We start from the raw sequence: 461373 nt of genomic DNA on the forward strand, positions 1-461373 counted from the left end.
GGAGGCTCCCGCGAACACCGCCATCGAACTTAATTTGCAGGTTAAAAACAGCAGCTTTTCGCATTATTACTTCAATGAGCGCTCGGTCAAACTGGCGAGTTTTAACAATATCCCGCACCTTGATCGACCGGGTCGCCTGCACACGATCAGCTACGGATAACGAAAAAAGACGGAGATTTGGTAAATGACAACTGATGTGAATAGCCTTGATACGGTCAAACTCGCGGCCTATCTGGAGACCCGAATCGACGGTTTTCAGGGGCCGTTGACGGCTGAGAAATTTGCGGGTGGACAGTCCAATCCCACTTTCCTCCTCAAAGCCCGGAGTGGTGACTACGTATTGCGTCGTCAACCGCCCGGGGTTTTGCTAAAAGGTGCTCATGCGGTGGATCGGGAATACCGTGTACTGGACGCCCTGAGAAATACCGCGGTGCCGGTCGCGCACGCCTATCTCCTGTGCGAAGACCGTGAGGTGATCGGCAGTATGTTCTATGTCATGAGTTTTGAGCAGGGAAGAATTTTCTGGGATCCGGCCCTGCCGGAGCTGCCGCGCGAACAACGCACACCGCTTTACAGCGAGTTGATACGCGTGTTGGCGACGCTACATGATGTCGATGTGAATGCGGTCGGACTGGGCGATTACGGTCGCTCAGGTAATTATTTCGAACGTCAAGTCGGCATGTGGACCAAGCAATACCGCGCCGCCGAAACCGAGACCATCGAGACCATGGAGACGCTGATCGCGTGGTTGCCAGCCAACATGCCGCCAGAGGACGGCGAGCTCAGCATGGTCCATGGCGACTACCGTCTCGACAATCTGGTATTTCATCCCACTGAAGCGCGGGTGCTGGCAGTGCTGGACTGGGAGCTCTCCACCCTCGGACACCCGCTAGCCGACCTGGCCTATTTCTGCATGTGTTTGCGCTTGCCCTCCACCGGTCACATTTCCGGGCTGGCCGACAAAAATCGCGCGCAATTGGGGATCCCGACTGAGGCCGCGCTTGTCGCCCAATATTGCGCGCTGCGCGGTATCGGCGCGATCGACAATTGGCCGTTCTATCTGGCGTTTAGCTTTTTTCGACTGGCAGCGATTGTGCAGGGAGTGCTGAAACGCGCCTTGGATGGCAATGCTTCCAGCGACAAGGCCCTGCAAGTGGGCAAGATGGCCGGACAGCTGGCGCAGCTGGCGGTTGCACTGCTTGAGAAATAGGCCACGCTGGCATTGATTTGCAAAAAATAGAAGCAACTACCGGAGGAAAAAATGCGCACAAAACTATTTGATTTGACCGGCAAGATCGCCCTCGTGACTGGTGCCAGCCGGGGTATCGGCGAAGAAATCGCCAAGCTACTGGCTGAGCAAGGCGCCCATGTGATTGTCTCCAGCCGTAAACTGGAAGGTTGTCAGCTGGTCGCGGATGCCATCATTGCGCAAGGCGGCAGCGCCGAAGCCTTTGCCTGTCATGTCGGTTCGATGGAGGATATCGCTGCGGTGTTTTCCCATATCAGGAAGGTTCACGGCAGGCTCGATATCCTGGTCAATAATGCGGCCACCAATCCTTACTTCGGTCATATTCTGGACACAGATCTGGCTGCCTACAACAAGACTGCCGACGTGAATATTCGCGGTTATTTCTTCATGTCGGTCGAAGCAGGCAAGTTGATGAAAGAAAACGGTGGCGGCGCGATTGTGAATACCGCCTCGATCAACGCCCTGCAGCCCGGTGACATGCAGGGCATTTACTCCATCACCAAGGCTGCGGTGGTCAACATGACCAAGGCGTTTGCCAAAGAATGCGCGCCATTGGGGATTCGTGTCAATGCGCTACTGCCCGGTTTCACCAAGACCAAATTTGCGGGCGCCCTGTTCGAGAATGAAAAAATCTACAACACAGTTATCGCGCAGGTGCCAATGGGACGCCATGCCGAACCCCGGGAAATGGCCGGTACTGTGCTGTATCTGGTCTCCGACGCAGCCAGCTACACCACCGGCGAATGTATCGTCGTCGATGGCGGCGTCACCCTGTAATCAACGATAGCGAACAACGAACCCGATAGAGAGGTCCATCATGGATTTTGGATATACAGCGAAGGTAGAAGACCTGCGCACCCGCGTGCGAAATTTTATGGATCAGCACATCCTGCCGCGCGTACGCCAGTACAACGAGGAAGTCCATGCCGGTATTTTTCCGGTCTCGTTTATGGAGGATCTGAAGGCACTGGCGAAAGCGGAAGGGCTGTGGAATCTGTTTCTGCCCCATCTGAAAGAAGGTGAGCCCGGCACCGGCCTGAGTAATCTCGAATACGCGCCGCTGGCAGAAATCATGGGACGCATCAGTTGGGCATCGGAAGTGTTTAACTGCAATGCGCCGGATACCGGCAATATGGAATTGCTGCATATGTTTGCCACCCCGGCGCAACGCGAGCAGTGGCTGCTGCCGTTGCTCAACGGCGAGATTCGTTCGGCCTTCGCCATGACCGAACCGGACGTGGCATCCTCCGATGCGACCAATATCACCACCCTGATCGAGCGCGATGGCGATGACTATGTGATCAATGGCCGCAAATGGTTTATTACCAACGCCGCCCACCCGCATTGCAAGATTTTTATCCTGATGGGCAAGACCGACCCTGCTGCCGAATCCCATCAGCAGCAGAGCATGATTCTGGTGCCGCGGGATACCGTTGGCGTAGAGATTGTCCGTAACATCGATATCATGAATCATCACTCCCCCGAGGGACATTGCGAGATCGTGTTCCGCAATGTGCGCGTTCCCGCCAGCAATTTGCTGGGCGAGGAGGGCAGTGGTTTTGCACTGGCGCAGGCACGGCTGGGACCGGGCCGCATTCATCATTGCATGCGCTCCATTGGTGCGGCAGAGCTGGCGCTGGAGTTGATGATCGCGCGTGCCCAGGAACGCCGGACTTTTGGTAAATACCTGCATCAACAGGGCACCGTTTCTGAGTGGATCGCCCGCTCGCGTATCGAGATCGATCAGGCACGTTTGCTGGTATTGAAAACTGCCTGGATGATCGACAACGTGGGGGCCAAGGAAGCCCGCAAGGAGATATCCATGATCAAGGCGCTGGTGCCCACCGTTCACACTACCGTCTGCGATCGCGCCATGCAAACCTTCGGCGCCATGGGGATCAGTCCTGACACGCCGCTCGCCGACCACTGGACCTGGGGCCGGGCACTTCGTTACGCCGATGGCCCGGATGAAGTGCATCTGCAGTCCATTGCCCGCATGGAAATCAAGAATAGTCAGAAAACGCCAGGGGTCACGGCGGCTTATCTGACGCCGCCAGAGCGGTTGTAACCTGCGTTTTGACGGCTAACTATTTCCCGGGAAACACTGCAAAGCTGAGCCCCCGGTACTGGCATGCATGGTTCCGTTCTGCGGATATTTCTGCGCTGCTGAGGCTACGCCGGCTGCGCCCTGCACCGGGTATGCGCATGCCGGATGGAATCCACATGCATGGGGATGGGGCCTGTTCCGGCCACCCGACGGGCTACCGTGATCTGTTTTTTGGAGAATAGGAAATGCGTTACAAAGCCCCCCTGAAAGATATGCTGTTCGTCATGAACGAACTGGCCGGCCTGCATGTCGTGAATGCCTTGCCAGGTTGCGAAGAAGCGACCTCGGATATGGTGGAAGCCGTGCTGGAAGAGAATGCGAAATTTTGCAGCGGCGTCGTGGCGCCGCTGAACGGCCCGGGCGACCGCGAACCCAGCATCTGGCGCGATGGAGAAGTGACGACCGCCAAAGGATTCAAGGAAGCGTTCAAGGCATTTGGCGAGGCGGGCTGGCAAGGCGTGCAGCACCCAGCCGATTTCGGCGGTCAGGGTTTGCCGAAACTGGTGGCCACGCCGTGCATCGAAATGCTCAATTCCGCCGACCTGTCGTTTGCGCTTTGCCCTTTGCTGACCGATGGCGCAATCGAGGCGCTGCTGACCGCCGGCAGCGAGGCGCAAAAGGCCACCTACCTCGAGCCGCTCATTTCCGGCAAGTGGACCGGCACGATGAATCTGACCGAGCCGCAGGCAGGCTCCGATCTGGCGGCCGTGCGCACGCGCGCGGTGCTCCAGGGCGACGGCACATTCAAGTTGTTCGGCACCAAGATTTTCATCACCTACGGCGAGCATGACATGGCTGAGAACATCATCCATCTGGTGCTGGCGCGTACGCCTGACGCGCCAGCGGGCGTGAAGGGCATTTCCCTGTTCATCGCGCCGAAGTTCCTGGTCAACGCGGACGGTTCGCTGGGCGCGCGCAACGACGCGCATTGCGTCTCCATCGAACACAAGCTTGGCATCAAGGCGAGTCCGACCGCGGTGCTGCAATTCGGCGACCATGGCGGCGCAATCGGCACCTTGGTGGGCGAGGAAAATCGCGGCCTCGAATACATGTTCATCATGATGAACGCAGCCCGTTTCGGCATCGGCATACAGGGAATCGGTCTGGCCGAGCGTTCCTACCAACATGCAGTTGCGTTTGCGAAGGATCGCGTGCAGTCACGCGATGTGGCCGGTTCGGCTGCTTCCGTGCCGATTATTCATCACCCTGACGTGCGCCGCATGTTGATGTCGATGCGCGCGCAGACTGAAGCGGCACGCGCGTTGGCCTACGTTGGCGCAGGCATCAGCGACATCGCATACCATCACCCGGATGCCGCTACCCGCGCCGCGAATCTGGCGGTGTATGAGTATCTGGTGCCTGTCATCAAGGGCTGGTCAACCGAGATGTCGCAAGATGTGACGCGCGATGGCGTGCAAGTGCACGGCGGCATGGGTTTCATTGAAGAAACCGGCGTAGCCCAGCATTACCGCGATGCCAAGATCCTGACCATTTACGAAGGCACGACAGCTATTCAAGCGAACGACCTGATTGGCCGCAAGACGGTGCGTGACGGTGGCGCGACAGTCAAGGGCATCATCGCCCAGATACGCGCGACCGAAGCGCAACTGGCGGCATTGACGCAAGGCCTGCATGGCGCCGACATTAAGGCAATCTTGCGTCAGCTATCCGAAGGGAGCGTTGCGCTGGAAGACGTGGTGGAGTATGTCGTCAACAATATAAAGTCGGATGTCAAAGCCGTCTTCTCGGGCAGCGTGTTGTATCTGAAACTGGCTGGTATTGTCCTTGGCGGCTGGCAGATGGCACGTGCGGCAGTGATTGCGCGGCAAAAACTGGGCGCCGGTGCTGGCGATGCGCAGTTCTACCAGGCGAAAATTGGGACTGCGCGTTTCTTTGCAGATCACATTCTGTCGCAGTCTTCCGGACTTCGCGCCGCGATCATCAATGGCAGCGCTGGCGTGTTGGCGCTGAGCGAAGACCAGTTCTAAAATTGTTTCTGTCAGCTACCCGACAGAACCCTTGTAACTGTGCGTTGGCCTCACAGTAATAATAGCCAAAGGGCCGTCCTTAGGTTGCCAATTGACATGTCGCGGTTTTAATCAAAAACATCCATTCTGTCTAAGTGCTAAGATTTAAAGGAACTGTCAAACCCTGAAAACCCCGGAGGCCGGAGTAATCCCTATGCGTTGCGCAAGCTGCGGGTTCGAGAATCCGACTCGCGCCAAATTCTGCGAGGAATGCGGCGGCATGCTGGCGCGCGCCTGCCCGGCCTGTGGGCACGAGGCGAGCGCAAGCGCCAAGTTCTGCAGCGAATGCGGCGCGCCCTTGAATGGGCAGCCCCCGAGCGCGGCGCTTGCGGCCAGCGCCCCCATCGAATACACGCCCCCCTATCTGGTCGAGCGCATCCGGGCGGCACAGGCTGCAATGGAAGCCCGCGGCGCGTCGGATGGCGAGCGTAAGACGGTCACCGCGCTGTTCGCCGACATGGCCGGCTCGACCGCGCTGATCCACGACCTCGATCCCGAAGACGCCCGCCGCCTGATCGACCCGGTACTGGCGCTGATGATGGAGGCCGTGCATCACTACGAAGGCTATGTGACCAAGTCGATGGGCGATGGCATCCTGGCGCTGTTCGGCGCACCGATCGCGCACGAAGACCATGCGCAGCGGGCTCTGTATGCCGCGCTGCGCATGCAAGACGCCATGCGCCGCTACGTCGACCGCGTGCGCCTCGCGCAGGGGGTCGCGCTGCAGATCCGCGTCGGCATCAACTCCGGCGAAGTGGTGGTGCGCGCGATCAGCACCGACGACTTGCACACCGACTACGACCCGGTGGGGCACTCGATCCACATCGCTTCACGCATGGAGGGCATCGCGGTGCCCGGCTCGATCGTCGCGAGCGAACACACTCACAAGCTAACCGAGGGTTATTTCGCCTTCAAGGCGCTCGGCGCGATGCCGATCAAGGGACTGCCCGCGCCGCTTGCCGTCTTCGAAGTGCTTGGTGTTGGCCCGCTGCGCACCCGGCTGCAGGTGGCGGCCAGCCGCGGGCTGGCGCGCTTTGTCGGCCGTACCCGCGAACTTGAGCAGCTTCGCGCAGCGCGCGCGCAGGCACAGGCCGGGCACGGGCAGATCGTCGGCGTGGTCGGCGAGCCGGGGGTCGGCAAGTCGCGGCTGTACCACGAATTCAAGCTAAGCGCGCCGCGCGATTGCCTGGTGCTGGAGACCTACTCGGTCTCGCATGGCAAGGCCTATCCGTATCTGCCGCTGATCGAACTGCTGAAGAACTACTGCCAGATCACCGCGCAGGACGACGAACGCCGGCGGCGGGAGAAGCTCACCGGCAAGGTGCTGACCCTCGACCGCGCGCTGGAAGACAGCCTGCCCTATCTGTTCCACCTGCTGGGGGTCACCGAGCCGGGTTCGGCGCTGGCGCAGATGAACCCGCAGATCCGCCGGCAGCGCACCTTCGAGGCGATCAAGCGGCTCCTGGTGCGCGAGAGCATGGCCCAGCCGCTCGAACTGATCGTCGAGGATCTGCAGTGGCTCGACAGCGAGACCGAGGCCTTCCTCGGCTTTCTCGGCGAGAGCGTGGCCAACACCCGCATCCTGCTGCTGGTCAATTACCGGCCCGAGTACCGGCACGACTGGCGCCACAATGGCTACTACACCCAACTGCGGCTGGATCCGCTGGGCGCAGCCGAAGCGCGGGAACTGCTGCGAGACCTGCTGGGCGACGCCGCCGGGCTTGCCCCATTCGAGCAACTGATCCTGGCGCAGACCGAAGGCAATCCGTTCTTCATCGAAGAAGTGATGCAGACGCTGATCGAGGAACAGGTGCTGCGCGGCGAGCACGGGCATTACCGGCTCGAGAAGATCCCGACCACACTGCACATTCCGACCACCGTGCAGGGGGTGATCGCCGCCCGCATCGACCGGCTGGGGGCGGCCGAGAAGGCGCTGCTGCAGACCCTGGCGGTGATCGGCAAGGCATTTCCCTGGAGCCTGCTCGCGCGCGTCGCCCTGCAGCCCGAAGAGGCACTGAGGAGCCTGCTGGCGCGGCTGCAGGCCGCGGAGTTTATCTACGAGCAGCCGGCGTTTCCGGAGGTGGAGTACAGCTTCAAGCATGGGTTGACCCAGGAGGTGACCTACGGCTCGCTGCTGAGCGAGCGGCGCTGTGCGCTGCACGAGCGCACGGCCCAGGCGATCGAGGCCCTGTTCGGCGCCCAGCTCGAAGAACACTGCAACGAGCTGGCGCATCATTTCAGCCGCAGCGGCAACGCGCCGAAGGCGGTGGAATACCTCCACTCCGCCGGGCGCCAGGCGGTGCAGCGTTCCGCCGATGCCGAAGCGGTCGTTCACCTCACCACGGCCCTGGCCCTGCTCGAGACCCTGCCCGATGCTCCCGAGCGCGCACGACAGGAACTCGCGCTCCAGATCACCCTCGGTCCGGCCTGGATGGCCACCAAGGGGCTCGCTGCCCCGGAAGTGGAGGTGACCTATACCCGGGCGTTGACGCTGTGTCGACAGCTCGGGGAAACGGTCCAGCTCTTCCCCGCCCTGCTGGGGCTGCGCACGTTTTATCAAGTCCATGGGGAGCTGCCGACCGCACGCAAGCTGGGGGAGCAACTCCTTGCCTTGGCGCAAGAGGCGCAGGATCCGGCGCTGCTCGTACAAGCCCATCGGGCGTTGGGGGCCAGCTTGCTCAGTCTCGGCGAGCTGGAACCTGCCCGCGCACAGCTGGAGCAGGCCCTGGCCCTTTATGACACTCGGCAGCAGCACTCGCCTGCCTTCTACTATGGAGCGGATCCCGGCGTGCTGGGGCTGGCCTTCGTAGCCTTGGACCTGTGGCTTCTCGGCTATCCGAATCAAGCCCTCGCACGCAGCCAGGCGGCGCTCGCTCTGGCGCAGACCCTATCCCATCCTCCTGCCTCGGCCACTGCCTTGATCTTCGCCGCCGAAATTCATCTGCATCGCCGCGAGGCGCAGCCGATGCGCGAGCTGGCGGAGGGACTCCTTGCTCTCGCGACCGAGCATGGCTTCCCTTTCTGGTTGGCTTACGGAACCATTCTCTCGGGCTGGGCGCTGGCCGAGCAGGGATGCGCGGCAGAAGGCATCGAAAAGATGCAACAGGGGTTGGCCGCCTACCGGGCCACCGGGGCGGAGTATTGGCGGACGCATTTCCTGGCGCTGCTGGCCGACGCCTACGGAAGAGCGGGACAACCTGAGGCAGGGCTGACGACGCTGGCCGAGGCGCTGGCCGAGGTGGACCGAACGGAAGAGCGCCTGTACGAGGCGGAACTGTATCGGCTCAAGGGGGAGCTGACGCTGCTGCAGCCGCGCCGCGAGGGGGACGAGGCCGGCGGCCGGGACGAAGCCGAAGTCTGCTTCCTGAAGGCGATCGCGATCGCTCGCCGGCAGCGCGCCCGATCGCTGGAGCTGCGCACGGTGATGGGCCTGAGCCGGCTGTGGCGACAGCAGGGCAAGCCAGGCGACGCCCGCCAGATGTTGGCCGAGACCTACGGCTGGTTCACCGAAGGATTCGACACTGCGGACCTGCAGGAGGCCCGGGCGCTGCTCGCCGAACTCCACTGAAGCGTGTGTCATGGCAGCGGTCGCACTGCACTATCTATTGAACGCCAAGCCACCAAAAATCGCTGTCGCCTGATTGTATGCGAAGGAAAAACCGGCGGTGCGCACCTCGACCGGCATCACCTCGGTGAGGCGTTATACGATTACCCCGGAAAACGCTTATTTATAGGAGTAATCGACCGGCACTTCGATATGTTCCTGGAAAACTCCGCTGTTAGCCGGGTTCAGCAGCCAGCTGCGGCACGACTTCGAACAAGTCGGCGACGATACCGTAATCGGTCGCCGCGAAGATCGGCGCTTCCGGGTCCTTGTTGATCGCCACGATCGTCTTCGAATCCTTCATGCCAGCCAGATACCGGATCGCGCCGGAAATGCCGACTGCAATTTGTGCTTCGTGTTTCATGGGCTATTTGATTTTTCACCTACTGCAGCAACTGCGCTGATCCGGCCATCCGGCCCATGCGGCGCCGTGATCCGAACCAGCGTAAGGCAGTTGCTGCTCAGGGGGAGCAACGTGCTGACTGGCAGGCTGTCCTCAAGACAGTTTTTTGCCCAGCGTCTCCGGCACCATCAGCAGGCCGACCAGCGACAGCAATCCGCAACCGATCAGATAGAGGGCTGGCGCATTGACGTTGCCGGTCGCGTGGATCAGGATGGTCGAAAAGAACTGGGCGAAGCTGCCGAATATCACCACCGCGCCGTAGTAGGTCACCGACAGGCCGGTGGCGCGCAGGTGGCGTGGCAAGATTTCGCTGACCAGAGCCAGCGTCGACGCCGCAGTCATCGTCATCGGCACCGCCAGGCAGGCGCTCACCAGCAGCAAGCGTTCGAGCGTGGGCTCGGCGTTGAGCAGGGCAAAGGCGGGATAGGCCGCCGCCAGCAGCGCCAGGCGCGAGCAGAACACCACTTTGCGGCGGCCGATCTGATCGCTCAGCCAGCCGGAGAGCGGCGACAGGGCCGCCAGTATCAGCGAACTCACGAAACCGGCCCAGATGGTTTTCGACAGCGGAATGTGCAGTCGCAGGGCGGCGTAGTTGGGCAGATAGAAGACCACGATATGGATTGCCGAGGACAGGCCGATCATCAACAGCATGCCGGCCAGCAGCAACCGCCAGTTATCGCGCATCACCGACATGCCGCTCGCCTGTTTCACGGCGCCGGTTTTGGGTTTGGTCAGGGTTTCTTCCAGACGGGAGCGTATCACGACACTGACGGGGATCACCATGATGGCGATCACGAAGGCGAGTCGCCAGCCGAAGGAGCTCAGCGATTCCGGCGACAGGAAGGAAGACAAGGCCAGCGCCACCAGTGCCGCCAGCACCGCAGACAAGCCCTGGCTGAACGGTTGCCAGCTGATGTAGAAGCCGCGGTTGCGCTCGTTGGCATACTCCATCAGCATGGCGGCAGCCGGTCCCATCTCGCCGCCGATGGCAAAGCCTTGCAGCAGCCTGGCCAGGACCACCAGCACCGGCGCCAGCATGCCGATGTGCGCATAGGTGGGTGTCAGCACCAGGATAATGGAGCTCAGTCCCATCAGCCACAGGGTCAGGATGACTGCCGGCTTGCGCCCGACACGGTCGGCGTAGCGGCCGATCACGAAGCCGCCGAGTGGCCGCATGATGTAGCCGATGCTGAAGGTGGCGAACGACAACAGGGTCTGGGTGAAAGCATCCCCTGAAGGGAAGAACAGCGGTCCGATCAGCGTCGCGAAGAAGTTGTAAACCACTGAGTCATACAGCTCGAGGCCGCTGCCAATGGTGATCGCGGTAATGGCGGCCGGCTTGGAAATGGATTTCTCCTGCGCTGCTCCCTGCATGCGGGAGGGCGAAGGCGGTATCTGATTGATAGGTTCGACGAGCATAGTATCTCCATTGCGTCTTGCGCATTGTTATAGTTCGGCTGTTTGCCAGCCGTTTTCGATTTGCTGCTTACATCCATGTGCCACGTACTGCTTGAGGGCCGCCGGGTGCCAAGCCGGCGCCTGCCTCATTCCGGAAAGTTGATACGGAATTCTTCACCTAAGGCCTGGAGCTCGCGCGCAATGGCGGTGGGCAGCTTGATGCCGTGCCGGCGGCCCTCGCGCTCCATAGTGTCACCACGATTGCCCGGTAATCTCGCCTGGTCGCCGCCGGCGGCCAGATAGGTCTGCGTCCATTGCGCCATATACTGGCCGAATATGTCTCCCTCGGCGAAGGCATCGGGCTTGACCATCCAGATAAAGCCGCCCTGCCGTCCGGCGGCACCCGCCTTCTGGATGCTGTTTTTGTCGGAACCCTGCGAGGCGGCGCTGGCTGTCAGTGCGCCCGCCAGGCATTCGACCATCATGGCGATGCCGATCCCCTTATGCCCACCCATGGGAATTAAGGAGCCGGCCAGCGCGGCATCGGCATCGGTCGTGGGCTCGCCAGCGGCGCTCAGCGCCCAGCCCTCCGGTATCGGTCGTCCTTCGCGTGCGGCCAGCAGGATATGTCCGCGCGCTGCCACGCTGCAGGCGATATCGAACACCAGCGGCGGCTGCCCAGGCAGCGGACAACCGAATGCGATCGGGTTGTGGCCTATGGCCGGCGCATCGAAGCCTTCCATTGCGAGGATGGGCGGGGTGCGTTGCCCAATCATGCAGAATGCGCCTGCCTCGGCCGCGAGCAGCGCGTAGATGCCGAGCGCGCCGAGGTGGCCGCAGGATTGCACGGCGATGAGCACGGACGCGCTGGTTTTCAGTGCCTCCAGACCCAGGCGCACCGCGTGCGGGCCGGCGAGCTGTCCCATGGCCCCGTCCGCATCGAGCACGATGCCGCCGGGGAAACTGCGCGCCTGCATCTTAGGCAGCGGGTTAAAGTCGCCTGCGCTCAGCCGCGCGGCATAGGCCGCGACGCGTGTCAGGCCATGCGTCTTGTAACCGCGCAGTTCGCTGCGCACCAGGATCGCGGCGGCTTCGGCTGCCTGTTCCGGTGGCATGGCACAGGCCGCGAAGATTTGCGTGATCCACGCCTCAAGGGCGTTCGCTTGCCAAATGGAATTCGTCATCTATCCTCCTAACGCACGACTACCAGCCGCTCTGAGAACGGTCCGGAATAAACGCATTGGTAATAAAGCGGCCGGTCACGCAAGGTGTAGCCGCGCAGTTCCATGATCAGCCCGTTCGACTCGGCTTCCAGCCCGAGTTCGCGCGCCGGCACGGCCGGGATGGATCCGAACCGGATCCACTGATCCACACGCAGCGTTGGCAGCGAGAGCCGCTGGCCGATAAGCTCGCGGAGATTCTTTTCCAGCGAGGCGCGGTCGAGATCGCCGAGCTGGGCGAAGTCCTCTTCGCGCAGCCAGAATTCGCTGTAGAGGTCGAACCGTCCGCCAACATTGATGACGCGTTCGACCCGCACGAAGCCGTCGCCGCCGAGGAACTCGGACCAGGCGCCTTTGCGCCGCATCCGTTTCACGGAGCGCGCATGTACGTAGGACGGCAGTTCCTGGCCGTCGGCATTGATAAAGCGCAGATGACGGACATCGGCGGGCGCCACTTTGGAGCCGGAGACAAAGGTGCCTCGGCCATGCTCGCGGATGATGAGTCCGGAGTGGGCGAGGCGGGCAAGCGCCTTTTGTATGGTGCCGACGCTGACCTCATGCATGACAGCCAGCTCGCCCTCGGATGGCAGCTTGTCCCCCTCGCGCAGCGATCCGGATTCGATGTCGCTCGTGATGGCTTCCGAAACACTATTCAGCTTGGTCATGGATGTCCCTTTCCGGGCTTGGGCAGGGTGTCCAGTGCCGCTGGAAGGCGCGGCGGGCAGTGGGGATGGGGGCGTAATTTTCACTCGAAACCTATATAGAAGTTTAATTCAATGCAACAACCGAACCATGCACGGCGAAGAGGTAATTCTTCATGATTTTCATTCGAAAAACCACCAATTTTCCACCAATTATATATAGAACTTTTCAACAACGACGATGGCTTCCGGGCGGTTTGCAGTTCCCGGCACAGTGCATTCATTAGCATAGGCATAGGCATCTGCGCTCACTCAAAGGGTATTGATGGAATGACCGCCATCGACTGGCAGGACCGCGCCGTTGATGTAGCTCGAGGCGCTGGAAGCGAACAGCAGCAGGGGCGCATCCAGTTCGGAGGGCGCGCCCAGGCGCCGTTGCGGAATGCGCTTGATCATCGCCTGTCCGTTGTCGGTGTGGAAGAACGTGTCATTGATATTGGTGGCGAGGTAGCCAGGCGCCAGCGCATTGACCCGAATGCCGTACCGTGCCCATTCGAGCGCCAGTGCGCGCGTCAGGTGGATCAGGCCGGCCTTCGCCGCCGCGTAGGCCGGGACCTGCTGGGCTACCCGCAAGCCGAGGATCGAGGCGATGTTGACGATGCTGCCGCCGCCGCTATCGCGCATGTTGCGCGCTGCGCATTGCGCGACGCGCCAGGCGCCGTTCAGGTTGGTGTCGATCACGCTTTGCCACTCGTCTTCCGTGACGTCAATGGCGGCACGGGTGACGGCTATCCCTGCGCTGTTGATGACGATCTGCACCGGACCCAGGGCTTGCGCAGCCGATGCAAAGGCGGATGCCACCGAGTTGCCGTCTCGCACGTCCAGCTGGACTACGCAGGCCTCGCGCCCCATCTCCCGCAGTTCGGCGAGCAGGGCCTCGCCTTCGGCGACGCGCCTTCCGGCCAGCGCCACTCGGCAACCGGCGCCCGCCAGGGTGAGGGCAAAATGGCGGCCAAGGCCGCTGAATGCTCCGGTCACGAAAGCGACCTTGCCGTCGAGATCGGCAAACGGTTGTAGGGATGGGGCCTGATGCATTGCTGTGTCTCCTTCTATGTGTGATTCATCCGGCCTGGCGGCCTATACCAGACGCGTGGTCTGAGCGGGCATCAGCTTGCGCCATGCCTGTTCAGCCCACCGCCTTGAGCATGTCTTCGATAACCTTCTTGGCATCCCCGAACACCATCATGGTCTTGTCCATGTAGAACAACTCGTTGTCCAGCCCGGCATAGCCGGAGGCCATCGACCGCTTGTTGACGATGACGGTCTTGGCTTTGTAGGCTTCCAGGATCGGCATGCCGGCAATCGACGACTTCGGATCCTTGGCGGCCGGATTGACGACGTCGTTGGCACCCAGCACCAGCACCACATCGGCCTGGCCGAATTCGCTGTTGATGTCTTCCATCTCGAACACCTGGTCGTACGGCACTTCAGCCTCGGCCAGCAAGACGTTCATGTGGCCCGGCATGCGCCCTGCCACCGGGTGAATCGCGAACTTGACGGTGACGCCCTTGTGCGACAGTTTCTCGGCCAGTTCCATCAACGCATGCTGGGCACGCGCCACCGCCAGGCCGTAGCCGGGCACGATGATGACGGTTTCGGCATTCCCCATCAGGAACGCGGCATCGTCGGCGGAGCCGGCTTTCACCGGGCGTTGGCCTTGCGCCGCACCCGGCGTCGCGTCAGCGGGAGCGCCGCCGAAACCGCCCAGGATCACGTTGAAGAATGAGCGGTTCATCGCACGGCACATGATGTAGGACAGGATCGCACCGGAGGATCCGACCAGCGAACCGGCGATGATCAGCATCGCATTGTTCAGCGAGAAGCCGATCCCGGCGGCAGCCCAGCCCGAATAGCTGTTGAGCATCGAGACCACCACCGGCATGTCCGCGCCGCCGATCGGGATGATGATCAGCACGCCCAAGACGAAGGCGATGATGGTCATCAGGATGAACGGCAGCCAGGATTGGGTCAGCACAAAGATAATGCCCAGACCGAGCATCGCCACGGCCAGCAGCAGGTTGATGAAATGCTGGCCCCGGAAGCTGACCGGCGCGCCCTGGAACAGGCGGAATTTATACTTGCCCGACAGCTTGCCGAACGCAATCACCGAACCGGAGAAGGTGATCGCACCGACGAAGGTGCCGATGAACAACTCGATGCGGTTGCCGACCGGCAACGCGTCGCCATGCGCCGCGATGCCGAAGGCCCACGGCTCGGACACGGCTGCGACCGCGATACAGACGGCGGCCAAGCCGATCAGCGAGTGCATCGCCGCGACCAGTTCCGGCATCTTGGTCATTTCGACCCGCTTGGCCAGAGTCGCGCCGATACCGCCGCCCACCACCAAACCGATCAGCACCAGCCCGAAACCCAGGCCGGTACTGCCGGCCTGGGTCTTGAGTTTGATGATCAGCGCGATGGTGGTGATCGCGGCGAGCGCCATGCCGCCCATGCCGAAGACGTTCCCGCGCCGGGCCGAGGACGGGTGCGACAGCCCTTTCAGGGCCTGGATGAAACACACCGAGGCGATCAGGTAGAACATCGTCACCAGGTTCATGCTAACGAATGCCATGCTCATGATTGGGCTCCCGCTAAATCAGTTTTCTTAGGAAGCGCCACTGCTTTCGGTTCTTTCTTTCTGAACATTTCCAGCATCCGCTGCGTGACCAGAAAGCCGCCGAAGACGTTGACCGCAGCCAGCGCCACCGCCAGTGTTCCGGCAACCTGCCCGACGATGCCTTCGGTCAGTCCGGCGGCCAGCATCGCGCCGATGATGATGATCGCGGAAATCGCGTTGGTGACCGCCATCAGCGGCGTATGCAAGGCCGGTGTGACGGTCCAGACCACGTGGTAACCGACGTAGATCGCCAGTACGAAGATGATCAGATTGGTGATGGTATGCGTGACTTCCATGATTTCCCTATCCTATTTGCGTAGTACTTCACCGCCGCTGCATAGCAGCGTGGCGGCCACGATATCGTCCTCGAGATTGATCACCAGTCCGCCTTCCGGATTGACGATCAATTTGAGGAAATCGAGCATATTGCGCGCATACAGCGCCGAGGCGTCGGCCGCCAGCAGCGCCGCCAGATTGCCTTCGCCGATGATGTGCACGCCATGCCTGATGACGGTCTTGCCCGCTTCGGACAAAGAGCAATTGCCGCCCTGATCAGCGGCCATGTCGAGGATCACCGAGCCCGGCTTCATGGCCTTGACGGTCGCTTGGCTGATCAGCACCGGCGCCCTGCGACCCGGAATCAGCGCCGTGGTGATGATGATGTCGGCCTGCCTGGCGCGCTCATGCACCAGTTCGGCCTGACGCCGCATCCAGTCGGCGGGCATCTGGCGCGCATAGCCGCCGACGCCTTGGGCGATTTCACGTTCTTCATCGGTAATGAACGGCACATCGAGAAATTTCGCGCCCAGCGATTCGATCTGCTCCTTGACCGCCGGCCGCACATCCGAGGCTTCGATCACCGCACCCAGCCGCTTGGCCGTGGCGATCGCCTGCAGACCGGCCACCCCCGCGCCCATGATCAGCATGCGCGCCGCCTTGACGGTGCCGGCGGCGGTCATCAGCATCGGCATGAAGCGCTGATAGGTGTTGGCCGCCATCAGCACCGCCTTGTAACCGGCGATATTCGCTTGCGACGACAGCACGTCCATCGATTGCGCACGCGAGGTCCGCGGCGCGGCTTCGAGGGCGAAGGCGGTCAGCCCGTGACTTGCCATCAGCGCAATATTCTCGGCATCGAAGGGGTTCAGCATGCCGATCACGACCGTACCGCTGCTGAGCAGCGCATATTCTTCCGCACTCGGCGCGCGGACTTTCAGGACCGTCTCGGCGCCGAACGCCTCGGCAGTGCTGCCAATGAACGCGCCGGCGGCGGTGTAGGCCTCGTCCGGAATGCTTGCGGCCATGCCTGCCCCGGACTGGACGACGACGTCGTGCTTGCCCGCTACCAGTTTCTTTACTGTCTCGGGGGTGGCGGCCACACGCGTCTCACCCGTTCGAGTTTCGGTTGGAATACCTATTTTCATCTGTTCTTCCCTGTTGTCCCACGTAGCTCTCAGACTTTTCCGCATCGCGCAGCAGCGGCCTCCAACATGCCAGGCCGTTTGCTGCACGCAGTGACCCGCCGCTCAGGCGGGTACTTCGCCCTGCAGCGTGATGCGGTTCAGGACGCGCTCCGCATCGCCATAGTCGTGCACGGCGTAGTGCATGGTGCAGCGGTTGTCCCAGATCACCACATCGCCCACCTGCCACATGTGGCGGTATACATTGTCGGGCGCGGTGGAATGCTCATACAGGAAGTCGAGCAACGGCCGGCTCTCGGCCGCGGTCATGCCTTCGATCTGCTGGGCGGTATCGGGGTGGCCGATATACAGGGCCTTGCGCTTGGTATCTGGATGCGTGCGAACGATAGGGTGGACGGCCTCTGGCACCTCTTCGATGCCGCGCATCCTGGCCAGCCGTAGTCCGGTGAAGCGCGCGCGCAAGCCTTCGAGCATGGCTTGCATGGTGGGCGACAGACGCTCGTAGGACTGGTATTGATTGCACCACATCGTGTCGCCGCCATGCGGCACCACCACCGCCGAGAGGATGGAAATCTTGGGCGGCACCTTGGTATAGATCGAGTCCGAGTGCCACGCCTCGGTCGAGGCAGTCGCCTTCGGGATCTTGGTCACCTGGATCAGGCCCGGGTAGCCGGGCACGGAAGGGTCGAGCGGATTGTTCTGCGCCGGGGTGCCCCACAGCTTGGCAAAGGCGATGTGTGCATCGGGCTGCAAGTGCTGGCCACGCCAGACCAGAACGCCCCTGGTGGTGAGGGCCTGATGCAGCACCGCGAATTCTTCGGCACCGATGGGCTGATTCAGGTCGGCGCCTTCGACCAGTGCACCGACCGAGCCGGTGAGGGGGGTAATCGTGATACTCATGCATGTCTCCTGGTTATAGTGGTGATTCAGTCGGCCACGAGGACAATTTTTCCGATGTGCTCATCGCGCTTCATGTAGGCATGCGCCTCCAGGACCGAGGTCAGCGGGAAGGTACGGTCGATCGGCAGCTTGAGCTTGCCGGCCGCGAGCAGGGGCAGCAGGTCGCGCGCGCAGGCCTGGATGCATTCCAGGCGTTCGGCCTCGGAGCGGGTGCGGAAGGTTACGCCGATCAGCTTGAGGCGCTTTAACCACAGCGTGGACAGGTCGATCTGCGCCGTGGCCGAGCCGAGCCGCGCGATATTGATCAGGCGCCCCTGCACCGCCAGGCACTGCATATTGGCCTCGAACACGGGGCCGCCGACGGTGTCGATGATCACGTCGACGCCGCGCTGATCGGTGGCCGCCATCACGGCATCGACATGCGAACCCGCGGAAGCGTCGATGCCGACATCGACACCGAATTGCGCCAGCTTGCGCAGTTTGTCCGCCGAGCGCGACATCGCCATCACGGGCCTGGCGCCCAGTGCCTTGGCGATCTGAATCGCCGCCAGGGCCACGCCGCCTGACGCGCCATTGATCAGGATCGACTCGCCCGCCTTCAACTCGCCGTTGCTGACCACGGCGTCATGCGCCGTGATGAACACGTTCGGAAACGCGGCGGCATCGACCCACGACAGGTCGGCCGGCACCCGCATCAGGGTCAGAGGATGGGCAAGCACATACTCAGCCTGGCAACCTTTACCATGCCCCATCACCCGGTCACCTTCCTGCCACGCGCTGACGCCCTCGCCCACTGCAGCGACTTCGCCGGCAAATTCCACGCCGGCCGTGATCGTACTGCCCGAGCGCATTTCGCTGGCCTGATTAATCTCACCGCGGTTAAGGCCGGTTGCCCGGACCCGGACCAGGACTTGTCCGGCACCGACGACCGGGGTAGGGATGTCCTGCACCTCGACTATGCCGCCTTCGGCGGATGGAATGACACGCACTGCTTTCACTGTTCTCTCCTTAGGGTTCAATACCGTACTGCGTTGTTGTTCAGGTTCTAGACCGCCGGGCGGATCTGCGCCAGCAATGCAAGCGCGCGTTCTCCTGCGTGCTCACCGCCATGCCAGTTGCCGCGGACAAAGGGTGGTCGCAGGTCTTCAATCTCCGCCAACGCGCGCAGCCGCGCGCCATCGGCGATGCACAGCCGGCGGAATTCGTTCACCGTCAGTAAATAACTGTGGAATATGTCGGTGGCCGGCGTCGTCGCACCGGCGCCATGCAGCGCCGCGTTCAGCCAATGGGTGCCGGCCAGCATCGCCGCTTCGATGCGCATTTCATGATCGGCCGGTCCGCATTTTTCCAGCGAACGCTCGATGCGCCGCGCCATCTCGATATGTTGTTCGATGTTCATGCCTGCCCCTCCGCCAGGCAGGTCGCCAGCAACTGCAGGCAGCGCCGCAGGGCGGCGTCGCATTCCGCGGCGATCGCCGGCGTCGGCTGCAATCCCTCGCGCAGACACGGGTCGCGGTAATGCTCGATGATTTCCATTTGATGCATCATCGCGCTGACCGCATCGGATACCGGGGCCTCCACTTTCGGGCGGCCCACATGCAGCACATCGCCCAGCGGCCGGAACGTCGGCGTCAGCGTGCCGTCGGCTTGCGGCACCAGATAGACCCCGGGCTGGAGTGCGAACGCTTCCTCGGCGATGGTGGCGCCGGTCTGGTGCAGTGCCGCATTGACCGCATGGGTCCCGGCCGTCATGCCGGCCCAAAACCACAGTTCGAAATCCTGGAGCGGGTCGAGCCGGGCGCGCAGCGCCTCCAGTCGTTCAATCTTGTCCATGTGTTGGGCCACCTTCATGTTCGCCTCTCGCTGGTTTGGCGGCGCAGTCGCACCGCAATGAAACCAAGATAGACCGGGGCGCATCCTTTGTCAAGAACTTCTATGTAGGACTTTCTTTGACGAAATATAGAAAACACGCTTCAACAAGGGCGTACTCCACATTTTTCTTGACATGCCACGAGAATTATCTATACAGTAGTAATTATACCTATATAGGAGTTATAAAAATGCCACGTGCCATCGTACTAAATGAAAGCGACAATCTCGCCACCCTGATCGATCCTGGCGTGGCCGGCGACGTCTGCCGCCTGCAGGGCGAAGCCAGCGGCGAGGTGCGGCTGTTGCAGGACATTCCCTTCGGCCACAAGCTGTGCATCGCCGACACACCCAAGGATGCCAATATCCTGAAATACGGGCAGGTCATCGGGCGCGCCAGCCAAGCGGTAAAAATGGGCGAGCACATGCATGTGCACAACATCGAGTCCGCCCGCGCCCGCGGCGACTTATCAAAGGAGACAAGCAAATGACGACATTTCTGGGCTACCGCCGTGAGAACGGCACAATCGGCGTGCGCAACTGGGTTGCGGTGGTGTCAGTGATGGATAACTGCAATCCAGCCACCCGCGCCATCGTGCAAGCCGTCGATGGCTGCATACCGGTCACCACGCTGTTCGTGCGCGGCCAGTTCGGCGCCGATCTCGATTTCACCTTCGAGTCGATCGCCGGCCTGGGACGCAATCCGAATATCGCTGCGGTGCTGCTGGTCGGCCTCGAGGCGCAGTCGACCGAAGCGGTGGCGCGTCGCATCCGCAGCACCGGCAAGCCGGTCGAGACAGTGCATCTGCAGCCCGATGGCAGCATCAACTGCATCGCGGAGGGCACCCGCAAAGCAGCAAAGCTGGTTTTGCAGGCGTCGCGTGCCAGGCGCGAGGCATGTCCGGTATCGGAACTGATCATCGGCGTCGAATGCGGCGGATCGGACACCACGTCCGGCCTGAGCTGCAATCCCGTCATCGGCCGCCTGGCCGACCTGGTGATCGCTGAGGGTGGCACGGTCATCATTTCCGAGACCTCTGAATTCATCGGCGCCGAACATCTGTTTGCTGCACGCGCGGCCGACGAGACAGTCAAGAGCGCCTTTGTCAAGGCGGTGCGCGACATGGAAAATACCGCCATCCTGCGTGGCGTCGACATGCGCGAGGACCAGCCTTCACCCGACAACAAGCGTGGCGGACTGACCACCGTTGAGGAAAAAGCGCTCGGTGCGCTGGCCAAGTCCGGCACCACCCCGCTGGTTGGCGTGCTGTCCTACGGCGAAGCGCCGCGCCGCAAAGGCTTGCACTTCATGGATGCGCCGGCGGCAGCGGTGGAGAATCTCACCGCGATGGCCATCAGCGGCTGTCAGCTGGCCTTCTTCGGCACTGGCGTCGGGAATCCGATTGGCAGCATGGTGACGCCGACGGTCAAGATTTGCGGCAACAAGAATACCTTGCTGTCGATGGCCGACAACATCGATTTCGACGTCAGCGGCATCTTCGAGCAGGGGCTGCGCATTGCCGACCTTGGCGACCAGTTGTACGCGTACGCGATCGAGGTCGCGTCCGGCACCGTGATCACCAGCGAAGTGCTGGATGTGCGGGAAACCGCGATTAGCCGCTTTGAACGCAGCCTCTGATCAGGCCGCGCCGATACCGTCCGCGTGACGACCGTTCTCATTCACACCAGGAAGCGAAACCGTCCCATGAATGCTCCACTTACCAATGCCAGCCGCCAGGCCATCGATGGCGTTACCCTCGATGACAAATATGCCCTCCAGTCGGGTCGCGCCTTCATGAGCGGGGTGCAGGCGCTGGTGCGCCTGCCGTTGCTGCAGCGCAGCCGCGATGCCCTTGCCGGCCACGATACGGCCGGTTTCATCTCCGGTTACCGTGGCTCGCCGCTAGGCAATTACGACCAGGCCCTGTGGGCGGCCAAGAAACACCTGGAAGCCAAGCAGGTGGTGTTCCAGCCCGGTGTCAACGAAGAACTCGGCGTCACCGCGGTGTGGGGCTCGCAGCAGCTCGACTTCTACCCCGAGCACAGGAAGCACGATGGCGTGTTCGGCATCTGGTACGGCAAGGGACCGGGCGTCGACCGCAGCGGCGACGCGCTCAAGCATGCCAATCTGGCCGGCACCGCCGCACTGGGCGGGGTGCTCGCCCTGGCCGGCGACGATCACCTCTCCAAGAGCAGCACCCTGGCGCATCAGAGCGACCACACTTTCATCGCCTGCGGACTGCCGGTGTTCATCCCGGCCAGCGTCCAGGATATCCTCGACCTCGGTCAGCATGCCTTTGCCATGAGCCGGTTCAGCGGCTTGTGGGCCGGCATGAAGACGGTGCAGGAAGTGGTCGAGTCGGGTTCCGTGGTGGAGATCGATGCTGATCGAACGCGTATCGTGCTGCCCGAGGACTTCGAGCAGCCCGAAGGCGGCCTGCACGCCCGCTGGCCGGACGATCCGCTGGCCCAGGAAGCGCGCATGATGGAGTACAAATGGCCGGCCGCGCTGGCCTATGTGCGGGCCAACGGGCTCAACTACAATGTGTTTGCCGGCACCGCCGACCGGTTGGGCCTGATCGCCAGTGGCAAGGCATACAGCGACACGCGTCAGGCGCTGACGGATCTGGGCCTGGACGAGGCCGGCTGCCGTGCGATCGGCCTGCGCCTGCATAAGGTGAGCGTGGTCTGGCCCCTGGAGCCGACGGCCGTGCGCGCGTTTGCGCACGGCTTGCGCGAGATCCTGGTGATCGAGGAAAAACGCCCCGTCATCGAACAGCAGCTCAAGGATGAGCTTTACCATTACCGGGCCGACGCCCGCCCTGTGGTGCTGGGCAAGTACGGCGCTCCCGACGGCATGCCGACGGGCGGGGAATGGAGTCACCGCCGGCCCGGCCAGGACTGGCTGCTGCGCGCCAAGGCCGATCTGACACCGGCCTTGATCGCCAAGGCCATCGCCGGCCGCCTGAAGGCGCTGGGGGTGCCGCCCGACGTGGCAGCGCGCATGGATGTGCGGCTGGCCGAGATCGACGCCAAGGAGCGCGCGTCCGAGCAGGGCGACAAGCGCCACAGCGACCGCCTGCCGTGGTTCTGCCCCGGCTGCCCGCACAATACCAGCACCGTCGTACCGGAAGGGTCGCTGGCGATGGCCGGCATCGGCTGCCACGGCATGGTGACCTGGATGGACCGCGCCACTACCACCTGGAGCCAGATGGGCGGCGAAGGCGTGCACTGGATGGGGCAGGCGCCGTTCAGCAAGCGTCAGCACATGTTCGCCAACCTGGGCGATGGCACCTACAATCACTCCGGATCCCTGGCGGTCCGGCAGTCGATCCATGCCGGCGTCAACATCACTTACAAGATCCTCTACAACAGCGCGGTGGCGATGACCGGCGGCCAGGCGGTGGACGGCCAGCTCGACGTGCCCGGATTGATCAGCGAGCTCACCGCGGAAGGCGCCAAACGCATCGTTGTGGTCAGCGACGATATCGACAAGTACGCCGGCGTCGCGCTGGGGACCGGCGTGACGCTGCGCCATCGCGACGACCTCGATGCGGTGCAGCGCGAATTGCGCGAAGTGAAGGGCGCTACGGTAATCATCTACGACCAGGCCTGCGCCACCAAGAAGCGCCGCGAACGCAAGCGCGGCACCATGGTCGATCCGGAAAAGCGCGTCGTCATCAACGAACTGGTGTGCGAAGGCTGCGGCGACTGCTCGGTCGAAAGTAACTGCCTGGCGGTGCAGCCGGTGGAAACCGAGTTCGGCCGCAAGCGCAAGATCAACCAGGACACCTGCAACAAGGACTTCTCCTGCGTCAAGGGCTTTTGCCCGAGCTTTGTCACGGTCGAAGGCGGTCAGCTGAAGAAGATAACAGCGGCCGTCAAGCAGGCGCACCCGACGCCGACCAATATCCCCGAACCGATGCTGCCGTCAGCCACGCCGGCGCGCCGCATCGTGGTCGCCGGGGTGGGCGGCACCGGCGTCGTCACCATCGGCCAGGTGCTCGGCATGGCCGCGCACCTGGAAGGCAAGACGGTGATCACGCAAGATGCCACCGGCATGGCGCAAATGGGCGGCGCAACCTGGAGCCATATCCAGATCGCCGACCAGTCCGAAGCCTTGCACGCGAGCCGGGTGGATCTCGGCATGGCCGATCTGGTGATCGCCTGCGACGGCGTGGTCGGTGCCGGCAAGACTACCCTGGCCATGATGTTCCCGCAGCGCACCTACGTTGTGCTGAACAGCCACGTGACGCCGACGGCGGCGATCGTGCGCAACCCCGACTGGAACACCAGCTCGGAGAGCCATGCGGACGCCATCGCCCACATCATCGGCCGAGGCCGGCTCGGCATCGTCGACGCGGCACAGGTCGCCACTCAGCTGATGGGGCAGTCGATCTTCGCCAACTTGCTGATGCTCGGTTATGCCTGGCAAAAGGGGCAGGTGCCGCTCTCGCACGCCAGCTTGATGCGCGCCATCGAACTCAATGGCGTGCAGGTCGGCGCCAACCAGGAGGCGTTCGAGTGGGGGCGGCAATGCGCCCACGATCCGGCCAGCGTCATGCTCGCTGCCACGCCGGCACAAGCGATCACGCTGCTGCGCCCGCCAACACTGGTGCAGATGGTCAGCAAGCGGGCTGAATTCCTTGCCGACTATCAGAATGCGGCGTATGCCGAGCAATACCTGCGCTTCGTGGGCCGGGTGCAGGCGGCCGAAGTCCCTCTGGGCGGCAGCCGGCTGGGCAAGGAAGTGGCACGCTATCTGTTCAAGCTGATGGCCTACAAGGATGAATATGAGGTCGCGCGCCTGCATACCGATGGCACTTTCCAGGCCAAGGTGGAGGAGATGTTCGAGGGAAACTATCGGCTTGTGCATCACATGGCGCCGCCGCTGCTGGCCAAGAAGAATGAGAAAGGCGAACTGGTCAAGCGGGCGTACGGTCGCTGGATGCGCACGGCGATGCACCTGATGGCGAAGTGCAAAGGGCTGCGTGGCACGCCGTTCGACCCGCTTGGCTACAGTTCCGAACGCAAGGAAGAGCGCGCATTGATAGGCGAGTACCAGCGCTGTATCGAGGAAATCCTGGCCACCCTGTCGGCGCAGAACCTGGAGCTGGCGCTGGAAATCGCGCGGCTGCCTGAAGAAATCCGCGGCTACGGCCACGTCAAGGCGCGCCATCTGGCTGCGGTGCGGGAAAAATGGGCCCGGCTGATGGCGCAGTGGCGTGCCACCACCGGCAAGGAGCAGGCAATGAGGCCTCAAGCGACTGCTTAACACCAGCCCGTATCAAATTTGAGGAAATCAACGCAATAACCACCTCCGTCCTCTAGGAGATGCAACATCATGAAGCAGCGCGGCATTGCCGACCGATGCAGATGATCACAAGAAGTGCATCCTCCTCTCCATGCGAGAGGAAACGAAGGTGGCAATTAACAATGTAATATTGCCAAAAACAAAATTATTACGGTTTACATAGGAGATAAAATGAAAACACTTAACGCAACTATTCTATTGGGCTCCGTGATTGCATCCACCGCCCTGCACGCGCAAACCAACGTTCAGGTATACGGGATCGTCGACGTAGGGGTCGAATATGTAAATAAGGTGCGAGTAAACAGTGCGGGCGCCGCGACCGGAAGCCTGACTCGTGTGGACTCAGGAAACGCATCTGCTTCGCGCATCGGATTTCGCGGCCGAGAAGACTTAGGGGATGGATTGGCAGCAGTCTTCGTACTTGAGAATGGCTTTGCGGCCGACACCGGTGCTTTGAACAATGGTGGACGCCTTTTTGGGCGCCAAGCTTATGTTGGTCTGGCAGGAAATTTTGGTGAGGTGCAAGCGGGACGAGAGGCGACACCGATATATGATTTTGCCCTAATTTACGACCCTGTGGCTCCCGCACGCTATTCGACTCCTGTTCTGGATGTCTCCTACGTTAGCCGCGCCGATAATGCGCTCAAATACGTCGGGAAATTTGGCGGTTTGAATGCTAGTGCCCAATATAGCCTTGGCGTTGACAGCACTATCGCAAACGGAGGCGAAGTCCCGGGTGCATTCCAGGTCGGAAAGGAAATGTCTACAAACGTCAACTATCAGTTTGGGAGTTTGTTGGCTGGTGTGCTGTATGACCGCCAAAATGGCACTTCAGTAGCCACCGAGAAGAATACGACTGAGCGAATGGCACTGGGGATAGTCGCTGATTTTAAGCCAGTTAAGATATACGCTGCCTTTCAGAGACGAAACATGCATACGCCGCCAATCGCCACAAGGACGAATCTCTACTGGGTTGGCATGTCATATAACCCCAGCGCCGCAGTGACATTGCTCACTTCAGCATATTTCTCCGATCCTGCGGGCGGGTCAAACAGATCTGCAATGTACACGGTCCTTGGCAGCTATGCACTTTCCAAACGAACCGATTTTTATTCACAGGTGGCGTTGATAAGAAATCAGGCAAAGGCTGCAGTGGCGCTAGACGGGACCGTCAATCCCGGTGGCAATCAGGCAGGTCTAACGTTCGGGATACGCCATCGGTTCTAATCACGTCAAAAAGCGGAGACGCCAGTGAATCAGGTCAGCGTTAGCTGAGGCTACGCTTACTCAGAACTTCCTCTACGTAATCAGAGATTCCTAAAAGCACCCCCATTACACCGATTCTTTTCCGTCAGGAGATTAAAAATGAGCGAAGCACAAGCAACCGGTTTCAAACCGAAAAAATCCGTCGCGCTGTCCGGCGTGACCGCAGGCAACACTGCACTGTGTTCCGTCGGCAAGACCGGCAACGACCTGCATTACCGCGGCTATGACATCCTGGATATCGCCGACACCTGCGAATTCGAGGAAATCGCCTATCTGCTGGTATACGGCAAGTTACCGACTGCCTCCGAACTCAAGGGCTACAAGGCAAAACTGAAATCCCTCCGCGGCTTGCCGATCAGCGTCAAGGCCGCGCTGGAAGCACTGCCTGCCGCATCGCACCCGATGGACGTGATGCGCACTGGCATCTCGGCGCTGGGCTGCACACTGCCTGAGAAAGATGACCACAATGCGCCGGGCGCACGTGACATCGCTGACCGCCTGATGGCGTCATTCGGCTCCATGCTGCTGTACTGGTATCACTTCAGCACCAACGGCCGCCGCATTGAAGTCGAAACCGACGCCGATTCCATCGGCGGCCATTTCCTGCACCTGCTGCATGGCGTGAAGCCATCCGCCGCATGGGAAAAAGCGATGCACGTCTCGCTGATCCTGTACGCGGAACACGAATTCAATGCCTCCACCTTTACCAGCCGGGTGATTGCCGGCACCGGCTCTGATTTCTACTCTGCAATCACCGGCGCAATCGGTGCCTTGCGCGGCCCGAAACATGGCGGCGCGAATGAAGTCGCATTAGAAATCCAGAAGCGTTACGACAATCCGGATGAAGCGGAAGTCGACATCAGGAGCCGGGTAGAGAACAAGGAAGTGGTGACCGGGTTCGGTCATCCGGTGTACACCGTATCCGATCCGCGCAGCAACATCATCAAGGAAGTGGCACGCAAGTTGTCGGACGAAGCGGGCGCGACTGCGACGTTCGACATCGCTGAGCGCCTGGAAAGCGTGATGTGGAAAGTCAAGAGGATGTTCCCGAATCTGGACTGGTTCTCGGCCGTCTCGTACCACATGATGGGCGTGCCGACCGCGATGTTTACACCGTTGTTCGTGATTTCCCGTACTTCCGGCTGGGCCGCGCACGTGATCGAGCAGCGTATCGATAACAAGATCATTCGCCCATCGGCCAATTATGTCGGCCTGGACGATCTGGCGTTCGTACCCATCGCTCAACGTTAGTCATCTGACCAGCGCCGATCCGCAAGCAAAAAGGAGAACGCGTTTCAGCTGACGAGATCGGGATAAAAATCGTTGCATACCCTCGCGCGCGGCCAGACGTGTTTGCAACACGGCAACTCTACTAAGGAGATCTATATGCGTGCTGCCTGGTATTCAAAAAATGGCGCAGCTAGTGAAGTGCTCGTCGTCGGCGAACTGCCAACGCCGACGCCACAGCGGGGAGAGGTTCGCGTCAGGCTTGCGACGTCGGGCGTCAATCCGTCGGATGTTAAAAAGCGCGGTCGTCCGCTTGACACTGAGCGCATCGTGCCGCATAGCGACGGTGCCGGCGTTATTGATATTGTAGGCGATGGCGTGTCACCCAGCCGGATTGGCGAACGGGTCTGGATCTGGAATGGGCAACATCAGCGACCAATGGGCACCGCCGCCGAATATATCGTGCTGCCCGAGGCGCAGGCTGCAAGGTTGCCGGCCACGACCGATTTTGCGGCAGCCGCCTGCCTCGGCATTCCGGCACTTACCGCGTTTCAAGCAGTTCACTTACTGGGAGATATCTCTGGCAAGACCGTGTTGGTGGTCGGTGCATCATCCGCCGTCGGCCACTATGCCACGCAGATTGCGGTTCTCGGTGGCGCCAATGTGATTGGCACGGTTGGCTCGGCAGAAAAGGCGGTGCACGCCCAGGCTGCGGGCGCTTTCGCAACGATCAACTACAAGCAGGAGCCTGTCGAAAAGAGGGTCAAAGAATTGAACATCGGCCGGGGCGTTGATGCCATTATCGATATGGACTTTTCGACTACGGCAAGTTTGATCGGCGACTCGGTGGTAGCACCGCATGCTACCGTCGTTTCTTACGGCTCGAACAATATGGACAACATCGCGGTGCCGTTCCGTACTTTGCTGTCTAGCTCGATTAGCCTACATTTTTTTCTAGTCTACGACCTTAATCCGACAGATCGACGTATCGCGCTTGATGGTGTTACCGAGTTACTGACAAGCGGCCGGCTATCCCACTCGATCGGCGCCCGCTTTACGTTAAATGACATTGCTGCGGCACACGAAGCGGTCGAGGGTGGCAAGATGATGGGCAATGTCATCGTGGATGTGCTTTGGGGTGCGTCGAAGACTGAATAAACGTCATTCTGAGAGCGGACGAAATCGAGGGCTGAATTCTTGATCTATGCAGCCATCGAAAAGTCTTCCCAAAGTTTTTTCGTGTGAACTTTGAGCGCTTTACGTATAGCGGTTTCTTGAAAATATCTGCAAGCAATTTCACGCACGATGGTACCGGAGATGAACTGGCATTGGGCCGACGGCGTCAGGAACAATGCCTCTGCATTGGGTATCAGATGGCGGTTAATCCCCGCCATCTGGAATTCGAATTCTAAATCGGAGACGGCGCGTAATCCTCTCACAATGACCTGCGCATCATGAGCGCGGACGAAGCCGCCGCTTACGTTCAGTTCATGGTGAGGCCACCGTCGACGATCAGGTTCTGACCGGCGAACATGCCTGCATCGGGCCCAGCCAGGAACAGCACTGCGCCAGCGATGTCGTCAGGTGCAATGTCGCGCTGCACGACGCGCTGGCGCTTTATGTCTTCGCTCTGCTGGCCACGCGCCGCGCCGCCAGCCAGGATGCCGTCGCTTTGCGTAAAGCCCGGCGACACCGTGTTTACGCGTACGCCGTACGGTCCGAGCTCGCGCGCCAGTGTGCGCGTCATCGCGACCACCGCGGCCTTGCTGGCCACGTAGTGCAGGAGGCCCGCAGTGCCCTTGGACGCGGCCGCGGACGCGATATTGATGATGTTGCCGTCGCCGGCTGGCTTCATGTAGCGCGCCGCTGCGCGGCAGCAATACCATACGCCTTCGACGTTGACGTTGAACACGCGCTTCCATTCGTCGGGGTCGATTTCGTCGAACGATGTTTTGGCGAGCGAGGTGTAGATGCCGGCGTTGTTGACCAGCACCGACACTCCGCCGGTGCGTTCGGCCGCGAACGCCATCAATGCATCGACCTGCTCGGCGTTGCTCACGTCCGCGTCGAAGCCCAGCGCATCGTGGCCGAGCTTCTTCGCCGCGGCCTCGGAACCACGCAAGTCGGCAATCACCACGCGCCGGCCCAGAGCCGCAAAACGCTCGGCAATTGCGTAGCCTATTCCTTGCGCCGCGCCAGTCACCACCACCGCGCCGCTCTTAATTGTCTGCTCCATGTTCTACCTTTCGTGTACTCCTCCTGGCACCAACTGCTCAGGCTGGAGCGGCCAGTCTAGCATGGGGAAATGTGCTGACGGCGTCTCGAAGTGCAACAAAAGAGACAGTGTGCCGCCGATTTTTTTAACTACGGTTCTTGCGACGGATATTATTAATTTGCTGGCGGAAATCGTTTGACGGCATGTGTCCTTGCCAGATAATTCGGTGGCAAAAAACGATCGTGAACGAGTCGCACTGAGTGGGATTTTTGGACACCATTGCGTCACAGTTGGCCGCGATTCAAATTATCGAGCCATAAGAAATGACCGATATGTTCCCGGCATCGCTCATGGAACAGCTCAACAAAATAATTACAACTTACACAGGAGACAAAATGAAGGCGCTTAACGCAACAATACTGTTGGGCTCAGTGATGGCATCCACCGCCCTGCACGCGCAAACAAACGTTCAAATATACGGGATCGTCGACGTCGGGGTCGAATATGTAAATAAGGCGCGAGTAAGCAGTACGGGCACCGCGACCGGAAGCCTGGCTAAAGTGGACTCGGGAAACGCAGCTGCTTCGCGCATCGGATTTCGCGGTCGAGAAGACCTAGGAGATGGATTGGCAGCGGTCTTCGGACTTGAGAATGGCTTTTCGGCCGACACCGGTGTTCTTGCCAATGGCGGACGCCTTTTCGGGCGCCAAGCTTACGTTGGTCTGGCAGGAAAATTTGGCGAGGTGCAACTGGGGCGAGAGACGACACCGATATTTGATTTTGGCGCGATCTACGACCCCATGATTCCCGCACGTTATTCGGCGCTTGCGCTGGATGCCGCCTTCGCTAGTCGCGCCGATAATGCGATCAGATACGGGGGGAAATTTGGAGGCTTGAATCTCAGTGCCCAATATAGCTTTGGCTTTGACAGCACTATCGTAAACGGAGGCGAAGTCCCGGGCGCATTCCAGGTCGGAAAGGAAGTGTCTACAAACGTCAACTATCAGTTTGGAAATGTGTTGACTGGCGTGCTGTATGATCGCCAAAATGGCACTTCAGTAGCCACCCAGCAGAATACGGTTGAGCGAATGGCACTGGGGATAACCGCTGACTTTAAGCCAGTAAAGTTATACGCCGCCTTTCAGAGACGAAACATGCATACGTCACCAACCTCCACGAGGACGAATCTCTACTGGGTTGCAATGTCATACAACCCCACTGCCGCAGTGACGTTGCTCGCTGCAGCATATTCCTACGATCCTGCCGGCGCTTCAAACAGAACTGGAATGTACACGCTCCTTGGAAGCTATGCACTCTCCAAGCGAACCGATATCTATTCAGAGCTGGGGTTGATGCGAAATCAGGCAAAGGCTGCTATGGCGTTAGATGGGACCGTCAATCCTGGTGACAATCAGGCAGGTCTGACGCTTGGGATACGCCATCGGTTCTGATCACGTTGGCGCTGCAAGACAATTGCAGCGCCATTCTGTACTTTGAGAGCAGATGAAAATGCGGGCTGGGTACGGTTGCTGATTGGCAAAACTGATCGCACGATTTTACTTCCAAGGACGACTTTGCGAGAATGTATTTGACGCACATTGATTCAAGTGTGGACTAATCTACACTGTAGTTACATACTCTCATCGAGCACTTCTTAAGTGCATCTGCTATAGCAGTTCTGTCATGGTTCGAAATGGCAGCCTGCCGGTCGCTACGTGATGCTCGCACCGCTCGGTGGGGTGTCCGATTCACCGGGGCAATCGTAACTAAGGGCCCTAACTGGTTCCGCTGATATGGAAAACACACTGGTCCGGCTGACGATTTCGCAATCCGAGCTCTTTGCCAATTGGCCAGACGCAGCTATCTTGCGGCTCGTCCAGGCGGCCGACGCAATTACGGTTGAAGCAAACACCGTTATTCATCGGACGGGTGAAGTGCCTACCTACCTATATTTGCTTGCGACAGGCTCGATGCATTTGATAAGGAAAATGCCATCCGGGCGCAACTTTACAGCTGGAATCCATCTCGCGGGGGAGTTTCACGGCATTGGACCAGTGATTACCCGGTCACTCCATTTCTATACCGCGGAATGCAGGGAGAAAACCGTACTCGTCCGAATCTCTGGCGAGCTGCTGCGTGAAATGATTAGTCATGACGGAAGTCTTGCGTACTCTTTAATGTGTGCAATGGTTAATCGACATCGTGGTGCGCTGGATAGGTATGAAGGAGCTGCGGTCCTGTCGACCCGTGCAAGAGTGGCAGCCCTTCTCAACTCTATCTATACGAGAAGCGCTCGTGGCGGTCGCGTGTCTTCGATCAACCTGTCCCAAGAGGAAATTGCAACGATGCTTGGCACGCGTCGCCAGGTTGTCAATAGAGTTTTACGGGAGATGGAATCAGAGGGCGCAGTTCAAGTTCTATATGGACGAATTGTAATCAGTGACATCGGTAAGCTTGAAAAGATGGCAGAGCATTTCGAATAATGTTTGTACGCCACAAACGCTAAATGTCGCTCGTGCCGCATCCTCGATATCACGCCAGGCAAGGTTAAACCAATAGTACCAACGCACCGCGCAGCCGATGATTCCTGCCGGAAAGCGGTAGGCATGATAGAGAGATTTCGTCTCCCTCGTCTCGTTTCATCTCGTGCTCTCACCCGACTACCCTCCAACGTGACAGACCCCTTCAGGCGCTTGCGCTTACGATTCGAACGTCTCATTTTCATTTACGAAGCGTTCGTGAAAATCGACTGCCGCATCATTTTCTGACGGCAACTTCCACCTTCGTTGTGTCTTGATTCTACTTGCCATTGAGGAGCAGGGAAGGCCGGTAGCCGCAAACCGCTACTTGCGTTCTCCGTTCCCTTTGTCGAATGCAACAAACCGTACAAAGTATCGGATCAGGTGCTCGCCTTGTAGATTTGGAACATTCACAATGAAAGCATCAAAACCAAAGTAAAAAGGCTCGAAATGCAAGAAGAGAGTTTTAGGCTTGGTCGATACCAAGTAGGCGATCAAATTCTGATCGGCCAAATTGAGGGCGATTTTATCAAGGTGGTTTGCGAGCGAGACGAGCTGAATCAGGCCTTGGAAGCGGCCGTACCTGCGAGTCAAAATGCAAGAAAAATCGCGTGCTCAGATGCAGTCATGCTGCCGCCCGTTGATCCGCATGCCAGAATTTTTGCGGTCGCTGTTAACTACCACGCTCATGGAGCTGAAGCGAGCGCAAAGCCGCCGGAGAGGCCCTTGGCGTTTTACAAGGCGCCGACAAATTTTGTTGGCCACGAGGGCGTGTTGAATCCGGATCGGACGTTGACATCTCGCTTCGATTACGAGGGCGAAATTGGGGTGGTGATCGGTAAGCGTTGCAAATCGGTATCGGTGGCGGATGCACTGGATTATGTCGTTGGCATTTGCGCGCTCAATGACGGTTCCGCTCGAGATCTCACGAGGGTTCCTGCCGGGCAGTCGTGGTGGCCGGACTGGACTGCCGCAAAGGGATTGGACGAAGCCTCGGCGCTGGGGCCGGCAATCACGTGCGGGGCGCAAGTCGTAGACGCGGTGCGTAAGCGAAGCCTGAACATCACGACGCGGCTGAACGGCGAGGTGGTGCAGGACTGCAGCATGAAGGAAATGATTTTTTCGACAGAGGAAATCATCGCGACTCTGTCCTCATACATGGTATTGCTGCCGGGCGACATTATTGCCACCGGTACACCAGCCGGTGTCGGCATCGCCCGCAATCGTTTCTTGATCAGTGGTGACGACTTGTCGGTCGAAGTGAGTGGGCTTGATATTTTACGTGTAAAGGTGGCTTAACCATGAGTACAGTACCAATCAAAATGCACGGTCAATTGGCCGAAAAAATGATGCAGCTGTCGGGAACGTCCGCAGATACGCCGATGGGGCAACTCTTGCGACGGTTTTGGCATCCCATCGCGATTTCTGCAGATGTGGCGCCAGGAAAAGCGAAAAAAGTGCGTCTGCTGAGCGAAGATCTGACGCTCTACCGCAGCGAGAATGGGAATGCCCATCTTGTTGCCGGGCGATGCGCTCACCGCCTGACCATGCTGCATACGGGTTGGATCGAGGGTGAAGAAATCCGTTGCATGTATCACGGTTGGAAATTCGACGGTGAAGGAAAATGTGTTGAGCGTCCGGCGGAACGGAATTGCCGCGAAACGAACATCCGAATTGCCGCTTATCCTGTTCATGAGTACAGCGGGCTCATATTCGCGTACATGGGCGAAGGCGAGCCGCCCGAATTTGATCTCCCGCGTAATGCAGCGTTCGAGCGCCCGGATGTCATGCTGTTTCAACGCAAGCAGATATGGCCTTGCAACTGGCTGCAAAATGTTGAGAATTCTCTAGATGCTGCGCATGTGAGCTTCGCCCATGTGATGGGTCGGGTCGGTGAGTTCGGTAATGCCATTACCACCGAGGTTCCGGAACTGGCTTATCAGGAAACCGAGGCTGGCATATGCCAAACGGCGACCCGCCGTGCAAGCGCGCAAGTACGCGTGAGCGACTGGACGTTCCCTTCCGAGAACCATGTAACGATGCCGGGGATTAGCCCTGAAGATCCTTGGATCGAGGTCTCCAACTGGATGGTGCCGATCGACGATACACATGTGATGCGAACGTCGCTTTACGCGGTGCCTCTGTCGACGCCTGAGTCGAACGAGCGCATCACGGCCTACTTCAAGGATGTCGGTGACTACAATGCCGCCGACTACCACGACGAATTGTTCGCTGGCGAGTATCCGGTTGATCCGCTGATTCGCTTGACCGCGGCACAGGACTATGTCGTTTTGGTCGGTCAGGGTGCTATCGCAGATCGCGTGAATGAGAAGCTAGGCTCATCGGATTTGGGCATCGCAACGTTGCGCAGGATCCTCTGGCGCGAGCTTGAAGCGATGCGTGCGGGCACGCCGACGAAAGCATGGCGGCGGCTGGAGCGTTCGTCCTTGCTGTTCGTCAAAGGTGACATGGCTAGGTAAAAAACTGCTTCCCGCAGTAGGAGGATTAGGCCTCGGCTTGTCGTCGAGGCCTGGTCTATACGCTCGCCCTGAGCGGGTGGCCATGCCGGGACTGTGGCGCACGATTGCTGACCTCTGTTCATTTTGTATAGCCGATCTGCAATTTCTCCCACGCCGTTGATGGGCGTTGCTCAATGCGTCATGCGCAATCTTGCCCGCCTCGCTCCGTCCTATAGATAGCGAACCTCGATAGCGGGAGCGCGAGCAATCTCGTCCGTTCAGACCGGCGTGGGCGGCAACGTCCAACTGGTGACGCTCATTCATGAAGCCACGATACAACTGCTTCGGGAACGAATCAACGCCCCCTCCGGCTCCCAATACGATATGCGCTAGTGAGACGTTGCGCGGAAATGCTGCTGGGTGTGAATTGACATCATCGCGACAAAGGATGCATGCCGGCGCTCGCCGTGCATCGGCCATAGCGAGACAATTGTACGTACGAGGTGAGGAGCGATTGGTATCGCTCTGCGTTATCAAACTAAACCTCCTGAATCAGATTAATCCACGTAGTCAGTATCGATTCCTGATGATTTGAGTGAAGTGTGAAACCCATGTCAGGCCGATACCCAACGTGATCGGATAAAAAATAAAATTTGGAGATGACGATGCGAACAATTAAAGCAAAGATACATGCGATTGAGTTTCTGGCAGAGGATATTCTCGGCATTGACCTGAGACCGATCGATGGTGAAGAGTGGCCGGTGGCGATTGCCGGATCTCACATTGATCTGCATCTTCCTGGTGGCAGGATACGCAGCTACTCGTTAGTCAATGCGCAAGGCGAGAAGCATCGCTACGTCATTTCAGTGAGCCGCGATGCCAATAGCAGGGGCGGATCGAGATATCTGCATGAGGTACTTCGGGTCGGTGATGTCCTCACCATTTCAGAACCGCGCAACAGCTTCGCCCTGATGGAATCTGCATCGCATTCTATCTTCATTGCCGGTGGCATTGGCATCACGCCGTTATGGAGCATGGTGCAACGCCTGTCGCAGATCGGCGCCCCCTGGACGATTTACTATTCTGCGCAGGCTCCAGAGCGGGCGGCGTACGTAGAGCAGCTTTCGTCACTCGCCTCTGACGCCGGTGGCACGATCCATCTCAATTTCGACGGTGGACAGAGAGACAGAATGCTCAACCTTCAGCAAATTGTCGATTCCAGTCCGCATGATGCAGACCTGTATTGCTGCGGACCGATCCCGATGTTGCGTGCTTTCGAAGCAGCCTGCGAAGGGCGTAATCCCGATACGGTGCATCGGGAATATTTTGCCGCGCCGGCATCAGCGCAGGCGGAGAAGGGCAGCGAAGAGGAATTCATTGTCGTTCTATCAAAATCCAACAAGACGGTGACGGTTGGGCCGACAACCACGATTCTGGATGCGGTACTTAATGCAGGCGTAGAGGTGTCTTATTCATGCATGGCCGGTATCTGCCGAGCATGCGAAACAAACGTGCTTGGCGGACTCCCTGATCACCATGATCTTGTACTTAGCGATAGTGAGCGCGAGTCCGGAGCGACGATGATGATTTGTTGTTCGCGGGCAAAAACTACGGAATTGATTCTCGATTTGTGAGCGCGCGATGCCAGTCGAGTCACTAAACCGTAACAATCCGGACAATCAATCGCACTAGATCCTCGCAATACTTGCGGGTGGTAGCGATACTAGTACCTACCGACATAGGATAACGCCGAGCAGCGCGGTCGTTTGACAGACGCGAGAGCTAGCGTACACGGCGACTACACCCGAAGTCGGCGATTCGAACATAACTACGAAAGAAACCACGATGGACTCAACCTATCCGCGTATCGGGCTGTATATCGACGGCGAATGGCTCTATGACCGCCCCGCCTATACCGAGGTCGTCAATCCGAGCAACGAGGCTCGCCTCGGCAGCGTACCGGGCGCGACGTCAGAGGATCTCTCGCGCGCGCTTTCCGCCGCGGAGCGTGGCTTCCGCGTCTGGCGCGACACACCGCCGCTGCAACGGGCGCAGTTGCTGCTGCGCACTTGCGCGCTGGTGCGCGAGCGTGCAGAGTCGATCGCACAGATCCTCACGCTAGAACAAGGCAAGCCGATCGCCGACGCGCGCAACGAAGTGGCGCGCGCCACCGCCTTTCTCGAATGGGATGCGGCGGAGGCGCAGCGCCTCTACGGCAGTATCGTTCCGGCCGGGCCACAGATGCAGCAGATGATCCTTCGGTTGCCGGTCGGCCCGGTGGCCGCCTTCACTCCGTGGAACGTTCCGATCGGTTCCCCTGCACGCAAGATCAGCGGCGCGATCGCCGCGGGCTGTTCGGTGATCATCAAAGCCGCCGAGGAAACCCCGGGCACCGCGTGCGCCTTCGTACAATGCTTCATCGATGCCGGCCTGCCGCCTGGCGTGCTCAATCTCGTTTTCGGCAATCCGTCCCTGATTTCCTCGACGCTGATCGCCTCGCCGGTCATCCGCATGGTGACCTTCACCGGATCGGTAGGGGTCGGCAAGCACCTGACCCAGCTCGCTGCTGCGGCCATGAAGCCGGTGCTGATGGAACTGGGCGGCCATGCGCCGGTGCTGATCGGCGCGGACGTCGACGCCACGGCACTGGGCAGGCTCGCAGGCAGCGCCAAGATGCGCTTGGCGGGCCAGTTCTGCGCCTCGCCGACGCGCTTCATCGTTCACCAGAAGTCCTACGCCGCCTTCGTCGATGCATTCGCCCAGGTCGCCAGCGAAGTACGCGTGGGCGATGGCTTCGAGCCGGGTGTGCAGATGGGGCCGCTCCTCAACGGCAAGCGTCTCGCGGCGATCGACGAGTTGGTGCAGGACGCCAAGGCCTGCGGCGCGCGCGTCGCGGCCGGTGGCCGGCGCATCGGCGAACGCGGTTTCTTCTATGCGCTGACCGTACTCGCCGACGTGCCGGCGCACGCCAAGGCGATGTCCACCGAACCATTCGGCCCGATGGCGCTGTGCGTGCAGGTCGCCGACCTGGACGAAGGCATAGCGCTCGCCAACAGCCTGTCCGTAGGACTTGCCGGCTATGCCTTCACCAATTCGCTTGAAGAGGCGGAGCGCTTCACGCGCGAACTGGAGTGCGGTGTGCTGTCGATCAATCACTTCGGCATGTGCGGCGCCGACACACCCTTCGGCGGCGTCAAGGAAAGCGGCATCGGGCGCGAGGGCGGCGCGCAGAGTCTGGAGCCCTACACCATTACGAAGACAGTGCTGCAACGGACCGCGCGAGTTTGACCGCAAGGGGTGGATGGCAGGAAAACAGCTTGCGCCGCCCATGCTGATCCTGTCAGCAATTTTGTGTGTGATAAATAACATGACGCTTAGAGAACATGTCTGCCAATGAAGAAGAAAGCAGCATCGACGGCGTTAAAAGGAGATAAAAATGCTATTGCAAGAGACCGCACTTCAAACGACTTTAAGCCTCCCCGAGATCAATCTCGCGGATCCCGATTTCTGGCTGAGAGATGACTTCCATGGTGCGCTCGCGATTTTACGTAAGGAACAGCCGATTTCGTGGCACGAGCATCCCGAGTGTGGCAAGGGCTTTTGGGCACTCCTTGACTACGAAGACATCGCCGAAGTTGACAAGGACTGGGAAACCTTCTGCAGCAAATATGGTGTGCGTGTCTATCATGATGCCGGCACCAAGATCCGGCCCGGCACGGGCGCGTTGATCGAACTCGATCCGCCCGACCACACAGTGAACCGCAAACGCGTGAGCAAGGCGTTTATGCCGCGCCAGGTGGGCAGGCTGGAGGATTACGTTCGAGAGCAAGCGCGCCGGTTGGTATCTCAATTTTCCGATGGCCAGGAGATCGATTTTGTAGACGATTTGGCGGCCATTCTTCCTTTCGAGATCATCAGTGACCTGGTTGGCATCGACCCCGCAGACCGGCCGCGTCTGCTGGAGTTGTCGAAGATCGGCCGCTCCGAGCAGGAACCTGAATATGCCGGCAAACCTGAGATCCCGCAGCAAGCGGTCATGGAACTTCGCGAATATGGCATCAATCTCGCAGCAAAGCGTTTGCTCGACCCTAAGGAAGATCTGATTTCAGAACTTGCTCAGGTTCGGGTCGATGGTCAGCTGCTCGACAAGGAAGAGTTGGGCGGATATTTTGGTCTGATGATTGCTGCCGGCAGTGGCACGACGCGTGCAGCGCTTTCGCACGGGATGCTGGCGTTCACGCAGTTCCCGGACCAGCGCCGCCTGTTCATCAGCGATCCTGTGCTGCACGAGAGGACGATGGCAGATGAGGTCATTCGCTGGGCGACGCCGATCAAGCATCAGGGGCGCGTTCTGACCCGAGACATCGAATTCAAAGGCGTCCAGATGAAGAAGGGACAGAAGATCGGCATGTGGTTTATCGCGGCGAACCGTGATCCACGCCTGTTCTCGGATCCGTTCAATTTCGACATCACACGAGATCCAAATCTGCACCAGAGCTTCGGTGCAGGTGGACCACACTTTTGCATGGGTGCGAACATTGCTCGCCGTGAAATCTGGATGCTGTTCCAAGAGTTGTTTGCTCGCTTTCCCAACGCGCAGGCCATTGCAGACCCTATTCGCGAACGATCCCTGCAATCGAATGGCTTCAAACACTTGCAAGTGCGTCTTTCGCGTTGAATCTGGTTGGGAGGAATATTTGCAATGACCGATAAAAGATGGATCGTTGCCGTCGAACCCGGAAATACTCGAGCGTGTAAAGCTGGCCGTTCGCCGATGCCCAAACCAGGCGCTGAAACTAATGCCGCGCGATGACGCGGAGTAATTATCTTCATGGAAGAGGAATATTATGCCTAACGTGATTTTTATAGATGCCAACGGCAAGTCGAGAACCATCGATTGCACGGTTGGGACCAGCCTGATGAAGTCCGCGCAGCGCCACGGGATCTCGGGTATCTACGCCGAATGTGGTGGCCAGAAGATGTGCGCGACATGCCACGTCTACGTTGCCGAAGAGTTTCTCAATACATTGCCAGAAATCTCCGTCGATGAAGACGAAATGCTCGAAGCGACGGCATCCGATCGCCTGCCCAACAGCCGACTGTCGTGTGCGATCATCATCAAGCCGGAGCATGAGAACCTGGTCGTTCATCTTCCTAAGTTGCAGCGATGAGCGGCGTCATTATCGTCGGTGGCGGGCATGGTGGCGTCGACGTCGCATTCGGCCTGCGCGAGCGTGATTACACAGGGCGCATCACTGTGCTGGACAAAAGTGGCTTTGTCCCATACGAGCGTCCGCCCATGTCCAAATCATGGATCAACGGGTCCGGCGGTCCTGAAGAGCTGACGTTACGTGGCCACGACGCTTTCTCAGGCGCCAATATCGAGCTGATGCTTAACTGCGAGGTGTTGAGCATCAACAGGGATCGAAAGGTCGTGGAGACCAGCAATGGGAGCCTCGACTATTCGACGCTCGTGCTGGCTCTTGGATCGAGTCCACGACAACTCCGGCTTTCGGGCGCCACACTAGCTGGCATGCATCACCTGCACACGCTAGAGCAAGCCACCGCGCTCAGAGACGACCTTGCGTCCGCCACCAGCGTGGGCGTCATCGGTGCCGGTTTCATCGGGCTGGAATTTGCATCATCGGCCGCAAAACGTGGGCTGCCCGTGACGGTCATGGAGACTGCCGGACGCGCGATGCCCCGAACCGCGAGCGAGTTCACGTCAGGCTACATGCGCGCCCGGCACGAAGAGGGGGGCACGAATTTCCGTTTCAACGCTACCGTTCAGGAAATAACTGGTCAGTCAGGTCGCGTTGGGCGGGTCAACCTGTCGGATGGAACATACGTGGAGGCAGACCTTGTGGTGCAGGGGGTTGGCGCCATCGCAAATGGTGGATGGGTTACAGATTTCGGCCTCGATTTTGACAACGGAATCGTCGTGGACGGAACCTTGCGCACTAAGGATCCGGATATTTTCGCGATCGGCGACTGCGCGCGCTTCCTGGATGATGAAGGGGGGGGCACACGGCTGGAATCCATCGGTAATGCCGCCGATCATGCGCGGCGAGCAGCGGCAACGATTGCAGGCATTCCCGTGCCCGTACCTGATGTGCCATGGTTCTGGACCCAGCAAGCCGGCGTTCGGCTTCAGATGGCCGGCCGCATCGACCGTGTGGAGGAATGGTTGCTTACTGGTGCTGTTGAGTCGAACGCGTTCAGCGTGCTTGGTTGGCGCAACAACAAGCTGGTGTATGGCGAATCTATCAACAGTCCAAGCGATCACGTAGCCATCCGTAAGCTCCTTGCTGAGAATACGGCCCCAACGCTGTCGGAACTGCGGCCGATCGCTGAAATGGGCTTGAAGGCTGCTATCAAGTTCTTGGCGTAATTTCGATCGGCTCTGAAAAGATAGGATAAGTCCTCCTTACATGGCTTCCAACTTTACTGGCGGCAACTTTAACCGTCATAGTGTTAGTGCTTCTTAACGGGGCAAGGTATTGACGGCGACTCGAAATGCAACAAAAGAGACAGTGTCCCGCCGATTTCTTATAACCACGGTTCTTGCGGCGGATATCATTAAATTGACAGCCGAAGCAACCTTGACGCCATAAGTCTTTGCAAGATAATTCGGTGGCAAAAAACGCTAGTAAACGAGCCGCACTGATTGAGGTTTTCTCATCAACACTATGGACACCATAGTGTCAGAGTTGGTCGCGATTCAAACTATAAGAAATTATAAGAAACTATAAGATATGGAGATAGACGTTAATGCAAAAAGGACTTTTCAAGGTGATTTGGGCCGTGCTGCTGACCACCTGCGCCAAATGGAATGTACTCGCCCAGGCTGAGCAATATCCGGATACCGGAAAACGTACGAATAGACAAGCACGCACGTGTTGGCGCATTCAAGGCCAATCCACGTCTGTCATCTGGAGTGCAGTGCCCGCAGCTTAAAGCGTTGGAGCATGACAGAGCCCAAGCGGCGTCCATGGTACGTGAATTGCGCTCGTTTTCCATCCTGGAAACGCCACGCTTTCCGTAAACATCGGAAGTCGTCTGTATCGGCTATCGCTCCTTTGAATTGAATCTTTACTTAACAGTCAATAAGGATTACATGCACACCTCTCAACCATATCCTTCAGTCGCGGCCGGCCATCTGCCTGACGAAATCGATCGGACTTACCGCAAGGTGGCCATTCGGATCATGCCGTTTCTCGTCCTTTGCTATTTCGTCTCCTACATCGACCGCGCTAATATCAGTTTCGCCAAGCTCCAGTTCATGAGCGACCTGAGTTTTTCCGAGGCCGCCTACGGATTTGGAGCGGGGCTTTTCTTCATCGGCTATTCGTTGTTTGAAGTTCCAAGCAATATCATGATGCAGCGTGTCGGCGCGCGCCGCACGCTGCTGCGCATCATGGTTCTCTGGGGATTGACCTCAAGCGCACTGATGTTCGTGAGTTCGCCGCTTCAATTCTACGTAATGCGCTTTCTCCTCGGAGCTGCAGAGGCTGGGTTTTTCCCGGGCGTTATGTTTTATTTAACCTATTGGTTTCCGGCTGCGCGTCGGGGACGAGCGACAGGTTTCTTCATGATGGGTGCCGCCGCGGCTGGCGTCATTGGCGGACCTGTCTCCACCTGGATCATGGTCCACCTGGCTGGGGTGCATGGCCTGCATGGCTGGCAATGGTTGTTCCTGCTTGAAGGAATACCTGCAGTTATCCTGGGCGTCGCCGCATTCTTTTTCCTCAGCGATCAACCCCGGGATGCGACATGGCTAACTGCGCAAGAGAAAGCCATCGTCCTCGGTGACCTCGCGGCAGAGGAAAAAGGAACATCCCGCAGTGGACACGGACTGCTTGAGGCATTAAAGAACGCCAAAGTCTACGTCGGAATCATAGTGTATTTTTGCATAGTGGTATCGTTTAACTCTATAGTGCTTTGGGCACCAACCATCATCCGCGATGTTGGCGTGAAGGATTTATTCAATGTCGGATTGTTGTCCAGCATCGTTTTCTTGGCTGGAGGGGCCGGCACCTATCTCGTAGGCTATAGCTCTGATCGCAAAATGGAGCGACGCTGGCACTTCGCCGCGAGTTGCGCTGTCGTCGCCCTGTGTTTTGCACTTTTACCACTAGCATCCCACAACACACCGATTGCCATTACGCTGCTTTCAATCGCGGCTGCCGCGTCTTACGGTACCTATACGGTGTTTTGGACAATTCCGGCAACTTTCCTGCCTGGAAACTCTAAAGCTAGCGGTATTGCCCTGATTACCAGTGTGGGAGGATTAGCGGCATTTGTGAGTCCAACTTTAGTTGGCTGGATGAAAGCCAGCACGGGAAGTATTTATCTCGGACTAACGCTAATGGGTGGAATCACTTTGTTTGGCGCTCTTATTTTGTTGATTGCAATTCCGGCAAACAAATCATCCAAAGGGGCTAGGAGATAATTTTGTCGCGCGAGCTTTGGTGACCTTGTATCTGGTTGATTGCTCGCAAGGGTTTTGTCACGATAAGAAGATGGGGGCGGCTAGTAGGGTTTCAAATGTTCGGTCTATCAAAAAAGAAAAAATAATTAAGACGCCCCCGGAAGAGGCTACTGTCATCGTTGAAGGCGCGAACGTATTCATCGGGACGCAGCGCATTCTCGGCAATCAAAACGAGCATGATCTGCTTGCGGCCAAATTCACACTTTGCTAAGTGCAGCCGCAATCCCTGAGATGCACCGTTACACATCGGCACAACTTCGCACATTGAGTTGTTAGAGGCTGAAAGATGAAAACGTCTTCGTGATCTTGCCGAAGAACGTCGGCCAGGCCGACATACCGCGGAAGGTTGACGAGGCTAAATTTTACCTCGTAAGGATAGATTGGCTTAAAAGTGCAATGACAAAACTACAAGGTCACAGGGATTCGCTCGCACATCTATCCGGCTATTTGGTGGAGAAATAGCTTTCTCTTGCGAGGGGCGCATGTAAAGCGACGACCTGGTGGTCCCGCCGTTCACGATCCGAATGTGATCAACAGGAAACGAAAGCCCAAGACAACAGAGGGGTACTCACTTCATGCGCCCCGGCCAACGAGCCCACGATGAGGCAGGGAAACAATATTATTGTTTCACGCATATCCATCCTTTACCAGCGAACGCGTTGGACCAACTCCGAAGAGCAGTTTGACGCCTGCATGCGTGTACTGTTCAAGGACCCATACTTCTTGACACGAGCTCTGCTTCGGGTCCTTGCAGACGGCGGCGCGATCGTCAACGTGGCGACCAATTCAGTCTTCCAGCACGGCCTGGCGACAGGATATTCCGCCTACGCCGCAATGAAGGGAGGCATGACGGTGTTAACCAGCTACATGGCCAAGGAATGCAGCCCCCGATTTCGTCCGCTCTCTTTGTACTTTTACTTCGGTTGACGTGATTGCCACCGACAGATCCATAGTCGTGGTTTAACAGTAATGAAACCGGCTTCCAAACGGGGGCTTTGAAAGGCTTGAGCCGTGTGCATTAAAAGGTGCATGCACGGTTCTGAGGGGGCCGCTGCGCAGTAATGCACGGCGGCTACCCGACAGAGCGTTATGACTTGTTGCCTGTCGTGGAACATTGGCCTGTTCCACGACTTCGAGCAGCGTGAACGGCAAATCGACATGGTTTGGAAGATGGTCGATGATGATAACCGCGAGGCACCACCACCCGGTTTGGAACAGGGATTCAAACGGGATCTGCTTTTCACCATACACAATTCAAAAAGTTACGTTAACACAACTCTTGAAAAGTTAACAGCCCTGCGGTTGATTGCCAAAATGGTGGTTCGATGCTAAATTTCTTGCATGGACCCTCGGGGCTTTCCGATGACGCGGCCCGCGTCGCATGCTTCGGCACCCACTTACGAGGCGCTCTACAGCGGTGCGTGGACTCACCCAATAGCATGATTGGCAATCAACCGGATAGGCATGGTTCAAACGATTTTATCGAGCAGCCTGCAGTCAATCTGACCCAGCTCTTAGCCGGCCAGCCATAGCAAGTTGCATCATGATCGACAAACCATAAGGAGACGATGATGTCAAACGTCGCTACCACAGCCGCTGACGGCCACCTGCCGCCCGGTCAATTCGATTCGGACCATGTGATACCGGGCGCCGATCCACGCCTTTACAACGAAGACCTCGCGCCGGTGCCGAAGGAGAAACGCACCTGGACCGGCTACAGCATCTTCGCGATGTGGATGTCGGATGTGCATAGCGTGGGGGGCTATACCTTCGCCGCCAGCCTGTTCCTACTTGGCCTGTCGGGCTGGCAGGTGCTAATCGCGCTCACGGTCGGCATCGTGCTGGTCTTCATCCTCATGAACTGGATCGGCAAGCCGAGCCTGGTCCACGGCATTCCATTCCCGGTCATGGCACGGGTCAGCATGGGCGTCATGGGCGCCAACCTCGCGGCCACCATCCGCGGCGTCGTGGGCATCGTCTGGTACGGGGTGCAGACCTATTTCGCCTCGAAGGCGGTTGCGATCCTGATCCTGCTTTTCGCGCCGGGAGCGGTGGCGCTGCGCGATTCGAGTTTCCTGCGGCTAGACATGCTGGGCTGGATCAGCTTTCTGTTCATGTGGTTCTTCCAGCTCATGATCTTCCAGCGCGGCATGGAGACGATCCGCAAGTTCATCGACTTCTGCGGCCCCGCGGTGTACGTGGTGATGTTCGTGCTGATGGGGTGGACCCTGTCGCAAGCTGGCATGGGCTCGCTGAACCTCACCTTGGGCGACAAGGTGCTGACTGGCGCCGAATCGTTCACTGCGATGGGCAGCGCTATCCTGCTGGTGGTCAGCTATTTCGCCGCATTGCTGTTGAACTTCGGCGACTTCTCGCGCTTCGGCAAGAGCGAGCGGCAGATGAAGATCGGCAACTTTCTCGGCCTGCCCGTGAACTTCATTCTGTTTGCGATCATCGTCGTAATCGTGACTGCCGGAAGCGTGAAGGTGTTCGGGCACATGATCATGGATCCGATGGAGATCGTCTCCAAGATAGACAACAAGATCGCCGTCTTCATCGGCAGCGTGACCTTCATCATCGCCACCATGGGCATCAACATCGTGGCCAACTTCGTCTCGCCGGCCTACGACATCGCCAACCTGTTCCCGAAGCACGTCGACTTCAAGAAGGGCGGCTTGATCGCCTCGGTCCTCGCCGCGATGGTGTGCCCCTGGATCTTCGTCGACAGCCCGAAGGCGATCACCATCTTCGTCAGCATCTTCGGCGCGGTACTCGCCCCCCTTTACGGCGTCATGGTGGCCGACTACTACCTGCTGAAGAAGGAGATCGTCAATACCGCCGAACTCTACACAATGTCGCCAAAGGGCCGCTTCTACTACGACGGCGGCTGGAACAAGGTCGGTCTCGCTTCGCTAGTGATCTCTGGGTTCCTCTCGATCGGCTGGGAACTGTGTACCCAACTGTTCAATGTTCTGCCCGAGAACAATTTCGGCTGGGTCATCGGCGCCGTGGCGGGCGCGGCAATCTACTACGGGATGATGAAGAACGCGCACCGCAGCTGAGGAAAGCCTCCGACCCTTCGGTATGTCTTGGGTAACGACAGGTCGGGGCGGCAAACAGCAATACGCAGGAGACAACCGAATGAAGTTCTTCAAGGGTTCTGTTGCATTAACGCGAAAGAGGTGATATCTGGGGGAACCATGTCAGCGCTCCTCAAACTGGACGGATTTGTCCTGCCAAAGCATAAAACTGGGCGGCAAAAGACATCTCATCGATGCCTTCCATCATGAACTGGCCTTTGCGAATCATGTGCATCAGTTCGATGCCAGTCAAGACGTTTTTTGCCGCCTGAAAAGATTGAAAGCCGAACGTCGGTCGCGTGACGCGTTTGACGGCGCGATGGTCCTGTTCAACAATGTTGCCCGGTGGGCCGTCTGGCGGAGTCAGCGGTTAACTTTGTGATCGGAGATCGCTTTAAGAAAAATGGACAGATGCGATGGCCCCCTGCAGGCGCCAATGCTCAGTTACACATCCGCGTAGCAGATATCAATGGCGAGCTTGCAGATATTTTCAAGAAACCGCTGTACGTAAAGCGCTCAAAGTTCACACAAAAAAATCTTTGGGAAGACTTTCGGATGGCTGCATAAATCAAGAATTCAGCCCCCGATTTTGTCCGCTCTCCAAGGATGTATCAACTTTACTTTGCGCATTGCCGAAGCAAAAGTACAAACAAATAAAGATTGACCGCTGTAAATTCAATGAATTACGGATTTTAGTTGTTTGCAGAATTACTTCGGGTGATGGTGTCGAACTGCATGATGGCGTACTGTTTTAGTAAGATGCGGCTGACATTGATCGTGGCGCTTCAATAGTCAACTCCAATTAGGGCTTTCGGCACCGCCATCGATACCAAGAATTTTCCCAGTGACCCAGCGCGAAGCGTTTGAGGCGAAAAACAGCATGGCTGCTGCGATGTCTTCTGGTTCCCCCAGGGTGCGCATCGGCGTCATTCTCAACATTCCTTCCTTGCGTTCAGGGGTCAGATACGGTGCCAGCGCGTCGGTCATGATGGTGCCGGGTTCAATGGCGTTGATGCGCACATGGGGCGCAAAATCCTGTGCGAGGTTACGTGTCATCTGGTTCAGTGCGGCCTTGGCGGCGCCATAAGCGCTGAAATGCTTTTGTGCATAGCGTGCCGCCACTGAGGAGATATTGATAATCGAGCCACCACCGGCGTCTCGCATCGGCCCGGCAACTTTCTGGATCAGGAGGAAGGCCGGTGTCACGTTCCACGTCAATGCATGGCTAAAATCATTGCCACTGGTCTTGCTCGGATCGTTCGGTCCCGAGCCGCCTGCGTTATTCACCAGTACGGTGATTTTTCCCAATTCCGCCAGCGTTCGCGTCACCAGATTGTCCAGTGCGCTTTCGGCGCTCACATCACAGACTACGGTGATTGCACGCCTTCCTAATACGCGGATTTCTTCAGCCACAGCATCGAGGTCGGTTTGGGTGCGTGCTGCCAATGCAACGTCGGCTCCAGCCTGAGCCAACGCCAGCGCGCAGGCGCGGCCAATACCCTTGCCAGCACCAGTCACAATAGCGACTTGACCTTGCATGGAAAACAGATTGGGTATGCGATTCATGAATGCTCTCCAGAAGTAAGTAACGTGCAATATCTTCTGTCCTGTGCGTCGCTGTTGAATCCTGCAAACGGACGATGCGACTGAGCCGGTGCTAACGAGCGGTATTTGCCTTTCAATTAAATCTGTAACCGTCAATTCTTCCTTGTTCAGGACACCCATTAGCCGCCCCACGTCAAGAGTAAAAAATCCTCCTCGCAAGAAAATTGCGAATACACGGAGAATATGGATCACCGCCTCCTTCCTTCTGCAGTGAACGCACTATGTTGATCCTCCGGCGACCAGCGAATTGAGGGCAAATTATGCTGGTTTCCTGGGGCAGGCATATCTTTCTCCTAGATCAATTCTTTGCCTTTGATAAATGTTAGTCATCGTATCGTCGTCCAAAAGGACGATGCTGCTACCGACTTGGACCCCGACTATACCAAAGGGTATTTGTCCGGGACATCAACATCAATCTCATTATGCAACCCTCGATTAGTCCGACCGTATCATGGCGTGCCCACCTCAGCCTGGTACTGCTGGCGCTTGTTTATATTTTTTCCTATATTGACCGCCAGGTCCTTGCTATATTGATCGAGCCGATCAAGCACGAATTCGGCGTTTCCGATACGGTGATGGGTTTGTTGACCGGCCTCGCTTTTGCATTTCTGTACGCCGGACTCGGTGTGCCGGTGGGTAAGCTGGCAGATCGCAGCAACCGACGCAATATCGTCGCGGTGTGCTGTGCACTTTGGAGCTTGGCCACCATGGCCTGCGGCCTTGTGCCGCAATTCTGGATGCTGTTTTTGGCACGCATGGGAGTAGCTGTCGGTGAAGCGGGCGGCATGGCTCCATCCATCTCCCTGGTGTCCGATCTGTATCCCAGGAAGCACCGCTCATTGGTAATCAGTTTGTTCATGATGGGGCCGAACCTGGGGGTGCTCATCGGCCTGGCGTTGGGTGGCTGGATTGCACAGAACTATGGTTGGCGTGCCACGTTTCTGTGGTTCGGTGCACCTGGCATCGTGCTCGCCACGCTGGTCTGGTTACTTGTATGCGAGCCACGACGTGGCGCATTCGACAAATCTGCAACGGCGCCGCAGCGACAAACGCCATCGAATTCACAGGGGGCGCATTTACGTAGTTTGCTGGCGATCCCGGCTTTTCGCTATTTATGTCTGGCCTGCGGCATTGCAGGTATCTCCGGCTACGGCTACGGGGTCTGGACACCCAGCTTTTTGGTCCGGACCCACGGCATGTCGATTGCGCACGCCGGTCTGATCTTCGGCGTCACTAGCGGGGTAGGCGCAATCGGCGGAGCACTGTTCAGTGGCAGATTGTGCGACAAACTGGTTGCACGAGACCAGCGCTGGCAACTTGGCTTACCGCTAGTGGGTGTGCTGCTGAGTATTCCGATTGCGCTCGCTTTTTTTCTCTGGCCAGCCGGCGGTCACTGGACGCTGGGATCGATTCATGTGCCATATCCTATGGCTTGTGCATTTGCGTTCGCGTTCTTTGCAAGCTGGTGGCCAGCGTTGTCATACAGCGCCACCAGCCACATGGTGCTATCGCATCAGCGTGGCATGGCAGCCGCAACCCTGAATCTATTCGTCACGCTGTTTGGCGTCGGCATCGGCCCGCTGGCGACCGGTCTTGTCAGTGACCTGTTTACTCCGCTGTATGGTCAGGAGGGATTGCGATACGCACTGGCAAGCGTAATGTGCCTGATGATTTTCTCGGTAGTCCTGTATGGGATGGCACTGAAACCCTATCGCGCGCGCATGGAATCGTTCATCTATCCTGCGCAAAATCCACTTTGAACTATTGGAGCTCCATTGAACACTTTATCTCCCGTTGTACTTATTACCGGCGCCAGTCGCGGCATTGGTGCAGCCACCGCGCTGGCGTTCGGCCGTGCAGGCTGGCGTGTTGCCATTACGGCCCGCACGCAAACTGAGGGTCAGGCACTGGAGCACCAATTGCGCCGATCAGACGGTGCGGTCCTCGCGGGTAGCCTCGAAACCACAGTCTCGGCGTTGAAAGATGCTGGTGCGGAAGTGTTTGCCTATCCGATGGATTTGATGGATGGCGCTTCACTGGACGCTGCCGCTGACGCGGTGCTGAGTCATTATGGTCGCGTTGACCTGCTGATCAACAACGCAGTTTATCAAGACCGTGAGATGAACGCGATGCTGCTCGAACTGGACGATACGGCGCTGGAACGCACCTTGTGGGGCAATGTGATTGCGCCGTTCCATCTGACGCGTCGTTTGCTGCCGTCGATGATCGCGCACGGCGCCGGGCAGATCATCAATGTCTGTTCCGGTGCCGGCAAGAATGATCCTCCAGTGGCTGCCAATATGGGCGGTTGGGGTTTTGCCTATGGCGCCTCGAAGGCGGCGATGGCGCGCATGTCAGGTTGCCTCAACCGTGAGCATGGAGAGCAGGGTATACGCGCTTTTAGCGTCAATCCAGGCCTGGTCAGCACCGAGGCGGTGACTGCCACGCTAGGCGATGGCGGCTGGTTGGAACAACGCTATGGCGCGATGAAGCCGCAGGCGATCGCAGCGGCCTTGCTGTGGTTAGCCACCAACCCGCATGCAACCGAGCTTGCCAAATCCATAGTGATGCTTGATTTGCAAGACTTGGTGCGTGAGCAGAGCCTGGATATCGCGCGCTGACGAGATTTTTTCCGGGCGCGAAAGGCGGCGCAATTATTGCGTGAAATAGCGCGTTCCCATTGGGTAAAGCGGGTGTGGCGGGAGTGGAAAAATACCCGACAACTAGCGTTAGTCTCAATGGACGATGACCCGTGAGTCCTTTGTGGAAGACAATTCTCTTCATCGTTAATGGTTTATTTAAAGGGTGTCTGCACAATGATTGATATTCGTGGACTGGCATACATTGTGGCGGAGACCACCGATCTGGCGGGCTGGAAAAACTATGCCGAAAACGTACTCGGCATGATGACTTCAGCATCCATTAATGGTGGTCTATACGTCAAGATGGATGAACGGCAGTTTCGTATTGCTGTACAGCCGGGCAAGCTGGATGCCTACGTCGCTTCGGGTTGGGAAGTTCAGAACGAGGCGGCGTTTGCAGCAGCGTTGGCGCATCTGAAGCAAGCTGAGGTGGTGCTGGTCCATGCCGATGAGGCTTTGCGCAAATTGCGTTGCGTGCAGCAGATGGTCAGTTTCTCCGATCCTTCCGGGAATCGCCATGAACTGGTCTGGGGCTTTAAATCGGATTTCACGCATTTTGCATCACCGGTTGGCGTAGCCCGCTTTATTACCGGTGAGATCGGGATGGGGCATACGGTGTTGCCTGCGCCTGCGTTTGATGACACGGTGCGTTTCTTCCGCGAGGTGCTCGGTTTTGGTTTGTCGGACATATTCAATTTTCAGCCTGCAGGCGCCGACGGGCCAAGTTTGCCGATACATTTTTTCCATTGCAACAATGGCCGCCATCATAGTCTGGCGCTGGCTGGTTTTCCGATGGAAAGCGGTTGCGTGCACGTCATGGTCGAGGTTGAGTCGATGCCGGAAGTAGGGCGCGCGATGGACCGCATGGCGGCACACGGGGTGAAACAGGCATCCACGCTCGGTCAGCATACCAATGACCGGGTTACCTCGTTCTACATGAAATCACCCTCCAATTTTGATATCGAATTTGGCTATGGCGGTGCGGTAGTCGATTGGAATCAGCATATCGCTCACGAGTTCACCAAGGTGAGCTTGTGGGGCCATGATTTTTCGGTTGGACAAAAGGCTTAAGGCTATGAAAAACAAACAAATGAGCGCCGCTGAAGCTGTGGCACAAATAAAAGATGGCATGACCATCGGTATCGGTGGCTGGGGCCCGCGTCGCAAGCCAATGGCGTTGATTCGCGCGCTATTGCGCTCATCGGCGAAAGACCTGACGGTGGTGGCTTACGGTGGTGCCGATGTCGGTATGCTCTGCGCTGCCGGCAAGGTCAGGAAACTGGTCTTTGCTTTTGTCTCGCTGGATTTTATTCCACTCGAACCGTACTTTCGCGCTGCCCGCCAAAGCGGCAGTATCGAGATCATGGAGATAGACGAGGGCATGCTGTTGCTGGGCTTGAGAGCAGCCGCCATGCGCGCACCGTTTATCCCGACCCGGATAGGCCTGGGCACCGACGTCGTGCGGTATAACCCTGATATCAAGGTGATCGATTCTCCTTACGATGACAAGGCTTGGGTCGCCATGCCGGCGCTGCCGCTGGATGTGGCGTTGCTGCATGTCGATCGTGCCGATGCGCGTGGCGTGTGCCAGGTCAAGGGACCGGATATTTATATGGACGAACAGTTCGCCCGCGCCGCGACAAAGACTTTCGTTTCTTGCGATGAACTTGTCAACAGTGATTTTTTTGCGCAAAACGACGAGGCGCGCTATGTATTCTGGGAACGTTCACAGACTACCGGCGTGGTGCATCTGCCTTGCGGCGCACACCCGAGTTCTTGCGCACCGCTATACGGTTTCGATACGAAGCATTTCAAGGAATACGCCGCCAGCGCCAAAGAGGGCGCCGGAGGCTGGCAGCAGTACTTTGAACGCTATGTAGCCTGTGACGAGCAAGAGTACCTGACACGCGTCGGTGGTGAAGAAACAATTCGCAAGTTGACCTTGCCAGTATTTTGAGAGGGCAGCGCCATGACTGAATTTTTATTGATTGATCGTATTATCTGCGCCGCTGCGCAAGCCTGGAAAGATGATGGTGAAGTACTCGCAACCGGGATTGGCGTCATGCCGCGCTTGGCCGCGTCGCTGTGCATGTCTTCCATCAATACGGACCTGATGATGACGGATTCGGAAGCCTGGCTGGTCAGCGAGCCGGTGCCGATCGGGCCACGCGGGGAATACCAGCCGCGACGTGAAACCTGGATGGGTTTTTCGCGCATTTTCGATAATGTTTGGGGCGGCAAGCGTCACGCGATGGTCGCGCCGACTCAGATCGATCGTTTCGGCCAGGCGAACATTTCCATGGTCGGTTCTGATTATCGCCGTCCAAAGGTGCAGATGCTGGGCGTCCGCGGTTTTCCCGGTAATTCAATCAACCACGCCAACTCGTTCTTCGTACCTAACCATCACCCAAAAGTGTTTGTCGCCGGCGAGGTGGATATGGTGGCATCGATAGGTTACAACCCGGAGCGCTTGCCACGCGGCTATAGCTTCGACGATATCGATATCCGTCAGGTCTTGACCAATCTGTGCGTGATGGATTTTTGCGGGCCGAATCGTCAACTGCGGATTGTTTCATTGCATCCTGGCGTAAGTGCGCAACAGGTACAGGAAGCGACCGGTTTTTCACTGTGCATACCGGAGAATATTCCTGAAACAGCAGCGCCGACAGCAGAGCAGCTTGCACTCATCCGTAAGCTCGATCCGCACAACTTGCGCGCGGCCGCTCTCGGCGCATAGTTTTAACACGCAAGCTCACTTCCAGGCTTTTATGACAAGCGACAACGCCCCTGAGAATTTCGTTAATCGCGACGACAATTCCTTCTATGAAACGGATGATCCGGTGCTGTATGACGTCAAGGACGGCATTGCAACGGTGACGATGAACCGGCCGCTATTCAACAACGCGCAAAACTCGCAAATGACGTATGCGCTCGATGCTGCATTCCGTCGTGCCGTTGACGATGATGCAGTACGCGTCATCGTGCTGCGCGGCGCGGGCAAGCATTTCAGCGCCGGCCATGACATCGGCACCCCGGCGCGCGACGTCAACAAACCGTTTGATCGTGTGCATCTGTGGTGGGATCACACCAATAAGCCAGGCGCTGAGTTTAACTACGCACGGGAACAGGAAGTCTATCTTGGCATGTGCCGCCGCTGGCACGACATGCCGAAGCCGACCATCGCCATGGTGCAGGGTGCATGTGTCGCGGGCGGTTTAATGCTGGCCTGGGTCTGCGATCTGATTGTCGCTTCCGATGATGCCTTCTTTCAGGACCCTGTGGTACGCATGGGCATTCCGGGAGTTGAGTATTTCGCGCATGCGCATGAACTCAATCCCCGTATCGCCAAGGAATTTTTGTTCCTTGGCGAACGAATGGGTGCAGAGCGCGCTTACACGATGGGTATGGTCAATCGCGTGAAGGCGCGTGATCAGCTGGAAGCCGAGACATATGAGATCGCAGCACGCATCGCCCGGCAGCCGCGCATGGGTCTGGCATTGACCAAGCAAGTGATCAATCGTGCCGAGGATCTGCAAGGTCTGCGCGCGACGATGGACATGGCCTACGGCTATCATCAGTTTGCGCATGCGCATGGCGAAGTGCTTGGTAACGGCCACCTTGGTGGTCACGATGCGCGTTCGATGGCGGCAGCCAATAAAAATGGAAGCGGCGAGCGTGTAGAAAAATGATGCATTTGAACAGCGCCCCAATTTCGCCACTACGCACGCCATTGTGTGATTTGCTCGGCTGTCGCTATCCCATCGTGCAAACCGCGATGGGCTGGGTGGCAGGCGCCGAACTGGTGGCCGCTACCTGCAACGCCGGGGCATTCGGTTTTTTGGCCGGGGCAACCATTCCCGCTGAGCGCATAGAGAACGAGATATTGCGCGTCAAGGCGTTGACCGAGGATAAGCCTTTCGGCCTGAATTTTCATATGTTTCAGCCTAACGCCCGGCAATTGCTCGATTTGGCGATCAAGCACAAATTGCGTGCGGTGAGCTACGGGCGCGGCCCTGACAAGAAAACCATTGCCCGCTTACGTGACGCCGACATCGTCTGCATGCCCACGGTCGGTGCGCTGAAGCATGCACAAAAGGCGATCGAGATGGGCGCCAATGTGATCACCATCCAGGGCGGGGAGGGCGGTGGGCACACCGGTTCGGTGCCGACTACCGTACTGCTACCGCAGGTGGTGGACGCGGTCAAGGTGCCGGTCGTGGCGGCTGGCGGGTTTTATGACGGCCGCGGGCTGCTGGCGGCACTCGCTTTTGGTGCACAGGGCATTGCAATGGGTACGCGCTTCTTGATGACGACCGACAGCGGCGTGCCGGAGGAGACGCTGAAACGCTATCTGGAAGTGAAGGATGCCGATCGCATCCGGGTGTCGCACCTGATTGACGGCATGCCGCAGCGGATGATCACCAACGAATACCTGGCAATGCTGGAAAAAGCATCACCGTTACGCCGCATCATGATCGCGCTGAAAAGCGCGCTGCAATGGAAGGCGCAGACCGGCATGACGACGCGCCACGCACTTGGCCTGCTGCTACAGGCCTTGCGTGAAGATCCGGGGACCGTGGCGCAGACCGTGATGGCAGCTAATGCGCCGGTGCTGTTGCAGCGCTCGATGGTCGACGGGATGCCGGCCGAAGGCGTGATGTCTTCCGGCCAGGTGGCCGTACTGATCGGTCAATTACAGTCATGTCACGATGTCATCGAAGCAATCGTGACCCAGGCGTGCCAGCGCCGCGACGCATTGGTCGCCTACGATAGTGCTCACACTTGAGGAAACCTTGATGAATACACAGTTCAATTCCATTCTGCACGCAAACGGCGTGGCCGAAGTCGTCCTCAACCGCCCACCGGTGAATGCGCTCAATGCTGCTGGTTGGCATGGCTTGGCCGCGGAGATCGCGGCCCTTGGTGATCGACCAGAGGTGCGTGTAATTGTGGTGCGTGCCGAGGGGCGTGGCTTTTGCGCCGGGGTCGATATCAAGGAACTGAATGCCGATCAAAGCCTGATTGTCTCGGTCAATGCCGGCAATTATGCGACCTTCAAGGCGGTACATCGAAACAAGGTGCCTGTCATCGCTGCAGTACAGGGGTTTGTGCTCGGCGGCGGGATTGGCATTTGCGGCGCCGCCGATATCGTGATTGCCGCCGATGATGCCTCGTTCGGACTGCCCGAGGTCGACCGTGGCGCCATGGGCGGAGCAGCGCATCTGCAGCGCATGTTCGGTGTGCAAAAGACGCGCTATTTGTTTTTTACCGGAGAGATGATTGGCGCTCCGGAAGCGCTCCGGCTGGGCGCGATCGAACGTGTGGTCCCGCGCGAGGAATTGCGTGACACCGCGCTTGAGATTGCTGCAAAGATTGCAGCAAAGAGTTCAGCCATGATCCGTATTGCCAAGGAAGCGCTCAACGGCATCGAGGATGGCAATCTGGAAGACAAGTATCGATGGGAGCAGGGTTTTACCTTGCAGGCTTATATGAGTCCCGATTCAGCTGAGACCCGGCAGGCATTTGTCGAGAAGCGTGACGCGCAATTCTAAGAACAGGGAGTGAATATGAACTTAAATTATACGTCGGCGCAAAACAGTTTCCGGCAAGAAGTACGGCAATGGCTGCGCCAGAATATGCCGCAAGATAAATTTGAAAATTACGACACGCGTGAAGGCTTCGAGCAGCATCGCCGCTGGGAAGCCACCTTGGCCGATGGCGGCTGGAGCAGCGTGACCTGGCCGACCAAGCTGGGCGGGCGCGGTTCTGATCTGATCGAATGGCTCATTTTCGAGGAAGAGTATTGGGCTGCCGATGCGCCGATGCGGATCAATCAGAATGGCATTCTGTTGCTCGGCCCGACGCTGATGGAGTTCGGTACGGCGGAACAGAAAGCGCGATTCTTGCCCCGCATGGCACGGTGTGACGATATGTGGGCACAGGGTTGGTCGGAACCCAACGCCGGTTCCGATATGGCGGCAATAACCAGCCGGGCGATTCGCGACGGTGACCACTATGTGTTGAATGGCCAAAAAACCTGGTCGACCCGCGCGCTCTTTGCGAATTGGCTGTTTGGACTGTTCCGCAGCGATTCGCAGTCGCAACGTCATCATGGCCTCAGTTACCTGCTGGTGCCGCTGGATAGCCCGGGCATCACGATTCGCCCTATCAAGGCGCTCAACGGCAAGCTATCGTTTGCTGAAGTGTTCTTCGACGACGTTCGTGTTCCGGTGGAGAACCGTTTGGGCGATGAGGGGCTGGGCTGGAATGTGGCGATGGCAACCGCCGGTTTTGAGCGCGGGCTGTTGCTGCGTTCACCGGCCCGTTTCCAGCGCACGGCACAAAAACTGATGCAGTTGTATAAGACGCATCAGGCAAGCGCCGACCGGGATCCTTCCATCCGTGAAGCGGTGATGCGAGGATGGATGGGGGCAGAAGCCTATTGCCTGTCGTCCTACCATACGGTGAGCCGGATGCAGCACGGTGCCAGAATCGGCGCCGAATCGAGTGCCAACAAAATATTCTGGTCGGAACTCGATCTGGAAATGCATGAAACCGCGATGCGTATCCTTGGCGCCAGTGCGGAGTTGTTGCCGGAGGCTCAGGACCCTGAAGTAGCTGAATGGCTGGAGGGCTTTCTGTTTGCGCAAGCGGGCCCGATCTATGCCGGCACCAACGAGATCCAGCGCAACATTATCGCCGAGCGTCTGCTTGGCCTGCCAAAAAGCTAAGCGGAGATTGACGATGGACTTTACCTTTAGCGACGATCAGATCGCCTTCCGCGATGCAATGAGCCGTTTCCTGATGACCGAGGCAGCGCCGGAAATGCTGCGCGAGATATGGGAAACCGACAACGGCCGTTCGCCCAATTTGCGCGCCAGGATTGCAGAGCAGGGCTTGCTCGGCCTGTCCGTGCCTGAGGCCGAAGGCGGCATGGGACTGCACGACGTGGACTGGGTGCTGATGACCCAGGAACTGGGCTACTATGCGATTCCCGATTCATTGGCCGATACGGCGTATCTGGCCAGCGCTATGCTGGCTGGCTTGCCATCCGATCATCCGGCACGTGCGCAATGGTTGCCGCGCATCGCTGCCGGCACTTGCCGCATTGCGGTAGGTCACCCGGTCAATCCATGGGTCGCGGACGCTGATCTGGCAGATCTGATATTGCTGCCGCACAAGACCGCCGAGGGAATGGCATTGCACGCGGTGCCGCGTGCAGAGATCACGGTAACTGCATGTCCTAGCATCGATGCATCACGCCGCTTGGCTAAGGTGCAATGGACGCCGACATCGGAGACCCTTATCGCTGACGCGGGCGCCGGCCGGATTTTGTGGGATGCGGTGCTTGAGAGAGGCGCACTCAATGTGAGCGGACAACTGATCGGCCTGGCGCAAAGAATGCTGGATCTGGCGGTGGATTACGCTGCCCAGCGCAAGCAGTTCGGCAAACCAATCGGTTCATTTCAGGCAGTCAAGCATCATCTGGCCGACGTTGTGACAAAAATCGAGTTTGCCAAACCGGTGTTGTATCGCGCGGTGTATGCGCTGGCGCATGGCGAGGCGCATCGCAGTCTGCTGGTGTCGCACGCAAAACTGGTGTGCGCCGATGCCGCCTGGACTGCTGCGCGCAAGGGCATCCAGGTGCATGGCGCGATGGGTTACACCTGGGAAGTCGATTTGCAAATGTTCATGAAACGGGCCTGGGTACTGGATGCTGCCTGGGGCGATCGGGCATTCCACAAAGCACGCTTGAGCGCTGCATTGTTATCTTCAGACGCGCCACTTGGCCCGGCATCCACCTTTACTCTCAACAATTGATTCGGAATATTCACCATGGCCCAAGCCTATATTGTCGATGCATTGCGTTCGCCCACCGGCAAGCGCAATGGTGCTCTTGCCACCGTTCATGGCGCCGACCTTGGCGCCCATGTGATCCGCGCCATTGTCGAGCGCAACGCAATTCCCCCCGAGGACTATGACGATGTCATTTTCGGTTGTGTCGACACGATAGGCGCGCTAGCCGGCGATATCGCTCGCACGTCCTGGCTGGCTGCCGGCATGCCTTTGTGTGTGCCGGGTACGACGGTGGATCGTCAGTGCGGTTCATCGCAGCAGGCGGTGCACTTTGCCGCGCAGGCAGTGATGAGCGGCACCCAGGACGTGGTGCTGGCAGGCGGAGTGCAGACTATGTCCAGCATTCCCATCGCATCGGCCATGCTGGCCGGTCAGCCGCTCGGCTTCACCACGCCATTCGCTGAAAGCCGAGGCTGGCGCGAACGTTTTGGCGATGCGCCAGTGAACCAGTTTTATGCTGCACAGCGCATTGCGGATCATTGGAATATCTCCCGTGAGGAGATGGAAATTTTCGCGCAGGAAAGCCATGATCGTGCTTTGCGCGCCATCGCTGAAGGCCGCTTCGATCGTGAGGTGGTGGCGGTTCCCGGCATGCTGGCGATGGACGAGACGGCGCGCCTAAGTACGCTGGAAAAGATGGCGACACTGAAGCCGGTCGATCCGGCCTATCCCAAAATTACCGCCGCTATATCCAGTTCCACCTGCGATGCTTCGGCCGCTGTGCTGGTGGTGTCGGAAGCGGCGCTGAAGCGCTATGGCTTAACGCCTCGGGCGCGCATTCATCATTTAAGCGTGCGCGCCGACGACCCGATCTGGCATCTGACTGCACCGATTCCGGCCACTGCCCATGCGCTCAAGCGCAGTGGCATGAAGCTGGAAGATATCGACCTGGTTGAAATCAATGAAGCATTTGCTTCGGTAGTCATGGCATGGCTGAAGGAAACCGCTTACCCGCATGAACGCACCAACGTCAACGGCGGTGGGATTGCGCTAGGACATCCGCTGGGTGCCTCCGGTGCCAAGTTGATGACGACATTGCTGCATGAGCTGGAGCGCACTGGTGGGCGTTATGGCTTACAGACCATGTGCGAAGGCGGTGGTCAAGCAAATGTGACGATCATTGAGCGCCTGTAATGCGCGTTCACGTCTGCCAGGAACATCAATACTAACTTTTACACAGATATGGGTACATCATGGGTATTTGCGATAACCGAACGATCATCATTACCGGTGCAGGCGCTGGCCTCGGCCGCGCTTATGCGCACAGTTTCGCTGCCGAGGGCGCGTGCGTTGTCGTCAACGACATTCGCCATGAGGCAGCGCAGGCAGTGGTTGACGAGATCCTGACCGACGGCGGCCGTGCCATCGCCAACGCCGGCGACATCACCAGCATGGCCGGTGCGCAGGAAATTATCGATGCCGCCGTGCAGGCTTTCGGCGAAGTGCATGTGTTGGTGAATAACGCCGGTATCCTGCGCGACCGTATGTTCATTTCGTTGTCCGAGGATGATTGGGACCAGGTCATGCGCGTACATCTGAAGGGGCATTTTTGCCTCGCCAACCTGCTTGGCCGTCGTTGGCGCGATGCGGCCAAGGCCGGTCATTCGGTGCAAGGGAGCATCATCAACACCAGCTCCGGCGCCGGCCTGCAGGGATCGATTGGCCAGTCCAACTACGTAGCAGCCAAGGGCGGCATTGCCGCACTGACACTGGTGCAGGCCGCCGAGATGGCACGCTACGATATCACCGTCAATTGTCTGGCACCGGCGGCGCGCACCGCAATGACTGAAAGCGCGATGCCCGACATGGTGAAGAAACCCGAATCCGGCTTCGACATCTGGGATCCGTCGAATGTTGCGGCGATCGTAGTCTGGCTCGGTAGTTCGCTGTCGCGCCATGTTACCGGCCATTGTTTCGAGGCCAAAGGCGGCGAATTATCGGTGGCAGACGGTTGGCGCACCGGTCAGATACTGGACAACGGCAAACGCTGGAACCCCGCCGAATTGACTGACGCAGTCAATCGACTCGTCGAGCAGGCTGTGCCGGCACAAAAGGTGTATGGCACATAAGCAGCCTGAGCATGCTGGATGAATTCGGCAAAATAGTGAATTATTCGTTCGCTCCGAGCAGACGCGCAGCACGGATCCTTTTTTAATCGACGCGGTATTTTGCGCAGTACTTCCTCATACCGCCTATGACGGGCGGTATCGACGCCTGTTCCGCCGGCGACGACTCGGTTGCAGCCGCGTTTCCCCCTTCCTCCACCATTGTCGGCCACTGCAGGTCACACTCGGCCGGATTATTACTCCTCCATTCGTCGCCATCGTCCATCAGGACGATGCGGGCTGATGCACATTGATCAACCATGCATTTCATTGCCCTTCTTTTTAAATTCTTATGAAACCAGCTCCTGATTACGTCCCTCCCCATGGCTTGTTAAAAGGCAAGTCCGTCCTTGTTACGGCTGCCGCCGGCGCGGGCATCGGTTTTTCGGCAGCCAAGCGCTGCGCGGAAGAGGGTTGTCGCGCATTGTTTATCTCCGATGTACACGAACGTCGCCTGGCCGAAGCGGTGCAGGCGATCAAGCATGAAACCGGACTGCAAGCTGTGTATGGACAAGTCTGCGATGTCAGCAAGGAGGAACAGGTCCAGGCACTGGTTGCTGCCGCCGGGAGCCAGATGGACGGCATCGACATATTGATCAATAACGCCGGACTCGGTACCAGCAAGAAGGTTGTCGATATGGGCGACGAAGAGTGGCACAAGGTAATAGACGTGACGCTCACCGGCACCTTCAGAATGACGCGTGCGCTGCTAAAAGTCATGCAGCCACGCGGTCGCGGTGTGATCGTCAACAATGCGTCGGTACTGGGTTGGCGCGCGCAGGTCGATCAGGCCCATTATGCTGCGGCTAAGGCCGGTGTGATGGCGTTTACGCGCTGCAGCGCGATGGAGGCCGCCGAATTTGGCGTACGTATTAATGCGGTGGCGCCGTCGATCGCGATCCATGCCTTCCTGAAAAAATCCGCCTCTGAGGAATTACTCAATCAACTGGCGGACAAAGAGGCTTTTGGTCGCGGCGCGGAGCCGTGGGAGATTGCTAATGTGATGGTGTTCCTGGCCAGCGATTATTCCTCTTACATGACCGGCGAGGTGATCTCGGTCAGCTCGCAACACGCCTGAAGGCTGCCATGACCAACCAACTCGATTCAAACGCCTCAGTGTTGGCGGCCGTAGGCCGCGATCTCGGTGTGACCGACTGGCTCACCGTAACGCAGGAACGCATCAACCAGTTTGCCGCAGCCACCGGCGACCAGCAGTGGATTCATGTCGACCCGGTGCGCGCCAGGGATGGGCCGTTCGGTGTCTGCGTGGCGCATGGCTACCTGACGTTATCTCTCACGAATCTTTTTTTACCCCAGCTGATTTCCTATGACCGCTTGAAAATGGGCGTCAATTATGGTTGTGACAAGGTGCGTTTCCCGGCCGCTGTCAAGGTTGATTCCCGCCTGCGTGGTCGCGGCGAAGTGGTGTGCGCCGAAGAGATTGGCGGCGGCGTACAGGTGACGGTGCGCATAACGGTCGAAATCGAGGGTTCTGAGCGCCCGGGCTGTGTGGTCGATACCATCAGCCGCCTGTTTTTCAATTAATTAAAATTATCAAAGAAGGAACATCGTCATGAATGAAGCTGTCATTGTTTCCACCGCCCGCACACCGATAGGCAGGGCTTATCGCGGCGCTTTCAACGACACCGAAGCGCCCGTACTCGGTGGTCATGTGATCCGCTCCGCGTTGGCCAAGGCTGGAGTGGATGGCAACGAGGTTGACGACGTCATTCTCGGCATTGCCGCACAGCAGGGCAGCCAAGGTTATAACCTTGGGCGGCTTAGCTGCTACACCGCGGGCTTGCCCGACAGCGTGGGAGGCATGGCAATCGACCGCATGTGCGCGTCCGGCCTGGTTAGCATCGCGACAGCGGCGAAGGGCATTATGACAGGCGAATACACGGTCGCCGTGGCGGGAGGGCTGGAGTCGATTTCGCTGGTGCAGAACAAATACAAAAACAGCCACCGCGCGCAGTCGAAGGCGGTGCTGGAGGCCGCGCCCACCGCATACATTCAGATGATAGAAACCGCCGAGATCGTCTCCGAACGTTACGGTATTGCGCGCGCGGCGCAGGATGAATACGCACTGCGCAGTCAGCAGCGCACCGCGGCAGCGCAGAAAGCCGGGCTGTTCGCCGACGAGATCGTGCCGCTTACCAGCACGCGTCAGCTATTCGATAAAGAAGGTAATGTCAGTGGCAGCGAGACGCTGACATTGCAGCAAGACGAGGGCAATCGTCCAGAGACCACGCTGGAGAGTCTGGCGAGCCTCAAGCCGGTGTGGAAAAATGGGCAGTGGGTGGCGGAGGGCCGTTGTATCACTGCCGGCAATGCCTCGCAATTGTCCGATGGCGCATCCGTGTCGGTACTGATGAGCGGGGCCGAAGCACGGCGTCGCGGCCTGCAGCCGCTGGGTGCCTATCGCGGACTTGCGGTCGCTGGTTGCAAAGCGGATGAAATGGGTATCGGCCCGGTATTTGCGATCCCGAAGCTGCTGAAACGTCACGGGCTGACGGTGTCTGATATAGGTCTGTGGGAAATCAATGAAGCCTTTGCCTGCCAGGTCGTATACAGCCGCGATCAGCTCGGTATCACCGATGATCGCCTCAACGTTAATGGCGGTGCCATTTCCATCGGGCATCCATTCGGGATGTCCGGAGCGCGACTGGTTGGGCATGCCCTGCTCGAAGGGCGCCGCCGCGGCGTAAAATATGTCGTCGTTAGCATGTGCATAGGTGGTGGCATGGGTGCGGCCGGCTTGTTCGAAGTGCTTTATTAAGAAGCGCTGGAGCGTTCGACAAAATTTGCCCGGATACCCATTCAAAACGAACGATAGGATAAAATCGGAAATGACTAACCTTTGCCTGATTCAATAGTATTTTCAGCGATGAGAGTTGATGTATCGCCGTGTAAGAGTATTAGTTGGATTTTCTGTAAAAAGTACCATTATTGCGTAAGTACTAATGAACATTAAAAGTGATCCAGGCTCTAGCCCAAATATGAGTGTGAGCGATTCCAACCAACGGCCTATATCGATCTCTATTGACCGTTTCAGTCATTTGGTCGGATTCATCTATGAAGCAGCACAGGAACCTGCGGCCTGGTCCAGTTTCCTGGAGGAAGTCCGTAACGAGTTTTCTGCCAATTTTGTTTCCCTTATCGTGCGTCAGGGGACTACGCATGATTTGGGTTTTATTGTTTCGGCTGCGGGCGAAAAGCGCGTGTTCGAACCAGATAGCAGTCATCTTGCTACAAGCCCGTTTTCAGGTCTGAGGCCAGGCAAGGTGGTGACCAATAGCGACATCATTTCACCGGACGACTGGCATGCCTCCGAGTATTATCGCGTTTGGTGTAAGCCGCATGATGTCTATCATGTCATGGCGGTTGACATCACTGTGAAGGATGGTGGAGTTTACGGTTTTCGGGTCACCCGGACGGAAGCGGATCCGGCGTTCTCGCCGTCCGATCTCGGGCTATGTGAGCGTTTGCTGCCCCATTTGCAGCGCGCGCTGAACTTTCATGCTTCGATCAATCAAAACCGACAAGTGCACTCCCTTTACAGAAATGCGATGGGACAACTGATGGTCGGGGTGATCTTGCTGGACGAGAACGGCCGGGTTATCGAATCCAATACGATGGCCAATGCCATTCTGAAACTCGGCGACGGCATCACGGTTTCCGCCAACCGGCTCGGAGCGGTCTACTCAGCCGATAACCGGAAGCTGCAGCAACTGATACAGAAGGTGTTAAGCCAGAAGACATCATCGCAAGTGACATTGGTTGAGGCTATGTCGGTCAACCGAACCTCAGGCCAGGCTGCCTGGGGGCTGGTGATGCAGTCGATCTCACCCGATCAGTGGACAGAGGGGAAGCATCGGCCATGCGTGGCCGTATTCCTGCGCGACCCTGAGATCAAGTCGCAACCACCGATGCGGCTGACGCAGCAATTGTTCCAGTTGACACCGGCCGAAACGGCCCTGGCAATCCAGCTTGCGAACGGATTGTCGCTGGATGAGGCGTCCGAGTTTTTGAACATCCGTCGCAATACGGCGCGCGCCCATCTGCGTTCAATTTTCTCCAAGACAGGGGTGCGGCGACAAACGGAGTTGGTCCGCATCTTTTTGAACAGTGTGGTGCAGCTCGGTTCAAGCGAATGAAGCTGTTGCCTGGGATTGCGCGCTGAGCCAGCGTCGGGGCCAAATCCTGGGCGCACCATGACGCTGGGGCGAAAGTGATGGCCGCATCAGGTAGCTATTCCGCGGCGGTGTATGGAACCGCGCCACGAGGCACATATACGCCGTCGCACTGTTCCCAAAACGCATTTTTTTGCGCGCGCGGGTTGTAGAACTGCTTGTACCAGATGCGCGCCTTCATGAACGGGCCATCGCTGGGCAGGAACAATCCGTTCAGGCATGCTCCCTTGTTCATCCAGACCTCAAAATCCTGCATGAAGGCCAGTCGACTGGACTCCTGGAACTGGCGGGCAGCCACCGTGTCGGCCACTGTTACCTGCGCATTGTTGCCCGGTGACTTGACCAGCAATGCGTGCCAGACCTTGATTGTGCCGTCGTCTACCGGGGTGTGGGTGATCAATAAAATAGACTCAAGGAAACCGGTCAGATAGGAAATCAGCACACCCGGTCCGTGATAGGTGGTGTCGGTATGCAAGATGGGGCTGGCACCTTCGCTACCGACCAATGTCCGGTGCGGTCCGCACTGCCGTTGCGTGGCGGTGTGGGCGAGGAATTCATTTTCGTATTTTTCGACCGTGGAGCCGTGGATAGGGCTAAGGTGGCCATAGTCGCAAATGTTGTCGATCACTTCCTGCGGATGTTGCTGCAACATACCAAGGTGGTCGAACTTCCAGTGAACCCAGGATGGATCCTCCCACTGCGGCAACGATGGATGTTGCCACTCAGGTTCGCCGCCTTCGGGATCGTGCCAGACCCAGATCGCGCCCATGTTCTCGACTACAGTCCATGACTTGACGCAGGCGGTTGCCGGGATCGGCCCTTGGTGGTACGGAATGTCGTCGCACTTACCGTCAGGGCCGAAGCGCCAGCCATGATAGGGACAACGGATGCTATCGCCATCGACATTGCTGCCGCCGCCGTCAATGACGACGTAGGACGTGTTGTTGGGTGCCGCCAGGTGCGTTTTCATGTGAGGGCAATACGCATCCAGCAACACGATCTTGCCGGTAGCGCGGCCTCGATACAAGGCGAAATCCTTGCCGAAAAAGCGCACCGCCAGCGGCTTGTGAGTATTGAGTTCTTCTGCGTCGGCGATCATGAACCAGCCGCGCGGGAAAGTAAATTCTCCAAGTCGATACTCTTTAGACGTTGCCATGAATTCTCCGGTTATTTCTGTAGGTTTATTAGTCCGATCTATTGGACCTGAGGTGTAGCCGATGCGCATACTCTGTTTGAACGATATTTTCGTGCTGTCTGCAGTAGATATCCCTATCCGAACGGACGATGCCGCTCGCGTTGTGGGGATTTACCATTTTCCTCAATGCATACATTTGGGACTTGTCGCGCAGGCAAGTTTCGATTATTTCAATTTTTGATGGAATCGGAGTCACTCAACATGAAAATTTTGGTCCCAGTTAAGCGGGTGGTCGACTACAACGTGAAGGTTCGGGTCAAGTCCGACGGCAGCGGCATGGATCTCGCCAACGTCAAGATGAGCATGAACCCGTTTGACGAGATAGCGGTGGAAGAAGCAGTGCGTCTGAAAGAGCGGGGCGTGGCGACGGAAGTGATCGTTGTTTCCTGCGGCGTTGCACAGTGCCAGGAAACGCTTCGTTCCGCGCTGGCGCTCGGCGCAGACCGCGCCATTCTGGTGGAAAGCGACGCCGAATTGCAGCCGCTGGCAGTGGCCAAACTGCTCAAGGCGCTGCTCGACAAGGAACAACCCGACCTCGTCATCCTTGGCAAGCAAGCGATAGACGACGATTGCAACCAGACCGGCCAGATGCTGGCGGCATTAGCCGATCTGCCGCAAGCGACGTTTGCCAGTAAGTTGGAAGTGATAGAGGATGACGGGAAAAAAACGGCCCGCGTCACCCGTGAAGTCGACGGCGGCCTTGAAACCATTAAACTGACATTGCCGGCCGTGATTACCACGGACCTACGCCTCAATGAACCGCGTTATGTCACGTTGCCGAACATCATGAAAGCCAAGAAGAAACCGCTGGACGTCGTCACGCCCGCGGCTCTCGGCGTGGATGTCGCAGCGCGCATCAAAACGCTGAAGCTGTCCGAGCCGGCAAAGCGCAGCGCCGGCATCAAGGTCCCGGACGTGGCGACGCTGATTTCCAAACTCAAGAACGATGCAAAGGTAATTTGAGATGACGACACTTGTCAAGGCGCTGGTCGTAGCCGAACACGACCATCATTCGATCAAGGCGGTGACGCTGAATACGGTCACCGCGGCCACCCGGTGCGGTGGCGAAGTGCATGTTCTGGTAGTTGGCGCGAACGCTGCCGCTGCTGCAGCGGCAGCAGCCAGGATTGCCGGTGTTGCCAAGGTACTGCACGCCGATGCAGAAGCCTTCGCCCACGGCCTGGCCGAGAATGTCGCGGCGCAGGTGTTGGCTGTGGCCGCAGAATACAGTCACATCCTGTTTCCAGCGACCGCCTCGGGCAAGAATGTTGCGCCACGCGTAGCGGCCAAACTCGATGTCGGACAGATTTCGGACATCATCAGGATTGACAGCCCGGACACATTCGCCCGCCCTATCTATGCCGGTAATGCGATCGCCACGGTGCACAGCATGGATCCGATAAAGGTGATTACCGTGCGTACGACGGCATTCGATGCAGCGCCAGCTGGCGCTGCCGACGCTGCCGTGGAAACCGTTACGGCAGTTGGAGACAGCGGCAAGTCGCGTTTTGAGTCGAGCGAAATCGCCAGCAGCGACCGCCCCGAACTGACTGCGGCCAAGATCATCGTCTCCGGCGGCCGTGCCTTGGGCAGCAGCGAGCATTTCAACCAGGTGCTCACGCCGCTAGCCGACAAGCTCGGCGCCGCCCTCGGCGCCAGCCGGGCGGCGGTGGATGCCGGCTATGCGCCGAATGATTGGCAGGTTGGCCAGACCGGCAAGATCGTGGCGCCGCAACTGTATATTGCCTGCGGCATCAGCGGTGCTATCCAGCATCTGGCCGGGATGAAAGATGCCAAAGTGATTGTGGCGATCAATAAGGATCCTGAAGCGCCGATTTTCAGCGTGGCCGATTATGGCCTGGAGGGCGATCTGTTCGAAATGGTACCGGAGTTGGTCAACGGCCTCTCATAAAGGGGCATTTTTTTCCGAGTCCCCGAAAGGGGACATTCAATCACTGCGAGCGATGATGGTTAAAGCCGTTTATCCCGGGACATTTGATCCATTTACACGTGGTCATGAGGATTTGTAGGGCCTCGGACCTATTTGACGAACTCATCGTTGGCGTTGCGGACAGTAAAAACAAAAACCCCTTTTTCCCGTCGAAGAGCGCGAACTAACGCCCCTCGTACTTCGGCTTGCGTTTCTCAATAAAGGCTTGCATGCCTTCCTTTTGGTCGCGGGTCGCGAATAGCAATTGATTGGCTTTCCGTTCGAGCATCAATGCCGCTTCCAGTGAAGCGTCCATGCCGGCCAGTACGACCTCCTTGATCTGCATTGCTGCCAACGGCGGCATCGCAGCGATCGTGCGCGCCATTTTCAATGCTTCCGGCAGTACCTCCTCATCGAGCACGACGAGACTGGCCAGACCCATCGTCAACGCCTCTTGCGCGCTGATAGGCCGGCCGGTGAGCAAGATGCGCATCGCATTGAATTTTCCGACTGCCCGTACCAGGCGCTGGGTGCCTCCGATGCCAGGCATGATGCCGATCCGGATCTCGGGTTGGGCGAAGCTGGCATTTGCGCCCGCAATAATAATGTCGCAATGCATCGCCAATTCGCTGCCGCCGCCATAGGCATAGCCGCACACGGCAGCAATCACCGGTTTGGGGCAGCGCTCGATCGGCGCCCAGACCCGCTCAGTGTGGCGCTGCATGATGTCGATCGGGCCAGCGTCCGACATGCTCTTGATGTCGCCGCCAGCGGCAAATACCTTGTCACCCCCGGTCAGCACGATAGCCCTGACAGCAGGATCGTTCGAGACTGTTGTGAAGGCGTCTGCAAGTTGCGCCTGCAAAGTCAGGCTCAGCGCATTCGTGGCATCGGGCCGATTCAGCAAAATAAGCGCCACGCCTTCTTCTGGATATTGGATAAGGATTTCCGGTATCAAAGCTTCAGCCACGTGCTTGGTCCTCTAAGTAACTTAAAGAAATGACAGGTATTGCGCATACGGTTGGCCGCAGTTTCATACACATCGGTCAACGCAATATGGCCATGATCGCCGTCGGCCCATATAGCAGCATCGTCCTAATGGACGTATTAACGCTGCAGCCGTTCTTATAAATTATGAATCTGGGCAAGAAAGAACACGACAAGAGAATACGACAGCATGAACCATACAAGTGATTACAAGAATCGTCTGGTGCTAGTGACCGGCGGTACCAAGGGTATCGGTCGCGGCATTGCCGAAGGCTTCCTCGCTGCAGGCGCAACGGTGATTGTGTGTGCACGCAATGCGCCCGATGCGCTGCCTGCGGTCGCAGGGCGGCAGGCAGAATTCATGCCATGCGATGTCCGGGATGTTGCAGCGGTGACGCAGCTGATGACGGAGATTTCCGAACGTCATGGCCGGCTCGATGTGCTGATCAACAATGCGGGCGGTAGCCCTGCGGTCGATGCGGCAACGGTGTCGCCACGCTTTCATGAAGGCGTGATCCGCCTCAATTTGCTGGCACCGCTGAACCTTGCGCAGGCTGCGAATGCGGTGATGCAGCAGCAAGCCGAAGGCGGGGTGATTGTGTTTATCGGCAGCATCAGTGCGCTACGGCCTTCGCCTGGCACAGCTGCTTACGGTGCTGCAAAAGCTGCGGTACTCAGCCTGGTGTCATCACTAGCCGTCGAATGGGCACCGAAGGTGCGGGTAGTGGCAGTCAGTCCCGGCCTGGTCCGCACCGAACAGTCGCAGTTGCATTACGGCGATGCAGCCGGCATTGCCGCAGTTGGCGCAACCATCCCGGCAGGCCGGATGGCTGAGCCGGCCGATATCGCAAACGCCTGTCTGTTTGCGGCGTCGTCGCAGGCTGCCTATATGAGTGGAAGCAATTTACTGTTGCACGGCGGGGGCGAAAAGCCGGCTTTTCTCGGCGCGGCAAATTCGGAAAAACCCTGATCCTGAACAGGGTCAGATTCACGCGATGCGATTTTAAGGAGGAATGTCTTGGTTGAACATGATTGGATGAAAGACATCCGTGCTCTGGTAGGAAAGGAATACGGGCGCGTCTATAGCTGGGACCCGGTCAATGGGCCTATGGCCAGGCAGTGGTGCGAGGTGATGGGGGTGACGAATCCGGTGTACACCGATGCGACGAGCGCCGCGGCTTCGGTGCACGGCGCGTTGGTGGTGCCACCGACCATGCTGCAGGTCTGGTGCATGGAAGGGCTGAACATGAACAATTACCCGCCCGGTTCGACCACCGAGAATCCCTATGAAGCATTGACGCTGATCGAGGCGCACGGCTATCCGGCCGTGGTGGCGGTGAATTCCGATCTGGAGTTTGATCGCTATCTGAATGCCGGTGAAAAACTGTACTACACCACGCGTCTCGATGCGATAGGCGAAGAAAAGACCACTGGACTAGGGACAGGTTTTTTTGTCACGCTGGTGATGACGTATTTTTCGCAGCGTCCCGAGGGCGACGAAAAAGTCGGACAGTTGCTGTTCCGCGTTTTCAAGTTCCGTCCCGCCAACGCCGGCAAACCGGCCGAAGTCAAGGAGGCTGCAGCGGAGAAGCCGAAAGCCAGGCGCCCGGTACCGGGGGTCAGCGACGACACGCGATTCTTCTGGGAAGGGGCGCGTCAGGGCAAGTTGCTGATCCAGCGCTGCAAGTGCTGCAGCACGCTGCGTCATCCGCCGGGCCCGGTATGTCCGACGTGCCATGCATTCGAATGGGACACGCTAGAAGCTTCAGGGCGAGGCACCGTGTATTCGTTCGTGGTCATGCACTATCCGGAAGTGCCGCCATTCGATCATCCGAATCCGATCGGACTCATCGAACTGGAGGAAGGCACGCGTCTGGTCTCCCAACTGGTAGGCGTCAAGCCCGACGAAGTCAAAATCGGGCAAAAGGTGCAGGTCGAATTCCATACCTTTGACGATGACTTGGTACTGCCGCTGTTCCGGCCACTGACTGCGTGAAGGAGCGACGATGAATTTTCAATTGAGCGAAGACCAGCGGGCATTTTCCGATACCGCGCAAGCACTGTTTGCCGATTACTGCAGTGATGAACAACTGCGCGCATTCGATGCTTCCGGACTGCCCTTCATGCAAGAGCTCTGGAAGCACTGCGTGGCGAGCGGTTTGCACAGCATCGTGCTGCCCGAGGCGGATGGCGGTCTTGAGCTAGGCATGACTGAGTTGCTCACCGTGCTAGAGCAGCAGGGACGTGCGTTGGCGCTGGTGCCGCTTTGGGAACACCAGCTGGGACTGGCAACTGTGCTACGGCACGGTGTGCCGGCCTGCCGTGCGGCAGTGGCTGCCGAGGGACTTGCGGGAGAACGCCTGCTGACAGTGTCATTGAGCGGTCTGGTTGCTGCGCACGGGCCTGCGTTGCGGGCAGTGCGCGAGGGCGATGGATTCCGAATCAGCGGTTGTGCCGCAGCAGTGCCTTTGGCTGCGCAGGCAGCATGGGCTTTGCTCGGCGTCGATCTGGAAGGCGGATCGCGCTTGATGCTGGTGGACTTGCAAAACGTTGCGATCAAGCGGGTAGAAGGCACGACTCAACACCATTTGGCAGTAGCCGACCTGGTCTTCGACGCGGTGCGGATTGGTGGCGAAGTCCTGTTAGCTGAACCTGCCCTCGACTGGCTGGAGCCGCGTGCGATTGCCTGTCTGGCGGCGCTGCAACTTGGCGTGACGGTGCAGCAGATGACCCGCACAGTCGAATACGTCAGCGAACGCAAGCAGTTCGGTCGGGTGATCGGGTCATTCCAACTGGTCGCCGGTCAAATGGCGGATAGCCACATCGCCGTGGAAGCCTTGCGCAGTTCGCTGTGGCAGCTGGTCTACCGGCTTGATGCCGGGCAGGGCGCATTGCCGCAGGCCTGGGCCACGCGCTATCTGGCCTGCGAGACCGGACACCGTGTCGGTCATGCGACGCAGCATGTGCATGGCGGCATCGGGGTTGATACCAGCTTCCATATTCATCGCTTTCTGTATTGGAGTCGTGCGCTTGCTGTCGCGCTCGGCGGAGCCGAACAAAATCTTGCAAAGCTGGGCGACTGGCTTGCTGACCATAACACTTTAGGCTGGAAATATGACCTCCCAGAAGACGAAACAGTTTGACGATGTGCAGTCCGGCGACGAATTAACGACACTGGCCATCCCGATCACCGTGGCGTTGGTTGCCGGCGGCGCGATCGCCACGCGGGACTACTTTCCCGGTCATCACGACCGCGATGCAGCGCGCGCGCTGGGCTCGCCCCACATCTTCATGAATATTCTCACCACAAACGGCCTGGTGCAGCGTTTTGTCGAGAGCTGGTCCGGTCCGGAAAGCATCTTGAAGTCCGTCAGGATCAAGCTGGGGGCCCCCAATTATCCCGGCGACACCATCACCTTCAGCGCTCGGGTGAGCGAGAAAAGGCTCGAAGATCGCAGCGTCGAGTTGACTCTGCAGGGCAAGAATTCGATGGGTAACCACGTCACCGGCACGGTGCGCGTGCAACTGCCCTGAAGCGGCGCATCAAGGAGTCTATATCATGTCAAATAATTCCCTTTCCGGACGCGCGGCCATTGTCGGCCTTGGCGCTACCGAGTTTTCCAAAAATTCCGGCCGTACCGAGCTGCGACTAGCAATGGAGGCCACGCTGCAGGCGCTGGCGGATGCCGGTATCGATCCGCGCGAGGTTGACGGCTTTTGTTCTTATTCCGTCGACAAGGTCCCTGAGTATGAAATAGCCCGTCTGTTGGGTGCGCCGGATATCAAGTTCTTTTCGCAGATTCCGCATGGCGGCGGCGCCGCTTGCGCCCCGGTGATGCACGCGGCAATGGCGGTTGCCACCGGTGTGGCGAAGACGGTGGTTGTCTATCGGGCGATGAACGAGCGTTCCTGGTATCGCTTCGGCAGCGGCAGTTACGGCTTTGCATCGACGCCGATTTTTGAAAACGTCAACTACGGCTGGTACATGCCCCACGGCCTGCATACGCCGGCGGCCTGGGTCGGCATGTTTGCGCGGCGCTATATGCATACCTACGGCGCCACCAGCGAGGATTTCGGTCGCATCTCGGTGGCAGTACGCGACTTTGCCGCCACCAATCCGAATGCCTTCTTCTACGGCAAGCCAATCACACTCGAGGAGCATCAGGCTTCGCGCTGGATCTGCGAACCGTTGCGCCTGCTGGACTGCTGTCAAGAGTCTGACGGCGCGGTGGCAATGGTGATCACCTCGGTCGAGCGTGGTCGTGACCTGAAGCAAAAGCCGGTGATTATCAAGGGTGCGGCACAGGGCACCAGCGGCGGTCAGCAGATCATGACTTCGTTCTATCGTGACGACATCACCGGTCTGCCGGAAATGGGCCTGGTGGCGCGCCAGTTGTGGGAGCAAAGCGGCCTCACCCCGTCCGACATTCAGACCGCCGTGATCTATGACCATTTCACGCCGTTCGTCATGTCGCAGCTCGAAGAGTTCGGTTTCGTCAAGCGCGGCGAGGCGAAGGATTTCATTCGTTCCGGCCAGCACGCACGCGGCGGCTCTCTGCCGATCAATACGCACGGCGGACAACTGGGCGAAGCCTACATTCATGGCATGAACGGTATCGCCGAAGGCGTTCGGCAAGTTCGCGGCAGCGCCGTCAACCAGGTAGCTGACGTGCACAACGTGCTGGTCACCGCCGGTACCGGGGTGCCTACCAGCGGCCTGGTCCTGGGCGATGCCTGATCAATCAAGGAGCAACGATGTTTGTAGATCTGACCCCTGATCAACACCGGTTGCGCCTACGGGTGCGCGACTACTTCAATGAATTGATGACGCCCGAACTGCGGCTGCGCTTGCGTGGCGCCGAGGGCGGCGACGATTTTCGCCGGGTAATTCGCCAGATGGGGCGCGATGGCTGGCTGGCTGTCGGCTGGCCAAAGGAACATGGCGGCGAAGGCTATGCCGCGACCGAACAGCTGATCTTCTTCGAAGAAGCGAATATCGCCGGTGCGCCACTGCCATTCGTGACTATCAGCACCGTCGGGCCGGCATTGATGGCGCATGGCACTGCCGCGCAGAAGCAGAAATTCTTGCCGGGCATGGCAGCAGGAGAGACTATTTTTTCGATTGGCTATTCTGAGCCGAATGCCGGATCGGACCTGGCGTCCCTGACCACCCAGGCGCGGCTGGAGGATGGACGTTTCATTGTCAATGGCAACAAGTTATGGACGTCGGGCGTCGAGGCTGCCGATTTTGTTTGGCTGGCAGCCCGCACCAGTGTGGATTTGCCGCGCCACAAGGGCGTTTCGCTGTTGATTGTCGATACTAAATCAGCTGGCTTTTCGCATACGTTGATACCGACAGTCGGCAATACAACTGCGGCCACTTACTACGACGAGGTTGAAGTGCCGGCCGACATGCTGGTGGGGGAACTGCATGGCGGCTGGAAGCTGATCACCGCACAACTCAACCATGAGCGACTCGGTCTCGGCTCCTGGTCGGACAAAGTGTTCGGCCCATATTGCCGCGTGCTGAATTGGGCTAAGGCACGTGACGAAAACGGTTGCCGTGCGGTCGATCAGCCTTGGGTGCGTCGCGCATTGGCGGAATGTTATGCCCGCCTGGAAGCGATGCGCTTGATTAACTTCCGTATCGCTGCCGACCTCGAAGCCGGCAGCATGGACGTGGCGCTGGCATCTACCACCAAGGTCTACGGGTCCGAGAGCGTGATCGAAATTTTGCGCAAATTGACTGAAATCGTCGGCGCCGGCGGACTGGTGCGGGCGGATTCTGCAGCGGCAATGTTGCTTGGCGAGCTGGAATATGAAACGCGGGCGGCAACGCTGCTCACCTTCGGCGGCGGCACCAACGAGTTACAACGGGAATTGATCGCGCAATTCGGATTAAACATGCCGCGTCCGGTTCGCTGACATGGTGACGACATTTCTTGATTCGCACACGCAAGATGCGGGCGGAAAGATGAGGATATGAACATGACATATATTGCGTCTAGTATTGCACCAGTAACGCGCGAACAGACCCAGGCCAAGCTGGATCGACGCTCAGCGCAAGCCGCGCGCCATCGGGCCTCTCAAACCTACTGCACTGCCGAACGCATAGAGGATAGTGCGCGGCAGTATGCAGAACGGCCTTGCCTGCTGTATGGTGACGAGCGCTATAGCTATGCCGAGGTCAACCGGAAAGTGAATCAGGTCGCCCATGCAGCGTATGCCCAAGGGGTGCGCTGCGGTGATGTGGTGGCGATTTGCCTGGAGAATCGCCCTGGATTTTTCTTCGTCTGGCTGGGCCTTGCGAAACTGGGCGTAACGGTCGCCTTCCTGAATACGAACGTCAGCGGCAAGACGCTGGCGCATGCGATGCAGGCTACCGGCGCACGGCTCGCGATCCTCGGTGAGGAATGCTTGAGCAACTTTACTGTTCCTGAAGTTGCCGACCTGGCGACTTATTGGTTATGGCCGGACGCGGATTTTCCTGCCAATGCGGCCAGGCGAGAAATCTGCACGCTGGATCTGGAAGCACTGACACACCAGTTTCCGGACACCAACCCACCTGTGCAATGGCGTGCCAACCAAGTGGCAGAGGCGTCGGCGGTGTACATCTTTACCTCGGGCACCACCGGTTTGCCGAAGGCCGCCATCGTCAGCCATGCACGCTGGCTGATCACCGGCGACGTGATGCGGGAGACCATGGACGTGACGCCGCAGGATTGTTTCTATTGTTTCCTGCCGCTCTATCACGGCGCCGCTTCGTTGTCTGCCGGAGCGACAGCATTTGCGACCGGCGCGAGTCTTGCGTTGCGGCGCAAATTCAGCAAGCGCGAGTTCTGGTCCGATGTGCGTCGCCACAATGTCACCATTTGTCAATACGTCGGTGAAATTTGCCGCTTCCTGTTGTCCGAGCCTGAAAAGGCGGACGACCGTTCACACACCCTGCGCAAGATGGTCGGGGCCGGTTTGTCATCGGAAGTCTGGGTGCAATTCATCCAGCGCTACGGCGCTATCGATATCTTTGAAGGCTGGGGTGCTACCGAGGCGAATACGAATACCATCAATGTCGATAACCGCGTAGGCTCGTGCGGGCGGGTGCCTTTCTGGGAAAAAACCAATTTGCGCATTGTGCGCTATGACATCGAAAACGATACCTACCCGCGCGACGCGCACGGTTACATGCTTCCGTGCGGGCCGGGCGAAGTCGGAGAGGCGATCGGTATGATCATCGATATTCCCGATGTCGTGGCCGGCCGTTTCGAGGGCTATGCCTCGTCCGAGGCGACCAATAAAAAAATATTGCGGAATGTGTTCCGGCAAGACGATGCCTGGTGGTCGTCCGGCGACTTACTGCGCTACGACGACGACGGCTACTGCTATTTTGTCGATCGCATCGGTGATACCTATCGCTGGAAGAGCGAAAACGTCTCGACCATGGAAGTGGCCGATAATCTGGGCGATTTTCCCGGTATGGAAACAGTTACCATTTATGGCGTGCTGGTAAGCGGTCATGAAGGACGGGCTGGCATGGCTGCGATCGTGATGCAGCCCGGCCAGATATTCGATCCCCACGCATTCTATGCGTTGACCAATGCACGTTTGCCGCGTTACGCCGCGCCACTGTTCGTGCGTGTCGCGCCGGCAGCCGACCTGACGACTACTTATAAATTACGCAAGGTGGACTTGCAGCGCGAGGGCTTCGACCCGGACATCGTGCGCGACCCGCTCTTTGTGCGCGACGAAAAGGCACAGAGTTACGTCGCCCTGACGTCCGAAGCCGTGGCCCGTGCACTAGGAGTCGACGTACCGCAACCGGTGAGCATCCCGAACCAGAGAGAAAACACATGTCGCTAGTAAAAAAGCGTGCGCAGTCTTCACTCGATTACCCGCTGATAGCACCGTTGCCGGATGGTTCGGTGGTCGAAGTGGCAGCGGGTGTTCTGTGGGCTCGCATGCCAATGCCGATGGCGCTGGACCATATCAACGTGTATCTGCTGCGAGACGATGACGGCTGGATACTGGTCGACACCGGCCTCAATACCGATGCAGTGCGTCAGCTGTGGGAATCCATAGTGAGCACCCATCTGCAGGGACTTCCGGTAAAGGCGGTGCTGTGCACGCATTTTCATTACGACCATGCCGGCCTGGCGCAATGGCTCACTGAACGCTTCGATGTGCCGCTGTATATGACGCATGGAGAATTTTTCATGATGCGCATGGCGTCGGTACCGCCGGACTGTCCGATGCCGACCGCACATCAGGATTTTTTCCTGCGTGCCGGGATGCCGGACGAGATAACGCAGCGCATGATGACAGCGATGCGTAGCGATCCATTTCTGGCGCCGGCAGCGGTGGCGTTCCGCCGCTTGCGTGGCGGCGATGAGATGCGTATCGGTGCACGGCGTTGGCGGGTCGTGATCGGCGAGGGGCATTCGCCTGAGCATGCTTGCCTGTATTGTGACGATGATCGTATCCTGATCGCTGGCGACCAGCTGCTTCCGCGCATTAGCTCCAACGTAGCGGTATCGTATATAGAACCCGAGGCCAATCCCTTGCAACTTTGGCTAGAATCGCTGGACCGTCTGGATCAACTGGCGCCGGAAACGCTGGTGCTGCCGTCACATCAGCGTGTCTACCGCGGTCTGCGCGCCAGGGTGCAAGAATTACGCGAGCACCATGCGCAGGAATTCGATCTTTTGCGCAGTTTCATTGGCGGCAACAAAAATTGCACCGCATTTGCGGCGATGCAAAGCATGTTTCCTCATCTGCGTAGCTCGGTAGACTACATGCTGGGACTGGGGGAAGCGATAGCGCATCTATCCTGGCTGCGCAATCAGGGGGCGATTCGACGGGTGCTGGACGATGATGGCGTCTACAAGTTCAGCATGGCGGATTGCGTTGTGATCAGTAATAACAAGGGGAAACAGCGTGATTGAGATTGAAGCATTCCGCACCGAGGTGCGGCAATGGTTGGAGGCAAATTGCCCGTTGTCGATGCGTACGCCGATTGTGCCTGACGAGATGGTCTGGGGGGGATCGACCGTCGAGTTCAAGACTGAGGATCAGCGCTTGTGGTTTGAGCGTATGCGCGAACGCGGCTGGTTTGCACCTGGCTGGCCGAAGGAATATGGCGGCGGTGGACTAAGTGCCAGGCAGGCCCGGGTGCTGGAGCAAGAAATGGCCGCGCTTGGTTGCCGCCAACCCCAATATAACCTGGGGGTCTGGATGCTCGGACCTGTGCTGCTCGAAGTTGGCACAGATGAGCAGAAACGACAGCATCTGTTGCCAATGATGCAGGGGCGGTCGCGCTGGTGTCAGGGCTTCAGCGAACCGAATGCAGGCTCCGATCTGGCTAGCCTGAAAGCCTCGGCACGGCGCGAAGGAGATGCGTTCATTGTCAATGGTTCAAAAATATGGACCTCGTACGGTGACAAATCCGACTGGATGTACGCGCTGGTACGCACCGATACGAAAGTGCGCAAGCAGGATGGCATCAGTTTTCTGCTGATCGACATGCGTACCCCGGGCGTGACAGTCAAGCCGATCGAATTGATCAGCGGAAAATCGAGTTTTTGCGAAGTGTTTTTCGACGATGTCAGGGTGCCTGCAGAGAACCTGGTGGGTGCATTGAACGGTGGCTGGACGGTCGCCAAGAAGTTGTTGCAGCATGAGCGGGCAGCGATGTCGAAATTCACTGAAGGTGGCGCGCCATCGCATGATGCGCTTGAAGTCGCACGCCCTTATCTGTTCGACGATCAGGGTCGGTTGCGTGAGCCTGTCTGGCGTGACCGTCTGGCCGCTTTGTTGATGGATGCACATGCTTTTACCCTGACCCACGAACGCGTCAAGGAAGAAGCGATGGCGCGCATGGACGTGAGCGGACCATCAGCGATCATGAAGTTGGTGATGACCGAGCACGAAGTGGCCAAGTATGAGTTGTTGATGCAGGTCATGGGGCATCGCGGCTTGAGCTGGGAGGGCAGCGAGTTCAGTCAGGATGAGCACGACAGCTGCCGCTTCTGGATGCTAGCCAAAACCTACACCATTTCCGGCGGGACGTCGGAGATTCAGTTGAACATTATTGCCAAGCGCGTCCTCGGACTGCCGACGTGAGGAAAACCTGATGAGCATGTTATTGAATGAAGAGCAGCGCCTGTTGCGGGAGAGTGCGCAGGAATTCCTCTCCGCACAGGCACCAGTCAGCGCTTTGCGCCAACTGCGCGATACGCGCGACCCGCTAGGTTACGCCCCGGATCTGTGGCAGAAGGTGGTCGGGATGGGCTGGACCGCGGCGGTATTTCCTGAAGCTTACGATGGCCTGGATTTTGGTTACAAAGGCCTGGGCGCGGTGTTTGAGCAAGCCGGGCGCACGCTGGCGGTGATGCCGCTGCTGTCGTCTGTGGTGTTGGGCGGCGGCCTGTTGCTCAATGCCGGCAGTCCTGATCAACGGGCAGCGTTGATTCCCGCCATCATCAGCGGCCAGACCTTGCTGGCGCTGGCGCTGGAAGAGGGTGGGCGTCACGATCCTGCAGCGGTGCGCACCACAGCACGACGCGAGGCCGGCGGCTGGGTACTGGACGGCGAGAAGTGGTTTGTGCTGGACGGCCATGTCGCGAATTTGCTAGTGGTCGTGGCGCGCACAGCGGGTGTGCCGGGCGATGTCAACGGTCTCAGCCTGGTCCTGGTCGATCCGGCCGCAGAAGGTGTTGAGGTCCATCGTACGTTGATGGTGGACAGCCGCAACGCGGCACGCGTACGCCTGTCCGGCGTGAAAGTGGATGATGCTGCGCTGCTAGGCGTCGCTGGCGAAGGTTTTGCAGCCCTCGACATGGTGCTGGACCGCGCCCGGATTTGTCTGGCTGCCGAGGCGCTCGGGGTGATCTGCGAAGCGTTCGATCGCACCGTGTCTTACCTGAAAGAGCGTGTCCAGTTCGATGTGGCGATCGGTTCGTTCCAGGCGCTGCAGCATCGCGTCGCACGTCTATATGTCGACATTGAAATGCTGCGCAGCTGTGTTGCTGCGGCATTGGATGCCATCGACGCGGGAAGTGCCGATATATCACTGCTGGCTAGTCTGGCGAAGAGTCGCGCCGCTGACTTGAGCGAACGGGCACTGAATGAAGCAGTTCATATGCATGGCGGTATCGGCGTTACCGACGAGTTGGATATCGGCTTGTTCCTGAAGCGCGGGCGTGTCATTCAGCAAAGTTTCGGTGATGGCGTATTCCATCGCAACCGATATGCAAGCCTGAAAGGCTTTTAGAATAATTTGGCGCTGACCTGTGAATTGGTGTCGGCGCTGGTTTGGAGCTAGTAATGACAGATATTTATCAGATATTCAAGCAGAGTCAAGCGCAGCTGACGGCGCCAGGGGCTCCCTTTGAATTGGTGGAGGCCGAAGTCGCAGGTGCCCGCGTTGTCGCTTACCGCAATGCATACCGCACCTTGCCGGAACTGATTGCTGCAGGTCGCGTGCATGGCGACAAGGAATTCATGGTGTACGAGGGCGACCGCTGGAGTTTCAATCGCTTCTACCAGGCTGTCGATGCATTGGCATGGCAGTTGCGCGAACGCTTCGGCATCGTGCCGGGGGACCGTGTCGCGATCATGATGCGCAATCGGCCCGAATGGGTGGTCGCGTTTGCCGCGGCTGCCAGCATCGGCGCGGTGCCGGTGCCGATGAACAGTTTCGGCCTGCGCAACGAGCTGCTTGCCGGCCTGCATGATTTGACGCCGCGCGTATTGTTCTGCGATGCTGATCGCCTCAAGCGTATTGTCGGCGATCTCGCCGAACTCGCATGTGTGACGGTCGTCGTCGATGCCGAACCGGCAGCAACGACGACCGTGCTGTCGTTCCAGAGCCTCATTGCCCATGCTGATATGGGGCCTCAGCAAGTGATACTCAATCCGGAAGATCCGGCATTGATTTTGTTTACCTCGGGAGCCACCAGCAAAGCCAAGGGAGTGTTGTCCAGCCAGCGCGCAGTCTGTCAGGCCTTATTCAACATCGATTATATCGGTGCGATAGCGGCGCTGACTTCGCCGGGACGCGTCGCCGCGATGATGCAACGCGGCTTTGCACCGACGACGCTGATGGCGGTTCCGCTGTTCCACGTCAGCGGTTTGCATGCGCAACTGTTGTCGGCATTGCGCAACGGCCGGCGCATCGTGTTCATGCACCGCTGGAGCCCTGCGCGCGCCATTGAGCTGATTCGGGAAGAGGGTATTACACAGTTCAACGGTGCGCCTTCCATGATGATGGAGCTGTTGGCCGATGCGGGCTTCAATGATGAAACGGCCGTCAGGAGCCTGGGCGGACTTGGTTTCGGCGGTGCTGGCTTGCCGCAGCGGGTCATTGACGATTTGCTCAGCCGCAAGCCGGATGCGATGGCCGGCATCGGCTTCGGACTGACGGAATCGAATGGCGTGACTGCGGCGTCGTCGGGCGACTTGTTTGTCTACAAGCCGCACAGTGCCGGCATGCTGTCGCCGATTATCGAACTGCGCGTTGCCGGTCCCGACGGGGAGTTTTTGCCGCCCGGACAGCCAGGAGAATTATGGCTGCGCGGGGTGACAGTGATGGAGGGATATTGGGGCGATCCTAAAACAACCGAAGAGGCGATGTCCGACGGCTGGTTCCGCAGCGGAGATATCGGCTATCTCGATGACGAAGGATTCTTGTTCATCGTCGACAGGATCAAGGACGTGATTAACCGCAAAGGGGAGAAGATCTCTGCCAGCGAGATCGAGTCTTGCATTCTCCAGCATCCGAAGGTGCTTGAGGTGGCGGTGCTGGCAATGCCGGACGATCTGGACGGCGAGGCTATCGTCGCGGTGGTGGTCCCCAAGCCTGCCGCGATATTGGCCGAGGCGGAGATTCGGGATCATGTGGCTGCTGTTCTCGCGGCTTACAAGGTGCCCACGCGCGTGTATGTGCGCACGGATCTCCTGCCGCGTAATCCTGTTGGAAAATTGCTGAAGGTAACGCTGAAAGGCGAATACGCGTTCGTTGATAGGAAGAAAGTATTATGATTTTGTAGTTGTTTTGGTGGAGGCATGTGACGTGTTTGCGTAAGAAAGGCGCGCCGGAATATCCTCGCGCGCCTTGAATCAAGTAGCAGACCTCAGGCTAGCCGTCGTGCCCGCGCCATCGTGATTGCTGTGTCTTCGATCATGTCTTCCTGACCACCGACCATGCCGCGGCGACCCAGTTCAAGCAGGATGTCGCGTGCCGACACGCCGTATTTTTTTTCAGCGCGCTTGGCGAACAGCAGGAAGCTCGAATACACGCCGGCGTAGCCCAAGGTAAGGGAATCGCGGTCGATACGGATCGGGTGATCCATCATCGGCACCACGATATCCTCGGCCACATCCGATATCTTGTAGACATCCACGCCGGTTTCGATTCCCATGCGGTCGCACACAGCGATAAATACTTCCATTGGCGTGTTGCCGGCACCGGCGCCCAGTCCGGCAGCGGCGGCGTCAATGCGGGTTGCGCCGCACTCAACGGCGGCAATCGAATTGGCGACCCCCATCGCCAGGTTGTGGTGGCCGTGGAAGCCCAGTTCGGTCGCTGGTTTGAGCGCCTGGCGCACCGCCGACAGACGGACCCTGACATCGTCGGGCAGCATGTAGCCGGCCGAGTCGGTGATGTAGATGCAATTGGCACCGTAGCTTTCCATCAGCCTGGCCTGGGTGACCAAGCCTTCCGGACTATTCATGTGGGCCATCATCAGAAAGCCAACCGTATCCATTTCAAGTTTGCGCGCCAGGCCGATGTGCTGTTCGGAGACGTCGGCCTCGGTGCAGTGGGTGGCGACCCGTATCGTGTTGACCCCCAAATCCTTGGCCATGCGTAGATGATCGACCGTGGCGATACCCGGCAGCAGCAGCGCCGACACCTTGGCGTTTTTCATCAACGGGATGACAGTCGACAGGTATTCTTCATCGCTGTGCGCCGGGAAGCCGTAGTTGACGGAAGAGCCGCCCAAACCGTCGCCATGCGTGACTTCGATCAGCGGCACGCCCGCGGCATCGAGACCGCAGGCGACCGCCTTCATTTGCTCTAGCGTCATTTGGTGCCGCTTCGGATGCATGCCGTCGCGTAACGTCATGTCATGGACGGTGATCCTGGTTCCTTTGAGATTCATAGTAGTCCTTGTGCTGTTAAATCGTCACGGGCTCGAGGCTGAGTTTGCCGCTGAGGATTTCTTCGGCGAACATTTCCGCAGTGCGGGCAGCTGAGGCGGTCATGATGTCGAGGTTGCCTGCGTAGGTGGGCAGATAGTCGCCCAGCCCGGTGACTTCGAGGTAAATCGAGACCCGGTTGCCGTCGATCACCGGTCCGTTCATCAGCTTGTAGCCAGGGACATATTTTTGTACTTCGGCGATCATTGCATGCACTGACGCCTCGATTTCAGCGACTTTCGGGGTTTCTTCCGTCAGGCAGTGGATCGTGTCGCGCATGATCAGCGGCGGCTCGGCCGGGTTGATGACGATGATGGCCTTGCCTTTTTTCGCGCCGCCGACGCGTTCGACAGCGCCGGCAGTGGTGCGGGTGAATTCATCGATATTCTTGCGCGTGCCGGGTCCGACCGATTTGGAAGAGACAGTGGCTACGATTTCTCCGTAGGCGACCGCCTGCACGCGCGAGACCGCTGCCACCATGGGGATGGTGGCCTGGCCGCCGCAGGTGACCATGTTGACGTTCATTTTCCCCTGCCCCAGCAACGCCTGCAAATTGACCGGTGGCACGCAAAACGGCCCGATCGCTGCAGGCGTGAGGTCAATCATCATGACGCCCAGCGCATTGAGCTTGCGCGAATTTTCCGCATGCACATAGGCGCTGGTGGCATCAAAGGCGATTTGTATGCCATCGGCGAGAACGTGCGGCAACAAGCCGTCCACGCCTTCGGCCGTGGTCTTCAAGCCCATCTCGGCTGCGCGTTTCAAACCGTCCGACTCGGGATCGATGCCGACCATCCACACCGGTTCCAGCACATGGCTGCGCTTGAGCTTATACAGGAGATCGGTCCCGATGTTGCCGGGGCCGATCAGTGCGCACTTAATTTTTTTCATAGAGAATTCCCGATTAATCAACAAATGCCACGGAGCAGCCACCCAGGCCCTCAATGTTCATCGTAAACATGTCGCCGGCGACTGCCGGCACCAGCGGTGCGAGCGATCCCGACAAGATCAGTTCGCCCTTGCGAAACGGAATGCCGAAGCGTCCCAGTGTATTGGCCAGCCAGGCGACGGCTTCGGCCGGGTGTCCTTGCACCGCAGACCCAAGCCCGCTGCCGGCGGGGTCGCCGTTGCGGAACAAGTCCATGCGCGCGGCAGCCAGGTCGAGGGCGTGCGGATCGGTATGTTTTGTGCCTACCACGAATACGCCGCACGATGCATTGTCAGCCACCGTATCCTGGATTTTGATTTTCCAGTCACGGATGCGTGAATCAACGATTTCGAAACAGGGTGCCACCCATTCGGTGGCAGCCAGTACATCGTCGCGGGTGACACCCGGACCCTGAAGATCGGCTTTCAGCATGAAGGCGATTTCACCTTCGGCGCGAGGCTGCATCAGGCCCGCCGATTTCAGACCGATACGCGCGCCGTCTTCAAACTGCATGGCATCGGTGAGAAAACCAAAATCAGGCTGATGCACATTGAGCATGTCCTGAACCGGCTTCGAGGTCACGCCGATTTTCTTTCCGATCAGCTTTTCTCCGCCGGCTTCGCGACGGCGCAGCATGTGCAGCGAAATGCGATAAGCATCGTCTATCGTGAGGTCCGGATAACTGTCCGTCAACGGCGTCAGCGTGTGGCGCTCGCGCAGCGCAGTAAACAGGGCGTCGCCCAAGGATGCGATCTGATGACTGTCCATCGCGTCATCCATTCTTCAGGAAATCCAGGCACATGCGATTGAACATCTCTTGATGTTCTACCTGAACCCAGTGGCCGCAACGGTTGACCAGGATGAGGCGCGCCTGCGGACAGTTTTCCATTATTTTCATCGCTCCGCTGGCCGGATTGAACTGGTCATTGATACCCCAGAAGCCAAATACCGGACATTTCAGCTCACCCAGGCGCTCGGTCATGTTGGCGACTTTCATGATCGAGCGGGCTGCCTGGGTCTGAGTCGCTGCAATCGGTGCACGTTCTCTGATGATGTCATCAGTCAGCAGGGCGGGATCAAACAATTGCATGTGCATGACGGCACGCATTGCATCGACGCCGGTCAGTCCCGATTTGTAAATATTGAACATATTCGCGATGCCCGGCATGGCGAGGTAAGTGTCCAGATCTTCGACACCGCCGGGTGCCATCAGGACAAGGCGACTCACTTCATCCGGGTAGGCCAGCGCATAGCCGAGCGCGACCGCGCCGCCTAGCGAGTTGCCGAGCAAAGTCACTTTGCGCAGGCCCAGCGCATCGACTAAACCCTTTATCCCGGCGACAAAAAAGTCGAGGTCGTACTGCGGGATATCAGGTTTCGTCGACAATCCGAAACCCAGCATGTCTGGCACGATGGCACGGTATCCGGCGCGGGCGAATTCAGGATAGTTGCCCTTGAAGTTACTGTAGCCGCTGGCGCCGCCGCCGGCACCGTGCAGAAAGATGATCGGATCGCCATTACCCATATCGTGGTAATGGATGGTTTGGCCATTGCCGATATCAGCGTAATGGCCTACGGGGATTGAGGGTTTATTTTCCATTAAGTCTTTTGTGTCGAATGCACGCGGCTGATGCTGGTTCATGACGGCTCCTTATTTGCTCTGGAAGCACAGATTGCCGTACCTGAGGCCGCTGCAAATCCCTCACTCGGACTATTGGGATGCATGCAGTACGTGTTAGTCCAGATAGACGATGAGTGCAGAGGGGGCAAATGGGACGATTCCATTACATCAGACACAGCGCTTTAGTTTTACACCGGACAAGGAGACACCATGAGCACACTGAACGACGATTACATGACCCCCGAGGCGATCAAATTACTCGAAAGCGCCCGGGCACTGGCCCCCATTCTGGCAAGCCGCTCGCTCGATGCAGAGCGTGCTGGCATGGTGCCTGTGGAAACCATCAAGGATATGCAGGCGGCCGGCCTGTTCCGTGTATTGCAGCCGCGCCGCTGGGGCGGTTATGAGCTTGATCCGCGGGTTTTTTACCGGATACAGATGGCGCTCGCCGAAGGTTGCATGTCCACTGCGTGGATCTATGGCGTGATCGGGGTGCATAACTGGCAATTGCCTCTTTTCCCTGAACAGGCCCAGCAGGATGTGTGGTCGGCGAGTTCGGCAACGTTGATTGCCTCGACTTATATGCCTACCGGCAAGGCCGAGAAGGTTGATGGCGGTTATCGGTTCTCGGGACGTTGGGGTTTTTCCAGCGGTGTAGAGCATTGCGAATGGATTTTTCTTGGTTGCTTGTTGCCTAAGAAAGACGGTTCAGGTGCGATGGAGCACACGACGTTCTTGCTGCCAAAATCGGATTTCCAGGTTGTACATAACTGGGACGTGCTGGGTTTGCGCGCCACAGGTAGCCACGACATCGTGGTCGAGAACGTATTTGTCCCGGAGCACCGCACACAACGTACCAATGATCACGGCGATGCCGGCTGTCCTGGTCGCGTTCTGAACACGAGTGCCCTGTACCGGATTCCATTCACCCAGGTGTTTCAGCGTGCGGTATCCAGTGCTTGCATCGGCGCACTGCAAGGTGCTGTCAACCACTTCCGCGAGCGTGCCGCAGCGCATGTAGGCAAGCACGGCGCGAAGACGGCGGAAGATGCGAATGCGCAGCAAGCGGTTTCAGAAGCGATGATCACGATTGATCAGCTGCAATTGGTGCTGTTGCGCAATTATGGTCGCATCATGGAATGCGCGAAGACGGGTGAGCGTATGCCGGTCGAGGAGCGTTTGCTGCAGCGTGCGCAGTCGGCGCTGGTGCCGAAAGTCTGCGCCGAGCACGTCAATGAATTGATGCGCGCAAGCGCTGCTTCCGGAATGTATAAAAGCAATCCGGTCGAGCGCGTTTTCCGCGACATACACCAGGCGCGCGGACATATCGCCAACAATACGGATGCCTACGCACGTTCGCATGGCGGCGTGATGCTCGGCTTGCCGAACACCGATCCATTCGTCTGATCCCGGGCGAGATTTTGAAACGTGCCGGCTACATGCCGGCATTCGGCATCTGGTAACAGGGAGAGCGGTAGTGGAAGACGATTTCGATGTAGTGGTGGTGGGTTCGGGAGCCGGGGCCTTGCTGGCCGCTATCCGTGCTGCAGACGAGGGGCTCCGTGCCCTGGTGATTGAAAAGGCCGATGTGGTGGGTGGTACATCGGCCACCTCGGGCGGTGGTATCTGGATCCCGGATAACCACGACATGCCGCGTGTCGGTTTGCGCGACGGCATCGACGCTGCGTTTACTTATGTCAAGGCCTGCGCCAGGGGCTTGTCCAGCGACGAGCGGATTCTGGCGTATGTGGAAACGGCGCGCCGGATGGCACGCTACCTCGATCAGATTGGCGTGCATTACCGCAGCATGAGCAAATATGCCGATTACTACCCGACGATGGAAGGGGCGCTGCCGGGAGGTCGCACGATGGATCCGGTCGATTTCAATGCGGCCAGACTGGGCCTCGAAGCGTTGGCGCAGTTGCGTCCGACCAATCCGGGGCAACTGATCTTCGGCCGGATGACGATGAATGCCTTTGAAGCGCATTCCATCCTGTCGCGCGAACGCCTGGCCAAACTGAAGATCATGTGGATCATGCTGCGCTACGCGATCGACTATCCATGGCGTCGCAAGACCACACGCGACCGCCGCCTGACAGGAGGGCAGGCGCTGCTAGGCGGCCTGTTCACCGCCTTGCGCAAACGGAAGGTGCCGGTCTGGCTGAATACTTCATTGCAGTCGCTGCAGATGGAAGGCGGTCGCGTAACCGGTGTGGTCGTGGAACGCGACGGACAAACTACCGTGGTGCAGGCACGCAAAGGCGTCATGCTGGCCGCCGGTGGATTCGAGCGCAACCAGGCGATGCGCGAGCAGTACCTGCCGCAGCCTACCGATCAGGCCTGGACCGCCACGCCACCCGGCTGCAATACTGGCGATGCGATCCGCGCCGGTGCCAACGCCGGCGCTGCACTGCACCTGATGTCTCATACCTGGGGCGCGCCGACATTGTCGGTGCCCAAGGAGGACAAATTCCGGGCGCTCTTCGTCGAACGCTCTTTACCTGGTTGCATGGTGGTCAACGCCAAGGGGCAACGCTTCCTTAACGAGTCGGGCCCTTACCCTGAGTTCCAGCAGGCGATGTACGCCGACCATGCAAGGGGCGGCGCTGCGATTCCGGCATGGATCGTGTTCGATGGCGATTTTCGCCGCAAGTATCCGATGGGGCCATTGGCCCCGGGCGAGGCGATGCCGGACCACCGCTTGAGAAAAAGCTGGCGCAGTGTCGTGTACTGGAAGGACGATACGCTGGAAGGGCTGGCGCGCCAGATCAATGTTGACCCGGCAGGGCTGGTCGCCAGCGCGTCGCGCATGAACGATTTCGCAAAGACCGGTCGCGATCTCGACTTCGATCGTGGCGGCAATGTGTTCGATCGCTATTATGGCGACATCAATGTGAAGCCGAATCCGAATCTGGCGCCGATAAGCAAGGCGCCATTCTATGCGATAAAACTGTATCCGGGCGACATCGGCACCAAGGGCGGCTTGCTGACTGACCTGGATGCGCGCGTGCTGGATACATCTGGTCACGCTATCGAGGGTTTGTATTGCACCGGCAACAGTTCGGCCTCGGTCATGGGACCTGCGTATCCCGGAGCTGGTTCCACGCTGGGGCCGGCAATGACTTTCGCTTACCGTGCGGTAGCGCATATGGCGGGCAAGTCGATCGCGCTGGAACGCACGGATTTACTCGGGAGCCAGGGTTGAACGCCAAAAAAGCGTTTGCACCTGCTCGCAACCCCAGCGCGACGACACCGATATCGGGTTACGTTAGCGGCGCAGAAATTCGCGTCGACAATGCCATTCCAGGGATGGGGCTATGGCTATGACTACGCCGGACTCCCGTTATCACCGCTTGCGGGTACGCGCCGTGGTCGATGAAACCCATGATGCCAGGTCACTGGTGTTGGACGTGCCGGACGATCTGGCCGAAGTGTTTCACTACCGCCCCGGCCAGTTTCTGACGCTACGGCTGCCGGTGGAGGGGCGGCACGTGCCGCGGTGCTATTCGATGTCGAGCGCGCCATCAGTCGATGACGCGCTACGCGTGACGATCAAGCGGGTGAATGGCGGGCGCGGTTCGAACTGGGTATGCGACCGGGTCAAGGCCGGCGACACGCTGGAAGTGCTGCCACCGTCTGGTGTCTTCACGCCGCGCACGCTCGATGGCGATTTCCTGCTGTTTGCCGGTGGCAGCGGCGTGACGCCGGTATTGTCCATTCTGCGCTCCGCGCTGACTAATGGCTGCGGGCGCATCGGCCTGATTTACGCCAATCGTGACGAGCGCTCGGTGATTTTCCGAGACGAATTGAACGCATTGTCCGATGCGCATCCGACACGTCTGCAGGTGATTCATTGGCTTGATTCGGTGCAAGGCGTGCCGTCGGTAGCGCAACTGGCAGAGCTTGCCAAATCCTGGCTTCACGCTCAAGCCTTCATTTGCGGACCGGCACTGTTTATGGATGCGGCCGTCGCCGCGCTGCAGGGCGTGGAAATGGCTGCCGGGCAGATCCATGTCGAACGTTTCGTTTCGTTGCCGGATGAGGAAGAGACAGCGGCAGCCAGTGCTTTAGCGGCGGCGGCAGTGCAGCTTGACGGCGTTGAGCACGCCGAGCTTGAGATTTTACTCGACGGCGTGGTCCACACCATTCCGTGCGGCGGCAACGAGACATTGCTGGACGCCGCCTTGCGTGCTGGATTGCATGCGCCACATGCGTGCCAGGCCGGGATGTGCGCCTCCTGTAGGTGTCAGGTGGTGGAGGGCAAAGTGCATCTGCGGCACAACGACGTACTTGACAAGAAAGATCTTGCCAAGGCCTGGACATTGGGCTGCCAGGCGATTCCGATGAGTAACCGTGTGCGCATCAAGTTTCCGGAGTGATAATGACAAGCAAGTATGAAGTGCAAGGCAATCCGCAGGCGAGTTCGCCGCAAACATTGCCGCAAATGATCCGACGCGCCGCCGAGCGGTTTCCGCAACGGCCGGCAATCGTCGATGGTGTAGTGTCGATTGACTATGCTGACTTGGTTCGCAGGGCCGAGCGGGCGGGATCCGCTCTGATCGCACTGGGAGTGGAGGCGGGGGATCGGGTAGCGATTTGGGCGCCGAATCTGCATGAATGGATTATCGCCGCCTGCGGCATTCATGCCGCAGGTGCGGTGATGGTGCCGATCAACACCCGTATGAAAGGGGCCGAGGCGGCCGACATTCTTGAACGTAGTCATACCAGGGTGTTGTTCTGCATTGGTGACTTCCTGGGCCAATATTATCCTGCTCTGCTAGACGGTTTGCGTCCTCCCGGGCTGGCGCATGTGGTCGTCCTGCGCGATGGCTTTGTGAGCACAGCTGGAACGACCGGCGTGTTGCACTGGGATGCTTTTCTGGAACAGGCCGATACGGTTCCACTGTCGCGCCTGCATGAGCGCGAACGCTCGCTCAACGCAGGGAGTACCGCTGACTTGATGTTTACCTCGGGTACCACCGGGCGTCCCAAGGGTGTGATGGCGGCACATGGGCCGACAATCCGCGCTTTTGGCGAATGGTCGAATGTGGTGGGGCTGGATGAAGGTGATCGCTATCTGATCATCAATCCGTTTTTTCATGCCTTTGGTTACAAGGCAGGATGGGTGGCTGCGTTTATCCGTGGCGCTACAGTCTATCCATGCCAGGTGTTCGACGCCGGGGAGGTATTGCAACGCATTGCACAAGACCGCATCAGTTTTCTGCCGGGGCCGCCAACACTGTTCCTGAGCATGCTTGCGCATCCACAACTGAGATCGTTCGATATCAGTTCGCTCAAGGCATCATGCACTGGTGCGGCCACGGTGCCACCGATCCTGATCACGCGCATGCGCAAAGAACTGGGTATTCGTACGGTCACCACCGCCTACGGCCTGACTGAATGCGGCGGTTGCGCCACGTTGTGCGATCCGTCGGATAGTGCCGAAACGATCGCCACTACTTGCGGCAAGGCGCTGCCCGGCACGGAGGTGCGTTGCGCCGATGAGCACGGGCAAACTGTCGCAACAGGCCAGCCCGGAGAGGTACTACTGCGTGGCTATCACGTGATGCTCGGTTATTTCGAGGATGAGGCGGCCACCCGCGAAGCAATCGATAGCGACGGCTGGCTGCACACAGGCGACATCGGCGTGATGGACGAGCGCGGCTACCTGCGCATTACCGATCGTTTGAAGGACATGTTTATTGTCGGCGGCTTCAACTGCTATCCGGCCGAGATTGAACGGATGCTGGCGGAGCATCCAGCCATAGCACAGGTAGCCGTGGTCGGGATGCCTGATGAACGCATGGGAGAGGCCGGTTGTGCTTGCGTGATATTGCGGCCGGACATGTCGCTTACCGCCGAGGAGCTGGTGACATGGTCGCGTCAGCGTATGGCGAACTACAAGGTGCCGCGCTACATGCTCGAGTGTGCGTCTTTTCCGCTGAATGCGTCCAATAAGGTACTCAAGCGCGAGCTGTCCCAAATTGCCCAAAATCGATTGACGCAGAGCTTGACTGTGAAATGACCCGGTGCGGCGTACCGGCTCGGTAGTCTCATCGGACGATGGTGCCTGCGTCCGTCGTCGGTACGCTACGTTAGCAAAGATGTAGATCAAAGCATCAGCCATTTAAATTAAATAGGAGTGCCGCATATGAAACTATCTGGAAAAGTAGCCTTGGTAACCGGCGCAGGACAAGGCATGGGACGCGCCATTGCGCGCTTGTTCGCGCAACACGGCGCCTCGGTCGTCGCCGTTGATCTGAATCTGGCTGCGGCCGAAGAAACTATCTCCCAAGACAACAAGGAAGGCGCATGCATTGCCCGCAACGTCAATGTGACAGACAGTGCGGCCGTGAAGACGGTGTTCGACGAAGCGACCGCAAAATACGGCCATATCGACATCGTTGTCAATAGCGCAGGTATAGGCGCGATGGACACACTGGTGGAAACGCCTGATGAAAATTGGGCGCGCGTAATCGGCGTCAACCTGACCGGCACGTTCTATTGTGTGCGCGAAGCGGTACGCAGCATGAAAGCCACCGGCACGCGGGGATCGGTGATTAATCTTTCCAGCACAGCAGCCATGACCGGCGAGGGTCCGCCGCACTATTGCGCCGCCAAGGCCGGTGTGATGGGTTTGACACGTAGTGCCGCAAAAGAGGTCGCTTCGATCGGTATTCGCATCAATACGATCGTACCGGGACCGACCAATACGCCGATGATGCAAGACCTGCCCGATGAGTGGGCCGATGCCATCATCAAGGCGGTGCCGATGGGGCGCATGGGTGAGCCGGAAGAAATTGCCTGTGTGGCGCTGTTTCTGGCCAGCGAGGAAAGCAGCTTCATGACCGGTCAGAACGTCGCGGTCAATGGCGGCATGGCATTTATTTAAGGAGCCGGTCATGACAGGAAGATTACAGGGCAAGGTCGCATTTATTTCGGGTGGTGGCAGCGGCATCGGCGCCGCTACCGCAGCGCGTTTCGCACAAGAAGGCGCGACCGTCGTCATTTGCGGCCGCCGCAAGGAATTGCTGGATCAGGTGGTGGCGCAGATTGTCAAGGACGGCGGCAAAGCCGAGGCAGTACAGGCCGACGTCGGCAACGAGGCCCAATACACTGCAGCCATCGAAGGCGCCGCCCAGCGCCATGGCCGATTCGACATATTGGTCAACAATGCGATGGCCTACACCTGGGGTGCGATCGAGGCGATGTCAACCGCGGATTGGCGCGCTAACTTCACGACTTCGGTCGATGGCACGTTCTGGGGAACCCGCAGCGCGATGAAACTGATGAAGGTTGGTGGTGGTTCGATCATCAATCTATCATCGATCTGTGGTGTGCTCGGCACGCCGTGGATGGCCGGGTATTCTGCGGCCAAAGCAGCGATCATCAACTTTTCGCGTGCCGCTGCAGCAGAGGGGGCGGCAAACAACATTCGCGTCAACGTCATCGTTCCTGCGGTGGTCGAGACCCCGGCCACTGCCGGCATGCTGTCTGAAGAAAAATCGCGACGCAATACAGAAAAATTGATCCCGATGGGACGTGTGGGGCAGCCGCTTGAATTGGCTAACGCGATCCTGTTCCTGGCCAGCGATGAAGCGTCCTACGTTACCGGCGTGGCGTTGCCGGTCGATGGCGGACGCTCTGCGGTGTTGGTCACGGCGCTTGAGTGAGGTAATGACGATGAGTGTAGAAACAATCGAAGCACGTCTCGATCGGCTGGAGTCGATCGATGCAATTCGCCAGTTGGCGGCCAAGTATTCGCTGTCGCTGGATATGCGCGACATGGATGCGCATGTCAACCTGTTCGCGCCCGATATCCGGGTCGGCAAAGAGAAGGTCGGTCGCGCGCATTTCAAGGCATGGCAAGCGGACACGCTGCGCGACCAGTTCACCGGCACCTCGCATCACCTCGGTCAACACATCATCGAATTCAAGGATAGCGATCATGCCACTGGCGTAGTCTATTCCAAGAACGAACATGAGTGCGGCCCCGAGTGGGTGATCATGCAGATGTTGTACTGGGACGATTACGAGCGCATTGACGGCAGCTGGTACTTCCGGCGCCGCCTGCCTTGTTACTGGTACGCGACCGACCTGAACAAGCCGCCGATTGGCGACATGAAGATGCGCTGGCCTGGCCGCGAGCCGTATTCGGGGACGTTCCATGATCTGTTTCCTTCATGGACGGAGTTCTGGGCCAACCGGCCTGATAAAGACAACTTGCCTGAGGTGGCCGCTCCGGCGCCGCTGGAAAAATTCCTGGAGACCATGCGACGCGGTACGCCAGCGCCGCGGATCCGGGTCAGATGAAGGTATGACGATGATGAATCAATTGTTTGAGCCCGTTATGTTGGGTGAATTGCGTTTGGCCAACCGTATCGTGATGGCCCCGATGACGCGCAATCGCGCCACTGCCGATGGCGTACCGACCGATATCATGACGCAGTACTATGGTGACCGTGGCGATGCAGGCTTGATTGTGGCCGAAGGCACTTGGCCCAGCGCTACGGGCCAGGCCTACTGCCGCCAACCGGGCATCGCCACAGCGGCGCAGATTGACGCTTGGCGCCGGGTCACCGATGCAGTGCATGCTCGCGGCGGTCTGATCGTATTGCAAGTGATGCACGGCGGCCGTATTGGCAGCCGCCACATCAAACCGACCGGCGTTGAGACAGTAGCACCGTCAGCCCTGCGGGCCGCAGGCGAGGTGTTCACAGACAGCGCTGGCATGCAGCCGTACGACGATCCCGGAGCACTCAGCATTGACGCAGTGAGGGCGGTGGTGCAGGAACACAGGCAGGCCGCGCTGAACGCGCGCGCAGCGGGCTTCGACGGGGTCGAACTGCATGGCACCAGCGGCTACCTGCCGATGCAGTTTCTCAGTTCCGGCACGAATCTGCGTACCGATGAATACGGCGGAAACGCTGCCGCTCGTGCACGGTTTGCCTACGAATGCCTGTCGACCATGGCAGCAGCTATCGGCCCCGGTCGCGTCGGCTTGCGCCTGAATCCCGGCAACACCTTTAACGACACTTCCGACGAAGATTCCGCCGCTACGCATGCCGAGTTGATGCGCCAGGCTGCGCAACTGAATCTGGCTTACTTGCATGTGATGCGTTCGCCGCTGCCAACCATCGATGCATTTGCGCTGGCCCGCGAGCACTTTGGCAATCGACTGATTTTCAATGACGGCTTTGGCGTGGAAAGTGCCGAACAGGTGTTGGCTGGCGGCGCAGCCGAGGCGATCTCCTTCGCGCGCCACTTCATCGGTAACCCGGACCTCGTCCAACGCCTGCGCCGGGGGCAGGCATTGTCGAAGTTCGATCGCAAGTTGCTGTATACAGCCGGTCCTGACGGCTACAGCGATTATCCCTGCGCCTGAGGAGGGCCTATGACGACAAGTATCAGATACTGGGAAGACATCGCACTTGGCAAGACCGAACAATCGACCGAAAATTTCACGTTGACGGCGCAGGCAATCAAGGAATTTGCCGGTCAGTGGGATCCTTTCCCGCCGCATATCGATGAAGCCGTTGCGGCACGCACCCCGATCGGGCAGCTGTTCGCTGCTGGCGTCCACCTGCTGTCGATCATCATCCGGCTTAGCCACACCATCCCGCATGAGGAAACGTCGTCGATTGCCGCTCGTGGCTGGGATCAGGTCCGTTTTCATCGCCCTGCTGTGGTCGGCGATGTGTTGCGTGCACATGTCACGCATCTGGAGCGCAAGGAAGACCGTCGCCCCGAACGCGGTGTATTGGTCACCCGCTTTGCGTTGCTTAACCAGCGCGACGAGGTGGTGTTGAGTTTTTTTAACAACGTGGTGATGCTGCGTCGACCCATTGCCTCAGAGTAGGAATTGACATTTCCGGAGCCAGTCTGACCGGGAACAAGCTGTTCGTTGACGGGCGCAGCCATGTCAATGGCGTGACATGGGATACTGAGGTTTACAAGATCAGAGGAGATTGAAAGAATGGTCGACACAAAAGATATGCCTGCCACAACAACAAAAAGCGGTATGACAACGATCCGTGTGTTGCTGGATGCGCAACGAAGTGCCTTCAATGCCGAGGGGATGGTAAACGCCACTACGCGCAAGGCGCGGCTGCAGCGCGCGATCGACATGCTGGTGCAATACAACGACGCGTTGTGCACGGCGATGGAAGAAGACTTCGGCGGACGGTCGCCGGTGTTTTCAATGATGAACGATATCTTGGGGTCATTGGGCTCGCTCAAGCATGCGCGTGACCATCTCGAGCAATGGATGCCGGTGCAACAGCGTCCGAGCGTCGCGCCGTTCGACAGCTTTGGCGCGACCGCCTGGGTGCAGTACCAGCCCAAGGGCGTGGTCGGCATTATCGGCACCTGGAATGCGCCGTTGTTTACGCTGATGTCACCGCTGGCGAGCGTGTTTGCCGCCGGCAACCGCGCGGTGCTGAAGCCGTCCGAGGTCGCGCCGCGCACCGCTGAGGTGCTGGTGCGCGCGGTCGCCGAATTTTTTGCCCCCGACGAACTGGCGGTGGTCACCGGCGATAGCGAAGTGGCAGCCACATTCAGTGCGCAACCGTGGGACCACCTGGTGTTCACCGGTTCGACTGCGGTGGGCAAGGCAGTCATGCACGCGGCGTCAGCCAACCTGGTCCCGGTGACGCTGGAACTGGGCGGAAAATCGCCGGTGCTGATCGGCCGCAGCGCCGATATCCGCAATGCGGCAGAGCGCATCGCGGTCGGCAAGGGCGCCAACTCCGGGCAATTGTGTGTCGCGCCCGATGTCGTCTGGGTGCAGGAGGAGCAACTTGACGCACTCGTCGTCGCACTGAGCGAATTTTATATTGGCTTGTTCCCGACCATCGCCGACAATCCCGATGTTGTCCCAGTCGTCAACCAGCGCCATTTCGAGCGGGTCGCGGGGTATGTCGCCGATGCCCGCGCACGCGGCGCGCGCGTCGACATTGTCGGCGCACAACACGCCAGTCCGGCCGACGGCAACCGCCGCATGCCGCTGCACCTGGTGATCGATCCGCCGGCTGACAGTGTGATTGCAAGAAATGAGATTTTCGGCCCGGCGCTGATGATCAGCAGTTACAAGAAAATCGATGATGCGATCTGCGCGATCAATGCCGGTGAAAGGCCGCTTGCGCTGTATTACTTCGGCAGTGACGAAGCCGAGCTGCAGTGGGTGCTAGACCATACGCTGTCTGGCGGCGTGTCGATCAATGACGTGATCATGCATCCGGCGCTGCACGATGCGCCGTTCGGCGGCGTCGGCGCCTCCGGTATCGGCCACTATCATGGGCTTGAAGGCTTTCTGGAGTTCAGCCATGCGCGCAGCGTGTACAAGGCAGGCCAGCAAGACCCGCGTCGTGAATGGGGCATGCTGCCGCCGTACAGCGAGCAGTTCAAGCAGATGATCCGCGATGCAGTGACGCGCTGAGAAAGCGGCGAGTTCTCGGGTTTTGTTCCAGCCGTCGCTAGTGTCCTGAATTGTTTGAAAAACCGGCCAACATGGTAGTGGCCGATTCTACACATCTGCAAGGTGTGGCAGGTCAATACTAGACCAAGCGACCGATCCTGTGCCCTTCGTGCATAGCGCCTTCGATATAGCCGACGCTGTTGCAATCACCCACTGCGTCAACTGGCACGCCAGAGTTCGATAGCAACTGCATGACGCTATCATCGGCTTCAGCGCCAATGGCCAGCACGACGGAATCGGCAGCAGTACGCTGATCAACGCCTTCCGCGTCGCGCCATAAAACTTCGCGTGAGTTGATCTCGAGCACAGTTGCATTGCGGTATAGCGTGCCGTGCTGCTCCACGGCTTCGAGCACGCGCCAGCGACGCACGATCGATAGCTCCCGGCCGGGTTTGTCGGTCGGCTCGAGCACGATCACTTTTCGGCCCCGCGCTAGCAGAAATTCTGCCAGTTCCAACCCAACCAGACCACCGCCGACGATGACTACTTGCTTGCCCAGCGGCATCCACAGTTTCGATAGGCTTTGCAGTGCCTGCCGACTGTCGGTCACCCGCAGTATGCCGCCAGCCTTGAACATGGCGCGTTGCGCAAGATTGAGCTTGGCGCGTGCAATCTCATCGGCGGCATCGTTGGTCATGAGCCGGCGTAGTTCGTCGCCGCTCCAGACATGCGATTGGCCGGCGCCGGGAATCGCGGGCGCGGCGCGGCGTGCGCCCGTGGCGACAACGATGGCATCGGGTTTGAGTTGCGCTACCAGCTCCTGCGTAATCGGTGTGGACAGCCGTATTTCGATTGGCAGTTGATGTACCTGTTCAATTAGATAATCGAGCAAGCGGCCGTTCTCCGGATAGGCCAGCGCTGCAAAAAATAGCGTGCCGCCCAAGCGATCGCTGCGTTCGACCAATGTCACGCGATGGCCGCGAGACGCTGCCACCCGGGCAGCTTCCATGCCGCCAGGGCCGCCGCCGACCACTAGAATATGGCGCGGCGTTGGTGCAGGTTCAATGGCAGCTTCGAACTCATGACCGGTCATCGCGTTGACCGAGCACTTGACCCGCTGATTGATGAATATCTGACTCACACAGGCATAGCAGTAGATGCAAGGCCGTATATCTTGCGGGCGATTCTGCATCAGCTTGATTGGAATGTCGGGGTCTGCCAGTAATTTGCGCGCCATTGCCACAAAGTCGAACCGCCCGTTTGCGATGCCCCGCGCCGCTACTTCCGGGTCAATGCGTCCTGCCGCGATGACCGGCACCGACACCGCTTTGCGGACTGCTGCGGCGTAATCGATGAACCCGCCCGGTTGATGCACCAGCGGCGCTTCGGTGAAGGCCGTGCCCGTCGTGATGGTGGCGTAGGCCGATACACTGATCGCATCGGCGCCGGCTTGTTCGGCCAGCTGCGCCGTCGCCACGGCATCAGGCAGCGTGATGCCGCCGGTGGTGCGCAACTCTTCTCCATCTAATCTCACCCACACCGGGAAATCGCCGCCGGTGCGCGCCTTGACGGCGCGTATGGTTTCCAGCAGCAGACGCGCGCGGTTCTCCAGCGGTCCGCCATATTCATCATCACGTTGGTTGTAGTAAGGCGACAGGAAGCCGGCAAGTATGTAGGTGTGTGCTGCGTGCAGTTCCACTCCGTCAAAGCCAGCCTTTTGCGCCCGCTCCGCGGCAGCAGCGAAATACGCGATCATCTGTTCAATGTCGGCATTATCCATCACACGGATACGCGGCTTCTGACGCCCCATGCCACCGACAAAAGTGGACATTTCTTCCTGGGTCAGCGCCCCCAGGAAGTTGGTTTTTGATGTTGGTGGCAAGGAGGGGACCCACATCTCCCGACCGGCTGCCAGATCACGGGTAGCCGTTTTGCCAGCATGTTGCAACTGCATCGCGATTTTTGCACCGTGACGGTGAGCACGCGCGGCAATCCCAGCCAGGCCAGGAATGAACTCATCATGTGACACGCCGACCTGATACGGTTCAGCAGTGCCATGGGGAAATGCGACTGCGCAGACACCCATGATCAGCAAGCCGGCGCCACCCTTGGCGCGCGCCTCATAGTAGGCTTGAATGCGTTCTCCGCAATGACCGTCGGCCTCGGCGAAATTAGAGCCCATAGGCGCCATGATGATGCGGTTGCGCAGTTCAAGCGACCCGATGCGGCCGGGTTCCAGAAGGGGAGAAAACGGATTATCCATGGGTGTGTCTCAGGCTATCTGAAAAGTGAATGTCCGATTATGGTGTTACGAGCTTGTGCGGGTAATCGTCCATATGGACGACGATACGAAGCAGGGCTGACGATACGGCGCTTAAGAGGTGGTAGCCGGCCTTCCAATTCAGGAGGCGACTAGTCTTTTTTGCAATAGTCGGAATCGTTCTCCGGCTTGGCCGACTTTTAGGTTTCAACGGCTATTTTTAAGTTCATCAATCAGCTTTTTTCTTGGCCACTTTCTTTGTACCAATGTGGCCCATGGTCTTGAGCGGCATCAGCGTATCGCCGAGCAAGTGGGTGATTCCCTCAAGGCGTACAGTCGGAGTAGTTCAATCAGACGATGAGGCGAGATTAACGTCATTTAACAATAGGTCAGGCGGAATTGACAACCGCTTTCATCAATAGTAAGCGGACGCAGTTTTAGCCAACCCATTTTCTAGGTTTAGACGGAGACTTTCATGAAAAAGATAATATCCTGGGCACCCGCAGCAGTTGCTGCGATGGCCATGCTACTGGCTGGTGAAGCCATGGCGAAGGTGACGGCCGCCGAGGCGGACAAGCTTGGTAACGAACTCACCTGCGTGGGCGCCGAGAAGGCCGGCAATAAGGAGGGGACGATTCCGGAATACTCGGGCAAGTGGCTGGGCACGCCGCCAGGTATCGACTATAAGCCGAATGTCGGCCAGCACCCGGTCGACCCGTATCCGAATGACAAGCCGTTATTTACCATCACGGCTGAAAACATGTCGCAATACGCATCCAAACTAAGCGAGGGTGAAAAGGCGATGTTCGCCAAGTATCCCAAGACTTACCGCATGCCGATCTACCAGGGACGGCGCGACTTCCGTTACCCCGATAAGGTTTGCGCCACGGCCAAGAAGAACGCTCTCGAGGCGGAATTGATCGACGGCGGCATGGGCGTCAAGGGCGCCAAGGGTGCGACGCTTTTCCCGATTCCGAAGAATGCGATGGAGGTCTTATGGAATCACACCTTGCCGTTCCGCTCCTGGAACGAAGATACGGTGCGCGACTTTGCCAATGTTGATCCAAAGGGTGGCATTTCATGGGGGCGAGGCTGGAATCGCGGTCTGTCCATGGTCAACGACCCTGCGACCATCGGTCAACCGCTGGGACCCGTGCAAGCCTATACGCTCGCCATAACGCAGCTGCCCGAGCGGGAAAAGGGCCAAGTGTCGTTATCGTCCGAACCGAACGATTTTGCCACCGCAAAGCGCCTGGCGTGGAGCTATGATCCAGGCACGCGCCGTGTACGTCAGTTACCGGAGTTTGGCTTCGATCAGCCTTTGAACGGAACTGGCGGCAAGATGACGATCGATTCCGATCGCCTTTTCAACGGCTCGCCTGAGCGCTACAACTGGAAGTTGCTTGGCAAGCGCGAGATGTACATTCCCGCCAACGCGTACAAGATCCATGGCAATCATGTGAAATATGCGGATCTGGTTAAGCCGGGTCATGCCAACCCCGATTACATGCGCTATGAGTTGCGTCGCGTATGGGTTCTGGAGGCGGCGCTGAAAGCGGATTATCGTCACCTATATGCCAAGCGCGTGTTGTTCCTTGACGAGGATACATGGCACGCAGTGATGTCTGACTATTATGACGCCCGCGGTCAGCTTTGGCAGTTTGGCTTGATTAACTACTATTACGCATTCGACATGCAGGCCTGGCAGGCGGGAACCAGTTTTTATTACGACTTGAATTCGGGTGGGTATGTCGCTTACAACCTGTTCCAGGAAGAAAAAAAGGGACCGATCCTGAACCGAGGTGACTTGAAACCCGCCATGTTTACGATAGAAGCCTTGCGCTCCATTGGTAACTGAGTCAAGTACCAGAAACCGATAAATCAGGAGAAAAAATAATGATAATTGGGAAAAAAATCACCCCTGTTGCAGCAGCCATTCTTACGTTGTGCGGGGGGGCACCTGCGTTCGCAGGAGAGCCAATTGATTTTGACAACGGGATGAAGCTTGACTGGCACGCCGATACGACCTACACGTTGTCGACTCGCGTCAAAAACGCGGATCCGGTGTTGGTAAAGAATAACGGCACCAATGACGGCGACAACAACTTCAAGAAAGGTGCTTTGACGTCCAACAACTTGGGGCTATTGCTGAACGCCACGTTGTCGAAGGGAGATAGTGGTTTGGTCATGTCAGGGAGTACCTTCTACAATGACGTGTACCACCACAGCAATGACAACACGCGTCCATTTGTCGACCAACCGGGACCCGTCAACGAATTCACGCCAGAGGCGCGGCGTTATCATGGCGGCTACAGTCGTATCCTCGATGCCTATGGTTACACCTCATTCAATTTGGGTGACACCAGCAGCGCTACGGTACGTGCCGGCCGCCACGTGGTTTCCTGGGGCGAAGCCATGTTTTTCCCGGGGATTGCTTTTGCTCAAGGACCTGCGGATGGCACCAAGGTAGGTATTCCAGGTGCCGAGACCAAGGATCAGCTGTTGCCGGAAGACCAGGTATCCACGATCATCAAGATCAACAATCGTTGGTCCTTGCTTGGGCAGCTCCAGTATAACTGGCACGAAACCCTTGCTCCCGCACCGGGATCTTTTCTGAATACTTCTGACGGCGTCGGTCCTGGGGGTACCTGCCTTAGCATTTATATAAATAATAAATGTTCATTCGGCTTACGCGGCCCTGATGAGAAGCCGAAAACTTTCGGACAATGGGGCGTGGGAACGCGTTACCGCATCACTGACGAAACCGAGTTGGGACTGTATTATCTCAACTACAAGGATCGCACGCCACTGCCGGAAATTAATGCATTTAACAGTACTTACAATGTCCGATATTTTGACAACATCAAGCTGACTGGTGCATCGCTCAGCACGACCTTCGGCATAATGACGCTTGCGGGGGAGTTGTCTTATAAGCAGGGAGCGCCGGTGTTAGTCAACACTGTCGTCAGCCCTGCGACAAGAGCAACGGTTCCCAACCCGACCCGGGCTGATGTCACGCAGCTTAATATCAATGCATTCGCCAACTTTGGCCGCACAGCGATCGCTGATTCGATGCTGCTGCTGGGGGAAATTGCTGCAGTCAATGTGTCGAACGTTCAGGCAGCCAAGGCACCCGGGGTGTCGGCGTTTGGAGCGGCAGCTGCATTCTTTCCGGCTACCAACAGCCTGAGCTTCGGTCAGAATTCGGTGGCGGTAACCGGTCAACTGGTGCTCGGTTACCCCGGTATCACCAACGATTGGGATCTTACGGTGCCGATTAGCTACTCGCAGCAGTTGAAGGGCCGCAGTCTGGTGGGCGGCGTCGGTGGGCAGGGCGACAAACGCGCCAGTATAGGTGCAACGTTCACCTACAAGAGCAACTTGCAGGTTGGCCTGACGTATCTGGCATATATGGGTTCGCCGGATGTGAGGCTAGCGACTAATCGTCTTCTGACTGATAGGGATACGCTCTCGCTGGTGATGAAATACTCGTTTTAAGCGATTACCGCACTCTCGCTTTCAGGCCCGCTCGACGACAGCAGGCCTGTTTTTTTGGGTGGTTTGTTCCACGGCACTTTTTTGTTGATACGAGCATGCTTATGCTTGCGGACGCACGCGGCGGCACGGCTGAGAAACGGCTGAGAAACGGCTGAGAAACGGGGTAGCGCTGTGCAACGAAGGTTTCTCGTTAACCTGAAACCGGAGTTTGGGTAGTCCGAATGGGGTATGTTGCTAGTGTTGAGTTCAGCGATGCTCATGTCAATCTTATTGCAGCATAGATGCGCTGCCGGTCGTGGGTATCCATGCCATGAGCGCCGAGAAACGTCGTACGAAAATTTTATTGGCACGACGCAGGGTTGCGCTTTGCTACAACACAAGAGATTCTGGAGAGAAAATGATCGCCCCCAACAACCCCAATCGCCGCAGTCACTACACACTGCTGATCTTATTGTTCGTTTATGCGATGAGTATGGTTGATCGGCAGATCATGGCGGTATTGATCGAGCCGGTAAAAAGGGAATTCGGCGTCTCAGATACCGCAATGGGCTTTCTGACCGGCCTCACATTCGCACTGTTTTATAGCGTAGTAGCTGTGCCGTTCGCTCGTTATGCCGATCGCTCGAATCGACGCAATTTTATTGCTTTGTGCTGTTGCGCGTGGAGCGTAATGACGGCATTGTGTGGCCTGGGAACCAGCTATATGCACTTGGCATTGGCGCGCGCGGGGGTGGCGGTAGGCGAGGCCGGTGTCTCAGCTCCTTCGATGTCAATGATCGCCGATCACTATCCACCGCAGCAACGCACGCGAGCTATGAGCGTGTTCATGTTGGCGCCGCATTTGGGCGCATTGGTTGGCCTTGGTCTAGGGGGCTGGATTGCCTACAGGTACGGCTGGCGCAGCGCATTTCTATGGATGTCCGTGCCAGGCGTCATTGCGGCTTTGTTGCTGCGCTTTACCGCAGTGGAACCGATACGCGGGACCTGGGATGTGGCCGCCAGGCAGCAGACAGGCAGAACCGAATCGTTCGGGGAAGTGATGCGCGACTTATTGCAGTCCAATGAGTTCAAGCGCATTTCGCTGGCAGGTTTGCTGCTGGGTTTTGCCGGTTACGGCATTGGCATATGGAATACTACGTTCCTGGTTCGTTCACACGGATTGAACCTGAAAGATGCGGGTATGATCGTCGGTGTCGTTGGGGGACTCACTGCTATCGTTGGCGGGCTGTTCAGCGGCTGGCTTTGCGATCGGCTCTCCCTGCGCGATCCACGCTGGCAGCTCGGGGTACCAATTCTGGGCACGATAATCGCGTTGCCAATGGGTATTATTTATTTCCTGTACCCGGCTGGAGATCCCTGGATGATCGGTTCCATCATGGTACCCAGGGCCATGATTTTTAGTACGATATTCTCTTTCTTTTCGGTGTGGTGGGCCGCACCGAGCTATGCTGCCCTGACTGCTATCACTCGTCCGGACCGTCGATCCACCGTGCTGGCCATCTACGGCCTTGGCATTGCTATGGTAGGGGGCGGATTGGGTCCGCTGGCGGTGGGGATGCTCAGCGATGCCTTGACGGGCATTGCGGGTACTGATGCGTTGCGCTGGTCGCTGGTAGTGATGGTTTCTATCTACTTTTTCGCCGTACTTGCGTTTATCTGGGCAATGCTCCCTTACAAGCGGGCGCTGGCAGCGCAGCATGCGGCATCCCAGATACTTGCAGCGACCGCGTAATGCCTAACCTGAATATTGCATAAAAAGGGCAAGAATTGCCGTAAGGGTATTGTCAAACTGCGAAGAGAGAAACGCGAAATTGGCGATACCTGTAAAAGTAGTGAAAGTAATACAGGCAGCGAAAGCGGCAAAACCGATACCATCGAACAAAGGAGAAAGAAGTAATGCAACGCATCATGCTGCGCGCGAAAATTCATCGCGCAACCGTCACCCAGGCCGACCTTCACTACGAGGGATCATGCGGAATCGACGAAGACCTGCTGGAAGCGGCTGACATCCGTGAATTTGAAAAAATCGAACTCTACAACGTCAATAATGGACAGCGCTTTTCGACCTACGCGATACGTGCGCAACGTGGCAGCGGCGCAATTGCACTGAATGGTGCCGCGGCCCGTTGCGCCCATCTGGGCGACTTGCTGATCATTTGCACCTACGCGCCGTGCGCGGATGCCGAGGCAGCAACCTATGTGCCGAAGGTGGTGTTTGTCGATGACAACAACCGCATCACGGGTATGAAATAAGTAAAACGGAGTAAGCAGGCCGCATTGCAGCCAGTCTGTATCTTCCGCGGCCTTGCCATCATGGTACGAGCATGCTTATGCTTGCGGACGCAGGACGTCCCGGTGTACCGGTACCCCCATGTGCCAATGCGTGACGGACGGTCGTGTGCCAGGTATCGTCCGTTTGTGGGTCATTGCGCTAGCTTTGCAACGCCACAATACTTACCAGATTATTCAAAGCATACAGGAGTACACATGGGTACTATCGCAATCACAGGTTCGGGTTCCGGCATCGGTGCCGCCACTGCTGCGGCGCTGCAGGCGGCAGGTCATACAATCATCGGTATCGACGTACGCAACGCGGATCTGAGCGCCGATCTTTCGACTCGGGACGGGCGTACACAAGCGGTGGCGGCCGTTCTGGAGCGCTGCGGCGGCGTGCTCGACGGACTGGTTTTGTGTGCCGGCCTGGGACCGCAGGTGGAACCTGCTGCGCGGATCGTGTCGGTCAATTACTTCGGTGCGGTCGAGGTGCTTGACGGATTGTTGCCTGCGCTTTCGAAGGGCACCAATCCGGCAGCGGTGGTCATATCATCAGTGTCGTCGGCGCATCTGAACTGGGACAAGAACCCGCTTGCCGCAGTGCTGGAAGCTGGAGACGAGGCAGCGGTTGCCGCCATCGTCGACGGGACTGGAGAGAAACGCGGCCAAGTCGCCTATGCCGCCTCGAAAAATGCGGTCACGGTGGCGGTACGCAAGCGTGCAGTCGATTGGGGCCGGGCCGGTGTGCGCCTCAATTCCGTGGCGCCGGGCGTGGTGGAAACACCTTTGCTGCAGGCTGGTCTGGATGACCCGCGTTATGGGAAGGCTATCCGCGATTTCGTCGCTCCGATCGGGCGCTGCGCCAAGCCGCAGGAAATCGCATCAATGATCGCCTACCTGCTGAGTTCGCAGGCCAGCTTTGTTCATGGCGCGCAATTCTTTATCGATGGTGGGGTTGATGCCATGATGCGGCCGACGCAGTTCTGAGTCAGGCGACCGTCAATGGGCTGGAAGCCGTTATACAGTGATGGGTTCCAGTCTATTTGATCCACCGCAAGCATCGTGCACGAAGGCGTACCATTGTCAATTTCTCAGGCGGAGGGACCGGCGCTTTCGCGGTTCAGATCGGGTTGCATGGAAACCAGAGGCGGCTGCCGATTTCCAAAGGTGTTGACGATGACCGGCACCAGTGACGAGGCGAGTGCCAGACCGAGCAATGCGCCAAAGCTGCCGTCACTCAGCAAATATCCCGCCAGGCCAGGACCCACCATCGAACTGAGGGCAAATACTCCGGGCACCAGTACGATGGCCCGGCCGCTCGGATCGGTGCGGGCAATTGCGGCGGTCTGGAATACGCAGCCGCAGGTGAATGAAAATTCCCATATCCAGGCGCCCAGCGCGAACGGCATAAAGCTCTTGCCGGTGGCCAGCAGGAACAGTCCGAGACTAATACCGGCCATCACCAGCAGGAACGACTGGCGTTGACTGAGGCGATCACCGGCAATGGCGACCGAGAATGCGGCAATGCCGCCGAGCAGTTTGAGCACTGCAAATACCAGCCCCATTTCGGTTTGCGCGATTCGCAGGCTGGAGCCTATGCGTTCGAGGAAAGCCCATAAGCCGATGTTTCCGAGCAGGAACAGGAAAAACACAAACAGCGTAAACCACGATGCCGCCGGGAGTGCGGATTTGGATGGCGGCTCAGCGCTTGGGGCCGTTAGCGGCCGAGTCGGTACCCATAATGCAGAGAGGCCAAGCAGCGTCACCACGGCAGCCAGTCCGAGCGCTGCGCCGTGATATTTCCAGGTCGCAATCAGCAGTGGCGGCAAGATAAATAATACGGCGGAAGTGACCGAGAGTTCTACGCCCTGACGAACGCCAAAGGCGCGCACTTTATTGGGCAGGTCGGACAGGATGCGCATGCCCAGGCATGTCATGGTCGAGGCAAAGAATCCGATCAATGCCCATATCAAATACAGCGCGTCCAGGCGCTCAACGGTGGCGCTGAAGGCGAACGATGCGGCAGTGCCCGCGGCGCTGATAATGGTCAGCAGACGCCAGTTCAGTCGATTCATCCAGAATGGCGCGCCCAGAGTACCGACAAGATAGCCGGCGAAACAGGTCGAGCCCAGCAGGCCAACCGTTTTCGAATCCAGCGCAAAAGAATCGGCCATGCTGCCCAGCATGACCGGCAGTGAGTTAAATGGTAATCCGCCGATGGTTGAAGCGAGGCTGGCCGACAGCATAATGGCGAACAGCGTCTGATCCCGCAGGGGAGTGCTCATGTTTTGTCTCCACTTTTTTATAGTTGTATTTGATGCCTGCTACGTTTACATGTAGAGGATGACCAGGTCGTTGATGACCGATGGGCGGTCCTGACCGACCACGTGGATGTTGATCTCGGTGGACATTTGCACGCCGCTTTTGACCTGCTCGACCGACTTGATGCGGTAGCGAGCGTGGATGCGGCAACCGGAAGGTACCGGCGTAGCGAAACGCAGACGGTCCGATCCATAATTCACCATGTTGTTGAAACCGGTAACTTCGTAATCCAGCGGCAGCTTGAGGCGGCTCATCAGCACCTGTACCAATGCGCCGTGCGCGATGGTGGTGCCGAACGGGCTTTCGGCGCGGGCTTTTTCAGGGTCGGTGTGTATCCAGTAATCGTCGCCTGACAGCGCCGCGAACTGATTGATCAACTCTTGGGTAACCAGAAATTCAGTGGACCAGCCCGAGAAATCCTGAGACACCAGCGAACGCATCGCCTCAATATCGTTGAATGGAATCCGACGGCGCGGCGCGGACACCGTGCCGGTGGATACCCCGTTAGTCAGCGACGCGGCATCGGCATCAGCGGTCTGCTCTGCGGAAATCAGGTCCGGGTGCGTAGACTCAACAGCGGTATAACGCAGCAGGGTGACTGCGCCGGGACGCTCGTCGAAAACCGGGCGCACACGCATGCCCACACGCAGCGCGCTCTCATCGATGCCGACCAGCGTGGTATTCAAATGCGGCCCTTCATCCAGTTGCACCACCGCTAGCTTTTGCGGCATCTCGTCAGAGAATTCGGGGAGAGTAGGGACGCGCGCCACGGTGTAGGTATAGACGGTGCCGGTGCCGGAGATGTCGCGCCAGCGCAAGTTGCTTGATGCGCAGGCAGAACAATGCGCGCGCGGAAAAAATATCCAGTGGCTGCAATCATTGCATTGCTGTATGCGCACCTGATGTGCTTTCAGGCCTTCCCAGAATGGTGCGGAAATTGGCGTGGGTTGAGGTAATGGTTTGTTCCAGCTCATGCTTATGCTCCTCGCAGGATCAGCGCACCCTGCTCACTCATGACACCACCGGTGCCGGATACGTACGCCAGATCGTGGCGCGCCAGTTGACGTTCGCCTGCACGTCCCTGAATCTGATGGATAGCTTCAATGACTTGCGTCATACCGCCGGCGGTGCCGGTCTGACCGAAACTCAATTGTCCACCGTGTGTGTTCATTGGAAAATTGCCTTTGAAAGTGAAGTTGTTTTCACGCAGGAACTGCATGCCTTGTCCTTTTTCGCAAAACCCCGCATCTTCAAGCGAGAGCATCACGGTAATGGTGTAACAGTCGTAGATTTGCGCCATATGCACATCGGCGGGCTTGATGCCAGCCATGGAAAAGGCTCTGCGCGATGCCGGGCCAATCGGTGTATTGAGCATGTCCTTCGCATAAGTCGGCGATTTGGATTGCACATGCTCGCCGCAACCGATGATTTGTACGCCGCGATGTTTGCAGCGACGTGCAATGTCGTCGCGGGTAACGATGACGGCCGCGCCGCCGGCTACCGGCATCACGATTTCGAGCATGCGCAGCGGTTCGGCGACCATGCGCGAACCCAGCACGTCGTCGATCGTGATCGGCTGTCCATAAAACATCGCTTGCGGATTGTGGCAGGCGTTGAAGCGCTGATCCACTGCGATGCGTGCCAGCGCAGCGGCGTCGTAGCCGTGAACCGCTGCGTAGCGTTGCGCAATCATTGCATAGCCGGTGTTCTGCGCCATGTGACCGTAAGGCAGGTCCATCTCGGCTTCCGGTGCACCGTAGTGGGTGCTATGACCGCCGAAGCGGGATGCTTTCATCACTTGCGCAGCGTGGTCGTCCTGGATACCGAGTGGGGCCATGCGTGAAGGAATCACGCACAACACGGTATTGCATAAACCAAGCTCGATCGCCGCCGCCGCACGCCAGATCATGCCGACCGAGCTGGCTCCGCCCAGATCAATCACCTCAGCGAAATTAAGTGGCACGCCCAGATACTCACCCACCATGGCCGGCACGAACATGCTGGCTTCGTGAAACTGCGGCCCCGGTACTACCAGACCATCCACGTCCCGCAACTCCAGACCTGCATCGGCCAGTGCCTGTCCTGCCAGATCGGCCACCTGTTCCAGGTGGAACATGCGTGGCGCGGTCGAATATTTTTCCGGTTTATATTGCGCGGCACCGACGAGCGCGGCCTGTCCTTTAAGTCCCATGATTTTCCCAGTTATCTGCGCCGGCTCAGGCTGTTGGGCCGGCAATCCAACATACATGCATATATAGTGCGCCAACCGACATGATCCGGCCATCGTCTGAGGAGACTAGATCCTATGATCTAAAGAAAGGCGAGCCGATTGCAAATCAATCCTTAGGAATCTCTGATTAAGTAGAGGAGGTTCTGAGTAAGCGTAGCCTCAGCTAAAGCTGCCACCAATGCTGAATTCCCATTCGGCTACCTACCGAAGCCGAATGGGGATTCGCTGCGCGTGGCGAGAGTTCCCCGGCAGCAAGATATCGACTATAAGTAGTCACAAAAAGACGCTTTGCCCAAGCGCGCATTTTGCGCCGGATTTTACACAGGCATGTCTACAGCTTATTTCAGATCAACGACGACCTTGTCGATCTTGCCGTTGAATACATAGTTACGCGGATAGTTGCCGACGGGCGACTTGGTGTCGGTGCCCACATCGAAGCTCTCATTCATGGAAAAGAGATTGGGGACGGTCTTGTCGATGCGGGTTTCACCAACCGTCTTGCCGTCGACCAGCAGTTTTCCGGTACCACCCTTGCCGCGTCCACCACCATCGTAAGTAAACTCGAAACGCATCACTGTCTTGCCCGCCGGCAAACGTTGAGACCCGGTAATGGTCGTGCGCTTGCCGGCGAATACATAGGTGTATACCGGCGCGCCATCCTTGTTCAGGTATAACGACCAACCGGATGTTGTGCCGCCTTCGGCCACCAGCACACCTTCTGTGCCCACTTCAGCGATTTGCGCATGCACGGTAATGGCATATGAGCGATTCTTTATGTTTGGCGCGTTGGTTTCGTTGACGGCCACCGCGCCCTGATAATAGACGAAGCTGCTGCGGCCGGCGGTTAAACTAGGCCGGTCAGACTGACCGGCAGTATTTGTCAGCGACAGCCGCTCGACGAAACGATCGTCCAACGGCAAAACATGATTTTTCTCGGCCTCTGTCCAAAACAGCTCCTGCAGTTCTCGCAATTTCTCTGGGTATTGCGTCGCCAAGTTGTGGGCCTGGGTGAAATCTTTGTCAATGTGATACAGCTCCCAGTTCTCCGTGCCCAATGCGCTTGGTCCCCATTTCAGCACGTTCCATGGCATCCGGGTCGGCGTGGTCGATGCCATCCATCCGTCGCGATACATGGCCCGGTTGCCGAGCATCTCGAAATATTGGACACGGTCTCGACCTGTGGCCTGCGGGGCATTGAAACTGTACAGCAGGCTCTGTCCGTCGATCGGCTGTTGCGCGGCGCCGTTCACCAACGTGGGCGCTGGAATATGGGCGGCTTCAAGAATAGTCGGCATCAGGTCGCTGACATTCGAGAATTGCGACCGGAGTCCACCAGGTTCACGTATGTACTTCGGCCAGGTGATGACCATCGGGTTGCGAGTGCCGCCGAAATGCGAAGCCACCTGCTTCATCCATTGGAACGGTGTGTCCATGGCCCATGCCCAGCTGGCGGGATAGTGGGAATACGAGGTGGGGCCGCCGATTTCGTCGAGTCGCTTGACCAGCGTAGCCGGGTCTTCGGGCACGCCATTGAAACCATCGATCTCATGGAAGTGTCCATGCAGCCCGCCCTCGCCACTTGCGCCGTTGTCGCCCACTACATAAATGAACAACGTGTTGTCGAACTGTCCCATCTGTTGCAATGTCTCGACCAGCCGGCCCACTTGTGCGTCGGTTTGTGCAAGAAATCCGGCGTAGGTTTCCATCAGGCGGGCCGAAATTTTCTTCTGATCCGAAGATTGGCTGTCCCATGACGGCAACTCCTTGGGCCGCTGCGTGAGGACTGCATCGGTGGGAACTACGCCAAGCTGTTTCTGTTGTGCAAAGATTTCCTCGTGGACTTTATCCCAACCTTGATCGAATTTCCCTTTGAAGCGATCGATCCAGGGCTTAGGCACTTGTAACGGCGAGTGGGTGCCGCCAGGTGCAAAGTACACAAAGAATGGCTTGTCTGGCGACACCGACTTTTGCAGCTGCATCCAGGCAATAGCATGGTCTGCCAGGTCTTCGGTGAGGGTATAGCCGGGCTTCCGGGGGTGCTGGACCGGCGTGGTATTGTCAAAAAGCTCTGGTTCGTATTGGTCCATGGCCCCGCCGAGAAAACCATAGAATTTCTCGAATCCTTCTCCGGTTGGCCAATGATCAAAAGGCCCCGTCGCCGATGTTTCCCATATGGCGGTGTTATGCCATTTGCCCCATGCAGAGGTGCTATATCCGTGCAAGCGCAGAATCTCGGGGATGGTGGCCGCGCTTTTCGGGATCATGCCGACGTAGCCGTCATAGCTGGTACTGAGTTCGCTGACGACGCCCCAACCGACCGCATGAGGGTTGCGCCCAGTGAGGAGCGATGCTCGCGTGGGGGAGCACATCGCCGTGGTATGGAAGCGGTTGTAGCGAAGGCCCTGGTGCGCCAGCATATCGAGTGTCGGTGTAGGAATTAGTCCGCCAAAGGTACCGGCGGCACCGAAACCGACGTCATCTAGCAGCACTACCACCACATTGGGTGCGCCTGCTGGAGGTCGCATGATTTGCAGCTTAGGCGGTACCGAGTCCTTGAAGGTACGTCCGACGATAGCGGTCGACTTTGACATTGGCATGGGCAGCACAAGACCGGGTGTGGGCGATGGGGTATTCTCCTGCGCCAAGGCTTGAATGGGTGTTGCGAGTACGAGCATTTTCAGGATGCTTGCTGCCAGAGTTGTCAGCATCACGCGATGTTTCAAATTGCGTCTCCTTGATTGGCGAAAATCTACGTGGTTTTGCGCTTGTTTTGTTGAGCGTCCAATCGCCTTTATCTCACCATCGGCCGTGCCACACAGGACTGGGCGATATGTTCTAAAGCACCTGAATTCTCTGGAGCATTACAGTTAATCTTTGTTGGTATTTTCTCAATGGCATCTGCAGCCTTTTTGCGAGGTGTCTTGAATAGCGCTATGCAGCCGCTATGCATCGACATATTTTGCCAGCCGTCGGTATCCAGCCATCGTCTGATGAGACTACCTAATCCCTTATCGCAGATTGGTTGGAAAACAGGCCGGTTTTATTGTATTAACTTGTATCGCTTGTTCGTAATAACCCTTTCGGACGATGCTATCTGTAGCGGCTGGTTAAGAATGCTCACAAGATAGCAATGATTCTGAATAGCGGCAGTTTAAGGAGATAGTTCATGCGAACACCAGTCGGAGTAGCGATAGCAGGCATCGTGCTGCTTGCTTCAATCTATTCATTTTCACCCCGAGAAACGCCTTCAATCCGAACCACACCTAATGTGGTCGAGAATATGCAATTGAACAGCGTCGTTCGGTCCGGCGTGGGCCTGATTGCCGCTGGCGAGCTCGGGCATATCCTGTTTTCGCAAGATCAGGGCAAAAGCTGGCAGCCAGCCGCCCTGTCTGTCGAACGTCAGGCATTGATCACGCAGGTAGTCTTCGCTAACGACCTGATGGGTATAGCGGTTGGTCACGAAGGCTGGATTCTGCGCACTGAAGACGGGGGACGGACTTGGCGCGAGCAGGCCTTCGACAAGGAGAACGGGGAACCGCTGATGAGTACTGCGCGGCTCCCGTCGGGCCGCTGGATTGCAGTCGGGGCCTTTGGCCGCACAGTGCGTTCAGACGACGATGGCAAGACCTGGCAACGTTTTCAGATTTCCGGTGTCGAGGACAAGCATCTGAACCGGATCGTAAGTTCTCCTGACCACCGTCATTGGCTGATTGTCGGCGAACGTGGCCTGGTGTTGCAGTCCGATGATGGCGGCGAGAATTGGACTGCCGTGCCGTCGTTCTACAACGGCTCTTTTTATGGTGCGGTGCACCTGGGTGAGTCCGAATGGGTCGTCTACGGCATGCGGGGGAATGTGTTCCGCGGCACGGATGACGGTCACGACTGGATCAAGTCGTTCGTGCCTGTCCCGGTTTCGCTGCTATCTGGCGCCATTACTGCCGACGGTCGTTTGTTACTGGTCGGGCAAGGCGGGACTGTAATGGCCAGCACTGACGGCGGCAGCCATTTCAATATCGTTTCGGCGGGAGGGCGCGCTACCTTGACCGACATCGTTTCGATGCCTGACGGCAGCTGGCTCCTTGCCAGTGACAGGGGCCTGAAAAAGCGGTTACCGGCAGACATGGACAGCGCCCTCGCGGTGAGCGCTGCGACATCAAATTCAGGAATTTCAAAATGACTAAGTTGCCCTCTTTACCCCCTGTTTCCCGAAGCGATGCATTGGTTGCACGAATCGCACGTGCCCTGATCGGATGGCGCAAGCCATTAAGCATCCTCTTTCTTCTCATCACGGTTGGCTTGGGTGCGTCGGCTTTGCGCACGCATATGGACCCGGGGTTCAATAAACTGATCCCGCTCAAGCATGAATACATGAAAGTATTTCAAAAGTACGCATCCACGTTCTCGGGGGGTAACCGGATACTTGTCAGCGTGCATTGGAAAGGGAAGGGCGATATCTATAACGCGGCCTTTCTCAAGACCATGAGAAGTGTGACGGATGAAGTATTCTTCACTCCCGGCGTGAACCGCGGCCAGGTCTTCTCGATCTTCACGCCGAACGTCAAGTACATCGAGGTCACGGAGGACGGTTTCGTCGGCGAGGTAGTCGTGCCATCGCACTTTGTGGACGATGCGCAAGGCTTGGCCAAGGTGCGCTCCAACGTGGCAAAATCCGGCGTAGTGGGCCGTCTGGTGGCCAACGATCTGAAGTCGGCAATGATCCAGGCTGATCTGCTCGAGGTAGATCCGCAGACCGGGAAAAAGCTCGACTATAGCCAGGTTGCACGCAAGCTGGAAGATATCCGGACCCGTTTTTCAAGCGACCAGGTGGATATACAAATAATCGGTTTCTCCAAGGTGGTCGGTGATGTGATGGATGGCCTGTTTACCGTCATCAGTTTCTTCGGCATTTCGTTCGTGATCACGGCGCTGTTACTGTTGCTTTACTCGCGGTCGAAGAATTTGACAGTGCTGGCCTTGCTAGTGGCGTTGCTGCCCGTGGTATGGCTGCTGGGTTTGCTGCCGATCATCGGCCTTGGCATCGACCCGATGTCGATCCTGGTGCCGTTCCTGATTTTTTCCATCGGTGTGTCGCACGCCGTACAGATGACCAATGCATGGAAGCAGGAAGTGGTGGCTGGTCTGCCGTCGGAAGAGGCCGCCAAGAGCGCGTTCCGCAAGCTGGCTATCCCCGGTTCCGTGGCATTGTTGACCAATGCGCTGGGATTCATGGTGATTATGTTGATCGATATTCCGATTGTGCATGAGCTGGGCGTTACCGCCTGTCTGGGCGTGCTGCTGATGATTGCCACCAACAAGATGCTGCTGCCGATCATCTTGTCACACCTGCGTCTGGAGCCTGCAGCATTGGGCGTGCGCGCCAGCAATAATGCACGTCATGGCTACTGGTGGTCTGTATCGGCGTTTGCCGAACCGCGCAATGCGCTGATAACGTTGGCGGTGTCGATGTTGCTACTGATGGGGGGCGCCATGTACTCGCGTCACTTGCAGACTGGCGATATTGGGGCCGGCGTGCCAGAGTTGCGTGCCGATTCGCGCTACAACCGCGATAACGAAAAAATCGTGCACAATTATGCGATCGGCATGGATACTTTATCGGTCTATGTGGAAACCGAAAACACGACCGAGGCTTGCTTGCAGTGGCCAGTGATGAATGCGGTCGAACGTTTTGACTTCGCCATGCGCAACGTCGATGGCGTACGTTCGGTGACAACCGTGGCAGGCCTGGCCAAACTCGCTGCTGCTGCCAACAATGAGGGTAATCCACGCTGGGCCGCTCTGCAGCGCGCTGAAACATCCTTGCGTACCGGTGCGCGCGCTGCCAGTCCCGAACTCGGACTTAATACAGAGGGCTGCGGTACCGTTAATCTAATTGTCTATCTGAAAGATCATCAGGGCACGACGCTTAAGCATGTGGTCGGTGAAGTACGCAAATTCATCGCCGCAGACAAGACGCCCAACGTGCATTTCCTCCTGGCTGGCGGCAATGCCGGCGTGGCCATCGCCACGAACGAGGCGGTTGAGCGGGCTGAAGTGCAAATGCTGGCCGCCATCTTCGGTGCAATTACCCTGTTGTGCTGGCTAACCTTCCGCTCCTGGAAGGCCGTACTTTGCATCATTATCCCGCTGATGCTGGTGTCGATTCTGTGTAATGCGCTGATGGCCATCCTGGGCATCGGCCTAAAGGTCTCGACCCTGCCGGTGATTGCTTTGGGCGTCGGCGTAGGCGTCGATTACGGCATTTACCTGTATGAACGTTTGCAGCATGAGATGGGACACAACGGCGCTACATTGCGCGAGGCTTTCTACGAGGCTATGCGCCAGCGCGGAACCGCCGCCGTATTTACGGGGATCACGATGTCGATCGGGGTCGGTACCTGGGCTTTCTCGGCTTTGAAATTCCAGGCTGACATGGGTGTACTGCTGGCCTTTATGTTCCTGGTCAACCTGTTGGGCGCAATTTTTCTGTTGCCTGCACTGGCTTGCTGGCTGGACGTCGGAACGCGAACCAAGGGCAAGGGTAGCAAAGCTAGCTGATAGTGCAGATAATTCCCGCGCAGGCCAATCGAAGGAGCCACTCGCGGGGACAGGTACCGGATATTAAAAACATGTTAGGAGAAACGATAATGAGCACTGAGAGCACGCCGGCAGGACAACGTCAAATAGATGTGAAAAATGCAACAGAATATGCTGGCATGGATGCCACTGCCATGGCGGATGCAGTGCGCCGGGGACAGATGAGCGCAAGCGAATTGCTCGAAGCCGCGTTGGCGCGTTGCGATGCCGTCAACCCTAAGGTCAATGCCGTTATCGTGCGTAGTGACGAGCGTGCGCAAGCCTTGCTTGCCTCCCGCAAGCTCAAGGGCAACGATCGCAGCGGCCCTTTGGCGGGTGTTCCTTTCCTGATCAAGGATCTTAATGCCTATCTTGCAGGGACAGTCACAACCAACGGTAGCTGTTTCTTTGCGAAGGCAACCCCTGCTGAGAACAACAGTACCTTGGTTGAGCGATATGAAAATGCAGGTGCGGTCGTGTTCGGAAAAACTACGTCTCCGGAGTTCGGACTTTCCACCTCCACCGAGTCGAAACAGTGGGGCAAGACTTGCAATCCATGGAATTTATCAGTGAGCGCAGGTGGTTCTTCGGGCGGGGCCGCCGCCGCTGTGGCCGCAGGCATCGTGCCAGCTGCGCACGCCACCGATGGCGGCGGCTCGATCCGCATTCCGGCATCGTACTGCGGCGTATTTGGGATGAAGCCGAGCCGTTACCGGACACCGAGCGGTCCGGGACATTTCGAGGCATGGTTTGGCGCCAGCGTCGCCCATGTGGTCTCGCGCAGCGTGCGCGATTCCGCCTTGCTGCTCGATGTCGGCCAGGGACATGAAAAAGGCAGTCCTTACTGGCTTGCGCCGCGCGAGCGTCCCTTTGTCGATGACGTGCAGCACCCATCCGCCAGGCTGCGCGTGGCGCTAGTCACCGAATCGCTCACCGGCGTGGCTCTGGATCCTGCGATCCGCAAAACCCTGGATGACACTGTCCATCTGATGCTTTCGCTCGGGCACGAAATCGAAAGTGCGCGCCTGCCGGTTGATGCTCAGCAACTTTTCGGCGCACACGGTGCGGTTATCGGCATCGCTTTGTTGACCGCTATCCGCGACCGGGAAAAAGTGTTGGGGCGGCCATTCGAGGTTGACGAGCTGGAGCCGGTCACTCGCCATATTTTGCGCACAGCGCAGGGTGCCAGTGGCGAAACACTGTATCGCGCGCGCCAGTCGTTTGAGACTATTTCCATGGACATGGAAAACATGTTTGATCGATATGATGTGATTCTCTCGCCGGTCACTGCCACCCTGACGCCACCGCTTGGCAAGCTCACTCTGAACCAGCCGTTCGACGATTACGGCCGGGCCATGATGGGCAGCGCCTCGTTTACCGTGGTGGCGAATGTCGGAGGACAACCGGCAATGTCGGTTCCATTAGGCTGGAGCGACACCGGTCTGCCGATCGGCATGATGTTTACTGCCCGGGTCGGGGGCGAAGGTTTGTTGTTCCAGCTTGCAGGGCAATTGGAGCGCGAGCGTCCGTGGGCTAGCCGTTACCCATCGCTGGTTTAGTCTTACGGTGCTGATGCCGTCGCATCGTATACCTGCGCCATTGACCTGCCTGAACTTAACGTCAGGCAAGTCTTTTTTCCTCAAACATCTTGTTCAAAAGAGGTATTGCCACGCCATGTGAGCTCAGACATTGCAGTCACTACGCGATGGGCACGGCCGAGTCGCGTATGACGATATGGGCTTTAGCCCAGTCAGTTTTTTATGTATCCGTAGCCACCCGTTTTACATAAATGTGCAAAATCCATGAATTAAGGAGCAACAGCGTGAGCGAGCGGATACTCGAAGAATTTGATACAAAGAAAGATCTGTACGACCTATTCACAACAAAGGTCGCAGGGCTAATTAGAGAAATACTGGCGGGTCATGGGATCAATGTCCACACCGTTACACATAGAACAAAAGATAGAACGAGCCTCGCCAATAAAATTACTAAAGAGGGAAGTAGTTACACGCAGTTAAGCGACATTACTGACATTTCCGGAGTACGTATAACGACCTTTTTTGAAGACGATGTTGATCGAATAGTGGATTTGATTGAACAAGAATTCGCTATTGATCGTGAAAATTCCGTTGATAAGCGTACGTTACTGGATCCTGATCACTTTGGATATTTGTCAATACATCACGTTATCAGTTTGGGTCCTGGCCGATGCGAGCTACTTGAATACAGGCGTTTCAGCCATTTAAAGCTGGAAATACAAACGCGCTCTATTCTTCAGCATGCGTGGGCAGAGATTGAGCACAGCATAGGATATAAGTCGAAGCATGAGCTACCGAAGGAAGCTCGTCGAAAATTTTCGCGTCTTGCGGGCTTACTTGAGTTAGCCGACTCTGAATTTACTGCGATACGAAAAGATCTTGCTGCTTATAATGCAACTCTTGTAGGACAAATTAAGGAACAGCCACAATCCATTGAAATTGATAAGGATTCACTAATAGCGTTTGCAAGGAACAACAACTCTTTTCAATATATAGAGAATAACCTGGCCTCTATCGCAAATTGGAGAATTATCGAAAACGATGACACGCTTGGTAGCTATGTGGAAAGGCTGAATTATGTGGGGATCCACACAATTGGCGAGTTAGAAGACATATTTCAAGCTTATAAGGACTTGATTTTAAAATTTGCAGAAAATTGGGTTGAGGGAAGGCAAGGAAAGGAAAGGCCAATACAGCGGGGCATTTCCTTGTTTTATTTATGCTACGTGCTGCAAGCACAGGCTCAAGACGAAAATAAGATCGTTAAATATCTGAAAAAATATCGTATTAAGCGTATGGGCACTTCGGTCGAAGAGATCGCTCACGAAATCATTGAAATTTATGAAAAAATTGAAGGGCAGAGGGGATAGGTAAGCATTATTTCTTGCCAATCAGCTTTGCGGCTTACTCCTAATGGACGATGCGTTACCACGACGCATCATCAATCATCTCTCCATGCAAACAGGTAAGCCACTACTGAAAATCCGCGACAATCGGGATTCCCGCTGGACTCACCCTGATATCGCCGCCATTGATGCAAAGGTCGAAGAGGCAATGGCACTTAAACCTCGCTTCACGCTGACTACTAAAGTCGGCCCTATGAGCGAGGAAGACCGGCGGGTGATGTTGACCACTTCGATCCGGGAAATTGCGAAGGCGACGTCGATGGATAACGTGGTGCGCGCGCCTCCCGCAATGCTGGAACGGTTTTCTATACTTGCAGCCCAAGCGAATCACAGCGTGAAAGGTGAGTTGGCGCAGGTGATTGACATGTACATGATGACCTACGCAGATCCGGAAACCAACGAACTGACGTCGGATTGGCTTGCCTCTATACAGCAACTCGTCCAACTTTCTATCGCGAAGCGCCCTGACCGAAATCCATTTCGTTGGAGGGCCTTGCCGGGTTCGGAGACGCCATTGGATTTATCCGTTTCGATAGAGGTCGTTGATTCTGCTCCCCCGTTAGCCGACAAACAATCCTTGGCATTGGCTTCACTGATCCAAAAGGAAATATCTGCACACCTCCCGGCTGACAATGATGAAGTTGGGTCAGACAGACATATTGATTTGGCCGGTGCACAACGCGGCAGAAGGCGAAAAAGCCGCCTGGATGTCGACGCCCGCAGCGCAACATACGAACTTTTCCTCGACGGACTTGAGCACGGGAGTGTATCCCGTTCGCGCATCACGGAAGTTGCAACCGACAACGGCAGTGAGCCTGATGAGGAATTGCTTGCTCACCTATTTCTCACCGTGGGCGAACTCGGCTTAATAATTGATGATGACTCTTTTGGATGGCGGGCGCCAAACGACATCACCTATGTAGAAGAGAAATCGGAGCAATTGGCCGAAAACGCGGTTGCTTTTCTTTCTGACCTGACGCTACAAGAGAATGATCCATTAAGAATCTATATTAAAGCCTTTGGGAGCGAGGCTCTGTTGTCACGAGAAGCAGAAGTTGATCTCGGGCGAGCCATGGAGGCGGCGCTGGATGAGGCCATTGCCGCCGTTGCGTGTTGCTCTTCGGCGCTTGTTGAAATACTTCGGGTGGCTGCTGAAATAGAGCAAGGGAAAATTCCTCACAGTATGATGGTAAATAAAGATGTCGCTGTGAATCTTGAGGATGGCGCCACACTCATCAATGAAGAAATTGAAGTTCCTGAATCCACGAATGAAGATGAGGAAAACAATGAAGGCTTTGATGCTGGAAACAACCTATTGCCTGACTTTCGATCCCGTATTGCCGATATTCATCGGTTGCTCCCAGCCTTATCTCCAGGCGGTTCAAATGAAATTTTAGCAGTCTTGCGCGGGCTGCGTCTCTCCTGGCGATTTCTTGAACATTTAGAACAGGTAGTCACTGCGGCCGGGGCCGAACTTGAATTTGGAAAAAAAATATCTTTGGCCATCAACGACGCTAGTAGAGCTAGGCGTCGCATGATTGAATCCAATCTTAGGCTTGTATATTCAATCGCCAAAAAATATGCATGGAGCGGAATGGAACTTTCCGATCTTATTCAAGAGGGAAATTTGGGGCTAATAAAGGGCGTCGAGAAATTTGACTATCGTCGAGGATTCAAATTTTCTACCTATGCCACCTGGTGGATCCGCCAATCGATATCCAAAGCAATTACGGATCAGGCGCGTCTCGTTCGTTTGCCTGTCCACATGATGCACCTCGTCAATCAGGTTGAACGTGTCCGAGATGGCATCGAATCTAAAACTGGAAAATCGGCTCGCGCATCTGATATTGCCTCACAATTGTCCATGCCTGTTCAAAAGGTTAAACAGGCGCTAAGAGCATCCAGAGAAACCGTATCATTAGATTCAAGTGCCGGGAATATGGACGTGACAGAAACGATTTCCGGGTCGCTAGCGGATACGTCCCCGGGACCGGAAGACCGGGTAATGAACCGGTGCTTGCGGGACACAATGAATGAATTGCTATCGACACTTGCCCCGAAAGAGGCGAATATCCTGCGGTTACGGTACGGTTTCACTGATGATCAAGAAGAACATACATTAGAAGAAGTTAGTCAGGCAATTGGAATTACTCGCGAGCGAATTCGGCAAATCGAAGCGAGAACCTTACGTCAGTTACGCCACTCCAGCCAAACTCAAAAATTAACTGCCTTCATAGTGCCTACCGGAGGATAGGGATAGTTCCGAATGCTTCGCCTTGTCATCTCCCCATATTTTGCACGCTCTCACCGGCAATCGCTTTCACTATATTCCCTGCTGCGTGCCATCGATGACAGTCGGGCAGTGGGTGGCGGCCGTTGCACTGCTCTTTTCAAATGCCAGTTTTCCAAGATACAGCACAATCAGCACACCGACGCTGCCCAGGCCGAACCAGAACGACAAGCGCTGTTCCGGGTCCGGCGAGATACTCATCGCGCCAAAGATCAGGAGCATCACACCGATCGTTAAATAGGTGAGATATGGAAACAGCCACATGCGTACCTTGATGCGCTCGGGACACTCGCGCTCCATTCGCGCACGAATGCGCAACTGCGAAATCGCGATCAGCAGGTACACGAACAGGATCAGCGTGCCGTACGAGTTGACGATGAATGGAAACACCAGGTCCGCCGACAAATAAGATACGCCGATCGCGGCGTATGCGAACAAGGTGCTGAAGAAAATGGCGCGCACCGGAACGCCGTTCTTGCTTAACTTGACCAACGCGGTCGGCGCATCGCCACGACGCGTCAGTGCGAAAATCATGCGCGAGGACGCGTACAGGCTGGAGTTCAGCGCAGACAACACCGCCGTGAGGATAATTGCATTCATGATATGCGTCGCGTAGGGAATGTTCATCACTTTCAATGCGCTGACAAACGGCGTCATGATGTCGGGCGAATTCCATGGCACGATGCAGACAACGACAAACAGCGACACGACATAGAACACCAGCACGCGGTAAATCACCGAGTTGGTGGCACGTGCCACCGCTTTGGCCGGGTCTGCTGTTTCAGCAGCAGCGATCGTCACGATTTCGGCGCCGGAATAGAATGCTGTGGCGGCGACCGCGCCGCTGAGAACCGGGGCCCACCCATGTGGCATGAATCCTCCTGCGCTGAAAAAATGTCCAAGGCTCGGTACGGTATGAGGCAACATGCCTGTCAAAAACAGTCCGCCCAGCAACAGGAATACAGAAATCGCGACCACTTTGATTGAGGCGAACCAGAACTCGCATTCGCCGAACGACTTCACGGAAAACAAGTTCAGCACAGTCATAAAAACCAGCAAAGTCAGGCTGATCGCCCAAGGTGCAACGTCTGGCAACCAGAAGTTGATCAGCTTCGCACCGGCGATTGATTCCAGCGCGACCACCACGACCCAGAAGTACCAGTACATCCACCCACTCATGAAGCCGAGGAACTTGGACACCTTGGGCCGGTCCTCGAAAGCCAATCGTGCATATTCGTAAAAGGACCCGACGACCGGCACGGATGAAGCCAGCTCACCCAGCATGCGCATGATGAGAACTACCAAGCTACCGGTCAGCAAAAAGGACAGGATTACCGCAGGACCTGCAGCTTTTGCGACGACGCCGCTACCAACAAACAAACCGGCGCCGATAACGCCGCCGAGTGCAATCATTGTCATATGGCGTTGCTTTAGGGAGTGCTGCAAGCCAGTTGAATTATCTTGTTCCTTAATCATGTCACCGTGTCTCCTAATTGGGGGTGGTTATTAATGAGCGCGCGTCACCTGCTGTATTTTTTTTGTGTGAGCGTCAATCATGGAAAAGATGCGCTGAATTTTTTGTAAAAGGTCCTGGTGCTGGAAAGCGGCAAAAAAAAACGATCACCGCACACCAGCTCAGTACGTATTTAAAAATTCACCTGCCCCGTCCCGGGCTGACGGACACCAGCGGGTCGTACGCCGGATCATACGGTTCGGACGGGCTGGTGCTGCTACCGTAATCCGCTGCGTGGCTGTCGACAGTTGTATCCATATTGCGTCCTCGATCAGTCTGGATGACATACTGACTTAAGCGCCGACTTTGACAACCGGCGGGCGGTCCTTGCGGAAGGCATTCTTCACGGCGATCTTGCCGTCTCGAAAAGTGAAGACGTCGACCATCCGCGCTTCGATCCGGGTGTCATCGGCTTTGGTGCCGCAGAATGTCGATTCGGATACGCCTTGGTCGCCGCAGACGAAATGGGCTGCATCGAGCCAGGCCGCATCCGGGAACGTCTGCCAGGCGAGCTGGAATCCGGTCCGAACCGCTTCGCGCCCTTCGAAAGTCTTGCCGTACAGTTCGCTACCGGCCGCAGCGTGAAATACGCAGTCGTCGGCCATGAAGCTCATCAGGGCATCGATGTCGTGACGGTTCCAGGCATCGCTGAAAGCCTGCAGGAAGTCCTTGGTAACTTCATTCTTGATTTGCAACTGATCGCTCATGTTCTCTGCTTTGAGTGTGAAATTAGTCTTTATGCGGTACGTTTTGTACCGATTTTTAATTTTCGCTTTAATTTATGGTCCTGATCGCCAAGTGTCAACTAAATATTTAAAAATCGGTACGTTGTGTATCTATTTTTAAATATTTCGTGTTTTTACAATCCGATCCGTGTCGCGAATAAGGACCCCTATCTCACCGACCATCCGAAGGAAGTGGCTGCGCGCCGCGAGTGCGCAGCAACGTGGACTGCCATACATTCCCCCTATCGGTAAGGGGGCAAGCGATGAATGGCCTATTCAGGCGATACCCAGCAGCTTGATCAAGCCAAAGCTGATCACGGACAATACCAGCAAGGACAGAATGACCACCGCAGTGACCCGTCCGCCAGCCTTCAACACCGAGCGGGCGTCGACGCCGAGCCCGAGTGCAGCCATCGACATGATGGTCAGGAGGTTGGCCGACATCTGGGCTGGCTTGATCGCAAACTGAGGGACAAGCTCGAAGGACCGCAGCACCATCAACAGCAGGAAGCCGACGATAAACCACGGCACCATCTGCGACAGCGACGGACGCTGGCCGCTTTCCTTGCGGCCAAACAAGGACAACAGCAGCACGACCGGGCCCAGCATCAGGACACGGACCAGCTTCACCAACGTGCCGATGTGCGCACTGGTCAGAGAGACCGCTCCGGTCGCCGCCAGCACCTGCGGCACGGCGTAGACGGTCAGTCCGGCGAAAATACCGTACTGGACCGTCGAAAGCGATAGCAACGGAACCAGGAATGGCAGCGTCAGTACCACCACGATACCGAGCACGGCGGTAAAAGCGATGGAGGCAGCGACGTCCTTGCCGTCGGCGTCAATCACTGGTGCCACCGCAGCGATGGCCGAGTTGCCGCAGATGGAATTGCCGCAGGCAATCAGGATCGCCATTTTTTTCGGCAAGCCAGCCGCCCGGCCGATGCAATAACTCCCGAGGATGGCGATCACCACCACGATCGCGATACCGCCGATCAGGGCCGGTCCTTTTTCCAGAATGGCGCCGGCGCTGACCGATACGCCCAGTAACACCACTGCGATCTCCAGCACCATCTTGGCGCCGAAATTAATGCCGGCGTCGAAGCGCGCATTCACGCTGTAAAAAGTCCGCACGATACTGCCGAGCAGGATCGCCAGCACCAGGCTTTCCAGCCAGGCGCGGCCGAACAGATGCGTTTCCAGGCCTTCTAGCGCAAAGGCGGCTGCGGTGACAAGCCCACACAGCGCCAATCCGGGAAGTAGTTTTTTAGTGGTTGTTATTATATTTGTGTTCATTTGACACGCCCCTTACCCATTCGGTGAGGCGATTATCGACTCGACAAATCGTTGAGTCCATCTTACAATTTTACATATTCTGTTAAATAAAATCGAACGATCAAATGACGCTGGAACAATTACGCATCTTTGTCGAGGTCGCTGAACGCGAACACCTGACGCAAGCGGCGACCGCCCTCGCGCTGACGCCGTCTGCAGTGAGCGCCTCCATTCGCGTGCTGGAAAACCGGTATGGCACGCCGCTGTTCAACCGGGTGGGACGGCGCATCGAGACCAGCGCGGCGGGCCGGATTTTTCTGACGGAAGCGCGGGCCACGCTGGCTAGCGCGCGCGCGGCGGAACTGACGTTGGCGGAATTGGGTGGGCTCAAGCGTGGGACGCTGAGCATTCAAGCCAGCCAGACGATTGCCAGCTATTGGCTTCCGGCGCTGCTTGTGCGCTTTCGCCAGACGTATCCGCAGATTGAACTCTACCTGACCGTCGGCAATACGCAGCAAGTGGCGCAAGCCGTGGTGGAAGGTGCGGCCGACCTGGGATTCATCGAAGGGCACATAGACGAAGCGGCGTTGGCGATAGAAACGGTCGACGAAGACCGCATCGTCGCCGTCGTCGCGCCCGGCCATCCATGGGCAAGCGGTGAGAGGCTGAAGCCGGCGGAATTGCTTACTGGCCAATGGATCATGCGTGAACGAGGCTCGGGCACCCGCTCCGCCTTTGAAGCAATCCTCGATGTGATCGGCGTCGACGTGGGCGGACTGCAGATCGCCTTGACGCTACCGTCGAACGAAGCAGTGCGCTCGGCTGTGATGTCGGGGCCTTTTGCGACGGTGGTATCGGAACTGGTGGTAGCCTCGCACCTTCAAGCCGGCTTGCTTTGCAAGGTCAACATCGACCTGCCGCCGCGCTCGTTTTACCTGTTACGTCACAAGGCGCGCTACAAAACCAAGGCGTCGCTGGCACTGCAAGAAGTGATTCAGCAGCGGCATGCGGTGATGTGAGCCTGACGCAGTTGCAGCCGCGACTTGTCTGCGAATTCATCTATGATTGTAGATACAAATGGCAGCGCGACATGGTTACCGCAACATTTCATTTCTACGCAGAACTAAATACGTTCCTGCCACCCGAACGGCGCAAACGTACCCTATATCGGCAAGACGAAATTCGGCAATCTTTTTTTGAACACCGGGCACGGCATTCTCGGCTTGACCACGGGCTGTGGCGCTGGACGCGCGATTGTGGACATAGTTTGCGGCTGCCAGCCCGAGGTTGATTTTGCATTTACCGGGATGCCGCGTCGGGCGTCCGCGCAACTGGGTTCGCCGGGTCTTGCAAGAGCAAGACAGCCATGGCGTGCGCCACGGTAGGTGTTATTAATCAGCAGGTTCGACGTCAACGGCGGCAGGCGAACCCCCGCTACTGTAGCGACGACCATCCCCTCATCAGGAGCACCCCGCACCTTCAGGCTGTTCTGATGGTGCGCCTCGGCCATGCTGACGGCTCGGTCGCAGGGGCCGTTCACACCACCGCCGATGTGGTGCGCAATGCGATCCAGATCATCGGGGTGCATCCGTCGTTCAAGTTGGTCTCCAGCTTCTTTCTGATGATGTTGTGCGAGCCGTTTCACTCGCTCAAGGGCAGCCTGATTTTTTCCGATTGCGGATTGGTGGTCGATCCGACTGCCGAGGAGCTTTCCGAAATCGCGATGGCTGCGGCGGACAGCGCACGCGCTCTGCTGATGGAAGAGCCACGCGTCGCAATGCTTTTTTTTCGACCAGCGGTAGCGCACATCATGCGTCGGTCGACAAGGTGGTCGCCGCCTCCGAACGGGTGAAACGACTCCGTCCGCAATTGGCGATAGACGGCGACGTGCAACTCGACGCTGCCATCGTGGCCGAGATCGCCCAGCGCAAAGTCAAGGACTCTGTGGTGAACGGCAGGGCCAACGTGTTGATTTTCCCGAATCTCGATGCGGGAAATATCGGTTACAAGTTGGCCGAGCGTGTCGGCGGCGCTGTTGCGATCGGTCCGTTGTTGCAAGGACTGAGGAAGCCGGCCAACGACCTGTCGCGCGGCTGTAGTGCTGAAGATATCTTTAATGCGATTGCCGTTACCGTGGTACAGGCCGCAGGCGGCAACGTACCAATCTGCACGCACCGCCAGAACGTAGCGCGTAAGTCTTTGATTTAAAAGGCTTACGCGCTTTATGGGCGCTTGATGGGGTTGGATGGATTGATGCTGGCTTTGTCCAGTGTCGGCACCTGAAGCAATATCGCATTGGAGCCAAAGTCGGGTTTTACGTTACGGATCCCGGTATTAGTCAGGGGTATGGGTGCAGCTACATGGTTCACACGTTATTTTCGGATTTACTGACAGGCAGTGCAGTCTTGTAAATCGCACGACGCAATGAAAACGATGACTGGATGTCGCGCACACCGTCAATTCTGGTGAGTTTTGTCTGAATAAAGCGCTCGTACCCGGCGATATTCGTTGCCACCACGCGCAGCAGGTAATCATGCGTTCCGGTCATTAAGTGGCATTCCATGACTTCTTCACACTTGGCGATTTCTTCTTCAAAACTGAGCACGGCAGCTTCCGTTTTGCGTTCCAGTTGAACGAACGTAAATACATTCACCGGATAGCCGATCTTGTCCTGATCCAGCAGCGTCACATACTGACGAATGATCCCGTTCTCTTCCAAAATCTTTAGGCGTCGATAGCATGGCGAAGGAGATAAACATACCCGTTCCGCAAGGTCAACGGTTTTGATCCGCGCATCCCTTTGAAGCTCGTTCAAAATCTGTGCATCGATGTGATCGATCTGCATTGGCGAAAAACCCTAAAAAAATCTGAATTTGTAGTGAATACGGTTAAAAAACTGGAAATTCAGGGTGAAGTTAGCAGAGAAACGGTACCCCTTGTAATGATATTCTTTTCTGCGTTATCTGACTATCTGGCGCCGTTTGAATAAGCTCGGTGCGTGCAGTTTAGTGACGCGAAGGCGAATGGGTATAGCGTTACCTGCGGTTTTTTGAACATACAAAAAGGAGTTAATAGTGGCATTCAACGTATTCGAACATCCCGAATTTTCCAGGCACGAAAATGTCGTCTTTTGCCACGAGCCCGACGTGGGCCTGTCCGCGATCATTGCGATTCATTCGACCGTTCTGGGTCCCGCCCTGGGTGGGTGCCGGATGAAGGCGTATGCAAGTCATACCGACGCATTGTCGGATGTGTTGCGGCTATCGAAAGGAATGACCTACAAGAATGCATTGGCAGGTCTATCTTTCGGCGGCGCCAAAGCGGTGATTATCGGCGACCCGTTTGTCGATAAAACACCTGAAATGATGATGGCGTTCGGCCGTTTCATCGAACGGCTCAGCGGATCATATATTAGCGGCGAGGATGTCGGCATCTCGGTAGCGGACATGGAAGCGTCGCGCCGTGTCACGCGCCATGTTCGCGGCGTTGCGGAAGGGGGCGCCGGCGATCCGTCGCCGGCGACCGCCCATGGCGTCTTTTCGGGTATCAAAGCGGCGCTGTTGCATCGGACAGGGTCATCCGAGCTTCATGGCAGAACGGTCGTTGTGCAAGGTCTCGGAAACGTCGGCATGCATCTGGTCGCTGAACTGACAGCAGCGGGCGCAACTGTGCATGTGGCGGACATACGTTCCGAGCGCGTGTTACTGGCGGTCGAGAAATTCGGCGGCAAGCCGGTGGATGTCGCCGCTTCCCACAGAATCAAAGCAGATGTCTTCGCACCTTGTGCACTGGGTGCGGTGTTGAATGTTGAATCCATTCCGCAACTTGGCGCCTTCATCGTGGCCGGCGCTGCGAATAATCAACTCGCCACGCCAGCGGACGGCAGTATATTGATGGAGCGCGGAATCCTGTATTGCCCTGACTACGTCATCAATGCAGGTGGCGTGATCAGCATCAGCCATGAAGGCGCAAGCTTCGATCGGGCGCGCATGATGCGCGATGTGGAGCGGATCGGCGACACGCTGCTTGATATTTTTCAGAGGGCAGAGGATGATCGTCTCCCGGTCGATGTGGTCGCCGACATGAAGGCCGAAAGGATCATTCAGGAGTCTTTGAGAAAATAAAAAACCAGGCTGGGATGCAATCCCAGCCTACCGGGTTATCTCACTGGCGAAGAACAGTCCAGGCGTTGCCGCTTCAATGATGTTTGATACACTTCCGCCGTGTGGACATAATGGTTCGACGCCCACGCCAGTTTCTCGATTTCGTCGGGAGCCAGCATGCGCACCACCCGGGCCGGCGATCCGATGACCAATGCGCCATCTGGAATTTGACGGCCTTCCGGGATGAGTGCATTTGCACCGATGACACAATGCCGGCCAATGACCACGTTGTTGAGAACGACGCTATTGATGCCGATCAGCGAAAAATCACCGATCGTGCAGCCATGAAGTTTTGCGCCATGCCCGATCGTCACTCCGCGACCCACGCTTAGCGGGCTGCCGGGGTCAGTGTGGAGGATCGCTCCATCCTGAACGTTGCTGTCTTCGCCAATGGTAATTGGCTCGACGTCGCCTCGCAACACCGCATTGAACCAGACGCTTGCGCGATGGCCGAGAATGACGGATCCGATCACGGTCGCATTGTCCGCAACGAAAACGTCGGACGCAATGTCTGGCGAGCGATCACCTAGGGTATAGATCATAAGAATTTTGGCGTGGATTGAATCGTGAATATTCGGAAGGACAAGCGTGCCAGACCGGCTTTAAGGGTTCCACCATAATGGTTCGCCGCTACCCTCTATATAGTCGCCGGACTTCGTGATAAACGTCTGACGCGCGTAGTCTGATGCAAACCCGGACGACATCGCCTGGTCGAGCCAGTCCAGCGACGCATTGATCCATTCGTTCGACTGCGGGCCGATCGGGTGGAATTCGTGTTGGTAGATCCACAGCTCCTTGGGGCCGGTGACCCGCTGATAAAAGTCGATCGTGGATTCCAGTGTCGTCAGTTCGTCATTCTCGCCGGCGACCACCAGGAAAGGCGTGCTGATTTTTTTTGCCACTTCTGTCAGCGCCATTGATTTCGAAAATTCCTGCAAAATTTCGACGTCCGTAATGCCGGTCATGAACATCAAGCCGGCCATGAAGCTCGGCTGCGCCTGGTTTAATAAGACAAATTTATCCCCCAGATTCGACATGTTGGCAGCGACTGCCCGGATACGGGTTTCAACAGCGGCGGCGCGTGCGCCCCACCAGGAACCCATGCTTGATCCCATGATGACAATCCGCGTCGGATCGACCTGCGGTTGCTGGCTTAGCCAGTCGATGACGGCGCTCAATGCGCGATCATAATTGTCGAGCGTCATTTTCAAGCCGCCAGTGAGCGTCTCGCCCTGTCCAGGCCCATCAAATGCAAACCCCGTCCAACCGCGCGGAAGTACCCGATGACGAATCACGCCATGCCAGTCTTCCTTGAACATGTCCATGCCAGGCAGGAAAATGACACAGGGTTGTTTCACCGCGCCGGCGTTGTTTTCAAAGATTCCATGCAAATGCCGGTCTTCGAATGGCAGAACTACCCGTTGAATTTCATGCGGCGTCAGCTCCATCACGCGCTCGAAGGATTGCAGGGTTTTCTGCAGATACCGTGTGCGGCGCGGATCGTCGGCGAGGATGGAATAATGTGTCCGGGCGTATAGCAGCGTCGCTCTCTCAAACAAGCCGAGCGCCGCCGCGCGAAAGCCGCGCGCATACCAGTAATCGGCGCGCTTGGTGATTTCGGCGGCAACACTGCTCCACGCCGCGGGCACCATCGAGGTCGCCTTGACGCGTTCAAACACGCGTTTCATGTCGGAAGAGTTATAACCCAGCTCTTCAAGCACGGCACCCGCTTCCGGGTGCAGCACATCGATCCCGCCAGACGCTATGAATGCATCGAGTATCCATCGTTGGCCTTTGCGCATCGGATCCATATTTGTTCCTTTATGATAGTTGTCGTTTGTCGGAGTGGTATTGCCGCATTACTGCGCGCGTGTTGCAGTCGAAGCGTTTTCCATCGCATCCCGCAGCGCTGTGGTGCTTCGCACATCAAGTTGGCCTTCTGCATCAAGCACGACGCCGTACACGTCCTGCGCGCGCGCTGCGGTGATGTAAGCTTCGTGAAGATCGTGCAGCACGCGTTCGGCATCGCGCTTGTGAGGTAGCCCGTATCCGCCGCCGCCGCATGAATAGGACAGAATGCGTTCGCCGGCATGCAGCGTGACTTGCGCGCAGGGCGGCAGGTCTTCGATGGCGCCTTCCACGGTGCGCCTGTATTGCTGTGCCTGCGCGCCGCTCATACCGCCGCGCACACCCTTGGGGCCATTGACCGCACCATCGCTGACATAGCCGATTTCGATGTCGCAGTTGACGGGCCCGAATTCGACATACATGCTGCGTGCGCCGCAATGGCGCCCGGCGCCCTCGCTGTCTGCGATGAATTCCCTTTTGTGTACATAAATCGGATGCCGCATTTCATCGAGTTCGACGCTATCCTGAAAACACAGACCGGCATTGCCGACATGTCCGATGGTTTGCCAGGCGTCCGCATGCGGCGCACCGGCACCGCCAGTGAATCCCAGGAAAAGCTGATTGACGAACGGATGATTCGTGACCGGGTCGCGTCCGGATATGACGCCCACCGAAGGTGGAATCACGGCGCCGCATTCGGCCAGGCCCATACCATCCGCAAGCTGCGCGATCGCGGTCTGCACGGAGTTGGCGACACGGTCGGCCATATTCGTGGTCGCGACCGAACAGGAAGTAGGGTGTTCCGGAATGCCGACAATGCAGCCATGGCGCAACTTGACCTTGATACGGCGGAAGGCGCCGGCATTCTTTGGCACGGTATGGTCAAGGCTGTTGAAAATGCCTACCATGCTCGCGGTGCGCGCGCAGGCTTCACTGAGATTGAGCCCGCAGGGCAGGCAATCCGGATTGTCCTGCAGATCCACCTCTATCATTCCATCGTCCGGATTGACCAGGACCGATGCGCCAATCGTGACGCCGGCTTCCGGCATGCTGTCAAAAAACCGGTCATGGGTGCTTTCGCTGCGCGCATGGCCACCGGTCAGACGCTTGATGGCGGCAATCATGCGCTGTTCGCTGTAGTCGAAATAATCATCGGAATGCGCGCGCAGCGCTTCCCATCCCACCTCCTTCGCCAGCGCCACCAGTTCGCGTTCGCCTATCCTGGCGGCGCCGATCATCGCGAGATAATCGCCCCACCATTGATCCGGGACGCGAATCCGCATGCGGCACATGCGGATGATGTCTTCGATATTGTTGTAATTTTCTTGTATCTTCACGGCCGGGAAGATCAGTGCGCCTTCTTCGTAGACGTCCTTGGCCGATCCCATGTAAGTCGTGGGCTGGGAATTGCCGCAATCGGCCTGGTGCGCTTTCGCCACGACCGTGAATTGATGCACGCCGTCGTCATCGAGCACCGGCACCAGGATGGTGTGGTCGGCCGGATGGGAGCAGCCGTGATAGGGCGAATTGTGGAGAAATGCGTCGCCCCGGCGCAGTTCGGGGTGGAAGGCTTTCATGGACGCTGCCATCAGGTCGGGTCCGCACAGCACGTGAATAGGAAGGCTCTCGGCGGAGGCCAGCAACTCGTGGCCGCTGGTCACGATGCAGCATGAGAAATCGCGTGCAATACTCAGCACGCCGGAGCGGCCGGTTCTCAGCAGCGTGTTTGCCATCTTGCGCGCGATCCCCTCCAGACGATTATTCAGAAGAGCAAGACGGACGCCGTCGGTTGCGGATTGTTTGTTGGTGTTGGTCATGTTGATTTCCTTGTGCCGCCTAGTGTTGGCCCGGAATGATGGAAAGACTGCCCGATGCGCGGCGTTGTGCCTGTGCGCCGGGATTGAGCACAACGGTTGTGAACGAGGACTCGATGATCGCAGGCCCATGGATCTTCTCGCCGGGATCGATTCCCTCAAAGCGATGCACGGCGGCGTTGACGAAGCCGTGTCCCGTGAAATACACCTTGCGCGCATTGACTATGCGTTTCAGGTTTTTCGGCGCAACGAGCGATCCGCCATCCTTGCGGCGAATCCGGCAGGACACGGTGGCGGTCCAGCCGACGATCTCAATATTGGACTCCTTATCCTGGATCGCAAAAATTTCCTCATGCGTTCTGTGGAATGCGGCAACCAGCTTTTGAAGATCGGCTTCCGACGCGATGCGCTTGGTAGGGAGGGGAACTTCAATTTCCCAGACCTGCTCGGGATAGCGTGCTTCTGCCCAAAGCTGGATCTGGTGATCGAACGAACCCGCACCCGGTCCTTCATTGAATTCCCGGCAGCTTTGTTCCAGTTTTTCGAGTACCGCGTTGACCTTTGCGTAATCGAACTTGGCGCTCGAGGCAAAGAAAGTCTGCCGGAACTGCGCCGTCAGATTCGACATCATCGCGCCGGCCGCGCTGAGCGCAGCGCCGACTTCCGGGATCAGCAGGATGGGCGAATCGAGTCTGCGAGCGATCAGGACGGAATTGAGTCCTGCGGCGCCGCCGCCGCCGACCAGCACGGCGGTGGTCGGGTCGATACCCTGGTTGACTGTGATGTCGAGAATGGCCTGAACCATGTTCTCGGTGGCGACGCGGATGATGGCCGATGCGGCCTCTTCCAGCGAAAGCCCGAGCGGCTGTGCAACATGTTTCCTGATGGCCAGTTGCGCCGCCGCGGCGTCCAGTTTCATCGAGCCGCCGAGGAAGAACTCGGGATCGATGTAGCCCAGCACCATTGACGCATCCGTGACTGTCGGCAAGCTGCCGCCTGCGCCATAACAGGCCGGACCGGGCTTGGCGCCTGCGCTTTGCGGCCCCACGTGCAGCATGCCGCCGTCGTCGACCCATGCGATCGATCCGCCGCCGGCACCGACACTTTTCACGTCGACCGACGGAAAACCAGTCATGGTCCCGCGATAGGGCTGGCCGATCCAGGTATCCCGCGTCCATGGAATATGTCCGCGTCGTACCAGGCTGACATCATACGTGGTGCCGCCGGTATCGGCGATGATCGCCGAGTCATACTGCTCGTCGGCAGCAGCGAAATACCTGCCTGACACCGGGGCCATCGACGGTCCGGAGTTAATCAGGTGGATCGGCATTTCCGCGACATCCTGCGCGTCCATGACGCCGCCTTGCGAGGTGACCACCACCACCCGACCCTTGAAGCCTTCGGTGCTCAGCTGGTCAGTCAGTGAGCGCATGTAATGCCGCATCATCGGTTTGAGCGAGGCGTCGATGGTGACGGACGATGCGCGTCGGAATTCTCTCGGAGCCGGATTGACCTGATGCGAAAGAGAAAACGGCACGCCGGGCAGATGCTCGGTCAGCAATTCGGCAATCCGCAACTCATGGGCAGGATTGATGATGGACCACAACAGGCAGACCGCAACGGCTTCGACTTTCTGCTCCTTCAATTGCGCGATGATCGCCAGAACCGCGGCTTCATCGAGCGCTGCGCGCTCGGAACCATCCGCCATCAGGCGCCCCGGCACCTCCCATGTCAGTGCACGCGGGACAAAAGGATCGGGGTAGGGAACCGTGAAGTTGAATGGCTCGATGCGTCCGCCTTCGCGCAGCGTGAGAATGTCGCGGTGACCGAGCGTGGTGAGCAATGCGGTCCTGGCCGTATTACCGGTAATGATTGCATTGATCGCATGGGTCGTTCCGTAAATGAACATTTCTCCCTTGCCGAGCAATGTCGCTCGTGGCATCCCCAATCCATCCGCCGCCACCTGCAGCGCATTGAGAACACCCCGGATCGGATTGTCCGGCGTGGTGGATGACTTGAACATTCGTAAATTGCCTTCACCGTCCTCGACAATCAGGTCGGTGAAGGTACCTCCAGTATCTACCGCGAAACGCATATTGCACCCTCCTAATTATGGCTATGTATTTGTCACGTATTGATATGGCGAACTACAGAAGCGGGTGATCGCATCACGGCCGTGCCCCCCGATCTTGCCACTTGATTTTCCAAAGAAGCATAAGCTCCACGTTCACTTTATAGCATTAATGATCTGTGATCACAAGATGTGGAAATGATTTAAATTCGCTGGTTATTTAAGGTAAACATTCATTATACTTTGTAAGTAATTGATTTTTAATGAATTTATTTTATATCGTTGAATCGCACCGAATTATTTTTCTGACCGGCGAAAATAAATTTCGCTAAAAATATGAAAAATAAATTGATCTGTGATCACAAGAAATGTATATTGCAATTCAACAGGGATCGCTGCTTGATGTCCATAACGCGTGTAGTTCGAATAGAGTAGCGATTTTTCAGGAGAAATATATGTCCCAGGAGTCAAGTGTCGAGCAGCAAAGCGACGTCGACAGCGATGTTGCGGAAAATCCCCGGGTTGCCCGGATAAGCAATGTCGCGTTGCGGGAGCGCGTGTATTCGGAGCTCGGCAATGCCATTCGCGGCGGGCGCTTCGCGTCGGGTGAGGTCGTGACCATCCGCGGATTGGCGGACATGCTCGGGACCAGCACCATGCCGGTTCGGGAAGCGGTCAGCAGACTGGTGACGGAACGCGCCCTCGAGTTATTGCCGAGCCGTTCGCTGCGCGTGGCGCCTATTTCGTTGCAACGCCTCGATGAGCTCACCGATCTGCGGATGACGGTGGAAGGGCGTGCGGCGGCATTGGCGGCCCAGCGCATGACACCGGCAGAATTCGCCGCTGTGCGGCGAGCGAACGAGCGATACATGCAGGCCATTGAAGCGGGCGATCTGAAGCTTGCCCTTGCAGTCAATGAGGAAATGCATTTTTGCATTTACCGTGCAGCGGGTTCGTCGCTTCTGCTGTCCGTGATCGAAGGCCTGTGGCTTCAAAGCGGCCCCTTTCTCGCCGCCGTGATGAAGGCCATGGCAGACAACCCGGGGACGCTTCCCAGCAGAGGATCGGTACATCACTTCGAGATCATCGCTGCGATATCGGACCGCGACATGGAAGGCGCACGCAAGGCGCTGAGCGACGATATCGAGGATGCCGCCACATGGTACAAGCAGACGATCTTTCCGAGCGCAGGCAGCCAGGATGAGGGCGGCGAAGATGCCTCTTTGCAGCATGTAACGAAATAGCCGCATGCGGCGCCGGCAGCGCCGTCAATAACGAGATTGAACGAAATGCTTGTGATCTGAGCACGAGCGGGGGAAGGTACGTCCGCGATTTTTGAAGCGGTGACAGCGGTGTGTGAACAAATACTAAAAATGACCAAAGGAGAAGCAGGATGAAGGCGAACGGATTCTTTAAATTGTGTTTGGGTATGTTGCTTGCGACGCTCTTTTTCACCATGCTGGGCAACGTGCAGGCGCAGGCGCCCATCAAGATCGGCCTGATGACTGTCAAGAGCGGTGCCGCCGCCGGTATCGGCGGACAAATGGAAAATGGCTTCGTCCTGTTTCTAAAGGAACGCAACTACATGCTTGGCGGGCGCAAGGTTGAGTTGATCGTCGCCGATACGACCGCCAATCCGGCAGTGGCAAAAACAAAAATGCAGGAGCTCGTGGAACGCAACGGCGTGAATGTGCTGGTTGGGCCGCTTGCCACTTTCGAGGCGCTGGCGATCGACGACAACGTGCGCCAGGCTGGTGTGCCGCTGATTCTCAGTTCGGCGACGGCAGAAGACCTCACCCAGCGCAAGACCAATCCGCTCGTCATCCGCAGCTCCAGTTCGTCGGCACAGGCCAGCCACGTGCTCGGCGAATATGCCGCCAGGACGCTTGGATATAAACGTGTTGCCGTCGTCGCCGAGGACCTGGCGTTTTCGCATGAACTGATTGCCGGCTTTCAGCGCACCTTCGAGGAGGCGGGCGGCAAGGTGGTGCAAAAGCTCTGGTCGCCTTTCAATGCCTCCGACTACGCGTCGTATATCGCGCAAATCGACCCGGACGTCGATGCCGTGTTCGTCAACTATTCCGGCGCGAACGCTATCCGCTTCCTCAAGCAGTACCAGGAGTTCGAACAGAAAAAAAGAAAGCCGCTGCTGTCGGGAATGAACACGGTCGACGAATCGATTCTGCCTGCCATCGGCGATGCGTCGGTCGGCATCATTTCCGCTGGCTGGTATAGCGCTGCGATCGACACGCCGGAAAATCACAGATTTGTAGAAGCGTATCAACGCGAATTCAAGTCCGATCCGGGATTCTATTCGACCGGTGGATACAGTGCCGGTCTGTTGCTGGAATCGGCCATCAAGGCGATCGACGGCAAGGTCGAAGATCGCGCTGCATTCGCACGAGCCCTGCGTTCGGCCAGCGTACAGAGCAGTCCGCGCGGACCGATCAAACTGGATAGTTACGGCAACCCGGTCACCGCGATCTTTGTGCGCAAGACCATTCGCGAAAATGGAAAACTGATCAACTCCGTCATCGCGACGTTCAAGAACGTCAGCCAGTTCTGGACATACGACCCCAGGAAATTTCTGGCAGCGCCGGTGTATTCGCGTGATTATCCGCCGGCCAGGAACCTGAAATAGCCGGATACCAGCCAATCATAGAGCGGAAAAATCATGAGCTACTGGATACTTCAAACCATGAACGCGCTGGCCTTCGGCAGCTTGCTGTTTCTGCTGTCATCGGGGTTTTCGCTGATCTTCGGATTAATGAAAGTGCCGAACATGGCCCACGGCGCTTTGTTCATGGCTGGCGCATTTGTCTCCATATCGGTGAACGCCGCCGGCTATCCCTTTCTGGTTGGTGTCGGCGCCAGCATGCTGGCGGTGGGCGCGCTGGGCATGCTGATAGAGCGAGGCGTTCTGCGCCGCGTGGCCGGCAACGAATTGGCACAGGTATTGGCATCGCTGGGCATTGCATTCATGGTGGCGGACGGATGCAAGTTGCTGTGGGGTGCAACCCCGCTGCAGATCGATGCGCCGGCCTGGCTGCAGGGGGTAGCCGAACTTGCGGGCGTATCGTTTCCGGTTTACCGGTTGTTCATCTGCATGGTGGCCGTGGTGTCCGCCCTGGTATTGATTGCTGTCGAACGCAACACGCGGATTGGCGCCAGGATTCGCGCCGCCGTGGACGATCCCGATATGGCGCGTGCGATGGGCGTACGCGTGGACATGCTGTTTACGCTTGTGTTCGCAGCTGGCGCCGGGTTGGTGGGCATGGCCGGTGCCCTGGGCGTGCCGATTCTTTCCGCCTATCTTGGCCTGGACATGGAAATGCTCCCGTTCGCGCTGATCGTCGTCATTCTCGGCGGTGTGGGCAGTATCACCGGTGCTTTTGTAGCGAGTGTATTGACAGGATTCTTCTATGTGTTCGGTCAGGCGATAATTCCCGGCCTCGCTTATGTCATCCTGTTTTTGCCAATGGTATTCGTGTTGGCGTTGCGGCCGCAAGGTCTTTTTGGCAAGGGGGCCGCATGAAAACGCGCTGGATCATCGCTCTGGTGGTATTGCTCGCGCTGCTGCCGCAGATGGTGCGATCCGACTACGTCGTCAATCTGCTGACGCAAATGCTCATCGCGGCACTGTTCGCGGCAAGCCTTAATCTGGTACTCGGTTATGGCGGGCTCCTTTCTTTCGGCCACACCGCCTTCTTCGGCGGGGCCGCCTACGTCACGGCACTGACTTTTGCGAAATTCGGCTTTTCCCATCTGGCGGCGGCGATATGGGGAATCGCCGCCGCAGTCCTGATTGCCGGCATCGTCGGGGCGATCGCACTGCGCGCGGCAGGCATTGGTCTTGCGATGATTACGCTGGCCCTGGGGCAGGTGTGCTGGGGTGTCGCATTTCGCTGGGTCGCCATGACCGAAGGTGAAAACGGCATCTCGGGAATGACTCGCCCCATGCCGTGGGGCATCGATCTGAATAAACCGGCGCTGTTCTATGCGTTCGTGCTGAGTGTGACAGTCGTTCTGCTGGTGCTGCTGTCGCGTCTGATCGCGTCACCCTATGGCGCAAGCCTGCGCGGCACGAGAGACCAGCCGCGCCGCATGAGTGCGCTCGGCTATGACGTCTGGATGATCCGCTGGCTGGCATTTGTTTACTCGGGCCTGATGGCAGGTATTGCGGGTCTGCTGTTTCTCTACTATCACCAATTTATCAGCCCGCATGTGCTTTCGCTGACCGAATCTGCGGAGGTGTTGCTGATGGTCGTAACAGGCGGTGCGGGAACATTTTGGGGACCGCTGGTAGGTGCATTTATCGTGATGCTATTCAAGAATGTTGCCAGCTCGTATGTCGAGTCATGGTTGATGCTCCTCGGCGCGTTATTCGTATGCATCGTGGTGTTCGTTCCAGACGGAATCGTACCCGGGCTGGTCCGGATTCTGCGGCGTCCATCGGCGCCAATTGTTGCAGCAGTCGCTGAGGAGCAGCATCTATGACAACCGCTCTGGAAATACGGTCTCTGGGCAAGCGCTTTGGCGGCTTTCAGGCGGTCTCGCATGTCGACCTGACGGTGCGCACAGGAGAGCGGCGGCTGTTGCTGGGGCAAAACGGTGCCGGCAAAACGACCTTGTTCAATTTGCTCACCGGCGATCTGCGCGCAAGCGCGGGATCGATTCGCTTGCTGGGCAACGATATTACGCGCATGGGAACAGCGGGGAGGGTGCATCTGGGTTTGTCGCGTACTTACCAGATCATCACCTTGTTTGCCAAAGATACGGTGCGCCACAACGTCGCGCTCGCGCTGCTGGGATTGTCCGGACGGCGCTGGCATCCATTCTCTGCATTCAGTGCGCACGGAAGCGCGCAGCGCCGTGTGGACCTGGTGTTGGACAGTGTCGGCCTGACTGCACATGCCGACAAGCTGGTGTCGACTTGCTCATATGGCGAAAAGCGCCGACTCGAAATTGCACTGGCCCTGGCGCAAAGCCCACGCATTTTGCTGCTGGACGAACCGCTTGCCGGCCTGTCGCAGGAGGAGCGTTCTCAGGTTCAGATACTTCTTTCAGGCATATCGCGCGACATCACCATCGTGATGATCGAACACGATATGGATATCGCCGTCGCCTTTGCCGATGAGATTACCTTGCTTCATCAGGGCCGCATCGTGGTCGAAGGCACACGTGAAGAAGTCATCGCCAATCCAAAAACAAGGGAGATCTATCTTGGCCACTAAAGCGATCGAACTGTCATCGGTGCAGGCGTATTACGGGGACAGTCATATTTTGCACGACGTCAGCTTCGCCGTTGAGCCGGGCCAGTTGCTGGCGCTGCTCGGCAGAAATGGCGCAGGCAAAACCACCGGCATCAATGCGATCGCAGGCATACAGGCCAGGCGCACCGGTTCAATACGATTATTCGGACGAGAAATCGCGGGATGCGGGCCTGAGCAGATTGCGCTGGAAGGTCTCGGCCTGGTTCCGCAGGGACGCCGCATATTTTCGTCGCTGACTGTGCGTGAAAATCTTCAAATCGGCATGCGTTGCCAAAGCAGAAGCGGGACGGCAATGTGGGATCTCGCGCGCGTGTTTGCCGAATTCCCGAAGCTGCATGAACGTCAGGCGCAATTTGCCGGATCGCTTTCGGGAGGTGAGCAACAGTTGCTGGCGATTTCACGGGCATTGATGACCAATCCCAGAGTGCTATTGCTCGATGAGCCGTCGGAGGGTCTGTCGCCGCACATCGCCGCCGAGGTGCAACGCGTCATCGCCGGGCTGAAGCGGGAAGGTTTGTCGATCATCCTGGTCGAGCAGAATATTCACTTCGCGCTTGGCGTTGCCGACACGGTCGCCATTCTTAACACCGGGAAAATTGCGTATGTCGGCACAACGGAGCAGTTAAAGAACAACCAGGCGGTTCTCGAAGCCAATATCGGCATTCAGTAGAGGGCGTTGCGCGTGAAGCCATGTTAATCGGCAACTCCATCAATTGGCATATCCGTCGCAACGCAAATCAGTCGGATCGAAAAAATTTGAGTGTGGACACAATGGAGAATGGAATCATGAAACTAAAAGGAAAAGTTGCTCTTGTCACCGGCGGATCGCAAGGGATTGGCGAAGCAGTAGTCAAGGCTCTATTTGCGAACGGTGCAAGTGTCGCTGTCGTCGCCAGCAGCGCGATCGAGAAAGCGGAGAAAGTCTGCCGTGCGTTAGGAACTGACACGGCAGCGGCGCAACAAGTAGCGAAACCCTATACGGCCGATGTGAGGAAGCAGGCGGAGGTCGAGAACCTAGTCAGATCGGTGGTCGCCGACTTCGGTCAGATCGATATCCTGGTCAACTGTGCCGGGGTGTTTTATCCGTCGCCTGCAGGTGAAACCCCGCTCGCGACCTCCGATCAGATGATCGATATCAATCTGAAGGGAACCTGGAACCTGATCAACGCCGTGGCGCCGCACATGAAATCGCGCAAGGCAGGCCGCATCGTCAGCATCGCGTCGGTTGCGGGCTTCATGGGCTTTGGCAACTATGCGGTGTATTGCGCGACGAAAGCCGGGATAGTCATGATGACCCGTGCGCTGGCTTGCGAACTCGCGCCATCGGGAATCAACGTGAACTGTGTCGCTCCCGGCAATACGGCAACCCCGATGAATGAAGACATCCGCACCAAATCCGAGCTCAAAGGATTGTTGGATCACATGGCGGCAAAAACACCGAGCGGACGAACTTATTCCGAACCGGAAGACATCGCCGGCGCGGTCCTGTTTCTGGTCAGCGATGCCAGCCGCGCAATGCACGGTTCATGCATGTTGATGGACGAAGGTTTCTCCGCCGGCATTTAATCAAGTGAAAAAAATGACTGAACATATCCTAGTAACGGGCGGTGCCGACAGCGTGGGACGGGTCATAGCCGAGCGCTTCCATCAATCCGGCGCCAAAGTGCACATCTGTGACATCCGCGGCGATGCGCTCGACGCCACGCTGCGGGCGAATCCCGGCATGCGCGGGACCGTGGCCAACGTCGGAAATCCGGCAGACGTCGAGCGCGTCTTTACCGAAGCGCTGGAGTGGATGGGGCATGTTTCCGTGCTGATCAACAATGTCGGCATCGGTGGGCCGCGCGCCGCGCTTGAAGACATCAGCGATGCCGATTGGCAGGAAACCGTGTCGGTGAATCTGAACGGCATCTTCTATTGCATGAAACAGGCGATACCGGAAATGAAACGCCGCCGGCATGGCGTGATCATCAATTTTTCTACCGGCTCTACCAGGACGCGCTTGCCTTTGCGCGCCCCTTATGTGGCCTCGAAAGCGGCGGTCGAAGGATTGACATTGAATGCGGCGCGCGAGCTTGGCGCATTCAATATCCGTTGCAATGCCGTCCTCCCCGGCATGATCAATAACGAACGTATGCAGCGGATTGTGCAGAGCAATGCAAGTGCCACGGCGCGCACGGTCGAGGATGTCGAAAACGACTATTTGAAATACATCTCGATGCGAACCAAAGTAGAGCCTTCCGAAATCGCCGACATGGTGCAGTTCCTTGCATCTGAAGGCGCACGCAAGGTCACCGGTGAACTCATCGCTGTCAGCGGTAATGTGGAATGGGAAATCTGACATGAACAAAAAAATTATTCTCACTTGTGCCGTCACCGGGAATGCGCCGTTCAATCCGAAGCATCCGGCGATGCCGATCACGCCGGCGCAGATAGCGGATGCGTGCGTCGAAGCGGCCAAGGCGGGTGCATCGGTTGCGCATATTCATGTGCGTGACCCGGAAACGGGCGCCGGAAGCCGCGATCCGGCGCTATTCAAGGAAGTGGTCGATCGTGTGCGCTCGTCCGGCACCGATATCGTCATCAATCTGACTTGCGGCCTGGGGGCATTTTTCCTGCCCGATCCTGACGACGAATCCCGCGCTTTGCCCGAAAGTGACGTGATTCCGGTTGCGGAGCGCGTGAAACATCTTGAACAATGCCTGCCCGAGATTGCATCGCTCGACATCACCACCGGCAATCAGGTCGAGGGTGCGCTGGAATTCGTCTACCTGAATACGACAAGGACTTTGCGCGCGATGGCAAGGAGATTTCAGGAGCTTGGGGTGAAACCGGAATTGGAGGTATTCGGCCCGGGCGATATTTTGTTTGGAAATTCCATGGTGGAAGATGGACTCATTGGTGACGCGCCAATGTACCAGATGGTGCTCGGCGTGAAATGGGGCGCGCCTGCGACCGCGGAAACGATGCTGTATCTGAAAAATCTCTTGCCACAGAACGCCATCTGGGCCGGCTTTGGCATTGCAAGAGACCAGATGCCGATGCTGGCGCAGGCGGCCCTGTTGGGTGGAAACGTTCGGGTAGGACTGGAAGATAACCTGTATCTGAAACGCGGCGTATTCGCTACCAACGGACAGCTGGTTGAACGCGCATGCACAATCATCGACCATCTCGGCATGAGCGTCGCTACACCGGCGGAAACCCGGGAAATTCTGCATCTTAAAGCGCATTGAATCAAGCGCATCTTACCGACGTTAATGGAGATGGAACGCGACCAGAGAGACCAATACTGAGCGACTGAGCTGCGATCCGATTTGGCATCGTACAGCGATGTGACTGATTGCGTTGAGATCGGCATTCGTTCCCCGGATTTATCCAGGGAAGGGGACGCGTTTGCTCAACGGATCGGGGACGGCGTGCTGAACGCATTCAGACGGCAACAGCCTGTGGACATTGATCACAGGTTGGGGGCCTGCTCGTTCGTCTCTGGTAGCAACGACGGTGTTGATGACGTGTGGGGCAAATCATATCAACGACAAGGAGGCAGGAAAACAATCGCAAAACTATAACACGGCTTTTTACTGCAGCGATACACCGCAACCCAATACATATTGGAGACAATCCCATGAAAAAAATATTACTCGCGCTGGCTGTCATTGGCACCATGGCCGACACCGCTTACGGCCAAACATCCGTCACAATTTACGGTCTCGTCGACCTGGCCGTCACCTACAACAGCAAGGTTGCCACATCGGCGGCCGGTACCACCGGCAGCAAGCTCAGCATGGATTCAGGCAATTTGCTGGGCTCGCGGCTCGGGTTCATCGGTTCGGAAGATCTTGGAAACGGGATGAAGGCATTTTTCCAGCTCGAAAGCGGATTTAACGCCGACACCGGCGCATTGGCGTTTTCGAGTCAGACCGGCAAAAACGACTTGTTTTTCGGCCGGCGCTCGCTGGTCGGTCTGTCCGGTGGATTCGGGAGCGTGTCCGTCGGACGGCAATACGACATCCTGACCGAGATCGGCGGCGCGACCACTTCGATTGCAGACTTTGGCACGATGATGCAAAACATTCATGGGGGTCTGGGCCTGGACCGTATCGGTCTCACGCTGACCAACAATTCGATTAAATATGAAACACCCAACATGAACGGGTTTGCGGCGAGCGCCATTTATGGCTTCGGCGAACAGGCAGGCAATAGTTCCGCGGGCCAAGCATTCGGTATCGGCGGAAAATACGCCAACGGGCCACTGTTCCTGGGGCTCGGATACTATCAGTCAAAGCTCGGCGCGACCCCCAGCGACGCCAGTTTTTCCAGCATTGGCGCGACCAGCGGCAGCCCTGGCGACACGGCACTGAAGACCTTTACCTTGGGTGCAAGTTATAAGATAGGCGCGGCCAGATTCTATGGTGCGTTTTCGCAAATCAAGTTGCCGCTGGCCCTCGCCAGCACCACACAAGCGCTCGCCACGTTCCTGCCCACCGGAACCCAGTTTGTGATGGGGGGCTCAAACAACAACAGGACGAACGTGGTGGACGTTGGCATTCACTATGTGGTCTCAGGGCCGGTCAGCGTCAGCGCAAGTATCGAAAATGCGAAAGCCAGTTTTGTCGGCGCGGGAAAAGGACGGATGACGCAAATTAACCTGGGCACGAACTATGCGTTTTCCAAACGTACCGACGTGTATGCGCTTTACGCCAACTCGCGTGCCTCCGGCATGTACAGCACCGGAGCGCTATTCAGTGCAACCGGCCGCGACAATACCGAGAACGCAGTACGCCTTGGCATCCGTCATACGTTCTAAGCAACGCGCTGCGGTTGGCTTGATGTGATCGCCGGATGCGAGCCACGATTGGATTGATTCGTCACATGCCAGCTTATGCGTGTGGCGAATACTTCAGTCAACTCGAGACCGGTATGCAATATTTTCGTAGTGAGCATGCAGCGTCTGTATCGATTGACCATGATAAATTGTCCGAGCCAATGAGCCTTAACGCATACGATCACTATCTCGATTTTTCTCTTCAAATAGCGAAAAGAGCGGGGAAAACGATTCTTCCCTATTTTCGTGCCGACATTGATGTGGCGAACAAGGCGCAAGGGGGCGATTACGACCCGGTGACCCTGGCGGATCAGGCCGCCGAGACAATGATCCGACATGCAATAGAACAGGCATTCCCGACCCACGGCATCCGCGGGGAGGAACACGGCATCCGCCAAGGAACATCGCCCTATACCTGGGTGATAGACCCGATCGACGGGACGCGCAGCTTTATTCTCGGCCAACTTCATTGGGCCACCCTGATAGCGTTGAATGACGGTGTCCGCCCCGTGCTCGGGGTGGTGCATCAGCCGTTTGTCGGCGAGAGTTTTGTCGGCGCGCCCGGCGTGGCCGAATGGCGCCGGGGTGCGCGGCGTAAAGTCTTGCGCACCCGGGGATGCGGGCATTTAAAGGATGCCGTTGTATGTACTACGCATCCACAGATATTCCAGAAACAAAGCGAACTCGCCGCATTTCAGCTGGTCGCCGCCAATGCACGTCTTGTTCGATATGGCGGAGATTGCTATGCGTATTGTTTGCTTGCCGCCGGTCTGGTCGACCTCGTTATTGAGTCCAGCCTGCAACCGTACGACATTCAGGCGCTGATTCCGATTGTCGAAGCTGCCGGCGGCGTCATTTCCGACTGGTCCGGTGCGCCGTGCCATGAGGGCGGCCAGATCATTGCGGCAGGCGATCCTGCGATCCACGAGCAGGCATTGTCGATTTTGAAGTGGGCCGTGTAGCGCGCATATCGGCCATGCAGGAATGGCGTTACGAGGCAGCGATGGCGCGGCCGATCACCATCCGCTGGATATCGCTTGCGCCTTCATATATTTGCGCAACGCGAACGTCACGGTAAATCCGTTCGACCGGAAAGTCGCTCACATACCCGTAGCCGCCATGGATCTGGATAGCGTCCGAGCAAACGCGCTCCGCCATTTCCGACGCAAACAGCTTGGCCATGGATGCCTCCTTTAAACACGCTCTGCCGACATCCTTCATGGCTGCGGCATGCCAGACCAGCTGCCGCGCCGCCTCGATCTGCGTGGCCATGTCGGCCAGGCGGAAATTCACCGCCTGGTGCTCGATGATCGGCTTTCCAAATGCTTCACGCTCCTTCGCGTATTTGACTGCCGCCTCAAACGCTGCACGCGCCATACCCACTGATTGCGCGGCGATACCGATGCGTCCGGCCTCCAGATTGGACAGGGCGATCTTGTAGCCTTGTCCTTCTTCGCCCAATAGTTGGTCGGCCGGCACACGGCAGTTTTCAAAAATAATTTGCGCCGTGTCGGAAGCGTGCTGCCCCATCTTTTCTTCGATACGCGCGACGATATAGCCGGGCGTTGCGGTCGGCACCAGAAAGCAGGAGATGCCCTTTTTGCCGGCGCTCTTATCGGTCACGGCAAATACAATCGCGATATCGGCTTCCTTACCGGTTGTTATGAATTGTTTCACTCCATTCAACATCCAGTGGTCGCCATCGCGCACCGCCGTGGTCCGGATTGCAGAAGCATCCGAACCCACATGCGGTTCAGTGAGACAGAAGCAGCCAAGCATTTCCCCCTTTGCCAGCGGCTTCAAATACTTTTCCTTCTGTTCAGGCGAACCGAATTTGTCGGGAATGCCGCACGCCAGTGAGTTCTGTACCGAAACAATGGTTGAAGTGGCGCCGTCGCCGGCGGCAATTTCTTCAAGCGCCAGCACCAGCGACAGGTAGTCAAGTCCGGCGCCGCCCCATTCGTCGGCTACCGTCATGCCCATTACGCCCAGTGCGCCCAGGTCTTTCAATACCTGACGAGGAAAGGTGTGGTGGCGCGCCCACTGCGCCGCGTTTGGCGCGATACGCTCGTTAGTGTATTGGCGTACGGCGTCACGAATCATTTCCTGTTCTTGCGTCAGTATCATTTGTTATCCCAAGATGTCGTCATGTGATGAATTTCAGCTAGCTTATCATGCCGCCTGCAGCACAATTTTCCTGGATGCGCCGGCGAGCAGTTCGGCTCTGCGCCGCTCGTAATTCTTGATTGCTTCGGCCTTGACCGGACCGTAGCCCCGAATCTCCTGGGGCAATGCAGCCAGTTCGACCGCGTGGGCAAGGCTATTTGTGGTGAGCGTAGTGCATAGCCCCTCGACTTGGCTGAAGTAGTCACCGATGAGGCCTCGCTCATGCCGGCGCTCGGCGCTGTAGCCGAATACGTCCATCGCTGTGCCGCGCAAGCCTCGCAGCCGCGCCAGCACATTGAAAAGCGGCAATATCCAGGGACCGAATTTTCGCTTCTTCGGCCGTCCCGTCGCCGGGTCCATGCGAGAAATGAGCGGCGGAGACAACCAGAGTGATATTTTCCTTGAGTCGGCGAACTGAGCGGACAGGGAAGCCTTGAATTCCGGGCTGGCGAAAAGACGCGCCACCTCGTACTCGTCCTTGTAGGCCATTAATCGATAAGCGCTGACGGCAACGGCGCGAGTCAACTCTTCGCCGGTCGGCGATAGTGCGTTCTCAGCGCTGCGCACGCGGGTGATGAGCGCGCGGTAGCGTTCGGCGTATGCGATGTTTTGGTACGCGATCAAGTCTTGGAAGCGGTGCGCGATCAACGCGTCCAGGGTCTCGGATAATGCGGCGGCGGGCCGTTCATTGCCATCGAGTTTCTGCAATGTCTGCGGGCTGGCTGCCGCGATCCGCCCCCATGTGAAGGCGCGCTTGTTCAGGGCGACGGCGGCCCCGTTGAGCTCAATGGTGCGGTCGATAGCCTCGAACGACAATGGCACCAGTCCTTTTTGCCAGGCATAGCCCAACAACAAAGTATGCACAGTGACGGTGTCGCCAAAGATCTGTTGTGCCAGTGTGCCGGCGTTTAGAGAATGGAAATTTGCGTCTGCACAACGTTGACTTACCCGGTCAAGCATGCGCTTGGTTGGCAGGACTGCATCACGCTGCGCAATGACTTCTGCAGTTGGCGTCTCATCCAGATTTAATATTGCCGCTGAGCGTTTCGAAGAAAGTCTCATAAGCGAATCGGCAGCCGACGCCACGACAAGATCAGCGCCCAGCAGCAGGTCGACCGATCCAGGCCCGATGCGCACCGCATAGATATCGTCAGGCGCTGATGCAATCCGAACCTGGCTCACAACGGCGCCGTTCTTTTGTGCCAGGCCGGTGAAGTCGAGAACGGTCGCGCCTTTGCCCTCCAAGTGCGCGGCCCCGCCTATCAGCGCTCCCATGGTCAGTACACCTGTTCCGCCGATACCCGTGACGAGGACGTTAAAGGTACCTGCGATTTTCGGTATCGCCGGTACCGGCAGGGTCGCTGCCGCTTCCGTTTCGAGCGTTTTAAGACGTGCGTCATCCGGCTTCCTGAGCCGGGCTCCCTCTACCTCGATGAAGCTGGGGCAGAAACCCTTGACGCAAGAGAAATCCTTGTTGCAAGAACTCTGGTTAATTTTGCGTTTGCGGCCGAAGGCGGTCTCCAGCGGTTCGATGGCGATGCAGTTCGACTGCACAGAACAATCCCCGCAACCTTCGCAAACGCGTTCGTTGATGAACAGGCGTTTGTCCGGATCCGGAAACTCTTTACGCTTGCGCTTGCGGCGCTTCTCCGCTGCACACGTTTGCTCATAGACAATCGCTGTGACACCGGACACTTCGCGCAACGCGCGTTGTACCTGGTCCAACTCGTCGCGATGGTGTACGGCAGTCCCCGCTGCAAGTTCCTTCTTTCCGCGCCAGCGGCCCGGATCCTCCGAGACGAGCGCGATATGACCTACGCCCTCCGCGTGCAGTTGCCGGGTGATGCGGGCTGGATCGATAAGACCTTCCGCTGCCTGGCCGCCAGTCATGGCGACCGCATCGTTATACAGAATCTTGTAGGTCACGTTCGTCTTGGCCGCGACCGCGGCGCGAATCGCGAGCAGACCGGAATGCTGATACGTGCCGTCGCCAAGGTTCTGGAAAATATGCTGGACGGCGGAGAATGGTGCGGCACCGATCCATTGCGCGCCTTCGCCACCCATCTGGCTAAATGTCCTGGTTTTCAGTTCCGGCTGGGCCAACGCCATGACATGGCAGCCGATGCCGCCACCGGCGACCGAGCCGTCCGGTGTTTTGGTCGAGGTATTGTGCGGACAGCCCGAACAAAAATAGGGCGTGCGAATCGGAATTACCGCGGCGCGAACAGGCTTCTGACGCGCCTCAAGCGCGGCCAGTCTATCGCGCAGCATCGGCAGCGCATCACTCAGGCGTGAAACCAGTTTGCGCGCGACCAGCAGCGGCGTAAATTCGGACACCTCCGGCAACAGCGGCGCGCCCATTGGATCTGTCTTTCCGCTTACCCGCGGCCGCTGTCCGGCCGAGCGGTGGTAGAGCGCTTCCTTGATCTGCGTCTCGACGGTTGCGCGCTTCTCTTCGACGACGAAGAGTTCTTCGTGACCCTCTGCAAACGCAAGCATGCCGCTCGTCTCAAGCGGCCAGCTCATCGCCACTTTGTATACTGAGATACCCATGTCCTGCAATGCGGCCTTGTTAAGTTCCAGATCGTCGATGGCTTGCATCAAATCCTGGTGCGCCTTGCCTACGGTGACGATTCCCAGCCGGCGCCGCGGCGCCGCAACGATGATCCGATCCAGGCTATTGGCGCGCGCCCAGGCGCGCGCAGCCGGGAGACGCTCATCGATCAGCCGACGCTCCAGTTCCGCTCGCTGGCCCGGCCAGGAAATACCTGGATCCCAATTCAGCCCGTGCGCCGGTACCGGAAAATCTGAAGGAGTAACGAAGGAAGGTAGCTGGCCTACGTCGAACGAGGCTGCGGTCTCGATTACCTCGGCAATCGTCTTCAGGCCAACCCAGAGGCCGGAATAACGCGACATCGCGAAGCCAGCCAGGCCGAGTTGAATGACTTCTTGCACGCTCGCGGGTTGTAGAACCGGGATGGAGGCAGACTGGAAAATGCCGTCCGTCTGGTGCGGGTACATGGAAGACTGCGCAGCGTGGTCATCGCCCGACACGGCCAGCACCCCGCCAAGCGGGGAGGTGCCAAGCATATTCGCACTTCGGAATACATCTCCGGTTCGATCGACGCCCGGACCCTTGCCGTACCAGATGCCGAATACGCCATCTGCCGTGGTACTGCCATACGCGCTATGCATCTGCGCGCCCCATAATGCGGTAGCGGCCAGGTCTTCGTTCAAGCCAGGCTGAAACACAATGTCGTGCGCTGCCAGTTCTTTCGATGCCTTCCATAGTTGCTGGTCGTATGCACCAAGCGGCGAGCCCCGATATCCCGATACGAGGCCTGCGGTATTGATGCCACGTGCGCGATCGAGCTGGCGCTGCAGCATCGGCAACAGCACCAGCGCCTGGATTCCCGTGAGGAAAGTTCTCCCCGCCGCATGGGCATAGATATTCCCGGAGCTAAAGGTTTTGTTGATAGTAGGCATGCTGCAGCTCCTGGTTCTGACTCTGGAAAAGGTAAGAAATCTTACGCTTCCATCGTTGGCATTTGGAACTGAACTTAGCCACGTATGCCGGACTTTTTAGTACAATCGATCTACATTTTATTTAAATCGTAGGCATATATGACTACTGTTGATGAGCTTGACAGAATTGATCTCAAAATTCTGAAAGAACTTGCCCAGGATGGCCGCCTGGCTTGGAATAAGCTGGGCGACCGTGTGGGGCTGTCGCTGACGCCGACGCTTCGACGTGTGCGGCGCCTGGAAGAGAGCGGCTTTATCCAGGGCTACGTGGCAAAGCTGGACGAAGCGCGCCTGTCGGGGCGTATGACTGTTTTTGTGGCCGTCACGTTAGCCACGCAGTCGGAAGAAACCATCGCTAATTTCGAGAAACAGATCGCACTGGTGCCCGAGGTAATGAACTGCTTCCTCATGACCGGAGATGCGGACTATAACCTCCGTGTGGTCGTAAAAGACCTCGATTCGTATAATCAATTTCTCACTCGAACGCTAACGCGCATTCCGGGTGTCGCGCACATCAAGTCGAGTTTTGCACTAAAAACGGTCTTGCTTCGTTCTGCTCCTTTGCTTTAGCTTAACAGTGTCGCGCGCATCGACGGCAGCGTTGATCCAGTCTGCGTACATCTTGAATGTCAGTCAGCGAGTACCTTTTTCCAGAGAGCAGCGCCTCGTTTGCCAGAAGTACTTCTCGAAGTACAGTCTTGGAATGCCATGTCGCACTGGTATAGTCAAGGTGGAAAAAATTGAAAGCTGATTAACACATCAACCAGCCTGTCTCATAATTTTGGCCATTTCTTCCTCAAGCGTTGCGACAAAAGGTTCTATTTTGTCGAGAGGGTATTTTTTATTCCAAAGGCAATGTGTTTCCGAGAAAATAGTACTTTTGCTTAGTGGAATATAAACAACATCTTTTGCGCCCGTTCTGCTCATGGTTTGCGGTACGAGCGCTATACCCAGTTTTTTCTCTACGAACCCGACAACCGTTTGCCACAGTCGAACTTCATGTTTGATTACGGGGCTGAACCCGGCATCTATGCAAATTGCGATGATTCTGTCGTGGTGATGGGGTGAAACATGGCGCGGGAAAAGGACAAAGCTTTCTTGCGCCAGGGATCGAAGGTCAATTGCCGGCTGATTTGCCAGTGGATGATCCTTTGGCAAGCAACATAAAAATGGCTCGACCAGCATCACTTTACCGCTCACGCTTGGCGGATAAATGCCGAAGTGCCCGAAGCCAACATCAATCTGCGTTCGATGCAGTGCGTCCAACTGCTCCGCTGTATTCATTTCGTGCAGCACAATATCCGTCGATTGATGCATTGTCTGAAAACGGCTGATCGCCTCGGGCAGACCGCGATAAAGCATGGAATTCACGAAGCCGATCTTCAGGCGCCCGACCAGTCCGTGACCTGTCATCACTGTCAGTCTTTCTACTTCGCTTGCCTGTTCCAGCAGTCGCTTCGACTCTCTCAACAACACAGTCCCTGCATCTGTCAACGCAACACCCTTGCTGTTACGGATGAGCAGGCCCACCCCCAATTGCGTTTCAAGACGCCTGATGTCGAAACTGAGTGCCGGCTGGGAAATAAAGAGCCGTTTCGCGGCTTTACCGAAGTGCAACTCTTCGGCTGTAGCCACGAAATACTTCAACTGGCGCAGATCCATTATTGCCTCCCGAGTCTAAAAATCAATGATAAGTTTTGATTATCGACGAGTCAAATCATTGTATTAGACACTTATCGACGCAGCTTTTATATTGGGTGCATAGGAGATGATCAATGAAAAACAATTCGGCGTTAGGCACTACTTTCACCACTATTCCTGACAGTCGGGGCATCAATCTATTTGAAGAGGACCCGTCATTTGAAAGTCTCCTGCGCGTGTATATGCAGAAACCATTGCATGATCATTTGCGGCCTGTACTGACAGACCTCGGTGCGCGTGTATCTGACGAACTGGATCGATTCGCCAGCGCCGCCGACAGGCAGGGTCCGGTGCTCAACCACCGGAATCGCCAGGGCGTCGATGTACAGTCGATTGACAAGAACCCGGCTTATATTGCGCTCGAACAGACCGCTTTTGCGGAGCTGGGGCTGGCCGCGATGAGCCACCGCAAAGGTGTGCTTGGGTGGCCGGAAGTTATGCCACCGCTGGCAAAGTATTGCCTGACTTACCTTTTCGTACAGGCCGAATTTGGTCTTTGCTGCCCGGTCAGCATGACCGATTCGCTGACCCGTACCCTCCAGAAATTTGGCGATGCGGAACTGGTCGAAAGGTTTCTTCCGGCGTTGACCTCCACTGACTTCGATGCGTTGTTTCAAGGTGCCATGTTCATGACCGAACAAGGCGCGGGATCGGACGTGGCAGGTGTGGCGACCAGGGCGCATCTCGAAGGTCAGCAATGGCTTTTGACCGGGGATAAGTGGTTTTGCTCCAACGCCGATGCCGATCTGGCGATGGTTCTGGCGCGGCCTGATGGCGCTCCTGATGGGATTAAAGGATTGGGCCTGTTTTTGCTGCCCAAGCATCTGCCGGACGGCTCACGCAATCATTACCGCATTATCCGCCTGAAGGAAAAGCTGGGCACCCGTTCGATGCCCAGCGGCGAAATACGCCTTGACGGCGCTGTAGCCTATCCGGTGGGAGACATCACGCGTGGCTTCAACCAGATGGCCGACATGATCAATATGTCGCGTTTGTCGAATGGCGTTCGCTCTGCGGGGCTGATGCGCAGGGCCTTCCGTGAAGCGCTATTCATCGCACAACATCGGGTCGCATTCGGAAAACACCTGATTGATATGCCACTGATGCAGCGGCAGCTGCTCAAAATGATGCTGCCAACCGAAGCGGCGCGCTCGATGTTCATGCACATCGCCAGCTGTCTTGAGAAGGCCGATGCGGGCGACGTCGAGGCTAAAAAGCTGATTCGGATTCTTACGCCGCTGATCAAATTCCGTGCATGTCGCGACGCGCGAAAAGTAACCTCGGACGCGATGGAAGTGCGCGGCGGCTGCGGGTACATCGAGGAGTGGTCCGACCCGCGGCTGGTGCGTGACGCCCAACTGGGGTCGATCTGGGAAGGAACAAGCAATATTATTGCGCTCGACGTTCTGCGGGCGATCCGCCGTGAAGAAGTGCTTGCACCAACGCAGGGTTATCTTGCGAGGTTGCTGAGCGACGCTGCCATTCCCGAGCAGTCGAAAACGCTGCTTTCAAGAATGCTGGACAAGGCTGTCGCTGCCGTTGTGACAGCGTGCGAATCCGGCAGCGAGCACACTACGCGGCAGGCTGGAACCGCGCTGTATTACATCATCGCAGCCATATTTATGGCTTGGGAGGCGGGCCAGCAAAATGGCGACTTCCGGCGTCTCGCATTGGCCCACATGATTATTCAACACAAGCTGCTGCCGGCAGACCCGTTGGCCCCGGCAGCATGCTCCGACAAGCGCATACAGGATGTTTTGCTGTCGGAAAGAGCGATGGGGTTGGATGACGCGATGGCGCTGTATCCGATCTAACTCTCGCGGTCTTCAAGTTCAAAATGACAAAATAAAACGGAGTCAGACACACTATGGAAAACGTTACGGGATCGCTGCTGGGTATCAAGGTAGTGGACTTGAGCCGTGTGCTGGGAGGGCCGTATTGCTCCCAGATTCTTGCCGATCATGGGGCAGACGTGATCAAGATCGAACCGCCTGTGGGCGATGAAACGCGTACCTGGGGGCCGCCCTTCGTCGACGACACGGCAGCATACTTTTCAGGCGTCAACCGGAATAAACGCGGCATGGTGCTGGATCTTGCTCAGGAAGAAGGCAGGCAACTGTTGTTGCAGCTACTGGAAAGCGCAGACGTGTTGCTTGAAAATTTCAAGACCGGCACACTTGAACGCTGGAATATCGGGTATGAGCAAGTATTGCGGAAACGCTTTCCGCGCCTGATTCACTGCAGTATTTCGGGGTTTGGGACGGACGGGCCACTTGGCGGGCTGCCAGGATACGATGCGGTGATACAGGCCATGGCCGGGCTGATGAGCGTCAACGGCGAAGCCGACGGTCAGCCCTTGCGCGTAGGTTTGCCGATTGTCGACATGGTGACCGGGCTGAATGCCGCCAACGGCGTACTGATGGCGTTGCATGAACGTCAGAGCAGCGGGCAGGGACAGTCGGTCGAGGTGACCCTGTATGACGCTGGCCTGTCGTTGATGCATCCCCATTTACCGAATTATTTTGTCTCTGGAAAAATACCCCAGCGCAGCGGTAATGCCCATCCGAATATCGCGCCGTATGACACCTATAAAACCAGCACCACGGATATTTTCCTGGCGGTCGGGAATGATCGCCAGTTCGCCAAACTGTGCGCCTATCTGGGTGCCGACGTTCTGCTGACAGATTCCCGTTTCAGCAATAACGGCACACGATGCACACATCGAAAAGAGCTGAAACTCTTGCTCGAAGAATTTACCCGGAATCATGATTGCGAAAGTTTGGCAAACCAGTTGGTGCGTCTGGGTGTGCCGAGTGGGCCGGTCCAGAAAATCGATGCGGTAGTGGCCCATCCCCACACCAGTCATCGAGAAATGATCGTCAGGATAGGCGATTATCAGGGCGTTGCGTCCCCTGTCAAATTATCCCGCACACCGGCGAGTTACAGAATGCAGCCGCCGACGTTCGGACAGGATTCGCGCGGTGTCCTTCAAGCAATCGGCTTGGGTGAAGAAGAAATCGAACACTTTGAAAAACGTGGTGTAACTATAAGTAGTTCACGGGCCTAGTTTTAAGGAAGCTCTGATTAAGCTACTGCGCGATCCAATCTCAGGACTGCGATGCTCATCGTACTAGCGTACGACTGCGCTTCTCCTCCTGACATTGAACCAAGTCAGCGTTAGCTGAGGCTACGCTTACTCAGAACTTCCTTAATTCAGTCGAATTTGAAAATTACCCAATTATAAAAAAGTAGGAGACAGCAATGAAATCGATATCGATGGGTCAATGGATTAAAGTCATCTTGTTTCCGGCAGCAATTCTCACTTCACAAGCCGCCTTGGCTGCCGAGTACGGCGTGGGAGAAGTCATTTCGCTGACCGGGACGAATGCAAGAGGCGGTACCGGCATGCACGAAGGAATCAAGACTGCCGAAGAAATTTTCAATCGGCGCGGTGGCAAGACAAAAATCAAGCTGATGACGATTGATGATGAGTCGTCGCCTGCCAAGGCAATCGCAGCGGTAGAAAAGCTGGCGGGACAGAAAGCGGTGGCGCTAACCGGCGGAGCAACATCCGACATCGTCGGCCCGGCTTCCAACGCTGCCGAAAAATCAAACCTGGTGTTCATGACATCTGGCGGCACCAGCGCGCAGTTTGTGGCGCAAGGCTACAAGACCTTCTTCCGGATAAACAATACGGAAGGTTACACAAAGGCGATGGTTGGCGTATTGAATACCATGAACGTGAAGACGCTCTCCATTGTGTATTCGACCAAGAAGTCGACCAACGAATTGGCGCAGGAGATGCAGAAATCAATGTCCGCACAGGGCGTTAAAGTGCTTATGCATCCGTTTGACGCGTCAGTTGTCGACTTCAAGCCGATCATTAACAAGATCAAGCTCCAGGACAAACCGGATGCGATCAATATGCTCGGTTATGAAAACGACTATGTCGGCATTCTGAGGGCGGCGAAAGTGCTGAAGCCCGACGTCAAGGCGCTGGTTGGCGTCTGGCAGCTTACTACAGCAAAGATGTATGCCGATTTCCCGGAACTGGTGAACAAGACGTATGGAACCGAAATGCTTGCGTATCCTGCGGTTTTTACTTCGGAAGAAGGCAAGGATTTTGAGGCGACGTTTAAAAAGCTATACAAAAAATCGCCCGATTACCTTAGCGAGTATGGATTCGTCCAGGGCATTTTGCTGTTCGAGGCAATCGAACGGGCTGAAAAAAATGCTGCCATTCAGGGCAATGCCGTGATGGAAGCGCTCCGTAAAACAGACCGCGAAACCCTGATCGGAAAGGTCGCATTTGACGCACATGGCGACAATCGACACTTCAGACAGAATATTGGCCAACACCAGCACGGCAAGATAGTCATCGTCTGGCCAAAAGAAAACGACACCGGGAAAATGGATTTTCCTGCAGTCCCTTGGCAATAACCGGTTCGGGCAGGTCATCCATCAGACGGTGATTTGATCATCGTCCCGGTACCGAATTTTCTTTCCAAGGAGTGTTACATGTCGGAGTTATTCGTCCAGTCCCTTTTTTCCGGGATATTGGCAGGCGGGGCCTATGCACTTGTGGCCCTGGGACTCGCGCTGGTTTTCGGGACCATGAAAATTATTAACCTGGCACATGGCGAACTGGTGCTTCTGGGCGGCTATATCGCCTACATGGTCGAGTCGAAACTGGGCCTCAACCCGTTCATGGCAATTCCGCTGGCAATTGTTCTGGTATGCGTTGTTTCGGCCTGCATTTATGCGCTGCTCAGCAGAATACGGGTTGATCGGGACATCAACTCGCTGATTCTGACGTATGGCGTCGGCCTCATGTTGACCAATCTCATCCTGCTGGTATGGAGTGCCGATATTCATTCATCATCGTCTGAGTGGCTGCAGGACGCGATGTCGTTTGGTCACGTCTATGGAATGCGCAGCGAAATACTATCCTTCGGTCTCAGCATCGTCCTGCTTGCCGGCGTATGGCTGTGGTTGTCGAGAAGCTGGTATGGCAAAGCAGTCAGGGCAGTCTCAAGCAATCGTGACGCGGCAAAAATTATGGGGATCAATCCATACACGATCGAACTTGTGGCGTTTCTGATATCCGGAATTCTTGCGGCCGTGGCTGGCGTTGCGATCTATAGCTTCAGAGTTATTCAACCGATTCTTGGAGAGTCACTGACGATCAAAGCATTCGTCATCACCGTACTCGCAGGAATTGGCTCCATCCCGGGCGTATTGATTGGCGCGCTGTTGCTGGGCATTACAGACACCATGACGGCGACTTTTTTCAATTCCGGACTGCAAGAGCTGTCTACCATGATTATTTTTCTGCTCGTTCTGTTATTGCGTCCGAACGGGCTGTTTGGTGCTGCAGGAAGACGCGGATGAAAAAAACTATCGTCTGGGCAATCGTTCTTGCCTTTCTTTATCTAGTCGTTCCCTTTGGATTGCGCAGCGAGCAGTACGCAATCAGTATCCTGATTGAGGCGTTGACGATCGGAGGAGTGGCACTGGCTTGGGCCATGCTTGGTAATTTGGGTGGCATGGTCAGTTTTGGACATTCGGCTTTCATTGGTGCAGGCGCTTATGCATCAGCGATCATTTCGCTAAGGCTTGGTTTGCCGGTCCTGCCGTCAATGCTTGCTGGCGGCCTGGTGTCGGCCTGCGCCGGTGTGGTAATGCTGCCCGTCCTGCGGCTAAAGGGCCCTTACTTCGCACTCGCCATTCTGGCCTATTCGCAGATATTTCGCGTGCTGGCGATTCAGTTCGACGGCTTGACCGGCGGTGCCGGAGGAATGCCGTCGGTGGCACGCTTGCCCGTCGTTCTGGGGCTCGATCTGAGTACAAAAGCGGGCAGCTACATCTGCATACTCACCATCGTGTTGCTGTTCATGCTGGTCTATCAATTGATTTTTGGCAGCATTTATGGTCTGGCACTGAGAGCGATGCATGGATCGGAAGATGCAACCAGGGTGGTTGGCGTGAATAGCGTTTTATTCAAGGCGCTGGTTCTGCTGCTATCCGCTTTCATGACCGGTGTGATCGGTAGTTTCAATGCCCATTACCTGAATTTCATTGAACCGGATTACACCTTTGGCGGCCAGTGGGTGATCGTGCCGATCATCGCCGCAATTTTCGGCGGATACCGAACGGTGTCTGGCCCTGTCGTTGGAGCGATTGTTGTCTATTTCGCAGATCAGATGATATTCAAGGCGATGTTTCCAACCGGCCACCAATTCATTCTGGGCGCACTGCTGGTGCTGGTAATCATGTTGACGCCGCGTGGACTTTTGCCGCTGCTGAAACAACGTTGGGAGGAACGTAAACATGTTAACGGTTGAACGTGTTTCAGTCAGTTTTGGCGCATTCACCGCTGTGGATAACGTCACCCTGAGAGTGTCGAAAGGAGAGATTCTCGGTCTCGTGGGTCCCAATGGCGCTGGTAAAACCACCTTGTTCAACGCGATCTCCGGACTGGTAAAGCTAAACGGAACACTCAACTTTTCCGGTGTCGATATTTCCACCATGAGTCTGCATAAGCGCGCACGTATTGGCATTGGCCGGACCTTTCAGATTCCGCAACCGATGCACGAACTGACCGTGATGGAGAATCTGAGAGTTGCGCAAAGATTTGCTACCGGTAAAGTTGATTTGCCATATCTGCACGACATTCTTGACTTGCTGAATCTGCAGAAAAAAGCGAACAGGAATGCAGCGACCGAGCTGGCGTTAAGTGAACTGAAGGCGCTCGAGGTCGCAAAGGCACTGGCGACCGGACCGCAACTACTATTGCTTGATGAAGTGCTGGCCGGTCTGGAGACAGAGGGCAAACGGCATTTCATGTTGCTGCTCAAAAAAATCCGTGAAAAATACAATCTGGGCATTTTGATTGTTGAACATGATATCGAGACAATCGTCAACCTCTGCGACCGCGTATGCGTACTGAACTTCGGGAAAATCATTGCTAACGGAAAACCTGACGAGGTGTTTCGTGATCCGGTCATACAAAAAATATATACGGGAGGCAGCCATGTTGAAGGTTAACAATGTGCGAGCCGGGTACGGCGCGATTAACATTTTGTGGGACGTCTCGTTATCGATCAATAAAGGCAGCATAACGGCAATTGTCGGGCCCAACGGGGCCGGTAAAACCACGCTCTTGCGTGCCATGATGGGATTGATCAAGGTGACGCAGGGCAGCATCAAATTCGCTGACAAGGAAATGGCCGGTTCAAGCGCCTGGAACATCAGTGAGTCGGGTCTGACATTGATCCCGGAAGGGCGAATGATCTTTCGCGACATGAGCGTGGAAGACAATCTGGTTGTCGGGGCATTCGGCAAACAAAGCCGGCCGCATGTCAGTCAACGACTGGAAGCCGTCTACGATATGTTTCCACGCCTGAAAGAACGTGCCAGTCAGATGGCGGGCGTATTGTCGGGAGGCGAAGCGCAGATGCTGGCGCTCAGTCGAGGACTGATGTCGGATCCGAAGATGCTGCTGATCGACGAACCTTCATTGGGATTGGCGCCCGCAGTGGTGGATACTTTGTTTGAGATCTTCGGACGCCTGCGAGATAGCGGAAAAACGATTGTCCTGGTCGAGCAAAATACGCATCGGGCGATTGCCCTCGCTGATCAAATTCATCTGATGCAGAGTGGAAAAATCACTTATTCAACATCTGCGGCTGAGGTGCAATTGGACGAACTTCACGCGGCGTATTTCCAGCAGGCCTGACGCATCGACAATGAAATTTACAGTAAATCGCCGAGTCATCCTGGACCGACATTTCCCGAAGATGTCATCGCCCCAAATCGCCGGCTTGATTGAAGATCGGATCGACGTCGAAAACGCAGTCACTGCAGTCTTCTGGAATAGGTGTCACTAATGCATACACAGGGAATGTCCAGCGCTACCGTCCTGGGCGTGGTCGGCGCTGGCGCAATGGGCCGCGGGATTGTGCAAACAGCCGTACAGGCTGGGGTACGCGTCAGGTTATTCGACATGCAGCCTGGCGCGGCTGAAAACGCACGCGCTGCGATCATTGCGCAACTCAAAAAATTGCAGGAGAAAGGCAAGCTGAGCGAAGCGGCGGTACGCGTTGCAATCGAACAGATTGCACCGGAAAATACCCTCGACGCGTTCGCGGATTGCGACATCGTGATCGAAGCGATCGTCGAAAATCTCGATGCCAAACGCGCATTGTTGCGCACGCTGGAACAGATTGTCGGCAGCGCTTGTATCCTGGCGACCAACACATCGTCACTATCGGTGACGGCCATTGCTGCCGCTGCCACCCATCCCGAGCGCGTCGCCGGTTTTCATTTCTTCAATCCGGTGCCGTTGATGAAGGTGGTCGAGGTCGTTTCCGGGGTGCTTACCGCGGAACCTGTCGCGCAAGCGCTGGCCGACTTTGCCGTCCGGATCGGGCATCAGCCGGTGCGCGCCAAGGATACCCCCGGCTTCATAGTCAACCATGCGGGACGGGGCTATCTGACCGAAGCGCTGCGGATTGTCCAGGAGAGCGCAGCGGATTTTTCGCAAGTCGATGCAGTCATGCGCGAGGCCGCCGGATTCCGCCTGGGGCCGTTCGAGTTATTGGATCTGACCGGCCTCGATGTCTCGCATCCGGTGATGGAGTCGATTTACCGGCAGTATTATCAGGAGCCGCGTTATCGCCCCAGCGTCATCACCGCGCAACGGCTGAGTGCCGGTTTGCTGGGACGCAAGAGTGGTCGCGGCTTCTACCGGTATGAGAATGGCAGGCTGATCGTTGAGCCGGTCAGTCCAGCCGACAGCCAGGTGCCGTCCTGGTCCGGGACGGTCTGGGTTGCCGGTGCGGAGGCCCACACCACGGCGCAGCTGGCGGCGTTGCTGGCGCGCTGCGGCGCAGTTGTCGAAACCGCTGAAAATCCTTCTGCGACGGCGCTCTGTCTGGTTGCCCCGCTGGGCGAAGACGTCAGCACCTGGGTGGCGCGCGCAGGGCTGGATGCAGCACGCACGCTTGGCATCGACACGCTGACGGATTGCCGCGGGCGGTTGACGCTGATGCGCAATCCGGCGACCGACAAGGCGCTGGCGCAACAGGCGCAGGCATTGCTGGCGCAGAGCGGGCAAGCCGTCACACTCATCCAGGATAGCTACGGTTTTATCGTGCAGCGGGTATTGGCCGCCATCGTCAACATCGGTTGCGACATCGTGCAGCAAGGGATTTGCACGCCGCAGGACCTCGATTGCGCGGTCGAGTCAGGTTTGGCTTATCCGCGCGGGCCGCTGGCGTGGGGCGATCATATCGGTGCGCCGCGTGTGCTGACCATCTTGAAAAACCTGTATCAATCTACCGGTGACCCACGTTATCGGGCCAGTCCCTGGCTGATCCGGCGTGCCCAATTGGGTTTGTCGTTACTGCATTCAAGCAATTGATTTTTTTTCGTTTCAACTATTCAGGAGATTCACATGGCACACGCTAAAGCCTCTTTCCATTGGGACGACCCATTATTATTGACCGAACAATTGACGGACGACGAGCGCATGGTGCACGCCCAGACCGGGATTGCCGGGTTTGCCAATTGATTGGCTTTGTTGCACGGAATTTTTTGAAGGAACTGCAATGACTGCTTTCATTTGTGATGCCATCCGCACGCCATTCGGCCGCTACGGCGGCGCCTTATCGTCCATGCGTACGGATGACCTCGGTGCGCTCCCGATCAAGGCATTGATGGCCCGCAATCCGGGCGTGAACTGGGCCGAAGTCGACGATGTGTTGTATGGCTGCGCCAACCAGGCCGGCGAAGACAATCGCAACGTCGGCCGCATGGCGTCGCTGCTCGCGGGCCTGCCGATTGACGTGCCGGGGAATACGATCAACCGTCTGTGCGGTTCCAGCCTGGACGCGGTCGGTCTCGCCGCACGCAGCATCAAGGCCGGCGAGGCCGGCCTGATCATTGCCGGCGGCGTGGAAAGCATGAGCCGGGCGCCGTTCGTGCTCGCCAAGGCCGACAGCGCATTTTCACGCTCGGCAATAATCGAGGACACCACCATCGGCTGGCGCTTCGTCAATCCGCTGATGAAGGCGAAGTATGGCATCGATTCGATGCCGGAAACGGCGGAGAACGTCGCCGATGAATTCAAGATCAACCGCGCCGATCAGGATGCACTGGCCGTGCGCAGCCAGCAACGCTGGGCCAGCGCGCATGCCGCCGGTTTTTTCGCTACCGAAATCGTACCGGTCACGATTCCGCAAAAGAAGGGCGATGCGAAGGTCTTTGCGACCGACGAACACCCGCGTCCGGAGACCTCGCTGGAAATGCTGGCGAAGCTCAAGGGTGTGGTGCGCCCGGACGGCAGCGTCACGGCAGGCAATGCGTCCGGCGTCAACGACGGTGCATGTGCGATCCTGCTGGCATCCGCCGCCGCAGCGCAGCGCCATGGCCTGACGCCGCGCGCACGCGTGCTGGGCATGGCTAGCGCCGGTCTGGCACCGCGCATTATGGGTTTCGGTCCGTCGCCTGCAGCGAAGAAGGTACTGGCGCAGACCGGCCTGACGTTATCGCAAATGGACGTGATCGAGCTCAATGAGGCGTTCGCGGCACAGGCGCTGGCAGTGACCCGCGACCTCGGCTTGCCGGACGATGCGGCGCATGTGAATGCGAACGGCGGCGCGATTGCCATCGGTCATCCGCTCGGCGCGTCCGGCGCGCGCCTGGTGATGACGGCATTGAACCAACTGGAACGTACCAAGGGACGCTATGCACTGTGTACGATGTGCATTGGCGTTGGCCAGGGTATCGCACTGATCATCGAGCGCGTGTAAGGTGAGCACTTCGCATCTATGGAAAGTTATCAGGACATACTTCTGGACCGCAGCCGGGCCGGGATTCGTTTGATGACGCTGAACCGTCCCGACGCACCCAATGCGCTACGCAACGGCATGCTGCGCGGAACGCTCATTGGCACCCTGTCTGGTGCCATGCCCGACACAGGCCGCACCATCACCACGTTTATTGCTTATGCCTTCGAGCGGAAAATCTCCAAAACACCGGAGCGATTTGGCCATGGCGCGATAGAAGGTGTCGCCAGCCCAGCCAGGACAGGTTGTCGGCACGGTGCATCGCCTGCATCAAGGCCGGATTTTGGGACAGGAACGCAGGGTATATGATGGCGGAAAAGTAGTTGGGTGCTTGTGCCGGACAGCCCGGTCAGCGTCCGGCGAATTTTTCGTGACAATCTCAACACTCTCCGACTTTGACGATAGGTACCGCGCCCGATGACTAGTTCTACCACCAAAAACTACCTTCCATGGGTCGTCGCGATCGCACTGTTCATGGAGCAGCTCGACTCCACCATTCTCAATACTGCCGTCCCCAGCATGGCCGCCAGCCTGCACGTGACGCCACTCAGTCTGAGAGCGGTGGTCACCAGTTACATTCTCAGTCTGGCGGTCTGTATCCCGGTGAGCGGTTGGGTGGCCGACCGCTTCGGCACCCGGCGCGTGTTTGCCGGTGCGGTGGCGATCTTCACGCTCTCCTCGATGATGTGCGGCTTGTCCCTCAATTCGCCGATGCTGGTGGCGGCGCGCATTTTGCAAGGCATCGGCGGCGCGCTGATGATTCCGGTTGGCCGCCTCGCCATTCTCCGCACCTTCCCCAAAAATGAATTGCTGGGCGCAATGAATTTCGTCATCATCCCAGCCCTGATCGGGCCGCTGCTGGGGCCGGCCGTGGGCGGTTTGATCGTGCACTGGTTGTCCTGGCGCGAGATTTTCTTTATCAACGTGCCGGTCGGACTGGCCGCTCTGTTTCTGGCCCACCGTTACATGCCAGACTATTACGGCGACCAACCCCGGCCGCTGGATCTGATCGGACTGGTCTTGTTTGGCAGCGGAATCGCGCTGCTCTCATGGCTGCTCGAAATATTCGGCGAGCATACCCTTGACCCGACATCGGCCGCGGTGCTGCTCCTGCTCGCCATCAGCCTGCTGGCCGCCTATGTGTGGCACGCCGGCCAGGAGCGCCATCCGTTGCTGCGCCTGACCCTGTTTCAGATACGCACATTCCGCGTCTCCGTTGCGGGCGGCTTCGTCACCCGCCTCGGGGTGGGCGGCATGCCGTTTCTGCTGCCGCTGCTGTATCAGCTCGGATTGGGACTGCCCGCCTGGCAATCGGGCCTGTTAATGATGCCGTCGGCCGCGGCCGCGATGGGGATGAAAGTCATTTCCGCACGCGTGCTGGCACATTTCGGCTACCGCCAGGTGCTCATCGTCAACACCGTTCTGATTGGCGTGACAATTGCCCTGTTTTCGCTGGTTGGATTGGGAGCGCCGCTGGTTGCTATCGTCATGCTCAACCTGTCGCTGGGATTTTTCAATTCGCTGCAGTTTTCCAGCATGAACAGCATCGCCTACGCTGACGTCGACAGCGCCGATTCCAGCATGGCCAGCACGATTGCCAGCTCGCTGCAGCAGTTATCGATGAGTTTCGGCCTGGCTTGCGGCTCGCTGATCACAGGCTGGTATCTGGCCGGCCGGCCTCAAACCGATCATCTCGTCGTGAGCGCTGCCTTGCACCATACGTTTCTGACGCTGGCCGGCCTGACGATCCTGTCGTCGCTGACGTTCTGGACCTTGCGCAAGGACGATGGGGAAAGTATCAGCAAGGGTGTGGCGGCAAGAACAGAGGTTGAAAAAATCTAAGCTTGCCTGCAGGTATCTCGGGTGGGCTGGAATATTTGTTTTGCCCTGCAGCAATTCCCCGCTTCTGCCGCTGTCGGTCGAACCGCGCAAACAACGCGGGCACCGAGGTGGACCAGTGGCGGAAAGGTTGGCGGTTGCGCTGCTGAAAGTACAAATCGAGACGCTCTCGTAGCGTTGCTACGATCACTGCGCTGTGGACGCACTTTGCTGACGGAACTGCCTGGGCGTCATCCCGGTGTGGCGCTCAAGCGCGTCTGGCGCGCCGAGCATTTTTCGTGGTGGATGACCGGCATGTTCCACAAGTTCGACGGTGCGTCTCCTTTTCAGCAGGAGCTACAGCGCGCAGAGCTCGAGTATGTCGTCAGTTCGCGCGCGGCGGCTACAGCATTGGCTGAAAACTACGTCGGCTTGCCGTTCGCTTGAACATGCGATGGTTTTGACACCGCCACCATTGGTTTCATCGCCCCTTCGCTGATCAAGGAATGGGGCATGACGAGGCCGGCGCTGGCACCGGTGTTGAGCGCGGCGTTATTCGGCCTGGTCGCTACAGCCGCCCTGGTGGTCAAGCAGTTCGCGCATCCCGAGAACAAGTCTGCGGCGTCGGCGCTCCAGGAGCCTGTCGGACACTGACGGATTCAGACGACGCCGACGACGCGATAAATTTCCCAGCGCGCGGTGCCGGAGACGACGAAAGGCTCGAGCTCCTTGCTCCACTGCGCGTGCGCGGGGATCGATGGGAGCAGCTCCCACGCCCGATCGAGCTCGCTCAGATCGGCCACTTCCCATTCGTGGACCACGATCGCCTCCAGCGCACCGATCGAGCCGGTGAGAAGCCGGCCCCGCACGAGACCGGCTTGCGGCGCGATGTCGCGCGCCCACGCTTGCAGCCGGTCGATGACTTGTTGCTTGTGCCCGAAGCGGGCACTGATTTGCCATCTGGCAATTAACATGATGTTTCTCCTGGTTAGTGCTCACCGAGAGCACGTGGTAGTATTTTAGGCCACCCAGCCGGCACTGATATTGCCTACTCTGTCCATATTTGCGGAATAAAGAAATAGACTCCTGATCGCGGCATTCCTTGATGATTTCAACGTAGCGCCAACCACTTGCCATGCGAGCAAACAATATGCCCTATGTGTCATTCGCCACCGATGGCGCCGTCTGCACCATCACGCTGAACAGGCCGGACAAGCGGAATGCTGTTGACGGCCCGATGGCTGCGGAGCTACGCGCAGCATTTATCCGTTTTGAAGAGGATTCCACACTGCGCGTGGCCATCATCGCCGGCGCCGGCGGCCATTTCTGTGCCGGCGCCGACCTGGATGCTGTCAGTGATCCGGCATTGCGCAACGAGCTTGATCCTGACGGCGCCGGCAGCGGCCCGATGGGGCCGACCCGCATGGCGTTATCCAAGCCGCTAATCGCCGCCGTGAGCGGCTATGCAGTTGCGGGCGGCCTGGAACTGGCGTTGCTGGCCGACTTGCGGGTCGCTGACGAAGACGCTGTATTTGGCGTGTTTTGCAGACGTTGGGGCGTGCCGCTGATCGATGGCGGGACCGTGCGACTGCCCCGGATTGTGGGGCAGGGCCGGGCGCTTGACATGATTCTGACCGGGCGTCCCGTGCTGGCCCCCGAAGCGCTGGCCATGGGCCTGGTCAATCGCGTCACGCCGGTGGGGGAGGCACTGATCTCGGCACAGCAGCTGGCGCGCCTGATAGCAAGTTTTCCACAAAAGTGCATGCTGACCGATCGCGCGTCGGTCTACGACCAGTGGAACCTGTCGCTGGAACAGGCATTGCGCAGTGAAGGCGCTCATGGTGTGCCGATTGTCTTTGATGAAGGCGAGGCGGGTGCCGCTCGGTTTGCCCGGGGGGCGGGAAGACATGGAAATTTCAGCACTTGATCAATAGCGCCACCCGAATATCCACCTCAAGCGGATTTCGAAGTAAATCGTCGCTGTAGAACGCGTCCTTTGGGTAGAATGATGCAAACTCCGGGAGCGTTTGTGCGAAACAATATCTTTGCTGTGTCCAGACCATACGGCGAATCCACGCATGGTTAGGCTGTTCTTGTCTTTCCTGTTGATGGCTTGCGGCAGCAACGCATTTGCCGCACACGCTTTTTCTCTCTACGACACGCCTAAATATCCGGCCGGGTTCACGCATTTTGCATATGTGAATCCGGATGCACCGAAAGGCGGCGAGCTGTTTCTCGCCAATCCCGACCGCCGTACCAGTTTCGATAAATTCAATCCGTTCTCGATGAAGGGCGTGGATGCAGCGGGCGTGTCGATATTGATGTTCGAGACGCTGGCGGTGTCGTCCTCGGATGAGGTCGCCACCATGTACGGCTTGCTGGCGCAGGATATGGCGTTGGCACCCGACCGTATGTCGATGACGTTCACACTGAATCCGAAGGCGCGCTTCAATAACGGCGACCCGGTGCTGGCGGCCGACGTCAAATATTCCTTCGACATGCTGGTGCAGAAAGGCGCGCCGCAGTTCAAATCGATTTTCAAAGAGGTCAGGCAATGCGTGATTCTGGATGCGCGCACGGTACGCTTCGATTTCAAGACGCTGAACCGTGAATTGCCGCTGATCGTCGGCGCTGTGCCGGTGTTCTCGCGCAAGTGGGGCGCCAGGACCTCCTTCGAGAATATCCAGCTGGAAGCGCCGATTGCCAGCGGGCCGTATCTGATCGATAGCTTCGATGTCGGCCGCTCCATCAGTTACCGGCGCGACCCGAAATATTGGGGCGGCGAGGTTCCGTCGCGCAAGGGCATGTATAACTTCGGTCGCATCACCTATCGCTTTTACAGCGACGATGTGGCGCGGCTGGAAGCGTTCAAGGCGGGCGAGTTCGATGTGGTGGTCGAGTACAGTGCCAAAAACTGGGCGCGCAGCTATAACGGGCCTAAATTCACCAGCGGCGAAATCGTCAAGCGGGAACTGGCGCATTCCAACGGCGCCGGCATGCAGGGCTTCGTGCTGAATTTGCGGCGGCCGCAGTTCCGGGATATCCGGGTGCGTCAGGCGCTGGGCCTGGCGCTGGATTTCGAATGGATGAACCGGCAGTTGTTTTTCGGCCAGTACAAGCGCATCTATTCCTTCTTCAATAACAGCGAACTGGCGGCCACCGGCCTGCCGTCAAGCGACGAGCTGAAACTGCTGGAACCGATGCGCAACAAGCTTGACCCGGCGGTATTCGGCCCGGCGCCGCTGCCGCCGCGCACCGATCCGCCGAGGTCGCTGCGCGCCAACCTGATTCAAGCCCAGGCTTTGCTCAAAGACGCTGGTTGGACCTACCGCGACGGTGCGCTGCGCAACGCCAAAGGTGAAGCGTTTGCGTTTGAGATTCTGGACGACCAATCGTCGCTGTCGCGCGTCATCAGCGTGTATGTCCGCAACCTGCAAAAACTGGGGATGCAAGTCAATCAGCGCACCGCCGACTATGCGCTGGTGCAAAAGCGCATGGAAGAGTTCGATTTCGACATGACTACTATCCGCTTCCCGGATGTCAGCAGCCCCGGAAATGAAATGTTCGACATGTTCGGCTCCAAAGCGGCGGATGAAAAAGGTTCGAATAACGCCTGGGGCTTGAAAGATCCAGCGGTCGACAAGCTGGTGGCGGCGCTGGTGGCAGCCAATACCCGCAAAGAGCTGGTGGCGGCGGCGCGCGCGCTGGACCGGGTGCTGCTGCACAAATATATCGTGGTCACCCATTGGTTTTCATCGACCCATCGCATTGCGTATCGCGACCGCTTCGGCATCCCGGCCAAGCTGCCGCTGTATTACCAGGCCGATCCCTACGTGATTTCGACTTGGTGGCAAAACAGGGCCAGATGAGTTGTGTGGAATGCGCTTGAGACGACGAGGATGAGATGAATATTTGGGCATACATTGCGAAGCGCGTGCTGCTGATGCTGCCGACCTTGCTGGGTGTGATCGCGATCACGTTTGCCGTGATCCAGTTCGTGCCGGGCGGGCCGGTCGAGCAAGCGCTGATGGAATTGAAAAGCCAGCAAACCGGCGCGGGCGAAGCGTCCGGCAGCGGTGCGTCCAACTATCGCGGGCGCCAGGGTATCGATGCCGATCGCGTGAAGGAAATCAGGGCGCTGTATGGTTTCGACAAGCCGGCGCCGCAGCGCTTTTGGCAAATGCTGAAGGGCTTCGCGACCTTCGATCTGGGGCAGAGTTTTTACCACCACAACGATGTCTGGGCATTGGTGAAGTCGAAGATGCCGGTCTCGATCACGATCGGTCTGTGGACTTTCTTTTTGACCTATTTCATCTCGGTGCCGCTCGGTATTGCGAAGGCGACGCGCGAAGGTACGCGTTTCGATGCGGTGAGCAGCATCGTGGTGCTGGTCGGCTATTCGATTCCGGGTTTTGTACTGGGCGTGTTCTTGCTGGTGATGTTCGGCGGCGGCAGCTTCGTGCAGTGGTTCCCGCTGCGCGGCCTGACCTCGGACAACTGGGCCACGCTGTCGACCTTCGGCAAGGTGACCGACTATCTGTGGCACATCACCTTGCCGGTGCTGGCGTCGGTCGCCGGCGCGTTTGCGGTGATGACGATGCTGACCAAGAACACCTTTCTGGAAGAAATCCGCAAGCAATATGTGTTGACCGCGCGCGCCAAGGGTTTGAGCCAGAACGCGGTGCTCTACAAGCATGTGTTCCGGAATGCGCTGATCCCGCTGGTGACCGGTTTTCCAGCCGCATTCATCGGCGCATTTTTCGCCGGCAGCCTGCTGATTGAAACCCTGTTTTCCCTAGATGGCCTGGGTTTGCTGTCGTACGAATCGGTGGTGCGGCGCGATTACCCGGTGGTGATGGGCACGCTCTACCTGTTCACCTTGATCGGTCTGGTGGTCAAATTGCTGGGCGACTTGTGCTATGTCTGGGTCGACCCGCGCGTTCAGTTCGAAAGTTTAAGCCGATGACTGCCAAATCCCTGTCGCCAGGCCGCCGCGTCTGGCTGCGCTTCAAGCAAAGCCGGCGCGGTTATTGGAGCCTGGTGTTGTTCGTCGCGCTGTTCGCCGTCAGCCTGGTGGCCGAACTGGTGTCGAACGACAAGCCGCTGATTGCGCGCTACCACGGCGCGATTGTGTTTCCGATCGTCACAACCTATTCCGATAAAGTATTCGGCGGCGACTTCGCTTCGCCGGCGGATTATCTCGATCCCTTCATTCGCGACCAGTTCCGGAAAAATGGCAACTGGGCGATTTATCCGCTCAACCATTACCGCTACGACACGCTGAACTATTTCGCGCAAGCGCCGAATCCATCGCCGCCGTCCGCGGAAAACTGGCTGGGCACCGACGATCGCGGCCGCGACGTGTTCGCGCGCCTGTTGTACGGCTTTCGGGTGTCGATCCTGTTCGGCCTGGCGCTGACGGTGACCGGCGTGGCACTGGGGCTGGTGACCGGCGCGGTGCAGGGTTATTTTGCCGGCAGGACCGATTTGCTGTTCCAGCGCTTCATCGAAATCTGGGGTTCGATGCCGGAGCTGTATCTGCTGATTATCTTCGCATCGATTTTCGAGCCGAGCATCGGCTTGCTGCTGGTCTTGCTGTCGCTGTTCGGCTGGATGGGGCTGTCCGATTACGTGCGCGCCGATTTCCTGCGCAACCGCAATCTCGAATATGTGCTGGCGGCAAGGGCGCTGGGCCTGTCGAACGGGCAAATCATCTGGCGCCATGTGCTGCCCAACAGCCTGACGCCGGTCGTGACCTTCCTGCCGTTCCGCATGAGCGGGGCGATCCTGGCCTTGACCAGCCTCGATTTTCTGGGACTGGGCGTGCCGCCGTCGACGCCGAGCCTGGGCGAACTGCTGGCGCAGGGCAAGAATAACCTCGATGCATGGTGGATCGCGCTCTCGACTTTTGCCGTGCTGACCATCACCTTGCTGTTGTTGACGAATATCGGCGACGCGCTGCGCAATGCGCTGGATGTCAGGAGGAAGGCATGAGTTTGCTGCAGGTCGACAATTTGCAGATCCGGTTTGACGCATCGACGGTGGTCGATGGCATCAGTTTCTCGATCGCGCCCGGTGAAAAATTCGCGCTGGTCGGCGAATCCGGTTCGGGCAAGACCGTGACCGCACTGTCGGTGTTGCGGCTGAATCAGGATGCGCAGTACGCCGGGCGTATCTTGTTTGACGGCCAGGACATCCTGCAAAAGCCGGAGCCGGCGCTGCGTGCGCTGCGCGGCAAGGATGTCGCGATGATTTTCCAGGAGCCGATGACGGCCTTGAATCCTTTGTTCACGATCGGCAACCAGATCGCGGAAGTGTTGATGCTGCATGAAGGCATCAGCGCCAGGGCGGCTGCGCGGCGCACCGTTGAATTGCTGGACAAGACCGGCGTCCCGGAACCGGCGCGCCGGGCGCTGTCCTATCCGCATGAGTTGTCCGGCGGCCAGCGTCAGCGCGCGATGATTGCGATGGCGCTGGCTTGCAGGCCGAAATTGCTGATTGCCGACGAGCCGACCACCGCGCTGGATGTGACGATCCAGGTACAGATTCTGGAGTTGCTGAACCAGCTGCAGCGCGAAGAAAATATGGCCGTGCTGATCATCACTCACGATTTGAATCTGGTGCGGCGCTTCGCCGACCGCGTCGGTGTGATGGAGCAGGGGCGTCTGGTGGAAGTCGCGAGCACCGCCGAGCTGTTCGCCAACCCACGCGAACCCTACACCCGCAAACTGCTCGCCAGCCGTCCGCAACGCATCGTGCATACGGTCGCGGCCGAGGCCGAGCTGTTGCTGACTGGACAGCAGGTGCGCTGTACCTTTGCGATCAAGCGCGGCTGGTTCAGGAAAATGCCGTTTGTTGCGGTCGACGATGTCGATCTGGAGTTGAAGGCCGGCGAAACGCTCGGCATCGTCGGCGAGTCCGGCTCGGGCAAATCGACGCTGGGGATGGCTTTACTGCGCTTGTCGACGGCCAGGGTCGATGGCCGGATCAGCTTCGCCGGCCAGCCGCTCAGCGCGATGAGCAGCGCGGCCATACGGCCGCTGCGCGCCAGGATGCAGGTGGTGTTCCAGGACCCGTTTGCCTCTTTGTCGCCACGCCGCACGATCGAGCAGATTGTCGGCGAGGGCCTGGCCTTGCATCAGCCACAACTGAATCCGGCCGGGCTGCAACAGGCGGTCGCCGCATCCCTGGTTGAGGTCGGTTTGTCGGCGGACATGATGTCGCGCTATCCGCATGAATTTTCCGGTGGGCAGCGTCAACGGATTGCCATTGCGCGCGCGCTGGTGCTGAAACCCGCGCTGATCTTGCTGGATGAGCCGACGTCGTCGCTCGATGTGTCGGTGCAGCAGCAGGTCTTGACCTTGCTGGCCGGGTTGCAGCGCAAGTACGGTCTGGCGTATCTCTTTATCAGTCACGACCTGGCGGTGATCCGTGCGATGGCGCATCGGGTGATGGTGATGAAGGATGGCGAAGTAGTGGAGCGCGGAACGACCGAGTCGGTGCTATCGCAGCCGCAGCAGCCTTACACCAGACGCCTGCTGGCCGCGGCAGCCTATTCTACTGTCGCGGCGGCGAACGGGCGGTAATTTCGAGTCGGATTGCTGTCCGTCACCGTGTGAAGCGAGGGTAGACATTTCTGACCAGCCGGTATGCGCCGATGCTTACAAGAGGAACCACTATCGTCCTCCTTGCGTTCGTTACCGCACATACAGCAGGTGTTGATTTTCGATAGATTAAGGTCCCACACCGGAGAATCATCATGTCAATCAACCAGATTCGTTTTGCTTCAGCATCCACTAATTTCAATCGTAAAACAGCTCGGCTGTCGGCGCTGGCGTTTATCGTATTGAGCACCTCGTTTGCAGCACTATCGGCAATGGCGGCAGGCAGTTCGCAAGACGCGAACGGTCGCTACCAGGCAGAACGAAAAATTTGCAATAGTGGCCAGTCGAACCAGACGCGCGCAACTTGCCTGAAAGAGGCTGGGGCAGCATTGGAAGCGTCAAGGAGCGGGCGCCTCAATGACGGACCGGGCGGGTATAGTCAAAATGCCCTGCTACGGTGCAATGCACTGCCGCCGGACGATCGGGATGCGTGTCGTCGTCGCATAGACGGCGAGGGCACGACCAGCGGCAGCGCACCTGAAGGTGGCATGGTGCGAGAACTTGTTGTACCGGATAACAAATAGGGCTCGTGCCAGGACTGACGCATGGGTGTTAGCGCGGGAAACCAGGGGTCTTCTCATCGGGGAACGCGCGTATCAGAGCACGCTTGATTCGTTTCTGAAAATCGCTCAAACCGGCCATAAGCAGGCATTTTCCCGCATCCCATACGAAGTTTGATTCCCCATTTCGCAAACGCAGCTAAGTAGTCCAGCGTCGGGCCGGTTAAACTGAAGCCATGAAACGTGACAGTTCTGAAAAAAAATACCGGAGTCGCATGGCGCGCGTGGTTGCGGCGATTGTGGCCGATCCCATGGCGCGGCACAGTCTTGAAGACCTCGCTGCCATCGCGCATTTCTCGCCTTTCCATTTTCATAGAATCTATCGCAGCCTCATCGGCGAGACCGTCGTGGAAACCGTGCGCCGCATGCGGTTGGCGCATGCGGCGGCATTGCTGGGCGAGAACCGGCGCAGCGTGACAGAGATTGCGCTGGAGGCTGGCTATGACAGTCCGCAGGCGTTCACTCGCGCTTTTCGCCAGTATGCCGGCACGTCGCCGCGTGAATTTCAGAAGAAGATTCACCAGATCGCCGACAAGATTCCGCATGCCGGAGATTGTGAAAAATTGCTTTGCCCCGAAGTGCAACTGATCGAACAAAAGTCTTTCCAGGTACAAGCACTGCAGCATCGCGGCCCACACGGGACGATTCTGCATACGCATCGGCACCTGCGGCAGTTGGTCGCGCATCGCCCGGTCGGGCAATGGCTCGGCATCAGCTATGGCGATCCTGAGGTTGTCGGCGATTTTGCGTATTTCGCCGCCGCGACGCTCTCCGATGGGGGTTCGATCAGCGATGATGTCGTGCTTGTCGAGATTCCGGCCGGATGCTATGTCTCGCATACTCTGCTGGGGCCCTATACGCAGATCAATGCCACCATCGCTGCGCTGTATTCGCTGTGGCTGCCGGATAGCGGCTACGAGCCGGATGACCGTCCTCTGCTGCAGTTCTACCGCAACAGTCCGCATACGGTATCGCCGGATGCGCTGCACACCGATTTACTGATCCCCGTTCGTCCCATCCACGCATAACATTCGAGTATAAAAATGAAAACGACAAATTTGCTGCGCGCGCTGTTGGTATCGCTGGTCGCCGTCCTTTGCAGTTACGGCGCGCAGGTCCATGCCGTCGGCTTCCAACACGTCATTGCTCCGGATCCGGACGGCGCGCCGCTGGAAGTCGGCATCTGGTATCCGAGCACGGCGACGCCTTCGTCCGTTGCCATGCGCGCTGTCACGCAGACAGTGGCAGTCGATGGTCCCGTAGAGGGAAAGGCGCTACCTCTCGTCGTCATCTCCCATGGCACAGGCGGCTCTTATCTGGGCCACTACGACACGGCCATTGCCTTGGCCGAAGCAGGTTTTGTCGTTGCGGCCGTGACGCATACGGGCGACACCTATGCCGACCAAAGCCGCAATCTTTTCATCATGGAACGTCCCAGACATATCAGCCGCATGCTGGATTACGTGCTATCGACCTGGAGCGGACATGCTCAAATCGATCCGGCAAGGATAGGGATGTTCGGCTTTTCTGCGGGAGGGTTCACTACCCTGGTGAACATCGGCGGCCATCCGGACATGACTAAAATTACACCCTTTTGCCAGGCCCACGCCGGCGACTTCGCCTGCCAGTTGATCGCTCGCCACACCGGCGCGGCTGTCCCGGCCTCTTCAAGCCGGGATGGCGTAAAGGATGCTCGCATCAAAGCTGCAGTGGTTGCGGCGCCAGCCCTTGGTTTCACATTTTCTCCTGATGGCCTCAAAGACGTGGTCGTTCCGGTTCAGTTGTGGCGTGCCGAGGCGGACACTATCTTGCCGCACCCTTGGTACGCAGAAGCCGTACGCGGGGCATTACCACAGGCTCCTGAATATTCCGTCGTGCCGACGGCTGGTCATTTTGACTTTCTCGCCCCCTGCAATGCTTTTCTGGCGGCAAGGGCTCCGGAAATCTGCACAAGCGCTCCTGGATTTGACCGACGGGAATTCCATAGGGTATTCAATCAGTCGATAGTCGAATTTTTCGGGAAAACGCTCCCGATCCGGTAGGACTTCAATGATTGGAGGCGGCTCCTGCACTTGCAACCTGCGTTGCAGATCGCCGCTGTATACTCCTACCTTCGACTAAACCTCGCTCAAAGGAAATCAATATGCTTGCATCGTCGTCACTGCTTGGCTTTTCGTTGGTAGCGTTCGGCATGGTGCTGACGCCTGGCCCGAACATGATGTATCTTGTCTCGCGCTCGATTTGCCAGGGCCGCAAGGCGGGATTAATCTCACTGGGCGGCGTAGCGCTCGCCTTTGTGATTTATATGTTAGCCGCAGCGTTCGGCATCACCGGCTTGCTGTTTGCTGTGCCGTTTGCCTATGACGCGCTGCGTCTCGCAGGTGCTGCCTATCTTCTGTATCTGGCCTGGCAGGCGCTGAAACCAGGTGGCCGGTCGCCCTTTCAAGTTCGCGAGCTGCCGCGCGACAGCTCGCGCCGGCTGTTCGCAATGGGCTTCATGACCAATCTGTTGAATCCAAAGGCGGCGATTCTCTACTTGTCTTTGTTGCCGCAGTTCATCGATCCGAACCATGGCAGTGTTCTCGCGCAGGCCGTAGCGCTCGGAAGCGTTCAGATCGCCATAAGTGTAACCACGAACGCCTTGATCGCCGTTGCAGCAGGATCGATTGCGGCGTTCCTTGGAACGCGACCTACCTGGTTGACAATACAACGCTGGTTGATGGGGACTATGCTGGCGGGCTTGGCAGTACGCATGGCCATGGATTCGCGCAGGTAGGGTAGTCGGATTGATGCCAGAAGGGCGCCAGAGATATTTTGGTCACGTAGGCGTGCGTCGCCATTACCCATCTCGACGGGTTGGTCCTGGCGCGCTCGGCCTTCATCCGGTTCGATGAAACGCTCCTCGGCGTTTGATGAAGAGAATCTTGAAACGAAAACTGACACGTAATGAACGACAACGCCCCTGAATTTATCCAACCCACCCTGGTCGGCAAGACAATTGAACTCCAGCCCCTTCAGCAGGAACATGCGGCGGGGCTGCTGGACGCCGCGGCAGACGGTCAATTGTGGAACATGAAGGTGACTGTCGTGCCAAGACCCGAGACCGTCGGCAAGTACATCGCTGCCGCATTGGAGGGACGACGGGCCGGGACTGTGATGCCTTTTGTGATCGTCAGGCGCGATACCGGGTTGCTCGTCGGCAGCACGCGTTTCTGGAAAATCGACCGTGCGAACAGAAAGCTGGAAATCGGGCACACCTGGTTGAGTGAGTCGGCCCAGCGGTCGGGTGTCAACACTGAAGCGAAGTACCTTCTTCTGGTCCATGCATTCGAGGTCATGAAGGCTGTCCGCGTGCAGTTCACCACGGATGAACTTAACGAAAAATCGAGAGCGGCGATTCTGCGCATTGGCGCGCAACAAGAAGGAATTGTCCGGCACGAGCGTATCATGCCGGACGGCCGGAAACGCAACTCGGTACGCTTTTCCATCATCGATTCCGAGTGGCCGGACGTGAAGGCGATGCTGCAGCAGAAAATCGCACGCTAAACCGTGCGCCGGCAAGCCGTGGCCTGCCGGCACGGATCTGCAGCATTACGCAGATCCGCATTACGTTGCCGTCAGACGCGCGCGGCGTTCAATGCCGTATTGAAGGTTGCGCTTGGACGCATGACTGTCTTGAGCTTCTCCTGGTCGACGAGGAAGTAGCCGCCGATGTCCACCGGATGGCCCTGTACCGCCTTGAACTCTGCCGTGATGGCCTGCTCGTTGTCGGTCAGGCTTTTGGCCAGTGGCGCAAATTGCGCCTGCAGTTCTGCGTCGTCGGTCTGTTGCGCCAGCGCCTGTGCCCAGTACATGGCCAGATAGAAATGGCTGCCGCGGTTATCCAGCTCGCCGGTGCGTGGTGAAGGCGACTTGTTATTCTCGAGCAGCTTGCCGGTGGCGTCATCGAGGGTCTGCGCCAGGATCTTGGCCTTGTTGTTGCCGGTCTTGATGCCGACATCTTCCAGCGACACGGCCAGTGCCAGAAATTCGCCCAGAGAATCCCAGCGCAGGTGGTTTTCTTCCACCAGCTGCTTGACGTGTTTCGGGGCCGAGCCGCCCGCACCGGTTTCAAACATGCCGCCGCCGGCCATCAGCGGCACGATCGACAGCATCTTGGCGCTGGTGCCCAGTTCCATGATCGGGAACAGGTCGGTCAGATAGTCGCGCAGGATGTTGCCGGTCACCGAGATGGTGTCCTTGCCGCGGATCACGCGCTCCAGTGTGTAGCGCATGGCACGCACCTGCGACATGATCTGGATGTCGAGACCGGCCAGATCGTAGTCCTTCAGGTAGGTCTTCACCTTCTTGATCAGCTCGGCTTCGTGCGGGCGGTACTCGTCCAGCCAGAAAATCGCCGGCATGCCCGACAGACGGGCGCGGTTCACCGCCAGCTTGACCCAGTCGCGAATCGGCGCATCCTTGACCTGGCACATGCGCCAGATGTCGCCCTGTTCCACATTCTGCTCCAGCAGCACGGTGCCGTCAAAGTCGACAATGCGCGCCACGCCATCGACAGGAACCTCGAAAGTCTTGTCATGGGAGCCGTACTCCTCGGCCTTTTGCGCCATCAGGCCGACGTTCGGCACGGTGCCCATAGTGGTCGGATCGAACGCGCCGTTGGTCTTGCAGAAGTTAATCATCTCCTGATAGATCCGGGCGAACGTGCTTTCCGGGATCACCGCCTTGGTGTCTTTCGGACGGCCATCCGGGCCCCACATCTTGCCGCCGAGACGGATCATGGCCGGCATCGAGGCATCGACGATCACGTCGTTAGGCGCATGCAGATTGGAGATACCCTTGGCCGAGTCCACCATCGCCAGTTCCGGACGGTGTTCATGACAGGCGTGCAGGTCGTGGATCACTTCGTCACGCTTGGATTCCGGCAGGGTGGCGATCTTCTCATAGACACTGCTCAAACCGTTATTGGGATTGACGCCCAGTTCCTCGAACAGCTTGCCGTGCTTGGCGAAGGCGTCCTTATAGAAAATCTTCACCGCATGCCCGAAAACGATGGGGTGCGAGACTTTCATCATCGTCGCCTTGACGTGCAGCGACAACATCACGCCGGTTTCGCGCGCGTCCTCCATCTGTTCTTCGTAGAACTGGCACAGCGCCTTCTTGCTCATGAACATGCTGTCGATGATCTCGCCTTCCTGCAGCGACACCTTGTTCTTCAACACGATGGTTGCGCCATCCTTGGCGACCAGCTCCATCTTGACGTCGCAGGCCCTGGACAGCGTCATGCATTTTTCGCTGGCGTAGAAATCGCCGCCGTGCATGTGGGAAACGTGGGTGCGGGACGCCGGACTCCACTTGGACATGGAGTGCGGGTTCTTGCGTGCATAGCGTTTCACCGCCGCCGGCGCACGACGGTCGGAGTTGCCTTCACGCAGCACCGGATTGACCGCGCTGCCCAGCGCCTTTGAATACCGCTTCAAAATGGATTTTTCGGCGTCGGTCTTCGGGTCTTCGGGGAAGTCGGGGATCTTGTAGCCGCGTGTCTGCAGCTCGCGAATAGCCGCGATCAGCTGCGGCACCGAGGCGCTGATGTTCGGCAGCTTGATGATATTGGTATCGGGTTCCTGGGTCAGGCGGCCCAACTCGGCCAGATTGTCCGGCACTTTCTGTTCCTCAGGGAGGCAGTCGGAGAATTCGGCAAGAATCCGCGCCGCGACCGAGATGTCGCTCTCGACGACGTCGATGCCGGCCGCTGCGGTGAAGGTCCTGACGATAGGCAGCAAAGAAGCGGTCGCCAGAAGCGGCGCCTCGTCGGTAAGCGTGTAGATGATGGTTGATTTACCTGCAGTCACTGTAATCTCCTTGCGGTTGGTGTGTTGGTTGGTGCTGCCGCATCGGATTGGTGCATCCTGCCACCAACCTTAAGGGCGCGCTGAATTAGCCTGGAGACTGACATTCCATGGAAGCAATGTTTCTATGGATGAAAGCCGCATCTCCCGAGAGCTGAAGTTTATTCGACCTTCCGTTTAAGCGCTCAACAAAAATTCAGCCGGTAGTTTACCTTGAAGCCGTTGAGGATAGGTTCCGCATCGGATTCGGGAGTGTCCGCGTCACGCGCCCTGGTGCTGAATGACGGTTCCGCAGCGCCTGCCGCGATGAGATCAGACGTTGAACTTAGGTCCAAGGCCTATGCAGTTTTCCTGGGTGCAAGCGTATAAGTTCTATTATCTCCGACGATAGAGTGCGCTCGGAACCCACCACTCCTCAAGTACCTGACACGCGAGTTCTTGATATGCCGAACCATCCGCGAACGCAAATGTATCCAAAAATTCTGTAACGATAGCCTCTTGTTCATCGCTCAGTGACGCAAGTCGTGGCGGCTCACGGTCGGGCGGACGCAATGCGTTCAATAATGCGGCTACGACGATACTATTCAATTGGATATGACGAAATGCGTACTCCATCAAACCGGGCAAATAGTGGCGCCAGGAAGCGGCATCCAGATAGTTGAGGCCCCAGTGGTAGCGCTCCATATATTCGTCCGACAATGCATCTAGCGCTGGATCGAACGGCAATGGCTCTTTGTAATCGTCGAGCAAATCGCCGGCACGCAGCGAAATCTGAGGCAGGACCTCAAGATCGGCACCAAAGGCCATGAAGACTTTGTCTAGCAAAATTTGGCTCATGTCATGCAAAGTGCCGTGGATACGTGAAGCGACCGCGCAATGGAATTGACATATGTTGCCACAAACAAGTTATCAAAGGTGTATCAATTTTCTCAGGTCGGTGAAAGACCGTTCTTGACCGTCGGACGGTCCGCCGTTGATCGGAGGAAGGATTGAAACCCACATGTTGTCAGGATCCCGCCTCCCGATCAGCGCGTTCAGTGGCCGTGTTGCGCGCCAGCGGCCGCAGGTGCTTGTCTTGCTTGCCGGCTCAGCAACAAGGTTACCACTGCCGACAGAGCTAACGTCGCGCCAACTACATACAATCCGGCGGAGTAGCCTCCGGTAACATTTTTGAGCCAGCCTATCGCGAACGGACCAACGAAGCCGCCAAGGTTGCCCACCGAATTGATCATGGCGATACCGGCCGCCGCTCCGGCCCCTGAGAGAAACATGCTCGGCATGGCCCAAAGCGGCGCTTTTGCAGCGCTGATGCCGACGTTGACAATCGCCAGCGCAAGCATGATTAGCAATGCAGTGTTAGCGTGGCCGACAAACAGAAAACCTAAGCTCGCCACGACGCACGGTATGACCACATGCCAGGTGCGTTCTTCTGTGCGGTCCGAGTGCCGAGCCCACAGAATCATCGCGACGACTGCCAGGACGCTGGGAATGCCGGTGAGGAGGCCGGTTTCCCACATGCTGAATCCATATTGGCGAATGATCAACGGCGCCCACAGGCCGAGAGTATAAAGACCCGCCGAAGTACCGAAGTAAATAAGGGCTAGCGCAAGGACCCGTGGATCGCGCAATGCACTCATGGCGCCAGCGGTATGGCCGACGTGGGATTGCTTGGCATCGGCTTCCGCCTTCAACTTCGCTATCAGCCACTTTTGTTCCTCGGGTTGCAACCAGTGGGCTTTCGATGGCGTGTCCGTCATGTACCTGAACACGACAAAACCGAGCAAAATCGCGGGGACCGCTTCGATGATGTAGAGCATTTGCCAGTCGGACAGTCCCCAGATCGGAGGGAGTTGCATAATCGCCCCCGAGAGCGGCGATCCAATAGCCGTAGAGATTGGAGCGGCCGCCATGAACCACGCCGCTGCCACCGCTCGCTGCCTGGACGGGAACCACAAGCTCAGATAAAGGATGATGCCAGGGAAGAAGCCAGCTTCCGCGACGCCAAGCAGGAAACGCAGTGCGTAGAAGCTGTTTGGCCCCACCACGAACGCCGAGACCGCCGAGACGATACCCCAAGTCACCATCACTCGCGCGATCCACAATCTGGCCCCAACGCGATGAAGAATCAGATTTGAAGGCACCTCGAATAAAAAGTAGCCGATGAAAAACAATCCGCCACCCAGACCGAACTGTGTCGGCGAAAGGCCGATAGCTTTATTCATTGTCATCGCGGCGAATCCCACGTTGACGCGGTCAAGGAAACTTATAAAGTACAGCAGCATGACGAACGGAATGATGCGCAACATGAGCTTACGGGAAACGCGGGCTTCGAGATCGGAATGCATTGTCTCCTCCTTGTTAGTTTTTCCTTGAAAGATCGCCGTGCTGAGCAGCAATGAAAATGGCACGAAAATCATTTACGTTAGTCAGAGTCGGCCCGGTGACGACCGAGTCGCCGAGTGCCTGGAAGAATCCGTGGGCGTCATTGTTTTCGAGGCGCTCGGATGGCCGGATACCGCGATCCCGCGCACGTGCCAATGTGTCCGGCCTGAGCAACGCGCCCGCGATTTCGTCCTGACCGTCCACGCCGTCCGTGTCGCCTGCGATGGCGAAAACGCCTTGCTCGCCGTTCAGCGCGACGCCGAGAGACAGCAAGAATTCAACGTTTCTCCCACCCCGACCGTTCCCACGAATAGTGACGGTCGTTTCACCGCCGGACAGTAAAATGCAGGGCGCCTGGAAAGGCTGGCCGCGGCGGCGCACTTGGGTGGCGATAGCCGCCATGACCTTTCCCACATCGCGGGCCTCACCTTCGATTGCATCACTGAGGATGTGGGCGTCGATCCCCGCCGCCAGCGCCTGCCTTGCGGCGGCTTCCAGCGCCAATTGCGGTGTGGCGATCAAATGGGTCTCGATATGCGGCAACCGGGGATCATCGGGCTTCAAGGTTTCTGACCGGTTGCTCTCCAGAAGAACCGTCACCGCAGCCGGCACCTTGATCGCGTAGCGCTGCAAGACCGCCAGCGCATCCGCACAGGTCGTTGCATCCGGGACGGTCGGGCCCGATGCGATATCGCTCAGGCCGTCGGCAGGCACATCGGAAATGATTAAGTTGACTACGCGGGCCGGATAGCAAGCCGCCGCCAGGCGGCCGCCCTTGATGGCGGAAAGGTGTCTGCGTACGCAATTCATTTCGGAAATGGTGGCGCCGCTGGCGAGCAAAGCCTGATTGATATCCTGTTTGTCTTGCAAGGTCAGGCCTTCGCCAGGCAATGGCAGCAGCGCTGATCCGCCTCCCGATATGAGACAAAGGACCAGATCGTCGGCGCTCAGTCCCGCGACAAGTTGCAAGATTCTCTCTGCCGCCATGCGCCCGCTTGCGTCGGGTACCGGATGTGCCGCTTCAACGATGTCGATTCGCTCGCAAGGCACAGCATATCCGTAGCGGGTAACGACAATACCTTCGAGCGGGCCCGGCCAATGATCTTCGACCGCTTTTGCCATGGCCGCCGAAGCCTTGCCAGCGCCGATGACGATCATTCGTCCCCTCGGCGGAACCGGAAGGAAGTCAGGTACGCGCAGTGCCGGCTGGGCGATCGCGATCGCGGCCGCAAACATGTCTTTTAACAGACGATCTATATCCTGCTGGTCTATCGCGCCGTCGTCCGCTGATAGTGTGGGATTGGCTGAACTATTCATTGCTGAACCCGCCTACCTGGCGCGCTGACCGGAGCAGGCACGAATGACGCGAGATTGAACGGGATAAGCATGTTGTCTCCTGTTTTATTTTTACTGTGGAAACACGAACTCAGTCGAGCGCGCGACGCTGCGGCTTCGTTCCTGCGTTGCGAGAATCAGGGCGACCGAGGAAATGTGGAGGTCGCCTCTCTACACCGCGTCGGCCGCGAAGATGTTGTTGTGCTTACGCCGCCACTCTGCCCAGCGTTGCTTCGGACTTCATGAGCAATGCGCAAACAGCGGCAGTTACCTGCGCCGTCGTTGCCGTACCACCCAGGTCACGCGTGTGAAGGGAGGTGTCGGCGGTAACCGATTCGACTGCCTGCATGACACGTTTTGCGGCGTCAGATTCGCCAAGATGATCGAGCAGCATCACGACTGACCAGAAAGTGCCGACCGGATTGGCCAGGCCCTTGCCCATAATGTCGAATGCTGAACCGTGGATTGGCTCGAACATGGACGGGTAACGACGCTCGGGATCAATGTTGGCCGTTGGCGCGATTCCCAGGCTGCCGGCCAGCGCGGCCGCCAGATCGCTGAGAATATCCGCGTGCAGGTTGGTCGCGACGATCGTGTCGAGCGATGCCGGGCGATTTACCATACGCGCTGTCGCCGCATCGACCAACTCCTTGTCCCATGTGACGTCGGGAAATTCCTTTGCAATCTGCACCGCGATCTCGTCCCACATCACCATGGCGTGCCGTTGCGCATTGCTCTTCGTGATCACCGTCAGCAGCTTTCTCGGACGCGATTGTGCCAGGCGGAACGCAAAGCGTATGATCCGCTCGACGCCAGCGCGCGTCATCATGGACACGTCCGTCGCTGCTTCGATCGGATGCCCCTGATGGACGCGACCACCTACGCCTGAATACTCGCCTTCGGAGTTTTCACGCACGATTACCCAGTTCAGGTCCTCCTGTTTGCAGCGCTTCAGCGGACCATCAATTCCGGGCAGGATGCGGGTCGGTCGGACGTTGGCATACTGATCGAACCCCTGGCAGATCTTCAGGCGCAGGCCCCACAGCGTGATGTGATCCGGAATATCGGGGTCGCCTGCCGACCCGAACAGGATCGCGTCCTTGTCCCGCAAAGCGTCAAGGCCATCCTCGGGCATCATTACGCCGGTCTTGCGGTAATAGTCGCCGCCCCAGTCAAAGTCCTCGAATTCGAACGCAAAAGTTTTGCTTGCCTTGGCAAGCGCTTCCAGGACTTGCCGGCCGGCCGGAACGACTTCCTTGCCGATGCCGTCACCGGGAATTGTCGCGATGCGATAAGTTTTCATGTCAGCCGTACCTTCAAGATGGTGTTGGGGTGAGCGAACTATAGCCAGTTTTTTTCGTTAAAACCGGTGCTAAACTCAAGGCATCCTTAACTTTTATTCACAAGTGCGCGCCATGAATGAAACTGTCCAACCGTCCGATTTAAGCTTTTTCTCAACGCTTGCTGCGTCCGGCAGCTTGAGCGCCGCAGCACGTGAGTTGGGCCTGACGGCGGCTGCCATCAGCAAGCATTTAACGCAAATGGAAAGTCGTGCGGGCGTGGCGCTCATCAATCGGACCACGCGTCGGATGATGCTCACGCCGGAGGGAGAGGTCTATTTGGAGTATGCACGTCGCATTCTCGACGACATAGACGAACTGGCCGAACTGCTCGGCAGCGCGAAAAAACGTCCAAGAGGGCTGCTGCGCGTCAACGCGACGCTTGGATTTGGCCGCAGCCATGTTGCGGATGCTATTTCCCGTTTCGTCGCGCAATATCCGCAGGTGTCTGTGCAGCTACAATTGTCCGTCAGCCCACCGCCGTTGACCGATGACACTTTCGACGTTTGTATTCGATTCGGCGAGCCTCCGGACACGCGCGTGATCGCGCGTCGTCTGGCACCGAATCGACGGCTGATGTGTGCGGCGCCATCTTATCTTGCACTCCGTGGAATGCCGAATACGGCGCACGATCTCGCCAGGCACAACTGTATCGGTATACGGCAAGGCGACGAAGCGTATGGGGTGTGGCGGTTGACAACGGGCAGCGGTGCGTCTCGCAAGACGGAGACCGTGAAGATTCGCGGCAATCTGACTACGAACGACGGCGAAATCGCCGTGAAGTGGGCGCTTCACGGTCATGGGATTTTGATGCGGGCCGAGTGGGATATCAAACAATACCTGGATGACGGGACACTGGTCCGGGTATTGCCTGACTACGATACGCCAAACGCTGATATTTTTGCTGTCTATTCTCAGCGACATCAGATGTCAAATCGCATCCGCACCTTCGTTGAGTTCATCGCGCTAGACCTTGGAGACGCATCTGGCAGTACCTTCCGCACTGGCAATCAAACCACGCAGAAATAGCATGATCATCCGGCCGGCCGGATCGGGATGGATGGCCGCACGTTGTAGCCCGAGTCCGTGAGCCAGTGCCATGAACCCGGTCGCCAGTTCCTCTGGTTCTGCTGGCGGCACCAGGGCCAGATGCTCAAACAAGCGGCCGATAACGCGGCCGAGTGCGACGCGGTGCGCTGTCCAGACTGCCCCATATTCTGCAGCGAAAGCGGGGCTGCGATTGGCGTGCAACTGCAGCTCGATAGAGAGCATGGCCCAGTCGGCGTCCGCATGCAGCGTGGCTGCCCATTCATCCAGTGCATCAAGCACTTCATCGCCGGTAAGCCCGTCCGTTGCAAATACGGAGGCTAGTTGCGCGGCCTCGGCCTCCATGTGTCCGCGCAGCAGTTCAAGCAGGATGGCGTCCTTATCAGCAAAATTTGAGTAGAAGGCGCCCTGCGAGTAGCCGGCTTCCTCGGCAATGTCGCGAATCGATGCTCCCCCAAACCCGTGTTGCACGAACAGTTTTCGTGCTGCCTGAATCAGACGTTCACGTGTCTGCGCTTGGCTTTGCTCGCGGTTTAAGCGTTTTTTTGTGGTTTGCTGGCTCATCTCAATGTAAATAAATATAAATTCAAATATCAATTGAGTTTTGGATTTCAATTGATATAATTTCAGATATCAACTGCTATCTTAAGTCCAATCGTCGTTTGGGAACAAGCATGAAAATACAAACCGCCTTCGTAACAGGGGCCACCGGGCTCCTTGGCAACAATCTTGTGCGTGAACTGCTAAGTCGCGGAGTCGCCGTTAAGGCTCTCGTGCGCTCGCAGGAAAAGGCCGCTCTCCAATTCAGTGGTTTGTCGGGTATTGAACTTGTGATTGGCGACATGGCGAATGTCGACGCTTTCTCTGCGGCCTTGCAAGGCTGCGATGTCGTCTTCCATACCGCCGCCTTTTTCCGGGACAATTACAAGGGCGGCGGCCATTGGAAAACGCTGAAACGCATCAACGTGAACGGGACCGCAACGCTCATTGAGCTGGCCCATCGCGCTGGTGTCAGGCGCTTTGTGCAGACATCTTCCATCGCTGTGTTAAACGGTCTGCCGGGCGCGCTGATCGATGAAACCAACGATCGCGATCCCGCAGATGCGGATGACTACTACCGCAGCAAGATTCTTGCCGATCACGCGGTCCTGGCCTTCCTTGAAAAATCTCCCGAAATGCACGCAAGCTTTGTTCTGCCCGGATGGATGTGGGGGCCAGGAGACATCGGTCCGACATCCTCGGGACAGGTGGCGCTTGACACCGTTCTTGGAAAGTTGCCAGGCCTTGTGCCCGGAAGTTTTTCTGTGGTTGACGCCCGCGATGTCGCGCTGGCGCACATTGCCGCCGCAGAGCGCGGGCGCAGCGGCGAGCGTTATCTCGCAGCGGGCCGCCACATGACAATGCGTGAACTGATTCCACTGATCGGCCGGATTGCCAGGGTCGCCACACCGAAGCGGATGCTGCCCTTGCCACTTTTGTTTGCGTTCGCAGGCTTGCAGGAAATCTATGCGCGGATCACCGGCAAGCCGATCCTGCTCAGTATTGCCACCGTGCGACTGATGGTCAAAGAGGCAGGCCGCACCCGCTTCAATCACACCAAGAGCGAACGCGAATTAGGCTTGAAACTCAGACCGATCGACGACACGCTGCGTGAAGTCGTTTCCTGGTATCGGGATCACGCATGGTTGCCGGTTCCAGACGACACATCGAATCGTTGCCAGTAGTTTGAATGATGGATCGGAGCCTGGAATCCAAAGCATGGAAAGCCCTTGCTGCGCCTTTGCATAGACCCAAATGAGGCCACGCCAACTCCAAAAAACACATTTATGCGTTTTTACACGGCCTCGGTCGACAGCGCTCATTCGACCTTGACAGCGACAGACGCTACTTGGCTATTCGCGTACAGGTCTATTCCGCTAAACTTGCTCAAGCCAGCCTCCTGGGCGTCAAATCGTAGCGCATTGGCCCTATGACTATCGTGCGACACGAAGTTGCTGGTTGATTTGTTTCCTTCCCGAACCTGTTCGTGCGCTGCCCGGAAATGCGGAGGTGCAGTCAAAAGCAAAATGATGACACATTAATTTTCACGAAATGGTATTATTAAAAATAATGAAGACAAAACTACAAAACAATCTCGCGGTTTTCGAGACCCCGGTGATGCGCAAGATTGCACAAGTCATGCCAGAGCTTCCGCCAGCCTTGCGCACGGTTGCTGACTACGTTTTGCGCCATCCGTTCAGAGCGGCCACCATGACGATCGAAGATCTTGCACAGGCCACCGGCACCTCGCCCGCAGCCGTCAACAGGCTTGCGCGCGCGATTGAGTGCGGCGGTTTCACCGGCATGCGGGCTGCGCTGGTTGCTACGCTGCAGGACGCGGTCTCACCGGTCGACAAGTTGAAAGCAGAACTGGCACAACGGCCTTCAGGCGAATATTCGCTGTCGGAAATGCTGGATGCCGGCATCGAGAATTTGCGGCTGGTCACCAGCGCAAACACGGAAGTGTCTTTTGAAAAGGCGGTCGAAGCGATTTCCAACGGCAAGCGTGTCTATGTGCTTGGCTTTGGCGTCAGCTCTTATCTGGCAGGCGCTCTGGCTAGCGGGTTGATGCCGTATTGCGGTCTGGCTACCGCTATCAGCATGGAAGGCGGCAATGAGCAGGCTGCCTATCGCTTGACGGCCATAGGGCCGGACGATGTACTGATCGCGATCTCGCTGCCGCGCTATTCCCTGGACACCGTGCGGCTGGCGCGATTTGCGGTGGAGCGCGGCGCGGTCGTCGTGGCCATCACCGACTCACCCGCCTCGCCTCTGCGCGGGGTGGCCCAACACCTGATTTACACACCGGCCGAGCATGCTCTGCTGAGCAGTTCCAGTATCGCCGCCATGGCCATCATCGAATGCGTCATCAGCCTGGTGATGACCCGCAGCAAAGAAGCAGTCCGGATTTCGTCGGATCTGAATGAAAGCGTGCTTTCTTATTTGTACATGAAATGACCTTCCTTTGTAACCATCCGTTGTAACCATACGTTTCTCGCGTCATATCGACAGGCCGCGAGGGAAAGCAAACGACACAGAAATGAACAAGTCCTACGTTCTTGCAATTCACGGCGGCGCCGGCACTATCTCCCCCACAAGGAGCGGCGCAATGGAGCACACCTATCACCAAGCCCTGCGCGCAGCGATCGCCGCAGGCGAAGCCATACTGGCGCACAACGGTAGCGCCATTGACGCCGTGACAGCGGCAGTCGTCGCGCTGGAAAACTGCCCGCTATTCAACGCAGGACATGGCTCGGTGTATACCGCCGATGGCTTGCATGAAATGGACGCGAGCGTGATGGACGGGAGCACGCTTTCTGCGGGTGCAGTGGCGGGAGTCAGCACGGTTGGCAACCCGATATTACTGGCGCGCGCCGTGATGGAAAAGACGGATTGCGTTCTTATGAGTGGTGCCGGCGCCGAGCGATTTGCGCGTGAATGCGGCATTGAGGCACTTCCTCCGGAATATTTCGCCACGCCACATCGGCTGGAGCAACTGCTGAGTGCGCGTCAGTCTTCTGTCACAGCGCAATTGGATCACGATGGTGCATCGGCAAGCGGTCAGCCGAGTGCCGATCCGATTGATCCCAACCAAAAATTCGGTACCGTCGGCGCTGTTGCACGCGATCGGTTCGGTAATCTCGCCGCAGCAACTTCTACCGGCGGGATGACCAACAAGCGGCCGGGAAGAGTCGGTGACTCGCCGCTCATCGGTGCCGGCTGTTATGCCGACAACGGCAGCGTCGCCGTCTCGGCCACCGGGACCGGCGAGCATTTCATTCGAACAGTGCTGGCGTATGACATTGCCGCGTGCATCAAGTATGGAAAGCAAGCGTTGAACCTGGCGGCCAGTCAAGCCGTGATGGAGCGGCTTGGCGCGATCGGCGGGCGCGGCGGCGTCATCGCCATCGATCAACATGGCAATCTGGCGATGCCGTTCAATACGTCCGGCATGTACCGGGCATGGGTTCACCAAAATCAAGAAACTGTCACGGCCATCTTTGCGGACCCAGCCGAAGGAATGCTCCCAGGCAAGTAAAAATGCTGCCGAGCGTCTGAAATTCCATTGCAGTCTTTGCAGGCTCCGCCGCTGAAAAATCGATGGAGCGGGGGTAGTTTGTCCTAATGGATAGTTGCCTGCCTGCTTGCCTTGCCGCCAGCCTTAATAGCAATTTTCGCAATAAAAACTTTCGCATAAAGTGATACCGGCACGTGCCAGCCTTGCGTCTTGCGCAATGCGAATCAGTTTGCATAAATTTGACACAAAAATTTTCAAGTAATATAAAATGTAAAATGTAATGTGCCATAAAGGTTTGCGGGAGCAGGCATGCAAGCCCGATAGATTTGCCGTACTGAAAACAGAGAAACACGAAGTCAACGTGTCAAATGAAATTCCATCATTAGATCTACAACAGGAGATAAGCATGCAGAAGAAAATGAGTGCCGCAGTATTCGCGGCAAGCGCAATGATGATGTCCTTGGGTGTCGGGGCCAAGGATATTACCGAGATTCGCTGGGGTACCGATCCAAGCAATGCGCCGTTTGAATTCAAGAACACGGATGGTAAGTTGGTTGGTTTCGACATCGACCTGGGCGAAGCAATCTGCGCGGATCTGAAAGCCAGGTGCACTTGGGTGGAGAACGATTTTGACGGCATGATCCCGGCGCTGAAAGCGAAGAAATTTGACGCCGTCGACTCGTCAATGTCCGCTACCGAAAAACGCTTGAAAGAAATTGACTTTTCCAATCGCATTACGCGCGTTCCGGGACGTTTGGTCGCCAAGGCCAGCAGCAGCTTGAAGCCGACACCGGAATCCCTCAAAGGCAAGCGCATTGGCGTTCAGCAAGGATCGACTCATGAAACCTATGCGAAGGAAAAATGGGCCGTTGCCGGGGTTGAAGTGGTTTCGTATGCCAAGAATGACATGGTCTACGCCGATTTGCAGGCGGGACGGATTGACGCCGGCTTCATGGATTCGATCGAGGCCAGCGGAGCCTTCCTGAAAAAGCCGATCGGCCAAGGCTTCTCCTTTGCCGGCCCTGCAGTTCAGGATGAGAAAATTTTCGGCAAAGGCACGGGATTCGGCCTGCGCAAGGAAGACGTGGATTTAAAAAATGCGCTGAACAAAGCCCTGGCCGACCTGAAGGCAAATGGCACGTTCAAGAAAATCATGGCCAAGCATTTCGAGTTCGATGTTTCGGGTGACTGATTTTTTCTAAAGCATCACAGGAAAGGAGAGTCCGCAGATGCCGGCTCTCCGATAAAGAAACCATAAGATTGGCCGTCGGCGAACCACGCCGGCTGCCTGGGGACAAAGATGTTTTTATATGGCTACGGCCCACAGATGCTGAGGGGCTTGAGCGTGACGCTCGAATTATCGGTTTCGGCCTTGCTGGTGTCGTTCGTCATCGGCTTGCTGGGGGCCGGCGCCAAGCTCTCTGCGAATGCGATGCTGCGCAAACTGGCGATGATCTATACGACCTTGATTCGGGGAGTGCCGGATCTGGTCACGATGCTGCTGGTGTTTTACGGCATGCAAATGGTCTTCAACAACCTGACCGAAGCGCTGGGCCTGACCCAGATAACGATCAATCCTTTTTCGGCCGGCATATTGACGCTGGGCTTCATATACGGCGCCTATTTTTCCGAAACCTTTCGCGGTGCGTATCTGGCGGTGCCAAAAGGGCCGGTCGAAGCCGGGTTTGCGTTCGGCATGACGCATTTTCAGGTGTTTCATCGCATCTTGTTTCCACAGATGATGCGCTTTGCCTTGCCCGGCATTGCCAACAACTGGCAGGTGCTGCTGAAGAGCACTGCGCTGGTCTCGATCATCGGCCTGAACGATCTTGTACGCTTGTCCGATCAGGCCGGGCGCGCCACTTCCCAATTCTTTTTTTTCATCGCCTTGACCGGGGTCCTGTATCTGGCGGTAACCAGCGCCACAAACATGATTCTCGCGCGGCTTGAGCGCCGCTATGCGATCGGACAGCGTGAGGCAGAACTATGATCCAATTAATCAGCGATTACTGGCGGGCCTACCTGTATACGGATGGCTTCCACATGACCGGCCTTGCGGTCACGCTCTGGATGCTGGTGCTCTGCATGAGCATTGGTTTCTGTCTCGCGGTCCCGTTGGCGGTGGCACGGGTGTCGAAAAGAAAATTCCTGTCCACTCCGGTGCGGCTGTACACCTTTGTTTTTCGCGGCACCCCGCTCTACGTGCAACTGCTGTTCTTTTATTCCGGGGTATACAGCCTTCGCATCGTGCACGACACGGAATTTCTGAACCTGTTTTTCCGCCAGGGTTTCAACTGCACGATTCTGGCCTTCGTTCTCAATACCTGTGCCTATACAACGGAAGTTATTGCGGGTGCGATTCGGGCGACGCCCAATGGCGAAATCGAAGCCGGACGTGCGTATGGCATGTCACAGTTCACGCTGTACTGCCGCATTATTTTGCCGGGCGCATTGCGGCGCGCATTGCCGTCACTGTCGAATGAAGTGATTATTATGCTGCACAGCACCTCCGTCGCTTTTGCCGCCACCGTGCCCGATTTGCTCAAAATAGCGCGTGACGCCAATGCTGACACCTTCAAGTCATTCTATTCGTTCGGGCTGGCCGGCTTGCTGTATCTGTTCGTCACCTTCGCGCTGGTCGGCCTGTTTCGTCAAGCTGAACAGCGCTGGTTGTCACATCTTAAACCGCAAGGTTGCCGGTAGCGTCCCGTTTCGTACCGGCAAGTTGCTTGCCCTGTAACCATATCTCATTCAAATCATCATGGACAAACTCGCCGTAAGTAATCTGCATAAACGCTATGGCAGCAACGAAGTCTTGCGTGGTGTTTCCATTGCTGCAAAATCGGGCGATGTCATCAGCATCATCGGTTCCAGCGGTTCCGGGAAAAGTACCTTTCTGCGTTGTATCAATTTGCTGGAGTTGCCGTATGCCGGGAGCATTTCGCTGAATGGCGAACAGCTCAGGCTGAAGACTGGAAAAGACCACAGCCTGGTCGCTGCCGACCTGCGTCAATTGCAGAATTTTCGCGCGCGTATCGCGATGGTGTTCCAGCACTTCAATCTATGGGCACATATGACCGTGCTGGAAAACGTGATCGAGGCGCCGATACATGTGCTCAAGCAAAGCCGCGACGAGGCCATCGCAAAAGCCGAACTGTATCTGGAAAAAGTCGGCGTCTATCATCGCAAGGATTTTCATCCGTCACGCCTGTCGGGTGGCGAGCAGCAACGTGTCGCGATCGCCCGCGCGCTGGCGATGGAACCTGAAGTGATGCTGTTTGATGAACCGACTTCCGCGCTTGATCCGGAACTGGTTGGTGAAGTCCTCAAGGTCATGCAGAAACTGGCCGAAGAAGGTCGCACCATGGTTGTCGTGACCCACGAAATGGGATTCGCACGCGAAGTGTCCAATCATCTCGTTTTCCTGCATAAAGGACAGATTGAGGAGCAGGGCGATCCGCGTCGGATTCTCGCTAATCCATCGAGCGAAAGGCTTCAGCAATTTCTATCGGGGACGCTGAAGTAGTCGGGCGATTGCCACGCAGCTCCCTTACTCCCGTGAATTTTCTTCGCCCGGGTTATTGCTTCATCTTGTGTCTTACAAGTTACGAGTGGGTGCTCGAATGGGCTTGCTCTCAGATGAAAGTCAACAAGCCTTAGTCTAGATACCATATTTCGGGGCTCTGGCCGCAAATGGTAAATTCAAAACTTACCGTCGTTCAAAATAAGCCAAGAACATATCCACCGCAGTCTGCACAATCATCGCCTGCTCCGCGTCCGACAACGGCGCCTGCCCCAACGCCAGTTGGGGCCAGAAGGCGAAGAGCTTCAGTTGTCCCTGCAGCAAATGGGCTGCGAATTCCGGGTCGGCCGGTTTGAGCTTGCCGTCCTGTTGTGCGGCGCGTATCCAGGCGGTGACGCCTTCTTCGCGCATGCCCATGCGCGCGATCATGTCTTGCGCGCGTTGTGGGGAATGGATGCCTTCTGCGATCACCACCCTGGCCAGGTTCATGAAGCTGGCATCGCTCAGCATGCGCATTTTTTGCTGCGTCAGTTCCAGCAGTTGGCTGCGCAGAGGGAGGTCCTTGCGGTAGGCGGATTCTGTCACTGCCACGGTGCATTCCCATAACTGCTGCAGGATGGCCGCGAACAGGTCGTCCTTGCTGGGAAAGTGGTTGTACACGGTGCGCTTGGATACCTCCGCGCTGGCGGCAATCTTGTCCATGCTGGTGGCTTCAAAGCCGCTGCTGCGGAATTCGGCGATGGCTGCTTGCAAGATAGCTTCGCGCTTGCGGTCGGTCAGTTTTGGGAGTGTTGTCATGGTATTCATATCCTGGTTACAAATTATTTTACACTAAGCAGTTTACTTTTTCTCGACATAAAACTACACTGTGTAGTGTAATTAGTCCTTGCCTTTCAGTAGCAGGGAACCAACAAATAACCGGCATCGTAAACAGGACGACGAACATGGCAAGTGAAACACTCGCAGCAGTCGATACGCATATCCACACCCACACCCCATCTTCGCAGCACCGCGATGGCAAGTTCAGGAATCATCATCCCGTGCAAAGAGTCGGCTTGTGGAAGACCTTGCAGGTCCTGTGGCGCTTCGCCTTCGATAAACCGGCCGGCACGGTGCCGGCCCAGCCCATCCCGGTACTGGCGATCAGCAGCGAGCAATTGCTGGCCGCGCCGGATCGTTCGCTGTTCCGTCTGGGGCATTCCACCATGCTACTGAAGCTGCGCGGCGAATTCTGGCTGACCGATCCTGTGTTTTCCGAACGCGCCTCACCTTTGCAGTGGATGGGACCTAAGCGTTTCCACGAGCCGCCGATCAGCGTTGCCGAACTACCTCCCATCAAGGGCGTGATCTTGTCGCATGACCATTATGATCATTTGGATTATGACGCCATCCTTCAACTGGCTGGCAAGGTAAAGCATTTCATCACGCCGCTGGGCGTGGGTGATACCCTGGTCAAATGGGGCGTGCCAGCAGAGAAGGTGCAGCAACTAGACTGGTGGCAAAGTACCCGGGTGGCGGGCTTGCACCTTGTGGCGACACCGGCGCGGCATTTTTCAGGACGCGGCCTCACCGACGGCAACCGGACCCTGTGGGCTTCTTGGGTGATATTGGATGACGATCTGCGCCTGTTCTTCAGTGGCGACAGCGGCTATTTCGACGGCTTCAAGGAGATCGGCAAGCGCTTCGGCCCCTTCGACCTGACCATGATAGAAACCGGCGCCTACGACCATGACTGGCCGGATGTGCACATGCAGCCGGAGCAGACCCTGCAAGCCCACCTGGATCTGCGCGGCAAGCAGCTGCTGCCGGTGCATAACGGCACCTTCGACCTGGCCATGCATGCCTGGCAAGACCCGTTCGAGCGCATCGTTGCGCTGGCCGGCCAGCAGGGTGTACCGGTCAGCACGCCGCAGATGGGCGAGCCGCTCAGCCTGAACGCGCCGCAGGCAGGGCGGCGCTGGTGGCGAGAGCAGACTGTGCTTGATCTGGACTGAGCTCCGCCGGAGGGCTAGTCGACGGGGAATCAGCGCGATCTTGAATGGCCTGATCAACTACGCTGAGAACGTGAGCGCTCCCACGGCAAGCTTTCCATACACTGTTTACAAGCGACCTATGTCCCGAGACCTGATTTTTGGCGGTGTGAAGATTGCCGGTGCTGTGGTCTCATTTTGCCGGACACCTCAAGCGTTCCCCAGCGGCGCGATTTCTTCATCTTGTCGTTGTGCATATCTTAGGCTTCAAGTTCATACACGGTGACGCTGCTCATTTTGTTACTCCTGAAAATGTCTTCTTACGGACTTATAGAATTTCAATCAAGAATTTTTCGATGGCCTTGTGATCTTTTTGATTTAATTTTCCCATAGCAGTCGCAACTTTCCCGAATAGCTGCACCAGCATGGCGCGTTGGCTATCGCTCAGGTTTTCCATTCGATTTACTAACGACAGGGCTTGATTGGTTAATTCTGGCATGTGCTGCTCTATTGCACCCTACCACCGGACCTGGTGCAATGCACCGTGGGCCGAATTGGTTCGAACGGCGTACCCCGCGTCGCCTCCATTCACGCGGGCCATGATCCGTTCTGTATTCGTCAGGGGGGCGATGCTCCTGTGCGCTGTCAGAGAGGCTTGAAGCCAATGACAGAATGCGCGCGCAGGTGCGGATATGGCGCCTGATCTCAGGATTAACTGGTAGCCGATATTCGAATCGCAGTCACCGACCAATCTGATAAGACGACCACAGCTAAGTTCGTCATGCACCAGCAGTTCATTCGCCAGGGCTACGCCTTGCCCTGCAAGTGCAACTTCAATGGCCTGGTTCGCTGTTGCATAACAAATAAAGTCCTGGCAGCTGAAATGAATGCCTTGGGAATTGAACCAGTTCGTCCACGTAGCCCCCTGATCTTCGTGGATAAGATTGGTGGCAAGCAGGTCCTGGATGTCGACGGGATGAGGTTTGCCACGCAAATAACCGGGGCTGCAAACCGGAAATACGGTTGGACAGTAAAGCGTTTGTATTTCACCGACAAAATCAACCATGCTGCCATAGCCGATCCCAATGTCAGCGTCACCACGCGTGACGCAATCAAACTGCTTGGTCGGCTCTAACCCGATAGATATTTGCGGTGCGACTTCCTTAAATTGGTTGAGCCGTGGGGTCAGCCATCTGGTTGCCAATCCCGGCACGACCGCCAAGCGCAACCAGGTCGAATGCGGGCGGGATGAAGCCTCATGCGTCGCTTCCAGTATCTCGCGAAATGCCAACGTAATTCTTTTAAAGTAACGCTGCCCGTTCATTGTGAGCAATACGCCGCGCGCAGATTTTTCGAATAGCTTGACGCGCAGACGATCTTCCAGGCCGCGTATATGGCGGCTGATTACCGGGTGCGTCACATACAACTCATCGGCGGCCGCGCGAAAGCTTCCGAGCCTGGCTGCCGCTTCAAAGGCCCGTAGTGCATTAAGAGGGGGTAAGGACATATCTTCCGGTACCTTTATGTAACCACGCTGGTGCAAAAAAAGCATTTGTCATTCAATTCAAACAACATCATCATCAATGCACCAGGACATTGTCAATGTTTGTAATGGCAATAGCCAGTCATTTGGTGCGATAGATTGGCGGCGCTACAAATACGGAATGGACTACGGGCGTTGCTTTAAATTACTGGGCGAAGGCGTCATGACGAGAGAACAGCGTGGAAATTTAAACGAGAGGAAGCAGCATGCATTTGCGTAATTTATCCATAGGCGCACGACTGGCGATGGGTTTCGGCATCGTCTTGTTGATGCTGATCGCGGTACTCGTCACCAGCAATGTTATCGGCAGCAATGACAGAGACAAACTGATCAATGGACTGGAGCTTGCCAACACCAAAGAACAGCTGGCAAGCACGATGAAGAGTGTGCTGCTCGAAGGCGGCATAGCGATGAGGAATATTTCACTTCAATCGGATGTCCGTGCCATGCATCTCGGCGGCGACAACGTCAGGAACCTGCACAAACGCTTTGCGGAAGCACGGGGAACATTGGAAGCGATCGGACTCACTGATGTCGAAAAAAACATCATGTCCGGCATTGCGCAGCTGGACAAAAAAATCGAAGTCCCTCTCGGCGACGCGATGGGCGAGGCGTTTTCCTTTAATAACGACGGTGCGGCAAAGATCCTGTCCACCGTCATCGACCCCATGCTTCAACAGCAATTAATTGCGCTCAACAAGTTTGTCGAGATTCAGCATGCCGCGTCCCGCCAGGCGCTAGAGGCCAACGTTGCTGCGGGCAGGCAATTAATGATGCTGCTGTTGATGGCCGGATCAGCGGCGTTGTGCATCGCTGCTGTGTTTGCGTGGCTGATCGCGCGTAGCATTACGCAACCGCTGCAAGGCGCCTTGTCGATTGCCAAAACGGTTTCTGCAGGAGAGCTTGGATCCCACCTTGAAGTGATCGGCAAGGATGAGATCAGCGAGCTTCTGCACGCGCTGCAGGACATGCGCAACAACCTGGCCAGGACGAGTGGGCGAGGTATGCCGCAGCACTGAAACCATGGCCATCGCTTCCCGCGAAATTTGCTAAACTCTTTCATGGCCTGCCCTCAAATCCGGCTCTGAGCCTTGAGTTGAAAACCTCAAGCTTCATTCGCGTCGCTTCAGGTGTGGCAGGTCAATCTAGGAGATGAGACATGTCAAAGCTGCGCTTAAAAATCTCGATGTCACTCGACGGCTTTGTTGCCGGTCCCAGCCAGAGCCTGGAGAACCCGCTCGGCATCGGCGGCGGGCGCCTTCACGAGTGGGCATTCCGGCTCGCGGAGTTCCGTGCGCTCCTTGGCCTGGAAGGTGGGGAGGTCAACGCAAGCAGCCCGGTCGTCAAGGAGTCGCTCGCCAACATCGGCGCCACGGTGATGGGGCGCAACATGTTTGGCGGGCACCCGGGGCCCTGGGATGCCAAGAATCCATGGAATGGCTGGTGGGGCGTCAATCCGCCGTTCCATCATCCGGTGTTCGTGCTCACGCACCATGCACGTGAACCACTCGAACTTGACGGAGGGACGACCTTCACATTCGTCACGGGCGGCATACAGGCGGCGCTCGAACAGGCCCGGCAAGCCGCCGGCGGTAAGGATGTGTCGCTCGCCGGCGGTGCGCAAGCTGCCCAGCAGTATCTCGCGGCTGGACTCGTGGACGAGATGGAAATCAATCTCGTGCCGACGCTCCTCGGCAGCGGTGAGCGCTTGTTCGATGGTGTCGGCGACAACCTGTCCGGCCTCGATCTCGTGCGGACGGTCGCCGCGCCAAAGGTGACGCACCTCAAGTTCGCAAAGAATACGAATGCGTAGTTTCATTACCGGACAGCAATCAGATTAACGCGAAATGATGGGTATCTAAATTAGCGAAAAATCCTACAATGGAAATTGGCTTTACAAGGGTTAATCAACACCTTTGACAGGGGATTTATCAAAATTTCTGAGGAGGCAATCATGCGCATGCTATTGAATGTCAAGTTTCCTAACACCGAGTTCAACACCGCCGTCAGGGACGGTTCCGCCGGCCAGAAAATAGGCCAGATTCTGGAGGAGTTAAAACCGGAGGCGGTTTACTTCACTGAACAGCAAGGGCAACGTTCTGCGCTCTTGATCGTCGATCTGGATGATCCTTCGAAAATCCCGATGTTTGCCGAACCATTTTTTCTCACCTTTAATGCCAGTGTCGAGTTAAGGGTGGTGATGGCGCCGGAGGATTTAAAAAAAGCCGGACTTGAGGAACTGGGCAGGAAATGGTCATCTTAGGGCAGCGCTGAGTCTCGGTGGTAAATTGCTTTGCTTCCGCCATGCGATGAACTTGCGTATGGAATTTCCGATTTGCTGCGGGTCGCCGCGATGCGCGAAGGTGGCGTTCTTGACGTTGATGCGAGAATGCCGATGGTGCCCGGATAAGTTCTACCTGGGCACCACCTGACTTCCCATTCTTAGCAGGTCGGGTCCGGCCATCAACGCCGTTCCGGTTGCTGAAAATTATTTCTTGGTGTTACGTGCGGCTGACTTGGCCGTAGCTTGCGACAATTGATCGACGGCGCTGTTGACATTGCTTTCGATTGCTTCCACCGCCTGCTTGGTGCTCTTGGTAAATTGTTCGTAGCCGGCGCTGGCATTGCCGATGGCGGCATTGACGAAGGCAATCGCGCCTTCGCTGCCAGGTGGCGCGCTTTTCGACACTTGCTCGATCAATTCAACCGCTTTGCGTTTGGTTTCGGCAACTTGCGCTTCTGCAGCCTTGGTCAGTTCAGCCTGGGTCGCCGATGCGATACTGGCGAAATGACGGCCGTAGGCGATCACTTTTTCGGTGTTGGGTTGGGCTTGCGCTACGCTCAGCGAGAAAAATTCCTGGGGATCTTTTGCGGTCAAGAGTTTTTGAGTCGACGCGCTGGAGTCTTCGAAAGAAGCTTTTGCTGCAGTCAAATTCAGCTCTACCAGTTTTTCCACGCCTTCAAAAGCTTTAGCAGTGAAATTGGTGAATAGCGCCAGATTGGCTTCAAGATTGGCTTTAGCTGCGGATGAAAATTGTTCGGCGATGGTAGACATGGCTTCTCCAGTGATTCTGCAGGGGTAAGTGAGGAACTAGCGGATATTGCAAACACTATTGATTGCTCAGTAACAACGCAGTAACAGCGCTACAAAGCAATATGAATTGTGCGACGCAACAATTTTATTTTAAACGGTTCCGTCGGGCTGTCAAGTAATTGTTGCTGCATTGCAATAAATGGTTTGGAGTTGCAAATAATGAGGCATGCCCGGCAACAAGCCATCCGCGCTGAAATTTTGTCATCCCATGCCTTGTGACCAGAACAGACCGGGCTTAAATGCTAGACTGAATGCCTTTCCGGCTACCGGCATCGAGCAATCTTGAAAGCTTTCTACAGCGACCATTTCGTCTTGCCTCTGCCTGCGGGCCATCGCTTTCCGATGCAAAAATACCGATTGATACATGAAGGTGTGCAGGCTGGCATCTCCGGTATTGAATTGCATGAAGCGCCGTTCACCAGCGATGGCGTGCTCGCGCTGGCGCATCATCCTCATTACATTGACGCCGTGTCCAACGGTAGCCTGTCGAGTGCCGCGCAAAAGGAAATCGGCTTTCCGTGGTCGCCGCAAATGGTCGAACGTTCCCGCCGTTCGGCTGGTGCCACGATCGCCGCATGTCGTGCGGCATTAAATTCGAGCGATCAGATAGCGGTTAACCTGGCGGGCGGGACGCATCATGCGTTTGCCGATCATGGCGGCGGTTTTTGCGTATTTAATGATGCCGCGATAGCTGCGCGCCTGATGCAAGCCGAGCGCCAGGTCCAGCGCGTCGCCATCGTCGACCTGGATGTGCATCAGGGCAACGGTACCGCATCGATTCTGGCGCGGGATGAGTCGATTTTCACGCTGTCGCTGCATGGCGCAGATAACTATCCGTTCAGCAAAGAACTCAGCGACCTGGATGTGGCGCTGCCGGACGGGACCGGTGACGTGGCATATCTGGCTGCACTGCAGGATGCGCTGGATCAGCTGTTTGCTTGTTTCGCGCCGCAACTGATTATCTACCTGGCGGGTGCGGACCCGCATGAAGGCGACCGCTTAGGACGCTTGAAACTCAGTTTTGATGGCTTGACACAACGCGACGGAATGGTGTTCGCGGCCGCTGGCCGGCGCGCGATTCCGGTGGCGCTAACGATGGCCGGCGGCTATGGCAAGAATGTACAAGACACGGTAGCGATCCATCTGCAAACTATTGCTTTGGCTGCCCGGCATGCCAGTCGTCAGGTAACCTATCTGGCGACGACTTCCAGCGCCGCACTGCCTTTCACCTTCGGCTAGGTTTCCATCCTTTATGCGTCCTGTCAGTCATGCGCCAACCGTTCCTTCTCCGCTAGCGGACGCAACAATCGTGACGCCCACAGGCTGGTTGTCACGCTTGTTGCCGGCCATGCCGCTGGTATTTGTGCTGATCTGGAGCACCGGCTTCGTGGTCGCCAAATTTGGCTTGCCATACGCGCCGCCGTTGACTTTCCTGTTAATGCGATTTGTTGGCGTCCTGATCGTGCTGCTGCCGCTGGTACTGATCCTGAAGGCGCCGTGGCCGGTCGGACAAATGCGTCACATTGCGGTCGCGGGGGTCCTGTTGCAGGCCGGTTATCTGGCCGGTGTCTGGTGCGCTATCAAGCTGGGCATGCCGGCCGGGTTATCTGCCCTGATCGTCGGCATGCAGCCTATCCTGACGGCCTTTGCCGCTCGCTGGATCGGCGAGTCGGTCAGGCCGCGTCAATGGATCGGGCTGTTGCTTGGCCTTGGTGGAGTCGGATTGGTCGTTGCCGCGAAAATCAGCCTGATGGGCCTGTCCTGGCAAAGCATCGCATTCTCTGTACTGGCACTCATCTCGATCACGCTAGGCACCCTTTACCAAAAACATCATTGCCCGCATTTCGATTTGCGCACCGGCACCATCATTCAATTCGCCGCTTCCGCCGTCGTGATCTTGCCGTTCGCCGTCGTCTACGAACACCTCGATCCGACACTGCGGACGGTGCAATGGACGCCAGGTTTCATCGGTGCGTTGCTATGGTCGATGCTGGCGTTATCGATCGGCGCAATCTTCCTGCTATTCGCGCTGATTCGCAAAAGTGCGGCGACCCGGGTGGCCAGCCTGTTGTATCTGACACCGCCGACCACCGCAGTCATGGCATGGCTGATCTTCGGTGAAGCATTTAACCTGCTGGGTATTGCCGGGATGCTGGTGGCGATTCTTGGGGTGGCGTTTGTGGTGAAAAAATAGGCTAAACGCAATCTATGCCGGCAATAATACAACCAACTTCAACTCCGCCCGATTAGCCACCCGCAAATTCACCTGCTGATAACAGAGCGCCCCCAACACCGGATGATTAAAACGTCGCTCGCCGCCTTCCTTCTCAGTCACGTCCTGCAAACTCCAGGCGAGCTTGAAAGCACTGCTGTCGGCACATAGCCGCTCGACAATCGTCACAATTTGCGGCTCATCCAGATACATCCCGCAATCCGCCCGGAACTCCGCCACCAAACGGCGTGCGCGCTGCTCCCAATCACTGATGAAGGTCGCTGCGTTCGGGTCGCAGAAGGTGTAGTACAGCAAATTTTTCACACTGGATTTTTGATCCAGCCACCCGGTAAACAACATTTGTGCCGGCCGATTCCAGGCGATGACATTCCAGTAGCGATCCAGCAGGTAAGCCGGCGTCTTGACATTGCGTAGCACGGCTATGACGTCGGCGGGAATCTGGTCGTCCACGATGTCCGGCAAGCGCGGATCTTTCTTTCCTGACAGCTTAAACAGATAAGCACGTTTAGCCTGCGGTAATTGCAATGCGTCGGCAATCCGCGCCAGCGCCTGAGGCGACACCGAAACGGTTCTTCCTTGTTCGATCCAGGTGTACCAGGTGACGCTAATGCCGCACAACTGGGCAATTTCTTCGCGGCGCAGGCCGGGCGTACGGCGTCGCGTGTTGGCGCCGATCCCGAGGGTTAGCGGCGAGAGTTGGGTACGCTGGCTCTTGATGAATTCGCCCAGCGCTTTGCGTTTGCTTATGTCGTCCATGTGTTGGTTCGGTCTCGATCTGGAGAGGGGCATCCTATTGCCAAAAATAATAGTATAAACACTCATCTTGTAACAGGATAAATAATAGCTAAACTGCTCAATATGTGATGGTGTTATTTTTAGAGAAAGAAGCGAATGAGCAATGTAAGCACAAGAATGCGCAACCACGATCAAGTGGTAACCGAACAATTTGGCAGTACCGCCGCGGCCTATTTAACGAGCACCGTACATGCCCAGGGAGCCGATTTGCAGGATCTTGCCGGGTATGCCGGACAGTTCCCGCAGGCAGTCGTACTGGATGTCGGATGCGGTGGCGGCCACGCCAGCTTCGCGATGGCAGCGCATGCAGGCAAAGTGATCGCTTACGATCTGGCGCAAGAAATGCTGAGTGTCGTTGCCGATGCTGCCCGTGAGCGTGGTTTGCATAATCTGGAGGTGCAGCAGGGCAGCGCCGACCGGCTGCCGTTTGCCGATGCGAGCTTCGACTTGGTGTGTACTCGCTACAGTGCGCATCACTGGAAAAATTTGCCGCAGGCATTGGCGGAGATGGCGCGTGTTTTGAAACCCGGCGGCAAGGGTGTCGTTATCGATACCGCTGCTCCGGATGATGTGCTGGCCGACACTTATTTACAGTCGATCGAGTTGTTGCGCGACACTTCACACGTACGTAATCGCAGTCTTCCGGCCTGGCGCGAGTTGCTGACGCAGGCTGGCTTCAAAGTCGTTGGCGATAAAAGCTGGAAGCTGTCTTTGCAATTCGATAGCTGGGTTGCCAGAATGCGCACGCCCACTGAACGTGTCGTAGCAATCAAATCATTGTGGGACAGCGCACCGGCCGAAGTAGGCGAATACTTTGCGCTGCAAGCCGATTATTCGTTTTCGATTGATACTGTGATGATTGAACTTGAAAAATAGAGAATGTTGTGCGAGATTTGATTAAGGAGTGGCGGCGTTGGCAACTTTTCACCGAAGTTTTGGCGTTCGTCATTATCCGAATGTAGAAAGGTGTTTAGATTAGTACGCTAACTCCTTAATTATCTTGCGATTTTTGTTTGATTTGCCTACACTTCGACAGGTTATATGTTTGTCGAATCAGGAGCCGCACATGGCCAAATCCGCGTTAGTTATTATTTTATCATTATGTTTTGCGGTTGCAACAGCGTCTGCGGCGCCTCCGAAGGATGCTGAAAAAGCGCAAGACGAGAACGCGGCGACCAGTAAAGCCGGCAAAGCCGCCAAGCCGGGCACAGCAAAAAGCCTGAAGGCGAAGGCACACGCCAAGCATTCCACCGATAAAAAATCCGTTGCCGGCAAATCAGGCCGAGAAAAAAATGTCAATGGCGCCATAGCCAGCGCGCCGGACGCGCGCGAACTGGTGGCTGCCAGCCGGAAATCAGGTCGTCAACACAGGCTCGCATCGCTTGAACAGCGCGAAGGCGTGGTAAAAAAAGTGGTGTACGTCAGGGGCCGTCGCAAGGTGGCATTCGAGCGCGCAGCCTTTGCGCTGCCGGCAGTTGTCGCGCCGCCGATGCTGTCCGCCGGTGAGATGGCGGGTTTGAATTTGACCCATGATCCACTCGAGCTGAAATCGAATGTCGCGCTGGTGCTTGACCAATCTACCGGCCAGGTCCTGTTCGACAAGAATTCTCAGGTAGCACTGCCGATTGCATCGCTGACCAAACTGATGACCAGCATGGTGGTGGTCGAAGCCAAGCAAGACATGAATGAAGTGCTGACGGTGACCGACGAAGATATCGATCGCGAAAAGCATAGCAGTTCACGGCTGCGGATCGGTTCGCAATTGAGCCGTACCGACATGCTGCATATCGCGTTGATGAGTTCCGAGAATCGTGCTGCATCAGCACTCGGTCGTAACTATCCCGGCGGCTTGCCGGCATTTGTCGAGGCAATGAATGCCAAGGCCAAATCACTCGGTATGACCGGCGCGCATTATGTCGATTCGACCGGCTTGTCACCCCTGAATGTTGCCAGCGCGCGCGATCTGGCCAAGTTGGTGGTTGCCGCTTATCAGCAACCGATCATTCGTCAGTATTCGACCGATCAAAAGTACCAGGTGGAGCCGGGCGGTCGTCCGCTGGAATACCACAGTTCGAATCATCTGGTGGAAAATCCCGGATGGCAAATCGGCCTGCAAAAGACCGGTTATATCACCGAAGCGGGACGTTGTCTGGTGATGCAGACCATTGTTGAAGGTCGTCCGGTGGTGATGGTATTCCTCGACTCGCGCGGCAAGTATTCGCGTCAGGGAGATGCCGACCGGATGAAGAAATGGCTGGTCGAAAATGCCGGGTCAACGCCAACCTTGACCGGCACCCGTATTGCAGCTGGTCAAAGCTAAGCGGTAACAGATTGTTGGGAAGGCGTTCGAGTGATCGAGCGCCTTTTTACTTTGTGTTGACCTGATGCCGCAAAAGATTCCCGGTGCGCAATTCGATCAGCGTCACGCATGAAGCATGCGATGGTCGGTATTTCGCAGTTTGCATGGTCTTCCGTCAATACTCCGCAATCGGAGTAAACTACCTGCAGTTCAAACGCAACTCGTTGCGTTTTTTTGTTTCTTTCATCGTTGCCGGCAGTGCCCCGTACCTTTCTTATCCCACTTATCGTTGCTTGTGCGCTGTTCATGGAAAACATGGACGCGACAGTGATCGCGACTTCATTGCCGGTGCTGGCACATGATCTCGGGCAACAGCCTATTACCCTGAAACTTGCGCTAACCTCGTATGTGGTCGGCCTCGGGGTGTTTATTCCAATTTGCGGCTGGGTTGCGGATCGCTTTGGTGCGCGCACCGTTTTTCGCTCCGCCATCGGCGTCTTTATGGCGGGATCGCTGTTGTGCGCCGTGTCGAGTTCTTTGGCGGCTTTTGTTGCTGCGCGTTTTTTGCAAGGTATAGGTGGGGCGATGATGGTGCCGGTTGGCCGGATTGTGATTTTTCGCTCGGTGCCGCGCAACAACCTGGTGAAGGCCATCAGCTACCTGACGATACCTGCGCAGCTGGGGCCGGTCATCGGGCCGCCGCTGGGCGGTTTCATTACGACCTACTTCCACTGGCGCTGGATTTTTCTGATTAACGTGCCGATCAGCCTGCTCGGGATTTATCTGGCGGGCCGCTTTATTGAAAACTTTCGGGCCGAAGAACGGCAGCCGCTGGATGTCAAGGGTTTCGTCCTGTCTGCAATCGGCAGCACCTTGTTGATGCTGGGCTTGTCGCTGATTGACGGTGAGTTGCTGTCATCGAAACTGGCTTTTGGCATGTGCGCGGCCGGTGTGATTTGCTTGCTGCTGTATTTACGTCATGCGCGTAGCGTACCGTTCCCGCTGCTCGATTTGCGCTTGCTGCGTATTCCGACTTTTCGTGTCAGCGTGATGGCCGGATCGTTGTTCCGTATCGGCCTCGGTGCCGTGCCATTTCTATTGCCGTTATCGTTGCAGATTGGTTTGGGCATGAGTGCCTTTCATGCCGGTACCATCACGTGCGCCTCGGCTTTCGGCGCGATTTTCATGAAAGCGATAGGGACCTCCGTACTGCGGCGCTACGGCTTCCGTTCGGTGTTGATCTGGAATGCCTTACTGGCTGCGCTGGCGCTGGCATCGTATGGTTTGTTCACGCCGACGACGCCGTATCTGGTGATGATCGCGGTGGTGTTGCTGGGCGGTTTCTTCCCCTCGATGCAATTTACCTGTTTCAATTCAATGGCATACGCCGACCTGGATGGCGCTGACGTCAGCCGGGCCACCAGTCTGGCCAGCGTGGTGCAGCAGATTTCGCTTGGGCTGGGTGTCACGATCGGTGGCCTGGCGATTATTTTCTCCAGCCGCATCCAGGGTCACGCGACGGTTGTCGCGGCCGATTTCTGGCCGGCGTTTATCGTCATCGCGCTGTTCTCTCTGGCCTCGATTCCTGTCGCTCGCCGCCTTCCACTGGACGCCGGTGCTGCATTAACGGGGCATATCCCGGTATAGTCCGTTGAGTGCTGACGGTGGCGTCGCGGCCGCGCCTGGCGGGCAAAACGCACTCCAAATTTTAGTCCTTCATTCATATTTGTTGGCAGGCATCGCTGGCTGCCTTCCCTTACCGCTAGAATATCTTGATGTCATCCACGTAATTTCTTCCCAGGAGGTGTCGCCATCGATCAATCTATCCTCTGGTACCTGATCGTCGGCGCCTTGCTATTGTCGATGGGCTTGATGGCGTCGCTATTGGAGCGCTTGCCTGTCAGCCCGGCGATGTTCTATCTGCCTATCGGCTATATTCTGGGACCGGCAGTAAGCGGGCTGATCAACCTCGCACCCGCCCAGCATGCCGAATTGCTGACGACGATCGCCAAGATGGCATTGCTGCTATCGCTATTCACCGTTGGACTCAAGTTACGCATGCCATTTCGCGACAGTATCTGGCGCTTGCCGCTGCGCCTGGGCGTGCTGGCGATGCTGGTCACGATTCCGCTGGTGGCGTTGGCCGGCATGTTTTTATTCGACTTGCCATTGGGCGCAGCGATTTTGCTGGGGGCGATTCTGGCACCGACCGATCCGGTACTGGCATCCGATGTACAGATCAAGGATGTCGGCGATCGTGATCGGATTCGCTGCAGCCTGACTGGGGAGGGCGGCCTCAATGACGGCACCGCCTTTCCATTCGTCATGCTGGGTTTGGCCTTGCTCGGCGTGCCGTCAGCCGCCGCTTACGCCAACGTTTACACAGTGCTGCACGTGATCTGGAGCATACTCGCCGGACTCGGCGGCGGCTGGCTGATGGGGTGGCTGCTAGGGAGTCTGGTGGTTGGCTTGCGACGCCGTTTCGGCCTGGCGCTGGGGATGGAAGAATTCTTCGACATCGGCTTGATCGCACTGGCCTATGGTGCCACCGAGCTGATCCATGGGATCGGATTTCTGGCAGTGTTCGCCGCCGGACTGGCAATGCGCCGTATCGAGTTGACACATAGCGGTCGGCAGAGTGTGGATCCGGATCAATACAAGACCATCGTGGTGATAGCGCCCGCGGGTGGTATAGAAGAGCTTGCCACCCATCCGGTCAAGGCATCGGCGTACATGACCGAAACGGTGCTCGGCTTTAATCTGCAACTGGAAAATTTTGCTGAGTTTCTGATGGTGATTCTCACCGGCGTCCTGTTATCGCATATCGGTTTTTCAGCGCCGGGAGCATTGCTGGCGTTACTGCTGTTTTTTGTGATTCGACCGTTCTCGGTTGCCGTCGCACTGGCAGGCGCCAACGTCACATCGCTGCAGAGGCGGCTGATGGCATGGTTTGGAATTAAAGGTATCGGCTCGCTGTATTACCTGGCGTTTGCGCTGCAATATCAGTGGGTCGCGCCGGCCGGTTATCAAGCAGCCGCGCTGGCGCCGCGCATCACTTCCATGGTGCTGACGGTGGTGGCGATGTCAATTGTGATGCATGGGATTTCTTCGACACCGTTGATGGATATGTATCAGCGCCGCCGCCGCCGTCGCTAGGAGCGGTCGGCCTAAACCGTATTGTTTCTCGGGTTTTCGGTTGAGGCGATTGCGCTCTATGCGTTATCATGCGATTACGTATAGTTGCTTTTGAGAAAGTATTCCTGCGCGCCATTCTTCTGTTGAATGGGCGTCAGGTAATCAAGCTACGCGTGTTTTTCCGCAGTTTTCACATCGCCTGAGGTCGTTTTTCGCCGTTTCTCGTGCCATCGCAGTCCACCTTCCATCCCACTTTTGTAAGGAAAATATCGCCATGCCTGCAGTCGAGTTGTTCATCCAGGACCTAGCCGTGATCATGTTGATTGCTGGGGTTGTGACGGTGGTATTTAACCGTTTCAAGCAGCCGGTGGTGCTTGGCTATATCGTCGCAGGCATCATTATCGGGCCGTATACGCCACCGTTCCAATTGATCGAGGATGAACACTCAATTCATATCCTGGCGGAGCTTGGGGTGATTTTTTTACTATTCTCTCTGGGTCTTGAGTTCAGTCTGAAGAAGTTGGGCAAGGTCGGCGCCACCGCATTTTTGGTGGCCCTGACAGAAATCGGTTTGATGTTATGGATTGGCTACCGGATTGGGGTGTACTTTGGCTGGAAGACCATGGATGCGGTGTTTCTCGGTGCCATGCTGGCAGTCTCCTCGACCACCATCATCGTCAAGGCCTTGACTGAACTTGGGATGAAGCGCGAGAAATTTGCGCAGTTGATTTTTGGCATTCTGATCATCGAAGATATTCTGGCGATCGGCATGATCGCGTTGCTGTCCGGGATTGCCACCAGCGGCTCGGTGAATGCGGTCGATGTCGCCACGACGGTCGGCCGCCTGCTGCTGTTCATGATCGTCGCGCTGGTTCTGGGCATTTTGATTGTGCCGCGCCTGCTGGAGTATGTCGGCCGGTTCAAAAACAAAGAAGTATTTCTGGTCACCGTACTTGGTCTGTGTTTCGGCTTTTGTCTGCTGGTGATGAAGCTCAATTACAGCGTTGCCCTGGGTGCCTTTATTATCGGCGCAGTGATGGCGGAATCGCGCCACTTGCACCAGATCGAGCGCCTGATCGAGCCGATACGCGACATGTTCAGTGCGATCTTTTTCGTTGCCATCGGACTGCTGGTGAATCCGACGGTGCTGGTGAAGTATTGGTTGCCAATCCTGGTCATCACGGTTGTAGTGGTGCTGGGCAAGCTGGTCAGCTGCGGCATTGCCACCTTTTTGTCCGGTCACAACGGCCGAACCGCCATGCGCGTCGGCATGGGGCTGGCGCAGATCGGTGAATTTTCGTTCATCATCGCGGCGCTCGGCGTGAGCCTCAAAGTGACCAGTGATTTCCTGTATCCGACCGTCGTTGCGGTGTCGGTATTGACGACCTTGTTGACGCCCTATCTGATCAAGCTGGCCGATCCGCTATCCACGCGTCTGGCCAAGGTGATGCCGGTCAAATTGGCGGCGGTGTTCGGCCTGTACTCGACTTGGCTGGAAAGCCTGCAACCTCAGGGCGATCGTGCCGAACTGTCAAACATCATCCGTCGTATCCTGTTGCAGGTGACCGTCAATCTGGCGATGGTGGCCGCGGTCTTTATTACCGGCGGCTACTTTGCCGATAGCCTGGGCATCAGTATGGCGGGATGGATTACCGATCCGCAGGTTCAGAAAGCTGTGGTCTGGGGCGCTGCACTGTTGCTCTCGCTACCGTTTCTGATTGCGACTTATCGCAAATTGCAGGCGCTCAGTATGCTGCTGGCAGAAATCGCGGTCCGGCCGGCGCGCGCCGGCTTGCATACGAAGGGAGTACGGCGCGTGATTGCAGAGGTCATTCCGGCACTGTCGATTATCGGCATCATGTTGCTGATCGTGATCCTGAGCAGCCATATTTTGCCGCCGACCAATTTGCTGATTCTGGTGCTGATTGCTGCTGCCGGATTGACTTTGCTGCTGTGGCAACGGTTTGTGAAGCTGCACGCGAAATTGCAGATTGCGTTGATTCAGACGCTGGACGAACAGCCGGATGAGAAAAGTTAATTATCTCGATTAGCCGGCATTCTGAAGCTCTGCGGTATAGCCCAAGACCGCCGAAATCTGTTGCGCGGTAGTCACCAAATCCTCTACCCATTCATCCTGCAGGCGATCCGCCGGCGCCGAAATCGAGAGACCCGCAATCAGTTTGCCGGAGTCGTCGCGTATGCCGGCCGCCATGCAGCGCACGCCCAGCTCCAGTTCTTCATTGTCACGCGCATAACCGAGCGCGCGTACCAGGCTCAATTCGCGTTCCAGTTTGCCCAGATCGGTGATGGAGTTCTTGTTATGGCCTGCCAGCCCGGTGCGGGTCGCGTAGGCGCGCACCATTTTCGGATCGTCTATCGACAGAAAAAGCTTGCCGGTCGAGGTGAGATGCAACGGCGCACGACCACCGATAGCGCGTACCACCTGCATCCCGGAACGCTCGGAAAATGCGCGATCGATATATACAATCTCGTCGCTTTGGCGCACCGACAGGTTGACGGTCTGATTGGTTTTGCGATGCAGGCTGCGCATGAAGTCGAGCGCTGCTTCGCGCACGTTAAGGCGGCTTTTGACGACGTTACCGAGTTCCAGCAGGCGCATGCCAAGTCGATAGGTGCCGGGTTCAGAGCGATCGACAAAGCGCTTCAGCACCAGGTCATTCAGGATGCGATGCGCAGTCGATGGGTGTAGGCTGGTGGCGGCCGAGAGTTCCTTCAGGCTGACTGGGTCGGGATAGCGCGCGAGGGTATCCAGCAACGAGATCATGCGCTCGATGACTTGAATCGAGGTCTTGCCGGGGTCGTCGGAGGGTGTGGTTTTCATCGGAATTTCTAATTTCTCTCAAGTTTGATAATGCATTTTGATGATATGTTATATCACAATGTGAAAAATTGAGAAATGCTATTTTTGTAATTTGCAGGCTAAATGGCATTTCGACGCGTCGCCGGGACAGACTGTTAAAATCCGTCAGCGTTATCCTCCCTTTACCGCAGCCCAGATTCGAAGAGTAGTTCAGCATGAGCAAAAAACCGCAGGCCCCACAGTCATCATCGTCAGAACCGGCACAGGCGCAACCGGAACAGCCTGTCAGCCAATTCAAGAGCACCAGCGGCTTCAAGCGCATCTTTTCGGCACTGTTGTATTCATTCGATGGCTTGCGCTCGGCGTGGAACAACGAGCACGCGTTTCGTCAGGAACTGATGATCGTCATCCCCGGCATCGTCATCGCGTTGTTTTTGCCGGTCTCGCCGCTGCAGAAATTGCTGCTCATTGCAGTGCTGGTCTGGATCATTATCATAGAACTCATCAACTCAGCCATCGAAGCCGTGGTGGATCGTGTTTCGCTGGAACGCAATCCCTTGTCAAAAAATGCCAAGGACTTTGGCAGTGCAGCGGTGCTGCTGACGAGTATCCTGGCGGTTGCGACCTGGGGCGTGATTGTTTATCCCTTATTCCACTTTGGATAGGTAAACGCGAGCCTATATTCATTAGGCCGGTCCATGCTTATCTGTTTTCCGCATAACGAGAGAAGAAAGAATTCGTTCTTTTTTCCTTGCGCTCTGATTAACCTGACTTCTCCAAAACAAAAAATGTTCAAGAGGGAAGCAGATCATGTTGAAGAAAATCGTCCGCTCAGCAGTCGCCATTGCCTTGCTGGCACAGCTTGGCGTCGTTGCCCCAATCGTGCATGCCGCAGATTTCTCGCTGCTGAACGTCTCTTACGATCCAACCCGCGAGCTGTATCAGGAATACAACAAAGCCTTCGCCAAGTACTGGAAAGAAAAGACCGGCGATAACGTCACGATCAAGGCTTCCCATGGCGGCTCCGGCAAACAGGGCCGTTCGGTGATCGACGGCCTGGATGCGGACGTTGTGACGCTGGCGCTGGCCTACGACATCGACGAAATTTCGGCTAAAGCCGCATTGCTTGCGCCGGACTGGCAAAAGCGTCTGGCGCATAACAGTACCCCTTACACCTCGACCATCGTGCTGCTGGTGCGCAAGGGCAATCCGAAAGGCATCAAGGATTGGGACGATATCGCCAAGCCTGGCGTATCGGTGATCACGGCCAATCCGAAAACTTCGGGCGGCGCGCGTTGGGCCTATCTGGCTGCTTACGGCTACGCCCTCAAAAAGAACAACAACGATGATGCCAAGGCGCGCGACTTCATTCGCAGCGTGTATAAAAACGTCCCGGTGCTGGATTCCGGTGCGCGCGGATCGACAGTCACCTTTGCCGAGCGCGGAGTAGGCGACGTATTGCTGTCGTGGGAAAACGAGGCTTATCTGGTGCAGGCCGAATTCGGCAAGGATAAATTCGATGTCGTGTTTCCATCGAGCAGTATTTTGGCAGAGCCACCAGTCGCCGTCGTTGACAAAGTGGTCGACAAACGCGGTACACGCAAGATTGCGGAAGGTTATCTGGAATATTTGTATTCACCGGAAGGGCAGGAAATCGCTGCACACAATTTTTATCGCCCAAGCGATCCCAAAGTCGCCGCCAAATACGCTTCCAGGTTTCCGAAACTGAGCCTGTTCAGTATCGATACGGTTTTCGGCGGCTGGCAGAAAGCGCAGAAAACCCACTTTAGCGATGGTGGTGTGTTCGACCGGATTTATCAGCCGGGCGCTAAATAGGGGTGTTTTTTCTGGCCCTGATCGCTGCAGCGTGATTTCATTCCAATGGAGCCGTCTGACATGCTAAACCGTTCACTATCGCAGTTTCGGGTGCTGCTGGTGCCCGGCTTGAACAATAGCGGGCCGCAGCATTGGCAATCGCGCTGGCAACGGCTGTATCCCGGATTTGAGCGGGTTGAGCAGGAGCATTGGGATGTCCCGGCGCTGGCGCTATGGTCGCAGCGATTGCTGGACGTGCTGCTGCTGCCGTCGAACAGGCCGGTATTGCTGGTGGCGCACAGCTTCGGCTGTCTGACGACGGTGCATACGGCGTTGGCAAAGGAGCCGCTGCTGGAAGCGTCGGTGGCGGGGGCCTTGCTGGTAGCGCCTGCCGATCCGGAGAAATTTGGCGTCAGCGCCGAACTGCGGGCCAGCCTGCCGTTTCCGGCGATCCTGGTCGGCAGTCTTAACGATCCCTGGATGGAGGCTGGGCGGGCATCGATGTGGGCTAAGGTCTGGGGCGCGGAATTTGTCGATGCGGGGGCGCTTGGGCATATCAACGCGGAGTCGAATCTCGGCGATTGGCGGTATGGACAGTTTTTGTTGCAGCACCTGGCCCAGAAGGTGGGTTCGCTGCATGCAAAAAGAATTTTCGACATGCCCTGAACGGTCCATCGCGCAGCGTTGCTTATGCGAAATACTTCTATCGACATGCTAAAAAGTTCGTTCTCTTTATAACAGACTGGTGCGATTATCGCTGCTCGTTAGCTGTTTTTGTAATAAGGGGACGCTGTATGGCTGCTACTGCCGTTTTATCGGGTGTGAATTCTGTTCGATCCGCCAGCCCGTTTCGCGTGAATGGGGTGATGCCGGGTTTCCGCCTGTCGCTTGGCTTTACCCTATTTTATTTGGCGCTGATCGTGCTGATCCCGCTGTCGGCGGTGTTTCTCAAGACCTTTACGATGACCGGGGCCGATTTTGTCAACGCGGTGACCTCGGCGCGGGTGATGGCTTCGTATCGCCTGACGTTTGGCGTGTCATTGCTGGCCGCACTGTTGAACGTGGTGTTCGGCGGGATTGTGGCCTGGGTGCTGGTGCGCTATAAATTCCCCGGCAAGAAACTGATCGACGCGCTGGTGGATTTGCCGTTTGCGTTGCCGACCGCGGTCGCTGGTATCGCTCTGACGGCGCTGTATTCCGCCAACGGCTGGTTTGGCCGCTACCTGGAACCGCTGGGGATCAAGGTTGCCTTCACGCCGTTGGGGATACTGGTGGCGTTGACGTTTATCGGTTTGCCGTTTGTGGTGCGTACCGTGCAACCGGTGCTGGAAGACGCCGAGCGTGAACTGGAAGAGGCGGCCGCCAGTCTCGGCGCGAGCCACTGGCAAACCTTCGCCAGGGTGATTTTTCCGACCGTGCTACCGGCGTTGATGACCGGTTTTGCGCTGGCTTTCGCCCGCGCCACCGGTGAATACGGCTCAGTTATTTTCATCGCCGGCAACATGCCGATGATCTCCGAAATCACGCCCTTGTTCATCATCACCAAGCTCGAGCAATACGACTATACCGGTGCCACGGCGATTGCCGTGGTGATGCTGAGCGCGTCGTTCCTGCTGTTGTTGAGCATCAATGTTTTACAAGCCTGGACCCGCAAGCGTGGCCAGCCGGAAAGAGTTTAGGACATGAGCACCATTGCACCGAATGTGAGTCCTTCCGTGTACATATCTTCAACCACACTGCATGCGAGAGCTGAGCCGATCCACGTACCGCACGCGACGCTGGAGCCGCTGTGGGTAAGGGCCTTGCTGATGACAGTGGCGCTATTGTTCCTGGCGTTGTTCCTGGTCGTGCCGCTGGTGTCGGTCTTTGTCGAGGCCTTCAAAAAAGGCTGGGAAGCGTATATCGCCGCCATCATCGAACCGGACGCCGTCAGTGCCATCAAGCTGACCTTGCTGACGGCGGCAATCGCCGTACCTTTGAATCTGGTGTTTGGCGTTGCCGCCTCGTGGCTGATTGCCAAGTTCGATTTTCGGGGCAAGAGCGTGTTGCTGACGCTGATCGATTTGCCGTTCTCGGTATCGCCGGTGATTTCCGGTTTGATCTACGTGCTGCTGTTTGGTGCGCAAGGCTGGTTTGGGCCGTGGTTGCGCGCGCATGACATCAAGATTCTGTTCGCGGTGCCGGGCATTGTGCTGGCGACGGTATTCGTCACTTTCCCGTTTGTCGCACGCGAGCTGATTCCATTGATGCAGGCCCAGGGCAGCGAAGAGGAAGAGGCGGCGCTGGTACTCGGTGCGTCGGGCTGGAAAACCTTCCGGCATGTGACCTTGCCGAATATCAAATGGGGTTTGTTGTACGGCGTGATTCTGTGTAACGCCCGTGCCATGGGCGAGTTCGGCGCGGTGTCGGTGGTATCCGGCCATATCCGCGGCGAGACCAACACGATTCCGCTGCAAGTCGAAATTTTGTACAACGAATACAACTTCCAGGCGGCGTTCGCGGTGGCATCATTGCTGGCATTTCTGGCACTGGTGACGCTGGCTCTCAAGTCGTTGATTGAATGGCGTCTACATGACGAGACTAATTCGTCGGGCGCGCTGATTCAAAAGTGACGCTGAAGAATAAATCAGGAGAATGCCATGAGCATTGAAGTGAAAAATATCAACAAGCAGTTCGGCCGGTTCACCGCGCTGAATAATGTTTCCCTGGATTTTCCCAGCGGAGAATTGACCGCGTTATTGGGGCCATCCGGTTGCGGCAAGACCACGCTGCTGCGGATTATCGCGGGCCTGGAAGGACAGGACTCCGGCCAGGTGCTGCTGGATGGCGAGGATGCCTCGGCGCGCCATGTGCGCGAACGCCAGGTCGGTTTTGTGTTCCAGCATTACGCGTTGTTCAAGCACATGACGGTGTTTGAAAACATCGCCTTTGGCCTGCGCGTCAAGCCGCGCGCACAGCGCCCGGCCGAAAGCGCGATCCGTGAAAAAGTGAAACAGCTACTGGAATTGGTGCAACTGGACTGGCTGGCCGATCGCTATCCGCCGCAACTGTCCGGCGGTCAGCGTCAGCGCATTGCATTGGCGCGCGCACTGGCAGTGGAGCCGCGCGTGCTGCTGCTGGACGAGCCGTTCGGCGCGCTGGATGCCAAGGTGCGCAAAGAGCTGCGGCGCTGGTTGCGCCGCCTGCATGACGAGCTGCATGTGACGAGTATTTTTGTGACGCACGATCAGGAAGAAGCGCTGGAAGTGGCGGACCAGATCGTCCTGATGAACAAGGGCAGGGTCGAGCAGATCGGTGCGCCGCAAGAGGTCTACGAGCATCCGGCGTCGCCATTCGTGTATGGCTTTCTGGGTAACGTCAATCTGTTCCATGGCCGCGTGCATCGGGGCGTACTCGATACCGGGGGCACTCGTTTCGATGCGCCCAACCATGCCGAGGCGGAAGATGCCGCCGGAATTGGCTATGTCCGTCCCCACGATCTGGATATCGAACGGTATACGACGGGGGCTGAAGGGATTGTGGTCCAACTCAAGCGGGCCCACGCGATCGGACCGTTGGCGCAACTCGAACTGGAGCGCGACGATAACGCTGAATTGATCGAAGCCGTGATCTCGGCCGAGCGTTTCAGGCGGCTCGATTTGAAAGACGGTGAAACACTGGTGGTGCGTCCGCGCCGCCTGCATGTGTTCGTCGATCAACAACCTCATAGTAATCAGGATGCAAGATGAACTTCCAGCAATTAAGATCTATCCGTGAAGCGGCGCGTTGCGGCTTCAATCTGACCGAAGTGGCCAACGTCCTGTTCACCTCGCAACCCGGTGTCAGCCGGCAGATTCGCGAACTGGAAGAGGAGTTGGGCGTCGATATTTTTGTGCGCAACGGCAAGCGCCTGATCGGCTTGACCGATCCCGGCAAAGGGATTTTGCAGATCGTCGAAAAACTGCTGCAGGAAGCAGAAAATTTGCGTCAGGCCAGCCGGGAATATTCCGGCGAGACCACCGGCACCCTGAGCGTCGCGGCAACCCACACCCAGGCGCGTTACGCCTTGCCGCGCGTCGTGCAGGGCTTTCGCTCCCGCTTTCCCGAAGTCCGTATCGCATTGCAACAGAGTTCGCCGGAACACATCGCCGAGTGGGTGATTTCGGGCAAGGCCGATATCGGCATCGCCACCGAAGGCCTGTCGCAGTTCAAAGAGTTGATCTCTTTCCCCTGCTACGAGTGGAGTCATGTGGTGGTGGTGCCGCAGCATCACCCGTTATTGCTGGTGCAGAGGCCCATCAGCCTCAGCGATCTGGCCGCTTATCCATTGATTACCTACGATGTCGGGTTTACCGGCCGCGGTCATATCGACGCTGCGTTCAGAACTGCCGGAATCGATCCGGACATCGTCCTGACAGCGATGGATTCCGACGTGATCCAGCAATACGTTTCGCTCGAATTAGGCGTTGGCATCGTGGCCGCGATGGCATCCGAACATACGCGTCAGAACGGTCTGCAAAGCATAGAGGTGGCACATTTGTTTGCGCCGAATGTGACGCGGCTCGCAGTGCGGCGCGGGGCGTATTTGCGTTCTTATACGCTTGACTTTATTTTGCAATTTGCGCCACAACTGAAGCGCGCGGATATCGTCGACGCATTGAACCTAGATTCCTCAGTTGACCGCTTACGTATGTCTGGAACTCCGCATGAACACACAGTTTCTATCGTTCGATAAGCTGCACCGATTGGGTGAGAGCGCTACAGGCGCGATTGCACATTTTTCCGGCCCTCTGGCCGCGTTGCTCCTCCTTGCAGAATGCAGTCTGCCGCGGTGGAGTAGGGAATTCAGACGACATGTCGTCTGCCTACGCAACGGTTTGCCCTTGCAAGGGCAAACTCCTACCCTGCAGGGTTACGGGCGTCGCGCCTTGCCAGATGACCGGAAAAACGCACACTCGCACCTGTCCAACTGAGGAATCTAGGTTGAATGCGGAGACGCATTGAGGTGATGGCTATCTGAAGTCTTTGGCGTAAGTCATCGGTGCCTGTTGCGCATGCCAGATGTATCGCCTGGTACAGCTATGTATCGCTCTGGCGCAAACTGTTACGAAATGATTCTGTCGCGCCTGTCGGCCGGGAACTCCGGTTAAATACTCGGCATTCGTTATAAGCATTATTTGTCGAGCAGGGCCTTTAGAAAGCATCCCATGAAGCGCAATCAATTAATCGCCGGAGTGATCCTCGCTCTGTCCAGTCTGGGTCCGACATCATCAGCGTTCGCGCTGCCGGTGATGGAGCTGCGCAGTGAAGATATCCTGCAGTGGGCGACGGGCCTGAAAGAATCATTGCAGCTCACCCCAAATCAGCAAATTCTCTGGCAGCAGCTCGAATCCAAGAGCCGTGCGATCCTAAGGGATCAGAAAAGTCGGCGCGAGCGCTTGCAGGCGAATCTGTTGCGCGATCTCGATAATCCCGCCATCGAGTTGCGCGATCTGGCCGGGACGGTAGATGCCGAATCGGGTGCGGGCCAGCAGGAAGGCAAGCAGTTGCGTGAAATATGGTTGACGCTGAACGATGCGTTGAACGACAACCAGCGTCAGATTGTCCGCTCCTTTTTGGCAGATCGGCTGCAACGGGTTGCTGATGCTGGACATGACAGTAGCAGCAAGCCGAAGCAGGGCGGCGGTTCCGGCCGGGGCAAAGGGATGGGCGGGATGCGCGGTGGAAGTAACGATTTTTAGTACGCCCGTTGATGCCGTCGTTTTGCGCGACACATACCCAGCATCATTTTTCCGCTCATATCCTGGCTATGTATCCGCAGTCGATGCGCCGCAGTGCTACGATCATGTTTGCTTGGGTCGCAGCGTCAAGCCTCGACGTTCATTCGACCTGGGCACGTGCTAAAGTGTGCTGTATCTTTCTATTCTGGTAACTTTGCTGCGTTAACTGGCGAGTCGCAAGCATGCAAGGATGCCCGTCCGGATAGTTGCCCCACGGGGAACAGAACCTATATGAGTATCAAATGAGCATTCAATGGATATGAACCCGGTGGCCGGCATGCCCGATCCATCCTTGCCGTATTACGAGGGCATAACGCTTGCGGACGTGCGCCTGATTCAATCGCCGCAGCATGCGGCTGGAGCGCTTGCGGCGCTGATGGCCGCCGATGTGGTCGGTTTCGATACCGAATCCAAGCCCACCTTCAACAAGGGTGAGCTATCGGACGGCCCGCATTTGATCCAGCTGGCAACCGATGGCACCGTTTATTTGTTCCCGATTGGCCGTTTTTCGTATCGCGAGGTGTTGAAGGCTATCCTGGAGTCGACCGAGATTTTGAAGGTGGGATTCGGTCTCGGTGACGACGTCAAGCGCTTGCAAAACAAATTGGGAATAGGTTCGGCGCATGTTCTGGATCTGTCGCGCGCATTGCGGCAGGATGGTCACAACGATGTCGGTGCGAAAACCGCGGTAGCGCGCTTTTTTGGCATGCGCTTGCGAAAATCCAAGAAGACTTCCACCAGCAACTGGGCAAATCCGCAACTTACCGAGCGTCAGATTCTTTACGCTGCCGACGATGCCCAGGTTGCCCTTCGGGTATATCGTACCTGGCGGAATGGCGCCTGAAATCGGAGCAGACGGCTTCCGTGATATGCTTCCCGGCTTGAAAATACAAATGTCTTTTTGCTGTCAATGAATATGCCCAGCCCTACTCCTAGCAACGCCCCCGATACACCGCCTAACCCTGGCCAAAATGCCCGCATCTTGCTCAAGGAACTACAGGAAAAATTCGCCGCTTTCCGCGAATACATGCCGTTGGCGATCGGTATCGATAAACAACTCATCGCGCGTTGCCCTGAATTGCATCGCAAGACTTTGCGCATGGCGTTGGGGATGCACGTGAATTCCTTGCGTTATCTGAAGGGCATGGAAAAAGCGACGGTCCGCTTCGATCTGGACGGGAATAGTACCGACGAGGTGACGGACATCCATCGCACCCACGCTTCAGAGATCTTGCGCGAGCGTTTCAAGAAAAACGCCGAGCATCGCAAGGCACAGCGCGCAGCGGAAGAAGCGGCGCGCGTCGCCGAAGAGGAAGCGCGTCAGCGCGCCGAGAAGCTGAGCCAGCTTACTGCAAAGTTTTCGCGCAAGGGCTGATCGCCTCCCCGGGGCGCACGGTGGGTGGAGCGATGCCCATTGATGCATCACTTCCGGCAACCCGCGATCAGGATTCCTTGACCTGTACCACGATGCGGTCGGACTGCATGGTGATCGTACCCGGCTCAAAGGTTTTTCCGCCCAGGCGCAATTCCTCCGGCTTGAACGTGTAAATCGGATAATCGTTTAACACCTGTTGCGCGACGACCGCGCCGATCGCGTTGAGTTGCTGCGCGTATTCGGTGCCGACACCGTCGACGTTGATCCGATCGACGCTGGGTGCATCCAGCCGGATGGCGCGCGCGAGCGGGTCGTATTTCAGGCGGCTGCTGAGTGCGAGGGTGCCGGTTAATGGCATCGGCAGCAATAGATTGCTGACGACCTTCAGATTCACCAGCGTAATGATGCGGTTCTCGGCCACATTCAGCGTCAGGCGCGGATTGCTCAAATAAACTTCAAATACCTCGGCGTAGCGCAGGCGAGTCGGAAATTGTCGTTCGATCGCGCTTTGCAGATCGGCTAGCGGCAACGTGTAGTCATTGGTCCAGACGTTGTAACCGGCGCTGGCCGCGGGCGTCACTGTCATCCCGGTGACAGCAGCGGTAGCGGTGATGGCCGTCGTCAGCATGGCTTTTATCAGTTTGCGTCGGTTTGCTTGCATGCTGTGGTCGCTTTCGGGGTGGTTTTAGCGGGAATGTGCCTTTGGCACACCTTGGATGGACAGTTCCCGGTATTGCGGCGTTCCCTATTTGCTGCCGGTCTGTATACTGCATGCTCAGGCCGGTGAGCATGTACGCGGCTGGATGTTGCAATATACTAAATAGCCATGCCGATGCGCTTTACTTTTTCTCCAGATGCGATCCCCAAAATGCCAGACAATGCCCACTCCAGTTTCACATTCCGCGAAAAAGCAGTGACATGAAGTATCCAGCCCTTCTGCCTTTTACAGAGATCCTGCCGCAACTCAGCGACTTTGACGCCATCATCGACGCGCGTAGTCCGTCTGAGTTTGCGGAAGACCATATTCCAGGCGCCATCAATTGCCCGGTGCTGGATGACGCACAACGGATCCGGGTCGGCACCATGTACAAGCAGGTCAACGCCTTCGAGGCCAAGAAGCTGGGTGCGGTGCTGATTGCCCGCAACATCGCTCTCCACATCGAGACGCTGTTTATTGACAAGCCGAAGGATTGGAAACCGTTGATTTATTGCTGGCGCGGCGGCAACCGAAGCGCTGCGATGGCGCATATATTCGCGAAAATCGGCTGGCCGGTGATACAGCTGGATGGCGGATACAAGGAATACCGTCGGCACGTGAACACGACGATGGCCGAGCTGGCCGGGCGCTTTGCCTTTAAAGTGGTGTGCGGCCCCACCGGCAGCGGTAAAAGCCGTTTGCTGCAAGTATTGGCAGCACAAGGCGCGCAGGTTCTTGACCTGGAACAGCTGGCAGCGCATCGCGGCTCCGTGCTTGGCAACCTGCCGACTGCGTTGCAGCCCTCGCAAAAGGCTTTCGAGAGTCGGATCTGGGAATTATTGCGCCATTGCGATCCGGCGCTACCGATATTTGTAGAGTCGGAAAGCAAAAAAGTCGGCAATCTGCGGGTGCCGGATGCGCTGATGGAAAAAATACGGACATCGGACTGTATTTCACTGACGCTGGCAGGTCAGGAGCGGGTCAAATTGCTGATGGAGGACTATCGGCATTTTGTCACTGATCCGGCCTTGTTGAATGGGCAACTCAGTTGCCTGACGGCCTTGCATGGCCGCGAAACCATCAGCCGCTGGAAACAAATGGCGCTGGCCGGCCAGATGGAAGAACTGGTTGAGGAGTTATTGGCGAAGCATTATGATCCGGCTTACTTGCAGTCGATCAAGCGCAACTTCAGCCAGTTCACAGGGGCGCAAGTGCTGGAGTTACCGGATATTTCGGAGGCAGCGTTTCTGCACGCAGCCCGCCTTTTGCATCCAGCCAATGCAGCGCAAAGCGTGTTTTGAAGCACGTTTGCATCGCTTTTCATCGTAGAACATAAAACTTATTGCCAGGACGCACATGCCCAAGCTCTCGACCCCAGCCATCAAACTCACTTCCTTCTCGCACGGCGGCGGTTGCGGCTGCAAGATTGCACCGGGCGTCCTCGCCGAAATTCTGAAAAACGCGAGCGGTTTCGCAATGCCGAAAGAATTGATGGTCGGGATTGAAACTGCTGACGATGCCGCAGTCTACCAACTGAATGACGAGCAGGCGTTAATCGCGACCACCGATTTTTTCATGCCGATCGTTGATGACCCTTACGATTTCGGCCGCATCGCTGCCACCAACGCGATTTCGGATGTGTACGCGATGGGCGGGACGCCTATCATGGCGCTGGCTCTGGTCGGCATGCCGATAGATAAATTGCCGATCGAAGTGATCGGCAAGATTCTCAAAGGGGGCGAGTCGATTTGTGCCGAAGCCGGTATCCCGATTGCCGGCGGCCATACGATTGATTCGGTGGAGCCGATTTATGGCCTGGTGGTGCTCGGTCTGGTACACCCGTCGAAAGTCAAGCGCAACGCCGGGGCCAAGGCTGGCGACAAGATCATTCTAGGCAAACCGATCGGGGTCGGCATCCTGTCCGCCGCGCTAAAAAAGGACGCGCTGGATGCAGCGGGCTACGCCGCGCTGATAGCCAATACCACCAAGCTGAACAAGCCGGGCAAGATGCTGTCCGAATTGGCCGGTGTCCATGCGCTGACCGATGTCACCGGGTTTGGTTTGTTGGGACATTTGCTGGAAATGGCACGCGCTGCCAAGCTATCCGCCAAGCTCGACATGCACCTGATTCCGTTGCTGCCTGGCGTGCAGCAATTGGCGGAGCAGGGCTATGTCACCGGCGCATCCGGCCGTAACTGGCAGGGCTATGGCCACGACGTGGTGCTGGGCGATGCCATCAGTACGGTACAGAAAGCGTTGCTGACAGACCCGCAAACCTCGGGCGGCTTGCTGGTCTCCTGCGATCCTGCCGCCGTGGATGAGGTGTTGGCGCTGTTTCAGCGTGAAGGCTTTGCAGATGCCGCGGTGGTTGGAGAAATGCACGCCGGGATTGCCGGAATCGAAGTATTGCCGTAACTTTTGATACATAGACCCCCTAACTACATAAAGACCCATGATGATCCGACTTTCTTCTTTGTCCAATGTGAAAGCACTGTTGGCAACCGCGGCCGCAGCGATCTCCCTGAGCGCCACCGGTCTCGTGTATGCGCAGCAGGTATTGCGGGTATCGGCGATTCCGGATGAGGCGCCGACCGAACTGCAGCGCAAGTTCAAGCCGCTCGGTGCTTATCTGGAGAAAAAGCTGGGCATGAAGGTCGAGTTCACGCCGGTCACCGATTATGCCGCGTCGGTCGAAGGTTTGATCAATAACAAACTCGACATGGTCTGGTTCGGCGGATTTACCTTTGTGCAGGCAAATATCCGCAGCGGCGGCAAAGTGATTCCTATCGTGCAGCGTGAAGAAGATCAAAAATTCCAGTCGGTTTTTGTGACCACCGACAAGTCGATCAACAAACTGGAAGATTTGAAAGGTAAAAATTTCAGCTTCGGCTCGGAATCGTCCACCTCGGGCCATCTGATGCCGCGCTCGTATTTGCTGGCCGCCAGGATCAATCCTGATGTCGACATGAAGCGCATTGCATTTTCCGGCGCCCACGACGCCACCGTTGCGGCGGTCGCCGGCGGCAAAGTCGATGCCGGTGCGTTGAATATCTCGGTCTGGGAAAAGCTGGTGTCCGAAGGGAAGGTCGACCCCAAAGTGGTGCGCGTGTTTTACACCACACCCGGCTATTACGACTACAACTGGAGCGTACGTTCGGACATGAATCCGGTCGTGCGTAAAAAATTGACCGACGCATTTCTGGCGTTAAATAAAGACAATCCGCAAGACAAGGAAATTCTGGATTTGCAGCGCGCCACGCGCTTCGTTCCGACCAAGGCAGAAAATTATGCGGCCATTGAAGCTGCGGCCCGCAATGCGGGTTTGCTGAAGTAAGGCAACAAAAGGTATGACATTTTCCTTAACCAACGTGTTTGTCCGCCACCCCGGCGCCGGCAACGCTGCGTTGGCATTGCGCGATCTGACACTGGAGGTCAGTCAGGGCGAGCAACTCGCGCTGATCGGGCCATCCGGTGCCGGCAAGACAACGTTGCTGCATACGCTGGCAGCTGCGCTGAAACCGCAACAGGGCAGCTTTACCCTGTCCGGCGCCGATCCTTGGCGCTTGAGCAGCGCTGCCCGGCATGCGCTGCGCGCCGGTCTTTTTCTGGCGCCGCAAACGCCGCCATTGCCGCCGCGCCAGCGCGTTGTCAGTGCGGTGCTGGCCGGATTGCTGCCGCAATGGAGCGTATGGCAAGCGCTCAGGTCGTTAGTCAAACCGGCTTATCCGCTTGCGGCTTTCAATGCGCTGGCGCGGGTTAACCTGCAGGACAAACTTTATGCGCGCGTCGATCGCCTGTCCGGCGGCGAACGTCAACGCTGTGCCATGGCGCGTCTGCTGATCAGTCAGGCCGACCTGTTTTTAGTCGACGAACCGTTATCCGCTTTGGATCCCGCGCTGGCGCTGCAGACGCTGGCGGTATTGCAGCAGGAAGCAACGGCGCGGCAGGCCACGCTGATATGCAGTCTGCATCAGGTTGAACTGGCGCGTGCTCACTTTCCCCGTATTGTCGGGCTGCGCGACGGCCGGATCGTGTTCGATGCTGCACGTGAAAATGTGACTGACGCCATGATTGAAGCGCTGTATCGGAATAGCGGTGAGACGGTGCATCAGGACCATCATTCGCCAATGGCAGTGCCAGAGCTGGCTACCGTCGCGCTGATTCCGCGCTGTTGAAATGCGTATTAGCTCAAGCATCGCCCTGCCAAATCAACATCAGGATCCCGCCTGGCGCGGCCGGGTCGTTATCGCCATCGTTGCACTCTTGCTGCTGTGGCCGATGCTGGTGCTCAGCGAATTCAAGCCGTGGGCCTTGCTGGATGCACGCAGCCTGAGCGCCACCGGAAAATTTCTCGCCAGCTTTGTTCCGCCGGCACATTCTCTCGAATTTTTGAAAATGGTTGCCGCCGCCACCTGGGAAACCGTGGCGATGGCAACCGTCAGCATGACGCTGGCCATGCTGGCTGCGATACCGATGACTGTGCTGGTGACTGAACGCTTGTCGATTTCCCGCTTGGGGACGGGCCGCATGGGACGGCTGGCGCTGCTGATTCGACAAACCTTGCGCTGGCTGCTGGTGTTGCTGCGCAGCGTGCCTGAGTTGGTGTGGGCTTTACTGCTGGTGCGTATCGTTGGGCTGGGACCGACCGCCGGTGTGATCGCGATAGCGCTGACGTATTGCGGCATGCTCGGAAAAGTGTATGCCGAAATCCTTGACTCGTCCGATGCGCACGCCTCCGATACCTTGCTGAAAAATGGCAGCGGACGTCTGGCCGCGCTGTTATACGGCGCGCTGCCGGAGTCGGCTGCGGAGCTTGTTTCGTACACCATTTATCGTTGGGAGTGCGCGATCCGCGGGTCGGTAGTGATGGGCTTCGTCGGTGCCGGCGGTCTTGGTCAGCGCATGGATGAATCGATGAAAATGATGGCGGGCGACGAGTTGTCGGCGATGCTGATTATCTTTGTTGTGCTGGTCGCAGGCGCCGACGCTGTCAGCAAAATGTTGCGCGGGAGGCTGGCGTGAAAGCCTCCCTGCAAAACCCGGCCTTGCCTGGCATGCCGAGGGCACCGCGTTGGCGCTTTTCAAGCATGGCGCTGTTGTTCGGCTTGCTTGCTCTGGTCGTCGCAAGTTTTGTTTCGTTGCCGTTAAAGTGGAGCGCCTTGTTTACGCAAGAGGCGCTGCGGACCAGCGGAGAATTTCTGCACGGTTTTGCGCCACCGGATGTGTCCGCGCCGTTTTTGCTCAAAATCGCCATTGCTACTGCGGAAACGTTGTCGATGTCGGCGCTTGGCACGGTGCTGGCAGCGTTGGTCGGGGTCGCACTCGGATTGCCGGCGAGCGGACGTTTCGGTAGCGTCGCACGCGCCGCGACCCGGACGTTGTTAAATGTCTTGCGCTCGATTCCGGAACTGGTCTGGGCCGCTATCCTGCTGATCGCGGCGGGACTCGGCCCTTTCGCCGGCACGCTGGCTCTGACGGCGCATACTTCGGGCGTACTCGGCCGCTTGTTCGCCGACGCCTATGAAAATACTTCGCCGTTGGCGGAGACCACGCTGCGCACCAACGGCGCGCGCGCTATCGCCGCATTTCTGTATGCGACCCTGCCGCAAACCATGCCGCAAATGATGTCGTACACCTTATACCGCTGGGAAAACAATATCCGTGCAGCAGCGATACTCGGCGTGGTCGGCGCCGGTGGCCTGGGGCAGATGCTGAAATATCATCTGTCGCTGTTTCAGATGCAGCAGGCAGCCAGCGTGATGCTTGCCATGCTGCTCATGGTGGCGGCGGTTGACGGGATCAGCTTCATGTTGCGGCGCGCGATGACTAAATAGCGGGCCAGATAAACTTTCCCGGAGGCGCAAGCAGCGACTATGAACTGATGGCCTGCCGCTCGAACTGTATGAAGGTTGGTGAATATCGTTTTACCCCAAAAAAAAGCATACGCGACCGTATGCTTTTTTGATTTAGTTGCAGGTATATTGCTGTCGGGCTCAGCCTTTCCGCAGCGCCTTGGCGCACTCGCCAACCAACGCCGGTCCGCGATAAATCAGTCCGCTATATAGCTGTACCAAGGCTGCGCCGGCGGCCATTTTTGTCTGGGCGTCAGCCCCACTCAAAATCCCGCCCACACCGATAATCGGCACCGCATCGCCCAGCTCCGCGCGCAGCCTGCGCACCACGTTGTTCGATAATTCAAACACCGGCGCACCGGACAAGCCACCCGCTTCGTTTTCATGGGGCAGTCCCTTGACTGCATCGCGCGCGATGGTGGTATTCGTGGCGATGACGCCATCCATCTGGTGGTGTAACAGCGCGTCGGCAATGGTTTTAATTTGTTCGGCATCGATGTCCGGTGCAATTTTCAACACCACCGGAACATAGCGCTTATGCTGATCGGCCAGCTTTTGCTGTGCGCGCTTGAGTTGCGCAAGCAGTGCATCAAGCTCGGAGGCGCCTTGCAATTGACGCAGGTTTTTGGTGTTCGGTGACGAAATGTTGACGGTGACGTAGCTGGCGTACGGATAGACTTTTTCCAGGCAGTGCAGGTAGTCGTCTGCGGCATTTTCAATCGGGGTCGATGCATTCTTGCCGATGTTCAGGCCGAGTACACCGATTCGCTCCTGGTAAAACCTTGACGATTGCACGTTGCTGACGAAGGCGTCGACGCCGCCGTTGTTGAAGCCCATGCGATTGATGATGGCGTTCGCAGCCGGCAGGCGGAACATGCGTGGGCGCGGATTGCCAGGCTGGGCTTTGGGTGTCACGGTACCGATTTCAATCGAACCGAACCCGAGCGCTGCCAGGCCGTCGATGAAGGCGCCATCCTTATCCAGGCCGGCGGCTAATCCCACCGGATTTGGGAAGGTTATGCCCATGACGGTACGCGGATCCGGAGACGGTTTTGGCAATAACGCGGTGAGTCCCATGGCTGCGGCACGGCGCAGCGCCGGCAAGGTCAGGTTATGAGCGGCTTCGGGGTCTAGCGAAAACAGGGCGGGGCGGGCGAGGTTGTACAGGAATTTGGAAGGCACGATTTTGAGTGGTGATGAGTGTGTAGAGTGGGTTGGCGGTCAGCTGCAGTGTAGTTTGCATCGGCGCAACCGCCTATTCTAACGCACCCCATTCGCCCTGCCGTAGCGCTTCCAGAGGTTTGAAGTTGATTTTGTAGGCCATTTTAGGGCTGTCCTTGATCCAGTAGCCGAGATACACGTAGGCCATCTCGAGTTGTTGTGCCTGCTTGATCTGCCACAAAACGTTGTAAGTACCATATGACGCGCCGACGACGTCGGGGTCGTAGAACGTGTACACCGAAGACAGGCCGTCATTCAGTACATCGATGATGCTGATCATGCGCAAGGTGCCGTCCGGTTCGCGGAACTCCACCAGTCGGGTATTGACTTTGCTCTGCAGCAAGAACTGGGCGTACTGATCGCGGCTGTCCTGATCCATGCCGCCGCCGGCATGGCGCGCAGTTTGATAGCGCAGATAAAGTTCGTAGTGCTCGTATACGTAGGCAAGATTGGTGACCAGCGCGGTCAGATGGCGATGCTTGTGCCAGGCCCGGCGCTGACTGCGATTGGGGGTGAACGCATTGACCAGCGTGCGTACCGGCGTGCATGCCTGGCAACCATCGCAATACGGTCGATAGGTAAAGATGCCGCTGCGTCGAAAGCCATTTTTGACCAGCTCGGAATAGACATCCGCGTTGATCAGGTGTGAAGGCGTCGCTACCTGCGAACGGGCTTGACGGCCGTCCAGATAACTGCATGGATAGGGCGCTGTGGCATAGAACTGCAGGGTTGAAAACGGGAGATCTTTTAAGTGTGCCATGTGCATCCTGAGTGACAGGTTCGACAACTATAATTTACACCGTAAGAGCGCTGTCGTGTGAGTCGAAATATGTCTATAACTGCCATCCGGTACGCCATTTTTATTTAATCCGGGAATAACGGCATAGGCCGCCAGTCGTGAATTTGCGGGTGATCTATGGCCAGGCGCAAGTGGCGCATGAATTCGTCGCGCGCAATCGGCGTGGCGCCGAGCGATGCCAGATGCGGTGTTTCTTGCTGGCAGTCAATCATGACGACGCCGTGCTGACGCAGAAACTGGACCAGATAGGCCATTGCGATTTTGGAGGTGTCGGTGACGCGGGCGAACATCGATTCGCCAAAAAACATGCGGCCTATGCTTACCCCATACGCGCCGCCGACCAGCTTGCCCTCCAGCCAGACCTCGGCGGAGTGGGCGTAGCCGAGCCGGTGCAGGGTGCGATAGCTGGCGATGATGTCGTCGGAAATCCAGGTGCCCTGACCGTCCCGGCGCGGTCCGGCACAGGCGCGCATGACGTCCTCGAAAGCAAAATCGAAGCGGATCTGCCAGCGCCGGTCAGACCGGGTGCTGCGGTGTATTTTGCGCAACGTTTTCTTGAGGCTCGCGGATATCTGGAAGTGTTCGGTTTGCAACACCATGCGCGGGTCGGTGCTCCACCACAGGATAGGCTGGCCCTCGGAAAACCACGGAAAAATGCCGTGTCGATAGGCATTTAGCAGGCGCTGCGGCGACAAATCGCCGCCGGCAGCGAGCAGCCCGGCGGCACCGTCTTCATCGCACAGGGCCTCCGAGACATCGGGAAAAGGTGTATCAATTTCTAGCCAGGGAATCATCGCTACGCCCCAATTCGCGTTGTTTTGGCAGGTGATGTCATGCACGATATCACTGCGTTTTTCTCGACTATGTTTCTCATGGTTAACTATTTCAAATAAAAATCAGGTTAGTGCGTTAGTCAAAATCTTAGTCGATTTTGCCGTGTCAACTATCGCCAATTTTTTTGTCGGTGACAACGTTGCTTACGGCAGCACGCGGATGCGGCGTAGTTTCAGCGGGATTACATAATATCTTGCCAATATTCTGCGCCGATTCCGATAGCCGTGCTGCCAGGCTAGGCAATCCTTGGGCTGCCGCTGTTGAGTTTCATAAACCGACAATCTATACTCCGGTGTCGGCGACACAATCGCCGCTCGCGCCGTTGGTCGGCATCAACCCACCGCCTTACGGATAGTTTTATCTTTACCTTACCTTTAACCTTAGTCAAAGCGGAACGTCATCACCCGCCCTTATCCGGTCGAGTGATTGTTATCTGCGCGGAGCCACAAGCATGACCGCTTTTATCTTTAATGAACTGAATTTCGACGACCACGAACAAGTGGTATTCGTCTCCGAAGCCAAGTCCGGCCTCAAAGGCATTATTGCCGTCCACAATACCAACCTCGGTCCTGCCATGGGCGGTTGCCGTATGTGGAATTACGCTAGCGAAGCTAGCGCTGTCAACGACGTACTGCGCCTGTCACGCGGCATGACCTACAAAAATGCGGTCGCCGGCTTGCCCATCGGGGGCGGTAAAAGCGTCATCATCGGCAACCCGAAAACCGATAAGACGCCGGCCTTGTTCGAAGCCATGGGCGAAGCCCTGGAGCGCCTCGGCGGCCGTTATATCACGGCAGAAGATGTTGGCACCACGCCGGCCGATATGGCGCATGTGGCGACCAGGACCCGATATGTAGCCGGTCTGGGCGCCAGCGGCGATCCATCCCCTTACACCGCACTGGGTTGTTTTGTCGGCGCACAGGCTGCCGTCAAACATCGCCTGCAGCGTGACTCGATGGCGGGTTTGACCGTCGCCGTGCAAGGATTGGGAAATGTCGGTTACGACTATGCGCGTCGCCTGCATGCCGCAGGCGCCAAGCTGATCGTGGCCGATATCGATCCGGCTGCCCTGGAACGTGCCCATGCGGAATTCGGCGCTGAAATCGTCGGGGTCGATGCCATCTATGACGTGCAGGCAGACATTTACGCTCCGTGCGCGCTGGGCGCCACGCTCAACCCTGACACGCTATCCCGCCTCAAGGCCAAAATCGTCGCCGGTGCTGCCAACAACCAACTTGCCACGGCAGAGATCGGCGAGCTATTGCGTCGTAAAGAGGTACTGTACGTGCCTGACTTCGTCATCAACGCCGGCGGCATCATCAAGGTCTGCTACGAATACCTTAACAAACCGGAGGCCGACGTCGAAGCCCACGTGCGTGAAATAGGCGACACCCTGGTGGAAATTTTCGCCCGCGCCGATCGCGAAGGCTTGTCCACCAGCGTGGTGGCCGATGAGGTAGCGGAAGCGCGTTTCAAGCGCTAAGCAAGCATACAAAAAAAAGCCGCTCACACAGAAATGTTGAGCGGCTTGCATTGCCGGTTTAACCTGGCAACTTGTGCGCATCCGTGGCGAATGTAAAACTCTTTTATGAGTTAGCTGCTACGCATCGGCTTGTAGATGTCTTCAGTATGCAGCGTGAAGCTGGCGCCGTTTTTCTTCACCAGTCTGAGGTCGTCAAAAAAAGCTTTCAGCGTGTAGGCAACGGTCGGGAACGCAATGTCTTCCCATGGAATTTGCGCTTCAGTGAACATCTCGACTTCCAGGCTTTCGATGCCGGCAGAGTAGTCCAGATCGAGCAAGGTGGCACGATAAAACAAATGCACCTGGTGCACACGCGGGACATTGACCATGGAAAAGAGTCCATGCAGATTGATCTTGGCACCGGCTTCTTCCAGCGTTTCGCGGCGCGCAGCCTCTTCGGTGGTTTCGTCGTTTTCCATGAAGCCGGCCGGTAGTGTCCAGTAACCATGGCGCGGTTCGATGGCGCGCTTGCAGAGCAATACACTGACTTCGCCATCGTGCTCCCAGACTGGAATTGAGCCGACCACCATCTTCGGATTCTGATAGTGGATGGTGCCGCAATTGTTGCAGACGTAACGCATGCGGTTGTCGTCAGGCGGGATTTGCAGTAATACAGGATGCGCGCATTCGGAGCAGAATTTCATAGGTAGCGGATCAATGGTCTGGGCACAATGCTTTAAGGCGCGTCATTGTGCGTTGAAAGGAATTGTTACTGCAAACTAGGGTAGCTAATTACCGGTGTTTATATTACATGCCGGAGACGGAAGTGTATCACCGCGCCATGCAAATGCACTTTCTACCTATATTATTTGCTATATCAACTAATAGCATATATAATCTCATTCTTCAGACGCGGGGTGGAGCAGTCTGGCAGCTCGTCGGGCTCATAACCCGAAGGTCGTAGGTTCAAATCCTGCCCCCGCAACCAGATTTAAAGTGTCAGAAAATATCCTGGCATTGTTTGAAAGTACAGACGCGGGGTGGAGCAGTCTGGCAGCTCGTCGGGCTCATAACCCGAAGGTCGTAGGTTCAAATCCTGCCCCCGCAACCAACAGTCGAAACCGTTGATCAGCTTAGCTGTTCAGCGGTTTTTGCTTTTATGCATACACATGTTTGCATGTTCAAAGTAGGCGGTCAGCCCGCCCATCGAGCCGCCTTTAGCAGTTGCCTTTCTTGGCTTGTCCTGGCGGGCAAAATCCATTGCCGGGGCCACCTTGCCCGCGACCTTCCGGGGCCACTATGACGCCGGGATAATCAGGCCCATAGACCATGCAACCTTGTAAGGTAAATACGGTAAAACCAAATAGTGCAAAAAGCTTTTTCATGATTCTCCTTGGGTGATCGACCTCTCATTAAAACGCGCTCATTTTGGCACATCGATTAGGATGGTGGTCCATATTGATATCCGATTTGCAGGAGTTGAATTCACCATGATCGGCTATACCAATTTCCATGACGGCCGCGGCAGGAAGCAGTGGCATTGCGTCGTGTCGCGAGAAGTAGGGGCTGAAACAATTTGTTACATCTAATGCACTTAATACGTCAACTCCGCGTTGGATTTGAGCGCTAATGTAGTGCCAGGGAAATAAGCGTGCTTGATGGCATTTCCCGCCTATTCGAAGGCATCTGCAAGGCGACTCAACTTCATCCAAGAGGAAAAATTATGTTTAAAAATGCTTGCGTAATCGGTGCCGCTATTCTTTTGACGACTACCAGCGTTGCCGCCCTTGCACACAGCGGAGGAGGTGGCGGTGGACAATTCGGCGGCATGTCTTCACAGCATATCAGTAGCGGAGGGCTGAAAAACACGAATGGGGCCAATGCGCTTGACCGCGATAAGGGACTGCAGCGTGCAGCTGACCGCGAAAGCCCGAAGGGTTTAGCGCACAAAACAGCGCATAGGGGAAAAGCACATAAGCATGTCAAAGCTCATTCACAAAAAATCGAGCGATAGTTTTCATCGCCTGGGATCGTCGTCCGTCTTGAGCGGTGCCATGCCAGCAAGCGACGCAATTATTTGAGCCGTATTGGGATATAACGGATAAATCCTTCCCCCGCAACCAACAGCCGAAACCGTTGACCAGCTTAGCTGGTCAACGGTTTTTCTTTTATGCATACATTTTTGCAGGTTCAAATTCCCGGCACCGGCTTGCGCCCTGCAAGCCCTGCGGACGCTGGCTTGTCAGTGCGTATCTTTCCCGTACTCTTCAATTAATGAAAGCCGCCGCTTCGGCGATCGCCGCCGTGATCGTCGCGCCGATTGTCGTGGCGACCGTCGGAACGGTTGTCGTGCCGATCTCTGCGGCCATCATATCGATGGTCGCGACGATCGTTGCGACGGTCATGATTGCCGCCTCGTTCCCATCCACCACGGTGCAGCTGCCAGCCGCCGCGACCTTGTTCCCAGCGTGGGCGCTGGTATTGATAGCCGGCGCGCGCGCGCTCCCAATAACCCCGGCGCCATACGTGGCGACCGTCGACCCAGTCCCAGTAACCTGGCGCCCAAATATAGCCGACACGTGGCGGTGGCAGCAGTTCATAGCGTGGCGGCGGCGGTGGCGAACCAATGATAATGTTGACGCCGACCCGGGTATTCGCCTGAGCCGGGATAAACGCGGTGCAGCCGATTGCGACCAGCATTACGGCACAGAGGGCACGTTTCATAAAGGCCTTAAAAAGTGAGGGATAAGCCACTATACCTGCATGGATATTTACTACAAGAGGCGATGCAACCAGTTACAAGAATCCCTTTTCGATTACAAATTCAGCAAGAAGGCGCCGACCGCATTGGCAAATGCCTGTGGCTGCTCGATCGCGCTCAAATGCGAGGCATTTTGCAGCACCGTCAGTTGCGCTTGCGGGATTTTCTCGACCAGCGTTTGTGCCATGACGAGTGGGGTGCCTTGATCCAGGTCGCCCGCGATCACCAGTGTCGGTATCGTGATGAACGCCAGCCGCTCGCTGGTGTCGACAGTGCCGACGGCGTGGCAACAGCCGATGTAACCATCGGCATCGGTGCTGATCAGGCGCTGGCGAAAGCGCGTCACGGTGGCGTCTCTGGTGGCGCGGAATTCCTCGTGGAAATAGCGCTCCATGACGGCATCGGCAATCGATGCCATGCCTTGCGTGTGGACGGCGTCGATGCGCTGCTGCCATACCGCGCGCACCAGTTCCGGATAGCCGGAGGTGGTATTCGCCAGCACCAGCGCGCTGACCAATGCCGGATGACGCAGCGCCAGTTCCTGACCGACCATGCCGCCCATCGATAGGCCTATCCACACCACCGGGCCGGTGTCCAGTTCACGCAACAGCCGTGCCGCGTCATCTGCCAAATCGGCAATCGCATACAGACCCGCCGGAGCCTCGGAACTGCCGTGGCCGCGTTGATCGTAGCAAATTACGCGATTATCCTGCGCCAGCAAATTGGCCAGATCATCCCACATCGTCAGATCGCACCCCAGTGCATGACTCAGAACGATGGTACGGCGCGCTGCCTTGCCATTGCGCGGTGCGCGCACGGTGTAGTGCAGTACCGGCTTGCTGTTGGTGCGTCCGGACTGACCGATGCCGGGGTGGCTGGTGGCGGCCGGTGTCAGCGGCGTTAGCGCATAACCGATCTGTTCGGCGACTTCGCGCAAGATAATGTGCGCATGGCTGAATGCGGTGTTGGCGGCGGGCACACCGGCGTAGATCGCCGATTGCATCAAAACTTCTTTCATTTCCTCCGGCGTTAAACGGGTTTCAGCATCGCCCAGCAACGCGGCGCGTGCGTGTAATTCAAATTCTTCCCAGCGTCCCAGGGCGACGGTGGTCGCCAGCACAATCACCCTGCGGGTTTTCTGGTCCAGCCCGGGGCGGCCCCAGATTTCATTCCAGGCAAAGCGCGTGATCAGGTGCTGAAATTCGGCGTTGAAGCTGGTGGCGTTGTTGATCGAACGGTCTACCCAGGCATCGCCGAGGATCTGGCGGCGATTGTGCATGCCGCGTTCGAAATCATGGTCAATAGGATCGTAGCTCATGGTGTCTCACTTGGTTGGGTTGTGGTACCGGCTGCGATATCGTCCGCTGCCAGCGCTGAGATGGTGGCACGCAACGCGGCCAATTGTTGGCGCGCCAGTCGCTCTGCAGGCGCGGTTGCGGCGGCCGGGTCGAATAGTTTTTGCAATTGCGCAAAATCAAATTGGTCGCGCAGAACGGCATCGGCGTTGACAGCAGCGAGCACCACGGTGTAGAGATCCTGGCCGGTTGCGATCGCTTGCCCGGTTAAATTTTCCATCAGCTGATGCGCCTGCGGTCGACCCATCGCCGTCGCCAGAAAGATCGCTACCGCTTCAGCGAATACCAAACCTTGCAGGCCATCGATATTGCGCAGCATGCGCTCGCTATCCACCTGCAAGCCAGCCATCGCCTGGTCCAATGCATTCAGCGCGCCATCGGCACTCAGAAACAAGGCCGGCCATTCGGCCAGTTCGGCCTGCCAGTTGCCCAAGCCGCGTTCATGCTGCTGGCCCATGCTCGCCAGCAAGGCCGCTGCGTGTTGCGGCGTGCGGGTCGCGGCTGCCAGTGCAATCATCGATGAGACCGGATTGCGTTTGTGCGGCATCGCCGACGAGCCGCCGCGCCCCTGGCCGGAGGGTTCGGCCAGTTCGGCAATTTCACCTTGCGCCATCAGACTGAGATCGGTGGCGACCTTGCCGAGGCTGCCGACCAGCACCGCGACTTCGAGGCCGAGCCGGACCCATTCATCGCGCTGCGTATGCCAGGCGGCCGGGGCGACCGCCAATCCCAGATCGGCGGCGACCCGGTGCACGACCGCAGACGCTTGCTCGCCCATCACCGCAAGCGTGCCTACCGCGCCGCCCAACTGCAGTTGCAGCGCGCGCGTCGCGCTGCTTCTCAGTTGCAGGCGGGCGCGCACCAGCGGCGCTGCCCAGCCGACCAGCTTGAAGCCGAAACTGGTGACTTGTGCCGGTTGCATCAGCGTGCGCGCCAGCACCGGCGTTGCCAGATGCTGTTCCGCCAGCGTCAGCAGACTATCGGTCAGCGTGTGCAGGCGCTGGTCCAGCAGCAGCAGCGCTTGCCGTGTCGCCAGCACCATGGCGGTGTCGATCACGTCCTGGCTGGTACTGCCCCAATGGACGTGCGTAGCGCACTCCTGATTGAACAGCGCAACGGTCTTGGTCAGCTCCTTGACCAGCGGAATCGCCAAACTGCCGGCGCGGCGGCCGGCGTGGACGATGGCAGGGATGTCGTACAACTGGGCGTTGCAGACGCTGGCGATAGCCCGTGCTGCGGCTTCGGGAATGATGCCTTCGGCTGCCTGCGCCCGCGCCAATGCTTCTTCAAAGCGAAACATCGCCTGGACTATCGCGGCGTCGTCGAACACCGCGAGCATGTCCGAGGTGGTCAGAAAGCTGTCAAACAGGGAAACGCTCACAGAGGCTCCTTCAATGCTGTCTTCTGTCTTAACAGGCGTTTAAACATAATCAAAAAACACCGTCTCCTGTTCTGTCTGCATCCAGATATCCCACTGGTATTGCCCCTCCGCCTGCTTACGGGCGATCAAGGTATCGCGGCGATTTTCCGGGACTTGCGACAGTACCTCCGATTGCGCCAGACCAGCATCGTCGCCCAGGAAGACAGCGGTAAACTGGTGCTTCACCAGACCACGGGCAAACACGGTGACAAACATCACCGGCTTACCGGAAGTAGCCGGCGTCGGCAGCGAGACCGTTATTTTGAAGGCGCCGTTGTCGTCGCTCGGCACCCGCCGAAAGCCGGGGACGGCCTGCGCGGCTTCGGCGCCGGCGGCGTCCGGCAGCCAGGCCTCGATAACCGCGTCGTTAATGGCCACGCCATCGCCATCGCGAATGATGCCGCTGATAATAATGGTGGGGGCGTCGCTCACCACGGTGGCGTCAAAGGCCCAGCGCCATGCTTCGTGTGGAAACGGGCCTATCGTTTGCGAAGGTGTGATATTGCTGCTCATGTGCATTTCTCCTCAAGCTTCCAGCGGTGTGGCGTCGCGGCCGCGCAGAACGATATCGAATTCGTAGCCGAGCATTTTGTCGCTGACGGTCTGTTCCAGGCTAAAGCGCGAGACCAGTCGCTGGCGTGCGGCGGCATCCGGGATGCTCTGGAAGATCGGGTCGTAATCGAATAGCGGATCGCTGGGGAAATACATTTGCGTGACCAGTCGCTGCGCATAGACATTTCCGAACATGGAAAAATGAATATGCGCCGGACGCCACGCCTTGTCGTGATTGCCCCATGGGTAAGGACCGGGCTTGATGGTGACGAAACGGTAACGGCCCTCGTCATCGGTCAACATTTTGCCGAAACCATAAAAATTCGGATCGAGTGGCGCGTCGTGCTGATCGCGCTTGTGCCAATAACGTCCGGCCGAGTTGCACTGCCAGACTTCCAGCAGCGAATTGCGGATCGGCTTGCCGTCTTCATCCAGCACGCGGCCCGTGATCACGATTTTCTCACCCAAGGGCTCTCCCTGGCCTTGCGCGGTCAAGTCCATATCGTGAGGAAGGATCAGGCTGGCGGCGGCACTCAGGTTGGTCTGGACCGGGGCGGCCGTACGAATCCGCAGAGGTGGCTGGGTCGGCCCCCGTTTGACGGTGGAGCGGTAGGGCGGATAAATGAGGTCGGGATAGACCCCGGTTTCTACGGTGTCGAATTTCACTGGTGTGCTCCTTCGGTTCGTTTGGCAGGGTGTACGGGCGCTGCGTTGGCCGACATTTAGTCGCTGCCGGAGATGTTGATAAATTGCCTGCACATCGGCCTGCATAGCTGAATCATTGAATAACGTAAGCCGGTTTTTGTCAGATCACCCAGAAAGGGCGGCTACCGCGCAAATCATTGATTTTCTGTGTTGCGTAGCTAATCATAGGTAAGGGACGGCCAGCGTTCAAGCGCCTGAATGCAGGTGGTGATCGTATATCGCACTTATTGTGCGACAATCGCCCAAAATAAGGTTTAATTCCTATGGACAGCAATATTGCGGTAAATCCAGGCAGTAGCGACGCCTTGTCTGATGCAGAGGGGCCGATGAAACGGGATCTGATCGCCGGGCTGGAAAAAGGCTTGCAGGTAATTGAAGCCTTCGATCAGGAACGCGCGCGCCTGACCATCAGCGAGGTCGCTCAGCGCACCGGCCTGACCCGCGCCGCCGCCCGGCGCTACCTGATCACGCTGGCGCATCTCGGTTACGTTCGCCACGAGCAAAAATTGTTTTCCCTGACGCCCAAGGTGCTGCGTCTCGGCCAGTCGTATTTACACTCGGCGCGCTTGCCGCGCATCGTGCAGCCCTTGCTTTACCGTCTGGCTTATGCGCTGGAAGAAGCGGCTTCCGCCGGTGTGCTGGATCACGATGAGCTGGTCTGCGTCGCCGCCGTCAGCGCTGGCCGGGTGGTGTCGGCGACGCTGCAGCCGGGCACTCGCGTTCCAGCGTTTTGCACGGCCAATGGCCGGGTGCTGCTGGCGAGTTTGGCGCAGGAACAGATCGAAGCAATGCTGGCGCGCCTGCAGCCGGAGCCGATTACCGCCTTTACGATCGTCAACAAAGAGCGTCTGTTGCTGGAGATCGCCCGTACCCGGGCGCAAGGGTATGCGATTGTCGATCAGGAGCTGGAACTGGGTTTGCGTACGATTGCGGTGCCGCTCAGAAACTTCCGCGGCGACACGGTGGCGGCGATGAACATCAGCGTGCATGCGGCGCGGATGCCGGTCGAAGAAATCGTCGAACGCTGTTTACCGGCTTTATTGAAGGCGCAGGTTGAACTGGCGGCTTTACTGTAATTGCGCATCGTCTGTGCTGGTCGACAGAAGCGCAGGCACAGCTGCGTGATCCGGTACCGCAAAGACAGTATCCGTCGATCAATCTTTTGCTCATCTGGCCGCTTCCGGCGCTAGAATTGCTACTTTCACCAACGGATATTGCCATGACACGACCATCCCATATCGGCGCTGTTGCTGCGCTGCAGAACCTGCCTGGCTGGAGCGCGGTGGACGAGCGCGATGCGATTCAGAAAACCTTTTTGTTTACCGACTTCAATGCCGCCTTTGGCTTTATGACGCAGGTCGCGTTACTGGCGGAAAAAATGGATCATCATCCCGAGTGGTCGAATGTTTATAATCGCGTGGTTGTACTACTAACAACTCACGATGCCAACGGCGTGACGGAACTGGATGTGCGCCTGGCGCAATTCATGGATCGGGCCGCAGAAGCCGGCAGTAAGCGCGCCCCTTAGAACCTGTAAAAATCGACATGACTCAACCCGTAGTACTTATTACCGGCGCCGCCAAACGCGTCGGTCGTGTGATTGCCGAGCGCTTTGCGCACGCCGGTTATGCCGTGGTGGTGCATTACGGCAACTCGCAGCTGGAGGCGCTGGAGACGGTGGCCGCGATCGAAGCTGCCGGTCATTGCGCGATCGCCTTGCGCGCCGACCTGGCCAGTCCGGCCGACTTGTCGGCGATGATTCTCGCGACTTATGCCAGATTCGAGCGACTGGACGTGCTGGTCAATTGCGCGGCGATATTCTTCCCCGACACGCTGGCCGACTTCACGCTGGAGGATCTGGAGCGTTCATGGCAAATCAATTGCCGCGCGCCACTGTTGCTGACACAGGCGTTTTACCAGCAGGCGCGACAACGCGGCCAGCAGGGCGTCGTGGTGAACGTGGTCGACCAAAAAGTACGCGCCAATTTTCATCCCGATGATTTCAGTTATACCGTGGCGAAGGCCGCGCTGGGGAACCTGACTTCCATGCTGGCGCTCTCCGGCGGCACCGTGCTGCGCGCCAACGCGCTGTATCCGGGGCTGATGGCGCCAAGCGGCGATCAGACTCAGGCGGATTTCGAATACTCGTCCGAACGTTCAACACCGCTTGGTTACATTGCGCCACTGTCCGAAATTGCGGATGCGATTCTGCTGCTGACCCGGCCGTCTTTCAACGGCGCCGAGTTTGTCGTCGATGCCGGGCAAAACCTGATTCGGGTTGATCGGGATGTGATTAATCTTTATCGGGCGCCTTAGCATTGTTTCGGTGCAACCCGGACGCTAGATGTAAGGAAGCGGCGCGCACAGCGACCAAAGCACATCATCATCATCAGCCGGGAGCTTCACGTGCACATTCTTGACGGAATTTCAAAATACGCGCTGTTGGTAGCGTTTTCGGCTGGCTTGACAGCGCTGGCGCAGGGTGCCGATTACACTGCAAAAAGTCCGGCCAACCGGGTGGCTCTGGTTGAGCTCTACTCGAGCGAGGGCTGCAGCAGTTGTCCGCCAGCCGACGAGTGGCTGGCAAGGATAGGCGCCAAAACCAGTCCGGACATGCTGCTGCCGCTGGCCTTGCATGTCGATTATTGGGATGGGCTGGGGTGGAAAGACCGATTCGGCGACCACAAATTTACGCTACGCCAGCAAGAGCTGGCCGCGTATGCCAACAGCAAGGTCGTGTATACCCCGGAAGTATTCGCCGGCGGGCGCGAACTCAGACGCTGGAGTACGGCCAGTGCGGTCGATGCTGCAATACAGAATATTACGGCGCAGGCATCGCCTGCCGATATCACGATCAAGTTGTCATCGAGGGCAGCACGCTCGTATGCGCTGTCAGCCAGCGTCAGGTTACGCGGCGCTTCCAGACAAAGCCATAACGCCTATGTCGCCGTTTACCAAAACAAGTTGGTGTCTACCGTGGCGGCCGGCGAAAACGGCGGCGTCACCTTGCATCACGAATATGTGGTGCGACGCTGGCTCGGGCCGTTCGCGTTGAAGGATGGCGCGGCGCAGATTCAGGAAAAAATCAGCCTCGACAGCATCGGTGCCGACGTCCGGGCCGATCAGTTTGGCGTGGTGGCGTTCGTCCAGGATGCGACGAGTGGCGAGGTGCTGCAAGCGGCAAGATTGGCGCTTGAGCACTGACCACTGACCGGACTGCTGCTTGATATTTATTCATGGACATGCAACGATCACTCGTCAAATTCGAGTGTCCCGTCGGGCATATTAATGAAGCGCCGCAGCAAGGTCCGCAGGGCGATGGTGTCGACGGCTCCCATTTTTCCCATCATCTCGGTCTCGATTTGCTGGCCCGTCTCGGCGATCTTTTGCGCCAGTTCATGCCCCAGCGCGGTCAGGTAAAACAGGCCGTTGCCGTTGTTTTCATCCCGGTCTACCACGACCTGCAACAGGCCGCGTGCGCTCATGTCATCCAGCACATTGATTAACGGCGAATGACCCGCGTAGACGAACAAACGGTTCAGTTCTTCAAGGCTGCGGCCTTCACGTGCGGCGAGCGTGTTGAGTACAAAAAATTCGGTATCGTTGAGACCGTGCTGCGCGCCATATTCCCGCAGTTTTCCATACAGCTGAAAGTAAGCGCTGCCAAGCAAATGACTCATCGAGTTATCGTCGAAGCTGCGTGAGGCGGTGGTTGCCTTGATCAATGCTTCGGCTTCATCGGCCAGTTCCTTGCGGGTAGCGATGGCGTAGTTGCCGCGCTGATATACCAGCGGCGGTATGTCGGAATGATCGAAGCGCATGACTTCGCCGACCATGATGACGTGATCGCCGCCATCGTAGCGATAGGCCGTTTTGCATTGCATGCGGGTGGTGCAGGCCGGTAGCAGTGGTGCGCCGCCCAGTCCCGTTTCAGTCTCAAGGCCGGCGAATTTAGCCACGCCGCGCTTGGCGAAGCGATTCGCCAGTACTTCCTGATCGTGCGACAGGATATGCACCGCCCAGTATTCCGCCGTCTCGAATACCGGCGCGCTACTCGATGACTTCGCCAGACTCCATAACACCAGCGGCGGGTCGAGAGATACCGAGTTGAAACTGTTGGCGGTAATGCCGACGAATTTTTCTCTGTCATCAATGTCATGCATGTTCTTGCCGCAGGCGGTAATGATGGTGACGCCGGTGGTAAACGTCCCTAGCGCGTTGCGATATTCGCGTTGGTCGAACATTTTTGCGAGCGTTTCTTTATCCGCTAGCTGGGATGATTGTTCTGCTGTGGCCATCTGATTCGGTTCAAGTTTTTCTTCGATCAGCATGTTATCAGGCTATTGCATGCTGCTGGCGTGCCGGATTGAATGAAGATTGCTGGTAAAGATCAGGGCGAACGAATTTGCGCTTAATTTACGTGCAATCCTTAGATGCGCCTGATGTTGATGGATATTACCGCATGCTACGATATTAATCTGCCAATCTCGCCAATCCAACTGGACTGACTAATAGGACGCACCCATGTGGATCGATACCCACTGCCATCTCGATGCCGCCGAATTCGGCGGCGAGCAGGACAAGTTTGCCAAGGCGGCAGCACAGCAGCAAGTCGCGTGGATAGTGATACCAGCGGTTGCACGCGCGAACTTCGACGCGGTTGCCAGCATCGCCGCCCGGCAGGCGAATTGCACATACGCGCTTGGAATACACCCTATGTATGTGCCGCAGGCCGAAGAGTCCGATCTACTGGCGCTGCGGCAGGCCATCGCGCGCGCGATGGCCGATCCATTGTTTGTCGCGATTGGGGAAATCGGTCTTGATTTCTTCATTCCCGGCCTGGGCACAGGCCCGCTGCGCGAAAAGCAGGAACATTTCTACGTCGAGCAATTGAAACTGGCGCGTGAATTCGGCTTGCCGGTATTGCTGCACGTAAGGCGTTCGCAGGATACGTTGCTGAAATATCTACGCCGGATCAAGGTGCAGGGCGGTATTGCGCACGCCTTCAATGGCAGTTTTCAACAAGCCGAGGCATTTATCGGGCTGGGTTTCAAGCTGGGATTTGGCGGTGCGATGACATTTACCCGGGCACTGCAGATTCGCCGACTGGCGGCGGAGTTGCCTCTGGATGCGCTGGTGCTGGAAACCGATGCGCCGGATATGTCCCCGGCATGGCTGCATCCGCAAAAAAACGCGCCGCAGCAAATTCCTCTTATCGGTGCGGTACTGGCAAATTTGCGCGGCATCGGACTGGAAGAGTTGGCGCAGGCGACCTCTGCCAATGCCTGCACAGCGCTGCCGCGGCTGGCGCTGCTCAGGTAAGGGGCGTGCGTAGCGCCATCATTGGGTTCCTGACCGGCGTTGTTTTTCTGCAGATGCAAGCGGCCTTGCCGCCGCCTTTTTTACTTGGTATTTTGCTACTTCTGGCGGTCCTTGCAGCGGTCTACGCATACAAACTCAAGCACCGTTTGAGCAAAATGTCGACGCTGGCCGCATGTGGTGCATTGCTCGGTTTTTGCTGGGCGGCGCTATACGCGCAATATTATCTGCGACAGGAATTGCCGATCAAGTGGGAAGGCCGCGACGTCACCGTGATCGGCACCATCGCTAGTTTGCCGATGCATTTTGAGCAAGGTGTGCGTTTTAATTTTGCGGTCGAAAAAGTGTTGCCGCAAGATGGGGAAGTGCCGCAGGTTCCGTCCAACCTGGCGCTATCGTGGTATCGCCCATTCAATCGTCAGGCGCTGCAGCAAGTAGGACAAGTCGAGCCGGGGGCGCGTTGGCAACTGAACGTTCGGTTGAAACGGCCGCACGGCAATGCGAATCCGCATGGCTTTGATTATGAAGTCTGGTTGCTGGAACAGAATCTGCGGGCCACCGGCTATGTCCGCCCGGACGCTAAATCGTCTTCCGGCGTGGCCGCATCATTGAACAATCGTCAACTGGATCGCTTCGTCTTCGGTTTTGGAAATCTGGTAGAGGCGGCGCGTGGCTGGTTGCGGCACCGTATTTTGTCGGCGTTGCCCGATAAAAAATATGCTGGCGTGCTGATCGCATTGGTCATCGGGGACCAGCGTGCAGTCGATCAGAACGACTGGAAGATATTCAATCGTACTGGGGTGGGGCATCTGATTTCCATATCCGGTTTGCATATCACGATGATTGCAGGTCTTTTCGCGGGCATCATGTCGGCGTTCTGGCGCCGCTCCTTTTTTATCGGAAACGCGCTGCCGCTACGCCTCCCTGCACAAAAGGCGGCAGTGCTGGCGGGGGCGGCGACGGCGCTGTCGTACGTACTGCTGGCCGGTTTTGGCATACCGGCTCAGCGCACACTGTATATGTTATTGGTGGTCGCACTGGCGTTATGGACAGGCCGCATTGCCAGTGTTTCCCATGTGCTATGCGTCGCTTTGCTTGTGGTGTTGCTGCGCGATCCCTGGGCGGTGTTATGGCCCGGGTTCTGGTTGTCGTTCGGCGCGGTCGGGACGATTTTGTATGCCAGCGTAGGACGCAGCAAACTGTCGGCCGATGCGTCGTCGCTGGTGCCGGCAAGGCCGCTCAGAACCTGGCTGGGGCCGCTAAAAACCGGCGCTTACACCCAATATGTGGTGACTCTGGGGTTGCTGCCGCTGACGCTGCTGTTGTTTGGGCAGATATCGCTGGTGAGTCCGTTGGCGAACGCGATCGCGATTCCGCTCATAGGCTTGGTGGTGACGCCATTGGCGCTGATCGGCAGCGTGTTGCCGGCGCCGCTGTCGGTCTGGCTGCTGCTATGTGCACATGCCTTGGTGGAATTGCTGGCCACGGTGTTGGCGTGGTTAAGCAGTTTTCCGCAGGCGGTCTGGCAGGCGCCGCTGCCGCCGGTCTGGATGTTTGTTACGGCATTGGTCGCCACGATCTGGATGCTGGCGCCACGCGGTTGGCCGTTACGCTGGCTGGCGTTGTGCGGTTGGCTGCCGCTGTTGCTGCAGTCTGCAACGCGGCCGGCCGAAGGGGAAATGCTGGTCACCGCTTTTGATGTGGGGCAGGGGATGGCGTTGCTGATCGAAACTTCCCGGCATCGCTTGCTGTATGACACCGGCCCCTATTATTCGCCGGAATCAGATGGCGGCAGCCGGGTCGTGGTGCCTTACCTGACGGCGCGTGGCATCACTGCGCTCGATACCGTGGTGATCTCGCATTCGGACAACGATCATTCCGGCGGTGCATTGTCGATATTTGGGGCGATTGGGGTAGATCGTGTGTATTCGTCGTTGCCGCCAGATCATCGCATTGCGGCCGCCGCACCGGGCCATACTCGCTGTCAGGACGGCCAGTCATGGAATTGGGATGGCGTGCAATTCGATATGTTGTTTCCGGCCGCCGATAATTACGAACGCAATGAAGGCAAAGCGAACGCCATGAGTTGCACGCTGAAAATTACCAACGGCGCATATTCGATCCTATTGCCGGGCGATATAGAGAAAGCCCAGGAGCAGCAACTGATTGCGAGCCATGCGGGCGCGTTGCAATCGACGGTGCTGCTCGCGCCCCATCACGGCAGCGGGACGTCTTCAAGCATCGGATTCCTGCAACAAGTCGATCCGCGTGTGGCACTGTTTCAGGTCGGCTATCGCAACCGCTTCCGCCATCCGAAAGCGCAGGTACTGGAACGCTATCAACAATCAGGCATTGAAAGCTACCGGACCGATCAATCGGGTGCGATACTTTTGCGCTTTGGCAGCAAGCTGGATGTGACTGAATACCGCCGGCAGCATAAGCGCTATTGGTACGGTCGTTGAGCGGCGGCTCTAAAATTTGCTTTGTCGCAATGCCTGCTTTGGGTTTTAAATAGGCTCCATTGAAACCGGCCTGCGCTGCTAAAGACAAACCAAATGACCTTATTGAACACATCGCAGGATACCTCGCTGAAGACAACAGCACGCCCAATTGTGCACTTTGCGCACGGCAATAGCTTCCCGTCGGGAACGTATCGCCGCTTTCTCGATTTGTTGCGCAAGGATTACGATGTCGGCGCGCTGGAGATGCATGCGCATAATCCAAAATATCCGGTGACCGATGGCTGGCCTGCGCTGGTGCAGGAATTGATCGATGAATTGCTGGCGCGTTATCGGCAGCCGGTGATTCTGGTCGGCCATTCCCTGGGCGGGGCATTGTCCTTGATGGCAGCCAAGCAGCGCCCCGATCTGGTGCGTTGCGTGGTGCTGCTCGACACACCGGTGATCGCGGGTTGGCGCGCCGGTTTATTAGGGCTGGCCAAAGCATTACGGATCGATCGACGCTTGTCGCCTGCGCGCTGGTCCGAGAAGCGTCGCAATCAGTGGCCGGATGCTGACGCGGCCTATCAGCATTTTTCCAGCAAGCAGGTATTCGCCGGCTGGCCGGAGGAAGTCTTGCGCGACTATATTGAACACGGCATGTTGCGGCAGCAAGGCAAGCTGACCTTGCGTTTTCGGCGCGAAATCGAAACGGCGGTATATCGGACCTTGCCGCATCACTTTGGCCGCGTAGTAAGGCGACGTTATCCGGTGCCGGTCGGTTTTATCGGCGGAGTGGATTCGATCGAGTGCCGGCAAGCCGGAATGGCGGCGACCAGGCGTTTGGTCGGGCGCCACTTGCGCATGCTTCCCGGCGGTCATTTGTTTCCACTGGAATCGCCGCAAGCGGCAGCCAGCGCTACCGATCAGATGATACGTGCGCTGTTGAAGGCTTGATTTTGCGTAAGTCCTAATGTTGTTTTGCTAAAGTTACTTCTGCTTACAGACGATTTGGCGGTCATTGGCGCTGCATGTTGTAGGATACAGGGCTATTTCCATCCAATATTGTTATGCTATTCACAACAAATCCACGTAAAAGAAGTTTGACCACTCAAACCGGCAAGTCCGACTTGGTTAAATCGACTACGACCAAGTCCCTTTCGGGCATCCCAAAAAAACAGGGCGGCACCTTGCTGCACGGTCTGTTATTCACGATTGGCGGGGTGATTCTGGCCGGTGCCGTGATTGGCGGTTTGCTGGTGGCGTACGCTTTGGTGGTGATGCAGCCGCAGTTGCCGGATCTTGGGGCGATTACCGATTACCGGCCTAAGGTACCGCTGCGTATTTACACTGCGGACCATGTGCTGATCGGTGAATTCGGCGAAGAGCGCCGCAGCCTGGTCAAGTTGGGAGATATTCCGGCCAACATGAAGAATGCCGTATTGGCCATCGAAGACGCCCGCTTTTATCAGCATGGCGGGATTGACGTGATTGGCATCCTGCGGGCGGTAGGGACCGACATTCTGCACGGTGGCGCTTCGCAAGGGGCGAGTACGATCACGATGCAGGTCGCACGGAATGTATTCCTGTCGAGCGAGAAGACCTATTCGCGCAAAATCTATGAAATTCTTTTGGCCTACAAAATTGAATCGGCGTTGACCAAGGACCAGATTCTTGAGGTCTACATGAACCAGATTTTTCTGGGACAACGTTCGTTTGGTTTTGCTGCCGCAGCGCGTGCCTATTTCGGCAAGGATTTGAAAGATGTCACGTTGGCGCAGGCGGCAATGCTGGCCGGTTTGCCGAAAGCCCCGTCGGCTTACAACCCGGTCGTGAATCCGAAGCGCGCGCGCGTTCGCCAGGAATACATTCTGAAACGCATGCGTGAACTGGAGTTCATTACACAGCCGGAATACGAGCAGGCAATGGCCGAAGATATCAAGGTCAAGGCCACGGGTAACAACTACAGCGTGCACGCGGAATATGCGATCGAAATGGTCCGCCAAATGTTGTACGCGCAGTATAAGGACGAGATTTACACCCGCGGTTTGAGCGTGACCACGACGCTCAATGCGGCCGATCAGCAAGCCGGCTATGAGGCCGTACGCAAAGGCGTGATGGATTACGATCGCCGCCATGGTTATCGCGGCCCGGAAGCGTTGATTGAGTTGCCATCGAATGCGGATGAGCGCGAACAGGCCGTCGGCGACGCATTGCAGGACAGGCCCGATAATGACGACATCGTTCCGGCAGTGGTGCTGAGCGCAGATGCCAGGCAGGTCCAGGTGATGATGCGTGATGAAACTGTGGTCAAAATCAGCGGCGACGGCTTGCGTTTTGCCGCTGCGGGCTTGAGTTCGAGAGCGGCAAAAAATATACGGATTCAGCCTGGTTCGGTGATTCGCCTCACCCGAGCGGCCAAAGGCTGGCAAATCACCCAACTGCCATCAGTGGAAGCGACGCTGGTAGCACTGACGCCGCAAACCGGCGCAATCAAGACGCTGGTCGGCGGCTTCGATTTCAATCAAAACAAGTTTAATCACGTCACGCAGGCGTGGCGTCAGCCGGGATCGTCCTTCAAGCCGTTCATCTATTCGGCAGCACTGGAAAAAGGCTTCGGCCCGGCCTCGATTGTCAACGATGCACCAGTCTCCTATCCCGGCGCTCCGGGGCAGGATAATTGGGAACCGAAGGACGACGATCAGCCGGACGGTCCGATGCCGTTGCGGACCGGTTTGCAGCGTTCGAAGAATCTGGTGACGGTGCGCTTGATGGACGCCATCGGCGTGCAATACGCACAGGATTTCGTGACTTCGCATTTCGGCTTCGATCGCGACAAGATCCCGCCTTACTTGCCGACCGCACTGGGCGCGGGACAGACCACGCCGTTGCAACTGGCAGGTGCGTATGCCGTGCTGGCAAATGGCGGTTACCGCGTCAATCCGTATCTGATCTCGGAAGTCGTCGATGCCCGTGGCGCAGTGCTGTCAAGGGCGCAGCCCGAAGTCGTCGGTCAGAATGCCACGCGCGTACTGGATGCGCGCAACAGCTACGTCATGACCAGTCTGCTGCAGACGGTGGCGCAGCGCGGCACCGGCGCCGGTACCAATGTGCTGGGCCGGACCGATCTTGCCGGTAAGACCGGGACCACGAATGACGCGTTCGACGGCTGGTTTGCCGGGTATCAAAATTCATTGGTAGCCGTAGCATGGATGGGCTTTGATCAGCCGAAGACCCTGGGTAGCCGCGAATTCGGCGCGCAACTGGCGTTGCCGATCTGGGTCAGCTATATGGGGCATGCATTGCGCGGCGTTCCGCAGACGCAGATGCCGATGCCCGAGGGAGTGACCACGATCAATAACGAGTTGTTCTTCGATAATTTCACGCCGGGTAACGGCTTCATTGCCTCGCTTGGCGTGGGTGGCGGTATCGCCAATGGCAGCGATGAGGACAGCACGCCAGCGACGCCGGAAGAAGAAGAGAAGGGCAGCATCTTGAAGTTATTTAGCGGTCATTGAGTTGCGCGGCGGGATTTTCTGAAATCAAAAAAATGCTCCGGATTGCGGAGCATTTTTTTTGAACGGATTGATTCGGTCAAGGGCGTTTTTCGTGTTGCCTATTGTGTCAATACCATGCAACTCACTGCAATATGCGTAGCAGAATCTCTTTCTGCACATCCGTGCCAGCCGCGCTCCCCAAAGTCCCATACACGCGCCCGCCCTCGGCTTCGCAACGACTGCCGATAAACGCTTCGGCAATTGTCTGCGGCGCATGTTGCACCATCAATGCCGCTTGCACCGTCAGCACCAGTTTCTGGACCAGACGCCGGGCCATTCTTTCGCGCTGTTCCGCTGGCGCAGCGAACGCATTTTTCAGGCTGTCGAACATGACGCCCAAGCCGGCATGCGTGCCGGCGACCTTGCTCAATTGTTCCAGCAACAAGCCAAATCCTTCCGGTTCACGCTCAATTGCCCGCAGTACATCCAGGCACATGACGTTGCCGGAACCCTCCCAGATTGAATTGACCGGCGCTTCGCGATAGAGGCGTGCCATTGGGCCGGTTTCGACGTAACCGTTGCCGCCCCAGATTTCCATGCATTCGCCAGTGAATTCCAGCGCGCGCTTGCAGATCCAGAATTTGGCGGCGGGTGTGACGATACGTCGCCATGCGCGTTGCAAGGGGTCGCCGGATGCATCAAAGGCGCTGGCCAGTTGCAGCATCAACAACGTCGTGGCTTCGCTTTCCAGCGCCAGATCGGCCAGGACGTTTTGCATGAGCGCCTGTTCTGCCAGCAGCTTGCCGAACGCGCTGCGATGACGGGTGTGGTGCAGCGCCTGCACCAGCGCCTGCCGCATCAGGCCGGCGCTGCCGATGACGCAATCGAGGCGGGTGCGATTCGCCATTTCTATGATGGTCGGGATGCCGCGGCCTTCGGCGCCCACCATGATGCCGAAGGCGTCTTCAAATTCGACTTCGCTGCTGGAGTTGGAACGATTGCCCAGCTTGTCCTTTAGTCTTTGGATGAATATCGTGTTCTTGCTGCCGTCCGGCCGCCAGCGCGGCACAAAAAAGCAGCTCAGTCCCATCTCGGTGCGTGCCAATACCATGTGCGCATCGGACATCGGCGCGGAAAAAAACCATTTGTGGCCGGTCAGTGTGTAGTCTGCGCCACGTCCGTTGCCGCCCGGTATCGGTGTCGCCAGCGTGGTGTTGGAGCGTACGTCGGAGCCGCCTTGCTTTTCGGTCATGCCCATCCCGATCAGCATCGACGTTTTTTGCGCAAGCGGCAAGTCGCGGCCATCGTGTTCGCATGCGTACAATTTGGCCTGTAAAGCGGCGAAGAGCGCCGGTTCCTGTTGCAGCACCGGAATCGAGGCAAACGTCATGGTGGTCGGGCATAGCGATCCGGCCTCGACCTGCGCATGCAGAAAATACCCGGCCGCACGCGCCACATGGCTGCCGGCCCGCGGGGCGGACCAGGGCAGTGCATGCAGGTTCTCGCGGCGCAGCATGCCGAGCAAAGTATGCCAGGCCGGATGAAATTCGACCACATCGATGCGATTTCCGGATCTGTCGTAGCGTTGCAGCTCGGGCGCGTGGCGATTTGCCAGTTCGGCCAGCTCCCAGACTTCCTTGCTGCCCAGTTCGGCACCGTAGCGCTCCAGCCCGGCGGCGTGCCAGCCGGCCTGTAGCCGCTGCACTCCGGCCGTCAATACCGGATCGCCGGTGTATAAATTATTATCGGTTAGCGCGGGTACCTGATTAATGACTTGATGCGTTGGCGATGGCATTGGGATCTCCTGACCGGCGGGCCGCCTTGCTGTTGCATGTTTGTACTGTTAGCGTAGACCGAATTTGCCTGATGCACCAGTCCAACAGGCTCGAGTGCCGAAACAGATTCGGCCGCGCGTCTTAAAAACCATCCGCGCACTCCCTCTAAGGTAAAATGCGGGTTGTATTTAACAGCCAGCACCGCGCGCCCGCAACTCTATGTCATACCAAGTCCTTGCCCGTAAATATCGCCCCAGAAGTTTCGAGACGCTGGTTGGTCAGGAACACGTCGTGCGGGCGTTGACGCATGCGCTGGAGCAACAGCGCTTGCATCATGCTTATCTGTTCACCGGCACGCGCGGCGTTGGCAAGACTACGCTGTCGCGGATACTCGCCAAGGCACTGAATTGTCAGGGCATTGACGGCAACGGCGGCATCACCGCGCAGCCGTGCGGCGTGTGCGACGCTTGCGTGGCGATCGATGCCGGGCGTTTTGTTGATTACATTGAAATGGATGCCGCGTCCAATCGCGGCGTCGATGAAATGGCGCAGTTGCTGGAGCAGGCGGTGTATGCACCGTCGAATGCCCGCTTCAAGGTCTACATGATCGATGAAGTCCACATGCTGACCAACCATGCGTTCAACTCGATGTTGAAGACGCTGGAAGAGCCGCCGGAGCATGTCAAGTTCATCCTGGCCACCACTGATCCGCAAAAAATCCCGGTCACGGTATTGTCGCGTTGTCTGCAATTCAATCTGAAGCAGATGCCGCCCGGGCATATCATCAGCCACCTGGACGATATTCTGGGACAGGAACAAATCGCATTCGAAACACCGGCGCTACGCTTGCTGGCGCAGGGCGCGCATGGCTCCATGCGCGACGCCTTGTCGCTGACCGACCAGGCGATTGCGTACGCCGCCGGCAAGGTCACGCTGGAGGCGGTGCAGGGAATGCTGGGTGCGCTGGATCAGTCGTATCTGATCCGCGTGCTGGATGCGCTGGCGCTGAAAGACGGCGCTGGATTACTGGCAGTGGCCGATGAAATGGCGGCGCGCAGCCTGTCGTACAGCGCCGCGTTGCAAGACCTCGGCACTTTGTTGCATCGGGTCGCGTTGGCGCAAAGCGTGCCGGCAGCGTTGCCGGAGGACTTGCCGGAACGCGAAGACGTGATCCGCCTGGCAGCGGCATTCGATGCCGAAGAAATTCAATTGTTTTATCAAATCGTGGTGCATGGCCGCAATGAACTGGGATTGGCGCCGGACGAGTACGCTGGTTTTTCGATGACGCTGTTGCGGATGCTGGCGTTTCGGCCGCAAGCCGATGGCAGTCTCGCGGTAGTGCCCGCGCAGTCACGTCCGCCAGCGCCAGCGCGTCCCTCCGCGCCAGCGCCTGCAGCGGTCAAGGCACCGGCTGCAACTACGCCAGCGGCGTCGGTACCCGCAGCACGGTTGAGCAGTGCGCCGCAGGCCGCCACTACCAGCGCCCCAGTGGCGCGGCAAGAAGGTAAGCTGAGCCCGGCCATGGCAGCGCTGGCAGCAGCGCGCGGCGGTGTCGCAGGCAAACGCCCGGCGGCTGCGCCAGCGGCGCAGCCTGCAACTGTGGCGGCGAATAAGCCGGCAGTTGCCGAAATCAAGCCTGAGGCGCGTAAGCCAGAGCTCAAATCGGCGGCTATGCCCGCGCCGCGAGCGACAGCGGCGGCTTCGTCGGCGCCGCCGTGGGAAGAGGATATCCCGCTCCCGATAGATTTGCCGGACAACGATTTTTCCGGATCGACGTATGACGCGCGGACTGACACGCGCACTGAGACGCATGCGCCGTCAGCCCCGGCGCCGGTAGCGGGACCCAAGCCCGCCGCGGCTTTGAGGGTTGAGCCGCAGCCGCTGCCGGCCGAGCCACTACAATTGCATCCGGATCCAGCGCTGAACTGGGATGGCAACTGGCCGGTGCTGGCAGCTTCGTTGCCGGTACGTGGCGTTGCGCATCAACTGGCGCAGCAAAGTGAGTTGCTGAGTTGCGATAGCAGCGGCGCAGCGGTCCAGATGCATTTGCGGATTCCGCTGGATACCCTGCGTTCGGCGGGTAGCGTTGATAAACTGGCAGCGGCTTTGACTGAACATTTTGGCCGCACGGTACGGGTCGAAACCGAAATCGGCAGCGTCCGTCATACCGCCAGCGTCAAGGCGCAGGCAGAGCAGGCAGAGCGTCAGCGCCTGGCCGAACAGACGGCGCAAAGCGATCCCTTCATTCAAAGCATGATGCGCGAATTCGGTGCGACGATAGTGCCGGGATCGATCAAGCCGCTGACTTGAGGAGCGGCATTGCGGCAAGCTGTGACCGAAGTACAAAATTTACTACACTTACCTACACTGATTTAACTTAACAGGAGCAATACCATGATGAAAGGCCAACTGGCAGGCTTGATGAAGCAAGCACAAGCGATGCAGGAGAATATGAAAAAAGCCCAGGATCAACTGGCTTTGATCGAAGTCGAAGGCGAATCCGGCGCTGGCCTCGTGAAAGTGGTGATGACCTGCAAAAATGCGGTCAAGCGCGTCACCATCGACCCGTCGGTGCTGGCCGATGACAAGGACATGCTGGAAGATCTGGTCGCTGCGGCTTTCAATGATGCGGTCCGCAAGGCAGAAGCAACCTCGGCAGAAAAAATGTCGGGCCTGACTGCCGGCATGCCAGCCGGCTTCAAACTGCCGTTCTAAACACTGATTCTTGAGGTTGCCACGCTCGATATCATTCCAGGTCAGGAAGCCGCATTTGAAGCTGCTTTCATGGAGGCGAGAAAAATCATCGCCTCCATGCCTGGTTGCATCTCGCAGGAATTGCAGCGCTGCGTGGAGCAGCCGAACCGTTACGTTTTGCTGGTCCGCTGGCAAACGCTGGAACACCATACGATCGGCTTCCGGCAATCGTTTGAATATCAGGAATGGTGCAAGCTATTGCAGCATTTTTATGACCCTTTTCCTACTGTTCTTCACTATGAGCCAGTTGGCCGTAAAGCCTATCGTGGTTTCTAAGGTCTGATGTGAAAACTCCTTCCAGTCTGGCTTTGTTAACTGAAGCACTGCGTCATTTGCCCGGCGTCGGCCCCAAATCGGCACAGCGCATGGCGTACCACCTGCTGCAGCACGATCGTGACGGCGCGGCATTGCTGGGCCGTGCGCTGACGCAGGCGGCCGAAAAAATTCAGCACTGTTCAATGTGCAATACGTTTACCGAGAACGACCTATGCGAAGTGTGCCTCGATCCTGAACGGGATGCGACCTTGCTATGCGTGGTCGAAACCCCGACCGACCAATTGATGATCGAACAGACACTGACTTTCAAGGGCCTGTATTTTGTCCTGATGGGGCGTTTATCGCCGCTTGACGGTATCGGCCCGAAAGATCTGCAATTGGAAAAATTGATCGTCCGTGCTACCGATGGCGTAGTCGCCGAGGTGATATTGGCGACCAACTTTACCAATGAAGGTGAAGCCACCGCGCACTACATCAGCGAAACCATGAAAGCGCGCGGCCTCAAAGTCAGCCGCCTGGCGCGTGGCGTGCCGGTGGGCGGCGAGCTTGAATATGTCGACGCCGGCACCATCGCCCGCGCCATGCTGGACCGTCGCACAACCTGAATATTGCCGTTGAGCAATTATCGATAGATGGGGAGACAATATGAAATTCAACTGGAAACAGTTTGGCATCGCACTTTGCCTGTTTTTGGCGGGCTACCTGACATTTAACAGCAAACTGTTTGCGCAGACACTGGAAAAGCAAAAGGTGTCGATCGCGGTTGGCGGCAAGAATTTGTTCTATTACCTGCCATTGACGATTGCCGAGCAGCTCGGGTATTTCAAGGATGAAGGTTTGCAGGTCGAGATTTCCGATTTCGCCGGTGGGGCCAAAGCCTTGCAGGCGCTGGTCGGCGGTAGCGCCGATGTGGTGTCGGGGGCGTTCGAGCACACCATCAGCATGCAAGCCAAAAATCAGCAGATTACCGCTTTCGTGCTGCAAGGGCGGGCACCGCAGATCGTGATGGCTGTGTCCAACAAGACCATGCCGAATTACAAGTCGATTGCCGATCTGAAGGGTAAGAAAATCGGCGTGACTGCGCCCGGCTCTTCAACCAGCATGATGAGTAATTTTGTGCTGGCCAAGGGCGGCTTGAAGCCGACCGATGTCTCCTACATCGGCGTGGGGGCCTCGGCTGGCGCATTGTCGGCATTGCGTTCGGGGCAGATCGATGCGATCGTTAATCTGGACCCTTTGATCACGATGTTGCAGCAAAAGAATGAGATCAGGATTATTTCCGACACCCGCACGTTGAAAGAGACCAATGCGGTGTTCGGCGGCCCGATGCCGGCGGCGACTTTGTATGCGTCGGCTGACTTCATCAAGAAGTATCCGAATACGACGCAGGCGTTGACCAATGCCATGGTACGGGCGTTGAAGTGGCTGCAAAAAGCCGGCCCGTCCGATATCGTTAAAGCAGTACCGGAAAGCTATTTGCTTGGCGATCGCGCATTGTATCTCGAAGCTTTCATGAAGGTGCGCGAGTCGATTTCGCCGGATGGCACATTCCCTGAGGCGGGTCCCGCCACCGCGCTGCGTACGCTGCAGACCTTCGACCCGACCCTGACCGATAAGAAAATTGATCTGTCAAAAACGTATACGAATACGTTCGTAAAAAAAGCGAACCTCAAATACAAGTAAGCGATAAGCAGATAAGTTGACGCGTCTACGCAGTGCCGCCCTGCACCGGATAAGGAGCGCAGGGCGGTTTGGTTTTCGTCAGATTGCTATTCCGTCTGGATCGTACTCATCACAGCAAATTCTTCCGGCTCGCGCCCCTTTTCATATGCCCACAGCACTCCCGACGCCAGCACTATTTCTGGACAATATCAGTTGCACCTTCATTTCAAAAGACGACCGTTCACAGCGTTACACGGCCGTCGCGGAGACGACCTTGTCGATTGCACCGGGTGAATTCGTGTCGGTAGTGGGGCCGACCGGCTGCGGCAAGTCGACCTTGCTCAACGTCGCTGCCGGGTTGTTGCAGCCGTCCACCGGCTGCGTCAAGGTATTCGGGGAAGCGCTGACCGGCATCAATCAGCGCGCCGGTTATATGTTCCAGTCGGAAGCATTGATGCCGTGGCGCAGTGCGCTGCAAAATGTGATCGCCGGTTTGCAGTATCGCGGCAGCAACGAGGAAGAAGCGCAGCAACTCGGGGAAGAATGGCTGGCGCGCGTCGGGCTGCAAGGCTTCGGCGAGCGTTATCCGCATCAACTGTCGGGCGGCATGCGCAAGCGGGTGGCGTTGGCGCAGACCTTGATTCTCGATCCCGACATCATCTTGATGGACGAACCATTTTCGGCACTCGATATCCAGACGCGTCAGTTGATGGAAAACGAAGTGCTGGCATTGTGGAACGCCAAAAAGAAGGCGGTGCTGTTTATCACGCATGATCTGGATGAGGCAATTGCGATGTCGGACCGCGTGATCGTGTTGTCGGCAGGTCCGGGAACCCATCCGATTGGCGAGTTCGTGATCGACCTGCCGCGTCCGCGCGATGTCGCCGAAATTCGCACCGAGCCGCGTTTCGTCGAACTGCATCGGCAAATCTGGAGCGTGCTGCGGGATGAGGTGTTGAAAGGTTATCAGCAGCAGAAAATAGTCGCCTGATATTCCTCCGGAAATTTTCTCGTAGCCATTCCCAAAAACAGAAAGAGCACGACATCATGTGGCAAGCAATTAAACCCAATTATAAAAATATGCGCGTTTATCAGGCGCTGGTACTGGTCATCTTTTTTGCGATCTGGCATCTGGCGACGCGTAACCAGCAGACGGCATTTTTCTTTGGCGAACCGGCCAAGGTGCTGGTCCGTATCTGGCAATGGTTCACTGTCGGCAGCGGCAGCCTGGAAGTCGGGATTGGCGATGCGACCTGGTTTACGCTGACGTTTCCGGGGGAAATTTATTCGCATCTGCTGGTGACGCTGACTGAAACCATGCTGGCGTTCGGAATAGGTACGGTATTGGGCTTGGGAATAGGCCTGTGGCTGGCGTTGTCGCCGTTGACTTCGGCGATTCTGGATCCTTATATCAAGGCCTCGAACGCCATGCCGCGGGTGATTCTGGCACCGATTTTTGCGATGTGGTTCGGGCTTGGCATCTGGTCCAAAGTCGCGCTGGCGGTCACGCTGGTATTTTTCATCGTGTTCTTCAATGTCTATCAAGGCGTCAAGGAAGTCAGCCCGGTGGTGTTGTCGAATGCCCGCATGCTGGGTGCCAACCAGCGGCAGTTGTTGCGCACGGTGTATTTGCCATCGGCGACGTCGTGGGTTTTCTCCAGTCTGCATACCTCGGTCGGGCTGGCTTTTGTCGGTGTGATCGTCGGCGAATACTTAGGCTCGGCGCGCGGTGTCGGCTACCTGATTTTGCAGGCGGAAGGGACATTCGATATCAATACGGTGTTTGCCGGGATACTGGTGTTGACCGTGTTTGCGCTGGTGCTCGACACGGTGGTTGGCGTCATTGAGAAACGACTGATGAAATGGCAACCGAAGACGGGTGATACCGAGCGTTTGTAAACCAGGATCGCTAAGCTGCGCAAAGTAATTTGGCACTGTGACGTACCCGCAGTGCGGGTACGTCAGTCAAATCAACGCAAAGCGTCAATCATTTTTTCGAGTTTTACCGCGTCGGCACTGAATTGGCGTATGCCTTCGGCCAGTTTTTCGGTGCCCATCGGATCGTCGTTCAGCATGTTACGGAATGCTGCCTCGTTTAAGCTGATTTTTTGAATCTCGGCTTGTTGTGAGGCTTCCGGACTGAGTTTGCGGGAAACCGGCGCGTCATTTTCCGCCAGCTTCTGCAGCAATTCCGGGCTGATGGTGAGCAGGTCGCAGCCTGCCAGTTCGATGATTTGCGAGGTGTTGCGGAAGCTGGCTCCCATCACTTCGGTGGCGTACCCGAATTTCCGGAAGTAGCTATAAATCTGCCTGACCGATTGCACGCCCGGATCATCGGCGCCGCTGTATTCCAGGCCGGTGGATTTTTTATACCAGTCATAAATACGACCGACGAACGGTGAGATCAGCTGTACTCTTGCCTCTGCGCAGGCAATCGCTTGCGGCAACGAGAACAGCAAGGTCAGGTTGCAATGAATGCCTTCTTTTTCCAGCACTTCGGCAGCGCGGATACCTTCCCATGTGGAGGCGATTTTGATGAGTACGCGCTGACGGTCGATGTCGGCGGCTTCGTACAGCCGGATTAATTGCCGGCCTTTTTCGATGGTGCCCTGCGTGTCGAACGAGAGGCGGGCATCGGTCTCGGTCGAGACACGGCCTGGAATGATTTTCAGGATTTCGAGACCGAACACCACCAATAGCTGATCGATAATGTCGCCGGTAGCTAAGCCGGCGTGATCGCGTACCGCCTGCTCCAGTAGCGGCTGATATTCAGCTTTCTGTACGGCTTTCAGAATCAGCGATGGATTGGTCGTCGCATCGCGTGGCGCGAACGCTTTCATTGCCTGGAAATCGCCGGTGTCGGCAACGATGGTGGTGAACTGTTTAAGTTGTTCTAGCTGGTTCATGGCGGCTCGGGTGCAGTGATGGGTTGATCGAAATGTTCTCTCGTCATTCTACGCAAAATATGGCGGCAGGCAAAAAGCGGCGCCTGAATTTCCTGGCGCGTGCTGTTGCCTGCGTGAGGTCGTTACTCCGTGCAGAAGCCGATTAAAACGGAAATCGCGATCATGCACGGCCGGCTCAATGTGCGCCGATCCGCATGATCTTCAACGCGTTGGTGCCGCCGACTTGCCCCATCGGATCACCCCAGGTGACAACGATCAGGTCGCCGATTTGCACGATCCCTTTTGCCAGCAGCAATGCTTCAGTCGCCTTCAACACCTCTTCGCGGTCATTCGATGGCACCACCCCCAGCGTGCGCACATTGCGGTACAAGGCGACCTTGCGTTGCGTTGCAAGACGGGACGTAATGGCAAAAATCGGGATGTCAATGTTGTTGCGGCTCATCCAGAGCGCGGTCGAGCCGGATTCTGTCAATGCCGCAATCGCCTTGACCCGCAGGTGGTACGCGGTAAACAACGCACCGTATGCAATCGATTGATCTATACGGGTGAAGGTGACATTCAGGAAATCGGCATCGAGCTTGCAGACATCCGATTTTTCCGCTTCGAGGCAAATGGCAGCCATTGCCGTGACGGTTTCAATCGGATATTTTCCCGACGCCGTTTCGGCCGACGTCATCACGGCATCGGTGCCATCCAGCACCGCATTGGCGACGTCCGATACTTCGGCCCGTGTCGGGATGGCATTGACGATCATCGATTCCATCATTTGCGTCGCCGTAATCGCCAGCTTATTGGAGGCGCGCGCCATTTTTATCATGCGCTTTTGCAGCCCGGGTACCGCGGCGTTGCCGACTTCCACCGCCAGATCGCCGCGGGCGACCATGATGCCGTCGGAGGCATCGATAATTTCCTGCAATGCCGGGATCGCCTCGGCGCGCTCGATCTTGGCAATCATCAGCGGCTTGTGGTGATACGCCTCGCCGGCGATGTTGGCCAGTTGCCGCGCCATTTCCATGTCGGTGGCATTTTTCGGGAACGACACTGCAACATAATCGGCCTGAAAACTCATCGCCGTCTTGATGTCTTCCATGTCCTTGGACGTCAGCGCGGGCGCAGACAGGCCGCCGCCCTGACGGTTGATGCCCTTGTTGTTCGACAGTACACCGCCGATTTGCACCGTGGTGTGGATCGCGCTGCCGATCACCTTGTCCACCACCAGCACGATCAGGCCATCGTTGAGCAACAGGACGTCGGCAGGCTTCAGGTCCCGCGGCAATTCTTTATAGTCGAGTCCGACACGCTCCTGATTACCCAGTTCGCAGGCGGCATCGAGGATGAATCGCGCGCCGTTTTCCAGTTGAATCTGGCCGTCCTCGAACTTGCCGACCCGGATTTTAGGCCCTTGCAGATCGGCCATGATGGCAACCTCGCGTCCGCAGGCGACTGCCGCCTGACGCACCAGGCTGGCGCGATCGATGTGGTCTTGTGCCTTGCCGTGTGAAAAATTCAGGCGCACAACATCCACCCCGGCCGCAATCATGCGGGTGAGTGTGTTCAGATCGCTTGAAGCGGGGCCGATGGTGGCGACTATTTTGGTGGCTCTATCGCGGATGATTGGCATGCTCATTGCGCCGCCATCAAAGCTACGCTGGTATCCAGCAGACGGTTGGAGAAGCCCCACTCGTTGTCGTACCAGGACGACACCTTGACCAGGCGGCCGGACACTTTGGTCAGCGTCGCATCGAACGTGCTCGATGCCGGATTGTGGTTGAAATCAACCGATACCAGAGGTTCCGCGTTGTATTCCAGGATGCCTTTCAACGGACCGTTTTCCGATGCTTCCTTCATGATCGCGTTGACTTCCTCGACCGTGGTGTCGCGCGCGGCGATGAACGACAGATCGACGATCGAGACGTTGATGGTCGGCACGCGGATCGCAAAACCGTCCAGCTTGCCGTTCAGTTCCGGCAACACCAGACCGATCGCCGCAGCGGCGCCGGTCTTGGCCGGGATCATCGAATGAGTGGCGGAGCGGGCGCGGCGCAGGTCTTCATGCATCACGTCGGTCAGTACCTGGTCATTGGTGTACGAGTGGATGGTCGTCATCAGGCCGGTTTCAAGGCCGATTTTCGCGTGCAAAGGCTGGACCAGCGGGCCCAGGCAGTTGGTGGTGCAGGAGGCGTTGGAAATGACGGTGTCAGTCGCCTTCAAGACGCCGTGGTTGATGCCGTACACGATGGTGGCGTCCACGTCCTTGCCGCCCGGTGCCGAGATGATGACTTTTTTCGCGCCGGCGGCCAGATGGGCCGAGGCTTTTTCCTTGGTGGTGAAGAAGCCGGTGCATTCCAGCACGATGTCGACGTTCAGCTCGCCCCAGGGGATGAGGGCCGGATTGCGCTCAGCGAAGACCTTGATCGGGTCGCCGTTGACGATCATGGTGTCGCCTTCGACCGTGACAGTGCCTGGGAACTTGCCGTGGACGGTATCGTGGCGCGTCAGATGGGCATTCGTTTCGGCATTGCCGAGGTCGTTGATCGCCACGATCTGGATGTCATTTTTTTTGCCGCCTTCGTAGTGGGCCCGAAGAACATTGCGGCCGATGCGGCCATAGCCATTGATTGCAACGCGAATTGTCATGATGAAAGTCCGAAAAAGTGGGTTGGCTCGCTATTTAAAACATCTGCGGGTGTCAGCCGCTATTGCGCAATCCGGCGGCGATGCCGTTGATCGACAAATGGATTCCCGTCCGTACGCGTTCGTCGTGGTGTCCTTCGCGGAAGCGCCGCAACAGCTCGACTTGCACGTGGTTGAGCGGATCGAGATAGGGGAAACGGTTCTGGATCGAACGCTTGAGCATAGGATTCGATTCCTGCAGTTCGGACTGGCCTGTGATGGCCTTGAGCGCAGCGATCGTCGCCTCGTGCTCGGCGCGGATGCGCGGAAAAATGGCTTCGCGCAATGCGGCGTCCGTCACCAGCGACGCGTACCTGCTGGCGATCGCAATGTCGCTCTTGGCCAGCACCATGTCCATGTTGGATATCAGCGTGGAGAAGAATGGCCATTCCAGGTACATGCGCTGCAACAGCGCCGCACCGGTGTCCGGGTGAGCAGCGAGATAGGCCTGCACCGCTGCGCCGAAGCCATACCAGCCTGGCAACATGAGCCGGCATTGGGCCCAGCTGAAGACCCAGGGAATGGCCCGCAGGTCCTCGATGGCGGTGGAGGATTTGCGCGATGCCGGCCGGCTGCCGATATTCAATCCGGCAATTTCGGATACAACGGTCGATTCCCAGAAGTACTGCTCGAAACCTTCGGTCTCGTAGACCAGTGCACGGTACGCAGCAAACGCCTGTGCGGAGAGCTCCTCCATCGCGGCGAGAAACGCCGGGTCCGGCTCCACGTCCCCGGGGGCGAGCAGGCTCGCTTCGATCGTCGCAGCGGCCAGCACTTCGAGATTGCGACGTCCTACTTCCGGGTTGGCGTACTTCGCGGTAATGACCTCGCCTTGCTCGGTCAGGCGTATCTGTCCTTGCACTGCGCCGCGCGGCTGCGCCAGGATTGCTTCGTAGCTCGGCCCGCCGCCGCGCCCGACTGCGCCGCCACGGCCGTGGAACAGGCGCAGCTTCACTGCATGCCGTTGAAACACCTGGATCAATTCGGTTTCGGCCTTGTACAGTTCCCAGCCGGAAGTCAGGAAGCCGCCGTCCTTGTTGCTGTCGGAATAACCCAGCATGACTTCCTGGGTTTCAACGCGACTGCGCAACAGACGCTTGTATACAGGCAGTGCGAACAGGCTCTCCATCACCGCTGCGCTATTGCGCAGATCCTCTATGGTTTCGAACAACGGAATGATATTCACGTCCAGCGCGTTGTCGAGCGGGCGCAACAAGCCGGCTTCCTTCAGCAAGACAGCGACTTCGAGCACGTCGGAAACGCTGGCAGCCTTTGAAATGATGCAGTTTTGTACCGCACCGGCGCCGTAGCGTTCATGGGCGGTTTTCGCGGCCCGGAAGATCGCCAGTTCGGAACGTGCGATGTCCGAGTAGGGCACGTGATCGGATGCCAGCGGCCGTGCTGTGGCAAGCTCCTGCAGCAGTAGCGCGACACGCTGTTGTTCGTCCAGTGCCAGGTAGTTGGTGCCCGGTTTGGCTGCGTCCAGCAGTTCTGCCACCACGACCTCATGGACGTCAGAGTTTTGCCGTAAATCGATGGGTGCAAGGCAAAAGCCGAAGACCTTGACGGCGCGCCGCAGGTGGCGCAGGCGGCCACGCGCGAGTTGCGGCGATTGATTGGCATGGAGCGAGTGGTGGACGATATCGAGTTCGCTCAGCAAGGCGCCTGCGTCGGCATACGGTTCGGCATCCGGCGCGACATGCGGGGATCCGGCAGTACCGATCAAATGGCGGAAGGTTGCGCACAGGCGCGCGTAAATCCCATATACCGCGCGCCGATACGGTTCGCCGGCGCGGTGCGGAGATTGGTCGGGCGAACGCTGCGCCAGCGCCAGCAACTGGTCCGAGCATTTCACGATGGCTTGTGCGACGGATAGCTGGGATGCCAGCTTGTGCAGTTCGTCCAGATAAAAACTCAGCGCGCGCTTGCTCTGCATTTTCAGCGCTTCCTCAAGCACTGCGGCGGTGACAAACGGATTGCCGTCGCGGTCGCCGCCGATCCAGCTGCCGATTTTCATGAAGGACGGCAGTTCGATCCCCTGGGCTGCCGGATCGTGCGTCACCAGCAAGTCTTCCAGCTTGGCGTACAGGTGCGGCAGCTCGCGCAGCATGGTGTGATCGTAGTAAGACAAGCCATTTTCGACTTCGTCGATCACCGATAGTTTGGAGGTGCGCAACATGCGCGTCTGCCATAGGGTGAGAATGCCGCGACCCAGCGCTTCTTCATTATTGGCCGTCTCTTCAGGCGTCAGTACGATGCGGTCGCGCTCGTCCAGCAGGCGTGCGATTGCCATCTGGCAGTTCAGGATGCTCTTGCGTTGCACTTCGGTCGGATGCGCGGTGAAGACCGGACTGACCAGGGCGTTGTCGAAGAAGGATTGCAGTTCGTCAATGCCAAGGCCGGCGTTATAGATGCTGTCGAGCGCATGCGCCAGGCTGCCGGCTTTCGGCGCCGATCCTGCGATCAGGTAAGCGCGGGTGCGCCGGATGTGGTGCTGGTCTTCCGCGATGTTGGCGAGCAGGGAAAAATAGCTGAACGCACGTATCACCTGCGTCGTCTGTTGCGGCGACAGGGTGTTCAGCCGTTGTTCAAGGTCGACTCTTGCTTGCTTGTCCGCATCGCGGCGAAACCGGATCGAGTGCTGGCGGATGTTTTCCACCAGATTGAACATGTCGTCGCCATGCTGCTGCCGGATTGCCGCGCCCAGGAGGGATCCCAATTGACGGATATCCTGGCGCAGGGATTCATCTTTGTCTTCGTTCACAAGCTGCATAGTTTTCGGGCCAAATCAGTGGATCGGACGGCGCTTTTGCAAGCGGACCGGCATACAAGTGCAAGGATGGTCGGGCTGCTGCGATAGACGCCGCCGAACGCGTGACGCTTCCCAGCCAACCATGCCAAATTACAGACTCGTAAAATAGCATATGCTTGCATTTATTTGTAGTAAATTTTCTGTTTTATGCGGATTTTGTGGGGTAAATGTTTTTCGTGGCCATTGTATGTAGTAAAGTTACTGTAAATTTAAAACCGGCGGATTGATGGGTGCGCTGAAATGTTGCCGCTTCCCTGTCGGGATCGCGCTGCATAAATCGTGCGCGGCTTGGGTGATGGCGGTTTGCGTGCTGGACACGATACCGACCAGGACATATTTGTACGCCGCAGCATAAATAACTATAGATTGGATGTGGCAGGAGCCTGTCGGACGCTAAGTTCGACAGGCTCCTGGTGCATGCGCTAACCGCCGTTGATCAAACGACCTTAATCGCGCTCCACCGCCAACGCCACGCCCATGCCGCCGCCAATGCACAGGCTGGCCAAGCCGCGCTTGGCATCGCGGCGGACCATCTCATGCAACAAGGTCACCAGAATGCGGCAGCCTGACGCGCCAATCGGATGGCCGAGGGCGATGGCGCCGCCATTCACGTTGATTTTGGCGGTGTCCCAGCCCATCTCCTGATTGACGGCGATGGCCTGCGCCGCGAAGGCTTCGTTGATTTCCATCAAATCGACATCCTGATGGGTCCATCCGGCTTTTTTCAGACACAGTTGGGAGGCCGGAACCGGCCCCATGCCCATGATGCTCGGATCGACGCCGGCCGACGAATACGCCTTGATCCTGGCCAGCGGCGTCAAGCCCAGTTGCTGCGCCAGGGCGGCCGACATCATCAGCACCGCTGCGGCCCCATCGTTGAGGCCGGACGCATTGCCGGCGGTGACCGAACCGTCCTTGCTAAAGGCCGGACGCAGGCCGGACAAGGATTCCAGCGTGGTACCGTGTTTGATGTATTCGTCGCTGTCGAAGACGATCGTGCCCTTCTTCTGCTGAATCTCCAGCGGCAGGATTTCATCCTTGAACTTGCCCGCTTTCTGGGCCGCTTCGGCCTTGTTTTGCGAAGCCAAAGCGAATTCATCTTGTTGCAAACGCGAAATATCGTATTTCTTCGCTACATTTTCCGCCGTCGTTCCCATGTGATATTGGTTATAGACGTCCCACAGGCCATCGACGATCATGGTATCGACCAACTTGGCGTCACCCATGCGAAAGCCGTCGCGCGAGTTGTTCAGCACATGCGGTGAGGCGCTCATGTTTTCCTGGCCGCCGGCGATGACGATTTGGGCATCGCCGCACTTGATGGCTTGCGCGGCAAGATGGACCGCTTTCAGGCCGCTGCCGCAGACTTTCCCGACCGTGAATGCCGGCACCATATCGGGCAGCCCGGCGTGAATACCGGCCTGGCGCGCCGGATTCTGGCCGCAACCGGCAGTCAGTACCTGCCCCAGAATAACTTCACTGATCTGCTCCGGCTTGATCCCGGTCCTGGCCAGCAGTCCCTTGATCACATGCGCGCCCAGATCGACCGCTGGGATCTTGGCCAACGCCCCGCCAAATTTACCTACCGCAGTACGGCCTGCGGCAACAATAACGACGTCATCCATTTGAAATCTCCTCTAAAAAAAATCACAGTCCAAAAATCATCACTTAGCCAGTGCGTTGCTTGTCAGCTGATTCTTTGTTCCGACACCGGATCAAACAATACCGCCTTCGACAGGTCGAAAGCCAGTTGCATTTGCTCTTTCGGTCTTGCCGCTGCGCGCGGATGGGTCCGGCAGGTGATGCGGGTGTCGTTGAAATGGGTGAAGACAAGCGTATCGGGGCCGGTCGGCTCGGTCAGCTCAATGGTGCAGGATACTTCGCTCGGGCGGTAGTCGCCGTGCGAACCGTCTGACTCGGAGCCGCGGGCGCTGAGGGCGTCGGTCACGTGTTCCGGGCGAATGCCAAGGATGATGTCGCGCCCGATCCAGCTGGCAATCGCCGGTGTTTTGGTATGCGCCGAGGGCAGCGGCAGCAAGCTGGCCTGGCCCGCATGATCCAGGCTGAATGCGGCACCGCCGTTGGCGCCGTGGGGCACCAGCTTGCCGCGCAGGAAGTTCATCGAAGGGGAGCCGATAAAGCCTGCGACAAACAGGTTTTGCGGATTGTCGTAAATCTCCTGCGGACTGCCGAACTGCTGCACCACGCCGTCCTTCATGACGGCAATCCGGTCGCCTAGCGTCATTGCTTCGATCTGATCGTGCGTCACGTACACGATGGTGCTACCCAGGCGTTGATGCATCAACTTGATCTCGGCGCGCATTTCGACGCGTAGTTTGGCATCCAGGTTGGACAGCGGTTCGTCGAACAAAAATAGCGATGGATCGCGGGCGATGGCGCGTCCCATGGCAACCCGTTGACGCTGGCCGCCGGACAGCAGTGCGGGTTTGCGATCCAGTAAATGGGTGATTTGTAATGTCTGGGCGACGCGATCGACGATTTTCTTCTGTTCGGCTTTGGCGACCTTGCGGATGCCGAGCCCGAACGAAATGTTTTCCCGCACCGTCATGGTCGGATACAGCGCGTACGACTGGAACACCATGGCAATATCGCGCGCTTTTGGCGGGATGTCATTGACGCAGCGGTCACCGATCATGATCTCGCCTTCGGATACCGTTTCGAGACCGGCGATCATGTTCAGCAGGGTCGATTTTCCGCAGCCGGAACCGCCGACCAGAATCAGGAATTGACCATCCTCGATCTCCAGATCGATACCTTTCAGAACTTCATTGCCATTCGGATAAACCTTGCGCACATTGCGAATTGATAAGCTAGCCATCTTGAACCATCTCCTGATCGATCTTTGCGGCCGAAATCGTGGTTCCGGCCGCTGCAAATAAATGGGTAAAAAATTCCCGCTGAATAGTCCTACATCACCCCTTGACGGCGCCGGCAGTCAGTCCGCGTACAAAATATTTCCCGGCCAGCAGATACACCACCAGCGTCGGCAATGCGGCGATGATGGCGGCCGCCATGTTGACGTTGTATTCCGTGACGCCGGTCGAGGTATTGACCAGATTGTTCAGCGCCACTGTTACCGGCTTGGCATCGGAACCGCCGAACACCACGCCGAACAGGAAATCATTCCAGATTTGCGTGAATTGCCAGATGAAGCAGACCATGAAAATCGGCAGCGAGAGTGGGAAAATGATTTTCCGATAGGTCATGAAGAATCCGGCGCCGTCAATCCTTGCCGCCTTGACCAGTTCCTCCGGCACCGTGACGTAGTAATTCCGGAAGAACAGCGTGGTGAACGCAACGCCATACACAATGTGGACGAACACCAGGCCGGTAGTGGTATTGGCCAGATCGACCATCCCCAGCAAACGTGCCATAGGCAGAATCACCACCTGGAATGGAATGAAGCAACCCACCATCAGTGCGGTAAATACGATCTCGGAACCACGGAAGCGCCAATGCGCCAGCACATAGCCGTTGAGTGAGCCGAGCAGGGTTGAAATCAGCACCGCCGGGATCGAAATTCTCAGCGAGTTCCAGAAGAACGGCGCCAGGCCGTTGCAATCGACGCCGGTACAGGCGTTGCCCCAGGCTTTGACCCAGGCTGCGCCGGTTGGCGAATGCGGCAGCGACAGCAAATTGCCGGCGCGTATTTCATCCAGCGTTTTCACTGAAGTGCTCAGCATCACGTACAGCGGCGCCAGGTAATACAGTGCGCACAACACCAACAGGATATAGATCGCGACGCGGCCGACGGTCAGCTTGCTGCCTTCGTGGTGGGCAGTGCTGCCATTACTCATGCTGTTAGCGGCCATTGCGCGCTCCTTTGGTTTCCAGGTACATCAACGGCACCAGCACTGCCAGTACGGTCGCCAGCATCATCATTGCCGACGCCGCGCCCAAGCCAAGCTGACCGCGCGAAAATGAATATTGATACATAAAGATGGCCGGTACGTCAGACGAGGTGCCGGGACCGCCCGCGGTCAATGCCATCACCAGGTCGAAGCTCTTGATGGCGATGTGGGCCAATACCAGCAACACGCTGAAAAACACCGGACGCAAAGCCGGGATCACAATGCGCCGGTAAATCGTCGGCAGGCTGGCGCCGTCGACTTGTGCCGCCTTGATGATGCTGTCGTCAATGCCGCGCAGACCGGCCAGAAACAGTGCCATCACGAAGCCTGAGGATTGCCAGACACCGGCAATCACGACTGTATAGATCGAAAAGTCGGAGTTGACCAGCCAGTCGAAGCTGAAATTGGCGAAGCCCCAGTCATGCATCATTTTTTCGAGGCCGAGACCGGGATTCAAAATCCATTTCCAGGCCGCCCCGGTAACGATGAAGGACAGCGCCATCGGATACAGATAAATCGCGCGCAAAGCACCTTCCGCACGAATTTTCTGATCCAGCAGGATCGCCATGAACAGGCCGATCGCCAGGCAGAACAAAATGAACAGGCCGCCGAAGATGCCCAGGTTGGTCGCGGCGACCCACCAGCGATCGAGGCCGAACAGGTCGGTGTATTGATGAAAGCCGGCAAATTCGTAGTTCGGCATCATGTGTGAATCGGTCAGCGATATCCATGCGGTCAGGGCAATGAATCCGTAGACGAATACCAGCGAAATAATGATGGTCGGTGACAATACGAGGCGCGGCAACCAGTTATCGGCGAAGGCCGCAATACGTCCTCGCGGCGCCAGATTTTTCGAAGGTTTTGCTGCGCTCCCGGCAGACGCATCTGGATAGGGGAGGGTTTGATTGGACATGCAAGTCTCCTGAGGCAGGATCATAGCCAGGTCATCGCTGCCGGCAAACTATCAGCCAGCATCCAGACCGGGCAGATGCCATCGCGACGATGTTGATCGCGACGGCATCCCGTTTTTATTTACGTACTTATTTACATCACTTTAGTTCGCTAACTTGCTTTGTCAGCTTGGTACGCGAGCTTATGTATACGTAACGTTTTTGATGCATTTCAAATTAAATAACCAATACAGATTATTTAGTCTTTGCAGCTTTCGCCAATGCCTGCGCTGCAGCCTGCGATGTCATGTTCGAGTTCATGAACTTGGCAATCACATCCAGCATCGCACCTTGCACTGCGGAACTCACCGCCATGCCGTGTGCCATGCTCGGCTCCAGTGTATTCGCTTTGCTGGAGGACGCCATGTCATCCATCGACTTGACCGCGCAGCTGTCGAACTTGGTCCGCGGAACGTCCGGACGCACTGGAATCGAACCCTTGTTCAGGTTGAAAATTTCCTGGAATTCCGGACTCATGATGGCGGTTGCCAACGTTAACTGATCTTTTTGTTCGGCAGGATTTTTTACCTTGAACATGGCGATGGAGTCGATGTTGTAAGTGTATGACTTGTCAGTGCCAGGTGCCGGTACGCACAGGAAATCCTTGCCTGGCTGTTTGCCCGCAGCGGTGAATTCGCCCTTGGCCCAGTCGCCCATGAACTGCATGCCGGCTTTGCCGTTGATGACCATCGCGGTCGCCAGGTTCCAGTCGCGCCCTGGTGCGTTCTTGTCGATGTAGGTCTTGATTTTGGCGAGTGTGTCAAAGGTCTTGATCATGGTCGGGCCGGTCAGCGTCGCCTGATCCAGTTTCACCAGCGCCTTGTTGTAGAAATCGGCACCGCCGACACCCAGCGCTGTAGATTCAAAGACAGTGGCGTCTTGCCATGGTTGGCCGCCGTGTGCAATCGCTACGAAGCCGGCTTTTTGCATTTTGTCGGCGGCGTCAAAGAATTCCGCCCAGTTGGTCGGTGTTTTTGCACCGGCTTTTTTCAATACTTCCGGATTGATCCAGAGCCAGTTGACGCGGTGCACGTTGACCGGAGCGGCAACATAATGGCCTTGATACTTCATCGTGTTGGAAACCACTTTCGGCAGCAGCGCGTCCCACTTGCCGGCGCTGGCAGCGGCGTCGATATTCGCCAGCACGCCTTCCTGGCCCCACTCCTGAATTGACGGTCCCTTGATCTGCGCTGCAGTCGGAGGGCTGCCGGCGATGACCCGCGCTTTGAGTGCAGTGGTGGCATTTTCACCAGCGCCGCCGGCGACCGCAAAGTCTTTCCAGGTGACGCCTTTGGCTTCCATGATTTTTTTCAGTTCGGCGACTGATTTGGCTTCGCCACCGGAAGTCCAGTAGTGGAGCACTTCAACTTGTGCGGCATGCACTGCGGCCGATGCCGACAGTAGTGCGGTTGCTGCTACGGTGGTGACCATCGTGGATTTTATTATTTGCTGCAGTTTCATACTTGTCTCCTGTATAAAAAACGCTAAGTAAGGTGCTAAGTGATTTTCGGCCTGCGCGTGCTGGTTGCTGATTGATTGCCGGACTAAAAAGCAAAATCCAATATTGGTGCGTTGGCGCTGCACCGTTTGCTGCACCAATTTGTTGTCATTAGCTCTAACGCAACAGATTGTGTGATGTCAGCAGGCTAGCTAGTAAAACTACATGATCAACTGATTTTATCCGATAATACCCGTAAATCAGTCTCTTCGCCGCTTGTAATTGTAGTAAAGCTACATTAAGATTGCAATATAAGTTTTTATTTATTACAGAGAACGATGCAAACCCATCCTCCTTTTAACTTTATTTTGTTTGGCGCGACCGGCGATTTGTCGATGCGGAAGATTCTTCCGGCGTTGTTTGTCGCCCATCGCGAGGACAAGCTGCACCAGAACGGTCGCATCATCTGTGTTTCCAAGCAAGCCTTTAGCCGGGATGCGTATCTCGACTGGGTCAGCGAGAATGCTGCCCGGCATGTCAAGGGCAATACCCCGGTAGATCGGGACGACGCGCAGTGGCAAAGCTTTCTGGCGCGGATTGATTATCTGGCGCTGGATTTGGTGGATCCGGCGGGCTATCGGCGCCTGGCGGACCTGCTGGCCGATAGCAAGGCGGTATCGGTATTTTATTTGGCAACTTCGCCTTTGTTGTTTGAACGCATCTGCGCCAATCTGGCCGCCAGCACGATTGATTTGTCGCAGGCACGGGTAGTGCTGGAAAAGCCGCTCGGTCATGATTTGCGCTCTTCTCATGCGATCAATGATGCGGTGGCGCGGGTCTTTTCCGAAGATCAGATTTACCGCATCGATCATTATCTGGGCAAGGAATCGGTACAGAATTTGCTGGCGCTGCGCTTTGCCAATAGCTTGTTCGAGCCACTCTGGCGGCGCGAATCGATCGCACATGTACAGCTCACGATTGCCGAGCAACTGGGGGTCGAAGGACGCGGCGAGTTTTACGATGGCACCGGGGCGTTGCGCGACATGGTGCAGAATCATCTGCTGCAATTGTTGTGCACGGTGGCAATGGAGCCGCCGACCTCGCTCGATGCGAACGCCGTACGCGACGAAAAAGTCCGGGTATTGCGTGCCTTAAAGCCGTTTTCCGCTGAAGATCTGGAATTGCGGGCGGTGCGTGGCCAATATGTGTCAGGCGCAGTCAACGGCCAGTCAGCGCCGGGTTACCTGCAGGAGCCCGGCATTCCGCCCCAGTCGCAGACCGAAACCTTTGTCGCGTTGCACGCAGAGATCAATAACTGGCGTTGGGCCGGTGTTCCGTTTTTCTTGCGTACCGGTAAGCGCCTGGCGCAGCGCGCGGCAGAAATCGTCATCACGTTCAGGCCTATTCCCCATGCGATTTTGCCAATGCCGGCCGGCCCGAGCGGGTTAGTCAGCAACCGTCTGGTCATCCGGTTGCAGCCGGATGAATCGATACAATTGCATTGTCTGGCGAAGCAACCGGGCGACGGGATGATTGTGCAACCGGTAGCGCTCGATCTGTCGTTCGATCAAGCTTTTCAACAACGGCGGGCGGAAGCCTACGAGCGACTTTTGCTGGATGCGATTCGCGGTAATTTGTCACTATTTGTCCGGCGCGACGAACAGGAGGCGGCGTGGAAGTGGGTAGAACCGTTGTTGCATCACTGGCAAACCAGTCAATCGCCGCCAAAGCCGTATATGGCCGGCAGTTGGGGGCCGACAGCATCATTTGCGATGATGGCGCGGGCCGGTGCGCAGTGGCCTGAAGATCGTTAAGGTTTTGCAGAAAAACGCGATAAATTGACGCATATCGACGCCAACATGTGGTGCCGGATCGTATGCCGACTTTATTTAAATTTTATTTAATCAATTGTTTTAATTGAAGGTTTTACGTCATGTCTTCATCTACGGCCGTAAATGCTAACGCAGCCCCAACGGATGGCTATCTGGATGGTCCGCGCTTGCTGGCAGACGTCGGTGGCACCAACGCACGGTTTGCGCTGGAGCGTGCACCGGGCCAGATCGCTGCGATACAGACCTTGCGCTGCGCCGATTATGCCGAATTCGCGCTGGCGGTCGAGGCTTATCTGGCGTCCAGTCAACACCCGCAGGTACGCCACGCCGCCATTGCCATTGCGAATCCGGTGCATGGCGATGAAATCAAAATGACCAATCACCATTGGGCTTTTTCGATCGACGCGACGCGCCGCCGCTTGAATCTGGACACCTTGCTGATCGTCAATGATTTCACCGCGCTATCCATGGCACTGCCGCATCTGGAGCAGTCGCATTGCGTCCAGATCGGCGGCGGCAAACCGCTTGCCGGCGGCGTGGTCGGACTGGTCGGTGCCGGTACCGGGCTGGGCGTGGGCGGCTTGATTCCATCCGACGGCCGCTGGATTGCGCTGGGGAGCGAAGGCGGTCACGTGGGATTCGCACCAGGCGATGCCCGTGAAGCGGCGGTGCTGGCGTATTGCTGGCGCACCTATTCGCACGTTTCTGCGGAGCGGCTGGTGTCCGGCCCCGGGATCGAAATGACCTATCAGGCATTGGCTGACATGCGCGGCATCGCCAATCCCGAGCCGCTGCAGACTGCGCAGATTGTGGAGCGTGCGCTGAATGGCAGCGATGAATTATGCGGCGAAGTACTCGAATGTTTTTGTGCCATGCTGGGCACTGTTGCTGCCGATGTGGCGATGACGCTTGGCACGTTGGGCGGTATCTATATCGGTGGTGGCGTGGTGCCGCGCCTGGGTGAGTACTTTGCCAACTCGCCGTTCCGCGCCCGCTTTGAAAGCAAAGGCCGATTTGCTGCTTACATGGCCAAGATTCCGACCTACGTCATCACCGCGCCTTATCCGGCATTCGTCGGTGTCGCCGCCATTTTGGCCGAGCATCTCGGCGGTGGCAATGCGGTCCCGATACTGGAAAGAATCCGCAAGGCGCGTTCCCAGTTTTCACCTGCCGAACAAAAAGTCGCCAGCGTGATTCTGGCCCATCCTCGCGCGGTCATGAGCGAGCCGATTTCGGAAATCGCCCGCCGGGCGGAGGTGAGCCAACCGACCGTGATTCGTTTTTGCCGCACCATGGGTTGTCAGGGGCTGGCCGATTTCAAGTTGAAACTGGCGTCGGGCGTCACCGGTACCGTCCCTGTCGCTCACAGTCAGGTCCATGTCGGCGATTCGTCGCTGGATGTCGGGGTCAAGGTGGTCGACAACACCATTTCGGCGATGATGGAAGTGCGTGACAATCTGAATGCCGACACGCTGACCAAGGTCATCGATATTCTGAGTCAGGCTTCACGCGTCGAGTTTTATGGTTTCGGCAGCTGCGGTCTGGTGGCAGAGGACGCTCAGCAGAAATTTTTCCGTCTGGGGATTCCGGCATCGGCCTACACCGATCCGCAATTGCAGGAAATTTCGGCTTCGTTACTGAAAAGCACCGATGTCGCAGTGATTATTTCCAATTCCGGCCGCTTGCGTCATCTGGCGCCGGCGGTTGAAGTTGCTGTCAATTCCGGCGCTACCATCATTGCGCTGGCGCCGAGCAACTCCCAGTTGGCCAAGCGCGCCGATTTCACGCTGGCGGTCGAGCACGACGAAGGCAGCAACATGCACATTCCGATGGTCTCGCGGATTTTGCTGCTGCTGTTGATTGATGTACTGGCGGTTGGGGTGTCGATGAACCGCTCCAGTCCGTTTGCCGAACTGCAGCGTCAGGCCAAGCGCGGGATTCTGGCGCATATCGCATCGATTCAAGGAGATACGGCCAGCGACAAAGTTTCCGCTAAAGACGGTGCCCAGGCAGCGCCCGCACAAGCGCCCGATGATAGTCCCTTATCGCCTAACCTGATTTCGCATACGAAGTAAGCACCTTCACCATCGTCATTCGACCTGGCGCATCCGGCGAAGAGCCGGATGACAGCATGCGCCCACAAGCGCGGCTCTACAAAATGCATCAGGCGGGCGCTTTCTTTGTGACGGCCGGGCACGTTGGCGTTGCGCCATGGCACTTACCCCCTTAATCCAAGTGCGCGCAGCCAGGCATCGACCTGACCGAAGGCGTCTTGCTGCCATTGCTCCGGGCTACGGTCGCCCAGCACATTCGTATCTTCGACGAAGCGGCGTACACAGGTCGGCCCGAAGCCATCAACGGTATCGAATTTACCAGCGATGAAGCCGTAGCTTGCCGCACCACTTGCATGTTCGAGCAGTGGACGGCATGCCTCGGCGAGTGCTTCAGGCCCGTCGGGGTAGTTACGGATGCAGTAGTAGATGTCGTAGGCATCTTTCTGCTTGTAGCGACCTTCCACCGCGTGACCTTTCATCGCGAGGAGGGCAGGGATGGAGCAGACCGCGATTTCGACCTGGTTCGTGCCACCTGCAGGCATCGGCCCGCTGATTGCCACCATATGATAGAAGCGCATCGCCAAGTCAGCGCCGTCCGCTCTTTGCACCGCTAAGTCACTGATCAACGGCGGGATGTTTTTGACGATTTCGGCATCACGCGGCATCAGGAAGTCAACGATTATGTCGATCGGAGCCCCGTCATCTTGGGTGAGAACCTGACGCACGAGCTGAAACCGCCGCAACGCCCCGCGTTGGTGATAACCGTGGCCGCGTAAGGCATCGATGAGTATGGCGTATTCACCATCACCCAATGCCTCTGCATCCAACCCGACATCCACGTCGAGCGTGCCGACGTGTGGCATATCCTCGTTGCCCAGCAGCAGCCACGGCACCGCGCCACCGACGATGGCAAACTTACCTTTGAAGCTTCCGAGGATCTGGCCGATTTCGATCAGCACAGTCTTCACGGCCGCCGTCGTGCGATCGTCGTAATCGGCGGCGGACTGTGGCTCACCTGGCGTCATTTCGGCCATGTCAGCCTTTCTCGCCGTAGATGATCGGCGGCCTCTCGCCCGCGTTCGCCGGCGTTGGCAAGATCAAGATAGGTTTGGACAGGGCTCGTGCAGATTGCTCCAGGCGCCGGTTCCTCCGTGTCGCGCAACAGACCAGCATCCTTGAGCAGGGTCACCACTGCGTTTTCGCCTTTGGAAATCAGGGACAGCTTCAAGGCTGACTGCAGTCGTTCGAGACCTGCCTCGTCCGCATAGAAATACTGCGTACCTGTCCGGCCGTACGGAGCGAGCCAATGCGCCGCAGAGAAGGATGCAAATGCCGCCAGACCGGCATCGCCATCTGAACGTAGCACTCGCCGCGCAGCTTCCTCAAACGCGCTGCCGTGCAGGGTTGTATAGAAGGCCACGCGCTTTCCAACTGGTGGTTCGTAGGCGTCGCGCCACTTGTCCAGCAGCGCGTCGGGCTCGGATAAAAACAGGCCTTCCTCGGACACTTGCGCCCACTCCCGATCGAGCAAGCCGACACGGACGTTGCTAACGTGACCAAGGCTGACGGCGGCGGCCTGCGCAAGATCCGTGACGCGCCACGCCTGACGGGGATTGCGAAGCATCACGCGCAACACCTGCGCGGATTTAGGTTTGAACAGCGACCTGAGTTCACGCCGATCGGCAGCGGGTTTGCTCGCGACTTGGCGTTCGATAAAGACGCTGTCGAAGATAAGGCGTGCATTGCCTTCGAGGTCGAGAAAGCCCACATCTTGCTCACGGCACAGCGCTTGAGCGTCAGGGGACAGATAAGGGGCTATGAAAACAGGCGTGGCATCTTGCGCATGATGCGCCATGTAGTTGCGCAGTTGGAGTAATGCGATCCGGACATGGCGCGGCTGGCCAGTGGATTTCACTTCGCAGACCAGTGCATGGCGCCTGCCTGACACGTCGATATGCGCCACGATGTCCACGCCCTGGTCAGGCCCAGACTCTTCGTGCTCAACGTCCAAAAGCTTGATCGCAGGCACTTGCCCCAACAGCAAACGAAGTGCCTGCGCCGCTTGGCGCTCGATGTCTTTCATCAAATGATCTGGTTTCAGCATTTGTTGAAAATAGCATTTTCAGTGAAATTGTCAAGATGCTCTTCACTGGAACAAGCACTTTCAGTGTTTGCTGAAATGACTTCTTCTGGTGAAAATTGGTTTAACTCAATTGTCGTATCTACAAGAAAGCACCGGGGTATGCTGAATCCATTTGATCCCTGGGAAAACTCGCTGTGGCGGGCCTCAGCGTAGATCAGCCAAATTCGGTGCTGGAGTCAGCATGAAATAAAAAATGCCCACTCAGCTACGAATGGGCAAAATCTGGGGGGAACCCAGGGACGTCTCGCTACTGCCACTAATCGGCAAAATGACAGGATATTGCAGACTGGCACGCCGAGCTCAAGCAGCGCGCCAATCGGCACTACCCGGATACTGCTTAGAACGAGTGGCTGACACCTGTGTAGAACGCGTTCTGATTTTGACCCGTCAAACCGGTTCCATCGCCTGTTTCAACCTGGAAATTCGTGTTCGAGCCGTTACGTATGGTGCCGATGCTCGCGTACAGCAGAGTGCGTTTCGACAAGCTGTAGTTGGTGCCCAGCATGAACAGGTTGGCGCTGCCGGTATTTTGATTCAGCTTGACGTGATACGCCGCGCCGATCAATGTCAGTGCCGGCGTCAACTGGTAGTTGGCGCCTAGCCAGAAGTGGTTAGCCTTGTCCGGACCGGCGATGACTTGCGGTGCCGACAGATTTTCGTAACCGGCAAACATTTTCAGTTTGTCGATGGTGACGGTCCCGCCGACAGTCAATTCTTTCGAGAATTGGAACAGGGTCGAATACCGGCCGTTTGGATCATTGGCGACGTCGTACATCGCTACGAGTGAATAGCTGGGTTGTACAAAGGACAGAGCGACACCGCTGCTGCTGTTCTTCTTGGTCGAGCCGGCAACTTCACCGAAGCCGTATGCGCCCTGAGCCGTGAAGCCGCCCATGTCCGGTGAGATGTATTGAACCTGGTTGCTGGTTTGCGGCCAGTTACGACCTTTTACCAGGGTTGCCGTACTCAAGGCCTGCTGGCCGGTTGGATCCAGGCCCCAAACGATGTCGCTTGGCAGAGTCAGGTCGCGGCCCATTTTCACGGTACCGAAACCGCCGCTCAGGCCGACCAAAGAACGGCGCGTCCACAGGCCGGAGCCGCCATTCACGCTACCGTTGCTGGCGTTAAAACCGTTTTCCAGAGTGAAGATGGCTGTCAGTCCGCCACCCAGGTCTTCCGCACCCTTGAAGCCGAACATGCTGGTGCCCCACGAGTTGCCGCCCATACCCCATTGTCCGCCGCGCTGGCCGGTAGTTGAGTTGAATTGATTGCTTTGGTAGTCGACGCCGGCGTCGACACGACCATAAATGGTGACATTGGTTTGGGCTTGGGCCTGGCCGGCGCAAGTGGCGGCCAGAATGACAGCTGCTACTAGTGGTTTTACCGTTGGCAGGCGGGAGGCCGTGCGCAGAGTTTTCAAAACGGTTTTGCTCATCTCATCTCCTAAGTAAAAATATGGTGTTGACCACCGTTTTCCGAGTCTTGCTAGCTCGAAATTCTTGAATCTGGCTATGCCAAATGCATTGCAATGCAGATTTGCTGTGTTGATGCTGATGGTAAACCCTATTGTGTCATTTTTGTTTTATTTATGTAGTTTTACTATATTTATGTTGCAAATTTGCAGCATGGAACGATTTTCATGCGGCGTTTAACCGTTGAAAATGGTTATCGCAGGGCGAGAAAAGGTTATCGCTAGCAATGTAGCAGTTTTATTGTTTTGGTAAACTGGAGTGGTGTATTTTTACTACAAGTAGCTTTGGTACATTTTCCGGCGGCTAACGGCAGAAGATGCGCGTGCAACCAACGGCCTGTTGACAGGCAGCCGGTCGCAGGGGGCGCAGATGTTTTTTAGCAAGGAATGTACTTGTGCCAGTTGTGGCGGCTTGGCGCCGGCATTCAGGCAAAGGGCGGCTTCGATCAAAGCCGGTTAAAGATTATGCTGGCGGATTACGCTAGCGCGCTGCCAACCGCATACAGCGATTCCAGATAGGCACCCATAGGATGATAGAAGTCGGTCTTGCCATACGGTGGTTTTTCCGGGCCGTAGCGACGGTTGTCACGGTGCAGAATCCGGTACCAGCCGCCTTGCCGGGAGTCGATCAAATGGTCGGCACTGTATTGCCACAGTTTGTTATACCAATCCCAGTAATGCGGGTTGCCGGTACGCTGCGCCAACAGTCCTGCCGTCGCCAGCGACTCCGCCTGCACCCAAAAGTATTTGTCGTCATCGCAGGCGCTGCCATCCGGCGCCAGAGCGTACACCAGGCCGCCGAATTGCTGGTCCCAGGCCAACGGCATCGTCACATCAAACAACGCTTGCGCACGCGCTAGCAACCAGTCGCTGTCGCGTTGCAGGTGTGCGCTATGGCGCTCGAGCAGCAGCAGCAACTTGGCCCATTCGGTCATGTGGCCTGGCTGATAACCCCATGGCCGGAACATATTGCTGCTGTCGTGACGGTTATATTCCCAATCCACACTCCAGTCGGCATGGTAATGCTCCCAGATCCAGCCATTGCCTAGCGCTGCCTGGCGTATCGTGATGTTGTGTGCCAACAGTTCGGCTCGGTGCAGATAACGTTTATCGCCGGTCGCTTCAAACGCCGCAATCAATGCTTCGCAACTGTGCATATTGGCGTTCTGGCCGCGATAGGACGACACCACGCCAGCGGGCGTTGCTTCATCGGCATACAAGCAGTCGGTTTCCGACCAGAACAGGCGTTCCATCAACGCGAACGTTGCATTCACACCGGCCGCGGCTTCGGTGATGCCGATTCTCAGCGCGTGGGCATGGGCCAGCAATACGAACGCCAGGCCGTAGCAATGCTGGGTGCGGTCAACCGGCACGCCGTTTTCCAGCACCCAGGCGTAACCGCCATATTCCGCTTGCTTATGTCGTTCTTCCAGGAAGCGCAAGCCATGACGCGCAGCTTCCCGATATACCTCTTTGCCATCCAGGCGAAATGCCAGCGCATAGCAAAACACCATGCGCGCGCTGTTGACCAGATGGCGGCTAGCGGCATCGTAAACACTGCCGTCGTCATTCAGGTAATGGAAAAACCCACCGGCCGGATCAATCGCGCGTGGATGGAAAAAAGCGATGTCGCGCTGCATCTGTTCGGTCAGGAAGGCCGGATTCTGGAATACCGAGGGTGGCGTCATGATGGTCGAGTTCTGATCAGCGGAAGAAAGAGTCGAACTGCATGTCGAACTGTTGCAGCGCTTTCTGTGCGTTTTGCATTTTCTTGCGGAATTCCGGTCCGCGCTTGAGCGCCAGGCCCACCGCCAGAATATCGATCACCACCAGATGCGCCAGCCGCGCCGAGATCGGCGTATAGGGGTCGGTATTGAAGCTCAGGTCGATCGGCACCAGCACGGTTGCCAGTTCTGCGAGCGGGGTGCCGCTGGGACCCAGCACGATGATATCGGCACCGCCTTTTTTAGCCAGTTGCACACTGCGCAGCAGCGCCGCATTGCCGCCGCGTTGCGAGATCGCTACCACCGCATCGCCAGGCTGTAACAGCGATGCCGCGATACTGTGGATATGCGGATCGGAGTAGGCCACGGTCGGTACGCCTGAGCGGAAGAACTTGTGTTGCGCATCGGCGGCCACGATACCGGAGGTGCCCTGACCGTAGAACTCGATCTTGTTGGCCTTCAGCAGAACGTCGAGTGCGCGCTGAATGGCATCGGGACTCAGGTGATTGCGCAAGTCCAGCAGGGTGTTAATCGATCGGCTGCAAATCTTGTTGACCAGATCGGCGGCAATATCATCCTGTGCCAGCATTTCGTTGGCACCCGGCAATGCCACCGCCAGGCTTTGCGCCAGCTTCAGTTTGAAGTCATGCCAGCCTTCATAGCCGACGGCGCGGCAAAAGCGCACCACTGTCGGCTCCGAGACTTGCGCGTTTTTGGCCAATGCGGTGATGTTCTCCGACAACGCCAGTTGCGGATTGTCGAGGATCGTCAACGCGACCTTTTTCTCCGACTTGGACAGCAGGTCGGTTTGGGTGCGGATGGCGTCGAGTAGCATTGTCACTTAGATCACCCTAGACTTCTGGCAGCGCTTCTTCGCGCCACTGCAAACCGTCGCGACCGATGAGGGCGCTGGCCGCCGCCGGGCCCCAGGTGCCGGCGCTGTAGGGGATCGGCTCGTTTTCTTCCTGCTCCCAATAATCGAGAATCGGTTCAACCCATTCCCAGGCCGCTTCCAGTTCGTCGCTGCGCATGAACAGGGTCAGCTGTCCACGCAGCACATCGAGCAGCAGTCGCTCATAGGCTTCCATGCGCGGCGCTTTAAAACTTTCGCGGAAATTCAGCTCCAGTTCGACTGGCTTCAAACGCATGCCGTCGCCGGGCGTTTTTGCCATCAGATTCAGGTGCAGGCCTTCGTCCGGCTGCAAGCGGATTACCAGGCAGTTGGCTTCAAAGCTATTGTTCGGCTGTGTGAAAATCGAATGCGGAATTTTCTTGAAACGAATGACGATTTCGGCAAGCGAATCGGCCATGCGCTTGCCGGTGCGCAGATAAAACGGCACGCCGGCCCAGCGCCAGGTGTCGACTTCGGTTTTGAGGGCGACAAAGGTTTCGGTGCGCGAGTGCGGATCGGCATCCGGCTCCTTGCGGTAGCCGGGGACTGCGACACCATTCACGTGACCGGCCCGGTATTGGCCGCGCACGACGTTTTGCGCCAGGCTCACCGGCGTGAAGCGTTTCAGTGAGCGCAGGACTTTCAGCTTTTCATCGCGCACCGCGTCGGAAGTGATCGAGACCGGCGGTTCCATGGCGACGATGCACAGCAATTGCAGCAGATGGTTTTGCAGCATGTCGCGCAGTGCGCCCGAGCTTTCGTAATAGCCCATCCGATTGCCGACGCCGAGTTCTTCGGCGATGGTGATCTGCACATCGGAAATCCATTCGCGACGCCATAACGGTTCGAACAGGACGTTGCCAAAGCGGAGTGCCAGCAGGTTTTGCACGGTCTCTTTGCCCAGGTAGTGATCGATACGGAAAATCTGCGATTCAGAAAATATCTGACCGACTTCAGCATTGATTTGCTTGGCGCTGGCGAGGTCGCGGCCGAGCGGTTTTTCCAGCACCACGCGAGAATTCGGCGTGGCCAGGCCGGAGGAAGACAGGTTGCGACAGATTTTGGAAAACAGTGCCGGTGGCGTCGCCAAATAAAATACGTTGGTGATTTCCGGATCAGGGCGCATGGCGGCAACCAGGGCCTGATACGACTCGGGATCGGTGGCATCCATGGCGACATACTGGACGCGCTGGCAGAAACGTTCCCAGACAGCCGTATTGAACGTGTCCGTGGAAACGTGCGGGCGGGCGTCTTTTTCGATCTGCCGAAGAAAATCGTCGCTACTCATCGGATGTCGCCCGACACACAGGATGCGCGCGTTCGGCGGCAAATCCTCCGCACGATCGCGCGAGTACATCGCCGGTAACAACTTACGCATTGCGAGATCGCCAGTGCCGCCAAAGATTGCCAGATCAAATTCTGCTAGAGCCATGATGTTTGATTATCCGTTTTACTTAGAAAGTCTATAGTGATTAAAGCCTGTTATTGCTTCGACAGCGCGGCGCGCGCGCGTGCGATCAAGCCATTGGTCGAACTGTCGTGCTGGTCTGCCGGGGTGTTGCCCGTCATTTCATCAAGAATGTGCGTTGCCAGCACCTTGCCGAGTTCGACACCCCATTGATCAAAGCTGTTGACGCCCCAGATTACGCCTTGTACAAAGACCTTGTGCTCATACAGCGCGATCAAGGCGCCCAGGGAGGCCGGCGTCAATTTTTGCATCAGGATGGTATTGCTGGGGCGATTGCCGGGAAAGGTGCGATGTGGCAACAGCGCATCGATCACGGCTTCTGACATGCCTTTGCTCTGCATTTCGGCACGGACTTCGTCCGCAGTTTTACCGCGCATGAAAGCTTCCGACTGCGCAAAGCAATTCGCCAATAACGCCGCCTGATGGCCGGGCAGGCGATGGCTGGGGGTCAATGCGGCAATAAAGTCGACCGGGGTAATGTCGCTGCCCTGATGCAACAGCTGGAAGTAGGCGTGCTGGCCATTGGTGCCGACATTGCCCCAGATAACCGGACAGGTTTTGATCTCTAGCGGACTGCCATCGACAGCAACGCGTTTGCCATTGCTTTCCATTTCCAGCTGCTGCAGATACGAGGCAAAATTTCCCAGGTCCTGATGGTAGGGCGCAATCGACAACGACGAGCTGCCGCAGAAATTGCGCTGCCAGATACCGACCAGGGCCAGAATGACGGGCATGTTCTGTTCCAGCGGTGCGCTCTGGAAGTGGCTGTCCATCGCATGCGCACCAGCCAGGAATTCACTGAACTGCGCAAAGCCGATCGCCAGCGCGACCGGCAGGCCTATCGATGACCATACGGAATAGCGGCCGCCAACCCAGTCCCAGAACGGAAACATGTTTTGCGGATCGATGCCGAATGCCTTGACCGCCTCGGTATTGGTCGAGACCGCGACAAAGTGATGCGCCAGATCGCTTTCCTGAACGCCGTCGGCGTGCTGCAGAAACCAGTGACGCGCGCTCTGCGCATTCATCATGGTTTCTACCGTGGTAAACGTTTTGGAGGCGATCACAAACAGGGTGCTGGCCGGGTCGATCTGCGACAGTACGGCGTCCAGATCATGGCCATCGACGTTGGAGACAAAATGCATGTTCAGGCGCGCATGCTGAAACGGCCGCAGCGCCTGGCAGACCATTTTCGGTCCAAGGTCGGAGCCGCCGATGCCAATGTTGACGATGTCGGTAATCGGCTTGCCGTTATAGCCGCGCCACTGTTCCGAACGAACTGCCTCGGTAAATGTCTGAATGCGTTCAAGCACCGCATGGACGTCGGCACTGATCTGTTGCCCGTCCAGTACCAGTGACGCGGTATTTGGCTGCCAGGGTGCACGTAGCGCCGTGTGCAGGACTGCGCGCTGTTCGGTAGTGTTGATTTTTTCGCCGGCAAACATTGCTTCACGCTGCGCTTCGACCTTGCGTTCACGTGCCAGATCGAACAGCAAAGACATGGTGTCGGTTGTCAGCATATTTTTGGCGTAATCCAGAAACAGGCCGGCAGCTTCCACGGAGAACGTGTTGAAGCGCTCAGAATCTGCGGAAAACAGGTCGCGCAACGTATACTTTTCGGTCGCAGCGCGATGGGTCTGCAGAGCTTGAAAGGCGGCAGTGTCGGGTTTGATGCTGGTGGTGTCGAGCGCGGTGTGGGGCATGTCCGTAGTCTCATGGTGGCTTGGATTTAGTATGACTATACAATACCTAACGGTAATTTCACTACAAATTATTATCGATTTTATGTACTATTTTTGTTTGCCGGCAAGTTGTCGCTTTCTCCGTGCCGGTCAATTCCTCGTTCACAAGAGATGATTCCTGAAAAAAGAAAGGCCGGTTATTATTGGTGATTGGCTTCTACTCCGGGCCAGAGCAGGTAGCAGGAAAAATGTGTGGAATAGGGAGTCAGCAAAAGTATTTTGTAGTAAAATTTCATTTTGTCCCGTATTTCAAGCTTGCGTTTAAGCTTATTTCTCAAGGATCCCATCATGTCCGTTCAAGCCAGCGTTGCCAAAGTCACCGAACGAATCATCGCGCGCAGCCAACCCTATCGTAGTGCCTATCTGGCGCGTCTCGACATCGCGCGTCGTCAGGACGTACAGCGCGGCGCATTGTCCTGTACCAACCTGGCGCATGGTTTTGCCGCTTTTCCCGTCAATGACAAATTGCGGCTGAAGCAGGATAAAGATCTTTCTGTCGCGATTGTGTCGTCTTACAACGACATGTTGTCGGCCCATCAGCCGTTCGAGCGTTTCCCGCAAATCATCAAGGACGCAGTGCGCGCTGCAGGTGGTGTGGCGCAGTTTGCCGGCGGCACGCCGGCGATGTGCGACGGCGTCACGCAAGGGCAGCCAGGCATGGAGCTGTCGCTGTTCTCGCGCGACGCGATTGCGATGGCGACGGCGATTGCGCTGTCGCACAATATGTTTGATGCGGCGTTGTATCTGGGTATCTGCGACAAGATTGTGCCGGGGCTGTTGATCGGCGCGTTGCATTTTGGTCATTTACCAGCGATTTTCGTCCCGGGCGGTCCGATGACCAGCGGCATGACAAATAAAGAAAAAGTCAAAATCCGCCAGTTGTACGCGGAAGGCAAAATCGACCGCGCCGGACTGCTGGAAGCGGAATCGCAGTCTTACCACAGCGCCGGAACCTGTACTTTTTACGGTACCGCCAACAGCAATCAAATGTTGATGGAGGCACTCGGTTTACACCTTCCCGGTTCTGCGTTCATTACGCCAAATACGCCATTACGCGATGCCCTGACGGCCGAAGCCGGGCGTCAGGCTTTGAAGATCACCGACCACAGCGGCAATTACCGTCCGGTCGGTCATGTGGTCAGCGAAAAGAGTATCGTCAACGCCATTGTCACGCTGCTGGCGACCGGCGGTTCGACCAATCACACCTTGCATCTGGTAGCGATAGCCAAGGCAGCCGGGATTGTGATCGATTGGAATGATTTTGATGCGTTGTCGGCGGTGGTGCCGCTGGTGACCCGGATCTATCCGAATGGCGATGCCGACGTCAACCATTTCCACGCCGCCGGCGGTACCGGTTTCGTGATTCGCGAGTTGCTCGACGCCGGCCTGATGCATGAAGACGTCACCACCATTCTGGGCGACAGTTTGCGCGCTCACTGTGCCGAGCCGTTCCTGGAAGGCGAGGCGGTCGTATTTAAGCCGGCACCGGAAAAAAGTGGTGATGATTCGGTATTGCGCACTGCCGCTGCGCCGTTCTCCGCCGATGGCGGTTTGCGTTTATTGACGGGTAATCTGGGACGTGCAGTCATCAAAATTTCGGCGGTCAAAAAAGAGCATTGGGTGGTGCAGGCACCGGCCATCGTATTCAATTCACAGGAGGCCTTCATGAAGGCCTTCCGGGCCGGTGAGCTGGACCGTGACTTTATCGCCGTGCTGAGCCATCAGGGGCCACGCGCCAACGGCATGCCGGAACTGCATGCATTGACGCCGGCGCTGGGTATTTTGCAAGACAAGGGGCGTCATGTGGCATTGGTCACGGATGGCCGGATGTCCGGCGCATCGGGCAAAGTGCCGGCGGCGATCCACGTGACGCCGGAAGTCCTGGCAGGCGGGCCGTTGGCGCTGGTGCGTACCGGCGACCTGATCAAGATGGATGCCGAGCACGGTATACTCGAGGCCCTGGTGCCGGCCGATGAGTGGGCGCAACGGCAGCCGGAGCTGGTGAATCTGGCTGCAAATCAGGTTGGCATGGGGCGCGAATTGTTTGCCATGTTCCGTAACTCGGTGAGCGCGGCGGAAGAGGGAGCGACCAGCTTTGATCTGCCGCCTGTGCTGGAGTCGGCGGCGGTCGTCGTTGAATAACAGGCAGTTACGCTGCGCTACCAACATGAATTAATTTTGACGAACATTAGAAAGCGAAGATATGACATCGACCAATTATTTGTATGACAACGAAGTGCTCGACATCATGCGCACATCAGCGGTGATTCCGGTGATCGCGATTGATGATCTCGCACACGCGGTCCCACTCGCGAAGGCATTGGTTGCCGGTGGCATCCGCGTGCTGGAAGTGACGCTGCGCACGGTCCATGGCCTGGCCGCGATTCGCGCCATGGCCGAACAGGTGCCGGGTGCGATTGTCGGCGTCGGCACCTTAACCCAGCCGGAAGAATTTGCCGCTGCACGCGATGCCGGCGCGGTATTCGGTGTTTCGCCCGGTTTGACCGCGGCGCTGATCGCTGCGGCAAAGTCGAGCGGCTTGCCGTTATTGCCGGGTGTGATGACGCCGTCGGAAGTCATGGCGGCCCGCGAAGCCGGTTTCCGTCAACTGAAGTTGTTTCCTGCGGTGCCTGCGGGCGGCGTCGGCATGTTGAATGCGATCGCCGGGCCGCTGGCTGATGTGACGTTCTGTCCGACTGGCGGGATATCGCAACAGACTGCTGCGCAATTCCTGGCCTGCAAAAACGTCGCTTGCGTCGGCGGTTCCTGGTTGACACCGAAGGATGCCCTGGAATCGGGCGACTGGGCGCGGATTACCGCATTAGCGTTGGCGGCGAGTCAATTGCGGGTGTCCTGATAGAGCGCGAATTTTAGCTTGCGGCTGTAGAGGCTGCGGTTAATATGTTTTTAGCATTAAAATAATGGCCGGGAGACTCCCCGGCCATGTTGTTTCTACTTTGTATTCTCTTTTGTTCATTAAAAAAAGCTTGTTCTAGCCCTCTACAGACATTCAGGTAATAGCTTTCGGTAAAGTCATTACTGGACTTCATCAAGAAAATTCATTACACTAGTTCCCCTGGAAACATCGCGCCACCCCAAAACGGCGTAGTTTAGCTTCGTGACCTGCATCAGCGGGTCGTCCAATGCTCTGACAAAGGTCGGAGTTTCATCAAACGTCGAGGATATCCTCGCATTCAGTTTGCCGCCCCAATGCGGCAGTCGACTCATTCTGAACAGTCCTCTCGGGATTAAGGAATGGGATAAATAAATTGACAGCTTTGTTTGTCGTGCTCGCGCGTGCTGGTTTGTGCAGGTATTTCCTGTGTTCTGAACGCGTGCAGCAGTAAGGGAGTAAAACATGACGAATCGCTATCGTAATGCCATCGTCGGCGCAGCCATCACCACGTTGGTTGTGGCGGGCATCGGCTGGGCGGTCGGCGCCGGCGCTATTCAGAGCTATCAAGGTGATTTGATTTATTACAGCATGCGTCATATGCAGTTGGTCGGCTGGTCGATGTCGCTGGCTTTGGTCACCGGTTTGCCTGCCGGAATTTTGCTAAGCCGTCCCCGCTTTGCACGCCATGCAGAAAAATTCATGCAGATATTTAACATCGGCAACACCATTCCGTCGATTGCGGTGCTGGCCCTGGCGCTGGCATTTTTCGGTATCGGCGATAAACCGTCGATCATTGCCTTATGGCTCGCCTCATTGTTGCCGATAGTGCGCAACACCTGCGAGGGACTGAAACAAGTCCCGCCGGCGCTGCACGATGCCGCCAAAGGCGTCGGCATGAAACCGTATCAAATCCTGTTCCGGGTTGAATTGCCGAATGCGATCCCGATTATTGCCGGCGGCATACGTACCGCATTGGCGATTAATGTCGGTACCGCGCCATTGTCGATTCTGATTGGCGGCGAAAGTCTTGGCAGCATGATTTTCCCCGGCATCTATTTGAACAATCAGGATCAACTGCTGCTCGGTGCCAGCGCGACCGCGCTGCTGGCGCTGATGCTCGATGCCATCGTTTCCATCGGCAGTAACGCCTATCTCAGCAAACGTGGCCTGTTGCGTTAATCGTAGCGCCTGCGGATTAATCAGGATGCAATTTGTCGGCATCCACTCAGAAGGAGAAAAAGCATGAAAAATTCACGCATGCAGCGTCTGCTGGCCTTGACGTTAAGCATTGTCGGTCTGGCGTGCGCGACATCGGCTGCTGCTGCGCTGGTGGTCGGCGGCAAAAACTTTACCGAGCAACTGATTCTGTCCTCAATGACACAACAGTATCTGCAGTCCAAAGGGTATGCCGTTGATCTGAAAAACGGCCTGGGTTCGACCATCATGCGCGCGGCGATGGAAAGCGGCCAGCTCGACATCGTATGGGAATACACCGGTAGTTCGCTGATCGTGTTTAACAAAGTCAGCGAGAAGCTCGATGCAGAACAGTCCTATCAACGGGTCAAGCAACTGGACGGTGTCAAGAACCTGATCTGGCTGAATGCATCGGGATTAAACAATACGTATGCGTTGGCGGTGCCGGCCAAGCGCGCCGAAGAAGACGGTCTGAAAACCATCCAGGATCTCGCCGATAAAATGAAAGCAGATCGCAAACAGGATCCGGACGGTAAACATTTGCTTGGCGTCGATTTTGAATTCGCCTCGCGCCCGGATGGTTTGGCGCCGATGTCGGCACTGTACGATCTGCATTTCGAGCGGAGTGAGGTCAAGCAAATGGACCCGGGCCTGGTGTATACGGCGCTGCGCAACAAGCAGCTGTATGTCGGCTTGACGTATTCCTCCGATGGTCGGGTCGGCGGCTTCAATTTGAAGCTGCTGGAAGACAACAAGGGCTTCTTCCCTTTCTATACGGCGGCACCGGTGGTGCGCAAAGAAATACTTGATGCGAATCCAAAACTGGCCGGACAGCTGAACGCGCTAGCGGCCAGGATCGACACCAGAAAAATGGCCGAGATGAACAAGAAAGTCGATATCGATCAACAAGCGATAGCCAAGGTTGCTGCAGATTTCCTGCGGGCCGAAGGCTTGATGTGAAGGATGCAGAATGACACTTTTTAATTATCTTTCCGGCGCATGGCCCGAGATATTCGATCTCACCATGCAGCATTTAATGCTGGTCGGCAGCGCCGTCGGCCTGGCCATTCTGATCGGCGTGCCGCTCGGTATTCTGATGATCCGTCAGCGCTGGCTGGCCAGCCCGCTGCTGGGTTTGGCGACAGTCGTTCTGACACTCCCATCTATTGCCTTGTTCGGCTTGATGATTCCGCTGTTCTCCCGGTTCGGTCAGGGTCTGGGGCCGTTGCCTGCCATCACAGCGGTATTTTTGTATTCGCTATTGCCAATCATGCGGAATACATTTTTGGCGCTGGATGGGATCGACGAAGGCGTCAAGGAAGCCGGCATCGGCATCGGCATGACATTCTGGCAGCGCTTGCGCCTGGTGGATTTGCCGCTGGCAGTGCCAGTCATTTTAGGCGGCGTACGTTCCGCCGTTGTCATGAATATCGGCGTGATGGCGGTCGCGGCGGTGATCGGTGCCGGTGGCCTGGGCGTGCTGATTTTGCATGCGATCAGCCAGAGCAATATGCAAAAACTCGTCGTCGGCGCGGTATTGATCAGTGTCCTGGCGATTGCCGCCGACGCTTTGCTGCAGTCGTTGCAACGCGTACTTACACCGAAAGGAATGCAAAAATCATGATCGTACTCGATAAACTGAGCAAAGTTTTTAGCCAAAAAGATGGCGTCAATGTTAAAGCCGTGGATGAGGTGAGCCTGAGCGTCGCTGAAGGTGAAATCTGCGTATTTCTTGGCCCTTCGGGTTGCGGCAAGAGCACCACGCTGAAAATGATCAATCGTCTGATCGTACCGACTTCCGGTCGGGTACTGTTGAATGGCGCAGACACCACTGGCATCGACGAGGTAACGTTGCGCCGCCATATCGGTTATGTCATTCAGCAAATCGGCCTGTTCCCGAACATGACCATCGAAGAAAACATCACGGTGGTGCCGCGTCTGCTGGGCTGGGATAAAAAGCGCTGTCGTGAGCGTGCGACCGAATTGATGGCGATGGTAGCACTCGATCCGAAGCTGTATCTGAAACGTTATCCACGGGAATTGTCCGGCGGTCAGCAGCAGCGCATCGGCGTGATTCGCGCGCTGGCGGCAGATCCTCCGGTATTGCTGATGGATGAACCGTTCGGCGCGGTCGACCCGATTAATCGCGAATCGATTCAGAATGAGTTTTTCCAGATGCAGCGGCAACTCAACAAGACCGTGATCATGGTCAGTCATGATATCGACGAAGCGATCAAACTCGGTGACAAGATCGCGATTTTCCGCGCTGGCAAACTGGTGCAGATTGATCATCCGGATACCTTGCTGGCGCGCCCGAAAGACGAGTTTGTGGGCGCCTTCGTTGGCCAGGATGCAACCCTGAAGCGTTTGCTGCTGGTACGCGCCGGCGATGCGGCCACGACCTCCGCCACGGTGCGCGCTGACGCGACGCTGGCAGCGGCGTACGGCGTGATGGATGAAAACGACTACCGCTATGTCACCGTGACCGATGTTGACAATCGCGCCATGGGCTTCGTCTCGCGCCGCGATGCACGTGCTGCGCAGGGGGCTTGTGCGGACAAGCTGCGGCCGTTTCCGGTGAGCGCAACCCCGGACGAAAATCTGCGCGTAGTGCTCTCCAGAATGTACAAGCACAGCACCAGCTGGATGCCGGTGATCGATCATGACAGTAGCTATCTGGGCGAAGTCACACAGGATTCGATTGCGGATTATCTGAGTTCAGGGCGTACCCGCATGCAGTAAATTTCATCATGTACGTAACCCCGATTTTCCAATAAAAAAACGGCCACCGGAATAAATCCGATGGCCGTCTTTTTGTACTTAATTAAACAATCAGCGACTGATTGCCGGACTAATTAACGATCGCCAAACGAGCGACGTGTGCTACTGTCATTCGTGCGATTACCTTTGTAACCGCCACCTGCGCCAGCGCTATCGCGGCGTGGAGCACCTGGTTTGCTGAAAGTGCGGCCGCCCGGCTTGCTCGGAGCGCCACGGTTGTCGCCCGGTTTCCAGCCACCTGGTTTGTGGTTTGAGCGCGGTGCAGACGCGGTTTTCTTTGGTTCAAAACCAACGACGACATCGACCGGGATCAATTGCTTGGTAAACCGTTCGATACGCTTGACGTTCATGCCTTCAGCGTGATTCACCAGCGACACGGCAACGCCGTTGCGGCCGGCACGGCCGGTACGGCCGATACGGTGGACGTAGTCTTCCGGGAATTTCGGCAGATCGTAGTTGAATACGTGGGTGATGGCCGGAACGTCGATACCGCGTGCAGCGACGTCAGTTGCAACCAGCACACGGACTTGACCGCGACGCAGGCTGTCCAGGGTACGGTTACGTGCACCTTGGTGCATGTCGCCATGCAATGCGGCAGCAGCGAAACCGGCGATGTTCAGGCGGTCAGCGATATTGTCTGCATCGCGCTTGGTTGCGGTAAATACGACTGCCTGATCCATGGTTTCGTCGCGCAGCAGGTGATCCAGCAAACGGTTCTTGTGCGACAGATCATCGACAAAGTGAACCTTTTGTTGAATGTTTTCATGCTTGGTTGCCGAACCGGCGATCTGGATGATCATTGGGTTCTTGGTGATGCGCTTTGCCATGTTGCCGACAACGCCATCGAGCGTAGCCGAGAACAACATGGTTTGACGCGAGTCAGGAGTCGCAGCAACGATTTTTTCGATATCGTCGATGAAGCCCATGTCCAGCATACGGTCCGCTTCGTCGAGTACCAGAATTTCCAGTAGCGAGAAATCGATCTTGCCGGATTCCATGTGATCGATCAGACGACCTGGAGTCGCGACCAGGATTTCCGGGTTCTTGGCCAGCAATTGCATCTGCTTTGGATAAGGCATGCCGCCCAGGATCGAGATTGCCTTGATGCGCTTCATGTGTGAGCCGTACTTGTCAGTAGCGCTGGTCACTTGCAATGCCAATTCACGGGTCGGTGTCAGCACCAGCATTTTTGGCTGGGCGGCCTTGAAACGTGGACGGTCACCGCGTGAACGCGATGCCTGCATTTCTTGATTTGGTGTTTTGCCGATTGGAGCGACAACTGGCTCCGAGGCGAATTTGTGGAGTGCCGGCAGCATGAAAGCTGCAGTTTTGCCGGAACCGGTTTGCGATGATACCAACAGGTCGCGACCTTCGATGGCGGCTGGAACGGCTTGTTCCTGAACGCTGGTCGGTTTTGTGTAGCCGGCTTCAGTAAGTGCTTGGATAACGGACGCGTGCAGGCCTAGTGATTCAAATGTCATTCTTTTCTTTCGTAAAGTTCAGCGCCATATTCTGCAAGCAGTCGCTCACGCGACAAATGCAGAGAACGCAAAAAAGCAACGCCAACCAACGAAATGACTATGAAACATACAAAGAAATTTCGGCACAAAAGCTTTGCGCCGGGACGGTGTCAGTTAAACGACACACAAGGCGGGAGGGCTTTTACAATGCAATGTCTTAATTGAAACCAAGACATGCTTAGGCTTGCGTAGCTACTTGTTTTTGTTGTTAACGACCGAGCCGGTTTGCTTGATCGTTGTTTGCGTCATATTGCAACGCAGCACAGGATAATACAGTACTTCCGAGTCTATTGCACGTGCAATGTCGCAAATGGGCAGGAATGATGGATTTTGCGGCGTTCCTGCAACCCTGGCTGCCAATAAAAAAGCGTCCGAAAACACATCGGACGCTTTTTATTACGGTCAGGCGGTCTAGGTCCAGGCGTCGTTATTCGGAGATGCCGCCCACGACCTTTGAAAAACCGCCATCAACGTAGGTGATTTCGCCAGTGATGCCGCTCGCCAGATCGGACAGCAGGAATGCCGATGCGTTACCGACATCTTCCAGGGTGACATTGCGACGGAGCGGGGCGTGGTCGGCGACAAAGCCGAGTATCTTGCCAAAGCCTTTAATGCCACTTGCCGCCAAAGTCTTGATTGGACCGGCGGAGACGCCGTTGACGCGCACTCCTTTTGGACCCAGCGATTCTGCCAGGTAGCGTACGCTGGCTTCTAGCGAAGCTTTCGCCAGACCCATGGTGTTGTAGTTCGGAACGACCCGGTCGGAGCCCAGATAGGTCAAGGTCAGCAACGCCGAATCAGGGCGCAGCAATGGCAGTGCCGCCTTTGCCATCGCCGGGAAGCTGTACGCGGAAATATCATGCGCAATCTTGAAGCCTTCGCGCGACAAGCCTTCGAGAAAGTCGCCGGCAATGGCTTCCGCCGGAGCAAAGCCAATCGCATGTACCAGACCGTCGAGTTGATCCCAGGATTTGCCGAGATCGGTAAACAAGGCGTTGATTTGCTCGTCGCTGCCCACGTCGCAATCGAAAATCAGCTCGCTGCCGAATTCGGCGGCAAACTTGGTGATGCGGTCTTTAAAGCGTTCGCCGACATAGGTGAACGCCAGTTCCGCACCTTCGCGCTTGCAGGCTTGGGCGATGCCATAAGCGATCGAGCGGTTCGACAGCAGGCCGGTGATCAGGATTTTTTTGCCTTGCAGGAATGCCATGTTGACTCCAGGTATGCACGCCATAAATGGTTCGGCGGCGAGGTTTTGCAGTGCGCTATCTGCGCAGTAACCAGGCGTCAGCTGCGCAGTAACGCGTTTTTACGCGAACAGGGCAAGATTGTAGGGGTTCATCGCGCTCACGGCAACTGGCGCACTGATCGCGATATGTGAGAATGACGGGGGCGATGCGTTATTGTTTCTGGGTGCCTCTGGCCGAAGCGATGATCTCCGGAGCCCGGCTTTTCTTGGTCGAGGCGACGGCAGCGGTTTTGTTGCCGCTCGTTTTGGTAGCAGCCCGGACTTTTACAATGCGCTCCTTGCGTTCGCCACGACTGTTAACCAGCACCGCCTTGTGGTAGCGAGTGTTGCTGGACGCCCGTTCGATGTTGCCGTCACGTACCGATGCGGAGAGGCGGTTCGGCACCTGCAATTGCAAACTTTGACCGCGATTGACGCTATCGCGACGCAAGCTGTTCCAGGATTTGACCTGGCTCACACTGACGTTATAGCGCCCTGCAATCGATGCCAGCGTATCGCGTTTGCCCACTTTGACGTAGATGCGGCGAGTTTCCGGCACGTCCGGCGCCACCGCCATGGTGGCACTGTCGGCGACTGCAGCGGTGATGTCGCTGTTCTCGGTTTCGGTTTTCGGCACCAGAATAGTCGAGCCGGCCTTCAGCACCATGCGTGGCGGAATATGGTTCACTTCGCGAATCACGGCAGGCGTGGTGTCGAATTTGGCAGCAATCGCTTCGATCCGTTCGCGCGCATTGCCGACGGTGTGGGATGTCCACGACGACAGTGACTGCGTCCACTTGCTGATGTTTTTCTTGAATTTTTCCGCATTGGTTTGCGGTAGTAAGATCTTGGTGTCGGCACTGCCGATAATGACAGGGCGGTTGAATTGGGGATTCAGCGCTTTGAAATCATCGAGCGACAATTCAGCCAGTTGCGCTGCGACCTTGACGTCGATGTCGCGGGTTTTACCGATGCTGACGAAATACGGTTCATTGTCGATCTTCGGCAGCGAGATGTTGTACATCTCCGGTGCCGCGATGATATTTTTAACTGCCTGCAGTTTTGGTACGTAATTGCGCGTTTCCGCCGGCATTAGCGGCGCCAGACTGGCGAAATCGGTCGGCAAGCCAGCTGCCTGGTTCTTGTCGATTGCCTTTTGCACCGAACCCTGGCCCCAGTTGTATGCTGCCAGCGCCAGTTGCCAGTCGCCAAACATGGCATACAAGGTCTGCAGGTAGGTCAGTGCCGCATCGGTCGAGGCCAGCACGTCGCGCCGCTCGTCTTTGAACATGTCTTGCTTGAGATTGAAGTCGCGCCCGGTTGCCGGCATGAATTGCCACAAACCTACCGCTTTGGCGCTGGAGAAGGCCTGTGGGTTAAACGACGACTCGATAAAGGGCAGCAAAGCCAGTTCGGTCGGCATGCCACGCTTTTCCAGTTCCTGGACTACGTGAAACAGGTAAGGCGAGGCACGCAGCGTGGTGCGTTGAAAGTAATCCGGACGCGTGCTGTAAAACTCGGTTTGTGAGGCGACCTGGGCGTTGTCGAGGTCGGGAATGCTGAACCCTTTGCGTATCCTTGCCCAGACGTCGACTTGCGTCATCCCGAGCACGCCAGCGCTTGGGCTGTTCGGGTCTATCAGGCTAAAAGTGGGAGTGTAGATTGAAATATCGTTGGCCTGGGCCAACAGCGGGGTGCCGAAAAAGGCGATGGCGGCAAGCGCACATGTCTTGAGTGTAAAGGGCATGGAGTCTTTTTTGCGTGACCGGATGTCATCAGCCGGTAATAAAAGTGTAAAGCGCAGTGTACGTAACCGGCTTTTGTCGCGTCAAGCAAAAAATACGCTATCACTATTGTATAAGTGATTGATTTATAGAGTAATTACTCGGAAGGTTGATGTAGACCCGGAATCTGGCGCCGGCTGGAAACTTGTTGTCGATCGAATGTTGGCAACCTGTCGCCGCGCGATTATTTGGCGACCAGTCAAGGTGAGTGTCTTTTTGGTAAATTTCAGGATTACTTAAAGGAATTTTTCCATTGACGCAGAGCCGCAAATGCAGCGACCGGGTCGCTCCGCTCGGCGTGCGCAAGGTGGTCGCCATGTTGTAGACTGGAAATAATTTCCGGTTGCTGATAACGCAAAAATGGATTGGTGGCATTTTCTACGGCAATGCTCGACGGCACGGTCGGGATGTGGCGATCGCGTTTTGCCTGTTCTATAGCAATGCGTTCGATCAACGCCGGATTGCCCGGTTCGACCGCGAGCGCAAAGCGCAGATTCGACATCGTATATTCATGCGCGCAAAACACCTGGGTTTGCGGCGGCAATGCGCTCAACTTTGAAAGCGATGTCACCATCTGCGCCGGGGTGCCCTCGAACAGGCGACCGCAGCCGCCGGCAAACAGCGTGTCGCCACAAAACAGCCAGTGCTGTTCTGCCGCCACGTAGGCAATATGGCCGCTGGTGTGGCCGGGGACGTCGAGTACCGACAGCTGTAACGGCAATTGCGGCAGGTCGACAGTGTCGCCTTCTTTTAATAGTCTGGTAACACCAGCGATTGCTTCGTGTGCCGGGCCAAACACAGGGACATTGAAATGCCGCAATAAAGTTTGCAACCCGCCAACATGGTCAGCGTGATGATGTGTCAGTAAAATAGCGCTGAGTTTGAGCGCATGGGCATCAAGCGCGGCCAATATCGGTGCCGCATCACCGGGATCGACGACTGCGGCGTGATGACTATCATGAATCAGCCACAGATAATTGTCGTTGAATGCCGGAATCGCTAATACACTCAACGCGTTATTTAACAAGGCAGTCATGGCATATCCGTCTTCAAAAAGATCTATTATAGCGCTCGGCCCCTGGCTGCAAACACCCATCGGCAGGTATATGCTGGCATGGGAACAGGCGCGTCTGGATGCGATGACCGCAGATATTTTCGGTTTCAATGCGATGCAAATCGGCTTGCCGCAAATCGAAGCGTTGCAAGCCAACCGGATGCGCCACAAATGGCTGAGCGATAGCGAGCCGGCTGATGACCACGCCACCGATGCCGCCCTGAAGATCGATAGTCAAGGCCGCTCCAGAATAGTTGTAGCCCACGATTTTGCCGACCTGCCGTTCGCCTCGCAAAGTCTGGACCTTGTGGTGTTGCCGCATGTACTTGAATTTGCCGCTGAGCCGCATCAGGTGTTGCGTGAGGTTGAACGGGTATTGATTCCGGAAGGCCAGGTAATTATCTGTGGTTTCAATCCGGCCAGCTTGTGGGGCATACGGCAGTCGACAGGGCGTCTGTCCGGTGCGCATTTTTTGCCGCAGAATGCTGAATTCATCAGTTTGTTGCGTCTGAAAGACTGGCTTAAGTTGCTCAACATGGAAGTCAATCGCGGCCACTTCGGTTGTTATGCGCCGCCGTGTGCGACGGCCAAATGGCTGAACCGCTTTTCTTTTATGGAAAAAGCCGGTAACCGCTGGTGGCCGTATTTCGGCGCCATTTATATAGTGCAAGCGATCAAACGCGTCAAAGGGATGCATCTGATCGGCCCGGCATTCAGCAAACAGGCAATTAAGGCGGCCAAGGGTGTGCCGGCGACGAACAGGATACACAAGGCGGGCGAACATTAAGCATCAGCATGGCAACCGTAGCGCACGGTTGGTTTCCTTCCAAATTAATCTTCAATAAATAAGTGAGCATGGACAAAGTAGAAATATTCACCGATGGTGCCTGCAAGGGCAATCCTGGCACTGGCGGCTGGGGTGCGTTACTGATTTCCGGTGACAACGAAAAAGAGTTGTTCGGCGGCGAGCTCAACACCACCAATAACAGGATGGAATTGCAAGCCGTGATCGAGGCCCTGAACGTGCTGAAGAAGCCATGCGAGGTCACAGTGCATACCGACAGTCAATACGTCCAGAAGGGTATTAGTGAATGGATCCATGGCTGGAAGGCGCGTGGCTGGAAAACCGCGGCGAAGGCGCCGGTCAAGAACGTCGATTTGTGGCAAGCGCTGGATGCGGCGCAGGCGCGGCATCAGATACAGTGGCGCTGGGTCAAAGGGCATGCCGGTCACGCCGGCAACGAGCGTGCCGATCAGCTCGCCAATCGCGGCGTGACGACCGTTTTATAATTCCCCGCTGCTCCCGCCGCTTCGTGCATTTTTGTACACCTGTATTAGCTTTTGAGAATTAAGTGATCATGCGACAAATCGTTCTAGATACCGAAACCACCGGCCTTAACCCGCGCACTGGCGACCGCATCATTGAAATCGGCTGCGTCGAATTGATCGACCGCCGTCTGACCGGCAACAACTATCATCAATACATTAATCCAGAGCGTGATTCGGAGGAGGGCGCGCTGGCGGTGCACGGATTGACGACGGAATTTCTCAGCGATAAACCGAAATTCGCTCAGATCGCCGCCGAGCTGAAAGAGTACATCGGCGGCGCCGAAGTCATCATCCACAATGCACCGTTCGATCTGGGCTTTTTGGATGCCGAGTTCAAACGGCTTGATCTGGAAACATTCAGCAGCGAGATTGCCGGCGTCATCGACACGCTGGTACAAGCCAAGGAAATGTATCCCGGAAAACGTAATTCGCTGGACGCCTTGTGCGATCGCTACGGTATTTCGAACGCGCACCGCACTTTGCACGGCGCGTTGCTGGACTCCGAGTTGCTGGCTGAAGTTTACCTGGCAATGACGCGTGGTCAAAACAGCTTCAGCATCGATTTTGGGGATAGCGAAAACGGCAACGGCGAAGATGGTGCAGCGTTGACGCTGGCGCCGCTGGCGCAGATTTTTGTACGGGTGGCGAATGCCGAAGAACTGGCCGAGCACGAGGGCGTGCTGGCCGGTCTCGACAAAGAGGTCAAAGGATCATGTATCTGGCGTCAGACGCCGGTGGAACTGCCACAAAACTAAGCAGGCGGCGCAATCCGCATCGAAACTTTGACTTTGTTGCTGCGAATCTGAAAAATAATGTTGTACAGACGCGAAGGTTGTTGTATTATTTCGTCCTGTTGCAAACGGGCGGTTAGTTCAGCTGGTTAGAATACTTGGTCGACATCCAAGGGGTCGCAGATTCGAATTCTGCACCGCCCACCAGAATATAAAAGGTCTTTCTTCGGAAAGGCCTTTTTTTTCAGGCGTATTTTTCTCAACGCCTGCCCTCCGTTGCATGCGATCGTGCTTGCTGCCACCTCCCAATATTTCACTTGCATGGAATTCCCTTGGTTTTCTTCCATGGTACGATCCTCCTAACAATCAGGAGACTACGATGCCATCCGAAACCATAGGTGAGTATGAAATTGAGTATTCAGGTGTCTTGTTGCCCGACAGCGAACATTGGGCGGCTTATGTAACAGTCTTTGCACCGTCGCCAAATCCCATGCACCGGAACAATATTTTTCCCAATCAGCGGGTATCCGTTGAGCATGCTTTTGCAAATCAGGCAGAAGCGGAACAGGAAGCTTACAAGGTAGCGACCGGGATGATTAAGCAGTGCGGCTCTAAAGCAAGCTAGGGTGAGCCGAGCAGCATTTAAACGGCTCTGAAACTCCCCGTGACACTGGGGATATGCCGGGGTTCGGCGACCGGTCGGCGTTCACTCAGGCGCGGAAAATCGACTGGCATTGTGCAGTCGCTCAAGTGGCCAGCAGCAAGCCCAAGGCAATGGCAGCTGGAAGTGCCTGAATGAACAGAATTTTCTTGCCTACCGTAGCCGCACCGAATACGCCGGCAATGATGACGCACGACAGGAAGAATATCTTGATCGAAAAACCTGCCGTGCCAAGGTAGAGGCCCCATGCCAGGCCGGCGGCGAGAAAACCGTTATATAAACCTTGGTTCGCTGCAAGTGCTTTTGATGCGGTAGCGAATTCCTGTTCCAGACGAAAAATTTTCAGGCCGTAGGGCTTGTCCCACAGGAACATTTCGAGCACCAGGAAATACCCGTGTAGCAAGGCTATCAGGGCGATCAAAATATGCGCGATCAGGGTCATTTGTTCACCATCTGCGCAGGTACCGTCAATGTCAACAGCGCGCCTGCCACCAGCGATGCCGCCAGCACGAACATGCCGGTGTTGGTGCTCTGGGTCAAATCTTTCAGCCAGCCGACCAGGTAAGGGCTGACGAAGCCGGCCAGATTGCCGAGTGAGTTGATCAGAGCAATCCCGGCAGCCGCTGCGGTGCCGCCGAGGAAGGCAGTCGGCAAGCTCCAGAACAGCGGCAGCACTGTCAGGATGCCGATCGTGGCCAGCGTCAGGGCGCTCATTGCCAGCAGGGTGTTGTGGTCATACACCGTGCTCAGGATCAAGCCGATACTGCCCAGCACTGCCGGGATCGCAACGTGCCAGCGCCGTTCACGGTGCTTGTCGGCACTGCGTCCGATCAGCACCATTGCCGCTGCTGCTGCGGCATACGGAATCGCCGTCAGCAAGCCGATATCGAAAGGATCCTTTACGCCGGTCGTCTTGATGATGGTCGGCAGCCAGAAGCTGACGCCATACAGTCCCATGACAAAACAGAAGTAGATCAGCGCCATCAGCCAGACCTTGGTGTTGGCGACCATCTGTCTTAGCGACTGTTCCTCTTTCAGGCTGGCTTCCGCTTCCACCTGCGCTTCCAGCAATTGTTTCTCTTCATCGGTCAGCCATTTGGCAGCGCGAATCCGGTCCTGTAAATAGACGATGACGACTATCCCAAGGATCAGCGATGGGATTGCTTCCAGAATAAACATCCATTGCCAGCCTGCCAGCCCTCGAGCGCCTGACAAGCTGTGCAGAATCCAGCCCGACAGGGGGCCGCCGATCACGCCTGACAGCGGGATGCCGGTCATGAACAGGGCGGTCATTTTGCCGCGGCGATTGGACGGATACCAATAGGTCAGATACAGAATCACGCCAGGAAAGAAGCCGGCTTCGGCGACGCCCAGCAAAAAGCGCATGACATAAAACGTCATCGGCGTAGTGACGAAAATCATCGCTCCGGAAACCAGGCCCCAGGTGATCATGATGCGTGCGATCCACATGCGCGCGCCAACCCGATGCAGGATCAGATTACTGGGGATTTCAAATATGAAATAGCCGATGAAAAAGATGCCGGCACCGAACCCGTAGATGGTCTCGCTAAACTTCAAGTCATTCAGCATTTGCAATTTGGCGAAGCCGACATTGACGCGGTCCAGATAGGACGCGACGTAGCACAGGAATAGCAGAGGCATCAGGTGCCAGGTCACTTTGGCATACGTGGCGGTTTCAAATGCAGGAGCGGCGGCGTGACCATAACGAGCAGAATTGGCGGACATGTCTTCCTCTATGTGATGATGAGAAACTGTTCCAGCGTATGTTCGCCTGATGCAGGTCTGCCAGGCGAAGAAGGTATATCGAAACTAATTACGCAGTGCAGCTAGCGATATTACATAATGTTGCCGCTTGGTATGAATAATAATTTTTAACAAATAGGATGGCCGCTTCATGGAATTGCGTCAACTGCGTTATTTCGTCGCCATTGTCGATCACGGCTCGCTCTCACGCGCCGCCCGCGTGCTGCACATTGCGCAGCCAGCGCTGACCCAGCAGATCAAGCAGCTGGAAGATGAGCTCGATGCACAATTGTTGCATCGCTCGGCACAAGGCGTGATGGCGACCGACGCCGGAAAAACATTTTACGAACATGCGCAGGCGATCCTGAAGCAGGTCGGCGATGCCAAATCGGCCGTTGGACAATCCGCCCACAATCCCACCGGAACCGTTGCGTTGGGGATTCCGCAAAGCGCATCCGGCGTGCTGGCGCTGCCGTTGCTGACGGCGATACGCGCGAAATATCCGGAAATTTCCTTGCAACTGACCGAGGAGCTGACCGGTAATCTGATCGAACAATTGAAAACCGGCCGCATCAATCTGGCCGTGCTGTTCGACGATGGCCAATTGACTTCTTTTGCGACCAAGCCGCTGGTGGAGGAAGAGATGATGTTCATCACGCGCCGCGATTCTCAATACGCTCCAGCGCGGCGTTCGGCGACATCGTCGATTACATTGCGGCGCGCGGTCAAGGTGCCGCTGATTCTGCCGGGATGGCTGCATGGGGTCCGGCCAAGAATTGAAAATATCGTCAGGGCGGCAGGTTTGTCGCTCGACAATGTGATCGAAATCAATTCGGTGACGATTTTGAAATCGGCGATCCTGGCCGATATCGGCGCCACGATTTTACCTGTGGCACCGTTGCTGGCGGAGATCGATCGAGGTGACATGCAGGTCCATACGATTAGCGATGTGGCGATTTCCCGGACGCTGGTGTTGTGTGCGTCGAAGAATATTCCGTTGACGAATGCAGCGGCGGCTGTCGAGCGACTGGTACTGGAAGTGGCGGATGAGTTGTGCCGCAGCGGGCAATGGCGGAATGCCAGGACATTGGCGCGTTAATTTTTAAAGCCAGCCGGGCAGTCGCTGAATTCTAAAGATGGATGCCGCGAATATCGTCCGCCCGCCGGGCTACTCAGTCCGCCTTGGCTATCGTTTTTTCTTATAACCCCATCTAGAATCGGTATTTCCTGCTGTGCTGCAACTCCCGTAGACTTATTTCACTGTAGGTTTCGGCTAGTTGTTTTGATTGTGATGGCTGCAACAATGGCTACATTTGTTTGGCAGTCGGGCATCTTATCGGGTGCATGTGTTTGCCGGCATTTCTCTGAACCATAAGTTTGGATGTGCAATTGAAATCGTGTGTACGGCCGTACCTGCTGGATTTTTTGGATGATAGCCGGTGTTTGATACCCTCCTTGCCCCGTGGCGGCAGCCCGGCGGCTAGCTGATTTTTCGGTCGGAACTGCCTTGAATCTGCTGCGCAACGTCGATTATGCGAATTCGCCGCAACGATCACGTTCGGGGGCAACAAGATCACGTTACCAACTCCAGCGCTGACAGTTCTCTCGCAGTTTCCAAAAATGTCTGTAGCGCTGGCGACGGTTCTTCCTTGCGGTAGGTGACATACAAGACTGTGCTTGGCGCAGGCCTGGTCAGCGCTCGATAGACCACGCCATCATGACCGCCGAGACCGGTCGATGCCGGCAGTAAGGCAATTCCAAAACCTTCTTTGACCAGACTCAGCAGCGTCTGCACTTCGACCACCTGCTGTCGAATATTCGGAATAAAGCCGGCTTCAATGCAGCATTGCCGCAAGTACGCAGCGAATTGCGAACGATCCAGTCCGAAAAAAACAAAGGATTCTTCGGCCAAATCCGCCAGGCGTATTTTTTCGTGGCTGGCCAGACGATGCCCGCTCGCCAGCACGACCGATATTGCCTCACGCGACAGGGCTTCGCTGACCAGATGCGGCATGTTGTTTTGATCGGTTCTGAAGAAGCAGACGTCCAGGCGCTTTTCGCGCAGCGCTTCCATCTGTTCTGCGGGCGTCAGTTCGTTCAGGTTCCAGCTGACGTTTGGATAGCGCTCATGAAACACTCTTAGCAGCCGGGGCACGATACCGAACATCACCGAGCTGATGACGCCAATTTCCAGTTTGCCCATATGGCCGCGACCCGCTTGACGGGTCAGGTCCAGCGCTCTTTCCAGTTGCGAAAACACGAGTGGAAGTTGTTCTTTGAGCATTGATCCCGCAGCCGTTAACTCCACCCGACGCTGGGTGCGCAGGAATAGCGGCGTACCGAGCTCAGCCTCAAGCAGACGAATTTGCTGACTGAGCGGCGGTTGCGACATATGCAGCCGGACCGCGGCGCGACCAAAATGCAGCTCGTCCGCCAGCACAGTGAAGTAACGCAACAGACGTATATCCATATTCTGCAGATATCAATGGTGATAAAAATGAGTATTGTACATATCGCTGGTGCTTGCCGATACTCGCCATGGATCACATCTTAAAAACGCCACCCATCGTACGATCTATGGATTCGCAGCGCTAAGGAGGAGTCGCTTGACGTTTTGAAAAGCCTGTTTCAATGCGATATCGCGACCTGTTTCCGCACGGAAAAATTGAAATCGATTTAACTGGTGGCGTGCGTAAAAGCGTGTGTTTGGCAAATGGTTGATTCATCGAGTAACACGATTGATAAATATTTTCTAGCTATTTACCGATAACTGGCGAAGTGGCACTCTGGTCTTGCGCTGCACCGACTCTGGGGCCTGTTGGGATAGCGTATCGCCGGGGATGCCATCTCAGGAAATCGGGCGATAAAAGTAGGAGACAACATGAGCAATTCTGCGCAAGTGAATACAGTCGACGAAGTTCTTCCAGCCCCTAAACTTTTCGTCTTGGGCTTGCAACATGTGCTGGTGATGTATGCGGGAGCCATCGCGGTTCCTCTCATCATTGGCGGTGCGCTGAAGATGCCGAAGGGCGACATCGCGTTCCTGATCAGCGCCGATTTATTTTGCTGCGGCCTCGTCACAATGATTCAATGCATCGGCATAGGGAATATTGGCATTCGGCTCCCTGTGATGATGGGCGTAGCCTTCACCGCGATCGCACCGATTATCACTATCGGCGCCAACCCGAGCCTCGGTATGCACACAGTTTTCGGCGCGGTGATCGTCTCCGGAGTCTTCACGTATCTGGTGGCGCCCTACATGAGCGGCCTGGTCCGCTGGTTCCCTCCTGTCGTTACCGGTTCGGTGGTGCTGGTGATCGGTATTTCGCTGATGCGGGTCGGCATCAACTGGGCTGCCGGAGGCCAACCGATGATGTCGAGTCCGGCCGGACCGATTCCTAATCCGCTCTACGGCGTTCCTGCGAATCTGGCCATTGCCGGAACTGTGCTGCTGTCGGTGCTGCTCCTTACCGCCTTCGTTAAAGGGTTCCTCGCCAACATCTCGGTGCTGCTGGCGATCTCGCTCGGTTTTGTCATCGCGGTCACGCTCGGCAAGGTTAGCTTCGCCGGTGTAGCGACTGCTCCATGGTTTAACCTGGTGAGTCCTTTCCACTTCGGTCTGCCCACCTTCGATCCGCTGTCGATTGTCACACTCTGCGTCGTCATGCTAGTCATGATGATTGAATCTACAGGACTGTTTCTCGCATTGGGCGAAGTCACTGGACGGCCGATATCGCAGAATGATCTCGCGCGCGGACTGCGTGCCGACGGCGTCGGCAATATCATCGGCGGCATCTTTGGCACATTCAGCTATACGTCGTATTCGCAGAATATCGGACTGGTTCAGATGACGGGGGTGCGCAGTCGGTGGGTATGTGCCGCGGCAGGAGCAATTCTCATCGTCCTTGGAAGCCTACCCAAGATGGCATTCCTCGCGGCCTCGATTCCGCAGTATGTTCTTGGCGGCGCGGCCGTGGTGATGTTCGGTATGGTGGCAGCGGCCGGGATCAAGATATTGACGCGTGTCGACTTCATCGGTAACAGCAAGAATCTCTACATCGTGGCTGTCAGTCTGGTGCTGGGGATGATTCCCTTGGTGGGAGATCGGTTTTTCGCTCAGTTGCCGGAGCTCGTCGCTAAATTTTTTCAAAACGGGATCCTGCTCGGCTGTTTCGCGGCGGTGGCGCTGAACCTGCTCTTCAACTATCGGAGCACGGCAGCTTACGCAGGATTCACATTTGAGGATAAACCCGTGTAGGCGCACCGATCAGAAACCGCAACAAGCACAATCGTCTACAAGCAGAAACTTATCGTGTCGGAGCAATATGGACAGCATCAATCTCGAAGTATTGAAATCCTGCGAGGAATGGATTTCTGATGGACGTCCATGTGAACTGGTGACGGTCATCAAGACGTGGGGCTCCAGTCCGCGACCGGAAGGGGCGATGCTGGCGATTTGCGCCGACGGTTGTGTGGTCGGTTCGGTATCGGGCGGTTGCATTGAAGACGATTTGATCGAGCGCGTGCGCAGGGAAGGTATTACACGCACCAGACCTGAGATTGTTACCTATGGCATTACAGCAGACGAGGCGCATCGCTTCGGATTGCCGTGCGGCGGCACGATTCAGCTGGCAATCGAACCATTGTCGATCGACAGCCGCGTCACCGAACTTCTGCAACGTTTGTCGAAAAATGAGTTGGTAGCGCGCCGCCTTTATCTGTCATCGGGAGCAGTGACACTTGGACCAGCCACAACCGGCATGAGCATGCAAGTCTCTGAAACGGCGATGACCACCATACACGGCCCGCGCTGGCGCTTGCTGATCGTCGGCGCCGGACAGTTGTCGCGCTTCCTTGCGCACATTGCGATCGGCATGGATTACCACGTCACGGTCTGTGATCCGCGCGAAGAATACCGTGAGGGATGGCAGGTTGCAGGCGTCGAGGTCATTCATGCGATGCCGGACGATCTTGCGATTGAGATGAAACTTGACAGTCACAGCGCAGTCATTGCGCTGACGCATGATCCCAAGCTGGACGACCTGGCATTGATGGAAGCGCTGCGCTCGGATGCATTTTACGTCGGTGCGATCGGCTCGCGCGTCAACAACGCGAAACGTCGCGAACGCCTCAAACTATTTGATGTGAGTGACGCCCAATTGCGCAAGCTGCATGGTCCGATCGGGCTTTACATCGGCAGCAAGACGCCGTCCGAAATTGCGATTTCGATTCTGGCTGAAATGACTGCTGTCAAAAATGGTGTGCCGTTACTGGACGCAGCGCGCATCGAGAATGCGAAACGCGCACGGCGTCAGCGCCCCTCTATAGATGTGTGTGAAAGTTGAGTTGAGTATGTTTCTCATTGGCTTCGTCCCGAATTTGGTTCTGCAACCATCGATCACGACCGCTGTCGGCGGCAGGACCACACGCGTGTTGTTGCCGAAGCGAGGCGCACCATGAAAAAACGTCTGGTGGTTGCGATCACTGGCGCAAGCGGCGCCGTGTATGGCGTACGGTTGTTACAGGTTCTGTCGCAGCTTGACGATTGGGAGAGTCATCTGGTCATCTCATCTTCAGGAGCACTGACGGCGGCACATGAGCTGGCAATGGGACGGCCGGACATCGCGGCGTTGGCGGACGTCATGCACAATGTGCGCGACATTGGCGCTTCGATCGCAAGTGGATCGTTTCAATGCGACGGCATGGTGATTGCCCCGTGCTCGATGCGAACGCTCGCAGCTGTCGCACATGGCCTTTCCGATAATTTGATAACACGCGCCGCCGACGTCATGCTGAAAGAACGCCGGCGGCTGGTGTTGATGGCGCGTGAGACCCCGCTGAATCTTGCACACCTGCGTAACATGACTGCGGCAACCGAGTTGGGGGCGATCGTTGCTCCACCTATGCCGGCGTTCTACAATCAGCCAGGCACGATCGACGATATCGTGAACCATACCGTCGGTCGTATCCTTGATCTTTTCAATGTGGAGCACGCCGGGTTATTACAGCGCTGGCAAGGGCTTAAAAAAAGCGCTGAGCTGGTACACGAATCGGCATCGGGAAAGAACGTGAAAAGCATTTGATTTGTACTTGATATGCATGTGAATAGAAAATATAAATAGCGTCATGAGTGGGTAGAAGCGATCAGCTGTGCATCCGAAGGCGCAATGCCGAAGGGTGGTACGCGGGAGATTGCTCACTGTGAAACCGTCGTCCGATAAACATTGGACGATCCGACAGTGATGTGAATTCTCTCTACCAAGAGCTGCAATGCATAACTCATTCTTCATCCTCATCAAGTCGCCCGCATTGCTTGCGGTCGTCGTTGCAACAAATTCCATTTCTGCCGCCGCCGCTGCGTCATGCTTCCTGCCGACCTCTGATCTGACGGACTGTCGCTCCGCACACGCGTATCAAGAGTCGAGCGCCAACAAGGACGACGCACCCGCAAGCGCGACCCTCACACCAAGCAATACTGCCGGCCAAGTGGTCGGTGTTTTTCCCCGGTGCTATCCCATCACCCCTGATCGGGACCTACCAACAATATCGGAGCAGACATGAACGCAGCAACCATCATGACCAACAACACAACCACCGCATCGCAGCAGGTTCCTGTAACGATCCTCACCGGCTTTCTGGGCTCGGGAAAAACGACGCTCCTCAACTACATCCTGACTGAGAAGCATGGCCACCGGATCGCAGTGATCGAGAATGAGTTTGGCGAAGTCGATGTCGACTCCGATCTTGTACTGACATCCGAGGAAGAGATTTTTCAGATGACCAATGGCTGCATCTGTTGCGTGATCGATGTGCGTACCGACCTGGTGCGTATTCTGCAAAAACTGCTGGCGCGCAGCGAGAAGTTCGACCATATCCTGGTCGAGACTAGCGGCCTGGCCGATCCGACGCCGGTCGCGGCCACCTTTTTCATGGACAACGAGGTCGCACGCCAGGTCAGCCTCGACGGGGTAGTGACGCTGGTGGATGCGTTGCACATCGACGGCCACCTCGATGATCCCCGACTACAGGGGTTTGACAACCAGGCGGTCGATCAAATCGTGGCAGCCGATCGCATCATTATCAACAAGACTGATCTGGTCGACGAAGCGGCCATCGTTGCACTGGAGAAGCGCATTCGCCGCATCAACGCGGGAGCCCGGATCATGCGCTCAAGCCACGCTCAGGTCGACCTCACAAAGATCCTTGGCATCGGTGGATTCTCTGCATCATCCGTGATGGCGACCGATCCCCATTTTCTGGACGAGCACGAACACACTCACGTTTGCGATGAGGCGTGCGAGCAGCACCCGCATGCGCACGGCCATTTACACGACCCTTCTGTCGAGTCGGTCTCATTTGTGTTCGACATGCCCTTCAACAAGCCGGCGCTGGACGCCCATCTGGCGCAACTGCTGGCCGTCTACGGCGACGACATCTTCCGGCTGAAAGGGATTCTTGCCATCGCCGGTGATGACAGGCGCTACGTGTTGCAGGCGGTTCATCGCGTGCTGGAGCTGCGACCTGCGGATACATGGGATGGCGCAACGCGTTCCAGCAAGTTCGTGTTCATCGGCCGCAACCTCGATCGGCGCAGTTTGGAAACAGGGCTGCTGGATTGCGTCTATGCAGCGACAGCGGCTCGGAGGATGCTGCGGCTGCCAGAGTTGTCCCATACGACAGCAGGCGCAACTAACGACGTCGGGGAGGAGAGCAAATGAGCGATAAAGCCAACACGCCGCGGCTTATGTTGCGGGGCATCAGCAAGGTCTATCCGTCGGTGGTTGCCAACGACGGCATCGACCTGAGCGTCATGCCGGGCGAAATTCACGCGATACTGGGCGAGAACGGTGCCGGAAAGTCCACGCTGATGAGAATCATCTATGGCGTGACGCGACCGACCTCGGGGGACATGTTTTGGGAAGGTGATCCGGTACAGGTTGAAAGCCCGACCCACGCGCGCCAGCTCGGCATTGGCATGGTGTTCCAGCACTTTTCACTATTCGATACGCTCAGCGTGGTGGAAAACGTGGCGTTGTCGTTGCCCGGCACGCCGGACCTGAATTACCTCGCGCGCCGCATCGAGAAGGTATCCGAGAAATATGGATTACCGGTCGATCCGCGCCGCCTGACCCACGGGCTGTCGGTGGGCGAGCGCCAGCGGGTGGAGATCATCCGCTGCCTGCTGCAAAATCCCAACCTGCTGATCATGGACGAGCCGACTTCGGTGCTCACGCCGCAAGCAGTGCGCAAGCTCTTCGATACGCTGCGTCAGTTAGCCGGCGAAGGCTGCAGCATTCTGTATATCAGCCATAAGCTGGATGAAATCCAGGAACTTTGTCACACCGCCACCGTGCTGCGCGCCGGTAAGGTCAGCGGCGCTTGCGTGCCGGCACAGGAAACGCCGAAGTCGATGGCCCGCATGATGATTGGCAAGGATCTGCCGGTATGCGAACACGGTGCGCCCAGTAGCGGAGGCGAGCTGCGCTTGCGCGTGGAACATCTGTCACATAAGTCGGATGACCCGTTCGGCGTGGATCTCAAAGATATTCATCTGGAAGTCAGATCTGGCGAGATCGTCGGCATCGCCGGGGTCTCCGGCAACGGGCAGCAGGAACTGCTCTACGCGCTCTCGGGCGAGGGGCCGCTGGTCGAGAAGTCGCCGCTGCAGATTTGCGGCATCGCAGCGGGATGCATGGGCCCCGACCAGCGGCGCACGCTCGGACTGTGTTTCGTGCCGGAGGAGCGCCTCGGCCGCGGCGCGGTGCCGCGCATGTCGTTGTCCCAGAACGCCCTGCTGACGGCCTACGGCAACGGCATGGTGCGCTACGGCCTGATCCGCTTCGGCGTGATGCGCGACTTTGCCGAGCGCTGCATTGCACGCTTCAACGTCAAATGCGGCGGGCCTGACGCGCCGGCGCGTTCGCTGTCCGGCGGCAACTTACAGAAGTTCATCGTGGGACGCGAAATCATGCAGGAACCCAAGCTATTGATCATCGCGCAGCCGACCTGGGGCGTGGACGTCGGCGCAGCAGCCTTCATTCGACAGGCGCTGCTCGACCTGCGCGACGCGGGAGCGGCGGTGCTGGTGATTTCGGAAGAACTGGATGAGTTATTTGAAATCAGTGACCGCATTGCGGTGATTGCCGGCGGTCGACTTTCGCCGGCCACCCCTGTCAGCGAAACGAATGTCGAGGAGATTGGTGTGCGCATGAGCGGGATGTGGGGCGGTGCCGTCGGTACTGCAAAAGGTAATCACGGCAGCAACGCCAAGGACAGTGCCAAGGAGATTCAACATGTTGCTTAGACTGGAAGCGCGTCCGGAGGCGTCCCGACGCATGCGTTATTTATCGCCCGTGATTGCCGTTGTATTGACGCTGCTGGGCAGCTTGATTCTGTTTTCCGCGCTCGGCAAGAATCCGATCGATAGCTTCAAGGTCTTCTTTTTCAATCCGGTGCACGATCTGTATGGCGTGTCCGAATTATTCTTGAAGGCCACGCCGTTGATGTTGATCGGTGTCGGACTGGCGGTCGGATACCGGGCCAATGTGTGGAACATCGGCGCTGAAGGGCAATTCATCCTGGGCGCGATTGCCGCTACCGGTGTCGCGCTGCATTTTCAGCACGCGGTCAGCATCTGGATATTGCCCGCGATGGTCGTAGCCGGCGCCATCGGCGGGGGGCTATGGGCGGCCATCCCCGCTTTGCTTCGCACCCGCTTCCGCGCCAATGAAATCCTGGTCACGCTGATGCTGGTGTATATCGCCCAATTTTTCGGCTCATGGCTGGTGCACGGTCCATGGAGAAACCCGCAGGGTTTCAACTTTCCCCAGACCAGGATGTTCGCTGATTCTGCACTGCTTCCGCTGCTGATCGAAGGTACCCGTCTGAATGCTGCGTTTCTGCTGGCACTGAGCGCGCTTGGGGTCGGCTACGTTTTCCTGGAGCGCAGCTTCTACGGCTATCAGATGCAGGTGTCGGGGCAGGCCGACGCTGCCGCGCGCTACGCCGGCTATTCGGCGCAGCGGACCATCTGGATCGGCCTGCTGGCAGGTGGCGCAATGGCCGGTGTGGCGGGTATGTCCGAAGTCGCCGGTCCGATGGGGCAGCTGACCGAATCGATCTCCAGCGGCTACGGCTTTGCGGCAATTATCGTGGCTTTTGTGGGGCGCCTCAATCCGATCGGTATCTGCTGCGCGAGCTTGTTGATGGCGCTGCTGTTTTTGGGTGGCGAGCAGGCCCAGCAGTTCATTAACTTACCGTCCTCGATCTCTAAGGTGTTTCAGGGAATGTTGCTGTTCTTCCTGCTCGCTTCAGATTTGTTTATCGGCTACCGGCTCCGTTTCGACAGCGCCGCACCATGGAGAAAGTCTGTATGGAAAACTACCTGATCACCTCAATCATTGCTGCCACCATCGCTGCGGGCACGCCTTTGATTATCGTCGCGATGGGAGAGCTGGTCACTGAGAAGGCCGGTGTGCTCAACCTGGGAGCCGAAGGCATGATGTCGGTCGGCGCGGTGGCGGCGTTCGCCGTGGGATTTTCCGGAGGCAGCCCGTTTGTTTCTGTGCTGGCCGGGATGGCTGCCGGCTGCGCCATGGCGCTGCTATTTGGCTTCCTGACACTGACCATGATGGCGAATCAGGTCGCGTCGGGCCTGGCGCTGGCGATCTTCGGCGTCGGACTGTCGGCATTCATTGGCAAACCATACGAGTCGGCGCCGCTCCCGATAGTGCTGCCGATCCGGGTGCCGATACTGGCTGACATCCCGCTCATCGGCCCGGCATTTTTCAATCAACAGTCGGTGGTGTATTTCTCCTGGGTGCTGGTCGCAGCGGTGATCTGGTTTTTGTACCGCAGCCGTTGGGGCTTGGTGTTGCGCGCAGTGGGCGAGTCGCCGTCTGCGGCGCATTCGGTGGGTTACCGGGTGATCGCGTTACGTTACGTAGCGGTCGCTTTCGGGGGGGCGATGGCGGGCATTGGCGGCGCGTTCATGTCGGTGTACTACACGCCGTTGTGGACTGAGGGCATGGTGGCCGGACGCGGCTGGATCGCGCTGGCACTGGTGGTGTTCGCCACCTGGCGACCGTTGCGCGTAGTGCTCGGCGCTTATCTGTTCGGCGGTGTGATGATTTCGCAACTGTTCGTCCAGGGCGCCGGTCTGAAGATCGATGTGCCATCGCAGTTGCTGTCGTCGCTGCCGTATTTCGCAACGATCGTTGTGCTGGTGTTGATCTCACGCAACGTACACACCATCCGGCTCAACGCCCCTTTTTCTCTGGGTCAGCCGTTCAGGCCCGATGCATGAATTGAAGTTTCTGAAGCGTCACAGCGATCTTGAAGTTCATGGTGGTAAAGCAGGTCGCGCTTTTTGCGTCATCCGTTGCTTGTTCAATGATAAAAAATAGGAGCCTCAACATGTCACACGATTTTCGCCGCACGTATCGCTTCATCGTCAGTTTGGCAGCCGGCCTGGGTTTTGTCGTCTCAGGCTACGCAGCCGAACCGCTCAAAACCTGCTTTCTATATTCAAATCCGATCGGTGAAAGCGGTTGGACTTACCAGCATGAACTGGCGCGCAAGGAACTGGTCGCAGCCCTGGGAGACAAAATTACCACCAAGTATGTCGAGAACGTCGCAGAGGGCCCGGACGCCGAACGCGTGATTCGAAATTTTGTGCAAGAGGGTTGCAAGCTTATCTTCACACCATCGTTCGGGTTCATGGAACCGACCCTGAAGGTGGCACGGCAATCGCCCAAAGTGATCTTCATGAACGGCAGCGGCTACAAGACGGCGCCCAACGTGGGGGCCTACAACGCCCGCTATTATGAAGGTCGTTATCTGGAAGGGGTGCTGGCGGGCAGCATCAGCAAGAAGGGGGAGGTCGGTTACGTCGGGGCCTTTCCGATCCCGGAGGTGCTGCAGGGACTGAACGCTTTCACCCTGGGCATGCGCAGCGTCAATCCGCATGCGCAGGTCAAACTGATCTGGGTGAACTCTTGGTACGACCCAGGCAAGGAACGTGACGCTGCCAATACGCTGATCAAGCTAGGTGTCGACGTACTTGCGTATGCAACGTCCGGGGTCGCCATTGTCACTACGGCCGAGGGACAGGGTGTGTACACGCTCGGTTACTACTCGGACATGTCCAGATTCGGCCCTAAAACCAATGAGACTTCGATCATGCAGACGTGGGGCGGCTACTACATCAAGGTGGTGAGAGACGTGCTTGCCGGCCGCTGGAAGTCGAACAACGTGGTCGGCGGGCTGCGCGAAGGCATGATCAAGATGGCGCCGCTCAACAGCGCTGTGCCAGCCGACCTGCGCGACAAATTTGCCGGCGATGAGCGCGCCATCATCGATGGCAAGTTGCACCCGTTCACCGGCCCTATCTACGATCAGGACGGCAAGGAGCGCCTGGCTGCCGGCAAGGTCATGAGCGACGAAGAAATGAACAACATGAACTATCTGGTCAAAGGTGTCGACGGCACAGTGCCTAAATAATGCGGCGCGCACCCCAGGGTGATTTCGTCTCTGGGGACTGGCGCTAGCCTGCTCGCGCGGATTGCATCACGAAGATGAAGTCTGCGCCAGCCGGACCCCTCTGGATTTGAAGAAAGTACCGTGAAAATGACCAATAGCATTCTCATCAAAAATGCCCATAGCATTCTCACCGGCAGGCGCGGTGAGGACGCCCGCAGCGCAGCCAGCGATGTGCGTATCGACCGGGGCGTCATTACCGAAATGGGGCGAGGCCTCGCGGTCCTGGTCGGTGAACGGGTTCTCGATGCCAGCGACTGCGTCATTTACCCAGGCTGGGTGAACACGCATCACCATCTGTTTCAATCGCTTCTCAAGGGCGTCCCGGCCGGGATCAATCTCACGCTCAGCCCCTGGCTGCAGGCCGTCCCCTTTATGTATCGCCGCGCATTCAATGAAGAACGGCTGCGTTTGGCGGCGCGCATCGGGATCGTTGAGCTGATGCTGTCGGGATGCACCACCATCGCCGATCATCACTACATCTATTACCCTGGGATGTCCTACGATGCATCGGCGGCCCTATTCGACGAAGCAGCGGCGCTAGGCGTGCGTTTCATGCTGCAGCGCGGCGGCGCGACTATCACCCGCAAGCTGGAAGCAAATGATAGAAACCATGTCGCGCCGGAGACCCTGGACGGCATGATTTCCGAGGTCGAGCGCACTGCGGCCCGCTTCCATCAGCACGGGGTACGGCCGCGCACGCGTGTCGCTATGGCACCAACTACCGCCACCGTGTCCGTGCAGCGCAACGAGCTGAAGCAAATCGCACGTGCGGCCCGCAGCATGGGCATTCCGCTGCATACCCATATGTCAGAGTCGGTCACCTTCATGGAACACTGTCGCGACGCCTTTGGCTGCCTCCCGATCGAATATCTCGCCGAAAACGAATGGATCGGTCCCGACGTTTCCCTGGCGCATCTGACGCATCTGACCGATGCCGAGATGCAGATTCTGGGCGCGTCCGGCACCGGCATGGCGCATTGCCCGCAAAGCAATGCACGGCTGGCCGACGGCGTGGCCAGTGCGCCGGCGCTGGATCGGCTGGGCGCTGTAGTGTCGATCGGGGTCGACGGCGCCGCGTCGAATGAGGCGGCCGATATGCTCAGCGAGGTGCATTTTTGCTGGCTGATGCATCGGGCCCATGCGGGTGCCGCCACCCGTCCTCGTCCTGAAGGCGCGGGTGAGGCCGGCGCTGACAGCGTGTCCGTCGAGCAAGTCGTGCATTGGGCGACGGCCGGCGGCGCACGCATGCTGGGCTTCGAGGGCGTCGGCACTTTAGCGGTCGGTCAAGCGGCTGACCTGGCGGTATATGACCTTGATGCGCCGCGCTATTTCGGTCTGCACGATATGGCCATCGGCCCCGTTGTGAGCGCTGGCAGACCTCGTCTGAAATGGTTATTGGCCGATGGTCGCATCGTTGTGGAAGATGACGCGATTCCTGGTGTCGACATGGCGGAACTGCGCGCTCAGGCGCGCGCCAACGTGCTGCGCTTGATGAGGGACGGCTGAGCGACGCGTATGCGGCGGCGTGCGATTCATTGGCAGATTGACGGGATCCAGCAGCAATTCCGATATATCAAATTGTTTATGGATTTCGTCTTGACAGGCGAACTCGCCGGAATGTATAAATTGACCTTGTAAGTGGGTAGAAGCGTTCAATTGAACATCAGCGGTGCAAAGCCGCAAAAGTTCGATAGGAGATTGCTCACTGGCGGAGTACTCGTCAGTGGGGTTTCATCTTCTTTGGTTCGCCCCCTGACAGTCCTCCAGAAAGCAGAGCGTGAATCTCGATTTGAGACTTGCGAAATCCTAACCTGAAGTACTGTGAGGAGAACCCACATGATTGTCGACACCAGTTGTTATCCCACTAACCTCGTCGATCTCGCCTGGCGACACGACGGTGATCCTTTCACCGGCGAACGCCTGATCGAAATGATGGACGGCCCGTATACGATCAACGGCAAGCCACGCCGCATCGACAAAGCCTTCATCCAGCCGCCGCAAGGCAACACCATCTACACCTGGACGGACGGCGAGCTCTCTGGGCGCGAGTCGATCGACGCCTACATGGCCTACACGGTCGAGCTAGTGAAAAAATACCCCGATCGCTTACTCGGCTGCTTCGTCTACAACCCGCGCTGCGGTGTAGAGAACGGCGTGCAGGCAATCGAGTACTACGCACAGGAGCTCGGCTTCAAGATGGTCCAGTTCCAAGCCAATATGCACGCGTACCGGCCTGACCGCGCGCTTGATTGGTTGCGGCCTGCGTTAAAAAAATGCGCTGAACTCGGCTTGCTGGTCAAGCTGCACACCGGCGACGGCCCGTACAGCATCCCGACCGAATGGGTGCCGATGATCAAGGAATTCCCAACGGTGAATTTCATCATGGCGCACTTCGGCGTGCAGACCGGGGGTGTCTACTGCTTCGAACCATTCCAGATGGCGATGGATATGCCGAACGTGTATTGCGAGTCCAGCTGGTGTCTGCAATCGCGCATCGTCGAGTTCTCCAAGGTACTGCCTACGCACAAGATTTTGTTCGGATCGGATACGCCGCCGAATGAGCCTGGCATGTGGCTGCGTTTGCTCGAAGTGCTGTGCTTCGAGCCGCCGCAGGGCTTGAATCTCGATGAAGACACGCTGGAGGATTACCTTGGCAACAACCTCGCCAGGATGATCGGCCTCGAACCGAGTCCGCCGCCGCGCAGCGTGGAAGAGGCGCAGGTACATCTGGCAAAAATTAACGATAAGTGAGCACACGCTGAGTATTCGACATATTCCGCGCACATTCCCTATACCTGATTCTGGAGTTTATTAATGATAATCGACACTCATCTGCACCCGACCAACCTGGTGGATGAAGCATGGCGCCACACCGGTGAACCATTCAACGGCGAGCGTATGCTGAAAATGATGGACGGCCCCTACATGATCAACGGCAAGCCGCGCCGCATCGATATGGGCTTCATTCAGCCGCCGCCGGGCAACACTGGCTACCGTGACGGCAACCGCCGCGGCCGCGATGGTATTCGCGACTACATGGCCTATATCGCTGAACTCTGCCAAAAGTATCCTGACCGCTTCATCGGCAACTTCACTTTCAATCCGCGTTGGGGCCCTGAAGAGGGTGCGCTCGAACTTGAATTCCATATCAAGGAATATGGCTTCAAGATGCTCAAGCTGCATGCCAACATGCACGGCTACCGGCCTGATCGCGCGTTGGACTGGTTGCGTCCGGCAATGAAGATGTGCGCGAAGTACAACATCGTGGTGTTGATCCATACCGGCGACGGACCGTACACGATCCCGACGCAGTTCTACCCGATCATCCGCGAGTTTCCGATGGTGAATTTCATCATCGGCCACTTCGGTATTCAGACCGGCGGCAACTACTCGTTCGAAGCGTTCTGGATGGCGATGGACACACCGAACGTGGTGTGCGAATCGGGCTGGTGCTTTCAGTCGCGCATCGTCGAGTTTGCCAAGCAACTGCCACGCAAGAAGATCGTATTCGGCACCGATACGCCGCCGAATGAACCGGGCATGTGGCTGCGCGAACTCGAAGTGCTGTGTTCGCCTGCACCGCAAGGGATGGGCCTCGACGAAGATGGGCTGGAGGACTACATGGGCAACAATATCGCACGGCTGGTAGGCATCAAAACGACGCCGCCACCGCGCAACATGGCGGAAGCCCAAGCCCGACTAACCGACACCTATGCCGGGTTGAAGTAAGTCAATCAAGTTACACCCGGCGCACGGATTGGTGGACGCTACGGTCCACCGATCCGTGCGCCTTCGCGCCAACTGAAAAGAGGAAACGGAATGACACACTCAAATTCTCCAGGCCACCAGGATTTTCACCAGTTTTTACGCAGTTATCGGGAGTCGCATCCGGACGACGTATTGACCGTCCGGGAAGAAGTCAGCGCCGATCAAGACCCCACCTCCGTTGTCTGGGAGCTTGCAGGTCAGGGACGACATCCGCTGGTCGTGTTCGAGAAAGTCCGAAACCTTGGGGCAACGCTGGTCACCAACATGTTTGCTTCGCGTGAGCGGGTCGGCCGGATGCTAGGTGTGGACGCCGCGCACATACACCTGGAATATCAGGCTCGCGCACGCCAGCTGGTAGCGCCGCGCTTGGTCGCCACGGGCCCGATACTCGACTCGGTCGAACAAGGCAATATCGATCTCGCCACGCTGCCGATCATCAAGCATTTCGCCACCGATCGAGGACCCTACATTACCAACGCCATCATCATTGCCGAACACCCCGATACGGGCGTCGGTAATATGAGCTATCACCGCTCGATGTTGCACTCGTCGACCGAGATAGCAACGAGCCTGCATTCGCGCGGGCATCTGTGGCGTTTGCTGCAAATTGCGATCGAACGGCGGCAACCGATGCCGGTGGCGATGGTGATCGGCGCACACCCGTTGTTCATGCTGGCGGGTGCCGCGCGTCTGCCGTTTGGTGTCGACGAGCGTCACGTTGCCGGCGGCCTGTTCGGTGCGCCGCTGGAAGTCGTGCGTACACCGAAGTATGGCATCGCCGTACCGGCATCAGCCGAGTTTGTGCTGGAAGGTGTGATTGATCCGGACGCGCGTGTCGAAGAAGGGCCGTTCGGCGAATTCACCGGCTATTCGTCGGACCGATCGACCAATAATTTGTTGCGCGTGGAGACTGTCCTGCGCCGGCGCGATGCGATTCTGGTCGATGTGGTCGGCGGCAATTCAGCCGAGCATTTGAACCTTGGACGCATACCGCGCGAATCGGAGATGGTAGAGAAACTGCGCGAGCGTTTCCCTAGCGTCACCGCGGTGCACTATCCGAGCTCCGGCACGCACTTCCATGCCTACGTAGCGGTCAAACAGATGCGCCAGGGCGAAGCCCGTCAAGTGATGCTGGGCTTGCTGGGATGGGACCCTTATCTGAAGACGGTCATTGCGGTCGATGCGGATGTTGATGTGACGCGCGACGAAGAGGTGCTGTGGGCGGTAGCGACGCATTTGCAGCCGCACCTTGATGTGGTGATCATCGATGGCTTGCCGGGTAGCGCGCTAGATCCATCAGCGTCAGGCGTTGGCACCACTTCTCGCATGGGATTGGATGCAACGCGCGGCCCGAACTTCGATGGCGTGCGCGCTGAAATAGCGCCGGATGCGATCGCACGGGCGGTACAGATTCTGGCGCGGGCACGAATCTAGTAGTCTGTCGGTGGAGCGGGGAATTCAGGCGACATGTCGCCTGCCCGCGCAACCGCTCAGATGAAATTCTTCTGTCGCGTCCGCGGAGTGCCTATCGATAATGTCATTCGATATCACAGCTTTTCATCCAGATTGATACTTCGCAGCGGGCAGTGTGCCGGCAGCGCAACCCGCGCTGCCGGTGGTACGGCTACGTTTGTTACTGGCGCACTTCCTGTTCCGCTTTTTTCCTCAGCGCCTGCAACACTTGCTCCGGCTTGATCGGGTAGTGGCGGAAGCGCACGCCGATGGCGTCAAACACGGCGTTGGCGATGGCCGGGCCAATGGCGACGATCGGGTCTTCGCCAACACCTTTGGCACCGAAGGGCCCGCCAGGGTCGGGCGCAGTCTCCAGGATGACGGTGTGGATCGGCGGCATGTCCATCGAAAGCGGCATTTTGTAATCGACAAAGTTGGCATTCAGCGAACGCCCGGTGCGCATGTCGATTTGGTAATCCTCATAGAGCGTATGTCCGATGCCTTGCTGGATGCCACCCTCGATCTGGCCCGCTGCCGCGACCGGATGAATGACTTTGCCGATTTCATGCACAGGGATCACCTGGGCCACGGTGATGTATCCCGTCTCGATATCCACCAGAACCTCGACGAAGTGGGCCGCAAACGAGTACGACTTGGTCGGATGATAGGTGGCCGTGCCGACGAACTGCGCGGCCGGGATGCCCTTCTTGGGGCTCACCGCGTCGCGCACCGTCATGCTACGCGGGTGAGGGCCGCGCACCGTAATCTCGCCCTGACTGACTTCAAGATCCTCCGGTGCGGCATCGAGTTGTTCCGCGGCGCGCTTAAGCAGCTGCGACTTGACAGAATCGGCGGCCATCTGTGCGGCGCGTCCGCCCATATAGGTGGTGTGGCTGGCAAAGGCGCCAATGTCCCAAGGCACGACATCGGTGTCGCCATGCACCACCGAAACGTCCTCGAATTTCACGCCCAGCTGTTCGGCCACAATCTGGGCCAGCGCGGTATGTGCGCCGGTTCCCAGGCCAGCGGTTCCGGTGAGTAGCACGACGGTGCCATCCTCGTTCATTTTGACGATGGCGTTGCCTTGTTCCTTGATGCCTGGATAAGCGCTGCTGCCATGCATCTCACAGCCGATACCCCAGCCGCCGCGTAGCGGCCCGTCGGTCTTGCGGATACGCTGGCGCAGTGCGGTCCAGTCCGTCAATTGCCGGCCCATGGTGATGCAATCTTCAAGTCCATGGCCGATGAGTGGATGGTTGGAAGGCGCGATGTCGCCTTCGCGCACGGCGTTCTTCAGCTTGAGTTCAAGCGGGTCGATACCGAGCTGAACGGCTGCCTCATCCATCTGGATATCGAGCGCGTAGTAGGTTTGCACCACACCGTAGCCGCGGAACGCGCCGGCGATTGGGCTGTTGGTGTAGACGCAGCGGCCTTCGAGAAGAATGTTGTCGCAGCGATAGAGTGACAATAGCGCCGAGGTTCCGACGATGGTGACGCCGGGGCCGTGCGATCCATACGCGCCGGAGTTGAAGACCACGCGCGCTTGCCGTGCCGTGATGCTGCCATCTTTCTTGAAGCCCTGCTTGAGCCATACTTTGGCCGGATGGCGCGAACGTCCACCGAGAAACGTTTCTTCGCGGCTGTACTCCATTCGCACCGGTCGCCTGGTTTCCTTGGCCAGTAGCGCGCACAGGAATTCATGTTGAAACAGATCTTGTTTGGCGCCGAAACCGCCACCCATGTGGTCTACCAGCACACGTACTTTGTGCAGCGGCAGCCCCAGCACCTCCGCCATGATGCCGCGCACCATGAACGCAGTCTGGGTTGAAATCCACACCGTTAAATTGCCGTTGCCATCCCACTGGCAGGCGCAGACGTTGGGTTCCATATAGGCAGGCGTCGGGCGTCCGCCTTCGTATTCGCCCTCGATGATAACGTCGGCCTCGGCAAATCCCTTCTCCACATCGCCGCGCGTAAACAGTACCGGCTTGAGAACAAGGTTGCCACCGGGTTCCCGATCATGGATCAGCGGTGCATCCGGGCGCTGTGCATCTTCGACCGTGAATACCGCCGGCAGTTCTTCGTACTCGACCTCGATCAGATCAAGCGCTTTTTCCGCGATCTCTTCCGTGATGGCGGCGACTGCCGCAATGCCTTCGCCCCAGTAGCGCACCTTGCTGTCGAGGATGTACTGGTCGCAAGTCACTGACGCTGAACGCGGATGCGGCGAACCGGCATGCAACACCCGCGGCACGTTTTCGTGGGTGAGTACCGCCTTGACGCCAGGTAGTGCCAGCGCCTTGCTGACGTCAATGCGCTTGATGTTGGCGTGAGAAACCGTGCTGCGTTTGGTCTTGCCATACAGCAGGCCGGGCAGGCTGATGTCGCCGGTATACTTGGCGTCGCCGGTTACTTTACCCAGCAAGTCAGTGCGCTTGACGCTGTTGCCAATGATGGAGTGGCTCATCGTGCTTCCTCTTGCGCTCTGTGGTTCAGTTGGTTGGCGCTCAACGCGATGGCTTCAATGATCTTGGTGTAGCCGGTGCAACGGCAAATATTGCCCGCAATTGCAAACTTGATCTCATCGTCCGTCGGCGCCGGGTTCTCGTCCAGCAACGCTTTGGCCATGACGATGATGCCGGGCGTGCAGAAACCACACTGCGCTGCGCCACATTTCATGAAGTTGTCCTGCAACGGATGCACCTGGTCGCGGGAGGTTTGAATGCCCTCAATCGTCAGGATGTTGCAGTCGCGTACCTCGACTGCCAGCACCAGACAGGAATTGACCGGCTTGCCATCCAGGATGACGGTGCACGAACCGCACTCGCCGACATCGCAGCCTTTCTTGGTGCCGGTCAGCGCACCTTCGTTGCGCAGTGCGTCGAGCAGGCTGCGGTGCGGTTCGACCGCCAATTCGCACTGCTCTGCATTGATTGTGACGGGAATAATCTGTTTCATTGGGCCTCCTTGATTGCCTGTTCGATCGCTCTTCGTGTCAGTACGATCACCATTTGCCGCCGGTAGTCGGCGCTGCCGCGCACATCGCTGATCGGTCGCGACTCATCCATGGCGGCCAGTGCCGCGGCTGCAATCACCTGATCATTGATAGACTGATTACGCAGCAGGATTTCCGCGTGTATCGCCCGCATTGGGGTTGCCGCCACTGCGGCAAGCACGATGCGTACTTCGCGGCAAATGTTGCCTTCCATTGTCAGGCTCACGGCTACGCCGACGGTCGCCAGTTCCATCGCAATGCGACGGCCGTGTTTGATATAAACCTTGCCGGTATGCGGCGGCGGCGGCCGGATCATGATGTGCGTGACGATTTCATCGGCACCCAGCGCCGTCTTGCCCGGTCCGGTGAAAAAGCCTTCCATCGCCACCACACGGCAACCGTCCGGACCGCGAATCTGCAGGGTTGCACCATCCGCAATCAACGGCGGCAGCGTGTCCGCCGAAGGAGATGCGCGGCAGATGTTGCCTACCACAGTGGCCCGATTGCGAACCTGGATCGACGCGAAGTCGGTAGTGGCGCGACATAAGCCGGCGTAGTGTTTCTGCACGACAGCGGAGGTCTCGACGGCGCGCGTCGTCGTCAGAGCGCCGATGCGCAAACCGGTGCGCTCGTCATAGTCCAGCTCATCCATTCCCGGGATCTTCTTGATGTTGATGATATGGTCGGGCTGACGAACATGCTCCTTCATCTGGACCAGCAGATCGGTGCCGCCGGCGATCAGGCTCGTTTTTCCTTTGCAGCTCTGCAGCAATGCTACGGCGGCGTCGAGCGTTGCCGGTTCAAAGTATTCAAAATCTCTCATCAGTCTTCCTTAAAGATCTTCGGAGGTGTTAATAATCTCCCTTTCTAAACTATCAGTAAATGCCTATAATCCTATTTATTAATCGTATTAGGCTATGAATGATATGAGCAATATGAATGTCACCCTGCGCCAGTTACGCGCGTTTATCGCGGTCGCCGCCGAGCAGAACTTCACGCGCGCGGCCGACAAGCTGGATCTGTCCCAGTCATCGGTAAGCACGCTGGTTCACGAGCTGGAAGCTAATCTCGGTTTGCGCCTGTTCGACCGTCATACCCGACAATTGCACATCACCCAGGCCGGCGCCGAGCTCTTGCCAATGATGAAGAAGGCAGTGTCCGATATCGACAGCGTGATCCTCAGCTCGAACGAACTGAAAACCCTGGGGCGGGGGCGTGTGTCGATTGCCGCCTCCTCGGTGCAAGCAGCCTTATTGTTGCCGCGCTTCATTAAGCAGTTTGGTATTGAGTACCCGGAGGTCGTGGTGGAGTTGTATGACGTGGCGGAGCACGAGGTGCCCAAGATGGTGTGCTCGGGCGAAGTCGATTTCGGTATCGGTACGGAATCCGGCAATCGGCTTGATCTCGCTGCGCACCTGTTGTCGACAGACGCCTTTGTTGTGGTAATGCGCGCGGACCACGCACTTGCTCGTAAACGCGAACTGCGCTGGCAGGAACTGGTCGATGTTCCGCTGATCGGCCCGCGCCAGGGCAACCCGATTCGCGAGCGGCTCGACAGGGCTCTGGCGATCGAGGGAATAGTTCTTTCGCGTATGTATGAGGTATACCTTCCGCTGACGATGGTCGGGATGGTCGAGGCTGGATTAGGGATAGCCGTTATGAGTACCGCGGTGACGAAACTTGCCACCGGGCTCGGATTAGTGACTCGGACGCTTACGAATCCGGTCATCAAACGCGAGGTGTCGCTGCTGTTTCACGCCGATCGCTCGCTGTCCCCCACGGCGCAGCGCTTCCGCGATTCCCTGGTCCGAAATAAACTCGAGATGTCGCAGGACTGACTCAGCGACTTCGATGTTCCACTGTTGTCGAGCTGGTATGTCAATGCCACGTCGCTAGCCATGCCTGGCAAGTTTTCTGGTATCATCCGACAATCTGGTTGCTGCCAACACTGGCACGCCAACCAAAACGCAAATCAACATCTGTAAGAGCGAGAAAGGCATCCTGGTTATGACACCGCGAACTACCACCACAATCTGCGCGCGACACTAGTCGGGGTCTTTTTCAATGTTGAAAAAGCGCGGCTGGTCCGCGTTTTTTTTCGTCCGCGTTTTTGTACACTATTCGTCAATTTATTTCATTTAATCCGGCATCGTTGCATGCAGAGCGATGACCGCTATGGGGCTCAATATGGTAGAAGTCAAACTTCCTGATGGTTCACAGCGTCAATTCGACGCGCCGCTGACAGTCGCCCAAGTGGCCGCCAGCATCGGTGCAGGCTTGGCCAAGGCCGCCTTGGCCGGCAAAGTCGATGGCGTGGTGGTCGATACTTCGTATCTGATCGATCGCAATGTCGCGCTGGCAATCATTACCGACAAAGATGCCGAAGGCCTCGACGTGATTCGCCATTCGACCGCCCACCTGCTGGCCTATGCCGTCAAGGAACTGTTCCCGGATGCGCAGGTGACTATCGGTCCGGTGATTGAAAATGGCTTTTATTACGACTTCGCCTACAAGCGCCCATTTACACCGGAAGATCTGGTAACGATAGAAAAGAAAATGGCGGAACTGGCTAAAAAAGATGAGCCAGTGACACGCAAGGTGCTGCACCGCGATGAAGCGGTCGCCTATTTCAAATCGATCGGCGAGACTTACAAGGCGGAGCTGATCGAATCGATTCCGGCGGATCAGGATGTGTCTTTATATACAGAAGGTAGTTTCACCGATCTGTGCCGTGGCCCGCACGTACCGTCGACCGGCAAGCTGAAAGTGTTCAAGCTGATGAAGCTGGCCGGTGCTTACTGGCGCGGCGATGCTAAAAATGAAATGTTGCAACGCGTCTACGGTACCGCGTGGACTAAAAAAGAAGATCAGGAAGCCTATTTGCACATGCTGGAAGAGGCTGAAAAGCGTGATCACCGCAAGCTGGGGCGCGCTTTGGATTTATTCCACTTCCAGGATGAAGCGCCGGGTCTGGTTTTCTGGCATCCCAAAGGCTGGACTATCTGGCAGCAGGTCGAGCAGTACATGCGCCGCGTTTATCAGGATCACGGTTATCAGGAAGTCAAGGCTCCGCAGATTCTGGATCGCTCGTTGTGGGAAAAGACCGGACACTGGGATAACTATCGTGACAATATGTTCACTACCGAGTCGGAAAATCGCAGTTATGCGTTGAAACCGATGAATTGTCCCGGTCATGTCGAGATTTTCAATTCTACTTTGCATAGCTACCGCGATTTGCCGTTGCGCTTCGGCGAATTTGGGCAATGCCATCGGAATGAGCCGTCAGGCGCCTTGCACGGCATGATGCGGGTGCGTGGCTTTACGCAGGATGATGGACATATTTTCTGTACCGAAGATCAGGTGCAGAGTGAAGTTGCGGCCTTCGATAAAGTGGTGCGCGAAGTGTACGAACGTTTCGGTTTTACCGGGGTCGCTGTGAAACTGGCCTTGCGTCCGGACAAGCGGGTCGGTGACGATGACGTCTGGGACAAGGCTGAAAACGCGCTACGCGACGCGCTACGGGCGTCGGGGGCCGAGTGGGAAGAGTTGCCGGGTGAAGGGGCGTTTTACGGACCGAAGATTGAATACCATTTGAAGGATTCGATCGGTCGCTCCTGGCAATGCGGCACGATGCAAGTCGATTTCTCGATGCCGGGCCGTTTGGGCGCGGAATATGTGACAGAAGACAATAACCGCAAGGTGCCGGTAATGTTGCATCGGGCGATTGTCGGTTCGCTGGAGCGTTTCATCGGCATTCTGATTGAAAACCACGCCGGCGCGTTGCCGCTGTGGCTTGCTCCGGTGCAAGTTGTTATTTTGAATATTTCGGACGCGCAGTCCGAATACGTCAAAAATGTTGCGCAAGCGCTGAAAAAACAAGGGTTTAGGGTAGAGGCGGATTTGCGTAATGAGAAGATTACCTATAAAATACGCCAGCATTCTTTGCAGAAACCGCCTTATATCCTAGTAGTAGGTGATAAGGAGCGTGATGCAAATACAGTGGCCGTGCGTGCGCGGGGCAATGTCGATCTGGGCGTAATGCCGATTGACGTATTGGTGGAGCGCCTCAAAACCGAGGTTGAAACCAAAGCCTGAACGGGGAAACCCGTAGCGTGGGAGCACGGCTTAATCATTTGATTTTTAAAGGAAACTGCAATAGCTACGGACAAGTCACATCGCATCAATGGTGAAGTAACAGCACCTGAATTGCGTCTAAGCGGGGTTGAGAATGAGCCGCTCGGTATCGTTTCCTTGGCGGAAGCCTTTCGTTTGGCCGAAGAGGCCAACGTAGATCTGGTGGAAATCGCGCCGACTGCGCAGCCGCCAGTGGCGCGTCTGATGGACTATGGTAAGTTTAAATACCAGGAACAGAAGAAAGCGCACGAAGCCAAGTTGAAACAGAAGGTCATTCTGGTGAAGGAAGTTAAATTCCGTCCAGGTACCGATGATGGCGATTACGGCATCAAGCTGCGCAATTTGACTAAATTCCTGGAAGACGGCGATAAAACCAAGATCACTTTGCGTTTTCGTGGTCGCGAAATGGCTCACCAGGACATCGGTGTGCGCATGCTGGAACGTCTGAAAGCTGATCTGGAGCCGTTCGGACAGGTCGAGCAGTGGCCCAAGATGGAAGGGCGTCAAATGATCATGATCATTGGCCCGAAGAAAAAGAAGTAATTCGAAGAAGTAATTCTTCTATCGGTTTTGTGGCGGAGTGTGCGATTTATCGCACGCTTTGCGCAAAAGAAGCAGACTCGATTCTGCTTCAAAATCTGGTCGCAGCTTAGAGCGGTCAGGTTTAAACAAGTGAGAGTAGGCATCCAAGTGCAACGATTGTTGCCACCTGCAATCATGTTAAAAAAGGAGCTGTCCCCAAGGACAGATAGTGTCATGCCAAAAATGAAAACGAAAAGTGGTGCTAAAAAGCGCTTTCGTGTACGTCCGGGTGGAACCGTTAAACGCGGTCAAGCGTTCAAACGTCACATTCTGACCAAGAAAACTACCAAGACCAAACGTCAATTGCGCGGTTCAGTCGGTGTCCATGCTACAAACATGGTGTCCGTCCGTTCAATGTTGCCAAACGCTTAACCTCACACTATTAAGGAGTTACTATGCCTAGAGTAAAACGTGGGGTTACAGCTCGTGCCCGTCATAAAAAAGTATTAGCCCTTGCCAAGGGTTACCGCGGTCGTCGCAGTAAAGTTTACCGTGTTGCCAAGCAAGCAGTTATGCGCGCTGGTCAATACGCGTACCGTGACCGTCGTAACAAGAAGCGCGTATTCCGTGCATTGTGGATTGCCCGTATCAACGCCGCTTCCCGTGAGCATGGCGTAACATACAGCGTATTCATGAATGGTCTGAAACGTGCTTCGATCGAACTGGACCGTAAGGTTCTGGCCGATATGGCAGTGATGGACAAGCCAGCGTTTGCTGCGATTGTCAATCAAGTTAAAGCCAACATCGCTGCGTAATTGATTACGTAGTTTTGCCAGCGCGGCATGCGTTAAATCATGCGGCATGGCAATCCCGAGCGGGGCAGAGGTCAACACCTTATGCCCCGCTTGTGTTTTTAACTGCCGATTTGTTTTCTTTATTGATTCCTTAATGGCTTCTTATTCCCGTTTGCCTTAGAAATGAGAGCGAGCTGTCAGATCCCCCGGAAGCGGCTGAATTCGGACAGGTCGGATAACGCGGTTATCGTCGCGCATCTCTTTGTAATGCTGATTGGAATTTTTCGGCTTCCCATTGGAGCAGGAAAAACTGCATGAACTCCCTAGAACAACTTGTAACGCAGGCCCAGGCTGATTTTATCGCCGCTATCGATGCGGCTGCGCTGGAAAATGCCAAAGCCAAATATCTTGGCAAGACCGGTCAGATCACCGAGCAGATGAAGGGGCTGGGCAAGCTGGCTCCTGAAGAGCGCAAAGTGCAGGGCGCCGTGATTAATATCGCCAAACAGCACATCGAGAACGCGCTCACTGCGCGCCGTGACGCCTTGGCAAACGCCCAGATGCAAGCCCGTCTGAATGCGGAGGCAATCGACGTGACGCTACCGGGCCGCGGCCGTGGCGTTGGCGGTATTCACCCGGTGATGCGGACCTGGCAACGGGTCGAAGAGATTTTCCGTTCGATTGGTTTCGACGTGGCCGACGGCCCTGAAATCGAAACCGACTGGACCAACTTTACGGCATTGAACAGCCCGGAAAATCATCCGGCGCGCTCGATGCAGGACACTTTCTACATCGAAGGCAATGACACGCAAGGCAAGCCGTTGCTGCTGCGTACGCACACCAGCCCGATGCAAGTGCGCTATGCGCGCATGAATAAGCCGCCGATCAAGGTAATCGCGCCGGGCCGCACCTATCGGGTTGACAGCGATGCGACCCATTCGCCGATGTTCCACCAGGTCGAAGGTTTGTGGATCGCTGAAGACATCAGTTTCGCCGACCTGAAAGGCGTGTATCTGAATTTCGTCAAGGCGTTCTTTGAGACCGACGATTTGCAAGTGCGTTTCCGTCCGTCGTATTTCCCGTTTACCGAGCCTTCTGCCGAGATCGATATTGCTTTTGGCAGCGGTCCGCTCAAAGGCCGCTGGCTGGAAGTCTCCGGTGCCGGTCAGGTGCATCCGAACGTGGTGCGCAACATGGGGCTCGATCCTGAGCAGTATATTGGTTTTGCGTTTGGTTCCGGCCTTGAGCGCCTGACCATGCTGCGCTATGGCATCAACGACTTGCGTCTGTTTTACGAGGGCGACTTGCGCTTCTTGAAGCAATTCAATTAAAGGCTGGTTACCCAAGACGTCTCGGATCACGCATGCCGCCATACGGCGAACAAGTTGATCCGAGTCTTCCATGATTAAAGGTTTTTGAAGGTTTTACCTATGCAATTCTCTGAAAGCTGGCTGCGTACCATGGTCGATCCGAAGATGACTTCGGACGAGTTGTCCCATTTGCTCACGATGTCCGGTCTCGAAGTGGAAGAGATCGCGCCTGTCGCGCCGCCATTCACGAATATCGTGGTCGGCCAAGTGCTTGAGACCGCCAAACACCCGAACGCCGACCGCCTGAATGTGTGCCAGGTCGATGTTGGTACCGGTACTATTTTAAATATCGTTTGCGGTGCACCGAATGTGCGTCCTGGTCTGAAAGTGCCATGTGCGATCCCGGGTGCAGTGCTGCCACCGGGTGCAGACGGTAAGCCTTTCGAAATCAAGGTGGGAGAGTTGCGTGGCGTTGAATCGCACGGTATGTTGTGCTCCGCGCGTGAATTGAAGCTCTCCGAGGAGCATGACGGTCTGCTGGAGTTGCCGGGCGACGCGCCGGTCGGCATGAATTTCCGTGATTATTATGAATTGAACGATCTGAAGTTCACGATCAAGCTGACGCCAAACAAAGCCGATTGCCTGTCAGTGTTGGGCGTTGCGCGTGAAGTGTCGGCGCTGACCGGCACACCACTCCGGCAGCCGACATTCCAGACGGTGAGCGCCAACATTTCAGATGTTTTGCCAGTAAAAATTTCTGCACCGGATTTATGCGGTCGTTTTTCCGGTCGTATCATTCGCGGTTTGAATGCCAAGGCAGCGACACCGCAATGGATGAAGCAGCGTCTGGAACGCAGCGGTCAACGCTCGGTATCGGCACTGGTCGATATCTCCAACTATGTGATGCTGGAACTGGGACGTCCCAGCCACGTGTTCGATCTGGATAAAATCCACGGCGGTCTTGACGTCCGCTGGGGCAAGGCTGGCGAGTCACTAAAACTGTTGAACGGCAATACCGTTAGCGTTGACGAGTGGATCGGCGTGATTGCAGACGAACAGCATATCGAATCTCTGGCCGGCATCATGGGTGGCGATGCCACCGCCGTGTCGTTGGAGACGCAAAACATTTACCTGGAAGCGGCGTTTTGGTTCCCGCAAGCGATTCAAGGGCGTGCCCGGCGCTACAACTTCTCGACCGATGCGGCCCATCGTTTTGAGCGCGGCGTTGATTTTGCGACTACGGTCGAGCACCTCGAGCGCATTACTGCGCTATTGATCGAGATCTGCGGCACTGCAGACACCAAGGTCGGTCCGATCGACGATCAACAAGTCAATCTGCCGCAACGTCTGCCGGTCAGCGTTCGTACCGCGCGCGCCGTCAAGGTGATCGGCGTGCCGTTGTCGGATGCGCAGATCGCAGATATTTTTACGCGTCTCGGTCTGGCGTTTACGCAAGAGCCAGGCGTGTTCCGGGTGACCCCGCCGTCCTACCGTTTCGATATCGAAATCGAAGAAGATCTGATCGAGGAAATCGTTCGTGTCTACGGTTTTGAAAACATCCCGGCACTGCCGCCAGTGGCGCCGAATGCGATGTTTGTCGAACCGGAAAATACGCGTTCGCTGTTTGCGATCAGTCATAAGTTGGCCGCACTCGACTATCAGGAAGTGATCAACTTCAGCTTTGTCGAAGAAGCCTGGGAAGTTGACTTCGCCGCCAATGTGCAACCGATCAAGCTGCTTAATCCGATCGCCAGTCAGATGAGCGTCATGCGCTCTTCGCTGATCGCGAGCCTGGTTGCCAACGTTAAATACAACCTGAACCGCAAGGTTAGCCGCGTCCGCATTTTTGAGACTGGCGCAATATTTTTGCGCAATCCGGCAGTGCAGGACGGGCCGCTGTCAGTTGCCGGTTTCGATCAGCCTAAACACGTTGCTGCGTTGGCCTACGGTCCATACGCAGAGGAGCAATGGGGGCAGGCCAACCGGGCGATTGATTTCTTTGATGTGAAGGCCGACCTTGAAGCGCTATTCGCGCCGGCAACATTGCGCTTTGCCAAAGTCGAACATCCGGCCTTGCACCCGGGCCGCTCGGCGCAGGTGCTGCTCGACAGTAAGGTCGTTGGCTTTATTGGCGAGCTGCACCCACGCTTGCAGCAGAAATATGAGTTGTCGCTGGCGCCTGTGGTGTTCGAAGTGGAAGCGGCTGCTTTGCAGCAGCGGGAGGTGCCGAAGTATGCCGAAATTTCGAAATTTCCGGCAGTGGTGCGGGATCTGGCGGTGGTCGTTAAACAGGGTGTTCCGGTGCAGGATTTGCTGGACATTTTTGCTGCCGAAAAGAACGCCAACAACGCCTGTCGAATTCTGCAAGCCTTTGTTTTATTTGATGAATATCATGGCAAGGGACTGGAGAATGACGAAAAAAGTCTTGCTTTCCGTTTTACCTTGCAAGATACTGAAAATACCCTGCAAGACGACACCGTGGACGCTGCTATGGCCGCTTTGATTGCAGCTGTCAGCAAGCTTGACGGTGCGAAACTGCGTACCTGAGCAGACTCGGGAATTGTAAAAAAATAAAAATTACTGAAGTGATGTTCATCTAAACGACCTACATCTTCAATTTAAGTAGGCTTCACTGCGCAGTTGCGCCCAATAGGATGGCGTCTATTGGGTTCGGCGAATCGCAAAAACAGGGTGAGAACAACAGAATGAACGATATGCAGGCAGTCGAATTTGAGTCCGTACTGGATGCCGATCTGAATCGGGCGATGCGCGAGGCGCAAGCGCGCTCGCAGGCCGAAAAAGATTTGCCGACATTGACCAAGGCGGAACTGGCTGAACTTTTGTTTGAACAGGTCGGCCTCAACAAGCGTGAGGCCAAGGATATGGTCGAAACTTTTTTCGACGAAATCCGCAATGCGCTGGAACGCGGCGAGGCGGTCAAATTATCGGGCTTCGGCAATTTTCAGTTGCGCGATAAACCGCAGCGACCCGGTCGCAATCCTAAAACCGGTGAAGAAATTCCGATTTCCGCCCGTCGTGTAGTGACTTTTCATGCCAGCCAAAAACTGAAAGGCATGGTCGAAGCCACCTCTCAACAACCTTTTTCCCTCGCTCTGTAAGCTAATCCATGAATGATCGTATTAGTAAGTCTGAGGTTATCGTCTTGCCGCCGATTCCTGCAAAGCGCTATTTCACGATTGGTGAAGTCAGTGAGTTGTGCGGCGTAAAGCCGCATGTTTTGCGCTATTGGGAGCAAGAGTTCACTCAGCTCAAGCCCATCAAGCGACGTGGCAACCGGCGCTACTATCAGCATCACGAAGTGTTGCTGATTCGGCGTATCCGCGAGCTGCTATATGAGCAGGGCTTTACCATCAGCGGTGCGCGCAACAAACTTGACGGCCGCCTCGATCAGGCTGAAAAAGACTCGGTGGCCGCCGCTGCCGAGGCAGCACAAAACAAGATCAACCTGATTGAAGTGCGCCAGGAGTTGGAGCAGATTCTAGCGTTGCTGACATTTGCGCCTGAAACAAAATCGGCTCCGGCGACCAAGTAGCCGTTGGTGGCGCCAGCGTAGCTGGCGGACGGAATAGATCAGCTTCAGTTCAATTTCGCCGCATCTTTCAAATTCTGTTTTAAGTGTCGCGCCGGCAGCACCGGCGCTTCATCCGTCTATCTCACGAATTGTCCATCATGCTCAGCGATCCGCGCTTTCCCAATCTTTTCATCCTTAATCATCCGCTGATTCAGCACAAGCTGACGCACATGCGAAGCAAAGATACTTCAACCCGCACTTTCCGGCAGTTGTTGCGCGAAATCACGCAATTGATGGGTTATGAAATCACCCGTGATTTGCCGCTCACCACGCAACGTATCGAGACGCCGCTGCAAAGTATGGAGGCACCTGTGATCGCCGGTCGCAAGCTGGCGGTGGTGCCTGTACTGCGTGCCGGTATCGGTATGAGCGATGGCTTGCTGGATCTGGTGCCATCGGCGCGGGTTGGGCATATCGGTGTGTATCGTGATCCGGACACGCTGGAACCGGTTGAATATTTGGTGCGCTTGCCTGATCTGGCTGAGCGTACGTTCATCCTTTGCGATCCTATGGTGGCAACCGGTAATTCGGCCGTGTACGCGGTGAATGTTCTCAAGCAGCGCGGCGTCAGCGATGCACAGATTATTTTCCTGGCGCTGGTGGCTGCACCCGAAGGTGTGCAGGTATTTCAGGACGCGCATCCTGACGTCAAACTGTATGTGGCCAGCCTGGATTCGCATCTGAATGAGCACGCGTACATTGTTCCCGGCCTGGGCGATGCCGGTGACCGGATTTTCGGTACGAAATAATCGCTGGGAAGCCTGTCGGGACAGGCGCCATGTTGGTTCTCCCGACGTGGCTAAAGTTAAAAAACGCTCGCACTCACGGCATATTCGGAGTGCGGGCGTTTTGTCTTCATACAGATCTTCATCGTGAATTCCTTTAAGTTAGTCAGCAACGTTGATGATCAACTTGCCGAAATTCTTCCCTTCGAGCAGGCCGATGAAGGCCTGCGGTGCGTTCTCGAGACCTTCAACGATATCCTCGCGGAACTTGATTTTCCCCGCTTTTATCCAGTCAGCCATGGTGCCGAAGAATTCGCCATAGCGATGCGCGTAGTCATCAAAAATAATGAAGCCTTGCATCTTGATGCGACGGGTCAGGATGGTGCGCGTCAGCAAGGGCAAGCGATCCGGGCCGTCCGGCAAACTGGTGGCGTTGTAGCGGGCGATCAAGCCGCATACCGGTACCCGCGCGCGGGTATTCAACAACGGGAGTACCGCATCGAATACGGCGCCACCGACGTTTTCAAAATAGACGTCGATACCCTTGGCGCAAGCCGCGGCCAGTTGCTTGGGAAAGTCCGCGCTGCGATGGTCGATACAGGCGTCGAAGCCGAGTTCTTCGACTGCATATTTGCACTTGTCCGCGCCGCCGGCGATACCGACCACATGGCAGCCCTTGAGTTTGGCGATTTGGCCGACTACTGAGCCTACCGCGCCGGTTGCTCCGGCAACCACGACTGTTTCGCCAGTCTTCGGCTGACCGATATCGAGTAAGCCCATGTAGGCGGTAAAGCCAGGCATGCCGAGCAAACCCAACGCATACGATGGTTTGCTCAGACTAGCGTCAAGTTTGGTCAGGCCGGTCCCGTCGGACAACGCATAATCCTGCCAGCCGCTATAGCTGAGGACCAGCTCACCCTCTTGGTAATCGGGATGGTGCGATGCTTCAACACGGGCGACGGTGCCGCCGACCATGACGTCACCCACCGTCACCGGTGCGGCGTAGGACGGGGCGTCACTCATGCGGCCGCGCATGTATGGGTCCAGCGACAGATGAACGATGCGCAACAGCAGTTGGCCGGCTGCCGGCGTCGGCACGGCGGTTTCTTCCAGGCGGAAATTTTCTGCGGTCGGCGCGCCGTGCGGGCGCGAGGCGAGGACGATGCGGCGATTGACGGTTTTGCTTTGTGACATGTTTTCTGCTCCTGGTAGGGAAATGAATGCCGATGATTTGGCGCTGGCAAAACGGTTGCTATGTAGCGCGCTGGATTGCGATAGTTATAATTTTGCGGCTTTCGCAGGCGCTACCGTAATTTTCATGCTGAGGTGTTGTTTAACCTAGAAACGGCAGTTGACCGCTTCAAGTCACCTATAAGGTATTGATCACATTGAAAATTTCATCCATCAATACGGTAACCGGTATGGTGACCCCGCTACCGGCACGATTGCACGCTTTTCCGGCTCCCTGGCGGTTGTGCGGGGAATTCTGGCGACATGTCGCCTGCCCGCGCAACGGTGTTCCCTTGCAAGGGAACACTCCTGCCCTACAGGGCCACGGGCGTTGCTCCTCCTTGCAGGGAAAGCCCTGCCGCGTCGTCGCCCTTGCAGGGCGCATATCCGCTTGCAAGCGGATATCGTTTCGCAGGCAGACGGCATGCCGTCTGAAACCCCTGCTACACCCTAGCCAGAAAGCCGGAAAAACGCACACTCCTGCCGGTCCAACTGCCGTTTCTAGGTTTAATCCGCGTTCGTCCGCACAAAAAATGCGCTCTGAATTTGAGAGGCAAGCGATCACCGAACCCATCGGCCAGATTCGGTACTAAAAATCGATGTTGTCGTGCAGTCATGGTTGGTACTCAGCCACGCACTTATCCGTTATCCTACAAACTATCTTCAATGTTTCTTATATTACGTTAATCAGTTGTCCGTTTACTCTCTCTCTATCATCATCAATGACTTCTCGCGCCAACCATCATCTTGATACTTATCTGCTACGCGTTTTGCACACCTTACTGGTTGAGAAAAGCGTGTCGCGTACTGCGATCAAGTTAGGACAATCACAGCCGACCATCAGCAATACGCTGAAGCGTTTGCGTGAACTGACCGGCGATGCGATTCTGGTGCGTGGCAAAACCGGCATGGTGGCGACCGAACGTGGGCAGGAACTGCTGGCGCTGGCGAAGGAAGGACTCGACGTATTTGAAAAAATCGGGGCACCGGTAGCGGCTTTTGAAGCGGGCAGCACTGCGCGCGTATTCCATGTAGGAACACCGGATTACCTGAACGTGCTGCTGATCCCATCGATCATTGAACAAGTGCGCCGCCGCGCGCCCGGTGCCAGCGTGATGGTGCATGCACTCGATGCCGGCCTGGATTACTCGAATGCGCTGGAGACCGGCCGCCTTGATCTGGTGATCGGCAACTGGCCTGATCCACCGGAACATCTGCATCTGGCGCAGCTGTTTGAAGACGAAGTGGTGTGCATGATGCATCGGGATCACCCGGTTGCCAAGAAAGGGTTGTCGCTGAAATATTATGTCGAGATGCCGCATCTGGCACCGACACCGTATATCGAAGGGCATCGCAGCAGCATAGATGCGGCATTGGCCGAGCAGGGATTAAAGCGCAATATTCAGGTGGCGATTCCGTATTTTGCCTTGGTACCACATGTGCTGGCAAAGTCCGATCTGATTTTTACTACCGGTCGCCAGTTCGCTAATCACTTTGTCAAGGACTGGCCGATTCAGGTATTCCCGCTGCCGTTTGACATGCCGAAAATGCGCTTCTACATGCTGTGGCATGCCCGTTCGCATGTCGCACCGGACGTCGTCTGGCTGCGCCGTCTGATTTCTGAGGTCGCGGTAGGGCTAGGGATGTCGCCGACTTGAGGTTGTGCCGATAAGCGCAAGATAATTTGCATTGCAGCGGCATGTGACGCGATGGTTGGCGTCACATACCGCTTTTTTATTTGCTCATGCGATGTTCCTGATGCTTGTATTTATTCGCTGCCAGTATTGAATTGCAACGCAGCCAGACTGGCATACAGTCCGTTTTGTGCCACTAGCGACGCATGGGTCCCCGTTTCAACCACGTGTCCGTGTTCCAGCACGATGATGCGATCTGCGCGTTGTACCGTGGCCAGACGATGGGCAATCACCAGCGTGGTACGACCGACCATCGCCGCTTCCAGTGCGCCTTGCACGGCACGTTCGGATTCCGCATCGAGCGCGCTGGTGGCTTCATCCAGCAGCAACAGTGGTGGATTCTTCAACAGGGCGCGGGCAATCGCAATGCGCTGGCGCTGACCGCCGGACAAGCGTACACCGCGTTCGCCAAGGAACGATTGATAGCCTTCCGGCAGACGCGCGATGAATTCATGTGCAGCGGCCATGGTAGCGGCGGCGATGACTTCTGCATCAGTGGCGTCGACGCGACCGTAACGGATGTTTTCCATTGCATTGGCGGAAAAGATCACGGTATCCTGCGGCACGATGCCGATGGCATTGCGCAAGGTATGTAAATCGAGGAATTTGATATCGACGCCATCCAGTTTGATACTGCCTTGTTGCGGATCGTAGAAGCGCAGCAATAATTGGAATAGCGTGGTTTTGCCGGCACCGGAAGGACCGACGACAGCGACCGTTTCACCAGGGCGGATGTCTAACGACAGGCCCGATAATGAAGCGGTATCCGGGCGCGATGGATAGTGGAATGCCACATTCTCTAGTGCCAGGGTCGCGCCTTGTTCCGTGCGTGGTGGCAGCTTCTCCGTCAGCAATACCGATTGCACAGGGGACTTTGCCGACAATAATTCCAGCAAACGTTCGGTGGCGCCTGCCGCGCGTTGAGCGTCGCCCATGACTTCTGCCAGGGCACCGATAGAACCGGCGACTAACGCCGCGTACAAAATGAATTGACCGAGTTCACCGCCACTCATGCGACCTTGCACCACCGCATGCGCACCCAGCCACAGCACGAAAACGATCGAACCGAATACCAGCAAAATCGCGATCATGGTCAGTAAAGAACGGGCGCGGATGCGTTGCATTGCGGTACCAAAAGCGTTTTCAATAGCGCGGCTAAAGCGCTTCGCCTCAATGTTTTCATGGGTAAACGCTTGCACCGTTGGCATCGCATTCAAAATTTCACCGGCCATGGCCGAGGCATCGGCTACACGGTCTTGCGATGCCCGCGACAACTTGCGCACGCGGCGCCCGAACCAGACTATCGGCAGCACCACAAGTGCCAACATGACAATAATGATCGAGGTCAGCTTGATACTGCTGACGAACAACATGACCAGCCCGCCGGTAAACAACAGGCCATTCCGTAGCGCCATTGAAATGCTGGTACCGACCAGCGCCTGGATCAGTGTGGTGTCGGTAGTAATGCGTGACAATACCTCACCGGTTTTGGTGGTTTCGAAGAATTGCGGGCTTTGCGTCACCACGTGCGAATAGACCGCACTACGCAGATCTGCGGTGACCCGCTCGCCAAGCCAGGACACCATGTAAAAACGCGCAGCGGTGGCGACCCCGAGAATACAGGCGACACCGAACAGCGCCAGAAAATACAGATCGATGTGAGTGGGATCCTTGATGCCGTTTGCGCCGAAGCCAAGATCAATCATTTGCCTGAATGCGTACGGAATGGCCAGCGTGGCACCAGCGGCGACCAGCAGAGCAATCCCGGCCAATCCGAACTGGCGCTTATAAGGGGAAAGATAGGGCACTAATCCGGCGAGGGTCGCCAGGCTGCGTTTTTGGGGTTCTTTAGAGGTGTTTGTCATATTGCTTTTGTTTTCTTGCTGATTATTTAACTTAGTGCTGCTGTACGATCACACTGGTGCATGCAAGACTGTCTGACGATGGGGTAGCGTTGCCGCAAATTTGAACCATGTGCATTAACTGATTGTCGATATTGATAAATTATAGGAACATCACTATTCGCTCGTAAGATCAGCCTGCTAGTGTAGTAGATGTTGCGATGCGGCGCAGAGTTGTCAGTGATTTCATTTATTTATAGGGCTCCAGACGGGAATCACCAAAGCGTGCGACACAGCTTTGGGCACATTAGATGGATAAATTGTATTTATTCAACATTCTGGGAGGCTTCCTTGGCTGAAATGCAACAACCGGAGCATCCGGAAATCTCTACAGCACCACACAAAATTGCGGATGCGGTCGCCGCTCAACTGGTGGCTGGATTGCTGGCATCACAGGCCTCTACATCCCCAAAATACCTTTACGATGTTCTCGGCTCCCGGCTGTTCGCAGCCATCTGTGAATTGCCCGAGTACTATCCGACCCGTACCGAAGCGACAATTTTTGAGCATTATGCGGCGCAAATTTCCCAGGCGGTCGGCGTTGGCGCAACCCTGATTGATCTTGGCGCCGGCAACTGCGCCAAGGCAGCAAAATTATTTCCGAGCTTGCAGCCGCGCGAATACGTGGCTATCGATATTTCGGAGAAATTTTTGCTGGAGGCGGTTGTTTGTCTGCAGCAGCAATTTCCACATATAGCGATGACTTGTCTAGGCATGGATTTTTCAACCGAGCTTGAACTGCCGCCATCGGTCGCGCGCGAACGCCGACAATTCTTTTTTCCAGGATCATCCATTGGCAACTTCACACCGCTTGAGGCTTTGAAGTTTTTACGTCGTATCCGCAAGACGATAGCGCATGATGAAGATGGCGGTTTGCTGATCGGGGTTGATCTGATCAAGGACAAGGCGATTCTCGATGCTGCGTATGACGATGCGCTGGGGGTGACGGCTTCCTTCAACCTGAATCTTTTACTGCATTTGAATCATCTTCTGGATGCCGATTTCCATCTCGCCGACTGGTGTCATCGGGGCTTCTATAATCCTCAGCAGAACCGCATAGAAATGCATCTGGAAGCCAGAAACGATGTCACCGTGCGCTGGAAAAACGGCGGCTTGCGACACTTCGTACAAGGTGAGCGGATTCATACTGAAAGTAGTTACAAGTATACGCAGCAAAGTTTTATCGAATTGTTGCATCAAGCGGGTTTCGGCAAAGTGCAGACCTGGTGTGATCCGCGTCAGTGGTTCATGGTTTGTCATGCACAAGGGAGTTGAGGATGGACATGCAGACAGCAGCCGCAGCGCGCGTAAATATCGCCACATTGGCGACCGCATTTTCCACCGTGCGGGATGACACTTTGGCGTTGGCGCAGCCATTATCGGATGAAGATTGCTGTGTGCAGTCGATGCCGGATGCGAGTCCTGTCAAATGGCATCTGGCGCATACCACCTGGTTCTTCGAGACATTTATCCTGGAACGGTTTGAGCCGGATTTCCAGCCATTTCATCCTGCTTTCCGGGTCTTGTTCAACTCTTATTACGATGGTGTCGGCGAGCAACATCCGCGCGCGCAACGTGGATTGATGACGCGTCCTTCATTGAGTGACGTGCGGGCGTATCGGCGCAACATCGATCAGCGCATGCAGCAGGTGTTTTCTATGCCATTGGCGGGCGAGGCCTCGAATGCACTGGCAATGTTGGTCGAACTGGGACTGCAACATGAGCAGCAACATCAGGAGTTATTGCTAACCGATGTAAAGCATCTGTTTTCGATGAATCCATTGAAGCCGTCGTATAAGCTGGAGGAGGCGGCGCCTGACCTGTACAAACCGACGAATGCTTTGCCAGCGTTGCAATGGCAAAAATTCGAAGCGGGCATAGTCGAGATCGGGCATGACGGAACCGGATTTTTCTTTGATAACGAAACGCCTCGCCACCGCCAATTCATCGAGCAGTTTTCCATGGCAGCGAGGCTGGTCAGCAAGCGCGAATATCTGGCCTTCGTCGAGGATGGTGGATACCAAAATCCATTGCTGTGGCTGGCCGCAGGTTGGGAATGGGTGACACAGCAGAAATTGACGCAGCCGTTATATTGGCAAAAATCGCAGTCCCAATTTGATTCGGCCTGGCAGGAATTCACACTGTATGGGTTACAACCGATCGGATTGGATGACCCCGTCGCGCACATTTCATTTTTTGAAGCGGAAGCTTACGCACGCTGGGCCGGGGCACGCTTACCGACCGAGGCGGAGTGGGAGCGTGCCGCCGGTGCTGCCGTTAGCGATGAGACCGACTATTTCGGCCGGGTTTGGCAATGGACCACCAGTAGTTACGCGCCGTATCCCGGCTACACGGTGCTGGAGGGCGCCGTTGGCGAGTACAACGGTAAATTTATGGTCAATCAATACGTTTTGCGTGGCTCGTCTTGCGTGACACCTGCCGGCCATACCCGGTTGAGCTATCGGAATTTCTTCCCTGCGACTGCGCGCTGGCAGTTCAGCGGGGTGCGATTAGCACGGTCTTGAGCCCGCCGGATGTTCCGCCAGATGCGCGATCAAAAAGTCGATAAAGACACGCACGGCAGGGAGCAGGCCGCGCTGCGTCAGATAAACCAGTTGCAGGGTGCCGGACGGCAGCGACCAGTCGGGCAGCACCCGTACCAGTTCGCCGCGCGCGATTTCTTCCTTGCAATAATCCAGCGGCAGCATGGTGATTCCCAAGCCGTGCAAGGCAGCGTGTTTTCGCACGGTAAAATCCTCGACCGCCAGCCTTGGTTCGACCACGAATGTATGGCGCTCATTGTTGGGGCCGACCATGAGGAAGTGCAGGCGCCGGTCCTGGCTGACTGCACCAAGAAAAGGGAATTTCATCAGTGCCCGCGGATGCTCCGGCGACGCGAATTGCCGCATTAGTGCCGGTGCCGCAACCAGATAGGCTTCGGTATGGCGCAGTCGCCGGGTCGCCAGGTTCGGATCTTCGTCTTCAGGCGCTCGGACCCGGACCGCGATATCGATCCCATCCTCCAGCAAATTCACGCGCCGATTGGTGAGTACCAACTCAACACTGACGCGCGGGTAGCGCTCCAAAAAAAGCGGCAGAGCAAGCGCCAGTTCGTCGCGTGAGATCGGTACCAGGCAACTTACCCGGACATGACCGCTGGGTTCCGCCAGTGAACTGGTTACGGCAAGTTCCGCTGCCTCTGCCGCGGCCAGCACTACCTGGCAGTGCTGGTAATAGCGATTGCCGATATCGGTAAGTGCGATGCCGCGGGTATTCCGTTGTAGCAAACGTGTGCCCAGGCGGGCTTCCAGTTCGGATATGCGGCGCGAAAGACGCGATTTTGGGATTCCGAGGCTGCGTCCAGCAGCGGTAAAGCCGCCGTGTTCGACTACATTGGCGAAGAAATACAGGTCATTTAGATCTTGCATGGTCTGCCTTCATTGTTCTGTGTATAGAACAATATATCTCAATTTTGATGACTAGCTCGATTACCTCACTGCGCGTAGGATGGTCACCTAACCATTCGCCAGGCTGGCGTTATCAGAATCTATTCAATATGTTATGTCGCGCATCATCAACTCCGTGCGCAGCCAATCTTGAACAGCTTCTCAATTTACTGAACGGAAATTCCATGAAACTATTGCATATCGATTCGAGCATTCTTGGCGACGCTTCGGCTTCGCGTCAATTGACCCGCGAAGTGGTCGCCAATTTGCAATCGGCCGAGCCAGGTGTTGAACTGGTTTATCGTGACTTGAGCAAAGACGTCACCGCCCATATTTCCGGCGGCACCTTCGTCGCCAAGGGCACGCCTGCTGAACAGCGCAATCTGGCGCAGCAGCAAGAAGTCGCCTTGGGCGAAGCGATCCTGAATGAATTCATGGCAGCGGATGTGATTGTGATCGGCGCGCCCATGTATAACTTCACTGTCCCGACTCAGCTCAAGGCATGGATCGATCAGATCTGTGTTGCCGGCGTGAGCTTCCGTTACTCGGAGAGCGGCCCTGAAGGTTTGGCCAAGGGCAAGCGCGTGGTGATCGTATCGACCTCCGGTGGCAAACATGCGGGCACACCTACCGGTCTCGCGCATGAGGACTACCTCAAGTTGGTCTTCGGCTTCGTGGGTATCACAGATATTGAGGTGGTTCGTGCAGACGGGTTGAACTATGGCCCTGATGCCAAGGAAGCAGGCTTTGCTGCTGCGCGCGCAAGTATCCATGCGTTGACCGCCGCTGTTGCAATGGCTTAAGAACGGAAATGGTTGTAGCGCCGGTGAGTAGCGCCAGCACGGGCTATCTCGGCAATCTGAAGCGCACGCGAGTGCGCTTTGTCCGTTTGTGGCCGACAAAGCGCAGCTACACTGCAATCCAAAACATACGGTAATACATCAGGATTCAGATATCAGGCGGTCATGGGTTGACCACGACCGCCTCTAAGATCGTTGGCAGCTGCTTACGCTGCCGCTACCGTCTGTACGGTTTCCTGATTCGCCGCTTCGCTCGCGATGTCGATTTGTCGATTGATCGCACTCAATACTGCTTTGAACGATGCTGTCACGATGTTGGCATCTATGCCAACGCCGAAGGCGGTCGGCGCATCGTTGAGCCGCAGTTCGATATAACTGGCGGCTTGGGCATCGGCACCGGCGCTGATCGCGTGCTCATGGAAATCCATGATCTTGACATCCAGACCCAGTGCGTTGACGAAGGCGTCGATCGGACCGTTGCCATTGCCTTGCAGAGTGTGCGGATGGCCGTCGCGCATGATGTCGATTTCGATGCGGATAGGTTCGGCTTTGCTTGAATCTTCGGTCATGCGGTGCGCGCGATAGCTGTACGGGGCCTGCTTGTCGAGGTATTCCTGCTTGAAGATACGGTAGATGTCGCTCGACGCGATTTCCTTGCCAGTCGCATCGGCGGTTTTCTGAATCGCCCGGCTGAACTCGATTTGCAAGCGGCGCGGCATCGCGAGACCATATTCCTGTTCCAGTAAATACGCCATGCCACCCTTGCCGGACTGACTGTTGACGCGGATCACCGCATCGTAGCTGCGGCCGAGATCGGCCGGGTCGATAGGCAAGTACGGGACCTCCCAAATCGCATCGGCCTTTTGTACAGCGAAACCTTTTTTAATGGCGTCCTGATGTGAGCCAGAGAAGGCGGTAAATACCAGGTCGCCGACATAAGGATGGCGTGGGTGGACTGGAATCTGGTTGCAGTCTTCAACGCATTGGCGGACCACGTCGATGTCAGAGAAGTCCAGGCCAGGATTGACGCCCTGGGTGTACAAGTTCAACGCCAGCGTCACCAGATCAACATTTCCGGTACGCTCACCGTTGCCAAACAAACAGCCTTCAACCCGATCGGCGCCAGCCATCACCGCCAACTCTGCGGCAGCGACACCGGTACCACGGTCATTGTGCGGATGGACACTGATGATGACGGCATCACGACGCGCCAGATTGCGGTGCATCCATTCAATTTGATCGGCATATACGTTTGGGGTGCTGCATTCGACGGTTGATGGCAGGTTAAAAATGATTTTCCGTGACGGGGTCGCTTCCCATGTTGCAGATACGGCGTCGCAGATTTCCTTGGAAAAATCCAGTTCAGTCATGCTGAATGATTCCGGAGAGTATTCAAAACGCCATTGCGTTTCCGGAAGTGCATCGGTCAGTTGCTTGACCAGTCGGGTGCCGGCGACGGCGATTTCCTTGATTTCGTCACATGACATCTTAAAGACGATTTTGCGAAATGCCGGCGCGACCGAGTTGTACAGATGGACCATCGCCCGTTTTGCGCCTTTGAGCGAGTCAACGGTGCGGCGAATCAGTTCTTCACGCGATTGCGTTAACACGATGATCGTTACATCGTCGGGAATGCGATTTTCTTCAATCAGTTTGCGCACAAAATCGAAGTCGGTCTGGGATGCAGACGGGAATCCGACTTCGATCTCTTTCAAGCCAACCTTGATCAGCAATTCAAAGAAGCGCAGTTTGCGTTCGGCATCCATTGGCTCGATCAGCGCCTGATTGCCGTCACGCAAATCGGTGCTCATCCAGATCGGTGGCACGCTGATGACCTGATTCGGCCAGGTGCGGTCGGTCAATGGAATCGGCGGAAACGGGCGATATTTGGTAGCAGGGTTTTGCAACATCATGATGAGCCTCTCTTGGATCTGGTGAAATTCGGGAAATAGTCTGCTGTGGCGAGAAGGCTGCCTGACTGCCACTTGAAGATTAACGCGAGGCCAGGCAACCGATCGGTAGCGGTAGTAGCAGGGAAAGAGGTATCAGCGCACGCGCGAAAATTATCCCGGCGGTGCTTGTGCCAGTGATGAATTTGGTTGGAAGTGGCTTGCAATACATTGAATCCTGCTTTTCAGAATCGAGATCCATTGCCGGACTCTCTGTTTTACTGCGTTTGGATTTTCTTTTCGCTCCTGGCTGGAGTGTTGCATCTTGCCAGTTGCATCCCCGTCAGAACGGGGTCGAGATCAGAGTGCGCGTAGTAGCAATAGCGCTAGTAGCGGCAGTAGCAGCAGCGCTGGCAGGGCGCCAGTGGTGTGCAGCAGAGAGCAGGAATAGGATTTTGCGGAGAACATTCGCTTAATGTAGGGGATTCACCCGGGACCTGTCAAGCGCTTATAACAAGAAGATCCAGATTGCCAGTGGGGTGATGTTTCAATCCGGCGGTGCTTTGCCGCGCCGGATTGCAAGAGCGAAAGCCTTATCTGGTACCGAACAGGCCGATCAGACCAATCACGATCAGATACAGCGCGATGATGTAATTCAGCAGACGCGGGATGACCAGAATCAGGATGCCGGCAATCAAAGAAACAATGGGGGTCAGGCTCAGCAGGGTCAGGTTGATATTCATGTTGAATCCTTTCGATGGGCAAAGAGTGCGGCGTTTGTGCGCGATAAAAGCGTTATTTCCGTGCCTGGAAATAGCGACAAACGATCAAAGTGCGGGAGGGCGGGTACGGAATCTATCGTACTTCTGTCGGCATTGGTTTGCTGTAGGAGGAGTGGAATTTATGTTGTAGGACTACGCTGATTTCGACTGCGCGCATGTTGCATACAGGCTAGGAAGTGGTGTAAAAAAGGTGTAAAAAAATCGGCTTGGCTAATGACTGTATTGGGAGGAGAGACCATTACAGAATTGGCTAATGCCGATAAGACACACGCTCGTCTGACGTTCGATCCGATGCCGATTGTATCAACCACCGGAAGGTGGTTGGTGCTGGCGGTTGATACATCTGACTTCGCAACCAAGGCGAGACGGGTTTACTCCCTTCCCGGGGAATTCAATTTCATGATTTTTTTTGCCTGTATTCAATTGGCGCGAACGCCGGAAATCAGGCGCGCTATAAAAGTAGAAGTGGAGCGGGGCGGCTTGGGTGCCGCCCGTTCCGCTACCAATGCCCATTGTTCCGATAATTGCTGACACGTTGCACGCAACACGGGTGCCAAATTCGGCAAGTCGGCAAGGGTGCGCAAATGATATTCAATCGTCGCTGCCGATTGTGCACATGCTCCGGTTTCCAGGTAGCGCGTGTTGAACTGCGATATGCGTTGCAATACTGCTGACACAAGTAATTCCGGCGGTGTGTTGGAAGCATTGATGTCGATCAATATCGTGTCCGGCGATGCTGCCGAGGTTCCGGATGCCACTGGGTTGGTCAAGATGGACTCCTTATCAGATTTCCTGATGCCACTTTAAATAGTAACGATTCTCATTTGCATTATTGTCCCTGGGCGTTTTGAATGCAAGTGCATAAATAGTTTTATTTGCCGCTGATGGCGATTGAGTTATTGCAGCAACCGCCATTCCATACAGTGGAATATCTGTTCTGCCGAATCAGCTATTTAGCAGGCGTTCGCGCTTTTGCTCATCGTCGAAATACGATTGGTAGGTTTTAATCAGGTCGCTGCGACTAATAATACCGACCAGGCGTTTCGAGTCGAGATCCGCCACCACCGGCAATCGCTCCAGATGATGCGTCGCCATTCTGGCGGCAGCGATTCGGCAGGTTTCGCTCGGCAGGGCAACGATTAATGGATGATTTTGATCTGGCTGGATCAACACCGTTGAGATCGGTATTGCGGCGTCCGCCTGAGGGTTGATGCTGGCGCGATCGATCATGCCGAGCAGTCGTTGCTCGGCATCGACGACCGGATAACAGCGATATTTCTGGTCGGCACCAAAATACAGCATCAGCGTTTCGCCTATGCTGAGATGGGCCGGGACCGATAGCACGACGCTGCTCTTTATTTCTTCGACGTGTTGTCGTTCCAGCGGGTCTACACCGTATTCACGATAGATGTGAAAGCCGCGCCGGGCAATTTTCTCCGTCATGATGGAACGCCGCATCGTCAGTACCGTAAAGCCATAGGCGACGCCAGTCGTCAGTAGCAATGGCAATAATGCGTTGGTGTCGTGGGTCAGGCCGAACGCAAATACTGCTGCTGTCAGCGGTGCGCCAAGGACGCCCGCCAAGACTGCCGCCATGCAGACCAGCGGCCATAAATGGACGTCGCCGCCGGGCAGTAACGGCCCCAGCACGGTGCCGAGTCCAGCGCCAATAATCAACAACGGCGCGAGTACACCGCCGGAGGTGCCGGAGCCGAGAGCCAGCATCCAGATGATGGCTTTGACCAGCAGCAGACCAAGGGCTACTTGCAACGCCAAATGGTTGTTGAGCAAGTCGCCAATCACATCGTAGCCGACGCCCAAGGCGCGTGGCTCGAAATAGCCACCGATGCCAACCGCCAGACCGCCGATTGCCGGCCACCACATCCAGTGAATCGGCAACTTGCCGAACAGATCTTCGATTTTATACAAGGCCGTCGACATAAAGGCTGATAGCGCACCACCGCAAATCCCTGCGAGGATGCAGGAAAACATGGTAGCGACGCCTACTTCCGCAGTCTGCAACGGAAATAGTGGACCTGTGTCCAACAGCAATGGCCGGGTAAATCCTGCTACGGCGCAGGCAACGAGAACCGGGAGCAGGCTGCGCGGTCGCAATTCGAATAGCAATAGTTCGACAGCCAGCAGTACGGCCGCAATCGGCGTCCCGAAAATAGCCGTCATCCCGGCAGTGGCACCAGCCACCAGCAAGGTTTTGCGTTCGGCCGAGGTCAGGTGAAAATGCTGTGCGATCAGCGAACCGATGGCGCCGCCGGTCATGATGATCGGACCTTCCGCCCCAAACGGCCCGCCGCTGCCGATCACGATGCCGGAGGATAGTGGCTTCAAGATCGCGACCTTCGCCGACATTTTACTTTTTCCAAACAAAATAGCTTCGATAGCCTCCGGGATGCCGTGACCACGGATTTTTTCGCTGCCGAAACGGGCTATCAGGCCGACGATCAAACCACCTGTCACCGGTAACAGGATCACCCATGCGCCCAGATGATGTTCGGCGGGCGATCGTGTAGCGAACGACCATGTCTGAAAGAAAAACAAATTCGTGAAGAGATGGATCAGGCCAAGCAACGCGAACGCTGCCACGGTACCGCAAGCGCCGATTACCACGGCTATCAATGAGATCCTGAGGAGCCGGGGATCGGCTGAAAAATCGCGTCGGAGGTGATGAAGATGGGAGTGACCAGGTTGCTGTTTAGGAGAACTCATGATTAATTTTGAAATTGATATGCGGGACCCTGAAGGTGTCGGTAAGTGTGTTCAACTCGTCGTGATGAAGGCTGGCGAGTGTGGCCAGGCAACGTTCTCCGGCCGGCAATAGATGGATATTGACCTGGCGCCTGTCGACTTCACTGGTACGACGCTGCACCAGCATCAGCTTTTCGCAGCGGGAAACCAGCGCGACGACGCTATGATGTTGTGATTGCAGGCGCTCCGCCAACTCGCCAATGGTGGCCCAGTCGCGATCGGGGAAGCCTTTGACGTGGAGTAACAGCAGGTATTGCTGAGGGGTAACGCCGTTGGCTTGCGCAGCTTCTTCACTGAAGCGCAGAAATTTGCGCAATTGATAGCGAAAAGTCGAAAGCGCTTCGAAGTCCTGCTTGGTTAGTGGGGGAGAAGTGGTATCTGTCATCTTGGAATAGTGGCGGTGAGCGGAAATTATATCAAATTACGATATAAATTTTGGAAAAGGAGTTGGCGAGCGAAAAATAGGCGGAAAAAAACCCGCGAGTAAGCGGGTTTTGGCGCCAGCGGACTAGTAAACCGACTAATTAAATGTCTCCTAAACGATGCATTTGGCTTGGCAGGGTTTAATTCCAGCGACCGCTACTGCCGCCGATGCTGAGGCGGCCAGCGCCTAGCAATAGAACCGCGACCGCTGTGAACAGGTAAAAACCTTGCAGTTCCAGTCCCCAGCCACCGCTATCGGACAGCGTCATAATCTGTTTGCTATGCACCAGCGCAAACGCGAACAACATGTTCACAACCACAATCAAGGCACCGACACGGGTCCAGATGCCGAGCAGAATCATCAACGGCGCCAATACTTCTCCGATATATACCAGGTACCCGACTGCCGGGGGCAAGCCTGCGTTGCTGATCAGACCGACAATAAAGCCGGGGCCGTTGAAAATTTTTGAAACGCCGTGAAAAAGAATTAGTATCGCTAACGTCGCGCGAAGGATGAATTTGCCCAGATCGTCGGTAGTGCGCATATTTTTGCCTTTAATATTTTTATGTCAGAAACTGTTGTTTGTCTGGTAGTTTATTTGGAACCATTCCTCGAGGCAATGTCTAAAAATTCGTGGCGCGAAAATGTCGATAACGCCTCACTTTTATCATTTAATTATAAAGAGGTTCGTATGCTGATTCGTCAAACAATTCTCGCCGCGGCTGTATTTACTGCATTGCTTGCCGGTTGCCAGAAGAAGGACGCGCCATTGCCGGAAACCATGGCGCCAGCGACACCAGCACCGTCATTGACCACGCCAGCACCCGCTCCATCTACAGACGCAGCACCTACAGCCCCGGCAACTGAAGAAAAAAAGTAAAGCCGATTCGTACTAAGACCTGCCTACAACAAGCCTGTTTGCGTTAGTCGGTGTGCTTGGTGTGGCAATGGAGGTATTGAAGCGCCGATAAAAAAGCCCGCGACGATTTAAGGCGGGCTTTTTTACGGACATGTTTCGCGTCAAACCACGCGAGTTTTCTGCCAGAAGGCTAGTGGAAATAGCCGCTACCGACAACCACCGGCACGCCAGCGACGCCAGCGCTAATGACGCGCCGCGCAACACCTTCAATCTTGGTCTGAAAGGCGCGATACGTATCCAGCAAGTCCAGTTTTGGATCCTTGGAATGTGACAGGTCAGCGAGGGTGGTGGCGGACACAAGGCATTGATAGTGTTGGTAATCGACTACTACTGAAAATAGTATCCCGGCGCGTGTCAGGCGCGGTGCAGCAAGTGCGTTGTCCATCGTAATCTCCACGAGTGCGGTTGCTAAATGCCAATATGGCCAGATGCGTTGCTTGTTACTGCGCTGTGAGGCAAACTATTTGGTGCCTCTCCGATCTTGCGCGAAAAATGCCGTACTAGCAAGAACACTTGTGAAAATAACCGGAACTCCTTGTAATTGAGATGGTGCGAGGACAAATGACGTGAGGCGGGTGGTATTTTTCACTCCGGCCCAAGACTGATTATGGCCATGGCATCGGGGTGACACCGACGTATTGCGGCTCAAGTTCAGATTGGGTCACGGTATTACCATTGTTGCCGCGTGCGTCTTCATCTGCAGCGAGTTTTGATCCGAGAATTTCGCTGATTTCCTTGCCGGACTCAACGAAGTCAGATTGCATCAACGGCAGCGACTTTACAGGCCAATGCTCAATCGCCCAAGCTGTAAACTCATCAAAGCGGCGTGCCATCTCTTTCGCGAATCGGTCGCGCGTTTCTTTGTCACTCATCGCATTCTCCTGGTGAGCCTTCTTTAACCTGACAAACTTAACTGTCGTTTGACTGTGCTATCTGTGGAATGTTTCCGTTTGAATACTTTGTTGATGTCGGCGCTGCGGTGTTGATTGTTTAATATTGAGATTGATTGTGGTGTGTATTGAAGTTAGATATGTTGGAAATACAAAGAACTTTTTGTTATGCGTTTATGGAATAACAGGTATTCGAATAATAAAGCATACATCTGGGCGACGAATCGCTATAGTTACACCTGTCTCCTCCAACACCTCCTAAGGTTTGGATTCAGCCCGCAACCGAAAGGTCCTGCGGGCTTTTTTTTACCTGAAATTTTAAGCGGCTGGAGTCAGCCGAAATACGTCGGGGCCAAGGAAGCTGTCATTTCGACCCGAGGGAAAAATTTTCAATGATTCTGACACTCCTGCGACGCCTGCGCCTTTCCGTTCTACGCGACTTAATGCGCCATGCAGTAACCATCCAGCTCCAGCAGCAATCGCTGTTTTTCCGCTGCCGGTAAAAAACTGGCTTCGAAACTATTCCTGGTTAGCTTCACCAATTCGGTACGGCTGAGTCGCAGAGATTTTGCGACTGCAAAATAGTTGGCGTTCATGTAGCCGCCAAAATATGCAGGATCATCGGAGTTGATGGTCACTGCGAGGCCGGCGTGCAGCAAGCGTGCCAGGTTGTGATCGACCATGTCGTCCACCACGCATAGTTTTAAATTCGAAAGAGGACACACTGTCAGTGGCGTTCGTTGTTTCGCAAGGCGTTCCATCAGCGCCGGATCTTCTTCGCTGCGGACGCCGTGATCGATACGTTCAACGTGCAGCACGTCAAGTGCATCCCGCACATATTCCGGTGGTCCTTCTTCGCCGGCGTGAGCGACCAGATGGAAGCCGAGTTGGCGGCAGCGTGCAAATACTTTGGCAAATTTTTCCGGAGGATTGCCGCGTTCGGCAGAATCAAGGCCAATACCGATCCACAGATCGCGATATTGCTCACGCAATGGAAGCGCAGCTTCCAGCGTAGTGAATGCATCTTCTTCGGAAAGATGCCGCAAAAACGACATGATCATCGCGCTGCTGAAGCCGTGCGCATCACGGGCTTCACGTAAAGCGCGGGCAATCCCGGCGAATACGACATCAATACCAATGCCGCGCTCGGTATGGGTTTGGGGGTCGAAGAAAATTTCCGCATGACGTACATTGTCGGTGCGACAGTGGGCGATGTAAGCCGCTGTCATTTCGTAAAAATCCTGTTCGGTTAGCAGCACTGCGGCACCGGCATAATACAGATCCAGAAACGATTGCAGATCGGTGAAGGCATAAGCGGCACGCAATTCTTCGACGGTTGCGTATGGCAATTTGACCTGATTCCGTTGCGCCAGCGCGAACAGCAATTCAGGCTCGAGTGTGCCTTCAATATGCAAATGCAATTCCGCCTTCGGCAAGCCTTCGATGAACGATTTCAGATCGGCGGCGAGCGCCGGAGGTTGGTTGGAAGTGGTCATGGTTGCTTCAGCCTTTTCCGGGCAGGTGATCGGGATGGTTTTCTGCAATTTTACAGAAACACAGCAAAGCCAGCAGGTCTAAAAATGGGGAAAACGATGTTCCTGCAGCGCGCGCCGGACCAGGGACAATTGCGCAAGTGATAAAAAACGGATAAATCAACGCAATGATTTATCCGTTTTTTGCTATTACAGGATAGTGCTTGTGACGAAAAAATATTCCTTGATCAGCCCGTGTTGCGCAACCCTGCGGCTATCCCGTTGATACTCAAATGAATCCCGCGCTTGACGCGTTCCTCGGTCGTCTTGCCGGACGCCGTCACACTGCGGTGACGTTTGATGAGTTCGACTTGCAGGTGATTCAGCGGGTCGAGGTAGGCGAAACGATTTTTAATCGAACGCGCCAGCAACGGGTTGCTCGCCAGTCGTTCTTTGGCGCCGGTAATCGATGACAACAAGCTGCTGGTCAGTTCGTGTTCCTGCACGATTCGTTTGAAAATGCTGTTGCGCAGTTTGCGATCGGTGACCAGGCCAGCGTAGCGTGACGCCACCGCCAGGTCGGTTTTCGACAGCACCATATCCATGTTCGACAGCAGCGTGGCGAAGAATGGCCATTCCTTGTGCATGGTACGCAAGGTAGTCATTTTCTGGGTTTTGCTCTTGGCATCGCCTTCGTTCAACCATGCCGACAACGCACTGCCGAAGCCATACCAACCCGGCAGCAGCAAGCGACATTGCCCCCACGAAAAACCCCATGGAATCGCGCGCAAGTCTTCAATCCGACGGGTTGATTTACGTGATGCCGGGCGCGAGCCAATATTCAGTTCAGCGATTTCTGCAATGGGTGTCGCTTCAAAGAAATAGTCGGTGAAGCCCGGGGTTTCATAGACCAGATTGCGATACGCCTGATAAGCGCGTTCCGACAAACCGTCCATCAATTGCTCGAATTCGCCGAGCTTTTTAGCTTGCTTGCCGACCGCGGTATTTGGCATCAGACTGGCTTCCAGTGTAGCCGCCACCAACAGCTCCAGATTGCGGCGGCCAATTTCCGGATTGGAGAATTTCGACGCGATAATTTCACCTTGTTCGGTCAGCCGAATCTGACCGTTCACTGTGCCTGGCGGCTGCGCCAGAATGGCTTGATAGCTTGGGCCGCCGCCACGGCCAACAGTGCCGCCCCGACCGTGGAACAAGCGCAGTTTGACGCCGGCACGGTCGAAAACCCGTACCAGTTCGATCTCGGCTTTGTATAGTTCCCAGTTCGAGGTCAGGAAACCGCCATCTTTATTGGAGTCGGAATAACCCAGCATGACTTCCTGCAAGCGGCCTTGCTCCACGATCAGGCGTGCGACCGGCGGCAATGCCATCCACTGGTTCATGATCTCGGCAGCGGCGCGCAGGTCTGGAATGGTTTCGAACAGCGGAATCACCATCAACTCAGGTTCAGTATTCGCGACTGCCTTGGCGGGAATCTTTGCGGCATCGGGCTGCTTGCGCAACAAGCCGGTTTCCTGTTGCAGCACCAGGACTTCGAGCAAATCAGACACCGTTTCTGTGTGCGAGATGATGTAGTTGCGAATTGCGCGTGCGCCGTAGCGCTGGCGAATTTCGCGTGCCATGCGCAGGATGCTCAGCTCTGAATCGGTTTCATCCGAATAGTCGAGGTACTGCGAATACAGTGGTCGCGGATTGTTCATTTCAGCCAGCAGCAGGGCGATTTTCTGTTCTTCGCCGAGCTGCTTGTAATTGGCCTCGACGTTGGCGCGGGCGAACAATTCAGTGAGGACGCGTTCATGTACGTCCGAGCTCTGGCGCATGTCGAGCGAGGCCAGATGAAAGCCGAAAATTTCGCTGGCGCGTTTCAGCGTGGACAGGCGCGGCTTGACCAGCGCACCGCCATGATTGGCGATCAGTGAATCTTCGATGATTTGCAGCTCTTGCGTGAATTCTCTGGCGGCTTCGTAGTGCGCAGCGGAACCGACTTCATGGCGCAGGATGTTGGTTGCGCCAAGATCGCGGGCGGTTGCGGCGAGGCGCGCATAGATGCCGATCAGCGCCCGTCGGTACGGCTCGTCAGAGCGATGTTCGGAAGTGTCGGGCGAGGTCTCTGCGAGTGCCTGCAATGCCGGATTGACGCTCACCATCAGGGTCGAGACCGAAAGTTCTGCGCCCAGCGCGTGGACTTCGTCCAGATAGAAGTCAAGAATCGTGGTCGACTGCCGTTGCAACGCGTGCTGCATGGTGCCCGAATTGACATTCGGATTGCCATCGCGGTCACCACCGATCCAGCTACCCATTTGGACGAAGGGGGACAATGGCGCAATGCTGGCAGCTTGGCGGGCGCGGGTCGGAAATTGGGTGGCGATTTCCGTTTCGATATCGTCGTACAGCGCTGGCAATTCGCGTAAAAAGGTAATGCGGTGATACGACAGCGCATTTTCGATTTCGTCGGCCACCGTCAGTTTGGTATAGCGCAGCATGCGGGTTTGCCACAAGGTCGCGATGCGGCCGCGTAACAGCTCGGTGTTATCGCGCATTTCTTTCGGCGTGTGCGGTTGATCGCGTTCCGCCAGCAGCCGGGCAATTTCACGTTCCGCATCCAGCGTACTCTTGCGCTGTACTTCTGTCGGATGGGCAGTAAGTACCGGCGAAATCAGTGCGTCTTTCAGGAAGTTGCGTACTGTCGCGCCAGATACCCCGGCATCGTCCAGTTTGGTCAACGCATGGGCAACGCTGCCTGGTTGCGCGGCCGATCCCGCCAGCAGATGGGCGCGGCGGCGGCGATTGTGATGCTGATCTTCGGCAATATTCGCCAGATGCGAAAAATACGAAAAGGCACGCACTACCGAATTGGTCTGGTCGCGCGTGAGTTTTTTTAACAACTTGTCGAGTTCGGCACCGGCTTGCTGATCGGACTCGCGGCGAAAGCGGACTGCGGTCTGGCGTATGGTTTCGACTACGTCGAATACCGCATCGCCTTCCTGATCGCGCAAGACGTCGCCCAGCAGGCGGCCTAGCAGGCGGATATCTTCTTTTAGCGGGGCATCTTTATTGGGGACGGTACTCTTTGCGCGTGCAGGGGGGGTGGGTTGTTTTGCCATGGTGGACGTGCAGTCTGCTTTTCTGAATGAAAGATGAAGGTTGGCCGATTGCTGACAATGTGTTGTCAGCGCGCTTACTAGTATTCAAATAGTGATTCAAACGACAATACGAATGGTGCGGCAAACATTGACCGATGTTAAATGACGGCGGCGCTGTCAATATGCACATATTAACGGCGCTTTACATCGGATTTGGCTAAGGGCGCATGCTAAAATTTGCCATGAAAAGCATGCACCATGACGATGCTGCCATTGATAAAACCTGAAAGAGCCTGTGTTGAAAATATCTTCTCCTTCCAAGTTAGTAATTGCATCGCGTGAGAGCCGGCTAGCCATGTGGCAGGCGGAACACGTGCGCGCCAGACTAGCCGAATTATATCCGCAGTGTGTAATAGAAATTCTCGGTATGACTACGCGCGGCGATCAAATTCTTGACCGCACCTTGTCCAAGGTTGGCGGCAAGGGCCTGTTCGTGAAGGAACTGGAAGTGGCCATGGCCGAAGGCCGTGCGGATCTGGCAGTGCATTCGCTCAAGGATATGCCGATGGAGTTGCCGCAAGGTTTTGCGCTGGCGGCAGTGCTGGAACGTGAAGATCCACGCGATGCGTTTGTCTCGAATGATTACGCTTCTCTTGACGCATTGCCGGCCGGCGCCATTGTCGGTACCAGCAGTTTGCGGCGGCAGGCGCTGATTGCGGCGCGCTTCCCGCAGTTGGTCATCAAGCCGCTGCGCGGCAATCTGGATACGCGTCTGGGAAAACTCGACCGGGGCGAATATGCGGCGATTATCCTGGCGGCGGCCGGTTTGAAACGCCTCGGCCTGGCTGAGCGGATCAAAGCCTTGATTGAACCCGAGCAAAGCTTGCCGGCACCGGGGCAGGGCGCGATGGCCATCGAAATTTGTGAAGGCCGTGACGATCTGCAGCAGGTGCTGGCAGCACTAAATCATTTGCCAACGGCGCAAGCGGTGACCGCCGAGCGCACGCTGTCACGTGCTTTTGGCGGCAGTTGCCAGGTTCCTCTGGCGGCATTTGCGACCATCGACGGCGCCACTATGCGTTTGCGCGCGATGATCGGTACGCCGGACGGTTTACGTACTGCCAGCGCCGACATCAGCGGCGCGGCAGATGCACCGGAAGCGTTGGGCCAGCGCATCGCCGAGGCGCTGCAAGCACAAGATGCGGCTGCGATCCTGGCGGCGTGTAAAGAGGATGCTGAATAAAACTCGAATACGGAAACTGGCATACCAACACTGGATTAGGAGTGCGATCAGGATGAGTAAGCTGCGACCGATAGTTATTACCCGGCCGCAAGCACAAGCGGTAGGGCTGGCGCAACAGATAGCGGCACGTGGGCGCGAGCCGGTAATTTTTCCATTGCTGGAAATTCTGCCGCTCAGCGATAGCGCCGAATTGCAGGCAACGCTGGCTCAGCTCGATAGCTTTGCGCTGGCGGTGTTTGTCAGTCCGAATGCGATTGACGCCGCCTTTCGGCACATTCTGCAATGGCCGCCGCGCGTGGCAATCGGTATCGTCGGTGAAGGCAGTCGCATGGCTTTGGTGCGGCACGGCGTGACGGCGCAGAATGCCACCATTTTCAGTCCGCCCGACGTTACCAAAACTGATTCCGAAGGGTTGCTGCAAGCGCTGGATTTACACGGCTTGCGCGGCCAGCGAATATTGATCGTACGCGGTGAAAGCGGTCGCGAGCTGTTAGCTGACAGTTTGCGGGCAGCGGGGGCTGAGGTGTTTTCGCTGCCTGCATATCGACGTCGGGCGCCGTTGATGACGGCGGCGCTTGGCACCCGGTTGCAGCAATTGCTGAACAGCCAAAACGACTGGATCGTCACCAGTTCGGAAGCGCTGCGGATACTGATGCAGATGGTGCAACAGTTGGGAAATGACGCAAATGTTGCAAAAATCCAACAACAAAATTTACTGGTTCCTCACGCCCGCATTGCCGCTACCGCACATGCGCTTGGTTTTACCGCGGTTACCCTGACTGGCTCAGGGGACGAACGGCTACTCGACGCGTTACAATTCCGACTATGAATGCACCGCAATCCACCCCAGAATCGCACCAGCCCGCTGGTCCTACAGTCAATTCGACGCCGCCGCACGCTCCTGTGCTGCAGCCGTACGAGCAAAGAAACAGTAAAAGTTCCGGTAAACAACTACGCACGGTGTACGTGTTGCTGTTGATCCTGGCAGGCTTGCTGGTTGCTCTATGGTGGAGCTCGCATAATGAAAACGTCAAGTTGCGTACAGAATTAGCGCGTCGCCTGCAAGCCGGCGATAGCACCAATAACGATACCAAGGCTGTGGTGAAATCGGTTCAGGATGGCACCAAAGAATTGCAGGCCAAGATTGCGGTATTGGAAAACAAGCAAGTCGAAGCGCAGAGTCAGCAACTGGCGCTTGAGCAGCTGTATCAGGATTTGTCGAAAAATGGCGATGAATGGGCGCTATCGGAAGTTGAGGATGTCTTGTCCACCGCGAGCCAGCAACTGCAATTGGCTGGCAATGTTCAGGGGGCATTGATTGCGCTGGAAAATGCGGACAAAAATCTGGCACGTTCCGACAAGCCGCAATTCGTCATCATCCGTAGCGCCATTGCGCACGACATCGATAGGCTCAAGGCGTTGCCGACGCTGGACATTACGGGTATTGCGGTACGTCTCGATAGCCTGATCGGCCAGATTGACAACATGCCGCTGTTGTCTGATGAGCACCCGGTGTCGGTCGCAAGCGAGCCAACCAATCAGCCGATAACGCCCGCCGTTTCGAAACGTTCCAAAGCTGGCGCCGCCAAGTCGCCCAGCGCGACGCCGACTGATCACAGCATGAATGTGAATGGCCGTACCAGTACCGACTGGGGCGGTGTGTTCAAGGAGGCGTGGCACAGCTGGACCGCTGAAATGTGGACCGAAGTCAGCCAGTTGATACGCGTACGTACCGTAACAACGCCGGACGCGTTGCTGCTGTCGCCGACCCAGGCTTACTACGCGCGTGAAAATTTGAAACTGCGTTTGCTGAATGCCCGACTCGGTTTGCTGTCGCACAATGAGTCGGCGTTCCGTAGCGACCTGATCGCCGCGCAGGAAACCATCACCAAATATTTTGATACGCGTGCCAAGCAGACGCAGACGGCACAGGCCTTGTTAAAGCAAGTGCAAGGCAGCAATCTGTCGATCAATATGCCGACGCTGGACAGTCTGGCTGCGATCCGTACCTACAAAAACAAGCGATAGGTTTATGCGATTTCTTCTTTGGCTTATTGCCCTGTTTGCTACTGCCATCGGTCTGGCAGTCCTTGCGCGTTATAACGCTGGTAATGTGGTGTTGTTCTATCCACCATATCGGATCGACCTGTCGCTGAATTTTTTCCTGCTGTTGATGGGGGCATTCTTCATCGCCCTGTATGTGCTGATCCGGGCGGTCCGGACCACGCAGAAATTGCCGGGAAAAGTGATTTCCTATCGTCGCCAGAAGCGTGAGGAAAAATCCAATAAGGCGCTGCGCGACTCACTCAAATCGCTGTTTGAGGGCCGCTTTGGTCAAGCCGAAAAGGCCGCGACTCGCGCTGCCGAATTGAATGACAATCTTGGCGTTGCCGCCTTGATCGCCGCCCGTGCGGCGCATCGGATGGGCCAGTCTGATCGTCGCGACATCTGGCTCTCCAGCATTGAAGACAAGGAAGTCATGAAGACCGCACGCCTGATGACGACGGTTGATTTGCTGGTCGATGAACACAAACCGCAAGCGGCCCTGGTTGCTGTAAACGAGTTGAACGCCAGCGGCACCCGCCATATTCAAGCTTTGCGCCTGGCATTGAAAGCCAACCAGCAAGCCAAGAACTGGCCGGAAGTACTGCGTCTGCTCAAGACACTGGATAAGCATGACGCATTGAACCCCATCCTGTCCGGCCGTCTGCGTGAGATGGCATACGACGCTCTGTTTTCCGATGCAGCGCATGACGCAGAATCTATCCAGCGCCTGTGGCTGACGATTCCAGCGGAAGACCGGGTCAAGCCATTGATTGCGATTCGTGCAGCGCGCGCCTTCAATCAGCGTGAAATGCAGGATGAGGCACGTAGCATCGTCGAGAAGTCTCTGGCGGTTGAGTGGGACGTGCGCCTGATGCGGGTGTACCGTGATTCCGCTGCGGCTGAAGGCACGCCGGCGCTGCGCACGCAAATTGAACGCTGCGAAGCCTGGGCCGCCAAGGAACCACACGACGCGGAACTGGCGCTGACGCTGGGCACCTTATGCCTGAAGCAAAAGTTGTGGGGTAAGGCACAGCGCCATTTGCAGCAGGCTTTGTCGGATGGGACCGAGCCGCGTACCGTACGAGAAGCGCACTTGAAGCTGGGCCAGTTGCACGAGGAATTGGAGCAAGCCGAGCAGGCTGCCGAGCATTATCGGCAATGTGCGCTGGCGACGATGTTGTAGTTTATTGGATCAATGCTGCCCCAGCTTGAAACCGGGTGCAACAAGGTAGGCGGGGTCAGTATGTTTTTGGTCATTTTTGCCAAAAGATACTGACCCCGTTTGCACGTTTACCGGTTCCGTTTGAAATGCCTGGATATTTTCATGCGGCAAGCATGAAGTTGTCCCGTTTGCGCATGACTTGCCCGTGCCGGTTGGATTTCGCCGCCATCGCCTATACTTGCGGCTAGTACATATTATGAAAGAGATTCATTGAATAACCTGTTATTGGTCATCGCTGCGCTATTTCTGGTGGCGCTCAATGGCTTTTTTGTCGCGGCCGAATTCAGTTTGGTTAAATTGCGTCAAACGCGGATTCGCGCCATCGCCAAAACACATGGCACCCGCGGTCGGATTCTGGCCACCGTGCACCGCCAGTTAGATGCGTATTTGTCGGCCTGTCAGCTCGGTATTACTTTGGCTTCGCTGGGTCTCGGCTGGATTGGTGAACCGGCCTTTGCCGGACTGTTGCAACCGGTATTCGGCTGGATTGGCATCACGTCCCCGGAGCTGATCCACGGCATCTCGTTTTTCTTTGCGTTTTTCATTATCTCTTTCCTCCACATCGTGGTCGGCGAACTCGCGCCCAAGACCATGGCGATCCGCACCCCTGAAGCGATCGGCATGTGGAGTGCGATGCCGCTGTATGGTTTTTACTGGATGATGTATCCGGCGATCTGGTTGTTGAATGCGAGCGCTAACTGGTTGTTGAAAATCGTCGGCTTAGGCCACGGTCACGGCCATGATGCGCAATATTCTGCCGACGAACTGAAACTGATTTTACGCAGCAGTCGTTCCGGTGAGAAATTCACGCCGGATGAGTGGAATGTGTTGGCGCAGACACTGGATTTCAGTGAACTCGAGGTGTCGGATTTGATGCGGCCGATCAATGAAGTCGCGGCATTGCACGCCAACTTAAACCTGCATGAAAATTTGCAAATCATTTATCGGAATCGCTTTAGCCGTTATCCGTATTTCGATAGCGATGGCGTCACGGTGGCGGGCGTAGTGCATATGAAGGACTTGTTTTTTGCCCAGCGCGAGGGCAAGTCGATCACTAGCCTGCAGGGTTACCTGCGGCCGGTCCAGTACGTATCGTCACGCATGTCTGCGTTAGCGCTATTCCGCCTGGTGCGTAGCGGCGCACCGCATTTCGCGATCATCGGAAAAAAAGGAAGTACGCCAAGCGGCTTCATCACACTGGATAACCTGCTGGGGGCCATGGTCGGCGAGATTCGCGATGAATTCCGTCTGAATGACAATGAATGGACGCGTCTTGATGATGGCACTTTGCTGGGCAAAGGCAGTTTGCCGATCTTTTCGCTGGAACGGATTCTGGGAGTTGACATCGAGGAGATAGAGGATGTCGATTCGGTGGGCGGCCTGATTATGGCGAAGCTGGGAAATCTGCCGCAGGAAGGCCAGAAGGTCGCGTTTGATGGCTTTGATATTCTGGTCAAGAAGATGAATGGACCACGCATCGTGCTGGTGAGGGTGTATCCCGCCGGGCCGATTGTGAAGCAATAGCCGGCAAACATGTTGTGATGCCGAGCTGCCGAGAGGAACTCTTTGGTGAACAAGAGCGCTCCCTGTGTCCGGAACGGCAACAAAACACCTTATGCGGCGGCATACGTAATTTCCACATATCCATGCAAATAGCTTGAACGATGCGGTCAGGTTCAGCTAAAGTTGCGCACTTTTCCGATTTTTATTGCCTGTCCGAGGGGCGCGCAAACCATCTTGTGCGGCGGCCGGTTCAGGGCAATCCGGAAGTCCGGAAAAGCAAACCAAGTAAAAAATATGTTGCCGCGCTTTACCATTGACTGATGACCGTTGATTGGTGCAAAGTTGCTTTTGATCGGCGCCAGGCAGCAATATTCTAAGCACAATATGTGTAAATGGAGAAAACAAATGGCAAAAAAACCGCTGTATAAATCACTATATGTCCAGGTTCTGACCGCCATCGTCATCGGTGTCCTGATCGGTAACTTTTACCCGGAAACCGGCGCTGCGATGAAGCCGCTGGGCGACGGGTTCATCAAGCTGATCAAGATGATCATCGCACCGGTGATTTTCTGTACCGTGGTAATCGGTATCGCCGGCATGGAAGACATGAAGAAAGTCGGCAAGACCGGCGGTCTGGCTTTGTTGTACTTTGAAGTGATGAGTACGTTTGCCTTGATCATCGGCTTGATCATGATCAACGTATTTCAGCCAGGCGCGGGGATGCACATCGATGTCACTGCGCTGGATACCAAGAGTATTGCTGCCTACACTGCGCCAGGCAAGATGGAGACCACCACCGACTTCTTTTTCCACATTATTCCGAACAGTTTTGTGGACGCTTTCGCGCAGGGCAACATCCTGCAGGTGCTGTTGATTTCGGTACTGTTCGGCTTCGCTCTGCATCGCTTTGGCGGTCGCGGTACGCTGGTATTCGATTTCGTCGAAAAATTTTCGCATGTGCTGTTTGGCATCGTTGGCCTGATCATGAAGGTCGCACCGATCGGCGCGTTTGGCGCGATGGCGTTCACCATTGGCAAATACGGCATTGGGTCACTGTTGTCGCTGGGCAAGCTGATGGGGCTGTTCTACGCGACCTGCCTGATCTTCGTTTTCGTGGTGCTTGGCATCGTTACCCGTTTGCATGGTTTCAGCGTTTGGAAGTTTGTGAAGTACATCAAGGAAGAGCTGCTGATCGTGTTGGGGACATCGTCCTCGGAATCGGTACTGCCGCGTCTGATGAGCAAGATGGAAAATCTCGGCGCCAAGCAATCGGTGGTTGGCCTGGTGATCCCAACCGGCTACTCATTCAATCTGGATGGCACCTCGATCTACCTGACCATGGCAGCCGTGTTTATTGCCCAGGCGACGGATACGCCACTGACGATCTGGCAGCAAGTGACGTTGCTGGCCGTCTTGTTGCTGACCTCCAAAGGTGCGGCAGGAGTTACCGGCAGCGGCTTTATCGTGCTGGCAGCAACTTTGTCGGCAGTTGGCCACGTACCGGTCGCAGGGCTGGCGCTGATTCTCGGTATCGACCGCTTCATGTCCGAAGCGCGGGCGCTGACCAATACAGTCGGGAATGGTGTCGCCACGATTGTGGTTGCGAAATGGTCCGGCGATCTGGATGAAGTGCGCTTGCATCAGCAACTGGATGGGAAGGTCGATCCGGAGCTGGAACTGGAAGCGGAGGAAACCCAACTGGCAGCGGTCGATAGCCACGCGAATTACAAGGCTTGAGGTGATCAAAAGCAAGCAGGATGGCTTGATGGCATCCTGTGCGGCACATAAAAAAATGGCCCCGAATGTATCGGGGCCGTTTTTTTACGACTGTTTACTCTTGTTTTATCCGTATTCAGGACAGTTTGACCGCGTGTTCACGGGTTTCATGGAAGGTGATTTGCGGCCAGCGCTCCTGTGTCAGACGCAGGTTGACACCGGAAGTCGCCAGATACGCCAGGTTGCCGGCTGCATCGTGGGCCAGGTGATTGCCGGCAGATGATCTTTCGAAATCGGCCAGGATTTTCTTGTCGTCGCAGCTAACCCAGCGTGCGCTGCTGATGCTGGTACCTTCAAATACCGCATCGACGCCGTACTCGTTGAGCAAGCGGCTGGCAACCACTTCAAACTGCAGCACGCCAACACCGCCCAGCACCAGGTCGCTGCTGGTCACCGGCTTGAACACCTGAATCGCACCTTCTTCCCCCAGTTGTTGCAAGCCTTTGATGAGTTGCTTGATTTTGAGCGGGTTGCGAATGCGTACCGAGCGGAAAAAGTCCGGTGCAAAGTAGGGAATGCCGGTGAACTGCAACAATTCGCCTTCCGAGAAACTGTCGCCGATCTGCATGTTGCCGTGGTTAGGCAAGCCGATGATGTCACCGGCGTAGGCTTCTTCGACTTGTTCGCGGCTGGATGCCATGAAGGTCACTACGTTCGATACCTTGATCTCGCGATTCAGGCGCAGATGCTTGATCTTCATGCCGCGCTCAAAGTGACCCGAACAGACTCGCAGGAATGCAATACGGTCACGATGGGCCGGGTCCATATTCGCTTGAATCTTGAATACGAAGCCGGAGAACGGTTGCTCGGTCGGTGCCACGGAACGGATTGTGGCATCGCGTGCGCCCGGTGGCTGGGCCCAGTCAATGAGCGCATTCAGAATTTCACGGATACCGAAGTTGTTGATCGCGGAACCGAAGAATACCGGGGTCTGTACGCCAGCCAAAAACGCTGCCTTGTCGAAAGGATGGGATGCGCCATGCACCAGTTCGACTTCCATCCGCAACTGTTCGACTTCGCGCGGGAACATCTCGTCCAGACGCGGATTATCGATGCCTTTGATGACTTCGAAACTCTGATCGGCCTTTTCGTTGCCCGGTGCGAACAGCAGAATTTCGTCGCGCAGCAGGTGATACACGCCGCGGAACGATTTGCCCATGCCGATCGGCCATGTCACGGGCGCACACTGGATTTTCAACACTGTTTCCAGTTCATCCAGCAATTCCAGCGGATCACGGGTTTCGCGATCCATCTTGTTCATCAGCGTGATGATCGGTGTGTTGCGCATGCGACAAACGTTGAGCAGCTTGATGGTCTGGGTTTCCACCCCTTTGGCGGCATCGATCACCATCAGCGCCGAGTCGACTGCGGTCAGCACGCGGTAGGTGTCTTCCGAGAAATCCTGGTGACCCGGCGTGTCGAGCAGGTTGACCACGTGATCACGGTACTCGAACTGCATGACCGAGCTGGCGACCGAAATACCGCGCTGTTTTTCAATCTCCATCCAGTCGGATGTCGCATGACGCCCGCTCTTGCGGCCCTTGACGGTACCCGCCAATTGAATCGCGCCCGAGAACAGCAACAGTTTTTCGGTCAGCGTGGTTTTGCCGGCATCCGGATGGGAAATAATGCCGAAAGTGCGACGGCGTCCGACTTCGCCGGCGATTTGTTCAAGCGATACGTTATGCGCAATAATTTCGGCGTCTTCGCTGAGTTGATCAATGGCGGTCGCTTGCTCGGAAATGGGTTCTTGCATGATGCGTGGTTCAAGCGAACGCAGTCGCTTGCCTTGATAGTGATTCAAAAACGGGAAAATGCGCGTGGCTGCGGCAGCGATGGCTGCAATTGGGCATTGCCGGGAAGTCGCGATTATAACGTATGTCGGCTACCGGCTGACAGATGGGCATGGAGACGGATCAGCGCTGGATAAACGCCGCCGCAGTTCGTGCGCCGCGATTGCCAAGCGATCTTGTCAGTTTGTCGATATACATTGTCAATTGCTCGCTATTCTGTCATTGCGTAACGGAACTATGCTGTTTACCTTGCAAAGAATTGCCGCGCATAGCGTTGATCGACCATTTTTGATCGTGCCCATTTTATGAAAATATCCGGAATACCATTTGGCACCACAGACTGGACCACAGTTGAGCCTACCGAGCACGCTGGTGAAACCGGCATGGCGTATTGGCGTACCCGCAACTTCGGCCAGCTACGCGTGCGCATGGTGGAATACACGCCGGGTTATCTGGCCGATCACTGGTGTGTAAAGGGCCATGTCCTATTCTGTCTGGAAGGCGAGTTGCACACCGAGCTGGAAGATGGCCGCCACTTCATACTGAAACCAGGCATGAGCTATCAGGTCGCTGACGATGCCGAGCCGCATCGTTCATCGACTGCGGTGGGCGCCAAGTTGTTTGTGGTTGATTAAAACTGGACTAGTCAATTGACGCAAGCGGCCGGCCAAAGTTGATAACCAATCAAGTATTTATTGACGCCACGGAAGTGGCAGGAACGTAAATGAGCACGCATACCGTCGGTACTTCAGCAGCTTCCAAGCGCATGTTTGGCATTTTTTGCGTTGCCAGCTATTTGCTTTCGGTGTCGTACGGTGCAACTTTTTTATTATCGTTGCTGGTTGCCACGCGCGGCGGCAACGAGGGTGATAGCGGTGCGGTGATTTCGATTGCGATGTTTAGCACCATTATTGCGGTGATCTTTTCCGGTCACCTGACCGATTTGATAGGTGTGGTCAAGGCGATGGCCATTTCCGGTATTTTTCTGGCGCTGGCGTGTCTCGGCTTCGCACTGACACCCGGCCTCGGCCCGCCATTATTGGCCTGCGGCTTGCTGCTCGGGCTGGGCTGGGGCATCTTTTATACGCTGGGGGCGATCATCGTGGCGACGATGATAGAGCCGACACGCAGGATTAAATATATGGCACTGCTGTCCGGTTGCATGATGAGCGGGATCGGCACAGGGCCATTGATCGGTCGGGTAGCGACGGCGGCCGGGACCCCTATCGAAGCGGCGTTTTATGCCGCTGCGGCCGCCAGCGTAGTCGGCAGCATCATTTTTCTGTTGCTGGAAAAACATATCCGGCATGGCCAGCGCGCGCTGGGGCCTGCGCCTGTGGGCCGGATTACGCTGGCTGCGGCACGCAGTGTGCTGACTTCGAATGCGTTGTTCCCTATCGTCATGGTGGGACTGGGCGGCTGTATTTTCGGTGCGCTGTCGAGTTTTCAAACCTCTTATGCGCACTTCCATAAGCTCGATTATTCCTTGTTTTTTATCGGCTTCATGATAGTCGCGATCATTTGTCGTCTGCTGGTTGCCGGGATGCTGGTAAAGCGCGATCCCTACGTTGCTTCGGTGATGTTGAGCGGCTTGATCGTGGTCTCTATCGTCATGTTTCTGTTGTTCGTCGATAGCCAGTTCAGCTATCTGCTGGCCGCCATCGTGCTTGGCATCGGCTATGGCTTGACCTATTCGGTGATCAATGGCTTGGCCGCCAACGACGCGCCGCCCGACCAGATATCGCAATCGTTGCTGCTATTTAGCTTGTCTTACATAGTTGGCATTTTTGGCTTTCCGTTTCTGGCCGGAAAATTCATCGTCAATTTTGGCGTGTCGGCGTTACTGCTATCGATACTGGTGGTCGCGATCGGCAACTGGATGGTGGCGCTTACGCGGCTGATCAAGCGGCGGCGCAGGGTGAAATCGCTGGGTTCAAGTCTGGCGCCGGGCAATTTGAAGGGCTAGGAGCCTGTCGGACTTGGGGAATCGAAGCGAAAAAATAGCTGGGCGAGGACAGATTTTGCCGGATTCGAAGTGTCAATAGCGAGCTATTGACCGAGAAGGCGGTGAAATATGGACCGTCCAGATATTTTTGCAGCCGATTACTCCCAAGTCCGACAGGCTCCTAGGCGCCTCAGATTGGCGCGGCTCCTACGTCTGGCCATATCATGTCGCGCGAGTCCCCCATCAGGAAGGCCCGGTTCGGTTCTATGACTTCGCGCAAGTAACGCCATAGCGCGGCAACCCGCGCCACGTTGCGGGTTTCGGTTGCGGCGACCAGCCAGAAGGCACGCTGGATATCGACTTGACCGTCCAGCACCGGCACCAGATCGTTGCTTTGCTGGGCCAGAAAGCAGGGCAGGATGGCCAGCCCCTGTCCTTGGCGCGCCGCCGTGTATTGCGCAATCACGCTGGTGCTGCGGAAAGAGCGAAAGGCCGAGGGCGCGACGTTTTCCTTGTAGCGCAACTCTTCGCTGAACACCAGGTCGTCGATGTAGCCTATGAAGGTATGACTAGTCAGATCCTGTGCCGTTTGTATGATCGGGTGGCTGGCCAGATAGGCCGGGGTGGCGTACAGCTTGAGCAGGTAGTCGGTGAGCTTGGTGACGACGAAGTTGCCGCTTTGCGGCCGCTCTATGGTGACGCTGATATCGGCTTCCCGCTTGGACAGATTGACGAAGCGCGGCACCGGCAGCAAGTCGACGCTGATATGCGGGTGACGGGCGCAAAAGTGCGCCAGATGCGGCGCCAGCACAAACGTCCCGAAGCCTTCGGTAGCGCCCAGCCGGACTTGTCCCGATAACAGGCGGTTGTGGCCGCTCAATTCTTCAGCCGCAGCGTATACCGTGCTTTCCACCCGTTCGGCATATTCAATCAGGCGATGGCCTTCGGCCGTCAGCGTATAGCCCTGATTGTTGCGTTCAAATAGCTGACTGCCGACTTGCTCCTCGAAGCGGCGCATGCGGCGTGACACGGTCGAATGGTCAATGCCCAGCTTTTTGGCGGCGTCCACCAGCCCCTGGCTACGGGTCAGCTCCAGAAACACGCGCAGGTTGTCCCAGTCCAGCATAGTCATTTTGATACTTCCCTATACGATAGGCGTTTTGCACAAACGCAAAGCCATTGTGGATTATTGTCTATTGTCCCAATAATAATGCACATGCAGAATAACTCCACGCCATTTTCAAACCCCGCATTTTTTAGTGTAAGGAAACTCGCCATGTCCCAGTCAAATATCCCAAATGTGCCGCTTTACATCAACGGTAAAGCGGTCCAGTCAAGCAGCATCGAATGGCGCGATGTCCTCAATCCGGCGACCCAGGAAGTGGTGGCACGCGTACCATTTGCGACCAAGGCTGAAGTGGATGAGGCGGTTGCGACCGCCAAGCAGGCATTCCGCACCTGGCGCAACACTTCGCTCGGCCAGCGCATGCGCATCATGCTGAAGTTTCAGCATCTGCTGCGTGAAAACATCAAGCCGCTGGCCGAACTGATTACCCGCGAACATGGCAAGACCTTGCCGGATGCGGAAGGCGAAGTCATGCGCGGACTGGAAGTGGTCGAGCACGCCTGCTCCATCACTTCGTTGCAACTCGGCGAACTGGCGGAAAACGCTGCGACCGGCGTCGATGTCTACACCATCAATCAACCGATTGGTGTCGGCGCGGGTATCACCGCCTTCAACTTCCCGGTCATGCTGCCGTGTTTCATGTTTCCGGTCGCCGTTGCATGCGGCAATACCTTCGTGCTGAAACCGTCCGAGCAAGATCCGTCGGCATCGCTGTTTCTGGTTGAGCTGGCGCAACAGGCCGGCTTGCCACCGGGTGTGCTGAACGTGGTGCATGGCGGCTCGGATGTCGCCAACATGCTGTGCGATCACCCGGATATCAAAGCGGTTTCGTTCATCGGTTCGACCCACGTCGGCACCCACATCTATCGCCGCGCCAGCGAAGCAGGCAAGCGCGCGCAATGCATGATGGGCGCCAAGAATCATTGCATCGTGCTGCCGGATGCCAACAAGGACCAGGCGATCAATAATCTGCTTGGTGCCGCTTTTGGCGCTGCCGGTCAGCGCTGTATGGCCAACTCGATGGTGCTGCTGGTTGGCAAGGCCAGGGATTGGTTGCCTGAGATCGTGGCACGTTCCCGTACCCTCAAGGTCGGTCCGGGCAGCGACCGCAGTGCCGACCTCGGACCGATGGTGTCGAAAGCCGCCAAGGAGCGTACCGAACGTCTGATTGGCAGCGGCGTTGAGCAGGGCGCGAACCTGCTGCTGGATGGTCGGAATTGGCAGGTGGCGGCCTACCCGGATGGGAATTTCGTTGGCCCGACTATTTTCTCCGGCGTCAGAGCCGACATGGATATCTACACCCAGGAAATCTTTGGCCCGGCGATGTGTGTGGTGGAGCTGGAAACGCTGGACGATGCGATTGCTTTCATCAATGCCAATCCTAACGGGAACGGTACTTCGATCTTTACCTCTTCCGGCTGGTCGGCGCGCAAATTCCAAAATGAAATCGACGTTGGCCAGGTTGGCATCAATGTGCCGATTCCAGTCCCGGTGGCGTACTTCAGCTTCACCGGCTCGCGTGCCTCCAAGCTGGGTGATCTGGGGCCGAACGGCAAACAGGCGGTGCAGTTCTGGACGCAGACCAAGACGGTTACCGCACGCTGGTTTGAGCCGGATGCGGATGGTGGTGAAATCAACACCACGATCTCGATGAAATAAGCCATTTGGTGCGTATCGCGGGCGCAGTCGGCGCCCCGTCCTAAATCAAGGAGAACTGTGATGGGTAGCGAAGTGGTCTTTATCGGTCTTGGCAATATGGGTTTGCCGATGGCGCTGAATTTGGCGGGTGCAGGGGTGAGTGTCAGCGGTCATGATTTGATTCCCGCCAGCGTGGAAAAATTTGTCGCCGGAGGCGGCAGCACCAGCGCGGACCTGGCGGCGGCGATCGGTGCGGCCAACATCATCATTACGATGCTGCCCGCCAGCCGTCACGTCGAATCGGCTTACTTTGGCGAGAATGGCATTTTGGCGCAGGTGAAGTCGGGGACCTTGCTGATCGACTGTTCAACCATCGCGCCCGATAGCGCCCGCAAGGTTGCCGCTGCGGCGCGCGAAAAGGGCTTCACTATGCTCGATGCGCCGGTCTCCGGCGGTACCGGCGGTGCGGCGGCCGGGACGCTGACGTTCATGGTCGGCGGTACGGACGAAGGATTTGCCATCGCCAAACCCTATTTCGAAAAAATGGGCAAGGCGATCTTTCACGCCGGTGAAAATGGCGCTGGTCAGACCGTCAAGGTATGCAACAACATGCTGCTCGGGATTCTGATGATAGGCACGGCGGAAGCAATACGGCTCGGCATGGCCAACGGCATGGACCCAAAGGTGCTATCGGAAGTCATGGCCAAAAGCTCCGGCCGTAACTGGGCGCTGGAGGTCTACAACCCATGCCCCGGCGTGATGGAAAATGCGCCGGCATCGAGAGGCTACAGCGGTGGTTTCGGGGTCGATTTGATGTTGAAGGATCTGGGTCTGGCGGTGGAAAATTCGTTGTCCACCGGGAGTAGCGTTCCGCTGGGGGCGCTGGCGCGCAACCTGTACGACATACACAGCAAGAACGGCGCGGGCGGGCTGGATTTTTCGAGTATTTTTAATATGCTGGGGAAGGCGGAGTAGTCCGCGGCTGGCCCGGCTTGAGGTGGCGTCGAAAGTTCTGACATAAAAAACGCCCCGTAAGTCATTGAGACTTCGGGGCATTGCATCTAAATCAACACTGCTTTTCCACAGATCAGCGGAAGGCTTGGGAAAATCCGCAGCGTTTTCAGTCGTCGGGTGAAATTAGTTACGTACCACTTTTTTGTATTCGTTGGTACGCGTATCTATTTCAATCATATCGTCCTGGCTGACAAACAATGGCACTTGAACGGTGTGACGATGCGCTTCAACTGCATTTTCGATCTTGGCTTCTTTCAATACGTTGCCCGAAGTGTTGCCTTTGATAGCGGGTTCCGAGTAGACCACCTGGCGAACGATCGTTGTTGGCAGTTCGACTGAAATTGCTTTGCCGTCGTAAAAAACAGCTTCGCATTCCATGCCGTCTTTCAGATAGTGCAAAGCATCGCCCAGGTTCTCGCCTTCAATTTCATACTGTTCGTAGTCGGAGTCCATAAAGACATACAACGGATCAGCGAAATACGAATAAGTCACAGCTTTTTTATCGAGTACAACTACATCAAACTTGTCGTCACCCCTGAAAACATTTTCCTGAGGGCTATTTGTCAAAAGATTCTTCATCTTCCACTTATAGGTGAAGCCCGTGCGGCTCGAACCATTGACATCAGAGCGCAAAACGATCATTGGCTTACTGTCAACCATAATAATGTTGCCAACACGAATTTCTTTTGCAGGTTTCATAGCGAATATACGTAAAAAGTAGGTTACATAAAAATCATCTGTAGCCTACTGGCAAAAAGCGCCGCAAGCCCACGTTTGATTGAATTTAAAATGCGTCAAAAATTAGCCGTATATTTTAACCCAAATTTTCACTTACCGAACTGTTTCGGCAAACTTCAGCAAATTGGATGTGAAGTCACCATTTTCCAATAATTGGCGCTGCCAATCCATGGACATGCTGGCAATTTTTGGCATGTCGGCTTCAAATAGCGGCCATATCGCGGCCCAATCAACTACTTTTTTTGCGGCAGCATTCCAGCCCAAAGAGAGCGCAATCAAGTGCTCTGTTTTGGCTGCATAGCGCTGCAAAAATGCGTTCAATTTGACGTGATGCAAGTCTTTGTCTTGCGGATAGATATGCCAGATAAACGGTTTGCCCGCCCACTGTGCGCGGACGAAGGAGTCTTCTCCGCGCACAAAATTGAGATCGCATGCCCATAACAGTTTGTCGTAGTCAGGCTGAGGAATAAAGGGCAGCACGCGTACGGTTAACGCAGCGCGGGTCGCCGTTGCTCCCGCCCTCGCAACTTGCCCGAGAAATGCTTGAACTGCATCGACAGCAACACCTTCCGGGACCAGGCAAGTAATCGCTGTGTCACTACTTTTCCATGCATTAAATAATGCCGAGACCGGTGCCTGCGGATAGCAAAACAAGGAGACCTTGAGCGAAGCCATCTCTGCTGGCGTTACGCCAAATTGCCCGAGAAAAGCGGCCATCGCAGCTTGATCATGTTGAAATGCCTGGCGCTGTTGCTGCAATGCGGATTCGTGCAGCAAACCGCCGGTCTTGCCGGTAAAGCCGGGGAAGAAAAAATATTTTGTCAAAGACAGCGATGGATGAGGCGACGGCAATGTATGACAACCTTCTACCCACTCTTCCGCACTAAGGCCTTCCAGATTCAACCACACAGGATGCGGTGTTCGCTGTGCCATCGCCGCGATATAGGCGGGCGGTATGTCACAAGCAAAAAACTCAATCACGATATCGGCCACATCGTTGGCCGCAAACACGCCGTTTTGATCGCGCCAATGGCGTACCGTCACTGTACCAATCTGTTGCGCCTCGCGGTCGATGGCGACTTCCGGGCAAATCCGCTGAAAACTCCGCAAATCGTCCACCCATAAGGTGACGGCGATGCCATGTTCCTGCTCCAACTGCCGTGCCAAACGCCAGCAGATCCCAATGTCGCCAAAGTTATCTACGACTTTGCAAAATAATGCCAGCGATGTTGTTTGATGTTTTTTCGGATGCATTTTTTGATGGTTCAAGATTCAAATTCCAACAGTAATCGCCGTTTTTTATTGGCCGGCGGTTTTGCATTTGACCGTGTACTGTAATAATGCCGTCCCACCATGATACTGGAGGCGCGTTAAAGCAATTCCACGTTGAGCAAATTCAAATAACAACTCTCGCGCGTAGTACTGACAAAGTCGGCCAGATACGGTTTTTCCGATGCCTCCGGCAGACAAGCGGCGTACAGTTTTCCGATCAAGCCTGTCGGCGTAATGCGTTTGGCCAGTACGTAATCGCGCTTCAAATAATTTTGCGCGGCCCAGATCGGCAAGGTTGCAATCCCGCGCCGACTGGCCACCAGTTGCAGCATCGCCACCGTTAGTTCCGTGGTGCGGCGTGCTGTCTGGATACCCGCCGGCTTCAGGACCTGGCGCACCACATCGAGCATGTCGTCGGGCACCGGATAAGTGATCAAGGTATCGCCGGCAAAATCCTCAGCCACCAGATAGTCGCGTGCGGCCAACGGGTGATCGTGAGCTACCAATGCGACGATTTCGAAACTGAACAGCGCGTGGTAATCCACTTTCTCAGCCGGATCGACTTCCGCCACGATGGCGACGTCGGCTCTATGCTCATACAGCAAACCAACCGGATCGGCCTGAAAGCCGGAAACGATATCCAGCTCGACCTCCGGCCAGCGCTTGCGGAAAATATCCATGGCGGGCATCAGCCAGTCAAAGCAGGTGTGACATTCCACCGCTATTCGCAATTGACCGGCGACCCCTTGCGCCATTCGCACCAGATCGCGTTCGCTTTCGGCGACTTGCGGCAGTACCGTATCGGCCAGCTTCAGCAGCCGTTCACCCGCCGGCGTAAACCGGACCGGCACCGATTTGCGTTCGAACAAGGTGGTGCCGTGATGGTCTTCGAGTTGCTTGATCTGATGGGATAAGGCCGATTGGGTGACGTTCAGCAGTGTGGCGGCGCGCAGCAGGTTGCCTGCTTCACGCAATGCGCGCAGGGTTTTCAGGTGGCGTAGTTCGAGGATGGATTGCATCGGCGTTTGATCTTAATGTATGACTATGAATAAAATTCAAGTTGATTCTTAATATTTGTCGTTTGAATCATAAAGCAAGGTGGGTCAATATGCCAGTCATCGAATTTGTTTACTGGAGATATGAATGGCATTGACACACGTTTTGGGGTTTCCGCGCATCGGCGCGCAGCGCGAGTTGAAATTTGCACAAGAGTCGTTCTGGAAAGGTGGATCCAACGAAGCTGCACTGCGTGAAACGGGGGCAACGTTGCGCGCACGTCACTGGCAAGCGCAGGCGGATGCCGGCCTGGATTTCGTGACGGTGGGAGACTTTGCCTGGTACGACCAGGTGTTGGGCACGCTGGCATTGCTGGGGGCGATTCCACAACGGTTCGGTTTTGATCCAAAGCAACTGACGCTGGCAGACTACTTCACGCTGGCGCGCGGTAGCAAGCAGCACTTTGCGATGGAAATGACCAAATGGTTCGATACCAACTATCACTATCTGGTGCCGGAGTGGAGTGCCGATATCCGGTTTGATGGCGGTGTCGACTGGTTGTTTGATGAAATCGCCGAAGCGCAAGCGCTTGGCCATCGGGTCAAGGTGGCGCTGGTCGGACCGCTGACCTTGCTGTATCAGGGCAAGGTCAAAGCAGGCCTCGACCACAAGCTCGAACTGTTGCCGAAAGTCGTGGCAGGCTATCTAAAATTGCTGGGGCGTCTGCAAGCAGCAGGCGTTGATGCGGTACAAATTGACGAGCCGATTCTGGCGCTGGAACTGGATAGCGCGTGGGTGCAGGCATTTCCCCCGGTCTATGCCGAACTGACAGCGTCGGCGCCGCCGTTGTTGTTGACGACCTATTTTGGTGAGGTGCGGGAGCATGCCGCACTGCTGCGCGACTTGCCGGTGATGGGCGTGCATCTGGACCTGGTGCGTGGCGCCGATCAACTCGATGCGTTCGCAAGCGACTGGCCGCAAGACAAGGTGTTGTCGGTCGGCGTAGTGGATGGGCGCAATCTCTGGCGCAGCGATCTGGATGCGCTGTTGACCAAGCTCAGGCCATTGCAGGCGCAGCTGGGGGACCGCTTGTGGGTTGGTTCCAGTTGCTCGTTACTGCACGTACCGGTCGATCTGAAGAATGAAGACAAGCTCGATGACGAGTTGAAAAGCTGGCTGGCCTTTGCGACGCAAAAATTGTCAGAGATCGTCGCTTTGAAACTGGCACTGAATAACGATTTAACGGTGAGTAACGCCAGGGAACTTGAGGAACATTTCATCGCTTCACGTGCAGCACTAGCTAGCCGCCGCAGTTCAAGCCGGATTCACAATCCGCTGGTACAGAAACGCTTGGCTGGCGTGACAGAAGCCGATGCCCAACGTGCTACGGCATTCAATGCGCGCATCGGCAAGCAACAAGACAAATGGAACTTGCCGGCATTTCCGACCACCACCATCGGTTCTTTCCCGCAGACCGCCGAAATCCGTCAGTCACGTGCCGCGTACAAGCGTGGCGACATCGGACATCTGGATTATCTCGACCGGATGCGCAATGAAATCCGCTTGGTTGTACAGAAACAGGAAGAGCTGGGTCTGGATGTGCTGGTGCACGGCGAGCCGGAGCGCAATGACATGGTCGAGTACTTCGGCGAACAGTTGTGGGGTTATGCGTTCACCGCCAATGGCTGGGTCCAGAGCTATGGTTCACGTTGCGTCAAGCCGCCGCTCATTTACGGTGACGTGTATCGTCCCGAGGCGATGACGGTGGGCTGGAGCCAGTTTGCGCAGACCCTGACCAACAAGCCGATGAAGGGTATGTTGACCGGTCCGGTGACGATGTTGCAATGGTCGTTCGTACGTGACGATCAACCGCGTGAAACCACTGCGCTACAAATCGCGCTGGCATTGCGTGACGAAGTGTGTGACCTGGAAAAAGCCGGCATCGGCATGATCCAGATTGACGAGCCGGCGTTCCGCGAAGGCTTGCCGCTCAAGACACGCGACTGGAAGCAGTATCTGGACTGGGCAGTCCGCGCCTTCAAGATCAGCGCCGCCGGTGTGACCGACGAGACGCAGATACATACGCATATGTGTTATTCAGAATTCAACGACATTCTGCCCTGGATAGCCGCGATGGACGCGGATGTGATCACCATAGAAACCTCGCGTTCGGATATGGAATTGCTGGACGGCTTCGGTGAATTTGCCTATCCGAACGACATTGGTCCCGGCGTCTACGACATTCACTCGCCACGGGTGCCGCAGGTCGATGAAATGGAGCGCCTGTTGCGCAAGGCGCGTGGCGTGATTCCGGACCAGCGATTGTGGGTCAACCCGGATTGCGGTTTGAAAACACGCGGCTGGCCGGAGACTTACGCCGCGCTGGAGAACATGGTATTGGCGGCAACACGTTTGCGGGCCGAGGTTGAAGCGGAACGTAAGGCGGCGTAAGTTGCCAATTTCCCTGGAAGCGCGAAGAAAATTGATCTGACATGATTTGACAAACCTTGCAGAGTCGGGGCAGTGGCGGGGCGGCCGGGTTGTTCAACGGTTTCGCCTGATGATCCGAGTACCCGCCTCAATTTTCGCCTTAGCCTGCCTGACTAAGCTGCGTACGCAGGAGCGTCACAAAGGTCGCCAGTTCCGCCGCGGCAACGTCGGACACCACCCAGTACGTCATTCCACCCACTGACCAGTGCGCCAGGTGATAGCCACGCTGACTCTGGCTCAATGGCGCAGCATTGCCATCGCCATTCGGCCAGACATACAGATTGATTGGGTGCTGCTGGCGATGGTAGATCAACGCGGCTACCGGATGGCCATCCAGATAGTCGAGTCGTCCGCCGATCAACGGGTAGCCTTGCGCTGCAAGGTCAATCACCGCTGGAGAAAAATTCAGTTTGCCGTTGAACCAGGGTTTGACCGTGTGGCGGTCGGTGGAGATGACGTCGGACAGGTGATCAACCTGCAACGAACGGACGTGGCTGGCAACGACCTCATCTGTCAGCCGATCTTGGGCAGACGGCAGCGTCAGGTACAAGCCGGCGCTCCAGACCGTTGCCAGCAAGGTCGCCAGCACCGCACCTGCATTCAGCCAGCTGAAATTGAAATGCCAGCGTTTGGCGTCGGCAGCTGTCGAACGATCCTTAGGCAGCGCCGCATTGATACGCCGGGCCAGACCGGCAGGCGCTTCAAAGTAGAACGCGGGATTTTTCAGCTGCGCGCTAAGTTGGCTCTGCTGCGCATATTCGCGCTGACAGGCGGCACAACCATGCAGGTGGCGTTCGATCTGCATGGTCTCGGTGACGCCCAACTCCTGATCGACATAGGCCGGTAAAAGTTCCAGTACTTGTTGATGCTCCATCATATCTCCTGCCGTATTGGTGTCACTGCCGGTGCCAGCACTTTTTCCAGCAACTTACGGCCACGTCCCAGACGCGACATGACCGTGCCGATCGGAATGCCGACCACCGCTGCGATCTGCTTATAGGACAGATCTTCCAGTTCGCGCAGCACCATCACTTCCCGAAACTCCAGGGGCAACGCTTGCAGCGCCTGGAGCAGTTGCTGCTGGCTGTCTTTCTGCAACAGCAAATTTTCCGGATTGTTGTCGACATATTGGGTGTCGACAACATTTTCACCGTCGGGACTATGGTATTGCTCATCGAATAAGGTGTTTTGCGTCTGGTTCTGCTGATACCAGGTATAGAAGGTGTTCCGGACGATGGCCAGCAGCCATGCGCGGCCATCGTCGCCATGAAAGCTATCGAAAAACTTAAAGGCCCGCAAGTAAGCCTCCTGCACCACATCCTCCGCATCCGGACGGCTTCGCGTAAGCCAGCAGGCCAGGTTGAAGGCCGAGTTCAAATGCGGCATCACGATGGCCTGAAAGCGCTTTTCTCTGGTCGAATCAATCATTCGGCTATTTCCTGTGTTCTTTCCATCATACCGCCGGAGCCAGGATTTTATTCCCGGCATTTGCCGCAGGTTTCTGGAATAAGTCGGGAATAAATTTTTGCCGCTATCGGTATAAGAGATTACCGGTCAATTGATCGGCACCGCTTGGAACCACCTTAGGAGATAGCTATGGGCAATACGATCAACAGGCGCAGTTTTATCCGGCTTGCCGGACTGGGAGGCGCCGTCTTTGCTTCCGGTTTGAGCGGTTGGGCCAGTGCCGCCAGCAGCGCGGATGGCGACGCCGGTGATTTCTTTTTTGTTCAAATGTCAGATACGCATTGGGGTTTTGAGGGCGCACCGAACCCGGATGCGCGCGGGACCCTGCAAAAAGCCGTCGCCGCTGTCAATGGTCTTGAACAGCAGCCGGATTTCATCATGTTTACGGGTGATTTGACGCACACCACCGACGACCCGCAGGAGCGCCGCAAGCGGCTGGCGGAATTCAAGGCGATTGTGGCCGAATTGAAGGTAAAGCAGGTACGTTTCATGCCCGGTGAACATGACGCCGGACTCGATCATGGCGCGGCCTATCAGGAATTTTTTGGTAAAACGCATTACACCTTCGACCACAAAGGCGTGCATTTCATTGTGCTCGACAACGTCTCCGATCCTGGCGCGAGCATTGGCGACGAACAACTGAGCTGGCTGGCCTCGGACCTTGAGAAACTGGCGCCCGAGGCGAGAATCGTCGTGTTTACGCATCGACCGTTGTTCGATCTATATCCACAATGGGACTGGGCCACGCGCGACGGCGCCAAGGCGCTGGCGTTATTGATGCCACACCGCAACGTGACGGTGTTCTACGGCCATATTCATCAGGAGCATCACCACATGACCGGGCATATCGCACACCACTCTGCGAAGTCATTGATCTTTCCGTTGCCGGCGCCAGGATCGCAGCCGAAGCGCACGCCGCTGGCATGGGATAGCGCGCAACCATATCGTGGCCTGGGGTTTCGGGAGGTCGAGGCAGAGCGAAAAAACGCAGAATACAAAATCACCGAATTGCCGGTACAGAAAGGCTGATCATGAATCTGAGTCGAGAACGTCGCCGCTTCCTGATCGGATCGGCTAGTGTTGGTTTGAGTGCCATCGCCGCTGTTGCCGGGGCAAAGTCGCAGGAACAGGTAATCAAGGTAGTGGCCAGGAGGTTTACGTATGCGCCGGACCGGATTCTTTTGAAGAAAGGGCAGCCCGTTGTACTGGAATTTACGACGCTGGATGTTCCGATGGGGTTCAACGCGCCGGATTTTGGCGTACGTACCGACATTCTTCCGGGAATGGCGACACGCGTGCGTTTCACACCGGACAAGGCGGGAGAGTTTGCGTTTCATTGTGATTTGTTTTGCGGGTCCGGGCATGAAGATATGACCGGTACGATTGTTGTTACGTAAGCTATGTACCGGGCTGATGCAAAAGAAGAAAAAGTACGCTGGGTGGGCGCAGTGTTATCCGCCTACGCGAATTGCTAGCGTAAATGCCGATGTCCGTCGTTTCATGGACCGTGGCCAGCCGAATTGGTGCAGTGGAGCGCGACAACTAAGTTGGCCCCGATCTGGGCGTCAGCGCTTGCCGACGATAGTGTCGGCGATCGGCGTTGAAATTAATACGCCGGCACAAGCGCGCCCTTGTATTTGTCGGCAATGAATTTCTTCACTGCAGGCGTGTTCAAAGCGGCGGCCAGTTTCTTGATGGCCGGACTGTCCTTGTTGTCTGCTGGGGCGACCAGCAGGTTGGCTAAGGTGAATTGGCATTTTCAATGAACAGCGAATCCTTGACCAGATTCAGCTTGGCTTCGATCGCGTAGTTGGTGTTGATCAGTGCCAGATCAACCTGTCTCAGGATACGTGGCAGGGTTGCCGCTTCCAGTTCCTTGAATTTCAAATGGACACACGTCGAGATAGCCAAGTTCGATTGCTTTGGCAACAGCGTGCGTTCGTCCCGAGGCATGCAATGCGCGCACCAGGCTCATGATGTGATTATCGATTGTTCCTGTGCGCAGGCCTAATTGCGATGCGATTTTCTTCGAGGTGTAACCTCGCTGCAACAAATATAAAATATCCAGTTGACGTTTCGTTAGCGAAGACGCAGAGCGTGATTCGACATCAGGCGATGGTTCTTGAAATACGGGATTGCCGTCCAAAACTGATGCCAAAGCGTTGTTGACATCTTGAAGAAGCGAGTCTTTTTTGATAAATCCGAGTACGCCGATTCTTCTGATCTCGGTGAACCATTGGGGATTATTGGATGCGGTAACCACAGTACAACGTTTTATCAGCCCCATTCGTTCGCAATGGCGAACTAAATCCAGGCCTTCGCAACCTGGTATAGACAAATCGATGAAAATACGAAACCATGAAACAGGACTTTGAAGTTCTTCAAGCGCACTTTTTGCGCAAGTGCTGACGGCAATATGCAATAACGGATCGTGCTCCAATAAATGTGTAGAAATTACATGAGCCACCATCGGATGATCTTCGATGATTAATATATCTTTTCCATTAGGAGTCATATTAGAGCCATTACATCATGGTAAAAGAAAGTGTTTTACAGCAAGGATAAATGTACCCGTTGGATAGCATTCACCTCGTGAAAATTGCAAACAGAATGCATTCACAGAATCATTTGGGTGATTGCTAGCGCACGGCAAAGCGATGCGCTAGCGCTGCTCCAATGGTGCACATTGCCAAAATAAGCACGAGCGGTCGCGCAGTTCCATCGTGCAGCAACGCCACAGCGATACCGCAGAGCGCGCCGATTGCGAAGAGTAAAGTTCCCATCAGCGCGGAGGCCGCTCCTGCGTGTTCGGCATGTCCTGTTAATGCGATTGCCGCGGCATTCGGTGCGACAAAGCCGATACTGACCATTGACAAGAAAAATCCGACAAGTAAAACCACAATGGCCGGATTGCTTACCATCATCAATGCAGCAGCAAATCCAACCGCTGCAGAAAACCCCAGCGCTCTCGCGATGATATGGTCAAGTTCGACCCGTTCGATCAGCCTGGCGTTGATTTGCGATGCGACAATCATCCCGAGGGAATTCAGTGCGAACAGCAAACTGTATTGTCGAGGCGAGATTCCGTACAGATCAATCAGAACAAAAGACGAGCCGGCAATATATGCATACATGCTGCCCTGCGCCAATCCATTGCACAGCGTATAGGATACGAAGGTCCGATTTTGTAACAGGCTAAGATATCGGGATAACATTCCCCGCCATGAGAATCGGAAAGTGCGGTGCGGTTTATGAGTTTCGGACATAGAGAGCCGGATTGCCAGGATGCAAAATGCACCAAACAACGACATCGCACCGAACATGGCTCGCCACCCCCATTGCTGCAGTAAAGTTGCGCCAAACAGTGGTGCCAGCAAAGGCGCGGCACTAACTACCAGCATTAATATGGAAAATGCATGAGCAGCACCGATCGTATCGGTGCGGTCCCGCACGACCGCGCGCGCGATGACCATTCCCGCGCAACCGCCAAGGCCTTGGAAGAAGCGCAGGAAAACGAACAAAGAAATACAATTTGCCAACGCACATCCGGCAGAGACAAGTATGTATAGAGTGAAGCCGATATACAAGGGAGGCTTTCTGCCGATGTGGTCGCTCAGCGGTCCGTACACCAATTGACCGACAACCAGACCCAGAAGATAGCTCACTACCGAGAGCTGTACACCCCAGCCACCGGCGCCAAGCTCTCGCGCCATTGCAGGCGCGCCTGGCAGGTACATATCAATTGACAAGGGGCCGACCGCGCACACACCGCCTAGAACGACAAGCCATCCATGTTTTTGCATGCCTCGTAACGACAAAATTGAATGTTCCAGCATGTCGCCTACTTGAAGTGGGAACCGGTGATGCGCTTCACGGACTGCATGCACTTGTTACGCAACTGCGGCCCGACTTGCTTGTTGATCGGTGCGACGTGATCCCAATTGCCGTGCCTGTCCTCTCCGCTGACAAGCCAGGTGTAAGCCGGGCGTACCGGCGGTACAATCTCGGGCGCCATATAGCGGGTCACCAACCCAACCCGGGAGCTTGCACTCGTATTGGGGCCGGATGCGTGATACAGCATTGGATGATGAATTGAGAATTCTCCGGCCGCGAGTTCGACTGCTACCGTCTTGGATATGTCGACATCGACCAGAAGCTCTTGCGCGCGAGTCAACATGTTGTGTTCACATGGCTTTTCTATATGGGGTACGAGCTGGGTGTGACTTCCGGGAAATACCTGCATACATCCATTGGCGGCGGTGGCAGGAAAGAGTGCCAGCCATGTCGTGACCATAGGAATCGCGCTAAGATCGTCGTACTGGTGTCTCCAATAATACAGATCCTGATGCCAAGAAAAGAAGTTCGATGTGTGCGGCGCCTTGGCATTGAATTCGCTCACCCACACCAATACATTCGGCCCGATCAGAGAGCGGACTGTCTCAAGGATTGCGGGATGGCTGACGAGTTGAGCGACCCATGGGTGTAACAAATGCCCGAATAGCCGATTCTCGCCTGCGGCAACGACCATGCCCGGATCGCATAGCTTCAGATATTCTTGTTGAGCTCGCCGCACCTCAAAATCGGACAAGGCGGGCAACGGAAAGACGACGCCGTCCCGGCGATATTGCTGAAGCAGGATTTCGGGATTCATATGGATATTCCTTCCTTACAGATACGATGAATCTGGACGACTCTCGCAATCGTCGTGTGTTCTTCGCGAACCTTGCGGTGTGCATTCGCAACCACGCGGGCTAAAAGCGGGTCGTTGCGCAAGAAGGCGTTGCGTACGCCAACAGTGTCTTCGATGACGTGCAGCAAATCGGTTCCCACATAATGTTCGCCTTCGAAGAAGCCGAGCGCCGTCAGGCGTGCGGCCAAAGAACCACGTTCACATATCACCAGGCTTCCTGCAGCCATTCCCTCAAATACCTTTGCCACCAGATAACCGAATATCGAACCGCACACCAGCATCGCCGGATAGCTGCGTAATAGGTCCGCATATTTTTTGCCGCCCAAACGCTGCAGCGTTGAGGGATCCGCTTGCATGTTGTTGGTTTTGTCGCCCGGGTATCCGGGATAGCCGGGGTGATCGACAACTTCGCAAACCGAGGGCGGCAGCTTCGCGTGACAGAATTGACGAAACGGATACGGCCAGGTGCGAGAGCCGGACAGCAACACGCGATCCGATGATCGCGAAAAGCCGGGTTGAAAATACGAGGCTGCCGCATGTGGGGTCCACCTGATTTTATGCTCCGGAATCTCCGGATACCATTGCCGCAGCTTGTCCGGATACGTTGCAAGTATCAGGTTCGCCCAGACGAACGCACGAAGCCGTTGCTGGCGGCGATGGGCGGTAAAGTAATGCACGTCGTCACAAAAGGCGATGCGTGTCTGCCCTTTTACAGATTCAGCGATGCTACAGAACGCCGCGGCGTTACGCTCAAGCAGCTCATATGCCTCCCACAGCAGGACCACACGTGCGCGGCGAATCGCTTTCAAAATTGTCGTATCTTCCGTTTCACCGATAACGAGCTTTGTCCAGCCGTGCGCCACCAGGCCTTCTTGCAGTTCGTGGAATTCCCCGGAAATATAAGTTTCCCAGCCAGACGGGACACATAGCAGGAAAGCGCCCTGATCAACCGCAGAGTAGTCGGGTACTTCTGGATCCGATTCAGCACGCGTTTTTCGACGAGCGATTGCAGGCGTTGTTAGTGTTGATTGATTTAATGACTTCACACGGATTACCCAGCCAGCTTGTCAGAGTCTCATGATGAAGGTTCGAAAGGCATTTGAAAATATGCAATTCCTCATTGCCTTAAGGAAATTGCGTAGTATTTCAGCTGGCTGTCGCCATCAACCGAAAGATTTTTGTTCTGAGTGAGCATATTTTCAACGAATCGCCGGTTGGTAAGCTCACGGCGCGACTGAGTGTCATCAATGTATTCGACAGAGTGTACGAAATCCGCGATGGCAGTGGCATTGGTGTCGGTGCGCCACAGTTTGGACAGCGTCGCGGCATCTATGTGGCCATGACCAAATCCTTTTCATGAATGGGGCGGAGTTCGCTTCTCGGCCACACTTCTGCTCCACTGTTGAATCCGAAATCAGAATCTGTCAGTAGATGATTGTCCTATTCGCCAAGAATCTCACGATACAAAACTTAAATCCCATAATGCGGAATTTCAATGTGCGGAGCAGCATTTCTAAATTTCACTTACAGAGATATTGTTCCGCATCGCAAAAAATGAAAATTAACTAATTGATTTTAAAGGAAATAAAAATACTTATATGTCTTATATAAGACATTGTTGCTGTGCACGGATGGGCTTACTATTAATCCATCGACTTTGGGTTTGTTTTGAAATTTTTGGGTTAGTTACAGGAGAACGACGATGACAACACGTGAACAGCAAGTACAGGCATTGGCAAAAGACTGGGCAGAAAATCCACGTTGGAAAGGCGTAAAGCGCAACTACCTGCCAGAGGATGTAGTGCGTCTGCGCGGTTCAATGCAGATCGAACACACGCTGGCCAAACGCGGTGCGGAAAAATTGTGGCATTTGCTGAATACCGAGCCATTTGTCAACACTTTAGGTGCTCTGACCGGCAACCAGGCGATGCAACAAGTCAAAGCGGGTTTGAAGGCAATTTATCTGTCAGGCTGGCAAGTTGCGGGCGACGCCAATCTGGCCGGTGAAATGTATCCTGACCAATCGCTGTATCCAGCCAATTCGGTACCGATGGTGGTGAAGCGTATCAACAATACGTTCCAGCGCGCTGACCAGATTCAATGGTCGGAAGGCAAAAACGATATCGATTTTTTCGCTCCGATCGTGGCCGATGCAGAAGCTGGTTTCGGTGGCGTGTTGAATGCGTATGAACTGATGAAATCCATGATCGACGCGGGTGCCGCTGGCGTCCACTTTGAAGATCAACTGGCTTCGGTCAAGAAATGCGGCCACATGGGTGGCAAGGTATTGGTGCCGACCCGCGAAGCGGTAGAAAAATTGAACGCTGCACGTTTGGCTGCCGACGTGTCCGGCACCAGCACGTTGGTGATTGCGCGTACCGATGCCGAAGCGGCGGATTTGCTGACCTCTGATGTTGACGATAACGACAAACCGTTTTTGACCGGCGAACGCACCGTTGAAGGTTTCTTCAAAACGCGTCCAGGCATCGATCAGGCAATTTCGCGTGCGCTGGCTTACTCGGAATACGCTGATTTGGTCTGGTGTGAAACCGGTAAGCCGGATCTGGCTTTCGCCAAGAAATTTGCCGAAGCGGTACACGCCAAGTTCCCGGGAAAAATGCTGGCGTATAACTGCTCGCCATCGTTCAACTGGAAAAAGAATCTGGACGATGCCACCATCGCCAAATTCCAAAAGGAACTGGGCGCAATGGGCTACAAGTTCCAGTTCATCACCCTGGCAGGTTTCCATGCATTGAACTACTCGATGTTCAACCTGGCACACGGCTATGCCCGCAACCAGATGACCGCTTTCGTCGAATTGCAGGAAAACGAATTCGCCGCTGCAGACAAGGGCTTCACCGCAGTCAAGCACCAACGCGAAGTCGGTACCGGCTACTTCGATGCGGTGACCCAGGCGATTCAGCAAGGTAAGTCATCGACCACTGCGTTGCATGGTTCGACAGAAGACGAGCAGTTCTTTGAAGCGAAAGTTGCCTGATTGCAGAGTGCGGTCGACTAAGTATTTATTGACGAAAAGCCGGTTGACCGGCAGGCGATTGTAGTCATCTCTCCAGTCGCTCTTTTAAAAAGCCGCGTTCCACAAGGACGCGGCTTTTAATCGTTGGATGAAGACTGCCGGGAATTCAGGCCGGATGTGAAGACGCCGGTTTGGTCGATGCAATCCTGCCATCGCGTATTTCAAATACTTCATCGCCCAATACATCGACATCAGCCGGATCGTGGGTAATCACCAGCATCGGCACATTGAGCTGCTGTTGTAATTCGCTTAACTCGTTCCGCATGCGGTCCCGCAAGGCAGGATCGAGCGCAGAAAACGGCTCATCCAGCAGCAGCATATCCGGCTCCAGAACCAATGCGCGCGCCAGAGCGACGCGCTGCCGCTGGCCGCCGGACAGCTGGTGCGGGTAGCTGTTGACGGTAGCGCTTAGCTCAAATGACTTGAGCCATTTTTGTACCGCAGGATGGTCGCTTGCTTTGCGCGGATTGAGCCAGCCTGCTTGTAAGCCGAATGAGACGTTTTGCGCCACGGTCAGATGGGGGAAAAGGGCGTAATCCTGAAATAAGTAAGCGACGTTGCGCTGTTGCGGCGGCAGATTGACGGCGTTGTCATGGTTGAATAGCTGGCGTTGGTTGAGGCTGATCAGGCCCTGGTCGGGCGTCAATAAACCGGCGATGGCGAGCAGCGTCAGGCTCTTGCCCGCACCGGATGGGCCGTACAGCACAATGCGCTTGCTGTTGGCGGTAAACTCAATGTCGAGCTGAAAGCTGCGGTCATCGGCTTGCAAGTGCTTGCGGAGTTGGACTTGTATCGTCATGGCTTGCTCAGTATTTCCTGCGCTGGCTTTTCGGCACCAAACGCCCGGCAATGAGCAGCAGCAGGACGCAGGTGACCGAGGTGATCAACACCAGTAAATTGGCGGTATTGTCGTCGCCGGCTTGTACCGCCTCATAAATCGCGACTGATAACGTTTGGGTGCGGCCGGGCAGGTTGCCGGCAATCATCAATGTCGCGCCGAATTCGCCCAGCGCGCGGGCGAATGCCAGCAAGACGCCGGCAGCGATGCCTTTTGATGCCAGAGGGAGTGTTACGCGGAAGAATACCGCCGCTTCGGAAACGCCGAGTACGCGGGCTGCGTTTTCCAGTTGTGGATCGACGTTTTCAAATGCCGCACGGGCCGATTTCAACACCAACGGAAACGCGACGATGGTGGAGGCAATGACGGCACCCTGCCAGGTGAAGACCAACTCGATCCCCCATTTCGCCAGCCATGCGCCGACCGTCCCACGGCGGCCCAGTACCACCAGCAAATAATAGCCGAGCACGGTTGGCGGCAGCACCAGCGGCAGGGTCAGGATCGAGTCGGCCAGATCGCGTGCCGGCGAACGCCAGCGCGCCAGCCCGTAGGCGATGGCGACGCCGCACAGCAAATTCAGTAGCGTCGCCCAGCCGGCCACCTTGAGCGAAAGAGCGAGCGGTACCCAGACCGCATTCATCGTAAATTATTCATCGTGAAAATCTATGCATATTCGCACATCAAGCTCAGCTGTCGAGGTTATGGCTTCAAAAATCCGTAGCGCGCCAGCGTTGCCTGACCTTTCACCGACAGTACGAAGCTGATGAATTGCGCCGCAACCGTGGCTTGTTTTGTATCGGTCGTGATCGCAATCGGATAAGTCACGGGGGTGGTGGACGGTACCCGGATCGCGATTTTGACCTTTCCCGGCATGATAGCGGCGTCGGTCGAAAACACGAAACCGGCATCGACTTCACCACGGGCGACGTAATCCAGGCTTTGGCGGACGTTTTGTGCAGGAATGCCTTTTGCGGCGACCGCATCCCATAAATTTTCATGTTCCAGCGCGGCTTTGGTATAGCGGCCGACCGGAACCGACGCAGGGTTGCCGTAAGCGATACGTTTGACGGCCGGCAGCGTCAGATCCTTCAATTGCCGGATAGCCAGCTGGCTATCTGCCGGCACGATCAAAACGATCTGGTTGCTGGCAAAGTTTATGCGGCTATTGGCTTGCACGGCTTTTTCTGTTTCTGCCTTGTTCATCGCTTCCTGGTCGGCGGAAGCAAATACATCGGCGGGTGCGCCTTTAATGATCTGCTGCAGCAACACGTCCGAAGCCGCGAAGTTCAGCACCACCTTGGTGTCCGGATGTTGCGCTTCGAACTCCTGGGCCACCTCTTTAAAGGCATTGGTGAGACTGGCTGCGGCGGATACCACCAGATCGGCAGCGTGTGAAGAGGAAGTCGACAGCATTAGCGGGAAGGCCGTAATGACAGTGGCAGTAAAGCGCTTAAATCCTGACAGCATGAGGTATCTCCGATAATTGGTTGAAGTTACAAAATCGATAGCGAAATATATGGCAGGATATAACGAGCGTCAACCCGAATAATTCATCAAGTTGGCCTGTGGCGACTGTCTTCAGCTTGCTACAATCCGGATATGACACATTCCAAGGCGATACGACTGAGAGTTATGCGAGGCGACGTAATCGCGTTTGGCCCCGGCAAGGCGGCGTTGTTGCTGGCGATTCAGCAGGCCGGTTCAATTTCGGCAGCAGCGCGTGCGCTTGGCATGTCTTACCGGCGTGCATGGTTGCTGGTGGGGGAAATGAATGCCAGCTTTCAGCAGCCGCTGGTGGCGACTGCGACCGGCGGGGCCAACGGTGGCGGCGCGCGCATAACGGAATTGGCGCGTAGCATACTGAGCCGCTATGAGCGCATGACGATCAAGGCGGAGGCCGCAGTGGCGCAGGACATGGCCTATTTCGAGGGATTGATGAGCGCCGCGGATGAGACCTCTGCAAAGGAATAACTTACCGTGACGGCGATGACATCGCCGGCCGGTTTTCGGGCTGGTCTTGAACGCTGTCATGCATGCCTGTAGAAGATAACGCCAAAAAAAGATAATCTTTCGCATTCAGATCAATCATCCAACGGAACCACTCCACCATTCATGCGGACCACTCTTCTTAAATACCGAATCCGCATTCAGCGCTTATTTCATCTTTCAGCAAGTCACTCAATGTTGCTGTGGGCCGTGGTCGTTGGTTTTCTAGGTGCGCTGGCGACGATTGTCTTTCGTGAATGCATTGTCGGTTTGCAGTTGCTGTTGACCGGGGAGAGCGGCAGTTTTGTGGCGATCGCCAAAAGCTTGCCATGGCATTGGCGGGTGATATTGCCGACCGCAGGTGGCGTGGTGGCAGGGGCGATTCTGTTGCTGGCTAAACGTGCCCCGGCCGCCGCGACTTCGGATTATATGGAGGCGGTGGCGATTGGCGATGGCAATATTCCGGTGCGCCATAGTTTGTTGCGCAGTCTGTCGTCGTTAGCCACGATTGTGTCCGGCGGATCGATTGGGCGTGAGGGGTCGATGGTGCAATTGTCGGCGCTGGCGGCATCGCTGGTTGGCCGTTTCACCCATTTTGAGCCGAGCCGTTTGCGTCTGCTGGTTGCCTGCGGCGCTGCGGCCGGGATTACTTCCGCATACAACGCGCCGATAGCCGGGGCGTTTTTTGTGACGGAGATCGTGCTTGGCGCGATTGTCATGGAAAGTTTTGGCCCGGTGGTGGTCGCCTCGGTGGTCGCCAATATCACCATGCGAGCATTGCCCGGCTACAAACCGGCTTATGAAATGCCGGCCTTCCCGGCAATTGCGGGGGCCGAAGTAGCGCTATTCGTGGTGCTCGGCATGTTGGCTGGTGTCGCCGCGCCACAGTTCCTGCGGCTGCTTAATTTCTCTAAAAAGCAATTTCAAAAGACCGGCTTGCCGCTCCCTTTTCGCCTGGGTCTTGGTGGTTTGCTGCTGGGCCTGCTGTCCGTCTGGGTGCCGGAGGTCTGGGGCAATGGCTATAGCGTCGTCAATGCGTTGCTGCATACATCGTTGCTGTGGTGGAGCGTGGTGCTGATTTTGGTTGCCAAGGTGGTGGCGACTGCTGTGACGACCGGCTCGGGAGCGGTAGGCGGGATTTTTACACCGACCCTGTTTGTCGGTGCGGCGATCGGTTTCCTGTTCGGCCTGGCGGTTCATGCACTATTGCCGAGCGTCAGTTCCACGCCATTTGCGTATGCGATCGTCGGGATGGGGGCATTTTTGGCAGCCGCTACCAGTGCGCCGTTAATGGCGATTTTGATGATTTTCGAGATGACGCTGAGTTATCAGGTGATGCTGCCGTTAATGCTGTCCTGTGTGGTGGCTTATTTCATCGCGCGTAGTCTGGATGGTGCCTCGATGTATGAGATCACGCTCAAGCGCAATCGCGATGCGCAGGAGCGGGTACGCCTGCGCGGCATTCATATGAGCGATCTGATTCGGCCGGCAGATACTGTACTGTCGATGAGCGCGCCATTCGATGAAATCAGTCGCCTGTTTTTGAAATATCCGGTCAAATATATTTATATCGTTGACGCTGACCAGCGCTACTGCGGTGTGGTCGCGCTGCAAGACATTACTTCGGTTCTACTCGACAAGGGTGAGACAGAAAGCCGCGTTGCAGCCGATTTTTTACGCCGTGAATTCCTGCATGTGATTACGCCGGATATGTCACTGGGCAATGCCATGCAGTTGTTCCTGGATCATCAGGGCGAACGTTTGCCGATTGTGCGCAGTAATGCGGATCCGGTGTTGTTGGGGGCGATTTTCAAGAGCTCGCTGCTGGATGCATATTTCCGCCTGGATCACGTAAAAGCATAAGCAATCTTGTTAAGTGGTTGTTTTCCGGGTATTCGATGCGTGGCTATGTGAAAGAATCGAATGGCGGTACTTTAAAAATACCGTTTAGACATCTATTTTGCCAGATGTTGTTATTTCGGATGCTTTCGCTCCATACCAACATGGTTTGTTTTATATTGGATGCGTCGTGCCGGATTGATCAGCGGAATTATTTGGACATCATCGTCGGCTTCGTTAAAGGCAAAGTGCAAAGTTGATACAGAAATGGGTGCGTGGTCGCACTAAACCGAAAGTTGTCAGCCAGGTATTGATACCGGCTTCGGATGAAGCGCTGCAGGCGGCGCGTCAACGTTGCCGCAGCCTGGTGGCGCGCCGTGCGCTGTGGTCTGCCGGGGCTTCTGCGCTGCCGGTGTTTGGTGTCGATATTGCCATCGACATCCATTTATTGTCGCGTTTGATTGAAGACATTAACGCCGAATTCGGCTTGACGCCGGAACAGATCGACAGTCTTCAGCCCAAGCTCAAGGTCGCCACCTACAGCGTCATCGTCGGGGCTGGCAGCACGTTGATCGGACGCGTGGTGACGCGCGAACTATTCCTCACGATTCTGACCCGTAGCGGCGTCAGGCTGGTGAGCGAGAACGCTATCAGGCTGGTGCCGATAGCGGGGCAGATGGTCTCGGCAGCGATTGGCTATGCGGCTTTCCGTACGATTGGAAATCGCCATATCGACGCCTGCACCAAAGTCGCCGAGGAGATGTTGAAAGTGCAATCAACGTTAGACTAGTTAGTGCGGGCGATAACGACTATCCTGTCCGAATTGTCCTGCCTCGTCAGCTTCAAACGTGCCGATAATCGGTGATATCTGCCATCGTGTCGCCGGAATTGTTAAAATGCGGGTCTTCTCCATTGTAAAACCGCTATTTGCAGGCCTTGCTGCCCGGGCGCAAATCGCAACGGACCCTATACAACGTACCATCGCGGCCGATCGTGTTTTGTCACTTGAAGGCAAATGGGCAAATGCGGCGCCGATGTGCTTTGGAATCACCCCTTACCAAGATAGATATTTTTATGCTGAGTTATCGCCACGCTTTCCATGCAGGCAATCATGCCGACGTGCTGAAGCATCTCGTGACCATCCAGTTGCTGGATTACCTCGGCCAAAAGGACACCGCCTACACGGTGATCGACACCCACGCCGGTGCCGGTGTGTACGCGCTGGATGGTGGTTATGCGTCGAAAAATGCAGAGTTCGAAACGGGTATCAGCCGACTCTGGGGCCGTAAGGATATGCCGCCGGCGATTGCCGAATACGTCAATGTGGTACGCAAGCTGAACCCGGATGGCAAGCTGCGTTTTTATCCTGGCTCGCCGTATTGTGCCGATGTAACGATGCGTGAACAAGATCGTTTGCGCCTGTTCGAATTGCATCCTAGCGACAGCAAGATTCTGACGGATAATTTCCGCAAACTGGATGCCCAGCGCGAGCGTAGCAACAGTCGTGGCAAACGCGTGATGATTACGCAAGGCGACGGCTTTATCGGACTCAAGGCTTTATTGCCGCCACCATCCCGGCGCGGTCTGGTGTTGATCGACCCACCGTACGAGGTGAAAGACGATTATCGTCTCGTCAAGAATACGCTGGAAGATGCGCTGTTGCGCTTCTCAACTGGCACGTACGCGGTCTGGTATCCAGTGCTGAATCGCATGGAATCGCGTCAAATGCCGGAAAAACTGAAGCGTTTGAAGGCGAATGGCTGGCTGAACGTCACGTTGACCGTCAAGACGCCGTCGCCGGATGGTTTCGGTTTGCACAGCAGCGGCATGTTCGTTATCAATCCGCCATGGACACTCGAACCGTTGCTGAAAGAGTTGATGCCGTATCTGGTGAAGACGCTGGGCACTGATTCGGGTGCAGGTTTTACACTGGAATCCGGCGCGACTGCGGCGGTAAACACTGGCACGCGACGGGTTTAACGTGCTTAGGTCCTGAAATAACAACTCAGGACCCTAAGCGCTACTTAACGGTTCTGGTGATATTCAGGCAAGCCGCATCGCCACTCGCTTCTGCAACAAATCCAGCCAACGTTCTCCGCATTCGGCATCGCTGATACATAGCGCGTAGTCGGTGACAGTGCGCGCCGCACGCTCAAGTAACTGAATATCCGCCTCATGCTGGCGCGCGACGTGCGGGTCTTCCAGAAACAGCACGCGGCGGCATTGCTGGCGATCCAGTATCAGTTCGGCGATCTGTGCATCACCGCCCATGGGACCGCTCAAAAACGGTTTCACCCAATTGCGCCCGGCTTCTTCGCCCTTGATTTTCTGCGCCAGCTTGTTCAACAGGCCGCCGGTAGTACCGGTGGCACAACGAAACGCAAATTGATCCAGCAAGGCGAAGTGGCGCTCGGCGATGTCCAGCATGCGTTCCTTCATCGCGTCGTGGGCAATCAGGGCGATGCCTTCATTGGCCAGGTCGAAGGTTGGATCGAGCTGTAAATTCGGCGCTGCGCCGGATGCAGTGGACTCAAGCTCCAGCCATTCACGGGCGCCGGCCAGGGTCGATAAAAAGGGCTTGCCGTGAATTACGCACTGCCGTTTGAGTGCCACGGCCTCAGGAAAAGTGGACGATGGATCGACCGGATCCATCAGGTAAATCACGGCATCCAGGGTACGGGTCGGATCACTGTCAACTACCCGTGAGACCAGCTTCATCAAACCGCCCTGACGACCGTACGGGAACCGTTCGACATGCGGGTAGCCGTCCAGCAGGTTGAGTTGACGCATGGCGTCGAGCGTGCGGCCGACTACGATCAATTCCGGTTGTAAATGCAGTTCAATCGCGGCGCGGCTACCTTTTAATAACTGCGCCAGCGCTGAATTAGGGGCGTCCTGGTGCGTGCGACTGGTGGCTAAGCCGATACGGTAGCGGCGAGGGTAGCTGAGAGAATCTGCTGGCATAGGGCGTGATGTCCAAATCGGAAGGATGCAGGATTGCGCTGCCAACTTTACCATGCGGCGTTTGGTTTTTTGAAGCCGCAATGCACTTTTTACCGTTTCACTACCGATGCACGCTGGTGGTCTGGCGGCTCTTTGCAATTTTGCGGGGGACGGCCGAATCGCACTACAATGCAGGGTATGAATAAAGCTTTTGTCAAAGAGTCCGACGGCGATGACGACCATCTGGAATTTGGGTTGCCGCCTATCCCCGCTGGCACCAAAAATTACATGACGCCTGCCGGTCATGCGCGCATGAAAGCCGAGTTGCTCGATTTGATTGATAACGCCCGGCCGGAAGTGGTGCGGATAGTTTCCTGGGCGGCTTCGAATGGCGATCGTTCGGAGAATGGTGATTATATTTACGGCAAGCGTCGCCTGCGTGAAATCGACAGGCGGATTCGGTTTCTGACCAAACGTCTGGATCAGGCGGAAATAGTCGATCCCAGCGTCCATCATGGCCGCGATCAGGTATTTTTCGGGGCCACCGTGACCTATCAAAATCAGGCTGATGAAGAACACACGGTCACCATTGTCGGGATCGATGAGCTGGATCCGTTGAACGGCAAAATCAGCTGGATTTCACCGGTAGCACGCGCGCTGACCAAGGCGCACGAAGGCGAGTCGGTGACGCTGATGACGCCCGCCGGACTGGATGAACTGGAAATAGTAAGCGTTACTTATCCTGCGCCGGAAGAGTCAGGTCGGTAACGCCGGAGCAGCGTCAAGCTGCTCCGGTTCCACTACAAAAGAGTTCTGCGCAAGCTCCCCGCAATTTGCGTTGCGGGCCATATCCAGTTAATTTTACCGTTCCCGCTTATCGCTTCTGATATTGCTGATTGCCAAATAGGATGTCTCGTTCTTTGTCGCCGGTCAGTGGCCTGCGCAGGCTGGCCAGCACTTCGACGCCGCGTTTCACGGCAGGGCGTTCGCTGATGGTGTTAAACCATGCATGCAAGTGCGGGAAATCGCTCAATTCGACGCCCTGATTTTTCCATGAACGTAGCCACGGGAAAGTGGCGATGTCGGCAATCGTATATTCGTTGCCGGCCAGATAGGCGTGCTGCGAAAGCTGCTTGTCGACAACCCCATACAGGCGTCTGGCTTCGTTGGTATAGCGATTGACTGCGTACGCGATTTGTTCCGGCGCGTAGATGCGGAAGTGATGTGCTTGTCCCAGCATCGGACCGACGCCGCCCATCTGAAACATCAGCCATTCCAGCGTCTTGAATCGTTCGCGATCGGTGTTCCCGAGGAACTGGCCTGTTTTGCTGGCCAGATAAAGCAAAATCGCTCCCGACTCAAACAGCGAAATCGGTTTGCCGTCAGGACCATGTTCGTCCACGATGGCCGGAATTTTGTTGTTGGGTGAAATCGATAGGAAATCCGGATTGAACTGGTCGCCGGCACCAATATCGACTGCATGCGCGCGGTAAGGCAGTCCGCATTCTTCCAGCATGATATGTACTTTGTGACCGTTAGGCGTGGCCCAGCTATAGACATCAATCATCAATATTTCCTTTGCGGGTGGTAAGTGGGTACTGGCAAGCGGATTCTTGTTAAACGGTGGCCAGACGTTGTAGCGCCTGTTGCAAGGTCTGATCCTGTTTGGCGAAACAAAAACGGACAATGCCGGACTCGCGCGGGGTAGAGTAGAACACCGACACAGGAATCGCAGCGACGCCGATTTCGCTGGTCAGCCAGGTGGCGAAATCAACTTCGCTGGCTGAAGAAATCGCCGAATAATCGACGCACTGAAAATAGGTGCCATCCGACGGCAATAATTTGAAGCGCGAATCTTGCAAGCCAGTGCGGAACAGGTCACGTTTGCGCTGATAAAAAGCGGGCAGTTCCAGATACGGCGCCGGGTTCTGCATGTAGCGGGCAATGCCATGCTGAACCGGTGTGTTTACCGTGAAAACATTGAACTGATGCACCTTGCGAAATTCTGCCGAAAGTGCCGCAGGTGCCGCGACGAAGCCGATTTTCCAGCCAGTGACATGATAGGTCTTGCCGAAACTGGAGACGATAAATGCACGCGCTGCCAGCTCGGGGTGACGGCAGATGGATTCGTGACGGAGGCCGTCGTACACCATGTGTTCATATACCTCGTCCGACAGGATCAGAATGTCGGTGCTGCGCACAATGTCAGCCAGCGCCGCAATATCGGTAGTGTTCAGCACGCTGCCGGTTGGATTGTGCGGTGAATTGATGATGATTAATCGGGTGCGCGGACTGACCGCTGCCGCGACTTGCTCCCATGGCACCGCATAGCCGTTGGCCCCGAGTGTCATTTGGACGAATACGGGTTTGCCGCCTGCCAATTCGATCGACGGTACGTAGCTGTCGTAAGCCGGTTCGATGACGATCACTTCATCGCCGCGATGGACAACGCTCAGAATGGCTGTCAGCAAACCTTGGGTAGCGCCGGCGGTGACGGTAATCTCGGTGGCGGGATCGTAGCTGTGGCCGTATAGCTTTTCAATCTTGTCAGCGATGACTAACCGCAGCGCTGGGACGCCCACCATGGGCGGATACTGGTTCAGACCATTTTTCATCGCCTCGCTGACTGCCTCGACCAGCGCCGGATCGCAGTTGAAGTCGGGAAACCCCTGTCCCAGATTGACTGCGTTCTTTTCGCTGGCGAGCGCCGACATGGTGGTGAAAATGGTGGTGCCGACGTCAGGTAGTTTGGATCTCAGGTTGAGCGCTGTCAGGGGCTGGACGGAGGCCGTCGATGCGGCGACATTGGGCTGCTTAGTCATTTGTATCTAATCAGTAAAAGGTGTGGGCCGTGAGCGTTGGAATGCCTTGAGTGAGCATTTTAGCGGTTTGTTATCGAATGCACAGGGGCCGCCCCATTACACCAATGGGGTGCGCCAGGCCTGCGGTGGGATGATGGCAAAAAGCCCGATCTTGGCAGTCTTGCGGGCCAGCTTCAGCAGGGCCTTGTCCTTGGTAATCAGCGTCGCCGCGTCTGCGCCTAAGGCCAATTCCAGAAATTTCTGGTCGTCCGCATCCGAGCAGATTGGCAAGCGGATGTCAGTACGGGGGGATAATGCCGCGGGCTCCATGTATTTGATCAATGCATCGAACTCGGCGTTGATAGCGGGGCGTGTCTGGTCGTCAATCGGCAAGTGCGGATAATGCAGAACCAGTTGCCATTCCATGCGACAGTCGGCGCGGGTGACCGCTTCGACCGTGCCGGACTGCAGGGCTGTCAGCAGTGCCGACCAGCGCGGATCGCGGAATACAAACAAATCTAAACAGACATTGGTGTCGATTACCATGCGCTTCGGTATCATAGTGAAAAATTCTTTTCTGTATGTTTACTTTTTGAATACATAAGTTTGGATATTAGCTATGTTAATTGTTTTATCGCCTGCGAAGTCCCTCGACTACACCACACCACCGACCACTGAGGTGCATACCTTGCCTGACTTTATTTCACGCTCGGCAGAATTGATCGACATACTGAAAAAGTTGTCGCCAGCCGAGGTAGGAGGGCTAATGCATATTTCTGACGCACTGGCTCACCTGAACGTCACGCGTTTTTCTTCCTGGTCCAAAAAATTCAGTAGTGGCAATGCCAAGCAGGCAATCCTCGCATTTAACGGTGACGTTTATGAAGGGCTGGATGCCGGCTCGCTGAGCGCCAGGCAGTTGACCTACACCCAAAGCCGCGTGCGTATTTTATCCGGCTTGTACGGTATGTTGCGACCGCTCGACCTGATGCAGCCGTATCGACTGGAAATGGGAACCAGGTTGGCTAACGCCGGCGGCAAGAACCTGTATGCGTTTTGGCATGACACTGTAACACTGGCATTGAATCAGGAATTGGCCAAACTGAAATCCGACGTAGTGGTAAATCTGGCATCGGATGAGTATTTCAAGGTGGTCAGGCCGAAAGTATTGGCAGCGAGCATCGTCGCACCGGTATTTGAGGATTGGAAGAATGGTAAGTACAAAATTATTTCGTTCTACGCCAAGCGCGCGCGCGGCTTGATGGCGCGTTATGCGACGGTGCATAAAGTGACCGATCCTGAGCAACTGAAAGAATTTGATGTTGAGGGTTATCGGTTTGTTGGGAAAGATTCTGATGTCGGACGCTGGGTATTCCGGCGCCGCCTGGCTGCTTAAGAGGCCAGGTCGGCTTATCGGGTTTCTTACATAATTTGTATGGCTTCTGCCTGATCGGTTGCGGTCGGTAGCAAATAGTTGGCGCGTAGCGCTCTGGTTTGACCACTTTGCTCGTCACGCGTTAGAATGTCGGGTTATTAAAAAAGTGGACTTTGTCGATGATGCGCCGCAAGCTCGTAGCTGGTAATTGGAAAATGAACGGTAGCCTGGCTGCCAACGCTGCATTGCTGGCTGAAATCAAGGCTGGTCTTGGACAGTCCGACTGTGATGTTGCGGTGTGCGTGCCGGCGCCATATTTCGCGCAATGTCAATCCGCACTTGCCGGAACGGTGTTGGCTTTGGGAGCGCAGGATGTATCGGTGCATCCATCCGGGGCCTACACAGGCGAAGTTGCGGCATCGATGTTGCTGGACTTCGATTGCAAGTATGTGATTGTTGGGCATTCCGAGCGACGTGCGTATCATGCTGAAACCAGTCAATTGGTGGCGCAAAAAGCGTTAAGCGCATTGCAGGCAGGGTTGACGCCCATCGTTTGCGTCGGTGAGACATTGGCGCAGCGCGAGGCGGGGCAAACCGAGGCGGTGGTTGGTGAGCAGCTCGATGCCGTCTTGGCGTTGCTGGATGTTTCGGCGCTGGAAAAAATCGTGGTTGCCTACGAGCCGGTATGGGCAATCGGAACCGGCAAGACAGCGACGCCGCAGATGGCGCAAGACGTGCATGCGGCTTTGCGGGCCAGACTGGCGATCAGGGGCGGTGAATCTGCGGCGGTTGTAAAGATTTTGTACGGCGGCAGCATGAAGCCGGATAATGCGGTCGAATTGTTGGCAATGCCGGATATTGATGGCGGTCTGATTGGTGGCGCTGCATTGAAGGCTGCCGATTTTCTTTCCATCGTTGCGGCAGCCTGATTGTTGTGTGTTGGCGCGCTTCCGGTTGGCGGCGGAAATCAGAGCGAAAAAATTGTTTGGTTTCATGGTGTCGCGAATAGACGGGGCACCTGATTCGGGGCTATAGGCAAGTGCTAAAGAAGTGTTGAATCGCAAAAAAATACAGAATTAACTCTCCATTGGAAAATCATTAAATGAACACAGTACTTACTATCATCGTCGTCGTTCAAGTCTTGTCGGCGTTGACGATTATTGGTCTCGTCCTATTGCAGCATGGTAAGGGTGCCGACATGGGCGCGGCTTTCGGCTCGGGGGCTTCGGGTAGTTTGTTTGGCGCTACCGGTTCATCCAATTTCCTGTCGAAGTCGACTGGTCTGGCGGCGCTGATTTTTTTCTGCGCAACATTGGGATTGGTGTATTTGGGTAGCCATCGCACTGCAGCAACTGGTGGCGTGATGGATAGCTTGCCTGCGGTATCTGCTCCAGCTGCAGCAATTCCGGCGACATCGGTGCCGGCGGCAGTTCCTGTCCCGGGTTCGGGGGCGGCAGTTGCGCCGGCAGCAAGCGCAGCTGCGGCATCGGCAAATTCGGCTGCGCCAGCGCATAGTCCCGATCAGTCGAATCAAATCCCGAAATAAGTAGAATTTCCAGTGTAAATTACTGGGTTTTAATCAAATTGTGCATTGAACAAAAGTGCTAAAGCAGGTTAAAATATGCGTCTTATGCCGACGTGGTGAAATTGGTAGACACGCTATCTTGAGGGGGTAGTGGCGAAAGCTGTGCGAGTTCGAGTCTCGCCGTCGGCACCAAACTATGAAGGCCAGCGAAAGTTGTTTCTGCGCTGGTTTTTTATCGAGGCACTTATAGTGCTTGATTTTGAGGGTGGAATGCATTGGGGTGCCGTCATGGCCTTCTCGTGTTTGCCTTTAAATCATTCGGCTAACCGTTCAAACTATTGGCGAAAAATCGTGAACCTCGAAAATTATTTTCCCGTCTTGTTGTTCATCTTGATCGGTATTGCGGTTGGTGTAATGCCGCAACTGCTCGGTCGTATTCTGGGGCCGCACCGGCCCGATGCTCAAAAAACTTCTCCATACGAATGCGGGTTTGAAGCATTCGAAGACGCGCGCATGAAGTTCGATGTGCGGTATTACCTTGTCGCCATTTTGTTCATTTTGTTCGATCTGGAAACTGCCTTTTTCTTCCCTTGGGGTGTCGCTATGCGTGACCTCGGCTGGGCTGGCTTCATCACGATGATGGTATTCATCGCTGAATTTGTGGTCGGCTTCTGGTACATATGGAAGAAGGGCGCCCTGGATTGGGAGTAAGTCATGTCAATTGAAGGTGTATTGAACGAAGGGTTTGTTACCACTACGGCTGACAAGCTGATTAACTGGACGCGTACCGGCTCCTTGTGGCCGATGACGTTCGGTTTGGCTTGCTGCGCTGTCGAGATGATGCACGCTGGGGCGTCGCGTTACGATATGGACCGTTTCGGTGTGATCTTCCGTCCGTCGCCGCGTCAGTCGGATGTGATGATAGTGGCAGGTACGCTGTGCAACAAGATGGCGCCGGCGTTGCGCAAGGTATACGACCAGATGCCGGAGCCGCGCTGGGTGATTTCGATGGGCTCGTGCGCGAATGGCGGCGGCTACTATCATTACTCCTACTCGGTGGTGCGCGGTTGCGATCGCATCGTGCCGGTTGATATCTACGTTCCTGGTTGCCCTCCGACTGCCGAGGCGCTGCTGTACGGCATCATTCAGCTGCAAAACAAGATCCGCCGCACCAATACGATTGCGCGCTAAGAGAATAGAATGACGACGAAACTGGAAACCCTTGAAGCCGCTGTGCGCAATGCGCTGGGCGATGATCTTCAAAGTCTGACTGTTGCCTTCGGCGAAGTCACTATCGTAGTCAAGGCGTCGAATTATTTGTCGGCAATGCGCGTGCTGCGCGATCATGTCGATACCCGCTTTGAAGAATTGATTGATTTGTGCGGCGTTGATTATTCGACGTATGGCGACGGTATTTGGGACGGTGCGCGGTTTGCCGCAGTCTCGCATTTGCTGTCGATCGAGCACAACTGGCGTTTGCGCGTGCGTGTATTCGCGCCCGACGACGAGATGCCTTTGCTGGCATCGCTGATGGACATCTGGCCTTCAGCCAACTGGTATGAGCGCGAAGCATTCGACTTCTTCGGTATCCTGTTTGAAGGTCACAACGACTTGCGGCGTATTTTGACCGACTACGGCTTTATCGGTCATCCGTTCCGCAAAGATTTCCCCGTCTCCGGCTATGTCGAGATGCGCTACGATCCTGAGCAAAAACGCGTGATTTATCAACCCGTAACGATAGACCCGCGTGAGATTACGCCACGCGTGATTCGCGAAGAACATTACGGGATCAAATAATGGCAGAAATTAAGAATTACACGCTGAACTTCGGCCCGCAACATCCGGCTGCGCATGGTGTCTTGCGTCTGGTGCTGGAGTTGGATGGTGAAGTGATCCAGCGTGCCGATCCGCATATCGGCTTGCTGCATCGTGCTACCGAAAAGCTGGCTGAGCAAAAAACCTATTTGCAATCCGTTCCCTACATGGATCGTCTCGACTATGTGTCGATGATGTGTAATGAGCATGGGTACGTGATGGCGATCGAGCGTCTGTTGGGCCTCGAAGTTCCTTTGCGCGCACAATACATCCGCGTGATGTTCGACGAGATCACGCGTCTGCTGAATCATCTGATGTGGATAGGCGCGCATGCGCTGGACGTTGGTGCGATGGCAGTGTTGTTGTACGCATTCCGCGAGCGTGAAGATTTGATGGACTGCTACGAAGCTGTTTCCGGCGCGCGCATGCATGCGGCTTATTACCGTCCAGGTGGCGTATACCGCGATCTGCCGGACCAGATGCCGCAGCACAAGGCTTCGATCGTTCGCAACGCGAAAGCCATCAAGGCCTTGAATGAAAACCGCCAGGGTTCGTTGCTGGATTTCATTGAAGATTTCACCGTGCGTTTCCCTAAGTACGTCGACGAATACGAAACACTGCTGACCGATAACCGTATCTGGAAGCAGCGTCTGGTCGGTATTGGCGTGGTCTCGCCGGAACGCGCCAAAGCGATGGGCTTTACCGGCCCGATGTTGCGCGGTTCCGGCGTCGAGTGGGACTTGCGCAAGCAGCAGCCGTACGAAGTGTACGACTTGCTGGATTTCGATATTCCAGTTGGCAAAAGTGGCGATTGCTATGACCGCTATCTGGTGCGTGTTGAAGAAATGCGTCAGTCGAATCGCATCATCAAGCAGTGTGTAGAGTGGTTGCGTAACAACGGAGGTCCGGTGATGACGGACAACCACAAGGTGGCGCCATCGTCGCGGGTCGACATGAAGTCCAACATGGAAGAGCTGATTCATCACTTCAAACTCTTCACGGAAGGTTTCCATGTGCCGCCGGGCGAAGCCTACGCTGCCGTTGAACATCCAAAGGGTGAGTTCGGTGTGTACATCGTCTCGGATGGCGCCAACAAACCATATCGCCTGAAAATCCGCGCGCCTGGTTTCCCGCATCTGCAAGGCTTGAATGAGATGGCCAAAGGGCACATGATTGCCGATGCCGTTACCATCATCGGTTCCCAAGATATTGTGTTTGGTGAGATTGACCGCTAAGAATTTGTTCTTAAGGGCAGCTCTAAAAACCGTAGTCTCAGCTAAAGCTGAGCGGCCTCGGATTGACGATGTTGCAACCCCTGTCCTGTAGAAGGAACGGTGAGCATCGCAAATGCGAGACTGGTTCGTGCAGCAGGTTTATAGAAGTTGCCCAAAGCGAAAGCAAGTTTTCGTGAGTTTGGCGCGCTTCGGCGTGCTTGCCGTGAATTTACCAATAACCAGCGCAGAGCACCGCGTACGAATGGCCAACAACATGTTGTTAAGTCAAGATACATACAAAAAGATCGATCGCGAAGTTGCAAAATTTCCTGCCGACCAAAAACAGTCGGCAGTGATGGGCGCGTTGGCGATTGCACAGGATGAAAAAGGCTGGCTGTCGCCAGAAACCATGCAGGACGTTGCCGACTATCTCGGCATGCCGGCAATCGCGGTGCAGGAAGTCGCGACCTTTTACAACATGTACAACACCAAGCCGGTCGGCAAGCACAAGATCACGATCTGCACTAATTTGCCCTGCCAGTTGTCCGGCGGCGAAAAGGCGGCCGCGCATCTGAAGCACAAGCTAGGCATCGATTATCGTGAAACGACCGCCGATGGTCAGTTTACGCTGGTCGAAGGTGAGTGTATGGGCGCCTGCGGCGATGCACCGGTGCTGCTGGTTAACAACAAGCGCATGTGTAGCTGGATGTCGAACGACAAGATCGACGGCTTGCTGGCGGAATTGAGCGAAGTGAGCCCAAAATGACCAGTCTGCACAATCGTCACATCAATCCGCTGATCCTTGCAGGTCTGGACGGCGACAACTGGCATTACGCAGATTACGTCAAGCGCGGTGGTTATTCCGCGCTGAAGCGCATTCTGAGCGAAGGCATCACACCAGAACAAATCATCGCAGAATTGAAAGCCGGTTCCTTGCGTGGTCGTGGCGGCGCCGGCTTCCCGACCGGATTGAAATGGAGCTTCATGCCGCGTCAATTCCCAGGTCAAAAATATCTGGTCTGCAATACCGACGAAGGCGAGCCCGGCACATTTAAAGATCGCGACATCATTCGCTACAATCCGCATGCGCTGATTGAAGGTATGGCGATCGGTGCGTACGCGATGGGTATCAGCGTCGGCTACAACTACATCCACGGTGAAATCTGGTCCGGTTACGAACGCTTCGAAGAAGCGCTGGAAGAAGCACGCGCTGCGGGTGCGCTGGGCGACAAGATTTTCGGCAGCACTTTCAATTTCCAGTTGCATGCGTTCCATGGTTACGGCGCATACATTTGCGGCGAAGAAACCGCATTGCTGGAATCGCTGGAAGGCAAAAAGGGACAGCCGCGCTTTAAGCCGCCGTTCCCGGCCAGCTTCGGTTTGTACGGCAAGCCAACCACGATCAATAACACCGAGACTTTCGCAGCGGTCCCGTTCCTGTTGAACATGGGCGGCGATGCCTATGCAGGATTAGGTAAGCCTAACAACGGCGGCACCAAGATTTTCTCGATCTCCGGCGATGTTGAATTGCCAGGCAATTATGAAGTGCCACTGGGCACGCCATTTGCCAAGCTGATGGAACTCGCCGGCGGCATGCGCGGCGGTAAGAAGATCAAAGCAGTGATTCCCGGCGGTTCTTCGGCGCCAGTGATACGCGGCGACATCATGATGGATACCGATCTGGATTACGACGCGATTGCCAAAGCCGGGTCGATGCTGGGTTCCGGTGCGGTGATCGTCATGGATGAGACCCGTTGCATGGTCAAGTCGTTGCAGCGTTTGTCGTACTTCTACTTCGAAGAGTCGTGTGGCCAATGTACCCCGTGCCGTGAAGGTACCGGTTGGTTGTATCGCCTGGTACATCGGATCGAAACAGGTCACGGCCGCCCGGAAGATATGGAACTGCTGGATACCGTTGCGGGCAACATCATGGGCCGTACGATTTGTGCGCTTGGTGATGCTGCAGCGATGCCGGTACGCGGCTTCCTGAAGCATTTCCGCGAAGAATTTGAATATCACATCGAGCATAAGCATTGCTTGGTGCCCGCTTACATCTAAGTCTGCGTAGTCATATCTGTTTGTGACGGCGCAACTGAGAACGGTAAGCAAAAATACTTAGGCAAGAAAAGCAAAAGCCATGGTCGAAATCGAAATAGACGGCAAGAAAGTGGAAGTCCAGGAGGGCAGCATGGTAATGGATGCTGCCAACAAGATTGGTACTTATATTCCCCATTTTTGCTATCACAAAAAACTCTCCATCGCGGCCAACTGCCGCATGTGTCTGGTCGAGGTGGAAAAAGCACCGAAGGCCTTGCCTGCCTGCGCCACGCCGGTGAGTGCCGGCATGATCGTGCGCACTGCAAGCGAAAAGGCCGTCACTGCGCAAAAGAGCGTGATGGAATTCCTGTTGATCAACCACCCGCTCGATTGCCCGATCTGCGATCAGGGCGGCGAGTGTCAATTGCAGGATTTGGCGGTCGGTTACGGTAAGTCGTCGTCCCGCTACGAAGAAGAAAAGCGTGTAGTGACGCCGAAGGATGCCGGCCCGTTGATCTCGATGCAGGAAATGAGCCGTTGCATTCAATGCACGCGCTGCGTCCGGTTCGGTCAGGAAATTGCCGGCGTCATGGAATTCGGTATGGTCGGTCGCGGTGAGCATTCCGAGATTACGACTTTTGTCGGCAAGACCGTCAACTCCGAACTGTCCGGCAACATGATCGATTTGTGCCCGGTCGGCGCATTGACTTCCAAGCCATTCCGTTACAGCGCCCGTACCTGGGAATTGTCGCGTCGTAAATCAGTCAGCCCGCATGACGGCCTCGGCGCCAATCTGATCGTTCAGGTCAAGTCCGGCAAAGTAATGCGCGTGCTGCCCCTGGAAAACAACGATGTCAACGAATGCTGGTTGTCCGATAAAGATCGCTTCGCTTACGAAGGTTTGAACAGCGCCGAGCGCTTGACCAAGCCGATGCTGAAGCAAGACGGCAAATGGCAGGAAGTTGAATGGCAAACTGCGCTGGAATACGTGGCGCACGGCTTGCGCAACATCCGTCATGAACATGGCGCCGATGCGATTGCCGCACTGGGCACGCCGTATTCAACGCTGGAAGAGTTGTCGCTGCTGCAAAAAATAGTACGTGGCCTGGGTTCCGAAAACGTCGATTTCCGTACCCGTCAGTCGGACTTCATGCTGGATGGCAAGGTGACGCCTTGGCTCGGCATGTCGATCAATGAATTCGCCGAGCTGGATCGCGCATTCGTGATTGGCTCGTTCCTGCGTAAAGATCATCCGCTGTTGTCCGCACGTCTGCGTCTGGGCGTCAAGCGCGGTGCCAAGTTGAGCATCCTGCACGCGACCGATGACGATTTGTTGATGCCGGTTGCGAACAAGATCATTGCCGCACCGTCGAGCTGGTTGGCTGCGCTGGGTGAAGTTGCAGTCGCTGTTGCGCAGGCCAGGAATGTTGCCGCGCCTGCCGGTTTCGAAAATGTTGTGCCATCGGCCAGCGCCAAGCAAACCGCTGCCAGCCTGTTGTCAGGCGCATCGAAAGCAGTGTTGCTCGGTAACGCCGCCGCACAGCATCCACAAGCGTCGCAACTGCACGCAGCTGCGCAATGGATCGCGCAACAAACCGATGCCAAGTTTGGGTACCTGACCGAAGCGGGGAATACCGTTGGGGGTTATCTGGCACAGGCAATTCCTGCAGCCGGCAAAGGCGCCAATGCGCAGCAAATGTTTGCACAGGCGCGCAAGGCATATGTGTTGCTGAACGCCGAGCCGGAGTTCGACAGCTTCAATCCGCAAGCAGCGCGTGCCGCACTGAATCAGGCTGAAATGGTGGTCGCTTTGTCGGCTTATAAGCACGGCATGGATTATGCCGACGTATTGCTGCCTATCGCCCCATTTACCGAAACCTCCGGTACTTTCGTCAATTGCGAAGGTCGCGCGCAAAGCTTCAATGGCACCGTGCGGCCGTTGGGCGATGCCCGTCCGGCGTGGAAAGTATTGCGCGTATTGGGTAATTTGCTGAGCTTGCCCGGCTTTGATTACGATACTTCGGAAGCGATTCGCGCTGAAGTCCTGGGTACCGACAACGTTGCGGAAGCAAATCTGCAAACCCGCCTGAACAACAGCGCCGATTTGCCCATGCAGGCGGCAGCGCAGGTTGCAGACGGTGCGATCGAGCGGATTGCCGACGTGCCTATCTATTTCACTGACGCGGTAGTCCGTCGTGCCATGTCGTTGCAGGAAACCACGGATGGCCGGGCACCACAAGCATGGCTGTCGGCTGTGCTGGCTGAAAAGCTGGGTGTCGCTAGCGGCGACCGTGTCAACGTCAAACAAGGGCAGGGCGCTGCCTCGTTGCTTGCTGGAATTGATCGCAGCTTGCCTGATAACGTCGTGCGGGTTGCCGCAGCCCATGCATCGACCGTTGCATTGGGTCCGATGTTTGGTTCTATCGTCGTGGAGAAAGCATGATGGATCAATTTATCGCTACCATCAATGCAGCCGGCGCAGACCACCTCGGTGTGGTCTGGCCGTTGATCTGGAACGTCATCAAGATCGTCATCGTGGTCGTGCCGTTGTTGTTGTGCGTGGCCTATTTGACCTACTGGGAACGTAAGCTGATCGGCTGGATGCACATTCGTCTTGGCCCGAATCGCGTGGGTCCTTTGGGCTTGTTGCAACCGATTGCCGATGCATTGAAGTTGCTGCTCAAAGAAGTGACTTTGCCATCGCGTGCGAATAAGTATCTGTTCTTTATCGCACCGATCATGACCATCATGCCAGCGCTGGCGGCATGGGCGGTGATTCCGTTTGGTCCGGAAACCGTATTGGCGAATGTCAACGCCGGCTTGTTGTTCGTGATGGCGATTACCTCGATGGAAGTCTACGGTGTGATCATTGCGGGTTGGGCGTCCAACTCCAAGTATGCGTTCCTCGGCGCGATGCGTGCATCCGCACAGATGGTGTCCTACGAAATCGCGATGGGCTTTGCGCTGGTAATTGTGTTGATGGTATCCGGCAGTTTGAATCTGACCGATATCGTGATGGGACAAAGCAAGGGTTACTTCTACGATAAAGGCCTGGGTTTCCTGTCGTGGAACTGGTTGTCGTTGCTGCCGGTGTTCGTGATCTATTTCGTTTCGGGTATTGCTGAAACCAACCGTCACCCGTTTGACGTGGTCGAAGGCGAATCGGAAATCGTTGCCGGTCACATGATCGAGTACTCGGGCATGTCGTTTGCGATGTTCTTCCTGGCTGAATACGCCAACATGATCCTGATCTCGATGCTGGCGTCATTGTTGTTCCTGGGTGGCTGGGCATCGCCGCTGCAATTCCTGGATTTCATCCCGGGCTGGATCTGGCTGGGTGCGAAGACATTCGTGATGGTGTCGATGTTTATCTGGTTCCGTGCATCTTTCCCACGCTATCGCTATGACCAGATCATGCGTCTGGGCTGGAAAGTATTTATCCCGTTGACGCTCGCTTATCTGGTGATCGTCGCTGCCTGGATTCAAAGTCCGTGGAATATCTGGAAGTAATGGAAGGTTTATAGCAAATGGAAGCGATCAAGGATTTTTTCGGTAGCTTGATGCTGCTGGAGTTGCTCAAGGGAATGCGGCTGACCGGCCGTTATCTGTTCAAGCGCAAAATTACGGTGTTGTTCCCGGAAGAAAAAACGCCGCAGTCGCCGCGTTTTCGCGGTCTGCACGCGTTGCGTCGTTACCCGAACGGCGAAGAGCGCTGCATTGCCTGCAAACTGTGTGAAGCGGTTTGCCCGGCAATGGCGATCACGATCGAATCGGAGCAGCGTGAAGATGGTTCGCGCCGTACGACCCGTTACGACATCGACCTGACCAAGTGTATTTTTTGCGGTTTCTGCGAGGAGTCCTGCCCGGTTGATTCGATCGTTGAAACGCACATTCTGGAATATCACGGCGAAAAGCGCGGTGATCTGTACTACACCAAAGAAATGTTGCTGGCAGTTGGTGATCGTTACGAACCTGAAATCGCTGCGGCACGTGCGGCGGACGCTGCATACCGTTAATCGGTGTTGCTCCTGGCTTTGAGCATGAATTTCAATCTCAAGCCTGAATTTAAAGCTAACTTGGCAGACTCTTTGGTCGATTATGGAATTTAAGACATTCTTGTTCTACGCGTTTTCGGTGGTGCTGGTGATCGCCGCATTACGTGTTATCACAGCACGCAATCCAGTGCATTCAGCTTTGTTTCTGGTGTTGGCGTTCTTCTCCGCAGCCGGTATCTGGATGTTGCTCAAGGCCGAATTTCTGGCAATCGTACTGGTGCTGGTTTACGTCGGTGCGGTAATGGTGCTGTTCCTCTTCGTCGTGATGATGCTGGATATCAATCTGGATAAATTACGAGAAGGATTCTGGGGGCACTTCCCGCTGGCGGCCACCGTTGGCGTGGTTATCGTGCTGGAAATGGCGGCAGTATTGCTGCGTGGTTTCTGGGCGCCAGAGAGTGAAGTGCCGGCGATTTCTGCAAACATTGGCGGCACCAAAGCGCTCGGCTTGCTGATTTATACCGAATATGTGTATGCGTTTGAAATTGCCGCCGTCGTGTTGCTGGTCGCGATTGTGGCCGCGGTCGCATTGACCTTGCGTCGTCGTAAAGACACCAAGTATATGTCGCCGTACGATGCGGTCAAGGTACGCAGTACTGACCGGATCCGTCTGGTCAAGATGAAATCCGAGCCGCGGCCGTTTGAGACGCCATCCGAGTCCGTGCAAGAGCAAAAATAAGAGGAACGCATCATGGCTTTATCACTGTCACACTATTTGATCCTCGGCGCGATCCTCTTTGCGATCGCAGTCGTCGGTATTTTTCTGAATCGCAAGAACATCATTGTGTTGCTGATGGCAATTGAATTGATGTTGTTGTCGGTGAACATCAACTTCATCGCCTTTTCGTATTACCTGGGTGATGCAGCCGGACAGGTTTTTGTGTTCTTCATCATGACTGTTGCGGCGGCCGAAGCGGCGATTGGCCTGGCGATTCTGGTGGTGCTGTTCCGTAATCTCGACACGATTAATGTGGAAGATCTCGATAGCCTGAAAGGTTGATGTCGAGACCGGGTTGGAATCATCAATACAAGAAATAGCAGCGGAAATAACAGCGAAAATAACGACGCGCCCTGCGCGACTAAAGCGAACAACGAATAAAGATAAGGTTCATCATGGCGGGGCAACTTAACCCACAATTACTTCTGGCTGTACCGTTGGCACCCCTGGCCGGTGCGGCGATTGCAGGCTTATTCGGTACGCGATTCTTCGGCAATCTGATAGGACGTAAAACTTCGCACACAGTGACGATACTGGGTGTGTTGATTGCGTTCATCATTTCGATCCAGACTTTGCTGGCGGTGATCGATGGCGCGTCGTATAACGGCACGCTTTACACCTGGATGACAGTTGGCGGGGTCAAGCTGGAAGTCGGTTTCCTGATCGACAGTCTGACGGCGATGATGATGGCCGTAGTGTCCTTTGTTTCGCTGATGGTGCATATCTATACCATCGGCTACATGAAAGATGATGCAGGCTACAACCGCTTCTTCTCTTACATTTCGCTGTTCACGTTCTCGATGCTGATGCTGGTCATGAGCAACAACTTCCTGCAACTGTTCTTCGGCTGGGAAGCCGTGGGTCTGGTGTCGTACCTGCTGATTGGCTTCTGGTACACCAGGCCGACTGCGATTGTCGCCAATATGAAAGCATTCCTGGTCAACCGTGTCGGTGACTTCGGTTTCATCCTTGGTATTGGTTTGCTGCTGGCGTATTCCGGTTCGATGAACTACGCCGAAGTATTCGCGCAAAAGGGCGCACTGGCGCAAATCACCCTGCCGGGTAGCGACTGGATGCTGCTGACCGTTGCCTGTATCTGTTTGTTCATCGGCGCCATGGGGAAGTCGGCCCAGTTTCCGCTGCACGTCTGGCTGCCGGATTCGATGGAAGGCCCAACCCCGATTTCGGCGCTGATTCACGCGGCGACGATGGTGACTGCCGGTATCTTCATGGTGTCGCGCATGTCGCCGTTGTTCGAATTGTCGGACACGGCCCTGTCGTTCATCCTGATTATTGGTTCGATCACTGCGCTGTTCATGGGTTTCCTGGGGATTATCCAGACTGACATCAAACGCGTGGTGGCGTATTCGACGCTGTCGCAGCTCGGTTATATGACGGTCGCGCTGGGCGCATCGGCGTATTCAGTCGCAGTATTTCATTTGATGACGCACGCCTTCTTCAAGGCTTTGCTGTTCCTTGGCGCCGGTTCGGTCATCATCGGCATGCACCATGATCAGGACATGCGCAACATGGGCGGTCTGCGCAAATATATGCCGATTACCTGGATCACTTCGCTGATCGGTTCGCTGGCGTTGATTGGTACACCGTTCTTTTCCGGTTTCTATTCGAAAGACAGCATCATCGAAGCGGTTGAAGCGACGCATCTGTATGGTGCCGGCTTTGCCAAATTCGCCTTGCTGGCGGGCGTTTTCGTGACCGCATTCTATTCTTTCCGCATGTATTTCATGGTGTTCCATGGCGAAGAACGTTTTGGTAAACCGCATCTTCATCATGATGAGCATGAAGAGGAAGAAGAGCCCGATGGCCACGGCCACCACGGCCTGGAACCGGGGCAAAAGCCGCACGAGTCGCCGTGGGTCGTCACCCTGCCTTTGATTCTGCTGGCGATTCCTTCGGCAATTATCGGCTTCTTCACCATTGAACCTTTGCTGTACGGCAGCTTCTTCAAGAACGTGATAATTGTCGGGGAGGCGCATCGCGCAATGGAAGAATTACGGAACGACTTCCATGGCCCTCTGACGATGGTGGTGCATAGCCTGACCTCGGCGCCATTGTGGCTGGCAATTTCAGGTGTGGTAGCCGCGTACTACTGTTATTTGGTCAATCCGCGCGTACCGGCGGCGATCAAACAAAGACTCCATCCGATTTTCGCGTTGCTGGATAACAAGTATTACATGGATAAATTCAACGATCTGGTCTTTGCCGGCGGTGCCCGTCTGATCGGTCGCGGCTTGTGGAACGTTGGTGACCGCAGTCTGATTGATGGCCTGGTTGTGAATGGTAGTGCCAAGGCGGTCAACTGGTTCTCGAAAATTACCCGCCTCTGGCAGTCCGGTTACATCTATCACTACGCGTTTGTGATGATTATTGGTGTGCTGGGTTTCCTGGTTTGGTTCATGCCTTCTCCGTTTGCCAAATAAGTTGGCGAAGTAAAGTAAATAATAACCATGATTCAGTCAACTTTCCCTCTTCTTAGTCTTGCGATCTGGTGTCCGATCGCATTTGGTGTGCTCGTCCTGGCAGTCGGTCGTGACGATAATCCTACTCTGGTCCGCTGGCTGTCGCTGTTCGGCGCACTGGTCAGTTTGGCGGTGACCGTGCCGCTGATGACGAATTTCGATAACAGCTTCCACGGCATGCAGTTCGTCGAGAAAGCAGCCTGGATTGGTCGTTTCAATATCAATTACTTTTTGGGAATTGATGGCCTGTCGCTGTGGTTCGTACCGCTGACCGCCTTTATCACCGTAATAGTGGTCATCTCTGCCTGGGAAGTGATACAGAAGCGAGTTGCCCAATACATGGGTGCATTCCTGATCCTGTCCGGCGTGATGATCGGTGTGTTCTGCGCACTTGACGGCATGTTGTTCTATGTATTTTTCGAAGCAACGCTGGTACCGATGTTCATCATCATCGGGGTATGGGGCGGCGCCAACCGGGTGTATGCGGCGATCAAGTTTTTCCTCTACACTTTTTTCGGCTCGCTGCTGATGCTGATCGCCTTGCTGTATCTGTACTTTGTGTCAGGCGGCAGTTGGGATATTCTGGCCTGGCATCAAGTGCCGTTGTCGATGGCTGCGCAGATCTATATTTTCCTGGCATTCCTGATGGCGTTCGCGGTCAAGGTACCAATGTGGCCGGTACATACCTGGTTGCCGGATGCGCACGTCGAAGCGCCTACCGGCGGTTCGGTGGTGCTGGCGGCGATCATGCTGAAATTGGGCGGTTACGGCTTCCTGCGTTTCTCGCTCCCGATTGCACCTGACGCAAGCCACTATCTGTCCGGCTTCGTGATCACCCTGTCGCTGATCGCAGTGATCTACATCGGCCTGGTGGCGCTGGTACAAAACGACATGAAGAAACTGGTAGCGTATTCGTCGATCGCCCACATGGGTTTCGCGACGCTCGGTTTCTTCCTGTTTAACGACATGGCTGTGCAGGGCGGTATCGCGCAAATGATTTCACACGGCTTCGTCTCCGGCGCAATGTTCCTGTGTATCGGTGTGATGTACGACCGCCTGCATACGCGTGAGATCGTGCAGTACGGCGGCCTGGTGAATGTGATGCCGCGTTTTGCCGCATTGTTCGTGCTGTTTTCGCTGGCCAATAGCGGCCTGCCTGGCACCTCCGGCTTTGTCGGCGAATTCATGGTGATTCTGGGTGCGGTCAAGTCGAATTTCTGGATCGGTCTGCTGGCAGCGACTGCATTGATTTTGGGTGCTGCGTATTCGTTGTGGTTGGTGAAACGCGTGATATTTGGTGTCATTACCAATCCGCATGTGGAAGAAATGACCGACCTCAACAAGCGTGAATTCTTCATGCTGGGCTTGTTGGCGATTGCCGTGATAGCGATGGGCTTGTATCCGGCGCCATTTGCCGATGCGATGCAAGTATCGGTGGCCGACCTGTTGAAACATGTCGCCATCACCAAATTGAACTGAATACGTCCACGTCCGTAGTAGAAAAGCGGTTAGCACCAGTGAACAAAAAATAAGCGGCAAATAAATGAATAACATAAACCTGATCCCTGTTTATCCGGAAATCTTTCTGCTGATTGCGACCTCCGCAATCCTGCTGATCGATATGTTTGTCTCGGATGCGAAACGTCACGTCACTTATTATTTGACGTTGCTGGTGTTGGTGGTCTGCTTTGGGCTGACGCTGGGCGCGTTCAACGCAGGTGAGACGGTTTACACCTTCCACAATATGTTTGTGGGCGATCCATTGGCGCATCTGCTGAAGCTCTGTTCATATGTCGCAGTGTTTGCCACGGTGGTGTATTCGCGTCAGTATGTCAGCGAGCGCGAGATGGTGAACAATCATCTGGGCGGTGAGTTTTACGCGCTGGCGCTATTCGCGCTACTGGGCCAGATGGTCATGATTTCCGGCAACAACTTCCTTATCATTTACCTTGGTCTGGAACTGATGTCGTTGTCGCTGTATGGGCTGGTGGCGCTGCGCCGTGAAAATGCCGGCGCGACTGAAGCGGCAATGAAATATTTTGTGCTGGGCGCGATGGCATCTGGTTTCCTGTTGTACGGTATGTCGATGTTGTATGGTGCCACCGGTTCGCTCGATCTGATCGAGATTACCCGGGCGATTGCCATGGGCGGTACCGAGACGCAGCACAATACGCTGGTGTTTGGCGTGGTGTTCCTGGTTGCCGGCCTGGCCTTTAAGTTGGGCGCGGTGCCGTTCCATATGTGGGTGCCGGATGTCTATCAAGGCGCGCCGACTGCTGTCACCTTGCTGTTGGGCGGGGCGCCGAAACTGGCGGCGTTCGCGATCTGTTTCCGTCTGTTGGTCGAAGGCGTGCTGTTGCTGGCGATTGACTGGCAGCAAATGCTAATGGTGCTGGCAGTACTGTCGATGGCGATTGGCAACATTACTGCGATTGCGCAGACCAATATCAAGCGGATGCTGGCTTACTCGACTATTTCGCATATGGGCTTCATGCTGCTCGGCCTTTTGTCGGGCGTGGTCGGCGGCAATATGTACTCGGCCACCGCTGCTTACAGCGCAGCACTGTTTTACGCGATCACCTATGTCCTGACGACACTTGGCACCTTTGGCGTGATCATGTTGCTGGCACGTTCAGGATTCGAGGCTGAAAATATTGATGACTTCAAGGGTTTGAACCAACGTAGTCCATGGTTTGCCGGCATCATGCTGTTGTTAATGTTGTCGCTGGCGGGTGTTCCCCCATTGCTGGGCTTCTTCGGTAAATTGTCGGTCCTGCGCGCGGTACTGGGTACCGGCCAGATCTGGCTGGCCGTCGTGGCGGTGCTGTTCTCGCTGATCGGTGCGTACTACTATTTGCGCGTGATCAAAGTCATGTATTTTGATGATGCGCATGACGACGCGAAGATCGTCGCACATGGCGATGTCCGTGTGCTCCTGAGTTTGAATGGCGTCGCGGTGTTGGTCTTGGGGCTATGGCCTGGAATATTGATGAATGCAAGTCAGACTGCGATCGTGCGTTCCCTGGCCAGTTTTGTCGGCCATCTGACGTCGTGACAGCGTGAATGTCTCGCTTTCCAGTTGGGTCGTCATTCTGTTGGCGCTGCTGGCCGCCAACCTGCCGTTCATCAATGAACGCTTGTTCGCACTGATCCCGCTCAAGTCGGCCGCAGTCAAGCCTGGCTGGCTACGCCTGATCGAGTTGTTCGTGTGGTATGCGGTGGTCGGAGGGATTGCCTATTGGCTGGAGTCTCGCATCGGCAATGCCTTTTCACAGGGCTGGCAGCTTTATGCGGTCACCGGTTGTCTGTTCCTGGTGTTTGCCTATCCTGGTTTTGTACATCGTTATTTGCGTAAGAAGCATGGCTGAATCTGAAGTCAATTGAGGCAAGCTGACTTCGAAGCTACCTGCGTTGCGCATCTCGCGCTTTGTTCTGACTTCTCAATTCCTGTCCCTTATCTTGTCGTGTCGGAGTGTTCGCATGGATCAACACCTGAAAGAAACCCGAATTGATAGCGCATTGGCCTACGATGGCGATTTTCTTAAGGTACAACGTGACGCCGTAGCGCTGCCTGATGGCAAGCCAGCCACCCGTGAGTACATTAAACATCCGGGCGCGGTCGTCGTGTTGCCACTGTTTGAGGATGGGACCGTCCTGCTTGAGCGGCAGTTTCGTTATCCGCTGGATCGGGTTTTTATTGAATTTCCGGCCGGCAAGATCGATCCAAATGAAGATCATCTGCTCTGTGCCAGACGTGAACTGCAGGAAGAAACCGGATATACCGCTACCGATTGGCACTACGTTTGCACCATCCATAACGCGATCGCCTACTCCGATGAGCATCTGGAAATCTTCCTGGCACGTGGCTTGACCGCTGGCGAACGCCGTCTCGATGACGGTGAGTTTCTGGATGTGTTCAAGGCGCCGGTGGCCGAGGTATTGCAGTGGGTCAGGGAAGGCAAGATTACCGACGTTAAAACGGTGATAGGCGCGTTCTGGCTGGAAAAGATCGTTGCGGGGCAGTGGCAAGCTGTAGCCTTAAATTCAACGCCTCCCTAGCCTCTTGGGAATGTGCTCATAAAACAAAAAAGCGCCAGAGTCGGCGCTTTTTTTGTTACGACTTACGGAAACAATGTTGCGCAGGGGGAGCGCGTAGCTCTGGCAGGATGCATACCCATTTGCAAGAGAATACGCGGCAGACGGCATGCCATCTGCGCCACACTAGTTCTGCCTTAGCTCATCCTGTGCCTGCTTCTTACATATTGGCGTAATTCGGTCCGCCGCCACCTTCCGGTGTCACCCAGACGATATTCTGTGTCGGGTCCTTGATGTCGCAGGTTTTGCAATGCACGCAATTCTGTGCATTGATTTGCAGCCGTTCGGTGTTGTCCGGATTGGTGACGAACTCATAGACCCCGGCGGGGCAGTAGCGCGCTTCCGGCCCTGCATACTGTGCCAGATTGATAGTCACCGGTATGGTCGGGTCTTTCAGGGTCAGATGAACCGGTTGTTCTTCTGCGTGATTGGTATTCGAAATGAATACCGATGACAGGCGGTCGAAGGTCAGCTTGCCATCGGGCTTGGGGTATTTGATCGGCGTGTAATTCGCCGCCGGTTTCAGGCATTCATGGTCGGCGTGGGTGTGATGCAAGGTCCACGGCGCTTTGCCGCCGAATACCACCTGGTCGATACCGACCATCAGCGTGCCGAGATACAAGCCTTTGCTCATCCACGGTTTGAAATTGCGTGCCTTGTGCAATTCTTCATGTAGCCATGACTTTTCGAACGCGCTGGCGTAAGCGCTCAGTTCATCGTGCTGGCGCGCGCTGGCCAGTGCGTCGAAGGCAGCGTCGGCGGCCAGCATGCCGGTCTTGATCGCTGCGTGGCTGCCCTTGATGCGGCTGGCGTTCAGGAAGCCGGCATCGCAGCCTATCAGCGCGCCGCCATTGAAAGTCAACTTCGGCAGCGATTGCAGGCCGCCCGCGGTGATTGCGCGCGCGCCGTACGAAATGCGTTTGCCGCCGACGAAAAATTTGCTGATTTCGGGATGGGTTTTGTAACGCTGGAATTCTTCGTAGGGGGACAGATACGGATTCTCATAGGACAGGCCAACCACATAGCCGACCGCAACCTGATTGTTTTCCAGGTGATACAGGAAGGAGCCGCCATAGGTTTTGCTGTCGAGCGGCCAGCCCGCGGTATGGACCACCAGGCCCGGCTGATGCAATTTCGGATCGATTTCCCAGAGTTCCTTGATGCCGAGACCGTAGGTTTGCGGATCCTTGCCCTTGTTCAGGTCGTACTTGGCAATAATTTGCTTGCCCAGATGGCCGCGCGCACCTTCGGCAAACAGCGTGTATTTGGCGTGCAGTTCCATACCCAGCTGGAACGCCTCGGTCGGTTTGCCATCGCGGCCGACGCCCATATTCCCGGTCGCGACACCCTTGACCGAACCATCGTCGTTGTAGAGCACTTCGGCGGCAGGGAAGCCGGGGAAAATATCCACGCCCAAGATCTCGGCCTGCTGGCCCAGCCAGCGTACGACGTTGGCCAGCGAAATGACGTAATTGCCGTGATTCTGGAAGCAGGCGGGCAACATCCAGTTGGGTGTCTTGTAGGCTTTGGTTGCCGTCAAAAACAGGAAGCGGTCTTCACTGACTTCCGTGTTGAGTGGCGCGCCCAGTTCTTTCCAGTTGGGAAATAATTCGGTCAGCGCTTGTGGGTCCATGACTGCGCCGGACAGGATGTGGGCACCGATTTCGCTGCCTTTTTCGAGTACGCAGACCGAAACCTCCTTACCCTTTTCAGACGCCAGCTGCTTCAGGCGAATCGCAGCGGCCAATCCGGCCGGGCCGCCTCCGACCACTACCACGTCATATTCCATGGCCTCGCGTGGACCATATTGCTCAAGGATGCTCTGCGTCTGGATTTCGGTCATTGTCTCTTTACCTATATTTAATTTTCGAACGTTTGTGCTAATTGTCCGGGATTTTACGGCAGAATGCTAGGTTTTGACTTGCGCCGGCAGCACGCTCAGTGGGTTCGTGTGCCGAATGTTGCGTTCCAACATCAGTCGCCAGGGTTGCGCTGTATGGCCGCAATTACGCGTTGAAGAGCAAATTTATTTTGGGAAAAGAAGTCATGGAAAGTAAAAAATTGGTTCACCGTAGTCGCATCGCTATTCGCTGGAGCGACATGGACGCACTCGGTCACGTGAATAATACGGTGTATTTCAGATATTTTGAGCAGGCACGGATCGAATGGATGGAAAAAATGGGCAATGCAATTGACCGCGCCCAGGGTCCGGTTCTGGTGAATGCGCAATGCAGTTTTTTGCGTCAGCTGAAATATCCTGGCGATGTCGAGGTGTATTGTTACATCGGCGCAGTTGGCCGTTCCAGCTTCGAGACAATGTATGAAATTCGTCGCGTCGACGTTCCTGACGTGATTTTTGCCGAGGGCGCGGCAAAGCTGGTGTGGATTGATTTCAAGCAGGAAAAATCGGTGCCGTTACCAGCGGAGATTCGCCAAATGTTAGCGGATTGAATTCGCCTCGAAAGTAGCTTCAACCGTACGGCATGACTGTGCTTAGCTGACCACCCCAAGCAGTCTGTGAACCAATTCGCTGGAAGTCGCCGCAGCAAATTTTTTCATCAGATTGGCGCGATGCATTTCTACCGTGCGCGGACTCAAACCGATTTGCTTGCCGATCAACTTGCTGGTTTTTCCTTCCACCAGCAACGCGGCAATCTCCCGTTCGCGCGGCGATAATTCTGCCGATACCTTGCGCTTCCCACTCAGGTCTTCAAAGGTCCAGATCCCGGCGGCATGCGTGTCGCTCGGAACCAGCGCATGACCAATAACGTGGCACCAGAACAGCTCGCCATTGGCTCGGCGCATGATGCGTTCATCTGAATAGGCGCCTTTGGCATTCATGATCGGAACGATCCGCGCGCCGGTTCGTTCGAACTCATCCGGCGTTGGGTAGAGCACCTGAAACGACTGGCCATCCAATTCACCGGGTTGATAGCCGAACATGCGGGTCAATGCCTGGTTGCAGACCTGCATGATGCGATGTCTGGAGATGCACATGCCGACCGGGGCATGTTCGAAAATGACTTGATAATCAATCAATGGTGAATCGTTCATTCGGTATTTTTACTGTATTGTCGGATCATCGACTTCATCATATGCTATCAGACACATTTAGCGGCAATAATAGTCTGGGTTTACATAAAAGGAGATAGCGGTATGAACAAAGTTTATCCTGACGCGGTCAGCGCGTTAGCTGGTGTCGTGAAGGACGGCCAGACCATCGCCGTCGGCGGTTTTGGCCTGTGCGGGATTCCCGAGGCACTGATCGCGGCGTTGCGTGACTCCGGCGTACAAAATCTGACCGCGATTTCGAATAATGCGGGTGTCGATGGTTTCGGCCTCGGCCAATTGCTGACGACCCGCCAAATCAAAAAAATGATTGCCTCCTACGTTGGCGAAAACAAGGAATTCGAACGGCAGTTTCTCGCTGGTGAACTGGAGCTCGAATTCACGCCCCAAGGTACGCTGGCAGAAAAACTCCGTGCCGGCGGCGCCGGCATTCCGGCGTTCTTTACCAAGACCGGCGTCGGTACCCTGGTTGCAGAAGGCAAGGAAATACGCGAGTTCGACGGTGCCCAATACGTCATGGAGCGTTCGCTGGTGGCAGATGTCTCTTTGGTCAAGGCCTATAAGGCGGATCGCAGCGGCAATCTGGTTTATAACAAAACCGCGCGCAACTTTAATCCGAACGTTGCCATGGCCGGCAAAATCACCGTGGTCGAGGTCGAGCATCTGGTTGAAATCGGTGAGATCGATCCGGACGAGGTGCATACCCCGGGGATTTTTGTGCATCGCATCGTGGTCAATGCGACACCGGAAAAACGTATAGAACAACGCACAGTGAGTGCATAAGTCTCGGGGTCTGGTCCTAAGTGCATCAATTGCATGAAATATGTGTAAGAAAAACAGTAACGGAGAATCGACATGGCTTGGAATCGTGATGAAATGGCCGCGCGTGCGGCGCAGGAATTGCAGGATGGTTTTTACGTCAATCTCGGTATCGGCTTGCCGACCATGGTGGCGAATCATGTGCCGAAGGATATCGAAGTCTGGCTGCAGTCGGAAAATGGCTTGCTCGGGATCGGTCCTTTTCCGACCAGCGACAAGGTCGATCCGGACTTGATCAATGCGGGCAAACAAACTGTGACGTCGCTGCCGGGATCGTCTTTCTTCAGCTCGGCTGATTCGTTTGCCATGATCCGTGGCGGCAAAATCAATCTTGCCGTGTTGGGTGCCATGCAGGTATCGAAAACCGGCGACCTCGCCAATTGGATGATCCCGGGGAAAATGGTCAAGGGCATGGGCGGTGCCATGGATCTGGTGGCCGGTGTCAAGCGCGTGGTGGTGTTGATGGAACACGTCGCCAAGGCCAAGGATGGTTCGACCTCGCACAAAATCCTCGAAGCCTGTGATTTGCCATTGACCGGCGTTGGGGTTGTCGATCGCATCATCACCGATCTGGGCGTGCTGGATGTGACGCCGCAGGGCTTGAAAGTGGTTGAGCTGGCAACCGGTGTGAGCAGGGAAGAACTGATAGCGAAGACTGGTACGGCGCTGGATTTCAGTAGCCTGGATTGAGGTCTGTTTCAAATGGAAAAAGCGCCGATGCATTTTGTCGGCGTTTTTTTATGCCGTTCCACCTGGTGCATAACTGGCACGGTAGTGGATTAAAGGTAGGAAGAATTCGCGCGCAATCAGCCGTTTTGCCGATTTTTTTGTCGGCAGCCTGTATTCGTATTGTCTTTTAGAGCAAGTTTTTAAGTGCAAGCGACGGTAGAATAGCGGTGTTATCACTCGTATTCCCAACCGGATGCCGCTCATGACTACAGCTTTGCACAAGACCGTTCAATGTATTTCCCCTACCGGATTGCACTCAATGGCATATCAGGAGTGGGGCGACCCGCATAATCCCAACGTGTTGCTGTGCCTGCATGGCGTGACCCGGGTTTCTGACGATTTTGATCAACTGGCGCGCGCCTTGTGCGATACCTATCGGGTGGTGTGCCCGGACGTGGTCGGTCGTGGCCGTTCCGGTCGCCTGCGCGATCCGCAATATTATGTTGTGCCGCAATACGTCAGCGATATGGTGACGCTACTGGCCAGACTGAATGCCGAGACGGTTGATTTGGTAGGCACATCGATGGGTGGTTTGATCGGCATCGGGCTGGCGTCCTTGCAGGATAATCCGATCCGCAAACTGGTACTCAATGATGTCGGACCGAATCTGAACCCGGAGGCCCTCAGTCGTATCGGCGAGTATATCGGCGCCGATATGCGTTTCCCCACCTTTGAGGAAGCGGTGGCTTACATTAAATCCATTTCACTTCCGTTCGGTGAACATACCGATGTCGAATGGCGCAAACTGGCTGCCGATGTGCTATGCCAAAATGAAAATGGAGAATGGGTACGCCATTACGATTTGGGATTGGCAGTGCCATTTAAAATGCCGAGCAGCGACGTTTTCAAGAAAGCTGAAACGATGTTGTGGGCGGCGTATGATGCAATTACCTGCCCGACACTCTTGATTCGCGGTGCCGAGTCCGATCTGCTATCGCATGAAGTCGCATTGTTGATGACACAGCGTGGCCCCAAGGCAAAGCTGGTTGAACTGGCCGGCGTCGGACATGCGCCAACTCTTCTGCATACTGATCAGATCGAAATCGTCAGTCATTTTTTGCTTGGATGAATAAGGGAAAGTGACGGGACGGCCCGAACGTAAGCCGGATGAACCAAGCGTCACCAATAGCCCAAAGCAGCAGTTCAGAATCAGTTACCCGATTAAATCGGCTTGATCCACAGATGAAATTTTTAGAGACAGGGAAATATTATGAGCGTTACACGTTTGCATGTGGGAAAAAGACTGTCAGAAGTTGCTATTCATAACGGCACCATCTATCTGGCAGGTCAGTTGGCCGAAGACGTTAGTCAGAATATTGAAGCACAGACACGCGAAACGCTGAGTCACGTTGACCGCCTGCTGGCCGAGGCTGGCAGCGACAAAGAGCACATCCTGTCTTGCCAAATCTACCTGGCCGACATCAAGGATTTCGCCGGCATGAACGTGGCGTGGGACGAGTGGGTCGCAGCCGGCAATGCACCGCCGCGTGCGACCGTTGAAGCCAAGCTGGCACGACCGGAAATTTTGGTCGAAATCGTTATCGTTGCTGCACAGAAGTAAATAGCCGATGGTCGCCATTGCCTCAACACAAAATGCCGCCCAGGTGCAGCTTTGCGCTGGCTTGAGTGCGGACGATAGCGCACGCGTACTTGACGCGTTGGCGTTCGTCGAACCTTTGTATGCGGGCAAGACGATCACCACCGGCCAGACCGCACTGGAATTTTCGCAAGGTGTGGCCAGCGTGTTAGCGCTGCTGAATACCGACGTCGAAACGCGTGTTGCCGGTCTTTTGTTTGAGCTGCCCTTGATCGACCCCGGCAATTCGGTCGTGATCGAGCAGCGTTTTGGCAAAGAGATTGGCGACCTGGTGGCCGGCATACGGCAGCTAATGCGTCTGCACGGTTTCACCTTTGCACTGCCACAAGAAGTCATGCGCGGTAAAAATGCCGCACAACAGGCTGCCACGCAAGTGGAAACTCTGCGCAAAATGCTGCTGGCGATGGCGAGCGACATGCGCGTGGTATTGGTGCGACTGGCATCGCGGCTCACCGCTTTACGTTATTTTTCCGAGCACAGGCTGGAGAATGAGCGTACCAGCCAATATGCCCGTGAGACCCTCGATTTGTATGCGCCGCTAGCCAATCGACTCGGTATCTGGCAGCTCAAGTGGGAGCTCGAAGACCTTTCGTTCCGCTTCATTGATCCGGCGACGTACAAGCGGATCGCAAAGATGCTGGAGGAGCGTCGAATCGAGCGCGAAGGCTTCGTTGAGGGCGCCATTACCCGCTTGCGCAGTGAGCTGGCGGCAGCCGGTATCAAGGCCGAAGTATCCGGGCGGCCCAAGCATATCTATAGCATCTGGCACAAAATGCGCGGCAAGGAACTCGACTTTTCCGAGCTCTACGACGTCCGTGCATTTCGTGTGATTGTTGAAGATGTCAAGACTTGCTACACGGTGTTGGGCATCGTGCACAACATCTGGGTACCGATTCCGAAAGAGTTCGACGACTACATTTCACGACCCAAGCAAAACGGTTATCAGTCGCTGCATACCGTTGTGCTGGCAGAGGACGAGCGGGCGCTGGAAGTCCAGATCCGCACCAACGAAATGCATCATTTTGCCGAATATGGCGTCGCCGCACACTGGCGCTACAAGGAAACCGGCGGCTCGAATTTTTCCGCGCAAAAATATGACGAAAAAATTGCATGGCTACGGCAATTGCTGGCCTGGAAAAGTGAAGTGGTCGATGTCGTTGTCGAGCACGAAGATAGCCGTCGCGAATGGCTGGAGAAATTAAAATCCGCAACGCTGGATGACCATATTTATGTGCTGACACCGCAAGCACGCGTGATCGAACTGCCGAATGGTGCGACGCCCATCGACTTCGCCTATCACCTGCATACCGATGTCGGCCATCGCTGTCGCGGCGCGCGCGTTGATGGCGTGATGGTGCCGTTGAACACCCCGCTCAAAAACGGTCAGACGGTCGAAGTCATTACGGCTAAAAGCGCTCCCGGTACAGCCGGACCGTCGCGCGACTGGCTGACTCCCGGTTATGCCGCGAGCCCGCGCACGCGTTCCAAGGTACGGGCCTGGTTCAACGCGATCGAACAGCAAGAGACCTTATCCACCGGCCGCACTTTGCTGGATAAGGCATTGCAACGCGAAGGAAAAACAGCAGTCAATCTGGAAGAGCTGGCGCGTAAGCTGGGTTTTGCCAAACTCGAAGAATTGTTGCTGGCGCTGGGCAAGGATGAATTCAGTTTGCGCCATGTAGAGCAGGGGCTGCACGATGCAGAGGTACCAAAGGGTCCGGCGCTCGATAACCAGCAGGAAGAAGCGGCCATTACCCACAAGAGCCGCGCATCCAGCGTAGCGCATGGTGCCAAGAGTGGCGTGCTGGTGGTTGGCACCGACGGGTTGATGACGCAACTGGCGAAATGTTGCAAGCCCGCGCCCCCGGATGCGATTGTCGGCTTTGTCACGCGTGGCAAAGGGGTCTCGATTCATCGGGAAAACTGCAAGAATTTTGCTGAAATGCGGGCCAAGGCGCCGGAACGGATTATCCAGACCACTTGGGGCGCATCGACAGTTGAAACCGTGTATCCGGTCGATATTTTTGTCCTGGCGAGTGATCGTCAGGGCCTGTTACGCGATATTTCGGAAATTTTCTTGCGTGAAAAAATCAATGTCATTGGCGTCAGCACCCAAAGTGCCAAAGCACATGCCCGCATGGCTTTCACCGCCGAAATCGCCTCCACTGCGCAATTGCAGAAGGCATTGACGGTGATTCGCGAAGTGAAAGGCGTGCTGGAAGCCAAACGCCAGTGACGCGTTGTACTTTTGTATGCGTAGATGCTTGTCGTGATCAGAAAAATTGTGCGATAATTCGGTCCTCTTCCGGTGCGCGATTCAACAGCGCCGAAACACGGATTGCCAAATGGAAGGTTAGCTCAGGGGTAGAGCACCGCACTCACACTGCGGGGGTCGCAAGTTCGAAACTTGCACTTTCCACCAGAATTTAGTCATGAAATCGATGGCTTACGATAAAAGAGACCGACTTTAACCAGTCGGTTTTTCGTTTGTGGGCTTCTTGTGGACTTTTCCGGCAAACGTTCCAGTACATCAAAAGCGTGGTTACTGCACGCACTTCCCCTGCGGCAACGTTCATTTTCATTACACATTGCGACAGCGATGAGCCTATGTTACGGCCGTTATGTTTTTGCACTCGCGGATGGTTTTTCCTACCCTGGTTTTCTCGTCTGATGGCGGGTCGTCCAGCAGTGCCTTAGCGTGCTGGCAGGGACCGTCATCGCCTTCTCTCGGTTGTATCTGAATTGAAACAGTTTGGTACCGAGCGCGGATCGTTCTGTTGAAAGAAAACAAATTTTCCAATGAAATCAATACTTTAAGGAATTGGCGCAGCTCTTGCTTAACAAGTAACGATAATGCTCGGGGGGCGCCAACCGTGAAAATTTACGTCAGTGGCCTGTACTGCGGCCCGAACCGTTCCGCCGGAGTCGGCGTGGCACGGTCCCTGCGGCTTGCCTATCCCGATGCCACCCTCATTTGCGTCGAGTACTCGAATCGCAGCAATGGGATCCGCTCACCCGATTTTGACGATGTCTGGATTCAGCAGCCGTGGGGCAGGCTTGATCTGGACGCCTACGCGGCCAGTATCCGCGATCGCCTTGAGCCGGAAGCATCGTACTGGATCTCGTGCCTGGACCTGGAGATCCTCTGGATGGCGCAAGTCCTGGGTCCGCATCCGAGGCTGCTTACCCCGTCCCTGGAGGCCCTTGATCAGATCGCCAAGCCCGCCGTCCAGGCCCACCACGGGCTTCCGGTCGGGATACCGCCTTTCATTTCCACGACCGAGCAGGACTGGACGCTTAACTCCTTCTGCCGCAGGCACGGATGGAAGATTTGGCTCAAGGGACCTTATTACGACGCGGTTCAGGTGAACTGGTGGCCGTCTTTTTTGTCGTTGCGCGCGGCCTTCCAATCCACCTGGAACACCGAAAATCTGTTTTTGCAGGCCCACGTGCGTGGACTCGAGGAGTCGGTGAGCTTTAGTGCCTACCAGGGCCGCCTGCTGGATGCCGTGCATATGGTCAAGCGCGATATCACCCCAGAGGGCAAGACCTGGGGTGGACATGTCGACGATCCCGCCCCGGAGTTTCTGAATCCCCTCAGGGACATCGTGAGCGCGCTGAACTGGACCGGAGGCGCGGAGCTGAAGATGATCCGTAACCCCGCAGGGGAGCTCTGGCTGATGGAGATGAATCCGCTGTTTCCCGCCTGGATCCACGGGGCGACAATCGCCGGACGGAATCTGGCGGGCCGCCTGGTCGAAGCAGCCAGCGGCATCGCCATGTGCAAGGCCGGGCGGCAATCAAGCGAGTTCGCGCGAATTGTGCCCGAAATGCCGGTACCGACCAGTTATCCGATACCAGCCCTTCAGAAGCCGTTGAACGGCAGCCAACATCATTCAGGGAAATATCCGTCGGGGGAGCCGATGCTGACGCATCGGCTCCATGCGCTGCGGAGCCGCTCTGCGGCCCCGGGCGCGCCGGAGCCGGATCAACTGCCGCTCACCGTTCCCGCGAGTTTCATCGAAGACATCCTGGCTGCCGATCTGGATAACGTCCAGACGCCGTTCCGGGTTCTTTTGCCGAGTACCGCCGCGCGAAGTTTCAGCCAGCTTGCCGCAGCCGTACGTAGCGCTTCATCCGCCGCCTGTGCAGTGAGGGCAGCCTACAGTATCAAGGCCTACCCGGATGAGCGCCTCATCGGGCTTGCCCGCGACGCGGGTTTTCTGGCCGAAGCGATCAGCGAGCTCGAAGTGGGCAAGGCGCTCGAGTCGGGCTTTCTCCCTGAGCAGATTATTTTCAACGGCCCGGGGAAGGGGCGGCCAAATCCGATCGGGGCGCATCCGGTCCACGCGATTTTCTGCGATTCGCTTGATGAGCTGTGCCGGGTTGTGCAGCGAGCCGCAAGCGGCGAGCATCTCGCGGAGTTCGTCGGCGTCAGGCTGCGCGGGCCGCAGCTCATCTCCCGTTTCGGCATCCCGATCGTTTCACGTGAGATTTTCAACGAAATGATTGAACTCCTGTGGGCGCTTCCGCGGACCTGCCGGCTTGGCTGCCATTTTCACATCGCGGGCAGCAATGTCGGGATCGGGCAATGGTGGCGGCTCTACGATTCTTCGTTGCGTTGTGCGCAGGCAATCGAATCCTGCACGGGCCGGGCAGTGGAGTGCGTGGACATCGGCGGCGGCTGGTTCCCCGACGACTTCGACAACGAGCTCGTCCCGAAACTGGGCGACGCCGTCCAACAAGCGCGCGCGGCGCTTCCGAACCTCCGCACATTCGTACTGGAGCCAGGCAGGGCCATGGTCCAGCACTCGATGGCCGTCGCGATGCGGGTGCTCGAAGTCCGGAGATATCGGGGATTTCCCCAAGACATCGTCGTCGATGGATCGATCGCCGAGCTGCCGTCCGCCTGGCAGTTCCCCCATCGTATCCTGCACAGAGACTACAAGACAGGCGCATGGCAGCAGATGGCACGCGGCCAGGCCAGGATTCTGGGCAGACTCTGCATGGAGGACGATATCGTCGCGCCCAATGTCCAGCTGGGTACGGACATTACAGAAGGGGAGTTGCTCGCGATCTGCGACGCGGGTGCCTATGAAAGTAGCATGGCCTACACTTTTGGACGAGGTAAAACCAATGGACGCTAAGCTGCCGCCGGCCGACGAGGTCACGATCGGTTACTGGCACTCGTATCCGGCCTCTTACATTTCGCACCATGGGCAGGATTGCCGGCGCTAAGCGCACCGTTCTGTCTGCCCTCCTCGATATTCCTTCTGGCACTGCGGCGTTCCGCCCTGCGCTAAACAGCCCCTGATCGCGTCGTTGGTGACCGAACCGTTCTTAAAAAACGCGGTTTGTACCAGCTTTGGCGTGGACCGCTTAGTTTGCGTTACCGGCAAGACGGTTGATTGAGCTGCGGCGCGTTACTGCCGTATCATCTGTTTCTGATGCTGCCGTACCTGTTGCCGATTGCCGCCGCAAGCGCCGTTGAAACCGTATCGCAAAGGAGAACGCTGATGGATCTCGTCATTCGCAACGCCACGCTGCCCGATGGCAGCCAGAGAATGGATATCGCTGTTGAATCCGGGCGCATAGCTGCGCTAGGCCGCGCACTCCCGCTACTTGGCAGACAGGAGATCGATGCTGCCGGCGACCTGGTCACAGCACCGTTTGTCGATGCCCACTTCCATATGGACGCCACGTTGAGCCACGGGCTGCCGCGTGTGAATAGTTCGGGCACGCTGCTCGAAGGCATCGCTTTGTGGGGAGAGTTGAAACCGTCGCTCACGCAGGACGCTCTGGTCGAGCGTGCCATGCATTATTGCGACTGGGCGGTGGCGCGCGGCCTGCTCGCGATCCGCTCGCATGTCGATGTGTGCGACGACCGCCTGCTCGCGGTGGAGGCGCTGTTGCACGTTAAACAGCGGGTGGCGCCCTATCTGGATCTGCAATTGGTGGCGTTTCCCCAAGATGGCTTGCTGCGCAGCCAGAGTGCATTTTCTAACCTGAAACGTGCGATCGCACTTGGTGTGGATGTGGTGGGCGGCATACCGCATTTCGAGCGCACCATGGCCGACGGTGCGGAATCAATCCGCCTGTTGTGCGAATTCGCCGCAGAAAAAGGCTTGCGCGTGGACATGCACTGTGACGAATCGGACGATCCGCTGTCGCGGCATATTGAAACGCTCGCCTATCACACCCAGCGACTGGGGATGCAGGGGCGGGTGACGGGCTCGCACCTGACTTCCATGCATTCGATGGATAACTACTACGTCAGCAAACTGCTGCCGCTGATGCGCGAGGCAGGTGTCGCCGCGATTGCGAATCCGCTGATCAACATCACGCTGCAAGGCCGGCAGGATACCTATCCGAAACGGCGCGGCATGACCCGGGTGCCGGAATTGTTGGCCGCCGGAATCGCGGTCGCGTTCGGCCACGATTGCGTGATGGATCCCTGGTACAGCCTTGGCTCCGGAGACATGCTGGAAGTGGCGCATATGGGCCTGCATGTTGCGCAGATGACCGGGCAGGACGCGATGCATGCGTGTTTCCTGGCGGTCACCGAAACACCGGCGCAGATTCTTGGCCTGCAGGGTTACGGGCTGACGCCGGGGTGCCATGCCGATCTGGTGATACTGGATGCGGGCAACACCATCGAGGCGATTCGCCTGCGCGCCGCGCGCCGGTTTGTCATCCGCCGCGGCAACATCGTCAGCCAGGCACCGGCTGCGCCGGCACAACTGAATTTGCCGGGGCGGCCTGAGCGCGTCGATTTCCGGCTCCGGCGCTGACGATGATGGATCTGGCCGAAAAATAGATGGCACCCTCAATCGGCCGCTGCCGGTGCCAATACGTCGCGATTTCCATTGGTCGCCATGGAGGACACAAGGCCTGCCGTTTCCATCTGCTCGACCAGCCGCGCGGCACGGTTGTAGCCGATCCGCAGTTGGCGCTGCACCGATGAAATCGAGGCGCGCCGGGTGCGCAGGACGAACGCAACGGCTTCGTCGTAGAGCGGATCGGCCTCGACATCCTGACTGTCCCCGGGCAGGTCGGCGCTTGCGCCGTCACCAAGTACGCCAGCGAGGATGGCTTCCTCGTATTCAGGTTCGCCAAACTGCTTCAGATGTTCAACGATCCGATGCACTTCTTCGTCGGACACAAAGGCGCCGTGCACCCGCTGCGGGTAGCCCGATCCCGGCGGCAGGAACAGCATGTCGCCATGACCTAGCAGCGCCTCGGCACCCATTTGGTCGAGGATGGTGCGGGAATCGATTTTCGATGAGACCTGAAACGCCACACGCGTCGGGATATTCGCCTTGATCAGCCCGGTGATCACATCCACCGACGGCCGTTGCGTGGCCAGAATCAGGTGGATGCCGGCGGCCCGCGCTTTTTGCGCAAGGCGCGCGATCAGTTCTTCGATTTTCTTGCCGGCCACCATCATCAAGTCAGCCAACTCATCGATAATCACAACGATCAGCGGCAGCGTGGACAACGGTTCGGGTGCATCCGGTGTGAGCGAGAACGGATTCGTCACCTTTTTTTCCCGTTGCTCGCCGTCGCGTATCTTTTGATTGAAGCCAGCCAGATTGCGTACCCCGAGCGCAGACATTAGCCGGTAGCGCTTGTCCATCTCGGCCACACACCAGGTCAGCGCGTTGGCGGCAAGTTTCATGTCGGTGACGACCGGTGCCAGCAGATGCGGAATGCCCTCATATACCGACAGTTCAAGCATTTTGGGATCGATCATGATCAGCCGCACCTGTTCGGGCGTCGCCTTGTACAGCAGCGATAAGATCATGGCGTTGATGGCCACCGATTTGCCGGAGCCGGTGGTGCCGGCCACCAGCATGTGCGGCGCTTTGGCGAGGTCGGCGACCACCGGATTTCCGGTGATGTCCTTGCCCAGCGCCAGTGTCAGATGCGAGGCCGAGTGCTGATACGCAGCTGACGCCAAAATCTCCGAAAGCCGGATCATCTGGCGCTGCGCATTCGGCAGCTCCAGCCCCATGCAGGTCTTGCCCGGTATCGTTTCGACGACACGAATCGAGGTCAGTCCGAGCGCCCGCGATAAATCCTTCATCAGGCCAACAATTTGACTGCCGCGCACGCCCAGTGCCGGTTCCACTTCGAAGCGCGTAATGACAGGTCCGGCATCGGCGCCAATGACGGTGACCGGCACCTTGAATTCTTTTAAGCGCTGTTCGATCAACAGGCCGGTTTCTGCCAGGCGCTCAACCGGTATCGCGATAACGTCGCTGGTGGCGGGGTCGAGCAGGTCGAGTCCGGGCAAGTCAATGCGCAAGCCGTGCGGTGCATGGAATTCAAAAACATCGGTTGCGGCACTGCCCGACAGGTTCGCCGGCGTAACCGGTCTGGCCGGTGCCGAATGCCGGGTTGACGGCATGTCATCAGTCTTGATGGCGACAACAACCGGTGTCGCTGCCTCAGGCAATGTTTCCGATACGGCCGGCGGCAAGCTGACCGGCGTCGAGGCAATCGCTTCCGGGTGAACTTTTTCTTCAAACTCGACTGTCACTGCATCCGCAAGATAGGTCGATGCACGCGCAATGCCGGAGGTGTGCATTGCCGGCGCTGGCGCTGCCGGCAGGGATGCAATGTGGGGAGTGCGGTCGTCCAGCCGGTACGCGGGTGCCGGTTGCGCTTGGGACGGGGCGTGTCCGGTCGATAATGTGACAAGGTCGCGGCGATCTTCCCTGCTCGGCACCGGCGCAGCGATCTTGGGACGCGCCGGGGTGTAGAGAGTGCTGGTGACAGCGCCGCCAGGCGTGGCAATGGTTTGCGCCCGATTGGTCTGGCGCAAAAGAATCTCGGCCCGGCGGATTTCGCTGGAAATTTGCGCCGCCTGCGATGCGTTTGAGCGGGCGCGCATGGCGGGTGTCGGAATAATCTGTTCAATCGTTGCCCACTCGGACATGGTCCGTCCTGAAGGTTTGTGTTCAGGACGTGACGGTCGCGCTTTGAGCACATCGGCAGGGAAGCCATCGCCAGCGTGGATCGATGGAAGTTGCCAGGATTTTTTTCTGGCGGGTGTCGTCGCAACGGGGCTATGTGTTCTGAGCGGTCTTGTTGCAGGGCGCGGCGGCAGCGCAGGCCGGGAAAGCCGTTGTTCACGCGGAGCGTGGTCTCTACCGTCTTCTTTTCGCAGCCACAATGCGCGCAATGAACGGTCAAATCGCAGCAGCGTTTTCAACCACGCCGCGCCAAACAACCACGTCAGCGCAAGCAGCATTGCCGCGATCATCAGCAGCACGGCGCCGATATGACCAAAGCTGTGAATCAGTCCACGCGCCAGCGTTTGACCGAAAAAATCACCGTTGGGCGGTATCGATCCCGTCGTGCGAATTGCCGCTTCCAGTGCGCTACTCGCGCACAGCACCAGAAAAGTGCCCAGCCATAAACGGATGGATCCAGGGCCGCCCAGTTTGACGCCGCCAAACAGGCGCGCTTTGACAAAGCGCCAAAGCAGGGGAGTCATCCAGAGCGCGGACCAGCCAAACCAATCGAAAACAGCCATATGCATGTTCAAATTCAACGGAAAATCGAAATACCTGATCGAGCGCGTCCTGCCAGCCGGTTGTTTTGCAAGGGCAATCCATATTTTGATGGAGGATTTGCTGGTGCGACTCGAACGGCCGCGTGCAATGCGTTGGGCATTCTAATTGAAAGGGGCTGATATTAACCGAAAACCGGTCCGGTGTTTCGATGTTGGTTTATTGCGGTTTTGACTCCCGCTGCGGCCCTGACTGGCGCCACGCATGCAGCGCGAACTGTATGGTCAGTCGGGTGAGGAGGCGATTTCGCTGCTGTGGCCGGCATGCGGACGGATGCGGGTTTGCGCCAACATACGCCAGCCGTCGAGTGTTATAGAATTGAGGCCTTAGCGGCGCAGCGGCGGTTTAACACTGACCGCTGCCGGTATTTGCCGACGTCTTGCCGCAGTCATATCACGCAGTCAACTCGCGCAGTCATTTCACACAGTCATCTTAATTAATAAGGTAAGGCATGTCAGAGTCTCCAAGGGAACGTCCCGACACCCCCTGCGTTGCCGTTTGTTCGACCACTTTCGATGATGTCTGTCGCGGTTGTGGCCGTACGGTCAACGAAGTCGCGCATTGGGTTTTTATGACCGAAGAGGAGAAAACGGCAGTCTGGAAGCGTATCACCTCGGAAGGCTACCCCAAGCGCAAGGGCTGAGTCGGACTGCGCTATTCCAGTATTCGGCACACGTCTCGGCCTTTTCCCTTTTGCCGGCCAACATATTCGGTGTTTGCGCGAGCTAATTAGATGTTAATAACGTGTTAAATAAACAGTTGTAGAAGTTTACTTGAAAATAGTTGTCATGCGTAAATGTCAATATTTTGCATGGGCATATAGGATATAATGCCGCGCAAAATACCCAAATAACCGTCGGTTCAACTCCCCGGATTGGTTGCTGTTTATATATGTCGACTGAATGGGTGTTGGAGAATGGTGAAATGAGCCGCAATCAGGCATTTAACGGAATCCGGTTCTCAATTGCAGCGCATGCCGCATGGGCGCCCGGGGTGGAAACGGACGCTGACTGGCTGGCATGGGCGAATCGGAATTTTCTGATCCGGGGCACTACCGAGCCACGGGTTGCGGCCATGCCAGCCATGCTGCGTCGGCGTGCCGGCCTCATCGGCAAGATGGCACTGGAAGTGGCTTATCGTTGTCTGAACGGGCGAGCGGCGGTGCCAACGGTATTTTGTTCGCGCCATGGCGAATGTGCGCGTTCGGTAGAATTGCTGCAGGATCTGGTGCAAGAGTCGCCGCTATCGCCCACCTCCTTTAGTTTGTCGGTGCATAACGCGACCGCCGGTCTGTTATCGATTGCCCGTCACGATCAGGCCAATCACAGCGCCCTGTCTGCCGGTGACAGTGGCGTCGAGCACGCGGTAATCGAGGCTTGTGGATTGCTGGCGGATGGTGCGGCAGAGGTCTTGCTGGTGGTCTACGATGGTCTGTTACCGGACGAATTTCGGGAGTTCAAGGATTGCGAAGATCAGCCGTTTGCCTGGGCCTGGCTAATCCAGCCGGCGGGGGCTGCAAATGCGATCTCGCTGACATGGGAGCCGGCGGTCAACCAGAGTGCCGCCGATAACGTTACTTCGTTTGCAAAAGAATCTGCCAATGCGTATCGGCAACCGGCCGGATTGGAAGTACTGGGCTTTCAACTAAGGCAAGACCGCGAATTGATGCGGGTGGTCGACAATCGTCGCTGGGTTTGGCGTTACCATGCTGAGTAGTTTGGTCAAGCGCTTGAATCGGTATTGGCGCATAGCGGCAACCGGTTTCAGTTTTCTGGCGTTTGGTGTCGGTGGCCTGTTATTGCGGATTGCCGTGTTTCCTTTGCTGAATCTGTTTATCCGGGAACCGGGATTGCGGGTGTTGGCGGCGCGTCATGTGATTTTCGTGGTGTTTCGGATATTTGTCGGTCTGATGCGGTGGCTGGGCGTGCTGCGCTACGATATCAGCGGCCTGGAGCGGTTGCAGCGGCAAGGCTTGCTGATTCTGGCAAATCATCCGACCCTGATCGATACCGTGTTCCTGATGGCTTTCGTCAAGCACGCCGATTGCATCGTCAAAGGACGGCTTTGGAATAACCCATTTACCCGCGGTACGGTACGTGCGGCCGGTTATATCAGTAATGATTCCGGCACTGGCTTGTTGGAAGACTGCATTGCCTCCTTGCAGCGCGGCAATAATCTGATTGTTTTTCCGGAGGGAACGCGCACAAACGGTCCGATCAGCCTGAAGCGCGGCGCTGCAAATATTGCCGTGCGCAGTTTGTCGAACGTGACGCCAGTGGTTATCCGCTGTTTCCCGCCGACCCTGGCCAAGGGTGCAAGATGGTGGCAAGTGCCTCCGGCAATTGCGCATTTCAGCATCGAAGTCAAGGAAGATATCGACGTCCTCGCCTTCGTTGCCGAAGCTGGCAGCGAGACGTTGGCAGCAAGACACTTGACTGCCTATTTGCAGGACTATTTTAGAAAAGAAAGTCAATCCAATGCAGCAACTTGAAGAAGAAGTGAAGCAGGTCATCATCGATGTCCTGCAACTCGAAGATATTGCCCCGGCGGATATCGATACCGATGCGCCATTGTTTGTCGATGGCCTTGGATTAGACTCGATCGATGCGCTCGAACTTGGTGTTGCCATTCAGAAGCGCTACGGCATTTCGTTGTCGGCAGATTCGGCGGAAACGCGTAACCATTTTGCATCGGTACGAGCGCTTGCCGCCATGATCGCCGGCAACAGAAAGAAATGAAGGTGTGAGATGACTGCGTTGATAAAAGATACGATGGCGACAGCGACAGCGGTTGCAATGAGCAAGGAAGAAATTTACATATGGGTGGTTGACGCGTTGCATGAAATGTTCGAGATCGACAAGGCGAGCGCGACACCGCAGGCCAACTTGTATACCGATCTGGATATTGACAGCATTGACGCGGTCGATCTGGTGGTGAAGCTCAAGCAGCTCACCGGCAAACGCCTGCAACCTGACGTCTTCAAAGCAGTCCGTACGGTGCAGGACGTGGTCGATGCACTCGCGGCATTGTTGGCGGAGGACGCAAAATAAAACGTTTTTTTCTTATTTCGTTGCCGAGGGTGCTGACGGTTCTTGTCACGCTGCTCTATCCGCTCGCGATCTGGCTGGGACACGGTCGGGTTGAGCCGCGTGCGCTCGCTTTGCTATTGGTGGGGGCTGCGGCAACCCGGTTATCAACATTGAGACTGAATAAGGCAAGCCGCTGGTGGCTGGCTGGAGCGTTGCTGCTTGCCGCCATCGCGGTCTGGTACAACGCATTGCTGCCGCTGAAGTTGTATCCGGTGATGATGAACGCAGGGATGTTGTGCGTATTCGGGTATAGCTTGCTGGCACCGCCATCAATGATCGAGCGGCTGGCGCGGCTGACTGATCCGCACCTGCCGGACTACGCTATCGCCTACACGCGTCGTGTGACACAAGTGTGGTGCGGCTTCTTTGTGGTAAACGGTTTGCTCGCGTTGATCACGGCATGCTGGGCCTCGCCCGCAGTGTGGTCCATCTATAACGGCGTGGTCGCTTACGCAGCGATGGGTATTCTGTTTGCCGGCGAATACCTGGTCAGAATAGCTTCCAAACGTCGTCATCGCCGCCGGCAATCCGGACAGCAGCATGTCTAGTTCGCACGATATGTTGTCGCTGCTGAGTGCAGCGTCAATTTCCAGTATTCACAAGACCCGGCCATTTGCATGGCGCGATGCCGCCGTACTCGATCATGCGAACTTTCTGGCGCAAGTCGACGCCTGGCGAACCTTGTTGTTACGCCAGTCCGGTTCTTGCTTCGCATTGTATTTGAGCGACAGCGCCGATTTTGCCTGCGCATTGCTGGGTGCGTGGCAAGCCGATAAAACGATTTACTTGCCGGGTGATGTGTTGCCGGCGACCTGCGCCAATCTGGCGCGCGCGGTGGACGGTTTTGTGGGCGAGTTTCCGCCGCAATATTTGCCGCTGATGTTGGCTCCCAAGCCGCTGCAGCCAGTCGTTGACGCCACACTTTATGGATTCAAGACGCTCGCACCGGATTTCCCCGGTGTCGTGATGTATACCTCCGGCAGTACCGGCGAACCGCAAGCGGTGACCAAGAAGCTGTCGCAATTGTCGACAGAAGTGGCGACTCTCGAAAACCTGTTCGGCGACAGCCTGGGCGATGCCGATATCGTTGCCACCGTTTCGCACCAGCATATCTATGGCCTGTTGTTCAAGGTGTTGTGGCCGTTGACGGCGGGACGCGCTATCCACGCGCGGCAGATTGCGTTCCTGGAACAGCTGTTGCCCTTGTTACACCAGCCCGGCGCTCGTCCCGCCATACTCATCTCCAGTCCGGCCCATCTGAAACGGATTCCGGAATCGCTGCAGTTACCGGCGCTGCGCGCAGTGTTTTCGTCGGGCGGCGCGTTGTCGCAAGAAGCCGCGCTGGCAGCAGGGCGCCTGCTCGGACAGGTTCCAATTGAAGTCTATGGCAGTTCCGAAACAGGCGGCGTCGGATGGCGTCAGCGTCGCTTTGGCGGCGCTGCAGTTGACGAAAGCTGGAGCGTCATGCCCGCGATTGTGTGGCGTATCGCGCCAGATGATGGCGTGCTCGAAATTCGTTCGCCGCACTTGCCCCACGCCGACTGGTTCAGTCTGGCGGATCAGGCGCAGGCCGTTGACGAGCGGCGTTTTTTGTTAAGAGGCCGGATCGATCGTATTGTCAAAGTTGAAGAAAAACGGATTTCGCTGGATGCGATCGAGCGGCAATTGAAGGCCTCCGCTTGGGTGGCTGATGCGCGGGTGTTGCTGGTGGACGGGCCGCAACGCCAGCAGACCGCCGCATTCGTCGTATTGTCCGCTGCCGGCCGCGCACTCCTTGCCGAACAGGGCAAGCTGCGTGTGAACCGGCTGTTGCGCGCCGGTATCGCGCATGCGGTCGAGCGGATTGCGCTGCCGCGCAGCTGGCGTTATCTCGACGCGTTGCCGGTGAATGCGCAAGGCAAGACCACGCGCGCCGACTTGTTGGCCGCTGCCGCCAGTGTGGCGAGTCCGGCCTTGGTGAATGCGGCGGCGGGTGCAGTGACGAAACCAATCAAGCGGCTGCTGGAGACGGATCCGGCGCACTCTCGCGTGTTGCTGGAACTCACCGTGCCACGCGACCTGTTGTATTTCAACGGTCATTTTGAAGGCTCGCCAATTTTGCCGGGTGTGGTGCAGGTCGATTGGGCGATTGCCTATGGCCGTGAATACTTTGCGTTAGCGCCGCATTTCCGGAGCATGCATGCAATCAAGTTCCAGCGCGTCGTCGTGCCAGAGACGGTGCTGCAGCTCGAGTTGCAGCACGATAGTCAAAAATCCTCGCTGACGTTTCGTCTGACGTCGGCTGCGGGTCAACACGCAAGCGGCCGTGTCATGTTTGGAAATGCCGATGTCTAAGACTGGAAATATCCTGGAATTCAATATGCGCCAGCATCACAAACGCAACACGAACTTTAGGCCCTGTGCGGTGATTCCGGTCTATAACCACGAACACGCAATCGCTGCGGTGGCCGCCGCGGTGCTGGCCCATCGTCTGCCGTGCATACTGGTTGATGACGGCAGTTCGCCGGCTTGTGCCGCAGTGCTGGACGCGCTTGCTGCCGCCCATCCGAACCAGATCACGTTGCTGCGCCATACCGTCAATCGCGGCAAGGGCGGGGCGGTATTGAGCGGCGTGCGGCATGCCGCCCAGGCAGGGTATACGCATGCGCTGCAAATCGATGCAGATGGACAGCATTGCACCGATGACATTCCGCGCTTTCTGGCGCAGGCTGCCGCCCGGCCGGCCGCACTGATTGCCGGCTGTCCGGTGTATGACGAGAGCGTGCCGAAGGTGCGGCTGTATGGACGCTATCTGACCCATATCTCGGTCTGGATCAATACCTTGTCGCTGGACATCAAGGATTCGATGTGCGGTTTTCGGGTCTATCCTTTGCCGCCATTGGTGGCACTGGCACAGCGCAAGGCGCTGGGCGAACATATGGACTTCGATACCGAAGTGCTGGTGCGGCTATATTGGGACGGCATGCAGGTCGTCAATTTGCCGACCAGGGTGCGTTATCCAAGCGACGGTGTGTCTCACTTTCGCCTGGTGCGGGATAACATCCTGATTACACGCATGCATGTGACGTTATTTATTGGCATGCTGGTACGGGCGCCGCAGCTGTTGGCACGTAAACTCTCCGGTCGACGGAGCCCGTGATGACTCAGGCGCATCGTCATTGGGCGCAGATTAACGAGAGCGGCTTTGTGGCGGGCATGCGTCTGTTGTTCTGGCTGTATCGGATTGCCGGCCGCTTGCCGTTTCGCCTGGCGCTATATCCGGTACTCGGCTGGTATCTGATGACCAAGCCGACAGCGCGTCACGCCTCAAGAGATTATTTGCGCCGGGTGCGCGCATCCGCTGTTGGAGGCAATACCGGGCTGCCGCGTTCGGGCTTGCCCGGCGTGTTTCAGCATTTTGCGGCATTTGCTGAAAGCATCCTGGATAAATTGTTGCTGTGGGGCGGTTTGTTCAAGACGCAAGAGGTGATCTACAGCGGCCAGGAACACTTGCTGGCGAATCTTCAGAGCCAGCGGGGCGGCCTGTTGATTTGCGCCCATCTTGGCAATCTTGAATTATGCCGCGTGCTGTCGCGCCAGTGCAGCGGCTTGCGGATCACGGTGCTGGTACACACCAGGCACGCCCAGGCGTTCAATCGATTGCTGGCGCAACTCGACCCGGACAGTCAGTTGAATCTGATGCAGGTGACCGAACTGACTCCCGCCATGGCGATGCTGCTGGCGGATAAGGTCGCGCGCGGCGAGTTCGTGGCGATTGCCGGCGACCGGATTCCGGTGTCGGCGCATCCTCGGGTCGCGCATGCCCCGTTTCTGGGGCAGCCTGCGCCGTTCCCGATTGGCCCTTATGTGCTGGCGAGTGTGCTGCAGTGTCCGGTGTATTTGCTGTTCTCACTGACCATCGGGGACCGTTCCGAATGCCATTTTGAGTTGTTCCGCGATGCCATTCGCTTGCCGCGCAAGCATCGCAATCAGATGCTCGATGAACTGGCCGCGGCGTATGCCGCGCGGCTGGAACATTTCTGTCTGAGGGCACCGCTGCAATGGTTTAACTTTTACGATTTTTGGTATTTATCTGGATATGACAATGCATCACGCTGATCTGAACGAATCATCAAGCACTAAGCCTCGAACCGTCTGTTTTGATCAGGGACGATTGACGATAGAAGATATTGTCGAGATTGCGTCCGCATCGGCACAGGTGACGCTATCTGCTGATCCGGCGTTTCTTGCGACGATCACGCGTGGTGCCGATTTTCTGGATCGCTTGCTGCGCGAGGATGGCACGATTTACGGTGTGACCACAGGTTATGGCGATTCCTGTACGGTCAATGTGCCGGCGGAACTGGTGCCGGAATTGCCGCATCATTTGTACACCTATCATGGCTGCGGACTCGGCGAACACTTTACGCCAGCCCAGACGCGGGCGATTCTGGCGGTACGTCTGGCATCGCTGTGCAAAGGTTATTCCGGCGTCAGCGTCGGCTTGCTGGAGCAGATCGCGCGCTTGCTGAAAGAAGGCTTGTTGCCGCTGATTCCGGCCGAGGGTTCGGTCGGTGCCAGCGGCGACTTGACGCCGTTATCGTATCTGGCCGCAGTGCTGTGCGGTGAACGCGAAGTCTGGCGCGATGGCATCAAAGTACCAGCCGCCGAGGCATTGGCGGCGGTCGGCATGACGCCGTTGCGCTTACGGCCGAAGGAAGGTCTGGCGATCATGAACGGCACCGCCGTGATGACGGCGCTAGCCTGTCTGGCCTACGATCGCGCCGAATATCTGGTGCGGCTTGCCACCAGGATTACTGCGATGTCGAGTTTTGCGCTGGATGGCAATGCCCATCACTTTGACGAAACGCTGTTCGCCGTCAAGCCGCATGCAGGACAGCAACAAGTCGCCGCCTGGTTGCGCCAGGATTTACCCGCAGCTGATGCGCCCCGCAACGAAAAGCGCTTGCAGGATCGCTACTCGATTCGTTGCGCGCCCCATGTGATCGGCGTGCTGGCCGATGCGTTGCCGTGGATGCGGCAGTCGATTGAGAATGAACTGAATAGTGCCAACGACAATCCGATTATCGATGGCGAGAATGAGCGCGTGCTGCACGGCGGGCATTTCTACGGCGGCCATATCGCCTTCGCCATGGATAGCATGAAAAATGCGGTAGCCAATGTCGCTGACTTGTTGGACCGGCAGATGGCGCTGCTGGTCGACAGTCGTTACAACCATGGCCTGCCGGCCAATCTGTCGGGCGCCGAAGGTCCGCGGGCGAGTATCAATCATGGTTTGAAAGCACTGCAAATCAGCGCCTCGGCCTGGACCGCAGAAGCACTCAAGCTGACCATGCCGGCCTCGGTATTCTCACGTTCGACCGAATGCCACAATCAGGACAAAGTCAGTATGGGGACGATTGCTGCGCGTGATTGTTTGCGCGTGCTGGAACTGACCGAGCAAGTCACGGCAGCGCTCTTGATCAGTGTCCGTCAGGGTGTCTGGTTACGTTGCCGGGTCGATGCGACAGCGCAGCCGCAACAGAATTTGCAGGCGATGCTCGATGTGCTGGCGGGCGATATCGCGGTGATTCGGGAAGACCGCATGCTGGAGCCCGATTTGCGCCTGCTGCTGGAGCGGATACGGACGCAGGCGTGGGCCCTCTATGAGTAAAACCGAAAGCCGCTGGTCGGCCGAGATCGCACTGCAAATACAGTTCTACGATCTCGATCCGATGGAAATCGCCTGGCACGGCAACTATGTCAAGTATCTGGAGCAAGCGCGTTGCGCGTTGCTTGATGCGATTGGCTACAACTATCCGGAAATGCAGGCCTCCGGTTACGCCTGGCCGGTGATTGACCTGCATCTGCGTTACGTCCATCCGGCCAGGTTCGGTCAGCGCATCAACGTGCGCGCCAGTATCGTCGAGTGGGAAAATCGCCTCAAGATCGCCTACGCGATCACCGATAGCGCCAGCGGTCAGCGTTTGACCAAGGGCAGCACCACGCAAGTCGCCGTCAACCTCGCGACGCGCGAAATGTGCTTTGTCTCGCCTGCCGTGTTATTTCAAAAATTGGGAGTTGCCGCAGCATGAAGCGCTTATTCACAGCACCATTTATCGCCGGTCTTTTGATACTTTCTTGCCTGTCTGCGCAGGCCGCCGCGCCGGTCGCAAAAATTCAGGAAATGCTGGCCAGGCCGCCGGTATTGTGCGGCCGCTTTGATCAAACCAAGCAACTGATGGGAATCAAAAAGCCGCTGCTCTCGAACGGCCGTTTTTGCGTAGTCAGCGGCAAGGGCGTTCTGTGGCGGACCTTGCAGCCGTTCCCGAATACCTTGCGTCTGAAGCGCGATGAGATTGTCCAGATGCAGGGTGATCGCGTCGCCATGCGGCTGGACTCCAAGCAGGAGCCGGTGGTGCGGATGATCAACAGCGTGCTGTTTTCGTTGCTGGCAGGCGATCTCAGTCAATTGGAAACCTTGTTCGAACTGGATGGCAGTATCCAGGGCAATACCTGGAAAGTCGGACTGAAAGCCCGTGAGCCTGCGCTGGCCAAGGCGATCGGCGTGCTGGCGCTGACCGGCGGTGCTTACGTCAAGAGCGTCACCATCAACGAAGCCAGCGGCGACCGTACCGAGATCACGTTCTCCGGAATGCAAAGCGGCGCTGGCGCCATGAGCGCCGAAGAAGGGGCGTCACTTGACTAGCAGCCGTTGGCCCCGGCGGCTGGCGCTGATCTGGTTGCTGGTGGTCGGCTTGATGTTGAGCCACAACGCCTATCTTTGGCTGGTGCAACGCGTGGTGCCCGACACCGATATTCTGGCATTGCTGCCGGTGGAGCAGCGCGATCCGGTATTGCAGCAGGCTTTTACGCATATGGTCGATTCCGCGCAGCAACGGCTGATCGTGTTGGTCGGTGCCGATGACTGGAGTCAGGCGCGCACGGCTGCTGACGCCTATTCGGCTGTGCTGGCCAGGCATCCCGATCTGTTCGAGGCCAGTGCGGCTATGTCCGCGCAGACGCAAAGCGACTGGCTGGCGCCATCGCAACAGAACCGGCTCAGTTTGCTGACCGCAGAGCAGCAAAAATTGTTGCGTGAAAAGCCGCCTGGCTACTGGGTTGAGACCGCGTTGCAACAGTTGTACAGCCCGTTTTCCGGTCCTAAGCTGGGTGCGTGGCAGGATGACCCGTTTGGCTTGTTCAATGGGTGGGTACAACGGCGCGCGCAAGAAACGCCGGTCAGGCCGCGCGATGGGCATTTGTTCGTTGAGGCGAACGGCCGTCAGTATGCGATGCTGCTGCTGACCTTGCGGCAACCGGCTTTTTCGATGGCGACGCAGCAAGCGGTGCTGCCATTGCTGGATGCGGCCGCCAAGAGCGCCAGGCAAGCGCTTCCCAAGGTTGAACTGATCAGCGCCGGGGTGGTGTTGCACGCCGGCGCTGCCAGTGCCCAGGCCAGTTCCGAGATGTCGACCATCGGCGTCGGCTCCTTACTCGGTATCGTGCTGTTGATGTGGCTGACGTTCGGCTCATTCCGGCCGATCGGCTTGATCGTGTTGTCGATTGCTATCGGTTGTCTGGGCGCATTTTCAATTTGCTGGCTGATCTTTGGGCGGGTGCATTTATTGACATTGGTGTTTGGCGCCAGCCTGATCGGCGTCGCACAGGATTACGCTATCTATTTTTTGTGTAGCCGGGTGGGGAGCGACAATGCCCTCACTTCGCCGCAATTGTTGCGCCGCTTATTGCCCGGGTTATGCTTGACGTTGGCCGCGGCCGTCATCGGTTATATCGGCTTGGCGTTGACGCCGTTTCCCGGCTTGCGCCAGATGGCAGTCTTTTCGGTGCTGGGTTTGCTGTTTGCCTGGTTGACGGTGATTTGCTGGTTCCCGGCGCTGGTGCATGCAACGACGCTGAAGGGTTCGCGTTTTGCCGACTGGTTCGGTGCCAGTCGCCGGCACTGGCCGCTGTTACGCCTGAATCGCGGCAGCTTGCTGGCGGCGCTATTGTTTGGCGTATTTGTGCTCACAGGGCTGGCGCGCTTGCAGGTCAACGATGATATCCGCTCGCTGCAGACGCCGCCCAAGGCGTTGCTGGACGACCAGATCAAGCTCTCCAAAATACTCGATGCACCGACGCCGGTGCAGTTTTATCTGGTGCGTGGCGCTACTGCCGAACAGGTGTTGCAGCGTGAAGAAGCGTTGAGGCAGCGCCTGGATCCGCTGGTCGCGCAGCATGTCATCAGCGGTTATCAGGCGATGTCCGACTGGACGCCGTCAATTCGCGCGCAGGACGCAAATCGGGCGCTGGTCGAGCGCGCGTTGTTAGACGCAGAGGGGCCGCTGAAAGCTTTGGCGGCGCAGCTGGGCGAAGACGATGGCTGGATTGCGCAGATGCGCGCGCGGGCGCTAGCCGTGCCCGGCACCGTCGGCGCGTTGACGCCCGCAGCGTTCCTGAAGACGGCGGCCAGCGAGCCGTCCCGGCATCTCTGGCTGGGCTGTGTCGAGGGGGCGCATGGCAGCACCTATGCCAGTATCGTAGCGCTGCGTGGAGTGAATAATTATGCCAATCTGCCGCTATTGAAACAAACAGCGGTGCAGCTTGAGGGCGTACAGTGGGTAGATAAGGTCAGCGAAATTTCCTCGGTGCTAGGGCACTATCGACAATATATGGGTTGGGTCTTGATGGGGGCATATGCGGCAATTTATCTGCTGCTGTTCACCCGTTATCGGTATGCCGCCTGGCGCGTGTTGATGCCGCCGGCACTGGCGAGTGTTGCTACATTGGCTATGCTTGGGATGATTGGTCAGCCGTTGCAAATGTTTCATGTGCTGGCGCTGATGCTGATCCTTGGACTGGGCGTTGACTACGGCATTTTCTTGCAAGAGCAAACCGGCCAACGAGGCCATGCAGGTCACTTTGCCTGGCTGACGGTCGGCTTGTCGGCGATTAGTGCATTGTTGTCATTCGGTCTGCTGGCGTTATCCGCGACGCCACCGCTGCATGCGTTTGGATTCACGATGTTGATTGGTATCGCGATTGTGTGGCTGATCGCGCCATGTTTTAGTCAAAAAGACTCACCACAGGAAGAAAAATACAATGGAGCAACTAGTTGAACAGTGCGATGTGCTGGTGATCGGCGCCGGCCCGGCCGGATCGGTCGCAGCGGCGTTGTTGCTGCAGCAAGGTCGCCAGGTATTGGTGCTGGAGCGCGAACAGTTTCCACGCTTTTGCATCGGTGAGAGCTTGTTGCCGCAGAGCATGGAATACCTGCAGCAGGCGGGCATGTTGCAAGCGGTAGTCGAAGCCGGATTTCAGTATAAGAACGGCGCTGCTTTCGTGCGCGGCGAGCGTTACACCGATTTCGATTTTCGCGATAAGCATTCTGCCGGCTGGGGCACCACGTATCAGGTGCAGCGCGCCAGTTTCGACCATTTGCTGGCCAAGGAAGCGCAGCGCCAGGGTGCCGAAGTACGTTTCCAGCATACGGTGACCGCAGTCGATCTGGAGGGGGCCAAACCGCGCGTCACAGTGCGTCATGCGAATGGCAGCGAATATACGGTGGAAGCGGGTTTTATCCTGGATGCCAGTGGTTTTGGCCGAGTCCTGCCGCGCTTGTTGCAAATCGAAACGCCATCGAATTTTCCCGCACGCGGCGCGATCTTTACGCACATCGAAGATGGCATTGCCGCGCCCGGTTTCGATCGCAACAAGATCCGCGTCACGGTTCATCCCGATCACTGCGATGTCTGGTATTGGTTAATCCCGTTTGCGGGTGGCCGCTGCTCGATCGGCGTGGTGGCGGAAACATCGTTTCTGGCGCAGTATCAGGGTTCGGACAGCGAACGTTTGCAGGCCTTGGTGAATGAAGATCCTGCCTCGCGAAAATTGCTGCAGAACGCACGCTGGGATACGCCGGCGCGCGCGATTGTCGGCTACGCCGCGAATGTCAAATCGTTGTGGGGCAAAGGCTATGCCTTGCTTGGCAATGCCGGTGAATTCCTTGATCCGGTGTTTTCGTCGGGCGTCACGATCGCAGTCAAATCGGCCAGCCTGGCCGCCGCCGTATTGCAACGTCATTTCGCCGGTGTCGAAGTCGATTGGGAAAAAGAATACGCCGTACCACTCAAAAAAGGCGTCGATACTTTCCGTACTTTTGTCGAGTCCTGGTACGCCGGCGGTTTCCAGAAAGTCATCTTCCATGAAAACCAGCAGCCGGAGATTCGTGGCATGATCGCGGCGATTCTGGCCGGTTATGCCTGGGATGACAGTAATCCGTACGTGCGTGAAAGCCAGCGCCGCCTGAAAGCATTGGAGGAGATATGCGGATAACCGGGATCTCGGCACTGTTGCTGGCGACGACGCTGGTGCTTGGCTGCGCCAGCACCCGGCAGGCAGCGCCGCCGGCAAGATTGGGCTTGAAACTGGCGCCGGCGTCGCTGGGTGCCAGCATCAGCCTGCAACAGCATCTGACGGTCGAACGGAATGGCCGCACCGACCAACTCGATGCGGCACTGGAAATTGACCCGCAGCAACTGAATATGGTCGGCCTGGCGCTTGGTCAGCGCGTACTGACCTTGCATTATGATGGACAGACTTTACAATCCTGGCGCCATCCGATGTTGCCGGCGCAGGTCCGCGCAGAGGACGTGCTGGAAGATACGCAACTGACGCTGTGGCCAGTGGAAGTGATAAGGCAGGCGTTGCCGGCGGGCTGGAAGATCCAGCAACAGGGTTTGCGTCGCACCTTGCTGCAAGATGATGTGCCGGTGACGGTGATTAACTACAGCAATGCTTCGCCGTGGGGCGGGAAAGTGGATTTAACCAATTTGCGCTATCACTATCGCTTGACGATCGAGTCGGCGATTGAATCGGGGACCGGCGCCAGTCCGGCCGCCGCCTCGGGTAGCGTAGTGACACCTTAATTTGGCAGATCAACATGCTTTATCTTAACCAGCTAGGACTGATTTGTGCGCTCGGCGATAACCATGCCGAGATCCGTCGACGCCTGTTCGCCGGGCGAAGCGGGATTGCGCTGACGGATCGCTATTGTGCAGCCGGCGCATTGCCGCTGGGGTGTGTCGACAGCGTCTTGCCGGAGATGGATGGCTACGCGCCGGCACATCGGAGCCGGAATAATCGGCTGGTGTTGGCCGCACTGGAACAGATTCGTCCAGCGCTGGATGCCGCCATCGCGCAGTACGGCGCGGACCGTATCGGGATCGTGCTTGGCACCAGTACCTCTGGTATCGCTGAGACTGAAGCCGCATTCAGGCAGCATGCGGCGAGTGGGACATTCCCTTCGGAATTTGCGTATAGGCAGCAGGAGATGGGATCGCCCGCAGCGATGCTGGCCGCAGAGCTGGGAGTGACAGGCCCGGCCTATGTTCACTCCAGCGCCTGCGCTTCAAGTGCCAAGGCGATGGCCAGTGCCGCCAGATTGATTCGGATGGGTTTGTCCGACGTGGTGCTGACTGGCGGGGTCGATTCCTTGTGCGCTTTTACCGTTGCCGGCTTCGGCGCGCTGGAGTCGGTCAGCGCTACCCGCTGCAATCCGTTTAGCGCCAATCGGAATGGCATCAACATTGGCGAGGGCGCAGCGTTGTTTTTGATGAGCGCGCAACCGGCGACGGTGGCGTTGCGCGGTTGGGGCGAGTCGTCCGACGGCTATCACATCTCGGCCCCCGACCCGGCCGGCGGCGGCGCCCGCATCGCCATCGCGCAGGCGCTGGCGCGTGCCGGTGTGGATGCCACACAAATCGAATACGTCAATTTGCACGGTACCGCGACCGTGCAAAACGATGCGATGGAAAGCCGTGTCATGCATGCTCTTTTCGGTGAGCAGGTCGCGCTCAGCTCCACCAAACCTTATACTGGCCACGCCTTGGGGGCGGCGGGCGCGATCGAAGCCGGCTTGTGCTGGCTGGCGATGCAGGACGAGAACGCCGCCGGCTGCTTGCCGCCGCATTTGTGGGATGGCGTCAGTGATGCCGATTTGCCCGCCTTGCATCTGCTACCGGCAGGATACCGGCTCGGCCATCCGTTGCGCCGGGCCTTGAGTAATTCATTTGCGTTTGGCGGTGCCAACGCAGCGTTGGTGCTGGGGCGCGAATGATGAGAATGATGATGATGCCTTCGAAGTTGCCGCAGCCTGTCGCGTTGCCAATAAGCCCGGTCCACCCGGATATTCGTAGCCTGTTGCCGCATTCCGGCAGTATGGTGCTGCTTGACCGTGTGATTGCCGTGGACGATGAGAGTTTGTGTGCCGAAGTGACGATTCGACCGGATAGCTTGTTTATGGGGCCCGATGGTGTAGGTAGCTGGGTTGGGGTCGAATACATGGCACAGGCGATTGCAGCCTTTGCCGGTCATGCGGCGCGCTGCGGTGGCGCTGGCGTAAAACTGGGCTTCCTGCTCGGCACCCGGCGCTACGAGGCGAGCTGTTCCAGTTTTATGCCGGGTACGGTGCTGCGGGTGGTCGTGCGGCGGGTGTTGCAGGCTGCCAACGGAATAGGATCGTTTGAGTGCCATATCGATGACGCTGGTGTTAGCGCGAATGGTGATGTAAATAGTGTAAATGAACAGCCGCTGGCGCGTGCCACCATCACCGTGTTTCAACCGGATGATGCGACTGTTTTTCTTGAAGGAAGGTCGGAATGACGTTGGGACTGAAGAATACTGAAAACGCGGACGGCCTGGACAAGTCGGTGCTGGTCACCGGCTCCAGCCGTGGCATCGGCAAGGCCATCGCGCTGCGACTGGCGCGTGATGGCTACGACATTGTCTTGCATTGCCAGCGCCAGCGCGACGCGGCGGACACGGTTGCGCAGACGATACGCGCGCTGGGGCGGCAGGTGCGTGTATTGCAGTTCGATATCGGTGATCGTCAGGTCAGTGCAGACATCCTGTTGGCGGATATCGCGCAGCATGGTTGTTACTACGGCGTCGTCTGCAATGCCGGCGTCGCCCGCGACAACGCGTTTCCGGCGATGTCGGGTGATGATTGGGATCTGGTGCTGAAGACCAATCTGGATGGATTTTACAATGTCCTCAATCCGCTGGTGATGCCGCTGGTGCAACGTCGCGCTCCCGGTCGCATCGTGACGTTGGCGTCGGTGTCGGGTTTGATCGGTAACCGCGGACAAGTCAATTACAGTGCCGCCAAGGCGGGCATTATCGGCGCCACCAAGGCCCTGGCAATCGAACTGGCGAAACGCAATATCACCGTCAATTGTGTGGCCCCAGGCTTGATCGAAACCGACATGATCGCGGATGCGCCGCTCGAAGAGGCGCTGAAAATGATTCCGGCGCGACGCGTAGGCAAACCGGAAGAAGTTGCCGCCACGGTCGGTTTCCTGATGGGGGCCGATGCAGCCTACATCACGCGCCAGGTGATTTCGGTCAACGGGGGCATGGCATGATGCCGCATCGTGTAGCAGTCACCGGGATGGCGGGCATCAGTCCGATCGGGAATGACTGGGCGAGCATGCGGGCTCACCTCGGCAGCTATCGCAACGCGGTGGTACGGATGGAGGAGTGGGCTGATTACGATGGCTTGAATACCCAATTAGGCGCGCCTGCGGCTGCGTTCACGCTGTCTGACCGGTATACCCGCAGGAGCACGCGCAGCATGGGACGGGTCGCATTGATGGCAACCAGGGCGACTGAACTGGCATTGATCGATGCCGGCCTGATTGACGATCCGCTGTTGAAAGACGGCAGTTGCGGGATTGCTTATGGTTCATCCGCCGGGACGCCGAAAGCGATTGGCGATTTCGGCAAGATGATGGAAGAGCGCAGCACCAAAGGCATCAACGCGACCACCTATATCAAGATGATGGCGCACACTGCGCCGGTGAATATTGGCGTGTTCTTTGGCATTACCGGGCGGGTGATTACGACATCCAGCGCCTGTACTTCGGGCAGTCAGGGAATTGGTTATGCCTATGAGGCGATCCACAGCGGCCGTCAAAAGGTCATGGTCGCAGGCGGCGCCGAAGAGTTGTGTGCGACCGAAGCGGCAGTCTTCGATACGCTGTTTGCCACCAGCGTACGCAACGCTACGCCAAATTTGACGCCTAGCCCGTTCGACCGCATACGCGATGGTTTGGTGATCGGTGAGGGGGCCGCTACCCTAATTCTGGAAGACATGGATCATGCGCTTGCGCGCGGCGCCAAAATCTATGCCGAGATCGTCGGCTTCGGCACCAATAGCGACGGCTGTCATGTTACGCATCCGAACACGGACACGATGCGCGTCGCGATGGAATTGGCGCTGATGGATGCGGAGTTGTCGCCATCCGCAATCGGTTATGTCAGCGCGCACGGCACCGGTACAGAACAAGGCGATATCGCCGAGTCGCATGCCACGGCGCAGGTATTCGGTAACAAGGTGCCGATCAGTTCGCTGAAAAGCTATACCGGCCACACACTGGGTGCCTGCGGCGCATTGGAAGCGTGGGCCGGTATCGAGATGATGCACGAAGGCTGGTTTGCGCCGACCATCAATCTGAAGCAACTGGACCCGCGCTGCGCCGAACTGGATTACATCGTCAATCAGGGGCGCCAATTGCAATGCGACTATTTCATGTCGAATAATTTTGCGTTTGGCGGCATCAATACATCGCTGATTTTTAAAAGACTGTCATAAAAGACGTCAGCAGTAATGGCCGGGGTAGGGCAGGGCGTCAATATTCTCAGAAGATAAGGAATACACCATGCCCTCTGCGCTAGTCTGGATGATCGATGGCGGTCGCTGCTCCGGGCGCCAACTGGCACCATGGCTGGCTTGTTTAACCGATGCAGAGCGGCAACGCTATCAACGCTTCATAAGAGCCGCACGACAACGCGAATTTTTGATTGGTCGGATTCTTTTGCGGTTCGCGGTTGCCAGATTAACCAATTTGGCGTTCGCTGCCGTCAGCGTTATTGAGCGTCAAAATAACGCACCGCTGCTGCGACTTCCCGCGACGGCTGCCAGTCATCCCTCTGTTAGCCTATCCCATAGTCGCGGCTGGGTCGCTTGCGCGGTCAGTGCCGATACGCCGCTTGGTCTCGATATCGAGATGCGTGATGCCAGCCGTGATCTGATGGCGTTAAGCCAGGCTGCATTTTCGGCGCAGGAGCATGGGTGGCTGTCGCAACAAACCGAAGCGTCCAGAGCGGCCGAATTTTATGCCTTGTGGAGCAGCAAGGAAGCGCTGTACAAACTAATGTCGAACACCGATAACCGGTCGGCCCAGCCCGAACTGGCCGGTGCCGGCGGCAAATTGACTTCGGGTGTGAATTGGCATCTGGAACAACTGTCGCACCCGCAACTCTCTATTTCCTTGTGTAGTCTGCATCCGCTGACCGCTCCACGGCTCATCGAATTGCAAGGCGGATCGCCATTTGCATGGGCGCAAGAAGCTGACTTGCCGTCCCCGTCTCGCGTCGAGGGCTGGACGAATTCCAGGGGTTAGAGTTTTTCCAGCCGTTTCGCATTGGCAGTCGCTCTTGAGTGGAGTGGTTGCAGTCCGGTATGGGCGACATCCGCCAGTGAGGCGTTCAATTGCGACATCGCGTCGGTAGAGTTGGTAATGTGCTTGTTGACCAAGTCGGTTTGTGCCGGCGCATTGGGCTCGAGGGATGTTCCGGCGGCAAACGCAAGCAGGTCTGTGGTCCCGTCCAGTAGCTGTTGGAGCGCGAGTTTGGCAACCTGCTGATGCAGGTCCATCATGCTTATCGTCACCGCATGGGCCGACTCGGACAGTGCCTCCATTTTCTCTTGCCCCATCAGACTAAATTCCTGCTGATCGCGTGCGTTGGGCAGCGGGCCGGCGCACGCCATGCGGACACTCCGATGGCCTATCACCTGGGCTGATGCTGTCATCATTTCGGCGGTCTGGGCCGCCAGGTCGGTCCAGACGGTGTAAGGATTTGCTGCAGTACTGGGAACGGATAGTCGCGTTGTGTTGGGTTTCATGGTGGTTCCTGACTAGATAGATTAGATCGGTAATACGTCAATGACGCAGGAGAAAGCCAGCGTTCGCATTCGAGATATAACGACCTCATGTGCCTGAGGAACGGCAAAAACACATCGTGATAGCGCTAACAATACCTCTTTTTCGTAAGTTTCTGAAAAAAGTTTGTTGCGCCGCAACATAATAGCGCAGTTTGCTGAAATAACGCCCAAATGCAATTTAAAATCAGGGTTTTGGCATATGCTGGGAAGCGCACATAAAAATACGCAAATCTTCACCTAACCATAAGATGGCTTCAGGTAAAATTCGGCTATGAAAATTCTCATCAGTAACGACGATGGTTATCTGGCGCCAGGCATCATCGCGTTGGCGAATGCACTAACGCCGATTGCAGAGATTGTGGTGGTGGCTCCTGACAGCAATCGATCCGGGTCCTCTAATTCGCTGACACTGGATCGGCCTTTATCCGTGCATCGCGCAGAAAACGGCTTTTATTTTGTCAATGGCACGCCGTCCGATTGCGTCCATGTGGCATTGACCGGCATGCTCAATTTTCGGCCTGACTTGATCGTTTCCGGGATAAATCAGGGCCAGAATATGGGCGATGACACGTTGTATTCCGGCACTGTTGCCGCCGCCACCGAAGGTTTTTTGTTCGGCATCCCGTCGATTGCGTTTTCCCAGGTCAGCAAAGGCTGGGACGAATTGGACGCCGCCGCCAAGGTGGCGCGCGAGATTGTCGAACGCCGCTTCGATAACCTGCCGCAACCGTATCTGCTGAATGTGAATATTCCAAATCTTCCTTACAGTCAGCTGAAACCGGCACTGGCGACCCGCCTGGGTAAACGCCATGTGTCTGAGTCCGTCATTAAAACGCAGGATCCGCACGGCCGCGAAATTTACTGGATCGGCCCGGCGGGTGCCGCCAAGGACGCCAGCGATGGCACCGATTTTCATGCAATCGCCAATGGCCATGTTTCGATCACCCCGTTGCAGATTGATTTGACCCACGCGACGCAACTGGCGGCTTTAACGAAAGACTTATCATGACGGAAGCGCCGAAGCGCTTCCCATTGACACTGTCGTCGGTGGTTGATGCTAAATCGAAGTCCGCCGGCGCGCGCTCCAATCGGGTTGTCGCGACGCCTCAAACAGCGACCAGGAACGCGGCTTACGATAACGTTAAATCGACCCCGCCCGCGAATCCGCCATTCGGTTCGCCATCTGCCAAGCCACAGTTTTCCGGCCAGAATAGTACTGGCAAGTCGATGTCGGCTACCAATCTCGGAAACCACACCGGTGCGCGACCAGCGTCGCTGGCATCGGAGGGTGTACGCAAGGCCATGGTGGCGCGGATTGCCAAGCAGGGGGTGAGCGATGTCAGCGTACTCGCGGCGATGGAAGCGGTGCCGCGTCATATGTTCATGGAACCCGGCCTGGCTAGCCAGGCATATATTGATGCGTCGTTACCCATAGGTCACCATCAAACTATTTCGCAGCCCTACATCGTCGCGCGCATGATTGAAGTCATGCGTGATAACCAGCAGGGCGGCGTCCTGAATCGGGTATTGGAAATCGGGACCGGTTGCGGCTATCAGGCGGCGGTGTTGTCGCTGGTGGCAAAAGAGGTGTATTCGATTGAGCGCATCAAGCCCTTGCATGAACTGGCGAGAAACAACTTGCGACCGCTACGTGTTGCCAATATCCGCCTGCATTACGGAGATGGTATGCTTGGGTTGCCACAGGTAGCCCCCTTCGATGGCATCATTTTGGCAGCAGCGGGCCTTGAAGTACCGCAGGCATTGCTGGATCAAATGGCGATCGGCGGTCGTCTGGTGGCACCGGTAGGTTCACGTCATCAGGTACTGCAACTGATTCAGCGCATAAGTAAATTCGACTGGACCAGCACTACATTGGAAGATTGTCATTTTGTGCCGTTGCGTGCGGGGATTGCATAAGCCGCAAAGACTGCAAATACAGTGCGTCAGAATGCGCAACGCTGGCATCAACGCTTTATACGAAATTGGTAGGGCAATTAATGCGGTAAATGCTCCGGCGTTTAATTCGGTATTTAATTCGCTCTAGGCCGCGACCCTGTCGCAAATAATAAATGTAATGAGAATGAAGAAAACACGCCTGATATTGTTGGGAATGATTGTCGGCTCGATTGCCGCATGTAGTACCACCCGGACACCTGCTCCGGTGGTTGAACGCAGGACCGGTGGCACTACCGCAAATACCAGTGCGACCAGTGCGGTCAGTGCGCCTCAGGCTCCGCGAGTGAGCGGCCCAGGCTACTACACCGTAAAAAGAGGCGATACGCTGTATCGGATCGCCCTCGAATTCGGGCAAAGCTATCGTGATATTGTGACTTGGAATAATCTGGATAACGCGAATGACATCAAGGTTGATCAAGTGTTGCGGGTACAACCTCCGGATGGTAGCGGCAGTACGGTCGGCGCGGCACAATTAGGTAATGTCTCCTCTGGTTCCGGCGTTGAAGTAAGGCCGTTGGGTGCAGTTCCTTCTGGCCAGACTTCTGCTAGCGCAGTTGCCGGGTCGAATGGTGGCAACAAGACAAGTCCGCGCGGCGACAAGCGGCCGTATTCCGAGAGTGCGCTGGCGGACTTGCAAAAACCGGATGCGCCATCCAGCGCCGAAGTGCCGTCGGAAGTGCGATCTGAAGTGAAACCGGAAGTGAAGCCAGGAGCACCAAAAAATGGCGAGAAAGCAGCGCCGCCACCGGTTGCCACCAACGGTGATGAGGATCGCGTAGACTGGATGTGGCCCGCCGAAGGCAAGTTAATCGGCAAGTTCGATCAAGGTAAAAAAGGCATCGATATCGCCGGGAAATCCGGACAGACGGTGTTGGCAGCGGCAGCCGGCAAGGTGATGTACGCCGGAAGCGGCATTCGAGGCTACGGTAATCTGGTGATTGTTAAGCATACGAATAATTTATTGTCCGCATATGCGCATAACAAGGTTATTCTTGTGAAAGAGGGACAGGTTGTCAGTAAAGGGCAGAAGATCGCTGAAATGGGCAATTCCGATAGCGATGCAACCAAGCTGCATTTTGAAATCCGTCAGCAAGGTAAGCCGGTTGATCCGTCCAGGTTTTTGCCAAGTCGCTAAACTATGAACTGCGCTATAGAACGGCGTCGAAATATGAGTTTGCGGGATGCGTGTTTTGTGTAAAGTGTTCAATTAGGTTGCCAACTGTGTCATTAACCAAGTGATTGACTAAATGAACAAGCGCCTTACCGCTCATCAGAGCGATCAAAACAAGATGTCATCCGAAGAATTGTCGGAAGACATTCTTGGTGATCGCGATACCGCTGCTGAAGCCGAAAAAGATCAGCTTGACGGCAGCGACGATGTTGAGTTGAATGATGACGATATCAGTGTCGATGGCGTCGTGGTGGTGGTCGATGGTGTTGATGAACTGAAAAAGGTATTGGCTGCGGAGTTATCCACCGATACCACGCAGCATTACCTGAATCAAATCGGTACCCGGCCGCTGCTGACCATTCCGGAAGAAGTCCATTTTGCTACGTTGGCAAAGCAGGGCGATTTTCCGGCTCGACAAAAAATGATCGAGCACAATTTACGTCTGGTAGTTTCGATAGCCAAACACTATATCAATCGTGGCGTTACCTTGCTCGACCTGATCGAGGAAGGTAACCTGGGCCTGATGCGCGCGATTGACAAGTTCGAGCCGGAGCGCGGTTTCCGTTTTTCCACGTATGCCACATGGTGGATACGGCAAAGCATCGAACGGGCGATTATGAACCAGGCGCGCACCGTGCGCTTGCCTGTCCATATGGTGCGCGAGTTAAATCAGATTTTGCGCGCTAAATATCATCTTGAAGCACAGCACCATGACGGCAAGGATGCCAACGCTGAAGACATCGCGCATTTGGTAGGGCGTCCGGTGGAAGAAGTGCAGGCGGTGCTGGCTCTGTCAGAGCATGCAACATCGCTGGACGCGCCACTGGATCAGGATCCATTGGCCAGTCTGATGGATTTGCTGCCAAGCGCCACGGAAGAAAATCCCGATGCGTGTGCCGAGCAAAAGGAAATGTCGCTTCTGGTGCGGGTTTGGCTGGATAGATTGACAGACAAGCAACGAAATGTAATTATGCGTCGTTTTGGTCTGGACAACGATGATCCTTCGACACTGGAAGAATTGGCGGTTGAAATCGGTGTCACCCGCGAGCGAGTGCGGCAGATTCAGCAGGAAGCGTTAGTCAAGCTGAAACGGCTGTTAGGTGCCAAGGGTGTCGGCAAAGACGCCTTTTTGTAATTTCCGACTTTCCGGATCTGGTCTTGGGCTTGCGATAGTCGTTATAATCCTGCCCTGTTCCAACTCCCATTTAATGTCGTCCTTTCAAAATCTTTTCAATTTCTTGCCGCTGCTAGTCCACGCGGTCGGCAGCCGAGCCTGGTGTTCACGATATTCCGCGCCAAATTCAGGCGCCGATACTTCAGTGAGCCGCGGTTATCCACTGCAGATATTGAGCTGATGTTAAGGCCGGCTTAGCAATGTACTGTCACCCTATGCATCAAGACATCACTATTGATATCAAATCGCTCGACATGGATGCACGTGGCATTGGCCATTTGCAAAATGACGATGGCAGTCAAGGCAAAGTAATTTTTGTTGAGGGGGCATTGCCGGGCGAGAATGTCAGCTTTCACTCATTTCGCAAGAAAAAGAAATGGGAATTCGCCACCATGACAGCGCTGCACCGCGAATCTGTATCGCGGATCACGCCACGTTGTCAGTTTTACGGTGTGTGCGGCGGCTGTGCGATGCAGCATTTGGAGCCGAACGCGCAAGTTGCGATCAAGCAACGGGTGCTTGAAGACAATTTATGGCATATCAGCAAGATCAAGGCAGACCTCATGTTGCGGCCGATCTATGGGCCGACCTGGGGCTATCGTTATCGTGCCCGTATCTCGGTGCGGAATGTGCCTAAAAAAGGTGGCGTGCTGGTCGGTTTTCACGAGCGAAAATCATCGTTTGTGACCGACATGACCAGTTGCGACATATTGCCAGCGAATGTGTCCGCGATGCTGCTGCCGTTACGTGGATTGATCAGCTCGCTGACCATCATCGAACATTTGCCGCAGATCGAATTGGCGGTGGGCGAAAACGATCAGGGTAACGTCACCGTCATGGTGTTGCGCATCATGGCGCCGTTGAGTGTCGGAGATGAGGTCAAGCTGAAGGCGTTTGCAGACGAATATCAGGTCCAGTGGTGGCTGCAAACCGGTGCGCCGGATACGGCTGCACCGTTTTATCCGGCCCAGGGTGACTTGTATTACACCTTGCCAGAATTTAACGTCCGCATGCCGTTCAAGCCGACCGATTTCACGCAAGTCAATCATCAGATCAATCGTGTGTTGGTAGCAAAGGCCCTGCGTTTGCTAGGTGTGCAGCCGGATGACCGGGTTGCCGATTTGTTCTGCGGCCTGGGCAACTTTACTTTGCCGCTTGGGACCCTAGTGCGGGAGGTGGTTGGCATTGAGGGTAGCGATGCCTTGATCGCGCGTTCAAGAGAAAATGCGGTGGTCAATCAATTAGCCGGCAAAACGACTTTCTATTGCCGTAATTTGTTTGATGCCACCACAGCAGATTTTATCGCGTTAGGTAAGTTTGACCGGATGCTGATCGATCCGCCGCGTGATGGTGCAGCTGCAGTGTGCGCCGCCCTGGTTGGATTGGCAGAGTCGGATCGTGGCCTGATGCCGAAGCGAATTGTGTATGTGTCATGCAGCCCGTCGACATTGGCGCGTGACGCTGGAGTGCTGACTCAGGGTGGATATCGTTTGTCGCAGGCTGGCGTGGTGAATATGTTTCCGCATACGGCGCACGTGGAATCCATTGCGGTGTTTGACCTGATCGATGTGGCAGGTTAATGCGATTTGGAGCAGGTGCTGAGTAGTTATCCGTGCTGTCAATAAAAAGCCGACCTTGAAGGTCGGCTTTTTATTGACTACGATCGAACGTGTTATTAGTTGCGATTACCGCCAAAAATACCTAGCAAGGACAGTAGATTGATGAAAATGTTGTAGACATCCAGGTAGATGCTTAATGTTGCACGGATGTAATTGGTTTCGCCGCCGTTAACGATTTGTTGCACGTCATACAGGATGTAGGCGGAAAAAATCGCAATGGCAATGACTGAGACTGCCAGATACAGTGCCGGTATTTGTAAGAAAATATTTGCCAGGCTTGCAACTAAAATCACAATTACGCCAGCGAACAGCCATTTTCCCATGCCGGAAAAATCACGTTTGGAGACTGTCGCAATCGTTGCCATTACACCAAACACGATACCGGTGCCGCCAAATGCCATCATGATTAGCGTTCCGCCATTTGAAAATCTCAGCGTATGCTCAATCAGTCGCGTCAGCATCAGGCCCATGAAGAAGGTAAAGCTTAGCAGCACCAGAACGCCCCAGCCGGTATCTTTGGTTTTTTCAATGGCGTAAAAGAAACCGAATGCAAAGGCAATAAACGCCATGAACCCTATCATCGGGCTGCCGGTGAAGAAGCTGAAATTCAGTTGCACGCCCAGCCAAGCCCCTGCGATTGTCGGTATCATCGACAAGGCCAGTAGCCAGTAGGTATTGCGCAGTACGCGATTGCGGACCGCGCTGACGCTTGCGGTAGTGCCGGTTGGAGCGTAGCGTTGCTGTAGATTCGGATTCATTATTGCCTCTCTGTGATTGCATGAACTCAAGTTCGGAAAGAGCATAGCACGTTGTGGTGGAGCCAACTGTTCCTTGACTATCGGGTGGTTCGTTAGTTCAGACCGTAGGCAGTGGCGGAGGTTCTGTCCAACCGCCGGCATGTGGCGGCGTGGTTCTTCTGTGGGTGTTTCGTGGTAAAATCAAAGGTTGATTGAATTATAGATAAATCAGTCTCAAACATAGCCTTAATGCACAGCTTTAATGCAATTCAGCAATTTGGTATTAGTTTAACCCTTTCATTTTATTGGAGTTTTTTCAGATGGCAATTGAACGCACCCTGTCGATTATCAAACCAGACGCAGTCGCTAAAAACGTAATCGGCCAAATTTACAGCCGTTTTGAAAACGCTGGTCTGAAGATCATTGCAGCGCGCATGGTGCATTTGTCCCGTGCTGAAGCTGAAGGCTTCTACGCTGTTCACGCTGCCCGTCCTTTCTTCAAGGATTTGGTTGATTTCATGATCTCCGGTCCTGTCATCGTGCAAGCACTGGAAGGCGAAAACGCTATCCTGACGCATCGTGACCTGATGGGCGCGACTGATCCAAAGAAAGCTGAGAAAGGCACAATCCGCGCTGATTTCGCCGACTCGATCGACGCTAACGCTGTTCATGGTTCCGATGCTGCAGAAACTGCGGCTGTTGAAATCGCTTATTTCTTCCCTGCGTTGAACGTGTACTCACGTTAATTCGCAAGTCGGGAAGTCGTAAGGTATTAAGGTGTTTAGCAGTGCAAAGAAGCACAAATAATTAGCAAGTTGTAGTACGTTGGTCTGGTTGGGTTGCATAAATCTTTTTATGTGTTCCGATTGGCCAACAATTAGATGGAATATGTCATGACAGCTCTCACCAACCTGCTGGATCTGGATCCCGCGCAACTTGTCTCTTATTGCGGCGAGTTGGGTGAGAAGCCGTTTCGCGCCAAACAATTACTGCGCTGGATACACCAATTCGGTGCAAACGATTTTGATGCGATGACTGATCTGGCCAAGTCGTTGCGCGACAAACTGGCGACGCGCGCGATGATCGCCGCACCGGCTGTGATAAGTGATCACATATCCTCCGACGGCACCCGCAAATGGCTGCTGGATGTAGGGCAGGGCAACGCGGTTGAGGCGGTGTTTATCCCCGAGGAAAATCGCGGTACCTTGTGTATTTCGACCCAGGCCGGCTGTGCCGTGAATTGCCGTTTCTGTTCGACTGGCAAGCAGGGCTTTAGCCGCAATCTGACTGTCGGCGAAATCATCGGCCAGCTGTGGATGGCCGAATTTGAGCTGCGCAAATCAAAAGGTGTCGAACCAGGCCCAAAGGGCGAGCGCCAGATTACCAATGTGGTGATGATGGGCATGGGCGAGCCGTTGCTGAACTACGAGCCGACCGTGACCGCCTTGAAGTTGATGTTGGACGATAATGCCTACGGCCTGTCGCGTCGTCGCGTCACTTTGTCGACCAGCGGCGTGGTGCCGATGATCGACAAGCTGTCGCAAGATTGCGCGGTGGCGTTGGCAGTGTCCCTGCACGCATCCAACGACACGTTGCGTGATGGTCTGGTGCCGTTGAATAAAAAATATCCGCTGAGCGAACTGATGGCGTCTTGCCGGCGTTACCTGGAATTCGCGCCACGCGATTTCGTGACGTTTGAGTACTGCATGCTGGACAATGTCAACGATAGTGATGCCAACGCTCGCGAACTGATCGCATTGGTCCAGGGGCGCGGCGGTAGCGAGGCAGTGTCCTGCAAATTCAACCTGATCCCGTTCAATCCATTCCCGGAATCCGGCCTCAAACGCTCCAACAATCCACGGATTAAAGCGTTTGCTCAAATCCTCATGGATGCCGGTATCGTCACGACAATACGCAAGACCCGTGGCGATGATATCGATGCCGCTTGCGGCCAGCTCGCCGGTGAAGTCCAGGATCGAACAAGGGTGCAGGAGCGTATGCAGAAGATGACTGAGTATCAGCAAAAATTCGGCAAGAATTTTGGCCGTATCGTCGAGGTATCCGAGTGAAGAGAGGCTGCTGGAATGTCCTCATCGTGGCTGCTGCGGCCGTATTGTCGTTGTTGACCGGTTGCGCCTCTCAGCCTGGTGGCACTCTTGCCAATGACCGCGAATCAGGCGCAAGCCGCGAACTGCAAACCAGTTCCGATCTGACAGATGCCCAGCGTCGTGCGCGTATTCGCTTGCAACTGGCGGTTGGCTACTACGGTCAGGGGCAACTGGAAGTGGCGCTCGATGAAGTCAAGCAGGCGATACTTGCTGATCCGGAGTTCGCTGATGCGTACAGTATGCGCGGGCTGATTTATATGGATATGGGCGAAACTCGCCTGGCTGACGATAATTTGCAGCGGGCTCTCAAGTTGGCGCCTAACAATCCTGATATAGCCAATAACTACGGTTGGTTTCTGTGCCAGAACGGCCGCGAAAAAGAATCTATCGCCTATTTTCAGAGTGCCTTGAAAAGCCGCTTGTATCAGTCTCCTGACAAGGCGCTTACCAATGCCGGTGTCTGCAGTTTGAAGTTGAAAGACCGTGTCAGCGCGGAACGCTACTTTTTGCAGGCGTTTCAGTTTGAGACGGGTAACCCCGTGACCAACGTCAATCTGGCAAGGCTGGCCTTGGGCCGCAACGATAGTGAGCGCGCACGGTTTTATATCGGCCTGGCCGCCAAAATGGACGCGCTGAGTGCAGATGTTTTATGGATCGCAATCAATGTGGAGCGCAAGTTGGGTGATCGAGTATCAGAAACAAATTTGGTGACGCAGTTGCGTCGACGTTATCCAGGATCGGCAGAATATGCGTCCTATCAGCGTGGAGTATTTGATGAGTGAGCCGGAACAATTTATTGCTAGGACCTCCGGCGAGGAAGCAATTGAATATAACGAACAGACGGCTAATCAGGTGCCATCAGTAGGCGCGCAATTGGCCGACAGGCGTCAGCAGCACGGCTGGTCTGTCGACGATGTCGCCAATCAGTTAAAACTCGCGCCGCGCCAGATTGAAGCGATCGAAGCAGACAATTATGCCGCGCTCCCGACAATCGTGATGACACGCGGATATATTCGTTCCTACGCAAAGATGCTAGGCCTCGATCCGGCGACGATCTTGCCAAGCACAGTGCCGATCGCCGCGTCGCAAACGCAAATATTGGGTAAGCAACGCAGTTCGACGATTTTTTCAGAGTCGCGGGGGGCGTTGGCGGGGCGTAATCGCGTTCCTTATAAGTGGATTTTTGGCGGTATCGTATTGGTGCTGGCTGGGGTTCTGGCGACGCAGTTTGGGGGACTCTCGGGATTGCGCCAGTCGTCGGCAGGGTCGGCCGCGCCACATGCTGCCTCGGTAACTTCAGGTGAGGCGTCGAATGCGGAACTGTCGTCGCCGCTATCTGCGGCGCCTGGTGCCGCCCTGCCTGCGGCCAATACGGTGCCAATTGTCGATGCCAAGCCGCCGCTTGGGGTTGTTGCCGCGCCAGCGGCCGGCGCTAACCAGCTGCGTTTGACTTTCAAGCAGGATTCCTGGGTTGAGATCAAGCGCGCCGATAAAAGTACGCTTTTTTCACGCGTGGGCAAAGCCGGCAGTACCGAAACGTTTGATATTGATCAGCCGGTATTTGTTGTAATTGGTAATCTGGCGGGTGTTGATGCGACTTTGCGTGGTGTGGCACTCGATCTTAAAGCAGGCGCCAAGAGCAACGTCGCCCGCCTGAATTTGAAATAAGCCTGAAAGCGAACTGCCCATGTCGCACATGAATCTTCCGATAGCTTCCGGTCCAAGTATCCGCCGTCTCAGCCGTGTTGCCATGATCAGTTATGGCACGCGTCAGATTGTGCTCGGTGGCGGTGCCCCGGTGGTAGTGCAGTCAATGACCAATACCGACACCGCAGACGCGATTGGTACTGCGATTCAAATCAAGGATCTGGCGCGTGCCGGCTCTGAGCTGGTGCGCCTTACGGTGGATAGGCCAGAGGCGGCGGCGGCAGTGCCGGCGATTCGCGAGCAGCTCGACAAGATGGGTATCGACGTGCCGTTGGTGGGCGACTTTCATTACAACGGCCATACGTTGCTGAATGATTATCCGGAATGTGCGCAAGCTCTGTCCAAATACCGGATTAATCCGGGCAATGTCGGCCAGGGTGCCAAGCGTGACACCCAGTTTGCCCAAATGATTGAAGTGGCTTGTAAATACGATAAGCCGGTTCGTATCGGCGTCAATTGGGGCAGCCTTGATCAGGTCTTGCTGGCACGCATCATGGACGAGAACGCGCAGCGTAGTGAGCCGTGGGCAGCGCAGGCGGTCATGTACGAAGCATTGGTGACCTCGGCTATCGAGAACGCCGCAAGAGCCGAAGAACTGGGTCTGGCGGCGAATCGCATTATCCTGTCATGCAAGGTTTCCGGCGTGCAGGATTTGATTGCGGTGTATCGCGAATTGGCGCGTCGTTGCGACTATCCGCTGCACTTGGGGCTGACCGAAGCGGGGATGGGGAGCAAAGGAATCGTGGCCTCGACCGCGGCCCTGTCGGTGCTGCTGCAGGAAGGTATCGGCGACACCATTCGTATTTCGCTGACACCGGAACCTGGTGGGGATCGCAGCAAAGAAGTCGTGGTAGCACAAGAGATATTGCAAACCATGGGCTTGCGTAAATTCGCCCCCATGGTGATCGCCTGTCCCGGTTGTGGTCGTACCACCTCAACGGTATTTCAGGATTTGGCAGATAAAATTCAGACTTACCTGCGTGAGCAGATGCCGGTCTGGAAGAAGGAATATCCAGGCGTCGAAGGTATGAACGTGGCAGTCATGGGCTGCATCGTGAACGGCCCGGGCGAATCCAAGCATGCGAATATCGGCATCAGTCTGCCGGGAACCGGCGAATCACCTGCTGCGCCGGTTTTCATCGATGGCGAAAAGAAGATGACCTTGCGGGGTGAACGTATCGCCGAGGAGTTCCAGGGCATTGTGCTGGACTATGTCAAGAAGCGCTACAGCAAACAGGCGGCCTGACAGCAAGCAACCGGGTTGGCATGGCGAGGCGCTGATCTGAATAGCTACCAGCCAGCTACAAATTAATTAATATTCAAGCGAGCATCAAGAAGAATGTCTGAAAATAAAAAAGTCGAAAAAATTGTTGGCGTCAAAGGCATGAATGACATCCTGCCGGCCGACGCAGCGCTGTGGGAATTGTTTGAAAACACCGTGCAGTCGGTACTCAAGAGCTACGGCTTCCAGCAGATTCGTACCCCCATCGTCGAGCCTACCGCGTTGTTTGCACGCGGCCTCGGTGCAGTGACCGATATTGTCGAAAAAGAAATGTATTCATTCACCGATTCGATGAATGGCGACAATCTGACCTTGCGTCCGGAATGCACTGCGAGTGTGGTGCGGGCGGCGATCGAACATAATCTGACTTACGACGGTCCCAAGCGGCTGTGGTACAGCGGACCGATGTTCCGCCACGAGCGCCCGCAGCGCGGACGTTATCGCCAGTTCCATCAGGTCGGTGCCGAGGCGATTGGCTTCACCGGTCCGGATGTCGATGCGGAACTGATCATGCTTTGCCAGCGCTTGTGGGACGACCTCGGCCTTGAAAATATCAAGCTGGAACTGAATTCGATCGGCGATGCCGAGGAGCGCAATCGTCATCGGGTCGATTTGATCGCTTATTTCGAGCAACACCACGAGTTGCTCGATACCGATGCGCGACGTCGTTTGCATACCAATCCTTTGCGGATTCTGGATACCAAAAATCCGGCCATGCAGGAAATGGTCAATGGCGCACCGCAATTGTTGGACTATCTCGGCGCAGAGTCGCTCGCCCATTTCGCGGGCGTGCAAAAAATTCTGAACTACAACAATATTCCGTTCACCATCAATCCACGCCTGGTGCGCGGTATGGATTATTACAACCGCACGGTATTCGAATGGGTCACCGATCAACTCGGCGCGCAAGGCACGGTTTGCGCAGGTGGGCGCTATGATTCGCTGGTCGAAATGTTCGGCGGCAAACCGACGCCGGCCTGCGGTTTTGCCATGGGCGTTGAGCGTTTGCTGGAATTGATGCGTGCCAGTGGCGAGCAAGTGACGCGCAATGAATGCGACGTCTATCTGGTCCATCAGGGCGAGGCCGCGCAAATGCAATCGTTTGTACTGGCCGAGCGATTGCGCAGTGCCGGGCTGGATGTTGTGCTACATTGCGCCTCGGCGAACGCAGGCGGCAGTTTCAAGTCGCAGATGAAGCGGGCTGATGCGAGTGGCGCTGCGTATGCGGTCATTATTGGCGAGGATGAAGTCGCGAATAATACCGCTGCAGTCAAAGTTCTTCGTGCCGAAATCGACGCTAAAGCGGATGGCAGCAATCAGACCATCGTGCCTTTTGATGGCGTCACTGATTATCTGGTAGACCAGATCGTCGGTAATGATGATCATGGGCATGGGCATGATCATGACCACCAACACGTTCACTACCACCATTAAAAAAAATATCATGGCATACGATCTCGAAGAGCAGGAACAGTTAGCCACCATTCAGGAATGGTGGAAAAAGTACGGGAATCTCACGACCTGGGTGCTGATCATCGCGCTCGCCGGTTACGCCGGTTGGGGCGGCTGGAAGTACTACCAAAACAGCCAGGCGGTGCAGGCTTCCCAGCTGTATGAGGAATTACAAAAAGCGGTGAGCGCCAAAGATAATGCTAAAGTCCAGCGGGCTACGGCGGATATGCAGCAAAAATTCAGTGGTACCGCTTATGCTCAGATGGCCGGACTGACTGCTGCCAAGGCTGCGTTTGACGCGAATGACCTGAACGGCGCCAAAACGCAGTTGCAGTGGGTGATTGATCATGGCCGGGATGAAGAATACAAGACCATCGCCAAAATCCGTCTGGCCGGTATCCTGCTCGATCAAAATGCGTATGACGAAGGTTTGAAAGTTTTGAGCGGCGATGTGTCGCCGGAGTTTGCCAGTGCGCTGGCTGACCGTAAAGGCGATATTCTGGTTGCCCAGAACAAGCTTGATGAGGCGCGTACTTCCTATCAACTGGCCCTGGATAAGGCCGGGCAAGGCAATCCTGGCCGTCAACTGATTCAAATAAAACTGGATGCGATTGGCGGGGCGCCGGCCAAGGCTGCTGCCTAATCGGCTTAATCGTTCAAAAGATTCATTCAGAAAAATTTCGGAAAAAGGGAAGCAAATGCAGAAAATGCAGAAAGTCCGTACAGCAGTGAAATTTGCATGTGCCGGAGCTGTGCTGGTGTTGTCAGGTTGTTCATTGTTCTCCAGCAAGCCGCCTAGCAATCCACCTGCTGCGCTGGCCGCGTTCAAG

At 56.6% G+C, this 461373-nt stretch carries 403 protein-coding genes, 5 tRNA genes and 11 pseudogenes (2 of these 419 only partly in view); 291 read left to right on the forward strand and 128 right to left on the reverse strand.

Annotated features, from left to right (window positions below):
• The 6 genes from AC3CHX_RS05135 to AC3CHX_RS05160 all read left to right on the forward strand — a co-directional run.
• Positions 1-160 carry the final stretch of a histidine phosphatase family protein gene (locus tag AC3CHX_RS05135; protein WP_488643015.1) on the forward strand. Its footprint begins 512 nt before the window's first position, so only the last 160 of its 672 coding nucleotides appear in the window; its start codon lies off the left edge, out of view; it ends in the stop codon at positions 158-160.
• Between the two features lie 24 nt (positions 161-184).
• Positions 185-1210, forward strand: coding sequence for a phosphotransferase (locus AC3CHX_RS05140; RefSeq protein ID WP_488643016.1), 1026 nt, complete (start codon positions 185-187; stop codon positions 1208-1210).
• A 51-nt stretch (positions 1211-1261) separates the two neighbouring features.
• Positions 1262-2026 (forward strand): SDR family oxidoreductase, encoded by a 765-nt coding sequence (locus tag AC3CHX_RS05145; RefSeq protein ID WP_488643017.1) that lies wholly within the window; start codon positions 1262-1264, stop codon positions 2024-2026.
• Between the two features lie 40 nt (positions 2027-2066).
• Entirely contained in the window at positions 2067-3317 is a 1251-nt protein-coding gene (locus AC3CHX_RS05150) for an acyl-CoA dehydrogenase family protein (RefSeq protein WP_488643018.1), read from the forward strand.
• Positions 3318-3541: 224 nt separating this feature from the next.
• Positions 3542-5344 carry an acyl-CoA dehydrogenase gene (locus AC3CHX_RS05155; protein WP_488643019.1) on the forward strand — a complete coding sequence of 601 codons (1803 nt, stop codon included), beginning with the start codon at positions 3542-3544 and terminating at the stop codon, positions 5342-5344.
• Between the two features lie 193 nt (positions 5345-5537).
• Positions 5538-8951 carry an AAA family ATPase gene (locus tag AC3CHX_RS05160; RefSeq protein WP_488643020.1) on the forward strand — a complete coding sequence of 1138 codons (3414 nt, stop codon included), beginning with the start codon at positions 5538-5540 and terminating at the stop codon, positions 8949-8951.
• A 211-nt stretch (positions 8952-9162) separates the two neighbouring features.
• On the opposite strand, the pseudogene AC3CHX_RS05165 reads toward AC3CHX_RS05160, so the two are convergent.
• The 12 genes and pseudogenes from AC3CHX_RS05165 to AC3CHX_RS05220 form a co-directional block, all read right to left on the reverse strand.
• Positions 9163-9333: pseudogene (locus AC3CHX_RS05165) on the reverse strand (electron transfer flavoprotein subunit alpha/FixB family protein); the annotation flags it as partial.
• A gap of 150 nt (positions 9334-9483) precedes the next feature.
• Positions 9484-10809 (reverse strand): MFS transporter, encoded by a 1326-nt coding sequence (locus tag AC3CHX_RS05170; protein WP_488643021.1) that lies wholly within the window; start codon positions 10807-10809, stop codon positions 9484-9486.
• A gap of 125 nt (positions 10810-10934) precedes the next feature.
• Complete coding sequence (locus AC3CHX_RS05175; protein ID WP_488643022.1) at positions 10935-11972, reverse strand: Ldh family oxidoreductase; 1038 nt, start codon at positions 11970-11972, stop codon at positions 10935-10937.
• An 8-nt stretch (positions 11973-11980) separates the two neighbouring features.
• Positions 11981-12673 (reverse strand): GntR family transcriptional regulator, encoded by a 693-nt coding sequence (locus AC3CHX_RS05180; protein WP_488643023.1) that lies wholly within the window; start codon positions 12671-12673, stop codon positions 11981-11983.
• Between the two features lie 288 nt (positions 12674-12961).
• The gene (locus AC3CHX_RS05185; protein ID WP_488643024.1) at positions 12962-13744 is read right to left on the reverse strand and encodes an SDR family NAD(P)-dependent oxidoreductase; all 783 of its coding nucleotides are present in this window, start codon (positions 13742-13744) and stop codon (positions 12962-12964) included.
• A 91-nt stretch (positions 13745-13835) separates the two neighbouring features.
• The gene (locus tag AC3CHX_RS05190; protein ID WP_488644723.1) at positions 13836-15281 is read right to left on the reverse strand and encodes an NAD(P)(+) transhydrogenase (Re/Si-specific) subunit beta; all 1446 of its coding nucleotides are present in this window, start codon (positions 15279-15281) and stop codon (positions 13836-13838) included.
• A 2-nt stretch (positions 15282-15283) separates the two neighbouring features.
• Complete coding sequence (locus AC3CHX_RS05195; protein ID WP_488643025.1) at positions 15284-15622, reverse strand: NAD(P) transhydrogenase subunit alpha part 2; 339 nt, start codon at positions 15620-15622, stop codon at positions 15284-15286.
• Positions 15623-15634: 12 nt separating this feature from the next.
• On the reverse strand, positions 15635-16750 hold the full coding sequence (locus tag AC3CHX_RS05200; protein ID WP_488643026.1) for a Re/Si-specific NAD(P)(+) transhydrogenase subunit alpha: 1116 nt from the start codon (positions 16748-16750) through the stop codon (positions 15635-15637).
• A 102-nt stretch (positions 16751-16852) separates the two neighbouring features.
• The gene (locus tag AC3CHX_RS05205) at positions 16853-17647 is read right to left on the reverse strand and encodes a TauD/TfdA dioxygenase family protein (protein ID WP_488643027.1); all 795 of its coding nucleotides are present in this window, start codon (positions 17645-17647) and stop codon (positions 16853-16855) included.
• Between the two features lie 26 nt (positions 17648-17673).
• Positions 17674-18645 carry a zinc-binding dehydrogenase gene (locus AC3CHX_RS05210; protein WP_488643028.1) on the reverse strand — a complete coding sequence of 324 codons (972 nt, stop codon included), beginning with the start codon at positions 18643-18645 and terminating at the stop codon, positions 17674-17676.
• A gap of 47 nt (positions 18646-18692) precedes the next feature.
• Positions 18693-19046: a hypothetical protein gene (locus AC3CHX_RS05215; protein ID WP_488643029.1), complete on the reverse strand. Its 354-nt coding sequence runs from the start codon at positions 19044-19046 to the stop codon at positions 18693-18695.
• On the reverse strand, positions 19043-19498 hold the full coding sequence (locus tag AC3CHX_RS05220) for a hypothetical protein (protein WP_488643030.1): 456 nt from the start codon (positions 19496-19498) through the stop codon (positions 19043-19045). Before AC3CHX_RS05220 ends, AC3CHX_RS05215 begins: the two co-directional genes overlap by 4 nt.
• 209 nt (positions 19499-19707) lie before the next feature.
• Between AC3CHX_RS05220 and AC3CHX_RS05225 the strand changes: the two genes are divergently transcribed.
• From AC3CHX_RS05225 to AC3CHX_RS05250, 6 genes are all read left to right on the forward strand, one after another.
• Positions 19708-20007: a UxaA family hydrolase gene (locus AC3CHX_RS05225; RefSeq protein ID WP_488643031.1), complete on the forward strand. Its 300-nt coding sequence runs from the start codon at positions 19708-19710 to the stop codon at positions 20005-20007.
• Positions 20004-21155, forward strand: a complete 1152-nt coding sequence (locus AC3CHX_RS05230) for a UxaA family hydrolase (protein WP_488643032.1) — start codon at positions 20004-20006, stop codon at positions 21153-21155. The genes AC3CHX_RS05225 and AC3CHX_RS05230 overlap by 4 nt, the downstream gene beginning before the upstream one ends.
• A gap of 66 nt (positions 21156-21221) precedes the next feature.
• Positions 21222-24791, forward strand: coding sequence for an indolepyruvate ferredoxin oxidoreductase family protein (locus AC3CHX_RS05235; protein WP_488643033.1), 3570 nt, complete (start codon positions 21222-21224; stop codon positions 24789-24791).
• Between the two features lie 210 nt (positions 24792-25001).
• Positions 25002-26057 carry a porin gene (locus AC3CHX_RS05240; protein WP_488643034.1) on the forward strand — a complete coding sequence of 352 codons (1056 nt, stop codon included), beginning with the start codon at positions 25002-25004 and terminating at the stop codon, positions 26055-26057.
• A gap of 138 nt (positions 26058-26195) precedes the next feature.
• Positions 26196-27347 carry a bifunctional 2-methylcitrate synthase/citrate synthase gene (prpC, locus tag AC3CHX_RS05245; protein ID WP_488643035.1) on the forward strand — a complete coding sequence of 384 codons (1152 nt, stop codon included), beginning with the start codon at positions 26196-26198 and terminating at the stop codon, positions 27345-27347.
• Between the two features lie 135 nt (positions 27348-27482).
• Positions 27483-28481 (forward strand): NADPH:quinone reductase, encoded by a 999-nt coding sequence (locus AC3CHX_RS05250; RefSeq protein WP_488643036.1) that lies wholly within the window; start codon positions 27483-27485, stop codon positions 28479-28481.
• 131 nt (positions 28482-28612) lie between these two features.
• Here AC3CHX_RS05250 and AC3CHX_RS05255 read toward each other — a convergent pair.
• Together AC3CHX_RS05255 and AC3CHX_RS05260 are read right to left on the reverse strand one after the other, a co-directional pair.
• Positions 28613-28810: pseudogene (locus tag AC3CHX_RS05255) on the reverse strand (pantetheine-phosphate adenylyltransferase); the annotation flags it as partial.
• Positions 28807-29559, reverse strand: coding sequence for an SDR family NAD(P)-dependent oxidoreductase (locus AC3CHX_RS05260; protein ID WP_488643037.1), 753 nt, complete (start codon positions 29557-29559; stop codon positions 28807-28809). The gene AC3CHX_RS05260 and the pseudogene AC3CHX_RS05255, both read right to left, overlap by 4 nt.
• Before the next feature lie 302 nt (positions 29560-29861).
• On the opposite strand from AC3CHX_RS05260, the gene AC3CHX_RS05265 reads away from it, so the two are divergent.
• Positions 29862-30989, forward strand: coding sequence for a porin (locus AC3CHX_RS05265; RefSeq protein ID WP_488643038.1), 1128 nt, complete (start codon positions 29862-29864; stop codon positions 30987-30989).
• Between the two features lie 342 nt (positions 30990-31331).
• A complete protein-coding gene (locus AC3CHX_RS05270) occupies positions 31332-32021 on the forward strand; it encodes a Crp/Fnr family transcriptional regulator (protein ID WP_488643039.1) in 690 nt (229 codons plus the stop codon).
• Positions 32022-32060: 39 nt separating this feature from the next.
• On the opposite strand, the pseudogene AC3CHX_RS05275 reads toward AC3CHX_RS05270, so the two are convergent.
• Positions 32061-32165 (reverse strand): annotated as a pseudogene (locus AC3CHX_RS05275) (IS6 family transposase); the annotation flags it as partial.
• A 342-nt stretch (positions 32166-32507) separates the two neighbouring features.
• Between AC3CHX_RS05275 and AC3CHX_RS05280 the strand changes: the two are divergent.
• The 10 genes from AC3CHX_RS05280 to AC3CHX_RS05325 all read left to right on the forward strand — a co-directional run bounded on the left by AC3CHX_RS05280 (position 32508) and on the right by AC3CHX_RS05325 (position 46069).
• On the forward strand, positions 32508-33356 hold the full coding sequence (locus AC3CHX_RS05280) for a fumarylacetoacetate hydrolase family protein (RefSeq protein ID WP_488643040.1): 849 nt from the start codon (positions 32508-32510) through the stop codon (positions 33354-33356).
• A gap of 23 nt (positions 33357-33379) precedes the next feature.
• A complete protein-coding gene (locus AC3CHX_RS05285) occupies positions 33380-34537 on the forward strand; it encodes a Rieske 2Fe-2S domain-containing protein (protein WP_488643041.1) in 1158 nt (385 codons plus the stop codon).
• Between the two features lie 638 nt (positions 34538-35175).
• Positions 35176-36150, forward strand: a complete 975-nt coding sequence (locus tag AC3CHX_RS05290; protein WP_488643042.1) for a PDR/VanB family oxidoreductase — start codon at positions 35176-35178, stop codon at positions 36148-36150.
• Positions 36151-36361: 211 nt separating this feature from the next.
• Positions 36362-37804, forward strand: coding sequence for an NAD-dependent succinate-semialdehyde dehydrogenase (locus AC3CHX_RS05295; RefSeq protein WP_488643043.1), 1443 nt, complete (start codon positions 36362-36364; stop codon positions 37802-37804).
• Positions 37805-37952: 148 nt separating this feature from the next.
• Positions 37953-39194: a cytochrome P450 gene (locus AC3CHX_RS05300; RefSeq protein ID WP_488643044.1), complete on the forward strand. Its 1242-nt coding sequence runs from the start codon at positions 37953-37955 to the stop codon at positions 39192-39194.
• A gap of 169 nt (positions 39195-39363) precedes the next feature.
• Positions 39364-39687 (forward strand): 2Fe-2S iron-sulfur cluster-binding protein, encoded by a 324-nt coding sequence (locus tag AC3CHX_RS05305; RefSeq protein ID WP_488643045.1) that lies wholly within the window; start codon positions 39364-39366, stop codon positions 39685-39687.
• Positions 39684-40907: an NAD(P)/FAD-dependent oxidoreductase gene (locus AC3CHX_RS05310; protein WP_488643046.1), complete on the forward strand. Its 1224-nt coding sequence runs from the start codon at positions 39684-39686 to the stop codon at positions 40905-40907. Before AC3CHX_RS05305 ends, AC3CHX_RS05310 begins: the two co-directional genes overlap by 4 nt.
• A 726-nt stretch (positions 40908-41633) precedes the next feature.
• Complete coding sequence (locus AC3CHX_RS05315; RefSeq protein WP_488643047.1) at positions 41634-42968, forward strand: MFS transporter; 1335 nt, start codon at positions 41634-41636, stop codon at positions 42966-42968.
• A gap of 639 nt (positions 42969-43607) precedes the next feature.
• Positions 43608-43934, forward strand: coding sequence for an SDR family oxidoreductase (locus tag AC3CHX_RS05320; protein WP_488643048.1), 327 nt, complete (start codon positions 43608-43610; stop codon positions 43932-43934).
• Positions 43935-44575: 641 nt separating this feature from the next.
• Positions 44576-46069, forward strand: coding sequence for an NCS1 family nucleobase:cation symporter-1 (locus AC3CHX_RS05325; RefSeq protein WP_488643049.1), 1494 nt, complete (start codon positions 44576-44578; stop codon positions 46067-46069).
• Between the two features lie 151 nt (positions 46070-46220).
• Here the strand turns inward: AC3CHX_RS05325 and AC3CHX_RS05330 are convergent.
• Together AC3CHX_RS05330 and AC3CHX_RS05335 are read right to left on the reverse strand one after the other, a co-directional pair.
• Positions 46221-46427, reverse strand: a pseudogene (locus AC3CHX_RS05330) (DDE-type integrase/transposase/recombinase); the annotation flags it as partial.
• Positions 46428-46879: 452 nt separating this feature from the next.
• Complete coding sequence (locus AC3CHX_RS05335; protein WP_488643050.1) at positions 46880-47653, reverse strand: SDR family NAD(P)-dependent oxidoreductase; 774 nt, start codon at positions 47651-47653, stop codon at positions 46880-46882.
• A 461-nt stretch (positions 47654-48114) separates the two neighbouring features.
• Between AC3CHX_RS05335 and AC3CHX_RS05340 the strand changes: the two genes are divergently transcribed.
• From AC3CHX_RS05340 to AC3CHX_RS05415, 16 genes are all read left to right on the forward strand, one after another.
• On the forward strand, positions 48115-49452 hold the full coding sequence (locus tag AC3CHX_RS05340; protein WP_488643051.1) for a spinster family MFS transporter: 1338 nt from the start codon (positions 48115-48117) through the stop codon (positions 49450-49452).
• A 15-nt stretch (positions 49453-49467) separates the two neighbouring features.
• Positions 49468-50313 carry an SDR family NAD(P)-dependent oxidoreductase gene (locus AC3CHX_RS05345; RefSeq protein WP_488643052.1) on the forward strand — a complete coding sequence of 282 codons (846 nt, stop codon included), beginning with the start codon at positions 49468-49470 and terminating at the stop codon, positions 50311-50313.
• A gap of 195 nt (positions 50314-50508) precedes the next feature.
• The gene (locus AC3CHX_RS05350; RefSeq protein WP_488643053.1) at positions 50509-51405 is read left to right on the forward strand and encodes a VOC family protein; all 897 of its coding nucleotides are present in this window, start codon (positions 50509-50511) and stop codon (positions 51403-51405) included.
• 4 nt (positions 51406-51409) lie between these two features.
• Positions 51410-52291, forward strand: coding sequence for a CoA transferase subunit A (locus AC3CHX_RS05355; RefSeq protein ID WP_488643054.1), 882 nt, complete (start codon positions 51410-51412; stop codon positions 52289-52291).
• A 12-nt stretch (positions 52292-52303) separates the two neighbouring features.
• Positions 52304-53071, forward strand: a complete 768-nt coding sequence (locus AC3CHX_RS05360) for a CoA-transferase subunit beta (RefSeq protein WP_488643055.1) — start codon at positions 52304-52306, stop codon at positions 53069-53071.
• A 31-nt stretch (positions 53072-53102) separates the two neighbouring features.
• The gene (locus tag AC3CHX_RS05365; protein ID WP_488643056.1) at positions 53103-54023 is read left to right on the forward strand and encodes an enoyl-CoA hydratase; all 921 of its coding nucleotides are present in this window, start codon (positions 53103-53105) and stop codon (positions 54021-54023) included.
• Entirely contained in the window at positions 54020-55120 is a 1101-nt protein-coding gene (locus tag AC3CHX_RS05370; protein WP_488643057.1) for an NAD(P)H-dependent flavin oxidoreductase, read from the forward strand. Before AC3CHX_RS05365 ends, AC3CHX_RS05370 begins: the two co-directional genes overlap by 4 nt.
• Positions 55121-55130: 10 nt before the next feature.
• A complete protein-coding gene (locus AC3CHX_RS05375) occupies positions 55131-55886 on the forward strand; it encodes an enoyl-CoA hydratase family protein (protein ID WP_488643058.1) in 756 nt (251 codons plus the stop codon).
• A gap of 15 nt (positions 55887-55901) precedes the next feature.
• A complete protein-coding gene (locus tag AC3CHX_RS05380) occupies positions 55902-57065 on the forward strand; it encodes an acyl-CoA dehydrogenase family protein (RefSeq protein WP_488643059.1) in 1164 nt (387 codons plus the stop codon).
• A 13-nt stretch (positions 57066-57078) separates the two neighbouring features.
• On the forward strand, positions 57079-58155 hold the full coding sequence (locus tag AC3CHX_RS05385) for an acyl-CoA dehydrogenase family protein (protein WP_488643060.1): 1077 nt from the start codon (positions 57079-57081) through the stop codon (positions 58153-58155).
• A 15-nt stretch (positions 58156-58170) separates the two neighbouring features.
• Positions 58171-59325, forward strand: coding sequence for an acetyl-CoA C-acetyltransferase (locus tag AC3CHX_RS05390; protein WP_488643061.1), 1155 nt, complete (start codon positions 58171-58173; stop codon positions 59323-59325).
• Positions 59326-59384: 59 nt separating this feature from the next.
• On the forward strand, positions 59385-60260 hold the full coding sequence (locus AC3CHX_RS05395) for an SDR family oxidoreductase (RefSeq protein WP_488643062.1): 876 nt from the start codon (positions 59385-59387) through the stop codon (positions 60258-60260).
• 328 nt (positions 60261-60588) lie between these two features.
• Positions 60589-61374: an SDR family oxidoreductase gene (locus tag AC3CHX_RS05400; RefSeq protein ID WP_488643063.1), complete on the forward strand. Its 786-nt coding sequence runs from the start codon at positions 60589-60591 to the stop codon at positions 61372-61374.
• Between the two features lie 8 nt (positions 61375-61382).
• Entirely contained in the window at positions 61383-61841 is a 459-nt protein-coding gene (locus AC3CHX_RS05405) for a MaoC family dehydratase (RefSeq protein WP_488643064.1), read from the forward strand.
• 28 nt (positions 61842-61869) lie between these two features.
• On the forward strand, positions 61870-63075 hold the full coding sequence (locus AC3CHX_RS05410; protein ID WP_488643065.1) for an acetyl-CoA C-acyltransferase: 1206 nt from the start codon (positions 61870-61872) through the stop codon (positions 63073-63075).
• 184 nt (positions 63076-63259) lie between these two features.
• The gene (locus AC3CHX_RS05415; RefSeq protein WP_488643066.1) at positions 63260-64453 is read left to right on the forward strand and encodes a helix-turn-helix transcriptional regulator; all 1194 of its coding nucleotides are present in this window, start codon (positions 63260-63262) and stop codon (positions 64451-64453) included.
• A gap of 94 nt (positions 64454-64547) precedes the next feature.
• On the opposite strand, the gene AC3CHX_RS05420 is transcribed toward AC3CHX_RS05415, so the two are convergent.
• A complete protein-coding gene (locus AC3CHX_RS05420; RefSeq protein ID WP_488643067.1) occupies positions 64548-65645 on the reverse strand; it encodes an aromatic ring-hydroxylating dioxygenase subunit alpha in 1098 nt (365 codons plus the stop codon).
• 240 nt (positions 65646-65885) lie between these two features.
• Here AC3CHX_RS05420 and AC3CHX_RS05425 point away from each other — a divergent pair, with 240 nt between their 5' ends.
• The 3 genes and pseudogenes from AC3CHX_RS05425 to AC3CHX_RS05435 form a co-directional block, all read left to right on the forward strand.
• Complete coding sequence (locus AC3CHX_RS05425) at positions 65886-66647, forward strand: electron transfer flavoprotein subunit beta/FixA family protein (RefSeq protein WP_488643068.1); 762 nt, start codon at positions 65886-65888, stop codon at positions 66645-66647.
• Position 66648: 1 nt separating this feature from the next.
• Positions 66649-67596: an electron transfer flavoprotein subunit alpha/FixB family protein gene (locus tag AC3CHX_RS05430; protein WP_488643069.1), complete on the forward strand. Its 948-nt coding sequence runs from the start codon at positions 66649-66651 to the stop codon at positions 67594-67596.
• Positions 67597-67651: 55 nt separating this feature from the next.
• Positions 67652-67781: pseudogene (locus AC3CHX_RS05435) on the forward strand (adenylyltransferase/cytidyltransferase family protein); the annotation flags it as partial.
• Positions 67782-67798: 17 nt separating this feature from the next.
• On the opposite strand, the gene AC3CHX_RS05440 reads toward AC3CHX_RS05435, so the two are convergent.
• On the reverse strand, positions 67799-68584 hold the full coding sequence (locus tag AC3CHX_RS05440; protein ID WP_488643070.1) for an enoyl-CoA hydratase: 786 nt from the start codon (positions 68582-68584) through the stop codon (positions 67799-67801).
• A gap of 207 nt (positions 68585-68791) precedes the next feature.
• Here AC3CHX_RS05440 and AC3CHX_RS05445 point away from each other — a divergent pair, with 207 nt between their 5' ends.
• The 11 genes from AC3CHX_RS05445 (at position 68792) to AC3CHX_RS05495 (ending at position 81636) form a co-directional block, all read left to right on the forward strand.
• Entirely contained in the window at positions 68792-69571 is a 780-nt protein-coding gene (locus tag AC3CHX_RS05445; protein WP_488643071.1) for an SDR family oxidoreductase, read from the forward strand.
• Positions 69572-69619: 48 nt separating this feature from the next.
• Entirely contained in the window at positions 69620-70597 is a 978-nt protein-coding gene (locus AC3CHX_RS05450) for a bifunctional MaoC family dehydratase N-terminal/OB-fold nucleic acid binding domain-containing protein (protein WP_488643072.1), read from the forward strand.
• A gap of 10 nt (positions 70598-70607) precedes the next feature.
• Positions 70608-71744, forward strand: coding sequence for an acyl-CoA dehydrogenase family protein (locus tag AC3CHX_RS05455; RefSeq protein ID WP_488643073.1), 1137 nt, complete (start codon positions 70608-70610; stop codon positions 71742-71744).
• Positions 71716-72135, forward strand: a complete 420-nt coding sequence (locus AC3CHX_RS05460) for a MaoC family dehydratase (RefSeq protein WP_488643074.1) — start codon at positions 71716-71718, stop codon at positions 72133-72135. The genes AC3CHX_RS05455 and AC3CHX_RS05460 overlap by 29 nt, the downstream gene beginning before the upstream one ends.
• A gap of 25 nt (positions 72136-72160) precedes the next feature.
• Entirely contained in the window at positions 72161-73339 is a 1179-nt protein-coding gene (locus AC3CHX_RS05465; RefSeq protein ID WP_488643075.1) for a lipid-transfer protein, read from the forward strand.
• A gap of 17 nt (positions 73340-73356) precedes the next feature.
• The gene (locus tag AC3CHX_RS05470; RefSeq protein ID WP_488643076.1) at positions 73357-74526 is read left to right on the forward strand and encodes an acyl-CoA dehydrogenase family protein; all 1170 of its coding nucleotides are present in this window, start codon (positions 73357-73359) and stop codon (positions 74524-74526) included.
• A gap of 63 nt (positions 74527-74589) precedes the next feature.
• The gene (locus tag AC3CHX_RS05475; protein WP_488643077.1) at positions 74590-76458 is read left to right on the forward strand and encodes a long-chain-acyl-CoA synthetase; all 1869 of its coding nucleotides are present in this window, start codon (positions 74590-74592) and stop codon (positions 76456-76458) included.
• Positions 76449-77540 (forward strand): MBL fold metallo-hydrolase, encoded by a 1092-nt coding sequence (locus AC3CHX_RS05480; protein WP_488643078.1) that lies wholly within the window; start codon positions 76449-76451, stop codon positions 77538-77540. Before AC3CHX_RS05475 ends, AC3CHX_RS05480 begins: the two co-directional genes overlap by 10 nt.
• Complete coding sequence (locus AC3CHX_RS05485; protein ID WP_488643079.1) at positions 77533-78717, forward strand: acyl-CoA dehydrogenase family protein; 1185 nt, start codon at positions 77533-77535, stop codon at positions 78715-78717. Before AC3CHX_RS05480 ends, AC3CHX_RS05485 begins: the two co-directional genes overlap by 8 nt.
• Positions 78718-78727: 10 nt before the next feature.
• Positions 78728-79867 (forward strand): acyl-CoA dehydrogenase family protein, encoded by a 1140-nt coding sequence (locus tag AC3CHX_RS05490; RefSeq protein WP_488643080.1) that lies wholly within the window; start codon positions 78728-78730, stop codon positions 79865-79867.
• 53 nt (positions 79868-79920) lie between these two features.
• Positions 79921-81636 carry a class I adenylate-forming enzyme family protein gene (locus tag AC3CHX_RS05495; RefSeq protein ID WP_488643081.1) on the forward strand — a complete coding sequence of 572 codons (1716 nt, stop codon included), beginning with the start codon at positions 79921-79923 and terminating at the stop codon, positions 81634-81636.
• Between the two features lie 92 nt (positions 81637-81728).
• On the opposite strand, the gene dmpG is transcribed toward AC3CHX_RS05495, so the two are convergent.
• Genes dmpG through AC3CHX_RS05515 form a run of 4 tightly spaced genes read right to left on the reverse strand, consistent with a single transcriptional unit; the run spans position 81729 to position 85364 of the window.
• Positions 81729-82757, reverse strand: a complete 1029-nt coding sequence (gene dmpG / locus AC3CHX_RS05500; RefSeq protein ID WP_488643082.1) for a 4-hydroxy-2-oxovalerate aldolase — start codon at positions 82755-82757, stop codon at positions 81729-81731.
• Positions 82758-82773: 16 nt separating this feature from the next.
• Complete coding sequence (locus AC3CHX_RS05505; RefSeq protein WP_488643083.1) at positions 82774-83685, reverse strand: acetaldehyde dehydrogenase (acetylating); 912 nt, start codon at positions 83683-83685, stop codon at positions 82774-82776.
• A gap of 13 nt (positions 83686-83698) precedes the next feature.
• A complete protein-coding gene (locus AC3CHX_RS05510) occupies positions 83699-84490 on the reverse strand; it encodes a fumarylacetoacetate hydrolase family protein (RefSeq protein ID WP_488643084.1) in 792 nt (263 codons plus the stop codon).
• A 4-nt stretch (positions 84491-84494) separates the two neighbouring features.
• Positions 84495-85364, reverse strand: a complete 870-nt coding sequence (locus AC3CHX_RS05515) for an alpha/beta fold hydrolase (RefSeq protein ID WP_488643085.1) — start codon at positions 85362-85364, stop codon at positions 84495-84497.
• A gap of 189 nt (positions 85365-85553) precedes the next feature.
• Between AC3CHX_RS05515 and AC3CHX_RS05520 the strand changes: the two genes are divergently transcribed.
• The 10 genes from AC3CHX_RS05520 (at position 85554) to AC3CHX_RS05565 (ending at position 96780) form a co-directional block, all read left to right on the forward strand.
• Entirely contained in the window at positions 85554-86750 is a 1197-nt protein-coding gene (locus AC3CHX_RS05520) for an acyl-CoA dehydrogenase family protein (RefSeq protein ID WP_488643086.1), read from the forward strand.
• Between the two features lie 70 nt (positions 86751-86820).
• The gene (locus AC3CHX_RS05525; RefSeq protein WP_488643087.1) at positions 86821-88548 is read left to right on the forward strand and encodes an FAD-dependent oxidoreductase; all 1728 of its coding nucleotides are present in this window, start codon (positions 86821-86823) and stop codon (positions 88546-88548) included.
• 112 nt (positions 88549-88660) lie between these two features.
• Entirely contained in the window at positions 88661-89722 is a 1062-nt protein-coding gene (locus AC3CHX_RS05530) for a 2Fe-2S iron-sulfur cluster-binding protein (RefSeq protein WP_488643088.1), read from the forward strand.
• A gap of 2 nt (positions 89723-89724) precedes the next feature.
• On the forward strand, positions 89725-91368 hold the full coding sequence (locus tag AC3CHX_RS05535; RefSeq protein WP_488643089.1) for a FadD3 family acyl-CoA ligase: 1644 nt from the start codon (positions 89725-89727) through the stop codon (positions 91366-91368).
• A 126-nt stretch (positions 91369-91494) separates the two neighbouring features.
• Positions 91495-92235, forward strand: a complete 741-nt coding sequence (locus AC3CHX_RS05540) for an SDR family NAD(P)-dependent oxidoreductase (protein ID WP_488643090.1) — start codon at positions 91495-91497, stop codon at positions 92233-92235.
• Positions 92236-92245: 10 nt separating this feature from the next.
• Positions 92246-93016 (forward strand): SDR family NAD(P)-dependent oxidoreductase, encoded by a 771-nt coding sequence (locus tag AC3CHX_RS05545; protein ID WP_488643091.1) that lies wholly within the window; start codon positions 92246-92248, stop codon positions 93014-93016.
• 10 nt (positions 93017-93026) lie between these two features.
• Positions 93027-93656 (forward strand): nuclear transport factor 2 family protein, encoded by a 630-nt coding sequence (locus AC3CHX_RS05550; RefSeq protein ID WP_488643092.1) that lies wholly within the window; start codon positions 93027-93029, stop codon positions 93654-93656.
• Positions 93657-93666: 10 nt separating this feature from the next.
• Positions 93667-94728 carry an alkene reductase gene (locus AC3CHX_RS05555; protein ID WP_488643093.1) on the forward strand — a complete coding sequence of 354 codons (1062 nt, stop codon included), beginning with the start codon at positions 93667-93669 and terminating at the stop codon, positions 94726-94728.
• Positions 94729-94737: 9 nt separating this feature from the next.
• The gene (locus AC3CHX_RS05560; protein WP_488643094.1) at positions 94738-95202 is read left to right on the forward strand and encodes a MaoC/PaaZ C-terminal domain-containing protein; all 465 of its coding nucleotides are present in this window, start codon (positions 94738-94740) and stop codon (positions 95200-95202) included.
• Between the two features lie 135 nt (positions 95203-95337).
• A complete protein-coding gene (locus AC3CHX_RS05565; RefSeq protein WP_488644724.1) occupies positions 95338-96780 on the forward strand; it encodes a coniferyl aldehyde dehydrogenase in 1443 nt (480 codons plus the stop codon).
• A gap of 118 nt (positions 96781-96898) precedes the next feature.
• Here the strand turns inward: AC3CHX_RS05565 and AC3CHX_RS05570 are convergent, their stop codons facing one another.
• Positions 96899-99022, reverse strand: coding sequence for an oxidoreductase (locus AC3CHX_RS05570; RefSeq protein WP_488643095.1), 2124 nt, complete (start codon positions 99020-99022; stop codon positions 96899-96901).
• Positions 99023-99494: 472 nt separating this feature from the next.
• On the opposite strand from AC3CHX_RS05570, the gene AC3CHX_RS05575 reads away from it, so the two are divergent.
• From AC3CHX_RS05575 to AC3CHX_RS05595, 5 genes are all read left to right on the forward strand, one after another.
• Complete coding sequence (locus tag AC3CHX_RS05575; protein WP_488643096.1) at positions 99495-100877, forward strand: DUF1329 domain-containing protein; 1383 nt, start codon at positions 99495-99497, stop codon at positions 100875-100877.
• 38 nt (positions 100878-100915) lie between these two features.
• The gene (locus tag AC3CHX_RS05580) at positions 100916-102517 is read left to right on the forward strand and encodes a DUF1302 domain-containing protein (protein ID WP_488643097.1); all 1602 of its coding nucleotides are present in this window, start codon (positions 100916-100918) and stop codon (positions 102515-102517) included.
• Positions 102518-102827: 310 nt separating this feature from the next.
• Complete coding sequence (locus AC3CHX_RS05585; protein ID WP_488643098.1) at positions 102828-104249, forward strand: spinster family MFS transporter; 1422 nt, start codon at positions 102828-102830, stop codon at positions 104247-104249.
• Between the two features lie 164 nt (positions 104250-104413).
• Positions 104414-104770: an aspartate 1-decarboxylase gene (gene panD, locus AC3CHX_RS05590; RefSeq protein ID WP_488643099.1), complete on the forward strand. Its 357-nt coding sequence runs from the start codon at positions 104414-104416 to the stop codon at positions 104768-104770.
• A gap of 234 nt (positions 104771-105004) precedes the next feature.
• Positions 105005-105778 (forward strand): SDR family oxidoreductase, encoded by a 774-nt coding sequence (locus AC3CHX_RS05595; protein WP_488643100.1) that lies wholly within the window; start codon positions 105005-105007, stop codon positions 105776-105778.
• A gap of 104 nt (positions 105779-105882) precedes the next feature.
• Here AC3CHX_RS05595 and AC3CHX_RS05600 read toward each other — a convergent pair whose 3' ends face one another.
• From AC3CHX_RS05600 to AC3CHX_RS05615, 4 genes are all read right to left on the reverse strand, one after another.
• Entirely contained in the window at positions 105883-107076 is a 1194-nt protein-coding gene (locus tag AC3CHX_RS05600) for an MFS transporter (RefSeq protein ID WP_488643101.1), read from the reverse strand.
• Positions 107077-107121: 45 nt separating this feature from the next.
• A complete protein-coding gene (locus AC3CHX_RS05605) occupies positions 107122-108087 on the reverse strand; it encodes a bifunctional OB-fold nucleic acid binding domain-containing protein/MaoC family dehydratase (protein WP_488643102.1) in 966 nt (321 codons plus the stop codon).
• 2 nt (positions 108088-108089) lie between these two features.
• Positions 108090-109304 carry a thiolase family protein gene (locus tag AC3CHX_RS05610; protein ID WP_488643103.1) on the reverse strand — a complete coding sequence of 405 codons (1215 nt, stop codon included), beginning with the start codon at positions 109302-109304 and terminating at the stop codon, positions 108090-108092.
• A gap of 377 nt (positions 109305-109681) precedes the next feature.
• Positions 109682-112066: an arylsulfatase gene (locus tag AC3CHX_RS05615; RefSeq protein WP_488643104.1), complete on the reverse strand. Its 2385-nt coding sequence runs from the start codon at positions 112064-112066 to the stop codon at positions 109682-109684.
• A 443-nt stretch (positions 112067-112509) separates the two neighbouring features.
• Between AC3CHX_RS05615 and AC3CHX_RS05620 the strand changes: the two genes are divergently transcribed.
• The 5 genes and pseudogenes from AC3CHX_RS05620 to AC3CHX_RS05640 all read left to right on the forward strand — a co-directional run bounded on the left by AC3CHX_RS05620 (position 112510) and on the right by AC3CHX_RS05640 (position 121117).
• The gene (locus AC3CHX_RS05620; protein WP_488643105.1) at positions 112510-113523 is read left to right on the forward strand and encodes a WD40/YVTN/BNR-like repeat-containing protein; all 1014 of its coding nucleotides are present in this window, start codon (positions 112510-112512) and stop codon (positions 113521-113523) included.
• Positions 113520-115968: pseudogene (locus tag AC3CHX_RS05625) on the forward strand (efflux RND transporter permease subunit). The gene AC3CHX_RS05620 and the pseudogene AC3CHX_RS05625 overlap by 4 nt, the downstream one beginning before the upstream one ends.
• A 22-nt stretch (positions 115969-115990) precedes the next feature.
• Positions 115991-117478: an amidase gene (locus AC3CHX_RS05630; RefSeq protein ID WP_488643106.1), complete on the forward strand. Its 1488-nt coding sequence runs from the start codon at positions 115991-115993 to the stop codon at positions 117476-117478.
• A gap of 263 nt (positions 117479-117741) precedes the next feature.
• Complete coding sequence (locus tag AC3CHX_RS05635) at positions 117742-118827, forward strand: GTP pyrophosphokinase (RefSeq protein ID WP_488643107.1); 1086 nt, start codon at positions 117742-117744, stop codon at positions 118825-118827.
• Between the two features lie 43 nt (positions 118828-118870).
• Positions 118871-121117: a sigma-70 family RNA polymerase sigma factor gene (locus AC3CHX_RS05640; RefSeq protein ID WP_488643108.1), complete on the forward strand. Its 2247-nt coding sequence runs from the start codon at positions 118871-118873 to the stop codon at positions 121115-121117.
• 69 nt (positions 121118-121186) lie between these two features.
• On the opposite strand, the gene AC3CHX_RS05645 is transcribed toward AC3CHX_RS05640, so the two are convergent.
• The 3 genes from AC3CHX_RS05645 to AC3CHX_RS05655 form a co-directional block, all read right to left on the reverse strand.
• Entirely contained in the window at positions 121187-122629 is a 1443-nt protein-coding gene (locus AC3CHX_RS05645) for an amino acid permease (RefSeq protein WP_488643109.1), read from the reverse strand.
• Between the two features lie 330 nt (positions 122630-122959).
• Complete coding sequence (locus tag AC3CHX_RS05650; protein ID WP_488643110.1) at positions 122960-123373, reverse strand: nuclear transport factor 2 family protein; 414 nt, start codon at positions 123371-123373, stop codon at positions 122960-122962.
• Between the two features lie 294 nt (positions 123374-123667).
• Complete coding sequence (locus AC3CHX_RS05655; RefSeq protein ID WP_488643111.1) at positions 123668-124684, reverse strand: YeiH family protein; 1017 nt, start codon at positions 124682-124684, stop codon at positions 123668-123670.
• A 104-nt stretch (positions 124685-124788) separates the two neighbouring features.
• Between AC3CHX_RS05655 and AC3CHX_RS05660 the strand changes: the two genes are divergently transcribed.
• The 3 genes and pseudogenes from AC3CHX_RS05660 to AC3CHX_RS05670 all read left to right on the forward strand — a co-directional run.
• Positions 124789-125682, forward strand: coding sequence for a LysR substrate-binding domain-containing protein (locus tag AC3CHX_RS05660; RefSeq protein ID WP_488643112.1), 894 nt, complete (start codon positions 124789-124791; stop codon positions 125680-125682).
• A gap of 132 nt (positions 125683-125814) precedes the next feature.
• A pseudogene (locus AC3CHX_RS05665) lies at positions 125815-126048 on the forward strand (hypothetical protein); the annotation flags it as partial.
• Between the two features lie 98 nt (positions 126049-126146).
• Positions 126147-126871: pseudogene (locus AC3CHX_RS05670) on the forward strand (phosphate acyltransferase); the annotation flags it as partial.
• Between the two features lie 157 nt (positions 126872-127028).
• Here the strand turns inward: AC3CHX_RS05670 and AC3CHX_RS05675 are convergent.
• Entirely contained in the window at positions 127029-127508 is a 480-nt protein-coding gene (locus tag AC3CHX_RS05675) for an Lrp/AsnC family transcriptional regulator (RefSeq protein ID WP_488643113.1), read from the reverse strand.
• Between the two features lie 229 nt (positions 127509-127737).
• Between AC3CHX_RS05675 and AC3CHX_RS05680 the strand changes: the two genes are divergently transcribed.
• Positions 127738-128787, forward strand: coding sequence for a Glu/Leu/Phe/Val dehydrogenase dimerization domain-containing protein (locus AC3CHX_RS05680; RefSeq protein WP_488643114.1), 1050 nt, complete (start codon positions 127738-127740; stop codon positions 128785-128787).
• Positions 128788-128822: 35 nt separating this feature from the next.
• On the opposite strand, the gene AC3CHX_RS05685 is transcribed toward AC3CHX_RS05680, so the two are convergent.
• From AC3CHX_RS05685 to AC3CHX_RS05700, 4 genes are read right to left on the reverse strand one after another with little or no spacing between them, the layout of a single operon-like run.
• On the reverse strand, positions 128823-129368 hold the full coding sequence (locus AC3CHX_RS05685) for a gamma carbonic anhydrase family protein (protein WP_488643115.1): 546 nt from the start codon (positions 129366-129368) through the stop codon (positions 128823-128825).
• Between the two features lie 60 nt (positions 129369-129428).
• The gene (locus AC3CHX_RS05690; protein ID WP_488643116.1) at positions 129429-130637 is read right to left on the reverse strand and encodes an alpha/beta hydrolase; all 1209 of its coding nucleotides are present in this window, start codon (positions 130635-130637) and stop codon (positions 129429-129431) included.
• A 48-nt stretch (positions 130638-130685) separates the two neighbouring features.
• On the reverse strand, positions 130686-132491 hold the full coding sequence (locus AC3CHX_RS05695) for a hydantoinase B/oxoprolinase family protein (protein WP_488643117.1): 1806 nt from the start codon (positions 132489-132491) through the stop codon (positions 130686-130688).
• 19 nt (positions 132492-132510) lie between these two features.
• Positions 132511-134583 (reverse strand): hydantoinase/oxoprolinase family protein, encoded by a 2073-nt coding sequence (locus AC3CHX_RS05700; protein ID WP_488643118.1) that lies wholly within the window; start codon positions 134581-134583, stop codon positions 132511-132513.
• A gap of 431 nt (positions 134584-135014) precedes the next feature.
• Here AC3CHX_RS05700 and AC3CHX_RS05705 point away from each other — a divergent pair, with 431 nt between their 5' ends.
• From AC3CHX_RS05705 to hisN, 11 genes are all read left to right on the forward strand, one after another.
• Positions 135015-135803: a GntR family transcriptional regulator gene (locus AC3CHX_RS05705; RefSeq protein ID WP_488643119.1), complete on the forward strand. Its 789-nt coding sequence runs from the start codon at positions 135015-135017 to the stop codon at positions 135801-135803.
• A 149-nt stretch (positions 135804-135952) separates the two neighbouring features.
• A complete protein-coding gene (locus AC3CHX_RS05710; RefSeq protein WP_488643120.1) occupies positions 135953-137200 on the forward strand; it encodes an ABC transporter substrate-binding protein in 1248 nt (415 codons plus the stop codon).
• A gap of 33 nt (positions 137201-137233) precedes the next feature.
• Complete coding sequence (locus AC3CHX_RS05715; protein ID WP_488643121.1) at positions 137234-138094, forward strand: branched-chain amino acid ABC transporter permease; 861 nt, start codon at positions 137234-137236, stop codon at positions 138092-138094.
• Positions 138091-139056, forward strand: a complete 966-nt coding sequence (locus tag AC3CHX_RS05720; RefSeq protein WP_488643122.1) for a branched-chain amino acid ABC transporter permease — start codon at positions 138091-138093, stop codon at positions 139054-139056. The genes AC3CHX_RS05715 and AC3CHX_RS05720 overlap by 4 nt, the downstream gene beginning before the upstream one ends.
• Positions 139053-139793: an ABC transporter ATP-binding protein gene (locus AC3CHX_RS05725; RefSeq protein ID WP_488643123.1), complete on the forward strand. Its 741-nt coding sequence runs from the start codon at positions 139053-139055 to the stop codon at positions 139791-139793. The genes AC3CHX_RS05720 and AC3CHX_RS05725 overlap by 4 nt, the downstream gene beginning before the upstream one ends.
• Positions 139783-140502, forward strand: coding sequence for an ABC transporter ATP-binding protein (locus AC3CHX_RS05730; protein WP_488643124.1), 720 nt, complete (start codon positions 139783-139785; stop codon positions 140500-140502). The genes AC3CHX_RS05725 and AC3CHX_RS05730 overlap by 11 nt, the downstream gene beginning before the upstream one ends.
• Before the next feature lie 116 nt (positions 140503-140618).
• A complete protein-coding gene (locus tag AC3CHX_RS05735; RefSeq protein WP_488643125.1) occupies positions 140619-141398 on the forward strand; it encodes an SDR family NAD(P)-dependent oxidoreductase in 780 nt (259 codons plus the stop codon).
• A gap of 13 nt (positions 141399-141411) precedes the next feature.
• Positions 141412-142173 (forward strand): SDR family oxidoreductase, encoded by a 762-nt coding sequence (locus tag AC3CHX_RS05740; RefSeq protein ID WP_488643126.1) that lies wholly within the window; start codon positions 141412-141414, stop codon positions 142171-142173.
• Position 142174: 1 nt separating this feature from the next.
• Positions 142175-143065, forward strand: coding sequence for a beta-keto acid cleavage family enzyme (locus AC3CHX_RS05745; RefSeq protein WP_488643127.1), 891 nt, complete (start codon positions 142175-142177; stop codon positions 143063-143065).
• Between the two features lie 392 nt (positions 143066-143457).
• Complete coding sequence (locus AC3CHX_RS05750) at positions 143458-144639, forward strand: porin (protein WP_488643128.1); 1182 nt, start codon at positions 143458-143460, stop codon at positions 144637-144639.
• 179 nt (positions 144640-144818) lie between these two features.
• Entirely contained in the window at positions 144819-145619 is an 801-nt protein-coding gene (hisN, locus tag AC3CHX_RS05755; RefSeq protein ID WP_488643129.1) for a histidinol-phosphatase, read from the forward strand.
• A gap of 28 nt (positions 145620-145647) precedes the next feature.
• Here hisN and AC3CHX_RS05760 read toward each other — a convergent pair whose 3' ends face one another.
• Together AC3CHX_RS05760 and AC3CHX_RS05765 are read right to left on the reverse strand one after the other, a co-directional pair.
• Positions 145648-146784: an acyl-CoA dehydrogenase gene (locus AC3CHX_RS05760; RefSeq protein ID WP_488643130.1), complete on the reverse strand. Its 1137-nt coding sequence runs from the start codon at positions 146782-146784 to the stop codon at positions 145648-145650.
• Between the two features lie 45 nt (positions 146785-146829).
• Positions 146830-150309, reverse strand: coding sequence for an indolepyruvate ferredoxin oxidoreductase family protein (locus AC3CHX_RS05765; protein ID WP_488643131.1), 3480 nt, complete (start codon positions 150307-150309; stop codon positions 146830-146832).
• 138 nt (positions 150310-150447) lie between these two features.
• On the opposite strand from AC3CHX_RS05765, the gene AC3CHX_RS05770 reads away from it, so the two are divergent.
• Complete coding sequence (locus AC3CHX_RS05770) at positions 150448-150918, forward strand: Lrp/AsnC family transcriptional regulator (protein ID WP_488643132.1); 471 nt, start codon at positions 150448-150450, stop codon at positions 150916-150918.
• A gap of 189 nt (positions 150919-151107) precedes the next feature.
• Here the strand turns inward: AC3CHX_RS05770 and AC3CHX_RS05775 are convergent, their stop codons facing one another.
• On the reverse strand, positions 151108-152010 hold the full coding sequence (locus tag AC3CHX_RS05775; RefSeq protein WP_488643133.1) for a LysR substrate-binding domain-containing protein: 903 nt from the start codon (positions 152008-152010) through the stop codon (positions 151108-151110).
• A gap of 113 nt (positions 152011-152123) precedes the next feature.
• On the opposite strand from AC3CHX_RS05775, the gene AC3CHX_RS05780 reads away from it, so the two are divergent.
• The 13 genes and pseudogenes from AC3CHX_RS05780 (at position 152124) to AC3CHX_RS05840 (ending at position 165371) form a co-directional block, all read left to right on the forward strand.
• Complete coding sequence (locus tag AC3CHX_RS05780) at positions 152124-153863, forward strand: acyl-CoA dehydrogenase family protein (RefSeq protein WP_488643134.1); 1740 nt, start codon at positions 152124-152126, stop codon at positions 153861-153863.
• Positions 153864-153916: 53 nt separating this feature from the next.
• On the forward strand, positions 153917-155116 hold the full coding sequence (locus AC3CHX_RS05785) for a CaiB/BaiF CoA transferase family protein (protein WP_488643135.1): 1200 nt from the start codon (positions 153917-153919) through the stop codon (positions 155114-155116).
• A gap of 194 nt (positions 155117-155310) precedes the next feature.
• A complete protein-coding gene (locus tag AC3CHX_RS05790) occupies positions 155311-156489 on the forward strand; it encodes an ABC transporter substrate-binding protein (RefSeq protein ID WP_488643136.1) in 1179 nt (392 codons plus the stop codon).
• A 78-nt stretch (positions 156490-156567) separates the two neighbouring features.
• Positions 156568-157440, forward strand: coding sequence for a branched-chain amino acid ABC transporter permease (locus tag AC3CHX_RS05795; RefSeq protein ID WP_488643137.1), 873 nt, complete (start codon positions 156568-156570; stop codon positions 157438-157440).
• Positions 157437-158393, forward strand: a complete 957-nt coding sequence (locus AC3CHX_RS05800; RefSeq protein WP_488643138.1) for a branched-chain amino acid ABC transporter permease — start codon at positions 157437-157439, stop codon at positions 158391-158393. The genes AC3CHX_RS05795 and AC3CHX_RS05800 overlap by 4 nt, the downstream gene beginning before the upstream one ends.
• Positions 158380-159096: an ABC transporter ATP-binding protein gene (locus AC3CHX_RS05805; protein ID WP_488643139.1), complete on the forward strand. Its 717-nt coding sequence runs from the start codon at positions 158380-158382 to the stop codon at positions 159094-159096. Before AC3CHX_RS05800 ends, AC3CHX_RS05805 begins: the two co-directional genes overlap by 14 nt.
• Positions 159083-159787 (forward strand): ABC transporter ATP-binding protein, encoded by a 705-nt coding sequence (locus AC3CHX_RS05810; RefSeq protein WP_488643140.1) that lies wholly within the window; start codon positions 159083-159085, stop codon positions 159785-159787. The genes AC3CHX_RS05805 and AC3CHX_RS05810 overlap by 14 nt, the downstream gene beginning before the upstream one ends.
• 165 nt (positions 159788-159952) lie before the next feature.
• Positions 159953-161473 carry a 3-hydroxyacyl-CoA dehydrogenase gene (locus AC3CHX_RS05815; protein WP_488644725.1) on the forward strand — a complete coding sequence of 507 codons (1521 nt, stop codon included), beginning with the start codon at positions 159953-159955 and terminating at the stop codon, positions 161471-161473.
• 187 nt (positions 161474-161660) lie between these two features.
• Complete coding sequence (gene pcaF / locus AC3CHX_RS05820) at positions 161661-162863, forward strand: 3-oxoadipyl-CoA thiolase (protein WP_488643141.1); 1203 nt, start codon at positions 161661-161663, stop codon at positions 162861-162863.
• An 18-nt stretch (positions 162864-162881) separates the two neighbouring features.
• A pseudogene (locus AC3CHX_RS05825) lies at positions 162882-163133 on the forward strand (tripartite tricarboxylate transporter permease); the annotation flags it as partial.
• A gap of 183 nt (positions 163134-163316) precedes the next feature.
• Positions 163317-164741, forward strand: coding sequence for a DHA2 family efflux MFS transporter permease subunit (locus tag AC3CHX_RS05830; protein ID WP_488643142.1), 1425 nt, complete (start codon positions 163317-163319; stop codon positions 164739-164741).
• Between the two features lie 237 nt (positions 164742-164978).
• Positions 164979-165164: pseudogene (locus AC3CHX_RS05835) on the forward strand (4-hydroxybenzoate 3-monooxygenase); the annotation flags it as partial.
• A gap of 66 nt (positions 165165-165230) precedes the next feature.
• Entirely contained in the window at positions 165231-165371 is a 141-nt protein-coding gene (locus AC3CHX_RS05840; protein WP_488643143.1) for a hypothetical protein, read from the forward strand.
• Between the two features lie 5 nt (positions 165372-165376).
• On the opposite strand, the gene AC3CHX_RS05845 is transcribed toward AC3CHX_RS05840, so the two are convergent.
• A complete protein-coding gene (locus AC3CHX_RS05845) occupies positions 165377-165691 on the reverse strand; it encodes a hypothetical protein (protein ID WP_488643144.1) in 315 nt (104 codons plus the stop codon).
• A 176-nt stretch (positions 165692-165867) separates the two neighbouring features.
• Between AC3CHX_RS05845 and AC3CHX_RS05850 the strand changes: the two genes are divergently transcribed.
• From AC3CHX_RS05850 to AC3CHX_RS05895, 10 genes are all read left to right on the forward strand, one after another.
• Entirely contained in the window at positions 165868-166644 is a 777-nt protein-coding gene (locus tag AC3CHX_RS05850) for a crotonase/enoyl-CoA hydratase family protein (RefSeq protein ID WP_488643145.1), read from the forward strand.
• A gap of 151 nt (positions 166645-166795) precedes the next feature.
• Positions 166796-168586 (forward strand): extracellular solute-binding protein, encoded by a 1791-nt coding sequence (locus tag AC3CHX_RS05855; protein ID WP_488643146.1) that lies wholly within the window; start codon positions 166796-166798, stop codon positions 168584-168586.
• A gap of 35 nt (positions 168587-168621) precedes the next feature.
• Complete coding sequence (locus tag AC3CHX_RS05860) at positions 168622-169683, forward strand: microcin C ABC transporter permease YejB (RefSeq protein ID WP_488643147.1); 1062 nt, start codon at positions 168622-168624, stop codon at positions 169681-169683.
• Positions 169680-170711 (forward strand): ABC transporter permease, encoded by a 1032-nt coding sequence (locus AC3CHX_RS05865; RefSeq protein WP_488643148.1) that lies wholly within the window; start codon positions 169680-169682, stop codon positions 170709-170711. Before AC3CHX_RS05860 ends, AC3CHX_RS05865 begins: the two co-directional genes overlap by 4 nt.
• A complete protein-coding gene (locus AC3CHX_RS05870) occupies positions 170708-172303 on the forward strand; it encodes an ABC transporter ATP-binding protein (protein ID WP_488643149.1) in 1596 nt (531 codons plus the stop codon). Before AC3CHX_RS05865 ends, AC3CHX_RS05870 begins: the two co-directional genes overlap by 4 nt.
• Positions 172304-172476: 173 nt before the next feature.
• Complete coding sequence (locus tag AC3CHX_RS05875) at positions 172477-172905, forward strand: hypothetical protein (RefSeq protein WP_488643150.1); 429 nt, start codon at positions 172477-172479, stop codon at positions 172903-172905.
• Between the two features lie 212 nt (positions 172906-173117).
• Complete coding sequence (locus AC3CHX_RS05880; protein WP_488643151.1) at positions 173118-173969, forward strand: AraC family transcriptional regulator; 852 nt, start codon at positions 173118-173120, stop codon at positions 173967-173969.
• 15 nt (positions 173970-173984) lie between these two features.
• Positions 173985-174983 (forward strand): alpha/beta hydrolase family protein, encoded by a 999-nt coding sequence (locus AC3CHX_RS05885; RefSeq protein ID WP_488643152.1) that lies wholly within the window; start codon positions 173985-173987, stop codon positions 174981-174983.
• 101 nt (positions 174984-175084) lie between these two features.
• Complete coding sequence (locus tag AC3CHX_RS05890; protein ID WP_488643153.1) at positions 175085-175717, forward strand: LysE family translocator; 633 nt, start codon at positions 175085-175087, stop codon at positions 175715-175717.
• Positions 175718-175887: 170 nt separating this feature from the next.
• Positions 175888-176487 (forward strand): GNAT family N-acetyltransferase, encoded by a 600-nt coding sequence (locus tag AC3CHX_RS05895; protein WP_488643154.1) that lies wholly within the window; start codon positions 175888-175890, stop codon positions 176485-176487.
• Positions 176488-176558: 71 nt separating this feature from the next.
• Here AC3CHX_RS05895 and AC3CHX_RS05900 read toward each other — a convergent pair whose 3' ends face one another.
• The 5 genes from AC3CHX_RS05900 to AC3CHX_RS05920 form a co-directional block, all read right to left on the reverse strand.
• Entirely contained in the window at positions 176559-178793 is a 2235-nt protein-coding gene (locus AC3CHX_RS05900; protein WP_488643155.1) for an NADP-dependent isocitrate dehydrogenase, read from the reverse strand.
• A 372-nt stretch (positions 178794-179165) separates the two neighbouring features.
• Positions 179166-179627: a DUF6714 family protein gene (locus AC3CHX_RS05905; RefSeq protein ID WP_488643156.1), complete on the reverse strand. Its 462-nt coding sequence runs from the start codon at positions 179625-179627 to the stop codon at positions 179166-179168.
• A 197-nt stretch (positions 179628-179824) separates the two neighbouring features.
• A complete protein-coding gene (locus AC3CHX_RS05910; RefSeq protein WP_488643157.1) occupies positions 179825-181135 on the reverse strand; it encodes an MFS transporter in 1311 nt (436 codons plus the stop codon).
• 13 nt (positions 181136-181148) lie between these two features.
• The gene (locus tag AC3CHX_RS05915) at positions 181149-182408 is read right to left on the reverse strand and encodes a glycerate kinase type-2 family protein (protein WP_488644726.1); all 1260 of its coding nucleotides are present in this window, start codon (positions 182406-182408) and stop codon (positions 181149-181151) included.
• 304 nt (positions 182409-182712) lie between these two features.
• Positions 182713-183810 (reverse strand): tartrate dehydrogenase, encoded by a 1098-nt coding sequence (locus tag AC3CHX_RS05920; protein WP_488643158.1) that lies wholly within the window; start codon positions 183808-183810, stop codon positions 182713-182715.
• 112 nt (positions 183811-183922) lie between these two features.
• Between AC3CHX_RS05920 and AC3CHX_RS05925 the strand changes: the two genes are divergently transcribed.
• Entirely contained in the window at positions 183923-184876 is a 954-nt protein-coding gene (locus tag AC3CHX_RS05925; RefSeq protein WP_488643159.1) for a LysR substrate-binding domain-containing protein, read from the forward strand.
• Here AC3CHX_RS05925 and AC3CHX_RS05930 read toward each other — a convergent pair.
• Positions 184814-185458, reverse strand: coding sequence for a TetR/AcrR family transcriptional regulator (locus AC3CHX_RS05930; protein WP_488643160.1), 645 nt, complete (start codon positions 185456-185458; stop codon positions 184814-184816). The two genes, AC3CHX_RS05925 and AC3CHX_RS05930, sit on opposite strands and share 63 nt — an antisense overlap.
• A 110-nt stretch (positions 185459-185568) precedes the next feature.
• On the opposite strand from AC3CHX_RS05930, the gene AC3CHX_RS05935 reads away from it, so the two are divergent.
• The 7 genes from AC3CHX_RS05935 (at position 185569) to AC3CHX_RS05965 (ending at position 192477) form a co-directional block, all read left to right on the forward strand.
• Positions 185569-186618 carry an SDR family oxidoreductase gene (locus AC3CHX_RS05935; RefSeq protein ID WP_488643161.1) on the forward strand — a complete coding sequence of 350 codons (1050 nt, stop codon included), beginning with the start codon at positions 185569-185571 and terminating at the stop codon, positions 186616-186618.
• Positions 186619-187003: 385 nt separating this feature from the next.
• On the forward strand, positions 187004-187891 hold the full coding sequence (locus AC3CHX_RS05940; protein ID WP_488643162.1) for a MurR/RpiR family transcriptional regulator: 888 nt from the start codon (positions 187004-187006) through the stop codon (positions 187889-187891).
• Between the two features lie 82 nt (positions 187892-187973).
• A complete protein-coding gene (locus AC3CHX_RS05945) occupies positions 187974-188972 on the forward strand; it encodes an isoaspartyl peptidase/L-asparaginase family protein (RefSeq protein ID WP_488643163.1) in 999 nt (332 codons plus the stop codon).
• A 385-nt stretch (positions 188973-189357) separates the two neighbouring features.
• A complete protein-coding gene (locus AC3CHX_RS05950; protein ID WP_488643164.1) occupies positions 189358-190143 on the forward strand; it encodes an ABC transporter substrate-binding protein in 786 nt (261 codons plus the stop codon).
• A gap of 108 nt (positions 190144-190251) precedes the next feature.
• The gene (locus tag AC3CHX_RS05955; RefSeq protein ID WP_488643165.1) at positions 190252-190941 is read left to right on the forward strand and encodes an ABC transporter permease; all 690 of its coding nucleotides are present in this window, start codon (positions 190252-190254) and stop codon (positions 190939-190941) included.
• Complete coding sequence (locus AC3CHX_RS05960) at positions 190938-191654, forward strand: ABC transporter permease (protein ID WP_488643166.1); 717 nt, start codon at positions 190938-190940, stop codon at positions 191652-191654. The genes AC3CHX_RS05955 and AC3CHX_RS05960 overlap by 4 nt, the downstream gene beginning before the upstream one ends.
• Before the next feature lie 58 nt (positions 191655-191712).
• Entirely contained in the window at positions 191713-192477 is a 765-nt protein-coding gene (locus AC3CHX_RS05965; RefSeq protein ID WP_488643167.1) for an ABC transporter ATP-binding protein, read from the forward strand.
• Between the two features lie 183 nt (positions 192478-192660).
• On the opposite strand, the gene AC3CHX_RS05970 is transcribed toward AC3CHX_RS05965, so the two are convergent.
• A complete protein-coding gene (locus tag AC3CHX_RS05970) occupies positions 192661-193272 on the reverse strand; it encodes a TetR/AcrR family transcriptional regulator (protein ID WP_488643168.1) in 612 nt (203 codons plus the stop codon).
• A 146-nt stretch (positions 193273-193418) separates the two neighbouring features.
• Here AC3CHX_RS05970 and AC3CHX_RS05975 point away from each other — a divergent pair, with 146 nt between their 5' ends.
• Positions 193419-194468, forward strand: coding sequence for an MBL fold metallo-hydrolase (locus AC3CHX_RS05975; RefSeq protein WP_488643169.1), 1050 nt, complete (start codon positions 193419-193421; stop codon positions 194466-194468).
• Positions 194469-194772: 304 nt separating this feature from the next.
• Here AC3CHX_RS05975 and AC3CHX_RS05980 read toward each other — a convergent pair whose 3' ends face one another.
• Together AC3CHX_RS05980 and AC3CHX_RS05985 are read right to left on the reverse strand one after the other, a co-directional pair.
• A complete protein-coding gene (locus AC3CHX_RS05980; RefSeq protein ID WP_488643170.1) occupies positions 194773-194943 on the reverse strand; it encodes a hypothetical protein in 171 nt (56 codons plus the stop codon).
• A gap of 18 nt (positions 194944-194961) precedes the next feature.
• Entirely contained in the window at positions 194962-195996 is a 1035-nt protein-coding gene (locus AC3CHX_RS05985; protein ID WP_488643171.1) for a LysR substrate-binding domain-containing protein, read from the reverse strand.
• A 197-nt stretch (positions 195997-196193) separates the two neighbouring features.
• Here AC3CHX_RS05985 and AC3CHX_RS05990 point away from each other — a divergent pair, with 197 nt between their 5' ends.
• From AC3CHX_RS05990 to AC3CHX_RS06000, 3 genes are all read left to right on the forward strand, one after another.
• Complete coding sequence (locus AC3CHX_RS05990; RefSeq protein WP_488643172.1) at positions 196194-197006, forward strand: HAMP domain-containing protein; 813 nt, start codon at positions 196194-196196, stop codon at positions 197004-197006.
• Between the two features lie 140 nt (positions 197007-197146).
• Complete coding sequence (locus AC3CHX_RS05995; RefSeq protein WP_488643173.1) at positions 197147-197800, forward strand: dihydrofolate reductase family protein; 654 nt, start codon at positions 197147-197149, stop codon at positions 197798-197800.
• A 141-nt stretch (positions 197801-197941) separates the two neighbouring features.
• On the forward strand, positions 197942-198250 hold the full coding sequence (locus AC3CHX_RS06000) for a panthothenate synthetase (RefSeq protein WP_488643174.1): 309 nt from the start codon (positions 197942-197944) through the stop codon (positions 198248-198250).
• A gap of 225 nt (positions 198251-198475) precedes the next feature.
• Here AC3CHX_RS06000 and phaP read toward each other — a convergent pair whose 3' ends face one another.
• Positions 198476-199042 carry a TIGR01841 family phasin gene (gene phaP / locus AC3CHX_RS06005; RefSeq protein ID WP_488643175.1) on the reverse strand — a complete coding sequence of 189 codons (567 nt, stop codon included), beginning with the start codon at positions 199040-199042 and terminating at the stop codon, positions 198476-198478.
• Between the two features lie 321 nt (positions 199043-199363).
• On the opposite strand from phaP, the gene AC3CHX_RS06010 reads away from it, so the two are divergent.
• Positions 199364-200320 carry a histone deacetylase family protein gene (locus AC3CHX_RS06010; protein ID WP_488643176.1) on the forward strand — a complete coding sequence of 319 codons (957 nt, stop codon included), beginning with the start codon at positions 199364-199366 and terminating at the stop codon, positions 200318-200320.
• A 109-nt stretch (positions 200321-200429) separates the two neighbouring features.
• Positions 200430-201275: a DMT family transporter gene (locus AC3CHX_RS06015; RefSeq protein WP_488644727.1), complete on the forward strand. Its 846-nt coding sequence runs from the start codon at positions 200430-200432 to the stop codon at positions 201273-201275.
• Positions 201276-201287: 12 nt separating this feature from the next.
• Here AC3CHX_RS06015 and AC3CHX_RS06020 read toward each other — a convergent pair whose 3' ends face one another.
• A complete protein-coding gene (locus AC3CHX_RS06020) occupies positions 201288-202070 on the reverse strand; it encodes a helix-turn-helix transcriptional regulator (protein WP_488643177.1) in 783 nt (260 codons plus the stop codon).
• A gap of 156 nt (positions 202071-202226) precedes the next feature.
• Here AC3CHX_RS06020 and AC3CHX_RS06025 point away from each other — a divergent pair, with 156 nt between their 5' ends.
• From AC3CHX_RS06025 to AC3CHX_RS06045, 5 genes are all read left to right on the forward strand, one after another.
• Positions 202227-202985, forward strand: a complete 759-nt coding sequence (locus tag AC3CHX_RS06025; RefSeq protein ID WP_488644728.1) for a class I SAM-dependent methyltransferase — start codon at positions 202227-202229, stop codon at positions 202983-202985.
• A 190-nt stretch (positions 202986-203175) separates the two neighbouring features.
• Positions 203176-204429, forward strand: a complete 1254-nt coding sequence (pbpG, locus tag AC3CHX_RS06030; RefSeq protein WP_488643178.1) for a D-alanyl-D-alanine endopeptidase — start codon at positions 203176-203178, stop codon at positions 204427-204429.
• A 228-nt stretch (positions 204430-204657) separates the two neighbouring features.
• Positions 204658-206055: an MFS transporter gene (locus AC3CHX_RS06035; RefSeq protein ID WP_488644729.1), complete on the forward strand. Its 1398-nt coding sequence runs from the start codon at positions 204658-204660 to the stop codon at positions 206053-206055.
• Between the two features lie 225 nt (positions 206056-206280).
• Positions 206281-207564 carry a cation:proton antiporter gene (locus AC3CHX_RS06040; RefSeq protein WP_488643179.1) on the forward strand — a complete coding sequence of 428 codons (1284 nt, stop codon included), beginning with the start codon at positions 206281-206283 and terminating at the stop codon, positions 207562-207564.
• Positions 207565-207817: 253 nt separating this feature from the next.
• On the forward strand, positions 207818-209581 hold the full coding sequence (locus AC3CHX_RS06045; protein ID WP_488643180.1) for a cation:proton antiporter: 1764 nt from the start codon (positions 207818-207820) through the stop codon (positions 209579-209581).
• A gap of 9 nt (positions 209582-209590) precedes the next feature.
• On the opposite strand, the gene AC3CHX_RS06050 is transcribed toward AC3CHX_RS06045, so the two are convergent.
• Entirely contained in the window at positions 209591-210385 is a 795-nt protein-coding gene (locus AC3CHX_RS06050; RefSeq protein WP_488643181.1) for an IclR family transcriptional regulator, read from the reverse strand.
• A 194-nt stretch (positions 210386-210579) separates the two neighbouring features.
• Here AC3CHX_RS06050 and AC3CHX_RS06055 point away from each other — a divergent pair, with 194 nt between their 5' ends.
• From AC3CHX_RS06055 to AC3CHX_RS06100, 10 genes are all read left to right on the forward strand, one after another.
• The gene (locus tag AC3CHX_RS06055; protein ID WP_488643182.1) at positions 210580-211029 is read left to right on the forward strand and encodes a diacylglycerol kinase; all 450 of its coding nucleotides are present in this window, start codon (positions 210580-210582) and stop codon (positions 211027-211029) included.
• A gap of 145 nt (positions 211030-211174) precedes the next feature.
• On the forward strand, positions 211175-212200 hold the full coding sequence (locus tag AC3CHX_RS06060; protein WP_488643183.1) for a sulfate ABC transporter substrate-binding protein: 1026 nt from the start codon (positions 211175-211177) through the stop codon (positions 212198-212200).
• 60 nt (positions 212201-212260) lie between these two features.
• The gene (locus AC3CHX_RS06065) at positions 212261-212845 is read left to right on the forward strand and encodes an RBBP9/YdeN family alpha/beta hydrolase (protein ID WP_488643184.1); all 585 of its coding nucleotides are present in this window, start codon (positions 212261-212263) and stop codon (positions 212843-212845) included.
• A 200-nt stretch (positions 212846-213045) separates the two neighbouring features.
• Entirely contained in the window at positions 213046-213858 is an 813-nt protein-coding gene (cysT, locus tag AC3CHX_RS06070) for a sulfate ABC transporter permease subunit CysT (RefSeq protein ID WP_488644730.1), read from the forward strand.
• Positions 213859-213861: 3 nt separating this feature from the next.
• The gene (gene cysW, locus AC3CHX_RS06075) at positions 213862-214791 is read left to right on the forward strand and encodes a sulfate ABC transporter permease subunit CysW (RefSeq protein WP_488643185.1); all 930 of its coding nucleotides are present in this window, start codon (positions 213862-213864) and stop codon (positions 214789-214791) included.
• Between the two features lie 27 nt (positions 214792-214818).
• Positions 214819-215907, forward strand: coding sequence for a sulfate/molybdate ABC transporter ATP-binding protein (locus AC3CHX_RS06080; RefSeq protein ID WP_488643186.1), 1089 nt, complete (start codon positions 214819-214821; stop codon positions 215905-215907).
• Positions 215904-216893 (forward strand): CysB family HTH-type transcriptional regulator, encoded by a 990-nt coding sequence (locus AC3CHX_RS06085; RefSeq protein WP_488643187.1) that lies wholly within the window; start codon positions 215904-215906, stop codon positions 216891-216893. The genes AC3CHX_RS06080 and AC3CHX_RS06085 overlap by 4 nt, the downstream gene beginning before the upstream one ends.
• A 472-nt stretch (positions 216894-217365) precedes the next feature.
• Positions 217366-217899, forward strand: coding sequence for a hypothetical protein (locus tag AC3CHX_RS06090; protein ID WP_488643188.1), 534 nt, complete (start codon positions 217366-217368; stop codon positions 217897-217899).
• Between the two features lie 292 nt (positions 217900-218191).
• Positions 218192-218782, forward strand: a complete 591-nt coding sequence (locus AC3CHX_RS06095) for a 3'-5' exonuclease (RefSeq protein WP_488643189.1) — start codon at positions 218192-218194, stop codon at positions 218780-218782.
• Positions 218783-218920: 138 nt separating this feature from the next.
• Complete coding sequence (locus AC3CHX_RS06100; protein WP_488643190.1) at positions 218921-219313, forward strand: ProQ/FINO family protein; 393 nt, start codon at positions 218921-218923, stop codon at positions 219311-219313.
• Positions 219314-219380: 67 nt separating this feature from the next.
• Here the strand turns inward: AC3CHX_RS06100 and AC3CHX_RS06105 are convergent, their stop codons facing one another.
• Positions 219381-219974, reverse strand: coding sequence for a DUF1439 domain-containing protein (locus AC3CHX_RS06105; protein ID WP_488643191.1), 594 nt, complete (start codon positions 219972-219974; stop codon positions 219381-219383).
• A 257-nt stretch (positions 219975-220231) separates the two neighbouring features.
• On the opposite strand from AC3CHX_RS06105, the gene mnmH reads away from it, so the two are divergent.
• From mnmH to phnE, 6 genes are read left to right on the forward strand one after another with little or no spacing between them, the layout of a single operon-like run.
• Positions 220232-221311, forward strand: a complete 1080-nt coding sequence (mnmH, locus tag AC3CHX_RS06110) for a tRNA 2-selenouridine(34) synthase MnmH (RefSeq protein ID WP_488643192.1) — start codon at positions 220232-220234, stop codon at positions 221309-221311.
• 55 nt (positions 221312-221366) lie between these two features.
• A complete protein-coding gene (gene selD, locus AC3CHX_RS06115; protein WP_488643193.1) occupies positions 221367-222425 on the forward strand; it encodes a selenide, water dikinase SelD in 1059 nt (352 codons plus the stop codon).
• Positions 222426-222465: 40 nt separating this feature from the next.
• Positions 222466-223344 (forward strand): putative selenate ABC transporter substrate-binding protein, encoded by an 879-nt coding sequence (locus AC3CHX_RS06120; RefSeq protein ID WP_488644731.1) that lies wholly within the window; start codon positions 222466-222468, stop codon positions 223342-223344.
• A 13-nt stretch (positions 223345-223357) separates the two neighbouring features.
• Complete coding sequence (locus AC3CHX_RS06125; RefSeq protein ID WP_488643194.1) at positions 223358-224185, forward strand: phosphonate ABC transporter ATP-binding protein; 828 nt, start codon at positions 223358-223360, stop codon at positions 224183-224185.
• Between the two features lies 1 nt (position 224186).
• Entirely contained in the window at positions 224187-225032 is an 846-nt protein-coding gene (locus AC3CHX_RS06130; RefSeq protein ID WP_488643195.1) for a PhnE/PtxC family ABC transporter permease, read from the forward strand.
• Positions 225033-225064: 32 nt separating this feature from the next.
• Positions 225065-225844 (forward strand): phosphonate ABC transporter, permease protein PhnE, encoded by a 780-nt coding sequence (phnE, locus tag AC3CHX_RS06135; RefSeq protein WP_488644732.1) that lies wholly within the window; start codon positions 225065-225067, stop codon positions 225842-225844.
• A gap of 159 nt (positions 225845-226003) precedes the next feature.
• On the opposite strand, the gene AC3CHX_RS06140 is transcribed toward phnE, so the two are convergent.
• The 3 genes from AC3CHX_RS06140 to aat all read right to left on the reverse strand — a co-directional run bounded on the left by AC3CHX_RS06140 (position 226004) and on the right by aat (position 228676).
• A complete protein-coding gene (locus AC3CHX_RS06140) occupies positions 226004-227044 on the reverse strand; it encodes a quinone-dependent dihydroorotate dehydrogenase (RefSeq protein WP_488643196.1) in 1041 nt (346 codons plus the stop codon).
• A 73-nt stretch (positions 227045-227117) separates the two neighbouring features.
• Positions 227118-227843, reverse strand: coding sequence for an arginyltransferase (locus tag AC3CHX_RS06145; protein ID WP_488643197.1), 726 nt, complete (start codon positions 227841-227843; stop codon positions 227118-227120).
• Between the two features lie 104 nt (positions 227844-227947).
• Positions 227948-228676 carry a leucyl/phenylalanyl-tRNA--protein transferase gene (gene aat, locus AC3CHX_RS06150; RefSeq protein WP_488644733.1) on the reverse strand — a complete coding sequence of 243 codons (729 nt, stop codon included), beginning with the start codon at positions 228674-228676 and terminating at the stop codon, positions 227948-227950.
• 491 nt (positions 228677-229167) lie between these two features.
• On the opposite strand from aat, the gene AC3CHX_RS06155 reads away from it, so the two are divergent.
• Complete coding sequence (locus AC3CHX_RS06155) at positions 229168-230199, forward strand: Glu/Leu/Phe/Val family dehydrogenase (RefSeq protein ID WP_488643198.1); 1032 nt, start codon at positions 229168-229170, stop codon at positions 230197-230199.
• A gap of 110 nt (positions 230200-230309) precedes the next feature.
• On the opposite strand, the gene AC3CHX_RS06160 is transcribed toward AC3CHX_RS06155, so the two are convergent.
• Positions 230310-230882, reverse strand: coding sequence for an NUDIX hydrolase (locus AC3CHX_RS06160; RefSeq protein WP_488643199.1), 573 nt, complete (start codon positions 230880-230882; stop codon positions 230310-230312).
• Positions 230883-231089: 207 nt separating this feature from the next.
• Between AC3CHX_RS06160 and AC3CHX_RS06165 the strand changes: the two genes are divergently transcribed.
• Both AC3CHX_RS06165 and AC3CHX_RS06170 read left to right on the forward strand, forming a co-directional pair.
• Positions 231090-231166, forward strand: a tRNA-Met gene (locus AC3CHX_RS06165).
• A gap of 46 nt (positions 231167-231212) precedes the next feature.
• Positions 231213-231289: transfer RNA gene (locus AC3CHX_RS06170), tRNA-Met, on the forward strand.
• Positions 231290-231395: 106 nt separating this feature from the next.
• Here AC3CHX_RS06170 and AC3CHX_RS06175 read toward each other — a convergent pair.
• Positions 231396-231563, reverse strand: coding sequence for a hypothetical protein (locus AC3CHX_RS06175; RefSeq protein WP_488643200.1), 168 nt, complete (start codon positions 231561-231563; stop codon positions 231396-231398).
• A 266-nt stretch (positions 231564-231829) separates the two neighbouring features.
• Between AC3CHX_RS06175 and AC3CHX_RS06180 the strand changes: the two genes are divergently transcribed.
• Entirely contained in the window at positions 231830-232192 is a 363-nt protein-coding gene (locus AC3CHX_RS06180; RefSeq protein WP_488643201.1) for a hypothetical protein, read from the forward strand.
• Positions 232193-232449: 257 nt separating this feature from the next.
• Here the strand turns inward: AC3CHX_RS06180 and AC3CHX_RS06185 are convergent, their stop codons facing one another.
• From AC3CHX_RS06185 to pcaH, 5 genes are all read right to left on the reverse strand, one after another.
• Positions 232450-232902 carry a YXWGXW repeat-containing protein gene (locus AC3CHX_RS06185; RefSeq protein WP_488643202.1) on the reverse strand — a complete coding sequence of 151 codons (453 nt, stop codon included), beginning with the start codon at positions 232900-232902 and terminating at the stop codon, positions 232450-232452.
• Positions 232903-232994: 92 nt separating this feature from the next.
• The gene (pcaCD, locus tag AC3CHX_RS06190; protein ID WP_488643203.1) at positions 232995-234257 is read right to left on the reverse strand and encodes a bifunctional 4-carboxymuconolactone decarboxylase/3-oxoadipate enol-lactonase PcaCD; all 1263 of its coding nucleotides are present in this window, start codon (positions 234255-234257) and stop codon (positions 232995-232997) included.
• Positions 234254-235675 carry a lyase family protein gene (locus tag AC3CHX_RS06195; protein ID WP_488643204.1) on the reverse strand — a complete coding sequence of 474 codons (1422 nt, stop codon included), beginning with the start codon at positions 235673-235675 and terminating at the stop codon, positions 234254-234256. The genes pcaCD and AC3CHX_RS06195 overlap by 4 nt, the downstream gene beginning before the upstream one ends.
• 39 nt (positions 235676-235714) lie before the next feature.
• Entirely contained in the window at positions 235715-236227 is a 513-nt protein-coding gene (locus AC3CHX_RS06200; RefSeq protein WP_488643205.1) for a peptidase associated/transthyretin-like domain-containing protein, read from the reverse strand.
• Positions 236228-236239: 12 nt separating this feature from the next.
• Complete coding sequence (pcaH, locus tag AC3CHX_RS06205; protein ID WP_488643206.1) at positions 236240-236932, reverse strand: protocatechuate 3,4-dioxygenase subunit beta; 693 nt, start codon at positions 236930-236932, stop codon at positions 236240-236242.
• 302 nt (positions 236933-237234) lie between these two features.
• On the opposite strand from pcaH, the gene AC3CHX_RS06210 reads away from it, so the two are divergent.
• The 4 genes from AC3CHX_RS06210 to AC3CHX_RS06225 all read left to right on the forward strand — a co-directional run bounded on the left by AC3CHX_RS06210 (position 237235) and on the right by AC3CHX_RS06225 (position 240175).
• Complete coding sequence (locus tag AC3CHX_RS06210; RefSeq protein WP_488643207.1) at positions 237235-238047, forward strand: IclR family transcriptional regulator domain-containing protein; 813 nt, start codon at positions 237235-237237, stop codon at positions 238045-238047.
• A 143-nt stretch (positions 238048-238190) separates the two neighbouring features.
• Entirely contained in the window at positions 238191-238499 is a 309-nt protein-coding gene (locus tag AC3CHX_RS06215; RefSeq protein ID WP_488643208.1) for a 4a-hydroxytetrahydrobiopterin dehydratase, read from the forward strand.
• A gap of 17 nt (positions 238500-238516) precedes the next feature.
• Positions 238517-239287 carry an SDR family oxidoreductase gene (locus AC3CHX_RS06220; protein ID WP_488643209.1) on the forward strand — a complete coding sequence of 257 codons (771 nt, stop codon included), beginning with the start codon at positions 238517-238519 and terminating at the stop codon, positions 239285-239287.
• A 90-nt stretch (positions 239288-239377) separates the two neighbouring features.
• A complete protein-coding gene (locus AC3CHX_RS06225; RefSeq protein WP_488643210.1) occupies positions 239378-240175 on the forward strand; it encodes a DUF1223 domain-containing protein in 798 nt (265 codons plus the stop codon).
• Positions 240176-240222: 47 nt separating this feature from the next.
• Here the strand turns inward: AC3CHX_RS06225 and AC3CHX_RS06230 are convergent, their stop codons facing one another.
• Entirely contained in the window at positions 240223-241302 is a 1080-nt protein-coding gene (locus AC3CHX_RS06230) for a flavin reductase (RefSeq protein ID WP_488643211.1), read from the reverse strand.
• A gap of 193 nt (positions 241303-241495) precedes the next feature.
• Here AC3CHX_RS06230 and AC3CHX_RS06235 point away from each other — a divergent pair, with 193 nt between their 5' ends.
• The 4 genes from AC3CHX_RS06235 (at position 241496) to AC3CHX_RS06250 (ending at position 248246) form a co-directional block, all read left to right on the forward strand.
• Positions 241496-242293: a TatD family hydrolase gene (locus tag AC3CHX_RS06235; protein ID WP_488643212.1), complete on the forward strand. Its 798-nt coding sequence runs from the start codon at positions 241496-241498 to the stop codon at positions 242291-242293.
• Positions 242294-242298: 5 nt separating this feature from the next.
• Positions 242299-244752 carry a DNA internalization-related competence protein ComEC/Rec2 gene (locus AC3CHX_RS06240; protein WP_488643213.1) on the forward strand — a complete coding sequence of 818 codons (2454 nt, stop codon included), beginning with the start codon at positions 242299-242301 and terminating at the stop codon, positions 244750-244752.
• Positions 244753-244845: 93 nt separating this feature from the next.
• The gene (locus tag AC3CHX_RS06245; RefSeq protein WP_488643214.1) at positions 244846-245685 is read left to right on the forward strand and encodes an alpha/beta fold hydrolase; all 840 of its coding nucleotides are present in this window, start codon (positions 244846-244848) and stop codon (positions 245683-245685) included.
• A gap of 146 nt (positions 245686-245831) precedes the next feature.
• Positions 245832-248246: a penicillin-binding protein 1A gene (locus tag AC3CHX_RS06250; protein WP_488643215.1), complete on the forward strand. Its 2415-nt coding sequence runs from the start codon at positions 245832-245834 to the stop codon at positions 248244-248246.
• A 121-nt stretch (positions 248247-248367) separates the two neighbouring features.
• On the opposite strand, the gene AC3CHX_RS06255 is transcribed toward AC3CHX_RS06250, so the two are convergent.
• Complete coding sequence (locus AC3CHX_RS06255; protein ID WP_488643216.1) at positions 248368-250020, reverse strand: isovaleryl-CoA dehydrogenase; 1653 nt, start codon at positions 250018-250020, stop codon at positions 248368-248370.
• A 199-nt stretch (positions 250021-250219) separates the two neighbouring features.
• Between AC3CHX_RS06255 and AC3CHX_RS06260 the strand changes: the two genes are divergently transcribed.
• The 7 genes from AC3CHX_RS06260 (at position 250220) to AC3CHX_RS06290 (ending at position 256591) form a co-directional block, all read left to right on the forward strand.
• On the forward strand, positions 250220-252310 hold the full coding sequence (locus AC3CHX_RS06260; RefSeq protein ID WP_488643217.1) for a DNA polymerase III subunit gamma/tau: 2091 nt from the start codon (positions 250220-250222) through the stop codon (positions 252308-252310).
• Between the two features lie 84 nt (positions 252311-252394).
• On the forward strand, positions 252395-252715 hold the full coding sequence (locus AC3CHX_RS06265; RefSeq protein ID WP_488643218.1) for a YbaB/EbfC family nucleoid-associated protein: 321 nt from the start codon (positions 252395-252397) through the stop codon (positions 252713-252715).
• Between the two features lie 3 nt (positions 252716-252718).
• Positions 252719-253030, forward strand: coding sequence for an antibiotic biosynthesis monooxygenase family protein (locus AC3CHX_RS06270; RefSeq protein WP_488644734.1), 312 nt, complete (start codon positions 252719-252721; stop codon positions 253028-253030).
• 8 nt (positions 253031-253038) lie between these two features.
• Positions 253039-253635, forward strand: a complete 597-nt coding sequence (gene recR / locus AC3CHX_RS06275) for a recombination mediator RecR (protein WP_488643219.1) — start codon at positions 253039-253041, stop codon at positions 253633-253635.
• Positions 253636-253675: 40 nt separating this feature from the next.
• Complete coding sequence (locus AC3CHX_RS06280; protein ID WP_488643220.1) at positions 253676-254713, forward strand: ABC transporter substrate-binding protein; 1038 nt, start codon at positions 253676-253678, stop codon at positions 254711-254713.
• Between the two features lie 145 nt (positions 254714-254858).
• On the forward strand, positions 254859-255683 hold the full coding sequence (locus AC3CHX_RS06285) for an ABC transporter ATP-binding protein (protein WP_488643221.1): 825 nt from the start codon (positions 254859-254861) through the stop codon (positions 255681-255683).
• Positions 255684-255739: 56 nt separating this feature from the next.
• Positions 255740-256591: an ABC transporter permease gene (locus tag AC3CHX_RS06290; RefSeq protein WP_488643222.1), complete on the forward strand. Its 852-nt coding sequence runs from the start codon at positions 255740-255742 to the stop codon at positions 256589-256591.
• Positions 256592-256662: 71 nt separating this feature from the next.
• Here the strand turns inward: AC3CHX_RS06290 and tal are convergent, their stop codons facing one another.
• The 9 genes from tal to AC3CHX_RS06335 all read right to left on the reverse strand — a co-directional run bounded on the left by tal (position 256663) and on the right by AC3CHX_RS06335 (position 269366).
• A complete protein-coding gene (tal, locus tag AC3CHX_RS06295; protein ID WP_488643223.1) occupies positions 256663-257598 on the reverse strand; it encodes a transaldolase in 936 nt (311 codons plus the stop codon).
• 175 nt (positions 257599-257773) lie between these two features.
• On the reverse strand, positions 257774-259219 hold the full coding sequence (gene pyk / locus AC3CHX_RS06300) for a pyruvate kinase (protein WP_488644735.1): 1446 nt from the start codon (positions 259217-259219) through the stop codon (positions 257774-257776).
• A 2-nt stretch (positions 259220-259221) separates the two neighbouring features.
• Complete coding sequence (gap, locus tag AC3CHX_RS06305; RefSeq protein WP_488643224.1) at positions 259222-260235, reverse strand: type I glyceraldehyde-3-phosphate dehydrogenase; 1014 nt, start codon at positions 260233-260235, stop codon at positions 259222-259224.
• A gap of 52 nt (positions 260236-260287) precedes the next feature.
• The gene (gene ppc, locus AC3CHX_RS06310) at positions 260288-263044 is read right to left on the reverse strand and encodes a phosphoenolpyruvate carboxylase (protein ID WP_488643225.1); all 2757 of its coding nucleotides are present in this window, start codon (positions 263042-263044) and stop codon (positions 260288-260290) included.
• A 485-nt stretch (positions 263045-263529) separates the two neighbouring features.
• Positions 263530-264708, reverse strand: a complete 1179-nt coding sequence (locus tag AC3CHX_RS06315; protein WP_488643226.1) for an acetyl-CoA C-acetyltransferase — start codon at positions 264706-264708, stop codon at positions 263530-263532.
• 62 nt (positions 264709-264770) lie between these two features.
• The gene (locus tag AC3CHX_RS06320) at positions 264771-265922 is read right to left on the reverse strand and encodes an ABC transporter ATP-binding protein (protein WP_488643227.1); all 1152 of its coding nucleotides are present in this window, start codon (positions 265920-265922) and stop codon (positions 264771-264773) included.
• Between the two features lie 94 nt (positions 265923-266016).
• Complete coding sequence (locus tag AC3CHX_RS06325; RefSeq protein WP_488644736.1) at positions 266017-266901, reverse strand: carbohydrate ABC transporter permease; 885 nt, start codon at positions 266899-266901, stop codon at positions 266017-266019.
• Positions 266902-266905: 4 nt separating this feature from the next.
• A complete protein-coding gene (locus tag AC3CHX_RS06330) occupies positions 266906-267868 on the reverse strand; it encodes a carbohydrate ABC transporter permease (RefSeq protein ID WP_488643228.1) in 963 nt (320 codons plus the stop codon).
• A gap of 232 nt (positions 267869-268100) precedes the next feature.
• Positions 268101-269366, reverse strand: coding sequence for an ABC transporter substrate-binding protein (locus tag AC3CHX_RS06335; RefSeq protein ID WP_488643229.1), 1266 nt, complete (start codon positions 269364-269366; stop codon positions 268101-268103).
• A 315-nt stretch (positions 269367-269681) separates the two neighbouring features.
• On the opposite strand from AC3CHX_RS06335, the gene zwf (AC3CHX_RS06340) reads away from it, so the two are divergent.
• Complete coding sequence (gene zwf / locus AC3CHX_RS06340; RefSeq protein WP_488643230.1) at positions 269682-271157, forward strand: glucose-6-phosphate dehydrogenase; 1476 nt, start codon at positions 269682-269684, stop codon at positions 271155-271157.
• A gap of 119 nt (positions 271158-271276) precedes the next feature.
• Positions 271277-273250, forward strand: a complete 1974-nt coding sequence (locus AC3CHX_RS06345; protein WP_488643231.1) for a glucokinase — start codon at positions 271277-271279, stop codon at positions 273248-273250.
• A gap of 143 nt (positions 273251-273393) precedes the next feature.
• On the opposite strand, the gene AC3CHX_RS06350 is transcribed toward AC3CHX_RS06345, so the two are convergent.
• From AC3CHX_RS06350 to pgi, 7 genes are all read right to left on the reverse strand, one after another.
• Positions 273394-274263 carry a nucleotidyl transferase AbiEii/AbiGii toxin family protein gene (locus tag AC3CHX_RS06350; protein WP_488643232.1) on the reverse strand — a complete coding sequence of 290 codons (870 nt, stop codon included), beginning with the start codon at positions 274261-274263 and terminating at the stop codon, positions 273394-273396.
• On the reverse strand, positions 274251-275333 hold the full coding sequence (locus AC3CHX_RS06355) for a type IV toxin-antitoxin system AbiEi family antitoxin (protein ID WP_488643233.1): 1083 nt from the start codon (positions 275331-275333) through the stop codon (positions 274251-274253). The genes AC3CHX_RS06350 and AC3CHX_RS06355 overlap by 13 nt, the downstream gene beginning before the upstream one ends.
• Before the next feature lie 376 nt (positions 275334-275709).
• Complete coding sequence (locus tag AC3CHX_RS06360) at positions 275710-276807, reverse strand: porin (RefSeq protein ID WP_488643234.1); 1098 nt, start codon at positions 276805-276807, stop codon at positions 275710-275712.
• Between the two features lie 512 nt (positions 276808-277319).
• A complete protein-coding gene (locus AC3CHX_RS06365) occupies positions 277320-278531 on the reverse strand; it encodes an AGE family epimerase/isomerase (RefSeq protein ID WP_488643235.1) in 1212 nt (403 codons plus the stop codon).
• A gap of 16 nt (positions 278532-278547) precedes the next feature.
• Complete coding sequence (locus tag AC3CHX_RS06370; RefSeq protein WP_488644737.1) at positions 278548-279402, reverse strand: SIS domain-containing protein; 855 nt, start codon at positions 279400-279402, stop codon at positions 278548-278550.
• A 16-nt stretch (positions 279403-279418) separates the two neighbouring features.
• Positions 279419-280891, reverse strand: a complete 1473-nt coding sequence (zwf, locus tag AC3CHX_RS06375) for a glucose-6-phosphate dehydrogenase (RefSeq protein WP_488643236.1) — start codon at positions 280889-280891, stop codon at positions 279419-279421.
• 50 nt (positions 280892-280941) lie between these two features.
• Complete coding sequence (pgi, locus tag AC3CHX_RS06380; protein ID WP_488643237.1) at positions 280942-282630, reverse strand: glucose-6-phosphate isomerase; 1689 nt, start codon at positions 282628-282630, stop codon at positions 280942-280944.
• A gap of 327 nt (positions 282631-282957) precedes the next feature.
• On the opposite strand from pgi, the gene edd reads away from it, so the two are divergent.
• The 6 genes from edd to AC3CHX_RS06410 all read left to right on the forward strand — a co-directional run bounded on the left by edd (position 282958) and on the right by AC3CHX_RS06410 (position 289501).
• Entirely contained in the window at positions 282958-284811 is a 1854-nt protein-coding gene (edd, locus tag AC3CHX_RS06385) for a phosphogluconate dehydratase (protein WP_488643238.1), read from the forward strand.
• 61 nt (positions 284812-284872) lie between these two features.
• Positions 284873-285526, forward strand: coding sequence for a bifunctional 4-hydroxy-2-oxoglutarate aldolase/2-dehydro-3-deoxy-phosphogluconate aldolase (gene eda / locus AC3CHX_RS06390; protein ID WP_488643239.1), 654 nt, complete (start codon positions 284873-284875; stop codon positions 285524-285526).
• Between the two features lie 501 nt (positions 285527-286027).
• Entirely contained in the window at positions 286028-286744 is a 717-nt protein-coding gene (locus AC3CHX_RS06395; protein WP_488643240.1) for an ABC transporter permease, read from the forward strand.
• Between the two features lie 63 nt (positions 286745-286807).
• Entirely contained in the window at positions 286808-287719 is a 912-nt protein-coding gene (locus AC3CHX_RS06400) for a glycine betaine ABC transporter substrate-binding protein (RefSeq protein ID WP_488643241.1), read from the forward strand.
• A gap of 10 nt (positions 287720-287729) precedes the next feature.
• The gene (locus tag AC3CHX_RS06405) at positions 287730-288383 is read left to right on the forward strand and encodes an ABC transporter permease (protein ID WP_488643242.1); all 654 of its coding nucleotides are present in this window, start codon (positions 287730-287732) and stop codon (positions 288381-288383) included.
• The gene (locus AC3CHX_RS06410) at positions 288380-289501 is read left to right on the forward strand and encodes an osmoprotectant ABC transporter ATP-binding protein OsmV (protein ID WP_488643243.1); all 1122 of its coding nucleotides are present in this window, start codon (positions 288380-288382) and stop codon (positions 289499-289501) included. Before AC3CHX_RS06405 ends, AC3CHX_RS06410 begins: the two co-directional genes overlap by 4 nt.
• A 113-nt stretch (positions 289502-289614) precedes the next feature.
• Here the strand turns inward: AC3CHX_RS06410 and AC3CHX_RS06415 are convergent, their stop codons facing one another.
• The 4 genes from AC3CHX_RS06415 to gloB all read right to left on the reverse strand — a co-directional run bounded on the left by AC3CHX_RS06415 (position 289615) and on the right by gloB (position 295108).
• The gene (locus tag AC3CHX_RS06415; protein ID WP_488643244.1) at positions 289615-291021 is read right to left on the reverse strand and encodes a DEAD/DEAH box helicase; all 1407 of its coding nucleotides are present in this window, start codon (positions 291019-291021) and stop codon (positions 289615-289617) included.
• Between the two features lie 466 nt (positions 291022-291487).
• Positions 291488-292270: an enoyl-ACP reductase FabI gene (fabI, locus tag AC3CHX_RS06420; protein ID WP_488643245.1), complete on the reverse strand. Its 783-nt coding sequence runs from the start codon at positions 292268-292270 to the stop codon at positions 291488-291490.
• Between the two features lie 190 nt (positions 292271-292460).
• Positions 292461-294035: a transglycosylase SLT domain-containing protein gene (locus tag AC3CHX_RS06425; protein ID WP_488643246.1), complete on the reverse strand. Its 1575-nt coding sequence runs from the start codon at positions 294033-294035 to the stop codon at positions 292461-292463.
• Between the two features lie 269 nt (positions 294036-294304).
• Positions 294305-295108, reverse strand: a complete 804-nt coding sequence (gene gloB, locus AC3CHX_RS06430) for a hydroxyacylglutathione hydrolase (protein WP_488643247.1) — start codon at positions 295106-295108, stop codon at positions 294305-294307.
• Here gloB and AC3CHX_RS06435 point away from each other — a divergent pair.
• From AC3CHX_RS06435 to AC3CHX_RS06455, 5 genes are all read left to right on the forward strand, one after another.
• Positions 295107-295913 carry a class I SAM-dependent methyltransferase gene (locus tag AC3CHX_RS06435; RefSeq protein ID WP_488643248.1) on the forward strand — a complete coding sequence of 269 codons (807 nt, stop codon included), beginning with the start codon at positions 295107-295109 and terminating at the stop codon, positions 295911-295913. The genes gloB and AC3CHX_RS06435 overlap by 2 nt on opposite strands.
• Before the next feature lie 68 nt (positions 295914-295981).
• Positions 295982-296416 (forward strand): ribonuclease HI, encoded by a 435-nt coding sequence (gene rnhA / locus AC3CHX_RS06440; protein ID WP_488643249.1) that lies wholly within the window; start codon positions 295982-295984, stop codon positions 296414-296416.
• Between the two features lie 68 nt (positions 296417-296484).
• The gene (gene dnaQ / locus AC3CHX_RS06445) at positions 296485-297210 is read left to right on the forward strand and encodes a DNA polymerase III subunit epsilon (RefSeq protein ID WP_488643250.1); all 726 of its coding nucleotides are present in this window, start codon (positions 296485-296487) and stop codon (positions 297208-297210) included.
• Positions 297211-297316: 106 nt separating this feature from the next.
• Positions 297317-297393, forward strand: a tRNA-Val gene (locus tag AC3CHX_RS06450).
• 172 nt (positions 297394-297565) lie between these two features.
• Positions 297566-297811 (forward strand): hypothetical protein, encoded by a 246-nt coding sequence (locus AC3CHX_RS06455; protein ID WP_488643251.1) that lies wholly within the window; start codon positions 297566-297568, stop codon positions 297809-297811.
• Between the two features lie 121 nt (positions 297812-297932).
• On the opposite strand, the gene AC3CHX_RS06460 is transcribed toward AC3CHX_RS06455, so the two are convergent.
• Both AC3CHX_RS06460 and AC3CHX_RS06465 read right to left on the reverse strand, forming a co-directional pair.
• On the reverse strand, positions 297933-298289 hold the full coding sequence (locus tag AC3CHX_RS06460) for a DUF1304 domain-containing protein (protein ID WP_488643252.1): 357 nt from the start codon (positions 298287-298289) through the stop codon (positions 297933-297935).
• Complete coding sequence (locus tag AC3CHX_RS06465; RefSeq protein ID WP_488643253.1) at positions 298286-299593, reverse strand: MFS transporter; 1308 nt, start codon at positions 299591-299593, stop codon at positions 298286-298288. Before AC3CHX_RS06465 ends, AC3CHX_RS06460 begins: the two co-directional genes overlap by 4 nt.
• Positions 299594-299762: 169 nt before the next feature.
• Between AC3CHX_RS06465 and AC3CHX_RS06470 the strand changes: the two genes are divergently transcribed.
• On the forward strand, positions 299763-300710 hold the full coding sequence (locus AC3CHX_RS06470) for a LysR substrate-binding domain-containing protein (RefSeq protein WP_488643254.1): 948 nt from the start codon (positions 299763-299765) through the stop codon (positions 300708-300710).
• A 474-nt stretch (positions 300711-301184) separates the two neighbouring features.
• Here AC3CHX_RS06470 and AC3CHX_RS06475 read toward each other — a convergent pair whose 3' ends face one another.
• Positions 301185-302081, reverse strand: a complete 897-nt coding sequence (locus tag AC3CHX_RS06475; protein ID WP_488643255.1) for a LysR substrate-binding domain-containing protein — start codon at positions 302079-302081, stop codon at positions 301185-301187.
• A 411-nt stretch (positions 302082-302492) separates the two neighbouring features.
• Between AC3CHX_RS06475 and AC3CHX_RS06480 the strand changes: the two genes are divergently transcribed.
• The 12 genes from AC3CHX_RS06480 to AC3CHX_RS06535 all read left to right on the forward strand — a co-directional run bounded on the left by AC3CHX_RS06480 (position 302493) and on the right by AC3CHX_RS06535 (position 317353).
• Positions 302493-303869, forward strand: a complete 1377-nt coding sequence (locus AC3CHX_RS06480) for a nucleobase:cation symporter-2 family protein (protein WP_488643256.1) — start codon at positions 302493-302495, stop codon at positions 303867-303869.
• Positions 303870-303936: 67 nt separating this feature from the next.
• Positions 303937-304956, forward strand: coding sequence for an XdhC family protein (locus tag AC3CHX_RS06485; protein ID WP_488643257.1), 1020 nt, complete (start codon positions 303937-303939; stop codon positions 304954-304956).
• A 48-nt stretch (positions 304957-305004) separates the two neighbouring features.
• Positions 305005-305694 (forward strand): UbiX family flavin prenyltransferase, encoded by a 690-nt coding sequence (locus tag AC3CHX_RS06490; protein WP_488644738.1) that lies wholly within the window; start codon positions 305005-305007, stop codon positions 305692-305694.
• A gap of 492 nt (positions 305695-306186) precedes the next feature.
• The gene (locus tag AC3CHX_RS06495) at positions 306187-307329 is read left to right on the forward strand and encodes a CobW family GTP-binding protein (protein ID WP_488644739.1); all 1143 of its coding nucleotides are present in this window, start codon (positions 306187-306189) and stop codon (positions 307327-307329) included.
• Positions 307326-308915: an ABC transporter ATP-binding protein gene (locus AC3CHX_RS06500; RefSeq protein WP_488643258.1), complete on the forward strand. Its 1590-nt coding sequence runs from the start codon at positions 307326-307328 to the stop codon at positions 308913-308915. Before AC3CHX_RS06495 ends, AC3CHX_RS06500 begins: the two co-directional genes overlap by 4 nt.
• Entirely contained in the window at positions 308905-309999 is a 1095-nt protein-coding gene (locus AC3CHX_RS06505) for an ABC transporter permease (RefSeq protein WP_488643259.1), read from the forward strand. The genes AC3CHX_RS06500 and AC3CHX_RS06505 overlap by 11 nt, the downstream gene beginning before the upstream one ends.
• Positions 309984-310916 (forward strand): ABC transporter permease, encoded by a 933-nt coding sequence (locus tag AC3CHX_RS06510; RefSeq protein ID WP_488643260.1) that lies wholly within the window; start codon positions 309984-309986, stop codon positions 310914-310916. Before AC3CHX_RS06505 ends, AC3CHX_RS06510 begins: the two co-directional genes overlap by 16 nt.
• 110 nt (positions 310917-311026) lie before the next feature.
• On the forward strand, positions 311027-312112 hold the full coding sequence (locus AC3CHX_RS06515; protein WP_488643261.1) for a BMP family ABC transporter substrate-binding protein: 1086 nt from the start codon (positions 311027-311029) through the stop codon (positions 312110-312112).
• Positions 312113-312238: 126 nt separating this feature from the next.
• Positions 312239-313657, forward strand: a complete 1419-nt coding sequence (locus AC3CHX_RS06520) for an amidohydrolase family protein (RefSeq protein WP_488644740.1) — start codon at positions 312239-312241, stop codon at positions 313655-313657.
• A 330-nt stretch (positions 313658-313987) separates the two neighbouring features.
• Positions 313988-314902: an amidohydrolase family protein gene (locus AC3CHX_RS06525; RefSeq protein ID WP_488643262.1), complete on the forward strand. Its 915-nt coding sequence runs from the start codon at positions 313988-313990 to the stop codon at positions 314900-314902.
• 63 nt (positions 314903-314965) lie between these two features.
• A complete protein-coding gene (locus tag AC3CHX_RS06530; RefSeq protein ID WP_488643263.1) occupies positions 314966-315880 on the forward strand; it encodes an amidohydrolase family protein in 915 nt (304 codons plus the stop codon).
• Positions 315881-315970: 90 nt separating this feature from the next.
• Entirely contained in the window at positions 315971-317353 is a 1383-nt protein-coding gene (locus tag AC3CHX_RS06535; RefSeq protein WP_488643264.1) for a UbiD family decarboxylase, read from the forward strand.
• A 199-nt stretch (positions 317354-317552) separates the two neighbouring features.
• On the opposite strand, the gene AC3CHX_RS06540 is transcribed toward AC3CHX_RS06535, so the two are convergent.
• From AC3CHX_RS06540 to AC3CHX_RS06550, 3 genes are read right to left on the reverse strand one after another with little or no spacing between them, the layout of a single operon-like run.
• Positions 317553-319838, reverse strand: a complete 2286-nt coding sequence (locus AC3CHX_RS06540) for a xanthine dehydrogenase family protein molybdopterin-binding subunit (RefSeq protein ID WP_488643265.1) — start codon at positions 319836-319838, stop codon at positions 317553-317555.
• A complete protein-coding gene (locus AC3CHX_RS06545) occupies positions 319835-320329 on the reverse strand; it encodes a (2Fe-2S)-binding protein (protein WP_488643266.1) in 495 nt (164 codons plus the stop codon). Before AC3CHX_RS06545 ends, AC3CHX_RS06540 begins: the two co-directional genes overlap by 4 nt.
• Positions 320326-321189 carry an FAD binding domain-containing protein gene (locus tag AC3CHX_RS06550; RefSeq protein ID WP_488643267.1) on the reverse strand — a complete coding sequence of 288 codons (864 nt, stop codon included), beginning with the start codon at positions 321187-321189 and terminating at the stop codon, positions 320326-320328. The genes AC3CHX_RS06545 and AC3CHX_RS06550 overlap by 4 nt, the downstream gene beginning before the upstream one ends.
• A 103-nt stretch (positions 321190-321292) precedes the next feature.
• Here AC3CHX_RS06550 and AC3CHX_RS06555 point away from each other — a divergent pair, with 103 nt between their 5' ends.
• The 10 genes from AC3CHX_RS06555 (at position 321293) to upp (ending at position 331467) form a co-directional block, all read left to right on the forward strand.
• Complete coding sequence (locus AC3CHX_RS06555) at positions 321293-322204, forward strand: LysR family transcriptional regulator (RefSeq protein WP_488643268.1); 912 nt, start codon at positions 321293-321295, stop codon at positions 322202-322204.
• A 349-nt stretch (positions 322205-322553) separates the two neighbouring features.
• The gene (gene thrS / locus AC3CHX_RS06560) at positions 322554-324461 is read left to right on the forward strand and encodes a threonine--tRNA ligase (protein ID WP_488643269.1); all 1908 of its coding nucleotides are present in this window, start codon (positions 322554-322556) and stop codon (positions 324459-324461) included.
• 60 nt (positions 324462-324521) lie between these two features.
• Positions 324522-325043, forward strand: coding sequence for a translation initiation factor IF-3 (infC, locus tag AC3CHX_RS06565; protein ID WP_447124012.1), 522 nt, complete (start codon positions 324522-324524; stop codon positions 325041-325043).
• A gap of 213 nt (positions 325044-325256) precedes the next feature.
• Positions 325257-325454: a 50S ribosomal protein L35 gene (gene rpmI, locus AC3CHX_RS06570; RefSeq protein ID WP_488643270.1), complete on the forward strand. Its 198-nt coding sequence runs from the start codon at positions 325257-325259 to the stop codon at positions 325452-325454.
• Positions 325455-325477: 23 nt separating this feature from the next.
• On the forward strand, positions 325478-325837 hold the full coding sequence (gene rplT / locus AC3CHX_RS06575; RefSeq protein ID WP_108439775.1) for a 50S ribosomal protein L20: 360 nt from the start codon (positions 325478-325480) through the stop codon (positions 325835-325837).
• Positions 325838-326130: 293 nt separating this feature from the next.
• Positions 326131-327147 carry a phenylalanine--tRNA ligase subunit alpha gene (gene pheS, locus AC3CHX_RS06580; protein ID WP_488643271.1) on the forward strand — a complete coding sequence of 339 codons (1017 nt, stop codon included), beginning with the start codon at positions 326131-326133 and terminating at the stop codon, positions 327145-327147.
• Between the two features lie 99 nt (positions 327148-327246).
• Positions 327247-329673: a phenylalanine--tRNA ligase subunit beta gene (gene pheT / locus AC3CHX_RS06585; protein WP_488643272.1), complete on the forward strand. Its 2427-nt coding sequence runs from the start codon at positions 327247-327249 to the stop codon at positions 329671-329673.
• Between the two features lie 158 nt (positions 329674-329831).
• Positions 329832-330245, forward strand: a complete 414-nt coding sequence (locus AC3CHX_RS06590; RefSeq protein WP_488643273.1) for an integration host factor subunit alpha — start codon at positions 329832-329834, stop codon at positions 330243-330245.
• An 8-nt stretch (positions 330246-330253) separates the two neighbouring features.
• Complete coding sequence (locus tag AC3CHX_RS06595) at positions 330254-330679, forward strand: MerR family transcriptional regulator (RefSeq protein WP_488643274.1); 426 nt, start codon at positions 330254-330256, stop codon at positions 330677-330679.
• Positions 330680-330816: 137 nt separating this feature from the next.
• Entirely contained in the window at positions 330817-331467 is a 651-nt protein-coding gene (upp, locus tag AC3CHX_RS06600; RefSeq protein ID WP_488643275.1) for a uracil phosphoribosyltransferase, read from the forward strand.
• A 138-nt stretch (positions 331468-331605) separates the two neighbouring features.
• Here the strand turns inward: upp and AC3CHX_RS06605 are convergent, their stop codons facing one another.
• A complete protein-coding gene (locus AC3CHX_RS06605) occupies positions 331606-332637 on the reverse strand; it encodes an NADP-dependent oxidoreductase (protein ID WP_488643276.1) in 1032 nt (343 codons plus the stop codon).
• A gap of 758 nt (positions 332638-333395) precedes the next feature.
• On the opposite strand from AC3CHX_RS06605, the gene AC3CHX_RS06610 reads away from it, so the two are divergent.
• A complete protein-coding gene (locus tag AC3CHX_RS06610; RefSeq protein WP_488643277.1) occupies positions 333396-334331 on the forward strand; it encodes a LysR family transcriptional regulator in 936 nt (311 codons plus the stop codon).
• Positions 334332-334441: 110 nt separating this feature from the next.
• Here the strand turns inward: AC3CHX_RS06610 and AC3CHX_RS06615 are convergent, their stop codons facing one another.
• On the reverse strand, positions 334442-336232 hold the full coding sequence (locus tag AC3CHX_RS06615; protein WP_488643278.1) for an ABC transporter transmembrane domain-containing protein: 1791 nt from the start codon (positions 336230-336232) through the stop codon (positions 334442-334444).
• Between the two features lie 336 nt (positions 336233-336568).
• On the opposite strand from AC3CHX_RS06615, the gene egtD reads away from it, so the two are divergent.
• Both egtD and egtB read left to right on the forward strand, forming a co-directional pair.
• The gene (gene egtD, locus AC3CHX_RS06620) at positions 336569-337543 is read left to right on the forward strand and encodes an L-histidine N(alpha)-methyltransferase (protein WP_488644741.1); all 975 of its coding nucleotides are present in this window, start codon (positions 336569-336571) and stop codon (positions 337541-337543) included.
• A gap of 2 nt (positions 337544-337545) precedes the next feature.
• Positions 337546-338793, forward strand: coding sequence for an ergothioneine biosynthesis protein EgtB (egtB, locus tag AC3CHX_RS06625; RefSeq protein WP_488643279.1), 1248 nt, complete (start codon positions 337546-337548; stop codon positions 338791-338793).
• On the opposite strand, the gene AC3CHX_RS06630 is transcribed toward egtB, so the two are convergent.
• On the reverse strand, positions 338779-339696 hold the full coding sequence (locus tag AC3CHX_RS06630) for a LysR substrate-binding domain-containing protein (protein ID WP_488643280.1): 918 nt from the start codon (positions 339694-339696) through the stop codon (positions 338779-338781). The genes egtB and AC3CHX_RS06630 overlap by 15 nt on opposite strands.
• 203 nt (positions 339697-339899) lie before the next feature.
• On the opposite strand from AC3CHX_RS06630, the gene AC3CHX_RS06635 reads away from it, so the two are divergent.
• The gene (locus AC3CHX_RS06635) at positions 339900-340517 is read left to right on the forward strand and encodes an FMN-dependent NADH-azoreductase (RefSeq protein ID WP_488643281.1); all 618 of its coding nucleotides are present in this window, start codon (positions 339900-339902) and stop codon (positions 340515-340517) included.
• Between the two features lie 203 nt (positions 340518-340720).
• Here the strand turns inward: AC3CHX_RS06635 and leuA are convergent, their stop codons facing one another.
• The 6 genes from leuA to AC3CHX_RS06665 form a co-directional block, all read right to left on the reverse strand.
• On the reverse strand, positions 340721-342427 hold the full coding sequence (leuA, locus tag AC3CHX_RS06640) for a 2-isopropylmalate synthase (RefSeq protein WP_488643282.1): 1707 nt from the start codon (positions 342425-342427) through the stop codon (positions 340721-340723).
• Positions 342428-342996: 569 nt separating this feature from the next.
• Positions 342997-343146 carry a DUF3096 domain-containing protein gene (locus tag AC3CHX_RS06645; RefSeq protein WP_488643283.1) on the reverse strand — a complete coding sequence of 50 codons (150 nt, stop codon included), beginning with the start codon at positions 343144-343146 and terminating at the stop codon, positions 342997-342999.
• A 458-nt stretch (positions 343147-343604) separates the two neighbouring features.
• Positions 343605-343955: a hypothetical protein gene (locus AC3CHX_RS06650; protein WP_488643284.1), complete on the reverse strand. Its 351-nt coding sequence runs from the start codon at positions 343953-343955 to the stop codon at positions 343605-343607.
• A 175-nt stretch (positions 343956-344130) separates the two neighbouring features.
• The gene (locus tag AC3CHX_RS06655) at positions 344131-345909 is read right to left on the reverse strand and encodes a chloride channel protein (protein ID WP_488643285.1); all 1779 of its coding nucleotides are present in this window, start codon (positions 345907-345909) and stop codon (positions 344131-344133) included.
• Entirely contained in the window at positions 345896-346333 is a 438-nt protein-coding gene (locus AC3CHX_RS06660) for a MarR family winged helix-turn-helix transcriptional regulator (RefSeq protein ID WP_488643286.1), read from the reverse strand. Before AC3CHX_RS06660 ends, AC3CHX_RS06655 begins: the two co-directional genes overlap by 14 nt.
• A 178-nt stretch (positions 346334-346511) precedes the next feature.
• Positions 346512-346916 carry a DoxX family protein gene (locus AC3CHX_RS06665; protein WP_488643287.1) on the reverse strand — a complete coding sequence of 135 codons (405 nt, stop codon included), beginning with the start codon at positions 346914-346916 and terminating at the stop codon, positions 346512-346514.
• A gap of 21 nt (positions 346917-346937) precedes the next feature.
• On the opposite strand from AC3CHX_RS06665, the gene AC3CHX_RS06670 reads away from it, so the two are divergent.
• Positions 346938-347252, forward strand: a complete 315-nt coding sequence (locus AC3CHX_RS06670; RefSeq protein ID WP_488643288.1) for a hypothetical protein — start codon at positions 346938-346940, stop codon at positions 347250-347252.
• A gap of 169 nt (positions 347253-347421) precedes the next feature.
• On the opposite strand, the gene AC3CHX_RS06675 is transcribed toward AC3CHX_RS06670, so the two are convergent.
• The 4 genes from AC3CHX_RS06675 to ppc (AC3CHX_RS06690) form a co-directional block, all read right to left on the reverse strand.
• Positions 347422-347676, reverse strand: a complete 255-nt coding sequence (locus AC3CHX_RS06675; protein WP_488643289.1) for a DUF1488 family protein — start codon at positions 347674-347676, stop codon at positions 347422-347424.
• Between the two features lie 220 nt (positions 347677-347896).
• Positions 347897-348163: a hypothetical protein gene (locus AC3CHX_RS06680; protein WP_488643290.1), complete on the reverse strand. Its 267-nt coding sequence runs from the start codon at positions 348161-348163 to the stop codon at positions 347897-347899.
• A 458-nt stretch (positions 348164-348621) separates the two neighbouring features.
• Entirely contained in the window at positions 348622-349677 is a 1056-nt protein-coding gene (locus AC3CHX_RS06685) for an adenosine deaminase (protein ID WP_488643291.1), read from the reverse strand.
• 224 nt (positions 349678-349901) lie between these two features.
• Positions 349902-352775, reverse strand: a complete 2874-nt coding sequence (gene ppc / locus AC3CHX_RS06690) for a phosphoenolpyruvate carboxylase (RefSeq protein ID WP_488643292.1) — start codon at positions 352773-352775, stop codon at positions 349902-349904.
• Between the two features lie 277 nt (positions 352776-353052).
• Here ppc (AC3CHX_RS06690) and hemC point away from each other — a divergent pair, with 277 nt between their 5' ends.
• The 6 genes from hemC to AC3CHX_RS06720 all read left to right on the forward strand — a co-directional run bounded on the left by hemC (position 353053) and on the right by AC3CHX_RS06720 (position 360505).
• Positions 353053-353997 carry a hydroxymethylbilane synthase gene (gene hemC / locus AC3CHX_RS06695; protein WP_488643293.1) on the forward strand — a complete coding sequence of 315 codons (945 nt, stop codon included), beginning with the start codon at positions 353053-353055 and terminating at the stop codon, positions 353995-353997.
• A 52-nt stretch (positions 353998-354049) separates the two neighbouring features.
• A complete protein-coding gene (locus tag AC3CHX_RS06700; protein WP_488643294.1) occupies positions 354050-354826 on the forward strand; it encodes a uroporphyrinogen-III synthase in 777 nt (258 codons plus the stop codon).
• Positions 354823-356025 carry a uroporphyrinogen-III C-methyltransferase gene (locus tag AC3CHX_RS06705; RefSeq protein WP_488643295.1) on the forward strand — a complete coding sequence of 401 codons (1203 nt, stop codon included), beginning with the start codon at positions 354823-354825 and terminating at the stop codon, positions 356023-356025. Before AC3CHX_RS06700 ends, AC3CHX_RS06705 begins: the two co-directional genes overlap by 4 nt.
• A gap of 4 nt (positions 356026-356029) precedes the next feature.
• Positions 356030-357226 carry a heme biosynthesis HemY N-terminal domain-containing protein gene (locus AC3CHX_RS06710; protein ID WP_488643296.1) on the forward strand — a complete coding sequence of 399 codons (1197 nt, stop codon included), beginning with the start codon at positions 356030-356032 and terminating at the stop codon, positions 357224-357226.
• A gap of 249 nt (positions 357227-357475) precedes the next feature.
• Positions 357476-358789 carry a hemolysin family protein gene (locus tag AC3CHX_RS06715; RefSeq protein WP_488643297.1) on the forward strand — a complete coding sequence of 438 codons (1314 nt, stop codon included), beginning with the start codon at positions 357476-357478 and terminating at the stop codon, positions 358787-358789.
• Positions 358790-359173: 384 nt separating this feature from the next.
• Entirely contained in the window at positions 359174-360505 is a 1332-nt protein-coding gene (locus AC3CHX_RS06720) for a dicarboxylate/amino acid:cation symporter (RefSeq protein ID WP_488643298.1), read from the forward strand.
• 115 nt (positions 360506-360620) lie between these two features.
• On the opposite strand, the gene AC3CHX_RS06725 is transcribed toward AC3CHX_RS06720, so the two are convergent.
• Positions 360621-362300 (reverse strand): peptide chain release factor 3, encoded by a 1680-nt coding sequence (locus tag AC3CHX_RS06725; RefSeq protein WP_488643299.1) that lies wholly within the window; start codon positions 362298-362300, stop codon positions 360621-360623.
• A gap of 64 nt (positions 362301-362364) precedes the next feature.
• On the opposite strand from AC3CHX_RS06725, the gene AC3CHX_RS06730 reads away from it, so the two are divergent.
• The 3 genes from AC3CHX_RS06730 (at position 362365) to AC3CHX_RS06740 (ending at position 364303) form a co-directional block, all read left to right on the forward strand.
• Positions 362365-362646, forward strand: coding sequence for a hypothetical protein (locus tag AC3CHX_RS06730; protein ID WP_488643300.1), 282 nt, complete (start codon positions 362365-362367; stop codon positions 362644-362646).
• Positions 362643-362972, forward strand: coding sequence for a DHCW motif cupin fold protein (locus AC3CHX_RS06735; RefSeq protein WP_488643301.1), 330 nt, complete (start codon positions 362643-362645; stop codon positions 362970-362972). The genes AC3CHX_RS06730 and AC3CHX_RS06735 overlap by 4 nt, the downstream gene beginning before the upstream one ends.
• A gap of 89 nt (positions 362973-363061) precedes the next feature.
• A complete protein-coding gene (locus AC3CHX_RS06740; RefSeq protein ID WP_488643302.1) occupies positions 363062-364303 on the forward strand; it encodes an MFS transporter in 1242 nt (413 codons plus the stop codon).
• A 169-nt stretch (positions 364304-364472) separates the two neighbouring features.
• Here the strand turns inward: AC3CHX_RS06740 and AC3CHX_RS06745 are convergent, their stop codons facing one another.
• Positions 364473-365408 carry a LysR family transcriptional regulator gene (locus tag AC3CHX_RS06745; protein WP_488644742.1) on the reverse strand — a complete coding sequence of 312 codons (936 nt, stop codon included), beginning with the start codon at positions 365406-365408 and terminating at the stop codon, positions 364473-364475.
• Between the two features lie 150 nt (positions 365409-365558).
• Here AC3CHX_RS06745 and AC3CHX_RS06750 point away from each other — a divergent pair, with 150 nt between their 5' ends.
• Entirely contained in the window at positions 365559-367067 is a 1509-nt protein-coding gene (locus AC3CHX_RS06750; protein WP_488643303.1) for a CoA-acylating methylmalonate-semialdehyde dehydrogenase, read from the forward strand.
• A gap of 3 nt (positions 367068-367070) precedes the next feature.
• Entirely contained in the window at positions 367071-368021 is a 951-nt protein-coding gene (gene mmsB / locus AC3CHX_RS06755; RefSeq protein ID WP_488644743.1) for a 3-hydroxyisobutyrate dehydrogenase, read from the forward strand.
• A 162-nt stretch (positions 368022-368183) separates the two neighbouring features.
• On the opposite strand, the gene AC3CHX_RS06760 is transcribed toward mmsB, so the two are convergent.
• The 3 genes from AC3CHX_RS06760 to AC3CHX_RS06770 all read right to left on the reverse strand — a co-directional run bounded on the left by AC3CHX_RS06760 (position 368184) and on the right by AC3CHX_RS06770 (position 371089).
• Entirely contained in the window at positions 368184-368759 is a 576-nt protein-coding gene (locus AC3CHX_RS06760) for an elongation factor P (protein ID WP_488643304.1), read from the reverse strand.
• A gap of 132 nt (positions 368760-368891) precedes the next feature.
• Positions 368892-370052: an elongation factor P maturation arginine rhamnosyltransferase EarP gene (gene earP, locus AC3CHX_RS06765; RefSeq protein WP_488644744.1), complete on the reverse strand. Its 1161-nt coding sequence runs from the start codon at positions 370050-370052 to the stop codon at positions 368892-368894.
• Positions 370053-370168: 116 nt separating this feature from the next.
• Entirely contained in the window at positions 370169-371089 is a 921-nt protein-coding gene (locus AC3CHX_RS06770; protein ID WP_488643305.1) for a LysR family transcriptional regulator, read from the reverse strand.
• Positions 371090-371213: 124 nt separating this feature from the next.
• On the opposite strand from AC3CHX_RS06770, the gene metE reads away from it, so the two are divergent.
• The gene (gene metE / locus AC3CHX_RS06775) at positions 371214-373517 is read left to right on the forward strand and encodes a 5-methyltetrahydropteroyltriglutamate--homocysteine S-methyltransferase (protein WP_488643306.1); all 2304 of its coding nucleotides are present in this window, start codon (positions 371214-371216) and stop codon (positions 373515-373517) included.
• A gap of 139 nt (positions 373518-373656) precedes the next feature.
• Here the strand turns inward: metE and AC3CHX_RS06780 are convergent, their stop codons facing one another.
• Positions 373657-374433 (reverse strand): anti-sigma factor family protein, encoded by a 777-nt coding sequence (locus tag AC3CHX_RS06780; protein ID WP_488643307.1) that lies wholly within the window; start codon positions 374431-374433, stop codon positions 373657-373659.
• Complete coding sequence (locus tag AC3CHX_RS06785; RefSeq protein WP_488643308.1) at positions 374430-374984, reverse strand: sigma-70 family RNA polymerase sigma factor; 555 nt, start codon at positions 374982-374984, stop codon at positions 374430-374432. The genes AC3CHX_RS06780 and AC3CHX_RS06785 overlap by 4 nt, the downstream gene beginning before the upstream one ends.
• 168 nt (positions 374985-375152) lie before the next feature.
• On the opposite strand from AC3CHX_RS06785, the gene AC3CHX_RS06790 reads away from it, so the two are divergent.
• Together AC3CHX_RS06790 and AC3CHX_RS06795 are read left to right on the forward strand one after the other, a co-directional pair.
• Complete coding sequence (locus AC3CHX_RS06790; protein ID WP_488643309.1) at positions 375153-376052, forward strand: metallophosphoesterase family protein; 900 nt, start codon at positions 375153-375155, stop codon at positions 376050-376052.
• Between the two features lie 2 nt (positions 376053-376054).
• The gene (locus tag AC3CHX_RS06795) at positions 376055-376420 is read left to right on the forward strand and encodes a cupredoxin domain-containing protein (protein WP_488643310.1); all 366 of its coding nucleotides are present in this window, start codon (positions 376055-376057) and stop codon (positions 376418-376420) included.
• A 209-nt stretch (positions 376421-376629) separates the two neighbouring features.
• Here AC3CHX_RS06795 and AC3CHX_RS06800 read toward each other — a convergent pair.
• The 5 genes and pseudogenes from AC3CHX_RS06800 to AC3CHX_RS06820 all read right to left on the reverse strand — a co-directional run.
• Positions 376630-376910 (reverse strand): annotated as a pseudogene (locus AC3CHX_RS06800) (MetQ/NlpA family ABC transporter substrate-binding protein); the annotation flags it as partial.
• Positions 376855-377538, reverse strand: a complete 684-nt coding sequence (locus AC3CHX_RS06805; protein WP_488643311.1) for a response regulator transcription factor — start codon at positions 377536-377538, stop codon at positions 376855-376857. The pseudogene AC3CHX_RS06800 and the gene AC3CHX_RS06805, both read right to left, overlap by 56 nt.
• Positions 377539-377662: 124 nt before the next feature.
• Positions 377663-378859: a multidrug effflux MFS transporter gene (locus AC3CHX_RS06810; protein WP_488643312.1), complete on the reverse strand. Its 1197-nt coding sequence runs from the start codon at positions 378857-378859 to the stop codon at positions 377663-377665.
• Positions 378860-378864: 5 nt separating this feature from the next.
• Positions 378865-379674: a phytanoyl-CoA dioxygenase family protein gene (locus tag AC3CHX_RS06815; protein ID WP_488643313.1), complete on the reverse strand. Its 810-nt coding sequence runs from the start codon at positions 379672-379674 to the stop codon at positions 378865-378867.
• On the reverse strand, positions 379671-380759 hold the full coding sequence (locus tag AC3CHX_RS06820) for a glycosyltransferase family protein (protein WP_488643314.1): 1089 nt from the start codon (positions 380757-380759) through the stop codon (positions 379671-379673). Before AC3CHX_RS06820 ends, AC3CHX_RS06815 begins: the two co-directional genes overlap by 4 nt.
• 656 nt (positions 380760-381415) lie before the next feature.
• Between AC3CHX_RS06820 and aceA the strand changes: the two genes are divergently transcribed.
• On the forward strand, positions 381416-382711 hold the full coding sequence (aceA, locus tag AC3CHX_RS06825) for an isocitrate lyase (RefSeq protein ID WP_488643315.1): 1296 nt from the start codon (positions 381416-381418) through the stop codon (positions 382709-382711).
• A gap of 145 nt (positions 382712-382856) precedes the next feature.
• Here aceA and AC3CHX_RS06830 read toward each other — a convergent pair whose 3' ends face one another.
• From AC3CHX_RS06830 to modA, 3 genes are read right to left on the reverse strand one after another with little or no spacing between them, the layout of a single operon-like run.
• A complete protein-coding gene (locus AC3CHX_RS06830; RefSeq protein ID WP_488643316.1) occupies positions 382857-383549 on the reverse strand; it encodes a sulfate/molybdate ABC transporter ATP-binding protein in 693 nt (230 codons plus the stop codon).
• Positions 383550-383556: 7 nt separating this feature from the next.
• Positions 383557-384228, reverse strand: coding sequence for a molybdate ABC transporter permease subunit (gene modB, locus AC3CHX_RS06835; protein ID WP_488643317.1), 672 nt, complete (start codon positions 384226-384228; stop codon positions 383557-383559).
• Positions 384229-384287: 59 nt separating this feature from the next.
• Positions 384288-385001, reverse strand: a complete 714-nt coding sequence (gene modA, locus AC3CHX_RS06840; RefSeq protein WP_488644745.1) for a molybdate ABC transporter substrate-binding protein — start codon at positions 384999-385001, stop codon at positions 384288-384290.
• A 186-nt stretch (positions 385002-385187) separates the two neighbouring features.
• Between modA and AC3CHX_RS06845 the strand changes: the two genes are divergently transcribed.
• From AC3CHX_RS06845 to AC3CHX_RS06860, 4 genes are all read left to right on the forward strand, one after another.
• Entirely contained in the window at positions 385188-385559 is a 372-nt protein-coding gene (locus AC3CHX_RS06845; RefSeq protein ID WP_488643318.1) for a winged helix-turn-helix domain-containing protein, read from the forward strand.
• Between the two features lie 141 nt (positions 385560-385700).
• Positions 385701-387437 carry a ClcB-like voltage-gated chloride channel protein gene (locus AC3CHX_RS06850; RefSeq protein WP_488643319.1) on the forward strand — a complete coding sequence of 579 codons (1737 nt, stop codon included), beginning with the start codon at positions 385701-385703 and terminating at the stop codon, positions 387435-387437.
• A 232-nt stretch (positions 387438-387669) separates the two neighbouring features.
• Positions 387670-388203, forward strand: coding sequence for a hypothetical protein (locus AC3CHX_RS06855; protein ID WP_488643320.1), 534 nt, complete (start codon positions 387670-387672; stop codon positions 388201-388203).
• Positions 388204-388487: 284 nt separating this feature from the next.
• Complete coding sequence (locus tag AC3CHX_RS06860) at positions 388488-389393, forward strand: 23S rRNA (adenine(2030)-N(6))-methyltransferase RlmJ (RefSeq protein ID WP_488643321.1); 906 nt, start codon at positions 388488-388490, stop codon at positions 389391-389393.
• A gap of 63 nt (positions 389394-389456) precedes the next feature.
• On the opposite strand, the gene AC3CHX_RS06865 is transcribed toward AC3CHX_RS06860, so the two are convergent.
• A complete protein-coding gene (locus AC3CHX_RS06865) occupies positions 389457-390377 on the reverse strand; it encodes a methylglyoxal synthase (RefSeq protein WP_488643322.1) in 921 nt (306 codons plus the stop codon).
• Positions 390378-390554: 177 nt separating this feature from the next.
• Here AC3CHX_RS06865 and greB point away from each other — a divergent pair, with 177 nt between their 5' ends.
• Complete coding sequence (greB, locus tag AC3CHX_RS06870) at positions 390555-391124, forward strand: transcription elongation factor GreB (RefSeq protein ID WP_488643323.1); 570 nt, start codon at positions 390555-390557, stop codon at positions 391122-391124.
• Between the two features lie 106 nt (positions 391125-391230).
• Here greB and AC3CHX_RS06875 read toward each other — a convergent pair whose 3' ends face one another.
• The 3 genes from AC3CHX_RS06875 to AC3CHX_RS06885 all read right to left on the reverse strand — a co-directional run bounded on the left by AC3CHX_RS06875 (position 391231) and on the right by AC3CHX_RS06885 (position 393718).
• Positions 391231-391923 (reverse strand): glutathione binding-like protein, encoded by a 693-nt coding sequence (locus AC3CHX_RS06875; protein ID WP_488643324.1) that lies wholly within the window; start codon positions 391921-391923, stop codon positions 391231-391233.
• Positions 391924-391972: 49 nt separating this feature from the next.
• Positions 391973-393178, reverse strand: a complete 1206-nt coding sequence (locus AC3CHX_RS06880; RefSeq protein ID WP_488643325.1) for a pyridoxal phosphate-dependent aminotransferase — start codon at positions 393176-393178, stop codon at positions 391973-391975.
• 96 nt (positions 393179-393274) lie between these two features.
• On the reverse strand, positions 393275-393718 hold the full coding sequence (locus tag AC3CHX_RS06885) for a putative toxin-antitoxin system toxin component, PIN family (RefSeq protein WP_488643326.1): 444 nt from the start codon (positions 393716-393718) through the stop codon (positions 393275-393277).
• A gap of 58 nt (positions 393719-393776) precedes the next feature.
• On the opposite strand from AC3CHX_RS06885, the gene yaaA reads away from it, so the two are divergent.
• From yaaA to AC3CHX_RS06985, 20 genes are all read left to right on the forward strand, one after another.
• Positions 393777-394553 (forward strand): peroxide stress protein YaaA, encoded by a 777-nt coding sequence (gene yaaA / locus AC3CHX_RS06890; protein WP_488643327.1) that lies wholly within the window; start codon positions 393777-393779, stop codon positions 394551-394553.
• A gap of 161 nt (positions 394554-394714) precedes the next feature.
• Complete coding sequence (tpiA, locus tag AC3CHX_RS06895; protein ID WP_488644746.1) at positions 394715-395461, forward strand: triose-phosphate isomerase; 747 nt, start codon at positions 394715-394717, stop codon at positions 395459-395461.
• A gap of 173 nt (positions 395462-395634) precedes the next feature.
• Complete coding sequence (gene secG / locus AC3CHX_RS06900; protein WP_488643328.1) at positions 395635-396078, forward strand: preprotein translocase subunit SecG; 444 nt, start codon at positions 395635-395637, stop codon at positions 396076-396078.
• Between the two features lie 86 nt (positions 396079-396164).
• Positions 396165-396249, forward strand: a tRNA-Leu gene (locus tag AC3CHX_RS06905).
• Positions 396250-396408: 159 nt separating this feature from the next.
• Positions 396409-396768 carry an NADH-quinone oxidoreductase subunit A gene (locus AC3CHX_RS06910; RefSeq protein ID WP_488644747.1) on the forward strand — a complete coding sequence of 120 codons (360 nt, stop codon included), beginning with the start codon at positions 396409-396411 and terminating at the stop codon, positions 396766-396768.
• 3 nt (positions 396769-396771) lie between these two features.
• Positions 396772-397248 (forward strand): NuoB/complex I 20 kDa subunit family protein, encoded by a 477-nt coding sequence (locus AC3CHX_RS06915; protein WP_014005578.1) that lies wholly within the window; start codon positions 396772-396774, stop codon positions 397246-397248.
• A 9-nt stretch (positions 397249-397257) separates the two neighbouring features.
• A complete protein-coding gene (locus AC3CHX_RS06920) occupies positions 397258-397854 on the forward strand; it encodes an NADH-quinone oxidoreductase subunit C (RefSeq protein WP_488643329.1) in 597 nt (198 codons plus the stop codon).
• Positions 397854-399107: an NADH-quinone oxidoreductase subunit D gene (locus tag AC3CHX_RS06925; protein ID WP_488643330.1), complete on the forward strand. Its 1254-nt coding sequence runs from the start codon at positions 397854-397856 to the stop codon at positions 399105-399107. Before AC3CHX_RS06920 ends, AC3CHX_RS06925 begins: the two co-directional genes overlap by 1 nt.
• Positions 399108-399348: 241 nt before the next feature.
• On the forward strand, positions 399349-399852 hold the full coding sequence (nuoE, locus tag AC3CHX_RS06930; protein ID WP_488644748.1) for an NADH-quinone oxidoreductase subunit NuoE: 504 nt from the start codon (positions 399349-399351) through the stop codon (positions 399850-399852).
• Positions 399849-401144, forward strand: a complete 1296-nt coding sequence (nuoF, locus tag AC3CHX_RS06935; RefSeq protein ID WP_488643331.1) for an NADH-quinone oxidoreductase subunit NuoF — start codon at positions 399849-399851, stop codon at positions 401142-401144. The genes nuoE and nuoF overlap by 4 nt, the downstream gene beginning before the upstream one ends.
• Positions 401145-401223: 79 nt before the next feature.
• A complete protein-coding gene (gene nuoG, locus AC3CHX_RS06940; RefSeq protein ID WP_488643332.1) occupies positions 401224-403566 on the forward strand; it encodes an NADH-quinone oxidoreductase subunit NuoG in 2343 nt (780 codons plus the stop codon).
• Positions 403566-404633 (forward strand): NADH-quinone oxidoreductase subunit NuoH, encoded by a 1068-nt coding sequence (gene nuoH, locus AC3CHX_RS06945; protein ID WP_488644749.1) that lies wholly within the window; start codon positions 403566-403568, stop codon positions 404631-404633. Before nuoG ends, nuoH begins: the two co-directional genes overlap by 1 nt.
• Before the next feature lie 17 nt (positions 404634-404650).
• A complete protein-coding gene (gene nuoI, locus AC3CHX_RS06950) occupies positions 404651-405139 on the forward strand; it encodes an NADH-quinone oxidoreductase subunit NuoI (RefSeq protein ID WP_488643333.1) in 489 nt (162 codons plus the stop codon).
• 82 nt (positions 405140-405221) lie between these two features.
• Positions 405222-405857 carry an NADH-quinone oxidoreductase subunit J gene (locus AC3CHX_RS06955; protein WP_488643334.1) on the forward strand — a complete coding sequence of 212 codons (636 nt, stop codon included), beginning with the start codon at positions 405222-405224 and terminating at the stop codon, positions 405855-405857.
• A gap of 12 nt (positions 405858-405869) precedes the next feature.
• Complete coding sequence (gene nuoK / locus AC3CHX_RS06960; RefSeq protein ID WP_488643335.1) at positions 405870-406178, forward strand: NADH-quinone oxidoreductase subunit NuoK; 309 nt, start codon at positions 405870-405872, stop codon at positions 406176-406178.
• A 113-nt stretch (positions 406179-406291) separates the two neighbouring features.
• Complete coding sequence (gene nuoL / locus AC3CHX_RS06965; RefSeq protein WP_488643336.1) at positions 406292-408337, forward strand: NADH-quinone oxidoreductase subunit L; 2046 nt, start codon at positions 406292-406294, stop codon at positions 408335-408337.
• A 27-nt stretch (positions 408338-408364) separates the two neighbouring features.
• Positions 408365-409855, forward strand: a complete 1491-nt coding sequence (locus tag AC3CHX_RS06970; protein WP_488643337.1) for an NADH-quinone oxidoreductase subunit M — start codon at positions 408365-408367, stop codon at positions 409853-409855.
• 64 nt (positions 409856-409919) lie between these two features.
• Entirely contained in the window at positions 409920-411431 is a 1512-nt protein-coding gene (nuoN, locus tag AC3CHX_RS06975; RefSeq protein ID WP_488643338.1) for an NADH-quinone oxidoreductase subunit NuoN, read from the forward strand.
• A gap of 4 nt (positions 411432-411435) precedes the next feature.
• Positions 411436-411744, forward strand: coding sequence for a DUF2818 family protein (locus AC3CHX_RS06980; RefSeq protein ID WP_488643339.1), 309 nt, complete (start codon positions 411436-411438; stop codon positions 411742-411744).
• 112 nt (positions 411745-411856) lie between these two features.
• Positions 411857-412435: an NUDIX domain-containing protein gene (locus tag AC3CHX_RS06985; protein WP_488643340.1), complete on the forward strand. Its 579-nt coding sequence runs from the start codon at positions 411857-411859 to the stop codon at positions 412433-412435.
• 196 nt (positions 412436-412631) lie between these two features.
• On the opposite strand, the gene AC3CHX_RS06990 is transcribed toward AC3CHX_RS06985, so the two are convergent.
• Positions 412632-414314 (reverse strand): electron transfer flavoprotein-ubiquinone oxidoreductase, encoded by a 1683-nt coding sequence (locus AC3CHX_RS06990; protein ID WP_488643341.1) that lies wholly within the window; start codon positions 414312-414314, stop codon positions 412632-412634.
• Between the two features lie 203 nt (positions 414315-414517).
• Here AC3CHX_RS06990 and AC3CHX_RS06995 point away from each other — a divergent pair, with 203 nt between their 5' ends.
• Complete coding sequence (locus AC3CHX_RS06995; protein ID WP_488643342.1) at positions 414518-414922, forward strand: acyl-CoA thioesterase; 405 nt, start codon at positions 414518-414520, stop codon at positions 414920-414922.
• Between the two features lie 42 nt (positions 414923-414964).
• Here AC3CHX_RS06995 and AC3CHX_RS07000 read toward each other — a convergent pair whose 3' ends face one another.
• Positions 414965-415525, reverse strand: a complete 561-nt coding sequence (locus AC3CHX_RS07000; protein WP_488643343.1) for a LuxR C-terminal-related transcriptional regulator — start codon at positions 415523-415525, stop codon at positions 414965-414967.
• Positions 415526-415627: 102 nt separating this feature from the next.
• Here AC3CHX_RS07000 and AC3CHX_RS07005 point away from each other — a divergent pair, with 102 nt between their 5' ends.
• From AC3CHX_RS07005 to AC3CHX_RS07040, 8 genes are all read left to right on the forward strand, one after another.
• Positions 415628-416323 (forward strand): CoA transferase subunit A, encoded by a 696-nt coding sequence (locus tag AC3CHX_RS07005; RefSeq protein ID WP_488643344.1) that lies wholly within the window; start codon positions 415628-415630, stop codon positions 416321-416323.
• A gap of 72 nt (positions 416324-416395) precedes the next feature.
• Positions 416396-417049: a 3-oxoacid CoA-transferase subunit B gene (locus tag AC3CHX_RS07010; protein ID WP_488643345.1), complete on the forward strand. Its 654-nt coding sequence runs from the start codon at positions 416396-416398 to the stop codon at positions 417047-417049.
• Between the two features lie 241 nt (positions 417050-417290).
• Complete coding sequence (locus AC3CHX_RS07015; protein ID WP_488643346.1) at positions 417291-418157, forward strand: alpha/beta fold hydrolase; 867 nt, start codon at positions 417291-417293, stop codon at positions 418155-418157.
• A 141-nt stretch (positions 418158-418298) separates the two neighbouring features.
• Complete coding sequence (locus AC3CHX_RS07020) at positions 418299-418649, forward strand: RidA family protein (protein ID WP_488643347.1); 351 nt, start codon at positions 418299-418301, stop codon at positions 418647-418649.
• A 7-nt stretch (positions 418650-418656) separates the two neighbouring features.
• Positions 418657-420921, forward strand: a complete 2265-nt coding sequence (locus AC3CHX_RS07025; RefSeq protein ID WP_488643348.1) for a RelA/SpoT family protein — start codon at positions 418657-418659, stop codon at positions 420919-420921.
• 111 nt (positions 420922-421032) lie between these two features.
• Positions 421033-421107: transfer RNA gene (locus AC3CHX_RS07030), tRNA-Val, on the forward strand.
• Between the two features lie 355 nt (positions 421108-421462).
• Entirely contained in the window at positions 421463-423832 is a 2370-nt protein-coding gene (locus tag AC3CHX_RS07035; protein ID WP_488643349.1) for a hypothetical protein, read from the forward strand.
• A 369-nt stretch (positions 423833-424201) separates the two neighbouring features.
• Positions 424202-425476 (forward strand): amidohydrolase family protein, encoded by a 1275-nt coding sequence (locus tag AC3CHX_RS07040; RefSeq protein ID WP_488643350.1) that lies wholly within the window; start codon positions 424202-424204, stop codon positions 425474-425476.
• Between the two features lie 35 nt (positions 425477-425511).
• Here the strand turns inward: AC3CHX_RS07040 and AC3CHX_RS07045 are convergent, their stop codons facing one another.
• Positions 425512-428232, reverse strand: a complete 2721-nt coding sequence (locus AC3CHX_RS07045; protein ID WP_488643351.1) for an FtsK/SpoIIIE family DNA translocase — start codon at positions 428230-428232, stop codon at positions 425512-425514.
• Here AC3CHX_RS07045 and AC3CHX_RS07050 point away from each other — a divergent pair.
• The 21 genes from AC3CHX_RS07050 (at position 428231) to AC3CHX_RS07150 (ending at position 446795) form a co-directional block, all read left to right on the forward strand.
• Positions 428231-428371 (forward strand): hypothetical protein, encoded by a 141-nt coding sequence (locus AC3CHX_RS07050; RefSeq protein WP_488643352.1) that lies wholly within the window; start codon positions 428231-428233, stop codon positions 428369-428371. The two genes, AC3CHX_RS07045 and AC3CHX_RS07050, sit on opposite strands and share 2 nt — an antisense overlap.
• 343 nt (positions 428372-428714) lie before the next feature.
• Positions 428715-428906 carry a DUF1289 domain-containing protein gene (locus tag AC3CHX_RS07055; RefSeq protein WP_488643353.1) on the forward strand — a complete coding sequence of 64 codons (192 nt, stop codon included), beginning with the start codon at positions 428715-428717 and terminating at the stop codon, positions 428904-428906.
• A gap of 281 nt (positions 428907-429187) precedes the next feature.
• A complete protein-coding gene (locus tag AC3CHX_RS07060; RefSeq protein ID WP_488643354.1) occupies positions 429188-429979 on the forward strand; it encodes a beta-ketoacyl synthase chain length factor in 792 nt (263 codons plus the stop codon).
• Positions 429969-430754: a lysophospholipid acyltransferase family protein gene (locus AC3CHX_RS07065; RefSeq protein ID WP_488643355.1), complete on the forward strand. Its 786-nt coding sequence runs from the start codon at positions 429969-429971 to the stop codon at positions 430752-430754. The genes AC3CHX_RS07060 and AC3CHX_RS07065 overlap by 11 nt, the downstream gene beginning before the upstream one ends.
• Positions 430741-431001, forward strand: coding sequence for a phosphopantetheine-binding protein (locus AC3CHX_RS07070; protein WP_488643356.1), 261 nt, complete (start codon positions 430741-430743; stop codon positions 430999-431001). The genes AC3CHX_RS07065 and AC3CHX_RS07070 overlap by 14 nt, the downstream gene beginning before the upstream one ends.
• Before the next feature lie 57 nt (positions 431002-431058).
• Positions 431059-431313, forward strand: coding sequence for an acyl carrier protein (locus tag AC3CHX_RS07075; RefSeq protein ID WP_488644750.1), 255 nt, complete (start codon positions 431059-431061; stop codon positions 431311-431313).
• Between the two features lie 29 nt (positions 431314-431342).
• Complete coding sequence (locus AC3CHX_RS07080; protein WP_488643357.1) at positions 431343-431900, forward strand: COG4648 family protein; 558 nt, start codon at positions 431343-431345, stop codon at positions 431898-431900.
• Positions 431893-433686: an ApeI family dehydratase gene (locus tag AC3CHX_RS07085; protein ID WP_488643358.1), complete on the forward strand. Its 1794-nt coding sequence runs from the start codon at positions 431893-431895 to the stop codon at positions 433684-433686. Before AC3CHX_RS07080 ends, AC3CHX_RS07085 begins: the two co-directional genes overlap by 8 nt.
• 25 nt (positions 433687-433711) lie before the next feature.
• Positions 433712-434491, forward strand: coding sequence for a glycosyltransferase family 2 protein (locus tag AC3CHX_RS07090; protein ID WP_488644751.1), 780 nt, complete (start codon positions 433712-433714; stop codon positions 434489-434491).
• The gene (locus AC3CHX_RS07095) at positions 434491-435450 is read left to right on the forward strand and encodes a lysophospholipid acyltransferase family protein (RefSeq protein WP_488643359.1); all 960 of its coding nucleotides are present in this window, start codon (positions 434491-434493) and stop codon (positions 435448-435450) included. Before AC3CHX_RS07090 ends, AC3CHX_RS07095 begins: the two co-directional genes overlap by 1 nt.
• The gene (locus AC3CHX_RS07100) at positions 435437-437005 is read left to right on the forward strand and encodes an HAL/PAL/TAL family ammonia-lyase (RefSeq protein ID WP_488643360.1); all 1569 of its coding nucleotides are present in this window, start codon (positions 435437-435439) and stop codon (positions 437003-437005) included. Before AC3CHX_RS07095 ends, AC3CHX_RS07100 begins: the two co-directional genes overlap by 14 nt.
• A complete protein-coding gene (locus AC3CHX_RS07105) occupies positions 436998-437426 on the forward strand; it encodes an acyl-CoA thioesterase (RefSeq protein WP_488643361.1) in 429 nt (142 codons plus the stop codon). Before AC3CHX_RS07100 ends, AC3CHX_RS07105 begins: the two co-directional genes overlap by 8 nt.
• The gene (locus tag AC3CHX_RS07110) at positions 437423-438040 is read left to right on the forward strand and encodes a LolA family protein (protein ID WP_488643362.1); all 618 of its coding nucleotides are present in this window, start codon (positions 437423-437425) and stop codon (positions 438038-438040) included. The genes AC3CHX_RS07105 and AC3CHX_RS07110 overlap by 4 nt, the downstream gene beginning before the upstream one ends.
• A gap of 52 nt (positions 438041-438092) precedes the next feature.
• Complete coding sequence (locus tag AC3CHX_RS07115) at positions 438093-440450, forward strand: MMPL family transporter (RefSeq protein WP_488644752.1); 2358 nt, start codon at positions 438093-438095, stop codon at positions 440448-440450.
• Positions 440434-441666, forward strand: a complete 1233-nt coding sequence (locus AC3CHX_RS07120) for an NAD(P)/FAD-dependent oxidoreductase (RefSeq protein WP_488643363.1) — start codon at positions 440434-440436, stop codon at positions 441664-441666. The genes AC3CHX_RS07115 and AC3CHX_RS07120 overlap by 17 nt, the downstream gene beginning before the upstream one ends.
• Positions 441657-442259, forward strand: coding sequence for a DUF3261 domain-containing protein (locus AC3CHX_RS07125; protein ID WP_488643364.1), 603 nt, complete (start codon positions 441657-441659; stop codon positions 442257-442259). The genes AC3CHX_RS07120 and AC3CHX_RS07125 overlap by 10 nt, the downstream gene beginning before the upstream one ends.
• A 14-nt stretch (positions 442260-442273) precedes the next feature.
• The gene (locus tag AC3CHX_RS07130) at positions 442274-443449 is read left to right on the forward strand and encodes a beta-ketoacyl-ACP synthase (protein ID WP_488643365.1); all 1176 of its coding nucleotides are present in this window, start codon (positions 442274-442276) and stop codon (positions 443447-443449) included.
• Positions 443446-443994, forward strand: coding sequence for a hotdog family protein (locus AC3CHX_RS07135; RefSeq protein WP_488643366.1), 549 nt, complete (start codon positions 443446-443448; stop codon positions 443992-443994). Before AC3CHX_RS07130 ends, AC3CHX_RS07135 begins: the two co-directional genes overlap by 4 nt.
• Positions 443991-444755: a 3-ketoacyl-ACP reductase FabG2 gene (locus AC3CHX_RS07140; RefSeq protein WP_488643367.1), complete on the forward strand. Its 765-nt coding sequence runs from the start codon at positions 443991-443993 to the stop codon at positions 444753-444755. Before AC3CHX_RS07135 ends, AC3CHX_RS07140 begins: the two co-directional genes overlap by 4 nt.
• Positions 444755-445984 (forward strand): beta-ketoacyl-ACP synthase, encoded by a 1230-nt coding sequence (locus AC3CHX_RS07145; RefSeq protein WP_488644753.1) that lies wholly within the window; start codon positions 444755-444757, stop codon positions 445982-445984. Before AC3CHX_RS07140 ends, AC3CHX_RS07145 begins: the two co-directional genes overlap by 1 nt.
• Before the next feature lie 67 nt (positions 445985-446051).
• On the forward strand, positions 446052-446795 hold the full coding sequence (locus AC3CHX_RS07150) for a 4'-phosphopantetheinyl transferase family protein (protein WP_488643368.1): 744 nt from the start codon (positions 446052-446054) through the stop codon (positions 446793-446795).
• Here the strand turns inward: AC3CHX_RS07150 and AC3CHX_RS07155 are convergent.
• Complete coding sequence (locus tag AC3CHX_RS07155; protein ID WP_488643369.1) at positions 446792-447298, reverse strand: polyhydroxyalkanoate granule-associated phasin; 507 nt, start codon at positions 447296-447298, stop codon at positions 446792-446794. The genes AC3CHX_RS07150 and AC3CHX_RS07155 overlap by 4 nt on opposite strands.
• 310 nt (positions 447299-447608) lie before the next feature.
• Here AC3CHX_RS07155 and surE point away from each other — a divergent pair, with 310 nt between their 5' ends.
• The 5 genes from surE to rlmD all read left to right on the forward strand — a co-directional run bounded on the left by surE (position 447609) and on the right by rlmD (position 453218).
• Positions 447609-448346, forward strand: a complete 738-nt coding sequence (surE, locus tag AC3CHX_RS07160; RefSeq protein ID WP_488643370.1) for a 5'/3'-nucleotidase SurE — start codon at positions 447609-447611, stop codon at positions 448344-448346.
• Entirely contained in the window at positions 448343-449254 is a 912-nt protein-coding gene (locus tag AC3CHX_RS07165) for a protein-L-isoaspartate(D-aspartate) O-methyltransferase (RefSeq protein ID WP_488643371.1), read from the forward strand. The genes surE and AC3CHX_RS07165 overlap by 4 nt, the downstream gene beginning before the upstream one ends.
• Positions 449255-449417: 163 nt before the next feature.
• Positions 449418-450428, forward strand: coding sequence for a peptidoglycan DD-metalloendopeptidase family protein (locus tag AC3CHX_RS07170; RefSeq protein WP_488643372.1), 1011 nt, complete (start codon positions 449418-449420; stop codon positions 450426-450428).
• A 112-nt stretch (positions 450429-450540) separates the two neighbouring features.
• Positions 450541-451599, forward strand: a complete 1059-nt coding sequence (gene rpoS, locus AC3CHX_RS07175) for an RNA polymerase sigma factor RpoS (RefSeq protein ID WP_488643373.1) — start codon at positions 450541-450543, stop codon at positions 451597-451599.
• A 254-nt stretch (positions 451600-451853) separates the two neighbouring features.
• Entirely contained in the window at positions 451854-453218 is a 1365-nt protein-coding gene (gene rlmD / locus AC3CHX_RS07180) for a 23S rRNA (uracil(1939)-C(5))-methyltransferase RlmD (protein ID WP_488643374.1), read from the forward strand.
• A gap of 95 nt (positions 453219-453313) precedes the next feature.
• On the opposite strand, the gene AC3CHX_RS07185 is transcribed toward rlmD, so the two are convergent.
• Entirely contained in the window at positions 453314-454015 is a 702-nt protein-coding gene (locus tag AC3CHX_RS07185; RefSeq protein ID WP_488643375.1) for a Bax inhibitor-1/YccA family protein, read from the reverse strand.
• A gap of 299 nt (positions 454016-454314) precedes the next feature.
• Between AC3CHX_RS07185 and ndk the strand changes: the two genes are divergently transcribed.
• The 8 genes from ndk to bamB all read left to right on the forward strand — a co-directional run.
• Positions 454315-454740 carry a nucleoside-diphosphate kinase gene (ndk, locus tag AC3CHX_RS07190; protein ID WP_488643376.1) on the forward strand — a complete coding sequence of 142 codons (426 nt, stop codon included), beginning with the start codon at positions 454315-454317 and terminating at the stop codon, positions 454738-454740.
• A 147-nt stretch (positions 454741-454887) separates the two neighbouring features.
• Complete coding sequence (rlmN, locus tag AC3CHX_RS07195) at positions 454888-456063, forward strand: dual-specificity RNA methyltransferase RlmN (protein WP_488643377.1); 1176 nt, start codon at positions 454888-454890, stop codon at positions 456061-456063.
• Entirely contained in the window at positions 456054-456884 is an 831-nt protein-coding gene (gene pilW / locus AC3CHX_RS07200) for a type IV pilus biogenesis/stability protein PilW (protein WP_488644754.1), read from the forward strand. Before rlmN ends, pilW begins: the two co-directional genes overlap by 10 nt.
• Complete coding sequence (locus AC3CHX_RS07205; protein WP_488643378.1) at positions 456850-457770, forward strand: RodZ domain-containing protein; 921 nt, start codon at positions 456850-456852, stop codon at positions 457768-457770. The genes pilW and AC3CHX_RS07205 overlap by 35 nt, the downstream gene beginning before the upstream one ends.
• Positions 457771-457789: 19 nt before the next feature.
• Positions 457790-459055 (forward strand): flavodoxin-dependent (E)-4-hydroxy-3-methylbut-2-enyl-diphosphate synthase, encoded by a 1266-nt coding sequence (gene ispG, locus AC3CHX_RS07210; RefSeq protein WP_488643379.1) that lies wholly within the window; start codon positions 457790-457792, stop codon positions 459053-459055.
• A gap of 93 nt (positions 459056-459148) precedes the next feature.
• The gene (hisS, locus tag AC3CHX_RS07215; protein WP_488643380.1) at positions 459149-460525 is read left to right on the forward strand and encodes a histidine--tRNA ligase; all 1377 of its coding nucleotides are present in this window, start codon (positions 459149-459151) and stop codon (positions 460523-460525) included.
• 10 nt (positions 460526-460535) lie between these two features.
• Positions 460536-461186, forward strand: coding sequence for a YfgM family protein (locus AC3CHX_RS07220; RefSeq protein WP_488644755.1), 651 nt, complete (start codon positions 460536-460538; stop codon positions 461184-461186).
• A 55-nt stretch (positions 461187-461241) separates the two neighbouring features.
• Positions 461242-461373: the 5' end (the start) of an outer membrane protein assembly factor BamB gene (gene bamB / locus AC3CHX_RS07225; protein WP_488643381.1), read on the forward strand. 1023 nt of this gene lie beyond the right edge of the window; 132 of the gene's 1155 nt are visible here — the first part of the coding sequence; the start codon lies at positions 461242-461244; its stop codon lies off the right edge, out of view.

The sequence above is a fragment of the Glaciimonas sp. OK215 genome (assembly GCF_057787885.1).

Coding starts and splice junctions, on each gene's coding strand:
- AC3CHX_RS05140 (WP_488643016.1), top strand. CDS start 185: ATGACAACTGATGTGAATAGCCTTGATACGGTCAAACTCGCGGCCTAT.
- AC3CHX_RS05145 (WP_488643017.1), top strand. CDS start 1,262: ATGCGCACAAAACTATTTGATTTGACCGGCAAGATCGCCCTCGTGACT.
- AC3CHX_RS05150 (WP_488643018.1), top strand. CDS start 2,067: ATGGATTTTGGATATACAGCGAAGGTAGAAGACCTGCGCACCCGCGTG.
- AC3CHX_RS05155 (WP_488643019.1), top strand. CDS start 3,542: ATGCGTTACAAAGCCCCCCTGAAAGATATGCTGTTCGTCATGAACGAA.
- AC3CHX_RS05160 (WP_488643020.1), top strand. CDS start 5,538: ATGCGTTGCGCAAGCTGCGGGTTCGAGAATCCGACTCGCGCCAAATTC.
- AC3CHX_RS05170 (WP_488643021.1), bottom strand. CDS start 10,809: ATGCTCGTCGAACCTATCAATCAGATACCGCCTTCGCCCTCCCGCATG.
- AC3CHX_RS05175 (WP_488643022.1), bottom strand. CDS start 11,972: ATGACGAATTCCATTTGGCAAGCGAACGCCCTTGAGGCGTGGATCACG.
- AC3CHX_RS05180 (WP_488643023.1), bottom strand. CDS start 12,673: ATGACCAAGCTGAATAGTGTTTCGGAAGCCATCACGAGCGACATCGAA.
- AC3CHX_RS05185 (WP_488643024.1), bottom strand. CDS start 13,744: ATGCATCAGGCCCCATCCCTACAACCGTTTGCCGATCTCGACGGCAAG.
- AC3CHX_RS05190 (WP_488644723.1), bottom strand. CDS start 15,281: ATGGCATTCGTTAGCATGAACCTGGTGACGATGTTCTACCTGATCGCC.
- AC3CHX_RS05195 (WP_488643025.1), bottom strand. CDS start 15,622: ATGGAAGTCACGCATACCATCACCAATCTGATCATCTTCGTACTGGCG.
- AC3CHX_RS05200 (WP_488643026.1), bottom strand. CDS start 16,750: ATGAAAATAGGTATTCCAACCGAAACTCGAACGGGTGAGACGCGTGTG.
- AC3CHX_RS05205 (WP_488643027.1), bottom strand. CDS start 17,647: ATGAGTATCACGATTACCCCCCTCACCGGCTCGGTCGGTGCACTGGTC.
- AC3CHX_RS05215 (WP_488643029.1), bottom strand. CDS start 19,046: ATGAACATCGAACAACATATCGAGATGGCGCGGCGCATCGAGCGTTCG.
- AC3CHX_RS05220 (WP_488643030.1), bottom strand. CDS start 19,498: ATGAAGGTGGCCCAACACATGGACAAGATTGAACGACTGGAGGCGCTG.
- AC3CHX_RS05225 (WP_488643031.1), top strand. CDS start 19,708: ATGCCACGTGCCATCGTACTAAATGAAAGCGACAATCTCGCCACCCTG.
- AC3CHX_RS05230 (WP_488643032.1), top strand. CDS start 20,004: ATGACGACATTTCTGGGCTACCGCCGTGAGAACGGCACAATCGGCGTG.
- AC3CHX_RS05235 (WP_488643033.1), top strand. CDS start 21,222: ATGAATGCTCCACTTACCAATGCCAGCCGCCAGGCCATCGATGGCGTT.
- AC3CHX_RS05240 (WP_488643034.1), top strand. CDS start 25,002: ATGAAAACACTTAACGCAACTATTCTATTGGGCTCCGTGATTGCATCC.
- prpC (WP_488643035.1), top strand. CDS start 26,196: ATGAGCGAAGCACAAGCAACCGGTTTCAAACCGAAAAAATCCGTCGCG.
- AC3CHX_RS05250 (WP_488643036.1), top strand. CDS start 27,483: ATGCGTGCTGCCTGGTATTCAAAAAATGGCGCAGCTAGTGAAGTGCTC.
- AC3CHX_RS05260 (WP_488643037.1), bottom strand. CDS start 29,559: ATGGAGCAGACAATTAAGAGCGGCGCGGTGGTGGTGACTGGCGCGGCG.
- AC3CHX_RS05265 (WP_488643038.1), top strand. CDS start 29,862: ATGACCGATATGTTCCCGGCATCGCTCATGGAACAGCTCAACAAAATA.
- AC3CHX_RS05270 (WP_488643039.1), top strand. CDS start 31,332: ATGGAAAACACACTGGTCCGGCTGACGATTTCGCAATCCGAGCTCTTT.
- AC3CHX_RS05280 (WP_488643040.1), top strand. CDS start 32,508: ATGCAAGAAGAGAGTTTTAGGCTTGGTCGATACCAAGTAGGCGATCAA.
- AC3CHX_RS05285 (WP_488643041.1), top strand. CDS start 33,380: ATGCACGGTCAATTGGCCGAAAAAATGATGCAGCTGTCGGGAACGTCC.
- AC3CHX_RS05290 (WP_488643042.1), top strand. CDS start 35,176: ATGACGATGCGAACAATTAAAGCAAAGATACATGCGATTGAGTTTCTG.
- AC3CHX_RS05295 (WP_488643043.1), top strand. CDS start 36,362: ATGGACTCAACCTATCCGCGTATCGGGCTGTATATCGACGGCGAATGG.
- AC3CHX_RS05300 (WP_488643044.1), top strand. CDS start 37,953: ATGCTATTGCAAGAGACCGCACTTCAAACGACTTTAAGCCTCCCCGAG.
- AC3CHX_RS05305 (WP_488643045.1), top strand. CDS start 39,364: ATGCCTAACGTGATTTTTATAGATGCCAACGGCAAGTCGAGAACCATC.
- AC3CHX_RS05310 (WP_488643046.1), top strand. CDS start 39,684: ATGAGCGGCGTCATTATCGTCGGTGGCGGGCATGGTGGCGTCGACGTC.
- AC3CHX_RS05315 (WP_488643047.1), top strand. CDS start 41,634: ATGCACACCTCTCAACCATATCCTTCAGTCGCGGCCGGCCATCTGCCT.
- AC3CHX_RS05320 (WP_488643048.1), top strand. CDS start 43,608: ATGAGGCAGGGAAACAATATTATTGTTTCACGCATATCCATCCTTTAC.
- AC3CHX_RS05325 (WP_488643049.1), top strand. CDS start 44,576: ATGATGTCAAACGTCGCTACCACAGCCGCTGACGGCCACCTGCCGCCC.
- AC3CHX_RS05335 (WP_488643050.1), bottom strand. CDS start 47,653: ATGAATCGCATACCCAATCTGTTTTCCATGCAAGGTCAAGTCGCTATT.
- AC3CHX_RS05340 (WP_488643051.1), top strand. CDS start 48,115: ATGCAACCCTCGATTAGTCCGACCGTATCATGGCGTGCCCACCTCAGC.
- AC3CHX_RS05350 (WP_488643053.1), top strand. CDS start 50,509: ATGATTGATATTCGTGGACTGGCATACATTGTGGCGGAGACCACCGAT.
- AC3CHX_RS05355 (WP_488643054.1), top strand. CDS start 51,410: ATGAAAAACAAACAAATGAGCGCCGCTGAAGCTGTGGCACAAATAAAA.
- AC3CHX_RS05360 (WP_488643055.1), top strand. CDS start 52,304: ATGACTGAATTTTTATTGATTGATCGTATTATCTGCGCCGCTGCGCAA.
- AC3CHX_RS05365 (WP_488643056.1), top strand. CDS start 53,103: ATGACAAGCGACAACGCCCCTGAGAATTTCGTTAATCGCGACGACAAT.
- AC3CHX_RS05370 (WP_488643057.1), top strand. CDS start 54,020: ATGATGCATTTGAACAGCGCCCCAATTTCGCCACTACGCACGCCATTG.
- AC3CHX_RS05375 (WP_488643058.1), top strand. CDS start 55,131: ATGAATACACAGTTCAATTCCATTCTGCACGCAAACGGCGTGGCCGAA.
- AC3CHX_RS05380 (WP_488643059.1), top strand. CDS start 55,902: ATGAACTTAAATTATACGTCGGCGCAAAACAGTTTCCGGCAAGAAGTA.
- AC3CHX_RS05385 (WP_488643060.1), top strand. CDS start 57,079: ATGGACTTTACCTTTAGCGACGATCAGATCGCCTTCCGCGATGCAATG.
- AC3CHX_RS05390 (WP_488643061.1), top strand. CDS start 58,171: ATGGCCCAAGCCTATATTGTCGATGCATTGCGTTCGCCCACCGGCAAG.
- AC3CHX_RS05395 (WP_488643062.1), top strand. CDS start 59,385: ATGGGTATTTGCGATAACCGAACGATCATCATTACCGGTGCAGGCGCT.
- AC3CHX_RS05400 (WP_488643063.1), top strand. CDS start 60,589: ATGAAACCAGCTCCTGATTACGTCCCTCCCCATGGCTTGTTAAAAGGC.
- AC3CHX_RS05405 (WP_488643064.1), top strand. CDS start 61,383: ATGACCAACCAACTCGATTCAAACGCCTCAGTGTTGGCGGCCGTAGGC.
- AC3CHX_RS05410 (WP_488643065.1), top strand. CDS start 61,870: ATGAATGAAGCTGTCATTGTTTCCACCGCCCGCACACCGATAGGCAGG.
- AC3CHX_RS05415 (WP_488643066.1), top strand. CDS start 63,260: ATGAACATTAAAAGTGATCCAGGCTCTAGCCCAAATATGAGTGTGAGC.
- AC3CHX_RS05420 (WP_488643067.1), bottom strand. CDS start 65,645: ATGGCAACGTCTAAAGAGTATCGACTTGGAGAATTTACTTTCCCGCGC.
- AC3CHX_RS05425 (WP_488643068.1), top strand. CDS start 65,886: ATGAAAATTTTGGTCCCAGTTAAGCGGGTGGTCGACTACAACGTGAAG.
- AC3CHX_RS05430 (WP_488643069.1), top strand. CDS start 66,649: ATGACGACACTTGTCAAGGCGCTGGTCGTAGCCGAACACGACCATCAT.
- AC3CHX_RS05445 (WP_488643071.1), top strand. CDS start 68,792: ATGAACCATACAAGTGATTACAAGAATCGTCTGGTGCTAGTGACCGGC.
- AC3CHX_RS05455 (WP_488643073.1), top strand. CDS start 70,608: ATGAATTTTCAATTGAGCGAAGACCAGCGGGCATTTTCCGATACCGCG.
- AC3CHX_RS05460 (WP_488643074.1), top strand. CDS start 71,716: ATGACCTCCCAGAAGACGAAACAGTTTGACGATGTGCAGTCCGGCGAC.
- AC3CHX_RS05465 (WP_488643075.1), top strand. CDS start 72,161: ATGTCAAATAATTCCCTTTCCGGACGCGCGGCCATTGTCGGCCTTGGC.
- AC3CHX_RS05470 (WP_488643076.1), top strand. CDS start 73,357: ATGTTTGTAGATCTGACCCCTGATCAACACCGGTTGCGCCTACGGGTG.
- AC3CHX_RS05475 (WP_488643077.1), top strand. CDS start 74,590: ATGACATATATTGCGTCTAGTATTGCACCAGTAACGCGCGAACAGACC.
- AC3CHX_RS05480 (WP_488643078.1), top strand. CDS start 76,449: ATGTCGCTAGTAAAAAAGCGTGCGCAGTCTTCACTCGATTACCCGCTG.
- AC3CHX_RS05490 (WP_488643080.1), top strand. CDS start 78,728: ATGAGCATGTTATTGAATGAAGAGCAGCGCCTGTTGCGGGAGAGTGCG.
- AC3CHX_RS05495 (WP_488643081.1), top strand. CDS start 79,921: ATGACAGATATTTATCAGATATTCAAGCAGAGTCAAGCGCAGCTGACG.
- dmpG (WP_488643082.1), bottom strand. CDS start 82,757: ATGAATCTCAAAGGAACCAGGATCACCGTCCATGACATGACGTTACGC.
- AC3CHX_RS05505 (WP_488643083.1), bottom strand. CDS start 83,685: ATGAAAAAAATTAAGTGCGCACTGATCGGCCCCGGCAACATCGGGACC.
- AC3CHX_RS05510 (WP_488643084.1), bottom strand. CDS start 84,490: ATGGACAGTCATCAGATCGCATCCTTGGGCGACGCCCTGTTTACTGCG.
- AC3CHX_RS05515 (WP_488643085.1), bottom strand. CDS start 85,364: ATGAACCAGCATCAGCCGCGTGCATTCGACACAAAAGACTTAATGGAA.
- AC3CHX_RS05520 (WP_488643086.1), top strand. CDS start 85,554: ATGAGCACACTGAACGACGATTACATGACCCCCGAGGCGATCAAATTA.
- AC3CHX_RS05530 (WP_488643088.1), top strand. CDS start 88,661: ATGGCTATGACTACGCCGGACTCCCGTTATCACCGCTTGCGGGTACGC.
- AC3CHX_RS05535 (WP_488643089.1), top strand. CDS start 89,725: ATGACAAGCAAGTATGAAGTGCAAGGCAATCCGCAGGCGAGTTCGCCG.
- AC3CHX_RS05540 (WP_488643090.1), top strand. CDS start 91,495: ATGAAACTATCTGGAAAAGTAGCCTTGGTAACCGGCGCAGGACAAGGC.
- AC3CHX_RS05545 (WP_488643091.1), top strand. CDS start 92,246: ATGACAGGAAGATTACAGGGCAAGGTCGCATTTATTTCGGGTGGTGGC.
- AC3CHX_RS05550 (WP_488643092.1), top strand. CDS start 93,027: ATGAGTGTAGAAACAATCGAAGCACGTCTCGATCGGCTGGAGTCGATC.
- AC3CHX_RS05555 (WP_488643093.1), top strand. CDS start 93,667: ATGATGAATCAATTGTTTGAGCCCGTTATGTTGGGTGAATTGCGTTTG.
- AC3CHX_RS05560 (WP_488643094.1), top strand. CDS start 94,738: ATGACGACAAGTATCAGATACTGGGAAGACATCGCACTTGGCAAGACC.
- AC3CHX_RS05565 (WP_488644724.1), top strand. CDS start 95,338: ATGCCTGCCACAACAACAAAAAGCGGTATGACAACGATCCGTGTGTTG.
- AC3CHX_RS05570 (WP_488643095.1), bottom strand. CDS start 99,022: ATGGATAATCCGTTTTCTCCCCTTCTGGAACCCGGCCGCATCGGGTCG.
- AC3CHX_RS05575 (WP_488643096.1), top strand. CDS start 99,495: ATGAAAAAGATAATATCCTGGGCACCCGCAGCAGTTGCTGCGATGGCC.
- AC3CHX_RS05580 (WP_488643097.1), top strand. CDS start 100,916: ATGATAATTGGGAAAAAAATCACCCCTGTTGCAGCAGCCATTCTTACG.
- AC3CHX_RS05585 (WP_488643098.1), top strand. CDS start 102,828: ATGAGCGCCGAGAAACGTCGTACGAAAATTTTATTGGCACGACGCAGG.
- panD (WP_488643099.1), top strand. CDS start 104,414: ATGCAACGCATCATGCTGCGCGCGAAAATTCATCGCGCAACCGTCACC.
- AC3CHX_RS05595 (WP_488643100.1), top strand. CDS start 105,005: ATGGGTACTATCGCAATCACAGGTTCGGGTTCCGGCATCGGTGCCGCC.
- AC3CHX_RS05600 (WP_488643101.1), bottom strand. CDS start 107,076: ATGAGCACTCCCCTGCGGGATCAGACGCTGTTCGCCATTATGCTGTCG.
- AC3CHX_RS05605 (WP_488643102.1), bottom strand. CDS start 108,087: ATGAGCTGGAACAAACCATTACCTCAACCCACGCCAATTTCCGCACCA.
- AC3CHX_RS05610 (WP_488643103.1), bottom strand. CDS start 109,304: ATGGGACTTAAAGGACAGGCCGCGCTCGTCGGTGCCGCGCAATATAAA.
- AC3CHX_RS05620 (WP_488643105.1), top strand. CDS start 112,510: ATGCGAACACCAGTCGGAGTAGCGATAGCAGGCATCGTGCTGCTTGCT.
- AC3CHX_RS05630 (WP_488643106.1), top strand. CDS start 115,991: ATGAGCACTGAGAGCACGCCGGCAGGACAACGTCAAATAGATGTGAAA.
- AC3CHX_RS05640 (WP_488643108.1), top strand. CDS start 118,871: ATGGACGATGCGTTACCACGACGCATCATCAATCATCTCTCCATGCAA.
- AC3CHX_RS05645 (WP_488643109.1), bottom strand. CDS start 122,629: ATGATTAAGGAACAAGATAATTCAACTGGCTTGCAGCACTCCCTAAAG.
- AC3CHX_RS05650 (WP_488643110.1), bottom strand. CDS start 123,373: ATGAGCGATCAGTTGCAAATCAAGAATGAAGTTACCAAGGACTTCCTG.
- AC3CHX_RS05655 (WP_488643111.1), bottom strand. CDS start 124,684: ATGAACACAAATATAATAACAACCACTAAAAAACTACTTCCCGGATTG.
- AC3CHX_RS05660 (WP_488643112.1), top strand. CDS start 124,789: ATGACGCTGGAACAATTACGCATCTTTGTCGAGGTCGCTGAACGCGAA.
- AC3CHX_RS05675 (WP_488643113.1), bottom strand. CDS start 127,508: ATGCAGATCGATCACATCGATGCACAGATTTTGAACGAGCTTCAAAGG.
- AC3CHX_RS05685 (WP_488643115.1), bottom strand. CDS start 129,368: ATGATCTATACCCTAGGTGATCGCTCGCCAGACATTGCGTCCGACGTT.
- AC3CHX_RS05690 (WP_488643116.1), bottom strand. CDS start 130,637: ATGGATCCGATGCGCAAAGGCCAACGATGGATACTCGATGCATTCATA.
- AC3CHX_RS05695 (WP_488643117.1), bottom strand. CDS start 132,491: ATGACCAACACCAACAAACAATCCGCAACCGACGGCGTCCGTCTTGCT.
- AC3CHX_RS05700 (WP_488643118.1), bottom strand. CDS start 134,583: ATGCGTTTCGCGGTAGATACTGGAGGTACCTTCACCGACCTGATTGTC.
- AC3CHX_RS05705 (WP_488643119.1), top strand. CDS start 135,015: ATGTCCCAGGAGTCAAGTGTCGAGCAGCAAAGCGACGTCGACAGCGAT.
- AC3CHX_RS05710 (WP_488643120.1), top strand. CDS start 135,953: ATGAAGGCGAACGGATTCTTTAAATTGTGTTTGGGTATGTTGCTTGCG.
- AC3CHX_RS05715 (WP_488643121.1), top strand. CDS start 137,234: ATGAGCTACTGGATACTTCAAACCATGAACGCGCTGGCCTTCGGCAGC.
- AC3CHX_RS05720 (WP_488643122.1), top strand. CDS start 138,091: ATGAAAACGCGCTGGATCATCGCTCTGGTGGTATTGCTCGCGCTGCTG.
- AC3CHX_RS05725 (WP_488643123.1), top strand. CDS start 139,053: ATGACAACCGCTCTGGAAATACGGTCTCTGGGCAAGCGCTTTGGCGGC.
- AC3CHX_RS05735 (WP_488643125.1), top strand. CDS start 140,619: ATGAAACTAAAAGGAAAAGTTGCTCTTGTCACCGGCGGATCGCAAGGG.
- AC3CHX_RS05740 (WP_488643126.1), top strand. CDS start 141,412: ATGACTGAACATATCCTAGTAACGGGCGGTGCCGACAGCGTGGGACGG.
- AC3CHX_RS05745 (WP_488643127.1), top strand. CDS start 142,175: ATGAACAAAAAAATTATTCTCACTTGTGCCGTCACCGGGAATGCGCCG.
- AC3CHX_RS05750 (WP_488643128.1), top strand. CDS start 143,458: ATGAAAAAAATATTACTCGCGCTGGCTGTCATTGGCACCATGGCCGAC.
- hisN (WP_488643129.1), top strand. CDS start 144,819: ATGAGCCTTAACGCATACGATCACTATCTCGATTTTTCTCTTCAAATA.
- AC3CHX_RS05760 (WP_488643130.1), bottom strand. CDS start 146,784: ATGATACTGACGCAAGAACAGGAAATGATTCGTGACGCCGTACGCCAA.
- AC3CHX_RS05765 (WP_488643131.1), bottom strand. CDS start 150,309: ATGCCTACTATCAACAAAACCTTTAGCTCCGGGAATATCTATGCCCAT.
- AC3CHX_RS05770 (WP_488643132.1), top strand. CDS start 150,448: ATGACTACTGTTGATGAGCTTGACAGAATTGATCTCAAAATTCTGAAA.
- AC3CHX_RS05775 (WP_488643133.1), bottom strand. CDS start 152,010: ATGGATCTGCGCCAGTTGAAGTATTTCGTGGCTACAGCCGAAGAGTTG.
- AC3CHX_RS05780 (WP_488643134.1), top strand. CDS start 152,124: ATGAAAAACAATTCGGCGTTAGGCACTACTTTCACCACTATTCCTGAC.
- AC3CHX_RS05785 (WP_488643135.1), top strand. CDS start 153,917: ATGGAAAACGTTACGGGATCGCTGCTGGGTATCAAGGTAGTGGACTTG.
- AC3CHX_RS05790 (WP_488643136.1), top strand. CDS start 155,311: ATGAAATCGATATCGATGGGTCAATGGATTAAAGTCATCTTGTTTCCG.
- AC3CHX_RS05795 (WP_488643137.1), top strand. CDS start 156,568: ATGTCGGAGTTATTCGTCCAGTCCCTTTTTTCCGGGATATTGGCAGGC.
- AC3CHX_RS05800 (WP_488643138.1), top strand. CDS start 157,437: ATGAAAAAAACTATCGTCTGGGCAATCGTTCTTGCCTTTCTTTATCTA.
- AC3CHX_RS05805 (WP_488643139.1), top strand. CDS start 158,380: ATGTTAACGGTTGAACGTGTTTCAGTCAGTTTTGGCGCATTCACCGCT.
- AC3CHX_RS05810 (WP_488643140.1), top strand. CDS start 159,083: ATGTTGAAGGTTAACAATGTGCGAGCCGGGTACGGCGCGATTAACATT.
- AC3CHX_RS05815 (WP_488644725.1), top strand. CDS start 159,953: ATGTCCAGCGCTACCGTCCTGGGCGTGGTCGGCGCTGGCGCAATGGGC.
- pcaF (WP_488643141.1), top strand. CDS start 161,661: ATGACTGCTTTCATTTGTGATGCCATCCGCACGCCATTCGGCCGCTAC.
- AC3CHX_RS05830 (WP_488643142.1), top strand. CDS start 163,317: ATGACTAGTTCTACCACCAAAAACTACCTTCCATGGGTCGTCGCGATC.
- AC3CHX_RS05840 (WP_488643143.1), top strand. CDS start 165,231: ATGACGAGGCCGGCGCTGGCACCGGTGTTGAGCGCGGCGTTATTCGGC.
- AC3CHX_RS05845 (WP_488643144.1), bottom strand. CDS start 165,691: ATGTTAATTGCCAGATGGCAAATCAGTGCCCGCTTCGGGCACAAGCAA.
- AC3CHX_RS05850 (WP_488643145.1), top strand. CDS start 165,868: ATGCCCTATGTGTCATTCGCCACCGATGGCGCCGTCTGCACCATCACG.
- AC3CHX_RS05855 (WP_488643146.1), top strand. CDS start 166,796: ATGGTTAGGCTGTTCTTGTCTTTCCTGTTGATGGCTTGCGGCAGCAAC.
- AC3CHX_RS05860 (WP_488643147.1), top strand. CDS start 168,622: ATGAATATTTGGGCATACATTGCGAAGCGCGTGCTGCTGATGCTGCCG.
- AC3CHX_RS05865 (WP_488643148.1), top strand. CDS start 169,680: ATGACTGCCAAATCCCTGTCGCCAGGCCGCCGCGTCTGGCTGCGCTTC.
- AC3CHX_RS05870 (WP_488643149.1), top strand. CDS start 170,708: ATGAGTTTGCTGCAGGTCGACAATTTGCAGATCCGGTTTGACGCATCG.
- AC3CHX_RS05875 (WP_488643150.1), top strand. CDS start 172,477: ATGTCAATCAACCAGATTCGTTTTGCTTCAGCATCCACTAATTTCAAT.
- AC3CHX_RS05880 (WP_488643151.1), top strand. CDS start 173,118: ATGAAACGTGACAGTTCTGAAAAAAAATACCGGAGTCGCATGGCGCGC.
- AC3CHX_RS05885 (WP_488643152.1), top strand. CDS start 173,985: ATGAAAACGACAAATTTGCTGCGCGCGCTGTTGGTATCGCTGGTCGCC.
- AC3CHX_RS05890 (WP_488643153.1), top strand. CDS start 175,085: ATGCTTGCATCGTCGTCACTGCTTGGCTTTTCGTTGGTAGCGTTCGGC.
- AC3CHX_RS05895 (WP_488643154.1), top strand. CDS start 175,888: ATGAACGACAACGCCCCTGAATTTATCCAACCCACCCTGGTCGGCAAG.
- AC3CHX_RS05905 (WP_488643156.1), bottom strand. CDS start 179,627: ATGAGCCAAATTTTGCTAGACAAAGTCTTCATGGCCTTTGGTGCCGAT.
- AC3CHX_RS05910 (WP_488643157.1), bottom strand. CDS start 181,135: ATGCATTCCGATCTCGAAGCCCGCGTTTCCCGTAAGCTCATGTTGCGC.
- AC3CHX_RS05915 (WP_488644726.1), bottom strand. CDS start 182,408: ATGTTTGCGGCCGCGATCGCGATCGCCCAGCCGGCACTGCGCGTACCT.
- AC3CHX_RS05920 (WP_488643158.1), bottom strand. CDS start 183,810: ATGAAAACTTATCGCATCGCGACAATTCCCGGTGACGGCATCGGCAAG.
- AC3CHX_RS05925 (WP_488643159.1), top strand. CDS start 183,923: ATGAATGAAACTGTCCAACCGTCCGATTTAAGCTTTTTCTCAACGCTT.
- AC3CHX_RS05930 (WP_488643160.1), bottom strand. CDS start 185,458: ATGAGCCAGCAAACCACAAAAAAACGCTTAAACCGCGAGCAAAGCCAA.
- AC3CHX_RS05935 (WP_488643161.1), top strand. CDS start 185,569: ATGAAAATACAAACCGCCTTCGTAACAGGGGCCACCGGGCTCCTTGGC.
- AC3CHX_RS05940 (WP_488643162.1), top strand. CDS start 187,004: ATGAAGACAAAACTACAAAACAATCTCGCGGTTTTCGAGACCCCGGTG.
- AC3CHX_RS05945 (WP_488643163.1), top strand. CDS start 187,974: ATGAACAAGTCCTACGTTCTTGCAATTCACGGCGGCGCCGGCACTATC.
- AC3CHX_RS05950 (WP_488643164.1), top strand. CDS start 189,358: ATGCAGAAGAAAATGAGTGCCGCAGTATTCGCGGCAAGCGCAATGATG.
- AC3CHX_RS05955 (WP_488643165.1), top strand. CDS start 190,252: ATGTTTTTATATGGCTACGGCCCACAGATGCTGAGGGGCTTGAGCGTG.
- AC3CHX_RS05960 (WP_488643166.1), top strand. CDS start 190,938: ATGATCCAATTAATCAGCGATTACTGGCGGGCCTACCTGTATACGGAT.
- AC3CHX_RS05965 (WP_488643167.1), top strand. CDS start 191,713: ATGGACAAACTCGCCGTAAGTAATCTGCATAAACGCTATGGCAGCAAC.
- AC3CHX_RS05970 (WP_488643168.1), bottom strand. CDS start 193,272: ATGACAACACTCCCAAAACTGACCGACCGCAAGCGCGAAGCTATCTTG.
- AC3CHX_RS05975 (WP_488643169.1), top strand. CDS start 193,419: ATGGCAAGTGAAACACTCGCAGCAGTCGATACGCATATCCACACCCAC.
- AC3CHX_RS05980 (WP_488643170.1), bottom strand. CDS start 194,943: ATGCCAGAATTAACCAATCAAGCCCTGTCGTTAGTAAATCGAATGGAA.
- AC3CHX_RS05985 (WP_488643171.1), bottom strand. CDS start 195,996: ATGCTTTTTTTGCACCAGCGTGGTTACATAAAGGTACCGGAAGATATG.
- AC3CHX_RS05990 (WP_488643172.1), top strand. CDS start 196,194: ATGCATTTGCGTAATTTATCCATAGGCGCACGACTGGCGATGGGTTTC.
- AC3CHX_RS05995 (WP_488643173.1), top strand. CDS start 197,147: ATGTCAAAGCTGCGCTTAAAAATCTCGATGTCACTCGACGGCTTTGTT.
- AC3CHX_RS06000 (WP_488643174.1), top strand. CDS start 197,942: ATGCGCATGCTATTGAATGTCAAGTTTCCTAACACCGAGTTCAACACC.
- phaP (WP_488643175.1), bottom strand. CDS start 199,042: ATGTCTACCATCGCCGAACAATTTTCATCCGCAGCTAAAGCCAATCTT.
- AC3CHX_RS06015 (WP_488644727.1), top strand. CDS start 200,430: ATGCCGCTGGTATTTGTGCTGATCTGGAGCACCGGCTTCGTGGTCGCC.
- AC3CHX_RS06020 (WP_488643177.1), bottom strand. CDS start 202,070: ATGGACGACATAAGCAAACGCAAAGCGCTGGGCGAATTCATCAAGAGC.
- AC3CHX_RS06025 (WP_488644728.1), top strand. CDS start 202,227: ATGCGCAACCACGATCAAGTGGTAACCGAACAATTTGGCAGTACCGCC.
- pbpG (WP_488643178.1), top strand. CDS start 203,176: ATGGCCAAATCCGCGTTAGTTATTATTTTATCATTATGTTTTGCGGTT.
- AC3CHX_RS06040 (WP_488643179.1), top strand. CDS start 206,281: ATGGCGTCGCTATTGGAGCGCTTGCCTGTCAGCCCGGCGATGTTCTAT.
- AC3CHX_RS06045 (WP_488643180.1), top strand. CDS start 207,818: ATGCCTGCAGTCGAGTTGTTCATCCAGGACCTAGCCGTGATCATGTTG.
- AC3CHX_RS06050 (WP_488643181.1), bottom strand. CDS start 210,385: ATGAAAACCACACCCTCCGACGACCCCGGCAAGACCTCGATTCAAGTC.
- AC3CHX_RS06055 (WP_488643182.1), top strand. CDS start 210,580: ATGAGCAAAAAACCGCAGGCCCCACAGTCATCATCGTCAGAACCGGCA.
- AC3CHX_RS06060 (WP_488643183.1), top strand. CDS start 211,175: ATGTTGAAGAAAATCGTCCGCTCAGCAGTCGCCATTGCCTTGCTGGCA.
- AC3CHX_RS06065 (WP_488643184.1), top strand. CDS start 212,261: ATGCTAAACCGTTCACTATCGCAGTTTCGGGTGCTGCTGGTGCCCGGC.
- cysT (WP_488644730.1), top strand. CDS start 213,046: ATGCCGGGTTTCCGCCTGTCGCTTGGCTTTACCCTATTTTATTTGGCG.
- cysW (WP_488643185.1), top strand. CDS start 213,862: ATGAGCACCATTGCACCGAATGTGAGTCCTTCCGTGTACATATCTTCA.
- AC3CHX_RS06080 (WP_488643186.1), top strand. CDS start 214,819: ATGAGCATTGAAGTGAAAAATATCAACAAGCAGTTCGGCCGGTTCACC.
- AC3CHX_RS06085 (WP_488643187.1), top strand. CDS start 215,904: ATGAACTTCCAGCAATTAAGATCTATCCGTGAAGCGGCGCGTTGCGGC.
- AC3CHX_RS06090 (WP_488643188.1), top strand. CDS start 217,366: ATGAAGCGCAATCAATTAATCGCCGGAGTGATCCTCGCTCTGTCCAGT.
- AC3CHX_RS06095 (WP_488643189.1), top strand. CDS start 218,192: ATGGATATGAACCCGGTGGCCGGCATGCCCGATCCATCCTTGCCGTAT.
- AC3CHX_RS06105 (WP_488643191.1), bottom strand. CDS start 219,974: ATGCAAGCAAACCGACGCAAACTGATAAAAGCCATGCTGACGACGGCC.
- mnmH (WP_488643192.1), top strand. CDS start 220,232: ATGAAGTATCCAGCCCTTCTGCCTTTTACAGAGATCCTGCCGCAACTC.
- selD (WP_488643193.1), top strand. CDS start 221,367: ATGCCCAAGCTCTCGACCCCAGCCATCAAACTCACTTCCTTCTCGCAC.
- AC3CHX_RS06120 (WP_488644731.1), top strand. CDS start 222,466: ATGATCCGACTTTCTTCTTTGTCCAATGTGAAAGCACTGTTGGCAACC.
- AC3CHX_RS06125 (WP_488643194.1), top strand. CDS start 223,358: ATGACATTTTCCTTAACCAACGTGTTTGTCCGCCACCCCGGCGCCGGC.
- AC3CHX_RS06130 (WP_488643195.1), top strand. CDS start 224,187: ATGCGTATTAGCTCAAGCATCGCCCTGCCAAATCAACATCAGGATCCC.
- phnE (WP_488644732.1), top strand. CDS start 225,065: ATGCCGAGGGCACCGCGTTGGCGCTTTTCAAGCATGGCGCTGTTGTTC.
- AC3CHX_RS06145 (WP_488643197.1), bottom strand. CDS start 227,843: ATGGCACACTTAAAAGATCTCCCGTTTTCAACCCTGCAGTTCTATGCC.
- aat (WP_488644733.1), bottom strand. CDS start 228,676: ATGATTCCCTGGCTAGAAATTGATACACCTTTTCCCGATGTCTCGGAG.
- AC3CHX_RS06155 (WP_488643198.1), top strand. CDS start 229,168: ATGACCGCTTTTATCTTTAATGAACTGAATTTCGACGACCACGAACAA.
- AC3CHX_RS06160 (WP_488643199.1), bottom strand. CDS start 230,882: ATGAAATTCTGCTCCGAATGCGCGCATCCTGTATTACTGCAAATCCCG.
- AC3CHX_RS06175 (WP_488643200.1), bottom strand. CDS start 231,563: ATGAAAAAGCTTTTTGCACTATTTGGTTTTACCGTATTTACCTTACAA.
- AC3CHX_RS06185 (WP_488643202.1), bottom strand. CDS start 232,902: ATGAAACGTGCCCTCTGTGCCGTAATGCTGGTCGCAATCGGCTGCACC.
- pcaCD (WP_488643203.1), bottom strand. CDS start 234,257: ATGAGCTACGATCCTATTGACCATGATTTCGAACGCGGCATGCACAAT.
- AC3CHX_RS06200 (WP_488643205.1), bottom strand. CDS start 236,227: ATGAGCAGCAATATCACACCTTCGCAAACGATAGGCCCGTTTCCACAC.
- AC3CHX_RS06210 (WP_488643207.1), top strand. CDS start 237,235: ATGGACAGCAATATTGCGGTAAATCCAGGCAGTAGCGACGCCTTGTCT.
- AC3CHX_RS06215 (WP_488643208.1), top strand. CDS start 238,191: ATGACACGACCATCCCATATCGGCGCTGTTGCTGCGCTGCAGAACCTG.
- AC3CHX_RS06220 (WP_488643209.1), top strand. CDS start 238,517: ATGACTCAACCCGTAGTACTTATTACCGGCGCCGCCAAACGCGTCGGT.
- AC3CHX_RS06230 (WP_488643211.1), bottom strand. CDS start 241,302: ATGCTGATCGAAGAAAAACTTGAACCGAATCAGATGGCCACAGCAGAA.
- AC3CHX_RS06235 (WP_488643212.1), top strand. CDS start 241,496: ATGTGGATCGATACCCACTGCCATCTCGATGCCGCCGAATTCGGCGGC.
- AC3CHX_RS06245 (WP_488643214.1), top strand. CDS start 244,846: ATGACCTTATTGAACACATCGCAGGATACCTCGCTGAAGACAACAGCA.
- AC3CHX_RS06255 (WP_488643216.1), bottom strand. CDS start 250,020: ATGCCATCGCCAACGCATCAAGTCATTAATCAGGTACCCGCGCTAACC.
- AC3CHX_RS06260 (WP_488643217.1), top strand. CDS start 250,220: ATGTCATACCAAGTCCTTGCCCGTAAATATCGCCCCAGAAGTTTCGAG.
- AC3CHX_RS06265 (WP_488643218.1), top strand. CDS start 252,395: ATGATGAAAGGCCAACTGGCAGGCTTGATGAAGCAAGCACAAGCGATG.
- AC3CHX_RS06280 (WP_488643220.1), top strand. CDS start 253,676: ATGAAATTCAACTGGAAACAGTTTGGCATCGCACTTTGCCTGTTTTTG.
- AC3CHX_RS06285 (WP_488643221.1), top strand. CDS start 254,859: ATGCCCACAGCACTCCCGACGCCAGCACTATTTCTGGACAATATCAGT.
- AC3CHX_RS06290 (WP_488643222.1), top strand. CDS start 255,740: ATGTGGCAAGCAATTAAACCCAATTATAAAAATATGCGCGTTTATCAG.
- tal (WP_488643223.1), bottom strand. CDS start 257,598: ATGAACCAGCTAGAACAACTTAAACAGTTCACCACCATCGTTGCCGAC.
- pyk (WP_488644735.1), bottom strand. CDS start 259,219: ATGCCAATCATCCGCGATAGAGCCACCAAAATAGTCGCCACCATCGGC.
- gap (WP_488643224.1), bottom strand. CDS start 260,235: ATGACAATTCGCGTTGCAATCAATGGCTATGGCCGCATCGGCCGCAAT.
- ppc (WP_488643225.1), bottom strand. CDS start 263,044: ATGCAGCTTGTGAACGAAGACAAAGATGAATCCCTGCGCCAGGATATC.
- AC3CHX_RS06315 (WP_488643226.1), bottom strand. CDS start 264,708: ATGGATGACGTCGTTATTGTTGCCGCAGGCCGTACTGCGGTAGGTAAA.
- AC3CHX_RS06320 (WP_488643227.1), bottom strand. CDS start 265,922: ATGGCTAGCTTATCAATTCGCAATGTGCGCAAGGTTTATCCGAATGGC.
- AC3CHX_RS06325 (WP_488644736.1), bottom strand. CDS start 266,901: ATGAGTAATGGCAGCACTGCCCACCACGAAGGCAGCAAGCTGACCGTC.
- AC3CHX_RS06330 (WP_488643228.1), bottom strand. CDS start 267,868: ATGTCCAATCAAACCCTCCCCTATCCAGATGCGTCTGCCGGGAGCGCA.
- AC3CHX_RS06335 (WP_488643229.1), bottom strand. CDS start 269,366: ATGAAACTGCAGCAAATAATAAAATCCACGATGGTCACCACCGTAGCA.
- zwf (WP_488643230.1), top strand. CDS start 269,682: ATGCAAACCCATCCTCCTTTTAACTTTATTTTGTTTGGCGCGACCGGC.
- AC3CHX_RS06345 (WP_488643231.1), top strand. CDS start 271,277: ATGTCTTCATCTACGGCCGTAAATGCTAACGCAGCCCCAACGGATGGC.
- AC3CHX_RS06350 (WP_488643232.1), bottom strand. CDS start 274,263: ATGGCCGAAATGACGCCAGGTGAGCCACAGTCCGCCGCCGATTACGAC.
- AC3CHX_RS06355 (WP_488643233.1), bottom strand. CDS start 275,333: ATGCTGAAACCAGATCATTTGATGAAAGACATCGAGCGCCAAGCGGCG.
- AC3CHX_RS06360 (WP_488643234.1), bottom strand. CDS start 276,807: ATGAGCAAAACCGTTTTGAAAACTCTGCGCACGGCCTCCCGCCTGCCA.
- AC3CHX_RS06365 (WP_488643235.1), bottom strand. CDS start 278,531: ATGACGCCACCCTCGGTATTCCAGAATCCGGCCTTCCTGACCGAACAG.
- AC3CHX_RS06370 (WP_488644737.1), bottom strand. CDS start 279,402: ATGCTACTCGACGCCATCCGCACCCAAACCGACCTGCTGTCCAAGTCG.
- zwf (WP_488643236.1), bottom strand. CDS start 280,891: ATGGCTCTAGCAGAATTTGATCTGGCAATCTTTGGCGGCACTGGCGAT.
- pgi (WP_488643237.1), bottom strand. CDS start 282,630: ATGCCCCACACCGCGCTCGACACCACCAGCATCAAACCCGACACTGCC.
- edd (WP_488643238.1), top strand. CDS start 282,958: ATGTCCGTTCAAGCCAGCGTTGCCAAAGTCACCGAACGAATCATCGCG.
- eda (WP_488643239.1), top strand. CDS start 284,873: ATGACATCGACCAATTATTTGTATGACAACGAAGTGCTCGACATCATG.
- AC3CHX_RS06395 (WP_488643240.1), top strand. CDS start 286,028: ATGACGAATCGCTATCGTAATGCCATCGTCGGCGCAGCCATCACCACG.
- AC3CHX_RS06400 (WP_488643241.1), top strand. CDS start 286,808: ATGAAAAATTCACGCATGCAGCGTCTGCTGGCCTTGACGTTAAGCATT.
- AC3CHX_RS06405 (WP_488643242.1), top strand. CDS start 287,730: ATGACACTTTTTAATTATCTTTCCGGCGCATGGCCCGAGATATTCGAT.
- AC3CHX_RS06410 (WP_488643243.1), top strand. CDS start 288,380: ATGATCGTACTCGATAAACTGAGCAAAGTTTTTAGCCAAAAAGATGGC.
- AC3CHX_RS06415 (WP_488643244.1), bottom strand. CDS start 291,021: ATGACATTTGAATCACTAGGCCTGCACGCGTCCGTTATCCAAGCACTT.
- fabI (WP_488643245.1), bottom strand. CDS start 292,270: ATGGCATTCCTGCAAGGCAAAAAAATCCTGATCACCGGCCTGCTGTCG.
- AC3CHX_RS06425 (WP_488643246.1), bottom strand. CDS start 294,035: ATGCCCTTTACACTCAAGACATGTGCGCTTGCCGCCATCGCCTTTTTC.
- AC3CHX_RS06435 (WP_488643248.1), top strand. CDS start 295,107: ATGGCATATCCGTCTTCAAAAAGATCTATTATAGCGCTCGGCCCCTGG.
- gloB (WP_488643247.1), bottom strand. CDS start 295,108: ATGACTGCCTTGTTAAATAACGCGTTGAGTGTATTAGCGATTCCGGCA.
- rnhA (WP_488643249.1), top strand. CDS start 295,982: ATGGACAAAGTAGAAATATTCACCGATGGTGCCTGCAAGGGCAATCCT.
- dnaQ (WP_488643250.1), top strand. CDS start 296,485: ATGCGACAAATCGTTCTAGATACCGAAACCACCGGCCTTAACCCGCGC.
- AC3CHX_RS06455 (WP_488643251.1), top strand. CDS start 297,566: ATGCCATCCGAAACCATAGGTGAGTATGAAATTGAGTATTCAGGTGTC.
- AC3CHX_RS06460 (WP_488643252.1), bottom strand. CDS start 298,289: ATGACCCTGATCGCGCATATTTTGATCGCCCTGATAGCCTTGCTACAC.
- AC3CHX_RS06465 (WP_488643253.1), bottom strand. CDS start 299,593: ATGTCCGCCAATTCTGCTCGTTATGGTCACGCCGCCGCTCCTGCATTT.
- AC3CHX_RS06470 (WP_488643254.1), top strand. CDS start 299,763: ATGGAATTGCGTCAACTGCGTTATTTCGTCGCCATTGTCGATCACGGC.
- AC3CHX_RS06475 (WP_488643255.1), bottom strand. CDS start 302,081: ATGGATATACGTCTGTTGCGTTACTTCACTGTGCTGGCGGACGAGCTG.
- AC3CHX_RS06480 (WP_488643256.1), top strand. CDS start 302,493: ATGAGCAATTCTGCGCAAGTGAATACAGTCGACGAAGTTCTTCCAGCC.
- AC3CHX_RS06485 (WP_488643257.1), top strand. CDS start 303,937: ATGGACAGCATCAATCTCGAAGTATTGAAATCCTGCGAGGAATGGATT.
- AC3CHX_RS06495 (WP_488644739.1), top strand. CDS start 306,187: ATGACCAACAACACAACCACCGCATCGCAGCAGGTTCCTGTAACGATC.
- AC3CHX_RS06500 (WP_488643258.1), top strand. CDS start 307,326: ATGAGCGATAAAGCCAACACGCCGCGGCTTATGTTGCGGGGCATCAGC.
- AC3CHX_RS06505 (WP_488643259.1), top strand. CDS start 308,905: ATGTTGCTTAGACTGGAAGCGCGTCCGGAGGCGTCCCGACGCATGCGT.
- AC3CHX_RS06510 (WP_488643260.1), top strand. CDS start 309,984: ATGGAAAACTACCTGATCACCTCAATCATTGCTGCCACCATCGCTGCG.
- AC3CHX_RS06515 (WP_488643261.1), top strand. CDS start 311,027: ATGTCACACGATTTTCGCCGCACGTATCGCTTCATCGTCAGTTTGGCA.
- AC3CHX_RS06520 (WP_488644740.1), top strand. CDS start 312,239: ATGACCAATAGCATTCTCATCAAAAATGCCCATAGCATTCTCACCGGC.
- AC3CHX_RS06525 (WP_488643262.1), top strand. CDS start 313,988: ATGATTGTCGACACCAGTTGTTATCCCACTAACCTCGTCGATCTCGCC.
- AC3CHX_RS06530 (WP_488643263.1), top strand. CDS start 314,966: ATGATAATCGACACTCATCTGCACCCGACCAACCTGGTGGATGAAGCA.
- AC3CHX_RS06535 (WP_488643264.1), top strand. CDS start 315,971: ATGACACACTCAAATTCTCCAGGCCACCAGGATTTTCACCAGTTTTTA.
- AC3CHX_RS06540 (WP_488643265.1), bottom strand. CDS start 319,838: ATGAGCCACTCCATCATTGGCAACAGCGTCAAGCGCACTGACTTGCTG.
- AC3CHX_RS06545 (WP_488643266.1), bottom strand. CDS start 320,329: ATGAAACAGATTATTCCCGTCACAATCAATGCAGAGCAGTGCGAATTG.
- AC3CHX_RS06550 (WP_488643267.1), bottom strand. CDS start 321,189: ATGAGAGATTTTGAATACTTTGAACCGGCAACGCTCGACGCCGCCGTA.
- AC3CHX_RS06555 (WP_488643268.1), top strand. CDS start 321,293: ATGAGCAATATGAATGTCACCCTGCGCCAGTTACGCGCGTTTATCGCG.
- thrS (WP_488643269.1), top strand. CDS start 322,554: ATGGTAGAAGTCAAACTTCCTGATGGTTCACAGCGTCAATTCGACGCG.
- rpmI (WP_488643270.1), top strand. CDS start 325,257: ATGCCAAAAATGAAAACGAAAAGTGGTGCTAAAAAGCGCTTTCGTGTA.
- rplT (WP_108439775.1), top strand. CDS start 325,478: ATGCCTAGAGTAAAACGTGGGGTTACAGCTCGTGCCCGTCATAAAAAA.
- pheS (WP_488643271.1), top strand. CDS start 326,131: ATGAACTCCCTAGAACAACTTGTAACGCAGGCCCAGGCTGATTTTATC.
- pheT (WP_488643272.1), top strand. CDS start 327,247: ATGCAATTCTCTGAAAGCTGGCTGCGTACCATGGTCGATCCGAAGATG.
- AC3CHX_RS06590 (WP_488643273.1), top strand. CDS start 329,832: ATGAACGATATGCAGGCAGTCGAATTTGAGTCCGTACTGGATGCCGAT.
- AC3CHX_RS06595 (WP_488643274.1), top strand. CDS start 330,254: ATGAATGATCGTATTAGTAAGTCTGAGGTTATCGTCTTGCCGCCGATT.
- upp (WP_488643275.1), top strand. CDS start 330,817: ATGCTCAGCGATCCGCGCTTTCCCAATCTTTTCATCCTTAATCATCCG.
- AC3CHX_RS06605 (WP_488643276.1), bottom strand. CDS start 332,637: ATGTCACAAAGCAAAACCGTCAATCGCCGCATCGTCCTCGCCTCGCGC.
- AC3CHX_RS06610 (WP_488643277.1), top strand. CDS start 333,396: ATGACTTCTCGCGCCAACCATCATCTTGATACTTATCTGCTACGCGTT.
- AC3CHX_RS06615 (WP_488643278.1), bottom strand. CDS start 336,232: ATGACAAACACCTCTAAAGAACCCCAAAAACGCAGCCTGGCGACCCTC.
- egtD (WP_488644741.1), top strand. CDS start 336,569: ATGCAACAACCGGAGCATCCGGAAATCTCTACAGCACCACACAAAATT.
- egtB (WP_488643279.1), top strand. CDS start 337,546: ATGGACATGCAGACAGCAGCCGCAGCGCGCGTAAATATCGCCACATTG.
- AC3CHX_RS06630 (WP_488643280.1), bottom strand. CDS start 339,696: ATGCAAGATCTAAATGACCTGTATTTCTTCGCCAATGTAGTCGAACAC.
- AC3CHX_RS06635 (WP_488643281.1), top strand. CDS start 339,900: ATGAAACTATTGCATATCGATTCGAGCATTCTTGGCGACGCTTCGGCT.
- leuA (WP_488643282.1), bottom strand. CDS start 342,427: ATGATGTTGCAAAACCCTGCTACCAAATATCGCCCGTTTCCGCCGATT.
- AC3CHX_RS06645 (WP_488643283.1), bottom strand. CDS start 343,146: ATGAATATCAACCTGACCCTGCTGAGCCTGACCCCCATTGTTTCTTTG.
- AC3CHX_RS06655 (WP_488643285.1), bottom strand. CDS start 345,909: ATGAGTTCTCCTAAACAGCAACCTGGTCACTCCCATCTTCATCACCTC.
- AC3CHX_RS06660 (WP_488643286.1), bottom strand. CDS start 346,333: ATGACAGATACCACTTCTCCCCCACTAACCAAGCAGGACTTCGAAGCG.
- AC3CHX_RS06665 (WP_488643287.1), bottom strand. CDS start 346,916: ATGCGCACTACCGACGATCTGGGCAAATTCATCCTTCGCGCGACGTTA.
- AC3CHX_RS06670 (WP_488643288.1), top strand. CDS start 346,938: ATGTCAGAAACTGTTGTTTGTCTGGTAGTTTATTTGGAACCATTCCTC.
- AC3CHX_RS06675 (WP_488643289.1), bottom strand. CDS start 347,676: ATGGACAACGCACTTGCTGCACCGCGCCTGACACGCGCCGGGATACTA.
- AC3CHX_RS06680 (WP_488643290.1), bottom strand. CDS start 348,163: ATGAGTGACAAAGAAACGCGCGACCGATTCGCGAAAGAGATGGCACGC.
- AC3CHX_RS06685 (WP_488643291.1), bottom strand. CDS start 349,677: ATGACCACTTCCAACCAACCTCCGGCGCTCGCCGCCGATCTGAAATCG.
- ppc (WP_488643292.1), bottom strand. CDS start 352,775: ATGGCAAAACAACCCACCCCCCCTGCACGCGCAAAGAGTACCGTCCCC.
- AC3CHX_RS06700 (WP_488643294.1), top strand. CDS start 354,050: ATGAGTAAGCTGCGACCGATAGTTATTACCCGGCCGCAAGCACAAGCG.
- AC3CHX_RS06705 (WP_488643295.1), top strand. CDS start 354,823: ATGAATGCACCGCAATCCACCCCAGAATCGCACCAGCCCGCTGGTCCT.
- AC3CHX_RS06710 (WP_488643296.1), top strand. CDS start 356,030: ATGCGATTTCTTCTTTGGCTTATTGCCCTGTTTGCTACTGCCATCGGT.
- AC3CHX_RS06720 (WP_488643298.1), top strand. CDS start 359,174: ATGGCAAAAAAACCGCTGTATAAATCACTATATGTCCAGGTTCTGACC.
- AC3CHX_RS06725 (WP_488643299.1), bottom strand. CDS start 362,300: ATGCAAGAACCCATTTCCGAGCAAGCGACCGCCATTGATCAACTCAGC.
- AC3CHX_RS06735 (WP_488643301.1), top strand. CDS start 362,643: ATGAAAATATCCGGAATACCATTTGGCACCACAGACTGGACCACAGTT.
- AC3CHX_RS06740 (WP_488643302.1), top strand. CDS start 363,062: ATGAGCACGCATACCGTCGGTACTTCAGCAGCTTCCAAGCGCATGTTT.
- AC3CHX_RS06745 (WP_488644742.1), bottom strand. CDS start 365,408: ATGCTGGACTGGGACAACCTGCGCGTGTTTCTGGAGCTGACCCGTAGC.
- AC3CHX_RS06750 (WP_488643303.1), top strand. CDS start 365,559: ATGTCCCAGTCAAATATCCCAAATGTGCCGCTTTACATCAACGGTAAA.
- AC3CHX_RS06760 (WP_488643304.1), bottom strand. CDS start 368,759: ATGAAACCTGCAAAAGAAATTCGTGTTGGCAACATTATTATGGTTGAC.
- earP (WP_488644744.1), bottom strand. CDS start 370,052: ATGCATCCGAAAAAACATCAAACAACATCGCTGGCATTATTTTGCAAA.
- AC3CHX_RS06770 (WP_488643305.1), bottom strand. CDS start 371,089: ATGCAATCCATCCTCGAACTACGCCACCTGAAAACCCTGCGCGCATTG.
- metE (WP_488643306.1), top strand. CDS start 371,214: ATGGCATTGACACACGTTTTGGGGTTTCCGCGCATCGGCGCGCAGCGC.
- AC3CHX_RS06780 (WP_488643307.1), bottom strand. CDS start 374,433: ATGATGGAGCATCAACAAGTACTGGAACTTTTACCGGCCTATGTCGAT.
- AC3CHX_RS06785 (WP_488643308.1), bottom strand. CDS start 374,984: ATGATTGATTCGACCAGAGAAAAGCGCTTTCAGGCCATCGTGATGCCG.
- AC3CHX_RS06790 (WP_488643309.1), top strand. CDS start 375,153: ATGGGCAATACGATCAACAGGCGCAGTTTTATCCGGCTTGCCGGACTG.
- AC3CHX_RS06795 (WP_488643310.1), top strand. CDS start 376,055: ATGAATCTGAGTCGAGAACGTCGCCGCTTCCTGATCGGATCGGCTAGT.
- AC3CHX_RS06805 (WP_488643311.1), bottom strand. CDS start 377,538: ATGACTCCTAATGGAAAAGATATATTAATCATCGAAGATCATCCGATG.
- AC3CHX_RS06810 (WP_488643312.1), bottom strand. CDS start 378,859: ATGCTGGAACATTCAATTTTGTCGTTACGAGGCATGCAAAAACATGGA.
- AC3CHX_RS06815 (WP_488643313.1), bottom strand. CDS start 379,674: ATGAATCCCGAAATCCTGCTTCAGCAATATCGCCGGGACGGCGTCGTC.
- aceA (WP_488643315.1), top strand. CDS start 381,416: ATGACAACACGTGAACAGCAAGTACAGGCATTGGCAAAAGACTGGGCA.
- AC3CHX_RS06830 (WP_488643316.1), bottom strand. CDS start 383,549: ATGACGATACAAGTCCAACTCCGCAAGCACTTGCAAGCCGATGACCGC.
- modB (WP_488643317.1), bottom strand. CDS start 384,228: ATGAATGCGGTCTGGGTACCGCTCGCTCTTTCGCTCAAGGTGGCCGGC.
- modA (WP_488644745.1), bottom strand. CDS start 385,001: ATGCTGTCGACTTCCTCTTCACACGCTGCCGATCTGGTGGTATCCGCC.
- AC3CHX_RS06845 (WP_488643318.1), top strand. CDS start 385,188: ATGACACATTCCAAGGCGATACGACTGAGAGTTATGCGAGGCGACGTA.
- AC3CHX_RS06850 (WP_488643319.1), top strand. CDS start 385,701: ATGCGGACCACTCTTCTTAAATACCGAATCCGCATTCAGCGCTTATTT.
- AC3CHX_RS06860 (WP_488643321.1), top strand. CDS start 388,488: ATGCTGAGTTATCGCCACGCTTTCCATGCAGGCAATCATGCCGACGTG.
- AC3CHX_RS06865 (WP_488643322.1), bottom strand. CDS start 390,377: ATGCCAGCAGATTCTCTCAGCTACCCTCGCCGCTACCGTATCGGCTTA.
- greB (WP_488643323.1), top strand. CDS start 390,555: ATGAATAAAGCTTTTGTCAAAGAGTCCGACGGCGATGACGACCATCTG.
- AC3CHX_RS06875 (WP_488643324.1), bottom strand. CDS start 391,923: ATGATTGATGTCTATAGCTGGGCCACGCCTAACGGTCACAAAGTACAT.
- AC3CHX_RS06880 (WP_488643325.1), bottom strand. CDS start 393,178: ATGACTAAGCAGCCCAATGTCGCCGCATCGACGGCCTCCGTCCAGCCC.
- AC3CHX_RS06885 (WP_488643326.1), bottom strand. CDS start 393,718: ATGATACCGAAGCGCATGGTAATCGACACCAATGTCTGTTTAGATTTG.
- yaaA (WP_488643327.1), top strand. CDS start 393,777: ATGTTAATTGTTTTATCGCCTGCGAAGTCCCTCGACTACACCACACCA.
- tpiA (WP_488644746.1), top strand. CDS start 394,715: ATGCGCCGCAAGCTCGTAGCTGGTAATTGGAAAATGAACGGTAGCCTG.
- secG (WP_488643328.1), top strand. CDS start 395,635: ATGAACACAGTACTTACTATCATCGTCGTCGTTCAAGTCTTGTCGGCG.
- AC3CHX_RS06915 (WP_014005578.1), top strand. CDS start 396,772: ATGTCAATTGAAGGTGTATTGAACGAAGGGTTTGTTACCACTACGGCT.
- AC3CHX_RS06920 (WP_488643329.1), top strand. CDS start 397,258: ATGACGACGAAACTGGAAACCCTTGAAGCCGCTGTGCGCAATGCGCTG.
- AC3CHX_RS06925 (WP_488643330.1), top strand. CDS start 397,854: ATGGCAGAAATTAAGAATTACACGCTGAACTTCGGCCCGCAACATCCG.
- nuoE (WP_488644748.1), top strand. CDS start 399,349: ATGGCCAACAACATGTTGTTAAGTCAAGATACATACAAAAAGATCGAT.
- nuoF (WP_488643331.1), top strand. CDS start 399,849: ATGACCAGTCTGCACAATCGTCACATCAATCCGCTGATCCTTGCAGGT.
- nuoG (WP_488643332.1), top strand. CDS start 401,224: ATGGTCGAAATCGAAATAGACGGCAAGAAAGTGGAAGTCCAGGAGGGC.
- nuoH (WP_488644749.1), top strand. CDS start 403,566: ATGGATCAATTTATCGCTACCATCAATGCAGCCGGCGCAGACCACCTC.
- nuoI (WP_488643333.1), top strand. CDS start 404,651: ATGGAAGCGATCAAGGATTTTTTCGGTAGCTTGATGCTGCTGGAGTTG.
- AC3CHX_RS06955 (WP_488643334.1), top strand. CDS start 405,222: ATGGAATTTAAGACATTCTTGTTCTACGCGTTTTCGGTGGTGCTGGTG.
- nuoK (WP_488643335.1), top strand. CDS start 405,870: ATGGCTTTATCACTGTCACACTATTTGATCCTCGGCGCGATCCTCTTT.
- nuoL (WP_488643336.1), top strand. CDS start 406,292: ATGGCGGGGCAACTTAACCCACAATTACTTCTGGCTGTACCGTTGGCA.
- AC3CHX_RS06970 (WP_488643337.1), top strand. CDS start 408,365: ATGATTCAGTCAACTTTCCCTCTTCTTAGTCTTGCGATCTGGTGTCCG.
- nuoN (WP_488643338.1), top strand. CDS start 409,920: ATGAATAACATAAACCTGATCCCTGTTTATCCGGAAATCTTTCTGCTG.
- AC3CHX_RS06985 (WP_488643340.1), top strand. CDS start 411,857: ATGGATCAACACCTGAAAGAAACCCGAATTGATAGCGCATTGGCCTAC.
- AC3CHX_RS06990 (WP_488643341.1), bottom strand. CDS start 414,314: ATGACCGAAATCCAGACGCAGAGCATCCTTGAGCAATATGGTCCACGC.
- AC3CHX_RS06995 (WP_488643342.1), top strand. CDS start 414,518: ATGGAAAGTAAAAAATTGGTTCACCGTAGTCGCATCGCTATTCGCTGG.
- AC3CHX_RS07000 (WP_488643343.1), bottom strand. CDS start 415,525: ATGAACGATTCACCATTGATTGATTATCAAGTCATTTTCGAACATGCC.
- AC3CHX_RS07005 (WP_488643344.1), top strand. CDS start 415,628: ATGAACAAAGTTTATCCTGACGCGGTCAGCGCGTTAGCTGGTGTCGTG.
- AC3CHX_RS07010 (WP_488643345.1), top strand. CDS start 416,396: ATGGCTTGGAATCGTGATGAAATGGCCGCGCGTGCGGCGCAGGAATTG.
- AC3CHX_RS07015 (WP_488643346.1), top strand. CDS start 417,291: ATGACTACAGCTTTGCACAAGACCGTTCAATGTATTTCCCCTACCGGA.
- AC3CHX_RS07020 (WP_488643347.1), top strand. CDS start 418,299: ATGAGCGTTACACGTTTGCATGTGGGAAAAAGACTGTCAGAAGTTGCT.
- AC3CHX_RS07025 (WP_488643348.1), top strand. CDS start 418,657: ATGGTCGCCATTGCCTCAACACAAAATGCCGCCCAGGTGCAGCTTTGC.
- AC3CHX_RS07040 (WP_488643350.1), top strand. CDS start 424,202: ATGGATCTCGTCATTCGCAACGCCACGCTGCCCGATGGCAGCCAGAGA.
- AC3CHX_RS07050 (WP_488643352.1), top strand. CDS start 428,231: ATGTTCAAATTCAACGGAAAATCGAAATACCTGATCGAGCGCGTCCTG.
- AC3CHX_RS07045 (WP_488643351.1), bottom strand. CDS start 428,232: ATGCATATGGCTGTTTTCGATTGGTTTGGCTGGTCCGCGCTCTGGATG.
- AC3CHX_RS07055 (WP_488643353.1), top strand. CDS start 428,715: ATGTCAGAGTCTCCAAGGGAACGTCCCGACACCCCCTGCGTTGCCGTT.
- AC3CHX_RS07060 (WP_488643354.1), top strand. CDS start 429,188: ATGAGCCGCAATCAGGCATTTAACGGAATCCGGTTCTCAATTGCAGCG.
- AC3CHX_RS07065 (WP_488643355.1), top strand. CDS start 429,969: ATGCTGAGTAGTTTGGTCAAGCGCTTGAATCGGTATTGGCGCATAGCG.
- AC3CHX_RS07070 (WP_488643356.1), top strand. CDS start 430,741: ATGCAGCAACTTGAAGAAGAAGTGAAGCAGGTCATCATCGATGTCCTG.
- AC3CHX_RS07075 (WP_488644750.1), top strand. CDS start 431,059: ATGAGCAAGGAAGAAATTTACATATGGGTGGTTGACGCGTTGCATGAA.
- AC3CHX_RS07085 (WP_488643358.1), top strand. CDS start 431,893: ATGTCTAGTTCGCACGATATGTTGTCGCTGCTGAGTGCAGCGTCAATT.
- AC3CHX_RS07090 (WP_488644751.1), top strand. CDS start 433,712: ATGCGCCAGCATCACAAACGCAACACGAACTTTAGGCCCTGTGCGGTG.
- AC3CHX_RS07095 (WP_488643359.1), top strand. CDS start 434,491: ATGACTCAGGCGCATCGTCATTGGGCGCAGATTAACGAGAGCGGCTTT.
- AC3CHX_RS07100 (WP_488643360.1), top strand. CDS start 435,437: ATGCATCACGCTGATCTGAACGAATCATCAAGCACTAAGCCTCGAACC.
- AC3CHX_RS07105 (WP_488643361.1), top strand. CDS start 436,998: ATGAGTAAAACCGAAAGCCGCTGGTCGGCCGAGATCGCACTGCAAATA.
- AC3CHX_RS07110 (WP_488643362.1), top strand. CDS start 437,423: ATGAAGCGCTTATTCACAGCACCATTTATCGCCGGTCTTTTGATACTT.
- AC3CHX_RS07115 (WP_488644752.1), top strand. CDS start 438,093: ATGTTGAGCCACAACGCCTATCTTTGGCTGGTGCAACGCGTGGTGCCC.
- AC3CHX_RS07120 (WP_488643363.1), top strand. CDS start 440,434: ATGGAGCAACTAGTTGAACAGTGCGATGTGCTGGTGATCGGCGCCGGC.
- AC3CHX_RS07125 (WP_488643364.1), top strand. CDS start 441,657: ATGCGGATAACCGGGATCTCGGCACTGTTGCTGGCGACGACGCTGGTG.
- AC3CHX_RS07130 (WP_488643365.1), top strand. CDS start 442,274: ATGCTTTATCTTAACCAGCTAGGACTGATTTGTGCGCTCGGCGATAAC.
- AC3CHX_RS07135 (WP_488643366.1), top strand. CDS start 443,446: ATGATGAGAATGATGATGATGCCTTCGAAGTTGCCGCAGCCTGTCGCG.
- AC3CHX_RS07140 (WP_488643367.1), top strand. CDS start 443,991: ATGACGTTGGGACTGAAGAATACTGAAAACGCGGACGGCCTGGACAAG.
- AC3CHX_RS07145 (WP_488644753.1), top strand. CDS start 444,755: ATGCCGCATCGTGTAGCAGTCACCGGGATGGCGGGCATCAGTCCGATC.
- AC3CHX_RS07150 (WP_488643368.1), top strand. CDS start 446,052: ATGCCCTCTGCGCTAGTCTGGATGATCGATGGCGGTCGCTGCTCCGGG.
- AC3CHX_RS07155 (WP_488643369.1), bottom strand. CDS start 447,298: ATGAAACCCAACACAACGCGACTATCCGTTCCCAGTACTGCAGCAAAT.
- surE (WP_488643370.1), top strand. CDS start 447,609: ATGAAAATTCTCATCAGTAACGACGATGGTTATCTGGCGCCAGGCATC.
- AC3CHX_RS07165 (WP_488643371.1), top strand. CDS start 448,343: ATGACGGAAGCGCCGAAGCGCTTCCCATTGACACTGTCGTCGGTGGTT.
- AC3CHX_RS07170 (WP_488643372.1), top strand. CDS start 449,418: ATGAAGAAAACACGCCTGATATTGTTGGGAATGATTGTCGGCTCGATT.
- rpoS (WP_488643373.1), top strand. CDS start 450,541: ATGAACAAGCGCCTTACCGCTCATCAGAGCGATCAAAACAAGATGTCA.
- rlmD (WP_488643374.1), top strand. CDS start 451,854: ATGCATCAAGACATCACTATTGATATCAAATCGCTCGACATGGATGCA.
- AC3CHX_RS07185 (WP_488643375.1), bottom strand. CDS start 454,015: ATGAATCCGAATCTACAGCAACGCTACGCTCCAACCGGCACTACCGCA.
- ndk (WP_488643376.1), top strand. CDS start 454,315: ATGGCAATTGAACGCACCCTGTCGATTATCAAACCAGACGCAGTCGCT.
- rlmN (WP_488643377.1), top strand. CDS start 454,888: ATGACAGCTCTCACCAACCTGCTGGATCTGGATCCCGCGCAACTTGTC.
- AC3CHX_RS07205 (WP_488643378.1), top strand. CDS start 456,850: ATGCGTCCTATCAGCGTGGAGTATTTGATGAGTGAGCCGGAACAATTT.
- ispG (WP_488643379.1), top strand. CDS start 457,790: ATGTCGCACATGAATCTTCCGATAGCTTCCGGTCCAAGTATCCGCCGT.
- hisS (WP_488643380.1), top strand. CDS start 459,149: ATGTCTGAAAATAAAAAAGTCGAAAAAATTGTTGGCGTCAAAGGCATG.
- AC3CHX_RS07220 (WP_488644755.1), top strand. CDS start 460,536: ATGGCATACGATCTCGAAGAGCAGGAACAGTTAGCCACCATTCAGGAA.